Genomic DNA, 461,373 nt, shown 5'->3' with positions numbered 1-461,373 from the left:
CTGGCGGCAATGCCACCACTTGTGAACAGGTTTCTGTCATCCCATAGGATTGAATCACAGAAAGCTGTTTTTGCTGGCATTTTTCCAATACACTTTTGGCAATCGGACCGCCGCCTAGCAGGACATAACGCAACGAATCAAAGCCTTGTTGGGGCACCAAGGGCAGCAAATCTGTCAGCATTTTTGCCACCAAAGAAACGATCGTCCCTTTCCCTACTTCAAGGTCTTTTGCCATTTCTCCAGCATCAAAGCGTTCATACAAACGAACACTCATTCCAAGTCGCAAGGAACGCAAGAGAATTGATAATCCACTGATATGATACAGCGGAACTGCACAAAGCCAACAATCCTCGCTAGTGATGGCTAGGTTCTTTTGAGTCGCTTCGGCACTTGCTAGATGATTCCCAAAGGTTTGGGGCACACCCTTGGGATTGCCAGTCGTACCAGATGTATACATAATCGAAGCTACTTGTTCTGCTTGATAGATTGCTTGATTAGGAACAAACGAAGGATCAAAAGAACCAACAAAAGCCTTCGTCTGTTTGATCGCTTGTCCAAAGGTCAAGCTGCGAACACCCGAAACCGTAGCCTGATCCGCCGTGATCACCCAGTCGCAGTGGGCATCTTGCAATTGGAAGGAGATTTCAGCGGCTGTCAATCGCGTATTCAGCAGCTGGACTTCGATCCCCAGCTCCCATAACGCAAGGATCGTAAAGACCATTTCAGGGGAGTTATTGCTAAAAAGAGCTACCCGGTTTGGCTGATCAACGAATTGGGCTTGATAATAAGCAGCGTAAGCATAAACCTCTTTTTGCAAGGCAGCAAACGACCAGCTTTTTTCATGCCAATAAAAAGCTGGTCGTTCTGGATGAAGTTGTGCTTGCCTTTGCAGCCAACTCCCAGTCATTATGGGAATTTAGGGAATTGGTCGAAGTCTGGTTGACGTTTTTCTTTAAACGCGTCACGACCTTCTTTGGCTTCATCCATCGTGTAATACAATAAGGTCGCATCGCCAGCTAATTGCTGAATGCCAGCTAATCCGTCCGTATCGGCGTTCATTGATGCTTTGATCATGCGTAACGCCAACGGGCTCTTTTGCAGCATCGTTTCGGCCCATTCCATCGTTTCATCTTCTACTCGATCAAGAGGAACGACTGTATTGATCCAGTTCATCGCCAATGCTTCTTCGGCGGTATATTGTTTTGTCATGAACCAAACTTCCTTAGCTTTTTTATGACCGATCGTCCGTGCAAGATAGCCCGAACCATAGCCACCATCAAAACTACCGACATTTGGTCCTGTTTGACCAAATTTAGCGTTATCAGCGGCGATCGTTAAATCACAAACCAATTGTAAAACATTTCCGCCGCCGATCGACCAGCCTTTGACCATGGCGATCACCGGTTTTGGCAACGTGCGGATCAAGCGTTGCAGATCCAATACGTTTAAGCGAGGAACCTGATCTTCCCCAACATAGCCACCGTGACCACGGACTTTTTGGTCTCCGCCTGAACAAAAGGCTTTGTCGCCGGCGCCTGTCAAAATAATCACGCCGATGCCTGGTTCATCGCGACTGATTGAAAATGCATCAATCATTTCAAACACCGTTTTTGGTGTAAACGCATTGTGGACTTCTGGGCGGTTGATCGTGATCTTCGCCACTTTTCCATGTTGTTCAAATAAAATTTCATCATATTCTTTTAAGGTTTTCCATTCTCTCATTACTTGTTCCTCCTCAATTCACATAGCTCTATTATACACATATCTAGTCGCTTTTCGTTAGAAATTGCTTTGGTTAAGGGAATTTCTTAAGACTTCTCCCCCTGTTGCCGACTTTCTGAGATCTTCGGCTATTTCTACCAAAACTCGTGCTATAATCATGGTAACTTTCTTAGAAAAAGGAGCAAAAAATGAATTTACTGGAAGCCTTAGAAATCGAAGTAGAAGCAGCAACAGCCGATTTTGTTCGTTTACGGATGCCGATCAAAGCGCAGCACAAACAGCCTTTTGGTCTCGTTCACGGTGGCATTAACGGCGTTTTGATCGAGACTGCCTGCAGCATCGGTGCCAATCAAGCTTTGGCTCAAGAAGAAGCCTTCGCCGCCGGCGTTGACCTACAAGTCAACCATCTAGCCGCCGCTCAAGAAGGAACCCTGATCGTAGAAGCTAGTCCTGATCGTATCGGCGCTCGTATCCAAACTTGGCAAGCCACTATTTGGTTAGCTAGCGGGTTAAAAACAGCCGTTGGTCGCTGTACCTTGACGACAGTGCGCAAATAATTCTTTTCGCTCCTGCATTGTGCTCACGGGAGCGTTTTTTGGTCTGTTTTGAAGAAAGAGGTCACCAGCAACGCCTTATTAAAGATATTCTTTCATTATAAAGCTATTGAGAATGTGAGCGTGGTTTTTTCGAAAGGTACGTTGTTTTTTTACAGAATAGGGGTCTTTCGTTATAATGTAGCTAAGAAAGCGAGGCTTATTATGAAAAATAACCGATTGATCCACTTTTTAGGCGGCAAAACAAGCTATTATGTCTTAGGACTGATTATCTTGTCGGCAGTTGCTGTCTTTTTGCTAAATCAGATTTCTTTTTTATTTACACCCTTTTCAGCCATTCTTACAGCTATTCTCCCACCCTTTTTATTTGGGCTGATCCTTTACTATCTGTTTAATCCGGTGGTCGATAAATTGGAAACGAAAAAAATTCCCCGCAGTGCTTCGATTGCTGGGATCTATCTGCTGATTCTTTTGTTGATCGTCTTTGCTGGTTTCCAGCTTTATCCGATTTTGGAGCAGCAAACCACCGATCTGATCAACAGCTTACCAAGTTTGGTCAGTGACTTTGAGAAAAACGCGACCGCCTTTTTAGAAAATACCCCGTTTCAAGATGAGATGGCACAAATTACAGACACATTGCAAAATATCACCAACAACATCATGAGTTTTATTGGGGACTATTGGGAAACTGGTGCTGCTGGGCTCAGCAGTTTGTTTTCAACGATATCGACCTTGTTCATCGCTTTGTTTACGGGACCGATCATTGCCTTTTTCTTATTGCGCAACCCCAACAAGTTTTATTTTTCGGTTCTCTCGTTAGTGCCACCACGTTTTCGCAAAGACTTTAATGAAATCGTCAAGATCTCTGACATACAAGTCGGTGCCTTTTTGAAAGGACAAATCATTTCTTCCTTGATTTTAGGGGCGATCTATTGGGTCGTTTTCCTATTGATTGGCTTAGAGTATGCCAGTATTCTGGCGATCGCCGCTGGTCTGCTTTGCATCATCCCCTATATTGGTCCTTTTATCGTCTTTTTCCCGGGACTTTTCATTGCCGCACAAGACTCCACCGGGATGTTGGTTAAATTTTTGATTGCTTGGTTTGCTGTACAGTTGCTTCATGGGGATTTAGTCGTGCCCCGTGTGATGGGTGACCGATTGAAAATTCATCCTATTACGATTCTGGTTGTTTTATTAGTGATGGGTGATTTGATGGGGATCGTTGGGGTGATTTTCGGGATTCCAATTTATTGTCTGCTAAAAGTTCTTGTCGTTTACGTGTTCCGCAAATTCAAGCAGCGCTATAACCGCTATTACGGTCAAGAAGGCAAATACTTCCACAGTGCCTTCACTAGCAAAGATTACCTAGGTGACGAAGACAAAGACACCAAGAAAAAAGCCTAAAAAAACTGTCGCGAATCGTTGGTTCGCGGCAGTTTTTTGGTCTATTTTATTTCATCTCATGTTCCAAAAAGAAATGATAGAGCGCCCCTAATAAGTTGGCATCGTTTTGAAATTTGCAGGCTTGGATTTCCGGCTTCGTCAAGGTCTGCTGCAAAATCGGTAAACTAGCCAGCAGTTGCTGATACTGACGGTCGATTTCTTCCACCACGATCGCTTGGGCACTGATGCCACCACCAATCACGAAGCGCTCTAAGTCGATCACGGCTTGAACATTGAGTATGACACACGCAATTTCTCGGCAATACGCTGTAAACAGCGCCCAGACCCGTGGCTCTTTTTGATTGATAGCGTCAAAAACTGCTTCGCCATCCGCAAGATCAGCTAAGCCTAGCAGTTGGGCGCTGCGACGAATCATGGCGACCGCTGAACCGCTAAAACCTGCCAATTGCTGCAGGGTCAATCCCTGATTATTTGGTTGCTCAGCGTTTTCTGGAGCATCGCTTCTCTTAGTGGCATTTAGTAGAAAACTTAATTCCCCTGCTTGAAAATGTGCACCTTGGATCAGTTTTCCTTCAACGATCACACCACCACCCAAACCAGTACCTAAGGTTATGGCAGCCCCATTTTGAATCCCTTTAAGGTTTCCTAGCCACCATTCAGCTAATGCGGCTGCCTTGCCATCGTTGGTCACAGCCAGCGGCACTTGGTACTTTGCCAGCAGCTGTTTTAAGGAGACTCCATCTAAAAAAGGCAATGCCCCGCCAAACGAGATCGTCCCTGTCTCTGGGTTGACTTTTCCTGGAGTACTAACAGCAATGCCCCGAATGCTCCCATGAACGTCTTCAACGATCGTTTCAATCCCTGTCAGAAATTCCGTAAGATTTTTCGGCGTATCCATCCGTCCTCGTGTCAGAATATTCCCCGAGCGATCAATGACAGCCGATTTGATTTTCGTGCCGCCGATGTCGATGCTTAAATAGTTTTTATTCACTGAATCCCACCTTCTGATTCTACTGCCCATCGCAGGACGGTTTTGGCTTTATCTGGTGAGACTTTTCGCGGATCAGACAAATAGATTTCTCGATGCTGGAACGTGTCCATCGTTGGACGGATCACTAACTGTTCTTGTTTTAACAGCTCCTTCATTTGCGCAAATGTTTCCGCTTCAGTATCAAAAGAGCCTGTATGCATTGCTTGCAGACACAGTCCTTCTTCATAACGTTCAAAGATGAGCTTCTCTAGATTTGGATTGTCTTTCTTCTCTTTGACTGCCAAGAGCTGTTCTTGAAACAGTGTTTCCGTGACTGGATCTGGTTGGCGAATCATGATTTTATAGATCAATTCTTCTTTGTTGATGGCACCCTCTGGCTTTGTCAGAGAGGTCCACACGCCTTCCAAAGGAAAGACCGTGTATTCAAAGGGTTCATTGCCAAAAGCCCCTTTTTTTAACCCCATCCTGAGTGAATAAGAAATCGTATATAAAGCGGCGATTTCTTCGCTGAATTCAGGACGATTCGGATCGCCGCTGCCGCTCAAACTGATAAATTGATACGTTGGCACCTCGATCACTGTTGGTTTTTTGGGAAGATAAAGCTCTTTTTCTAGTTTGCGCCATTCATACTTCATAAGGACCCTCCTCGATTTGCTTTTCTTTATTTTACCATGAAAAAGAAGGACCATTGCAAAAACAGTTATCCCTTCAACTGCAAAGGGACAACTGTTTTTTTCTTATAGGGATAATGTAGCTACTTGCTGTTTTCCCAACTGCTCGTCTTATGCGGCTTCTTGTTCTTCTTTCAGCAATTTTGTGTCATAAAACTTCGCAAATGGAAAATAGATCAAGAAAGAAACTACTGCACAAACAATGGCAACGACGCCTGCACGCCAGTCTCCACCGGTGCCAATAAAGCCACCAAGTCCAACGGGTGTTGGGAAAGGAATATTGGCGATCATGGGACGAATCAATTCCATCCTTGTGGCAAAATACGCGATCGTGGCGGATGCCATCGGTGCTAACAAGAAAGGAATTGCTAAATAAGGATTATAGATGATCGGCACGCCGAAAATGATCGGTTCATTGATATTGAAAATCGACGGGACGATGGCAGCTCTCCCTAATACTTTCATCTGTTTCGATTTAGCAATGTATATCATAAATAAGGTAAAACCAAGGGTTGCTCCCGAACCACCTAATGTCACGTACCCGTTGGTAAATTGGCCTGCTAATGGGAAACTCGCCCCTTCAACATTGGCAGCTAAATTAGCTAACATGATCGGGGTGATCAGTGGACTAATGATATTGAATCCATGAATCCCTACCAACCACAAGGCATGCGCGAGGAAATAAATCACCATGATTCCCAACCAGCTATCCGTAAGGTGGGTAACAAACCCGAACGGAATTGCTACTAGTTGAAAAATATCCGTCCCTAAAACAACTAAAACACCATTGATGGTCAGAACCACGACTGCCACCACAAAGGCTGGTATCAGTGCCGTAAAACTACGAGCCACACCTTCAGGCACTTCTTCAGGCATTTTGATGACCCAGTTGTTTTTTACACAGAGACGATACAGCTGAACGGCAACGACCGCCATCACGATCCCAGTGAAAATACCAACAGTTCCTAAACGTGCGACCCCATCGGCACCAATCAACCACCCATTGATCAGCCCTTCTTCCACATCATTCATCCGTGTCATTTTTCCGCCGTCAAAAACAAGCTGAGGAATCGACATCAATGTAGCAAAAACACCTAACAACGCCCCATTGATCGGCGTCAGGTCGAGATTCTCCTCGACTTGAATGATCTTGGAATACTCATAGCCCAGAACGATACAAAAATATAATGCCAATAACCCCATGGTCGTACTATTTGCTAACATATACAAATCACTGAAATTCAAAAAAGTCGCTTCAAAAAAGTCAGCTAAAAACGGAAACGTGATCGGTAAAATGTTGAATACTAAAAACATTGAGCCTACGATCGTAAAAGGAATCGACGCCATCCCTGCCGACATGATACTACGAACGATTTTGTATTGGGAAATCTTTCCCATCGGACCCATTACTGCTTTTTCTAAAAGTTGAAATAGTTTATTGTTCGATTCTGTCAAATCAATCACCCTTTCTTTCTATCTCTTCAAATTCGCGAATCCATTGCCAATGTCGGTCTTTATTGCGAAAAATTTTCTTCAATTTTCTGATACCACTCCAAGCAAAGACACCACTTATCCAGAGAACTATGCGAACATACTCGATACTTTGCGAGGTGAAATAGGGGAAAATAACTTCTGTCACGCCAAAAAAAGTCAATAAAAAAAGAATGGCCATTGTCCCCATTTGAAGGCGTAAATACCATGTAGTAAAAAAGAGTTGCTTGGAAACGATGGTTGCGTGGTGTCCATATAAGCGGATAAACTCACTGATCGCTCTCATTGACAACAGCAACAGGCTCAGTGGAACCACACGCAGCCATTGCCCTGCCAAAGAAGCAGCCAACAGCCAATATAGGTTAAAAAAGAAAAAGAATGCGACTAAATACCGCAATAGCAACAGCCGTTGAAAATAGAGATTTTTCTTCGTCAGTTTTTGCGCCGCATCTCTTTGAGCAACTTTTGCTTGCTTACTAGCCATCTGCACTCCTGCATTGGATCGCTTCTTCAAGGCTACTCATTTTTTGATAAATCCCTAGCATTTCTAGTGCTACTTCTCTGAGGGTCATGGTTGTCATCAAATGATCTTGTGCATGGATCAACAAGATATCGCAGGTAAATGAAGTCCCTGAAGCATATTCTTGCAGCATTTTTGACTGGATGCGGTGGGCTTTGACTAATGAATCATTGGCTATGTCCAACAACTCTTGCGCTTCTTGACAACTGCTGTTTCGCATCTGTTCAAAGGCTTGATGAATCATCGTGCGGGCATCACCGCTTGCTAAAATAAGTTCAAAGGATATTTCTTGAATTTTTTCACTATCCATAGCCTACCTCCATTTATTTCGCACTTTTTTCTAATGCAATGCTTTCTTTGACTAGCTGTGCTAATTTCTCGATCCCGATCGGTATCGGAATATATGCTTGCGGGGGAATATTCACGATTGGTTTGCCGTATTTATCGGCGCTTTTCTTTAAATTGGCAAAATGCATTTTCGTTTGCGGGCTAACTAAATATAAATCATACTCATCCTTAGCGATCGTAGCGATCCCCTCTGAAGCAGAGATGGCATCGATCCTCACTGACCAGCCTTCTGTGGTTAAAAAGCTTGTTCCTTTTTTAGCGATCAACGATGAAGACATGCCTGCTGCACAAATTATCAATACTTTTTTCATTTCACTTCCTCCTTCTATGAAACGCTTCCATTTTGGTGTATCTATTCCTTTCTTCTACCCTCCTTCATGCTATAAAAAATCCTTGAGAACGATTCACTACCTGCTGATTCTTACAGGTAGTAATCCTTCTTCACATAAATAGTATTACATATCGAGTACTTTGTAAATGCAATAAAACTCTATTAGTGATATAAAACATTAATTTCTTTCTGCTTCTATCGTGTCATAGTAGAATAATTTTGTGGAGGGGATTTCATGTTTAAAGATCGTTTAAGACAGTTGCGGAAAACGCGATCTGGTTTAACACAAGCAAAAATGGCAAAATATTTAGGAATCGCCAAAACAACCTATGCTTCGTATGAGCAAGGCAATCGGATGCCCGATATTGAGATCCAAAAAGAACTTGCTGATTACTTCAATGTCAGTCTCGATTATTTGCATGGACGTCCGAATGATTTGGAAGCCCTCTCTATGAAACAGATTCGTGTGGCTTCAAGAATCAATGAGGACTTTACTGAATATCAACTATCTGAAATCATTACCTTTATCGAATTTATAAAAAACCGCCCAGAGTAAACGGTACTATTCTGCCTTTTTTCTCTGGCTAACTTGTGGTGCTGCTTCATTACCTAAAGAAAAAACTGCTGTCAATGTCTCACAAGGAAACATTGACAGCAGCTGAAGAGCCTCGGCTCTTTTTTTATTGTCTTACAGCCTCATTAGCGGCAAAGCGTTTTGAAAAATGTTGTTCTAATTGCTTTTGCCCGGCTTCAATCAAAATACACAACAGCCAATAGATGATGGCAACTAGCACATACATGGACATGTAATCAAAGGTTCGTCCGCCAACGATCTTAGCTTTTTGAAAAATATCAGGAATCGTGATCATTGCTGCCAAGGAGGTTCCTTTCAGCAAATCCATTGCCACATTACTCAATGCCGGTACAGAAATACGAAAGGCTTGTGGCAAAATAATCAGACGCATCGTTTTCGTAAAGGATAACCCTAACGCATAGGCAGCATCAAATTGTCCACGATCCACACCAGCAATTGATCCTCGGTAGATTTCCCCGATAAATGCGCTGCTGGTCAATGTAAAACAGATGATCGCAGCACTAAGCGCCGACAATTGATAAGGCAAGCCAAAATACAGTAGGAACAACAAGACCAACGCTGGGACGCCTCTTAGAAATGAGAGGTAGCCCCGCACGAACCCTCTAATGAATGGATTTTCCAACATCCCTAAGAAGGTGAGCATGATCCCTAATACGTTGCCACCTAGAAACGAAACGACAGCAATGCCGACCGTATAGGACAAGCCCGACAGCAAATAGGGCAATGACTCCCACATCAACGGCAAATCAAGGGTTGGAATATACATTAGTCTGTTTCAACCGTTTGAATCGCTTGATCAGATTTTACTGAAATATCGGTTTGAAAATACGTTTCCGCAAGTTCTTTTAAACGGCCGTCTTCTTTCATTTCTGCTAAAACAGCATCCACTTTTTCCTGCAATGCTTTATGATCCTTCACAAATAAGAAGCCCGTTTCATTCGGATTAAAGTAGACATCTTCTAAAATTTTAACAGGGATATCTGGCAAAGCAGCAACCGCCATTTTTTGCAAATAGTAATCATTCAAGATCACATCCGTTCGACCATTCGCAACATCTGTCAAATACTGATCATTCGTTGCGTTGTCGTAAGTCACTAATTCTGCCCCATAGGATTCGGCTAAGCGCATGTAGCTGGTATTCGGTTCACCAGCAGCTTTTTTGCCATCCAAATCTTCTAAAGAAGCAATCCCAGAGTCATCACTTTTACGCACGATCATACTATCGAACGAGTATTTAATAGGCGTTGAGAGACTGAATTTTTCCGCCCGTTCATCTGTCAAACCAAAATCGTTGGCAGCAAAATCGGCTTCTCCACGTGTTAAAGAAGAAACTTGTCCATCGACATTGTACTCTTTAAATGTGATCTCTACGCCTAATCGTTTGGCGACTTCTTTTGCCACATCGACATCATAGCCCACTAATTCATTTTCATCGTTATAGTAAGACGATGGATACAAGGTTCCCGAAGTAGCAACAACCAATGTTTTGGCTTCTTCTACCTTACTTAGACTGGTGTCTTCTTCCGTTGGTTTGCTGCAGGCACTTAACAGGACCCCCGCAAATAAACCTAAAAAACCAACCATTGCAACGATTTTCCCTTTTCTAACTTGTTTCATAATATCCTCCTCTTAGTTTCCTTGTTTTGGCAACAGAAATCGTTGCTGTGTTTCAAATAAATAGCCGACTTGGAAAAGTAGGTCTTCTCTGCCTTTAGACGCCATAAATTGGACCCCTAGCGGCAACCCTTCCTCGCTAAGAGCAGTTGGCAAGCTGATGGCTGGCTGCCCCGTTAAATTGGCTAATTGAGTATAAGGTGTCAGAGCATAGCTCTTGGCAAACATTTCTTCGATCAACTCACCCGCAGCACTTTTTCCAAGCGATTCGATCTCATGCAGTCTTTGGCGAATGCTATCGCTTTGTAAGTCTTCCTCAATCAAAGGGGCTGGATAAGCCGTCGTCGGGGTCAAAAAGAGATCATAGGTTGAAAAGACTTCTTCCATTTTTTCTGCCAGCTGATCCCACCACTGCAAGGCAAGGACGTAATCGGCGGCAGGCAGTTTTTTGCCATATTGGTAAAGTGCCCAGGTCATCAATTCCATCTCTTCCCGTCTGACCGGTACTTGACGAGCAGCATCGATCTCAGCAAACATCGCAGCTGTTTCGCCGCCATTCATGGCGTAATAGGTGGTCATCATTTGCTGACCATCCACTGGATAGCCCACTTCAACGACTTCATGCCCCTGCTTTTCTAAAAATGCGGCTGCACTTCGGACTGCTTGGATGGCAGTTTCAGACACTTGGCCGCCGGTCGGCGATGCGGTAGTAAAAGCAACCTTCAACCGCGGTTTTTGACTCGCTTGCTGATGATGCCATTCTACTTGCGGTGCCTGATAAGGGGCTGCCGGCTGTGACGTCCGCAACGCATAAAACAGCTGTTCCGTATCACGCATGGAAAGCGTCAACGCAAAGTTGATAGAAGCGCCTTGCCAGCTGCGCCATTCACTAGGACCCACTGGCATCGTGCCACGGGTTGGCTTCAAACCGATCAATCCGCTAAAGGATGCTGGAATGCGGATCGATCCGCCGCCATCACTGGCACCCGCAATCGGAAACATCCCCGAAGCCACTGCCGCTGCCGCACCACCACTGGAACCACCAGCTGAACAGGCAGGATTCCACGGATTACGTGTAGGCCCATACAATGTTGGATCAGTGATATTTTTGAATCCAAATTCTGGTGCATTGGTTTGCCCTAACGGCACAAAGCCTGCCTCTTCTAAACGAGAGACAAAATGAGCCGTGCGGCTGGCTCGTGCTTTAGCAAATAGTTTGGCTCCTGACGTTGCTGGCCACCCTGCTTTGGTTTGGCCGAGTATTTTTAACGGCATGGGTTGTCCCCCAAAAACCGTTTTTTGAAGATGCTGCTCGTAATGCTGGATCGCTGCTTGCGGATCAAATGTTACAAGCGCATTCAAAAGCGGATTTTGTTGATTGACTTTTTCTTCGATCATCGCCACCCGCTCTGCAAAACTGATTTTTCCTTGCCGCAATTGTTCCGCCCAATAGGTCGCATCTTGCATGCTTGCCCCTCCTTTTCCTCAAAACCTCAAACAATTATCTAAACTGTAACACACGAAAAATTCTTCTTTATATAGACTACAATATACCAAACACTAGGAAATCTTTCAACAAAAATAGAACAGTTTTTAAACCTGTATTATATCGTTATCAAACGTTCCCATCTTTTTACTACCAGCTGTCGACCAACGCTTCTTCTTAGCTGTCCCCATCATTACCTAACAAAAACGGCACATCGCCAAACGATGTGCCGTTTTGATTTACTTGTATTTTTCTTCCAGCTTGCTCATCCAATGACCTAACCAAGCCCCCAAGACAAACAAGATAATTCCGATGACAGCCGTTACCCAAGTAAAGCCGCTATAGTTTGCCACCGGAGGAATCACGATCAATATCGTTGAAGCAATAACGATCCCTAAAATGAAGTGATAGACTTTTGAATGATAATGGCTCAATAGCCACTCCATCAATTTCGAAAACAGCAGCATCACTGCCAAGCCGCCAATGGCGATCGGTAGAAAGACCCCCATGATGTCAAAGCTCTTAAAGCCTTTCAACATCGGATCATAAAGGCCCAGAACGAGCAAAAGGTTTGAAGGACTCAAGCCGGGAACCAAAACACCTAACGCGATCAGACCGCCGGCGATCACAAAACCAATGAAATTGGCAGGGATCGTTCCTAAGATATCGCCCATAAAATAGAGGAACAAGAAGCCGATGACCATACTGCCGAAGAACCAAAGCAGGTCGCCGGTTGTCCGTTTGCTTTTCAAGGTCGATTCTTTAGCAAGTGCCGGTAACGTCCCGATAATTGCCCCCGCAAAGCCCCACAAAACGATGATTTGATAGTTTTGCAGCAGCCACTCTAATGGCTTTGATAAAAGCCCGATCCCTACGATTCCCCCGATCCCTACTGGCAGGAAAAAGAGGAGATTCTCTTTAAAATTCTTCGTCAGATGTGCCATAAAGCGCAGCATCCGCTCATAAATGCCTAAGATGGCTGCCAATACGCCACCTGAAACACCAGGCAAGATAAAGCCCAAGGCAATCACCACGCCTTTAAGAAAACGTGACAAAATACTTTCGTTTCTCTGTTTTTCCATTTACAATTGCTCTCCTTAGCGATGGTTTTCACCAATCGTTCTTTTTTCATCAATCCCTTTAACTATACTTGATTGCCAAAAAAATGGAAAGTAATTTCTAATTCCTCATACAAAGGCAGATTTCAAAGTTCTTTCAGCATCAAGAAATCCGTCTGCTCATCATCCCCCATAAAAAAGGAGTGACTGCCAACTCTTTCAAAGCCCATCGTATGATAAAAAGCCAACGCATTGTCGTTAAATTCCCAAACGCCTAACCAGATCGACTTTTTCTGCAGCTCTTTGGCGGTCTCTTGAGCAAACAGCAGCAGTGTTTTGCCATAGCCTCTGCGCTTATGTTCTTTTTTGATATAGATTCGTTCAATTTCCAACCCCTCTGGGGCAATCGCTTCCGTTTGCGCCTCACCCCAGTTAAGTTTGATATATCCTACGGTTTGAGCATTTTCTTGTAAAAAATAAAACGCCGACTGCGGATTTTCTAACTCTCGGGTCAGTTTCGGCAGATTGTAGGCTTCTTCTAGATAGATACGAGTATTTTCCTCCGTATTGAAAGGAGCAAATGTATCGTAATAGGTGGATACGCTGATTTCTCCCAATTCTTCTAAATCTGCCAAAGTACATCGTTTGATAGCCATCAAAACGCCTCCTCATTTTTTCAAGCTATTCTATCACATCTCCATCATCCCTTGCAAAAGCAAAAAGGACGGACAGCTTTCCCCACTGTCCGTCCTTTCATAGACTTACTCTTTTATAACCAAGAGCCAGAAAACTGATGGATCACCATCGTACTCGGATCTTCCTCGACCTCACCAGTGATATAGCTTTTTGGTGAAAACGTCATTTGCGGGAAGATTTCTACGCCCTTAACCGTTTGTCGTTGATTATTCAATTCTAATCCGTGGTTTTGCAACAGTTCCGTCACTCGGATCACATTGGTGACGACATCTTCCGTTTTTTCTGCCCGGACAAATTTTCGGTCATCGTAATCGTGGTACCATTCTTCCATAAAGGGATGATGCGGCACCGCTCCAATGATCCCAGTAGAAATCTTGGTTTCGATCTCAAAGCCCATAAATGCCTCCAGTGTCAAGAGCTCATCTAAAGGTTTGACCACCTCGATATCGGTATCCATATAAATACCGCCTTCTGTCACTAACGCATACAAACGAACCACATCTGACACAAAGGCCCATTCTTCTTGGTCATAGGCCTCTTTTAGATAAGGACCGAATTTTGAAAGGTCGATCGTTGATTCATCCCAACGTTTGATCTCATAATCCGGACAATATTTTTTCCAGGTATCCATGTATTTCTTTTCTTGTTCACCTAATGGATTGCCGCCAAACCAGCAATAATGAATAATTTTTGGAATCATCAATCTCTCTCCTTTAGTTTATTGGTCTCTTTTAAGTGTAGCTGATTTTGCAATTGTTTCAAAATCATATACACTTTTTTCGGTGAAAGCAGTTGTTCCAGCTCCTGGGCATGATCAGAAAAATCCATAAAAAAAAGCACCAGAATCAGCGATCCTAGCGCCTTTTTGAGGGATTGCCTATAAATAGCGATTGTCCCGTAAAACGGCTTTTTTGATGTCTGCCACCGTTTGCGTCCCCGCAAGCTGCATGACCATCTCCAATTCTTTTTTGAAGAAATCAAAGACTTGTTGAACACCAGTGGCACCACCTAGAGCCAACCCATAGATCACTGGGCGGCCGATCGCCACTAGATCTGCTCCGCAAGCAATCGCTTTAAAGACATGCTGTCCACGCCGTACCCCGCTATCAAAGACGATCGGCGCCCGACCTGCCACTGCTTCAGCCACGATCTGTAAGGAATCAAAGGAAGCTGGACCACCATCCAATTGGCGTCCCCCGTGATTTGAGACCCAAATCCCTTGTGCACCTGCCCCTAAAGCTCGTTCCACATCTTCTTCTGATTGCACCCCTTTGACATAAACTGGCAAGTCAGATTCTTTGGCGATAAAAGCGACATCCTGGGGACTTAATTTTTGTTTTGAGGAGCCGTAAACGGCATCCATCGTTTGTCCGATCCCTGATTGATAGGCCTGAACGATCGGCATTGCCAACGGAAAGGTGAAGCCATTGCGGCGATCCGTTTCTCGATTGCCCCCAACAGTTGCATCTGCGGTCAAAACGATCGCTTTGGCGCCATTGCGTTTTGCCATCGCCAAGATGTCTTTATTGATGCCATCGTCTTTACTCATATAAAATTGGAACCACTGCGGCGCTTCTTGGCCACCAGCTGCTCGGATTTCTTCCAACGTACAAGAGGCATACGAACTCGCCGTATAGATCGTGCCAAAACGTGACACACCTTTGGCTGACGCTTGTTCTGCCGCAACATTTGCTAAGCCGTGGGCGGCAACAGGCGCCATAATGATTGGCGCTGACAACGTATCACCGCCAAAGGAAAACGTTGTGTCCGGTAATTCAATGTCCTTTAAGACATGAGGAATGATCAATTTGTGATTGAAGGCGCGTTCATTTTCTTGATAGGTAAAAATATCCCCCGCACCACTGCTGATATAGCCATACCCACCTTTAGGAATCACTTCCTCTGCCGCGATCTCCAAATCGCGCATATTGATAAAATCGATTGCTCCTTCTGCGGTACTTGCTTGATAAATTTTTTCCATGCCTTTCCCTACTCTCCAATAAGATAACGTTTACATTTTCATCCTACCCCTGATTGCAGGATCACGCAACTCATTCGCTCACTCCTACTCAACACGCTGCTTTTACTTTCCCACTCAAGACAGCCCTCCATTTGAGTGGGCTGAATTATTTTTATGTTCGTACGAAATATTCTGCCAACAACAACGGCTGAATCGTTGGATATGTCCAGCTGGCAGGCGGCTCTGCCATTACATAGATTGCTTCGATCTCTGAGGTCAATTCATCCTGCAAGTCCGTGATCTGGGCTTCAAACACCAAGCCGTAATCGGCCTCCCCGTTTTTTTCTACACCATAGATAAATAACGGTTCTAGGGTAAAGTGCTTGGCGCCTGTTTCTTCTTTTAATTCACGGGCAGCACACTCTGTGATGCTTTCTCCTAGTTCTCGCTTGCCTCCAGGGATCTCCAAGGTGTCTCGTTCTTTGTGTTTGACATAGACGAGCTTTTCTTGGTACTTGCTGATGATCACGGCAAAAACTAGCTGCTCTTCTGCGATCTTTTCAAGCTCGAATATCGTTACGTTACTCATTTTTCTCATTCCTTTCAAAAAAGCAGACATGCTTCTAAAATAAACAGTCGTTAAATCAAAAAAAGTGCTGATCCCTTATGGAAAGGTCAGCACTTGCAGCTTATTACTCTTCTTCTTCCGCCATGAATGTGTTGAAGACTTCTTCAATCATATCCCATTCTGCTTCTGTTTCGATCTGTTCTAATTCACCTTCAGAACCGTCTTCGTTTTCAATATAAGCGTACGCTTGTAATTCAACGTCTTCTTCTTCTGGTACGCCTGCTGGATAAAGCAAGACGTAGTTGCGGCCGAATTCTTCCGTACCGTCAACCGTTAATAGAATTTCGTATAAGGTTTCATTTCCTTGATCATCGATTAAAGTAATGTGTTCATGTCCTTCATGATCGTGATCGTGGTTATGATCGTGTGTATGTTCTGACATTTATTTTCCTCTTTTCTGTAAATTAAAACAGCTGTTTCCCAGCACCATCTAAATAATTCTGCAAAATCATGACTGCTGCTAATTTATCAATCACTTTTTTTCGTTTGGCACGCGATGTATTCGCCTGTTCTACCAGCATTCGTTCTGCTTGAACGGTCGTCAGACGTTCGTCTTGGTAAACGACCGGCAAACCGAATTGCTGTTCGATCGCTGCGCCGTAAGCCATAGAAGCTTCCGCTCTAGGTCCGATCGTATTATTCATATTTTTAGGTAGTCCTACCACAAAACGTGAGACTTCATATTCTTTCACCAATTCAGCAAGTCGATCATAACCGAAATTGCCTTCATCTTCATTGATGCGAATGATCTCGATCCCTTGTGCTGTCCAGCCCATTGGGTCACTGACCGCCACGCCGACTGTCCGCGAACCAACATCCAATCCCATGATTCTCATTATAGGTTGATCCCGTGATTGCCTAAATAATAACGGATCAGAACTTCCATGATCTCATCCCGTTCGTGACGACGAATCAAATTCCGGGCATCCCGATAACGAGGAATGTAAGCCGGGTCGCCAGAAAGGAGATAACCGACGATTTGATTGATCGGATTGTATCCTTTTTCCTCTAATGCTCGGTAGACGATAGCTAATGTTTCGCTGACTTCTTTTTTACGGCTATCATCAAAATCAAAGCGAACTGTTTCATCTGTAAAACCCATTTCACGACACCTCTCTTTTGTATAGATTTTAGCATATGTTCCTTCTATATTGTACTAAACGTTTGATAAAACTACAAACATATGCTTAGATTTTCTTCATTATAACAAAGGTTTATGATGTTTCTATGAACTTTCTTAAAAAAAGCTAGAAAGCGCGATAGACATACTGGTTTTCTGGTGCTTTAATCGTCTTCTCTTGGTCTGCCACCACCATCGGCAAGTCCCGTTTAAAGGGTTGATAGTACTTCGATTGGATCGTCCCTTCCACGTGGAGCCACTGGTTATTTTCTGCCGTTGTTTGTTGCGGCAATTCCACCCGTAAACCGAAAACGCCTGAATCAGCCACACAATGGATGATGCCAAAACGAAACAAAAAGATTTCATTGGCATCATCTTGATCTGCATGGTACACAAATCCATCATAAGTGATTTTCTTGCCAATAAATTCGCTCGGGTACGTATAGATCAACTCCATGACTTCCAAGTAATTTTCTTCCGTTACCGCAATTGTCTCATCTTTGGCGTAACGTGCCAACGCTGCATCCATCTGAGTGTCATAATCTTCTTTGTTAAAATAAAGACTTGTATCGGGTTTCAGATATTGGGTCGTCATTTCTGGATCCCCCACAGATTCTTCACTTAGGGGGAAATTAAACCCTTTTGCTTCTACGATCGTCGTATCCAAGCTAACGGTGGGGAAAAAGAGACCCACGATGATCGGTAAGGCTAATAGAAAATACGCAATCACTCGTTGGTGTTTTTTCTCCAATCCATGCTGGTGTTCATCGTCATGATGATGCTCGGGCTCTTGTTTGACCCAAAAATACAGCTGGACCAAAGCCAATAATAAAGAAATGATCATGGATAAAATAGCGAGATAGCGATAATGAATGTTGATAAACTGATTGAGTTTGCCCGTCACTTGCAAGTACATCATCAATTCAAAATAGCCTGATAAGATCAAAAAACGAACCATTCTTTACACCACCCATGCATAAATTGAAACGACGATTGCGACTAATCCAACTAAAGAAGCGATAAAACGCCCCGAAAAGTACCGCTTCATCATCAACAGGTTTTTAATATCTACCATTGGACCAAAAACCAGGAAACCGACGACTGGTCCAGTACCGAACAAACTCAACAACGAAGAGCCAATAAAGGCATCTGCTTCGGAACATAGGGATAACGTTAATGCCAACAGCAGCATGACGAAGACCGCTAACAGCTTCGTGGAGCCTAATGTCAGCATCAAACCAGTTGGCAGATAGGTCTGCATCGCTGAGGCGATCAACGCACCAATGATCAAATAACGCCCAGTATCGAAAAACTCATCCAAACTATGCTGCAGCAAATGACGAATCTGCCGAAGGAGCGGATGACTGCTCTTTTCCGTTTGATGGTGGGCGTGATCATGCCCCTGATGGTGTGAATGACCTGACTGCTCATTCCCGCCACTTAATTGATTGACAAGCCGTGTTTTTAAGATCTCTTGTTTGTTAAAATACGCCAGCCAGATCCCCACGACCATTGCGACCAATAAGCTGCCCAGTACACGCAAAAAAGCGAACTTCGCGGAATTTCCAAAGGCAATGAATGTAGAAAAAATCACGATTGGATTGATGATCGGTGCAGTCAGCATAAAGGCAAACGCCGTATACACTGGCACCTCTTTTTTTACGAACTGATTAACGATCGGTACGATCCCACATTCGCAGGAAGGAAAAAAGAACCCCAGACCACAACCAACTGTGATCGATGCCAATTTGTTTTTTGGTAAGAGTCTCGTGACTCTTTCTGGCGTCAAGAAGACTTGTAAGGCACCTGAGATCAAGCAGCCCAATAGGACAAACGGCAAGGCTTCAATGACGATAGATAAAAAAATAACACTCATTTGCAGGACAGAATTCGGTAATGCCTGAAACATAACTTTAACCTTCTTTATCAATAAATTCGAAACGCTGGAATTACTATACGTTTTTTCCTTTTTTTATACAACGTTTTTTTTAAAGCAGCCTATTTTTTTAATCGTTGCTTTAGATTTCCCTTATCTTTGAATCCTTCTTACTCACCTAAGCGATCAGCTGCTAGCAGATATTTTGACTTTTCCTCAAGAACAGCGTACATTTTCCATGGAGGAATGACTTATGCAAAAAAATCAACCGATCCAAGAGCAGCTCGCCCAACAACCGTTGGCACTACTCTATCTCTCTCAACCGAATTGCAGTATTTGTGTTGCAGACAAACCACGCATCCAAAAACTGGCACAAACCCAGCAACTCCCCCTATTTACCATCAACACGCTGGCAGAGCCAGAAGCAGCCAGTTTATTTTCGGTCTTGACGGTTCCCGTTGTCCTCTTGTTCGCGAATGGGAAAGAAGTGCATCGTGAAGCCCGCATCATCGATTTCACACGTTTGACTCAACAAATCTTGCGGTATCAAGAAGCGCTCACAAGCGTTGAAGAGCAAGATTCCTACGAATCACTTTTTGACCAGTTAGACGAGTAAGATCAGTGGTGAAAAAGCAAAAAACAGCTGTCAGATCGTTGTATATACTACGATCTGGCAGCTGTTTTGTTGGTTCCTATTTATGTGATGCGATTATTCGCTTAGTGATGGTTCTTCTACTGGTTCTTCATGGGACAAGACGTTGCCTGAATGCAAGAAATAAATCAATGTTTGCAATTCATTGGTTAAGTCAACGTTTTGAATCAGCACGCCTTTTGGTGCAGTGATCCGTGCAGGTGTAAAGTTCAAGATTCCTTTAATGCCAGCTTTCACAAGCTCGTTCACTAAATCTTGTGAATGTTGTGCGGGAACCGTCAAAATAGCCACATCGATCTGCTGGATCTTCACTTGTTCCTTCATGTCATCCATTGGATAGACCGGCACACCATCTACGATTCGACCAACTAGATCTTCATTGACATCAAATGCAGCACTGATCCGAATGCTGTTGCTTTGGTGAAATTTGTATTTCAACAAGGCGCTCCCCAAGTTTCCGACACCGACTAAAGCTACATTCGTCATGTGGTCTTCGTTCAATGTCTTCGCAAAGAACTGCATCAAGCTTTCAACGTCATAGCCATAGCCGCGTTTTCCTAATTCACCAAAGTAGGAAAAGTCGCGGCGGATCGTCGCACTATCAACTTGAACAGCTTCACTTAGTTCGGTCGAAGAAACTTTTAATTTGCCAGCTTGGTGCAAAATACGCAAGTAACGATAATATAAAGGCAATCGCTTCGCTGTTGCCTTTGGAATTTGATGATCTTTCAAAGAATACTCCCCCATTGTGAAAAATTCACTTGTGATGAAGCTATCATAACAAATACATTGTTCAAAAATCAATTTGAATGCTCATAATTTGAAATATAAATTTTATAATGGTAAAATCAAACTTTTTCCCAATCGCCGTTTCCCCTAAAATATGATAGACTTGTAGTATTGCAACCTTGATACAGACAAGTTTCTTAAAGATAGGAATGACATACACATGATTTTATTACAAGCCAACCAAATCGCCCGTCTTTTCGGAGCCGAGGTTTTATTTGAAAATATCCAATTAGAAATTGCCAGCAATTCCCGAATCGCGCTTGTTGGGCGTAACGGTTCTGGTAAATCAACGCTACTGAAAATTATTGCTGGACTCGAAAGTCCTGATAAAGGAACGATCGCTAAAAACAAGACCGCTACGATGGGCTACTTAGCTCAAGATACCGGACTTGATAGTCAAGCCACCGTTTGGGAAGAAATGCTAGGAGCTTTTGCAACGGTTCGGCAGATGGAGCAGCGCATGCGTACCTTAGAGATCGCCATCTCCGAAGCAGATCCTGCTGCTGACTCTGGCAATCTCCTAAAAGAATACGACCAATTGCAGCATGAATTTGCAGAAAAAAACGGCTATGGCTATGAAAATGAGATTCGCTCCGTCTTGCACGGTTTTCAGTTTGATCCTTCTTTTTACACGCAAGCCATCAATACCCTTTCTGGTGGTCAAAAAACCCGCTTGGCATTAGCAAAAATGCTACTGCAAAAACCTGATATCTTGATCCTCGATGAACCGACCAACCATTTAGACATCGAAACGTTATCTTGGTTGGAAAACTATCTGCAAGGATATGCCGGTGCGTTGCTGATCGTTTCCCATGACCGTTACTTCCTAGACAAAGTCGTCAACGAAGTCTACGAACTGAGTCGCCAAAAAATGCGCCACTACAAAGGCAATTACAGCCGCTATTTGACCCTGAAAGCGGAGCAGTTGCAAAGTGAATGGAAAGCCTTTGAAAAACAGCAAGAAGAAATCAATAAACTGGAAGACTTTGTTGCCCGCAACCTTGTCCGTGCGTCTACCACCAAACGCGCGCAAAGCCGCCGTAAGCAATTAGAGAAAATGGACCGGCTGGATCGCCCGCAAGGAGATGAAAAATCCGCCCACTTCCTTTTTTCCATTGAAAAACCTTCAGGAAATGTTGTGATGCAAGTAGAAAATGCCGCTATCGGTTATTCTGAAGAAGAAGTCTTATCGGCGCCCATCGACTTAGATGTTCGGCGCAAAGATGCGATCGCTTTAGTGGGACCGAATGGGATCGGCAAATCAACCTTACTGAAATCGCTGATTCATAAAATCCCCTTTATTCAAGGAAAGGTCCATTTTGGCGCCAATGTCTCAATCGGGTACTATGACCAAACCCAATCCGATCTGCATTCAACCAAAACGATCCTTAATGAGCTTTGGGATGACCACAGCACCACACCTGAAGTCGAGATTCGCAATATATTAGGCAGCTTCTTATTTTCGGGAGAAGATGTTGAAAAGCCGATCACGCTGTTAAGCGGTGGCGAAAAAGCCCGTGTCGCTTTGGCAAAATTAGCCATGGACCATGACAATTTCTTGATTTTGGATGAGCCAACCAACCATTTAGACATCGACAGCAAAGAAGTCTTAGAAAATGCGCTGATCGATTATGAAGGCACTTTGTTCTTCGTATCTCATGACCGCTACTTTATCAATCGAATCGCCACCAAGGTCGTGGAACTGTCTGAAAACGGCAGCAAGCTCTATCTCGGCGATTACGATTATTATTTAGAAAAGAAACAAGAAGAAGCTGAGATCGCAGCGATGTTGGAAGCAAAAACAACCGAAACCACCCTCTCAGCGGGCAAGCAAACCTTTGTCCAAAGCAAGGAACAGCAAAAAGCCGTTAGAACCTTACAGCGGAAAGTCGCCCAAATCGAAGAAGAGCTTGCCGCAATAGAAGAAACGATCCAACAACTGGAACAAGACATGACCGCACCAGATGCATTGAATGATCATGTCAAATTGACCGCGTTGAATCAAGCATTAGAACAAGCCCGCACTGAACAAGAAGCCCTATTAGAAGCATGGGAAAACACTAGCTTAGAACTAGAGGCATTTGAAAGTTGATCGTGGAATCGGTCTGTAGGCCGATGACAAGCGCCCCCTCCTTTGTTTTACTTAAAAGAACAGGATGAATACGTACGATTCGTAAAACAAGGAGGGAAAAATGCAAAAACAGACAGATGTTTATCGAAAGCGTCGGCCAATGGTTGTTTTGGCAGGATTGGTGTTGATTTGGATAGGGTTCAATCGAATCTCTCATCACGTGTTGTACGGAGAGTTGTCCGAACACGTGCATACCGTCGTTGCCTATGATGAGAGTTATGACGACGAATATGTTTATTCTCAAGCTATCTTTAGTGATGACATCAATGCTTACTTATGGGAAATGGACATCACGACACCGATTTTCTTGCAGACGAACGAAGAATGGGCTGATAGATCCTATGGCAATGACGGCAGCCAAAGCTTAGCAGAAAACGGCTGTGCGATTGCTTCTCTTGCGATGGTTCAATCCTATCTTGAAGGCTATCCCATTTCGCCACTGGAAGTCCTCAATTGGGCGGGGGATCATTATTACGTTGACGGACAAGGAACGGACTGGCGGATTTTTTCTGATTTTGCCGATGCAAACGGCTACAACTACTATGATCTTGGCACAGATCTAGCCAGTGTTGAAGCTTACTTGCAACAAAATCATCCGGTCATCGTTTCTGTGACTCCAGGGGAATTTACAGATGGCGGCCATATCATGGTCTTAGGTGGAATGATGGACGATCAAGTGTTTGTCTTAGATCCCAATGATGATCCAGAAAAATCCCATTACGCTACCTACTACACACTAGATGAAATCGCTAATCAAAGCTTACGCTTTTGGACCTTCAGCTGATTGATCAAAAAAAGTCCCCTTTCGGGGCTTTTTTCTTTGTCGTCCCGAAAGCAGCAACTGGATCTTACTTTTTTAATAAAAAAACCATTCTTTCTCCCCTTAGGAATCCGCTTTCTATTATAATGGAAGAAAGAAAGGTGTGAAGTCTATGAAAATCGGTATCCCAAAAGAAATCAAGAACAATGAAAATCGTGTGGCATTGCCGCCCTCGGGAGTCTATGAGTTAGTCCAAGACGGACACGAAGTCTTCGTTGAACAAGGCGCTGGTGCAGGATCAACCTTTTCTGATCAAGCGTATCAGGAAGTCGGCGCTACGATTACTACCGTTGAAGAGGTTTGGGCCTCTGAATTGGTTATGAAAGTCAAAGAACCTTTACCAGAAGAATACCCCTTTTTGCATGAGGGACTGGTTTTATTCACCTATTTCCACGTAGCCGCCAATCAACAGCTTGCTCAAGCATTGATCGACAGCAAAGTGATCGCTGTTGCTTATGAAAACGTTCAGCTGGCGAACGGCACCCTACCTCTGCTGTCCCCCATGAGTGAGATCGCTGGAAGAATGTCTGTTCAAATCGGCGCGCAATTTCTCGAAAAAATATATGGCGGAAAAGGGATCCTACTTTCAGGTGTTCCCGGCGTCCGTCAAGGTCGGGTAACGATCATTGGTGGTGGCGTTGCCGGTGAGAATGCCGCGAGAGTCGCCGTAGGTCTAGGCGCACAAGTGACGATTTTAGACGTTTCGATCCCACGCTTACAAGAGCTGGATCGACAATTTTCTGGTCAAGTTCAAACCTTGTATTCCAATCGCTTGAATATCGAACGAACGATCCAATCCGCAGACTTGGTGGTAGGAGCTGTCTTATTGCCAGGACAAAAAGCTCCGTGCTTAGTGACCCGCGACATGGTGAAACAGATGCCTGAAAAATCCGTGATCGTCGATATTGCCATTGACCAAGGCGGAATTTTTGAGACCGAAGACAAAGTCACCACCCACGACGAGCCAACCTATATCCGGGAAGAAGTTATTCACTATGCAGTGGCGAATATGCCAGGTGCTGTGCCGCAAACGGCAACCATCGCATTGAGCATTGCCACCTTACCGTATGCCCAGCAGCTAGCGAACGATCCTTTAACAGCGTTGCGAGAAAATCAGGCACTTGCCAAAGGGGTCATCGCCTATGAGGGCGCATTTACTTCAAAAGAAGCCGCTCACGATCTGTCATTGCCTTTTACCGATCTATCGGAATTGATTTGAGCCACTCTCCCACAATAAAACCAGCAGCCGCACAAGTAATTCGCGGCTGCTGTTTTGCTTTCTATGAGAATTTCCTTTTTTGGGTAGCATGGGTTTTGGAAGTATGCTATATTCATACTTAAAAAAAATTCGACCTAGACAGGAGGAACACTGTGCTTACTCAACAACAAATCCAAGCATTTCCCAAGGTAGAACTTCACTGCCACCTCGACGGTTCCATTCGTCCAGAAACATTGATCGCCATCGCCAATCAGCAAGAACTACCGATCGAGCAAGACATAGAAGCTGTGAAAGCACAGATGCAAGCCCCCAAAGATTGTCATGACCTGAGGGATTATCTTCGCTGCTTTGATTTCGTTCGGCCGTATTTGCAAACACAAGAAGCGTTAGCAGCTGCCGCCTATGATGTGATGGAACAAGCCGCTCAAGATGGGGTCGCTTATATTGAGATCCGCTTTGCCCCCAGCTTATCGATGGACAAAGGACTCACTTGCAGCCAGACCATCCAAGCCGTGATCGAAGGCATCGCACGAGCAGAAGAACGCTACCCAATCAAAGGCAATGTTTTGGTCATTGGGATGCGTCAAGAAGACCTACCAGCTATTACGGCGATTTTTAATGAAGCGATCGCTCTTACCGATGAAAAAGTCGTCGGCATTGATCTGGCAGGTCCAGAAGAAGACGGGTACGTCCCTGATTTAGCTGCCAGCTATCAAGTGTTCCTCAATAACCAAAGTGTCCAGCTGACCTTACATGCAGGCGAATGCGGCTGTGTGCAAAACATTTATCAAGCTATCGAAAGCGGTGCGCAGCGGATTGGCCACGGCATCGCCTTAAAAGGAGATCCTACTGCTCAAGCGTTTGTTCGAGAACAAAATCGCTGTATCGAAGGCTGCCCTACCAGCAATGTTCATACGCGTGCAATTCCCACATACTCGGCATACCCATTAAGAGAATGGCTGGAGGCCAAGGTCCCTTTTTGTTTGAACACCGATAACCGAACGGTCTCAAACACGACATTGACCAATGAATACCTGCAAATGGCTCATCATTGCGACATATCCGAATCAGAGATGCGCTTCTTAAACGAAACTGCCGCTCAGCATTCCTTTGCGGAAGCTTCCGACAAAGCGGTACTCTTGAAAAAAATTCAAGAATGGCAATTCTAATAAACATGGACGCTAGTGATCCCCACTGGCGTCCATGTTTTATTTCCAAAACGTTCAACTTTCTTTCCTTCACGCAAAGAAGAGCCGATCGATCCGTGTTAACCCCAAAGCATCGATTTCTAAAAGAGCTCTTTCGTAAATTTCTGTATTCGTTAAAGTCGCACTCTCGTGGGCATCGATCCCAATAATACAAGAGCAGCCGACTTCCTTGGCGATCTTCCAAAATTCAGGATGCGGATAGCCACCGTTCGTATAGCCTGCCAAATTATACTCCAACGGCAGCTGATACTCTTTGGCTTTTTCACATAAGCGGTAGGCAACTTCTTCACAATGAGAATCGAAGGTTTTATAGCCCCGCATGAACACATCTGGGTGTGCCATATAAGCAAAGATCTCTGATTCGATCCCTTGTAGGGAGACTCGAAGATAATCTTTGATCGCTTTTACCGAATCCCCGGGTGTATGGTCGTAATAGTGATTGCTTTCGATTTCAGGAAAGTGATTGCCAAAAATCAAATAGTCGATCGACAGCCTGTCTTTCTCTGCAACTAGCCAAGGGATCATTGTTTCAAAATATTCACACTCTAATCCTAATTTCACATCGATTTGTCCTTGGTATTTTTCCTGTAAGCTTTTCACCGATGAAACGTAATCTTCCAATTGCGCAACATCCATCCGCATGGGGGAGACATACCCATCCTCAAAGGGCCAGGGACAATGATCAGCGAAGCCAATTTCCTTAAAGCCAGCTTGGATGGCTTTGATCACATAGTCTTCATCAGAATCCCGTGCATGTTTGCATCGAGTTGTGTGGGTATGATAGTTTGCTTTCCACATGGTTATTCACTCCTTCTTATTGCATTTAGGTTAATTTGTTTTTGTGATCGCATTTTAGGTACACTCTTCTTGAGGCGCTATCCTTCAAGCCGTTCGCTATTTTACAGAATCTTTTGTAAGCGGAACCATTTTTTCGAAAAATAGTACTAGCTATCAACACCTATCACTTAGCAACTTCCTCATTCTGGATTTATTCCAGTCCATTTCATTATAGAATTGCGGCTATCCCAAGACAATCAAAAGAAAGCTGCAATCGGTTGCTTCTTTTTCCATCACTTCCATTGAGTCGTTTCTCTTGGGACAAATGAATTTTTCAAGAGGACGTGTCTTGGTGCGGTTTTGTCTCCTTGTACCTCTTGAAAAAGTAGCTGGGTCGTCCAATCCACCATCTCCTCTAAAGGTCGTGCGATGGACGAAAGCAAAGGGCTAGTACAAAGACAAACATTGGTGTTTTCATAACCAATCACCTGAATCGCTTCACCAATCTTTTTATCCAGTGAATGAAGGGAACGTAAAGCGCAGGCTGCAAAAAAATCGCTTGCCGCAAAAATGCCATCGATAGAAGGCCATTGATGAAAAAGTTGATCAAAGGATGTTTGCGTGACATTTACAAAATCGAGTACGACCTCGTGAACATGGATCTCTGGGTATTGGTCCATCACTTGATAAAAACCAGCTGATTTTTCTTGAACGGAATGTAATGTCTTTGGTCCATTAATGAAGAGGATCTCGCGACAACAATTTTGGCTTAAGATCTGTGCTGCCAACTGTCCACCTGAGGTATTATCCGCAGAAACGGAGGATACTTCATCGCTAAGGACTCTACCCACACTCACTAGAGGTAATTTGAGAACCTTTTGCAACAACGGACCTTGCGTACAAAGGTTGGTACATAAAATTACCCCATCAATATTATTTGCGAGAAACAAGTTCAAAAAATAGGTTTCTCTTTCAGGATTCCCTTGTGTGGTACCAATCATCAAACTATAGCCTTTCTCAATCAGTTGCGACTCGAATCGGGTAATAAATTGATTATAAAAATCATTTTTCAAATCATAGATCAGCAAGCCTATCATCTTTGAGGAATTGTAATAAAAGGACCGTGCTAATTCATTTGGTACATAATCAAGTGCTTGAATTGCTTCTAGCACAATCTGCTTTGTTTCTTCATTGACATATTTTCTGTTATTGATCACTCGTGAGACGGTGGTCACGGATACATTGGCAAGTTTTGCCACGTCTTGCATGTTTGCCATTGGTTCCTCCTTTCGCTCTTTTACATGTCTCGTAAATATTAAATCCTTTTCCATTTGATCCATTATCCGAATGCAACGATTTAAAACGCTTTCTTTTTATTCTATAATAACAAATCTTACCTCATATTTTTTATTTTTATGAAAATAAAAAAGTTGTTTAGATGAAATCTCATCATAAACAACTTTTCTATGCTAGATAAAATTTGCATTCAATGCCAGCGTTTTTTAAGAAACCAAGAAAACTACTCCCGCGTTCTCTTACACAATCGTCTACACAAGCACCCAGCTAATTTTTTAAATCTAAGCCTTCAATCAACGCCACCGCACGATCGATCCCAGCATCTTTTGTTTCTTCTAGCACCACGTAACAGTATGGCTTATGTTTGATCAAAAGCTGTAAAATTTCTGGATACCGTATTTGTCCTTCGCCTAATGGGACAGGGATCACCTCTTCTCCCGAGAGTTGAAAATCCTTTAGGTGCAAGCAGACGATTTTCTCACCGAAAAGAGTAAACGCTTCTTCTACCAATGCGACTTGATCAGCAGCCGTTTTTGCGGTGATCAAATTCGTTGGATCGTAAATGATCCCTAAATAATCAGAAGGAACACGTTCAATCAGCTCGGCGATGCGCTGATTCGAATACAGCGGATGATTCAGTCCGGCTTCGATCCCTACCATGATTTGATATTTTTCTCCCACTCGAACGAGTCGCTGGATCACATGGATCAAGTCTTCAAAAACCTCATCTGAAAAATTCTCTTCACTATATCCCAGTGCGGCAATGACTGAGCCTGTTTCTGAAGCCACCATGCTGGCACCAAAATAACGGGCATGGAATAAATAGCGCTCAAATTTCTGTAAGATTTTTTCTCGTTCCTCTGGTTCGGGATGAATCAAGTTACTATAACAACTTAACAAAGCGATTTGAACGCCTTGTTCTTGGAATTCATTCTTGAAGAAGGTCCCCATACCTGGATTCATCTTTTCAGGAGCACTTAGATCTGGAAAAGACGCATTCAAGGCAAACTGAACGTTTTTTATTTTCTTTGCACCTACCGCTTGTGCTAACTGCTTTGGTGTATATTCTCCTGAAAGGTCATGCCCTCGGATGGCTAAATGAATCATCTGACTCCTCGCTTTCTACTATTTTTTCCCATTCAATAATCAAATTTTCATAAGGTTCTAGCCTATGGTTCCCCCGCGCCAGCGCTTCACCTAATAAGCGTTCGAAACCGGGTAGATGTAAGGTAAAATCAGCTGTCGTCAGCCCTAAGTTACTGATCCAGAGTTGGACATGGGTCGCTGACTCTCGGCGATACTTCATCACACCTTCCGAACATTTGATCAACTGGCGCTCTGATTCATAAGGGAAAAGTTCTTTGCGACAAAACGACTGCCATATCAAACTGTCTGGTAAATTGCTAGGTAGCGCACCTAAATAGATGATCTCTCCTTGAGCCAGTTGTTTCTTAGCTAGTAGCGTTTGGTCATTCCCACGTCCGATCGTTTCCCAATCTTCTGGGCAGTGAAAAACTGTGACCAAATGATCCAAAGGTTCTTTTAGGCCGTCATAGGTTAGCTGATAAGTCAGTCCTTTCACCGTAAACTGCTGGATTTGGTCAAACCCGAGCCATTCTCCTAAACGATCTAAGCCATTCGTCGCTGGCCACGCCAGCTCTTTTGTCCGATCCCCCGTCATCGGGCCTAAAATCAGCTTGCCTCCTGCTTCAGTAAAGGCGGCAAATTTTTTCAACAAGGTAGGACTGATCCAACGAACAAATGGGGCAAGAACAACATCATACTCTTCTAACGGACTATTTTCTTGAATGATTTCTACACGAATTCCTTGCCGAATCAGACTGCCGTAAAATTCGGTAAACAGGCTGCGATAATCATAAACACCCCCATGATCGATCGTGTAAAAACGTTTCGAGTAATCCGAGTAGATAATGGCTATTTTTGCCGATACATACTTCGTTTCCGCTAAAAGTGGTGCGATCTGTTGTCTTAGTTCGCCAATCCGAACTACCTCTTCATACCCACGATCTGGCTCTCCCCAAGCAGTTAACACGGCACTATGGGTTTGCTCCACACCATAGCGATGTCCACGAAAATGCCAAAAGCAGAAGGATTTCAAATTACCAGCATAGCCAATGAACGCTTCACTTGTGACAAACCCATGAGGACGAGGTGCCGCATAATTTTCAATATGACCTGCATTGGCAGTACAAGTTTCTAACAATAACATTTCCTTTTTGCGCGGTTTGACATTCCGCCAACGATCCAAGTTCATGGTATACGCTGGATAGTTGTCTGCCGGTGCATACGTATCAAAACCAGCAATATCTAAATCAGCAAATAGCTCATCATTTTGCAAGTTAAACCCAAAAGCGGAGTTATGGGTAATGGGCAACGCGGTCTCCATTCGGATAAAATGACAAAGATCATGCGCAAACTCATTCAACGTATCGGTGGTAAAACGGCGAAAGGCATTCATCAAGGAAGAATTATGCAAAAATGGGGTCGTTAGCGGCAAGACGACATCCTCAAATGCGTCATACCACTCACTCCACACCTTCGTTCCCCAACACTCATTGAGGTTAGTCACGGATTGATAGCTGTCTTTTAAATACGTATGCCAACGCGTTTGACACGTCGTACAGTAACATAGATCGACATGACATTTAAACTCATTGTCCAATTGCAACATAACAACATTTTCATGTTTTTCGGCAATCTCAGCGATTTTTCTCGTCAAACGATAGGCATAACGGCGAAAGTCCTCGTTGTTGATACAGACATGCTGTCTTGAGCCGTGATGCATCTTCGTTCCATCTTGGTTAGTGACCAATGCTTCTGGGTACTGTTTTGTAAACCAGCGGGGTGGGGTCGGAGTTGGAATACATAAGCAAACATCGATGCCATTTGCTTGGTACTGTTCTAGCGCACGTTCCAACAACGAAAAATCATATTCTCCAGGTTGAGGCTCCAAGTCGCGCCACATGAATTCCCCAATTCTAGCAAAATTCATGCCCAACGTTTTCATCGTGTGACTATCACTTTGCATGATTTCTTCCGACCAGACTTCTGGATACATGCAGGCGCCGTAATAAATATCAGGAAACAGTGGTTGCTCATGGAAAAACGCCTGTAGACGAATCGCTACATAGCGAGCGATCATATGCGCCCCGAGCTTTGAAAAGTGGGTATCATCTGCAAGACCTGCAGGATAATTGGGGTGCTCATTCGGTGCTAACCAAACAAAGAGTGCTTTGGAAGCTTCTAGTCCTAATGTGTCATAATAATGATAGGTATAGCGATTTAAATCAAACAAAACTACTTCTTCCGTTCGACTAAGTTCTCTTAAGACAGGTAAAAATGCTGACAACGTATGCGCCAATCGTCCCTCTTCTCCTACCCGCCGTTCAACAGGTGTACACAAAATCGGGATTCCTGCTTTTTCTTTGATTTGACGGATCATGTCTGTCAAATGAGCAATGTACGCCTCCATCGTGACATGATTTTTCTCTTTTTGGTCATTATGTCCAAATTGCAGTAGGACGACTGTATTCGGTTCGACTTCTTGCAGGAGTTGCTCAAACAACCCTTCTTCGATAAACGAACGAGTCGTACTGCCGTTTTTTGCAAAATTGCGTACGTTTACTTCTGGGGGTAGATAGCTTGGTAAGGCTTGTCCCCAGCCCATCATTGGCTGTTGATCAAGGGGATAATCCGCCATGGTTGAATCTCCGCCTAGAACGATTTTCATCTCTTTTCTTCCTCCATCTATTTACTATCAGATTTCCAACAGCGTTGACAAGTCTGCTGGTTTTCTTGCTGAACTTAAGCTGTATTAGAAATCGCTTTCTTTTCTATTATACAAAACATTGGCTGACGAAAACATGGAAAAATCAGAGCAAAAGCTGCGAAAATGCGAGCTTTTCCGCAGCAACCAACAGTGATCAGCTCTGACCTTTTCGATATTGTCCTGGGGTCATTCCCGTGCACTTTTTAAATAAACGATTGAAGTAACTGGGATTATACCCAAGGTTTTCTGCAATTTCATTGATTTGATGATCGGTTTCTAGCAACTGCCGTTTCGCTTCTACGATGCGAACGTTGGTTAAATAATCAATAAAGTTGACCTGCTTGGCACGCTTGAACTCCTTACTCAAAAAGATTGGGTCTACTTCGAAACGATCCGCAACATATTCTAACGAAATTTGTTCATTGCGAAAATCAGATTGGATGTACTCCGCTACTTTTTGGATCATTTCACTATAAGAATTAGCGACATTTTCTTGCCAGAGGATGGAGACGGGCTTTAAGAAATGATGGTACAAAAAGGCTTGAATCTGATTGATGTCCAAAAGTCGTTCGATTCGTTCTAAAACAACCGTTTTCGATACATAATCCGTTCGTGAGACACCATTTTCATTTAAAAGGTAATCGACTTGATCGTACAGTCGATTGACCACATAGATCACCGCAGCCTGTTGATTGTTTTCTGCCACGACCTGTTCCAAAAACCGCTGGACACTTCGTTGCAATTCTTCATGATAGCCACTTTTCAGCGCTGTTAAAATCAAATTTTCTTGCGAAAGAGAATACTTCGGCAGCGGGCGCATTTTCTCTCCTTGAAGCACTTGATTTTCGGGAATCAACCGTTGCAGATGGATTTGCTTTTTGAGACGTTGGGCAACTTCAGGCAACTTGCGAATCTCAGTTTCTTGTTGCGAACTAACGATGGTGACATAACGGCAGACGATCAAATTGATTTGCTTGGTGACCATCGTGAAGTAATCTGTCAGTTGCTGCTCTTGATTGACCACAAAAACCAAAATCCGCCCTTCATTTGACGAAACGATGGTTGATTCTGGGAAAAACATGGCTGTGACATCCGTTATAATGTTTTCTAGCGCAAACAAAATGTGGGTTTCATCTTGTGAATTTGCTTGATTGCTTAATAGATCATTGAGTTGGAAATAAAACAGGCGATACCCTTGGTCACTTAAGCGCCAGTTTTTTTGCTGCAGTAATTGTTGCGATTCTTCCTCTGACAAATAGCCATAATACCCTTCCATCAAATGTTGGATCACTTGCCGCTTCAGCGAATCTTGAAAGCGTTCCGCCTGATTTTGTAGCAATCCTTTTTCCCGACTTAATTGTTGCCAACGGTCCACCAAAAACTCCAGATCGTTTTCTTTTTTCCATTGGGTATTACCAAAGAGCTGATCCATCGTTTTTTCAAAAGGTTGGTATTGTTTTTTTGCCAAAAAGAGACTCATGACTGCCACACAAGCAATAAAAAGAATACTTACGACGATCAGCACTCTAGCCAAATGAGTGACTGGCTCGGTAATCAATGCTAAGGGAACGACGGTATAAAACGTCCATATTTGGTTGAGTCGCGTACTGTTTACGGCGATCATGCTATAATCATTGCCATTGATCGATTCGACCCAGGTTCCTTGATGCTCCTCACTCAGCGGTTGGATAACATTCGCTAAGTTCTGATCGCCAATAAAACGAAAACTCTCATGATTAAAGGAAATCGCTGCGAGTCCATTTTCAATTTGAGTATCATAAAAATACTTTAACAATGATTGCTCGTCGATCGTTGCAACTAAAAAAATTTTAGGCTGATCTTCGCCTTGGCTATCAATGTTTTGTACAAAAATCAATTCATCCTCTTCTTCAATGATCTTCCACTGATACTGCCTACCATTATCGATCCGATAGCGTTCAAATGCTGTTTTGGTTTGCTCGAGCGTTAATTCATACGTGCCGCCACTTTCAATCCCAAAGGGCGCCTCTCCGAGCGAATAAATACCGATTCGATTGACATAATTGGAGCTATTGGTTAAGTAAAACAATTCTTCCGACAGTTGGATCAAAGTCTGATAATTCGTCGTTTCCAATAAATCTTCTTGGTAGCGCCTTTGAAACGATTGCCCCCAAACGCTTAAAGTCACTTCCAGCTGCGAGAACTGTTGGTTGATGTTACTAACGATTCCTTCGACTTGGCGATTGTTTAGTTCTTGATACGATCGTTGTAATGGTCCGATCAAATAGGCATGCAAAAAAATTGCAACGGCTAATAGCGGCACGACGATCCATAGACTGGCTAGCTGCAGTTTTCGATGAAAACCGCCTGTTTTAAAGTACTTCATTCCCAAACACCCTTGTAATAGATTTTATGTAACAAATTGTCATGCGAAAAAACGCATGACAACCTATCCACAACTATTGAAGTGTATCATCCTTTGACGGATCCAATCAGCATTCCTTTGGCAAAATGTTTTTGCAAAAACGGATAGAAGATCAAAATTGGTAAAGTCGCCACAATGATGACTGCAAATTTGATTCCTTGTTCAGGCGGCACATAGTTGGGGTCCATACTTGCTAACGCATTGGCACCACTGGAGGCCATCGTGATCTGTCTTAACAATAACTGAATCGGCCATTTTGCTGAATCGTTGATATAGAGCAATCCACTCATGAAGTCGTTCCAGATACCAACGGCGTAAAAAAGGGTGAAGGTCGCGATCACTGGTTTTGATAAAGGCAAAATGATTTTCCATAAGATCCCTAGTTCCGTACAGCCGTCCATCTTGGCGGATTCTTCCAATTCGATCGGCATTTCTTGGAAAAAGTTTTTGATGATCATTAAGTTGAACGGATTGATCGCGATTGGCAAAATCAATGCCCAATAAGAATTGATCAGTCCTAAATTTTTCACCACGATAAACGTTGGGATCATTCCACCTGAAAAGAGCATTGCAAAAATCACGAGATTCAACAAAGTGTTCCGTCCTTTTAGGTGCTTGCGTGATAAAGGATAGGCAAAGGTGAAGGTACAGAAAAGCTGCACCAGCGTGCCAACGATGGTAACGCCGACCGTTACAAGCAAACTACGGATAAAGGTGTTGGTTGAAAAAATAAAGCGATAGGAGTCGAGACTGATCTCATTTGGCCATAAGAAAAACGAACGTGTGGTCAATTCTAACTCCGTAGCAAATGAACCTGCGATCACATAAATAAAAGGAATCACCATGAATAACCCAATCAATGCCAAAAATAGCGCATTAAAAATGTCAAATATTTTCCCTGCCTTCGTATTGTGTAAAGTATCCATCTTTTTCCTCCTTAGTATAAGCCGCTTTCGCCAAAGCGTTTCGCTAATTTATTGGTACAAAGTACGAGGATGATCCCAACGATCGATTTAAATAATCCGACGGCTGTTGAGTAACTGTAAGCGCCATTGGTGATCCCCATCATATACACATACGTATCAAAAACATCTGCTACTGTTCGGTTCAACTGATTGGTCATCAAGAAAATCTGATCAAACCCAGTAGACAAAATCGACCCGATCCGCATGATCAGCATAATGATGATCGTCGAACGAATCGCAGGCAAAGTGATATGCCACACACGACGGAAACGTCCTGCACCATCCATGATCGCGGCTTCGTATTGTTCCTGATCTACACCTGATAAGGCAGCTAAATAAATAATAGTCCCCCAACCGATCTCTTTCCAAATCGATTGCATTACGATCATGGGGCGGAACCATTGCGGGTCTGAGAGAAAGTCGATTTCAACGCCTGTCAACGAAGCGATAAATTGAGTGATCGCTCCATGATCGATGTTGAATAAGATATGCCAAAGACTAACGACGATCGTCCATGAAAGAAAATGTGGTACATAGACGAAGGTTTGAATGGTCCGCTGAAACAGCTTGTTGCGCAATTCATTCAGTAACAGTGCCAAAAAGATGGGTGCTGGAAACGAAAAGAAGATGTTTAAAAAGGCAATCATCAACGTGTTCCACAAGATCCGAAAGAAATCAGGATTATTGAAGAAATCCATAAAATTTTGTGTTCCAACCCATGGACTATCTGCGATTCCTAAAAAAGGCACATAATCTTTGAAAGCAATGATCAACCCATACATCGGTGCATAACGAAATACTGCAAAATAGATGATCCCGGGAATCGTCAAAATATAGAGCCATTTATTTTGTTTAAAATGGTTGAGAAAACTCCTCCATTGCTCTTTCGTTTTCGGCACTTTTTTTATTGTTGTTTCCATTCATTCTCCTCCTCTAACTCCGCTCCGATCAATGCTAAACAACAAATCGTATTTAGACCCCACTGTGCCAACACATTGGTCGATACCCACGGCATTTCTTTTATTTTTTTCCACGTTGTCGCTGCTTCAATGGTCGCTTCGATCGGCAATGGAACACCCGATTTGTCATTATCAAGCAATAACTGCCAAGCCCTTTGGCTGATTGCTTGATCGTTACGCACTCGCCCAGCAAAGGCCATCATCGTCGACGCAAACATTGGCCAGGCAAAATGAGGTTCCGTCAGTACCCCGTTTGATTCTTCTGCTTTTCTCTCAGGACTCAAGCTATAAAACCAGCCAAACTCCCCTAACATCTCTGTCCACTCGGGGTCTTCCAGCACTTGAGCAAGTTCTAACCAAACTTGCGGCGCCCCAAAGGAGATGACCATGTGATAGCCGCCAAAATTCCCAGTTCCCATATAAGATAAGGTTTTGTCTTGTGGATCAAATAACACTGTGGGACCAGACAATAGGCGCTGGGGCATGGCTTTGATGCAGGTGATGCCCGTGCGAATTTTTTCAAGGTAAACAGGATCATTCGTCCGTTCCCACTGGGTAAACCAGTTTGAGACTAGCGCAGCCCAATCTGGTCCGATGCGAATCGGTATCCGCTTCGTTTCTCGTTCATAAAACTCACGCATCGGTGGTAACGCATCAAAAGCATAGGTTTCATTGTCTTTGACTTGTTCCATAATCTCCCCAACGCGTTCATCCGCTGTCAAATAGTAGTAGTAGCGATGCAGACCCGCCATTGAAATTCGAACTTCTTTTGCTTGGCAGCCCCAATGAACGACATTATGCCGTGACCCTAATCCTTTGTATTCACCAGCATGATACTGATCGACTTCTGAAGTATGTCTCGTCATGCTTTCAGCCAGATAGTAGACGCTTGGATCACCAGTCCGTAAGAAATCTAGCCAAAGCCACATGTTGGGGACCAATTCAGTGTTTTGCCAAGCGTACCCACCAAGATCGTAGCGCCATTGGTGTCGAAACTGATCATAGGTATGCATGACATCACCATAGTTCCAATAGCCATACCAACTTCTTTGTTGGACTTCTGCTAAATAGAATTGACGCATCTCAGCCAATTGTTGCTCCAGCAACTGTTTCGTTTTCGTTGATTCATCTGGTAAACTGATCCTGCCAAAAACCTTCGTCTCTTGATAACGCTCTGGCAATGAAACGATCTGGGCAGGTTCTTGGTTTTCTTGAGCTAAGCCCAGCAACACTTCTTCTGACGGGGCTTCTTCATATAGATCCAACCAACAACGCGTCGTATTTGCTACGCCAACTGCCGTCGAACGAATCTCTTCCATTCCTTCGTATCCGCTAAGCATATGATCCCGTTTGGAATAGTGCTGAAAATCCATTGGCTTGGCATTCGGTGACCACTGCCACATCGTGATTTGGGTTTCTTTTTGGGTGATGCCTGTCACCTCGATCGCAGATGGTGCTTTTTCCCAAAATTTCTCCATGCTGCAAGCAACGCCGCCGGTTTCTCCCCCAGCATAAAAGGTACCTGAATAATGCTCGCCATCCCCAATGGGCAACCAACAGTACCCAGCTTCGGTCTGTTTTTCTAATTCAAATGACCGATGATTGATTTGATTGACCCGAAAATTGTCCCAAATAGCATTTTCCACCGCATGAGACAGCATCGGCTCGTCCGCTGGGGTCAATGAAACGAGCTGTCCACTGGCTTGTTCTTGATAGGGAATGTTTTGCTGATAGTGTCGCCGTGAAAGTAACAATTGTGCCGCTTCATGATACACAGCATCTGCAATAAATTTGACTTGTCGATTCCAATTTTCACCTGTCAACGCATAATCAAATGCTATCCCCATGCCTTCATAAGCAAGTGGTTTGATGATAATGACCGTATGAATGATTTCCAATTTGCTGATTTCGCGAAAGATACGGAACCGTAAAATAAACTCTTGCACCACTTCTTGATTGATCTCAATGACGCCCGATACTTTGATAACGGCTTTTTCTGAACCATTTTCTTCCAACATCAAGTCCGTTACTTTGGACTGCACCTTTTTGTTTTGGTATTGCAGGATTGCGTGAAGATCTTGCAATTTTTTCTGCCCATTGACCGCTACCCAGTCCAATACATTTTTCCCTTCCCCATGTTTCGGGAAGAAGCCTTTGATCGTACCGTTGTCAAAATAAATACCGTTGTAAGCTTCCCTAGCAATCGCCTGTTTCTTCTGGACACGCTGTTTTCTTTGAAAAAGTAACTGCGTCGTTTCTGCCACCAGACCACTGTGTCCTGTCCATTTCACACTGCCATCTGGCCAGTAAGCCAGTACTTTCGTTTGCAGCGGCTCCTCACCCAGCAAAAACATTTCCTCACTTAGAACCTCAGGTTGTAAAGCCCCTTTTTCCCATGGATACCCAAAACTCAGCCCACGTTTTCCCTTAGGTTTATTTTTGAGCCATTTCAATGCCATGTTCGATTTCCTCCTCTTCCCTCTCTGCAGGTTGAACTGCATCGTTTTGTTGCTTTAGCTTTTGTTCATTTTCATCAAATAATTTCAAGTAAATCCCCATTGTGCCAATGATCCACATCCCAATACTTAAAAATGGAAGGAGACCGGGGAGAAAAAAGCTGATCGTACTACAAATCCCAAACCAAAGAACGCCTAAAAAGGTGCCAATAGGTTGAAAAAAAAGAAAGCGTAGTGAAGCGCCTAGGTACTTCTTCGTTGGGAGCACATAATATTCGTACATGCTAAGCAATGTATTGATCACAGCGATCGCGACGCATTGGCTAACGATCAATAGGATCAAGCCAGTTTGAGTCAATGCCGCTAAAAATCCTTGCTGGATCACCGCCATGGGGCACAAATAAAAGAGAATGATCGGTAAGCCCAAGCGATTCGATCGCCAAAAGTTCCTGCGGTAATACCCAAAGAACGTTTGAAAAAAAGGCGGCGATTCCTGTTTAAGGGTTTTCTTTGCTACGTGGAATCCTGCTTGTACGCTAGGCGCCAGTCCAAAGATGATTCCACCTACTAGCGCACCTATAATAACGGTTACATTTATCAGCAAACAATAAAAGACAAAATCTGCTGCTTGATATGCTTTCTGCCAATTCATCACCGTTCCTCCTCTAAGGAATATACCTTCAAGTCTTTATAGCGGGCCTTCATTGGCGCCATTTGCCGAAATCCGATCGCTCCTTTAGTTAATACGGGACCAAACTGTTCCTCATCAAGGTACCTTAACACCAATAAGTCGTTGATCCAAAAGGAAATCGTTGCACCTACCTTATCGATTCTTAGGTGATAAAACCCTCGGGCATCTGCTACACTCGGAAGTGGGTCTGCGCCTTGGGCGACCAGATGAAACCCATGGCTTTTGCGCAAATTACACGTTTCAAACGCCCGTTCCTCCTCATACTTTCTTCGAAAATAAGAAAGGTGGTAAGCATTGATCCCTCCAGAATGATACTCGGGATATGCCCCGGTTCGTTTGGGTACTCCAGAATCGAAGATCGAGCCACCCTTGCGATTGGTTGCTGCAAAAAAGAGCATACATAAGCCTGGTTCAGCCAGTGGTTGAAACTGCCAGGTGATTCGTAGGTCCGCTGGAAATTGTTGAGGCAGCCATAAAACAAAATGTGGTTGTTTGTTTGATTCTTCAGAATACGTATTCGCCAGAATCATCCCGTCTTGGAAAGTAATTTTGGGCTCTCCTTCAGCAATAAAGTGTTGAATATCTGCTGCTTGATTCAGCGGATTTTCATAGATCAATTTCGCTAACATTTCTTCTTCTCCTTTTATGCGTATATGAGCTACTTTTCTCTTTTCATAGTAAACTTGACCTACATTTCTAACAATTGACTTTTTTTGAATTCCTTGATATCAAGCGTTAGATTAGGGTTTTCACTTGTTTTTTTCCATTTTTTCTTTTCTGATTTCTTACTACCTGTCTCGTCTCACCTGAATAGTACTCCAATTTATTAGATGAAAAAAATCATTGAAAAAGAAAAAGGTTGAGAGCAAGATCCACTCAACCTTCTTCGACTGTCGTTATTGTGCTTGATGAAGGGCATTCGTTTCTTCCATCAGCTGCGTGCCTCCTTGATTCTTCCATAGTTCGATCGCAGCTTCCCAACCCGCTTCATCGATTTGTCCTGCAATAAATTGAACCCGCGCGTCACTAATGATCTGATCAAGCTGTGCCCCTTTTGTTACATACGTATCTGTATTATAGGAGGCTGCTGGGTTAAAAACAGCGTGCTCTAAATCAGCTTCCATCAATGACAATCGTTTTTCATAGCTTTCAGTAGCCGCTTCTGTATCAGGCTTAGCAATATAGTACAGGGTATCTTCCGTTACATTCATCCCAATTTGTGAGTACCCTTTGACCGCATTGGCTAACGCTTCAGCTTCTGATCCTTCTAATGCGACGGACATTCCATCCACTACTTCAAAATTGATTCCTTCGATTCCGTTGTTCAGCAATACCTGTGCTTCTTTATCATTTAATTTATCAAGGAACGTCAACACCTCTTTTAGATGTTCCTCTGTCTGGACACTCGACTTAGGAATCGCCAAGAAACCAGAATAGCCATCTGTCGGTAACGCATTCATCGTACCGCTATTATCTTTTAAATTCCCTGTAAAGACGACGAGGTCTTCTTCTCCAGCTTGCAATAATTTATTACTGATTTGTGCTGCTCGTGAATACGTATCAATAATGATCCCACCACGTCCATTGATAAACGGCTCATCCCATTTATCTGCTGCCATGGTTGCAAAATCACGATTGACATAGCCTTGTTCCACCATATCTTTAACAAATTGCATTGATTCTAGGTATTCTGGTTGCATAAAGGATGGCTCTAAAGTGCCATCTTTTTCCACCCAAGCATTTCCTGCCCCAAACCAAGTAGCTAACACATCGTAAGGACTATTTGAATTGATCGAGCCAGGCCATTGGGGAATAATCAAACCAAACGTATCATTTTCACCATTCCCATCGGGATCGTTCTCAGTAAATGCTTTGGCAACCTCATAAAGATCATCGATCGTTTCTGGTACATCTAAGTTTAAGTTTTCTAACCAATCTTTTCGGATGATCACCGCCGTCCGCATCGCATCACGTTTCCGATAAATTCCGTACACTTTGCCATTCACAGAAGAATTACGCAAAACATCCTCGTTAGATTGAGAGAGATTAGGATAATCAGCTAAATAGTCGGTCAAATCCCAAAAAGCGCCATTTTCTGCTGACTTGATAAACCCTCCTGATTTTCCTTGAATGACCATCACTTCTGGAATATCATCTGAAGCTAACGTAATATTCATTTTATCCTCGTAGGATGTATTGGGTGCCCAGGTAATATCAATGTTTTTGCCAGTGTAAGCTTCTAATTGCTTCAAAATCTCGTTGTCACTTGCAGGTGGTTCAGTTTCAATGTACGGCGATAAAATCGAAATCGTATCATAATCTGTTGTGGAACCTGCTTCCTCCTTCCCGCATGCCGACAAAAAGGCGACTGATAGTAACCCCAAACCAAGAATCGTACTTAATTTTTCCACTACTTTTCCTCCTTAGATTTTGTTGTTGAGCCCGATTAAATAAACCGCTTTCAATACCAAAAGCATAACGAAAAGCAGGATTTCCAGCAATTGACATTTTTTGTTAATCGTTGATATATGACTAGATAGGGAGTTTTGCTCTACATTTGCAGGTATCGTAAATTATAAGAAAAAGAATAAATAGTTCTTCGTGTTCTTAGTTCGCTCAATCAATCTTATTATCGCAGTTTTTCTGATTCCTATCATTCTTAAATTCTAGTTATAGAAAGCATAGCCTAAGTACTGAAGTTCTTATTCGTTAGAGCTTTGGGAACATCTTATCATGAAAAAAAGACCAACTCATTGGTCTTCTTTGATAATTCATCAGTTTTTTAGTACTAAGCGGATCACCACTCATTCATATTTGAGAGAAAGAGTACTACCGCTCATACACATCATTTTGATCCAAGGTTGGCGCTAACGCAGTGACGATCGTTTCCACCATCTTTAAGTTCTCAACCCCTGCAATCTTGCCGAACTCGTCGGCATGGATGGAAAGATTTTTCAATGTTAGATTGCGGATCGGCTCTGCTGGGCTGGCCTCGATGAAAAAAGCACGCACGCTTTGTTGTCCTGTTTTGGTAGCTTGCACGTTTTCAATAGTAATGTCGCAGACCTTTGCTGGACCTACTGGAATAGCTGGTTGTACCATCAATTTGTGCCAATAGTCGGGAATCTCTTCCTCATAATCAGCTGGCAGTTCTGGATAACTATAATCTGGGTACCAATTTGTTTGTAAGAGAAAAGGAAAGCCAACATCCTTCATCGTTAAATCCGAAGCAGTGACCTTGCGTATAAATCCACCTCGATTGTTGGCGGATTTGATCCGAAACCCTGCGCCAGTTTGCTCAAAGACGACTTTTTGGATTTTGATCTCTTCGATCCCACCAGAAGTTTCACTACCAATAGCAATTCCTGAACCATACCCTAACTGACAGTCTTTGATCGTGATTTTCCGACAGCTTCTTTGCTGGGCTATGGCTTCTGCCCCACGTCCCGCCTTGATCGAGATATTGTCATCGTTGCAGGAAATGTGGGCATTTTGAATCGTGACTTCTTCACAGGAATCAATATCGATGCCATCAGTACTAGGCCCTTTTCCATTGTCTATCGTGATGCCGTCGATCAATATGTGGTGAGAATACGTGATTTGGGTATTCCAAAAACTCGACTGTACCGACGAAATATCTTTGATGGTTACTTGCTGACTTTCATAAACAAGGATATTTCGTGGGCGCTTGCAATCATAATCTGCTGCCCAGCGTAAGCCTTTCTTTGCATAATCCGCCATCATCCCGCTGGCTTCATCTGTTCCCCAAAACGTTTGCCACCATGTTTCTCCACGACCATCAAGTTTTCCTTTTCCAGAGATCATGACATTTTCTGCGTAAAAAACATTGATCATCGCTGCAGGCCACTTCATATTGATTCCTGCGACCCGATTATCTACTTCGGGATAATCGGCCAGTTCTTGACTACCATACAGAATCGTATCCTCTGAGACAATCAAGTGCACATTGCTTTTTAAAAACAATGCGCCGATTTGATAGGCGCCGGGTGGTGTAATCACTGTTCCCTGCACAGTTGATGCTTGGTCAATTTCTCGTTGCAATAATTGCGTGATGTCTTCCATTCTTGCTTGCCTCCTACGTTTTTGTTTTAAGCTGTTGATAGGTTTGTCGATACCCATGATTGTAAAAATTGCGCATCGCCAACCTTTTTTCATCTATCATTTCGTTGGATAGAACTGAGTGCTTCTTACTGGCGCTGTCCATCAAGTAAAGCGTTCCTCTTGGCACATCTCGTTATCTTTTCCCATGTGCTTTCTGGCGTCCTTTTCCCTACATTCTTTACTATAGTCCCCTTAGCGGGAAAAGAAAGTCCTTTTTGATTTCTGGGGATCGTCTTTTTTTGCATCGTCCTTTCTTGTTAGAAAAATGCGCCTTTTTGTCTACAAAAGCAAAAAGGCGCAACCTGTCAAGGGAGGAAATAAGGTGCTTAACTAACTGTTTCTCATTGGGAGAACCAACGCAGATCATTTTCAAAAGCTTGTTCTACGTGCGTTTCTTTTGTCCCACCATGGATAGTTCGACTGTTTCTTGGCAACTTGTTGCGTCACTTATGGCCGCTCGATCAATGATCGCTGCCTCTTTAAAACTGACCTCCTGACACTGTTCAAAAATCATTTTCTTTTGCCCTTTAGCTGATTCAAAGGCAACGGACTCAAAAGCAACGCGTTGGATCGGTGAAACCTGCTGTGCTTGTTCATCGACAAACCCTTTTAGCTCGACCAAAGGGTTCTGCCCTACGATACAGGTATTCTTGACCAAAATATCTGAAATGATCGGTAACTGTTGGGCTGCTTGGCCATCGGCATTGTAAGCAACAGGATGAGCCATGAAGCGATCCAACAGGCAATCGATGATCGTCACTTGACGAATATAGCCACCACGATCATTCTGCGCTTTCAATTCTAGCCCATAAAGCGTATTGGTCAGTTGACAATCTCGAAAAGTGATATTTTCGACACCACCAGATTGCTCACTACCAATCGCGATGCCATGTCCCCCTCGAATAGCCAAATCAAACAGCCGAATATTTTTCGCTGGTCTATTGATCTGATTTCCTTCTGGATTTTTGCCAGATTTGATTGCGATACAATCATCACCCGTATCAAAAACGGTGTCAAAAATCAGCAAGTTTTGCGAAGAATCTGGATCCCAACCATCGCCATTGTCGATGCCTTTGGACTGAATATTCACCCCATGGGTCACAACGGTGTCACAGTAAATCATATGGACAGTCCAGCATGGTGGATCAATCAACGTCAGCTCTGTCAAATGGATGTTTTTGGCCTGCATCATACAGATCAACCGTCCCCTTACTCGTCTTCCAGGTTTTCCATCAGAAACATATTCTGGATACTGTTCACGGTCTGCATAAGGTTTTCGCATCGCCAGTCCTAATGGATTCCCGCCACCAATGATCGTTCCTTTGCCACAAAGACGGACATTTTCACAAACGATACGCCCTCGATCGCCCCGATCGATATACCCAATGTTGATCAATGAACGGAAGCAAAACAATTCCCACCCTTCATAACGGCTTAATGGCAACCCCTCTTGATTCACGCTTCCTAAATACACGTGTGGGGCAACCCGATACGTTTCTATGTCGAGGCTTGCTTGCAATGTGCCATCTACCTGAAAAATCATATTGCTTTTTAGCTCCAACGCACCAGAAAGAATCACCGCCCCTGTTGGGATCCAGACAGTGCCATTGCTAGGGCAATCGTTGATCGCTTGCTGGAGAACGGCGGTACTATCTTCTTTGCCTGCGCTATCAGCATGGTAGGGTGCTTGCGTAACATCTAACACAACACTTTTTTTCTTTGTACGAAAAGTCGTCGTGACTGCGGTATTTGTAAGCAGGCACCCCTGATGATCGAGGCAGATGATCGTTACTTGATACGTTTGATCGGCAGATAAGTTTGTCAACGTCCAATGCGTCTTGTTTGTTGGTCTGGTTTGGATCAAATCGTTGTCTAAAAACAATTGATAACCAAAAATAGCTTGATCGTGCAGCGGCTTCTCCCAAATAAGGGTCGCTTGATGGGCGCCGATCGTGCTTGGTACGTCATGAAAATCAATTACTTGAAATGGTTCCATCGGTTGTTCCTTTCTTCAACGAATTCATTCAATAGAAAAAAGATATTCCAAAACAGCGAATATCTTTTTCCACACTTATTTAAGACCAGTCGTGCTGATGCCTTCAACAATGTATTTTTGGAAAATAAAGAAGATGATCAACACAGGCAGCAAGGAGACCACAGACATCGCGAACATCGCTCCCCAATTGGAGGTGCTGCTAGCATCTAGGAACTGCTTTAAGGCAATCGATACCGTGTAGTTTTGCGGACGCGTGAGGTACAGCATCGGCCCGATCAGTTCTTCCCATTTCCAATAGAAAGAGAAGATCGCAGCGTTTGCCAAGGAAGGCTTCATCAACGGTAGAATCACGCGGAAGAATATACCGACCCGTCCACAGCCGTCCATTTTTGCTGCTTCATCTAAATCTGTCGGGATCGCAGAGACGAATTGAACCATCATGAAAATAAAGAAAGCTTGTCCGAAGTATGAAGGAACGGTTACCGGACGAATCGAGTTAAGCCAGCCTAATTGATTGAACCAAAGATACTGAGGCACCATGATAATCTCTTGCGGCAGCATCATCGTGACCAAGATACAAGCAAACCAAAAGCCTTTTCCTTTGAAAGGAATTCGACCAAATCCATAAGAAATGACAGCCGAAGAACAGACCGCCCCTACCATTGAAATCAACGCGATTTGCAACGAGTTGAAAATATAGCGAATGAAGGGAATCCCTGCGATCCCTTCAAACCCCTTGGTAAAATTTTCTAACGTCCAGCTTCGGGGGATCAACTCCGTTGCCGTTCGAAAAATGTCACTACTAGGTTTAAAGGCACTAAACAGCAGCCAGAAAATCGGATAAAGCATCAGTAATGCAGCAACTAAGATCACGGCATCAAAGAAATAATTTTGTTTTTGTTCACGCATCAATCAAACCTCCTCGTTTTCTTTAAACACCCAAAATTTCGATGTTGCGAACAACAGAATCGTAATCACCCCAACGATGACCAGTAAAATCCACGCTAAGGCTGAAGCATAGCCCATTTTGAAATCGGTAAAGGCTCGTTGATACATGTACAAGGAATAGACTAACGTGCCGTTACGGGGTGAACCCGTCCCATTCGAAATGATAAACGCAGGTGTAAACGTCAAAAAGGCCATGATCGTTTGATAGATCAGATTGAAAAAGATGATTGGCGTCAGGACTGGGACCGTGATATTGAAAAACTGTCTGATTTTTCCTGCCCCATCAATTTCCGCCGCTTCGTAATAATCTTTCGGAATATTTTTCAAACCGGATAAGAAAATCAACATCGACGAGCCAAATTGCCACGCTGCTAATAAAATCAAGGTCATCAATGCTAAGCCAGGACTTTTAAAGAAGTAGATCGGGTCTAAGCCGATCGCCACTAGCACGCCATTGATCAACCCTGAATCGCCAAAAAGATTCCGCCACATGATCGATACCGCCACGCTCCCACCTAAAATCGAGGGGATATAAAATAATACCCGATAAGCACCGCTTAATTTCGATGGGCGGTTGATCAGCATCGCCACTGCTAATGCGACGATCAGCCGTAAAGGGACTGCCAACACAACATATTTCAGCGTAACAGTCAGTGACTGAACAAACTTGGGATCATTCGTAAAAATCGTCTTAAAGTTATTCCAGCCAACAAATTGCGCCTCTGTCAATAAATCATAGTCGTGAAAAGACATAAAAAGAGAAATCCCCATCGGGACGATAATAAAAGCAAAAAAGCCAATGATGAAGGGTGAGATAAATAAGTAGCCTGTAACCATATTCTGTTTTGATTCTGGTAATCGATTAAACCAGCTTTTGAGTTTCCCAGGTTCTTTTGCCGTGGGTGATTTTGATTGTAGTTCCATAATTTTCACTTCCTACCTCCTATAGTTGATTACGCTTACAAGTTGATTTTAACGAAGTGCTTCTTAAGAATGAATAGAAAAAAAAGCACAGAAATGTGAAAAACTAGAGGACCTATATTTTTTCCTCCATTGTTTCTCCTAAAAAAACGCCTTTACTGAAAAAGTCAGTAAAGGCGCCGCATCTATGCTTATTGATAGTTTTCTGCAAAAATTTCTTCGCAGCGTTGCGTAAAGGCATCATAAGTTTCTTCTGGTGTCATCGTGCCATAAGTGATCTCTGCGTACAGCTCTTTAAAGTACGTGTTGATTTCAGCAAACCCAATTGGTGGGATTGGGGATGGATCACCGACGATGTCTGCAATATCATCTAAGAAATCAGAGGACTCTTGCTCTTCTGGTGTCATGTCGGCATAAAGCAATTCTTTGATGGCATCATTGGAAGGAATTCCCCGCTCAGTACCGATGATCTTATTGGCTTCTTCACTATTCACTAAAAAGTCAACAAACTTCGCAGCTGCTTCTTTTGATTCAGAAGCATTCGCGATCGAATAAAAGAACCCTGGTCGATACGCCATCGCCCCGTTTTCTGAGTCGAATGGACGAGCCAAGTTGATTTCGACATCTTCTGCGGCGGAGGCCTTATAGGTCAAGTATTGATTGGACCAAGTCATCATATAAGCTGCTTTTCCTTGTGAAAACGGATATTGATCCATACTGTTGGCGTTGCTAGTCACTTCTGCGGTTGGCATTGCTTTGGCTTCCGTAAGGTCCGCGATAGCCCCCATAAATTCAACCCAGTTTTCTTTGGTAAAACCGATCACTGGTTTGCCGTCTGCATCGTATTGGTATAGATCTTCGCCTTTAGTACGTAAAAAGTATTGCAAAATCGTACTGTTGTCATTATTATCATTCCAACCATAATCACCGGTTGCTTCAGCGATCGCTGCCGTACTTTCTACAAGGTCATCGAAGGTATAATTGCTAAAGTCGATGCCAGTGCCCCCTTGTTCTACCAATGATGGATTGTAGAGCATCGCCATCGTATTGACAGAAGTTGGTATGCCAAAAACTTTTCCATCTAACTCACCAGTTGCTAAAATCGATTCTTTGATATCATCGGTTTGAATCTCATTGCCGATAAATTGCGACATATCTGCTAATTGATTTTTCGTTCCATATTGCGCAATGTACTGCACATCCATCTGGATCACATCAGGTAATTCTCCAGAAGCCGCTTTTGTCGCTAGTTTTTTCCAATGGTCATCCCAAGAACCATATTCATATTCAACTTTGATGTCAGGATTTTGCTTCTCAAATTCTTTGATCGATTCGATATACTTCTCGTGTCTGACTTCTGAGCCCCACCAGGTAAAGGAAATCGTCGTTTTCCCATCCGCATCAGCTTCTGAGCTTCCGCTACTATTGCCGTTGTTGCCACAAGCTGCTAAGGTCGCACCAAGAAACAACAAGCTCGCTGCTTTTAAAAAAGTTTTCTTCATTCTTCTACACTCCTTTTTGTTTGCGCTTACAAGGTGATTGTAATGGAAATCCTCGTTAATAAAAATGAAAAAACAAGAGCAAATATGTGAAAAACTAGACTGTCGTTTTTTCTGAAGGCTAAGCCTTCACGGGCAATAGCTAGAAAAAAATAGAAAAACAGATGAAAAATGTAAAAAAACAGACATGCTCTATTTTTTCCAATATACTATGCTATACTAGCGTTGAAAAGGCTTACTTTTCAAAAAACAAGGTAGGTGGAAACAATGAAAAAAATACAAACCGGACTGTTTCGTCTTTTTACGGTAACAGCTTATTTTGCTAAATTAAACCTTTTATGGCTTTTCTTTACCCTTTTAGGATTGGGGATTTTTGGCTTCGGTCCTGCCACCGCTGTTACGATCAAATGTTTACATGATTTTCGTAAAACTGGCCATGACTATTCAGCTGTTGACTTCTGGCAAGCCTACAAGCAAGCCTTTCGCACCTTTTCCCTTTTTGGCATCGGATTATTGAGTACAGTACTCCTGTTGTTGTTTAACTTACGGATTACTCATTTTTTCCCGACTGAAATGGCTTGGCTGCGCCCTGTCTATTTACTTTTAACGATTCTCCTCCTTTACACTGCATTCATCAGCTTTATGACTTATGCCAAAGCCGAACAACACGCTTGGAAACAGACCTTGTACGTCAGTATCTTTCTAGTCTTTCGCTACCCACTGCAAGGCCTTGCCTTGTTGTTTACCTGGTATTTATTATTTCTCTTATTGACTGCCAAAACCTCTTTGTTACTCGTCTTTGGACTGGTGATTTTCTTGTTTTTCGCTGAATTTTTTCATGGTCAGATGATTGAAAAAACCAAACAATTGCAAGCAAAGCGAGGCAGTGTCCATGAAGTCCCAGAAGCTGATCAATCACTTTAAAAAGCAGCCTTTTGAGCGACAGTTACATTTTGTCTTTTTTGCGACGGTGGCAATTATCGTCTCATTGGCTGTTCTCCTGACCTTAGTTTGGCGACAAGTCTACATGGCGCAGCTGAAAGAAGCCGCGTATAAAGATGTCTCGATCATTTCAGCAAATATCGCCAAACGTTTAACTGCCGTCGAAACCCTCTCTTTTCGCATTATCGATAGTGCACCGATCCAAAATGGCCTACAAAGGATCTTGGCACAAGATTCCTTGCAATCCTTAGAGGCGATCGACCAAAAGAATGCCTTAAGTGCAGAAATCAACGCCCTCGTACGCAATGAATCAACGATTCAAAACGTCTATCTCTTTACCCCAACGAACGAAAACATGATCAACTTTCTAGCCGAGACCGACCATATCTTTAATGGCCAAACCATCAAAGATATGATCGAGACTTTGCCCGATAAGCCTGCCAAAGGGAGTTGGTTTTTTGCAAAGGACCTTTCTCAAGGTGTCTACCTGCGAAAAATCTATTCAACAGCCGATCTTTCTTTAACCTATATTGGTACGGTGATATTTCTAGTCAATACGTCCTTCTTTCGTAATGAGATCGAAAGTCTTCCTATTGTCTCTGAACAAAACCAATTTTTCATGGCGTATCAGAACCAATTTTATAGTACCGCAAATGACGAGCAAACCCTCGCTGCGGATCAAAATACCTTGCAGCAGAAGATGGGAACCTTCCAGCGATCGATCGGCTCCATGACGTTTGATAATCGCCAGTACTACTATGCAATGGATCGGAAGACGATGCCGAATATGACCTTCATTTATTTACTGCCTGAAAACCAAGTCTTAGCGGATCTTTATAAACTACAAGGCCTTTCCATCGCTGTGAGTTTGCCTTTTTTATGTTTGATTATTGTTGTGATTCGGAAAATAAGCAATCAGCTGACCCGTCCTTTAGCTGACTTGGCTTCGCAAATGGCCGTTCTGCGGAAAACGAAAAAACTGGCCTCTTTAAAGACCCTCGCTGTCCCAGAAAATAGTCAAGAAGAGATCATGGTCCTTTACGAAAGCTACAATACGATGATCGATGAATTAAATGCCTTGATCAAGGACAATTATGAAATGCGTATTTTGTCCCAAGAAATCGAATTTAAGGGATTGCAAGCGCAATTAGATCCACATTTTCTCTACAATACGTTAGACTCGATCAACTGGATCGCCATTGAAAATCAGCAGTGGCAGATCTCAGAGATGGTCACCTCCCTTGCCTATTTGTTTCGTAAAAAAATCGATACCAAGTCTGACTTCACGACGCTGCAAGATGAGTTAGATATCGTGCATGCCTATATCAATATTCAAAACGTTCGCTTCGGGAAACGGATCGAGTATATCGAAGTAATTTTGGTGAATGACCTGTCCTTTAAGGTTCCTAAGTTACTGATTCAACCATTGATTGAAAATGTCTTTAAATACGCCGTCAATGATATGAAGGAGACGTGTCGCCTCGTCCTTACGATTGAACAACAAGCAACCTTTCTCCAAGTCAGTGTCTCTGACAATGGCCCTGGTTTTAAAGCCAACTTCTCGATTGAAAAAGAAGGCGGCATCGGATTGACCAATATTCAAAAACGATTGCAACTGCATTATGGTGATCAAGCGTCGTTAGCCATCGTCTCCTCGATTCCCTTCAAAAAGACGACGGTGCGCTTTGTGATCCCCTTAAAAGGAGTGAGTGAAACATGAAAAATATCCTCGTTGTTGACGATGAACCCTTGATAGCAAATGGTGTGGCTAACCTCGTTGCTTCTTTTGATTTCCCATTAGTGGTCAAAGGAATTTACACAGACAGTGAAGAAGCCTTGGCATTTTGTCAGCAAAACACCATCGACATCGTGATTACCGACATCAATATGCCTAAAGTCAATGGACTTGCCTTGATCAAAAAATTAAAAGCCATCAATCCTGCGATTCAAATCATTATTTTGACAGGCTTTGGTAGCTTCTCCTTTGCCAAAGAAGCGATGGCTTTAGGGGTCAAATTTTTCCTTGAAAAACCTGTTTTTCCGAGCAAGCTTTCAGAAGCGTTGGCTGAGACGATCGAACGCTCTGAACGTCGCCAAATGGAATCTACCCTCTATTTAAAACAACAAATTGAACAATACATCAATAGCTGCGGAGAAGAACCGCTGCCTGAATCGTTAGTTTTTCCATTTTGTATGTACTTATTTGATTCGAAATTCTATCACGCCATCGCTAAGCGGATCGAAAGCTATGAGAACCATCACGAGTTGGTGATCGGTCATCAAAACAAAGTTGGCTATATCCTGAACTTCAGTACGGAAAATACCTTTAATCTCTTTTTTAAAACGAAGGTACAGGCTGCGCATCTAGGAAAAGGGATCGCCATCAATTGCTGGGTCGAAACTCCCGAAAAATTTTTACTCAGTTATCATTTAGGCAAGCGGAACTTGGATAAGGAGTTTTATTTTGATACCTTTGAAGTCATCCAAGAAGCCCAAATCTCACAAGAAAATGTCTATGAAAATAGTCTCTATATGGAATACCGTGAAAAACTTTTGGCATTGATCGACAAAGGCGAACTGACTTTAGCCCAAGTTCTTACGGAAAACTTTTTTTCTACCTGTCGCATGGAGCTTTACCCTGTCCAACTATTGCGGCTGCAGGTCAACGATTTGTTATCGGCAATTTTTGAAAACCATCGCATCAAAAAAGACATTTACTTTGATGACTATTCCCCAAAGATCATGCTCTTGAATAATTGGCACGAACTCCAGTTTATGCTGCTTCACTGTATCGATTTGATGCGGGGCAGCTTAGATGATAGCGAGAACATGCAGCTGTCCCAAAAAGTCAACCTGATCATCGAAGAATATTATGACCATGAAGCATTGTCATTGAAATGGATCGCAGCCCATCTTTTGTACTTAAATCCTGAATACTTAGGAAAAACCTATTACAAAGAAACCGGGATTCGCTTCAATCAAAAATTAGCCGAATACCGCATCCAAAAAGCACAAGAACTGCTGAAGAAAAACTACAAAGTCTACGAAGTGGCAGCGATGACGGGCTTTAGCAATGCGCCTGAATATTTTGTTCAAACGTTCAAAAAGATTACTGGTATGACACCAAAGAAATTTTTGAAGCAGCAAGAAAAAGCCCTTCTCTCTTAACGTTTCTTCTATAACGAAAGCATTGTTTTGCTATTTCAACAAAAGAGGTAGTTCGCTCACGGATGTGAGTGAACTACCTCTTTGACTAACCAGTGATTGATGTCAAACAACTGATGCGACCGTGTTCGTTTTAAGGAATGAGCATTTTTGTCTAGCTTACAGCGTAAAGACTTCCTTTAACTCCTGTGTCACTGGCGAATCATCAGGATTTGTTTCCATGAGTTCTGCCATGTAATGCCACCATTTTTGGTTGATCTCGGTTGCCGCTAACTGCTGCCAGCGGGTTTCATCTTTAATCTCAAGGTAGCCAAACAACGCAAGGGTTTCTGGATCTAAGAAAATCTGGTAGCTTTTCGCCCCGTGTGCTATGAGCTGCTCTTTTAGTTCTGGCCATAGTTCGCGATGCCGTTTTTCATATTCTGCTTCATAACCAGGATGTAGCTTCATCCGAATCGCTTTTTTGATCATCTTTGTTTGCTCCTCTCTTTATTGCGTAAGGTGTTTAACTTAACAAAATGAAACCAATAGTTCAGTAAATGCTAAGACTGTCAGTGATTGCCCGTAAGGCATCGCCGTAATCGCAATGTTTTTGTAGTACTCCAAGTCTTCTCCCATTCCAGTACCGATGGAAACATTTTGGACTTCTCCATCTTCTGCGACTTGTTCGATCAAACCGGCTAACGCTTTATAGGCGACATCTTCCCAAGCTTTGTCAATGTAACGCTTATGAACGGCTTTTAAAATCCCATAGGCAAAACCAGCCGTCGCGGAAGCCTCCACATACGAGCTAGGATCGTCTAACAAGGTGTGCCACAGGCCACTTTCATCTTGCATTTCTTGCAAGGCAGTTAGTTGGTCTAAGAGGGTATTGATCAAGAAGCTACGTAACGCATCTCCTTCTTGCAAGTCGAGAATTTCAATGATCTCAGGAATCGCAATGGTGATCCAGCAGTTGCCTCTTGCCCAAAGCGCTTGTGCATAATTGTGGCGTTCTTCAAAGGTCCAGCCGTGGAACCAAAGCCCAGTTTTTTTATCCACTAAGTATTTGATATGGATCATAAATTGTTGTTTTGCTTCTTCGATATAAGCCGGACGATTCAGCAACATGCCAATTTTCGCCAAAGGCAAAGCAGTCATCATCAAGGTATCGTCCCAAAGCTGGTTGCGATTTTCTGGTCCATAGGTCGCATGCTGCAGACCATTTTCATCGGTTCGCGGCATATCATGCATGACCCATTCCGCCCATTGTTCAAGGTAAGGCAAGTAACGAGAATCTTTGGTGTCTTCATAAAGATACGCCATTGCTAAAAGCGGCGCCATCGTGTTGACATTTTTAGGGGGCGCGCCTTCTAACATCCGCTGCTCAAACCATTCTTCCACAACTTGGAGCGCTTTAGGATTTTTGGTGATTTGGTAGTTTTTATAAATGCCATATAGTCCCACCCCTTGCGGCCAGTTCCAAATCCCCCAGCTTTTATCATCAACGATCAAGCCGTCAAAGTCTAATAGAAATTCACCATTATCATCCTTGATCGTCGTTAAATTTTCGATCATGCGATCAATTTTTTCTTCCACGACACGTTTTTCCACAAATAACTGTTCTAAAATCACCATTGGGTTCATCCTCTCATTTCTCTTTGATAGATTGATCGTAACACGCTTACATTTACACAAAAATAGCAGTTATTGACACTTTACTATCTATTCTTGTATGATAAAATCAAACGAGCACGAAAGGAGCCAATCATGGAGAAGCAAAGTGCGGACACGATGATCAACGATCGCTTTGAGGCCTTTCATATCAAAGACATCGTAGAAGAAAACAATACCCTTTATCATTACCATAGTTTTTATGAGATTCACTGTACCTTAAAAGGATCAGCGGTCTTCTTTATCGATGGCGGAGAATTCCCTCTAGAACCTGGTACGATCATCTTGATTCCTCCGAATGTCTTGCATCGAATCGTCCATCAAACTTCTGATTTTTTCGAGCGAACCTACCTGTATATCAATCCTAGTTATCTCGCTGCCCTCTCCACTACCCAAACAGATCTCACTGCCTGTTTTCGTAGCAACGGCGGCATCAACAGTCGTATTTTATCGATCGATGCCGACCAACTAGACCAGCTATTGCGACCTTTGCGCAAAAAAACGGATAGCAATTATGGCACCGACTTACTTTATCAAAATCATTTGATTGCGTTTTTGATTTCCATCAATACGATTGCCTATCAGGAAAAAGAACCGCTGTTTTTATCCGACTCACTCTATAAAAATAAAGACATTTTGGCTGCCATTACCTATATCAATCAGCATTTGACCGCTGATCTCTCCTTAGAGACCGTCGCCAAAGCCCTTTTCATGAGCCCATACTCGCTTTCAAGGACCTTCAAAAAAGAAACTGGGGTCGCCTTTCATGCCTATGTCGTCAAGAAACGACTCTTAAAGAGCAAAGAAATTTTACGTAAAACCAGAAGCGCCACCGCCACCTTCGAAGCTTGCGGCTTCAACTCCTATACCCATTTTTTACGCTGCTTCAAACAAGAATTTCAGCTGACACCAAAAGAATTTTTACAAGAAGAAGCCCAAAATCAGTTTGTTCGTTTTGCGCATTTTGCAGGGAAAAAATAGCAAGCCGATGAAAAGATTTGCTTACAAAAAAGACTCTCTTACATTGACGATCGTAAGAGAGTTTTTCATTCAATCTTTTAAAAACAGCTACCCAAGTTCCTCAGAAGTTCCCCGCTCGAAATAAAGAAAATAGCGATTGCCGATCACTGACACAATCCCAATCATAACCAACAAGCCCCCTGACAGGATCATCTGCATCCCTGCTGTTTCATTGCCGCTGACTAGTATCAGCAAGCGTGATGCATAAGGTGCTAACGTGACTCCTAAATTGTAAGCAACGATCGAGACGATCGTGCCAAACTTAGCTTCCGCTTCACCACCAGTCGTCAGCAAGTGGGTGAAAAAAGGCATGATGTTGCGAAAGGCAAAGCCTAGTAGTAGAGAACAACCCAAGAGCAGCCCCACCGTCTGCAAGGGATACGTCAAATAGATGCTGCTTCCTGCAAGCAATGCCGCAACGGGCAGCAAACAGCGATGTAGGCGTCTATATATCAAGCCAAAGGCATTGCCGGAGATAAATGCCCCCGTCGCAATGGCGGCGATCATGTTACTGCCATCGGTCGCATCACCGATTCCTTTTTCCAACAACAACGGGGTGATCTGCAGATTGTAGTTGATAAACAAGACAACGATCAGAAACAAGAGCACACCCAAAACAAATGACTTTTGTTTCCGTTCTGTTGAAACCGTGACGTTCGCTCTCAGAGCCGCATCGGTGTTCGCTTTTGTTTCGTTGGGAATAAATACCTGAACAAAAAAGAGACTGATCAAGGCAAAGCCATAAACGAAGAAAGAGATCTCCCAACTGATCTTCACTAGCTGCCCTACCAGCAAAGTCATAAAGATACCACCTAAACCACCGACGGCACTCTCTAACCCAAGGGCCTTGGCTTTCTTTTGCGGCTCATTTTGGAACAACAAACTAATCATTTGAATCGCCAAACAATTGAATAAGCCGATCCCAAAGCCAAGAATCGCGCGCGAAAGAAACAAGACGGGAAAGCTCCCCTGATACCATGCCGGCAGCGTGCCAAAAACTGCCACAATGACCAAGCCGGTGACCATCGTGTATTTTTTGCCGATCCTTTTTTCGATCATGCTGGTAGTAAAAATCCCCAGCAAAAGAAACAATGACGGAATCGTGGTCAGTAACCCGACGTAGACCGCATCTACTTCTGGAAAGCTTGCCGCAATTGCGGGAACATTGGCAGAAATCGCTGGTGCAGAATAAACAACCATTGCCACCGACAGTAGTGCCAGCAACTTCATTGAAAAAAATTTCATAGTTCCCCCTTTTCTTTTTACAAAATACTTTTTTTGTTTCTCTGATGCTCAACCGAATAAGTCAACAAAGCAATCTTTTCCTACCTCTTTATTATTTGCTGGATCGCCAGCATTTGACCAATGCTTCCTACGCTGAGGCTTTATGCTTGAAAAGCATTGGTCTTCTGCATTTGCTGCAGACCGTCACCGATTGTCTGCGAAAAAACCTTGCAGTCTGTTTTTCTGCAAGGTTTTCTTCGATCATTCATTTTTTAACAATCCTATCAGCTACATAAGACACCCCAAGAGAACTTATTTCTGCAGCTGTTCTATGACATCTTTCGTAATTGCCTCAGCAGTGATACCAAGTTCGGATAAAACGTCCGCTGCTCGGTAATTATCATAAAATTTCTTTTCTAAGCCATAGTTTTTGACGGCAATCTCACGATCACCAAGATAGCTGGCAATCATTTGTCCATAGCCGCCCTCTCGTATGCCGTCTTCCAACGTGACAACGAGTTTATGCGCTCGTGCCACAGCATCCAGCAACTCTTTGTCGACCTCTGAAATAAACTTAGGATTGATCACCGTTGGCGTAATTCCATGTTGCATTTTCAATTGTTCTGCGATCTCTTCTGCTAGCGCATAAAAGTTTCCAACACCGACGATGGCTACCTGCGTACCAGCTTGAGTCACCTCATTTTTTTGATCGCTATAGTCAGTAGAGGCTGCTCTTACCGTTTCGTTGACAGGTCCAACCGGTACCCGGATCGCAACCGGAGCGTTGGTTTGTTCCAGCGACCAATCCAACATTGCCAGATATTCTTCTTTAGAGGTTGGCGCAAGATAAATAAGGTTGGGAATATGTGCCAAAAAGGGGATATCAAAAATTCCCAGATGGCTCTCGTCATTCATTCCATGAATCGATGCACCGTATACCAGAATCGTTCCAGGCAGATGATTTAAGGCCAAATCATGGGAAATTTGATCAAAACTACGTTGCATAAAGGTAGAAAAAACGGCCCAGACAGGTTTCGCTCCATTTTTTGCTAACCCAGCAACCATCGATACCGCATGTTCTTCTGCAATACCCACATCTACAAATTGTTTACCTGCTTTTTCTCGTTGTTCTGGAGAAAAAAGCAGCATCGGTGTACCAGCGTTTACTGCCACGACTTTAGGATCTGTCGCCATTTTTTCTAATAAATAATCCGTCGTTAAGCTGTTGTAGGTTACTTGATTGCCCCCAGCAGAAATATATTCGCCTGTTTCTAAATGAAAGGGACCGCCTGCATGAAACTTTTCACGATTTTCTTCCGCAAACTTGAAGCCTTTGCCTTTGATCGTATGAATGTGTAATAAAACAGGATGATCAATGTCTTTTACTTTTTCAAATAAAGCGATCAAGGCAGCGAGATCATTTCCTTCATCTAAATAGTGGTACTCAAAACCAATCGCTTTGAACAGATTGTCTGCTGCTTGCCCCTTGGTTTCCCGCAATGTCCGTAAATTTTGATACATCCCTCCATGGTTTTCCGCGATTGATTGGTCATTGTCGTTGAGGATCACGATGGTATTGGTGCCTAATTCCACGATATTGTTCAAGCCTTCAAACGCTAAGCCACCTGATAGAGAACCATCGCCAATCACGGCAACGACGTTATACGTTTCATTTTTTAGGTCACGGGCTTTCGCCACACCATTTGCCAACGAAACTGACGTGGAGGTATGACCGACCGTAAAGAGATCGTGCTCGCTTTCTTTCGGATTCGTGTAACCAGAAACCGCATCATACTGCGCAGCATCAAGAAAAGCATGAGCGCGTCCCGTCAGCATTTTATGGATATAGGTCTGATGAGACACATCAAAAATCAGCTTATCTGTGGGAGAATCAAAGACTTTATGCAACGCGATCGTCATCTCAACCATCCCCAGATTGGGGCCATTGTGCCCCCCATGGTGACTGATTTTTTCCAATAAAGCAGTTCGTGCTTCTACTACCAGTTCTTGAAGTTGCCCACTGGTCAATTCTTTTAACTCTTTGGGGCTTTTGATTTTTTCTAATAACATGTACATACCTCCTGTAGAAATGTTTGAATGGTTCGTGTGTTTACTCACAAGGAAAAAGACACGAAGTCGAAATAAGTAGATCGTTCTCTGGAATGAAAAAAGCGGCAATCGGAGCTAGGCGCTCTTTTTTAAATTCCTGTCAAACCAAGAAACAGCAAGTTATCCTAAAGGGAAATCATGATTTTTCTGAGTTTCAACAATCGCTGCTCATTTCTTCTATCTAAAAAGATACCACCTAGAGTTGACTTTAGGTCAAGTAGTTTTTGAAACATTTTGAACAAAACGAGGTTGATTTTTCCTAATTATTGAAACAATTGCAGGTTTATTCTCTATAAATTTTCTTTTCTAATACATATTCCTAGAGATTCATTTGATATGTCATAGTAAATTATAAAAAACTGCCATTAAACAGGATCCATTCCCTGCTTAATGGCAGTTTGCTCATTTCCGATACATCTTCAATTCCAAGAACAAATCATTATAGATGCCCAGATACTCAGCACCTAAGTTTTCATAGACTTCGAGGTGTTCCATTAATTCATCGGATGGATAGAATTGTTCGTCTTCGGTGATCTCGTCAGGCAGTAATGCCATGGCTGCTTGGTTAGGTGTGGAATAGCCGATGTATTCTGCGTTTTGTGCAGCGTTCTCGGGTTCCAGCATAAAGTTCAAGAAGGCATAAGCGCCGGCTTCGTTTTGTGAGGTCTTAGGAATGACCATATTATCGAACCACAGGTTGGAGCCTTCCGAAGGGATCACGTAATGAATGTGCTCGTTTTCGTACATCATGTCGGCTGCTTCCCCAGAAAATGTGACCGCAACCGATGCTTCTTCATTTGCCATGTACATCTTGATTTCATCAGCAACGATGGCTTTGATGTTTGGAGTCATGGTCCGAAGCTTATTGAATGCCTCTTGCAGCTGATCATCGTCTTTGCTGTTTAGAGAATAGCCTAAGCTGTCCAAACCTAATCCCATCACTTCACGCGCGCCATCAATCAGCATGATGCTGTTTGCTAATTCGGGTTTCCAAAGATCGTCCCATTGGGTGATCTCACCTTCATCAAAGAACTTATCGTTATAGACGATCCCTAGTGTTCCCCAGAAATAAGGGATGGAATATTGATTGCCTGGATCAAAACTCAGGTCCAAAAAGCGAGGGTCGATATTGTCTAGCCCTTTGATTTTACTGTGATCCAATGGTTTTAAAAGATTTTGTTCCATCATTTTCTCAATCATGTATTCACTCGGTATGGCGATGTCATAAGACGTACCGCCTTGTTGGATCTTCGTGAACATCGCTTCATTTGAGTCAAAGGTTTCATAATTGACTTTGTAGCCAGTCTCTTCTTCAAACTTACTGATCAAATCAGGGTCGATGTAGTCGCCCCAGTTGTAGATGTTGACGACTTCAGCACCTGCCATACCAGAGGAGCGTTCCAATTCACGGACACCAAAGAGCAAGATCAGGACGATCGCAACAATACCGATAATCAGAGATTGTAGTCGTTTCATCGCAGATTTGCCACCTCCACACGGCGGTTTTTACGCAATTTCTTCGCGCCGTTTTCTTTACTGATAAAGTAATAGCCTACCACCAGGATCATGGAGAATAAGAAGACAAGTGTACTCAATGCATTGATTTCTAAACTGATTCCTTGACGTGCTCTAGAATAGATCTCTACCGATAAGGTACTAAAGCCATTGCCTGTCACAAAGAATGTCACGGCAAAATCATCGAGTGAATAAGTAAAGGCCATGAAATAGCCGGCGATGATGCCCGGTGTCAAGAAAGGCAAAATGATATTTTTAATGACTTGAAAATTATTCGCGCCTAAATCACGGGCAGCATCGATCATTGAATCGTTCATCTCTTGCAGTTTCGGCAAGACCATCAACACCACGATCGGGATACTAAAGGCGATATGCGAAAGCAATACGCTGAAAAAGCCTAAGCTAAACCCACGGAACAAGTTGCCGATCATCGTAAAGAAAATCAAGAAGCTGGCACCAATGATGACATCTGGTGAAACCAACAAAATATTATTCAAACTCAACAATGCCGTTCTCGTTCGGCGTTTGCGGGTATAGTAGATGCCCATCGCACCAAATGTGCCGATGATCGTTGCCAGTAATGCTGATAAAAATGCCAGCATAAAGGTGTTCAACACGATGATCATCAAGCGGGTATCTTGAAAGACGGATTGGTAATGTTCAAAAGTGAAACCCGTAAAAGCATTCATGGTGCCTCCTTCATTGAAGGAATAGAAAATCAAATAAAAGATCGGCACGTACAAAAGAATAAAGACGACGATCAGATAAAGATTCGACCAGCGAAATTTTTTCATTTACGTTGCCCTCCTTTTTTCTTTTCTCCCGTAAACAGCATCACGAGGAACATAGCGATGATCAAAATGACGCCGATGGTCGAACCCATGCCCCAGTTTTGGGTAACGAGAAAGTGCTGCTCGATCGCCGTACCAAGCGTGATCACGCGATTGCCCCCAATCAAACGGGTCAACATGAAGAGGGAGAGCGACGGAATGAAGACGGCTTGGACGCCGCTTTTCACACCGTTTAACGACAGAGGGAAAATCACTCGTCGGAACGTATCATAGCTGTTTGCCCCTAAATCGCGGCTGGCACTGATCAAAGAGGGATTCATTTCTTCTAAGGCATTAAAAATCGGCATGATCATAAAGGGTAGTTCGATATAGACGGCAACCGTCAAAAAGCTAAAGTCGGTAAACAAAATCTGCTTTGGTCCAACACCCATGATTTCTAGGAAGTTGTTGACACTGCCATGAATGCCGAAAATCCCAATAAACGCATAGGCTTTTAACAATAAGTTGACCCACGTTGGTAAGATGATCAACAGCAGCCACAAATCTTTGTGACGCAGCTTAGTTAAGAAATACGCTGTCGGGTAGCTGATCACTAAGGTAATCACGGTGATCAAAAAGGCATACCAAACCGAGTTTAAGGTCATGATCAAATATTTGCCAGAACCTAAGTAGCTTTGATAATTGACCAGCGAAAAGTTGCCGTTCATATCAAAAAAGGATTGGTAGATGATCAATAAGACTGGTGCAATAACAAATAGCAATAACCAAAAGACATAGGGTATCGCATAAAAACGACGCATTTTCGTCATTAGCTTTCCCTCCTAATCTTCGTAGCTCTCTAAACGAGCATCAAAATCTTCTTCGGACTCATTGAAACGCATGACGTGGATATCTTCTGGTTCAAAGGAAAGCCCGATCTTGCTTCCTTCAGTGGCTTTTCTTGTAGAGTGAACCATCCACTCGTTGCCTTGTTCGTCGTAACAAATGATCTCGTAATGCACGCCTCGGAACAATTGCGTGTCTACTTCAACGACCAGCTTGCCTTTTTCAACGGTCGTCAAATTCAAATCTTCTGGACGGATCACGATCTCAACAGCTTCATTCGGCCGCATCCCGCCATCGACACATTCAAATTGCTTGCCGACAAACTCCACTAAGTTGTCTTCGATCATCGTGCCTGTGACAATGTTGCTTTCACCGACAAAATCCGCCACAAAATGGTTGATTGGTTCATCGTAGATATCCACTGGTGTGCCGCTTTGAACAATCTTCCCTTTGTTCATAACGAAAATCTCATCACTCATCGCCAACGCTTCTTCTTGGTCATGGGTGACAAAAATAAAGGTGATGCCTAGTCGCTGCTGCAATTCCCGCAGCTCGTATTGCATGTCGGTTCGCAATTTCAAATCCAATGCGGACAATGGTTCATCCAGGAGCAATACTTTGGGTTCATTGACGATCGCTCGTGCGATTGCGACCCGTTGGCGTTGTCCTCCAGACATTTCGCTGATTTCACGATTCTCATAACCAGGAAGCTGTACTAACCGCAACGCTTCTAAGACTTTTTTATTCACTTCATCTTTTGGTAATTTTTTGATTCGCAGACCAAATGCCACATTTTCAAAAACGTTCATATGTGGGAATAAGGCGTAATCTTGAAAGACAGTATTCACTTGCCGTTGATTGGCAGGAACGTCATTGATTCTTTGTCCATCAAAATAAACGTCGCCTTCTGTTGCGTCCGAAAAACCCGCAATGATGCGTAAGATGGTTGTTTTTCCACAACCTGAAGGACCTAACAATGTATAAAAGCGACCTTCTTCAATATCAAAACTCACTTTTTTCAAAACTGTTTCATCATCATCAAATCGCTTCACCACATTGTTGAATGAAATTATTGTTTTTCCCACACTCTTTCCTCCTGTACTATAAATAAGAATCTGTCACGACTACAAGCACACGGCTTTTTTTGCCCGCAATATTTTTTAATTGATGCGGCTCAGTCGCCTGATAATAAATCGATTGGCCTTTACGAGCCTTGTACTGCGTTTCTCCTAGTGTCAAGGCCACACTGCCCTCTAAGACATAGATAAATGTTTCTGCTAACGATGGTTCAAAGGTCTTGTATTCGCCCGCTTTATCAAAGGTCAGCAAGACTGGCTCCATTTCTTTTTCATTGGAATCGGGAATCAGCCACTTCAATTCATAGCCATTTTCTTCATCATAATAAAGCGTGCTGTCTTCTTCGCGATAAACCACTTGATGCTGCGCATTTTCTTCTCGGAAAAATTCCTCTGGTGTCACGCCTAAAACTTCTAAGATCGTAAAAAAAGTTTCCATAGAAGGCGAACTCAAATCACGTTCCAACTGTGAGATATAGCCTTTCGTCAAATCGGTCCGCTCGCCTAATTCTTCTTGGGTCAAATTCTTTTGAACGCGCAAATTGCGCAGCTTCTCGCCAATCTCCATGTTCATTCCCCCTTTTATTGACACAACTGCAAGTAAAAAAAGTTTGCTATAAGTAAACTTCATGTTTAATTTCACTTTTTCTAGTATACAAATAATTGCAAAAAACACAAGCCTTTTTTCTTCATTTTTTTGAATTATTTTCTCTCTGATCAAAAAAAGGAGTGACGCTAAACGCTTGTATTATAAAGGAAAGGAGTGGCGGTCCCGTCATTTTCGCTTTTCAAAGGTTTAAAAGAACAACTTCTATTTTAACGAAGAAAAGGTAGATTTAATAATAATCTGTTTTTGCTGATTTTTTGATAAGAAGACTTACCTTTTCTTGCTTCGCTGGTTAAAAAAATAAAACTTATGGTATTATGAGTACAAACCATCAAAGGAGTGTCTGAAATGACGAATTTCTCTACCTTTCGTGTCATGAATGAACCAAATTTTACTGCTTCACTCACAACTGCAACCCTTGACGAGCTGCCAGCAGGCGATGTGCTTGTCCGTGTTGATTACTCAGATGTCAATTACAAAGATGCCTTGGCAGCAAAAGAAAATGGCGGCGTGATCCGCACGTATCCGATGACGCCGGGAATCGATTTAGCAGGGGAAGTCGTGGACAGTCAGTCTGCTGATTTTGCCCCAGGCGACCAAGTCTTAGTGACAGGTTATGGCTTAGGGGTTTCTCACCCCGGCGGTTACAGTCAATTTCAACGGGTCCCAGCCGAGTGGCTCGTGAAACGTTCTGCTGGTTTTTCAGCAAAAGACAGTATGACCTATGGCACTGCTGGGTTCACAGCAGCTTTAGCGGTGCAAGAATTAGAACAGCTGCACTTAGCAAAAGACGCTGCTATTTTGGTGACAGGCGCTAGCGGTGGCGTCGGCAGTGTCAGCATTGCTTTATTGAAAAAACTGGGCTATACAAATATAGTGGCGCTATCTCGGAAAAACGATGCGCAATGGTTGTTAGACCTAGGCGCAGCAAAAATCATCAGTCCTGATGACGTGGTACCAGAAAAGGTCAAACCATTAGCAAAACAAACGTTTGCAGCGGTCATCGATACAGTTGGCGGTCCATTGCTTGCGGCAGTGCTTCCGCAAATCGCGTATGGGGGCGGTGCCTTCTTATGCGGCAATGCTGGTGGAATCAAAATCGAAACGACTGTCTTACCATTTATTTTGCGTGGGATTCGCGTAATTGGGATCGATTCGGTCAATGTTTCCCATGAGATCCGCTCGACATTATGGGAGAAATTAGCGGGTGAGTGGAATGTGATCGATCAGCTTTACACGAAAGCCATCACTTTGGAAGACTTGCCAGAAACATTGGCAGCTTTATTAGCTGGTACGCACCAAGGACGGACGATCGTTGAGGTGTCACAAGCGCAATGAGAATTTTGATTACGGCTGGCGGTACTTCTGAAAAAATCGATGATGTCCGTGCAATCACGAATCATTCCACGGGCTCACTTGGTCAAGCCATTGCCAAGGAATGGCTGCAATACCCTGAGGTGGCCATCGATTACGTTACGACGAAAACTGCCAAACAACCGCCGACCGATCCACGCGTTACCTGTCATTTCATTGAAGGGACCACGGACTTGTTGACGCAGTTGACCGATTTATTGACGACCCATTCGTATGCTGCTGTGATCCACAGTATGGCAGTCAGTGATTTCACCCCTGCTGCTCATTTTTCAGAAGCAGCGTTTTATGAAGCAATCAACGATGCCCTACCAGCTTATGACAACCAGGTCACTCCGGCATTGATGGCACACGTGCTCTCACAATCTGAATCAACGGCAGGCAAAGTTTCTTCCAATACTGATCATTTGTTTTTAGTGTTGAAGAAAACCCCAAAAGTGATCCAAACCATCAAAGCATTACAGCCGACAACCTTATTAGTCGGATTCAAATTATTAGTAGACGTAGCGGAAGTCGAGTTGTTTGCGGTCGCACGAAAAAGTCTGCTAGCTAGCCAAGCGGATTATGTGTTGGCCAACGACTTGACGCAAATTTCTGGAAACCAGCATGTCGGACACCTTTTGACACAAGAAGGACAAATCGGGACTGGCCGCACAAAAGCTGAGATCGCAACCTTGATCGTTGACACATTACGCAATGACCTGCGTGCTTAGCTAGATGTTTTTTAGAAAAGGAGAAAGAAACATGAAACAAAAACACGTTCTGCTTGGCGTCAGCGGCAGTATCTCTGCATACAAAGCAGCCGACCTAACCAATGAATTAACCAAAAAGGGCTATGCAGTGGATGTCTTAATGACTCAAAACAGCACACAATTTATTACGCCTTTGACGTTACAGTCATTATCCAAACGCCCGATCCATGTCGATGTTATGCAAGAACGTCAACCAGATCGGATCAATCATATTGAACTAGCCAAACAAGCCGATCTTTTCTTGCTCGCCCCAGCCAGTGCCAACAGTATTGGCAAGCTGGCGCATGGGATAGCCGATGATTTGATCTCAACAGTTGCCTTAGCGTTGCCGTTATCCGTTCCCCGCTTGATTGCGCCAGCCATGAATACCGTCATGTACGAAAACCCGATTGTTCAAAGAAATTTGGGGATTTTGAAAGAAGTCGGCTTCCAAGAGATTGAACCCCGTGAAGCGTTACTGGCTTGCGGTGATTTCGGCAGAGGCGCATTAGCAGCAACAGAAACGATTCTTGAAAAAGCATTGACTGCTTTGGAAGTACGGAGTGTCTAACAATGAAAAAAATATCAACTTTTGAACTTGTCTTAACAGCTTTCTTTTTAGGAATCTTGATTCTTTTAGCATCGGTTCCCTTTCTTGGGTTTATTCCCTTAGGACCAATCAATGCGACAACGATGCACATTCCTGTGATCATCGCTTCCATTGTATTAGGCCCTCGGATCGGCGGCTTTTTAGGTGGCGCCTTTGGGATCATCAGTATGGTGCGTTCGACCTGGATCATCACCCCGCTTTCTTTTGTCTTCTCCCCTTTCGTACCGATTTATGGGAGTGATCAAGGAAGCTGGAAAGCGATCCTCGTAGCGTTAATTCCTCGTATTTTGATTGGTGTCGTTCCTTACTTTGTTTATAAAGGCTGTCAAAAAATCTGGAAAAACAAACAGCAAAGTCTTTCGCTACTGATTGCTGGTGTTGCTGGAGGCTTGACGAATACGATCCTAGTAATGAACTTGATCTACTTCTTGTTCCAGCAAGAATATGCGGAGGTTGTGGGGAAAGCTGGCACTGCTGTCTATGCAGCGATTTTGGGTGTAATCTTCGCCCAAGGTGTACCTGAAGCCATTGTAGCGGGAATCGCCACGATGGCAGTTGGAACCGTCCTTTTACGCTTAGTCATGAACCGCAAAAAAAATCGTATCTAAAAAAATAGCGACCGCCCAAAGTTAGCTTTTTGGCTAACTTAGGCGGTCGCTTCCCTTTTGAGTGACTCATAGACTTTGTGTCACTTGGAGTGCTTCGACAAGCTCTTGATACTGCTCTTGGGTCAAGTACTCTTCATAAAATGTCAAATAATCATCGATATCTGCTGGGGTCAAATAAGGCAGCTCTTGCTTGATTTGCAGCAGCAGTTCTTCAAACTCCTCATCCGTCAGCATATAAGAAGACCAATCATCGGCTTCATCATAGCTATCCCAGTACTCATCATCATTTTCATACCCATCGTCATAGCTGTCATCCCAACCATAATCATAGGGAGAAAACAATTCTTCTGGGTCAATCAATTCTTCTGCTGTAGGGATTGCAACAGCAGTATCACTTTTCTTCCCTGTAAAAGTCACCGTGGCTCCGATAGTGGTTTGCAGCTCATCCGCTTGCACGAAGTGAAAAGCCATTTTCTGCTGATTTGTTTTCGTATTGATGGTCATGGTTAAGTCAAACTGCTCGACTTCTTCCAACATCGTTTCTAATTCGGCGACTTGCTTTTGATCGGCGCCGTGTTCTTGGGCATAATCTGCATAATCTGCCAATTCTTCTTTGGTAAACGTGTGGCTGATCGTATCTCCATCTCTTTTGAAAGCATCCGGTTCAAAGGTTTTCAGATAGTCTGCAAATGTCTCATTATGAAAAAGACTGTTCATGGTAAAGAGGTTTTCAGGCTCTTTTTCTGCTTCGGTTGTCCCCTCGCCGTCCTCTGCAAAAGTTCCTTCGCCAAAGTAAGAATCTAAGGTTTCTTGATCGATGCGCAGGTATTTGCCTTCATATTCCGCAGCTTCTGGTTTTGTCCCATAACTGTCACTATCAAATGCGCTGATATACCCTTGCAGTGTTTCATAGATTTCAGCTGACACATACGCTTCTTGTTTTTCTGGATCGACGATCAGCTTGATCGGCAGCTCCTGCCCCCCAAAAGCGACTGCCAGATTGAGTAAAATCGCTTTGGTTTCTTTGTCCTGGACGAAGTCCCCTTTAAATGACGAGCCGACTAACTGTGACATCAACATAGAGGCATACCTATCGGCTTCTTGACCGTATTCGCTGCTGCTGCCCATCTCAAAGGTATCGATCGTCGCTTGGAATTCACCAGCATTCGCTGCTTGCTGATTCGTCAACTGTTCGGCAAACTGTTCTTGCGGTAATTTCGTACAACCGCCGAAAAGAAAGGCGAACCCAACAAACAAAATGACGCGTCCCCACTTTTTCATCCTGCTCACTCCTTTTCGTTTATTGTACCGAAGACTGAGAAAGCTTACAAACCTAAGCTCTTTTTTATCAGCTCTCATAAAAAAAAGACTGCCCCTCAGGACAATCTTTTCGCTATTCTATTCTTCGCCGATGATTCGGACTTCTGTTTCTAAGGTGACATCAAAGGTTTCTTTGATGACTTGTTGGATATGAGCGATCAGTTCGACGTAATCCGTTGCAGTGGCTTGATCGACATTCACGATAAAGCCCGCATGTTTTTCCGAAATTTGGGCTCCGCCCCATTTCAATCCTTGTAAGCCTGCATCTTGGATCAGCTTGCCGGTAAAATGACCGACTGGACGTTTAAAGACACTCCCACAAGAGGGGTATTCTAGCGGTTGCTTCAATTGCCGCAATTCTGTCAGTTCATCCATCCGCTTTTTGATTTGCTCTTGATCGCCTTTTGCTAAATCAAAGCGACTGCTCAAAATGATCATCTTTTGCTCTTGCAATTTGCTATGACGATAAGCAAATTCCATTTCTTCCTTGGTATAAGTCACGATTTGACCATTAGCCAGCAAAACGTCGCAGGACGCAAAGACATCTTGGATTTCGCCATCATAGGCGCCAGCATTCATAAAGACGGCACCGCCGACACTGCCAGGAATCCCGCAGGCAAATTCAAAACCAGTCAACGATTCATGCAAAGCGACATAGGTGGTATCGATCAACTTTGCTCCAGCATCGACGATCAAAGAAGTGCCGTCTACCACGATTTGGTTCATTTCTGATAGCATGATCACCACGCCGCGAATACCACCATCACGGACGATCAAGTTGCTGGCATTTCCTAAGACGATCCAAGGAATCGCTTGTTCTCGGCAATAATCAAGCAGCTGTTTGGCTTCATCTGCTGTTTTGGGAAAAGCCAAAATGTCTGCCGGTCCACCAGTTTTTGTATACGTATAGTTCAATAAGGGTTCATCTTTTAATAAGGCAATTTCAGGGAATTGCGCAATCATCAAGTCTTTATTCACGAGAAGGTTTCCTTTCACAATAAACATCTCACTTATTTTAGCATGTTCAAGGAAAAGTTGCTACCTCTGGTGAATCAAAGAAAAGCTTAATGGTCGAATGACCCATAAGCGCCTCTTTTCGAATGACCTGATTAATAAAGAGTAAGCTTCAAAAAAAGTGTTTTGTTATTTCAGATAATCGTTCTTTCATCTCCGTAGTGACTTTATCGACTACTTCTAAGTTGCTGCGATGCAAGAAGTCCACACTGCAAATATGCTGACAAAGAATCGTCCCTTGAACTTTACTTTATTGTGTTTCGGTAACTGTTTGAAACGCATTCGATCGAGCAAATTTTTCTTCTACATATTTTTTTGAGCTACTGATTGGCATCACTAAGATGGTATTGAAACTCTTGTTATAATAATCATTACTAACCACTACACACGGTCTTTTTTTGCCATTTCATTTCCTTTGGTGTGATTTAAGTCAATAAAAGAATATCTCCTTGCCTTACCATTCAATGTTCTCCTCACTTAAATCTTTTTCAAAAAACATCTCACCTGTGTCAAATTTTCCCATTTCTTCTATGATCGCTAATTCTTGTTTCCAAAAAGCTTCAAAAGAAGGTGCTGCTTTTTCGCCTCTTACCTTGATCTCACCTTCTGGGGTAAATTCAAAAATTACCTAGTGATTCTCTTTTAAGCCTAGTATTTGCCGCACACTTTTTGGAATAGTTATTTGATTTTTCGAAGTCATTTTCGCTGAAACTTGCGCTTTGATCGTCATGAAACTGCCCCCTTTTCAAAATGACTGTATCATAAAATGGAAGTAAGCGTAAGGAGCCATCGTTCCTTTTCCGTACTACAAACGAATTTTCTCTAGCATCCAAATTTAATCCTCATTCTTCCTCCTTGTTTTCCTCATTCCGCTCACTTGCTTTGCGCTTCTGGCTTTTTTAGGTAAAATGGGAGGCGTAGTGGAAAATAAGGAGGAGTCTCAATGAAATTTATTTCTTGGAATGTGAATGGTTTACGGGCCATCGTTAAAAAAAATTTTTCTGAAGTGTTTGAAGCCCTCGATGCTGATTTCTTTTGTTTACAAGAAACAAAGCTGCAAGAAGGTCAGATCGAATTGGATTTACCAGGCTATCATCAATACTGGAATTATGCGGAGAAGAAAGGCTATTCTGGCACAGCAATTTTCGCAAAAGAACCTGCACTATCGGTCCGTTATGGATTAGGAATCGAAGAACATGATACGGAAGGTCGCGTCATCACGCTGGAGTATCCTGAATTTTTCTTGATTACTTGCTACACACCGAATTCCCAAAATGAATTGCGCCGCTTGGATTATCGCATGACTTGGGAAGATGCCTTTTTGGCTTACTTGACTGAATTGAAACAACAAAAGCCAGTGATTCTCTGCGGTGATTTGAATGTTGCCCATAAAAATATCGACATCAAAAATTGGAAAACCAATCAAAAAAGTGCTGGGTTTACACCTGAAGAACGGGAAAAGTTTTCGACTCTTTTGGCTGCTGGCTTTACCGATACGTTCCGCTATTTCTATCCAGATGCAGAAGGTATTTATTCTTGGTGGAGCTACCGTTTCAACGCTCGCAAAAACAATGCTGGCTGGCGCATCGATTACTTTGTCGTTTCGGATGACTTAAATGAGCGCTTGCTAGACGCCAAGATCCATACAGATATCATTGGTAGTGACCATTGTCCGGTGGAACTGGATCTCAACTAACCGTAAGAAAACTTCAGTTTTTCTTAACGTTTGTTCGCTTTTCATTCTTTGATTTTGTGCTAGAATGGCAATGAGGTGAGTCTGATGAATTTTATCGCAATGGACTTTGAAACAGCAAATTATCAAAAGCATAGTGCCTGTTCCCTTGCACTAGTCATGGTACAAGATAGCAAAATCGTGGGCGAATATTACACATTGATCCAACCGGAAACGGAATTTTTTTGGAAAAACATTCAAATTCATGGCATCCGTCCAGAAGATGTACAAGAAGCGCCTAAGTTTCCTGACGTATGGAAACAAATCCAACAATATTATCAACTGAACAGTTTGATCGTTGCGCATAACGCTGGTTTTGATACTGGAGTTTTGGCGGGATGTCTTGATTATTATGGGTTGTCACAACCAAATTATCTTTCCTTATGCACGGTGCGAACGAGCCGCAAGCTGTATCCAGAATTTACGAACCACAAATTAAACACGGTTTGTGAGCAATTACAGATTCCTTTACTAAACCACCATGATGCACTAGAAGATAGTCGGGCATGTGCCCAAATCTTATTGCGTCAAGAAGAAGAATTTGGCATCGATCCATTAAAAAAATTGGTTTTAGTCAAATAAATAAGAACGTGCGTCCTAAAGTCAGCATTGCGCTAGCCTTTAGGACGCACGTTCTCTTTTAAGGAAGGATTCATTTTAAGTCAGATCGATCCAATAATGACAGATTATAGCGCCATCTTCAGGATCAATGACTTTTTCTGTCAATTTACCACCGTTGTTTTCAATGACTTTGGCGGAGGCGCGATTGGCTTCTTCACAGGTTACTAACACTTTGTTCAAGCCAAATTGTTTGGCCTTTACCAATGACTGTGCCAACATTGCCGAGCCGATGCCTTGCTTTCGATGGTCTGGGTGCACTGAATACCCGATGTGTCCGCCAATTTGGCGCAAATACGCATTAAGTGTCAGACGCAGATTCAAGAGACCGACCACTTTTTGATCTTGGATAGCCAGATAGGTACGGGCGGGAACGAATCCTTCTGGTACCGTTTCTGCTGTTTTAAAATCAGCCAATCCCTCTAGCCAGTCTTTGGCTGTCGGACTTTCTACAAGTCCTGCCCCACCATGGATGACTTCTTGATTCTTCTCGAAGGCTTGCCGATACGCTTCGATTTGATCGCAGTCTGCGATCGTCGGTTCCCGAAACTCCATTTCCTTCACTCCTTTTTTATGATTCAAAAAGACGTGCCATCATCAAGACGTCAACTTTTTGCCCCTCGCGGGTTTGCACCGCTTCTTTCATACAGCCTTCTGTTAAAAAACCAAATTTTTGATACAGATGGATCGCCCGTAAATTTCTCGCTTGAACGGTCAACTCGATGCGGGTCAATTCGCCAACTTCTACTACCCAGTCCAGTAATTCTTCAATCAGGAGCGAACCTAAGCCTAAGCCCCAATAGTCTTTTAAAATCGAGATACCGATCTCCCCGACATGGGCTAATTGCCACTCTTCATGGCCTTTGACTGATGCCATGGCGATCAATTGTTCTTGATCAAATGCCAACAACAGCAAATAGTCGTCCCGTTCATAGATAGCGTCCAGCTGTTCTGCCAATAAGGCTTCTGGCAACGCCAAGCCGCTTTCGTCCATCAAAAGAAAATCCGTTTCTTCTCCTAGCTGTTGACTGACTGCTAACACAGCTTTGGCATCAGCACCCGTGGCTTCTTTGATCTGTAATTGGATCTCACTCATGGGCTGCCTGCCATTTTGTTGTGATCCGTTGCAAAAAGGCGGTTGCTTTGGTGCCATATGCATGACATTTCACAAGACGTTTTTGTTCATCTGTATCATCTTTTTCCAAAATCAGTTCTAAATAATCCTCTGGCAGGGAGGCTTCTAAGAGATTGCCCCACTCGATCACACACAAGCCATCCCCTTCGAAATAATCATCCAGTCCTAAATCATCTGCACCATATTCCACCCGATAGACATCCATATGATACAGCGGTAGCCGCCCATTGGTATATTCACGAATGATCGTATAGGTCGGACTTTTGATCAGTTGCTCGATCCCTAGCCCCAAGGCGATGCCTTTCGTCAATGTTGTTTTGCCAGCACCTAAATCGCCCGTCAACACCAGGTTATCCCCTGGCTCGGCTGCCTCTCCAATGATTTTTGCAAATGCTGCGGTTGCTTCTAAGTCGTTAATGGTAAACATAGTCCCCATCCTTTGATCAATCTAATTTACTAGTTGCTAGTATAGCTTGTTTTTCAAGGAATTGTAAAGAAGGAGCTTAGGAAAAATTCCCCGACGATCACTGGATCGTTGCTTTTGCGCACACTTCCTCCTTTGCTGCCCTCAACTTTCCAAAAACAAAACAAAAAACTGACCCTCAAGGGATCAGTTTTTCATAGGTGCAGCGATTGGCTGCTTATTTTTCCATTAGTGTTTGTGCCGCAGTAATGATTGATAATTTGTAGACATCTTCTTCATTTGAACCACGAGACAAATCAGAGATTGGTTTGTTCAATCCTTGTAAGATTGGTCCAATCGCTTCAAAGTTACCGAAACGTTGGGCGATCTTGTAACCAATGTTTCCTGATTGTAAATCTGGGAAAACAAAGACGGTTGCTTTACCTGCTACTTCAGATTCAGGAGCTTTCAATTGCGCAACTGCTGAGATATACGCAGCATCGAATTGCAATTCTCCATCGATTTGGTATTCTGGTGCCAATTCTTTGGCGATTTTTGTTGCTTCGACGACTTTATCTACTTCTGGTGCTTTCGCAGACCCTTTCGTTGAGAAGCTTAACATAGCAACTTTTGGATCGATTTCAAATAATTCAGCGGTTTTCGCTGAGTCAACAGCGATTTCTGCCAATTCTTGTGCAGTTGGGTTTACATTGATGGCACAGTCTGAGAACAAGTATTTTTCTTGGTCACGACCACGAACCATTAAGAAAGCACCACTTGTACGGCTCACACCTGGTTTTGTTTTGATGATTTGTAAAGCGGGTCTTACTGTATCACCCGTAGAATGGATCGCTCCTGAAACCATTCCTTCAGTAATGCCCATGTAAGTCAACATTGTTCCGAAATAGTTGACATCTTTTAAGATTTCTTCTGCTTGTTCTTTGGTTGCTTTGCCGTTGCGGCGTTCCACAAAAGCTTCAACCATTTCATCCCAACGATCATAATTTTCAGGATCTAAAATTTCAAAGTTTGATACGTTGATTCCGCGAGCTTCCGCTGCTTTTTCGATTTCAACCGGGTTACCGATCAAAACAGGTTCAATCAATTCTTCTGAACGTAAACGGCTAGCAGCACCTAGGATACGAGGATCTGTTGCTTCAGGAAAAACGATTTTGATATGACGACGCACGATTTTAAATTTTAAACTTTCGAATAATTCCACGGGTAAAGACCTCCAGTTTTTTTATACCCTTCCATTGTACAATAATTGCGAAAAAAAGAACAGATAAAAATCCTGTATTAGTCGATTATTTTAAATATCGTTACCTTTTTCACAAGTTTACTCATTCTAAATAACACAGTTTTACAACTGTGTTATTTTTTCTGGCAACGCCCAGGAAATCGGTTCTTCCCCTAACGCCAGCAATGCTTGATTGATCTTAGAAAAAGGCTTCGAACCAAAGAATCCTCGATGCGCTGATAACGGACTTGGATGAGGCGCTGTTATAATAATATGTTTGCTGGTATCTAGCAAAGCGGCTTTCTTTTGGGCGGGTTTGCCCCAAAGCACAAAAATGACCGGTTCTTCTCGTTGATTCAATTTTTCGATGATCGTATCAGTCAGCTGCTCCCAGCCATGCCCGTGATGTGAATAGGCTTGCCCTTCACGTACTGTCAACACGGTATTCAACAATAAGACCCCTTGTTGCGCCCAAGGCACGAGATAACCGTGGGACACAGGTGGAATCCCTAAGTCATCGGCTAATTCCTTGTAAATATTGCGTAAGGAAGGCGGTATTTTGACCCCCGGCTGCACGGAAAACGACAGTCCGTGGGCTTGGTGAGGGCCATGATAAGGATCTTGACCTAAGATGACAACTTTTACGTCATGGTATGGCGTCAGTTTAAGTGCTTCATAAATATGATCCATCGCTGGATGGATCTTTTGCTGGGCATATTCTTGTTTCAAGAAAGCCCGTAGTTGTTGGTAATAGGGTTGCTCAAATGATTCTTGCAATTGTTCTTGCCAATCATTGTCCAATAGTCGTTTCATGGCGAATCTCCTTTGTTTTCTTCTAGGATAACAAATCCCGCCCATTAGAAACAAGAATTACTCTTCGAAAGAAAAAAAATGCGCGATTTATGGTACACTATTTGTAGAAACGATTAAGAAAGGACGCTGACAATGATCAAATTAATTGCTTCTGATATGGATGGTACGCTTTTAAATGCTAGTATGCAGATTTCAGAAGAAAATATCCAAGCAATCAAATATGCCCAATCCAAAGGAATCGAATTTATGGTCGCAACTGGCCGTAACCGCAAAGAGGCTTTGCCGCCGCTGCAAGAAGCCGGGATCGACTGTGCAATGATCACCTTGAATGGTGCCCAAGTCTACGACGAAGCGGGTAATTCATTATTTACTGTGCCGATCAGCCATGAACAAACTCGTTCGTTGATCGACCTACTAAAAGAAAACGACATCTATTTTGAGATCTCCACGAGCAACGGGATCTATTCGGAAAGCCAAACACGTCGGATCGAAAATTTTGCGATCCACACGGCAGAAGCAATGCCCCATTTAACCCATAAGATGGCGATTGCTATGACAGCAGCCCGTTTGGAATTTTTACCGATCAATTATGTCGATGATTTCAGTGAGTTGTTTTCGATCGAAGAATTAGAATTTTTGAAAGTGATCTGCTTCCATCAAGATGGTGCGCGGGTATTGGGTCCTATCACGAAAATCATCGATGGGTACGGCGATCTAGTGGTGACTTCTTCTGGACAAAACAATATTGAGATCAACCACCGAAACGCGCAAAAAGGAATCGCAGTGGCGCATGTCGCTAAGGATCGGATGATCTCACTGGAGGAAGTGATGACGATCGGTGACAACTTAAATGATGTAAGTATGCTGCAACTGGCAGGCGTTAGTTTTGCAATGGGAAATGGCGAGTTAGAGGTAAAAGAAGCCGCGAAGTATTTGACGGACACCAATATTGAGTCTGGTGTCGGCAAAGCGATCGTTCGGGCAATTGATGAAAATCTTTAAATCACGCAGCTTTTTGGGGATACATGAGGAGGCGTAAGTATGTCAGAATTTTTCATCCAAGACAGACAACTTAGCAGAGTCACACGCACCATTGTCAAAGATGAAACAGGCAAATCACTGTTTTTAATGGTGGGCCGTTGGGGAACTAAGGGCGATGCTCTTTCCCTTTACCGCTTGAATGGGCAAATGGTTGCTAGTATCAAACAAATCAGTTTTACTTTTGGTACGCGCTTTGAGATCTACAAAGACTTTGAGAAAGTCGGTACACTGCAGAAAATCTTTAACTGGCCGGGTGATTTCTACTATATCCAGCAGCTTCACTGGGCGGTCCACGGCGATATCTACAATCATCGCTATGGGATCCATCATTTCAATAAAAAGATCATGGAAATGGATAAGGCGACCTTATTGACGGGGGATTATTATGTACTGGATGTCGTTGATGATCGGGATGCACCGGTCTGCATCTGTATCGCTGCCGTCATGGATTACTGGCTGTACAATCGGCACCGCAAGAAAGACCATCCTCTTGAGCTTCGACTAACAAATGGAACCAGCTGAAAAATCAGCTGGTTCTTTTTTGCATATGGTCGTATAGGTGGCCACTGATCTCTCTTTGGGCCACGACTTCAAAGCCATGCTTTTCATAGAGCCGCTTCGCATGGGGATTTGCTCGGTCAACACTCAAGCCGATCACCTCATAGCCATCTCTAGAAGCAATTTTCGGCAACGCTTCTAATAAGGCTGAGCCGACACCTTTGCCGCGAAATTTCTCAGCCACACAGATGGTATCTAAGTACCATTCATTTGGTAAGGTTTCTTCATCGATAAACAGCTTCATGTCTTTACTCAAACCGTACTGTTCCAGCACTTTATCTAGAGGCTGATCGATCGTCGCCTCTTCTTTGTCTGGGTATCCAAAGGCAACCCCAGCAACCTCCCCGTCGATCTCATTGACCAACGCACGGCGAAAGCCGTAACGATAGTCGGGTTCTAGCATGGCATCTGCCAAGATCTCTAAGGTCTTTGCTTCACCGATCTCTTTGACAAACGGCAATTCCATATCCTTTAAAATGACTAAAACGAGTTCAGCCATGACAAAGCGATCTTCTTTTTTTGCAAATCTTATCACGTTTTCTCCTCCTTACTTCTATACATAGAATAACAATTCTCTCAAGAAAAACCAAGTTGAATCGACAAAGGATCCACACAAAGTTTTCCTTATTTATTCATGCAATTCCAACGGCAAGCCGTCTGGATCTTGGAAAAAGGTCATTTTCTTATTCGTAAAGGTATCGAAACGAATCGGTTCACACGCAATTCCTTTGGCGGCTAACTTTGCCACGACTGCTTCAATATTTTCCACCGCAAATGCCAAATGCCGCAAGCCAGCTGCTTCGGGAAAGCTTGGTCTTGCTGGTGGTTTTTCCACCACAAACAGTTCTATTTCTGATTCCCCAAAGCGCAGGTCGATTTTTACATCTTTCTTTTCTGGGCGCGCATGTTCACGAATCACTTCAAAGCCTAATTTCTCTACATAAAATTCTTTGGTCTGCTGGTAATCACTGGCGATGATCGCCACATGATGCATTTTTGAAAACATTATTGCCACTCCTTTGTATTGGACTCCTCTCTCAGTTTAAAGCCTTTGGCTGCATTTTACTAGAAAAGACTGCCGAAGTTCTCCTCTTTTCATAAATGGTTTCTGTTATACTAGAAAGCGGAAGGTGATGAAAAAAATGAAACTACTTTATATTTCAATCTCTGGAAATACCCGTGCATTCGTCAACCGCTTGTTGGCCTATGCGGATCAGCAAGACACTCCGAGTACTTGGGAAGCCAAAGAAATTCATGACAACAGTGTGTTTGAACAAGAAGACGAACCTTATGTGGTTTTTGTCCCTACCTATTTAGAAGGTGGAAATGGCGTCGATAACGGCGATCAGGAGATTCTCACAGAAACCATGCGGGAATACATTGACTATGAAAACAACGCAGCTCTTTGCTTAGGCGTGATCGGCAGTGGCAACAAAAACTTCAATTATCAATATTGCTTGACCGCAATGCAATATGCGGAGCAATTTTCGATCCCGTTCTTAGCGGATTTCGAGCTGCGAGGCACGACCCAAGATATTGAACGGATCTATGCTTGTTTGAAAGAAATCGATCCTGCCCACAGCAACACTTAGCTTTAGCCAGCATTCATTAGCCATTAGGAGGACTTTTGCATATGGAACCACAAACGATGGTCATTTTGATCATACTCGCCAGCATTCTCATCTTGACCGCACTAGATATCTGGAATCGATACAAAGTACGCCGTTACGTTCGGCTTGCTTGGGGAAAGCTTCCCCGTCAGCCCCGCTTTGATAAAGAAGCGAGTTTGAAAAAGGCTTGGCTGACTGAGAAGAAGTTTCACGATTTTGATAGCGAGGTCGATGACATCACTTGGTATGACTTGGATGGCTTTTCGTTGTTTGAGTACATTAATCTGACGTTTTCCAGTGTTGGTTCAGAAGCATTGTACCAGCAATTACGCAATTTTCGCTTCAAAACGGACAAACAGCTGACCAAATTGATCGACTTTTTTGCTGCTGACAGTGCCGCACGCGAACAATCCCAATATACGTTTGCTCGTTTAGGAAAACAAGATGATAATTTTTCGAAAGCCTACTTGGCCAATGAAGCGGCGCAATCGATCGGTTCTCTGCCTTTCTTTGTCTTTTTAGGTGTGCTGCCGTTAGTCGGCATCTTGCTGCTCCTGCTGGGGTTTGTTCAAGGCATCCTGTTGACGTTGGTTAGTGTCGTTTTCAATACGATCTATTACTCCATCAAAAAAGCCAAGCTGGAAACAGAACTGAACAGCATGCGCTATTTGGTTCAAACGATTGCCTGTGGCAGTCAGATCGCTAAAATCAACACGCCCCTCCAAGATGAGATCAAACAATCCTTGGCACCATTAAAAAAGATCACTCGTTTCGCCTTTTCGTTTCGTGCCAAAAACGGCAGCGAAGGAGACATGTTGTTTGAATACATCAATATCATTTTTATGCTACCGTTTATTTCCTATCAAACGGTCACCACTACCCTAGCAAAGCACCAACAAGCAGCCATCGATCTGTGGAATTTGCTGGGGAAATTGGAAGTCGCAGCCGCCATTTTAAATTTTCGCACGTATATGCCCATCACTTGCCTACCGACCTTCCAAACAAGCGGAGGTGTACAAGCAACGGGTACGTATCACCCGCTTCTAAGTGAAGCAGTCATGAATGATGTTTCTTGGAACCACAATACCCTCGTGACTGGCTCCAATGCCTCGGGCAAATCGACGTATGTCAAAAGCATCGCCATCAACTGCATCTTGGCACAAACGATCCAGACAGCAGTTGCCGAAACCTTTACGATGGTTCCCGGTCACGTCATTACCTCGATGGCTGTCGAAGATGATTTATTTGAAGGCGACAGCTATTTCGTCGCGGAAATCAAATCCATCAAACGCCTGCTAGACACCGTTGCCACGAACCAGCGCTGCTATTGTTTTGTTGATGAGATTTTAAAAGGAACCAATACGGTGGAACGGATCGCTGCTTCTGCCAGCATCATCCATTGGCTGCGAGCCTACCCATCATTGGCATTTGTCGCCACTCATGATATTGAGCTGACTGAAATTTTGAAAAATGATTGCCGCAACATTCATTTTTCTGAACAAGTCACGGAAGATGACGGCATCTCCTTTGATTACAAGGTCAAATCCGGTCCTGCCTTGAGCCGCAATGCAATCGCCCTCTTAAAAGTCATGGGCTACCCTGAAACGATCGTTCAAGACGCCTATGCCGCCGCCAATGATTTTGATCAAAACCGTAAATGGCAGGATTTATAACTTCATACAAACAAAAGCGCCTTATCCTGTGACTAACACTGGGATAAGGCGCTATTTTACGTTTCATTTAGTCAAACAAACCAGTCGCTAAACTGTATTGCTCTCCTTGTAACACATCGTATTGGATCAAATTGTAGGCATCATAGATTTCTTGGGCTTCTTGATCCAACGCAAGGGTCGTCTGCCATTGTCCGCCTTGATAATATTGCCCCATCTCAAAAGCCGGCAGCTCATCTTGCAAGGCTAATAACAACTGGTAAAACCCGCTGGTTGGTTGATCACTGGCTTCTAATAGGTTCGGCGCAAAGTAAAAGGGACTTGTTACAGGTACATCTTCTGGCGCAAAATTCCCTTGCGAATCAACCATCAAAAACTCGGTTTCATGCAGGGCAGCCGTTTCATTTTGCTCCTTGATCTCATCGGCATAAATGCCTGGTAAATGATCCCCCCAAAAGACGACCAGCGTTCGCCGATCCAGCTGTTCTAATTCAGCCACAAAGTTTTTCAACGCTGTACTGCTATAAGAGATATCCTGTAGGTAGTTTTCCAAAGAAGCCATATTGCCCGGACCGCTCGCTTGGTAATTCAACGTATCGTATTTGCCAGCATAGGGCATATGGGTCTGCATCGTCACTAAATGGACAAATTGCGGTTGCTGATCGTTTTCCAACAATGCCAGCACTTCTTTGTAGGCCGCCTCATCAGAAATATAAGGATTATTTTCGATTTTGTCGGTATAGGTCATCGTCTCTTGATCGATAAACCGTTCAAACCCCATCACGCCATAGACATCCTTGCGTTTGTACATCGATGTATCGTAAGGATGGATCGCCGTTGCCGTATACCCGGACTGTTCCAAGAAAGAAACCAAGGATGGCAGTTGCGTCAATTTCGGCACCAGCATCGTGTAAGGCGTTGTCATCTGTGGATTCAATAGGCCCATGGCAAAACCAGTCAACGCTTCAAACTCGATGTTTGCCGTACCGCCCCCATAATTTTGCGAAAGCATTTTTCCACTGATGGTTTGATCGGCGACGTGGTAATAGTCTTTCAACGGATCGCCGGTGATCGACAAGCCATTTAAATGGCTCGGGTCGGAAAAGCTCTCGCTCATTACATAGACGATATTTGGTGCTTCACTTTCACGGTCTTGATTTTTCTCCGCAGCCTGTGCATTGTAGGTGTCCGCAATCGCTTGGATCGCTTCTTTTGAATACCCCTCAGGCTTTGTCATGGCATCTACCCGCAGGTTGTACAAAAACCCACCGATGAATCCCGTATTGTAGTAGTTCATTTTTTGTGAATACGGAATCCAGAGCGCCGTCTGATTGTAGGCTTTGCGTAAAAGGTTGTTGCTGTCATTGAAGTGAGAAACATAGACTAAGCCCAGCGAGCATACGACCAGCACCGCTCCTCGCATCACTTGCAAACGCAGGTTTAATTTGCGGCTGCGATAGATACTCCAGCCGATCGCCCCGATCGCCGCCAGAGCGAAGAGGATGGCTACGAAAAAGGCGCTATTGCCGATCATGGTTCGTAGAAGGTCGAATTGAGTGACCATCTTTAAATCATCAGGATAGATTGGTTCTTGGCGATAGACCATCTTTGTGTGGTTGGCGTACCCTAAGATTCCGATTACGACACTATAAAAGACGCCTCCGATCAGTACCGAACCTGCCAAGCTGGCAAACACCCCATACACCAGCAGTAGCACCCCACAAGCCAAGAAAAACTTTGCTGTATGCCACGAAAAGGCAAATTTCAGAGCTAATTCAACGGAAAGATTGTTTTGACACCATTGCAAATATAAATTACTGAAAATGATCAACAGGACGATGGCGATGCCTTTTAATGCGATCTTCAGATAAGGATGGCTATTTATTTTCACGAAGGAACATTCCTCCTTTTCTACACGTTCTAGGTACCCTCGTATTTTATGCTTTCGAGGCAAGAAAGTAAAGCCGAGGTAAGAAGCTTTTGTTATTTTTAAAGAAAGCAAGCCTCATAAAAAAAGAGTCTAAGGTTTCTTGCCCCCTAGACTCTTCTTTCTATCCGAATGGAACTCAATCATTGGTTTCGTTTATTTCCAAAAATCATCAAAAATCGTGACTGGCAAGTGGCGTTTATGTTGCGTTTTGTTCCACCAGTTTTCAATGGTTTGTTGGGCTTCAGCCGAAATTTCCTTGCCTTCTAAATAGTCATCGATGTCGTTGTAGGTCACTCCTAAAGCTGCTTCATCTGCCACTAAAGGTTTGCCATCTTCCAAGTCCGCAGTTGGGACTTTTGTATACAACGCTTCTGGCGCGCCTAAGTATTGCAAGAGTTGACGGCCTTGGCGTTTATTCAAACGAAACAGTGGTAAAATATCGGCTCCGCCATCCCCATACTTCGTAAAGAAGCCGGTGATGTTTTCCGCAGCATGATCTGTTCCCAGAACAGCCCCTGCTTTTTCACCCGCAATAGCATATTGCGTGATCATCCGTTGACGGGCTTTGATATTGCCTTTGTTAAAGTCGGAAACCGCTAACCCTGCTTCTTCCACCGCTTGTACTTGCGCATCGACGGCGGCTTTGATGTTTACTCGCAGCTCAATGTCTGGTTGGATAAACGCTAGCGCTTTTTTGGCATCTTCTTCGTCTGCTTGTTCCCCATAAGGTAAGCGTACCCCTATGAACTGATAGTTGGGATTCCCAGTTTCGCTGCGCATTTCCTCCATCGTCAATTGCGCAAGCCGTCCAGCTAACGTCGAATCTTGTCCACCACTGATCCCCAAGACAAACGTATGCAAGAACGGATTCTTTTGCAGATACGCCTTTAAAAAATCAATACTCTTACGAACTTCTTCTTTCGGGTCGATGGTCGGTAAGACTCCTAATTCTTTGATAATTTCTTGTTGCATGGTCATAGAAACGCCTCCTCTTATTTTTTGAAGCAGCTGACTGATCCTAGGACCAGCGCAGTTGCGGATTACAAAATCGCGCCATTGGTTTGTTTGCGTACTTTTTCAATCGTGCGCATTTTATGATCCCAGCATTCTTGCGAAAGATCGACTGGGTATTTCTGTGGATTCAAGTCACGTTTGTACTCGTCCCAAAGGGAATCCAAGCAATTCGTCGCATAGGCTTTGATGTGTTCTAAGTCAGGCACTTGATACACTTGCTGGCCATCTACAAAGATGTCTTGCAATAATGGTCGCGCATCAAAGTTCGTCACTGTTTTGTTGATAAAGGTATGAACAGGATGGAACATGAACAGTTCGTCTTCTGCTTGTGGATTTTCTTCCCATAGCGTGACATAATCGCCTTCTGACTTGCCGTCAGATTTACGGGTGATCCGCCAAACTTGTTTTTTCCCAGGGGTCGAAACCTTTTCAGCATTGCTGGATAATTTGATGGTGTCGATCATTTCTCCCTGCTCATTTTCGATGGCCACCAGTTTATAAACCGCGCCTAATGCCGGTTGATCGTAAGCGGTGATCAGTTTGGTGCCGACACCCCACACATCGATTTTCGCCTTTTGCATTTTCAAGCTTAGAATCGTATTTTCGTCTAGATCATTGGAAGCATAGACTTTGGCTTCCGTGAATCCCGCTTCATCCAGCTGTTCACGGACTTTTTTCGAGATATACGCCATATCGCCGCTGTCGATTCGCACACCTAAGAAATTGATCTTATCCCCCATCTCTTTGGCCACACGAATCGCATTTGGCACACCTAAGCGCAATGTATCATAGGTATCGACTAAGAATACGCAATCTTTGTGGGTTTGGGCATACGCCATAAATGCATCATAGTCATTGCCGTAGGATTGCACGAGGGAATGGGCGTGGGTTCCGCTGGCTGGGATGCCAAAAATCTTCCCTGCCCGCACATTACTCGTCGCATCTGCTCCGCCAATATAAGCCGCTCGGGTCCCCCAAATGGCTGCATCCAATTCTTGTGCCCGCCGTGAACCAAATTCCAACAAGGGATCCGTGCCGATCACGGATTTGATGCGGGCAGCTTTCGTGGCGATCAGTGTTTGGAAATTGACCATATTCAGTAACGCCGTTTCGATCAACTGTGCTTGTGCCAACGGCCCTTCTACTTGAATGATCGGTTCATTGTTGAAGACTAAATCGCCTTCTAACGCAGAACGAACGGTACAAGCAAACTTGAACTCCTTTAGATACTCTAAAAAGGCTTCTGGGTAGCCGCCAATTTCTCGCAAGTAGGCAATATCCGTTTCTGAAAAGGATAAATCGTTCAAATAGTCGATCAATCGTTCCAGACCGGCAAAGATCGCATAGCCGTTTTCAAAAGGCATGTCACGGAAATAGCATTCAAACACCGCATTACGATCGGCTCTGCCTAACTCCCAATAGGTTTGCATCATGTTGATTTGGTAGAGATCGGTGTGCAGCGTCAAGCTGTCATCTTTAAATAATTTCTGCATGTTCTTACTCCCTCTAGCTTACTTCTTCTCATTATAGCAAAAAAAACACAAAAGACAGAAAATCTTGTTTTTTTCAAAAAAAAGTTGGGTTTTTGCTCGTACAAGGCAATCCATCTGAGAACAAATTGCTCAAAAGCATGGGTCAGCCTCCTACTTATTGGCGCATCATTCCTGCGCGCGTATAAGGTCGCCCTTTTGTTCAACGTTTGATTGCTCTTGCAACGTGCATGTCCCAACTTCTTTCAACTACTATTCTTTCACAGGCAATTGAACAAGAATGACATCTTTCCTCGGTTTAGAAAAGGTGATGCCTCTTGCTTCCATTTCTTTACGAATATTAACATTGACGGTCACGTCTTTGCGATCGACCTTCAGCAAACGATGAATCGCTGTGTCAACTTCTTCCCGACTGATTTTCTTTTTATTGTTGATCAATACTAAAGAAATCGTATCAAAACTATCCACATAGAGAATCTGCGTCCGATCAAGCGAGTACAATTTATAGTATTTGATCGCTATTTTGTCGAATAGATACTTGGAGATGTTCGGGTAAAAAGTTTCCATATTTAGATTTTGGTTTACTGGGGTTTCAATCAACTTCATGCACAACATCCTCTCTCGAAACTAATTCTGTTAAAATAAAGCGGCCAACACCGCCGTCTTCCGCGCGCTCAATGGTTCGATCACAAACTGCTTTGATCGCTGGGCTGGCATTTGCTACAGCCAAAGAAACATCCACCGCTTCAAACATCGCAAGGTCATTTTCACCATCACCGATCCCGTAGCTTTTGGCAGCGGGAAAAGCTTCTAAAAAGGAACGGATCGCGGCACCTTTGGTCGCCAATGGATCAACGATCTCCAGTGTTTGGACAAAGGATTGAAAAATCGCAGCCGTTTCTGATTGGATCATCGCCCGCAGTCGTTCTCTTTTTTCGTCTGACGCTTCCATCAGTTCGATTTTGATGACCTTTATCTCTGGATGTTCCTTCATAAACTGCAGCACGTCGTCTTTATGAAGACATTCGTTGTAAAAGAACTCATATTTGTAGTCAGCGATGATTTGTCCTCGCTCCCCTAACTCCGCGAGTAACTGCTTGCGGCTTTCTTGAAATTGCGCTTCATACAAATGCGCTTGTGGGGAAATGATGCCATGGTCAGTATGTAAGAAATAAAAAACCTCTTCTGTTTCTAAGATACCAATCACTTGCGCCAATGTCTTATAGGGCAAGGTATGCGTCAAAACAGGCGCTTCTCCTTTTAACATCAGACCAGCGCCGTTTCCAAAAATCACATCGCAGGAAAGGCCTTCTTCCGCCATCATATCTTGAACAAGCTCAAATCCTCGCCCTGTGACAAACACAAAGTGATCCCCTTGGGCTTGCAAACAACGGATGGCTTCTTTATTGATCTCATGAATCGGGTGCCCCATTTCTTGGAACGTCCCATCAATATCAGAAAAAACTATTTGCATCTTATCTTCCTTTCTTTGTTATAATTATAGCACATTTTAAAAAACGCAAAAAAATTTTCTTGACTTTGTCGTTACGTCAACCTTTAGGATACAGGTGTAAGGAGGGAAAAGCCGATGGAATATACGATCAGTGCCTTAGCTAAACTGTCAGGAGTCAGCAGCCGTACCCTGCGGTATTATGATCAGATCAAGTTGTTACAACCGCAACGCACCAACTCAGCTGGTTACCGTATCTACGGGAGACAGGAAGTCGATCGCCTACAGCAGATTTTATATTTTAAGTCTTTTGGGCTGTCATTAGAAACAATCCGCGGAATCTTGGATGAGCCACAGGAATCGATCCAAACGGTCTTGTTGCAGCATTACCAACAGCTTTTACAAGAGCGAGCAGCCCTGGACAGTCTTTTGACCACCTTAGCGCAAACAATTGATTATTATGAAGGAGAAAAGACGATGACCGATCAAGAGAAATTCCGTTATTTTAAGGAAAAAAAAATTCGTGAAAACGAAGCGAACTACGGTGCCGAATTACGAGAAGCCTACGGTGAGGAAATCATCGAACAAAGCAACCAAAAGTGGCAGCAGATGACCCAAGTCGATTATCAAGCACTGACCGACAACGAAAACCGCTTGTTGCAGCTGATAAAAGAGCTATTGAATGAAAAGGAAGGGAAACGAATCCCTTCTGACAAAGCCGAAAAGGCTTTTGCTGCGCATCAAGCATGGCTTAAACAAGCAGCGCCCTTTTACTCAGCAGAATATCACCGATCTTTAGGGGAAATGTACGTTCAAGACGAGCGTTTTACCTCCTATTACGATCAAAAAGCAGGCGTCGGCAGCGCGCAGCTGTTGAAACAGATCATTGACCATTACACCAAATCCCATTAAAAAAACGATGCGCAAGCACTGCCCGCTCAGGGGCCTGTTTGCGCATCGTTTCGTCTGTAGCTATCGTTTGATGAACTCATAGGGCATGCGATAGTTGCCGCTTTTTTCCATTACCGCCAATTGGACGGCAGTCTCCCCGCAAGCTTGCAAGTGATGATCGATCGTTGAAAGCTGCAGCAGCTCGCTGATGTATAAATTGTCCCGTCCAATCACGAGCCATTCTCCCGGCGCCTGCGACTGGATCCCAGCAGCAACATGATCCCCATTGGTGAAAATCGCTTCGACTCCTTTATCTGCAAAATAAGCAGCCGCTTCTTTGCCATCTTCTTCCGTCAAGCAATCCCAAAAAATCAAGTCTTCGGAAAAGGTCGAAAAATAGTCATGAGCCAAACGGACCGTGATTTTTGAATTGCTGCTGAGCTTGCGGCTACGTCCCAATGTCACGCCGATTTTCTGGATGCCTTGTTCCTTAAAATACGTGAAGACCTCCTTGATCGATTCCTCTCGATCGATATAGGTGCAGCCGTCAGTCAAATACGAGATATTTTCACAAAAGACGATGCGTCCGTAAGAACGATAAGGCAATAAGGTTTCGATCGGATTCGCCCGCGAGGTAATGATCAAAGCATCAAAGCTTTTCGCCGCAAATTCTTGCAAATACGCTTCCTCTACTTGCGGATCATAGTTTGTGGCTAAAAGCGTCACCTTATAGCCCCGAGCAAACGCTGCTGTCGTGATGCCGCTCAATAATCGATCAAAATAGGGATGATTGACAAACGGCAGGATCACGCCGATATTTTTGGTTTTGCCGACACTTAATGCCCGCGCCGTGTAATTCGGAATATAGTTGACCTCTTCCATGACAGCCAGGATCTTACGACGCTTTTCTTCACTGACATAAGGATTGTTATTAATGACCCGTGAAACCGTTGAGACCGAATAGCCGGTCAAGCGTGCAATATCCCGAATGTTTGCCATGACTCACTGCTCCTTAAACGAATAATTGTTCTTTCATATAGTCTATCACACTTAACCCACATGTATAAAATTCATAGTAATCGTTGTGATGGATAAATCCGATGCGCTGAGACCCGAAGTGTTCATCACACGTCAAGTGACTGATCTCATCCACAGGAATTTCTACTAACCGTTCTTGAAAGAACCCTTTTGGCTTCGTCAATACCAGTTGTTGTCCATCAAATGCCAACGTCACATAACAACATTCCGCACCATTTTTCTTCATGTATGTATTCATGTTTCCATCCCGCCTTCCTTTTTATAAATCAAGCATACTGTATGAAACGCGTCTCAGAGCAAGTCATTTGTTTCACTTTTTGACAAAAACCGATCGCCCTTCATGTGAATCACTTCGCATATTTTGCTTTTGTTGGTACAATAAAAAGAGAACAGTGCGAAAAAAAAGCGCTATTTTTTAAGGAGGACCGCAAAGTGACATTAGAAGAAGCTTTTTTATTAGACACCTTGCGTTGCCGCTTCAAATTTTTAAGAGAAGAACGCGGATTGAGCCCAAAAGAAGTATGCCAGCATCTCGATGTGTCTTACCCCGATTACACCTTATACGAAGCAGGCGATCGCTTACCCGATGTATTGACGCTGCTACACGCAGCTTCCCTCTATAATGTTTCTGTCGATTACTTATTAGGACAGACAGAACGACCAGAACGGTATTTATGCTAACAATCGACTTTATCGAAAAAACGATCAAATGATCGTTTTTTCTTTTGCCTCTTTCTCACTTTTCATCGATTAGCAACAATTGTTATCTAATCAAATGAAAAAAATCAAATCATGCGGTTCTTCTTGAAAAAAAATGATAGAATAAACCATCATACATAGAAGGAGTTCAAACAAACATGACCTATGCACTAGAACTAACCGATTTACGCAAAGTCTATGCTACCGGCGTTGAAGCGTTGCGGGGCATAAATTTGACGGTGGAAGAAGGCGACTTTTATGCCTTGTTAGGCCCAAACGGCGCTGGAAAGTCCACCACCATCGGCATTATCACCTCTCTTGTCAATAAATCTTCGGGAAGCGTCAAAGTCTTCGGCTACGATTTAGACAAAGAATTGGTCCAAGTCAAACAACAGATTGGTCTGGTTCCCCAAGAATTCAATTTCAATCCCTTTGAAACGGTCCAGCAGATCGTCGTCAATCAAGCTGGGTATTATGGTGTCCCCCGCAACGAAGCCATCAAGCGCAGCGAAAAATACTTGAAGCAGTCGAATTTGTGGGAAAAACGCAATGTTCGTGCGCGGATGCTGTCGGGCGGGATGAAACGCCGTTTGATGATTGCTCGTGCCCTGATGCATGAACCACGGCTATTGATTTTGGATGAACCGACGGCAGGTGTCGATATCGAATTACGGCGGGAAATGTGGAGCTTTTTGCGAGAGCTGAACCAAAAGGGCACAACGATCATTTTGACGACCCATTATTTAGAAGAGGCGGAAATGCTTTGCCGCAACATCGGGATCATCCAATCTGGTGAACTGATCGAAAACACCAGCATGAAGTCCTTATTGGCAAAACTGCAATTTGAAACCTTTCTTTTTGATATCGCACCGATCAAACAAGCACCAACGATCACTGGGTATCCGATCCAAATGGAAGATGAACAGACCATCGCTGTTGAAGTCGCTCGAGATCAAGGCGTCAACGATCTTTTTGCCCAATTCAGTCAGCAAGGGATCAATGTCCTCTCCATGCGCAACAAATCCAATCGCTTGGAAGAACTATTTTTGAAAATCACCGAAGAATCACACGAAGCGGAGGAAAACCATGTTTAGTCTTTATTTTACAGCCTTAAAAAGTTTAGCGGTCAAAGAGACCAACCGCTATTTACGGATTTGGGTGCAGACCCTCGTCCCACCCGTCATCACTACTTCCTTATACTTTATTATCTTTGGGAAAATGATCGGCAGCCGCATCGGCGAAATGGGCGGCTTTTCTTATATGGAATTTATCGTTCCTGGGCTGATCATGATGTCGACGATCACCAGTTCTTACTCTAATGTGTCTTCTTCCTTCTTTTCACAGAAGTTTCAAAAAAACATTGAGGAACTCTTAGTGGCGCCGGTCCCTACCCACGTCATCATTTGGGGCTTTGTCTTTGGCGGACTTGGACGTAGTATCTTGGTGGGCACATTGGTGACCATCATTTCCCTTTTCTTCGTCCCATTACATGTTTATTCTTGGGTCATCGTTGTCTTAACCCTTGTCATGACTGCCATCTTATTTTCATTAGCAGGGTTGCTAAATGGGATCTTCGCCCAATCCTTTGACGATGTTTCCATCGTGCCAACCTTTGTTTTACAACCATTGACCTATCTTGGAGGCGTCTTTTACTCCATCAGCATGCTGCCGCCGATTTGGCAAACGATCTCCAAAGTCAACCCGATCGTGTATATGATCTCTGGTTTCCGTTACGGCTTTTTGGGCACCATCGATGTCCCGATTTTCCTCTCCATCGGTATTTTGGTCTTGTTCATTGTCGTCTTATACAGCGTATGCTGGTACTTGATCCAAAAAGGCCGCGGGCTGCGTAGTTAATAGCAAAGAAAAAAAGATGAACTTCGTTAACGAAGCTCATCTTTTTTTCTTTTATTAGGCATTCAAAACGACTTTTTCCAGTAATGCACCGGCTTGGTGTCTGCCTTCTAAATCAGTACTTCCAGAAAATTGTTGCACGCGATCCATGTTGGTGATCAAAACGATCACCATGGTTTCTTTGCCTTGCTGCTTGATAAACGGCAGATCCATTTGTGCCAGTTTGGTTTGCGGAGTGACTTGCTCCCCAGCTTTGACAAAGACTTCAAAGCCTTGACCGCCAAGGGAAACTGTATCGATCCCCATATGCACAAGAACTTCAACGCCGTTTTGGGTTTTGATCCCGACGGCATGTTTTGAAGGGAACACAGTGGTGACTTCGCCACTGACTGGTGCAAAGATTTGGCCATCTTGTGACTCGATGGCATAGCCTTCTCCCATCATTTTCGTTGAAAAAACTTCATCTGGTACATCTTCTAATGGGACGTATTCACCATGGGTCACGGCATGCAGATCCACTTCGTTGGTGTAACGATCGCCTTCTGCTGCTTGATTTGGTACCAAGAACCAGCTCATGGCAAAAGATAAGCCGATCGCCAAGATGATCCCTAGAACGGCGTAGATAAAGTATTCCCCGATATAGGCTGGCAAACTAAAGATACTTGAAAGAATGTACCCATAAATACGAACACCGAAGAAACTGATGAAGGCAGAAGCCACAGAACTACCAACTGTTGCTGCGATAAAGGCTTTTTTATACTTCGACAAAATCCCGAATAACGCAGGTTCTGTGATCCCTAACAAGCCTGAAACCGCCGACGATAGAATGATCGATTTTTCTTCTTTGGTTTTGACTTTGAAATAAATAGCTGCTGTTGCGCCGGTGATTGCCATATTTGCCATAAACATCATTGGCATCAGCATATCATATCCTTGATTGGCAAAGTTTTGCAAAGCGATCGGGGTCATGGCATGATGCAGTCCCGTGAAGATTGCGATTGGTCGAATCGCCCCTACCACGATTCCTGCTAAGACAGGCGAGATAGTGAATAATCCAGCCACGCCAGCAGCCAATAAGTTTCCTAGATGGATACTGATTGGGCCAATGACCGTTAATGTCAAGATACCAGCGACAAACAACGAAATCGTCGGTGTAAACACGGTACGCAGCACTTGGGGTAAGAGTTTATCGACCCAACGGTAAATATAACTGAGCGCCAGCACGGCAAAGATAATGGGAATCACTGTCCCTGCATAGTTAAAGACGGGTACTGGCAAGACGCCGAACAAACGAAAGGCGGAAATGCTCCCTTCGGCTACCGCATTGGTCATCGTTGGAAATTGCAGCGTTGCCGCGATTGCGATCGCTAAATATTGATTGGTTTTAAAAATCCGAGCGGCAGAAGCAGCAACAAAAAATGGCAAGAATGTGAATACGCCGCTCGCAATCATGTCGATCACTAAATAGGTATCTGTTTGATTAGAGATGACATTCAATGCTACCAATCCAGCCATCAATCCTTTGATCATTCCTGCGCCAGCGATAGCTGGAACGATCGGACCAAAAACGCCAGAAACGGTATCCATAAATAAGGAAACGGCTCCTTTTTTCTCTGATGTTTCCCCTTGGTTCGCTTCATCAAGTCCTAATTCTTTGGCTAAAGGTGCATAATAATCAGCAACATCCGTTCCTATCACTACTTGCAGCTGATTACTTTGATATTTTGTTCCTACGACTTTGGGTGTTTTTTCTAACGCCGCATAGTCGACTTTTTTCTCATCCTTTAAATCAAAACGCAAGCGAGTCATACAGTGCCATGCATTGTTGATATTGTCTGATCCGCCAACATCTTTAATGATCTGTTTTACGATGTCTTCTTTGGTCATCTTTTTTTCCCCCTGTTGTTTGCTAACGGTCCTGATCCTTTTGACGGGCGCCCTTTCAGGTGTTTCCGTTTTCACACACATAGTAGCATGCTCACACAGACTTGTAAAACCAGTCCTTTTTTGATAAAACCAGAATAAAAACGCTATATATCAACGTTTTATTATAAAATAGGCAAAAATTGGACTGGTTTTATGGTGTATATCCAGTTTTTATTAGACCAAATTGACAGCGGTTGCCAAGCATGTTTCAATGGCTATAGCAACTAGAGACAAAAATTGGAGTGAATGAAATGACACCAACGATCATCACCGACGTCAAAGCCTTTGCGATCAAACCTGATCGTCATAACCTTGTTGTCGTTAAAGTAGAAACGAACAAAGGCGTATCTGGGTTAGGTTGCGCAACCTTCCAGTTTCGCCCACTAGCCGTAAAAACCGTCGTTGACGAGTATTTACGCCCCCTCTTACTTGGCCGCGATGCCAATCAAATCGAAGATCTTTGGCAAGTGATGAATGTCAATTCTTACTGGCGGAATGGTCCGATCACCAACAATGCCATCTCAGGAGTCGACATGGCTTTATGGGACATCAAGGGACAATTAGCCGATATGCCATTGTATCAACTGTTAGGTGGAAAAGCGCGTACGGCGATTCCCGCCTATACCCATGCCGTGGCAGATAATCTCGAAGACCTTTATCAAGAAATCGATCGCTTCTTGGCTGAGGGGTATCGCTATATCCGTTGCCAATTAGGCTTTTATGGTGGAAATCCTAGCCAACTGCAAACACCCGATCAGCCCATCGCTGGTTCCTATTTTGATCAAACAGACTACATGGACACAACACTGAAAATGTTTGCTGCGATCCAAGAACGATACGGCAATCAATTTCAAATGCTGCATGACGTGCATGAACGGCTGCATCCAAACCAAGCGATTCAATTTGCAAAAGCCGCTGAGCCTTTCAATCTCTTTTTCCTAGAAGATATTTTGCCGCCGGATCAAAACAAGTGGTTGCAGCAACTCCGCAGCCAGTCGGCGACCCCGATCGCGACCGGCGAATTGTTCAATAATCCGATGGAATGGCAAGAGCTAGTCAAAAATCAACAGATTGACTTTATGCGTGCCCATGTCTCACAAATCGGTGGGATCACGCCAGCATTGAAATTGGCTCACTTCTGCGATGCGATGGGCATTCGGATCGCTTGGCATACGCCGTCTGATATCAGCCCTGTCGGCTTAGCCGTCAACACCCATCTAAATATCCATCTCCACAATGCCGCGATCCAAGAAACGATTGCGATCCCAGCAAATACCCAGTCGGTCTTTGGTGGTAGTCCACAACCTGAAAACGGCTATTTTTATCCCATCGAGAAAAGTGGGATCGGAATCACGTTCGATGAAGCAGCAGCTGCGGAATTTCCCGTGGTTTACCGTCCTCACGAATGGACCCAGAGCCGTACACCAGACGGCACTTTGATCACTCCTTAAACACAACAAAAGACATCCCCTGTCCAATCGACAGGGGATGTCTTTCTTCTCTCTGGGTAAAGACGACGCAACTGGCACATTTGCTTTCCTAAAAATCAATCGATGCGTGAGCGATGGATCTCACGGTCAAAGGGACGGATGTAGGTCACGGCATAATCAATGGCAACGATATTGCTGAACTCATACACGCGGCCGTCTTCTAAAATCGCCCGATTGCTGATCTGCATTGCCGGTGTTCCCCGCTTGCACAATAAAATACCCGATTGCGCGGTCGATGTGGTGATGGGGGTATAGCTTGTGATGTAGTGGGAAATGCGGTATCCGCAGCTTTCGACATAGCGTTGGATCGAGTGCTCCACGATTTCTTGTGTCAATTCAGGAAATAGGCTGACGGGCAATTTAGAGGTTTCCAGCTGTTCGATTTTATAATTGACGATCCGCACTCGTTCAAAGGTCCAGACTTCCTCGTCTGAGCCTATTTGGAAAATCTGCTGTTCATCCAACGTTGCTGCCGCCTTATTCAAGGAAATCATTTTGGAATGGATGCGGTCATAAGGGGTGCGGGTCAAGGAATTAAAGATCATTGGGTTTTTGACCCATTTTTCATGGATAAAAATCCCTGAACCTTGTACTACTTTGACGATCCCGATCTCTTCAAGGTTTTTGATTGCTTGCTGGATCGTAAACCGAGAAACGCCATAGGTTTGCGCAAGGGTTCTTTGGTTGGGTAATTTGCCGGCAGAAAATTCTTCCTGATAGATTTTACTCAACAGATCTTGCACGATAAATTCACGTTTTTTCATAATGGCTCCTTCATTTGAGCGGGAGCGATCTCGCTCATGGACCAACTGCAAGCCTTCATATCGATACGACCACTGGCTTTGAAGACCACCCCTTCATCGACGAGGGCTGCTTTTCGCCCATTGGCGGAGGGACCAATTAAGACGCCATCTGCCCGCACGACTCGATGGGCAGGGACATCCTGAGGGCTCAAGCGCATCGCTCGACCGACTGCTCGCGCGCCGTTGATTTGTCCCAATTTCCACGCAATCTGACTATAGGAGACGACTTTACCAAAAGGGATCTGCCGCGCCAGCGCATAGACTTCTTCATAGAATGGATTCATACTGTTCGCTCCTTCTTTGATTCTTTCTATCATAGTACTGGATTCCCTGCCAATAGTAAATGAACAGACGCAACTTTAGCAATAGCCATACAAACACTCGATTCCTTCTCTAGCAAGCCAAGAACGAATCGAGTAGTCATTAGTTTGGAAAATCAAAGTAGGTTTTCGCATTGTGATAAGAGATATCTGCGACGATCTGCCCTAAATATATTTCATCTGCTGGCAGTTGTCCGTCTTCTACCCATTCACTGATCACCTGACACAAAATCCGCCGGAAATACTCGTGGCGTGGATAAGACAAAAAGCTGCGAGAATCCGTCAGCATGCCGACGAAGTTTCCAAGAATCCCGCCTTCTGCTAGGGTCGTCAACTGATATCGCATACCAGAATACGTATCATTGAACCACCAAGCAGAGCCTAATTGCAGCTTGCCTTTGCTCTCTTCTTGGAACGCCCCCATCAGCGCAGTCAACACTGGATAATCTTTGGGGTTCAGTGAATACAAAATCGTTTTCGGCAATAAGCTTTCCACCTGAAGCTGCGCCAATGTCCGACTTAAGCCGCTCGCTAGACGATCGTCCCCCATCGCATCACCGCCGCTATCAGGTCCTAGTTGTTGGAAAAGTTTTTGATTGTTGTTGCGAGTCGCCATCAGATGCAATTGCGCGGTCCAGCCTTGCTTTGCGTATTGGCGCATCAAGTCAATCAGTAAGCCGGTTTGAAATTGTCTGATTTCTTCATTAGTCAGTGTCCCAGTGGTCAAACGCTTCTGAAAAATCGCTTCAAGTGCAGCGGTATCGTAGGCTTCCTCTCCAAGACGTGATAGACTGTGATCTGCTAAACGACAGCCCCGTTGCTGGAAGTAAAAAATACGTACGGCCAATGCTTCAACCAGCGTTTGATAGCTAGTGATTTCTTTGTTCGCAGCTGCAGCCAATTGCTTAAGGTATGCTGGAAATTCTGAATTCTGCAGATTGATTGCTTTGTCAGGACGAAAGGTAGGATACACAGCAAAGGATTCTTTTGCCAGCTTTTGATGATACGTCAACGAATCAATGGGATCATCCGTCGTACAGATCACCTCAACGGCCATCTTTTTGATCAGCCCTCGTGGTGAAAATTCCTTCGTCTGCAACTGTTGATTGGCTTTTTCCCAAATGCTTGCTGCACTGGCTAGTGTCAACCGCTCATCAATACCAAAGATTCGCTTCAATTCCAAATTGGTCCAGACATATAATGGATTGCCAATGCAAGCCTCCAAGGTCTGCGCCCAAGCACAGAATTTTTCGTAGTCGTCAGCATCGCCAGTGATCAAAGATTCTGCAACACCATTGGCTCGCATCAAGCGCCATTTGTAATGGTCCCCCGCCAGCCACGCTTGGGTCAGATTGGTGAAGTTTTGGTCTTCGAAAATCTCTTTCGGATCTAAATGACAATGGTAATCAATGATCGGCTGCTTTTTTGCATACCCATGGTATAACTCTTTGGCAAAGCTGTTTTTCAAAATAAAATCGTCAGTTAAAAACATTTCTTCGCTCCTTTTCTTAACGCCCCACGCTCTTGTCGATGGCTTCCCACAACCCTAATAAGTAGGAAGCGCCGATCGCCCGATCATATAAGCCATAGCCTGGACGTCCCGTTTCTCCCCAGATCATTCGCCCATGATCTGGTCGAATATAGCCGTCAAAGCCATTTTTGTACATCGCTTCTAGGATCTGATACATGTCTAACGAGCCTTCAGAGGAGAGATGCGGTGCTTCATAAAAGTCTTTGTCATTGCCCAAGTATTGAATGTTACGAACATGGGCAAAAGGAATCCGATCCCGGCGACAAAACTCAGCCAAAATCTCATAGACATTATTGGCTGGGTCTTCGGCGATACTGCCAGTACAAAGTGTGATGCCATTTGACGGACTGTCGACCACGTTACAGACCCAATCCAGATCATCACGGTTTTTAACGATACGCGGCAGACCAAAAATCGAATAGGGAGGATCATCTGGATGAACAGCCATCTTGATGCCGACCTCTTCGCAGGTGGGAATGATGGCTTTTAGGAAATAAGCAAAGTTTTCTCTTAATTTGTCATCATCGACATCCTTATACGCAGCAAACAATTCTTTGACATGTGCCAAACGTTCTGGTTCCCAGCCTGGCAAGGTATAGCCAGAGCTTGACTCCTCAACTTCTTTGACGATCTCTTCTGGGTCTTTGTCGATCCCTGCTTTTTCAAATGCCATCGTTGAAGAACCATCGGCTAAGCGATAATCGAGATCCGTTTTGATCCAATCAAAAATCGGCATAAAATTATAGCAGATCACTTCGATCCCGTATGCTGCCAAATTACGAATCGTTTCTTTGTAGTTTTCGATATACAGGTCTCTCGAAGGCAAGCCAATCTTGATGTCATCATGAATATTGACACTTTCGATCACCTTCAGAGAAAGTCCAGCTGCTTCGACTTCTTCCACGAGCGCCTTGATCCGTTCTTTGGGCCAAACTGCCCCAGCAGGCAAATCAAAAAGTGTGCCGACGATGCCTTTCATCCCAGGAATTTGACGGATATCTGCTAACTTGATTTTATCGTATTCTTTTCCATACCAACGAAATGTCATTTCCATTTTTTATTCGTTCCCTTCTACTGTTTCATGTAATGTTTTACGAACTGCGCCGGTTCCTGTTAGCATCTTAGTGAACAAGTGACCCACGTTTTCAGCGATTCCTGCACGATAGAGATCCAAACCAAAAATCTGCGGATTTGCTAAGATTGGTCGAATGATCTCTTGAACATCGGCGGCTGACCCCAACTGACACTCATGTAAAATCTCTTGCAATTCTGCTAAGAGGGGATCAGGACTTGGGACAAATGTATGGCCTTCATCATCGATCGCTAAGAGATAACGCAACCAGCCAGCAATCGCTAAAGGAATAAAAGTCAGCTCAGAAGCCGAGCCTTCTTTCTCCACATACTTTTTGATGGTTTCGCCAAAACGGATGGCGATTTTCTGTGAGGTATCTGCGGCGATGCGCTGGGGGGTGTCAGGAATCAGCGGATTCGGTAAACGAAGACCGACCACCTCATCGATAAATTTCTTTGGCTGAATGATCTCAGGATCTTCCACTACCGGCAAGCCTTCACGATAGCCGATTCCTTTGATCAAAGCGACAATATCTGGATCGGTCATTTCCGCAGCAATGGATGTATAGCCGAGTAAATAGCCGAACAAACTCATTGCCGTATGCAGTGGATTCAAACAAGTTGTGACTTTCATACTATCGGTTTTGTCTACGATCTCTCGACTCGTCAAGATCACCCCCGCTTTGTCTAAATTCGGGCGACCGTTCGGAAAATCATCTTCAATCACTAAATAATGAGTCGCCTCTGTATTAGCAAACGGAGCGATCATCGTTCCTTTATCGGTCCGAATGACTGGCAGCTGCTGAATGCCAGCTGCTGCTAATTCTTCTGCAACTGCTGTTGAAGGATTTGGCGTGATCCGATCGATCATTGACCACGGAAACGTCACTTGCGCGTTGTTTTCTAAGTATCGGACGAACGCTTCTGAAATATGCCCCAGCTTTTGCCACTCTTTTGCGATGGTGACAATCGCCGCTTGGAAACGGAGCCCATTTTGCGAAAAATTGTCGGTAGAGACCATAGCGATCGGAAGAGCCCCTGATTGAAAACGATCCCATAAAAAGCTAGTCAAAATGCTCATTGTATGGTTGACCTGATGAGGACCCGCAGCGAGATCCGCTTGGACGACAGGCAAAAAATTCCCCTGACTGTCTTTTAAGCCATAGCCTTTTTCTGTGATTGTTACGGTGACCAATTGTAGTGACGGCTCACGAAATACTTTGCGTATTTGCTCATAACTCGCAATGCGGGAAGGATGGCAATAATAACTAGCCGCGGTTGACTGGAGCAATTTTTTCTCCAACCGTCCCCCTTCATGCATGACCACTTCTAAAATATCATTCTCGTAAGGGGCATATACTTGATCAATCACCTGTTCATCAAAGGTTTCACAAACTACGATTCCTTTTGTCAGCGCTTGTTGATCGATCAACGTTTGGGCTACTTCTGCGTGAAATGCCCGATACAAATTTCCCCCTCCAAAGTGTAACCATTGAAACTGAGTATCTGATTGATCCGTCACTTCTTTGGGAACGATCGGCATCGTAACTCCTGCCTGCTTCAAGGCAGCAAAATCAAACATCCTACTTCCTCCTTTTTCTCAAAACTGATATATTAGTATTCTAGTTCATTCTATACTGAATTGCAAGCCTTTACAAAAGGTTATTCAACTTATATACTAGTTTTATTACTCAAAACTATCCCTAGGCACCTTCCTTCAGAGTTTTTCTTTAGAAGGTAATTGAATGCCTGATACAGAAAGAAGCGTTTATGTTGAACCCTACAAATTTTCAATCACAAGCTTATGAATCAATCAAAGAGTTGATCTTAACCGCCAAACTGATTCCCGGTCAAAAAATATCTGAAAAGGAATTGGAGCAACGGCTAACCATTGGCAGGACGCCGATCCGTGAAGCAATTATTCGTCTGCGCCGTGAAGCACTGATCCATGTCGTTCCCCAAAGCGGCACCTATATTTCTAAAATCAGTATCAAACAAATTGAAGAAGCTCGTTTTGTCAGAGAGACGCTTGAAAAAGAAGTATTCGTAGCGGCCTGCCAAGCCATTACAGAAGAGCAGCTGAAAGAACTAGAAAAACTCGTTATTTTGCAGCGGACATATGCCCAATTGAAGGATGAAATCGAGTTTTTCCAACTCGACGAGGCCTTCCATCAGTTGATCTATAAGATTGCAGACAAAGAAAATGTCTGGAATTGGCTACAAACGATCAATCTGCCTTTAAATCGCTTCCGCTTCTTACGTTTAGAGGTGGAGGAATTGTCTTGGGAAATTATTTTGCGGGATCACGAAGAAATCTTAGCCACTTTAAAAGAAAAAGACCAAGCCAAAATTGCTCCCTTGGTCGGACAACACATTGATGTCATTGATAACGATTTGATTTTTGTGGAAAAGGCCTTTCCCGATTACTTTACGGAGTAAAGCTATTTGAAAATCATGGACCTTAAAAACCACCCTCGTCGAGTAGATTGCCTACTTGACGAGGGTGGTTTCATACGCTGAACAAGCGAGAATACGCTCATTCGATTGGGTGATAACTAAAGCCTTGGCCCAGTACTTCTGAGACATTATTGACGATCACAAACGCTTTTGGATCAATGGTCTCAATGATTTGTCTGATCTGCATAAATTCTTGGTCGCTGGCCACGATCAACAGTACTTGTTTGTCTGCTTGCTGGTAGCCGCCTTGGGCAGCCAATAGTGTGGCACCACGAGCTGTTTTATCAAAGACTGCTTCTCGAATCTCGTTCACGTGGTTCTCACTTAAGATCATGATGGATTTCTTCCGGTTAAAGCCCGTTTCAATGTAGGTCATCACACCAGAGGTGATCACGATCGATAATATCGCAAACAAGAACTCTTCAAACCCGAAAACGAACAAGTTCATAGAAACAACGATCGCATCGGTCGCCAGCAAGCCAATCGCTGGATTCAAATTAAAGTATTTCTTGAAAATCAGCGGTGGAATCGTTGTGCCGCCGCTGGAAGACTGATTTTTGTACAAAATCGCTACTCCTAAAGCAAAAATCGCACTGCCAAAAATCACGGAAAGCAGCCGGTCTTCAGCCACCATATATTCTGGGACTAAAGCAATTGCTACTGGAAAAGCAAAACTACCATAGAGGACTTTCAAAAAAGGCCCCTTCCCTAAAAAGGCATAGGCAAGAATAAGCATGAGAATATTCAAGACCATGATCACAGCCGCTCGATCCCAACCGAGTGCTGACTCTAATAAAATACCGATTCCGCTGACACCGCCAGCTGCCACATGATGCGGGCCCAAAAATAAATTGATGCTTGCCGCTAACAAGAAAAGTGCTGCGGTGATTTTTCCATAGGTTTTCAGAATTGTCATTTGTTTCCTCTTTTCCCTGTTATTTTCACGGTTTATTCAAGCTGCTTTGCAGCCATTCTTACTCCTCACTATACGCCCATTTGATGTCACCGACAAAATTTATGTTTAGCCAGAGGGAATAATCGGAAATCTGTTGGCTGATTGCCTGATTCAATCGTTCTCGCAAGGGATCTTGCTGACCTACTGTATCGAGAGGAGTTGCAGGTAAAATCACTACATCTAATTCCACAATGACTTGATTACCGACTTTGGCGGTACGTAACACAAAGTCCACCACTTCTTCTGCGCGCAATTCTTTTTCAACGATCGTCATGATGGTCTCCCGCAGTTCTTCTTTTGGAGTAGAAGAAGTCAATTCTAAAATCGCTGCTTTCAACTCTTTTATCGAAAGCTGGATAAAGAACAAGGTGATCCCGATGGAGATGATTGGGTCGACATACATCGCAAACTTCCCATAGGGACTGGCTTGGATCAGCCAGGACACAAGAAATGAACCGACGACACCCAAACTAAAGAAAAAGCCGAAACGCCATTGTTCTAGTTCCACCCAATAAAAGGGATGGGTCAGTGGTTTCTTTTTTAAGTACAAGTAAAAAGAGAAACAGTAGATCGTACCAACCAGCGAGAAATACAAACCGATTGGATCAATCATGCCATCACTGACGTGTAATAAACTAAAAGCAGACTCAATGATCCCATAAATCGAGATCAGCAGGATGATACTATATTGAATAAATACCACTAATGGCATCAATGCCTCTTTACCGAATGGGAAACGTTCAAAATCTTGGGCTTGGATATATTTTGCCACGTACAAAGCAATCAGTGACATCACTGCACCAATCAATGTATAGACCCCATCTAACAAGAGGACGTTATAACTGACCAGCAACCCAAAAAGCAAGGCACCGCCACCATAGATACTCCCAGCGACAATCGATGCCAACAAAAGCTTGCGTATTTTTTTCTTTTCACTCATGATATTCCTCATCTTTCACAAAAAAACTATTCTTTTGATTGCGTTCTTCTATCTATAAGCCTATCTTCCCATATAAATAACATGAAAAACAGTCAATTTTTTCATACAAAGCGGAAAAAAATAGTGTTGCTGTCAATCATTCACTCTATTCTCTAATGACGTATATACGGTTTTCCTCTTCCTCTCTTTTTACATTCTGGTGTAAATCCCCTTGACTACACAGATTGATTCCCTTATCATCAAGGGTAACCATATTCAATCAGAATTTTCAGAATATTCCGTTATATTTTTCATGACGGCGATTCATTGGAAGACAGGGAGGATGAAGAGAGTGAAAGAAACAAAACAAGTCCCATGGACAGGAGAACCAAATCAACGTGCGATCAACTATTTGAATGAAGAAGGCAAAGTGATCGTTTGCCCAACCAAAGTCGGCTATATTATTGCCGTCTCTGATAAAAAAGGGCTGGAACGCAAGTTTTCAGCGAAGAATCGCAAGCGTAACAAACCAGGCGTCGTTCTTTGCAGCTCATTGGAACAGCTACATGAATTAGCCGAACTAAATGCGGAAACCGCCGCCGTTTACGAAACTTGCTGGAACAATGACGTGTTATTCGGTGCGATTTTGCCTTGGAAAGAATCAGGAAAAGCCTATATCCCAAACGATGGTTCAGAAGAATTGATGACGGACGTTCGGGGAACCAGCTGTTTTGTGATCAAATTCGGTGTCCCTGGTGAGCAGATTTCAAAAGAACTTTGGGATCAGCAAAAGAAATTACTTTTCGCCAGCTCAGCGAACCCTTCAGGCAAAGGAAACCGCGGACTTGTTGAAGGGATCGGCGAACAAATCGCGCAAGAAGCCGATCTAATCATTGAAGGCAACGACTATGTTGCATCGATCCAACCAGACAAAACGCTGGAAACCCGCTATGAGCAAGGAGTCATGGTTTCTTTCGTTGATAAAGACGGCAACTTGATCCCTGAGCAAGGAGACCAGCGCTCCATCACTCCCGCACCTGTCTTGATCCGTAAAGGACTCGATGTTGAAAAAATCCAAATGTACCTTTCTGATCACTTCAACTCATGGGACTATCGCCACGGGGAGTACTATTGATCTTTCATCATCAACAAAGAACCGAAGAACCAGCTAGCTGCCCTCCTTTTCAAGGAAAACGCTCAGCTCGTTCTTCGGTTTTTTAATTGAAAAAAATACTTTTCTTCTGTCGTGCTTCATAAGAAAAGTGATCATGCGCTCAGCATCATCACTTTCCTGTTTTCATAATTCGAAAATAGAGCGGTGTAACAAGCGACAAAGAGCCTTATCGTTTGCTCAATCCTCTTTGATTTAAATACTCTTTCATAAACAGTCGAGGCAAGCGGGAAAAACTGCCTATTGCTGTTGTGGACCAGGAGCGTTCAGCATTGGTTTTTGTCCGTTTCGCATAATAGCACTTTGTTTCATCATCATAGGCATGAATGATGTCTTCTTTATTGCGAGAATATGTATTTTCATGATAAATTCCTTCAAATGGTATCCGTGGTTTTTTTTCATTTGTTTCAATAGGATGACCTACAGCGATTCCAAATACAGGATAGACATAATCAGGTAAATCTAGTAGCTCAGTAATTTCGATGATTGCATCTCGCACCCCGCCGATATAGCAAATACCTAACCCCATTGATTCCGCAGCTATCGCCAAATTTTGGGCTGCCAGAGAAGCATCAACAGCACCCACTATTGAGGCATCAATTCCTGACAACGTTTCTGTCAAATCGATTCCTTTTGCCTCTGCCATCTTTTTTATGCGATACAAATCAGCACAAAAAATAAAAAAGTGCCCTCCCTCTGCAATAAAAGGTTGATTTCCAGCGACTGCAGCAATCTCTTTCATCAGACGTGTGTCTTCAACACCGATGATTGAATAAGATTGTTGATAACTTGCGGTCGAAGCTGCTTGAGCCGCTGCAACGAGTGTCTTGATTTCTTCCTGTGTAAGTTTTTGCTCACTAAACTTGCGAACTGATACATGATTAAGAATCGTGCTTACTGTTTCGTTCATAATACCCTTCTTTCTCGAATAGATACATTTTCTCTCGACCTATTCTTTATTTTCACATCGTACTTGTGTGTCTTTGTCATTAGCAAAGCTTGTGAAATTACTGGATTGTTGCTTAGAAATTGGACCACTACAATAAATTCTTTATCGTAATTTCAGCAATTTGTTGTGCCATCGCCTTGTTTCTCATCGAAGCATTCAAGGTTCGCAGTCCATAGTAGGCATTAAGGTAACAAAGAGACAGTTCTTTGGCTGTCTTTGTCGTTTTGATCTCTCCACTAAGCAGACTTTTTTCTATATGCTTTTCAACTTCTGCCTCAAGTTCCTTTGCATGTTGTTCGGACCATAACACCACGGCTGGATCAATACTGCCTCTTTCCATCGCTGCATTGATCAAATAACAGCCATTGCTGTCTTCTTGAAAATCTACTTCAATTGCCCAATTTAATAATGCTGTTAATTTTTCTAAAAGCCCTTTTTCCTGATCCAATAATTGCTTTTGCTCTTGAATCCAGCGCTCATGATATACACGCAATGTTTCTACGTATAAATCGTGCTTACTACCAAATGTGTTATAAAAGCTACCTTTCCCCAGCCCTGTTTCGCGACATAGATTCTCGGTTGAGCAGGCTTCATAGCCATGGGACCAAAATTCATGCATAGCAATCTTCACTGCTTCTTCCTTATTGTGTTTTTTAGGACGTCCTCGCATCTTTCCAGCTCCTTTTCTTTACCGATCAGTACATAAACAGAATATCATTTATGTACCAACCAGTCAAATATTATTTTGAGTTTTCATCTGCTTGTCCCTTCTCTTTTACACAAATGCTATTGTTAAGCTTCATTTATTAGTTTATTTCTCGTGTTTCTTTCAAAAGCTGAATAATCTCTGCCTGCTGTTTGATGATCGTATCTTGTTGCTTGATTTTAATCCAGTTTTGATCAATTTGGATAGCTGCTCCGAGATTTTTGTAACTAAGGTTGGGGATCTCCATGAAATGTATTCGGTGTGCAGATAAGTCATTAAAGATCTGGACAGACAGACCATCACTCAATTCATGGATCTCTTTTTCTTCAAGATATTGGTTGATCAGATTTTCTACAGTCAAACGCTTTTTTCGTTTCTTGCCTTGTGTACCATTCGAATTTTCGGATTTCTTGTTCGTACCAAACATTTTTGTTCTCCTTTCGTTAGGTCATCCTTCCTTCATTTTGTGATTCCGTGTCTCTTCTTCAGTGACCAAAATAAAATCGAGCGAAACCTACATGTAAATATTTTGTCACAAAATAGCATTATTATCTACATATTATTGTTTTTAACGATAAAAAAGGAATGAATTGCGATCAGGTTTCATCTGTCTTAGAATTCCAACTCTATTTCTGCTATAATACCCTCGTAAACACAAAGGAGGTACTCGATGAAAAAGCATTCCTCAATTGCTTTCTAGGGGACGACGCCAATGACAGTGACTTTGGACTACACTTACTGCTGGGTTGTGGGCTGCCGCAACACAGTGCTTAGCACAAAACGAAAAAAACTAAGCGTGGTACGGATTGCGAAATCGCATGAAGCTGGAAGCAGAAGTAATCGTTACGGACGGTGAATGTGTCCCTAGCCAAAGAAGCCTGATGAAGAACGAACGGAACCCTTTTCTCTCAAAAGAAATCATTCTTTTGGAGGAAAGCAAAATGAGAAAAGATGAAAATACGACCTTTGTTTGTAAAAACTGCAGTACGCCTGTGGCACCCTTGACCAATGGTTCTTACCGCAACCATTGTCCCCAGTGTCTCTACTCGTTACACGTGGATATTCGCCCGGGTGATCGTCAAAATACTTGCCATGGCTTGATGCGACCGATTGACTATCGCCAACATTCCAAAAAAGGCTATCAGGTGCTGCATGAATGCACCCGCTGCAAAAACCAGCAGTGGAATATCGTGGCACAGGATACGCAACAGCCAGACCATTTTATTGAGTGGTTGACTCAAACCGCTGCGTATCACTAAAAAACCAAAGAAGACCATGCTTAAGGCTGGTCTTTTTTGGTTATCAGATCAACGGATCTCTTATACCACTAACTGCTCATAGACATTGTCGTCATAAGAAGCGCTTGCTTTAACCTAAAAAAAAACAGCCCGCTGTTTCGTCGATTGGTTGACGAAATTGCGGGCTGTCCTGCTAGTGTCTTCTTGATGATTTTACGTTGGTTTGCGCTTATTCAAAAACGAATTGATTGTGATACAGTTCTGCATAAAAGCCGTCAGCCGCCACCAATTGATGGTGATTGCCTTCTTCAATGACTTTGCCATCCTTCAAGACTACGATGCGGTCGGCATTCAAAATCGTCTTCAAGCGATGGGCGATCACAAAACTGGTTCGACCTTTGATCGCTTCATCCATTGCTCGTTGAATTTTCGCTTCGGTCACGGTATCAACGTTACTGGTGGCTTCATCCAAAATCAACAATTCTGGATTGGTCAAAATCGTTCGGGCAATACTCATCAATTGTTTTTGACCAGTACTGAAAAGATTATTCTCTTCGGTGATCTCCGTGTCATAGCCTTTTTCCAACGTCATAACAAACTCATGGATATTGGCTTGTTTCGCTGCTGCAATGACTTCGGCTTCAGTCGCTTCTGGTTTCCCAAAAGCAATGTTTTCGCGAATCGTCCCTGAGAACAACACGGATTCTTGCAAAACGATTCCCACTTGAGAACGCAGCAGATCCAAGTCTAGCTCCCGGATGTCGATGCCGTCAAAGGTCACAGAACCACCATTCACATCATAGAAGCGATTCAATAGGTTCATGATGGTCGTTTTTCCTGAACCCGTCGGTCCGACTAATGCGACCATTTCGCCTTTGTTGACTGTGATCGAGACATCTTTTAGGACCAATTGTTGACTGTCATACCCAAAGTCCACATGATTCAAAGCAACCGCCTCTTTGATGCCCTTCACTTTGATCCCGTCTTTTGGTTTGACCTCATCAGGTTCATCAAACATTTCATTGATTCTGCGCGCACCGGTGATCGCCAATTGAATCATGCTGTAACCAGAAGAGATCTGCATCAATGGTTGATAATACTGCTGCGAATACTGGACAAAGGTCACAACTAATCCTAAAGCAACGGAACGTTCTAAGTCACCGTTTAATGCTAACCAGCCACCAAAGAAAATCACGATTGCCGTGTTCAACAAAGACATTCCTTGCATCAAGGGGAAAAGCAGCCCAGAGTAGACTTGCCCTTTGTAGGTAGCTTCGCGGACTTGTTGGTTGTGGACCAGAAAACCATCGATGGTTTCTTCTTGCAGTCCATTGGTGATGATGATTCGTTGACCACTGATTTTTTCATCGATATAGCCGTTTAATTTTCCGACTTCATCTTGTTGCAGATCGACATATTTGCGGGCTTTTTGGATCACGATCACCGCGATCAACACCGCAATCGGGGTAGAAGCAATCGTTGCCCATGCCAATTCAACGTTTTGACGGAACATCATGATCAAGATTCCCACCATTAAGACTACATTGGTCAGCACTTGCAACAATGCTTGGTTCAAACTGTTTTGGATGTTGTCCAAGTCACTGGTAAAACGGCTCAAAATATCACCGTCTTGATGAGAATCAAAGAATTTGATCGTCAATTTTTCCAGTTTATTAAATAAACCGATCCGCATTCTGTTGGTTGATTTCCCCACCACTTGCGTGAACAAGATACTATAAACAAAATTGGCTGCACTGGCTAAGACATAAAAAATCAACAATTTCCAAATGATCGATAGAAAAGCTGATTTATCATCGACCCCTTGCATCAAACCACCAACATAATTCGCCAACTCTTGGAACGCTTCTCCGACAAAGACTGGCGCTTGCACTTGCAGATACGTTGCCAGAATCACCGTCACAAAAATGAATAGAAACGACCACTTGTATTGTTTTAAGTAATGGTAGAAAAATTTACTCGCTTTGAACAAATCTGTCATGGTTACTCCTCTCCTTTCTGTGTTGCGAAGATTTCTTGATAAATAGCATTGTTATTGGCTAAAAATTCATGGCTTCCTTCACCAACCAGACGTCCATTATCTAAAACGAAGATGCGGTCGGCTTTCACAACAGAGGCAATCTTTTGCGCGATGATGATCGTTGTCGTGTCTTTTAATTGTTTTTCAAACGCTTCGCGAACCAATTTTTCCGAACGAGCATCTAATGCACTCGTACTATCATCCAAAATCAAAATTTTCGGTTCACCGATCACCCCTCGAGAAATCGATAAGCGTTGCTTTTGTCCTCCAGAAAAATTGCTGCTGCGCTCGGAGACCGGCGCTTCAAACCCAGCGGTCAATTTTTGAATAAATTCACTGGCTTGGGCGATTTCCGTTGCGCGAGACATCTCAGATTCTGAGGCGTCTTTTTTCCCTTGCCGCAAGTTTTGGGCAATCGTTCCTGAAAAGAGGATCGCTTTTTGCAAGACAAAAGCGACCGTTTTACGCAAGCTTTGTTCATTGACTTCTTTCAAGTCAACGCCGCCAACTCGCACGACACCTTCCGTTGGGTCAAACAAACGGGGAATCAGCTGCGCCAGTGTTGATTTGCCGGCACCAGTCGCCCCTACGATCCCAATCATTTCGCCAGGTTTGATGGTAAAACTGATAGCCGTTAGGGCATTTTTTTCATCCCCAGGGTAACGGAAACTGACGTTTTCAAAAGCGACACTTCCAGACAACTCTTGTTCTGGGACATCTTGGTATTGCAGATCTGGTTCGGTATCTAGAATCTCTTTGATCCGTTTTAGCGAAACTGCAGCCCGCGATGTCATCATCATCATCATGCCGCCGATAATGATCGCCATCATAATTTGCATCAAATAATTCATGAATGAGGCAATTCCCCCAATCAAGGTTGGATCATCTTTCGCTAGATCACTGACAAAGAAGATCGCGCCGACGACGGCTAAGTTGGCTGCCAGCATAAAGGAGGGGATCATTACAGAGAACAGGGTTCCTACGATAATATTATGCTTCGTTAACGTTTCACTGACTTTGGAAAAGCCTTGTAGCTGGTTTTCTTCTTGAACAAAAGATTTCACCACACGAATCCCCATCAAATTTTCTTTGGCAATCCCATTGATTTTGTCGATCAAGTTCTGGATGATCATAAAGTGTTTGCCCATCCGTGTAAAGGAGAGTGCCGTAATCACTAGGACAGCGATAATTAGTAAGACGATGATCCACCAAAGTTGCGGCATGGTTGTCATCGCCAAAATGAAGGCACCGATAAATAAGAACGGGATGCGAAACAACGATTGCAGCGAGATCATCACTAAGTTTTGAATTTGCGTGATGTCATTGGTCAAGCGAACCACTAGGTTTCCTGCCGAGAAGGTTTCGATATTACCAAATGAGAATGTCTGGATTTTCCGAAACATCTCTTCCCGAATATCGGCACTAACGCCTTGCGCCACTTTCGCAGAAAAAATCGTGTTGATAATCCCTGCAACAAGGCCTAGCAATGCTAGCCCAATCAGCTGCACACCAATTTTTTTCATTTCATCATTGTTTTCGGTAATAATTGATTCTAGCACTTGCTGCAAGAGCTTCGGCTGCCATAATGCAGCAACGACCATTAAAATGACCGATAATAAGGCAATGCCGGTTGCCGCTTTGTACTTTTTGACATGGCGTAAGACCAGATCCATATACGTACCACTCCTTTGTGTTTAGCAGAAAAGACTGCCAAAAAATTTCGGTTGCACAACAATTTACCATGGATCACGACGGGAAACAAGCGAACAAATAAAACAAAAAGAGCTTTCATGAAAGCTCTTTGAAAATATTGCATAAATGTTGTCGAAAATAACGAATAGTAAAGGGATTATGATGATCCTCGATACTGGTTTGATTATTTTTTGTCGCTAAATCTTTGACTTACGATTCGCTGTTTTCCAGCTCACTTTTTTGTTTTTTTGTCAGTTTTTGTTTGACTAAATCGTAGGAAACCAAAATCATTTGTTCGATGTTTTCTTCCATCAAGGCATCAGATGCCAACTTGATGGTATTCCAATGGGTCTTATTGGCATAATACCCTGGAATGATGACGTCAGGAAATTGCTCTCGCAGCGTTTCGTTGACCTCGGGCAGATTTTTCAAAGTCAAAAACGCTGTTTCTTCTGCTTGTGGACTCATGATCCCAAACTGCTTTCCTACTAAATCAAAGTAGATTGCATCCCAATCTTCGCGATAATAGACTTTGGCTCCCGGCAAGCCTTCCCCAAATGCTTGAAATCGCTGCATTTTTTGTGCAATTTTTTCTTCAATCGATGTACTCATTGTGTTTCCCCCACTTTCTGCTATCAAATTCGCCATTTTCTGTCTCAATTTTGACAGATTGAATCGCTTGCTGCTCTATTTCCTACTATTATACATGGTTGTCGTGGAAAAAGGGATTTTTTATCAGTGGCATGTCGACTGATAATGATGTTACATGCAGCTGAAAGCAGCGTTACATTCATTCACCTTTCTCAGTAGACACAAAAAAGCCCTCATCAGCGAGTAAGTTGTACTCGCCAATAAGGGCAATTGATTACTAGATGTCACGGACAAGATTCATTTGAGAATCTTAGTACCAACCATTTGCTTCCCAGAATGCTTTGGCAGCAGACCAAGAACCATAACGTGATGCAACATATTCATCGGCAACCTTTTCTTGGTTAGCAGCTGAATAGTCACCATTTAAGTAAGAGTTGGTTAATTGGTAACGGCCATAGTATTGTCCGTTTGTCGCTGTGTAAGAACCACCAGATTCTTTGTTGGCGATCCATTCTTTTGCTGAAGCTTCTGAGCCGCTAGCTGAAGAGCTGTAGCTTGAGCTGCTTTGTGTGCTTGCAGCAGATTGTGTGTTGCTTGATTGTGAAGCTGCTGGTTCACTTGGTTGTTGTACACTTGCTGCAGCAGTCGTGCTTGCAGATTCTGTATAAGTTGCAGTGCCATCTGTAGGGATGATCAATGCTTCCCCAACAAAAATCAAGTTTTTATCAGCAATCTCGTTTGCTTCAACGATCGCATTGATCGTATCATCAGAGCTATAACCATAAAAGTTAGTAGCGATTGTTGATAAAGTATCACCAGATTGAACAGTGTATTGTTCGTCTGCAAAGGCGTCTTTCCCACCTAAGAAAAGGCCGAAACCGGCAAGGACAGCTGTACTAAGTAAAACAGTTTTTAAAGACTTCATATAATTAAATCTCCTTCTTTGAAACTCATTTTGCGTCATTTGAGATGACTCAAGCGCATAAACAAGTCTAACATCGAAGAATATTTCATAGGTAAAGAATTCATTACAGATGATTACGAAAACGACAGTTGCCTTACGTTTCGTAAGAATTTGAGAATCCTATCATATCAAGCTTTACTCTGTTGTAATTTTTAACATTACAGTTATTTTGTTTTCAGGTAAACCAGTTAACCTTAGAAAACCTTTCCTATATTACAAAAAACCCTCTTTTTACACAGGATTGTAACAAAAGAAGGAACAAGACAAGGTCTCGTTCCTCATTTACTTTCTATTTTTTCTGGTTCTACAATATTTAGTGTTGGTGGAAAATCTACGGATTTTCTACTGACACTTTTTTTGTAAAAAAAGATAGAAAAAGAGATAGCCTAACTGGTAGAATTTAGTCGTCTAAAACAAAACCAAACCAAGAAAGGATATCTCCATGGATCATTGTACTAGAAAATTGTTAGGTTTAACAGATGAAAATTTATTCTTCGAAGAAGAATGGTTAGAGACAGTAGAAGAAGAGGGGTTTCGCATCAATCTTATCCATGCCAAACTTAGCTATATACCAAGCCATTGCCGTAAATGTGGCATCAAAAATGAAGGACAAATCATCAAGAATGGCTCACACAAAACAAAAGTTCAACTTTTGCCTTATCGAGACACCAAAACAGAATTACGCTTGGTACGTACGCGCTTTTACTGTAAAGAATGTCAGTCGACATTCAATGCTCAGACAAACTTGGTGGATGAAAACTGCTATCTTTCAAAAGAATTAAAGGTTCAAATCGCCTTGGAGCTGGCCAAGAATACAACAAGAAAAGAAATTGCCGATCGCTATTTTGTCTCTGACGTAACCGTTCTGCGTGTCCTACACACCTGTTTAAAAACGTATCATCCTCGTTTTGATACGTTACCTTCGGTCCTTTGTTTTGATGAGTTCAAATCAATGAAGTCCTGCAGCGGAAAAATGAGTTTTGTCTTTATGAATGGGCAGACCCAACAATTGATCGGCGTATTGGAGAATCGTCGCCTTGCATTCTTAAAACCATATTTCCTTAAATTCACCCGAAAAGCACGAGCGAACGTGAAATACGTCGTGATGGATATGAATGCCCCTTATTTTGAACTTGTAAAGGCGGTCTTCCCAAACGCAAAAATCGTGACCGATCGCTTTCACATTGTCCAACAAATCACTCGTGCGTTAAACCAGTTGCGAATTAAAACAATGAACAGCTTTCAAAAAACGGAACCGACAAAGTATCGACGATTGAAGCGATTCTGGAAATTGCTCCTTAAGCATGCCTATGATCTGGATAGTTCCAATTATCAATATGATCGATCCTTTCGTAGACCAATGACGCAAAAAGCGATCGTCGATGAACTTTTGAGTTATGACGAACAATTAACAAGGGCTTACGAGACTTGTCAGCTCCTCCTCTATCACTTTAAACACAAGGACAGCCAAAGCTTTTTCGATACGATCAACAGCTTAGATCAACGCCTCCCAAAATGGTTTTGTAAGAAGCTGACGTTTTTAAATAAATACAAATTAGGGATTCAATATGCTTTAAAAACCAGGTATAGTAATGGGGCATTAGAAGGAACAAACAACAAGATAAAAGTGATAAAACGAGTAGCCTACGGCTATCGAAATTTCCACAACTTTCGAGCAAGAATTTATCTCATTCAAGGCTTAATCTTCCAAGTAAAACAAAAACCAGTTAAGCAATCTGCCTAACTGGTTATGACTAAATTTTCAGTTGTATCTTTCTCTACCAACACTAAATGTCGAAGAGCCTTTTTTCTTCACTGGGATCAATTTATTCATGATGATCGCCGCAATAGCGCTTAAAGCAATCGGTGAATCTAATAAATATTGTAAGAATTGAGGCGCAGATTCTTTGATTTCTGCTGGCATAAACAACAAGCCGATGGCAATAATCAACGGTACCCCGATAATATACAACTCCCGCTCGGAAAACTCTTCATTCTTAATGACCCGAAAGCCGCTCAACAAAATAATGACGCAGACGACCGCGAACACGCCGCCGATGACAGCAGAAGGTACTGCGTGAATCAAGGCTGAAAGTTTTCCCATAAAGGACAATAGGATAAACCAAATGGATGCCATCACAAAGACTTTTTTACTAGCAACCCCTGTGATCGAAATGATCCCTGCATTGGTAGAATAACCAGTTACAGGTGTCGTTCCAACTAAGGCGGCAACCAAGCAGCCTAATCCTTCGCCGATCACGCCTTTATTGATCTGTTCATCCGTAACAGGTTCTTCTGTCACGGAACTGACCGCATACCAAGTACCTTGTTTCTGCTAGGAGCACCATATAGATCACTAGCATCGTTAAGATCGCTGAAACATCAAAGTGCAGGCCATAGTTTAGAAATACCAGTTTTGGCAGACTAAAGAAAGAAGCATCCGCCACCGACTGAAAATCAACGCCCCCCATAAAGGAAGCAATCACGGTACCGATAACCAAAGCAATAATGACCGAACTGATTCGGAAGTATTTCCCCATTCCTGGAAAATAATCGCCTAACATGGAAAACAAGATCAAAATCGCAGCAGTAATCGCAGCTAACAACATGTTTTGATTGGCACTTAGTGTTTCAGTGGCAGGATAGATATTGCTGGTAAATGCTGTTGGCAGCAGCGTCAAACCAACGATCATGATGATCGTCCCACTGACGATCGTAGGAATAAAATGACGAACGATATACTTATAGATGCCAGTAAAACCTAGTAAAATGACTGCTGCAGCACCAACAATGCTGGCACCTAACACCGTGTCCATACCGTTGGCACCAAAATAAATACCGATGATCGCTCCAACGGGTACAAAGGATGGTCCTTGACATACGGGTAATTTCAAGAAAAAGAGGACTTGGATCAAAGAAGCGATCCCTGCTCCTAAAAAGGTCGATTGGATCAAACCTGATGCATCTGAAGAGGACATCGCCACCGCCGTTGCGATAATAAATGGCGGCACATACACGTCCATTGCCAACACATGTTGCAACCCTAAAAGTACTGCTTGACCAAAGGGAATGTCTTCATTCATTCCGATCGTTAAATGTTTGTTTTTCGTTGATTCCACTGTCTCATTCTCCTCGTTTTTCGTGTACTTTTTTTCCTTGGACCCAGACTTGGCGAATATTTTGCATCGTTGCTAAGTACAGGATTTTTTGTAATCTTGCTTCGGGTGAGGTGAACACACCGAAGTCAGGCAAAGGATTTTCTTTTTGTCGCGTATCGATCACTTGTACATCAAACGCATAGCCTTCTTTGATGACACCTACAGGTAATTTCAGTGCCTCACCGCCGCCTTTTGTCGCTAATGAGAACGCATCGATCACGGATATACGAGAATCTGCTACTCCTCGTGTATTTTGGGGAAGCGTGACATCTACGCCATCTTCTAACATTCTCGAAGACATCACAGCTTGTTTGATGTTGTCATACAAACTCGGTGAAAAACCGCCGGAGATATCTGTTCCTAAACCAATCGTGACTCCTTGTTCTTTCAAGCGCTTGATTGGGATCACGCCATTGGCAAAGTAGGCATTTGAGATGGGACAGTGCGCAACTGCGGCGCCGGTTTCGACAAAACGGGCGCCGTCAGCTGGGCTGATGAAATTGCCATGAGCCATCACTGCTTTGTAACGCAACAAGCCGAAATCTTGCAGCACTTCGGTATCCGTTTTGCCAAATCGTTCTTGAACAAAGTCATGTTCCCATTGCCCTTCACTGCAGTGAGTCTGAACATGGACATCATATTTTTGAGCCAATGCGCCTAAGCCTGCCAAGCCTTCATCGGTACAGCTCGGGACAAATCGCGGAGTGACCACAGGATAAACGCCTTGAGGTGCGGTCTTTGCGATTGCTTGTACTTCTTGAATAAAACGTTCTGTATCCGCTAATGCCTCTTCTGTTGACGCATCCCGATAAAAAACAGGATTGACTTGGGGATCGTCCATAACGACTTTTCCGACTAATCCCCGTTGACCAAGAGCGGCACAAGTCTTCGCCAATTGAAGGCTCGCTTCTAGATGGATCGTTGCAAAATAAAGAACCGTTGTCGTTCCTCTTGCCAATAGCTGTGCCACCAAATCTTGATAGACAGCTTTGGCAAATGCCGGATCGGCATATTTTGCTTCCAGCGGAAACGTGCATTCATCTAACCAAACATTTAACGGTTCATCTAACGCGATTCCTGCTTGCGGCCATTGCGGTGCATGGACATGCAGATCGACAAACCCAGGTAAAAAACACTGGCCTGCAGATAATGCCTGCAGATTCTCTGATGCTTTCGCCAGCTCTGACTCATACCCTTGATCTGTTTTAGCAGTCACTTTTACGATGATCCCTGCGTCATCGACTTGAATCAAAGCTTCTTCTATATATTCTAGTTTTCCATCAGTTGGCGTATGGAAAACATCTCCTTTAAAATAGTGAATGGTTGCCATTTGTTTGATTTCCCCCGTTCTCTAAGATATTGTCAGGAAAAAGCCGTTCATTTAATGTTCCTTTTTCACTAACACGATGTTCTTATTTTAACGCTATTCGAAAATAGTGCAATAAAATTCACTATCATAAAGGAAGATAAAACGCTGAACGTTCGGTTTTTATGCGATTTCAAAAAAAACTGTGACAATTACTCTTTTAAAAATCGGAAGAAATAAATGAGCTGGTTGAAACTTTTTAAATCAATGAATCCTCTCTTTTTAACGCCCAAAAGAAGATAGTTTAGGTGTTTTGTCAAAGACAAAGAATCACTAGACACTCCTTTTACAATCAAATCTTATGAAACAAGCATTAATTCATTGTTATCCTACTATTTAATCGGAATGCCAGACAGTAAAAACTTTGACGAAACACCCTTAATCGACTTATTAACTGCCCTGCTAGCGATTACCGCAAGGCAAATAATTAGGGAGAATATCATTGATATTCTAAACTCAAGAAGTCCGTCAAATGATATCAAGGAAATTGAAGTCTATGTCAAATAAAAGTGAGTGTCCCCACCTTGTATTACCACGTAATCACATGGTATACTTTTACTAAAAGGAGGAATGCTTTATGACTTCTACAAAAACTAGAAAACAAGGGAATTCTCTTGTCATTACGATTCCTGCAAAGCTGGGAATCAAAGAAGGTGAAGAATTTCTAATCATCAAAAAACAAAACGGAACGGTTGCACTGATTCCCAAAGTTGAAGATTTTTTTGATACTGCCCAAGAAGGTGAGTTCTCTCTTCCTGAATTAGCAATCGATTACACGCCGCAGGGAGGCGAACTGAATGAATTATAAACCACGGCAGCGAGATATCGTTATTCTTGATTTCGAACCCTCAAAAGGCTATGAAGTCAGGAAACGACGTCCTGCCTTAGTGTTAAGCAAAGATACGTATAACTCTGCAACGAATCTAATCATTGTTTGTCCAATCACAACAAGTGACAAAGAGCGTCCTTTTCTTGTTCCCATTCAAAGCGATAAACTCAAATCAAACGATTCGAGACCCAGCAAGGTAAACACACTACAAGTATTTTCACTTGATTACACCCAAGCAGCCAACCGTAACGTCAAGTATATCGATACCTTGGACGAGGAAATTTTTTTTGATATTGCTCAAAGATTTCTCAAAAACTTTTCCTTTCCCTTTTAACCATTCTAGTACCTAGAATGGTTATTTTTTTGTCCTTTCAGGAGACAAATTGCTGGCGCAATATTGATCAGGAGAGGATCAAATACCTTGATCCTGATTTTAGCAAACCTTTATTCTCAGGTTTAGATAAAAAAAATACCTGGTCCAGTTGACCAAGTAACGTTTTTTTGATTTATCATCTTATCTATTTCCTATTAGTTAATGCATCTTTTCTCTAATCGTTTTACTGCTTTCTTTTGCCGTTTGCACTCTCTCGTCAAACTTTTTTGGCTGTGACTTTTTTTGTGTATTCTGTAGCATAAGAAATAAACTGATGCAGAGAAAACGCCACATCTGGCATGTGATCATCCCAGTCATCCGCCATATAATATTCGATTAGATTTGCGTCAAATCTAGCGCGTCTGAAATCTATCGGGATAGTCAAGTATTCATTCGTTTCATTGGTTATAGCACCCAAAAATAGATTCGCTGAAATCAATACAGTTCTTTTATTACCATTATCAAACGCTTGAAGCTTAGCTAGACGAGCAAAAAGTTCCCATGCCCCTGCAATATCTTTAGAAGAGACAGCGTTAATCTCTCTTTCAACCATAGCTGCTGTAACTGTTCTAGGAGGAATGTAATCACCAACGTAAACCTGAACATTCTCACGAAGTTTCCCTGGCTCTTCAGGCTGCCCTTCCATTTTAGAATGCATTTGCGCGTTGATTCCTTTGAACACTTCAACGGATAGCTCTGTTTGTTGCTCCGCATAGTGAATTGCTCGCAATAAATCTTCAAAAAGGACTCTATCCTTTTCGTTGCTGAATTCCCATTCATTCTTATCTCTATTTAAGTTTTTTTGCGTCTGTAAAACAGAAGTGTTATACCCATCGTATCGAGCGACACTATAGATAATCTCTGCCATTTTTTTTGTGTTCATAGTTTTGCCTCCTACTTTATCAGAGTATATTAATCACCAGAGCATCAAAATAGATACATTTCCCTCCCTTCAACTTGTAAGTCTGTTGGCTTTTTTCTCTTCTTATCTAATTCAAGTTTTTCTTTTATTCTTTCCTCAGACTCATTCATAATCCTATCCTTTTATTGATAATACCAACAAATTTCATCTTTTTCAGAAACTGCTGGTACATATCTTGACTAAGATCTAGTATATCTAACAAGTACCCATTCTCTTTGCCCCAATGGCTTAATCCTTTGTAATAAAAATTCCTATGAATATCATTAATTACAAAAGGTATGATGTTGTGTTTCAAACACTCTTTAAACATGATCAATCTACCGGTACGCCCATTCCCATCAGCAAAGGGGTGAATTCTTTCATAATTGACATGGAAGTCTGCTACTTCGGACAAAGTGATCATCTTTTTACTTTCGTACCTCTCAATTAATTGTTTCATTTTGATAATTGCTTCTTTTGGATCAGCGGTCGCCACTTCATCATGGGCAAAACCAATCGCATTTTGTACTATTTTATATTCTCCTACTGGTGTAAGTGGATTGAATTCATCTGAAGTTCCCTTCTTCAATATACGATGTAGCTCTTTAATGAAATCATCAGTCAATGGTTCCTCAACCTTATCTAGGATATAATCAAACCCTTTGAAGTGATTTTCAGTTTCTTTTATATCATCAATTTTAGTTGCCTCACCATTTTCAGCTGGAGGAACAATATTATTTTCAAATATCAGTACTGTCTGCTTCTTTGATATCCGAGAGCCTTCGATCCGATTGGAGTTGTACGACATTTCAACTTGCGTCATATGATAGATTCCTCCATGCATATTTGCTTTCTTCTCAAGCTTCAATCTTTCAACTAAATCCAGGTTATCTATATCCATTTGATTCGTCTCCTCTCAATCGATTATATTATAGTGGTAGCTTACTTCATTTGCTTTTCCAGTCCGATGATTGTGATTATAATTCGCAAAAATCAAGAAAAGCTTTTTCCAACTATGACCTTAAAGGAGTCTATCCGTTCTTATTCTCATAAATTTCTACATCGCTTCTCTTTATTTTACTGTCTGTCCTTATGACTATCTCTGTAGTAAATCAAAGGTTGATAGTAGCTAATCGATATCTTGACATTGTTTGCTCCGTTTTGATAAGATTTATTATAGAGAGGATGCACGGGCAGGACAAGCCTTGATTGTCTCATTAGGTTAGGCATCTTCTTTTTTATAAAAAACTATAAGCAAAGCACTAATTTTTAGTGCTTTGTTTTCGTTAAAATAAGAGTATCTGTCCAAATACTCTCCAAACAAAATAGGAAAAAACTAAAAAAGTTATCACATAAAAGTATCGTTTTCCTAAAGGTTGCAGGTCTCATCTATCGTTGGTTTAAATACTATTGCCAAAAAAGACAACTATCTTAAATAGACAATTGTCTGGTTTGTATTACTCATTCAATTTTGCCATAACTAAAGCATACCTAAACTAGACTAACAGTCAGGTTTTTCCGAGGGCGGAAGCAAGTTTGGATAATCTTTCGAAACTTGTATTATCCCCTCTCTCAATACGTGCAATGGTCGACTGAGGAACAGTAGCGAGCGCTGCAAGTTCTCTTTGTGTGAGTCCTGCACTTTCTCGCGCTTTCATCAATGCTACAGCACTAGTAAGTTTCACTTTTTCAGCTTCATATTCAGCTTTGAATTCAGTGTCTTTCATTTTTCTTAAAAAAAATCATTGAATTTAACTGTTGGCATCTTTGATCTCCGCCTCTTTTTTCTAGTTGATACAAAACTATTTACCATTCTCTTTGTCGATTACACCGAATCAACTCCAAATCATTTCTCCATCATTTTTCTTTACGATTCCTAAGAAATACCACCAGTCCACCTACTAGCAAACAGAGTACTCCTGCAATCGAGCCCCATTTTGCTGGCTCTAAAAAGCTTTGGATCCTTGAGGTCTGATTCGTTGCCGTCGTTCCTGATAGCTGAAACAAGAAAGCCAGCGGCTGATGTTCAAAACGAAGAATAACAAATAGGAGTGTCATCAAAAGAAATTGATGTACCAGACTCCCTTTGCTTTGTGTGGCATACTTGGCCAAGCTCTGCTGTTCAATTGCTTCCGGTTTTGCCGCCAAATACTGTTTCGTGAGCCATTGATTCAATCCCGCATTAAAGAAACTAATGACAAATAAACTTATTGGGATCAAAAGATCGCTGCTAAATAGAAGAACACCAACCATCAATCCAAGCAAATACGCCGGTACTAACTGTTTTTCTAGCAAGCGTGCGAGTTTTCCTCCGAGAAACATTGCGCCAAAAAGGCCCAGTGCATAAGGCAAGTAAACGTGAGTACTAAGCGCTTGTGCCCCAAATCGACCGGTAACATAGACCGAGCCGAAAAGAAAAAGAAAGTTACCGATCACTCCCCGAATAAAGGTGAGGATGTTCAAGTGAAGCGGCTGTTTCCACGAGCGGCTGCGTTTCGTTAAAGTGATCAGCAGCAAAGCAAAGAGAAACAAGAAGCCAGTAATCGCCCACTCAAACAGGGCATTCGACTTGATCAGCCTGGCTGCTCGCAAGCCAAACAGTAAGAGAAAGAAAAAGAAATACAACAAAAACTGCTTGTTGAATAACTGGTTGCGCTGCATCAACGGTCTTTTTGGGAGGTTGTTGAAGGTTTGACTACTCTTAGCTGCCAGCACAAAGAGTGCAAAATAACTGCCAAATAGGCCAACGCCTTGAAGGTCATCAGGCAACCGTAAGGCAAACAGTAAAACAAAAAGAAAGAACAGCGCCTCCTTCCAATCATTTTTCAGCGGCTGTTCAGTGAGCTTGGCTTTTTGTCGTACCATCAGATCAGCTGGCGGCAGCCAAGAAGCACTGATCCCCAACAAACCAGCAGTTGGCAAGAGTGCCACGCTCCACCAAGTGCTCAAGATACCTACCAATGCGCCGGCGCCGCCGATCAAGACACTTGCTGCTAACAATGATGGTGCAAAAAGCGCCGTAAGCGTCTGTAAGAAAAAGACCCCTGTCATGCGAAAGGTATAAAAGAGCGCAAAGGCTAATGCTGCACTTAGCGACTGCTCTTTGCTCAAAGATAAGAAATAAAGATACGGGATGATCGTGATCGTATTGCTGATGATCAAAAGTGCGGTATGGGATTTTAAAACTTTCATCGTCCGACTCCTTGCCTTGATTTAAAGTTCCATCTTTCTTCTATCCTACACTTTCAAGCAATCCTGTCAACTTGCGTGCCAAATTTAAGCAAAAAGAAACCAAGTGTATTGTCAAAAGACTGACACTTCGTTTCTTTTTCTTATTGCGATTTTCGGCTAGGAGCCAGTAGACTGAATCGTTTGCTTAATTGCCTGAATTTCTTCATACAACCCTTGAAACTCTTTTGCAAGCTCACTCATGATGTCTGCGCTCATCAAAAGATCTTCCGCATGACTTAATAGTAAGGACATCCAAACTTTGTCCCCTTGAGCTTCTTGTTGAACTAACTTCCGATGTGCCAAATGGGCTTCATGATAGTGTTCTTTTCCTTTTTCGATTGCTTGCAGTGCAGCCAGATTCTGGGCTTCTCTTCCTTTTTGAATACTTTCAAAAAAGCAACTTCTTGCCATACCCGCTTGCGAGATAATCTGAAAACAAATTTGTTCTTTTTCTTCCATTCTACTCTCCTATTAGTTCAAGTGCTTGTTCCAATGCTTTTTTTCCATCCATCATGCCATAGGTGCGCATGTCGATACTGGCTGCTGGACAAGCAACTAAGCCTTGGACTTCATTTAATCGGTAAGAAACTTGCGGTCCTAACAGTACGCAATCAGCATCTTTTGCTGCAGTCGTGACAGATTCAATGGAGAACGCATCGATCGCCACCGCTTCTCCTTTTTCTTGCGCTGCTTTCTTCATATTATTTACTAAGACGCCAGTAGACATGCCGCCAGCGCAAACCAACACTATTTTTTTCATCATTGTTCCTCCATTTTCTCGTTATTTGTTACTCAACGACTGCCGCTTGGGTTTGCAGATTCTTTTCTTCAGCTAGTGCTGCTTTGTCTTGCAGACGCATAAAAGGGATGTAGATGATGACACATAAGACAAATTGAATCAATTGTGCAATGATCCCTTGCCAGCCATTCACTAAGAAGCCACCGAAAATAATCGGAAAGCCAGTCGGGATATTGACTCCATTGTGATAAGGCAAAAAGCCGACAATTGTTAAGAGATATGCTGACAACACGGAAACAGCCGGTGTTAACATCAAGGGAAGCAGCATTCTGATATTCATCACCTGAGGAATCCCAAATTTGATTGGCTCAGAAATACCAAACATGGAAGGGATCAATCCAATTTTACCAACAGCTTTTAGTTGCTCTGATTTGCAGCCAAAAATAGCCAGTAAAGCGACTGCAAATGAACGAGCCCCGCGATTGTTCAAAATAAACCCAATCGTAAACAGATGTGGTAATGCTTGGCCGGCACTGTACGCCGCCAGATTATCAAGCCCTGGTTGGTAAAAGACCAACATCAAGATCGGATAAACAGCCAACACTCCGTGAATGCCAAAGAACCAAAGAAATTCGATAAACGCCACAATGATCATACAAGCAAAAATATTCGCTCCTAATAAGGTCAATGGAGCTTGTACCCAAGTATAGATCATATCTGTCAGTGTGCCGTAAGGAGTTGCCGCCATACCCACGTAAATGATGCCCATAATGGCTGAAACAATAATTGCTGGCACGATCGCTGCAAAGGATTTGTTGACGATCGGCGGTACCGAATCCGGCATTTTGATCATCAAATTCTTCTGTACACATAAAATGTAAATTCTGGCACCCAACAATCCGCCAAACATGGCGACAAACATCCCACCGGAGCCAAGGGTCGACAACTCCATCGTACGGGTTTCTTCTAAAGTCGAAATCGGACTCAAGATCAAAAATGATACCAAACTCATGATACCGGCATTTAGTTGATCCGCATTTAAATGCTCGGCTAATTTATAGCCAACTAGAAAGGCGACATAAACGGAAACGACATCGATCGTCATCGCGTTGACTTGGGTTAATAATGCTTTCACACCAATTTGTTCCATTATCTGTTGCGTTGCCCCAATGTCGATCGCATTGATCAAGGAAGCAATGGAACTGATCATCATGACGGGCATTAAGCCCATCATTGCATTGGCAATGGCTTTCATATAAATATTGTTTTGTACTTGAACGGCTGCAGCTAGTATTTTATCTTTCAGTGTATTCATAAGGTCCTCCTTCACTTAATCCCGCAAGTATTTATCTTTAAGCAGCTGGATTTTCTGCTGTGAAAAACCCAGTTCTTCTTTTACATACGTTTCAATCCCCCCATGAGCCTCAATCAAATCCAAAGCGGTTTGTAAAAAACACCGATCAGCTTCTTTGAAGTATCGCATTGCTGCCACAAAATCGGGGTTGTTCGTTTCTTCTTGTATCTGCTTGAGACTCTTGGTATTTTTCTCCCTTTTGTACTCGTTGGTCAGCAGGTAATCTTCCATGACCTCTTCATAACTGACACCCAACAGTAACTGAATCAGGGCAACCCCATACCCGGTGCGGTCTTTGCCACCACGACAGTGCTGAACCACTGCACCTTCAGCTTCCAAATGAATGGCCAATACTTCTTTAAAAACGGTCTTGCATTGACTGTTTTCAACAAATTCATAATTTTGCCGAATCATCAATTCTTTTGCAACTTCGGCGGTGATTTTTTCTGCAGAAAGCGCCATTGGCTCCCCTTCTTCTGAAGAAGCTAAAGCAGCAATATCAGCAATTGGCGTCAAATAAAGTATCTGAGCATTCCCAATGGGTTTGTCTTCATTGTCTGCTCTTTCTTGGGCATTGCGGTAGTCAATAATTTTCTCAATTCCCAGAGCTGCTAATTTTTTCTGATCAGCTTCTGTCAATTTGCTCAATTCGTCTGAGCGGTATAGTTTTCCAGTCACTACGTATTTGCCCTCTTTGGTCCGATAGCCGCCAAAATCGCGAAAATTATACGCACCTTCTAAGGTTACTTTTTCATTTGTCATACACTACTCCTTTAAATAATTAATGAACGTCATAAAGTCCGTTGTCGCAGCTAGTTTGTTTACTTTATCCAACGAAGAACATTGTTTGATCAAATGATCATTCAGCGGTTTCACTTTTAAGTGATCTTGTTCAGCAATCACTAATAAGAAAACGAGACGAACCGTCTGTTTATACCAGAACACTGGCTTTTTCAAGTTTGCAACGGCAATCACCGTTTCTGCACCAATCAGCGCATTGGGATGAGGGAAAGCGACTGACGGTAAGAAATCGGTTCCAAAAAAGGCTTCTCGTTCAAAAACCAACGTTTCAAAATTCTCAGGCATTGAATACTGTTCTTTGATTTGTTGGCATAAAAAATGCAACACCGCTTCTTTTGTTTCAAATTCTTGTTCACAGATGAATAACGATTCCTTAAAGTAGTTCAAAAGCACTTCTTCTGTGAAGACAGCGGCCAATGCGGCTTCGATCTTTTTGATCATATCCGGTTGCATAAAATAATCAACACTCATAACAGGAATCGTTCCTTCGTAAGGAAGTGGAATCGAAGAAAAGATAAAATCGAACTCCTGCTCTTCGATCATTTGCAAAAATTCATATTGATTGCATACCGTGACTTTCTTGATATAATTGCGAAAATAAAACTCAAATTTCTCTTTAAGGAAGGTATTGGCCGCTCGGCCTAGGTCATTGACCACTAAAATATACTTGCGCTGTGTTTGCGAATTTTTCTTATTTAAAGCCACATCAAAGTGCATCGCCAAATAGCTGAGTTCATGATCACTGATGGTCTTTTCAAATTGCTTTGCAATGACTTGACCGGCAATGATGGCTAAATCATAAGCGACATTACAGTGTACCTTCACCTCATTCAACAAAGGATTTTTCAGCTCGATCCCCAATTCGATCCGATCGATCAGCGGAGCAAAGTGCAACATCAACATCGTTTGCAGATCCAAGTCTTTGCTGAAATCGATTTGGCGGCTTTCCTTGATCGCTTTTAAAATTTTGCTGACCAATTCTGCTGCTTCATCTGAAACAGTCATCTTTTCATTTCTAGGGACTACTCGTTTGCCAACGATTTGCCCTAAAACATAATTTCGCTCGTATTCGGTAAAATGTACAGCACACTCTTTTTCAATTCTGGCGATGATTCGCTCTCCTAGTAATGTCTGCTCATCATTGGTCCTGCCGCTGATCGGTAGGTTTCGATCTAAGTAGCGGCCGCTTTGCATGCGTAAGACAGCGATCGCTAAATGATTCACCAGATTGTTCAAAATAGCCTCCGACATGGGGTAGGCTTTTTGCGAAAACTCCGTCGAAACGATCGCTTTTATCTGCTGGTGAAGAAGCGACGGTGTATCTTCGCTGATTGTGCCCTCTTCTAACTGCTTGATATGGGTTCTTTGCAAATAATTACTAGCCATAAACCGTCTCAAGTCAAATTCGCTACCGCTAAGTTTCATTCCGTAATACGGCTTCGTTTGAATGGAGAGCTGGTAATGGCTTAGTATCCGTCGCAGCTTTTTCAATTCTTGAGATAGCTTACTCTGAGAAATGAATAAGCGTTCGCAAAGCATTTCGGATTTAATATACGTTTCTTCTTGAATAAAGAATTCAATAATTCTAGAAACAAAGTCGTCATTGTGGGACGCTTGTTCTTTCCTTCGCTGAAAAGCTTCTTCGTTCGTTATTTGTAAATACAACCCACTCCCTTTTTTCGCTTGAATCATACAACCGTATCGTTCTTGATGCTGGTTGATTTCTTCTGCATAACGGCGAACGGTTTTTCTGCTAACACCCAACTCGGCAGCAGCCGCTTTACTCGTCATAAAACCGTCATGCTCCGAAAGTGTTCTTAACAACAATAGGCTTAATTTTTCCATCTCTCTCTCCCTCGCTTACTAGTTTAGAGTCAAACCCAAGCAACCTCCATAGGTATATCTTCCCTTTCATTAAGGGAAATTTCTACAAGAAGTTGCTTGCCTTGTGCTTTGCTTCTTATCAAAAAAACGAATGGTCGTGACTTTCACTTTGTTGTTGCCACATATGACCGACCAATTTGTTTGAGTTTTCTTCTCCACAAAAAAAGACATGATCTTCACTCAATGAAGGTCATGTCTTTTTTATTTAGCGAACCTCGCTGATTTTCTCTACCGACTGTCGCACTTTTAATTGATGGGGACTAATTTTTCGATGGCTCGTTTCTGCTTGATTGGTGATGATGTCTGCTAGTAATTCAGCTGCTTCATAACCGATTCGTTCCATATCTTGGGCAACGGTTGTTAATTCAGGCGTTACGTAGCTAGCCAAAATAATATCATCGAACCCGATGACCGAAATATCTTCAGGAACCCGCAAGCCCATGTCTTTGATTCCTCGTATCGCTCCGATTGCCATAATATCACTAGCACAGAACAGTGCAGTGATTTCTTGATTGTTTTCTAACAGATTTTTACAAATCAAATAGGCAATTTCTTCTTCATAGTTGGCGTACTGGATATACGACTCATTCACTAACAAGCCATGCGCTGCCAAAGAAGCGCGGTAGCCTTTTTCTCTAAGTTCACTGACATTGGCATCACGACTCCCGTTGATCATGCCAATTTGTCGATGATTATTGGCAATCAAAAAATCCACAGCTTCTTGCGCCGCTTTTTCATTGTCAATCGAAACCAAGCCGATCTTAGGATTGTCGATTTCCATATCAATCAGAACTGTCGGCAAAGAGGTTTGCTGTACTTCTTGGTAGTATGGATCTGTCGTTTTTAAGCCTTGAATCACTACTCCAGTGATATTGTGCTCATTGCAGAACTGACTAAACGTTTTCTGCTTTTGTTTCTCGGTGCTTGTTCCATAAAAGACAAATTCAAAATCTGATTGATCCGTATAGCGATAGACCCCATTCAACACTTCCAAAGGCATCGTTGATTTTCGATTAAAATTCAACTCATTTAAAATCAAGGCGATCGTTTGCTGTTTCTTCGAAGACAGTGTCCTTGCTGCCATGTTTGGGGAATAGTCTAATTCTTTCGCTATTTTTAAAATTTCTTGCTTGGTTTGCTGGTTGATATCACTATACCCATTAAAAACTTTAGATACAGTCGCTATTGATACGCCGGCTGCCTTTGCCACATCGCGAATCGTTGTTCGCATTTGCTATCTCTCCTTTATCCAGATACCACCATCAGTCTTACTAGCGATCAATCGTGTTTCCTCCGCTAACTGACAGTCAATACATTGATCCTTTAAACTGATTTTAACAGGTTCTCCTTGATAAAAGAGCGTAAATTTTAGTTCTTTTATTTTCTGTGGCAAGTGATTCGCTAATCGCAGCCCTTGATCGTAATACAAACCAGCAAATCCGTAAATCAAGCTCAGCCAGTTTCCGCCCATATTGGCTGCGTGAATGCCATCGACAACATTTTTTTGTAAATCCGTTAAATCCATCAAAGCCGTATCCATGAAATAACGATACGCCTTCTCAGAATCCCCAATTCGACTCGCCATCACGCTGAAAATAGAACGAGATAAGGAAGAATCATGCGTCGTTACTTGCTCGTAATAATCATAATCTTTTTTTAATTGCTCAAGACTGAAATCTCCTGTATAAAGCATTTGTGCCAAAACCGTATCGGCTTGTTTACAGACCTGATGTTTGTAGATCACCATCGGATGATAATGTAACAGGAGAGGATACTTTTCAGCCGGTGTAGTTTCAAACGGCCAGACTGCTTGTTCTAAGAATCCATCATCTTGTTTGGTAATGCCTCGCTGTTCATCGTAGCCAAAATACATTAAATCGGCTGCCTGCTGCCAAGCACTAATTGATTCTTGGTATTTTCCAAATCGCTGTGCTAACTCAATTGCGTAGTAAAGATTGTTTTGAACCATCTTATTCGTATAAAAATTATTGTTAACAAGAGCGCTGTATTCGTCAGGTCCGGTCACTCCATTGATACAAAAAGCAAGCTTGCCGTCTTTTTCTACCAGATCGCCATAACTCAACCAGAATTTTGCCGTTTCAAAAACAACATCACTACCCACGGTTTCAATGAATCTCTCATCACCTGTCACCCGTTCATACAATTGGAATGCATACACGATATCCGCATTGATATGAACTTGAGCGGTTCCCGCTGGATAGTAAGCACTTGTTTCATGTCCGTCGATTGTCCGCCAAGCAAATAATGCTCCCTCTTGCCCTAGCTCCTGCGCCCGTTGTTTGGCTTGTGGTAAGATGTTCCCCCGATAAGAAAGTAATGCTTTGGCAATTTCAGGATTCGTAAAAATAAAAAACGGTAAAAGGTACATTTCCGTATCCCAGAAGTAATGACCTTCATAGCCTTCCCCCGTCAATCCTTTGGCCGCGAAATTTGTTCTACCATCTCTTCCTGCTCCTTGATTCAAATGAAATAAATTGAATCGAATCCCTTTTTGAAGAATTGGGTCTCCTTCGATTTGAATATCACTGGCTGCCCAAAAATGCTGGTAGCTTAGTTGCTGCTCTTGCAAGAGAACTTCAAAATCGGCTAACTCTTGTTTAAAAGGTGTTTCGGGATTTTGATTATCTTCAAGTAATTTCATTTGGAAAACCGTCGTAAGCGTATCTTCTGCTTGTAATTGCTTTTCGCCATTGATCACTCGAATTGCTATGCTTCGTTGACTAGTTTCAGCGGTCCAAATAGCATAATCCTGAAAATCAGTTTTTCGTAAGCGATGCGCTTTACTGGCAACCCGAGGATCATCTGTTTGAACAATTGCTGCTTTTTGTTCTAACGGATGTGTCATGGAAATTGGCTCTGAGAAATTGGTGTTCTTGATTTGATACTGACATACGTAAAGTTCACTTCGTGTCACAGAGGCAAAAGACTGCATCACCAATTCAAAAGTTTTCCCCAGTGGCGTTACTACTTTATAGGATTCATCTAACACGCCTTTTTTTAAATCTAAAGTCATTTGTATAGGCTTTATTTGCCATTCTGAAGCACTAGAGTCCTCGTCACCAATCTGTAAGCGCACGCCTCTTAGATTTGGCAGTTTGATGATCGTCTGATGCTCTTTGGCATAGCCATACGCCCATTCACCGTATTGAATCGGCTCACTATCAAAAAAACCGTTAACAAAGGAGCCCGGATTTCCCACATAGCGCTCATTAACTTTTAAAGGATGCCCTGCCCGCACGCCAATTTGACCATTACCAACTGCAAACAATGTTTCTAGGTACTCAGGTGTTTGATGAGAAAGTTCCTCTGCACTTACTTTAAACGAATCATTTTTCGCCATCCATTCGCACTCCTTGTAAGAAATATTTATTGAACAGCAAATAAATGATCACAATGGGAATGATCGTGATCACACTTGCCGCCATCGTCTGATCCCATCGTACACCACCATTTCGACTTTGGAAAGTCTGCAACCCTAGAGTCAAAGTATATTTACTTGGCGTAGTCAAATAGAGCATTGGTTTCATGAATTCATTCCAAAAGCCCATAAAAATAAAGACAGCTTGTGTCGCGATCGATGGTTTTGCTAATGGCATCACGATACGAAAGAATGTTTGAAACCTTCCCAAACCATCGATCGCAGCAGCTTCTTCCACATCTTTAGGAAACGACAAAAAGAATTGGCGCATCATAAAAATATTCCCGATATTGATGGCAGCCGGTAAAATCAAGGCCGAAAAGCTATCTAACATCCCTAGATTCATCAAGATCAGGTAGTTGGGAATCAACAAGACTTGAGCTGGCACCATCATCAATGCCAAAAAACCATAGTAAATTCGTTCACGTCCTGGAAAATTTAACCTTGCTAACGCATAACCAGCCATCGTATTTAATAAAATATTGATGGTCGTTCCAATAACCGATATGATCACGGAGTTTAAAAACCAGCGCATAAACAAGGAGGAGCGCCCTAAGACATAACGAAAATTGTCTAGAGTAAACTCATTCGGAATCAAGCTCATATCTCCAGAAACAATTTCTCTATAAGGTTTGAAGGATGCAGCGATTGCCCAAATAAAAGGATAAAACGTCAACACTGCATAAAGAATCAAGATTATATAGAGAAGGATTTTCAATAGTTTTGTTTTCTCTTTTCCTTTCATTGACGTTACCCTCTTTCTTTGTTCAATTTTTCTGCTAGAAGTGATGTAGTAAAAATAATGATTGCCAATACAATCGCTAATGCAGCCGCATAGCCCATCGTGTTCATTTGTCCAAAGGCGTATTGGTAAATCATTAGTGACAAGGTCAGAGTCGAATTGTTGGGTCCTCCTGATCCGTTCGAGAAGATATACGCCTGATCAAACATCTGAAAGGTACCAATGATGCCCGTCAGCAATACATAAGTAGTGATTGGTCTTAGATAAGGAATCGTAATATATCGTAATTTATCCACGGTTGTCGCGCCATCGATCTCCGCTGCTTCGTACAACGAATGAGGCAGATCAACTAAGGAAGCCAAATAGATCGTCATATAATAGGGCACGGTCGACCAAATATTCATCACCATAATCACTTTCAACGCATAGGCCGGTTCTTGTAAAAAATTGATTGGTTCTGAGTAAAATCCTAAATTCATAAATAAGTCATTGACTGGACCGTAAATATTAAAAATAAACATAAAGATGATCGTCAACGCTGAACTAGAAGTTAGAGTCGGTAAAAAATAAATCATCCGAAACAATTTTTTCCCTTTGATTCCTCTGCTACTTAAAATATACGCAATGATCAAAGCAAAAATCGTTTGTAATGGAACGACGACCAACGCGAAAGTGGCCGTATTTCTAAGTGCGATTCGTGCTTTTTGATCGGTAAAGATACGTACATAATTCTCTATCCCTTTAAAAGAAAACGTATTGGTAAACAAATTGACATCGTTGAATGATAGATAAAAAGCAAAGAGAACAGCTAAGACGAAAAAGATTCCTACGACAATAATTGCTGGAGCCAGAAAGAGCCACGCCTGTCGGATTTCTTGCCATTGGCTTTTTGTATAGTTGTGTTTTTTTCGTTCCATCGTGTTGTCACCTTTCTCCAAAGAAAAGAGGGAGGGTCTCCCCCCTCTTTATAATGTCTGACTAGTTTGCTGTAATATCCGCATTCGCTTGATCATCGGCAGCTTCCATCGCTTCTTCAAAGGTCATGTTTCCATTCAAAGCATTAGGTAAAAAGTTTTGATACGCTTTGTTGATGGTATCTAGAGTGGTTCCATTTTGCCAAATCGTTGCATAATCCCATGCCTCTAAGTGAACATTCAAGTCACTATTTTCAGTGATTTTCGCTGCATCTGCAACATCTTGGCGACTAGGCAAGGTTCCTGTCCCTTCTACCCAAGCTTGCATACCACTTTGTCCAGTAGCGTGTTGAATCCACTTATCTGCCAAGGCACTTTTTTCAGTCCCAACATATTTTCCCCAACCGACAGAAAACATCATTGACCCTTCCGTTCCTTTATACGTTGGCATTTCTTTTACAACAAAAGGAATATCAGGAAATTCTGTCTTCAGGGTCTCATACACCCAGTTTCCTTCATCCATGATCGCAATTTTTCCAGAACCAAAAGCTTCGCCGTTCCAACCTGTTCCGATGTCTTGCGGGGTAACCGCTGCTTTCGTATCGACCAATTCTTTTAAAATTGAAAGATTATCAACTACTGCTGGGTCAGCCAAATTAGCCGTCCCGTCTTCATTGATTGGTTGAGCATTTTCACGCGTTGCAAGATGGTAGTTACGAGCCATATCTTGGTTATAACTCATGGCAAAAACATTCCCTTCACCATAAGCTTCATTGATTTTTTCTTGAAACGATGGTAGCCATTCGACATACGCTTCAAGAGTGTCTGGTACTTCATCGATCGATACACCAACTTCATCAAAAATCGCTGTATTGAAATAGAGTGCTAAAGTTGACATATCTTTAGGAACAGCCTGCAGTTGTCCATCCGAGGTCGTAAAAGCATCGATCAAGCTATCATAAAACTGTTCACTTTCAAAATCAGCCGGATCCAATTCTGCAAGTGTGCCATTCTCCGAGAACCATGGGAACATATAGGCATCCACATAAAAAACATCAGGTGCAGTTCGACCTGCCATATCAGCTTGAATTTGGGTGTTATAATCGGTATATACTTTCTTTTCAACTGAAGCACCTGTTGCTTCTTCAAAAGATTGGATCATTTCATCCAACGATTTTTCTTCCGCCTCATTTCCACCCCAAACACCGATCGTTAACGAATCCCCCGTGAAATCCGTTTGATCTGTCGAACTACTGGTGTCTTCGTTCCCGCCACAAGCTACCAGCAATGCTGCTACAGACAATAGAAGCCCTGTTCCTACTACTTTTTTCCATCCAGTCATTTTGTTTCCTCCTAAAAATTGATTTTGATTTGTTCTTTAAGCTGATAAACTTTATCAAAAGCGATAAACTCGATCGCTTGCTCCCCATGGTTAGTGACCGTAAAACCTTCCTGTGTGACTTCTATCCGTAATGGCTGTTGGTGCCACATAATACCAAAATCAAGTGCTTCCCAAGCCTTTGGTAAATGTGGTTCAATTCGTAACTGGCCGTCTAAACAACGCACGCCCCCATAACCGAAGACTGTCATTTGCCAAATCCCACCGAGTGATGCTGCATGGATCCCTTCATTGGAAGACAGCATATTCTCCCCCATATCGATGTTGATCGCTTGTTGAAACAGGTCATAAGAAAGTGCTATTTCCCCTAAATCAGCAGCGAGGATGGCATGTGTCGATAATGACAAGGAGGAATCATGGAGCGTTTTTGGCTCATAGTAATCCCAATTCAACCGTTTCTCTTCTTTTGGAAAAAGGTTCTCAAATAAGAACAAGAGCAAGAGGACATCGGCTTGTTTTGATACTTGCATTTCATTGACTTGTTCTAAGTTATACTCGTGGAACAATGTGCCTACTTGCGAATCATTTTTATACTTGGTGAGATCGATTTCTTTTTTCGACAAATAGGTATCGTCTTGTGGAATGATTCCTGCTTCATTCGGCTGTGGTAAATAAATTGCAGCTACTTTCGCTTGCCATTCTTGATACGCCTCATTTAACGGCAGTTTTTCCGACAGTTTCCCAAAAAGTTCCGACTGGTTCTTTTTCAGCTCATCATATAATGAGATTGCCAATTGAATGTTCCAGTGCGCAGTATGATTCGTGAATGCATTATTATCGACATGCTCCTTATATTCATCTGGTCCAACGACGTCTAGAATTTCATAGCGTTTGTTTTCTTCGGACCACTCTAAACGACTCGCCCAAAAAATCGCCGTATCAAAAATCACTTCATAACCTTTTTCCCCCGCGAATTGTTGATCATTCGTTACATCGATAAATTGCTTGATGCCATAAGTAACATCACTGGTAATATGCTGTTCAATAAACCCTGACCAAATTTTTGTTGGTAAGCCTGTGATAATATCCGCAGCGCCCCAAACTGGCGTAGTTTCACCATCTTCAGGCCAAGCAGCTTCCCACGGAAATTGGGCGCCTTGATAGCCGTTTTCAGCAGCTTTTTTGTGGGCACCAGCCAAACCTAAATAGCGGTAAGTCACTAGTTTTTTGGCGATTTCTGGGTGTGTGAAGGTAAAATAAGGCAACATAAAAATCTCAGTATCCCAAAATGTATGTCCTTTGTACCCTTCTCCCGACAGGCCTTTGGCACCTATGTTCATGCGTTCGTCATGGGCTGGTGTCATCACATGCAGGTGGTATTTCGCAAAATGAATCGCTAGTTGATCTAGTGGGTTCTCTGTCTTAATGTTGATTGGAAAAACGGACCAAACTTCTTTGTCCCATGCCGCGGCTGAAGCTTTTGCTAATTCCTGATAGCCGTTTTTACGAATCTCTTTTAGCTCTTCAAGAGCAATCCTCTTCAACTCTTGTGGTGATTTCCCTAAATATTCTTTATCGATACTGGTATAAACAGAAGAAAACTTCTCAATCTTTAACATCTCATTTGCGGCTAACGTTTGCCAATAACGATTGTAGATTTTTCGTCTACCCATCTCGATCCGTTTCTTGGTTTCATCATAGCAATCTACTGTTTTTTCTAAATTATGTGCTGTCGAAAGAACAAAGGCGATGTTAGATTGAGTGGTCTTTGGCATCATTTGTAAAAATCGATTATCGACGAGTGATTTGTCTCCTTCAGTAAAATGCTGCGAACCACTATTTGTCATCTGTCCATCAATACCAGAAATAATTTCCAACTTGACTTCTTTTCCTAAATTCTTGATCATCACTTGTTGCGCAAACACATGCTTTTGTGCAAAGGAAACACATCGCTTAAAGGTCAGTTCGACATTGATCTGACCATGCTTCCATTGAAAGGACCGCGTTAGTTCCCCTGTTTTCAGATTTAAGCAACGTGAATAGTTTGAATAAGTGCCTTTTGATAAATCTAATCGTTTGCCATCAAAAAGGAGTTCCATCCCTATCATATCAGGTACATTGGGCAGCTCAGTCACTTCATTTTCGTCGAATTTATTAAAGGTTCCTGCGACAAAAAGATTACGGGTTTCACCAACATATTTCTCTTCTGTGGCAGAGCGCATCCCCAGATAGCCATTGCCCAAGCACATAATCGCTTCTGCCTTGCCTAACCATTTTGTATCAAAGGCCTTTTCCGTAATTTTCCATGGGTCTTCTTTTAAATACTGCATTGCTGTTTCCATTTTTTCCTCCTAGATCTTAAGAAAACGTTTTAGTTTCTTTCAAAAATTTTTTTATTTATAAAAATAATTATTGGACCGAAATAAAAGCACAATCAAGCCCATTAAATAACTACCAATTACTAGAACAATTGCTGCGTTAAGAAAAACAAATCCTACGATTAAGTGAAGTGGCGCATAATAAGCATAGTCTCTAATTATTTTTGCGGCTTGGTATTCGTTTCGCCACTTCCAAGCAATAAGACTCGCACTAGCCCAGGCAAGAACAACTAACAAAAACAGAGCTTGTGTATTGATTTCTATTAAAGGATTTCCAGCTAACAATTCATCGAAGGAGGTTTCGCTCATAGTGATCATTCTCCTCTTTCTTATTAAATCCCACCGTACTCTGTCCTAATATATCGTGTAAAGTTTTTTTCGTACCCAAATAGACTAAGAAAGAACCAATGAAAAACAACCAACCGATCATTGGCAAAAAGTAGAGCAATTTTGCTACTTCCCTCATCCCCACCGTTAGTAGATCACGCTGATTCGTAAAAACAACAAGTTTCGCAAAATGCTTTCCAATCGTTTTTCCTTCAAAACTACTCAAGCAAACCATGTTGTAGACCACAAAGAGCAATTGAGGCAAAACAATAGTTATTCCAGCAGGCACCATTAGAAGATAGCTAAGCATTGTACTAGGAAGAAAAATAATTATTCCATCAATTAAAAATGCTAGCAATCTTAAAATCAGCATAAGTACCCTCCTTTCGAAAACCTTTTCGTTACATCCACATATTACCAGACAATTTTTCTCTATTCAAGCGTTTTCACAAAAAAATTCTGAGAATATTCCTATTACCAGAGAGAAAAATAGCTATATTGCTAAAACGTTTTAGTTTATCTGTTTTTTTGCAAGCGATTTGATTGGGAACCAGCCGCGGTTATGATACCATGAAGCAAACACGAAAGAAGGCGATTTCTTGGATTTATGGCTTACAAATGTTCAACTTGAGACGAGTTATTTAAAAGAAGGCGACTGGTCTTATGGAACCAAAACAGAAAATACAGCAATCGGGATCAATGATGGAAAAATAGCGGAGATCGTGCCGATGACTGAATGGCAGGCATCAAGCGAAGCGACGATCATTGATGGGGAAAATCAGTTATTGTTGCCAGGATTGATCGAAAAACATTGTCATTTGGACAAAAGTAAATTAGGTACTCCTTGGCGTCCAGTAACGCCAGCAGCTAGCTTGGTGGAACGATTTGAAACTGAGATTCCCCAATTAGATGCCTTACCGTTATCGATCAAAGAACGCGGACAAGCGCTGATTGATTTAGAACTACCTCACGGTGCGGTGATGTTCCGCTCACATATCGATATTGAACCAATGACTCAGCTGCGTTATTTTGATGCGATCACTGAATTCGTTGCCGAACAGCCTTTTGGTTCAGAGCTGGTCTTATTTCCCCAACATGGCTTGCTGCGCTCAGATGCTGCTTCCTTGATTGAAGAAGCCTTAGCAACGGGCAAAGCTTCTTATATTGGCGGTGTTGATCCTTATACACTCGATCAAGATTATAAAACTTCCTTACGGACAACTTTTGAACTTGCTCAAAAAGGGCATGTCGGTATTGACCTCCATCTTCATGATCGGCAAGAAGCTGGCAGAGCGACCGTCAAAGAAATGATTCGTTTGACGAAGGAATTCAATATGCAAGGAAAAGTAGCGATCAGTCACGCCTTTGGTCTAAATGACTTTGAGGGAGAAGAACGCAAAGAAGTCTTTCAAGCCTTAGCAGACTTAGAGATCCATATCATTTCAAGTATTCCCATCAGCCCAGGAACGATCCCGCCACTGAAGGAATTGCAAAGCTATGGCGTGGCTGTTCATATCGGTTGCGACAATGTCTATGATTCTTGGTCTTCTCTTGGCGACGGTTCTTTACAAGAAAAGCTGGCGCGCTATTTAGAGATTTTTGCTGTCAAAAGTCAGGAAGACTTGACGCAAGCCCTAGGTCTGGTTACTGATGGCAAAGTGCCATTAGATAAAAACGGTGCGCAGCAATGGCCTAAGGTTGGTGATTCGGCTGATTTCTTGCTGACACCAGCTGCTTGTACGGCAGAATTTGTCGCCCGCAAAGGCTTCGTCAGCAAAAGTTTTTATCAAGGAACGGTTGTCTTTTCAGCTGAATAAACTATCTGATAACAACGAAAAGAAAAGCCATTGTCTGAACTCAGCAGACAATGGCTTGTTTCTTTCGATCATTAAACGTTTCTCAAAAATTCCATTTTACCCAATCAGCAAATAATTCTGGCCAACGGACAACCGACGCTTCGATCCCATGTTGATCGCTGTTGGCGGTTTCTGGCGTTCCTAAACTTAACCCGTGACCGCCCCGAGGGAAAATGTGTAGCTCATAAGGTATATTAAATTTGCGCAGCTGTTCGGCAAAAAGGAGGCTGTTTTCCGCCAAGACTAATCCATCTTCTAATGTTTGCCAAAGAAACGTTGGTGGTGTCTGTTCATTGACTAAAGTCTCTAAAGACAAGGCGGCTTTTTCTGTTTCGTAACGATCTGCTAATAATGAACGGAAGGAATCTTGGTGCCCAAGTTCTCCACTAGATAATACTGGGTAGCTCAACAGTAACCCGTTAGGCCGCCATTCTTCATTGGCTCCTTGTAAAGCCTCTGCTAGAAAAGGTTGCTGCCAAGACACACCCAAGTTAGCAGCTAAATGGCCACCAGCTGAAAAACCAGCAACGATGATTTTTTCAGGATCGACGTGCCAGGTGTCATGATTGGTGCGGACAAGACGAACGGCAGCAGCCAATTCCTTTAAGGCTAACGGATAGACAGCCGGTTTGATACTATAATGCAACACAAAGGCTTGGAACCCAAAGCTCATCATTTTGATGGCGATAGGTTCCGCTTCACGATCCGACAACATTTCATAGCCGCCGCCAGGACAGATGATGACCGCTGGTCGGACACGATCTGGTTCCATTTCAGGAGAATTTTCGATGACATAGGTAGTTAAACTTGCTTGGCTTTCTGGTAAAAGTGCAGATCTTTTTTCATGTATCACGGGTTGCGCCTCATTTCATTGTAATTTTATAGACAATTGGTTGGTCGGTTTCAATTGGTTCAAAAGTTAGTTGCAAGCCTTCATCGGTCACTTGCCAATCAACAGGCTGTTCTTCGTATCCTAGAATCGTGACGGTTTTGATGATGCCGTGAAATTCTGGCAAATTTTGGTCTTTGGATTGTGCCAGTGCTTGGATCCTTGCGTGTCCATTCTCAGGACTTGCCATGCCAATCGCATACAACGAATCCCCCTGAACCGTAAAGCGGAAATCCTGGCTCGTGTATGTCGTCGCCTGTGCTTCTTGAAATTGGCCCGAAACTACAGTCGTGGGCCCTTCCCCTGCTTTGCGCCATGGTTTCGCTTCATAAATGGCTTCACCATTTACATCCAGCCACGCACCGATTTCTTTTAAGATCGCTTGATCTTTTTCTGGGATCGAACCATCCCCTTTCGGCCCGATATTCAAAAGGAGATTGCCGTTTTTACTGACGACTTCGATCAAATCCTGTAAAATCTCACGTGTTGTTTTATAATCCAATGTCGTGGTATAGCACCATGAATTACGAGCGATTGCTGTGTCTGTTTGCCAGTAAAAAGGTTGTGGTTCGGCAAATTTCCCCCGTTCAATCTCCACGATACCGCTACCAAACATCATGGCATCGTGCTTGTAGCAAATACCAACTTGTTTGCCCCATTCAGCCCCACGATTGTAATAGTAAGCAGCGAAAAGTTGCAAATGCTCCTTGAAGGCTTCATGTTGGATCCACCAATCAAAATACAGCAGCTCTGGTTGATAGTTGTCGACGAGTTCACAGGTTCTAAGCAGCCAATCATCTAAAAATTCTTTTGACGGGTATGGCTCGCTAAAGAGACTTTCATGGTCTGGCTCTGGCATCGCTGGCCAGTAAAAGTCGCCTTTTGCCAACGGCTCCTTGATATCACTGTCAAAATCCTTACCGTGTCCCATAAAAAACCAATGTTCGGCACGATGAGATGAGGTACAAAAATGCAGGCCTTGCTCCTCTGCTGCTTCTTTTAGTTCCCCAAGAATATCTTTTTTCGGCCCCATAACTGACGCATTCCATTCAGACAGTTCGCTTTTATACATCTGAAACCCGTCGTGATGTTCTGCAACGGGAAAAAGATAATTGGCACCGGCTTGTTTGATCAAGCGAATCCATTCATTTGCATCAAATTTATCTGCGGTAAACATCGGAATAAAGTCTTTGTAGCCAAAGTTTTTTTGTGGACCATAGGTTTCAATATGGTGATCGTATTCTGGATGGCCTTTGATGTACATATTTCTTGAATACCATTCATTGTGAAAGGCTGGAACACTGTACAGTCCCCAATGAATGAAGACCCCAAATTTTGCTTTGCGGAACCATTCCGGTAGAACAAAAGCGCCCAATGACTGCCAATTTGGAAAAAAGGGGCCTTGATGTGCGACTTGCTGGATCGTTTCTACTGTGATCATTGTTTTTCCTCCAAAATACCGACTGTTTCCAGCCATGTTTTTGCAATCAACACATGTCCTGCAGTCGAGGGGTGCACGCGATCACTGCTTAAGACATAGGATGATTGATAAAGCAAAAAATCATCAAACTTTTCCTGCGTATCCCCTAAAAGGATACCATACTCTTGCGCTACTTTGGCAAGCACTTGTTGGTAATTGGCAAGCATTTTTCTTAATGGATCTTCTTTGTTGGCTTCAACCATAAACGGGCTCAAAAGAATCATCCCCTTGACATTTGGCAAGGTCTGCTCGATCAAATCACGCAGCTCTGATTCAAATCTCTCGATCCCCACTAGTTCCGTTTGAGCAAAGGTTCCATCAAAATGCCGCCACACATCATTCACACCGATCATGATCGTTACCCAATCTGGTTGAAATGCCAACACATCATCCTTCCAGCGCTTCTTCAAATCGACAACCGTATCCCCACTGACACCCCGGTTGACGATCATTAATTCCATTTGCGGGAGTAATGCTGTGGTATAGGCGTTGATCAGATGAACATAGCCGTCCCCCCATGAAGACCAACCTGCGGGTATCGCTTGATAATTTCGATTGCTATCTGTGATCGAATCCCCCATAAAAAGCAAACGATCTTTTTTATCCACTATCATTGTTTTCCTCCTTAAAGAAAGAAGATTGATCCGCTGGTGCTGGATCAATCTTCTTAAGTGATTGCTTATCCAAAGGCTGTATACTCACTTTTGCCAAGGAACCGTTGGCAAATCACTCGAGCGATTCTTTGTTTGTTTTTGATTAGTCCCCAAATTCTTTCGCTACTTCTATCCGTTTTTCGTTTTGATCTTTTGCATTGTTCATGTCAAATTCCAAAACGGTTTGATAGCCAAGACCATCTGCTGTTTCTTGCATTTCTTTTAGCAATTGATCAAATTCTGCTTCATCTTTGGCAAAAACCATTCGCCAAGAGTACTCGATGATCGTCGCTTTGGCTTGGTTACGCAACGTAGAGATCTCTGAACTATCTTCTGGCGCTACATAGCTGGCACCAGGGGCAACTAACAATTGGTCGTTCTCCTCTAAATAGCCAATGGTGGATTCTGCACCACCCATATTTTTTGACCAATCTTCTTTTACAGGATCGGTTGTTTCATTTTGGTAGCTTTCCCACATCGTATAAGCATAAGGGAAGCCTGTATCAGGATTGATATCGATCGGTAATACCGTATTGACGTTGAGTGCAGATACGCCATCTTTGTAACTTCCGCCACCGTATTCTTCTGGCACATCCCCATCACCATCTAGCAATGCTTGTTTTCCGAACTCAGTTAAGACAGGCTCGCCGTCTTTCATTTCCCAAGTCAACCCTTCTGGACCACTACTGCCGCTTGTTTGAGAAGAATTTGCTAACACACCTTCTGATGAGTAGAGCCAGTCAATGAAGGCTGCGATTCGCTCTGGGTCTTCGGCATTAGAACCGATCCCGATAAATTGTTTGCCACCGTATACTTCCGCACCATAAGAGAAGATTTTTTGATCTTGGATCGGTGCCAACATAAAGCCTTTTCCTTCAGTCAAGTTCGTGGTCGTATTAAATGCCGCTTGACCTAACCAAGGCCACCATGAGAATAGCACTTGTCCTTCTTGGAATTTTGCAAAAAGTGTATCGTAATTTTGCGTCGTTGATTCTGGGTCAACTAAGCCCATTTGATTGGCTTCGAAGTAAAACTTAAGTGCACGAATATATTCAGAGTCACTATCGAGAATGCTTTGATAATCAGATCCATCGGCTTTTGCCAAGACAAATCCTGATTCATCGTACCCATAGTAGGTGACAAGCTGTTTGCCTGCATTCATCATGTTGCCGTCCCAATCGCTGAATAGAGAAAACCCATACACTTTTTTGCCAGAATCTGTTGTTGGATTGTCTTCTTGCATTTTTTGAATCACAGGAAGCAGGTCTTCCAATGTCCCTATTTCTGGGTATCCTTGCTCCCCATAAAGATCCCAACGCACGTAAGCACCAAATGTAGGGTCTAATCCTTCTGAAGGATCGGTGGCTTTTAAGGTAGAAACAGAAGTTGGAAAGCCATACAGCCCATCGGCATCTTTGTTTAGATTTTGAACAGCCGCATCGAAGCGCTGAACGTTTTCCATAGTTTCATAATACTCGCTCGCATCGGTCAACAAACCTGCTTCAACCAATTCGTTGTATTGTTGGCCATTATCAACAATGATCAAATCACCCAAATCGCCTGCTGCCGTTCGCGTTTGATAAAGGGTATCACCGTTTCCAGCAACGTTTGGTGCGATGATGTTCAATTCCATATTGAATTTATCCCGCACGATTTTGGCAAACCAACCTTCTTGCATCCCCATATAGTTGGCTAGCCCATTATAGACATCGATCGTGATCGTTTCATCGTAGCCACTTTCGCTGGAAGCAGCGTCTGTGTCAGATTCAGCCGCTCCTCCACAGCCGGCTAAACTACCTAGCAATGTCATGCCTAACAAACCTGTTGCTACATATTTGGACATTTTTTTCATTTTCTTCCCTCTTTCTTTTTATTAGCCTTTCACCGCACCCAACATAATTCCTTTAACAAAATACTTCTGGAATAGCGGATAAATGAACATGATTGGTAAAACAACAATGACTGAAACGGTCATGCGGATCGACGTCGGCGTCTGCGTTGTTGCTGCTGAAGCGATGCTGGAAAGTGATCCCGAGGTATTTTTGACCATTTGTGCCAACGAATTGGCTTGATTGATATACGTGTAAAGAAGGTATTGCAAGGAGTAGAGACTTTGATCCGTAATGTAAATCAATGTATCCTGGAAGGAATTCCATTGACCCACTGCCGAGAAAATCGCTACTGTTGCTAAAATCGGCGTACAGTTGGGTAAAATTACCCGAAAGAATACTTGAATGATGCCAGCTCCATCCATTTCAGCTGCTTCTTGCAATGATTTGGGGATCGACTCAATATAGGTTTTCACCAAGATGATATTAAAGGGCTGAACGACAGCCGGCAAAATATAGACCCAAAAGTTATTCGTTAAACCTAATGTCTTCATCGTGATGAATAATGGAATCAACCCTGCATTGAAATACATTGTAATCACGACAAAGCGATACCAAAATTTTCGTTTCCACATTTTTTCTTGGGTAAACATGAAGCCTAAGAAGGCTGAAGCTAAGACAGTCGCGGCGGTACCAATCACCGTTCTAGCCACCGAAACCGTTGCGGCTAGAGGCAATCCTTTTAGCTGTAACACTTGACTATAGTTTTCAAAATGGATCTCTTGTGGAAAAAAGCGAATTTGGCCTAACGCACTCAACTCATTATTACTGATTGAATTAATGATCAAGTAATAAAAGGGATACGCGCAAATCAACGTAATCAAAAAGAAAAAGGTATAGTTGAGGATACTAAACGTCAGGTTTTCACGTTTGCGCACTTTTTTCGCCTTTTTCTTTTCACTAATCGATAGTTCCATTGATATCCTCCTCTTCTAAATAATGGATGTCCCCCGAATTTTTTTCGAAGCAATATTGACGATGGCTAACAAGGCAACAGAAATGACACTTTTTAGCATACTGATCGCGGTCGCTAGCGATAGACTATTTCCGCCCATCCCTAAATTGTAGACATACAAATCGAGGACTTGGATCGTATTTCGATTGAATGCATTTTGGAAGACAAAGTACTGATCCATTCCGTTGTTCAGCAAGTTGGCGATAGACAGCATCAGCATCACAAGGAACGTCGGCATCAAGGCAGGTAGTGTGATATGACGCATCAGGTGGAAACGATTCGCCCCATCGATTCGTGCCGATTCATACAGTTCGGGGTCAATTCCTGAAATGCCTGCAAGATACATGATGGCACCCCAGCCCAAGCCTTTCCAAATATTCCAAAGACACATCATCAGCCACGTATGATTGCCGCTATCCAAAAATTTGACTGGATCGGTAACGAAGCCCCATTCTTGCAGCAACGTGTTTACCAGCCCTGTTGAAGAAAACAAGCTAAAGGCAATCGTATACACCAAAACCCAACTGATAAAATTCGGCAGCGTGGTCAGCGTTTGGACCAAATTTTTAAACCATTTGCACTTGATTTCGTTCAGTAAAATGGCGAAGCCTACTGGTAGGATCGAAGTGGCGATCCCTAAAAAACTCATGGCAAAGGTGTTTTTCATTACTTGTACGATCTGATCCACTTGTGTTGGACTAGAGACAAGAAGTCGAAACCATTTGAAGCCTACGAACTCGCTGCGCGCTAAACCTAATGCTGGTTTGTAATCATAAAGTGAATAAATCCATCCGTGCAAAGGAAAATAAGAGAACAAAAACACGAGAATCAGAAAGGGAACGATACATAAAAACAAAATCTTCCCTTCTCGTGTCACCCGCTTATTTTTTCTTGGGACACTGCTTAGTTTACTTTCCATTTTCCTCCCCCTTTTTTTTGTAACCGCTTTTACATTTTTAATACTAGCACCTGAATGCTTATTTGCCACCTGTGAAAAATAGAGGTCAATCCGTACATTTTAGACTTCATTTTTCTTTTATTTATAAAGAACGTTGATCTATCAATGTTTTCGCTAGAAACCGCTCGAATAGTAAGGCTTTCAAAATTTGTTTTTTGCGAGTACTATAGGAATATATCAATTTTGGAGGGATAAAAATGAAGTACAATCCTGATGGTCAACTGTACAAAATAACTACCGTTTTTTCACAATTCACATTGTTAAATTTACTATATATCATTAGCTGTTTGCCAATTATTACAATTGGTGCTGCGACAGCTGCCCTTTATGAAGTGACGATTCGTTATGCGGATGAGGAGCGTGGTGAATTGATTGTAGGCTATGTGCGAGCGCTACGAGCAAACTTTATGAAAGCCACCGGTAGTTTTCTCCTTCTTGGGCTCCCCATGGTAGCACTACTGTATAGTAGCTTGTTTTGGTTTTCCTCAAAAACCATTCTTGCCAGTATTTTTGCTTTCGCTCTAATTGTTACAGCTATTTATCTGTTTATTGTGTTAGTCTATTGCCTTGCGTTAATTGGACGTTATGAAAACAGCTTTAGGCAAACACTAAAAAATGCGTTTCTGTTACCGATCGCGGACCCTATCCGTTCGTTAGCCCTCGCACTTATTCCTATCGCTGCGTTTTGTTTTGTTGTTTTATTTCCGTTGTTTAAATTTCTCTTGTTGATTTTTGGCTTTTCTTTTGTTATTTATTGTAGTTCGTTCCTGTTGCTTTCTATCTTTCGTAATCAACAAGCATGAAAAGAATCAGTCATCTCTCACTTTTTCGTCGTCTGAGTCAGTTTTCCATTCGGCGACAATTGTTCATTCTTTATCTACCTGTTGTTTTTTTATCCACAGTGACTATAGGTCTCTTATTGGTCTACGATTCAACTAAACAGCTGACAGGCAATTACCAACACTTGGCAGAGTTGAATGCTCAGCGTGTCAAATCTGTTCTTTTTGATACAACAAACACGCTGACAAACACGGCGAGTTCCTTATCAAACGATACCCATCTACGTCAACTTTTAACTGCCAATTACCTTGACGACCAAGAAGCGATCGTGGACATCAATAGCTATGATCAGCTAGATGAGATCAGAAATCTTCAAACCTCGATTGCGAAATTAACCATCTATACAACGAATCAAACCATTCCGAACTATAAATATTTTCAACAGGCAGATGACACGATTCAAGCGACCGCCTGGTACCAACGAGCGCTCAAGCAACCCGATGCTTTTTTGATGACGATGCCAGAGGATTACAAAGCAAATCGTTTGAGTCTTTATAAAACGTTGCCTTTGCCTTTATCAAAAGAAACAGCCGTTTTGGAGATCCAAGTCGATTACAATTATCTCAGTAACCGACTTCGTAATTCATCCTATGAATTGGAATTACAGTTAAATGATGATGTCATCTTTTATAGCGACAAAATCAATCAAGTTGGGGAACCGGGACAGCTGACAGCTCTTTCTGAGCCGCAAACGAGTGCTGCCTTTTTAAAAAATGATGGTACCAAGGTGATGCTCACCAAAAGCACCTTACCCATGAGTAACAAAGAAGACATCATCACGATTTATAGTGCGGATACCAATGCCTACAGCAATCTAAGCGCCAATCTGATCCGGTGGAGCACGATCGTTTTGGTGATTTTGATCACTACTTTCATCATCGTCTTTCTCTTTGCTCGATTCTTTACCAAACGAATCTCTCAACTGCAGCAGGCGGTCTACTTTGCCTCGATCGAGGATTATGATTTCTTTCAAAATATCAGCGGTGAAGACGAGATTTCACAGATCTCTCTTGATTTCCACAAGATCATTCAACGAATCAAGAAAAAAGAAGAAGAGATCTACCGTTCACGTTTGGCACAGCAAGAGCTGTTGACTCAGCAGCAGCAAATGGAATTTAATATCTTAGCGGGGCAAATCAACCCCCACTTCTTGTTCAATACATTAGAAACGATTCGTATGATGGCGCTGACTTCTGGCAATTCTGACGTCGTTTATGCCATTAAGTTACTGGCAAAATCGATGCGCTATACGCTAGAAGCCCACGGAACCAAGCGAACGAGATTAGAAGAGTCCTTAGACGCGGTTCACGTGTATGTCAAGATCCAGCGGATGCGCTTTGGCGATCGAGTCAACTTTTCCTATTCAGTCTCCAATGAGATCGACCAAAAAGAAGTCCAAATATTGCCCCTCCTGATTCAACCATTGGTGGAAAACGCCATCTCCCATGGCTTGGAAGGCATCACCTATCCAGGGTTTGTCCGTTTGACGATTACCAAAGACGGCCATGATCTGGTGATCGTGGTACAAGACAACGGCAGCGGGATACCGCCAGAAAAACTTGAACGCTTGCAGCAAAAAATCAAGACGCCCTCCACCCATGCCAAAAAGAACATTGGGCTAGCCAACGTCAATCATCGGGTCAAAATGTTTTATGGACCTGAATACGGCTTGTCGATCGAGAGTGTGCTGGGCAGCGGCACACAAGTCACCTTGCGGATCCACGATCTAAGCCAAGATTCATTTTCTCCACGCTAAAACAGTAAAGCCCCCCTTCAATTCCTGTTTCAGAAATCGAAGGGGGGCTTTTGATTGATTAGAAATCCCGCACACGAAGGGTTTGTTGGGATGAAGAGGCGCTAGCATAGCAGCCTACCATGATCCCAGTAAAGACACCGCCAACTTCAGTAGTCAGATATTTTGTTTCTCCCCTACCTAAAGGTTGTGCTTGTCCTTGCTCATCAACAACAGAAAAACGATAAGTTTCTTTATCTGCGCTCAGCTGCAAGGTGACTGTATCTGCTGCATAAGGCAGTTTCTTTTCCACTTTCCATAGGGAACCGATTTGTCGGCGGAAAACTAGCTGCTGACTGGACGCCGTTTTTTCCAGGTAGCCCTCATAGTGATGGGTGGCATTTAAGAAAACCGTCAATCCCGCTTGTCCATCCGTTAGTTGCCGACAATCAAAGGTTGCTTGAAATTGTTGCTCAAAGGCGGTTTGCCGTTGGAACACAGCCGCGAGTTTGCCTTGATCAGACAGACCCATCTGATTAGGATGCAGCAAGAAGCCATGCGCCTCTTCTTCAATCAACGTCGGGTCCCATTCGAATAAAGTCACGTAATCAGGCTTGCTGCTCTTCTTTTGTGTTTCCTTTGGTGCCGCCGCTGCGTCTACCTGAATGGTTTCTGGTAAATGACCTTCTTCGCCAAACACCGGCCATGGGTTTGACCAGTCTACTGGCAGTAGGCATGTTTCCCGCCCTAACAAATGCCTCAAAGGATAGCTGATGGGGCGTACTGCTAGACAGACTGCCCACCAGTTGCCTTTAGTATCTTGCACGAGATCCGCATGCCCTGCGGCTTGCAGTGGCAGATTCGTACTGCGATTGGTCATCACTGGATTGTTGGGGCATGCTTCATAGGGTCCCGTCAAGGAACGGCTGCGGGCCATGGTCAGCATATGCCCATAGGACGTTCCGCCTTCGGAGATCAACAGGTAGTAATAACCGTCTTTTTTATACAAGTGGGGGCCTTCTGGATCAGCCGCTCCGCTGCCCGTCCAAATATTTTGCCGCGGGCCTAGTTCTCCAGAAGCCAAATCGATTGTCCGCAGATAGATCTCCTTATGGGTGCCTAAGTAATAGGTCTGCCCATCGTCATCTACGAAAATTGTTGGGTCGATCCCAGGGGTGTCCAGCCAAATCGGGTCAGACCATTCACCAGCGATGTCATCCGTCCAAATCAGAAAATTGCCTTCTCCTCCTTCGTTTGCGCCAACGTTAGTACAAACGAGGTAAAAGCGGTCCTTGATGAAACGCAAGGTTGGGGCATACAGACCAAAAGCATTGGGGTTTTTCGTCGGTAGCTGCAACTGCTCAGGTCGCGAAAGTCCATGGCCAATCAGCTGCCAGTCTGCCAAGTTTTTACTGTGATAGATTGGTAATCCAGGAAAATATTCAAAGGTACTCGTCACCAGATAAAAGTCTTCACCGACACGGCAAATACTGGGATCTGGATGAAATCCAGGTAAAATTGGATTCGTGATGGTTCGCATAGGCATCTAGAACTCCTTTATCGTGGTTTGGTCAGCCGTCAGCTCATGGCTCGTTTTTCCAGCAGTCGTGTGTATCTGCAAGGATGCTTGCTGGATGCCAGTCAGCTTGACGATCAGTTCTTGAGCGACTCTTTCGACAGCCACCTCGCCAATCCACTCACCGTGGTGATCATAGATAGCGGCAGCGGTCTTGTCTTGCGGATCAAAAAGATGGATCGTTGGATGTTGGGCATAGTCATAGACTGCTTTGGTTTGTTCATGGCCTTCGATAATGACTTGATTTGGTCGGACTAACAGTGGCAAGTGGAAATAGTCATAGGTTTCTTGGTACCAGCGTCCGCCCTCGTATGCTTTGCCAGATAAATAGTCGATCCAATGCCCCTTCGTTTTCGGTACGTAAAAGGAGACTGTTCCTTGATCATTAAAAATGGGCGCCACTAAAAGGTGTTCCCCCAGCATGTATTGGCGATCCAAATGATGGGTCATCTCGTCTTCAGGAAACTCTAAGACCATTGCCCGCATCATCGGAATCCCCGTTTGAGCGGTTAGCACCGATTGGGCTTGCAAGTAAGGCATCAAGGACAGTTTTAACTTGGTAAAGGCTTTGGCTACCGCCACGGCTTCGTCGTCATAGACCCATGGCACTTTGTATTCCCAGCTGCCATGGTAACGGCTATGGGAAGACAGCAGACCAAATTGTGTCCAGCGCTTGTAGAGGTCTGGAGTTGAGCCAGCTTCAAACCCTGAGATATCGTGGCTCCAATACCCAAAGCCGCCTAATCCAAAGGATAGACCTGCTCGCAGCGACTCTGCCATCGATGGATAATCCGAGGTACTGTCGCCGCCCCAGTGTACAGGCAAACGTTGCGAACCAACCGAAGCTGCCCGCGCAAAAACGATGGCTTCTTCTGCTCCCTTGACTTCTTTCAGCAAGTCAAAGACGACCTTATTGTATAGATAGGCGTAATAATTGTGCATTTTTTCTGGATCAGAGCCATCATAGTACACCGCATCGGTGGGAATCCGTTCACCAAAATCCGTTTTGAAGCAATCCACACCCATGTCTAATAAGGCACGCAGCTTGCTGTTGTACCAAGCGATCGCTTCAGGGTTGGTGAAGTCGACGATCGCCAAACCAGCTTGCCATTTGTCCCATTGCCAGACATCTCCATTGGCGCGTTTCAAAAAGTAGCCATTGGCCATCCCTTCATCAAACAAGGGTGATTTTTGCCCAATGTAAGGATTGATCCAGACACAGATTTTCAATCCTTTGGCTTTCAAGCGCTGCAGCATTTTTTCAGGTTCTGGGAAAGTTCGTTCGTCCCATGTGAAGTTGCACCACTCGTATTCTTTCATCCATAAGCAGTCAAAATGAAAGACCTCAAGAGGGATATCACGTTCTGCCATACCGTCTACAAAAGACGTCACGGTTTGTTCATCATAATCCGTCAAGAACGAGGTACTTAGCCATAACCCAAAGGACCATGCAGGCGGCAGCGACGGTTTTCCCGTCAAATCAGTGTAGCGCTGGATCACTTGTTTCAGCTCATCGCCGGCAATCACAAAGTATTGTAGCGATTGTCCTGGATTGCTGAATTGAACACGCGAAACTTTTTCACTCCCCACTTCGAATTGCACCCGATCTGGTGAATTGACAAAGACGCCATACCCTTTATTACTTACATAAAACGGAATATTTTTATAAGCTTGCTCTGTACCAGTCCCCCCATCGGCATTCCAAATATCAACACTTTGGCCATTCTTCACGAAATTAGTAAAGCGTTCCCCTAAACCATAGATCGTTTCTCCCACATCCAGAGTCAACTGCTCGCTGATATGGGTATTTGCTTGCGGATCGATCACTAAGGCTTTGCTGCGAGGCTTGCTTTGGGTAATCAGCTGTTCTTTGTAATAAAACGAAGCTGTCACATTTTCCTCTTTGGTGATTACGACTTGCAAGTCTCCCGAGCGAAAAACATAGGATTGCTCGTCTTCTGAAATATCAGGAGTGATCGCTTCTGTCATCAATTCAAAATCGGGGGCTTTGGCTTGGACCCCTTTATAGTTATAGAGGGTGATCCCAATGATATTGCTTCTAGGGGTAGTGACTTCCATCGTTAACAATCCGCCATCCAGCGTTGCCCCTTTATGCCCAACATAGCTATAAGGCAGATATAAGACCAATTTGTTTTCTTCTTTACGGGCATCGTAGACATGCACCGCAAATTTCACATCAAATCCTTCACGAAATAACCAACCGCCATCTGAAAATTTCATTTTTTTCCTCCTTGTTGGATCAATGTCAACGCCCCTAACAGACCAGAATCATTATAGTAACGACAAGTCTCGATCGGCACTTGGAAATCTGGCCAATGGGGGTTCTCATTGATTGCTTGTTTGATTATAGCTAATAGATCAGGGTGTTGGCTGATGCCGCCGCCGATCAGTATTTTTTCGGGATTCATCGTGACAGCTAGGTTGTAAATCGCAAGTGCGACATAACGTGCCCACTGTTTCAGGATCTCCTGCGTTTCAGGATCACTCGACCACTGCTGCATGATGGTTTCGCCTAAAATCTCCTCTGATTCAGGAATCGCTTTTGCCCGCCGATAGGCAGCAATCAGTCCTCTCGTTGAAGCTAGATCATGGAGGGTCGCAAAAGAAGATGCTTGAAAATCAGTGATCATCATTCCGAATTCTCCTGCCCGAAACCCATGTCCGTGAATCAACTGCCGCTGATGAACGAGCGCGCCACCAATACCGGTGCCTAATGTGATCATGACAAAATCTTGTACGTCAGCAGCATTGCCGGTAGAAAGTTCTGCTAAAGCAGCACATTTCGCATCATTTTCGATCCAGATCGGATAGGACTTGTTTAAACGCTGCTGCAGCTCTTGTACGACAGCACAGCCGTGTAAAGGAGCCAACGCCCCCGCCATGATCGCTCGGCCATTGACTGAATCAATGAAACCAGGAAAACTCAGCCCGATCCCTTCGATGATATGCACTTGCTCGACTTCTTTTATTTTGGCAGCTAAGGCAGCAAAAAATTCATCCCGCGTATTACTCGGGGTTTTGATTTTGCCTCGGTCCAGCCATTGATTCTTCTCGGTAAAAACCCCAAATTTGATATAGGTCCCCCCTACATCAAAGCACAGGCGTACATCTGTCATTTCTCCTCCTCCGTTCGAAAAGCGCTTACAGTTTCATTTAAATTATATAAAAGAAAAAAAAGAAAGCCTACTTCTTAGAATAGACTTTCTTACTATAAAAATTAGCTTTTTTCTGTCTCCGATAGGCAATAGGATACTTCTTTTTTATTTCAGCATTGCTCCATTTGAAGCAATGACTTCCTTATACCAATCAAAAGAATCTTTCTTGATTCGATCAAACGAACCATTCCCTTCATTGTCACGGTCTACATAGATAAACCCATATCTTTTTCGCATTTCACCTGTGGTAAATGAGATGAGATCAATACAGCCCCATGCTGTATACCCAATCACATCAATGCCGTCTTCCTCGATGGCAAGCATCATTTGTTTGATGTGTTCAGCTAGATAGTCAATCCGTTCGGGATCATGAATGCCGCTTTCTGTCATTTGGTCATTAAAACCAAAGCCATTTTCCACAATAAAAATCGGCAGTTCATAACGGTCCTGCAAGAGATTCAGCATATAGCGCAATCCCATGTGGTCAATCGTCCAGCCCCATTCCGTCATCGTTGCATAAGGATTCGTTGTTAGCACACTGCTGCCCAACAAAGGATCATGTAGATAGTTTGCATCTGAGCGGGTAGATACTGTATTGCTTAAATAATAAGTAATACCGATATAATCAACGGTGCCGTTTGCCAAATCATCAAGATCGGCTTCTGTCACATCGATCGTGTACCCTTTTTTCTGCCATTCATTGAGAATTCTTTTTGGGTAGTGTCCACGGACATGTACATCTGTGAAATAGAGTTGATTATTATCTTCTTGTTGTGCTAACAATTGATCACGAGGATCAGAAGTCAGCGGGTAATTAGGCGTGGCAGCTAAACAGCAGCCAATTTGAAACTCAGGATTGATTTTTTTCGCAGCTGTGACGACACGAGCTGAAGCAACAAACTGATAGTGAGCAGTTTGGTACATGCCTGCTAGTTTCTCCTCATCCTCGTCAAAGATCACACCAGAATTGGTAAAACTGTAAATTGGATTATCGATGATCCGCTGATTGTTGATCTCGTTAAATGTTAGCCAATACCGCACTTTTTCTTTGTAGCGTTCCATTACAGTTTGCGCAAAACGTTCAAAAAATCCGATCATCTTTCTGTTGCGCCAAGCCCCATAGGTTTCAACTAAATGATAGGGCATCTCGAAATGAGACAACGTCACAACAGGTTCTATTCCATATTTTTGCATCTCGTCAAAGACCTGATCGTAAAAATACAGCCCTTCTTCGTTCGGTAGTTGTTCATCTCCTAAAGGAAAAATTCGTGTCCATGCGATACTGATTCGCAAAGCTTTGAAACCCATTTCCGCAAAAAGTTTGATATCTTCCGGGTAACGATGGTAAAAATCAATGCCTTCATGATTCGGGTAATATTCCTCAGGCAAGATTGTGTTGGTAATTTTCCGAGGCCGATCTTTCGTGCCTGCTGTCATCACATCGGCAATACTGATCCCTTTCCCACCTTCTTGCCAAGCACCTTCCACTTGATGAGCGGAGATCGCACCGCCCCATAAAAAATTTTCTTTCATTTCAAACTCCTATCCTTCGTTGTTTACGGTAAACAGAATCCCTTCTGTTTTAATTGTTCCGGCTGTTGTTTCGTACTCGATTACTGTATCTGGTCCACAATTTGTAACGATCACGGGTGTCGATAATTGATAGCCTTTGTCCAGAATCGCCTGCCGGTCAAAGGTCAACAAACGATCTCCTCGGGCAATTGTCGCACCATTTTCGACGTTAACATCAAAAAACTCACCATTTAGATTCACGGTATTCAACCCGACATGGATCAATAATTCAACCCCTTGATCAGATTTGATACCAATCGCATGTTTAGAAGGGAAAACAGCAACAACAGTGCCCGCAAAAGGTGCCCGAATGATTCCTTCATCGGGGATGACTGCAATTCCTTGTCCAGCGATTCCGCTGGCGAACACATCGTCTTCCACTTCTGTTAAAGGCATCACTTGTCCTTTTACCGGTGAGTAAATCGGAGTTGCTGCATTGGTTAAGATACTTTCTACCTCTGATTCAGGCTCTGCTTCAAATTCTGTCAGTTCGCTTTCCTTCACGCCGAAGAAATAAGCCAGTAAAGCACCTGACAACAATGAAACGGTGATTCCGATCAGATAGCCCACCAAAGGACTGTAAACAGGCAAGGAAAAAATATTATGGAAAACATACGCATTCATCGTCACACCAAAAGCGCCTAACACCGCTCCGCCTAAACCACCGGAAATAGCTACGATCGGCAAAAGTCTTTTGTAACGAAGAATAATCCCATAGACGATGGGCTCTGTCACGCCGGCAAAGAAGCCAGTCAATGCAACTGGGCCTGCCAAAGCCCGCATTTTCGAATGTTTTTTCGCTCGTAAGAAGAAGCCAACTGCAATCCCGATTTGAGCAAAAACAGCGGCCAATGCCATTCCTTCAATAGGGTCTCCACCTAATCTTGTCAGATTATCTAACGTTACAGGTGTAAAGCCCCAGTGCAAACCAAACATAACCATGAAGGTCATCCCGCCGCCTAAAACGATGCCTGAAAGGATCCGGCTTTTTTCAAATAACCACATTACACTTCCTGATAAAAGATCCCCGAAAAAGGTGCCGAATGGACCAAAAAGGATAACGGTCAATGGAATCATGATCATCAAACTAAGCATTGGTACGGCAAACAATTGAATGTCTTTATAAATAATCTTTTTCAAAAATTTATCTACAAATTGATAAATAAAAATAGCCGCAAAAATCGGAAATAGGGTTGTGGCATAGTCCACGGCTTGAACTGGTATCCCTAAGAAATTTGTATTTTCCACGCCAATCAACCCAGTAAACTGAGGTTCCAATAATGCTGCACCAATCACACCGCCAACGTACATGTTGGCACCTAATCTTTTCGACAACGTGATCCCTAAGAAAATCGGTAAAAAATAAAATATTGCATTACTCGCGGCACTCAAAATGACATAAGTAGAAGATTCTGCTGATAACCAATTCAATTGGGTCAAAACCGTCAGCAGTGCTTTTAGCATCCCCGAACCTGCTAGAGCAGGAATTAAAGGAGAAAAAGCACCTGAGATAATTTCAAATACGGCGTTCAAATTAAAACCTGTTTTTTTCGAAGAACCTGTTTCTTGATCTGATAACCCAGCCATAGCTGAGATCGTCGCATAATATTCTGATACATTGCTGCCGATTACGACTTGATATTGTCCTCCGCTTTGTACAACAGACATCACATAGGGCAGTTTTTGAAGTTCCCCTTTATTGGCCTTGGTGTCATCCTTTAAGCCAAAACGCAATCTCGTTGCACAATGAACCAAGCTGTCGATATTTTTTTCACCACCGATCAAGCGAATGATCGCGGCACTTTCGTTTTCAAATTTCATAGTTATTCTCCTTTTGCGTATAATAAAAAGCGTGATCTAGAAGACACCTCAAACAAAAGACTCGTTTGAGTGCTCACTCTAGGTCACGCCTGCTTTACCAGTAACGATCCGTTAAGATGCCAATCGATTTAAATGTAAGGTTAAATACAACACTTCATCTTCAGTGATTTCCCATTGATACCTATTTTCCAGAAATTGCTTGATTTTCATAGCACACTCATAATCCAACGGATATTTCAGTTGAATCACATCTAATAAACTAGACGCTGGTTGAGCTGGTAGCTCATTGCTCATCTGTCGTTTAACAAAGTAGCGAATGTGAGTGATGAATCGGGAAAAATAAATAGAGTCTTGTCTGAATTCTTTGCCATAATGATAATTGATGATCGTCAAAATATCTTTCATGACTTTGGAAATCAGCATTGTTTCTTCCATTCCGTTGTTATCGCCTAAAAAATTCACGAAATGCAGCGTAATAAAAGCAGCCTCATCTTGCGGAATATTCAGATGTGTTCGCTTTTGCATCAGCTCAACCGCTTGAAGACCAATTTCATATTCTTTCGGGTACACCTGCTTTAATTCCCATTCTAAGGGTGTTTGAATTTTCATCCCTTCTCTTGCCCTCGTCAGAGCAAAACCGATATGGTCTGCAAGTGCCACTAGCAGTGCAGGATTGCTTTCGCATTGAAACGCTTCCTCAAACAATTTTAAAATATCGCTGGCCAGTTGCAGATCACGATATTCAATCCGTTTAAGCAGCTGTTCCAAATCTGCAATGCTTTTTTGGTCGTTAATGATGAATCGCTTTTCTATTTTCTTTTGATCGACAGTGTCGCCTGGCTTCAAACCAAAGCCGATGCCACTCCCCATCACAACTTCTTCTTGGTGATTGTCGTTCAGGACTAATGAAGCATTATTATTAAATACTTTGACGATTTCCATGGTCAACACCTCCTAAAATAAAACAAAAAAATAACGTCACCAACTAGTTATGATCTTTTTCCAAAACAAACGAATGGAGAAAATCTCATACCTGTGGTCACGCCTGCATTATCAGTAACGATCCGATGCACTTACTATACTTCAAAATGAAAACGACGTCAATAGCTTTTTTAAAGCATTTTCTTGTATGAGCTTCTGACGAGATTATTCAAAAAAATGGCGACAAAAAAAGACGTGTTGTCTCTTGCTGCCGCCATGCGAACCTGTAATGCCGCTTTTTCTTTTCACAAATTTCTCTTTTCATTGCCTATGCGATGGACTGTTTTCCTGAAAAATAGCTGCTCATGTATCAGCGAATTTTCTTATGTTTTCCGAAACTCATTCGGTGAAACCTGATGGTATTGTTTGAACTTTTTGTAGAAATAATCAACATTGCTGTAGCCCACCAATTCAGCAACTTCGTAGACCATTAGATTGGAATGACGCAAGATTTCCACCGCTTTTTCCATTCGAACTTCATCCAAGAACGCCAAATAATTTTTCCCAGTTTCTTTGCGAAACTTCTTGCCTAGATAGGCACTATTGTAATTGAAACGTTCCCCGATTTTTTTCAAGGTCAAATCTTCTTGATAATGCTTTTTCGTGTATTGGATCAATTCTGCAATGATATCGATTTGGTTCAAACTGCTGGCGACTGTTGCTTGCAAGTCTGTTAGTTTTGCGGTGATTACCTCTTGCAGCATTGGAAACGTCTGGGCGAGAAAAATCTGCTGATGCACTTCGTCTGTCGACCATTTGATTACTAAGGCTACTTTTTCACTGATTTGATGCTGCAGCCATTCGATGTCGCCATTGATTTGCCATTTGATCTCTTCTTCCAATGCCAATGAATGATAAAAGGTTTGATAATAGCGGGATAACGGCTGTTCTAACGGATCGTTTGCCAAAATCGCCTTGACTAATTCTTCACGCAAATCACTTCGTTCTTCTGCTTCTTGCGTCGTATCCAAAACATGGTGAGAAATGACTTGATTGGGAAATAAGAAAATCAATTTACTTAATGTCTGGATATCGATCATCAATGGCTTCAAGTTATCTTGCGCCGCAAACCAGCGGGAGATCAAGATTTCTTGGTGAGCCATTTTTTTGCGGCACCACGCATCGATCGCCTCGTCGGGAAAGCGCTCCTCGTTTAACAGAACCAAATACCGATGATGTCGATGGATCAAGGTGACGACTTGCGCCACTTGCTCCTGCAATTTCTCAACCAGCTTTTGGGCATCTGCCTCCTCGGAAAGACGCAATAGCTTGATGGCTTGTGCGTCTTTGATTCCCGTTTGATCCCCGCCAAACAATTTCTCCATCAACTGACTCTTCTGATTTTTCTGCTGATCGGTCTTGGCTTTTTGATCGATTTTCGTCAAAATACCGATCAGCTCTTCTTCGTCAACTGGTTTCAGCAAATAGGTCACAGCGCCCAGTTGCAACGCTTGCTTGGCATAGTCAAAATCTGAGTAGCCGGATAAAATAATGGCAAAAAACAAAAGCCCTTCCTCCGATGCTGCTTGCACCATCTCAAGACCATTTTTTCCCGGCATACGGATATCAGCGATCACAACATCTGGCTTCAATTCGCGGATCATCGCCAAGCCAGCTTCGCCGTTTTCCGCCGACCCGACGATTTGATACCCCAGACGTTCCCAATCGATGATCAGAGGTAGCCCATTTCGGATCGATGCTTCATCGTCAACGATCAACACTTTACGCATTTTCCAACCTCCATTTTCAGCTACTCCTTCGTTACATCATGTTTCACTTGTCAAACTTGCCCCGTTGGTGCGAATCACCTCTTGATACCAATAAAAACTATCTTTCGGGATGCGCGCCAACTGACGTTCGCTTTGATTGTCGCGATCGACATAAACAAACCCATAGCGTTTTTTGTATCCATTCAACCAACTTAGTAGATCTGTAAAGGACCAAGCACAATAGCCGATCAGCTCAACCCCATCCGTAATGGCCTTTTGCAATTCCACCAGATGTTCCTGCAAATAGGTAATGCGGTATGGATCATGGATCTGCTTGTCTTCTGTCAATTGATCGATAGCGCCTAACCCATTTTCAGTAATAAAAATCGGCAAGTCATAATTGGCTTGGATGCGGCGCAAGGCTACACGGAAACCAACGGGATCGATCTCCCAGCCCCAATCTGTTTTTTTCAAGTGAGGATTTTCTGCTGTCGCAAACATGGTTTCTTCGGGTGAGAACTCACCAGCTGCCGCTTGCATCAAATACGGATCGACTTTAGAAAATTCTTTCTTTTCAGCTGACTGCTTTTGCAAATTGTTTTGCTGGGCCGTCCCCCCGTGATAGTAATTGATTCCTAAGAAATCAGGTTTTGCCTGTTTTAATAGTGCTTGATCTTCTGGAGTGACTTCAGGAGCCAAGCCAACTTTGGCTAATTGCTTGTAGACAAATTTCGGGTATTCGCCTTTGCAATAGACATCTAAAAACCATGCGTTGTTGAAGGCTTCGCCATTTTCTGCTGCTAGCACATCTTCTGGGTCACAGCTAAACGGATACATCGGGCCATAGCCAAAACTTGGACCGATCTTGCCCTGAGGAACCAGCTCATGGAACAAATTGATCGCCTTAGCATTGGCAAGGTTGATGATATGATTGGCTGCATACATCCGTTTTAAGTCCTTCAAGCCCGGCGGATGTGCCGCCCAACGGTACCCAAGAGAAGTGAAGACATTTTGTTCATTCATGGTGACCCAATAGGTGACTTTCTTTCCTAGGCGTTCAAAAAGGATTCGGCAATACCGTTCAAATGCTTCTGCTGTTTCTCGGCCTTCCCATCCTTGGTATTTGTCTTGCAAAGCCTGAGGAAGGTCCCAATGATACAGCGTCAAAATCGGCTCTACTCCTTGCCGAAGCAATTCGTCCACCAGCTTTTCGTAAAACGCCACACCCGCTTCATTGACCGCGCCTTCGCCATCAGGCAAGATTCGCGACCACGCCACGCTGAAGCGATAGGCTTTCAAGCCCATTTGCTTCATCAAGGCAACATCTTCTTTGTATCGATGGTAGTGATCGATCGCCACTTTGCCGTTGGTTTCCTCAAAGGTATTGCCGGGAATTTGGGCATAGGTATCCCAAATCGACGGACCTTTGCCGTCTTCTGCCCACGCACCTTCAATTTGATAGGCCGCCGAAGCTGCCCCCCATAAGAAGTTTTCTGGGAAAGGATCTAAGTTTGTGTGAAACATCAAGTTGCCTCCTTCATTTCCTAAACCGAAATAAATCGGTTACATTTTATCGTATCATAATTTGGTTGATTCGTAACAATTGCCAAAAGATATTTTTTAGGTGAAAAAACTGCCGCTCCTCAGAACGACAGTCGTTTCTTATTAAAACAGGTAATCATTCAAACGAGATTTCACATATTCAATGTGGCTGGATTCTAATTCGATTTGATCATGCGCCAATGCGTAATCTGTCAGTGTTTCTAAGCTTTCCTCATCAGCAACGATCTTCGCTCCGATGCCTTCTTGGAAAGAGGCGTACCGTTTTTCCTTCAACTCGTCTAAGAAGCGGTCTTCTTTTAGTTTCGCTGCTGCTTTCAACGCTCGGGCATACGTATCCATACCAGCGATGTGGGCTAACAACAGATCTTCCATTTCAAATGACGAACGACGGACTTTAGAATCGAAATTGATTCCTCCCGGTGCGATGCCGCCGTTTTCTAAGACTTCGTATAAAGCAAGTGTCGAGTCAAAGACGTTGGTTGGGAATTCATCCGTATCCCACCCTAACAGCATATCTCCTTGGTTGGCATCCAGTGAGCCTAATGCGTTATAGCTACGGGCAACGGCGATTTCATGTTCAAAGGTATGGCCAGCTAATGTTGCATGATTGGCTTCTAGGTTTAATTTGAAATCTCCTTCTAAGCCGTAGTGCTGAATGAAGGCCATCGTTGTCGCTGCATCAAAATCATATTGATGTTTTGATGGTTCTTTTGGTTTCGGCTCTAATAAGAACTGAGGTTTATGACCGATTTTTTCGCCATAAGCGATCGCCATTTTGAATAGACGGGCAATGTTGTCTTGTTCAAATTTCATGTCTGTATTCAACAAGGTTTCATAGCCTTCACGGCCACCCCAGAAGACATAGTTTTCGCCGCCTAATTTTTTCGAGATGTCTAAGCCTTTTTTGACTTGGGCTGCCGCATACGCATAAACTTCCGCATTATTGGTGGAAGCAGCGCCGTTATTGAAACGAGGATGTGAGAACATATTTGCTGTATTCCATAATAGTTTGATTCCCGTTTGTTCCATTTTTTCTTTGATCAAATCGGTGATTTCGTCTAAGTTTTGGAAAAATTCTTCTAACGTTTCTCCTGCAGGTGCCACGTCAACATCATGGAAACAGAAGAACTCTGCCCCTAATTTTTCGCAAATCTCAAAGAAAGCTTCTACTCGATTTTTCGCCGTTTCCATTTCGGTGTCACCGATCCACGTCCGTTTGTTGACAGGTGCGCCGAAAGGATCAGAGCCGTCTTGCGTCATCGTATGCCAATAGGCGATTGCAAAACGTAGATGATCTTTCATTTTCTTGCCTAAAACAACTTCTTCGGCATCGTAGTGGCGAAATGCAAACATATTGTCTGTTTTAGGACCTTCGTAGCGGATTTTTTCGATCTCTGGGAAATAAGTCATTGTTGTTGCCTCCATTTTATGTTTTTTAGTGTAATAAACTAACTTACTTGTTTCCAATCATTTAGAACCAAAAACGATTCCTCGCTTTGATCAAGTAGATTGCCTGCTGCCATTACGCTACTCGATTTGCGCCAATGCATGGCAGATAGGGGCGGTTTGTTGGTAGACTGTGCGGTAGATCGCATAAATTTCTTGGTATTTGGCGACATTTTCAGGAATCGGTGCAATGGCCTTGCCGTATTTGACAAAGGCGTTAACACAGGCACCTGCATCTGGATAAATGCCGCTGCCGATTGCTGCCAGCATTGCTGCGCCCATACCTGGACCTTGCTCAGTAGACAAAGTCAGCATTTCTGCATTAAAAATATCGGCTTGCATTTGCAGCCATTCGGCATTTTTCGCACCGCCCCCCACAGAAACGATCTGGGTGAATTTCCGCTGTGCCCGTTCTTCCATGATCATTTGGGAATCTTTCAAAGAGAAGGTGATCCCTTCTAAGACCGCACGACTGAAATGCTTTTCGCGATGCCGTGTGTCGATGCCGATAAAACTACCCCTGATTTGGCTGTCGGTATGCGGTGTGCGTTCGCCCACGATATAAGGCGTAAACAGCAGGCCTTCTGCCCCTGGGTTTACCTCACTGATCGCTGAAAGCAATTCCTGAAACGATTGGTTGGGGGCAAACGTATCACGATACCAGCTTAAGGAATTTCCAGCGGCTAACGTGACCCCCATTGAATACAACTTGTCTTTGATCGCATGACGGAAAAGGTGTAGATCTCCTTGATAATCAACCTCTTGCGCTTCTTCAAAGGATAAGAACACACCGCTCGTGCCAATCGACACCATGCCGACACCTTCGGCGATGATCCCTGAACCTAATGCAGCACAGGCATTGTCTGCGCCACCTGCATAGATCGTCACCTCTTGTTCAAACCCAAAGGCTTCTTGCAGCTCTTTTCGCATTTGCCCTACAGGCGCTGCTGATTCAAAAAGCGGCGGCAGTAAATCCGATGCGATGGCGAATTTTTTTAGAATGGCTTCAGACCAGCACTTCTTTTCGATATCCAGCAGTAACGTACCCGCTGCATCGGAATAATCCATCGAATAGTTCCCAGTCAGCCAAAAAGCCAAGTAATCTTTTGGCAGCATCATGTGACGAACTTGTTGCCAATGTTCAGGCTCGTGTTCTTGGACCCATAAAATTTTTGGTAAGGTGAACCCTTCCAAAGCAATATTCTTGGTGATTGCTTTTATTTTCTTTCCGAAGGATGCCATGATCGCTTGGCATTGTTTGGTGGTTCGAACGTCATTCCATAATATTGCCGGACGAATGACTCGGTTTTCTTCATCCAATAAAACTAGACTATGCATTTGTCCAGAAAAGCTGATGCCGATCAATTCCTTCTGCAGCGTTGGAAGCTGCTGGATCAAGGTTTTGATTACCTTATCTGCCGCCTCTTGCCAATGCACCGGCTCTTGCTCACTGAACCCCGGTCTAGGGGATGACAATGGATAGTCAGCACTTGCTGTTCCTTGGAGTTCCCCGGTTTGATCAAAAACTAAGCCTTTTAACGCACTTGTTCCTAGATCCAACCCTAAAAAATAAGCCATCTCTTCTCTCCTTCCTCTGTTTGAAACAGTTAACCATTGACTCTCAAATGGTTAATTAGCATTCAAAACTAACTAATTGGATAGTAAACGATTCTCGCATTCCTGTCAAGCGCTTCCAACGAATCTTTCATAGTTTTTCCTTCTCAAACTACTGCTCCTACATTCTGCGTCTTTTCTTTATTCTTCAGCTTGCACATTATTAATTTGCACGGTAAACTAACACTAATCACATTTACGAAGAGGAGTACACATGATTATCAATAAAATGGGCATACGCGAACAAAATGAAGCGGCTGTATTGAAGACGATCATTGACAATGAAAATGTGTCACGAGCGGAAGTGTCAAATTTGACCCATCTCAATAAAGCGTCTGTTTCTCAAATAACCAAAAAACTGATCGACACGGACTTCGTACGCGAAGTCGGCATTGGTGATTCCACTTCGATCGGTGGTCGCAAACCGATTCAATTGCAATTCAATCACCGTAGCAGCTTAGCTGTTACCTTTGACATCGGGTATAACTATGTTCGAGGGATGCTCTCTTATATCAATGGCGAGATGATCGCCTCTGCCGACCATTCCCATGAATTGATCACCAAAGAAAATGTACTGGCGACGATCGATTCCATGATGAAAGAGTTTTGGCCGCAAATGCCGCAAACCACTCATGGATTAGTAGGAATCTGTTTGGCGATCCACGGCATCGTTCATAATCAGACGGTCACCTTTGCCCCCTACTACAACTTGGAACACTTTGATTTGATCGCCCCTTTGAGCCAAAAATACAATACGGCGGTCTATATAGAAAACGAAGCCAATCTGACGGCTTTAGGCGAGTACTGTTTTTCTTCTGATTCCACGAATTTACTGAGCGTCAGCGTCCATAGCGGGATCGGTGTCGGAATCATCGTTGATGGGCAGCTACAAACCGGTACTCACGGCATGGCGGGGGAAGTTGGCCATTCTACGCTCTTTCCTCACGGCAACTTGTGTCCTTGCGGCAATCGAGGCTGCTTAGAGCAATATGCCTCGAACAAAGTCTTGTTTGACACCTACAGTCACTATACAAAAACAGCGTTCGTTAATTCGGATACCTTTGCACAAGCCTATCATGCCGGAGAAAAATCAGCAGTCGAATTGGCGCAACAAAATGTTGAGTTTCTTAGTATTGGGCTAAACAATGTCATCACTTTTTCTGATCCCGAAGAAGTCTATATCAACAGCTCGGTCTATCGCAAAATTCCTGATTTATTACTGGCGCTGCAGCAAAAATTGACCAGCCAGTTCACCAAAAACACGAAGATCAAAAACAGCCGATTAGGCGATCAAGCCCCGCTGTTTGGCGGTAACGTTTTAGTCGCGAAACATTTCTTGAATATCAACGATTTGCGCTTTGCGGCACTTGATCTCTCCCGTGCGATCCGTTAAATGAACGCTGGACTGAAAACTCAGTCCAGCGTTTTCTTTTGGTAAAAGGGTATCGCTATCCTTTGATTCCGCCAGCCGTCACACCGCCCACGATGTATTTCGATAGAAACAGGTAAATCAGTAGCAAAGGAATAATACTTAATGAAATCCCTAGATACATACTGCCAAATTCAGTACGGTAAACATCAGTTTTCAGCAATTGGACCAGCATCGGCAACGTATACTTTTCCGTATCGTTGATCAAGATCAAGGGCATCAAGAAATTATTCCACGAGGTCACGAACGAGAAAATCGCCATGGTGGCTAAGCCCGGTTTCATCAAGGGCAACATGATGCGATGGAAAATTTTGATTTCGCCGGCTCCGTCCAAACGAGCAGAATCTGCCAAATCAGGATGATAGATCGTTTCTAAGTATTGCTTTAAGAAAAAAACGGTAGCAGGTGATGCGATCGCTGGTAAAATCAATGGCAGAAAATTATTTAAGAGCCCTAAGCGATTCATAAATTGATAAAAACCGATCATGCTAATTTGCTGAGGAATCATGATCAGCCCAAGAATGACAGCAAACAGGACTTTCTTGCCACGAAACTCATAGGCGATCACGCCATAAGCTGTCAATGCCGAAAAATATACATTGAGAACGGTAGCGCCAGCCGCAATCAAGAAACTATTTTTAAATCCATTGAAAACATTGAAGCCTCTGCCCATTAAGACGGACCAGTTGTATTGGAGATTACCGCCAGGCCACAAGGACAGCCCTTGCTGGATCTGTTCTGCTGAACGGGTCGCATTGACTAAGACGACCCAAAACGGCAGAATACTTAAGATGGTCAGCAACACCAAAAAGACATAGATCAACAATCGTTTTGCTCGATAGCTATTTTCCATTTATTTTCGCCCCACTTTGCTGTTTTCTTTGAAAAATTGAAACAATAACGTGCTTAATACGATCGAAAGTACCAATAATAGCACCGACGCGGTTGCGGCAACGTTGAAATTCCGACTCCCGGTAAAGGCTTGGTTGTAGATAAACATCGTGATCGTTAAGACACTATTGTTGGGATTGCCGTTTGTCAGCAAAAAAGGAATGTCGAACATTTGCAAGCCGCCAATCAAAGACGTCACCAATGTATAAAGCAAGATTGGTTTTAACAAAGGCAGCGTGATCTTGCGGAAAATTTGACCATCATTGGCTCCATCGACCATTGCTGATTCAAAAAGAGCATCATCAATGCTCAAAATGCCCGAAACCAAAACGATCGTTGTCTGACCATACCACATCCAAAATTGGATAAAGGAAACGATCAGCCGAGTGCCCGTTTCACTACGGAAAAAGTCATAGGGCTGGTCCAAAACACCGAAATGCTGCAAGACTAGGTTGATCGGACCTAACGGAAAACTGAACAAAACGAAAAATAAGATTGCTACTGAAGCGGCAGTAATGATGTTGGGTAAGTAAAAAACGACTTTGAAGAAGCCTTTCCCCCGCAAGCGCAACTTGATATTGGTAAACCATGCCGCCAGCAACAGAGCCAAGCCAATTTGAGGGACAAAGTTTACGCCCCACAAAATAAATGTATTGCTGATCGATTTTAAAAATAACGGGTTGCGAAAAATCGCAAAATAGTTATCCAGTCCGACAAGATTGGCAGCTGGATTCCACCCTTTTAGATCCGTAAAGCTTAGGTAAATCGTATAGAGAATTGGATAAAGCTGAAAAACCAAGAATGCTAGAAAAAATGGTGCGATAAATAATAGCCCATAGCGATGATACTGTTCAAATCTTCTCTTATTCTGCATCGTAATCCCCCTGATATTTATTTCTTCTACTGCCAACTTCTGCCTGTAAAGACAAGCCATTTGAGCAGCGCATAGTACCTAGAAAAGGTTGAAACCGACCCCGTCTTCGGTGTCGGTTTCAACAACACCTAATCTACTTGAACATCTGGATAAGCATTGACGACCGCATCTTTAAAGTTTTGGATCGCCGTTTCCTGATCCACTTCACCTTTTGAATATGGTGTCAAACAACTATCCGTAAAGAGGGTTTCAATCGTCTGGTCATACTCGGTCAGAATTTTCGCGTTGATGTCTTGAACCATATCGGCAAATTCTGCATAGTGGTTTTGACCGCCTAAAAATTCCTCTTCATATTCGCCTTTAATTTCTTCAACGACTCGCTCATTTGATACAAAATCACCGGTATCTTCGGCCCATTGTTTTAAAAATGCTTGATCTGTGGTCAAGTAAGCCACCAATTGCGCAGCTTCTTCTTGCATCTCAGAATTTGCCGTAGCACCGATCCATGTGCCGCCCCAGAACCACGACGAAGGTCCTTGGATCATGCGCCAGTCGCCTTCTGTTGAGCTGGAGTTATCGGCAGCTGTCGCATTTGGTTTTAACCAATAGTGCAGTCCCCATGTCGGCAAACTATAACCGAATACATTGTCGCCATTCATTCCAGCAAACCAAGCTTCTGATTGTCCTTCTGTATCTTGTGTCAGGCCTTCTTCTACAAATTTTCGTGATACATCCAACAAGTCATACAAACTGTCGTCGATCACTAATTTGCCGTCTTCAACCCAGCCATGTTCGCGTTGTCCATAAAAAGGCTTTGCCAAATCTTGGACACTAGAGATCATATAGGTGGTTCCACCACTTTTTTCTTTGACTGCTTTGGCTTGCTCATAGAACTTGTCATAGTCTGACAATGCCGCTTGCGCAGCCGCTGGATCATCGATTCCTAGCAGCTCTTCTGCCATCGATGCCCGGTAATAAAACCCGCCAGGAGCAGCTTGCCAAGCCAAGGCATGAAGAACCCCGTCTTTTGAAGTCCCTACGTCTTTGACATATTGATACGTATCTGCCGCGGCTTCATCAAGCCCCAGTGAACCAAGGTCTGCCATCATGCCTGATTCCACATATTTTTTGACAAAGGCAGATTCTAAAGCAATCACATCTGGTGCATCTTTGGAACCGAGAATCGGATCGAGCTTGGTCTCGAATTGGTCAGAAGGAATCTCCACGATCCGAATGTCATAGGCCAAGTCGTCATGCGCCGGCAAATAGTAATCATTGATCATCGTTGATAATTCTGAAGTAAAGGTCCAAACCACGAGTTCATCCTTGCCACTACTTCCCGTTGCGCTATTATCTGAGCTGCTGTTTCCAGAACCATTCCCGCAGCCACTAAGCATAAAAGCTGCTAAGCCCGCCAATGACGCTGTTTGTAAGACCCGTTTCCAATTTTTCATCTTTCTTCCTCCTCGATTTTTTGATAGTCAAATGAATCAAAATCAGCCGCCAAACGATTGCCGGTCGTATCGATCGCAAACATCCCTACAAAAGCCCCTGTAAAGAACCCACCGTAATGTTCTGCTACATAGTCGTCAGACAATTGCAAGCTGTCAAATAGCTGATCGATGACCTGCCACTCTTTTTGATCAAATGAGTACGCGTATTGATAGTGGGCATAATGAACGATCGTTTTGAAGTAGACTGTTTGTACATCGGCTGGTATCACAACTTCTGGTGCTTTTTGACTCTTCAGTTGGCCCTTTTCGCTTGTCAATACAGTGATGATTCTGCCTTTCGTCTCATCATGAGTGATGTAGATCGCCGACCAGTTTTGTGTATTGTAGTAATTCGTCATGCCTGCTAACTGTAGAAACGAGGTCGGTGAAAATTCGACGGCAGTCGTTGCTTCGAAACGAAAATCGCTCCATCTTCTTGCCACCAGTGCTTGATGGAACAAGGAATTGAACGACTCTCGCCCATACAAGCGCAAGTATCCTGGTCGTGCGGTCAAACTACCGATTTCCTCAGAAAAAGGAATCCGCAAGGTTTGAAACACTGGTGCCAACGACGCCTCTTCAAAATCATCAAAGCCTGATTCTGTTTCCCACGGATGTTCGGGCAGCTGTGGCTGTGGGACTTCCTCTTTTGGAAAGTTTCCGCCTGTGATATACGGCCAATCATTTTCCCAATAAACAGACTGGATCGCTGTTTCTCGTCCGAGCGGGCAATAGCCGCGATTTTCTAAGAGGGGCGTTTCTGGATACTTCAGCGCTCGCCCTGTTAAGTGAACAAAATACCATTCATCGGTCTGCGTTTTCACAAATGAACCATGGCCAGCTTTTTGTAGCAGGATCTCTGGCTGTCCCCAGGAACTGATCAGAGGGTTTTGAGGATGAACTTCATAAGGCCCTTCGATGTGTGTCCCACGAGCGATGGTACTTGCATGTTCAAACTTGGTGCCGCCTTCTGCCGTCAATAAATAATAATAGCCGTTCACTTTATACATAACCGGTGCTTCCGTCAATTTGCGCTCTGTTCCTTTGAAGATGATTTTGGGCTGCCCCACCAATTTCTTGGCTTGCCAATCAAACTCTTGGAGAGCGATCCCGTAAAAGGAATGGTTTGTCGGGCGATAATCCCAAACCATGTTCAGAAAATATTTTTTGCCGTCGTCGTCATGAAATAACGAGGGATCGAAACCAGAAGAATTCATATAGATTGGTTCTGACCAATCCCCATCAATGGTTTCACAGGTGATCAAATAATTGTTCACATCTTTCCAACTATTAGATTGTGTTTTGACATCTGAATAAATCAACCAAAAACGACCATCACTGTAACTTAAGTTTGGCGCCCAAACACCCCCAGAATCTGGGTTTCCCAGCATATTCAACTGACTGACACGATTGACTGGTGTACTGATCAAGCGCCAGTTCTTCAAATCCTTCGAATGGAAGATGCGCACACCTGGAAACCATTCAAAGGTCGACGTAGCAATGTAATAATCTTCTCCTGCACGACAAATACTCGGGTCTGGATGAAAGCCTGTTAGTATTGGATTGGTAATCAAAAAAATTTCCTCCTCTTTCCCTTTTTGGCATTTTGTGGTTCAACTGAGTGTCAGTATGAATGAGCTTCATTCAGTTAGTAAGTTTTCTTTACTAATATACCTAACAAAAAAAAGAAACTTGCTGCTACAGCTCATTTTAAAAATATTCACTAATCATTGTTCTATTTACTTTCTTCAGCTGAACTGTCATAATTATAGAATGAAATCGCTATCATTCACAGGACGATTTCCACACATCGATAGACAAAAAATGGAGGATAGATCGCGTGACCATTTTAGAAGAATACCATTTCGGCGAATACCTAGGCGTTTCCAGTTACCATCCTTACTCGCTTAATTACATGGAACATTTTCATCGCTCCTTTGAATTGCTTTTTTGTAGTGATGGCGAAGCGGTTGTCAAAATCGAAGAAAGTCCCTATGTCCTTACGACAGGCCAAGTGTTATTAGTCATGCCTTATCAGACTCATGCCATTGAAACCCCTAAGGAATCACAATTGCATATTCTTGTGTTTTCACCTGAGTATATTCCAGATTTTTACGCCAAAACGAAAGATTTCGCTTTGTCAGATCCGGTGATCACCATTGATTCATCTGTTGCCAAGCAGCTCTACTATCCTTTATTTGAAACGGATTCCCTCTATTTACGAAAATCGGCACTGTATCAAGTCCTTTACCTTTTTGAATACCAAACGACTTTATTACCAGCCAAAAATCAAGAGGATATCCTGATCCAGCTACTTGTTTACATCGAATCCCACTTCAAAGAAGAACTGACGCTCGAAAAACTAAGCAGCAGTATCGGTTATAGCAGCGTCTACGTTTCCAGAATGATCACCGATAAATTGAAAAGCACCTTTCCTCGGCTTTTGAATCAAGCAAGAATACGCCATGCCTCTTTTTTGCTGACCCATAGTCTCTTGCCGATTACGGAAGTAGCAGAACAAGCAGGCTTTCAAAATGTGCGAACCTTCAATCGAAATTTCAAAGCATTGACCTCACTGACGCCAAAAGAATACCGTTTAAAACACAATGCTCATTTTTCGTTGCTGAAGGAATAGCGTAAAAAAAGCAGCTTCACTTAGCTGTAAAGTGAGCTGCTACAATCTTACTCGTTTTTCTAGCCAGCCTTTTGCCTCATTCCTAGAAACTAGTGAAAAACGCTCTAACTCCCCCTTCTTCATAGAGAAATGAGCAGGAAAAAACCAATTGCCAAAATGAACCTTTGTTGTTTTACTGATTCCACAAAACTATGCCTGTTTTAAAACACCGTACTTTCTTGCTTCATACCCTTTTGCTTTGTTGATACTTCTTGGAATATCGATCAATCCCAAGAAAAATGATTCACGACGAGCCAGTCTTTGACTTTCGTCAGATCAGAAAAAGTTTTCACCTGTGCAGCTACTTCTTGCTCAAGTTTTGGCTGTTTAAGCAAAGGATACTTCCCATTTTTCTTGACTGGCAAAGCACTCAAATCATCCGCAATCAGAAAAGCTGGGATCTCGGCTTGTTTTGCGGCTTTTATGCCAGCTAGAGAATCTTCTAATACCAAGGCTTCTTCAGGCTTTACGCCTAATTGTTGGCAAGCTGTTAGAAAGATTTCTGGATCAGGTTTGCCCTTTCGCACTTGATCCCCAGAAACCACCGTATCAAACCAATCTGGCATCTGTTCCATTTCAAAGTACGCCTTGATTTTTTCTTTTGATGAAGAGGATGCCACGGCTATCAAGCAATCTTGTTTTTTTAATGCTTCCAACAGTTCAAGAAGGCCGAGCTTTTTGAATACCCGTTTTTCTTCAGCTAAAATCACTTCTTTCTGACGATTCATCGCTTCTCGCCACCGATCCGTTGGTACTTGATTGCCATAAAGATCCTGCATCCCTTTACGAATATCTGCTTCCGTTCTGCCAGTCAGGTAATAATAAACTTCTTGGCAAACTTCAAAATCATATTCCTCCGCGGCTCTTAAATAAGCGCGGTAAGCTAGACGACCTGTTTCAAACATCAAACCGTCCATATCAAAAATCACCAGTTTTATCTTTTTCATCCTATAGCCTCCTTTACTTTTCTGCGAATAAAAAAGCAATGGTACCAAAATCTTTTGGCACCCATTGCTTCACCTTGTTTATTTACAGCTGACTGCTCAACTTAGCAATGATTTTACATGCGCCAAATGGCTGTCAGCCTTTTCCCGACCTTCTTTTACTAGTGATTCTGAAAGAATGAAGGAACCGCCAACTGCTAGCACTTGCGGATCAGATAAATAGTCTTGCATATTTTCGAGGTTAATTCCGCCAGTTGGGACAAATCGAATATCATAAAACGGACCGCTGAGGGCTTTGATCGCCGGCAAGCCCCCGTAGATATCCGCGGGGAAAAATTTCACAACTGATAAGCCATAAGCCGCTGCTCGTTGAATGTCATTTGGGGTAGCTGTTCCTGGAAACACTGGAATGTTTTCGGCAAGACAAAATTCCACCACATCAGGTACAAGAGCAGGGGAAACAATAAAGCGAGCCCCTTTCTCAACTGCTGCTTTCGCTTGTTCTAAGGTGCGCACCGTGCCTGCGCCTACGATCAATTTACCTGATTGAGAGAGTTTTTCAATCGCTGCTAAAGTAAGGTCACTGCGGAAGGTCACTTCAATAAAGGGTAGTTCATGTTCGATCAACAGTGATTCTACTACTGGCAAATAGGTAAGATTTTTTGCAGTGTAAAGAGGCAATACTCTTGTTTTTGCCAATTGTTCATCGAGTGTCATACACTCTTTCCTCCCTTCGTTTCCTTCGATTGCATTTGCTCTTTCAAGACGGCTTCATGCAGCCCTTGAAGATAACTGATCCCAATCGCGCGATCATACAGACCATAGCCTGGCATCGCCACTTCCCCCCAGATCGTCCGCCCGTGATCTGGACGGATGACGCCATCAAAACCGACCTCAACCAAGGCTTTCATGATGGCATACATATCTAATGATCCTTCGGTGGACAGATGGGCGGACTCTTTAAATTTACGTTCTCCCATAAACAACACATTGCGGAAATGAACAAAGTTGATGCGTCCTTTTAAAGCATGAACGATCTCCACCATGTCGTTTTCTGGATCGGCACCTAACGAACCGGTGCACAACGTTACCCCATTATAAGGCGAATCCACGATGTCCATGATTTTTTTCAAGTCCTCTAAATTTTTGGTGATTCGTGGCAAGGCAAAAATTTCCCAAGGTGGATCGTCGGGATGGATCGCCATTTTCACATCTACTTCTTCACACACAGGAATGATCCGCTTTAAGAAATAGCTTAAGTTATCAAAGAGGATTTCTTGAGTGACCCCTTCATAAGTTGCCATCAAACGCTGGAACTTTTTCAGTCGTTCTTCTTCCCAACCTGGCAATTGAAAGCCTTTTGATTGGCTATGGATCAGCGTATACATCTCACTAGGTTCCATATCATCCACAACGGCTTGATCATAGAGCAAGGAGAAGCTGCCATCCTCGTTTTGATAAAATAGATTTGTTTTGGCCCAGCCGAAGATTGGTTTGAAGCTATAGCAGATCATATGTACATCACAAGCTGCTAAATTCCGAATCGTTTGAATATATTGATCGATGTAGTGATCCCGTTCCTCTGTTCCAGCTTTGATCGCATCGTGGATCGCGACACTCTCAATCCCTAATAGCGAAAGATGCTCTTTTTCAATTGATGCTTTTAGTGCGTTGATTTCGGAAATCTCCCAGACATCTCCGGGCATTTTATTCAGAAGTGTTCCTACAATGCCGTGCATTCCTGGAATTTGTCGAATATTCGTTAACGGGATCGTATCCCCTTCCCCGTACCATCGAAACCCCCATTGCATTTGCTGTCATCCTTTCGTTTTTAAAAATCATCGTCCTCATCAGTTTCTTCGCTACTATCACCTGCTGAAGAATTGTGCCAAAGCGCTACACTATTTTCTCCTTGCTCAATCACTGCTGCCACCGCCTGTTCAATCGGTGTTGCCAAAAATTGGTGATTGATCGCTTCTAATACCATAGGCAGATTCACTCCGCCGATCACATACGTCTTTTCCTGAAGAGGTTCTTCTAATTGATTGATCGTTACAACCGACTGATTGTAGGGACTCGCACTCAATAGATCAGCAAACACCACTACACCGTCCCCTTGATCTGTTTCGTGGATTGCTTCACGGATTTTGTTTCCCAGAAGTTGAATATCCTCTCCGTGGTTCAAATTAACGACCGCAATATTTTCGACACTGCCCATGATCACCTCTGCAGCATCTTTAAAACCAGTACTCAGCTGTCCGTGAGTTGCCAATACGATTCCTAACAAATGTTGTTCCTCCTTTTTTCGCTTCCTAACCAAATAACGCAAGGACTTTTTGCATATTCCTACTATTCAGCTCTTTTTGCTTTAATTGTTTTCTAGGCAACACATACGTCTGATCCTGCTGCTTTTCTGCACAAAACAGATAGTTGATGCTGCCCATCGCTTCACTACTGTGTTCGATCGCCAACTGCTGCAGTTGCCCTTCATTGAATTGCTTGCCGATAGCTCGAATTGGAGCATCGGCGCCGATAGAATCTAAATAATAAATCTTCGCATTCGGCCCTACTGAATCACGTAACACTTCCAACCCGCGTTCTCCAAAACTTCCTTCATCAAGAAACGCAAAAGCAGTCGCTGTTTGACTGTTTTGACTGATCAGTGACAGCAGCGCTAAGATAGAGGAGGTATTGCGGGTCAGATTTTGCTCAAATCCTGCCCCGCGGCTTACGTGATTTAATAGCAGAAAATAAATACCGACTCCTAAAGCAAAAAGCGCTGTTTGCCATGACAACAAGGGAAATCTCCCTGATGCAAAGTGGATATAAAGCCAGGTACCCAACAACCCAAAAAGAATCATCACTGCTGAAGCAGTCAGAATAAATTGATTTGTTTTACGCCCTTGCTCCTGCCGATCAAAAAAATGGTAATCGCCAAAATGCTGTGGCGGTGTATCATAATATGTGCAGATGATCCGTTTTGCTTTGGTCAGATCGCCAACATACAAATTGCGTGAGGCGTTTTTTTTCGTGTGATCATACTCAATCACCTGAAGATCTTTGCGAAACGGAATGATATCTGCGATGAGTGCCTTCAAAAATCTTTGTTTGCTTTTATCCGTGGAACGCGATCGGTAGACATACCGATAACGAAAAAGCCAATCACGAAATGCTTCTGTTTGATTCATGGCGGACTCTCCTATTCACAAATTACTGACAAGGAAGGAGGAACTCTATTTTTTATAAGATCCTCCGCCTTCCTCTTCAACAGATGACGAACGCGCTCATTGATTACAAATTGAACTGCTTCAACACATCTTTAAGGGTTGATTTCGGTGCAGAAGGTGTTGCTTGAAAATAGATTGATTCCACACCGTACGCTTCGTTCATTTCTTTGAGTTTTTGCGCATCAGCTTGATTTAAATAAACAGATTTCGTTACCAAGAGATCTTTCTCGGGATCTTTTTGGGCGATACCGCCTATGTTCAATTCTTTCATTGGCACGCCGTGTTTTACTAAGTCGTACATCACACTGACGGTTTTAGCGATCAAAATACAGTTGTAATCTTTGAAGTTGTATTCATCCCAGTAAAATTTGGCTTTTTCTGGTGTAACGACGATCGTTTTTTGCCCTGTGCGGCTACCGGCATTTTTGTATAATTCCCGCATGAACTTATCCTTAGCTACTACCTCATCCACTACAAAAATCGAGTTAACTCCGCTTTTTTGTGACAAGGTCATCATGACCTGCCCATGGATCAATCGTTCATCTACTCGTGCTAAATTTACTACACCCATTTTTTCCACTTCCTTTTCTTATAAAATACCGACACCGGCTAAAATAATCAGAATCAAGGTCAGCCATAGTAATGCTTGCGTGACTTTTAATCCTTTCTTTGTATAGAACCAGTAGACGCCCATTACAACTGCTAACGGCAAGATCCCTGGTACAATCTGATCAAGGATATCTTGGATAATAAATTCTCGTCCAGAAATATCAAACTGCAGCGAAGAACTGACTTTGACATAGTTTCCAGCCAGAACCCCCATCATAAACAAACCGAGAACCGACAGTGTTTCAATTGCGGTTTGGACGCCTGTACTCTGCATCAAACCAGTTGCATTGCGTCCCATTGAGAACGCTTGGCGGGCAAAAAACATTTCTAGAGAAACTTGATACAGTGCAAAGCAAATGAACGGAAACAACGCACCTAGCGGACTTCCTTGCTGTGCCCAAGGGACGGCAATCGCAATAAAGATATATTGAACGGTTCCTGAGTCGATGGCATCCCCGATTCCTGCTAAAGCACCCATCAAACCAGCTTTCGTGTTGTACATTAGATCATCCTGCATCAAAATCTCTTTTTTCTCATGCTCTTCCTCGGCCCGCTGTTGTTCCATTGATGACATCAGCCCAGTGATGACTCCGCCCCCCCAACTCAGCTGGGTATTGAAAAACAGCAGTTGGCGTTTGTAGGCAGCTTTCAGTGCCTCATCGTCTTTGTAAAGTTTGCGCAAAATCGGCATCATGGCGTATAAAAGCGAGGGTGATAAATACCGTTCAAATGAATGCGGGATCTCATTGGCGAAATGCCATCTTAGGTATGCTTTTGTGACATCTTTCTTCGTGATTTCTTCTGGTGCGCCTTGCGCTTTTTGAATTGTTTCGGTCATTACTGCTCCTCCTTATCGATTAGAACCCGTCATCATAGTCATCGTCATCATCAAAGGATGGTGATGCTGTATTCGTTTCTGGGGCTGGGACCAATTTTCCTTTTTGTGACTGAACAAAAATCAACGCGATCAAAATGCCAAAAATCGCATAGGTGACCATGGTAATTTCCAGCGAACTGAAAACTACACTCATGAAATAGGCCAAGAAGAAAAAGACCATATAATCTTTTCGACCGATCACATAGACGGTAGTTGCAATCCCGATCGCTGCCAATCCTCCGCCGACTACTTCTAAAATATGAATAACGACTGTCCCCTCAAGAGCATTGATGACATCAGCAATCAGCGGAGCGCCTAAATAAAGTGCAATAAATACCAGCGGAACAAATAAAATAAATGAAGCCAGCGTTGGGTATAAAATAATTGAACGCGTCATTGCCTTGGCATTAAGATCTTCTACTGCTTTATCCGTATACTTTCCTAAGAAGGTATTGATAAAGAAACGGAACTGATACAAATAACTCCCTAGCAACCCAACAGGAACGGCAACAGCAATCGCTGCTTCTGGTTGCAGATTTCCTAGCAAAGCTACCGGTACGGCAATCGCCGCAGCAATCGAAGGTTCCGCCGGCATGGATCCGCCAGGAGAAAATACCCCCATGTAAATCATTTGTAAAGCGGCAGTGACGATCATGGCTTGAGCCACATTTCCCATCACCAGTCCGACAACTAATCCCGTCATCAATGGTGAAAAACGTAAAGTCAGTGTGGCGCCTCCGCCGAGCCAACGAGACATGACTGCTGCAACCCATAGCGCAATCAGTAAACTTTGTGTAACACTTAATGTATCCATTTTTCCTCCTCCTAAACTTCTTTCAAATAGTTTTCTAAATCAAGAACAGCTTCTTTCAAGCGTTCTTTGGTGATTAAGACTGGAATCAAGTGCACTTTTTCTTTCGAATCTATGAACTGCACCAACTGATCGATGACTTGTGCATCTTCAGGAAAAATACCCATTTGATGTAAACTCATTGGTAAGTGCAATTCTTGATAAAAGGGGATCAACTGATCGATGACCGTCCATTTTTCTTCAAGGGCTAATTGATAAAACATCCCATAGGCAACCTTTTCCCCGTGAAGAAAACGATGACTCTCAGGCAGATATTTACTGATGGCATCATGCATCGCATGCGCCGCTGCATTGCGGGCATATTTATCGCCTAGCCCGCCTACCATTCCAGCAACTGCAATAACGATCTCCGACAAGTGACAAAAGGCGTCTGTCACTTCCTGCCGCTTCATATCTTCAATCGCTTGTTTCGATTGTGTCAAAATAGCTGTTTCGCATAATTTTGCTGTATAGCCTGCCATTTGCAAGAAGGGCTCATTTTTCAAATGTGGTTGGGCTAAGATTGCTTCCGATTCAATCCACTTTGCCAACGTATCTGCTAAACCGGCGATGAAGTAGGAGACTGGTGCATCGATCACTAACGTCGGATCGGTAATCAAAAAAGCAGCCTGTCTTAAATAGTGTTCCGACTTTCCTTCAGATTCTCCCGACTCTTTATACATGACAGACAAGGGTGTCCATGGTGCACAATTACTGGCCAATGTTGGGATCAGTCCAAAGGGTCGATTGACTACATGTGCTGCATATCCCACTAAGTCGGCTAACTTCCCGCCGCCAACCCCCAGAATAAAATCGATCGCCAGTTCTTCAACAAGATCAGCAATCAGCCCAGCGCCATAATAGCTGCATTCTCCCGTGTAGCGATGATAAAAAATTTCCAAATGCGCATCTTCTAAAAAGAGTAATTTTGGTTTTGCTTTTTCCCATGAAACCGTTCCATGTACGAGCAGCAGTCGTTTTACTTTGTACTCTTTTAATACTTCCGGCACATAGTCGATCGCGCCTTCATGGTAACGATAAACTTGCGGTCCAACCTTTACTTTTAAATCCGTTAGCACGAGTTTCACTCTCCTTTATACAGCCAAAAACCGACTTTCCGCTTGAACAGCACGGTCTGGCAGCAGCCCCTTAACGATTCGTTCAATATCCGTTACACATTTGTTTCCCATCTCTTCTAAGCATTCCATAGTATAAGCCGATGTATGCGGTGTCATAACTACATTTTCAAAAGCTAAATACGGATGATCTTTATGACCAGGCTCTTCCTCTAAGACATCGGTGGCAAGACCAGCGATTTTCCCACTTTTTAATCCGCTTACAATTGCCTCTTCATTCAAAAGCGCGCCACGGGCACTATTGGAGAGATATACTTGATCTTTCATTTTTGAAATTTCTTCAAAGGAAATCATATGATAATTTTCCTCCGTCAAGTTAGCACATAGACAAATAATATCTGATTTTGCTAGCAGCTCGTCTAGCTCGACTTTTTTTCCGCCATAGCTTTGAATATGCAAAGCGGACTTATATGGATCGTATGCCAAAACCTCGCAGCGGAAACCATTTCTCAATATTTCTACTACACAACTTCCAGTATTGCCGACACCGATCACCCCTACCGTCTTGTTAAATAATGCGCGTCCGACAAAGTTCGCTCGTTTTTCCCATTGATCTTCGCGGACCTTTGTATTCGATTCAACTGTACAGCGCAGAAGCGCCAATAGATTGGTCACATTATTTTCTGCTACTGCATCTCGCTCGACCAAAGCTGGAATGATCGAAACAATCGTTTGGTGGTCCTTCGCTGCTTCTAAATCAATATTGTTATAGCCGATCCCATGGCGTGTGATCAGTAGCAATTCATCTTTGTACTCAAAAAACTCTTTGGTAAAAAATGGGGTAACACTTGCTATAATGATGTTGTATCCCCTAAGCTTTTCTGCCAATTCTTTCCCATTGATTTCGCTATCGAACGTGAAATGATTGACAGTTCCGATTGCTTTCAACCGCTCGATATGTTGCGGAAAGATTTTTCCAAAGCTGCTGGAATTCACTATAGCGATCTTAAACTGTTCCATGTTCTTCCTCCTTACTCTTTTGCAACAATCTCGTGACCACCAAAACCATTCCTTAGCGCAGAGACGACTTTTGCTGAGAAACTGTCTTCTTCTTGGGACAAATTTCTCATAAACAAACTCATAGCGATCGTCGGTACAGCAACATTCATCTCCAAAGCCGTTTCCACTGTCCACCTAGCTTCACCAGAAGCTGCAACAACCCCGCGATATTCCTCCAACTTAGGGCTCTCATTAAATTGGGCCGCTGCGATTTCCATCAGCCAGCTGCGAATAACCGATCCATGATTCCATACCTCTGCGACGGAAGCCAAATCAAAGTCATAGGCACTTTGTTCAATCAATTGAAAGCCTTCACCGATGGCTTGCATCATTCCGTATTCGATACCGTTATGGACCATCTTTAGAAAATGACCGCTTCCTGATTCCCCTGCATAAAGGTAGCCTCCTAAAACAGCCACATCTGCAAACAAAGATTCCACCTCTGAAAAAGCGATTTCATTCCCGCCAATCATCAAACATGCATCTTTTCTAGCTCCGGAAACCCCACCAGAAGTCCCACAATCAAAGTAATGCACCTCTTTTTCTTTAAACCAGGCTGCTCGGCGAATCGAATCTTTGTAATTAGAATTTCCGCCTTCAATCACGATGTCTTTCGCTGATACAAGGGGCCATAGTTCTTCAAGAATCCCCTCAGTCACAGTTCCCGCAGGAAGCATCAACCATAAAACCCGTCGGCCGCTAAAAGAATTCGTCAAATCAGCTAAAGTTTGATAGAGTGTAATTCCAGCTTCTTGCGCTGTTTTCTGCGCATGTATCGAAAGATCCAGCCCTTTTACTTGATAACCTTGATCTTTTAAATTGAGGGCCAAGTTCAATCCCATTTTTCCAAGTCCGATAATTCCTATCTCCATGACAGCGCCTCCATTTCATACTTTCATTATACAAAAAAATATTTTTTTGTAAACATAAAAAATAAAAATAATTTTTATTTGCTTTTTTTCTTTAAAAGAGGTAACGTAACAATACAAAGATAATAATGTTCATATAAAGGAGGTAACCGTCTTTGACTGTTTCGATTCGCCTGCAAATAAAAACGCTTTATAAAGACTTAAGTCTCAAAGAACAAGCGATTGCCGACTACATTTTGGAAAATCCTAGTAAAGTCAGCCACAGTTCAATCAGTGATTTATCCAATGAATTAGGCATCGCTGATTCGACCTTTTTTCAATTCACAAAAAAACTCGGTTACAACGGATTTAAAGACTTCAAAATGGCAATGCTGATGCAGGAAAATGATTTTTCTGCCATTTCGATCCATGAAAATATCCAGAAGTCTGATAATGAATTGACTATGGCTCAAAAAGTATTTGATTCCAATATGACCACATTGACTGATACCAAAAATCTTTTGAAAGAAGAAGATTTAAAGCTTGCTGCTGCAATGATCAATCAATCTAAACGACTTTTTTTCTTCGGCGTTGGTGGTTCAGAGATCGTGGCAACCGATGCCTATCACAAATTTTTGCGCTCGCCGATCACTGTTTTTCACAGCAGTGATTATCACATCCAACTGATGGAGGCTTCATTGTTGACGCCAGATGATTGCGGCATTTTTATCTCTCATACTGGAAAATCAAGAGAAACCATTGAACTAGCTCAAGTTGCCAAAAACAATGGGGCCAAAATTATCGTCATTACTAGCCATGCTGCTTCCCCTTTAGCCAAACTCGGCGACGTGGTTTTCATCTCTATTTCCGAAGAAACTGAGTTTCGCTCAGAGGCATTGGCATCCAGAATCGCACAACTGAGCATCATGGATTCCCTCTATGTCATCTTAATGTTTATTAATCGAGACAAAGCACAACAATCGATTGCCAAAATTCGGCGCTCCATTTCAAAAATCAAAGAACCCTGAGAAGGGAAGAAAAAACTTAGATTTTTCTGCGTTTCGCTAATTCTTTTGTGAATCACAGTTGATATGCAAAAAAACTTGTGCTTTTTTCTGTACTCTTCTTTGGTTTCTTATCAACTTTTTCAGTTCTGAATCTCAAATGCGCTGAGCCTGCCAAAAATCTTGTCCCTTACTCTCGCAAAAAAACCACATCACAAAGCTATCCGCTCTGTAATGTGGTTTTTTAAGACTATCTTTTTTTAGGTAAATCAATAACGACTAGACACAATCTCTGCTCCAAAGGGCATCAACGCTAAGCGCGCCATTTTCAATGATTGCGCCGCAAATGGAATGCCGATGATTGTGATGGCTAGAATGACTGCGCTAGCTAAATGGCCTAAAGCCAGTGGTATACCAGAAAAAATCAACCATAAAATATTTAGAATCACGGACACGCCACCGCCACGGTAAACGATGTCTTTCCCAAATGGTGCGAGTGACAATGTCGCAAACTTAAAACATTGCAGACCAATGGGAATGCCGATGATGGTGATACACCATAAACACCCAGCCAAAAACCATGAGATCGCACCGATCAAGCCGCCAAAGACAAACCAAATCACGTTGCCTAAAAAATTCATCTGATTGCCCTCCTTCTTTTTTTAATAAAGACTGCTCCTGTTTTAGCAAAGAAAGCAGAGGACATCGTTAGCACTCAGACGTGCGCTATCGTCTGGTGCTCCTTCCCCTGCGCGCTTCTCTTTTTTCTTAATACAAGCAAAATGTGTTATTTTGTAAAATGCTTATTGCCCAGAATCAACCGTTGATTCGCTGCTATTGTTGGACTCACTTGAGTCATTACCGAAGACACCGGTGATCGAAGACCAGATGCCGCTAAAGAAGCTCTTGATATTTTCCCAAAGGCCCTTAGAGGTTTCTTCGATTTGCTTGCGGGCTTCTGACAGATCCAATTCTTTGATGAAGTCATCGAAGATATTGTTGTCTCGCATGTCGCTCATCAAAGAGGTCAATTCAGAAATTTGATTTTCCGTAACGATTCCTTCAAGGCCGTTGTCTTTCAAGGCTTTTTCTACTGTCTCTTGAATATCGGCTTGGGTTAATTCCGTACCATCTGCGGTTTGAGCAGCCAAATCGGTTTTCGCTTGTTCTTGCGCTGCATTCAAAGCTTCATCGGAATAGCCTTCTTTGTCTTTATTCTCTTCGGTGATCGTAGACAGCACATCCATTTCATCTTGGGCTACAGCTACTCGATTCTGATTGATGACACCGCCTGATTCTTCAACGATTTTGTATACCCCAGCTAAAGCTCCGGAACCGTCGATCGGTACGGCAGAAGCGACAGTTAGCTTCGCATCAGTGATCCCTGCCGTCAGCGCTGCATTTTGGTACTGGGCTGCAGTGATGCGGGTAATGTTATCTGGTGTCGCGATATCGACAGTGATTCCTGCCCCGCTTTCTAGCGTCTGCATTCTGACCGAGCTATAGACCGCCCAATCTGCAGTAAAGCCGCCATCGGGAATGTATTTCATCAAGTCATTACCGTTTGTCGTATAAATCGGTGTTTCGCCTTGAATGCCTAAGCGTTCCAGTGTGTAGTCTTCTTGTGCTTTCGTCAAGGCATTTCCGATCGCCACGGCATTGACTTGCAAACGATCTGAACTGCTGTCAGAAGTACTTGTTTGACTATCGGTAGTGGCTGTCGTTGCGGTAGAATTGCTCATTGCAGTGGAACTGCTGGTCGTTGAATTGGTTTCGTCAGCAAAAACTTGTGGTGCTGCTAATAAAACTTGGCTAGATACCAAGAGAGTCGCTAAAATCATCGCTGGTTTTCGAGTCTGTTTTTTCATCACTATATCCTCCAAGTGTTGATCTCTTTTTCAGGGATTTTTTCCCTCTTACTGCTGTTATTGTACTATAGGTTTTCTTGCAAAGCCTACGTCTAGGGTCTGAAATGAAGAAAAACTTAGAACTCTACTGCTATTTAAAAAAGGCGCAATTTGGTATTATCCTTGGTACAGCAATACTTTAGACGCTTTTCTTTTCATCAACTGTTTTTTTAGCAAAACCAACAGTATAGGATTTCAAACGGCTGCCCACTTTCCTCAAACCAAGAAAGGCTCCCGTTAAAGCTATCGTATAAAAGAACAACGGAAACCCTGCGAGTGAAAAAAAGACCTTCCCGGTTTCTAGAAACAGCGGGTGACTCAGAAAGATCAATCGACTAGCCTCAGCTGCTTGTTTTGCTTGCCAAGTCCGCTTTGGGGGTTGCTGCTTGATCAGCCAAGCAAGGAAAAAAAGAGTCGTCGGCACAAAAAACAGCATGAAATTCTTATCGTCCCCCTGATTGAGATACACCAGTCGACCTTCAATGCCTAATAAGCAGAGAGAGACCGCGAGTTTTCTACCAAGATGCTTCGTAAAAAAAGGGTGTTTTTGGTGTTCTCTTAAACAAACCCCACACAGTAAAAATAAAAACCCATAAAAGAGTCCGTTTCTCGTTGTAAAAAATAGTGTCCGATAGGTTTGATAGCATACCAATAAAGGTCCCCTTAAATAACTGCTGTACGTTTCAAGACAGCCAATCACATACAAACTGATCGCCAGTAAAAACTGCCGCCGATAGCCAAGAAAGCGAGTTTTTCGTACTAACCACATGCCAAAGAGCAACGCTGGAAAATACCAAAGATGGTACCAGACCCCTACTGTAAAAAAGCCAGTAGCCAAACCGATGACCCGTAATGAATCAGCAAGATTTTGCTGCCCTAAGTAAAACCAGCCTAAGGGAAGATACACGATCGACCAACGCAAATAAAGCTTGAGTTGTCGTTTGCACCATTGCTGCCATGAACAGGTACTCTTTTGAAAAAAATAGCCATTCAGCAGGAGAAAAAAAGGAACCGCCAAACGACATAAGAGACTCTTTAACAAAAAATGAAGCCCGTTGTTTTCTGCCAGTCGACCACAGTGAACGAGAATCACCAGTAAGGAAGCGATGAATTGGATGTAGCCAATTGGAACCATAGGTTGTTTTGTCTTCATTCGATTGTTTCTCCTTTCTCCGTCAAATTTGATCAACCATCCTTCACTTTACTGGCCCTTTCTTTTTATGACCAGCACGGAAAGCTTCCAGGATAGAAAGACAGTGCAACAAGTAGAAACATTGATAAATAAAGGATGTTACCCTTTGTTGCATCGCTAATTTCAAAGATCCTCGTTCGCATAGAAAAGAGTTTGCTATAATATAAGAAGAATGATGGAGGCAAAACAGACACATGGATATTGGGAAAATTATTAAAGAAGAACGCACCAAACGAAATCTCACACAAGAACAATTGGCGCAGGAATTTTTTGTCACTCGGCAACTGATTTCAAAATGGGAAAACGGCAAGAGCTATCCTGATCTAGACCAAGTAGTCAAGTTGAGCAACTATTTTGAATTGACCTTGGACTATTTATTAAAAGAAGACCAGCAGATGGTCCAAGAACTCAATCTGACCACCCACCGCAAACGAATTGGCCTCGTATTGATCGCCCTTTTGACTGTTCTCAGTATTAGCTTAAGTACGATTTTGCTGGCAGGATTTTGGATCGATCCAGTCTTTTTCACAAAAGAAGACCTAACGATCACTTCTATTAAAAAGTACCACTTGCCTGCCACTGAGATAACGAATCAGGAAACCGGACAAGTGATTCAGCTGCCTGAAGATACGGAATACTTGATCACTTATACGATCGATCGGCCACTGGTAAAAACGGGCCGTCTGTCGGGCTATAAAGAATACAGCAGCGAAAATGCCAGCCAATTAATGGTTTCGGGTTATCGCGGTTTTCATTTTGGCGCGCAAACAAGCAAAATCGTCATTCGCAGCAATCGCGAAGACAATTTAGCTGCACCAGAATTAAATGCAGGCAAGGATCTTTATCTTCGTAATATGAATAAAGCGCGCGTCTATCAAAAATCAGCAGCTGGTGTCGCATTTTCTATCGAAGATGAAGGCGACCTCCTCTTTACTGCAGAAGAACTGGCGCAATTGCCCTTTGAACAAGGACAGCTGCCAGAGTAAACAAAAACCACCAAATCGTTTTGATTTGGTGGTTTTTGCTGACTTTCTTATCCTAGCAAGATCATTGCGATCGCCGCCAAGGCGTTGTTAAGAAAATGCATGGCGATGGCTGTTTCTAGACGCTTAGTTTTTACATAAATCAACGCCATGATCAGTCCCATAGCACCATAAATCAAAAACTCGACCAGATTGGTGACGGAATGGATGATACTAAAAACCGCTACACTTGAAATGATCCCGACTATTGGGTATTTCTCGAATAAAAGGCCAATAAACCCACCACGAAAAACGATCTCTTCCATAATTGGCGCAGCAACAGCGATCAATAAAAAGATCAAAAGCGGATTTTCGCCTGTAAACAGTTCCCCTAACAATGCATCATTGGCGGTCGCCTCTTGATCGGATATATGCTGCAGATAGAGCGTTCCGCCAACTGCAACGACTCGACCTAAAACAAACCCTCCGACGATCCATAGCCAATTTTTCTTCGTTGACCAGCCAAAGTCAAAGGTGGCAAGTCCTAACTTTTTAGCCAAAAACATCAGTAGACCAATGTTTGCCAAAAGCAAGGCAATCAACCCATAGCTGATCATCGCAGGAATCGTCGGTTCTCCTGCTTCCAAATAATAGATTTTTACCACGCTAAATGCGGTCATCCCTACTTGACTAAGTAAGAATAAGCCAATCAAAATAAAGACATTCTTTACTGCTTTCATGCTCTCCTCCATTGTTTGCTCATTGCATTTTTCAGGATTGGGTTACGACAAATCATGACACAGCCCATCATTTGGTTCCCCATGTTTCCAGAAAATGCTTAGCCACTATCGGCTGCTTATAATGATACTTAGTTTCCTCATTATTTACAACTAATAAAAAATAAAAATAGTTATTTTGCTCATTTTATCGAATAAACCACGCTTTTTCATTCCCATTCTTTTCAAAAAAAATATAAGTAATGTTTGAAAAAAGCGCTCTCTTATGCTACACTGTTCCTACTTTTGTTTGGCTGACGAACCGCTGCCCCAACCATGTTCGTTTGGACCAACTCGTTGCGAGTATTCGATTTCGAATGCTCTTTTTGTCGCGTTTGTCAAAAGAAAGTGAGTGAATCCAAATGATCCAAGTAGAACACCTCAGCAAGACCTTCCAAGTATCCAAGCGAAAAAGCGGCTTTCGCCAAGCAGCCAAAGCCTTTCTTTCTCGTGAAACCACCACCGTCCATGCGTTGCAAGACATCAGCTTTACCATCAATGAAGGCGAAATGGTTGGCTACATCGGCCCTAATGGTGCTGGAAAAAGTACCACCATAAAAATCATGTGCGGGATTTTGACCCCTGATCAAGGCATTTGTCACATCAATGGTCGTACGCCTTGGCAAGAACGTATTCAACATGTCAAAGACATCGGCGTCGTCTTCGGGCAGCGCAGTCAACTCTGGTGGGATGTCCCCGTCAATGACAGCTTTGATTTGATCCGTGATATCTACAAAGTCGACGCTGCTAGTTATCAGCGCAACCTAGAAGAATTAGTCACCTTACTCGATTTAGGTGAGATCTTAAAAACCCCTGCTCGGTCCTTGAGTCTCGGTCAGCGTATGCGCTGTGAGATCGCCGCCTCCTTACTCCATGACCCCAAAATCTTATTTCTTGATGAACCCACCATCGGTTTAGATGCTGTATCAAAGATTGCCGTGCGTCAGTTTATTAAAAAAAGAAACCAAGAAAAAGGCACCACAGTCATCCTGACGACCCACGATATGCAAGATATCGAGGCGCTGACACAGCGAATTCTGTTAATCGGCAAAGGGCAAATTTTGCTGGATGGTCGCCTCGATGAACTAAAGCATCGTTTTTCTGATGTCAAAACGCTGGAGATCGACTATCAAGGGAATGAACCTCATCTGCCAGAAAACGTCCAGCTGCTTCAAAAAGACGTTGGTCGCCTTGTTCTGAAACTTGATCCCAAAGAAGTGTCAGTCGCTCAGCTGCTCAGTCTGCTCAGCAATCAAGTCGAGATCACCGATTTGGCCGTTGCCAGTATCACCGCCGAAGAAATGGTCGCCAAGCTGTATCAGGAGTATCAGATATGAGGAAGTATCAGGCATTTTTCCGCATCCGCTTTATCAACACCTTGCAATACCGCTCGGCGGCGATTGCCGGGATGGCTACGCAACTAGCTTGGGGCTTGATGGAAATTCTGGCATTCCACGCCTTTTACCAAGCAGATCCTAGTGCCTTTCCCATGACCTTTCAACAAACCGTCTCCTATGTTTGGCTCCAGCAAGCCTTCTTGTCTTTATTTATGTTGTGGTTCTTTGAGGCAGAAATTTTCAACACCATCACCACAGGGTCGATTGCCTATGAACTTGTGCGGCCGATGGATCTATACAATCGCTGGTTTTGCCAATCGGCTGCCAATCGCTTAGCAAAAGCCGTCTTGCGTTGCGGACCGATTTTTGTCATTGCCTTTTTACTGCCAGCACCTTATCGTTTAATTCTGCCAGCAAACATCGTTGCCTTGTTCTTGTTTCTTTTGTCCATGGCGCTGAGTTTAGGTGTAGTGATCGCTATGTCGCAGCTGGTCTACATCTCGACTTTTTATACATTATCCTCCATCGGGGTGCGGGTCGTCATCAGCTCCATCGGTGAATTTTTAGCTGGTGGGGTCATTCCTCTGCCTTTCTTTCCGCAGCCTTTTCGCCAATTCGTGGAACTACTGCCTTTTGCTTCCATGCAAAACGTCCCGCTGCGAATTTACAACGGGGATCTGACTGGCTTTGCGCTTGTTTCAGCATTGCTCTTACAAGCGTTTTGGCTCGTACTTTTGATCGCGATCGGAAAAATTTGGCTGCAGCAGGCACTCAAACGTGTCGTTGTGCAAGGAGGTTAAGGAATATGGTTTATTGGCATTATTTTTGTATTCATCTCAAAAGTCAGATGCAGTATAAGGTTTCCTTTGTGTTAACTGCTTTGGGACAATTTCTAGGTTCCTTTACCGCTTTTTTAGGCATTTGGTTTATGTTTGCCCGGTTTCATCAAGTGGATGGCTTTACCTTTGAGGAAGTCCTGCTTTCCTTTGCGACGGTTTTGTTTGCCTTTTCGATTGCGGAATGCTTCTTTCGCGGGTTCGATCTTTTTCCACAAATGATCAGTAATGGCGAGTTCGATCGGGCACTCGTGCGTCCTCGATCCTTGATCTTTCAAGTCTTAGCTTCCAAAATGGAGTTCTCTCGTCTCGGTCGTTTTATTCAAGCCTTGCTGTTGTTTGCGTATGCGATTCCCAATAGTGGAATTGCTTGGCATTTTGGAAATGTCCTGACTCTTTTTCTAATGATCGTCTGCGGCGCCCTCTTTTTCGCCCTATTGTTCTTAGTGTATGCCGCCATTTCCTTCTTTACGATCCAAGGACTTGAATTTATGAATATTTTTACCGATGGTGCCCGAGAATTTGGTCGCTACCCATTTAGTATCTACGGAAAACACGTCTTGCGTTTGTTGACCTACGTCGTGCCGATGGCTTGGTTTCAGTATTATCCATTCTTGTATGTCATTGGTCGCATAACTAATCCTTGGTGGATCTTATCGCCGTTGGTTTGTCTGCTCTTTGCCTTTCCCGCCTTCTTCTTTTGGCGAGTAGGTTTGAAGAACTATATTTCTACGGGTTCGTAAATAAAAAGGAGCGCCTCTCTTTGAAACTAAGAGAATGCGCTCCTTTTTTATTCGGTTATTTCAAGTGAAAAACAGCTTCTCCTTGCTGAATATCGCCGTCAGTTCGCAGGCACTTCCCGCCTTGTTCCTCCATGAAGACAACGATCACCATGGTCTCTTTGCCCATTTCCTCAACTGCTGCTACATCCATTTCTGCCAGCAGCTCACCTGTCGTGACTGACTGGTTTTCTTGGACCGCGATCGTGAAGGGCTCCCCTGCTAACGCCACTGTTTCAATTCCCATGTGGATCAAAAGGGAACGGCCATCCACCAACTCAACGGTTAAGGCATGCTGTGTTGGAAAAATCGTTCGAACCGTCCCGGCTGCTGGTGCATAGATTTTTCCGTGATGATGAGAAACGGCAAATCCATTTCCCATCATTTTAGACGAAAATACCTCATCTGGTACTTCTTCGATCGGTAGCAGTCGGCCTGTTGCCGGTGCACAAATTTCTATTTTTCTTTTAAAAAGCATCCGTAATTCCTCCTTAGATTGCCGACAGTGTTCTCTGACAGCTAGAATAGATAAGAAAAGCTACGAAGGGCAATAAACCAAAGATAAAGATGGCAGTATCGAGGGACAGCACCTGCGAAAGAAAGCCGCCAGCTAATGGCGAAAGAAACGATGCCGCACCAATGTACACACTGATCGATATCAGTTGTCCAGAAGAAAAAACAGCTGGCGGTGTAATAGCACTGATAATCATTCGACTGCCGATGGTAAATGCCGGTACAGTGAAAAACTGCAGAAAACTGGCTGCCAAAAGTAAGAATGGGCTACTAGCAAGCCAATAGACAAAAAATTGTAAGGTTAAAAATATGCCTGCAATCAAAATCAAGCGCTCATTTTTCCATTTAGCAATCATGCGATTCAGCAAAAGGTACGCTGGAATTTCACAAAAGGATTGGATCGACCATTTCAGACCAACAAATTCACTGCCTCTTTCCATTGTAATCAGCTTGTCGATAACGACCGTATTGTTCGCAACGATTGTCAAGTACAAGAGAAAGAACAGTCCCGTATAAACCAAAAAGCGTCGGTCTTTGCATAACAGAAGAATGTCTGCCAGCGAGACACCGCTGTTTGTTGCTGTTCCTTGCTTTTGCGGTAAGGCGTTTTTCTCTGGGATCGTTCGTGAAAATGTATAATTGATAAGCAAAAAGAGGAGCAGCGGCAAACTAAACCAGCGATAATTATTGGAAAATAAAAAGAATGGCACGCAGACACTCATCATACTCCACCCTAAAGAGCCGTTTGCTTTGATTGAAGCAATTCTTTTTGAAGTACTGGACTCCGATAATACCCAGTTATCGAGCACCGTTGCTGTTGTATTGGCTAATCCACCCGCAATAGCCAATACCAGAAAATGGATCAGCCAGTGGTCTTTTCCTAACCAATAAAAACTAATGGAGAAGAAAACCAGAAAGATCATCAGAAGCAGCGAAATACGTTTTAATCGTTTGCTCTTGTCCGAATAATAGCCGATCACTAACTGAAAAAGAATTGTCGTGATGCTGTAGGAGGCTAAAAACCAGCCTCTTTCAAGCGCATCATAGCCTTGCTCAGTTAAAAAAGGAACGATTTGTGTCATCAAAATCGCCATCGTTGCATATTGAACAAAATAGATTACTTGAAATTTGTGTTTGATTTCCATTCTTTGTTTATGATCGGCTGAAGGAAATTCCTTCAGCCGATCCCTTTCCTTTTTACCTGCTGGACCTATTTAAGTTCTGGCCAATATGGTTCGTTCGCCACAATCATTTCATCTAATATTTCTTTGGCGACTTTCGCACTTGGTACAGTTTTGTTCATAGTAAAGGACTGCCACAATTTTTGGTAAGACTCTTGTTCCCAAGCATCAACTGCCAATTTTTCAGATGCGATCTGCTGCTCCATCAATCCCTTTTGGAATGTTGGAATATCACCGATCGACAAGACTTCGTAGCCATCTTTTCCAACTAGACAAGGCAGTTCCACCATTGCATCATGGGCAAAGTTGGCAATTGCGCCGTTGTTTTCAACAATAAGAATCATGCGTTCTTTCGTATTAAAGGTTAGTGCGCAAGCAAGGTCTGTAATAAAGGAAGCATGTTCGTTTGAGGCAAATGTTGTATCAACTGCTGTGTTGTTTGCAACGATTCGTCGGCATTCATCAAACACATACTTCTCTCGTCCGTCAATGATCTCATTGGCACGGGTATACTCTTTGTCCGCATGAGCCACCGTTTCATCAGCCATCAAATAATATTTCAGATAGGTATTCGATAAAAATTCTGGTTCAATTTCGTGCAGATCTTTAGCCGCCCACATCGTTTCCAGCCAACTGCTTTCTTTATGCTGGCCTTTTTGTGTTTGTTCGGTGTAGCCGTACTTTTGAACATGCGCACTGATTTGTGGCATCAAGTCATTGCCGTCATGGTCTTTGATGCTGGTCCACCAGCCAAAATGATTCAAGCCGAAATAGCTCGTCTCAAATTCTTTCCGATCCTTCAACCCAATCACTCGCGCCATGATATCTTCCAAACAAACTGGCATATCACAAATATTGATGATTCTTGAATTTGGTCGGAATCTTCTGGTCGCTTCGGCAACGACTGCTGCTGGGTTGGAATAGTTCAAAAGCCAGGCATCTGGCGAGTATTTTTCCATGTAGTCGACTAGTTCTAAGATCGGTCCAATCGAGCGCAGGCCATAAGCTAAACCACCAGGTCCGCAGGTCTCTTGTCCGACAACATTATGCCTGAAAGGAATTTTCTCATCTTGTTCCCGCATAGCATATTTGCCGACACGAAGCTGTGCCATTACGATATCGACATCCGTAAAAGCTTCCTTTGGATCGGTTGAATATTCGAACTGTACTTCTGGCGCTCGCTCGGCAATAATGATCGCACAAGCTTTTGCTACGGTTTCTTGTCGCTTTTCATCGTTGTCATAAAATTTGATTTTTCTAACTGGAAAGCGCTCTTGACTTTCTAATAACATCATAACTAGCGATGGTGTATAGGTACTTCCGCCACCTGCAATTAAAATTGAACTTTTTTTCTTACTCATGGTACTTGTTCCTCCTTGTGATTCTGTTTTATTCGGCCATTAGTTCTTCGAATGATTCTCTAACCGTTGGTACCGTTAATCCTACAATGATTTGAATGCCGCCATTTCCAGGGTTGACCAATCCTGAGGCACCTGCTTCTTGAAACTGCGTACTATCTGCAACTTTGTCGGCATCCTTAACAGTCAAACGCAGCCGTGTCGCACAATTCGTTACATCAATGACATTGTCTTTCCCACCTACCAAGTGCATATAGGCCTGTGCTTGCCGCACATGTTTTGGTAATTTTTCATCTTGCTTTTTGTTGTCATAATCTGCTTTTGTATACAACTGCATTGCTGCAGTATCATCCTCACGTCCAGGCGTTTTTAAGTTGAACTTCTTGATCATAAAGGAGAACACAAAATACCAGATAGCGGTAAAAATCAGCCCGATAATGATTTGGGTAATATAAGTTGAACTGTGAAATTTCCACAAGGGCAGCCAATTTAGACCTAACCAGTTGATCAATCCGCCGCCAAAGTCCCCGACAACCCCGAAAGCATAGGAGATTGTGGCGATCGAAGCATCCAGTAAAGCATGAACAAACCATAATGCTGGTGCAACAAACAAGAAAGTAAACTCGATTGGTTCAGTGATTCCGGTCAAAATAGCCGTCAATGCTGCCGGTGCAATCAATGCGATCACTTTTTTCTTTTTATCAGGCCGAGCCGCTTGGATCATCGCTAAACTCAGACCTGCCGTTCCAAAGACTTTCGACATTCCTGATAGTGAGAAACCGCCAAACGGATAGAGCTCTTTCAGCGAAAACGCAGTAGTTTGGAACTCGCCAATGTGGGAGGCCCAATAAACGGCCATTCCCCCTTCGACAACCGCACTGTCATAGGCAAACGGTGCATAAACAAAGTGATGCAAGCCTGTTGGAATCAGTATTTTTTGCAAGAACTGATAAATAAAGACACCGAAGTTTCCTGATTCAATGAAAAAGCCTTGCATGCTTCTCATTCCCTCTTGGATAACTGGCCAGACAAAACACATGAGTACTGCCAAAGGAACCATGGCAAAAAAGGAAATCATGGTTACAAAGACTGATCCGCTGAAATTCGACAGCATTTCTGGCAATTCTTTTTCATAGAAGCGATTGTGGAGATAGACAACGATTCCCGAAATCAGCAAGCCGCCCATCATGCCGGTATCTAAGGTGATGATTCCTGCAATCGAGGTCAACCCAGAACCAGCAGTTGCCCCTTGAGCTAAATCTACCGCAAATGATTCTGGCCACAAAGTTAAAATTGCATTTATAAAATAATTAAAAGCGATATAAGTAACGAGTGCCTCCATCGTAGCGCGAGCGGCGTATTTTTTAGCTAGACTGATCGGCAGCCCTACTACAAATAAAAGCGGTAATTGGAAGAAGGGCGTCCAGCCTCCTGCTGCGATCACATTCCAAAATTTGAACCAGAGGGTATCTGGTGCTGCGATATCCCCCATAATCGTCTGATTCGAAAATAGCAGAGAAAAGCCGATAACGATCCCGAAAAAGGAAAACAGCATGACCGGTGCCAGCATCGCTCCGCCGAACCTTTGAATTTTTTTCATAATAGTTTTTCGTCCTTCACGTTTTTTAGTTAAGCGCTTTACTGATTCTCATTTTACTATTAAAATGATGCTATGAAACCCTTTTCCGTTGTTTAAAAGTTTCTCACATTTGAAAGGTTTTTTTCACATAAAATGTGAATTGTCACACAGAATCAATGGAGAGATAAAATGAGGAGATAGCCTATGCTGCAAGACCGTATCACTACCTACCAGTCAAGATTAACCGAGAATGACTTTTTGATCTGGTCCTACATCACCACTCACAAAAAGCACTGCTTGGCAATGTCCATCAATGATTTAGCCAAGGAGTGCATCGTTTCTAGGACGACGATTATGCGCTTTTGTCAAAAAATCGGCTTTGATGGCTTTTCAGAATTCAAATACCATTTAAAGAACGAGGTACAACAAGAAAATGCCCTACTCTCTGAGATTGAAGGCGAAATTCTAGACAATCATATTCAAACGATTGAAAATTTAAAAAAGAAAGATTTTACAGCATTGTGCAAGATGATGGCTCATGCCAAACGAATCTTTGTCTATGGTTCAGGGGACATTCAAAACCTTGTTTCCAATTATATGAAACTCTTATTTTTGCCTAATGGACTACTTGTCTACGATTTTGGTGCGATCTCAGTCAATGAACAATTTTATCGCATCATAGAGCCAGATGATTTAGTGATTTTGATTACTTTAAACGGTGAGTCACCCACCGTTGTCAAACTAGCAAAGCAACTGAAACAGCGCAATATCAACACGATCGGGATCACGAAGCTGAGAAACTCAACGGTTTCTAAACTCTGTTCTGAAACGATTTTCTTTTTAAATCCAGAGATCCAGTCAACCGAAAATGCGATCGCTCCCTTTGAAACGACCGCCACACTTTTCTTTGTGATCGAGTACTTATTGTTAAAATATGATGCTTGGCAAAAACAAGCCGCAAGCGTCTCAGAGCCATAAAAGTTCTCTTGGTTTTCCTTAATTCATTTAACTTACAGTATTTTGAAAGACGCTTGAATAAGCCATTTTCAGCCAATTTCTGCTAGGAAAAGCAGCCAATCTCTGGTAAGATAAATAAAAACGTAAAAGAGGACCAGTTATGGAATATTTAGCGATTTTACTTGTTTTCTTTCTATTGAATGTAGTGATACTTGTACTTGGATTGAAGAAGAAGCGAATCATGCTGCTTTTTCTGTCACTCTCTGGTTTATTGTTGGTTTGCTTGATTGCCATTTCTTACGTTTTCTTCTATTCAAATACACTTTAAGTCGTCAAAAACACGGGAAGCTGGCTACGAACCTACCGAAACAAACGAGGCTGTTTTAGTCATTACACCCGACGTATAGGACACATTTGTTAAAATTAATTTGAGAAAAAAAATGACTGTGACATAAGTCGCGAAAAAAGCGTAATGAATAACGGATATCCGTTCATTCATTACGCTTTTCTCTTGTTTTTTTTCATGATGAATAATTAAACGAGCTATACTCACCGCACGTTTCACAGATATAGTAATAGTTGCGTTTCTTCTTATTGTAAAGTTTCAACTTCTTCCCATTTTTACAACTCTTGCATTCTTCTAATTCAGTCAAGGTTTTATAATAAAATAACTCACTGATCATTTCTGGATAAAAATGCGCAAGCAGCTCAATCAGTTTTTTTCTGTCAATTAACAGTAGATTCTCACCGGCTATTTCTAAAGCTTGATCTGTAAAAAAATGTGTAGTGATGAAAAGCCCATTGGGAAACCCTTTGTCTGGAAAAATCCCTTTAAATGCGGCAACGAGTGGCTTACTGATCCGCTCCGTTGTTTTTTGCGGATTCCAGGCTTTACATTGGACCGCTATTGCCTTTTTATTATTAGAAAAAGCATACACATCAATACCACCATCTTTGTAACCATCGATGTTTTGGACGGTATATCCCATCTTTTGTAAAATACATTCATCAATATAATTCAAATCCTCCGATTTACAGGTTTCTAATTGAGCCACAATCTTTTTCAATTTTTTCGGGTATGTACGTTCATTAAAGTTGCTTAGTTCTGGTAAATTAATAACTTCTTTCTTTTTCTTAAATGAAAACATGTCTCTTCCTTTCTTGATTGTTTTGGATGTGATTAGTTAAAGCTTAGCTAGTAAGTGGTCTTTAATTATGTAGAGTAAAACTGGTTTTTAAAGAGAGGAAATAACTACTTTTCTCAAAAAAACGTTTGAATTCGGTAAAATAAGTCAAAATAAGAAACTTATAAAGGGATATTATTAATTTAATGATAATTTTATTTAAGTTAAAAGTCAATTGAAGCTTGAATATTCAATAACAATCGAAGGTTAAATCAAATCACTCTTGATCACTGCTTCATTTTAAAAAATTTCTAGATAGGATTCGTTATAGTGCTAATTTCCACATTCTTGTCTTACTGATCTATTGAGTCCTCTTACTTTACTTGTAACAGATTCTGAATGGTTTCTTTCGCTTTAGCAGTTGCGTGTCTATTACCTATAAAAACAAAAAAGGTTTCCCTCGTAAAAGGGAAACCTCAGAAATGTTGTCGAAACAACATTTGCAGTTATTTGTCTTATTCTGCAGCGTTGTTGTCTTTGAGACCGTATTTTTTGTTGAAACGGTCCACACGTCCGTCTGCTTGTGTGAATTTTTGACGTCCAGTGTAGAATGGATGTGAATCAGAAGTTACTTCGACACGGATCAATGGATACGTGTTGCCGTCTTCCCACTCAACAGTTTCTTGAGAATTCTTTGTAGAACCTGATAAGAATTTGAAACCAGTAGTTGAGTCCATGAATACAACTGGATGATAATCTGGATGGATATCTTGTTTCATTTCTTCTTCTCTCCTTTGCCCTGGCTCATTTGCTTCACCAGAGTTGATTTGTCGATTTTACAACATGACTATCTTACCATGTTTGGTTTTTAGATGCAATTATCTTTTTATATTTCTTTTTTGCCGTTTGTCTCCGAAATGGACATCATGAAAAGCCGCTAAAAACTCTTCATTGTTCTTCGTTTTACGCAAGAATTGAATGAATTGTTCTGTGAACTCCAAGGAATCCCCCAACATGTTGTTGCGTAAGCGCCAGGTTTCTTCCAATTGCTCGCTGCTCATCAGCAATTCCTCTTTACGGGTACCAGATTTCTTGATGTCGATCGCAGGGAAAATCCGACGTTCTGCTAAGCTGCGAGAAAGCTGCAGCTCCATATTGCCGGTTCCTTTAAACTCTTCATAGATGACATCATCCATGCGGCTGCCGGTATCCACCAGTGCTGTGGCAAGAATCGTCAAACTGCCGCCTTCTTCAATATTGCGGGCAGCACCAAAGAATTTCTTTGGTTTGTACAAAGCAGCTGGATCGATCCCGCCGCTTAGTGTACGTCCACTTGGCGGTACCACTAAGTTGTAGGCTCTTGCCAAACGAGTGATACTATCCATCAAAATCACGACATCACGCTTATCTTCTACCAAACGCATCGCCCGTTCTAGTACCAATTCAGAAACACGGGTATGATTGCTAGGCTGCAGATCAAAGGTTGAAGAAACAACATCGCCTTTGACACTGCGTTCCAAATCAGTCACTTCTTCTGGGCGCTCATCGATCAAAAGAACGATCAATTCCACCTCAGGATAATTGTCAGTGATCCCATTGGCAATTTCTTTCAAGATACTGGTTTTCCCAGCTTTAGGCGGAGCAACGATCAGTCCCCGTTGTCCAAAACCCACTGGCGACAGCATGTCGATCATCCGCGTAGAAAGGCGTCCTGACGTTGTTTCCAATTTTAAATGACGATTCGGATAAAGCGGCGTCAGCGCTGGAAAATGCGGACGCTCTTTGGCATCTTCTGGATCTTTGCCATTAACAGACTCAACGTGCATCAATCCATAATAGCGCTCAGATTCCTTGGGCGGGCGCGCCTTACCGGCGACTTTATCACCATTACGCAAACTAAACCGACGAATCTGTGACGAAGAAATATAGATATCTTCTGCACTCGGTCCGTAGTTGATTGGGCGTAAAAAACCGTAGCCTTCTTGGCCTACGATATCCAAGATTCCTTCCATATAAAAGAAGCCTTGTTTTTCCGCCTGCGCCCGTATCACAGCCAATGACAATTCTTTTTTATTCATCTGGCTGTAATAAGGAATTCGAAACTCTTTGGCAAAGGTGTAGATCTCTTTTAAGGTTTTGTTTTCCAACTCTGCCATCGTAAGATAATCGCTCATAATTACTCCTCTATCATTTGAATATCAGCTCCAAGAGCCGTTAGTTTTTCGATGATATGATCATAGCCGCGCAAAATATACTCGACATTAAAGACGCTGGTCGTGCCAGTCGCCATCAATCCGGCAATGACAAGACAAGCTCCTGCTCGCAAATCAGAAGCGACAACTTCTGCTCCGTGCAATTGGCTCGGTCCGCTAACAAAAATCATGTTGCCTTCTGTCGTTGCTTGTGCGCCCATCCGTGCTAATTCAGGAATATGGTTGACCCGTTTGGCGTAAATCGTGTCCATGATCTCCGACGTTCCTTTTGCTTTTAGCAATAATGGTGTGATCGGCTGTTGCAGGTCTGTGGCAAATCCTGGATAAGGATAAGTTTTCACAGTCGCTGGTTTCAAGTCTTTTGAGGGATGCACATAGATTTCATCTTCGCTGATATCCATTCGCACGCCGATTTCTTCCAATTTCGCAATGTAACTTTCTAGATGCTCATAAATCACATTTTTGACAGTAATGCCTTCCCCCGCTGCTGCGGCTAAAGAAAGGTAGGTTCCTGCTTCGATCCGGTCTGGAATGATGGAATGACGACAACCGTGCAATTCTTCCACGCCTTCGATACGAATTTCATTGGTACCTGCACCTCTGATTTTCGCTCCCATATTATTTAAAAGGGTCGCAACATCAATGATCTCAGGTTCTCGTGCGGCATTTTCAATGATCGTTTTGCCTTTGGCTTTTACTGCTGCCAGCATCACATTGATGGTTGCTCCGATGGAGACCATATCTAGGAAGATACGTTCGCCAGTCAAGCCTTCTTCTTCGGTACGCAAATACATGGCACCATGTTCGTTGGTGACTTTTGCGCCAAGTGCTTCGAAGCCTTTAATATGCAAATCGATTGGTCGCGGACCTAAGAAGCAGCCGCCAGGCAACCCAACGACGCCTTCACCAAACTTCGCCAACAATGCCCCCATGAAATAGTAAGAAGCTCGTAGACTATTGATTTTTCCGTTAGGCATCGGGATCGAAACGATGTTTGTCGGATCGATTTCTAGCGTATTGTTTTCAAAATGGGTCTTTACACCCATGATTTCGATAATCTCAATTAATGAGTGCACATCTTGGATGTCAGGCACTCCTTCTAAAATGACCGGTGAATCAGCTAAGATCGCTGCCGGGATCAATGCGACAGCACTGTTTTTTGCGCCGCTAATGGTGACTTCACCTTTTAAGGGACGATTGCCGTTGATGACAATTTTTTTCATGGAATTCCACCTATACTCTTTTTTAATTTATGTGTATCATTCCAATTTTAGCACAGATCACTCAAAGAAAAAAGATGCAGGATATTTTTGATCCCCGCATCAAGAATATTTTCTTGGAAAACAAAAAAACTCTTAGAATCAGTGATTCTAAGAGTTTTGATCTTTGATTAAGATTAAGCTTTACCAGCTGAACCGAACCAGTCGATGTGTTCTTCTGCATCTTTAACGATTGCAGCAACACCTGGTGCTAATAATTTACGAGGGTCGAATCCTTTACCTTCTTTATCTTTGCCAGCTTCGATGTATTCACGAGTTGCTTTAGCAAATGATAATTGGAATTCAGTATTTACGTTTACTTTAGAAACACCCATTGAGATTGCTTTTTCGATTTGGTCTTGAGGAATACCAGAACCACCGTGTAATACTAATGGTACATCAGAACCTACTGCATCAGCGATTGCTTGTAAGTGGTCAAAAGCAAGGCCTTTCCAGTTTTCAGGGTATTGACCGTGAATGTTACCAATTCCGCAAGCTAGGTAATCAATACCAGTTGCAACCATTTGTTTACATTCTTCGATGTCAGCTAATTCGCCAGAACCGATGATTCCATCTTCTTCTCCGCCGATTGAACCAACTTCACACTCAACAGAAACGCCTTTTGCGTGTGCTTTTTCGACAACTTCTTTAGCCAATTTCAAGTTTTCTTCAAATGGTAAGTGAGAGCCATCAAACATAACAGAAGTGTAACCAACTTCGATACATTCCATTGCTGCATCGTAATCACCATGGTCTAAGTGGATTGCAACTGGAACAGTGATGTTCATTGAATCAACCAAGTTTGTAACGATGTCTTTAGCAACTTTGTATCCGCCCATATATTTGGCAGCACCCATTGAAGTTTGGATTAGAACTGGCGCTTTTTTCGCTTCAGCAGCTTTTAAAATCGCTTGTGTCCATTCTAAGTTGTTTGTGTTGAATCCGCCGACTGCATATCCGCCTTGACGAGCAGCTTTTAAGAATTCAGCTCCTGATACTACTGGCATAAAAAATTCCTCCTAAGTTTTGAAAAACTTTATTTGTTAAGCAATGCTTAACCGACAATGCTATTTTAGCAAAGATTTGCGGTATTTGCTACTAAAAAGAGGAATTTCTCTTTTCAAAAAAAGATTGCACAAATATAAAAATCCAGCATTTTCATCATCTTTTCTGAAAGTCTACGATTCTGTAAGGTTTTGCTCTCCTATATGCGGTCGTTAGATAACAAATCAGCGTGTGAAAATTCGAGAAAAATTTCACATATTTTTTCGTCATTTTATCATAATTTTCCAGCAAATCCTTTCTTCTTCTCTTTTGAGCATAAGAATAGCCTTGTGAAAGCGGCTATATTATTATGTAAAAAAGGAGGGATAAAATGAAAAAAGCGCTTATTGGATTTTTGGCAGTCATCGGAGTTCTTTTCTTGGCAAGCTGTAGCTCGGGGGCCAAGGAAGAAACCAAAACATTCACAATGGATCAAAATGGGGTTTCGATGGAACTGGTCTTCACTTATGAAGGCGATAAAGTAAAAACTCAGACTGCGAACAATGTCATGCCTTATTCAGCGATCGGGGTAACGACTAAAGAAGAAGCACAAACCGTGCTTGATCCGATTGCAGAACAGTATCAGCAAGTCAAAGGGTTGGACTATTCCCTCGACTATACAGATAGTGAGGCGACTGAATCCTTGACCATCAATTATGATGAGTTGGATTATGATTCAGCGAAACAATTGCCTGGGGTTAGTTTCGAAGGAAACACCGAAAATGGGATCAGCATGGAACGTACAGAGGAAATGCTCTTAGACCAAGGGTATAAGCTAAAAGAATAATCCTCTCTAGACACTAGCAAATCAACATGGGTTTCCCGCTGGCGGATTTCATTCGAACTGTTAGCGAAAAAAATAATGCATCAGCCAGAAACTTCCGGTCGTTTTGACGGAAGTTTTTTGTGTGCAGAAACAGATACCTTCTACCAACGCTCTCGCAAGTTTCAACCTTTTACGGATTATTGGGATGGCGCAACTCAAAAAAACTCCCCATCTTGAGATGAGGAGTTTCGCACATTCATTCCTTGTTTTGCCGCTAGCGATTATTATGCTTGGCGGTTGTCTAATGAAGCTCCAACAAATGCTTTGATCAAGCGTTGTGGGCGAGTTGGACGAGAAATCAATTCTGGGTGGAATTGGCAACCCACGAAGAATTTGTTTTCTGGGATCTCAACGATTTCAACCAAACGATTGTCTGGTGACACACCTGAGAAAACCATCCCGTTTGCTTCAAAGATTTCACGGTATTTGTTGTTGAATTCATAACGATGACGGTGACGTTCTTGAACAACTTCTTCTCCGTCATAAGCTGCAGCTGTTTTGGTGCCTTTCTTCACTTTACATGGGTATAAGCCTAAGCGCAATGTTCCACCTAAGTTTTCGATGTTTTCTTGGTCAGCCATCAAATCAATGATGTTGTTGGCTGTTTCAGGATCTGTTTCTGCGGAATTGGCATTTTCCAAGCCAACGACATTGCGGGCATATTCCACACAAGCCATTTGCATTCCTAGACAAATCCCTAAGAATGGCACATCGTTTTCCCGAGCATATCGGATCGCTTCGATTTTTCCTTCAATCCCGCGATCACCGAATCCACCAGGAACAAGAATACCGTCTACTTCACCTAAGTAAGAATCCACGTTTTCTCGTGTGATTTCTTGGGCTTTGATCCAATCGATCTCGATGTCTGCATCAAAGGCAAAGCCAGAATGTTTCAAGGCTTCGACAACTGATAGATAAGCATCTGGCAATTCCACGTATTTTCCAACTAATGCGATGCGTACTTTTTTCTTCAAATTCAGTACCTTTTCTTCCAATGCTTGCCATTCAGTCATGTCAGCAGCTGGTGCAGTCAGTTTCAAATGATCACACACGATTTGATCCATGCCTTGCGCTTGCAGTGCCAATGGAATCGAATAAAGGGTCTCAACGTCACGAGATTCGATCACGGCTTCTGGTGCCACGTCACAGAATTGTGCCAATTTGTTTTTCGTTGATTGTCCTACGGGTTGTTCTGTCCGAACGACCAAGATATTTGGTTGAATCCCTAAGCCGCGCAGTTCCTTCACACTGTGTTGGGTCGGTTTGGTTTTCATTTCGCCTGCTGCTTTCAAATAAGGAATCAGCGTCGTATGGATGTACATCACATTGTCTGAACCTACGTCCGCTTTCATTTGACGCAAAGCTTCTAGAAATGGCAATGATTCAATATCCCCTACTGTACCGCCGACTTCTGTAATGATCACATCTGAATCAGTCATTTTGGCTGCCCGCATGATTTTTTCTTTGATCTCGTTGGTGATATGCGGGATCACTTGAACAGTCGCGCCTAAGTATTCTCCTTTACGCTCTTTCCGCAAAACTTCTGAATAGATTTTTCCAGTTGTTACATTTGAGTATTTGTTCAAATTGATATCGATAAAGCGTTCATAGTGACCTAAGTCTAAGTCGGTCTCTGCTCCATCATCGGTTACGAATACTTCACCATGTTGGTATGGGCTCATCGTTCCTGGATCGACGTTGATGTACGGATCGAATTTTTGAATCGTTACTTTCAAGCCGCGATTTTTCAACAGACGTCCTAATGATGCTGCTACGATCCCTTTACCAATAGAAGAAACCACACCGCCGGTTACAAAAATATATTTTGTCATAAACTGAAAAACTCCTTTAATCTATTTTACAGGAAAAGCATTTAGAAAATAATAAAAGCTCCCTATCCATAAATGAATAGGGAGCGAAAATTCTAAATCACTTTCTGACTCTTGTAAAGAGTGCCCAAACAGAATGATACATTCTCACCTAGAAAATGTCAAGAAAACTTTATCTGATTTTTTCAGAAAAAACGGAGGTTTCCAAACGAAGCGCTTTACGCTTCGTTGCAGCTGGTTTCTTCTTTTTCACGACTAAGTTCTATGGTTATTCTTTCTTAAACAACCTTCATGTTTTCTGCACAACTTTTTGCAATTTTTTCATTGCTTCTTACGAAATCGTTGAACTCTCTTTGGCATAATACAAAGTGTAGATGAAGTCTGGCGCTTTACTCGTTTTGGTAAAAATGATCGGAACGTATTTCTGGTTATTTTTGGCAAAGACGAGGTGCAGGTTCGATTCCTGCCTTCTACGCTAGTATAATTTTTCTTTTGCAGGATAGAGGCAGCTATCCTGCTATTTTTTTGTTATAAATCGTCACTGTCTTCTGAAAAGCATGTAATTCCCTTCAAAAGCTGATTGTTTTTTTCCGATTCCTTTGAGAAAATAAGCACAACTCAATCGATTAATTTAACATTTTCTCGATTTTTTCCGATTTTTTTAGTTGAAAGATGTTCACTTTTTTTACTTTCAGTTGTTGTATTGTTAAGGAGGGGGAAAAATGCGTTTGGATGCTTACGAACATTATTTACTGCAGTTAACGAATGACTTGGTTCATTACCTGCAGTCCCTCGGCGCTTCACAACAGGATGCCGAAGATATTGCTCAAGAAGCAGTTGTTAAAATCCTTGAAATCGATTCGGTCTTATCCGCAGAAGCGATTCGTCCGTGGCTGTTTCGTGTGGGTATCAATGGTTACTTTACGTTGTATAAACAAACAAAGCGACGGCGAGAAATCGTCAGGCAGTATTTGCCAGTGACTGCTTCTAGTATCAACTGGCAAGAAACTGATGATGATCTTTATGAGGCACTTCAAGAATTACCCGTTTCTACCTCCACCCTTTTGATCATGAAGTACGCAGAAAATTTGAGCTTAAAAGAAATAAGCTTCTTACTAAATCGCTCGGAAGATAGTATCAAAACAGCATTATATCGAGGAAGAAAACAACTGAAAAAACGAATGGAGGAAAAGAATCATGGCTATTAAAGAGCAAGATTTTAAAAAAATCGTGAAAAAAGCTCGGCTAAAAAACACACGTAGGACAATTGTTATTGCTGTACTGTCTTTGTTCGTATTGATTGGTCTACCAGGGGGGCTTTATTTAAACTATTACAATTACGGTCCTTTTCGAGGAGAAAAAATAGCGGGTGTTCCAGATAATCATCTAGTTCAAGTCGAAAATCAAATGGATCTTTCCAGACTGTTATTTGATTTTGGCTCGCAGCTAAAATTTAATACCCAAGCTCAAGCGATGACGGTTTACTTTGATCACTATCACAAAGGTGAGAAAACAACCCACAAGTTGATTGCTTCCTTAATGACAGATACCAAAAGCAATTATAACGGTTATTTAACGATCGGCATTTCTAAAGGGGAAAAAAAGCTGCTCGTAAACTTATCTTCCAATGGCGGAGCATCAGAAACAACGACAGATCTTACGGCATTTCAGTATATTTCTCTTGGAGAAGACAAAGATCTTCCCGGGGGAGCAATCTACCACATTGAAGAAGATCCCCTAGAAATCAAAAAAAATGTTGAGATTCCTTTGATGTACATTGCACAAGGTGGCGACCTAAAATTATATGATGTGATGGAAAATAACTTGTCCGAAGAAAATTTAAAAAGCATTGAAAACGTCTATTACATTTACTTAATAGTAGAATAACGAAAAAAGACCAGTTCAGGATGCCTGAGCTGGTCTTTTTTCTGTCATACTGTCGATTAATTCCGACGGTTGTTATTACCGAATAAAATAATCAAACGTAAGAGCTGCAATAAGGTTGCTACGGCAGCTGCGACATACGTCAACGCTGCGGCAAAGAGCACTCTTCTTGCTTGTGGTACTTCATCTTCTGTTAACAAGCCACCATCTGCCAAAATACGGATCGCCCGTTTTGAGGCATCGAACTCGACTGGCAAGGTCACTAATTGGAAAATAAACGCCAATGAGAAAGCCAACAAGCCTAAGTTGATCAGAAACGATCCTCGTAATAGGACCCCAATCAAAATCAATGGGATCGAGATGCTGGTTCCGATATTAGCGATCGGTACGATCGCATGACGCAAACGCAAAGGAAAGTAACCTTTGGCATCTTGGACTGCGTGTCCACACTCATGAGCCGCAACACCGATTGCTGCTACCGAAGTTGATTGTGCAGTGGATTGCGATAAACTCAGCATTTTGTTGCCAGAATTGTAATTATCCGTCAAATCACCAGCGATCGCTTGCACACCCACATTATTGATTCCTTGGCTTTGCAAGATGTACTGCGCCGCTTTTGTGCCGGTAATATTATTTTTACTTCTGACTTTGTCATATTTGTTAAAGGTACTTTTGACGTACGCTGACGCTGCTAGCGAAATCACCATACCGATAATTACAAGAATGAAAGTCGGGTCATAAAAAAAGCCGAACCCGTATCCGCCCATACCATACACGATAAAATTCCCCCTTTTAATCTTTGACCTTATTTTACCATTAAAGTGGTGAAAAAATTATGAAGATGACTGGAAGATTTTGTTTTTAACCTTTTTTTACAAATTCTGATTTTAGTTTCATTGCGCCGAAGCCATCGATCTTGCAATCAATGTTGTGGTCGCCTTCGACTAATTTGATGTTTTTCACTTTCGTTCCTTGTTTGATGGCGCCAGATGCGCCTTTGACTTTCAAGTCTTTGATGACCGTTACTGTATCGCCATCGACTAAAATATTGCCGTTGGCATCTTTATATACGGGTGCTTCTTCCGCCGCTTGTTGCTCTTGCCATTCGTTTCCGCATTCAGGACAAACAAACAGCCCGCGGTCTTCATAAGCGTATTCAGATTGGCAATTTGGACAGTTAGGAATTTGAGTCATAGTGTTGCTCCTTTAAAATATAATTTTCGCTGTAAAAAAACAACTCACCATCAGCATACCGAAAAACCATTAGAGGTGCAACCAAAAATCAGTGACCTGTAAGTAAAAAAAATCGCTTCTGTAGAGTAATAACAGAAGCGATAACTCAAGTGTATTCGAAAAGGAACTACAAAGCGTTGGGTATTATTTTGAGAAATGATTCGCACAAGCATCGCCGACCCACTGGATGATTTGTACCAGAAGAATCAGCAGGAGAATCACCACAATCAAAATCGCCGTTTCATAGCGATAATAACCATACTGAATTGCTAAATCGCCAATGCCGCCTGCGCCAATTGTTCCCACCATCGCTGAGTAGCCTAAAAGACTGATCAAAGTTAGCACAAATCCGCGAATCAAAGCTGGCAGACTTTCTGGTAAAATCACTTCGCGAACGATCTGTCTCGTCGATGCTCCAGAAGCGACGCTGGCTTCAAGGACGCCATAGTCGATTTCGGCAAATGCGGATTCAGCGATTCGGGCGTAAAAAGGAATCGCGGCAATCGATAAAGCAATCGCACCACCCGCTGGGGTATAAGGATCACCGATCAGCATCGCTGATAACGGAATCAGCGTAATCAATAAGATCAAAAATGGCAGCGAACGGATTGCATTGACGACAAAATCGGCCAGATGATGCAAGAAAATATTTTTATGAAAAAGGTTACTGCCGACTAAAAACAGGACTAATCCAATCAATAAGCCGAAAACTACTCCTATAATTGCTGAGGTCCCCACCATAAAGAATGTTTCCCATAGTGCTTGAGGTAGGTTTGTTTTTAAAATCTCAATCGTTTCAGCCATTTTCTTCACCTATCTTTCTTAGAGAAAAGACGTTCGCAGCTAAGTGTTCTCGGGCTTTTGCTGCTTCTTCGGCGGGTCCCGTCAAATAGATATACAAAATACCGATCACATCTTTTTTGATATACTCAATTTTCCCATGGATGATATTGATCGACACATCGTAGGCTTTGGCTACAGTCGAAATCAGCGGTTCTAACGTATACTCCCCTTGGTAGCGCAATTCCAGCAAGTCGCCTTGCGTGAAAGATGCTAGAATCTCTTCAGGAAGCGTCAGATCCAAGTAGCGGCCTACCAGTTTTTTCGTAATAGGCTGTTTAGGCTGACTGAACAAGCCATAGGTCGTTTGTTCTTCAACGATGTGCCCCTTTTCCATCACTGCCACCCGATCAAAAAACTTACGGGCAACATCCAATTCATGAGTGATAAAGACGATGGTGATGCCTGTCTGTTCCTTGATTCGGATCAACAATTTCAAAATTTCTTCGGTCGTTTCAACATCTAACGCACTGGTAGCTTCGTCACACAACAAAATCTCAGGTTCGTTGGCAATCGCTCGTGCAATGCCGATCCGTTGCTTTTCTCCCCCAGACAAATTATTCGGATACTCGTGAATTTTGTGAGGCAGATCCACCATTTCCAACAGTTCCTTGATCCTCGCTTCTTGCTGATCTTTCGGATAATCACCAGCGCGCAAAGCAAAGGCTAAATTTTCCTTGATGGTTCGATTATGGATCAGATTGAAATGCTGAAAGATCATCCCGATTTTTTGTCGTACTTCACGCAAGTGTTTGCCTTTGGCTTGCGTGATGTCTTGACCATCAATCAGAATTTGACCGCTAGAGGGCACCTGCAGTAGATTCAACGTACGAACCAAGGTACTTTTCCCAGCCCCGCTCAATCCGACGATCCCGTATACTTCTCCAGCTTTAACGGAAAAATCAACGGAATCCACTGCTTTTTTGATTTGTTTTTTATGAGTGAATGCCACTGATACTTGTTTTACTTCTATTTTTGCCATAAGATATGCCCTTCTTACTCAGCCCAAAATTTCGGTTGATCAAAGTTGCTGAACGGTGATTCGGCAATCGCTTCTTTAAATGCATCACTTTCTAATACTTCCGTAACTGCCTTAGCAAAATCACTGTCTTCTTCTTCGGTGGACACCACAAAGACATTTTTATATTCTTCTTTCAACGACTCCAACGCCAAAGCATCTGCAGGATCAAGAGAAGCCGCCCAAGCGAAGTTTCCTGGTACTAAAGCTAAATCGACTGTATCTAACGAACGAGCCAATTGGGCTGCGTCTAATTCTTTAAATGTCAGATTCTTCGGATTTTCTTCGATATCATTCACCGTTGCCTTCGTTTCGTCGATATTGTCTGCGATGGTGATCAACTCATTGGCAGCTAACAGTTGCAAGGTCCGAGCTAAATTTGAGGCATCATTGGCAATCGAAACAGTCGCCCCGTCTGCTAACTCATCCAAGCTGGACAGTTGCTTCGAATAGATGCCCATTCCCAATGTTGGCACTTTTTGTAATGCCGTAAGAGATAACTGGTTATCTGCCGAAAATTTTTCTAGATAGGCCGTATGCTGAAACAAATTGGCATCGATTTGGCCATTCGCCAAGGCATTGTTCGGCTGAATATAATCATTAAACACTTTGGTCGTTAGTTGATACCCTTTTTCTTCCAGTAATGGAGAGATCACCTCTGTCACCATATCCCCATATGGTCCAGGTGCCACTCCAACGACTTTTTCTTCCACTGCATCTACACTGTTTTCACCAGACTGTGTATCCTCCGTGCTGCTAGTATTGCCACAAGCTGCCAATGTAATTAAGACAGCAGCAGCAACTAACCCAACGATTCCCTTTTTCAACTGTTTCATTTTTTAGTTCCCCCTTTTTATAATAAAAAAACGTCCTTTCTCCATCATAGAGAAAGGACGAAACAACCATGTTCGTGGTACCACCTTTAATTCATTGGCACAAGCTGCCAACCTTATCAGTTTATCAACTGCTTTGCTGTAACGGGCAATCCCGCTGCACGCTTGCTTTTGCTCACGTCCAAACGCTCCAAGGCCATCTTCAGTCAAACGGCTGTGCTCTTTCTCACCAATCCGAGCTCTCTGATCCAATCGAAACTGACTTACTCTTCTTATCATCGCGTGTTTTTTAATTTGTGTTTAACTATACGATAGCCTCAAATGAATGTCAATTCTTTTTTTCACGAAAATATCATCTTTTTGCAATAACTTTCACAGTGTTTACAGAGTCAAATTCTCATCTAGAATCAAGCCTTCAGAGACCATAACCGCATCACCGATCAATTCTAATGCGCCCTGATCAACATCAACTTCTACCGTTAACTCGCCACCTAACACGTGCAGCAAGACATTCGCTGCCGCTTGCTGATGACGTTTGGTCACGACATACGCAGTGGCACCAGAACCTGTGCCGCACGCATAGGTAAAACCTTCCACCCCTCGTTCATACGTGCGAACGATCAGATCACCCTTGTCATCTTCTTCATAGAAATTGACATTCGCCCCTTTGGGGAAAACCTCCCAATAGCGTATCTCTTTGGCAAGTTCAGCCAGCTGTTCCAACTCAGTTTCTGCCAGGCCAGGATAGTGAATCACCGCATGAGGGATTCCTGGATCACCCAATTCCACATAGTCCACGAAAGAAACCATTGGATTCGGGTACGCTTGATCAAATGTAGTCACGGTGGGTGGATTCAAGGTTACTTTGTAGTGTTTTGCCGACAAGCGCCATGCGGGGACATCGCCAGCAACTGTTTCGATGGTCATCTGCTCGCCAGCAATTCCCTTCTCAAAGGCATAACGGGCAATACAGCGAACGCCGTTGCCGCACATTTCTGCTTCGGTCCCATCAGCATTGTAAAACCGCATCCGAAAATCAGCGGTTCCTGTGGGAAAATCCACTGCCATGACTGCATCCGCGCCAACAGAAAATTTCCGATGGCAAACCTGAGCAGCAAATTGCGACAGTTGTTCATGGGAGAATTTCAATGTGCGGTTATCGATTACGATAAAATCATTTCCTGCACCTTGCATTTTTGTATAAGGAATCGTCATGTTGTCACCTGCTTTTCAAATTTTACTTGCTGGAAGCTCCCTCTTTTAGAAACGAAGGAACCACTTCATTTTGCAGCATTTGCTCGTAGGACTGGCGTTTAACGGCTAATTCCGCTTGGCCGTTTTCCACAAAGACGACTGCGGGAATCTGTAAATTATTGTAGCTGCTGGCCATCGAATAGCCATAAGCTCCTGTTGCGAACGTAGCAAACAGATCCCCAGTTTCAACGGGCGGTAATGCAAGATCTTTTACTAAGATGTCCGTGCTCTCACAAGCTTTGCCAGAAATGGTGACCTTTTGTGTCGCAGCTTCGGAAGCGCGGTTGGCTAAGATCCCAGTGTAAGTTGCCTGATAAAGACCAGGACGAATATTGTCTGTCATGCCACCGTCAATGCTGGCGTATGTTCTGATTCCCGGCAATGTCTTGATACTGCCGATGGTGTGCAAACTGATACCTGCTTCTGCGACGATACTGCGCCCAGGTTCAATAACGATGGTCGGACGTTCGCTCTGGTGCTGCGCATAAAAGGCATCTATTTTTTCCATCACAGGATCTAAAAAGTAGCTGTAGGGTTGGCGAATATCTGCGTCTGTGTATCGAACGCCAAAGCCGCCGCCAACATTTAGTTCTTTGATCCAATAATCAAAGCGTTCATGAATGGTTTGGACAAGGGCCAAAGCCGCATCAACTGCCGCTAGATGTGAGCGATTGTCCGACAATTGACTGCCGACATGAAAATGCAGGCCATAGAAATCCAATTCAGGTGCTTGAATCACTTCTTCCACTAACGGAAATAAGATTTCTTCATCTAAAGGAATCCCGAATTTCGAATCTTTTTGTCCGGTCGAGATAAATTGATGGGTGCTGACCGAAACCTCGGGTGTGATGCGCAACAAAATTTTAGCAACGACTTGCTTTTCTTGACATAACGCGCGGATCAAGCCGACTTCTTGAATGCCATCAACGATGATCCGTCCTACGCCATAATCAAGGGCAGCTGCTAATTCTTCAATCGATTTATTATTGCCGTTAAACTCGATGTGTTCTGCTGGAAAATCAGCTTGGATCGCTGTATACAGCTCTCCACCGCTAACCACGTCTAATGAGAGTCCTTCTGACTTGATCACTTGCAGCATCGCTGTGGTACAGAAAGCTTTAGCGGCATAGGCTGCTCGTGTCTTGCTGTAGCGCGTCAAAAACTGCGCCTGAATCTTTTGGCATTCTTCGCGAATCTCCGAAACGGAATACACGTAAAGGGGGGTTCCGAAGGTTTTTGCCAGCTCAACGGTATCACAACCGTCAATGTATAAGTGATTGTTCTTGATTTCTTTTGCCATCGCTTTACTCCTTGTCTGTTGGCTCGTTCAACGCCTCGATCAAACGAACGTAGCATTCGATGCCTTGCAATAGATTTTTTTCGTCAAAATTCATTTTGCTGCTGTGTAAAGGGTGGACATAGCCTTTTTCTTCATTTCGGGTACCCACAAAGAAAAAGACGCCTGGGATCTCCTTTTGGTACATCGAAAAATCCTCTGCCAACATATATGGCGGTGTTTCTCGGTAGCTCTCCCCGACCACTTTTTCCAACACTTCCACCATCTCAGGATCATTGTCCACGACACGATAAAGGTGCTCGAATTCGACATCCGCCGTGCAATCATATCCTTTGGCGATTTCTTGTGCGACGGTGGTGATTCTGCGCGTCATCGTTTCATAGACTTCATCTTCAAACGCCCGCATCGTTCCTTTTAAAACGACCTTGCCGGGAATGATATTTTCCGCATCTCCCCCATGGATCTTCCCAAAAGTGATGACCCCAGCAGAAAGCGGGCTGATATTGCGTGAAATGATCGAATGCAATCCTTGAATAATCGCAGCCGCGGCTAAAATGGCATCATGTCCTTGATGAGGCTGGGCACCATGGGCACTCGTGCCGTTGATCGTTAGATTGATCTCGCCGTTACGGGCCATCATCGGACCTTTCCGGCTCGCAATGACTCCTTCGGGAAAGTCTGGGAAGACATGCAGCCCCACGATTTTTTCCACGCCAAAATCTCGTAAGATGCCTTCATCGATCATCAATTGAGCGCCACCGGGGCTTTCCTCGGCTGGTTGGAAAATCAAAACGATCGTTCCACGAATCACTTCAGGATGTGTTGCTAAATATTTAGCAAACCCTAGCATCGTTGCCATATGGCCGTCATGACCGCAGGCATGCATTTTCCCTTCATGTTTGGAAACAAAGGAAACACCTGTCTCTTCTTTGATCGGCAGTGCATCGATATCCGTTCGAAAGGCCAGCGTCTTTCCTGGACGATCGCTGCGAAAGACAGCAATCAAGCCGGTTTCAATCACTGGATAGATTTCTTTGATTCCAAAGGATTGCAACTGACGCAGCAAGTATTCCTTTGTTTTGAACTCAGTTAACCCTAATTCAGGGATTGTATGTAATTCACGACGAAAACGAACCACGTCTTCGGTTAATTCTTTGACTGCTTGCGATACTTGCATGTTAAAACACCTTTCTATTCATTCCTTTTAAAAATATCCATAAAAACCAACGAATATTCAGTTTTTCATTGATATTGTTTAATATTATAGTATATAATTCGAATAATCTATAGTATAAATTGTCGAAATGTTTCGATTTTTATTGAAAAATTTACCCCTCGTTTTGGTACACTTATACGTAGAGTTACGAAAAATAAATTGGTTGAAAGGATGTGTCGTAGTTTGACAATATTCAAAGGTTCTGGCGTTGCGTTGATCACCCCTATGCTTCAAGATGGTTCGGTGGATTTCGATAAGCTGAAGGAGTTAGCGGAGTGGCATGTGCAGCAAGGAACGAATGCAATCATTGCATGCGGTACGACCGGTGAAGCATCCACGTTAGACGATGAAGAACATATCGCGGTGATCGAAGCGGTGGTAAAACAAGTTGCTGGTCGAATCCCCGTCATCGGCGGAACAGGCTCCAACAACACCCAACATGGGATCCATCTTTCAAAAGAAGCACAGCGCGTTGGTGCTGACGCATTATTGGTTGTAACACCCTACTACAACAAAGCGACCAAGAAAAGTTTAGTCGCTCACTATGAAGCAATCTGTCAAAGCGTTGAACTGCCAGTGATCTTATACTCCGTCAGCTCAAGAACCGGCTTAAATTTAACACCTGAAGCTGTGGCAGAACTGAAAAAAATCCCTAATATCAAAGGCATCAAAGAAGCCAGCGGCGACATTTCGCAAATCGCAGAAATCGCTCGTCTTGCGGATGATGACTTTGCTATCTACTCAGGAAATGACGATCAAGTAACCCCAATTCTAGCTTTAGGTGGCTCTGGCGTGATTTCAACGATCGGCAATATCGCTCCGAAACAAACGGCACAACTCGTTGCTGATTTCTTAAATGGTGATGTAAAAGCCGCCATCAAAGAGCAATTGCGACAAAAACCGTTGATCGATGCGATTTTCAGTGAAGTAAATCCTGTGCCGATCAAAGCAGCGGTCTCCTTGCTAGGCAAATGCGAATTGCATTATCGTTTGCCTTTGGGTGTCCCAGAAGATGCGACCCTCGTTCATTTAGAAGAAGAAATGACCAATTACGGATTGCTGTAAGGAGGAGTTTTTGGTGAAACAGATTTTATTAAGCGGTGCAAACGGTCGTATGGGCAAAGTGTTGCAAAGCCTGATCGCAAAGCACCCTCAGTTAGAAGTGGCCGCCGGATTGGATCGTACCGAGCAATTAGATGGTCCCTTTCCAATCTATGATCGTCCAGAAAAAATCACGCAGCCGATCGATTTGGTGATTGATTTTTCTCATTATAGCAATGTCCCTGCCTTATTGAACTATTGTGTCGAACAGCAGCTGCCTATCGTGGTTGCTACAACTGGTTTGACGGAAGACACGCAGATGATGCTGCCGTTGGCTGCTAAAGTGATCCCAGTTTTCTATTCTGCCAATATGTCGTTGGGGATCAATGTACTGATCAAAGCACTACAAAGTATCACCCCCGCATTAGAAGCTGACTTTGACATTGAGATCATCGAAAAGCATCATAATCAAAAACTCGATGCACCAAGTGGTACAGCTTTGCTGTTGGCAGATAGTATCAATGACAGCTGCGAAACGAAAAAAGAGTATCTCTACGGGCGTGAAGGCAGTGATCTAGTAAATGACCGCAAGCAGATGGGCATCCATGCCGTTCGCGGCGGAACGATTCCTGGAGAACACATTGTCATCTACGCTGGGCAGGATGAAATCATTGAATTAAAACACACAGCGCTCTCCCGCGAAATCTTCGCCAATGGTGCGCTAAAAGCAGCGGAATTTTTAGCCAACCAACCAGCTGGTTTTTATTCCATGAAAAATCTAATCGACAAGTAAAGGTGGTCTCTCATGACAGAATTACAATTTTCCGATCCTTATCAATTAGCAAAATACATCAAAGAAGCAAATAAACAAACACCTGTAAAAGTCTATATCAATGGAGATCTTAGTAACGTCCAAGCAGATGGTATCCAATTGTTTGGTAACGGCACCTTCTATTTCGTGGTTGGTGACAGTCAAAAAGTGGCTGAGTTTTTAACCGCGCACCAAGACAAAATCACCGATCACTATCTGGAAAATGATCGCCGCAACTCAGCGATCCCTTTATTGGACTTGACGAAAGTCGATGCCCGTATCGAACCAGGTGCCTTTATCCGTGACCAAGCCATCATTGAAAAAAATGCCGTTATCATGATGGGGGCCGTGATCAACATTGGTGCCGTCGTTGGTGAAGAAACCATGATCGACATGGGTGCGATTTTAGGCGCCCGAGCAACCGTTGGGAAAAAAGCCCATATTGGCGCTGGTGCTGTCTTGGCTGGCGTTCTTGAGCCACCTTCAGCAAGCCCAGTCATCATTGAAGACAATGTTTTGATCGGTGCAAATGCCGTCGTCCTTGAAGGCGTCCGTGTCGGCGAAGGTGCAGTCGTCGCTGCCGGTTCTGTGGTAACGGAAGATGTCCCTGCTGGCGCAGTCGTTGCTGGCTCACCAGCCAAAGTCATCAAAATGAAAGACGAGAAAACGAAAAGCAAAACCGAATTTTTAGACGATCTACGGGGCTAAACCGCGCTTTTCTCAAAAATAAACAAAAAAACGCAGTGCGGGTTCAGTGATGAGCCTGCGCTGCGTTTTGTCTAAAAAAGGGCGTGCCGAAAGCTTTTGGCACGCCCTTTTTCTATTGGTAAATGTTCTTGTAAGTGTTTATTCTGCTTGAAATTCTTTGATCGCTGCTTGGATCTCTTGATAGATCACGGCAACTTCTTCAAGGTCTTTTGCGTTTGCTCCACTGGCAAGGGGATGTCCGCCGCCATGATGGCGTTTGGCGATCTCATTGATCACTGGACCTTTCGAACGCATCCGCACCCGATAATAGCCTTCTGGTTGTTCGACAAAGATCGCCCAAGCCATCACTTCGTCGATTTTCCCTGGTAAGGAAACGACTGCTGAGGTTTCCGAATCCACTACGCCAAAACGCTGCTGCAATTCTTGTGATAGGATCACTTTGCCAGCACCAATCTCATCGATCTCGATGTTTTCGTAGACATACCCTGAAAGGCGAGCAACACTGCGAGAGACTTGATCCAATTGCCGATTGATCTTCGGTGCATCAAAACCGTAATCCAATAGTTCAGCCGCTAAGCGCAGCGTTGTCGCTGTCGTTGCCGGATATAAAAACCGTCCAGTATCACCAACGATGCCCGCATACAGCAGACGAGCCGCTTCTTGCGTCATCGTCAGCTCGTTTTGAAACATTTGCCAAAATGAAACGATCATCTCACTACAGCTGCTGGCTTTCGTATTGACCCAGACCAGCTCTCCGTAAGGCTCATCATTAGGGTGATGATCGATTTTGATCAATTTCGCCCCTTGATCATAGCGTTGGTCACTGACCCGTGGTGCATTGGCCGTATCTGTAACGATCACCAACGCTCCTTTATACAAATCATCAGGGATCGTCTGCATCAGCGCCAAGTAATCCAATCCTTCAACAGGTCCGCCGACTTGATAGATTTCTTTTTTGGGAAAACTAGCTCGTAAAATTTCTGCCAAGCCCACTTGTGATCCTAATGCATCTGGATCAGGGCGTTGGTGCCGATGGATAATGATTCGGTCGAATGCTTTGATTGTTGCAAGTATTTCTTCTTGTACCTTCATGAATGGTCTCAACTTTCTCTCTAAAATTTTTCCATAAGTGCCGTTTTCGATGATTTATGGGCGTTCCATTACTTGGCATACCACGATCGCTTTTGCCACTAAGGAATTTTCGATCGATACTTCGATATCGATTTTCGCCGAACGTCGCCCCAGTTCTAGAATCTTCGGTTGAATGATGATCTCGCTTTCTAATTGGATCAAACGGAAGTAATGCAGATTGACTTGCTCGATCCAACTATTGCGCCGTTGATTCAACTGCATGGTACGTTTTGCCGTATTCGCGATCACTTCACTCAAGACACCAAAAGAGATCGTTCCGACTTCATTGACCATTTGAGGCGTCACCGCAAAGCTGAAATGTGGCTGCGGCAATTTGTTCCCTTCAAAATCTTGTTCGATGACTTGCATCTGTCCCGAGATTTGGTCTGAAATCGTATCTGAAATTTGTGTTTGTCGTTGGACCATCTGCATCGCTTTCATGATGTCTTGGCGTGTAACGATCCCAATCAAAGAAAGGTCATCTGCTACGACGGGCATCACTTCTAAGCCATCCCAAATCATCTGATGGCTGGCAGAGGCCACACTCATCTCTTTTTTTACGACCCGTGGTTCCCGGGTCATGATTCGTTCGATGATCTGCGTGTCAGGCTTTTCTAGGACATCTTTGGCTGTGATGATCCCAACGACCCGCATATTCTTGTTGACGACTGGATAGCGGGAGTGGTTGGTAGACTCCGAAAGCAGTTTGTAATCCTTGACCGTATCAAAGGTGTGTAGATACTTGGTTTTTTCCAATGGCATATAAATGTCACTCACCAGCATGATGTCCTTTTTGATCAGCTGGTCGCTCAAGGCACGGTTGATCATCGTTGCCACGGTAAAGGTGTCATAGGTCGTTTGTAAAATCGGCAGCTCCAATTCGTCTGCTAAGCGACAGATTTCCTCTGAGGTTTCAAAGCCCCCCGTGATCAAGACGGCTGCGCCATCTTCCAGTGCCAACTTGTGGACTTCGTTACGGTTTCCGACGATCACTAAGGAACCAGGCGTGATGTAGCGTTCCATTGCCGATTCCTTCATGGCGCCGATAACAAATTTGTTCAAGTCTTTGTCTAAACCGGCTGCGCCGCCCAAAACATCGCCTTCAATGATTTGGACGACTTCGCCGAAAGTTAGTTTTTCAATGTGTTTCTTTAGTTTCCGTTCAATCCGAATAGTTCCCACACGTTGGATCGTTGAAACCAAGCCGATATTTTCCGCATCTTTGATCGCCCGATAGGCTGTTCCTTCACTGACATTCAAGTCTTTTGCGATTCCCCGCACCGAGATGCGATCGCCTACAGGCAGATTCTCGATATGCGCTAAAATCAAGTCGTGTTTTGTCGCCATAATTATCCCCTATTCCTACTACGAATCTTCCTGTTGCTTAAACTTCTAATGTCTCACCGACTGCAAGGATCTGGCCCACACCTGCCGGCAATAAATTCACGAAGGTTTGCGGATCTTGCTTGATCATTGGAAACGTATTGTAATGGATCGGTACTACTTTGCTCGCGTTTAAAAGCGCCGCTGCTGTTGCAGCATCTTGAACGCCCATCGTAAAATTATCCCCGATCGGTAAAAACGCCACATCGATGTCGAAACGTTCACCGATCATCGCCATATCGCTAAAGAGGGCAGTATCGCCAGCGTGGTAGATGGTTTTGCCTTCTGCTTCTAAAATGATCCCCACTGGGTTGCCCATATAGATCATCGTTCCGTCTTCTTCAAGACCAGAGCTGTGTTTCGCTTCCACCATTGAGATTTTGCCAAACGGGAACTCAAAAGAGCCTCCCATATTCATGCCATGCGTCTCAGCAACGCCTTTGCGGGCTGCATAGCGGCAAATTTCAACGACACTGATCACTGGTGCTTCATTTCTTTTGGCGATCGGCACCATGTCCCCAATATGATCGCTATGACCATGCGTGATCAAAAGCCAATCGGTTTCCACTGTGTCTGCATCCAAATCAGTCAGAGCATTTCCAGTAATAAAAGGGTCAAACAACAATTTTTGGCCATCCGCTAATTGGATAGCAAGCACCGAGTGTCCGTGATACGTAAGTTTCATACAACATTCCCCTTTCCATCTAAGTAATACAGTCTAATATTTTTCATTATAACAGATAACGCAAGAAATCCAAAAGCACAAATTCTGGCAGCTTTATTACATCCGTCCTTTTTCTGGTTCTTGTCAAGAAAAATAAAAAAACTGTTCTACCCTTTCTGAATAAGGAATAGAACAGTTCGACCTGATGACTTCAAGCGATCATAGCGTTTTCTTACGTCCGCCTTGTTTATAGATGCGCCAGACTGTTAAGAATAACGCTGTGATACAAAGAAGGAACGCCCCAAAGAAGGTGATTTTCATGCCATAGGCAAAAATATCTGCCCGACCTGCGATATAGGTCGTCACATGCTTCCCATAGGCTTGACTCATTGCGGCATAAAGAATCGTCGTTGCTAAGGATATCCCTAAGACCATGCCCAAGTTACGGGCAAAGGAATTTAGACTACCTGCCACCCCAAGATTTTCTTTGGTGACGCTGCTCATCACCATCGTATTGTTGGGGGATTGGAACAACGAATTGCCTAACCCCATGATAGCAGTAGCGACGACATAGTACCAAATCGGCGTATGCTGATTCATAAACATATACATCAGCTGAGTGATGGACAGCAACGCTAAGCCAGCTAAGACCAAGATCTCCGGTCCTACACGGTCCGTCAAATAGCCGCTAAGTGGTGAACCAATGACCATCATTAAGGGAAAGACCATCATCAGCATTCCTGCCACGCTCGGCGTTAAGCCTCGGGCACTTTGCAAGTAAAAGGGAATCACAACATTGACAAAAAAGTTTGCAGAAAAGATCAGCAGCGCCGTGATCAGGCTCATGGTGAAAATTTTATTACGAAAGATCCCAAAGGTAATCAGCGGTTTGCTCACACGCGCTTCTACTCGCAAAAAGACGATGAATGCCACTAAGGCGATCCCCACCAGTAGCAGTGGTAGCCACGTTAAAAAGCCACGCTCTTGTCCAAGAAAAATGCCGCCGAAGAAGCTGATAATTGCAATTGAAAACAGCACAAACCCGGTTTTATCGATGGAATCATGACTCATGGTGATATCTTTTGGCAACACCTTTTCTCCAGCAATCATTGTCAGAATACCGACTGGAACATTGATCCAAAAAATAAACGGCCAAGAAAAATGCGCCAAAATCACTCCGCCTAATCCAGGACCGGCGATGGAGCCTAACGAAACAAAGGCACCAATCATCCCTAAGGCGCGTCCTCGTTCACTCATAGGAAAAACTTCAGTAATGATACCGGTATTTGTCGCCATCGTCATGCTGGCTCCGATCGCTTGCACGACTCGAGCAAATAGCAGAAATGCTAAGGAATGATTAAACCCGCATAACAGCGAACCGATAATAAAGATCAGCATCCCCAAGCGGAATACTTTGATTTTGCCCCAACTATCGCCTACCTTACCGAATAACAAAAGGCAGGCACAAACGATCATCAAGTAGACGGATACGACCCACTCCGCTTGATTCATAGGGACACCCATATCTGCCGAGATCGTCGGCAAAGCGATATTTACGATACTCCCATCCAGTGTTGACATAAAGGTAAACATCGAAACAGCAATGAGAATCCACCACTTTCTCTGTTGTACTACGGGATTTTCTTGATAACTATTCACAAATCGACCATCCTCTCTTTGCTTGTTTTGTTCCTCTAGTCTTAGGGGGACAACTTTGTATTATTGATCGAAATCCATTCGCCGTCAATCCTTATCTGCTCATCACGACCAAAATAAGGGTCATTTTGTAAAAAAACCGCCACCTGTTTTCTTACATAAAAAAAGACAAAAGCTTCGGTGAAAAGAAATCGGCCGTCAAACGGCTATTCTTTCACCTGCTTTTGTCAGTAGGTCAAAACGAATTATTTACGGTTGCGATTTCTTTGGCTTGATTCCATGATGACCGGCAAGATGACTGGACGGCGTTTGGTTTGTTCAAACAAGAAACGACTCAAACGATCACGGATATCTTGTTTCAATTTGCTCCATTCAAACTCTTCATCATGAAGGTGTTTTTCTACGATTTCTTCCACGATCTCGCCACTTTCACGAATCAGATCGCGGCTGGCTTTCACATAGACGAATCCGCGAGAAGTGATTTGTGGTGCAGAAATAATTTTCTTTTCGCGACGATTGATCGTCACTACCGCAACGAAGATTCCGTCTTCAGATAAGACTTTGCGGTCTCGCAGGACGATATTCCCAATGTCACCGACACCGATCCCATCGATCATGACGTTTTCAGCTGGGACCGCACCTGCGGCGATCATTTCGCCTTTTTTGTACTCTAACACATCTCCACGTGCAGTAATGAAGATATTTTTCATCGGAATCCCGACTTCTTGCGCCAAGTCCACATGGGCGGCTAATTGGCGGTACTCGCCTTGAATAGGGATAAAATACTTCGGTTTCATCATATTCAACATCAGCTGCAGATCATTCGGGTTGGCATGACCAGAAACACGGAAATTATCCGAGATCTGTTTTACGGTACCGCCAGCGCGATAGATGATATCTTCCGTTTTCGCAACCACAGTTTCCATTGCCGTTGTCGGCGTTGTTGTGATGTAAACAAGATCTCCTTCTTTGATACGCAGCGTCCGGTGAGAGCCGTTGGCCATTTTTTGCAACGCTTTGATTGGTTCACCCATACGACCTGTTTCTAAAATCAGCAACTGTTCGTCTGAGTATTTTTTCATTTCTTTTTGGGTGATCAGCAAGTCTTCGGCAGGTAATTTTAATTTCCCTAACTTCATGGCCGTTTTGATGATCCGACCAAAATCTTGCCCGGTCAAAACGACTTTGCGATCAGAACGAAACGCCGCATCTAATACTTGTTGCACCCGTTGCAAATTGCTGGCAACACTAGCGACGATGATTCGACCTTCCCAATAACGGATATTGTCGTAAACTTCATCTTGGATCGTCAATTCAGAAGCGATCGGCGTTGGATTTTCGGCATTTGAAGACGTGCTTAGTAAGGCTAAGACTCCTTCTTTTCCAATTTCCGCTAAGCGGCCAAAATCGGTTTGATACATAGGGATCGCTGTTTGGTCAAACTTGAAATCTCCTGTATAAACGATATTGCCAGCTTCTGTTTTGACGCTGATCCCAACAGAATCAGGGATAGAATGGGTCGTACGGAAAAAGCTGATGGTCGCATGACCAAAGTCGATCTCCGAATGTTCATCGATCACATGAAAATCTTTGAAGCGCTTGGTAGCTTCATTTTTATTCACGGTCAATTTTGCTAGTTCGATCGTTAACTCGGTCCCAAAGACCGGTACTTGGATATTCTCCAAGAAATAAGGCAATGCACCAATCGCATCTGCATGCCCATGGGTCAAGAAGACACCCGCCACACGGTCGGCATTTTCTTCTAAATATGTGAAGTCTGGAATCACTGTATCGATCCCTAATAATTCATTTTCTGGATAACGGACACCGCAATCCAGCACAAATATATCCTCGCCAACTTCAGCAATGTACATGTTCTTTCCGTTTTCGCGTACACCGCCAAGAGGAATGATTTTTATCGTTTCCACTTTTATTCACCTCTTAATTTTTTTCTACTGTATTATTTCCCAAGCATAAGCCGTCCCTATTATTATACAACAAAAAAAAGAAAAGCGTGGCATTCACCACACTTTTCTGAAAAACTTATGGTTTACACATGAACGAATCCTTGCTGATGCAGGCTTTCGGCGATTTGAACGGAGTTCCATGCCGCACCTTTCAGCAAATTATCAGAAACGACCCATAAATGCAAGCCGTTTTCGACATCCAAATCTTTGCGAATCCGACCAACAAAGGTTTCTGTTTTGTCCACACTGGTCAAAGCTTGCGGGTACACTTGTTGACTCGGATCATCTTGCAAGACAGCTCCTGGCGCTTCGCTGATCCACTGTCTGACTTCCTCAACACTAGCATGGTCTTTGGTCTCGATATAAATCGACTCTGAATGACCGCTAAACACAGGGATCCGCACACATGTAGCTGCTACTTTGATCTGCGTATCTTCCATGATCTTCTTCGTTTCATTGATCATTTTCCACTCTTCGTAAGTATAATCCTCTTCGGCGAAAACATCGATTTGCGGCAAGGCGTTAAACGCGATCGGGTAGTGCTTTTTGTCGCTGCCTGCTGGTAAAATCTCAGGGATTAGTTCATCAGCGGCTTTGCCAGCTAATAATTCTTGAGATTCACGAGTCAATTCAGCCAAGGCTTGTGCGCCAGCACCTGAAACTGCTTGATACGTCGAAACCAAGATCCTCGATAAACCGACTTTTTGACGAATCGGTTCTAATGCCACCATCATTTGAATCGTTGAACAATTCGGATTGGCAATGATTCCTTTATGTTGCGCTAATGCATGAGGATTCACCTCAGGAACGACTAGAGGAACATTCGGGTCCATCCGAAAATGACTGGTATTGTCGATCACGACTGCACCGTGTTTGACTGCTTCTGGAGCAAATTGTTTTGAAATGCCGCCACCGGCACTGAACAATGCAATATCGACGCCTGCAAAGGAATCTGTGGTCAGCTCTTGAATAACGAGCGGTTCATTTTTGAACACAAGGGTCTTCCCAGCAGAACGTTTGGATGCCAACAACGTTATTTTTTTGATCGGCAACGTGGTCTTCTCCAACATCTCAATCATTTTTGTTCCTACTGCGCCGGTAGCCCCGACAACTGCTACGTGATACCCTGTACTCATCAAATCACTCCTCGAATAAAAATACATTTTTACTAGTTTATCATATCTTGTAAAAAAGAAAAGACCTTTCGTGGAAAGAAGCGCAAAAAGAAGGCAATACTGTCTAAATTTTCAATCTTTTCCCCCTTTACAGAAAAAATCTACCTATATTTAAGGGTTATCATTTGTCACATTCAGGTGTTATAGGATATAATACCGACAGAAGGAATTTTGGGGAAGATTCTTTCCAACGTGCATGGGGAAATTAAAAATACCCAAAACATTGAATGAGGCAAGAATTGCATATGCAATTCTTGCCTCATTTTTATGCTTCATTCGATTCTTCGTTGTTTACTTTCACGATAGCAAAGCCTTTGTTATCAATAATCATCGTTTCATCTTCCAGTTGGACAAACTGTTCCATCAGGATCGAATCAGGACGAGAAAGAGTGATTTGGTCATCGCCCGTATTGAAAATACCGATGATCCGCTGTGCCCCTAACTCTCGTTCGAAAATGATCAGTCCATCCTCTTCCGAAACCCAGTTCCAACTCAAGGAACCTTCTGATAAGACTTTCTGATTGTCTTTGCGAATGCTGATCAATGAGCGAGTGAAATGCAGGAGATCACGATCTTGCTTTTCTTCTTCCCAAATCATACATTTACGGCAATCCGGGTCCATATCGCCGGTCAAACCGATCTCATCACCGTAATACAGGCAAGGAACACCTTGTTGCAGATACGTAAAGGCCATCACTTGGCGCATCAAGTCTTTGTCTCCTCGAGCCAAAGTTAACAAGCGCGGGGTATCATGGGAATCCAAGATATTGAACTGTACTTGATTGGTTTGCTCCCGATACAACATCAGCTGGTTATTTAATTCCGAGACCATTTTCGTCATAGAGATCTCGTCTTTGACAAAATATTCAATGATTGCATCCGTAAAGGCGTAATTCATTACTGCATGAAACTCGTCGCCTTGTAACCACCGTTGAGAAGAGTGCCAAATTTCCCCAAGGATATAAAAATCATCTTTGGCATCATCACACACTTGGCGGAATTTTTTCCAGAAGTGGTGACTGACTTCATTGGCAACGTCCAAGCGCCAAGCATCGATATCAAACTCTTCGATCCAATAACGAGCGATCTTCAACAAATAATCTTGCACGTCGGGATTTTCTGTATTGAGTTTTGGCATATGCGGCGTAAAGGCAAAAACATCATAGGTGATGTCATAAGCATCTTCAAAGTTTTCCCCTTCTTTGTAGTTGACAGGAAACTCATTGATGTGGAACCAATCAGCAAAGGGCGAATCTTTGCCGTTTTTGATGACATCTAGCCATTGATGCGAAGTATCCCCCATATGATTGAACACAGCATCTAGCATGACTTTGATGCCGCGTTTGTGGCATTCCTCCACTAAGCGTTTAAAGGTGTCGTTATCCCCAAACGCTGGATCGATGGCTAAATAATCGATGGTATCATACTTGTGATTCGAATAGGCCTCAAAAATCGGACAGAAGTAGATTCCATTGATTCCTAGATCGACGAGGTAATCCAAATGATCGATGACCCCTTGCAGATCCCCGCCGAAAAAGTCTTGGCGATCGGGATTTTTTGAACCCCATGGCAATACACCTTCTGGATCATTTGATGGGTCCCCATTTGCAAAGCGTTCAGGGAAGATTTGATACCAAACGGTTTCTTTTGCCCACTCGGGAATTTTGAAACGATCGGCTTCTTGGAAGTAAGGCATCCGAAAATAATTGTTGTTCATTTCTAAATATTGCTGCTCAAAAGGATAGACCCCGTGGTCTCCATAAAAGACATGCAACCCATCGTAACTTTCGATGGAAAAGCCGTAAGACAAACGGCGGAATTCTGCTCCGACCGATACTTGCCAATAATCATGCAAGTCCGTGGAAAGAATTTTTTTCATTTCAATTCTTTGCTGGTACCAAGCTTCTTTATATAGTGTGTAAGGATCACCGCAAAGCAACTGGACATGGCGGACGTCTTGACGGGCGGTACGCAAACGGATATGCATTTTATCCTTCTCGTACAAATACGCAAATTCACTTTCGGGACGATGATAAATGGCAGTAGTATTCATAGCAGACTCCTTTGACTTGTTTGATATACTCATTGTCGCACAAATCAGAAGTCAAAACAAGAGAAAAACGCAATCGGTTGCTTTATCTAAAAAATCGATAATATAAGTTAATATGAAATTAATTCAGTAATTAAAAAGCAAACGATTGCTTCGCCCTTTTTTAATCAAACGGCGTATTTTTCTCACATTGATTGCCAGTCCGTAAAATGTCATATTTCCGCAAGATCCCCACTGCCTCCGTCAACGACTGACTCAACTGCTGGATATCTTCTGCAGCCATTTGAGCGGTTTTGGCATTCAAGCGGTCTTCCACTTGTTTTTTCTTTTGGACAAACAACTGCTTCCCAGCTTCTTCCAAATAAACATTGACGTTGCGGCGATTGACGCCGTTGGTTTTGCGGACCACAAAGCCAGCCTTTTCTAACCCCGAGATCGAACGACTGATTTGGACTTTTGACGTACCGATTTGCTGGGCCAACTCGGACATCGTGATTCCTTCATTACTAGAGATCACCACGAGTTCCAAGATTTCCATTTTGGTCAATTTTAAATCTTCCAGACCGATTTCTTCAAACAATATGTTTCCCATCAGCGAAAAGATTTCCGCAAATACCGCCATATTGAATGTTCCTAACGCTTTTTCCATACTCTCCCTCTTTTCTGTCTTTAGTTTAGTATAAATTATTTGTTTAAACAATGATAATCGTTGATTTTTGTTAACCATTATGATAGCGTGGTTACATAATGAAAATAATCGTGAAAACGGCAAGAAAAGAGTGACAGCATGTTAGAATTAAAAGATATCAAGAAGTATTATACGGTTGGCGCCAGTACTACAAAAGCCCTCGATGGTGTCTCCGTCGCCTTTCGTAAACAAGAGTTTGTTGCCATTTTAGGGCCAAGCGGCTCTGGGAAAACAACCATGTTGAACGTGATCGGCGGCTTAGATAATTACGATTCTGGTGATATGATCATCAACGGCAAATCAACGAAATCCTTTAAAGATCGTGACTGGGATGCGTATCGGAACAATTCGATCGGCTTTGTCTTCCAAAGCTACAATTTGATCAGTCATTTAGGCATCATCGACAACGTCGAGCTTGGGATGACCTTGAGCGGTGTGTCAAAAGAAGAAAAACGCGCAAAAGCAACCGATGCTTTGACGCGTGTGGGCTTAGCTGAGCATATGCACAAAAAACCAAATCAGCTTTCTGGTGGTCAAATGCAGCGGGTAGCGATCGCTCGTGCCTTAGCAAATGATCCTGATATCCTTCTTTGTGATGAACCAACAGGTGCCTTGGATTCAGAGACCAGTGTCCAAATCATGGAACTGATCCAAGAACTATCAAAAGAAAAATTGGTCATCATGGTTACTCATAATCCTGAATTGGCGCACAAATACGCTGGACGGATCATTGAGTTCAAAGACGGACGAATCATTAAAGATTCGAACCCTCATGTCGAAGGACAAAAGAAAGACCAATTCGAATTAAAGCACACAAAAATGAGTTTCATGACTGCCTTACGTTTGTCGTTTAACAATATCCGCACCAAAAAAGGGCGCACCTTCTTGACAGCCTTTGCTTCTAGTATCGGGATCATCGGAATCGCCATTGTTTTGTCACTGTCAACGGGATTCCAAAAACAAATCGACAATACCCAGTCAGAAACATTAGCTCGTTTTCCGATCACGATCTCGCAAGTAGCAACTGAACAAGATCCATCAGCCATGGGGACACGGGAGAAATCGGAAGATTTCCCTTCAGATAAAGAGGTCACTGCCAAATTAAGTGATGCGGATCGTGCAACCCATATCAACAAAATCGATCAAGAGTTTCTCGATTACATCAACGACATTGATCCTGAATTAAGCAACAATATCGGCTACACTCGTTCCACTTCCTTGAACCTTTTCCGTAAGATCGATGATACTGTGGAACAAGTCAGCTTCTCCAATGCATCACCTGACAATGAACAGACCAATGCCATGATGTCTGCCATGAGTGCCTCCACCGGGATTGGGGTTTCGACTTTCCCCGAGCAGTTATCAGAGGATAACGGCAATTTCTTAAAAGACAACTACGACCTTTTAGAAGGCAGCTACCCAAGTGCTAGCACAGATGTCGTTTTGATCGTCGATGAAAACAACGTAACGAATGTCAATGCATTGATCAATCTCGGTTTTGACATTGAAGATGGCGACAAGGTGTCCTTCGACGATATCGTGGGAACAAAAATCACATTGGCGTCTAATGATGCCTTTTACACCGAATTACCAACTGGAAACTTCATTCCAAATCAAGATTTAAATGAAGTTTTCGATAACAGCAGCAACAAAGAATTAACGATCAGCGGAATCTTACGTATCAAGCAAAACTCTACGATGAACTTGCTGTCAACTGGCATTGCCTACAGTGATGCCCTCGCGCAAGAAGTCATCAAAGAAAACCAAGACTCAGCGATCGTCCAAGCCCAAATAGACAGCGACACCAACGTGATGACGAATGAACCCGTTGACGAAAGTGCTAAAGATTCATTGATCGCTTATCTTGGCGGCAGTGATTTACCAAACAGCATTATGATCTATCCGAATGATTTCAGTGCCAAAGAAAAAATCCTTGATTACTTGGATGACTTCAACAAAGGCAAAGACAAAGAAGACCAAATCGTTTATTCCGATTTAGCGGGTACGATGACTCAATTGACTGGTGGCTTGATGGATGCCATCACCTACGTCTTGATCGCTTTTGCAGGGATCTCCTTGGTAACTAGCATGATCATGATCGGTATCATCACTTATACCTCTGTACTAGAACGCACGAAAGAAATTGGGGTCTTAAAAGCATTAGGTGCTCGTAAAAAAGACATCACCCGCGTCTTTGATGCCGAAACCTGTATTTTAGGGATCGCTTCAGGAGCTTTAGGTGTCCTGATTGCTTGGTTAGCCACATTCCCGATCAACGCGATCTTATATAGTATGACTGATCTCGAAAATGTTGCTCAATTAAATCCGGTCCACGGCCTGATCTTGATTGCTGTCAGCACCGTCCTAACGATGATCGGCGGCCACATACCAGCTCGAATGGCAGCGAAAAAAGATGCAGCGATCGCTTTACGCGCCGACTAATTTTATAAGAAAACCCAGCAGACAGCAGCCATTCCTTTGGCTGCTGTTTTTTTGTCCTTCCTTCTGACTTCCAAAAGGTTTCTCTTGAAAAATTCATAAATGAGGAATACAATAGATTTGTTTTTAGGTATACCTAAAAAGATAGGACGTGAAACGATGAATGATGAAAAAAAATTGATCCAAGCGGCCAACGGTCCTAGCTTGGAAGAAATAAATAATACAGTTGCCATTCCAAAAAACGGCAGCTTTTGGCGCAATCTCTTAGCGTTTTCTGGTCCTGGGGCATTGGTAGCCGTGGGCTATATGGACCCAGGAAACTGGATCACCTCGATCGGAGGCGGTGCTGAATATGGCTATCTCTTACTTTCTGTGATCTTGATTTCCAGTTTGATCGCTATGCTGCTGCAATACATGGCAGCCAAGCTAGGGATCGTGACCCAGATGGACCTTGCGCAAGCAACTCGTAAACACACCAGCAAAGGCTTAGGCTTTGTCTTGTGGATCGTCACCGAATTGGCTATCATGGCAACGGATATCGCGGAAGTGATCGGAGGAGCGATCGCTCTCAATCTACTATTCGGCTTACCTTTATTAGTTGGGGTCATCTTAACGATTTTCGATGTACTGCTTCTGCTCTTTTTAATGAAATTGGGTTTCCGAAAAATCGAAGCGATCGTCATGACACTGATTTTGGTCATTATGCTGGTCTTTTGTTACGAAGTCATTATTGCTCAACCAAATTTGCCTGCTGTCTTGCAAGGCTTTATTCCCCAAAAGCAAGTCTTGAACCATGGGCAGCTGACAATGGCGTTGGGGATCGTTGGTGCGACTGTGATGCCGCATAATCTCTATCTGCATTCTTCGATCTCCCAGTCACGAAAAATCGATCGTAGCGATACCCAAGAAGTGGCAACGGCCGTGCGGTTCGCTACTTGGGATTCCAACATTCAATTATCCGCTGCGTTTTTGGTCAATTGCCTGCTTTTGATCTTAGGAAGCGCCTTGTTCTTTGGTCATAGTGAAGAAGTCGGCACCTTCTCCGCGCTGTTTGATGCTTTGCAAGATTCCTCCATTGCTGGTGCTGTCGCCAGTCCAGTCTTGAGCGTTCTGTTTGCCGTGGCGCTCTTGGCATCTGGTCAAAATTCAACGATCACTGGGACACTGACGGGGCAAGTCGTGATGGAAGGATTTATCCATATGAAGATCCCTACTTGGGCGCGACGTCTGATCACCCGTGGCTTATCGGTGATCCCCGTCTTGCTTTGTACGATTTACTTTGGCGGCAACGAACAAGCCTTGGACGATCTGCTGATTTATTCGCAAGTCTTTTTAAGCATCGCCTTACCCGTTTCGATGATTCCGTTGGTTCTTTTTACCAGCTCAAAAAAAATCATGGGGGAACGCTTCAAGAATCCGCTATGGGTCTCTACCTTAGGCTGGATCTGTGCCATTGCACTGACGGTCTTGAATGTCCGCTTGATCATCGAAACACTCGGCAACTTCTAATAGAAAAAAAGCTTACGAGCTAGCCTCGTAAGCTTTTTTTGGTTAATTCGTTTCTAAATCATGTAAAAACAGACCGCTCAACAGTTTTGGTTCAAACCAAGTTGATTTTGGCGGCATAATTTCTCCCGCATCGGCTACTGCCAAAAGATCGGCCATTTGCGTTGGATACATGGAAAAGGCCAATGTCCATTCTCCGCTATCTACCAAACGTTCCAATTCTTCTGGACCACGAATTCCGCCGACAAAATCAATGCGTTTGTCTGTCCGCACATCTTGGATCGCGAAAATATCAGCCAGCACGTATTGTTGTAAAAGCGACACATCCAGCTGTCCTACCGCATCTTGCGGCACAGCTTCCGGTTTGATGGTCAACTCCCACCACGCATGGCTTAGGTACAGATGAATCGAACCACGTTGCGCTGGTTTCTTCCTTGTAGTTTCTCGAATCGTAAAATGTTGGGCTGCCTGCTCAAAAAAGGTTTCTGGCACTGGTACCCGCAAAACCCGATTGTATTCCCAAATCGCCAATTCATTTTCTGGGAATAAAATCGCTAAAAAGCGGTCGCTTTCTTGACTGCTTTGGCCATCGGCTCGCTTTTGCAAGCCGACTTTGACTGCTGACTCTGTGCGGTGATGCCCATCCGCAATATAAAGGGCATCTACAGCTTGAAACTGCTGGGCAAAAGAGGCGACTAGCGCTGGATCATCGATCAGCCAAACACGATGTTGCACCTCATGATAGCTGACAAAATCATAGATTGGCGCATGCTCTGCTTGCCACGCATCGATCGCTTCTTTGACTGCTGCTGGTTGGCGATAGCTCAAGAAAATCGGACTTGTATTGGCATCACATGCCAGAATATGATTGATCCGATCGATTTCTTTTTCTGGACGGGTAAACTCGTGTTTCTTGATTTTCCCAGCGACGTAATCATCGATCGAGGTACAGGCGACAAGCCCCGTTTGGCTTCTACCAGCCATCGTCAATTCATACAAATAATATGCGGGCGCCGTTTCTTGAATCAACCAGCCTTCTTCTTGAAAAGATGCAAGATTTTCCGCCGCTTTTTGATACACCTTTGGATCATAAGGATCGATTCCTGGCAAGTCGATCTCCGAACGGTCGATGTGGAAATAGCTGTAAGGATTGCCTTGTGCAAACGCTGCGGCTTCTTGTGAATTGACCACGTCATACGGTAGCTCGGCCACTTTTTCTGCCAATGAGGCTTCTGGACGAATGGCTTTAAACGGAAATACTTGAACCATTAATACCCAACCTCCTGATTCTTGATGACCCGTACACGAACGATATTTTCGTTCTCCCGCAGTTTATCGGCTAATTGATTCAATATGGCTTCATCTTCAGAAGCGACATCGGCTAGGGTGTAAGCAAAGTCTTCCCGTCCACGATTCAGCATATTGTCGATATTGATTCCAGATTCCGCAATGATCGATGAAATCTGACCTAACATATTCGGTACATTGCGATTGATGATCGTCAGACGATAAGGCGAATGAAAAGCCATCTCAACAGTTGGAAAATTCACTGAGCGCTTGATGGTTCCAAATTCCAAGAATTTTTTCAATGTTCGGGCTGCCATTTTGGCACAGTTGACTTCGGCTTCTTCTGTTGATGCACCTAAATGCGGCAAGACGAGGACTTTTTCATTGTGCAGCAATTGTTCATCCGCAAAATCAGTCGTATAGCCCGCTAGACGGTCAGCTTTTAACGCACGTAAAACGGCATCTGTATCGACGATTTCTTTACGAGAAAAGTTGAATAGCTTCGTTGTTGGTTTCATTTTCGCAAGTTCGGCTTCCCCGACGAGATGATGCGTGTTTTCCATTAGCGGCACATGAACCGTAATAAAATCACAGGTTGAAAAGACTTCCGCAATATCATTGGCACGCTTGACCCGACGAGAGATCGTCCAAGCAGTATCCACTGACACGTAAGGATCATAACCGACTACTTCCATCCCTAGACGATAAGCATCGTTGGCGACCATCGCTCCAATAGAACCAAGGCCGATGATTCCTAACTTTTTGCCTTCTAACTCTGTTCCAGCAAATTGACTTTTTTGCGCTTCTGCTTGTTCTTCCACATTATCACCGCTCAAGGTTTGGACCCATTGGGCACCTCGTAAAATCGGACGGACACTTAAGAGCAGACTAGCGATCACTAATTCTTTGACCGCATTGGCATTGGCGCCTGGCGTATTAAAGACGACGATCCCTTTTTCAGTACATGCTTTGACGGGAATGTTGTTGGTCCCAGCCCCTGCACGGGCAATACCTAAGACACTTTCAGGAAAAGCGTAATCGTGCAATTTCTGGCTGCGCAGCAAAATCCCTTGCGGTTGGTCGCTTTCGTTGATGGCATACTTTTCTTTTTCTAAACGCTGTAATCCTTCTGGTGCGATCGCATTGAATGTTTTGATTTGGAACATTTATTTGACCTCCGCTTCAAATGATTTCATAAAGTCGACTAACGCTTGAACGCCAGCTAATGGAAAGGCATTGTACAAGCTTGCTCGCATTCCTCCAACGGAACGATGCCCTTTCAAGTTCTCAAAGCCAGCTTTGACAGCTTCTTCATTGAAGCGCTGATCTAATGCTTTATCCCCTGTCACAAAAGGAATATTCGTTAGTGAACGGCTATCAACAGCCACAGGACTACTGTAAAGAGCAGAGGCTTCGATCGTTTCGTATAAAAGCGCCGCTTTTTGGCGGTCTTGTTCTAAAATGGCAGGAATGCCGCCTAATTCTTCCAACCATTCAAACACCAATTTAGCAATATAGATAGCATACGTTGGTGGTGTATTGTACAATGAGTCATTTTTAGCCTGTAGACGATAATCCAGCATTGGAGCGAAGACAGCATCATCATTGAGTAAATCTTCTCGGATAATCACTACCGTCAACCCTGCAGGACCAATATTCTTTTGGGCCCCAGCATAAATCACACCGAAGTCTTCTACGCGATAGTCATTGGCTAAAATATTTGAGGACATATCCGCTACGATCGGCAAGTTGCCAGCCTGCGGAATCGTTTGAAAGGCCGTCCCTTCAATGGTGTTGTTCGTGGTGATATGCAAATAAGCCGCTTCTTGATCGATCACATCTTCTGAAATTTCTGGAATATAGGTAAAGTTTTGATCCTCACTAGAGGCAACGACTTCCACCGTCACGTTTCCAAGCGCTTTTGCTGCTTCAATAGCTTTCTTCGACCAAGAACCGGTATTTACGTATAAGGCTTTTTTGTTTTGTGCAAGATTTAAAGGGATCATACTGAATTGGAGACTCGCGCCGCCTTGTAAAAACAGTACCTGATAGTTTTCAGGAATTCCCATCAATTTTCGTAAAAGTGCTTCTGCATCTTTAATGATCGCTTCAAACAAGGAGGACCGATGACTCAGCTCCATAACGGACATCCCACTTCCGCGGTAATTCAAAAGTTCGGATTGTGCTTTCTCCAATACGGGACGGGGCAATACGGCAGGACCAGCTGAAAAGTTATAAACTGTCATACAAAAAATCTCTCCTTTATGTTAGATGTGAAAATCATTATAACAGATAGCCGAAAATGAAAAAAGCCTTAAAAGAGAAAATAATTTTGAATTTTCAGAAAAGACTACCAATTTCTTAACGTTCGTCATTTCGGCATTTTTTCAAACAGCCAGCGAGAAATTTCATTGTAAACGATCTCGCGGTTGCGCTCATTCAAAATCTCATGACGGCCCTGCTCAAGCAAATACATCGTCACGTCAGCATTTTGCTTCAGCTGCTGAGCCAATTGGCGGACGCTTTTGCCATAGTGCCCCACAGGATCATCTGCACCTGAAATCAAGAGCAGCGGCAATTCTGGATCAATCCTGCGAAGTTGATCCGGATCACTGGCAGCTTGCGTCAATGTAAAGAGATCCTTGTAAGCCGCTAAGGAAAAATGAAATTGCGTGTAAGGGTCCTTCAAGTAGCGATCCACTTGTTGCGGATCACTGGTCAACCAATCCTTGGCGGTCCGATTGGGACGAAAACGCCGGTTGTGCTGGCCAAAAACCAGCTGTTCCATTACGTGATAAGGCCATTGCTGAGCGGCAAACGGGCGCAACAAGTTCGTGACAAGTTTGCCTCCTTGCATCAGCACGGCTTTTTCCATCGTGGTGCCCATGATGATCGCTCCTGACAATGGATGTGGCTGACTAAACAAATAATTCCGCAACACCAGCGACCCCATACTGTGCCCTAAGATAAAGCATGGTCGGTCTGGGTAGCAAGCAGCTGCGTACTGATGGACCACTCCCACATCTGCCACTAAATAGTTGGCGCCCTCTTTTTCACCAAAATGCCCATAGGCCTGTGTTTCCTTCACGGATTGCCCATGCCCTAAGTGATCATGACCGACCACCGTATAGCCTTGCGTAGTCAAACATTCCGCAAACTCGTGGTAACGTTCAATGTGTTCGATCATTCCGTGAACGATTTGCACGACTGCTGTCGGCTGTTCTTCTGGCAGCCACGTTTTGACAAAAAGCTGATCCTTCCCATTTGATGAAGTCAGCTTTTCTTGATTCATCCTCATAGTTCGCACCTCTTTTGCTTTTTCTTTTCCCATCGCCAAATAAAACGGTCGTTTTCTTTATTATACATGGAATTTTAGGCTATGGCGGTAGGAGTTGGGAATTTTCAAGGACAAAAAAATCCTGCCACATTGTCTAAAGACAAAGTAGCAGGAGTCAAACGATCATCACCCATGGCTTGGATTTAAAAAACTTCCTCATTATTCTTTATTGGAATTTGACGATTTCTAAACGATCAATACTTAGCGTATCAACCCCAATCTCAGACGAAAGGGTGATTTCCTGCGATCCTTTCGGTAACTTCATGCGGACTTGTAGCGGTTGATAATATTCGGAAGGATAGACATCCACCACGTGACTTGCTTGTTTCGTTTCAATCTTGACCTGAATTGGGTCATTTAAGGAGAGATAATCAGTGGTTTTGACATAGGCAATCACCAGAAATTCATCTGATTCTTCAATCTGCGGGGTAAAGATAATTTTGTCAGTCGTTGATTCAAAGCCTTGGACGACTTTCTTAGAGAGTGCTGCCTCATCTTCGACAAGCGCTAAATCGCCTTCCAGCAAAGCACGGCTAGCAGTTAATCGCAGTCGATTCGGCTCAGCTTTTGGCAACGCTTGAACATGCCACTCATCCAAAGGAGCTTCCAGTAGGACTTTATCCTCTTGATCCCAACCAATCTTTTGCAAGCGGATCGAACGGTCCCAGCCCGAATGATCCCACCGAGCAGCGTGATAAATCAACCAGTCTTCAGAACCATCTTTTGATTTGGCAAATCCATTATGACCAGGTCCATAGACAGTGTTTGTCTGTTGGAAAATCGGCTCTGGTTCCTTTTGCCAATTCGCTCTTTCTAGCGGATCATCAGCTACATCTAGGGTCATAAGACCAAGAGCGTAATCATTGTCCCAGCTTCCACTGGCGGAGTATACCAAATTGACTGTTTCGTCTTTGATAATCACTTGAGGGGCTTCATTGATCAATGGTGTTTGCCGCATTTCCCATTCATATTCTGGTTCTGAGATAAGCCGTTTCTCCCCAATCACTTCCGTAGGGGAGGCCATTTCCGCTAAATAAAGATTTTGCGCAACATTTTCATACCCTTCCCAGCCCGACCAAAGGAAATAGCGTTTGTCATTGATCTCTAAGACTGTTCCATCAATCGCAAATTTATCATCCATCCCTTTGATCTCTTCCAATTGCCACTCACCCATGTAAGGATCTTTTTGATGATTGACTAATGCGTACATACGATGCGTTTCTGAAGGACGATTAGCCGCGAAATACATCACCCAGCGATCATCTAAGTAATGAAGCTCGGGTGCCCAGATACTTTCAAATTCTGCTGGCATTTCCCAGATGACCTTTTTTTCACCAGCAGCAACGTGAGAGAGGTTTTCAGCACGCCAAAGCGTTAAATTATTCCCAGTCGTTTTGGTATAATAAAAGAACGCTTCCGTTTGCAAGATCCAAGGATCTGCCCCATCATTATCGATAATTGAAGTAAAATCGGACACTTCTTCCCCTGGATCAGTTCCAGTGCTACAACCGGTTATCATAAGCGCAGCAATCAAGATACTTACTCCACTGAGCCAAGCTGCTGATTTCCCCATCGGACATCGCCCCTTTCCTTACCAATCATTTTATTCTATCTGTGGTGGATGAAACTGCTCATTGATCTCTTTAATCGCTGCCAAATCAACTTTTGGTTGGCGGTCATAGGTCAGCAATCCATTGATTTCTTGTTCAACATCTGTCAACTGAGTGTAGCAATAGCCCCAGAGTCCGACAGAATCATAAACAGCTGTCATGATTCGCTGATAATCCTTCAAGAAATCTTGTTGATTTTCCACTGAGGTATAGCCCCAACCGGGTTGCCCCGAAACATCGAAGCCAATACCGCCAAACTCGGTCAATAAAATAGGCTGATCCTGATAAGAAAATCCTCCAGCGAAAATCGGCCATGGGGTCGATACTCGATTCACCAATTTTTCTCTCGTGCTGAGACTGTCTTTGAAGTATAGATATTTTTGCCGTTCAGATTCTTGCCCATGCGCATAATTATGAATCGCACAAATATCTGTCTCCGTCATCGCCCAACCATCATTTGAAATAACCAACCGTTGCTGGTCTAGCGAATGGATAAAGTGATACATTGCTTGAGAAAAAATGCTGTTGCTGACGATCAAATGATATTTTTGGCACACCCCAGCTCTCATTGATTGGTACCCAAGTAACGATCGAAGGGTGACTATAGTCCCGAGTGATGATCTCTGCCCACTCTTGCATCAAACGCATCACAGAACGATCGGTATAGATTGCCGGCGCCGCACACTCTCCCCAAACAAGAAATCCTAATTTATCTGCCCAGTATAAAAAGCGTGGGTCTTCTGTTTTTTGGTGTTTTCGGCAACCATTAAATCCCATTTCTTTGGCCAATAAGATGTCTTGTTTAAAGTCCTCATCTGTTGGTGCAGTTAACAAGCCGCTCGGCCAATAGCCTTGATCGAGAACCAACTTCTGGTAGTAAGGCTTGTTATTTAAGTAAATCATACCGTTTTCTGTATGTATTTTACGCATACCAAAATAACTTTTTAGCTGATCGATGGCATTCCCTGCTTCTCTAAGCGTCAATTCAACATCAAATAATTGCGGCTTTTCAGGTGTCCAAGACCAGCCTTCGTGGTGAAAATTCGTCCGAAAAATTTCTTGCTGGAAAATATCAACTGCAAAACTCAACTTAGAAGTGATAAAGTCTGCCTTTCCGCTGGTAACTAAAGCATCTTTAAAATAGATTTGATATTCTAAGACTACTTGCGGCTGTAACTGGTTCAGTTCTACATCGATCTTCACGGCACCAGCATCAAAATCACTCGTAAATTTCACCTGTTGCAGATGGGTTTCAGCAACTACTTCAAGCCAGACTGGCTGCCAGATCCCTGTTGAGTTTGTGTACCAGATTCCTGCTGATTCTTCTTCCCAAAATTGTTTCCCCCGTGGAATGCTTTCATCAAAATGCGGGTCAAATGCTCGCACACTTAGTATTTGCTCTTGTCCAGATACTAGAGCATCCGTGATGTCTATAGCAAACGAGGTATGCCCTCCGCAATGATTTTTCACATGATTTCCATTGACAAACACATCTGCTTCATAGTCCACCGCCCCAAAATGCAAAAGCACACGACTTTTTTCAGGGACTTGCACATCGAAGGTCCGATAATACCATACAACATCGTGCACTTCTCGATGATCAATGCCGCTCAATGCACTTTGATAGACAAAGGGAACATTGATCTTGTACGGATAGTTTGCTTCGTTTGTGTACCACTTTTCTTTTAAACCAAGATTTTGGTCATCAAAGGCAAATTGCCATTCACCATTTAAGCTTAACCAATTCTCTCTCTCAAATTGCGGTCTCGGGTATTCTTCTCTACTCATATTTCCTCCAAAAACAAATTATTTTATGCCACTTTGCAACGACATTGACGCCATAAAGCTTTTTTGCGCCACCAAATACAATAAAAAGGTAGGGATCAAGGCTAAGATTGCTCCAGCAGTTCCAATTCCCGGATAGGTCATGTATTGCCCTTGTAGCAATTGCAGCCCCGGTGTAATTGGCAATTTATCAATATCGTTTATCACGATCGATGGCCACAAGAAGTCATTCCATGAGCCAGTAAAACTAAATAACGCAACCACCGTCAATACAGGTTTGATCAACGGTAAAATGATATGATAAAAGATTTGAAACTCGTTGGCCCCATCGATCACAGCCGATTCATCCAATTCTTTAGGAATCCCTAAAATGAACTGCCGAACGAGAAAAATGTTATAAACACCTGCTGCTCCAGGAACGATGACTGCCAGAAATGTATTGGTCCAACCTAACGTATCAACGATTTTAAAATTCGGGATCAAATTGACCACCCCGGGAAACATCATCGTTCCTAACAATAAGGCAAAAATCAAATCTCTCCCCTTAAAGGTGAGTCGTGTATAGCCATAAGCCGCAAACGAGACGATCACCATAACTAACAGCGTATGTGAAGTTGAAATAATCATTGAATTCACAAACCAGCGGAACACAGGAGAAGAATCATTGCCTTGTAACAAGCCCAAAAAGTTAGCCAGCGTCCAATCTTGCGGAATCAAACTGAACCCAACCTTTTGAATCTCTGCCTCCGATTTAAACGAGGTAAAAATTGCCCATATCAAAGGAAAGATCCAAATCACACAGACGATCGCTAGCAAAATAAAGGCAATTCTTTTCCCTAGTTTGTTTTCTCGCATCTTCATCCCTCCTATCTTTCCATTTTTTTGATGACCATAAATTGCACAATCGAAACTGCCATGATTACAAAACCTAGTAGAATGGCCATCGCTGAAGAAATTCCTGCAACCGAGGTACTACTACCAAAGGCATTTTCTTGGATGTACATCATCAACACGCGAGTAGAATTGTTGGGTCCGCCTCCCGTCAGCATTAGTGGCTGACCATAAATATTAAACTGAGCGATGGTCGTCATGACCGTGGTAAAAACAAGCTGGTTGCGAATACTCGGCAAAGAAATACGAAAAAATTTCGTGATACTATTCGCACCATCTAATTCTGCTGCTTCTAACTGCTCTTTGGAGACGCCATTTAATGCAGCAACATAAATAATTAGATTCCCACCTAATGTCCACCAAATCGTCACGATCAAAATAGCGATCCATGCCCATGGTTGCGTGCCTACAAAATTGATGTCGATACCGAATACTTCTTTGATCGGTCCAAAAGATTTGCTCAAAAGGAACCCCCAAATAATCATGACGGCAGAGATTGCAAATAATGTTGGCAGGTAGAGAATCGATTGAAAAAAACGCATCATTTTTGGTTTAGCAGATAATGCAACCGCTAGCAACAAGGGAATTACAATACATAACGGAACGGAGATTGCCGCAAAAAACAGCGTATTTTTCATTCCATTAAAAAATTGCGTATGATACAACGAGTCTTGATCAAACAAAATCGTTTTAAAATTATCAAACCCGACAAAAATCGGTGTACTGAACAGATCCCATTCAGTAAAAGAAACATAGATCCCAATCACTGCAGGAACTAAAAAGAATAAAAGAAAAAGGAGCATATGCGGACCAATAAAAACGATTGGCCAGCCATTTAACCTTTTTTTCATCAATACCCATCCTTCCTTGTATTTCTAGTGCAGCTCTCAACAAGAAACGACTGTGACAGCCCTTTAAGCCTCCCTATCAGAATTCCTACCCTATCAAAAAATGGACTGAATTCTTTTTATGGTCGCTCTTCCTTCTGCCACAGCCTCCACATGAGAAGATTATTTCATCTTTTCTTCTACAACTTTTTGGATCTCACCAAAAGTCGTTTGAATATCTGCTTTTCCTGTGATCATGTCCCATGAACGATTATCATATTCACCAAAGATATACGATAAGCCATCAACTGCGTTAACAGAAATTGCCGCTTGTCCTTTTTCTGTCTTCAATAAGAAGGATTGTGGCATCTCAACATATTCTTCATTGTCTAGCATTGCTAAGGAAGTAGGATTTGCACCTGATTTGACCCACTCTAATTGGTTTGCTTGTAACCAAGTCAGAAAGTCGACCATGCCACTTTTCTTTTCATCGGAACGTTCCTCGTTCGTTTTGAACATCGCAAACTGATCGACGCCTGAACCCTGAATGATATGTTCCGCATTCCATTGAGGAGTAAATGTTTGACCCCAAGTGAAGTCACTGATTTCTTCCATATTACTTAGCATCCATGTTCCTTCTGGAAGAAAAATCAGCTGCTGGTTTGCAAAAAGTTTATTTGCATCTTCACCATCTGGGACCATGTAGCCGGCATCGTATAGATCCTTAAACTCTTGAACGGCATTGTAAGAAAACTCATTATCGATATTGATGTTTCCTTGTGCATCTTGCCATTCCCCACCCATTTGTTGGTAGAGATTCGAATAATTCTGCATGCCCCATGTATAGCCAAAACTATAGATACCATCTGCTTTTGCTTTTTCCCCAGCTTGTCTGATTTCTTCATACGTCACTACGCCATCATCCAACGCTCCTGGAACATATTTATCCACCAAATCTTGGTTGTAATACATCACCCACGAACCCATGGTTGCCGGAATCCCATATTGACTATCATCCACTACACCAGTGTCCCAAGCAGCTTCTACGTAGTTTTCCCGTGCCAATTCTGTCCCATCGATCATGTCATCCCAAGTTTCAAGCATGTCTTGGTGTTTATACGTAGGCAAAGCTTCTGAGGCGATCAAAGCCAAATCAGGGACACCTTTCCCCGATTTCCCCGCAGTCGTCAACTTTGAAGTAAAGGTGTCACCTTGCATGCTTACTAACTTCACTTTAAAGTCTGGGTCTGTTTCATTGTATTGATCAATCGTTTTTTTGATTTTTTCACCGTCCGGTCCTGTTGTCGAAGACCAAAGCAAAATTTCTGAATTATTACTTGAGCTACCACTTCCGCCACAAGCAGCTAACAACACTGTACATAATAAGCTTGTCCCTACTAAAACAATTGATTTACTTACTTTCATTTTTTACACTCCTTTTAATTTAACTAAAAAGTAAAATGATATCCAGTTATCAATAAACATAATCGTTAGACTATCGTCGAATAATGTTTACACCGTAAAGTTACTATAAATATAAAGCGCTGTCAACATTATTTTAACAAGGGGTAGCTAAAAAAAATATCATTTTACTATTTGGTAAATTCACAAGGTTATGTTATAATAAAACCATCTTTTCATTAAACATTTTAGTATAACGAGGTGATCGCTATGGAATTGGATCTAACAAACGCATCTTTACCGATCTACGAAGCACTGGCAAATGAAACTCGCTTAGCGATTTTAAGAGAATTAGGCGATAAGAAGAAAAGCATCAGTGAAATTGGACAAAAATTAGCAATCAGCAATGCTTTGATGACCAAACATATCCGTAAACTCGAAGAAGCTCAGTTGATCAAAACAGAAAAAGGATCGGGGCAAGACTGGAAGAAAAAATATTTATCTCTAAAAACTGATTTCATCAATATCAATTTCCCAGCAAAAGTGTTTCCAGAAATGAATCTAACCTCCCAATCCGTGAAAATTGGCCACTTCACCGATTTTAAAGCTGAGCCTTCTTGTGGAATGGCGACCAAAGACCGCTTGATTGGCGCCTTAGATGATCCAAAATCTTTTCTGGATCAAGAACGTGTTGATGCAAGTATCATCTGGCTAAATAACGGTTTTTTAGAATACAAAATCCCAAATCCTTTGAAAAATGGTGAAAAAATCGAATTACTAGAAATTAGTATGAAGATCGCTTCAGAGTTCCCAATTTCGAATAACTATTGGCCCAGTGATCTTTCCTTTTACTTAAACAATCACTGCATCGGTAGCTACACCGTACCAGGAAACTTTTCGGATGTCAGAGGTTCTCTGACTCCGCAATGGTGGATCGATGAGTTCAGTCAATATGGATTACTTAAGCATTTACGCATCAATCGCTATGATACTTCCCTCGATGGAGAAAAATTAACAGATCACAACCTGAATGAAATCGACTTAGACCACAGTGATTTTTTCACCTTTAAAATTGCTGCACCTGCAACTGCCGAAAATGCTGGTGGTTTGACCATCTTCGGCGATCGATGGGGAAATTATCCTCAAGATTTATTGTTCAATTTTTACGTATCGGAATAACTGTTATCGTTTCATTACACAAAAAAAGCACGTAGCGAAAAGAGATCTGAAGCGACCCCCAAAAGTTAGACCAAAAAATCTAACTTTTGGGGGTCGTTATTTGTATGGCAAAATATGCTTTTGAATTAAAACTAAAAATCGTTAAAGAATATCTTAGTGGCGTGGGTGGATATCGGCACCTTGCCAACAAATACGGTATTTCAAGCAAGTCTCAAGTAAGTGATTGGGTGAATGCCTATCGTGAATACGGAGAGGAAGGTCTATTGAGAAAGCATCAAAATCAGAAATATTCTGTTCAATTTAAGTTAAATGCGATAGAGTTATATCAAACAAGTGAGATGTCCTATCGAGAAGTTGCCAGCACTTTAGAAATGAACAACCCTGCGCTTATTGCCAATTGGATGCGTAATTTCAGAGAAGCAGGTATTGAGGGGCTCTCAAAAGAGAAAGGGCGACCACTTACTTTGGCTAGAAAAAAAGAAAACAAAAAAGAAAATACAACAACTGAAGAACGCGATCGTATCAAGGCATTAGAAAAGCAAGTCCGATCCCTTCAAATTGAGAATGCCTTTTTAAAAGAGTTGAGGAAGCTGCGAAAACAGGAAGCCCAGCAAAGACGCAAGAATCAATCGCACGAATCATCGCCAGCCTCCGAGGATCATTCAAACTAGTTGAGCTTCTTGAAACATTGAAATTTCCTAAAGCAACCTATATGTATTGGCAGAAACGGTTTGACAGACCAAACCCAGACCAAAAAATTGAAGAAAAAATCCTTGAAATTCGCAAGGAGCATAAAGACTATGGCTGTCTGCGACTAAAAAAAGAATTAGAGAATCAAGGGGTTCATGTCAATAAAAAGAAGATTCAACGTCTGATAAAAAAACTAGGTATCGAAGTAAAGTCTTACACTCGAAAATCTCGACGGTACAATTCTTATCGTGGGAAGGTTGGCACTGTCACCAAAAAATTACAACTGACACCACAGAGTTTAAGTATTATGAAGTAGACACCACAGGTGTCGTTCGTCAGAAAAAGCTGTATTTAGATCCTTTCATGGATTTCTACAATAGTGAAATTCTATCTTATCGGATTTCTGAAAAACCAAACGCACTAGCCATAATGGAAGGATTAGAAGAAGCAATCCAGATGACAAATGATTGCCCATTTCGTAGAACCTTCCATTCAGATCAAGGATGGGCCTATCAAATGAATGCTTATAAGAATAAATTGAAGCAGCATAAAATCTTCCAGAGTATGTCTCGTAAAGGGAATTGTTTAGATAACTCACCTATGGAAAACTTCTTTGGTTTATTAAAGCAAGAGATTTTTCATGGAGAAGTCTATCGGAGTTTAGATGAATTGAAAACAAAAATTGACCAATATATCTATTATTACAACCATAAACGCATCAAAAAGAAATTAAATTGGCGAAGTCCGGTTCAGTTTCGAGAAGCTGTAAAAACAGCTGTCTAACAGTTAATTTTATCGTACAAAAAAGGAGTGGATTTCTCCACTCCATAAAAGTCTAACTTTTTGGGGTCACTACAATCACTCCCTCAGCTAGTGCTTTTTTCTATTCTCTTACGCTGTGGCAAAAATGCGTTCGATCAACTGCATCACTGCTCGGACTTCTTCGTTTTTAACGATAGGTTCGGCACCGTTGCGTACAACGTTGTAAAAATTCTTGTAGAAAGGTTCAAAATCCGCTTCGGCTTTCGGGAAAGGAATTTCTTTGGCTGCCAATTCCGATGGGGGTGCCATCGTTTTCGTCAAGCCGACGCCTGCTTGGACTGGTTTTGGTGCTGCCACATCTTCGCGACCTGTTGCTTGCACCATTTCCCCATTTAAATCCCAATCGGTGATGGTGGCTGTTCCTTCTGTTCCTTTGATGTACCAGCGAGGCAATTGCGTGTAATTGGAGGTTCCAACTTCCACGATTGCTTTGACCCCATTTTCAAAGGTAATCAAAGCGAAGAACCCATCATCGACTTCTTCCCCCAACACAAAGCTAAGATCCGCTTTAACATCTTTCACTGGACTGTCGATCAGCCATAGCATTTGATCCAGCAAGTGAACGCCCCAGTCTAAAAGCATTCCCCCACCTTGTTTTTTCACATGGCGCCAGTCTCCTGGGATGCCGTTTGCCCCTTGGACCCGTGACTCTAATTGGAACAAATCACCGATCTGTCCATTACGGTACAGTTCGCGTACAAGTAGAAAATCAGGATCCCAACGGCGGTTTTGGTGAACCATAAAGGTATTGCCAGTTTCTTGGGCAACCGCCACGATCTCATCTAGTTCCGCAGTATTCAGCGCAACAGGCTTCTCGCAAACAACATGTTTGCCTGCTTTCAACGCAGCGATCGATAACTCTTTGTGCAAGTCATTAGGTGTGGCGATCAATACTGCTTCGATCGTCTCATCGGCTAAGACTTCATTATAGCTTTTAAAGATCTTATGGCCTTTTTCTTGGGAGATCGCTTGACGTTCTTCATTGATATCGTAAGTTCCTACGATGTGGATTCGTTCATTTTCATTTGGTAAGATATTGTGGACATGGTACGCACCCATGCCGCCATATCCGATTACTGCAAAATTGATTGCACTCATGTCTGACACTCCTCGGTTTTCTTCTTATGCCCACCACATGGATGAAGCTTCTTCACGGATCATAATCGTCTTCAAGTTACTGATGGCACGAGTCAGTCCTTCATCAATGGACATGATTGGATCTTCATGTTCAATACTCAAGACATAATCATACCCATAAATTCTAAGCGCAGAAATAATATCTGACCAGACTTGTAAGCTGTGGCCGCAACCGACTGAACGGAAGGTCCAAGCTCGGGTTTTGACATTGCTATATGGTTGCATGTCCGTCAAGCCATGCATGTTGATATTGTCTTGGTCCAAATACGTATCTTTGGCATGGAAGTGATGGATCGCATCAGCTTCCCCTAAGATTTTGACCGCTGCCACTGGGTCGATCCCTTGCCACCATAAATGACTTGGATCCAAGTTACAGCCGATGGCTTTACCCGCAGCATCCCGCAGTTTCAACATCGTATAAGGGGTATGTGCCAAAAAGCCGCCATGAAGTTCGATCCCAATTTTAACACCAGCCGCTTCCGCTTCCGTGTTGATGCCTTTCCAATAAGGAATCAGTTTTTGTTCCCATTGATAATTATAATTGTCATCGTATTCCGTTGGCCATGGCAATACTGGCCAGTTGACTTGCGTATCTGTTGCATTTCCGCCTGAAACGCCTGAAAATCCATTCACAACAGGTACATTCATTAAGCTGGCTAATTTGATGGTTTTGCGCAAAAGTTCATCGGCTTCTTGCGCTTCTGCTTTTAGTGGAGAGATTGGGTTGTTGTGGCAGCTCAAAGCTGAGATTTCCAATCCTTTATCAGCTAATTTCGCTAAGTATTCTTTTCGCTCTGCTTCACTTGCTAGTAAACGGTCAATGTCTAAGTGGGCATTACCTGGAGAACCACCGGTACCGATCTCGACGGTTTGCAGCCCTTTTTTCGCTACTTCATCGATCATTTCTTCAAAGCTAAGTTGATTGAATAACGGGGTAAAAACACCTAATTTCATTTTCTTTCCTCCTCAATTGCTTGAAAATGCCCATATGTTGGGTAACGATTTTCTGTTGGTGCACACCAGCGAGCCGCATTTTGGATCACTTTTTGCACTTTGGGATTGTAATAGCTTGGGAATGTCTCATGACCAGGCTGGAAATAGAAGATCTTGCCATTCCCACGGCGGAATGTACAGCCGCTGCGGAAAACTTCACCACCAGGGAACCAGCTGACAAAGATCAATTCATCCGGCGCTGGAATATCAAAGTGCTCGCCATACATTTCCTCTTGCTCTAGTTCGATCCATTCGCCGACTCCTTCAACGATTGGGTGGCTTGGATTGACATTCCAGATCCGCGCATGCTGATCGTCTACTCGCCATTTTAAATCGCACGACGTTCCCATCAAGGTTTTAAAGATTTTCGAAAAATGACCAGAATGCAAGACGATCAGTCCCATTCCTTCCCATACACGCTGCTGCACACGAGCAACGATAGCATCATCGACTTCTTCATGCGCCATATGGCCCCACCAAACCAACACATCCGTGTCAGCCAATACTTGCTCCGTCAACCCGTGTTCTGGTTCATCAAGGGTCGCCGTTCGCACTTGGAAATCATCCTCTTCTAAGAACTTGGCAATTTGACCATGGATTCCTTCTGGATACATTTTTTGGACGGTCTCATTCGTTTTTTCATGACGAAACTCGTTCCATACCGTAACATGGATCATTGGTAGACCTCCTCTACGATGTCTTTTAATTGCAGATAATCAATCCCGCTGGCTTCTAAAGGAGCGAATTTTTGAAACGCTTCCTGCTCGACGATCAGCCATGGTAGTTCTATTGCTTTAGCTGCTTCTACATACGACTTGATTGGTAAAATCCCATTGCCGATCTCGGTGCTTTCCTGCGGCTGCTCTTGCATATCTTTGATATGAACCAAGCCGACCTTCGTTTCGCGTTCCTTTAGCCAAGGTAAAACAGCCACGTTTGCAAAAGCTAACCAGTAAAGGTCGGCTTCCAAACGCAGTTGCGGATTGTCTTTGATCAGTTCATCGATCATAGATTCTCCAGCAACTTCAGTAAATTCATGGGCATGGTTGTGGTAGTAGCAAGTCAGCTCTTCTGCTTGCAACTTTTGGGTGATCTGGGTCAGCTCCGCAGCAAAGGCTTGCCATTTTTCCAAAGAATCAAAACTGGCATACGGAATGACGATCCGTTGATTGCCAATCGTTTTTTCAAAAGCGACGGTTTCTTCAAAATGATCTTGCAATGCTTCAAACGGGATATGGGAAGCCGCGACCGCCAAATCCAACTGCTCCAGCATTTCTTTGATCTGAGCAGCACTGTGTCCATGATAACCGGCAAATTCAACACCGTCATAGCCGTTTTGTTTAACTGTTTTCAACGCTTCAAAAAGATCTGTCTTGCAGTCCTCTTGAATACTCCAAAGCTGTAAAGCGATTTTCGGTTTTGTCATTTATGCTCGCTCCTTTTCTTCCAGCAGTTCTTATAGGTAGACTGGCTCACCGGTTTGCGATGATTTGTAGATCGCTTCTAAAATCTCCGTCACGACCATTGCTTCTTCAGGTTTGACCACTGGTTCGGTATCGTTGATGATCGCATGGATCCACGATTGTGCTTCTAAAATTTCTGGCGTCTCGCCGTTTCCTTCATAAAAATCAACGCCGCCTGTTTCAAGTTCGATATTTTTTTCATACAGCAAACTGTGGTCTTCTCCGTTGATGGTCAAACCGTTGTTCATATCCGCACCCGCTTTGCTACCCATCAGTGTCGTTTTGGCTTCTTTCACATCCAAGCTGTTGAGCGCCCAGCTGGCTTCTAAGAAAATCGTTGCGCCATCTTCCATGACCACAAAACCAAAGGCCGAATCTTCTACTGAGAATTTCTCTGGATCCCAAGGGCCCCAAGCATTTGCGGCATTTTTGGTTTGTGACAACTCATGATACGCTTTTCCGACAACAAATTTTGGTTTGTAATTGTTCATCATCCATAAGGTCAGATCCAATGCGTGGGTACCGATATCGATCAACGGACCGCCGCCTTGCGCTTCTTCATCAAGGAAAACACCCCAAGTTGGCACAGCCCGACGACGGATCGCATGAGCTTTCCCAAAATAAATGTTTCCTAATTGTCCTTCGGCGCACACTTCATGAAGATAACGAGAATCTTTTCTAAAACGGTTTTGGTAGCCGATCGTGAGTTTTTTCCCTGTTCGGTTAGCTGCTTCGATCATTGCTTTGGCTTCTGCCGCTGTTTTTGCCATTGGTTTTTCACACATGACATGACAATCCGCTTCTAGTGCGGCAATCGTCAACTCAGCATGTGAGGCGTTTGGTGTACACACATGGATCACATCTAGATCAGCTTGTGCCAACATTTCTTGATAATCGCTGAATACTTGGGCATCTTCGGTCCCAAATGCTGATTTCGCTTCGACTGCACGTTCAACCAGCAGATCACAAAAGGCAACCATTTCTACTTCTTCTACTTGAGACAAGGCAGGCATGTGCTTGCCGTTTGCGATCCCACCGCACCCAATGATTCCAACTTTAACTGTCATATCTTTCCTCCTGAAAACGCTTATTATTTTCTACCTCCTCATTATAGCGAAACATCGAAAGCAGTTCTTCCCAGTTTCCATTGAAAAAATTCCCGAAAATTATCTTATGAAACTTTAACAAAAAGAACCACTCCACAATTTATGCAAAGCGCTTAAAAAAACACTATCGAGAAAAAAATAGTGCCAAATTGACAAAAAAACAGTCGACAAGTAAAGGCTCATCGGCTGTTTCTATCAATTTTGATTCAGTTGTTTCTGGTACTGCAACGGTGATTGACCAACGGCTTCCTTAAAGACATGGTGAAATGTTTTGACACTGGCAAAACCTGCTTTTTCAGCGACTTCTGCCATGGGGATCTTTTCATTGGCCAAGATAAATTTGGCTTGATTGATGCGATATTCCGTCAAAAACTGCATGAAGGTCTTGCCAGTATTGGTTTTAAAGAAACGCGTGAAATAATGGGGACTAAACCCTACATGTCTTGCGGTGTCCTCCATCGTCAAGACTTCTTGGTAATGAGATTCGATGTACTCAAAGACATCATTCAGACGCTGCAAGGTTTCTTTGTATTGTGCGGCCGTTCGTTTTAGCGGATTGACGGCTTGTTTGCGCTTAGGCAAACTTTGATAGCACTCCCCAATCAACTGGTAAAGCAGCCCGAGAGTCAAATAACGCTTCCCAACAACATTTTCCTCTTCCAACTGATACAACTCGATCAAGAGACCTGTTATTTTTTCCGTAAAACTCGTTGGCCAATTTTTGCTGTGGGGCTCCCCTTCTTCAAAGAGTGTCATCAAGGATACTTCATTTTCTCGCAGCAACGGCTCTTCAAAAAGCTTCATATCAAATTGATAGACATAGCGTTCACTCTCAGGCGATGCTAGAAAATAGTGGGGTTGCCCGCTGGAAAAAAGATACAGATCCCCTTCCTCCAACTCAATGATCGTATCGTCAACACCAATATTGACCGTGCCGCGCTTAGCGTAAATGATCTCGATTTCTTTATGGACATGGGGGTAAACGATGGTCAAACCATCATTTAGAAACGTTCGAAAACGAAATTCACTTTCAAATTCAGGAATTTCAAGGTACATACTCATGGCTGACCGACTCCTTCGCTCTATTCTTATTTATTATAAGCGAAAAATTGTCCAAGAGAAAACCTTTTCTCAGCCAATCATAGTTTCTTCTGCTTTTTTGTGGTATCGTATTCAAGAAAAGGAGTCTTGTTTATGAATTATTATGATCAACATCTGCATACATTTTTGTCTTTTGATTCAGATGAACAGTTTGAGAATTATCTTGCTTACCAGCCTGCCTACTTCGTTGCGACAGATCATTTCGATTTGAAGAACCCCTATTCGGGATTCCGTGATGATATTCCTGACTATGAATTACTAGTAAATACCCACCAGAAGCTGCAAGAGACCACAGCGACGAAACTCTTAAAAGGCATCGAGATTGGTGTCGTGCCTGGTCAAGAACAAGAAATCTTGCGCTATCTTGAAAGCCATCCTTATGACTTGAAATTGATCAGTATCCATCAAAACGGTACCTTTGATTATATGGACGATGCCGTGTTGAACAAGGACAAATTTGCAGTCGCCAAACAATACTTTGATCAAATGGCCCACGTGTTGGACTCGTTTTCTGACGGGCACATCGTGACCCACTTTGATTATGGCTTGCGTCGTTTCCAATTTACAGCTGAGGAATTGGCCGCCCATTTTGAAACAGAGTTAACGACGATCTTCAAAAAAATCGTTGCCCGCGACTTAGCTATGGAAATCAACGCGAAGAGTTTTGGCCCCTATCAAAATGCCCACCTTTATCAATATGCTATCCCGCTGTATCAAAGTGTCGGCGGTAAATTGTTCACCCTCGGCTCTGATGCCCATAAAGCCAGTGACTATCGGTTAGATTTTGCAGCGATGAGCGATCTATTGCGTTCCTTTGGTGTCAATCAATTAGCAGTCTTTCAAGGTAGCGAACGGTTTATGGCGGATCTGCCGACAGAATAAGCTTATTCTTTGACTATCATGCAAAAAAATTAAAAATGACCAGCCTATAAAGGAGGATTCCAGCATCATTAGCAATCATCCTTTCCTAGGCTGGTCATTTTAGTCGTGAAGTATTATTTAATGGTTTTCAATTCTTGCACATTCAGGTCACGAAAATCAATGATCGTTTGATCCGCTGGCAGACCTTGCGCAGGAAATGCTGGATTCGCAAAGCCAATACAGTACATGCCCGCAGCTTTGGCAGCTTTACAGCCATTGATCGTATCTTCAATGACGATACATTGCTGAGGGTTCGTGCCCAACAAAGACGCTGCTTTCAAGAATACGTCGGGAAAGGGTTTCGAGCGTGCTACTTCTTCACTACTGACGATCTCAGTAAAATAGTTTCGCAACTGCAATTGATCCAGGTTCTCCTCAATCTCTTTTTTGGGAGAAGAGGAAGCAACACCAAGCTGAAAGTTCGCTTCTGCTAACTGCCGAATCAATGTTTGCACATGAGGAATCGGTTTGACGCCATCACGTGTGATCAACGCTTTTCTTCTGCGATTCATTTCTTCAATGTACGCTGAAACAGATTTTTGTAACTGTAATTCTTCCTTCATTTTTTCCCACATAAATTCTGCAGTGGTCCCCATGAACTGATAGTGATACGACTCATCTACAAGGTGCCCTTCACTATGAAGCATCGCTGTTTTTGATTCTAAAAACGTATACTCAGAATCTACGATAACCCCATCCATATCAAAAATTACCGTTGTCGTCATTGGCATAACCCCTGAATCGATGGCGACTTAAACGTCTCGACCCAGTCATTGTGAAAGTCCGTTACTGCTTTTTGAATGGAAGGCATGGCTAATCCTTGTCGATAGATGTCTGGATCAGCAGTGAGCGCATGTGCCCCTGCACGAATCGCGCGATTCATTTGCGCAGTGTTCTTAAAGCTTGCGGCAAGGATCTTACTTTGTGCTTGAGTGGTACGAATCGCTTGTGCCAATGATTCAATGACTGTTGGTGCATCAACATTAATATTTTCCATACGGTTATAGTATGGCGCCAAATAATCGACTCCAGCACCAATCGCTAAGAACCCCTGCAATTCGGTATAAATGGCTGTAGCTGTTAAGTTGAATTCACGCTCTTTTAAGCGTTTGATGGCTTCTAACCCATTTTCATTGACAGGGATTTTGATATAGACTTCTTTTCCCAGCTTATTGATAATCGTTTCTGCATCTAGGATCATCTCATCGACGGTTTCCCCAACCACTTGAACATGTAAGGATGCTTCTCCGATTCGTTCTTTCACTGCTTGCAAATGAGTAAAAAAGTCGATGTTCCCCGCAGCTTTCAAAATCGTGGGGTTCGAGGTTACTCCTGCCAGCGGGAGTACCTTTTGATAGTGGGTGATTTCCTCAAGATTTACTGTATCCAAAAAGAATTCCATTGCTTACACTCCTTCAATCTTACGTTTTACTAGACAGTTTCCTTACTTAATGCTGATTTTCGTTCCTTTTTCAATCACAGGGATCGTTTTTGCTTCTACATAAAGTGTGCCTGGTAATTCAGAGGTCGAACTGCCGTCAAATTTAATCGTGATGTGTCCTAATTCTTGTAAATTTCTTGATACCACATCGCCTACCGAGGTAATTTGATAGCTTTGATCATCGATCCATAATTTTTGTTCAGATGTAATCGTGCCATTCATTGGCTGTACTTCAATATTGTAACAATAGTCAGCTAACGCTGCCGGTGCATCTTTGCCAAAAAGAATGATCATATTTTCTTCGCGAAATAATTCCGCCTCCACACCGATTGAAAGAACTGTCGTAGTAAAAACTGCCATTTCTGCTTCCTCCTATACTGATTTAACTATAAAGTCCAAAACTTGCAAGCCATGCTACGAAGACTCGTGGTACACCATTTAAGAAACGAGAATAAAGAACAGAAGGTACCCCAACCTCAACCGTTTCCGCTTCTGCCTCTTCTAATCCTAACCCAACTGGAATAAAATCACAGGCATTTTGAGTATTGATCGCAAATAATGCAGGTAGAGCAAGTTGAGGTGGAATCGTTCCTTTGCCGATCTCGACCCCAATCAGTGTCCCGATCACTTGACTGATCACTGCCCCTGGTCCAAGTAACGGGGAGAGAAATGGCAAGGAACAAATAAAGCCGATGATCATCAATCCCCAAATATTGCCAGCTAATGGCGCCATCACATTCGCAAAGAAATTTCCAACGCCTGACCCTTGAATGATTCCAATCAACAGGGAAACAAATGCCATGAAGGGAATGACGGTATTGATCATCGTCTGAACCCCGTCTCGTGCAGATTGGTTAAAGGTCGCAACGACTTTCCCGGCGCCCATCCCGATCTTGGCAATAAAATTTTGCTGCTCGGCTTTTTGCTCTGTGATTTTTTTCGAAGTATCGTAGGTGAATTCCCGCTTAGGAGCTGTTGCTTCATTGGCGACGGTGGTTGCTTCTTGCTCTTCACTTAATGAAATTTGGTCGACCCCAACCGCCGAAACATAGATCTGTTCATTGATATATTGTGCTAATGGCCCACTTTTCCCCGTTGCGACGACATTGATCGTCGGAATCCCTTTTTTGGGATAAATACCGCAACGTAGCGTGCCACCACAGTCAATGATCGCCAATGCAATTTCATCATCGGGAATCGATGTTTTAAAGCCATTGACTGCTTCCATTCCCGTTAATTCAACAATTTTATCAACGATTGCTGGTCGCTCACCACCACCAGTAATGTAAATAAATTTATGTCTTTCTTCTGTCGGCGTGATCACTAAGGGACCGCCATAACCGCCGCTGCCTTTGACTACTCGTATACTTTTGTACGTCATCTTGATTCCTCCTTATTCTGCCGCTAGTTTGACTGTTTTACTCAAAGTGATGCCTTGCTGCTTACACACGTAAGCAGTCGTAAAGTCGGTGACCCAACCGCCAATAAAGTTCATGATCATACCGACCAATAGGTAACGAATCGCCAGCTCCATCGAGTTTAAGCCTAATGTTGTGATTCCTTGGGCAATACCTAACCATACAAAGAGTTCTCCAGGATTGATATGAGGAAATACCCCATTACTGGTGTGACAAAATTGCGCTTGTGAGGCATAATAGCTAGGCTTATAGTATTCAGGTAAAAAGCGAGCCATAGTAAACGACATTGGGTTTCCTAACATAAAGGCAGATAGGAAAGGTAAAAGCAAATAGCGAGTGAAAGGATTTTTTGAAGATAAACGTGCCACTTTGGTCACGCGTTCTTCTCCTAAGAAAGCAATCAACGTATTCATGGCGACCATCAGCATTAGCACCACTGGAACGATACCTGTCATCCATGAGATAAATGTCTCTGCTCCGGTTTGAAAAAGGCTCATAAAACCTTCAGCAAATTTTGTAATATACTCCATTATTTTGCACTCCTTTTTTCTTTCATATATATTTTTTCTTTCCATGTTTGTATTTGTATTTTCAACAGTGTTACAGACGACACTCCCTGACTTTCGGTATAGTTCCCGGCTTCTGTGCGCAAATAAATTTCTCTGGCATTTTCCATCGCTTGAATCGTCAACTTGTTTTCTTTTTGCACTTTGGGATGGTACTTATCGATATAATGAATATCTTCTCCTAGATAGACCGGCAGCTCTTTAAACTTCGCCAACACGGTTACCCCTTGCATCTTTCTGGCATCAAGAATGATTCCTGCTGGATCGACCGCAAGTAAAACGATCGTTCCTGCTTTTATTTTCCCAGCTCTGCGTCCAATCGCTACCTTGCCTTTTTTGCGCAGTTGCTGATAGTTTTGATTAAAGTGTTTGATCTGTTTCAACCCAAAAAGAATTTGTAACAAATAGGCGCCTAAGGCAAAAATACCAAATAGATAAACAAAACTCATATAATCAACTCCTTCTGATAAAGCCATTCTTTCAATGCCAATAGATTTTCTTGGGCACTGATTTCTTCTCTGAAATCCGCATTGCCAGCAATCGCAAATAATTCATCATAAATACGCAACAAGTCTTGTTCGTTTTTCCCTGTCAATTCACTTGGAATACCTAACAAAAAAATCAGTTTGATATTACCCTCAGGAGTAACCAATTTCCTTTTGAACACACCTATCGACAGAACGATTTTATCTGTTTGATCATTGATCGCATGGGGAAAGCCAATCTCAGAATCAAAAATCGTGGCATGTTTTTCCTCTCTTTGTCTGATTCGTTCCAAAAAGCACTCATCTACTATATGCTCCTTTGTTAATTCGGCGATCATTGACTCGACATTCTTTTGATAGGTCAAGTCAGGATCTAAGTGGTTAAAGTGTAAGAGGATCGACTGCTTCCCTACTGACTGCAAGCGTTCGGCTTTTTCCCACTCATTGCGCAACCAATGATCGTCAAATAAGTTGGTCAATTTAATGATTGGACTTTTCACTTGCTCTAAATGTTTTAATGGAATCGTCGTAAAAATGGCGAAGTAATCGGTCAGATTTTCCTGATGATAGGCTTCCTCTGATAAATGGGTGATGCGAATATCATTGCCTAAGACTCGTTCCAATTGACGACGTATGATCATCGCCGTACCTCTGCCACTGTGACAAACTACAGCAATTTGCTTTTTGGCTGGTTCGTTTTGTTGGCTTTTCAAAGCAAGTTCAAAATAAAGTGCTAGATAACTGATTTCGACTGTGGGTATGGTTCGACCAACCACTTCTTCAATCTCTTGTAGACCGACTTTGGCTAATTCATAGGCAAAGGGATATTGTCGCTCGATTTCGCCGTAAAACAAATCGCTTAATTTTGCTTGGACCACGATTCGGTTGATCATATACTTTAAGTGTTCTTTCATTTCTAAAAACAAAACTTTCTCATTGATATCCAAAACGAGCGTGCGATGGATTCGCTTTAGCATCGCTTTAAAGTACTGTTCGACTGCTGTCGGGACAACCGTACGCTCAATTAAGGAATTTGCAGATAAATTTAACGGGAACCAGAGAAAGTCCTGTTCTGTTTGACTTAAAGTCACTCGGTATTTGGTCTCTAGATGATAGATCAACTGCTCGATTTGTTCTTCTTCTTTGATGAAATTTGTATAACAATTCGGTATCGTCTCTAAATAATTCCCTTCAATGATCCTTTTCATGGAAATAGAAATCACTTTATACAGTAAACGACCATAATACTGCGGAATCCCTGAGAGAGAAATGATTTTTTGGATCATTGCTCGTGTATCGTTTTCTAAATAATTTTCATAAAAATAATCTTGTACATAATAGATGTAAAGCAAACGCAGATTAAATTCACTTCCTTTAATCTGAATCCCTCTATTTGGCGTTCCAACTACTTCTGTATCAAAAGGCTTGAGTAGCTTTTTTAGCATCCGAAAATCATTATAGACAGTACTCCTACTGATCCCTAGCGCTTCAGACAGATCGTCAATTAAAATAAATGACTTTTCCTCGATCAATTGTTTTAGGATAAATGCTACCCGCTTACTTGCTGAGTTAAAATCGGTTTCTTTTTTTAACTTTCCAGCCAAAATGAGTTCAAATTCTTCAGCATCTTCTACCTCAATCGAATAGCTCTTTTTCCTTTGCACGATTTTCGCAATACCAATTAGTTCTTCATTAAGCAGATCAATACTACTCTTTACTGTTTTTGAACTACTGCTCAACTTTTTCTGTAAATCAATGATTGAAATATCCTTATGGGTTATTAACAAGTCTAAGATTTGATACCATCGATTTACGAATGCCATTTTATCCCCCTATTTCTATCCCCTAGTTTTTCCTCCCGCTACATTTGTTGTCACTCCTGTAATATAACTGGATCGGTCAGACAGGTAATAGCAGACCAAGTCAGCTACTTCTGTCAATTTGCCACTCCGACCTAGAGGAATTGTACTCGTTTTTGTGTATCCTTCTCGCAGTTTTTCAACTGTCGTCCCTCTTGTGTAAGCCAGTGCCTCCTCATAGGCAGACGTTCTCAAGCCCGTTTCTTCCATGATGCCCGGTGCAATACCCACCACTCGAACATTTGATTTTCCTAATTCTTTTGCCCAGGATCTTGTATAGCTATTGAGTGCCGCTTTGGTAGCAGCATATGCACTTTGCCCTTCAGATCCTTCAAGCCCTGATTCTGATGACATATTGATGATGACTCCAGATTTTTTATTGACCAATTCTCGGGCTACTGTTTGCGTCATTAGGAAAACGCCCTTTTGATTGATTGCACTCATCTTGTCAAAAATAGGATCTGATAATTCATATTTCCCATGAGGGTCTTTCTTATCTACTAAAAGACGTGGAATATTGATCCCTGCATTGTTCACTAAACCATCGACAGTTCCAAACCGCTCAATGACTTTTTCTACACCTGACTCCACCTCTTCCCTTACTGAAATATCCGTTTCAACAAACAACAAATTGTCATGTTGTTGCGTAGCTTCTGTAAGGTCAAAATTTGCCACATTCACCCCTTGCTCTAATAAACTTTCAACGATCCTCTTTCCGATTCCTGAAGAACCCCCTGTTACGATCACGGTTTTTCCAGCTATATTTAACCAGTCTTTCATACGTTCCCTCCTACAATTTGATTACGCTTTCAGTATAAGCGTTGACCAATAATAATTAAGACAGGATTTTTTCAAAGATCTGGAAAAAAAGTGTACGAATTTCACTGAATAATCTTCAGACCGTTTGCCTTAAAAAACAATGCAATTTTATTTTGCAACCGAAAGAATCATGTTGAAGCGACTTCTATTCTATCCTATCTTCTCCTTAGATGGAGTCATCCGCTCTTTTTTTAAAGGACGGTTTGTGAATGCGACTTAATTAATTGCTCTCGATTTTTCCACAACAAAGCCACTTCTAATAACATGCAGTAAAAGAAAGAAAAACTCCCACCTTTTCTTCCACAAAAAAAGCTTAGGAAAGATTCCCTAAGCTTTTTGAAACGATTAAATTAGAGTGTATTAAAAAGGCAGAGATTGGTTGGTACGCTCCTTAAGAATGACCCAACTCGTTGACTTTTCCAAATAAAGACTTCGGCGAAAGTCAATCTCAGATATCCGTTTAACCGTCTGGAAGCCAGCACATGTTGACACCTTATTTCCCTAAGTTCAGATATTCCCATTGAAAGAAATCATTCAGTTGTTGCCTGACAAGAAGAAGCTGTTTCCATTAGCACCTCATTCAATGTTTCGATGTTTTTTCTACCGTCTGTTTGCATCCATTGTCTTGCAGCAGCTTCTCCTTTAGTGGCAAATACCTTAACACCATCTGCCCAAGTTGCTCGCCCGCATAATACACCATTGAAGGTTGAACCAGCTGCTTTGGCAAAGCGGAGGGTTTCTTGAAAAAGCTCTGCACTGACGCCTCCGCTAAGAAAAATAAATGGACAAGTAGCCATCTGGCTTTGTTCTTTAAAGAATGTTGCAGCCTCTTTTTGTGTATAGACAACCTCATTCCCTAACCCTTCAACAAACTTCATATTGACAGGAACTTCTACTTTCAAAACAGCTACGTTATAGCGCGACTCTGCAAAAACCTTCATCATTTGATTGACTTTATGTGGTTTGACCGTTGCGTATTCTTTCGATGTGTTATCCGAAATGGTCGCATCATAGGAGACTAGCTCTAAGAAAAAGGGCAGCCCTTCCGCCAGACATTCAGAACCGATTCGTTCTATATAAGCTTTCTTTTGATCGTTGATCGCATCGCTTTCGTCTACATCATAGTAGAGTAAAAACTTACAGGCATCTGCTCCTTCCTCTTTGAGCTTTTTGACTGACCAATAATTTAACGAGTCTGGGAGTCTCCCTGGCGTCGTTGCGTCATACCCCGTTTTTTCATAAGCCATCAATAGACCAGTATGCTGAGCACGTTGTTTTGCTGCCGGAAGTCCGTATTCTGGATCCAATAAAATAGCCGATGCATAGGGTGTTAGTTCTTCAGAGACGATGGTTTTAAATTGCTCGATCGCTGCATCCGACACATCTTTTTTATATTGACTTAGCATCCGCTTTAATGCGCCTCTTTGATCGATCGCCAATGCACTGATGATTCCTTTTGAATTACAAAGTTTTGTTACTGATATCGTTTGCTTCATTGTCGTAGTCATTTTTTCAATTCCCTTCTAGATACTGATTCATTACTTGTAGTAAAGCTGTTTTAGAAGTAGCTGCTTGGATCGCTTTTTTAAACTCTTCTTTCATCAGCATCCTTGCCACTTGAGACAAAATCGTAAGGTGGGTGGTCCCAGCTTCATTCTCTGGTATAAACATAGCGATGATCGTATGGATTTTTTGTCCGTCTAAACTGTCCCAATCGATTGCTTCTCTAAGTTTGATTACACTAATAAATGGTCGTCTAATAACACTGCTCTTCGCATGAGGAATGGCAAAGCCATCCATCATGCCTGTAGAGCCTTGTTCTTCTCGAAGGATAAATGCTGCTTCCACTTCTGAAACATTCGTAGCATCGCCTTGCCTCTTACTTTCTTTTGCTAGAAAAGATAGAGCTTCTGCTTTATTCTTTAGGAGGGAATCGACAAAAATATATTCTTCCGTAATCATGCTTTCACGTCCATTCTCTGTTTGGCAACTTTTCTTTTTTGAACCAATCCTAGCAACAACCCACCTGCGATCGATCCTGCCAAAATCGCACTTACCCATAAAAGACCATGAGTAACAACGGGTAATACTAGAAAGCCACCATGGGGTGCAGGAACTTGCACTTTGAAGAGATAGGTCAGTACAGCAGCAATCGAAGAACCTAACATCATGATCGGTAACACCCTCAGCGGGTCTTTCGCCGCAAAAGGAATCGCTCCTTCTGTAATATGTGTTGAGCCTAAGATAAAATTGACTAATCCAGCATTTTTTTCATTTGCATCAAAATACTTCCCAAAGAATAAAACGGCAAAACCTGTGATCAACGGTGGGGCAATGCACGCTGCGGATACTCCTGCCATGAAACTAGTATTTCCTTGTGCCAATAAAGCAGTACCTGTTACATAAGCTGCTTTATTGATTGGTCCTCCCATATCGAATGCGCACATACAGCCAACAATAATGCCTAATACAAAGGGACTAGAATTTTCGAAACCAGCTAAGAAGGACATCATTGCTTCGTTGATCGTTGCCATCGGTCCTGACACAAAGTCCATAATCAGTCCTGTAATCAAGACTCCTAAAACAGGATAAAGAAAAATTGCTTTCAAACCATCTAATGATTTAGGTAAAAGAACCAATGCCTTCATCAGCCCTAGCACGACATAACCGGCTAAGAAACCTGAAACGATCCCACCTAAGAAGCCAGTTCCGCCATCTGCCGCGATCAAGCCCCCAACAAACCCAACCACTAGTCCTGGTCGTTTCGCGATACTCTCCGCAATAAATGCTGATAGGATCGGGACCATCATACTCATAGCAAAACCACCGATTCCATTGAGTCGTGCAGCAAATTCGTTGTACTGAGCGTTAGTTGGATCCGCCGAATAAATCCCCCAAAGAAATGAAATAGCAATCAAGACTCCCCCACTGACCACAAACGGTAACATATGAGAGACACCATTCATTAAGTTTTTGTAGATCGTATGTCCAATCCCACTGACGGCTACTTCTTCTTTATCAGTCGGAACAGATTGCTTCGACTGTTTGATTCTCCCTGCACCATCTAAGGCATCAGCGATCAATTGATCCGCATTTCGAATTCCTGAGGCTACTGGGACATCAATGATTTTTTTGCCTGCAAAACGTTCGGCTTGAACATCTTTATCAGCCGCGATAATGACTGCGTCGGCAGCTTCGATCTCTTTAGCAGTCAATGCATTTTCGATCCCAATCTGTCCATGAGTCTCTACTTTGATCGAAATGCCTCGCTTCTTAGCGGCTTGCTCTAATGCTTCTTGTGCCATATACGTATGCGCGATCCCCGTCGGACATCCCGTCGCAGCTACTATCTGAAATTTTGTCATTTATGGACTTCCTTTCTATGAACATGTATTTGCGCTTCCAATTCAGGGATATCTAAAAAGTCAGTCAATCCCTTTTTAAAAGCAGTTGAACTTCCCGCTGCAATACTTCTTTTCAATGTATGAGAAACCTTCTCCTTGCGAACCATCCCAGCAATAAAGGTCCCTAATAAGCTGTCTCCCGCACAGGCTGTATTTACCACTTTGCCTTTTGGAGCATTAGCGATCAGACAAGTTGCTTCATTTAAAAAAATCCCCCCCTCACTTCCTAAAGACAGCAACACATTTTGCGCTCCTTCTGCAATTAACATTTGACCGTATTTCTGATAATCTTCGGGCGCGATCGTGGCGACATCAAATAGTGTCGCTAACTCTTCTTCATTTGGTTTGATTAAGTAAGGACGATACTGCAAACATTCCCGAACTTCCTTATAACTACTATCAATAATCAGCTTGACTTCTCGTTCCTGACAGATTTTACTGATCTCAATCAAAACCGTCGGCTGAACACCTTTTGGCAAACTCCCAGAAACACAGAGAAAATCACCTGCAACAAGAGTCTTGATTTTTGCTAACAATCGTTCCACATTTTCTGGACTGATCGCTGGTCCTTGATTGACCAATTTATATTCTTTGTTTTCTTCGTTGACTTGTGTAAAGACATTGATCCTTGTCATTCCATTAACCGCTACAAAATCGTTCTTGATGTGCTTTTCGCTTAAAAAATCTTCAATATATTTTCCTGTAAAGCCACCACTAAATCCTAAAGCAGTGCTGGGAATACCTAGCATTTTCAAAATAAGAGAAACGTTCACCCCTTTGCCATTGGCTTGGATCTCATCATCTAGTGTACGATTGACAACTTGAGGCAAAAGCTGTTCTGTTTCAATAAATAAGTCAATCGCTAAATTCATCGTGCATGTGTAAATCGTTCCCATAATTGTTCCTCCTTGCTGTACCTTAAGTATGCACTGTTTCTGAATGTACATGTTTTCTAAAACGATCCATTCTGTTGAAAACATTTTCAATCTTGTTTGATTCCATTTGATTTTCAGATACAATCACACTAAAATAGCGATAAGAGGTGGCAAGATGGACAACAAATTAAGTGAAGCAGAACTATTTTTATGGAATTACATTACGCAAAACCTTTCAGAAATTCCGAGCCTTTCGATTATCAAACTAAGTGAACTGGCAAATGTTTCAACGACAACGATCGTCCGAACCATGAAGAAAAAGGGCTATGAGGGCTACACCTCTTTTAAACATCATTTAAAAGAGCAATCGAATATGACCTTGAATTTTTCAAACGTGGAGATGGTGGATGAAGAGATCCGTCGCTCCATTATTAAAAATGAACAAGAAGTCATTCGTACCTTAAATATGCTGGATACGGGCACTATTGAAGATGCGATCCAAAAAATATACAACGCGAAACGAATCGTTATTTTTGCACGGGGCTTTTCAGAATTGATTGGGGAAGAAATGAAGACAAAATTTCAACTGGTGGATAAATATTGTGAGTTGTACACTGATCCCAATATTATCACTACGATCAGTAAGCGTTTACGCAAAGAAGATACCGTGATTTTTGTTTCATTAAATGGGGAAACCGAAGAATTAGTCATCGCGGCTCAAAATTGTTACGACAAAGAAATCGGATCGCTTTTGATCACCGCCTCAAAAGAAAGCCGCTTGCTGGAATTAGTCGAGCTTTCTTTGATTGGCTTCAAATCAGAAATTTCCTTTTTCCCTGATTATGAAGTCCGCTCACGACTGCCCTTATCGGTCATTGCTCGAATATTGTTGGATTCTTATGCGATTCGCATCAAGAAAAAATAAGCAGACTCACTCGAAATCAATAAAAAAAGTCTTTTCGCCCTCATAGTGTTTCTGCTATGAGCGAGCGAAAAGACTTTTTGCTGAATTATTTGGATGCAGTCTCTTAAAATCGCTACTGACTGCTAGCGATTTTAAGAGTTATTACCTTCGCAGAAGTGTTTACTCTGCTGCTAAAATATCTTCCTTGGCATGGATCATTTGAGTCAAAAAGTCACAATAAGGCGTTGGCACTTGGTACTTGCGGCCTTTTCGTGAGATTGCGCCATTGATATAATCGATCTCGGTTTTGCGATGATTATTGATCAAATCTTGATACATGGATGGATAGTGCATTCCGATGCCTTCTGGATCATAGGTTTCCTCAATATGGTGGACTACTTCGGATACATCCAGTTCAACAGATTCATGGGTAGCAACTGCCGCAAATTCTTCCACGATCGTTTGGACCATCGCACGCGCTGTTGAGGTTTGTCCGAATTGGGCAATATTCACATTTAAAATCGAACACAAACCATTTAGTGTGCCGTTGACACAGGCTTTGCGATAGATGGAGTAGCGAATGTTCTCAGAATAAGACGCATTTAACCCAGCATCAGCCAAGACTGCCGCTAATTGACGGGCATCTTCTTCTTTGCCCGGTTCGATATTTTGCAGTTCTACAGAACCATCCCCAAACAAGCGAACATTACCAGGACCAATCAAATCCGCCGTCCAAATGGTATTTCCTAAAAAGATTTTATCCGTGCTGACATATTTTTCAATCGTGTCCTCATGACCGATCCCGTTTAATAAGCATAAGACTTTCGTTTGCTCTCCGATCATCGGTTTGATCGTTTGCATCATTTGATCCAGTTGCATCGCTTTAGTAAAGACCAGGATCAAGTCTGCTTGTACAGTCGTTGGGATCTCATTTTGCGAATAGATCGAAAAAGGGACTGCGATCTCTTCACCGTTTAAGTTCGCTCGTAATCCGTGTTCACGGATCGCTTCGATATGCGCCGGCCAGCCGTCGATCAACGTGACGTCATTTCCGCCTCTTTTTAGCATAATAGCAAAACGGCTGCCCATAGCACCTGCACCAGCAATAACAATTTTCATCTGAATTCCTCTTTCCTCTTCCACAATTAGGTATAGTTTACTCTAAAATCGTGAAATATGCGAGAGCCTTGCGTTTTTTCTCGATAGGAAAGAAAAAAGAACAATTGGAATAGTTAGATTTTTCAGATAATTAAAAAACAATCGTTTCCAATTCTGTCCATTCAAAAAAGCCGCACGGAAGGTGGGAAAACTGCCTGAGCTAAGCCAGTTTTCGGACTCACGTGCGACTCTTTTAATCCTTCATTTCCTGTGAAACAGTTGTCGGTCTAGGCAGTGACTGTTTCATTTTTTGTTGCAAAGTTTTTTAACCGTTCAGCTTTTTCTGTTTCTGTGATCCCATGTTGCTCCACGTAACGGTTGTGTTCGTGGATGGCACAATCATAGCTGCAGGCACCTAAATGGGCAGCCTGATTTTCCTCAGAAGTTAAGAATTGGCGATTGCATTCTGGGTTGGCACAGTTTACATAGCGCTCGCAAGGTGTCCCATCAAACCAGTCGCGACCGATAACTTTTTTATCCACATGATTGATTTCCACACTGATGCGTTCATCAAAGACGTACATTTTCCCATCCCAAAGCTCGCCTTGAACTTCTGGGTCATTCCCATAAGCAAAGATACCGCCATGGAGTTGGGCCACATCTTCAAAGCCTTCTCGCAGCAGCCAGCCTGAGAATTTTTCACAACGGATACCACCAGTACAATAAGTAACGACTTTTTTATCCATGAATTTTTCTTTATTATCGATGATCCATTGCGGCAACTCACGGAAGCTGCGGATATCGGGACGAACGGCTCCTCGGAAATGGCCTAAATCATATTCATAATCGTTACGGGCATCGATCACCACGGTATCTTCATCTAACAACGCTTCTTTGAACGCTTTAGGATCTAAATATTTTCCAGTCATTTCTAATGGATCGATGTCGTCTTCAAGGTTCAATGAAACCAATTCTTTGCGCGGACGAACGAATAGCTTTTTAAACGCATGTTCTTCTACTTCGTCAATCTTATAAAAAATCCCTTTAAAACGGGGATCAGCTTCCATTTTTTCCATATAGCGATCCGTTGCTTCAACCGTTCCAGAAAGTGTGCCATTGATCCCTTCATTGGCTACTAAAATACGGCCCTTGATGCCAATTTCTTTTCCAAATGCTAAATGCTCCTTGGCGAAGCTTTCCGGATCTTCAATTGTTGTGTATTTATAAAATAATAAAACGCGGTATGTCAAACCAATTCCTCCTTTTTTTGCACCCTACAGTATAGGTTATCACGTGACAAAAAACGAGTTTTATGCTTGTACCTTTTCACACAATCTTTTTCCTTGCGCAAACAGTGTCATGGATTGGTTTGATTGAGCTCTGCCACGAAAAAAGCTGTGACTTGATCCATCGTTTCTCCACGAACCAGATGGCGTTCTTCTCGCGAGATAAACTGCAAATTTGCTTCTGGATTTTCTGCCACAAAGGCTTCCACATCACCATAGGGAATTTTCTCGTCTTGGGTACCATGCCAAAACAAAAGAGGACGCTGCCCTAATTTCTCTGGTTGAGAAGACAGATCGTAAGCATCCATCCAGCTTAAAAGCTGACCATAATCCTCGGGTACAAAGAACCCAGCAGCGCCAGCGTGCATTTGGATGCGGTCACGGTATTTCAACATGGAAGGAGAACCCATGATACAAGCTGCCGCTGTAATTTCTGGATGCTGGCACAATAAACCGCACGTGGTCATCCCTCCCATGGAGACTCCGCCAACTGCGATCTGACCGTTGACCAAACCAAGGTTTTCAAAAAAATCGACTAAGTAAGAAAACTCAAATAGATTGGTTTGGATACTTTGCCAAAAAGTTAAAGAAGGAATCTCCGATAGCTGGGTCTTGCGCTCCCCATGATTGGCTGCATCTGGCAAGACCACCCGAAAACCTTCTCTAGCCAACTTTCTGCCTTGTGTCAACACTAATTCTTTACTCGTCTGCCAGCCATGATAGTAAATAATCAATGGCAGCGGCTCATAAATCATTTCTTCAGGTACGACTTCTAAGACCGGAATATTCCCGATTTTTCTTTTTCGAACAGCTAATTTCATTCTTTTCCACCTCAGCTTAAGTATACAAAAAGTCGCCAAAAGCGCCACTGATACGCTGTAAAAAAGATCATACCCGAAGAGTATGATCCGTTTTTTCGTTTATGAATGTAAGACTGCTTCTCGAGCCAATGCCAAACAACCGAGGGTTCCAGCGTTGTCTTCTAATGCTGGGGTCACGATATATTTGCTTAACTCAGGTGTTTCAACATACCCATTGACCAATTTTGCAAATGCGTCGTGGACGTTTTGCAGCATATGGCGTTGTTTCATCACACCACCGCCAAAAATGATCACATCTGGAGAAAACATCAAGGTTGTATTGTAGGCGCATTGAGCAATATAGGAGGCTTCGATTTCCCAATAAGGATCATCTTCTGCAACCTCTTGCCCTTTTTTCCCTAAGCGTTTTTCGATGGCGGGTCCAGCAGCCATCCCTTCTAAACAGTTGCCATGAAATGGACAGCTGCCAGCAAAGTCATCTTTTGGATGAGGGACGACCAGCATATGCCCCATTTCTGGATGACTAAAGCCTTCGATAAAGCGCCCTTCTTGTAAGGCACCGCCGCCAACACCTGTACCGATCGTGTAATAAACGACACTACTCAATCCTTTGCCACTGCCGAAGACATACTCACCATAGGCAGCCGCATTGACATCTGTTGTCCAAGAAATCGGGATCGGAAATTCTTTTTTCATGGTACCGATGAAATCAAAATTTTGCCATGCCAATTTCGGGGTCGAGGTAATGTACCCATAAGTGGCAGAATCGCGATGGATATCGATAGGCCCAAATGAGCCAATCCCAATCCCTGCTAAATCTGCTTGGTATTGTTTGAAGAAACCAATGACTAAAGGCATTGTTTCCTCAGGTGTCGTTGTCGGAAAGCTCACTCTTTCCTTGATTGTCATTTCTTCATCGCCAATGGCGCACACAAATTTTGTGCCGCCTGCTTCAATCGAACCGTATAACATGCACATCGCTCCTTTTTTTCTAACTACTTGCTGAACTTGACGCTGCGGCATCATCTGCTTTGACGCGATCGATGGCTACCACTAATGCAATGATCAGGTCATCTAGATCTTCTTCATAGATCACAACTTCATAGGTATCGCCCCAAGAGATCCATTTTTTGTGGATCTCTGCGATCCGTTTGCCGTTGCGGTTGACCACAAAATCCATATCCCACCAATTGCCGTCCACATCGATGCCTTCTGCACTGATGGAATAGCGGGCTTTAAAAAATGTGAAATGTTTTTCTAAAACGATCGCTTCTTGGCCGTGGACTTCCACAAAAAATTTCGGTAATAAACTGAACACTTTTTTGGTGATCTCCGCGATCGGTCGCTGCTGCTCATTGAAGATCGTAAAACTTTTCGGGATCTTAAAAAAACTGCCTTCGACATAATAGCGAGGGTTTTGTAAATCATCGGTGACGGTAAATTTTTCGCCAATGCTGAAAACCTTCTGTTTGATGTAAAGTTTCTTCAAATGCTACACTCCTTTTTCTTTGACATCGCCCGTATTGATCACCGGCTGCGTGCCTTTATCGGTAATGATCGACACCAATAAATTATTGATCAGTTGGACTTTGCGGTCATCTGTGAAATTGATGTCCTGTCCGTCTTCGATTTGTTCTAACGCCATTTGTGTCATGGAGACGGCCCCTTCAACAATGATTTGCCGTGCTGATAAAATTGCTTTAGCTTGTTGGCGCTGCAACATCGCACTAGCGATCTCAGTCGCATACGCGAGGTGATTTAAGCGGGTCTCTATGACTTCGACCCCAGCAACAGCCAATCGTTCTTGCAATTCTTTTGCCAGTTCTTCAGAAACTTCATTGGTATTGCCTCGCAACGTCAGATCATCGTCATTGAACGTGTCATAAGGGTATTGCGTCGCAATATGACGAATCGCTGTTTCACTTTGGATCTCAATGAAGTCTTGGTAATAATCGACATCAAACAATGCTTTCGCCGTATCTACAACTTTAAATACCACCACTGCCGAGATCTCGATCGGGTTTCCGTCTGAATCATTGACCTTCAACAGCGAACTGTTAAAGTTGCGGACTTTCAATGAAACATTGATTTTTTGGGTTAATGGGGTTGTCACAAACAAGCCGTTGTCTTTAATGGTTCCTAGATATTGCCCAAAAAAGAGGATCGCTTTGGCTTGGTTGGGTTGTACGATCGTTAACGAACTAAGGAAAAGAAACGAAACGATCCATAAAAGAATACTGAGAACGATTTCGAGAACGCTCTCATTTACGAACCCATGATAAAACAAATAACCGCCGCCAACTAATAACCCGATTAGCACAACCAGTGCTAAATACCCATTCACATGAAATGTCTGTTTTTCTGTCATTTTTATTCCTTCCCTTCTTGCTCTTATCTTACCTTGGTTAAAGCCGCGGTGCAAATGTTCTTGCGCATATCAGCGACGATTCCCAATCAAGCTATTTTGTTTTCTGCAACTTTCCCGTTACAATTAAGGTAGGACAAAATTTTTCACAAAAAGGAGTAATTCTTATGGCACAAAAAATTGACTTAGAAACGAGTAAATGGTCGTTGGAATCGATCATTAAAACGGTCGGCACCGATCTTTCCTCTGTTGTGGAGGTACAAAACAAAGACGGCATTGACGTTGTAGTGATCTCGAAAGACGAGTGGCAACATCTTTTGGAATTACTCGATGCGCGTCATGCAGAAGGCTATCGGTTAGAACAAGAGCTTCCTGAAGAAATTTTAATTGACGTTGCCGATACCGACAATCAGTATACAGAAGACGGCGAGTTAGAAATGGAACTGCCTGAGCGTGTGCATCCAGCACCTGATTTTGAACTGGATTCAGAAGAAATCGTTGAAAGTGATGACGTACTAGATTAAATAAAAAAGCAAAACGGCCCCGGGCTCGTTTTGCTTTTTTTATAGCTCTTTTTCTTGCCTTTTGGTAATGACTGCTTGCAATCGTTCGATGGCAGGCTGCAATTCTTGTAGCGCCTCTTCTTCGGGTTCTAACTCTGCACACCGTTGCAGTCGCTCTAACCACATTTCTGGTTCTTTGACGCCCAACTGGCCAATGGCCCAATAAGCCGTTCCTCGAATCACTGGGCGCACGTCTTCTGTCGCACAGCGCCAAATCGCTGGCAAGGCACTGCGATCCCCTACATTGGCTAAGGCGATGATGGCATTACGCTGCAACGGTTTTTTCCCCCGCCAAGAGCCAGATAGATGGCCAAATTGTGCCTTGAAGGCTTTGTTTGATAAAGACAGCATCGGTTGCAGTTTTGGATAAACGGTATCGACTTCAGGCTCCATCTCTTGATGAAAATGGAAGTCTTTCCCCCGATTATAAGGGCAGACCAGCTGACAAATATCGCAGCCGTAAATCACGTTATGCATCTTTTTGCGGTACTCTTCTGGCATCATGCCCTTCGTCTGGGTTTGATAGGACAAACAGCGCTGGGCATTCATTCGACCATCGCCCAATAACGCTTTGGTGGGGCAAGCCGTCACACAACGCATGCAATCCCCACAACCAAACGGGACTTCTTCATCTGGTTCAAGAGAGATATTAGTGACGATCTCCCCTAGATAAACAAACGAACCAAATTCTTCCGTAATCAGCAAGCCATTACGACCGATAAAGCCAAGACCCGCCCGCTGCGCTGCCGCCACATCCACCAATTCCCCTGTATCGACTTGCGGTGCGAAACGCCATTCGACTTGTTCTTCCATCGTTTGCGCTTGTTCTTTGATAAAGGCGATCAAGCGATCCAATCGTTCTCGCAAAATATCATGGTAATCGATGCCCCACGAGGCACGGGCAAACATGCCGCGTTTTTCATCCCGCGGGACTTTCTCTTTGATTTTTGTCGGATAAGCTAAAGCGATCGCAATGATCGTTTGCGGATTTTCAAATGTCCGTTCAGGATAGATACGCTCTTCGATCACGGGATGCTCAAAACCAGAGGTATGGCCTTTGGCTTTTTGTTCCCGCAAGGAAGGCTCCAATGCCAAAAACGGCTCCGCTGAAGCAAACCCGATCTTGTCAATGCCAAGCCGCTTGCTTTCTGCAATAATTTTTTCTTTTAAAGACATGCTCGCTACCCTCTTTTGTCCGCTAAGCATCTGCTTCTCGGCTTTTTCTCTTCCCCTATTATACGTAAGCACCTGAAAAAAGTCGATGGTGCGGTTTGTTCCCCCAGTTTTTTTCTTTCTTTAAAAGAACACGTGTTGATTGTTTAAGATTTTAATTAATTTTATCGTTATTTTCCTCGCAACGATTGCATTGCCTTTTTCGAATGCTAGACTAGATAAAGGAATTAGAAAGAAATGAACAAATGAAATGGAGATGCTTATGACTCAATTACCCACCGGCTTGACTGCAGCAGAAGTCGCCAAGAAAACCCAAGAGGGGTTGCACAATGATTATGAAACAAAAACCAGTAAATCAACTGCTGCGATCATCAAAGACAATTTACTGACATTATTCAATTTTCTCAATCTATTGATTGGCGTTTTTTTATTTGCCGTAGGCGCCTATTCCAACATGTTCTACTTAGCGATTATTTTTGTGAATATCACCATTGGGATCAGCCAAGAATTGCACGCGCGTAATTTAGTAAAAAAACTCTCACTTGTTTCACCGCAAACGGTACGAGTGATTCGAGATGCCCAAATCCATGAGATTTCAGCCAAAGAATTGGTCTTAGAGGACGTAGTTATTCTTGGTGCTGGGGACCAAATCCCCGCTGATATGACGGTGCTTTCTGGACTAGTCGAAGTCAATGAAGCGATGCTGACTGGTGAAGCCGATCTGGTTGTCAAAGAAGCAGGTGCTTCCTTACTCTCAGGGAGTTTCATCGTCAGCGGTGAAATGACAGGAACAGTCCTTCATGTCGGTGCAGAAAACTACGCAGCGAAACTAAGCAATGAGGCAAAGGTCCACAAACCGATCCGCTCTGAGCTGCTTGCTTCGATCCGTAGTGTATCCAAATTCACCAGCTATGTAATCGTTCCTTTAGGGGTGATTTTGTTCTTCCAAGCCTTTATGATGCGAGATGCTGGGATCAAGGAATCCGTCGTCGTTTCTGCCGCTGCCTTATTAGGAATGTTACCAAAAGGACTTGTCCTGCTGATCAGTATCGCCTTGACGACAGGTGTCATTAAATTGGCAAAAAAACGGATTTTGGTCCAAGACATGTATGCCGTTGAAACCTTAGCGCATGTCGATACCCTTTGTCTGGATAAGACGGGGACGTTGACGGAAGGCCATATGGTTCTCGAATCGATCGTTCCTCTCCAAGCCGACAGCGACCCTAACATGCTCTTAGGGAATTATTTGGCAGCCAGTACGGATAACAATTTGACGATGCAAGCATTGCGTCAAGGCTGTCCTGAGCTAACGGATCATCAGCCGATCGACGTCGCTGCCTTTTCTTCACAGCGCAAATGGGGTGCTGTGGCTTTTGAACATCTAGGAAATGTCTATCTTGGTGCACCTGAAAAAGTCGCCGGCTCTGCTGCCTTGCCGCAAGTCATAGAAGCGCAAGAAGCTGGTCTACGGGTGTTGATTTTAGCCGTAGAAACTGATCCAAAAACGCCGACATCCTTTGACCCAACCAACGCACAAGCGGTGGCTGTCTTGATTTTATCCGATATCATCCGCCAAAACGCAGAAGAAACCTTGGCTTACTTAGCGGATCAAGGCATCGATCTAAAAGTGATCTCTGGCGATAATCCAATAGCTGTCGCAGCGATCGCCCATCGTGCAGGCCTAGCGAATGCCGATCAAGCCATCGATCTTTCTACCTTAACGACCGAAGCAGAAGTCCGAGAAGCTGCGACACGCTATACGGTCTTTGGTCGTGTGACTCCTGAACAAAAGAAACTACTCGTTCAAGAATTAAAAGCCAATCAACGGACCGTTGCCATGACGGGTGATGGCGTCAACGATGTGTTGGCACTACGGGAAGCCGACGTCAGCATTGCAATGGCTGCTGGCGACAGTGCGGCTCGTCAAATCGCTAACTTTGTCTTATTGGATTCTGACTTTACTACGTTGCCAGATGTTTTATTTGAAGGACGCCGCGTCGTCAATAACGTGACCAAAGCGTCGGGAATATTCTTTATCAAGACGATTTACAGCTTCTTGCTCTCTTTGGTTTGTATCCTGACATCCAGCGCCTTTCCGTTCTTGCCGATCCAAATCACATTGATCGACTTAGCAATTGAAGGCTATCCTTCTTTCTTCCTTTCCTTTGAAGAAAACAAAGCACCGATCAAGGGGCGCTACTTGCCGACGGTCTTGCTCAATGCGTTGCCAAACGCCCTGTTGGTGTTAGTCAATTACTTTGCGATCCGCTTTTTACAAACCGACTACGGTTGGTCGCAATTTGATACGACGACCTTGTTGTACTATTTGTTGATCGGGATCAGCTGTATCGCTGTGATTCGCGCTTGCTTGCCATTAAATCCATTGCGATTGTTCTTAGCGATTACCACTACCGTGGGGATCTATGTTGCAGCAATGCTCTTCCACGGGTTGCTGGAAGTCGGTTTCTTGACCGCCGTAACATTGCCTTACTTCCTTGGCATGATGGCATTGAACATCTGCCTGTACGTGGGGCTTTCTTTCCTAACGAAGCGCTTTTCAGCCAAAGTGCTTGTTAAACAGTCTTAAATGATTTTGCAGCATCGCTCTTTCTTGCTTTGTCCAGAAAGACGATGCTGTTTTTTTGTCCTCTCCATAGGTGCAACCATACAAGAAGAAAGAAATTTGGTATACTGAACCTGTAGGCGGTTTCAACAAGGACGGTGTTTCTTTGGAAAAGGCAATCCCCTTGTCAAACAGCCAAATTTAATCAGAAAGTGTTGGTGAAATTGGATGAAAAAAAGTATTTTACTCGTTTCTCACAGTCAGCAACTCACCGAAGGATTAAAACAGATGATCGAAGAAATGGCTGATGGCGAGTCAGTCACGATCTATTCTTTAGGCGGGACAGCAGAAGGAGAGCTGGGTTCTGACGCCACGAAAATCGTGGATGCCGTCAACGAATCCGAAGATGCTGAACTGGTCTTAGTCTTTGCCGATCTAGGCAGTGCCGTTTTGAATGCCGAACTTGCATACGACATGCTGGAACCTCAGCAACAAGAACGCTATCACCTGATCGACGCGCCGCTGGTGGAAGGTGCCTTTGCTGCAGCGATCACCGCTGGTTTCAGTGATGATTTGGCGCAAATCGTTGCAGAAGCAAAAAAAGCAGCCGAGAAAGGATGGCATGAAGCATGAAAAAAATCATTAATGATCCCTCAATGATCGTAGAAGAAATGTTGGCCGGTATCGTAGGCAGTTATCCTGAACTGGTCCATCAAGTCGCCGACTCACGGGTGATCGCTAAGAATAATCAAAAAGAACAAGTCGGTCTTGTTTCTGGCGGTGGGAGCGGACATGAGCCGGCCCATGCTGGCTTTGTCGGTGATGGGATGCTTAGCGCCGCCGTTTTAGGCGATGTCTTCACCTCCCCGACCCCCGACCAGATTTTGACGGCTATCCAAGATTCTGATCAAGGACAAGGCGTCTTGCTGATCGTCAAAAACTATACTGGCGATATCTTGAACTTTGAGATGGCCAAAGATATGGCAGAAATGGAAGAGATCACGACGGAGATCGTGGTCGTGGATGATGATATCGCTGTTGAAAATAGCACCTATACTGCTGGCAAACGAGGAGTTGCCGGTACGGTCTTAGTCCACAAGATTTTAGGCGCAGCTGCTCGTAATGGTGCCAGCTTAAGCGAATTAAAAACATTGGGCGATGCCTTGGTTGCATCAATCAAAACCATTGGGGTCGCATTAAAAGCGGCAACAGTTCCTGAAGTTGGGAAACCAGGTTTTGACTTAGCCGATGATGAGATCGAGTATGGCGTGGGTATCCACGGCGAACCTGGTTACCGTCGAGAAAAACTGAAACCCTCACGTGAACTAGCACAAGAGTTGGTGGAAAAAATCTTGGCGGATTATGAAAAGACCCCAGAAAAAGTCGGTGTCTTGATCAACGGTATGGGTGGTACGCCGCAAATGGAGTTATTCGTTTTTGCCAATGATGTCGCGAAATTACTCGCAGAAAAAGACATCCCTGTCTCCTTCCATAAAGTCGGCAATTTCATGACTTCCATTGATATGCAGGGACTTTCACTGACCTTGATCGACTTCAGCGAAACGGATCACACCGATGCGTTAAATGAAGCCGTCACAACAATAGCCTGGTAAAGGAGCGAATAGAGATGCAATTGACAACAGAAACGGTGCAAGCATGGTTAGATACCTTCACGAAAGAAATCGAAGCAAACAAGGCCTATTTAAGCGATTTAGATACACCGATCGGCGACGGTGACCATGGCAACAATATGGCACGCGGCGTAGCCGCTTATCAAGAAGCTTATGCCAAACAACAGCCAACGACGATCAGTGATACCTTTAAAGTCTTCTCGATGGCAATGATCTCAAAAGTCGGCGGAGCTTCGGGTCCCCTTTCTGGTTCGGCGTTTATGAATATGACCAAAGCAACGAAGGAACTAGAAACAATCGACTCCTTTGAACAATTAGGTACGATCGTTGAAGAAGGCTTGACCGGCATCAAAATGCGGGGAAAAGCTGAGTTTGAAGACAAAACGATGGTCGATGTGTGGCAACCTGTCGCAGAAGCCTTGAAAAAAGGTGAATTGACCAAAGACACGATCGAAGCAGCGAAAGAGCATACCAAAGAACTAGTGGCTAAAAAAGGCCGTGCCTCTTATGTTGGTGAACGTGCCATCGGTCATATCGATCCCGGATCGGCTTCTAGTGCGATTTTATTTGAGTCTTTGTTAACGGTGATAGAAAAGGATTAAAAAAACGATGCTCTTACAAAATACCGTTTAAGACAAAAGACAAACCTTATGATTGCATAAGGTTTGTCTTTTTCTTGTTTATTCCTCTTGTAAAATCGTTTGGGCAACTAGCTTCACGTATTGATCCATGCCATCTGGATTTGGATGGACCCGATCTTCATAGAACCAGGACTCTTGGTCATTACTCAAATCATACCAATCGATCAAGGTCATATTGTCGTATTTTTCCGCCATGCGCTCCAACATCCGATTGACTTCATTTTGCCAACGCTGTGTCGGTACCCGTACATTGATCCAGTAGACTTTACGATCACCGATCTCGTTCATAAAGCTGTCAAATTGGGCTTCTGTAAAGGAACCATTCGTCCCTAGCCCCACAAGGACGGTATCCCGCAAAAGATTTTTTTCTTTCAAGTCTTTGATCAATTCAGGGCTCGCATACAGCTGGCGCCCAACATCCCCATCAACTACCGCTTGGGTAAAGACTTCTTTCAAGTCAGCCGTTGCATCCAGCATCACAGAATCACCAAAAGCCGTGATTTCAAGAGATTCCGCTTTTTTCACTTGGGCTGCTGTTAAATCATACTTTTCCATGATATTTTTTTCATCTTCACTCGTGTTCGCCTCATCATCCGCTTCATTTCCTTCAGCATTCGCATTCTTTTGCGATTGCTCTGCCGCTTTTTTATTGGCCGCAATGTTGTCTTTCAACTGCTGCTGCTGGGCATCGACATAATTCGTCGGTGCAGTCACGACGCCAAACAAAGCAACGAGGGTAATGAGTAAGCTGGGCACTAACCACGGTTTTTTCCAACTAAAAATTGGTTTACTGAACCAGCCGCGGACCGTTCTGAATGTATCTTTGTACTGGAATTTACGCATTGGGTTTTCGATAAACCGATAGGACAATTCACTGATAAACAAGATCAAGAATAGTTCCACTAACGTGTGCATCAGCACGTTCTCACCGATATTTCCCACTTTTGCTTCGTAAAAAATCATCACTGGAAATTGATACAAATAGATCCCATAACTGCGCTTGCCGATATAACTGAAAATCGGATTACTCAATACACGATTCAAACTGGCTCCGGGATGAGCGGTGACTGCCACAAGAATCGTACATAGGATACTGATCAAGAACATGCCGCCATAATAGACAAAGGTCAAATGATCATCTAAGAAAAAGAACGCTGCGATCAGACCAGCCAAGGAAGCAAAACCAGAGATATTCAAGACCCGTTTGGCTTTTTGCGGTATCTCTTTCTTCAAATGGGTACTTGGCCAAATGAATGCTAAGGCACTCCCCATCCAGATCGAAAAGAGCCGCGTATCCGTTCCATAATAGACCCGTGTCGGATCAGCGCCTGGTGTGTAAAGGACTGCTAACAGAATTGCCGACAAAATCGTGACTGCGGCAGTAAATTTAAAGGCGCGATGCCTCTGCTTGCCGATTTTCATCAACAAAATAAACACTAAAGGCCAAATCAGATAGTTCTGTCCCTCTACAGCCAGCGACCACAGATGGGTAAAGGGGGATTCATTACCGAACCGATCAAAATAGGATAACCCATGATTGATCTGCCACCAGTTGTTGTAATACAGCAACGAGCTAACAAAAACCCCGCGCAAATTATTCAACAGGTTTCGCTGGAACAACGTGATATATGCTGCTGAGATAAGCAGCATCACCACCATTCCTGGATAGAGCCGTTTCATCCGCCGAACATAAAAATCTTTGACTTTGATTTTGCCGTTTTGATCCCACTCTTGCCTCAGCAAGTCAGTGATTAAATAACCTGATACGACAAAGAATACTGGAACTCCTAAATACCCGCCTCGCATATGAGTAGGTAGTAAATGATATAAAATAACGCCGATGACTGCCAAGGTTCGAATGCCGTCAAACCCGGTAATATAGCGGCTTGTGCTTAAACGTTTATTCATTTTTCAACCACTTTTCTCTAATTGATCCAATTGTTTCATAAAAAAACAATTTCAGCATGAACGCTATTGATTCCATACTCTCATAATTTACCAGAAATCCCCCATATAAAGCTAGCAACATCTGCTATATTTCAAAAAAATTAATTTTTGGCGAAAAAAAAGTACTTCTATAAAGAAATACTTTTTTCAACTCCTTTTTCACAGTTCTTCTTCATAAAAGCGACCCAAAATCTGGACATTTTCTGCAATACTGACAAAGGCTTTTGGATCGGCTTCTTTCATGGCACTGCGCAGCATCGGCAGTTCAAAGCGTGTCACTACCGTCAGCAAAACCGTTTGTTTGTCATGCTTGTACGCCCCTTCGGCTTCATTGATGATGGTAATCCCTCGCCGCATATGTTTTTGGATCGTCTGAATGACTTCTTCTGGGTTGCGAGTGATGATCGTCACCTGCATTTTCTTTTGTTTCGTAAAGACCGCATCCGTCACTTTTCCACTGACAAAAATCGCGATCGCACTATACAACGCATATTGCCAGCCAAACAAGATCCCAGCGGCGAACAAAATAACAATGTTAAAGAAAATCGATATCGAGCCGATCGTCTTCCCTGTCCGTTTGCGGATGGCAATGCTGACAAAATCCAGCCCTCCAGAAGAAAGACCATTCTTCAAGGCATAGCCGATCCCCACTCCATTGATGGCACCACCGAAAATCGCACAGATCATCGGGTCCGTCGTAACGGTTTCTTCGGGCAAAATTTGCACGAATAAGGAGGTGAGTAAAACAGTGATTCCAGTAAAAATCGTAAACTTGTGGCCGATCTTAAACCAACCTAGAAAAAATAATGGCACATTCAACAATAATAGCGCAAGGGATAAGGGGATATAAAATCCGAGCCCTTCTCTTGAGATTGTGGTGATGATCTGAGCGACACCCGTAATGCCGCTGGAATAAATATTACCTGGTTGATAGAAGAAATTGACCGCAATCGATGCCAGCAGCGCATAGACGAGCGAAAACGAAAGTTTGTTGGCATATTCCGGGTGAGGGAGCCATTTAAACAGAGGAGTCATTGCATTTCATAGCCTCACTTTTTTGATTTGCCTTTATTATACTTCAGCTCATAAAAAAAGAAACGAGCAATGAAAGAAATGGGTGAATTCTCATTAACTTTTTTCATTCATTCACCAATTTCTATTTCATCACTCATTTCATCATGGGTTTAACGCTTATTCGTTTTCTTCAACCGTTGTTACATCAATGCTCAAGTCAAACAGTTGCATTGGTGAAACGGTACTTGGTGCTTGTGACATTGGATCAGCCGCTTTCCCATTTTTAGGGAAGGCAATGACTTCGCGAATGTTTTCTTCACCAGCCAAGAGCATTACTAACCGGTCTAACCCAAGGGCGATGCCGCCATGTGGTGGGAAACCATAATCCAAAGCATCCAATAAGAAGCCAAATTGATTTTGCATCTCGCGACGTGAGAAGCCTAGCGCTTCAAACATTTGCTCTTGCACTTCCCGTGTATGGATACGCAATGATCCGCCACCTAGCTCGTAACCGTTTAGCACGATATCGTAGGCTTGCGCATAGACTTTTGAAGGGTCTGTCGTTAACAACGGCAGATCGCTTTCTTTTGGCAATGTGAACGGATGGTGAGCAGAAACATAGCGACCTGCTTCTTCATCGTATTCAAATTGCGGCCAGTCAGTAACCCATAGGAAGTTGAATTTGCTCTCGTCGATCAAGCCTAATTCTTTTCCTAATTTATTACGGATCGCACCTAACGTTGCTGAAACGATCTCAAAGGAATCGGCACCAAACATCAGAATATCGCCAACTTCCGCATTGGCTGCTGCAATAATCGCGTCGGTTGCTTCCGTCAAGAATTTAGCGATCGGTCCTTTCAATCCATCTTCTTCAACTTTGACCCATGCCAATCCTTTGGCACCAAATTGGCCAGCGTAATGACCTAGATTGTCCATGTCTTTTCTGGAGTATTTGTCTGCAGCCCCTTTGGCGTTTAAGACTTTCACAACGCCGCCTTTTTCAAGAGCCATTTGGAAGACTTTAAAATCAACGTCTTTCACAACTTCTGATAAGTCGATAAGCTCCATGTCAAACCGTGTATCTGGTTTGTCACTGCCGTAGCGTCCCATTGCCTCATCATAGGTCATCCGTGGGAATGGCAAGGTAACTTCGATGCCTTTGACTTCTCGCATCACTTTTGCCAATAGCTCTTCCGTATAGGTTTGAATTTCTTCTGCCGTCAAGAAAGAGGTTTCGATATCGACTTGGGTAAATTCAGGTTGACGGTCGCCCCGCAAATCTTCGTCACGGAAGCAACGTACGATTTGATAGTAGCGATCGAAGCCAGCACCCATCAATAACTGTTTAAAAATTTGTGGTGATTGTGGCAACGCATAGAAATGACCTGGATAGATCCGTGAAGGAACCAAATAATCCCGCGCGCCCTCTGGTGTTGATTTTCCTAGATAAGGTGTTTCGATATCTAAGAAGTCGTTCGTGTCTAAGAAATTGCGGATCGCTTGCGTCGTTTTCGCCCGCATCACGATGTTGTTCGTCATTTTTGGACGACGCAAGTCTAAATAACGGTATTTCATGCGAATCTCGTCGCCAACGGTTTGATCATCTTCAATCAAAAAGGCTGGTGTTTTTGCAGTGTTTAAAATCGTGATTTCGCTGATCATCACTTCATAGGCACCTGTCACCATTTTCGGATTGATGGCTTCTGGTGCACGATTGATGACTTGACCCGTTACTTCTAATACATATTCGCTGCGGCATTTGTCCGCGATTTCCCAGGCTTCTTTCGAAACCTCAGGATTGAAGACGATTTGCACGATCCCTTCCCGGTCGCGTAAGTCAATAAAAATCACGCCACCTAAGTCACGGCGCTTTTGCACCCAGCCTTTTAGTGTCACTGTCTGGTTTAAATGGGTCTCATTTACTAACCCGCAATATACTGTACGTTTTGTCATTCTTTTTCTCCTCACTCAAACATTTTGGTTGTCATTTCATCGTAGATCTCATCGAAGCGGGCATAAAGATCCGCTAACGGAAATTGTTTTTCTTCACGGCTTGCCATGGATTTGATATTGATCACTTGTTCTGCTAATTCTGTTTCGCCTAGAGTCAGAACCAACCGTGCTCCTTGTTTATCAGCAGATTTAAACTGGGCTTTGGCTTTACGATCCATGAAATCACGATCGGCAGAAAAACCGAAATTACGAATCGCTTGCACGACTTTCAACGCTTCTAAATTGGTTTCTTGTCCCAAACCAACCACATACGCATCTAACTCATTCAAAGCAGGAATCACAACTTCTTCGGCTTCCATAGTGATCAATAAACGTTCGATCCCTAAAGCAAAACCAAAACCAGGTGTTTCTGGTCCGCCTAGCTCTTCCACTAAATGATTGTAACGACCGCCGGCACAGATGGTGGCTTGCGCCCCCATTTTTGGTGCCTCACTCATGATCTCAAAAATCGTGTGGGTATAATAATCCAAACCGCGCACCATATTTGAATCGATCTCATAAGGGATCTCCAACGCATCCAGCATACTCGTTACGGTTTCAAAATGTGCCTTGGCATCTGGTGTTAAGTAGTCTAGGATCGATGGCGCATCCGCCACGAATTTTTGGTCACGCTTGTCTTTGCTGTCAAGGACCCGCAAAGGATTTTCATGCAAGCGGCGTTTTGAATCCTCACTAAGCTCCGCTTCATGGGGCGCTAGATAATCGATCAACGCTTGGCGATAGTTTTGGCGTGTTTCTTTGTCGCCTAATGAATTGATGACCAAGCGCAATTGACTCAGTCCTAATTGACGATAAAAATCCATTGCCATCGCCATTGTCTCAACATCGGTCGCTGGATTTGCTGAACCGAAAACTTCGACACCGATTTGGTGGAATTGACGCAAACGGCCTTTTTGCGGACGTTCATAACGGAACATTGGTCCCATGTAAAACACTTTATAAGGCTTCGTATGTTCTGGTCCGAATAGTTTGTTTTCGACATAAGAACGAGCGATCGGTGCGGTGCCTTCTGGACGCAACGTCACATGACGCTCTCCTTTATCGTAGAAATCATACATTTCTTTTGAAACGATATCCGTTGTGTCCCCGACACTGCGGGCGATCACTTCAAAGTGCTCAAAAATCGGTGTCCGAATTTCGTTGAATTGGTAATCGCGAAACACTAAGCGTGCTGTTTCTTCCACAAATTGCCATTTTTCGGATTCTCCTGGCAAAATATCGTTGGTTCCTTTTGGACGTTGGTAACTCATCGTATGCATCCTCCTATTTGTTTCATGGTTGCCCATGTTCTTTGCTTTCATTGCTTGTTTGCTTATTCACCTATTGCTTGTTGCTCATTGATGTGGGTGGGTTGTTCTCGTGTTTGACTTTTGGGTTATTGCGCTCTTTGCCGTTGGTTGCTGGTCATCATTTCGTTGGCTTCGACTGCAATTGAACGAAGCAAAAAAATGCCAAGTACAGCTTTCATGTCTCACTTCTTACGCCAGTCATAGTGATTCCTAGTTCGGTTACTACGCTCCCTGCACTCGCCTAGTACTGTTCATCATCTGCTCTGTTCCGCTTTGCGGACCAGTCATTGTGATTCCTAGTACGGTTACTACGCTCCCTACGGTCGCCTAGTACTGTTCATCATCTATTCTGTCTTGCTCCGCAAGCCAATCATTGTGATTCCTAGTTCGGTTACTACGCTCCCTGCACTCGCCTAGTACTGTTCATCATCTATTCTGTCTTGCTCCGCAAGCCAATCATTGTGATTCCTAGTTCGGTTACTACGCTCCCTGCACTCGCCTAGTACTGTTCATCATCTATTCTGTCTTGCTCCGCAAGCCAATCATAGTGATTCACAGCAAAAAACTCGCCCTTGTTTTTTATACAAGGGCGAGTTTTGATTACACGCGGTACCACCTAAATTCGAGAAATGTTCTTCTCCTTCGCTCGATTAACGCTCGGTCACGGAACAGCTTTTCTTCTGTTCATCTCCAGATTGTCTTTCCTTTACACGTCCTAAACTGCTTTCAGCCGGGGCAGTTTTCTCTTTTAAGGAGTAGAATAAAGTACTCGATCCTTCACTGATTTTTGATATTATCTATAAACTACAAGAAAGCTATGAAAAAGTCAAGGTGTTTCACTGTCTTTTTCATTCCGCTGCTCTCTAGTAGCATTTTCTCTAGTGGTCAACACAAAGAAGCTCTCCTTCTGTTTGCTTTTCTTCCTTTTTGCGTTATGCTGAATAACGAAGGTTTTGTTTCTATGAAAGGAGCTGTTTTTATGTCTTTATATTCAGGCTATATCCGTCAACCACACTACTATGAGACCGATCAAATGGCGATCATCCATCATGCCAATTATATCCGCTGGTTTGAAGAGGCCCGCGTGGAGTTACTCGCGTTCTTGGATTTACCGTATCATACCATCGAAGAAGCGGGCTTGATCGTTCCCGTGCTGGAAGTCAGTGCGCAATACAAAACGATGATTCGTTACGAAGATGAGGTGCGAATCGATGTTTTGGTCGACAAATATACTGGCACGCGTTTGGATTTTCGCTATGAGATTTACAAAACTAGTGATGGTCAGTTGGCAACGACGGGGACTTCAAAGCATTGTTTTTTAGCAAAAGAGACCAATCGCATCGTGCAGCTGAAGCGTAGTTTTCCTGAAATCCATCAACGATTTGCTGATTATGCTGCCCTGTCAGGGGAATAATCAATTCTGATCACTCATTTAAGTCAAAATCCTTGCTTTTTGAAACGGCTTTCGTATAATCAATAGTAATTTCAGGGAAGGATGATGGCGATGTACGTGATTAAAGTTTTGCATGGTTACATTGGCAAAGATGGTCGTCGCACTCGTGAAAAAATTCCAGACAAGTTATGGGTCTTTGAAGATCGGAAGCAGTCCGAAGCATTTGCAGATAAAATTGGTGGTCGCGTCAAACCGTTAACTGAAGTCAAACAGCATGCGTAAAAAAATAAGCCGTTATTGTCTTTTGCGCATAGACGATAGCGGCTTATTTTTTTTACTGCGAAACAGGATTAGTCATCCAATTCGGTTTCTAGTACTTCACCTGTTTGGGCATTGATTTTCACATCTGTTTGTTTGTTGCCATCTTCTACTTTGACTTCCCAATAGGTTACATTCATTTCTTTGTCTAATGACCAATCTGTTGCTTGACCACCGCCAGCTTCTTTCACGGAGATATCAGAAATTTCTTCCAATGAAAGCAAGTTGGTTAGGTCCAATTGATCGGCATCTTTTTTGACACCGTTTTGTTCATCGGCATCCAATTTTTCCGTTCTTTCTTCAGAAGTTTCTTTGGTTTCTGCATCGATCTTTAATTCAAACTCATTCGTGTCATCCACGCCTTCTACTTGGTAGAAGTAATTGCCAAAAGAAGTATCCAAATCAATCGAAGTGATCGCTGCATCTGGGTATTTGTCTTGGAATATTTGGATCGCTTCTTCTACGGTCACTGTAGGTAAGCCGCCGTTGGCGATCGCTGCACTGCTTGAAGAGCTGTCTGTTGCTTGTGACGACGTTGTTTCACTTGATGAGGCAACTGCTGTGCTTGAGCTGCTGTTTTGCGCAGGTTCTGAATTTCCAGTGTTGTTCTGTGTACATCCTGCCAATAATCCTAATGCGGCAATTCCGAATAAAATAGTTGTTTTTTTCATGTTTCATTCCTCCAATTGTTTGTGTATTCCTTTTTTCTATATATTTAGAATAACAAGTTCCTCATGAAAAAGAATCAAAAATGCTTGAAGAAAATCTAAAAAAATCTTCATCTTTCTCTTTCCTTTGGAAAGGCAAGTTTAAAGATACTGCCTTGCGGTTGATTGTCTGTCACGGTAATTTTGGCATGATACTTGTCTGCCAGCTGTTTTACCAGTGAAAGCCCGATGCCTGAACCAGCAATCTGGCTGGAACGAGAATCTTCTACTCGATAGAACCGTTCGAAAATCAAGGCTTTCTTATCATCGGGAATCCCAATGCCAAAATCGGCGACGGTCAAAGACATCTGTCTCTGCTCTTGCGTCAAGGTCACATGAATCGGCTGATCGGCAGGTGAATACTTCGCGGCATTTTCTAACAGGTTTTGGATGATTTGCTGGAAGTCACGTTTATGCCCATGTTTCATACATTGGTTCTCCACAAAATATTCAATCGATTGCGGAACGATCGTCGCTTGTTTTTCACACTCTTCTCGGACGATCTGGGAAACATCAACAAGGGTCATTTCATCTTGGGATTGATTTTTTTCTAGGTCCAGCAATTGATTGCTCAATGTTTCCAAACGCTTCGACTCTTTGTCGATAAACGCCATTGAGGAAGGAATGACTTCGGGATGTTTGGTTCCACGCCGCTGGATCAATTGGACATGTCCGCGAATCGCAGCTAAAGGTGTTCGCAGCTCATGGGAAGCATCGGCAACGAACCGTTTTTCCCGCTCGATCGTCTCTCGCTGTTCTTTCAATAATTTATTAAAGGCCAATGCCACCGAACGAATCTCGATGGGCTCTTCAGAAACCGTCAGTTCTCCTGTTCGACTTTGTTCAATGGCAGCAATTTCTTGCGCCATACCAGTAAGCTTCTGACTCCATTTCCCGACACTCCAATAAATCAGCAGACTGCCCACGACAACAGCGATCAGATTCAAGAAACTGCTGATCATAAAGAGGCCATAGGCTAATTCCACACTATCCTCCCCATTGATAGCGATCGTCACCTGATCCCCATCGACTTCTTGGGTTTTCGTGTAATAGATGCCCTCCTCTGTAAAAACGATGTCTTCGAGAAAAGGAATCACTCGCCCTTGATTGATATCGGCAAAAATCTCTTCCGCATCTTCTGATGAAACGACACTGCCATCGGCTAAGATCACTTGCAGGGCGTCTTCTTCATCTGCCGAGACATAGGCATTGACGAGAAAGTCCCAGGCATCCCCTGATGCCTCACCTTTTTCGATGGCTTCAAGGATGTTGCTGGCACGATTTTCGATATGTTCGAACAAATAACCTACGGATAATAAAATAAACAGCAGATTGAAGAGAATCAGCAGACCAAAGAGAATCAAGGAAAAGCGGCTCGTCAATTGAAATTGGGCTGTTTTTCTACGTTGGTTGACTGACTTATTCTTCATGATCGGTCCTCAAGACATAGCCTAATCCGCGAACGGTTGCGATCATTTTGCCTTTGCCGCAAACATCCAGCTTGTTCCGCAGTGTGCGGATATAGACATCTACAACATTCGTTTGGCCGTCGTATTCATAGCCCCAAATCTCATTCAATAGGTCATCTCTTGTTTTGACGACCTCGGGTTCTTTCATCAATTCATATAAAATCCCAAACTCTTTGGGCGTCAACTCAATGGTTTCACCGGCAACCTGAACCAAGTGCTTGGCGATGTCCATCATCAGCTCCCCCGCCACTAATTGGTTTTGCTGGTTCTTTTGTTGTTTGGCTTCTCGTTGCAACCGTCGCTCGATCACCCGAATTCTGGCAAACAGTTCTTCGATTTCAAAAGGTTTCGTTAAATAATCATCTAATCCGACATCAAGCCCCGTCACCACATCGGCGGTTTGATTTCTGGCGGTCATCATCAAAATCGGGATGTCGCTTTCTTTACGTATCCGCCGCGCCACTGTGATGCCGTCATAGATTGGCAGCATCCAATCCAATAAAATCAGATCAAAGGCATTTGCTTGCTGATTGAACAAGGTCAATGCCTCTTGCCCATCTTTGGCCCAGACCGTGTCATATCCCTCAAAAGTCAATTCGGTCTGAATAAAACTGGCTAAACTTTCTTCGTCTTCTACTAGCAAGATCTTCAAGGCCATATGCGCTCCTCCTCCTGTTTTGCTTCTATCATAACGGATTTTTTCGAAACTTCCTAACTGATTGAAAGAAAAAAATCATGAAGATTTTTTCATGTTCAACAAAAAAAGACGGCATGAACCAAGGTCCACTCCGTCTTTCATTTATTCCATATTTTTTGCTAGCTGATACGTGCCAACGAGTTCCCCTTGTTGGAGTTGAAGCACGTAAGGACATGTTTCAGCTAAAAACTCACGATCATGACTGATCACCGCTAACAGATCAACTTCCTTAGCGACTGTTCGCAACAGTTTTGCGACTTCTTCCATTTGCTGCAAATCTAACCCACTCGTTGGTTCATCGAAAAACAACAAGCGTTTACCAGAAAGCAGGGCACTGCCGATGGCAACTCGTTGTTTTTCCCCACCCGACAAGCTTTGCGGATGTCGGGCAAGGAGTGGTGTTAAGTGCAACAATGAGACAATTTCTTCAAAACGAGCTGGGTTTTGGGCTTTGATCAGCAGCTCTTTTTCCACCGTTTCAAAAAACAGCTGCAAGTTGACATCCTGCATCACAAGAAAGCTTTCCTGCAGCAGCTGCTTTTGGGTCCGCTTTTGTCCATTGATGGCAAATACTGCTTCTGGGCATTTTTTCAATCCTGACAGGACTTGCACCAACGTACTTTTGCCAGCACCATTTGGTCCAACGATCCCCACAGCTTGCTTCGTCGGCAATTGTAGTTCAGGCAAGTTGAGTGCCCAATTTCTGCTGTTTGCTGAGCGTTTCGATTGCTTGATCTGCAGATGCGTTGCCCTTAATCCAGACTTTTCTGGCAAAGATTCTCGGCAGTGCTGAGTTTCCAATGCCGCCTCGCCTACTTTTCGCAATCCCAACTCGTGAATTGCCTCCTCGGGCAGTGACAAAAGCTGAGCTGCTGGATAAGACGCCCGCAATCGTCCTGCTTCTAATAGACAGAAGCGATCTGCCAGTGGCGCCAAATACGCCAAGCGGTGTTCGGCGATCACAATGGTTTTCCCTTGTTGTTTTAAAGAAGCCAATCCTTGAGTCAACTTTTGGATCGCTTCTTGATCCAAATTGCTGGAAGGTTCATCCAATAAGAACACATCATGGGGCAACATCGTGGCTGCAGCGAGAGCAATCAGCTGCTTCTCCCCACCAGATAGGTCAAAGACACTAGCATCAAGCAATGGGGTCAGGGAAAACTGCTGGGCTACTTCGGTGATTCGCTGCCGAATGTTTTCTGGTGCGACGCCCGCATTTTCCATCGAAAAAGCCAACTCCGAATAGACATCCGTGGTGAAAAATTGAGTCTTGGGGTTTTGAAAGACGACGCCAATCGTCTGGGCATAATGGGAGAAATCGGCAACTGGCAAATCTGTTTCTCCGACACGGATCTTTCCTTGCACTTCGGCGGGATACAGCTCAGGGATCAAGCCATTCAAAACATTGAGCAGGGTCGATTTGCCGCTGCCGCTAGCGCCGCACAAAACGATGACTTCCCCAGCTGCGACTGTCAAAGAAAGCTCAGATAATACGGTTCGATTTTCTCGTTTCACTGACACTTGTTCTAATGTGATCATCCAAGCCACATCCTTTTCACGATAAAGCCGCCTAATGCTAAAAAGACCAAGCCATCCCACCAGCGCAGCTTCAGTTCGTGGACGGTGGTATGGGGAGTTTCTGATGCTAACCCGCGAACCAGCGCCGTAGCCGACAGTTCGGTTGCGGTCTTTTCAGCCGACATCAGTAATGGGATCAAAAAATACTCCGCACTTTGCAGCGGATGAAGCAAGATCGATCCTGCCGACAGCGAGATGCCGCGAAAGCGCATCGCTTGGCGAATACTTTTGAAATCTTGTACCAGTGTGGGGAAAAAACGAAATAAGACTGCCAAAGGAACTAACAATACGTTGGGCACGTGCATTTTTTGCAGCGCAGCCATCCACTCACTGTTCTTCGTCCCGCTAATGGCAAAAGCCGCCGCCATGATCGTTGGCAATAAGCGGCGATAACCGACAGAAAAGAAATCCAGCAACACGATTAGTACGTGGTTGCCTTGGCGAAACAAAAAACTATCTGCCAGTGTCAGCAAGACAAACACGCCATAGAGCAGCAAGCCTTTTTTCCAAAAGCCGCTGACTATAAATAGCAGCAGTAAGAAAGTGACAAAGGCAAACTCATCGATCCAGCTGATGGTCACCATCATAGTAAAACTAGCAAAGAGAATCACCGCTAATTTGCTGCGGGGATCAAACCTTGTTTTCGACACATTCCTCACCCTTTATGCGATTGGATCGTTGGTTGAAAATGTTTTTCCATCAAGCGACTGCCGATACCTAAACCAGCCACCGCACCAATCAAAACCGCCAGTGCACAAAGCCCTAACATCAAATTGGAGGTATGAGCAAACACGCCGGCAATGTAGGTTTCATCTTTTCCGCGAGCCACTAATGAATCGATGTAGGCATTTTTCATAAACCATAGGGGTAAGATCGGACCCATCAAGCCAAAACTAAAGACGATATAACTCGCCAGTACGCGAACGTTCTCTTTGAGCTTTGTTTTGTATTGGATCAAATCAGCTGCTAAGGCACAAATCATATTGGGCAAAAAGGCCAATGGAAAATGTCCTGAAATCAAAAAAAAGAGCCCTACCACGGTACCCATAATGGTGATTGCGCCAAATTTCGGTACTTTATTCAATAAAATCAGATAGATAATGCCAGAAAACAAAGCGGTGACTGCTGGAATAAATAAATTATGAAAACCTGGGATCACAAAACGCAAAATCAATAGACAGACGCTCATTAAAAGAAAATAGATCGCTGTATAGATCCCCACTGCAATTAAATCTTGAACCTTTAGTTTTTTCACTGCGTATACGCTCCTTCTTGCAAGCAATCAATGAAAAAACCGTTGCTGCTTGCTTGTACAAACTTATTTTTACAAAGCCTCAGTATAGCACAAAGCAGACGTTTTTATGGGGTGATATGCTTATCAACAGTCGATTTTCTTCTAGAACAGAACCAACAAACAGACGTCACTTCTGAATGGCTCCATTTCAACACACAGGGACCTTTAAAAATCCACTAATGGAAAAATGATGCTTTCACACGCTTAGTTGTTTTCTCCTCTTCCCATCTTTGCGAAATTAATGAATAATAGATAAAGACAAACATTAAAAATCAGCACAGACTCTTCATCATTTTCTTTATTAAGAAACCAGCAGGTGCTTCTATAAAAAAACAATAAGAAAGCTGACTGTCGCTTAATCGTTGAAGAAAATCAACGCTGTACTGCTGTGTAAACAGCATAAACCCAACTGTAAAAACATTTTGACACTTGATTTCAAGGCATTGTCAAAGACATTTGATCGTTAGAATGCAGACATTGGCCTAAACTAATGGTAGAAGGAGCGGATAAAATGAACTTAAGCAAACAAATAAAAAAACATCGGGAACGATTAAGTCTCTCTCAGGAAGGGCTGGCAGAAAAACTCTATGTCTCCCGACAAACGATCTCCAATTGGGAGAATGAAAAAAGCTATCCTGATGTTCACAATTTATTATTGCTCAGTGTTCTATTTGATGTTTCTTTAGATGAATTAGTCAAAGGGGATGTTGAACAAATGAAAGAAACGATTGAGAAAACAGAAATGGATCGTTACACAAAAATGATGCTGCTTTTTATACTATTGACCGCACTCTCTGTTGGGCCTGCTCTTTATTTACCCGGATACTGGTGGATTGTCCCGCCTCTATGTTTTTGGCTCGTCTCCATGTATGCCGCATTAAAGATCGAAAAAATCAAGAAAACCCAAAATATCAAAACGTATAAAGAGATCGTTGCCTTCATGGAAAATCAAGACCTCGATGCCATTAGAAAAAAGCGCGACGTCAAAAAAGATTTCCTTTCAACAGCAGTCATCGTCGTGGTCTTTATCTTGATCGTCGGCATCATCGCATGGCTTAGTACACTGCCGCATTTACTGATGCGCTGACAAAAAATACAGGGTGCAGCTGTTTTTATGATGAAGCCGCTACAACCTGTGTTTTTTTCAATTCAATGATCTCATCCGCATAAATCAAATTTTTCGGGCGATGGGTGATCATAATGACTAGTTTATTTTTCAATTGGTCTTTGATCGCTGCAAAAAGCTTTTCTTCTGTTGTTTCGTCTAAAGCAGATGTGGCTTCATCAAGGACAATGACTTCTGCGTTTGTGAAAAACAATCGGGCAAAAGCGATCCGCTGTTTTTCCCCACCAGAAAGGTTGGCTCCTTTTTCTCCAATTTCAGCAGACAGTCCTCCCTTGAGTGCCTGATAGAATGCGCCTAATTGACATTTTTCTAATACCGCTATGATTTCCTCGTCTGCGATTTCCTTATCAAAAATGATATTTTCTTTCAGCGTTCCTTGGAATATTGGCGCATCTTGCGATAGATAAAAGACATGCTGATAGTAATCATTTAAGTTGTAAGCAGCCAAATTTTTGTGATTGATCAGAACTACACCGGTCGTCGGCTGATACAAGCCTAAAATCGTTTTGATCAGCGTTGATTTTCCTGCGCCGCTTTCTCCTACTAACCCATAAATTGCTCCCCGCTTCAGCTCCAGTGTGCTATCGGTTAAGATTTTCTTTTCTTGAAGTATGACGGATAGATCCTTAACTGTGATATAGTTGATGGTCTCAGACAATGCATCTCCTTGTGTTAATGCTTTGTCCTCTGGCAGATAGAAAAATTCATTTAACCGTGCAAAGGCAACTTTATCTAAGTTGTATTGAACAAAAATCACGTTAAATATTGCAACAGGCGTGTAGATTCGATCCACATAAATAATCAATGCTGCTAAACCGCCCAGGCTGACCGTAATCTGATTTGTAAATGCCAATACCACAATTGCGACTTTGATCAATGCGACTAAGACTGCAAAAAAACCAAAGAAAAACTCATGGAGCATCGTCATTTTCGTCAAACGTTCTGTTGTGTCAGCAGACATATTTTTATATTGTGCGATCTCTCTTTCAAACCGTTTATTTATACGAAACGTGACCATTTCCGTTAATCCGCGAATAAAGGTGCTGTTCATGGCTTCTTCTGAAACTAGCGCACGTTCTTTGAGAGAGCGTAAAACTTTCAAAAGCAGATTGGTCACAATAAACACCACTAGATAGCCCACAAGGATCGCTGGAATCAATCTTTTATCGATCATAGCAATAAAAGCTAAGTTAAACAGTGTTTCGGGAAGCAATTCTTTAAATAAGCGTCCATAAAAATTCAAATGGATATTTCTGCCAGCCGCTGCTCCCGCTTCAGTTTTCTGTAAGAGTGCTCCAGAGCCGATCTGCAAGTACTCGGAATAGGCAATCTTGCTGATTTTTACTAAAGCTTGTTCTTTGAGATAGAAATACATGCTGTTGTGCAATGTTGTTTTTGGTTTCTGCTCAAGATAGGACAAAATCGGTACCAGTACTAGCGTTAACCCATAGATAAAAACGACTGGCCAATCAAGTGTCTTGCCAAATGAATCGAGTAGTTTTTGAAAATAAAAGACATTCGCGGCACTCAAAAATGAGACTGCAATTCCAATCCCAATATATACCATCAATCCTTTTTTAAAATGCCGCCATAAATCAATTGCCATCGTACGCTCCTTTTGCTGCAGTGTTCGTGAAAAAATCGTAAGACAAATAAAATAAACGCTTTCAAAAGTATAATCTATTTTTCGCTTAATGGAAAGAAACATATGAAAGATAGTGAGAAACCATTCTTCGGTCATCGAGAAAAAACAAAAAACCCCGCTCAAAGAGCGGGGCTAACGTTGTTGCCAACGATTGATTATTTGTTTAAAGCGTCTTTTGCTTGGTCAGCTAATGCAGTAAATGCTGCTGCATCGTTTACAGCCAAGTCAGCTAACATTTTGCGGTTGATGTCGATTTCAGCTAATTTCAAGCCGTGCATCAATTTTGAGTAGCTTAAGCCATTCATACGAGCCGCTGCGTTGATACGAGCGATCCACAATTTGCGGAAGTCGCGTTTCTTTTGACGACGATCGCGGTATGCGTAGTTGTATGAATTCATTACTTGTTCTTTTGCTGTTTTAAATAGAGTGTGTTTAGAACCGTAGTAACCTTTTGCTAATTTAAGCACTTTTTTACGACGTTTACGAGTTACTGTTCCACCTTTAACACGTGCCATGTATAATTCCTCCTAATATGAAAATCGATAATTGTTTGTATACGTGAAGCTTGGGTTACGCACTTATTTCATGCGTGCTAGTTGTTGACGGATACGTTTGTAATCGCCAGCTGAAACCATTGAAGCTTTACGCAATTGACGACGTTGTTTTTTTGTTTTGCCGTGGAAACGGTGACTGGTAAAGGCACGGAAGCGTTTCAATCCGCCGCCGCCAGTGCGTTTTACGCGTTTTGCTAATCCGCGGTGTGTTTTTTGTTTTGGCATAACTAATTTCCTCCTCAAAATCTTTCGTTATCTGACTTTAAACTGAAACTCAGTGAGTCATTATTTATCGTTTTTTGGTGCTAATACTAAGAACATACTGCGGCCATCCATTTTTGGCTTTTGCTCAACAGTTGCCAAATCAGCAGTTTCTTCCGCCAAACGATCTAACACTTTCTGACCAATTTCTTTATGGGTAATGGCACGGCCTTTGAAACGGATCGAAGCTTTCACTTTGTCCCCTTTTTCAAGGAATTTACGTGCATTACGCAATTTTGTGTTGAAATCATTGACGTCGATCGTTGGACTTAAACGAACCTCTTTAATGTTGATTACTTTTTGTTTCTTACGAGCTTCACGGTCTTTTTTCTGTTGCTCAAAGCGGAATTTCCCGTAATCCATAATTCTTGCTACTGGCGGCTTAGCATTTGGTGCCACCAATACCACATCAAGGTTTGCTCGTTCTGCAATTTGCAATGCTTCAGCTTTACTCTTTACACCAAGTTGTTCGCCGTTTTGATCAATCAAACGCAATTCACGTGCACGAATGCCGTCGTTTACCATCATATCCTTTGCTATGGTCATTCACCTCCGAGTTTTTTGAGAGAAAGAAAAGCTTGTCGATTCGAAATCAGACAATAAAAAAACGAGTTCTTCACGAACCCGCACGTACTCCACACAAATAAATGGTAGGAATCCTATTCTGCCCAGCGATATCTTCACTCAGGCGAGAAGCGGGTGCTTCTGCTTTTATTTCTCAACTTTTATAGTATACTGCTTTTTTCTCTTATTGTCAACAGTTTTCATGATTGTTTCAAAAAAAAGCCGGAGCATACGCTCCGACTTTCGTGTTTCTTATTCTGCTTTCAATGCAGCCATCGTGATGTAGTTGTATGGTTGGTTGAAGTGAGGCAAGAAGAAAATATCTAATAGCTTCATCTTGTCGATCGTTACGCCTTCTTCGATCGCTAGTGAGAACATGTGGATGCCCATTGCGATTTCAGATGTACGTGACGCCATTTGTGCACCAACGATGCGGCGTGTTTCTTCTTCATAGACGATGCGGATCTTAACTGTCGCATTTTCTTTCATGAAGCCTGGTTTTTGGGTATCTTCGTAATCAGAGTATTTCACTTTCATGCCATTACGTTCGGCAGCTTCGACTGACAAGCCAGTTGAAACCATGTTGTAGCCGAAGATCGAAATCCCGTTTGATCCTTGAACACCCGTTGATTCTAGAGACGTTCCGCCGATATTATGGGCAGCGACGATCCCTGAACGTACGGCATTCGTTGCTAATGCGATATACGTTGTTTGTTGCAAAGCATTTGAGTACACCGTTGCACAGTCACCGACTGCGTAAACATCTGCATCGCTTGTCCGTTGATGGCGGTCCACTAAGTACGCGCCGTTAGCAAACAATTCCAAATGATCTTTGCCTAGCTCGTTGTTTGGTAAGAAACCGATCGCGTTGATCACTAGATCAACTGGGTATTCGCCGTTGTCTGTTACAACTGCTTCTACTTTCTCTGTTCCTTTGTATTCACGTGCTAATTCACCGAAATGCAATTCAATGCCATTGTCAGCTAAGTTTTTGTCCATATCTTCTGTAAACCATTTGTCATAGTAGTTTGGCAATGCCCGTGTCGCTGCATCAAAAAGCAACACATTTTTGCCACGGCGTTTTGCTGCTTCAGCAATTTCAACACCGATGTAACCAGCACCGATAACGGCAACGTTTTTCACGTCTTCTGATGCTAACTCTTTATCAACCGTTTGTCCGTCTTGGAATTTTTTCAAGAAATGGATGTTTTTCAAGTCACGTCCAGGTACTTTTGGTGAAATCGGTACCGAACCAGTTGCGATGACAACTTTATCATAAGATTCAACGATCGTTTCACCGTCATTGGTTACAGCGTGCACTTCTTTTTTCTCAAAATCGATATGGTCAACCACTGTTTCCATATGGATTTTTGCACCTTTTGCTTCAAAATCTTCACGTTTTGTATAGAACAAGCCTTCGTATGAATCGATTTGACGTCCAACCCATAAAGCAGTCCCACAACCTAGGTAGCTTAAGTTTGTATTACGGTCGATCATTACGACCTCTTGGTCTTTGTAGTTATCTAATAGTGTATTGGCAGCAGCAATCCCCGCGTGGTTTGCACCGATAATAACTGTTTTTGTCATGGAAAATTTCCTCCTTTTGTTTACATTGTCATTATAGCTTGCTTGTGAATTTGAAAACTATCAACTTTTTCGCGATTTTAAAAATTTATGACAGTTTTTCGTTGATATACGTCACTTTCAGCGGGTTAAGTTTCTATATCAAAATTATTTTCGTCTTGCAAGCAAAAAGATTGTGAAAAATTATGTATTTAAACCTAAGGATTTTCCTTGTTATAAAAGCATTCTGCAAACCGATTGAATAAATTTCACAATATTCTACTGCTTTTTCGTACCTATTGCGGCAGCGATGCGCCGTGTTATACTGAAGAGAAAAACAGATAGGATGGGATCTTGATGAAGAAAAAAATCGTATTGCCACTACTGCCCTTATTGTCGGCATTAGAGCCACAGGATTTTTATTTAGAAGAAGAACTACTTTTCGAAGGTGCTTTCTTCGAAGGCGGTGACTATAGCTATGATGCTTGTAAAAATCTCATCTTGAAGCAATGTCATTTCAAGAAAGTGACGATGCAAAAAACACGCTTGAGTCAATGGGAATGCCAAAACGTTCTTTTTGAGAATTGCGATTTTTCTAATCTGGAATGTTTTGGCGCCAGCTTTCATCGGGTTCACTTTAAACAATGCAAATTGACTGGCACCAATTTTGCGGAAAGCTATTTCCGTGACTGCACCTTTGAAGATTGCGTGGCGAACTTTGCTTCTTTTAGCAACACCAATTTACGGACGATGCTGTTTCGTCAGTGCCAACTAAACGACAGTGAGTTTTATGAAATGGATTGGAAACACTTGACGCTACAAGAAAACCAGTTGAACAATAGCAACTGGTTTCACACAAAATTAGCAACTTTAGATTTTCGGACCAATCAATTTCAAAAGATCGCGTTGTCCTTTGAACAATTGCGGGGGCTAACGGTCGATCAAGAACAGGCCTTGGTCATCGCCGCCGGTCTAGGTTTGGTGATCGATTAACGAATTCTGCGCCATAAAGCAATCAACATCCAGATGGATAACACTAAACTGATCAATAAGGCAATCCCCCAACCGAAAATACTATTGGTAAAAGGCAGTGGAACATTCATGCCAAAGAAACTGGTGACGATGGAAGGCACAGTCAATAAAAGAGACCAAACGGTCAAAAACTTCATGGTATCATTCAAGTTATTGTTTAACAGATTATTGTAGGTTCCAGAAAGTTGCTCTAAAATTTGAAAAGCCAGCAACGTCATTTCCACTGCCTGTTTGGCTTCGATCAGGGCATCATCCAGCTGTTCCCGCTCGTCATCATCCATCAAACGATAAATGGATAACGCTTTGATCTGCTCCAAGAGGACCGCATTTTGTTTCGTGGCAGACACTAAAAAGACTAAACCGACTTCCAAATCGGACATTTGCAGCAGGTTTTTATTGGTGGTTTTTTCCCGTAGTCGCTGATTCAAGCGAATCCGTTCACTATTGACTTCTTCGACTAGCGGAAAAAACGTGCCTGAAATCAAGAATAAGCTTTGAAACAAAAAGTGCAGCGGTGTTTGCTGCGGCTTTTGCAGGATCAAACGCTCCATCATCGGAATCACATAACGGGTATCATGGGAGGCAAAAGTAAAGATTTGCTTCTTTTTTAAAATAAACGTCATTGGGCTGGTCTCAAAATGATTGTCTCGCTTTTCTTGCTGAGGTACGTTGAAAACCAGCAGCAATGCTTCTTCTTCGGCATCGTATTCGACTCGTGCTCGTTCGTTTTTATCTAAAGAATACGTAAGCATCTCATCGGACAGATGATATTGTTTTTGTAGTGCCATCACGCTTTTTGCGTCTTGCTGGTCGACTTGAATCCATTCATAGTTTCCATCATAAAAGACATGTTTGTTTTCCACAGTCCATCCTCCACTCTTGCTTTCTTCTATTATAAAAGAAAACAGCCAGAAGCCCAATCAAAGGACTTTTCTGGCTGTATCGGCTATTGCTATTTACGGGCGTCTTTCAAAGCTTCTTCCACCATCGTTAAAACGGCCTGTGCCGCTTGCGGGTCTTCGACAAAATTGAATTGATCGCCATCGATCTGGATCTTTGGACTCTCATTGTATTCTTCGTACCATTGATCGTAGCGTTTGTTCAACTCTTTGTAGTAGTCGTATAACGAAGGATCAAAGGTCAACTGCTCATATTCCCGCCCACGTTTTTCAATACGCTCGAGCATCGTTTCAAAAGAAACGCGAATATGCACCAAAAGATCTGGATGCTTTTTGTGGGCTGCATACGGCAGCTCTTCCAACATATTGGCTAACAATTCATCATAGACTTTGACTTCGGTATCGGTTGCTCGCCCAAGGTCCGCATTTAAATGGAACAACAGTGAATCCTCATAAATGGAACGGTCCAAGACGTTATTGTCGTCTTTCATAGCTTGCTTGATACTTTCAAATCGTTTATTTAAGAAATAGATTTGCAGTAAAAACGCATATTTATTTGGATCTGCATAAAATAATGGTAACACTTCATTGTCATCGATCGATTCATAAAAGGCTTGGCTGCCAAAATGATTGGCGATCAATGCGGTCAAACTTGATTTACCGGCACCAATCGTTCCTGCTAATACGATCACGCTCATATCCCCCAACTCACTCATCACTAAATATTGTATGTTGCACTTGCGATATCAACTATACAATACTATATCTTGTGCCGTCAACCGAAACTTTTGAAGCACAGATCAAGAAGTTTTTCAATAAAAGTTTAAAGATTTTTGCTTTTTTTTGAAATCTCATACGGAATGCTTAACGAAAGAGCCTTCTTCTAGTAAAATAGGAAAGGATCTTTAATTAAATTGTGTTTTTGTCAGGAGATAGTTACAATTGACTGACAAACGATAAATGAATCATGTGGGGTAAGCTCCCTAGAGAAATGAGGAAAATAATGTCAATTGGTACTGGCATAGCTACAGGAAAAATCATCTTAATGGGTGAACATTCAGTTGTTTACGGTGAACCAGCAATTGCTTTCCCTTTTGCGGGAGCAAAAGTACAAGTCGAGATCACAGCAAATGAAACAAACACCTTGATTTCAAGTTACTATCACGGTCTGCTTGAAGAAGTCCCCAGCCACTTAAAAAATGTCAAAGACTTGCTGCATCGTCTGCAACAAGATTTCCACACGGGTCCTTTTGCAACCTCCATCGTCAGCACCATCCCTTCTGAACGGGGAATGGGTTCTAGCGCGGCGGTCGCTGTTGCACTGACTCGCGCTTTTTTTGATTGGATCAAAAAAGATTTTACAAAAGAAGAATTGATGACCTATGTCAACTTTTCTGAAAAAATCGCTCACGGCAATCCTAGCGGGATCGATGCTGCAGCAGCTAGCGGGACGGATGCCATTTACTTTATCAAAGGACATCCCATCACTTCGTTTCCCCTCACGATCGACGGTTATTTGCTCGTCGCTGATACTGGTATCAAAGGGCAAACGAGAGAAGCTGTCAAAAGTGTCGCCCATCTTTTTGAAACCAGCAAGCAGCTGGCCAGTCAAGCGATCCAGCGTTTAGGGATTGAAACCAAAAGAGCCAAAGAGGCCATCATAGCCAATCAATTAGAAGTATTAGGTGAAAGCATGAACAACGCCCATCAGGCCCTGCAGCAGCTAGGGGTCAGCAATCAGCAACTGGATCAGTTGGTTTCCTCAGCATTGGCACACGGGGCTTATGGGGCGAAGCTGACCGGCGGGGGCCGAGGCGGCTGTATGATCGCACTAACCAAAACGAAGGAACAGGCTGAGAATATCAGCCGTATTTTATTGTCCGATGGCGCTCGTGCGGCATGGATACAAGGATTAGGAGTTTATGAACATGTATAAGGGAAAGGCTCGTGCCTACACGAATATCGCATTGATCAAGTATTGGGGAAAACAAGACGAAACCTTCATTTTACCGATGAACAATAGTTTGTCCCTGACCCTCGATGCTTTTTACACAGAAACAACGGTGGCTTTTTCACCCGATTATACGCAGGATCGCTTTACATTGGATGGCGTGGTGCAAACAGACGCTGCCACAAAAAAAGTTGCGGACTTTTTGGATCTGGTACGAAAAAAAGCGGACTGCCCGTGGTATGCCACGGTGGAAAGTCAAAACTTCGTCCCAACCGCTGCTGGACTTGCCTCTTCTGCCAGCGGATTAGCGGCCTTGGCGGGTGCCTGTAGTGAAGCACTGGACTTAAACTTGTCGGAGCAAGAATTATCACGTTTGGCCCGTCGCGGTTCTGGTTCGGCGTGTCGGAGTATCTACGGCGGCTTTGCTGAATGGCATCAAGGCACCGATGAGACTTCTTTTGCCACCCAAGTGCCGTCAAATGGCTGGGAAGAAGAATTGAGTATGATCTTTATTTTGATCAATGCACAAGCCAAAGAAATCTCCAGTCGTGAGGGCATGCGCCGAACCGTTGAAACCTCGAGCTTTTATCCAGGCTGGCTTTCTGCCACTGCCACCGATCTCGTGAAAATGAAACAAGCGATTGCCGAGAAAGACTTTACTGCTTTAGGTGAAACGACCGAGGCCAACGCCTTGAAAATGCATGGAACGACCTTAGCCGCCGAACCACCTTTTACTTATTGGTCTTCTGAATCTTTACGAGCTATGGAATGTATCCGAATGCTGCGAAAAAAAGGATTGGCTTGCTATTTCACGATGGATGCTGGTCCCAATGTCAAAGTTTTATGCCAAAAACAAGAAGAACAAACGATTTTACGTGAATTAAGTGCTCACTTTGCCTCAGAACAATTAGTAACTGCTCATGCGGGCAAAGGATTAGCCTTTTTACCGGTGGAAGAATCTTCCCCCATCAACTAAGAAGCCATTAAGAAGCCATCGATTAGGAGTGTCGAAATGATTGAACTATCCGTTCCTGGAAAACTATTTATTGCTGGTGAATACGCCGTTGTCGAACCTGGTCATCCTGCAATCATCGTTGCTGTTGACCAATTTATCACGGTCACTGTTGAAGAGGCCCGTAAAAACGGCAGCATCCAGTCTGCCCAATACAGCGACCTGCCGATTCGCTGGACGCGTCGCAAAGGCGAATTAGTCTTAGACCACCGAGATAACCCGTTCCACTATATTTTGGCAGCCATTCGTCTGACGGAAAAATATGCCCAAGAAAAAGGCATCCCCCTTTCCTTTTACGATTTAAAAGTGACCAGTGAACTGGATAACTCGAATGGTCGCAAATATGGCCTCGGTTCCAGCGGTGCCGTGACTGTTGCCACGGTCAAAGCATTGAATCTGTACTATCAAATGGACATGGATCGGTTGACCCAATTCAAAATTGCGGCTCTTGCCCATCTCGCTGTTCAAGGCAATGGGTCGTGCGGTGATATTGCGGCCTCTTGCTATGGCGGCTGGATCGCTTTTTCAACCTTCGATCACGACTGGGTCTTAGCCAAACAAAAAGACCATACCTTAACAGAATTGATCGCTTTCGATTGGCCAGGATTATCGATCCGTCCCTTGACGGTTCCGAAATCTCTTCGACTGCTGATTGGCTGGACAGGCTCTCCTGCCTCCACCTCTGATTTAGTGGATCAAGTCTATCAATCCAAAGAAGAAAAAGAAAACGCCTATGCCGCCTTTTTAGCAGCCAGCAAAGACTGCGTCAATCGATTGATCGACGGCTTCTTAAATGAAGACAGTCGCACGATCAAAAAAATGATCACGGAAAATCGAAAGCTCCTGCGGGAGTTGTCCGCACTGACTGGTGTGCCGATTGAAACTCCAGCACTTAAAAAGCTTTGTGATCTAGCAGAAAATTATTGTGGGGCAGCCAAATCTTCCGGTGCCGGCGGCGGCGATTGCGGTATCGTGATCGTTGACCAAAAAACCGGTATTTTACCATTGATGAGTGCGTGGGAAAAAGCCGAGATCACCCCCTTGCCGCTGCATGTTTACCATTACCGGGAGGACCTATCATGAATCGAAAAGATGAACATGTTTCCTTAGCAAAAGCGTTCCATAAAGAACACAGCAACGATTTTGATGCAGTTCGCTTGGTTCACCAGTCGTTTCCACAAATTGACGTGGCTGATGTGTCAATTGCGACGACTGTCTTTGACCGCTCATTTTCCAGCCCTTTTTTCATCAATGCCATGACCGGCGGCAGTGAAAAAACCTTAAAAATCAATCAAGAGTTAGCAGAGATCGCACAAGCCTGTGAGTTGATGATGGCAACCGGCTCCGTTTCGGCTGCCTTAAAAGACCCAGGTGTCGCCGATTCTTTCCGTATCGTCCGCAAAGCCAATCCTGACGGCTTCTTATTAGCCAATATTGGTGCGGGCAGTCCCGTTGAAAATGCACAACGGGCAGTGGAGCTCTTTGGTGCCGATGCCTTGCAGATCCATCTGAATGCACCGCAAGAATTAGTGATGCCAGAAGGCGATCGTCAATTTAGCCAATGGCTGTCCTTATTGGAAAAAACGATGGCTTCTGTTGCCGTTCCGGTTGTCGTAAAAGAGGTCGGCTTTGGGATGTCCCGAGAAACGATCCAGCAGTTACTGGCGATCGGCGTACAAACGATTGATGTTGCTGGCAGCGGCGGCACAAGTTTTACGCAAATCGAAAATGCTCGCCGAAAAAAACGTGAATTGGCGTATTTAGACACCTTTGGTCAATCCACCGTGATTTCCTTGCTGGAAGCAAATGAGCTCCAACAGCCCTTTACCCGCATCGCTTCAGGCGGGGTTCGGGATGCTTACGATATCTTCAAAGCACTTTGCCTTGGTGCCGATAGCGTAGGACTATCCGCCACGATCCTCGTGCTGCTTTTGTCAAAAGGCAAAGAAGAAACTATCGCCACCTTACAATCATGGAAGGAACAGCTGCAGCTGCTCTACACAATGGCAGGACAGACAAGCACCAAAGACCTTACCAAGGTCCAGCTGATTTTTTCTGGTGCTGTCAAAGAGTGGTGTGAAGCACGTCAGATTCCCTTAGCAAAGTATAGTTTGCGTTAAGCAATCCAATCGCTGACTACCACATCAAATAAGTAAAAGCAGTACAATTCGTTTTTTATTGTACTGCTTTTTTTGTGTTCTTTTTTCTATAATAGTAAATTTCCATTTATCATTTGGATAGTAATGTTATTTAATTGCTACTTGATAATCACTTTCATTATCAGGTACGTTGTTTTTTTACCATCTTGTTTTCGAATGTGCTATGCTCAAGTTGAGGGAGGAACAATCGATTATTTCTTGAGAAAAGGATCGGTTTTTCATTCCTAGACTACATTCAAAAGGAGGCGTTTCTTATGAGTAAATCAGAATCGTCGGCTGTTTTTTCAACGATCGCTTGTTTGCTATTGATGGCAACTGGCTTTCTTATGGCATCTTTTTCCATTCCTTACAGCTTTGTCCCTTATCTGTTAGCGATTCTTGCTGGTGGTTGGAAACAAACCTGGGAAGGCACGCAAGAATTGGTGCACGACAAACGGTTGAACGTCGATCTATTGATGGCATTAGCCGCCATTGGTGCCTGTATCATTGGTCATTGGTTTGAAGGGGCGATGTTGACCTTTATCTTTTGTTTGAGCGGTGCCCTTGAGGAATATACGACCAACAAAAGTACGCGAGAAATTAGTTCATTAATGGCACTGCAACCAACGACTGCCTTAAAAATGATTGAAAGTGGCGAGCTCGTCGAAGTACCAGTGGAAGCCCTTCAGTTAAAAGATACGATTATGGTGGCAAAAGGCAGTGCGATCCCGATCGACGGTATCGTGATCCAAGGAAACAGCAGCGTTGATGAGGCGGCCATCAGTGGCGAATCCATTCCTGTCGAGAAACGTTTAGGCAGTGAAGTCTTTGGCGGAACCATCAACCTCGGGCAGCCATTGTACATTGAAGTTACTCAAACGAGTGAAAACACCCGCTTTGCAAAAATCATTCAATTGGTGGAAGAAGCACAGCAAATGCCAAGTCAAACGGCGACCCTGATTGAAAAAATCGAACGGATCTATGTGCCGATCGTCTTAATCGCCGTCCCGCTAATGATCGTTTTGTGTACGTTTTTCACGAATTGGGGGTTCCAAGAAAGCTTTTATCGCGGCATGGTCTTACTGGTGGTGGCATCTCCTTGTGCCTTAGTCGCCTCTGCTACTCCTGCGACCTTAGCAGCCATTTCTCACGCTGCTCGTTTGGGCGTTTTATGCAAAGGCGGACAAGCCTTAGATGCCTTTGCCAATGTCAAAGCGATCGCTTTTGACAAAACCGGAACGCTGACTCGTGGCAAACCTGCTGTCACTGATGTCCATCTGTTGCTGGATGAACCCTTTATTCCCCAACTGATCGTCGGGATGGAAAAACAATCAAATCACCCATTGGCTGAAGCGATCTTGGCGTATTTTCACGATGAAAAGCCATTGGAATTAGCCGTGGAAGAACAAGCGGGGGTCGGTCTAGCCGCCACTTACCAAGCTGCCCATTGGACGATTGGAAAAGAAGTCGATCTAACCTCTGTTGCTGCCAGTGAGCAAACCCGCATCCACGAATTGAAAGCAGCTGGAAAAACCTTGATTTATATCAATCGTGACCGTGTGTTAGCAGGGTATTTAGCGCTATTGGATCAGCCCCGTCCTGAAGCTCGCGAGAGTCTTGCCTACTTCAATGAGCAGGGGATTCACACGACGATGCTGACGGGTGATCATTTAGGTACTGCTAAAGTGATCGCAGCAGAAATCGGCTTGTCTGACTACGAAAGTGATTGCCTGCCTGATGAGAAAACCACTCGGATCAAAGAAATGAAAGAAACCTACAAAATCAATGCGATGGTCGGTGATGGGATCAATGATGCCCCTGCCTTAGCGACCGCAAGTGTGGGGATCGCGATGGGCGAAGGAACCGACGTCGCAATGGATGTGGCGGACATCGTCTTGATGAAAAATGATTTGCTGCGCTTGGTCGACAGTCACCGTTTGGCTAAAAAATTACAGCGGATCATCAAACAAAACATCGTCTTTTCTATCAGTGTCATCTTGTTGCTGATTGCTTCAAACTTCCTTGAATTTCTCACGCTACCTCTAGGGGTCGTGGGTCATGAAGGAAGCACGATCTTAGTTATCTTAAACGGGTTGCGTATGCTTTTGCCATTACACAAAGAAACACCCCATCAAGCCAAACCAACTCGCAAAGATTGTGATGATTGCGTCTTGTATCAACAGTCTTTGCATACGTGACCACTACTTGCATTAGAAAAAACGCCCGTTGTTGGCACTTCACTAGAAGTCCATCAACGGGCGTTTTGCTGTTTTTTCCTATTTATGCGTGATTGGCAAGTTGTTCCGTGTAGAGTTTGCCATCGTACATCTTAAAGAATGGATAATAGCAGAGAATGGAAACCCCTAAGTTGATCAAAGCGATCAGGATGGCTCGGAAATCACCACCGGTTCCTAAAAACGCCCCAATTCCGACTGGTGAGATCCAGGGAATGCCAGTAATGACTTTATCGACAAAGCCAAATGAGCTAGCAAAGTAAGCAATCGTGACGTTGATCAAAGGGGTTATGATAAAGGGGATGATCAAATACGGATTGTAGACGATCGGTGCCCCGAAGATCACTGGTTCATTGATATTAAAAAGTCCTGGTAAGATCGCTGCTTTTCCTAAGACTTTGAGCTGTTGTGATTTTGCCACAAACAGCATCAATAAAACCAATCCAAGCGTACTTCCTGCGCCGCCCATAAAAATATACATGTTCACGAAATCCCCAGCAAAAATATTATTGGCACCATCGATATTTTCCGTTAGAGCCACCAACAGGATGGGATTGATGAAACTATTTTTAATAACAGCCGTCCCATGAACCCCCACTGCCCATAAGAGATGGATAAGGAGCATAATCACGATGATTCCTAACCAAGAACCCGTCAACTCTTTCACGAATTCAAATGGTTTGGACAGCAATCCGTGAAGATCCGTGTGGAAAACCGCCAGTACCCCGTTGATCGCCACCATCAAAAAGGCGATCAAAATCGCTGGGATCAATGACGCAAATGCTTTGCTGACTCCATCGGGAACTCCTTCAGGCATCTGGATGGTAATCTTTCTTCTTACACAAAAACGATAGACCGACGTAGCAAGCACTGCGGTGATGATCCCAATAAAGATGCCTACCCCGCTAAAGCGTGTGATCCAACCGCCTATGGCGATCCCATTGTAAACAATGGCGGTTTCGCTTTCTGACTGCAGCAATTGAGCTGCCCCATCGGTAATGTCGACTTGAATGATCGTCATTAAAAAGGCAAACAAACTTAGTAACGCCCCTACAAAACTGCTCATAGTCAAATGATCTTCTTTATGATAAATCTCAGTTAAATAATACCCTGTTGCTAAACAATAAAAAACAGCAATCGAGCCGACAGACATCGTGGTCACGACACTATAAAGCGGTGAAAATCGTAAAATCGTTTGTTCGAAAAAGCCAGCCAGTGGTGGAATGATCTGCGGTAAATTATTGATGATCAAAAAGATCGATCCGACGATCGTAAAAGGGACCGTAATGATCCCTGCTTGCATGATTGCGCGAATAAAGCGTAAATTCGCCAACTTATTCAAAGGCGGCATCAAACGCGTTTCTAAAAAGGTAAAAACACTTGTCATCGTTACTCCTCCAACGAAGGGATCGCCCCTTCTTCAATCAGCTTTTGATACCAATAAAAGCTGTCTTTTCTCACTCGTTTTTGTTCTTTTTCCTGTGCATCATTGCGATCCACGTAAATGAAGCCATACCGTTTTCGAATCCCCTCATGTACACTGATCAAATCAATGGCAGACCACGGACTGTATCCGATCAGATCCACCCCAGCATTGATCGCGGCTAAGCATTGGCTGATATGCTGCGACAAATAATCGATACGGTACGGATCATGAACCGTGCCATCTGCTTCTAGATGATCTTCTGCCCCTAAGCCGTTTTCGGTAATGATGATCGGCAAGTGGTAACGATCATAAAGAGTCTGCAACGTCGTTTTCAGCCCCAAGGGATCGATGGTCCAATTGAAGGCATTTTTCTTCAAGAACGTATTGGTGAACCCTTTGTAAAAACCACGCTCCATAATGTCTTCACTTTGCTGATCGCTGATACCGTTTTTCATATCCCCGGCTTCCGTCGGCTGCTCCACTGTCACTGTGGTGTAGAAGTTCATCGCGACAAAGTCAGGCAGAGCCCGTTTCATCAACGCCTCATCCTCAGGCCCAAAGTCAATCGTGAGCCCGTTTTGGTTCAAATAATCTTGAAAGACCGTGTTGTAACGACCGAAGCAGGCAAAATCAAGGTAAGCCCAGTTCCGGACACTGTTGAAGTACAACGCTGCTTGGTTGTCTTCTGGTCGACTAGTCGCCGCATAGACCAACGAAATATTCGGCACCGGTCCGATTTTGCCATTTGGAACGATTTCATGACACGCTTCGAAGGCATATTTTTCAGCGATCATCAGGTGATGAAATTGCTGGTATTTTTCTGATAATGGAATCTTTTTCCCTAATATTTTTTGATCCACCAGCAGCATGATATTTGGTTCATTGATCGTCAGCCAGTGCGTCACTCGATCCCCATAGGCGGTAAACAGCGTTTTGGCATATGCGGCAAATGCCTCAACGGTGCTGCGTTTTGTCCAGCCGCCTTCGTCTTCCAATGCTTGCGGCAAGTCAAAATGGTTCAACGTCACAAAGGGCTGAATCCCGTGTTTCAGCAATTCATCAATGACATCGCTGTAATGATCCAATCCTTTTTGATTGACGGTACCGCGCCCTTCTGGAAAAATTCGCGACCAAGCGATCGAAAAGCGGAAAATTTTGATCCCCATTTCTGCTAACAAGGCGATATCCTCTTTGTACTGGTGGTAATGGTCGACAGCCACTGTAAAATCTGCGATCTCATGGTTGTCTCTTGGACGAGTATCTTGGACACTCAGCCCCTTACCGTCGGTTTGATACGCCCCTTCGGTTTGGTGCGCGGAAATCGATGCTCCCCATAAAAAATCGGTTGGAAATGTCTGTTTCATATCGTACTCCTTATCCTAAATAAGATGCGCTTGACATCTTAGAATTATTGCTTGCATGGCAAAGACAATATTCTGAATTATCTCTTATTTTTCGCGGTAACGCAAAAAATAACTCCTGTCAAGTAAGACCCTCTTGAAGAGCTGCTACTTAGACACAAAAAAAGCAAAGTCCAGTTTCCTAGACTTTGCTTATGATTTAGAAGTAGCAGCTTATTTTTTCTCTGCTTTGTCTTCGTTCAATAGTGCTTTTCTTGAAAGGTTCACACGACCTTGTTTGTCGATTTCTGTAACCTTCACTAAGATTTCGTCGCCTTCTTTGACAACGTCTTCCACTTTGTTGACCCGTTCGTTCGCAAGTTGTGAAATATGAACTAAGCCGTCTTTGCCTTTGATCAAGTTGACAAACGCACCGAATTTTTCAATACGGACAACTTTCCCAAGGTACACTTCGCCAACTTTTACTTCTTTCGTCAATTCTTCAATGATCTTGATGGCTTTTTGGATCATTTCTGCATCAGCAGAAGCAATCGAAACTTTTCCGTCTTGATCGATATCGATTTTCACGCCAGTTTCATCAATGATGCCATTGATGGTGTCGCCGCCTTTACCGATTACATCTTTGATCTTCGCAGGATCGATTTGGATCATTTCGATCTTCGGTGCGTATTGGCTTAACTCTTCACGAGGAGCAGCCAATGTTGATGTCAATTCATTTAAGATTTCCATCCGCGCTTTTTTCGCTTGATCTAATGCTTCTGTCAAGATTTGTTCAGTGATTCCTTGGATCTTGATATCCATTTGTAACGCAGTGATCCCATCTTTGGTTCCAGCAACTTTAAAGTCCATATCGCCAAGGTGATCTTCTAAGCCTTGGATATCCGTTAAGATCGTGTAGTTTTCACCATCAGATACAAGTCCCATTGCGATACCTGCAACTGGTGCTTTGATTGGCACCCCTGCATCCATCAACGCTAAGGTTCCTGCACAAATACTTGCTTGAGAAGAAGAACCATTTGATTCTAATACTTCTGCAACTAGACGGATTGTGTAAGGGAAGTCTGTTTCATCAGGAATCACTTGTGCTAAAGCACGTTCGCCTAATGCACCATGACCGATTTCACGACGTCCTGGTGAGCCAGCACGACCAGTCGAACCAACAGAAAATTGAGGGAAGTTGTAATGGTGGATGAATCGTTTTGATTCTTCAACCCCTAATCCATCAATGATTTGGTGTTCACCTAAAGGTGCTAACGTACAAGCAGACAAGGCTTGGGTTTGTCCCCGAGTAAATAGACCAGAACCATGAACACGTGGCAATAAGCCAACTTCTGATGCCAATGGACGGATTTCGTCTAATTGACGGCCATCCGGACGAATCTTGTCGATGGTGATCAATTCGCGAACCACATCTTTTTCAAGATCTTCTGCGATTTGTTTCACTTCTTTCAAGAATTGTGCTTCCTCTTCATGTCCAGCAAATTTTTCTGCATACACTTCTTTCACTGTGTCTTTGACTTTATCGATCTCGTCTTCACGAGCCAATTTTTCTTCCGTCATAACAGCAGTTTTCATTGTTTGGTAGTAGCCGTCGAAAATTTCTTTTTTCAAGTCAGCATCTACTTGTAACAATTTGACTTCCATTTTTGGTTTGCCCACAGCTGCGACAACTTCTTCTTGGAAGGCAACCAATTCTTTGATAGCATCAAAACCGAATAATAACGCACCTAACATGTCTTCTTCAGAAACTTCTTTCGCTCCTGATTCAACCATGTTGATGGCTTTTTTCGTTCCAGCTACTGTCAATTCGATATCGGTTTGTTCTGCTTGTTCTACTGTTGGATTCAAGACGTATTCGCCATTGACCCGACCGACATCGACACCAGCGATCGGTCCGTCAAACGGGATATCTGAAATAGATAACGCTAAAGAAGAACCTAACATTGCTGCCATTGCAGGCGTACAATCTTGTTCAACGCTCATTACGATGTTTGTAACTTGTACTTCATTACGGAAGCCTTCCGCAAACATTGGACGGATCGGACGGTCGATCAAGCGGGCAGTCAATGTTGCTTCCGTACTTGGACGTCCTTCACGTTTGATAAAGCCACCAGGTACTTTCCCTACGGCATACATTTTTTCTTCGTAATTGATCGTTAATGGGAAAAAGTCGGTATCTTTTGCTTCCTTAGATGCAACCGCTGCACTTAGGACAACCGTGTCGCCATAACGAACCAATACAGCTCCGTTTGCTTGCTTGGCTAATTGGCCAACTTCTACTTCTAATGGGCGGCCGCCCCAAGTTGTTTTGAATACTTGTTTTTCTGTCATGTTCTGCTCCTTTTCATCGGATCCCAGCAAGTCACTACTAAACAAATGAAAAAATCGGAATGTCGTTCCGCTGCTTTCATTTGGTTAGTAGGATGCTGCTTACAAGGACCCAAAATTCTTTTTGGCTGCGCTTTTTGATTCACCAGTCAAAAGGCCGCTATTTTGGTGTTTCACTTTTTAGATGGCTCGAGCTTACCTGTCAGACTGCATCAGCTGTTTTAGCCGACAATGCAGTCGCAGTGATTCCACTGCTTGGTCACTACGCTCGCTGCTCTCGCCTAGTACTATTCATCATCTGCTCTGTGCGGCTTGCGCCGCCCAGTCGCAGTGATTCCACTGCTTGGTCACTACGCTCGTTGCTCTCGCCTAGTACTATTCATCATCTGCTCTGTGCGGCTTGCGCCGCCCAGTCGCAGTGATTCATAGCAAAAAAGTGAGATTCGGGTTGAACCTCACTTTTCTTTGTTTGATTAACGACGTAATCCTAAAGCTTGGATTAATTCGCGGTAACGTTGTACGTCTTTTTGACGTAGGTAAGCTAATAAGTTACGACGATGTCCAACTTTTTTCATCAACCCACGGTATGAATGGTGGTCTTTTTTGTGCATACGTGCATGTTCGTTCAAATGGTTGATTTCTTCTGTTAAAACAGCGATTTGAACTTCTGGAGAACCAGTATCTCCTTCATGACGTGCAAATTTGTTGATGATTTCGTTTTTGCGTTCTTTTGAAATTGCCATGTTTTTCACCTCTTTTTCTTTTTCCCCTGCGACTGAGTAAAACGTTGGTGATTCGTTAAACCAAGTAACAGGTACTGTGCTTTTCACACGTAATTACTTTACTTGATTCTAAGTAAAAAAGCAAGTTTATCTACCTATTCTTTTCGTTTCTTTTGAAAGCTCCTCCAAAACTTATGTTATACTTAGGATACTACTCTATCTAAAGGAAGTGTAAGGATGAGCGTTCTTTCCCGAATCGAGAGCATGAAAAATGAATTATCGCTTTCTGAGAAGAAACTCTTCGCATTCATGGAGGCCAATCCTGAAAAAGTGCCGTCGATGACTGCGAGTCAATTAGCAGAAGCCACTGGGATCAGTGCACCAACCGTTGTACGTTTTGCGAAAAAAACCGGCTTTGCTAGTTTGACAGATTTAAAAATACAATTATCTGCCGAATCCGGCTTGCGCCACAATGCCAATGAGCATTTAGGCTATGCCGATGTTGAATTAAACGAGCCCTTTCATGCCATCACCTCAAAATTGAGCCACAATGCCCAGGTGACCATGAATGAGACGGCCCAATTATTAGAAGAACAGCTGATGTTGGCTGCCGCTGAACTGATCGCGACTCGTGAACGCATTTTTGTCTGCGGAATCGGTGCTTCCTCATTGATCGCACAAGATATCCAGCAAAAATGGACTCGTTTAGGCAAGATCGTCGTGTTTGAAAATGACTACAATCTCTTGTTGCCGCAACTTGTCAAAAACGAGAAAAAAAGTCTGGTCTGGGTCATTTCCAACAGTGGACACACGCCTGAGATGGTTCACTTAGCCGAAATCGCTAAAAATCTTGGCGTTCCGATCCTGTCACTCACCCGCTTTGGCAGCAACCCGTTGACGAAGTTGGCGGATGTTCCCCTGCAAGTGTCCCGTTCCAAAGAAGCCAACCAGCGGAGTGCCGCTACCAATTCAATCATCGCCCACCTATTGGCGGTCGATGTCCTTTTCTATGTCTTTTTAAGTAAAAATGAAAAGCTGGCACGAAATATCTATGCGTCACGCCAAGCCATCGCTGATTTTCGTGAGAAGTATTTGTAAAATGTTCATACCCAAAAGAAATCCGCAGGAATATGTTCCTGCGGTATTTTTGCTTCTAATCGGACACTTTGATCAATCAATGGCATTTCTAGCAGCTACTTCTGCCAACCAAAAACTGGACGCTTTAGGATAACGCTCGAAGTTATTCTTCAAATCTACTCGATAAAAACCATAGCGGTTTTTATAAGCGTTCAACCAGCTCCAGCAATCCATAAAGGTCCACATATGGTAGCCGAAACAAGGTGACCCATCTTCGATCGCGCGATGCAGCTGACACAAATGGTCTTCAACAAAGGTAATCCGATACGTATCATTGACTTGCCCCGTGGCATCCATGAACCGTTCTTCCTCTGACACCCCCATGCCATTTTCGGAAATAAACCATGGCATGTTTTGATAGTCATTCTTCAGACGCATCGCAATATCGTAGATCCCTTCTGGATAGATTTCCCAGCCACGATGAGGATTGATTTTTTTCTCTGGCCAATCGTACCCACGAAACAACTGACGCGGCTCAAAGAGATTGGATGCTCCATTCTGCGGAAGGGGCGCTTGGATCCGCAACGGTTGATAATAATTGCAACCGATAAAATCTACGGTATTTTCACGAAAAATTTCCGCATCTGCTGCCTCATATTCAGGGGTCAATTGATGCTCCTTGAACAAGCTCGTTAGTTTTTCAGGAAATTGTCCATAAACGACACAGTCCAAAAAACTGCGAATATACAAGAGGTCCGCCCATTCAGCGGCTTCTCGATCAGCCGCTTCTTGGCTTTTTGGATAAACAGGTGACAAATTCAAGATGATACAGATTTCTCCATCAGGAAGTGCGAGTTTACGAAACTCAGCAACCGCCTTCGCATGAGCTAGCAAAGTATGATAACCCACTTGGATCGCCCGCTTGAAATCACGCACTTGCGGCCAATGAGCATCTCCGTAATACCCACATTCAATATGCACCAATGGTTCATTAAAGGTCGCCCATTTTTTCACTAAATCGCCGAATTGTTCAAAAGCAGTTTTTGCATAAAATGCAAAATGGTCAACGGATTCCCTGGCTTCCCAGCCTCCTTTCTCCATCAGCCACCAAGGCATGTCAAAATGAAACAAATTAATGATCGGTTCGATGCCTTGATCCAGCATTTCCTGAAAATATGCCCGATAAAACTTTACTGCCGTCTGATTCAATGTTTTTCCGTCTGGTAATAAGCGGGTCCATGCAATCGATGTCCGATAGGAATTTAAGTTCATGGCCTTCATGTTTGCCACGTCTTCACGGTATTGATAGTAGGTATTTGAAGTGTCGCTTGGTCCGACACCATCGTAAAAGCGTGACGGCTCTAACTCAAACCATTTGTCCCATGTAGAGGGACTTTTGCCGTCAACAGCCGCAGCCCCCTCGGTTTGCGGTGCTGACGCGGCCGCTCCCCATAAAAAGTTTTTTGGAAAGTGAATCATTCTTTTGCTCCTTTCTGAGTTACCTGCCACGTACGGTCAGGGTTGGATCGTTGAAATAAAAATCGATACTGCTGACCTGCTGTTTCGACTTCCAGACAAAACGATGCAGTATCTTTCAAAGAAATTGCCAGCTGCTGCAATGATGCTTCATCGATCACGAGTTGAAAAGCTACTTGCCCTTGATTAGGCACCCATACTTTTTGAAAGCCACACAGGACTTTTTTCCTCGGCACATATGCTTTCGTGTACTCTTTTAGATAACATTGAATGACTTCTTTGCCAGAAACTGCAGAATGATTTTCGAGTGTGCCGCTAACGATAATGCCTTCACCTGCATATTCAGCCGAAACCGCGCTGCAAGTAAAAGAGGCATAACTAAGACCATAACCAAAAGAATATACTGGTGTGCCGTTTTGATCGAGGTAGTCTTTTTGAAACGCTGTGTTGCGATAATTATAACAGACTGGCAGCTGTCCAACCGTATCAGGAATAGAAACTGCTAATTTCCCACTAGGAACCGTTTCGCCAAAAAGAATCCGAGCAATCGCTTCCCCTCCATATTGGCCGGGATAGCCAGCGTAAAGCAGTCCATCGAATACTTCTTTCAAAGGGGCTAAGCAATGCGGTCGACCAGAAATCACGATCCCAATCAGCGGCTTTTTCCTCTTCTTCAACGCAAACAGTAAATCCAACTGGCATTGCGGCAAATCGAGGGTAGCTAAGTCGATGTTTTCTCCGCTGGTCATTTCCTGAGATCCCCTTAAGGCGGCGCCGTTCTTGTCAAAATCCGTTGTGAAATCACGGGCACTGGAGCCACCAATCGTCACTAAGATGACATCAGCGTCTTCTGCGATCTGACAAGCCCGCCGTCGTTGCGCCGTTGTTCCATTGGCGATTTCGCAGCCTTTTTCGTAGGCGAAATCCACTTGATGCGTATTTAATTTGGTCAACCCTTCCCAAAGAGTCATACACATTGCTTCCTCCTTAAATGGGGTATAATCCCCCAGCTGATGATACAGCTGTTTAACGTGAGGACCAATGACAGCAATTTTTTGTCGCGTTTTCTTCAAAGGCAAAATGCCATTGTTTTCTAGTAAGACGACGGATTCTTCTGCTAATTTTAAGGAAGCTTGTCGGGCCTTTTCTTGGTCTGGCAATGAAACGTGGGGCGTTGCTTCTTTAAACAAGCCAAGTTTTTCTTTCAAAAGAAGCACACGCCGGACCGCCTCGTCGATAACCGTTTCCGCAATCAATCCGTCAAGGACAGCTTCTTCCAATACAGGGAAAACTTCGTCCCATAAACTAACATCTACACCGCTGGTCAAGGATTTGGCGGCTGCTTGCGAGCGACTTCCCAGCCAGTCAGCAATCCGATCCAACCCACACCCATCAGCCATAACGATTCCCGCAAAGCCACTTTCTTCTCTTAAAACCTCTTGCAGCAAATACGTATTGGCATGGCAAGGAACGCCATCTAGATCATTGTATGCAGCCATACACCCCAAAGCCCCAGCAGCAATCCCCGCTTTCATTGGTGGCAGATGAATTTCACGGAATTCCCGATCACCGATCGCCACTGGTCCTGCATTGTGCCCCCCCATTCCTGCACCTTGGGCAGCAAAATGCTTCAACACCGCTAAAACGTTCTGTTTTTCTATCGTTGTTTTTGATCCTTGCAATCCTCTGACGGCCGCTTTGGTAAAGCTGCTGGTTAAAAATGGATCTTCACTGAAACATTCTTCAGTTCGTCCCCAACGCGGATCTCTAGCAATGTCCAATGCGGAAACTAAGCCGACATGGGCCCCTTTTGCTCGAATCTCTTGAGCAGTGATAGTTTGGGCCGCTTGATACAGGTCGGGATTCCAACTAGAACCGACACTAAAATTGACCGGAAATGTCGTGGCTTCCAAACCTTGGTGCCCGTGGGGACACTCTTCACTGAGAAAGGCTGGAATCCCCAACCGAGTGTGCTCCTGCAAATAAGTTTGAATCATAAGGGATAGCTCATAGGACTCCGCGGTCGTCAGGCCAGTTTGCTGATTTCTCCCTGACCAAGGATCAGCCCGAAACACGCCGTAGATCCAGCCAAGACTGCCAAAACGAGCTACTTCTTTTTTAAAGGTTTCAGTCAACATAATTTTTCCGTTAGTTTTTTCATAGACTTCCCAACCATACAGACGCTGATTCAGCTGGCCGATTTTTTCTTTCAACGTCATTTGCCGTAAAAGTGTCTCAATCATATGCTTCTCCATTTCTATTTAGTCTTCTAAATAAAGCATGATGGTCTGGATTTCAAATGGCTGGAAATGGATTGTGATGCTTTGGGCATCCAGCGGCTCGATCGGCAGTTCAGCGACGGTTTCTTCCAAAAGATTCGTTAAAACCGCTTTTTTGATTCTTTTTTGGCAACGCAATTGACAGGCGGTTGTTTGATTGTGATATTCATACAACCGCACGATCAGTGCCTCTTCATCTTCGGCTTTTTTCACCGTATCCAGCAAGACATTCTTTTGATCGACTGCTAGAAAAGCTTCTGCTGATAGTTGCGGCACACCTGGAACGGTTAGAACGGGAACATTCAATGCCAAAGCTTCTTCCATCGTTTGCGCGTCTTGCCAAGTCCCTTCGTGGGCGTACAAGGAGTAGGTAAACTCATGAAAGCCTTGATCCGCTTCTGGATACGGATCGATCGGCGATTTGATCAAAGAAAGCCCGATCTTTTGATAATCCGTATTGAACCCATATTTCGAATCTGTCAAAATACTAACCCCATAATTTCCTTCTGAGAGATCAACCCATTTTTGACCACAGCTCTCAAAACGCGCTTGGTCCCATGTCGTATTTTGATGCACAGGTCGTTTTACCTGCCCAAACTGAATATCAAATGTCGCTTCCAATGTGTTGACATCAATCGGCAGCAATGCCTTCAGCAGCAATTGATGTTGCTGCCAATCAACCGCTGTTTCAAAATCGATTCTTCCGGTGCCATGATAAAAATGTAGCCATTGGGTAATAAAAGAATCTTCAAACTGACGTTTGATTTTCAAGGTATCACGAATCTCACCTTGCTCAACGACCTCAGCTGAGAGAACTTGCTTCACAGGATAAGGCTTCTTCTGGTAATAAATATCAATATCCCACGCATCATAATCCATCGGCAGATCTTCATAAGCCACTAACTGATTCAACCGCTCGCCTTTTGGTACGATCTCTCGTTGATGCCGTTTGTCAATTAAAGAGATGATGTCAAAGTGTTCGTCAAAAATCACTTTAAAATCCGCCGTTTCAAACGATTCCTCCAGCCGCATTGCCACTTGCTTTGATTGAGGCACAGCTGAGACAGGGGTCAATGTTTTGCAGCTCAAGCCAGCCATGGCAGGAATTTTGACTAATAGCCGGTCATCATGGGTCCGCTGAGTCGAGTAAGCTTCTTTGACCCCTGTCTGATCGTCTAAATAGACCAGACCCGTCCGCTCTTGCCCTAGCGGATTAAAGACATGGCAAGTAGTAGCTTTGGGTGCTTGTGTTTCTGGAAGCAAAGCGTGGATCAGTTCGCAGCCTTTATCAAAGAGCTGCCGATACTCTTGATCCGTCTGATCATAGACTTCTTTGATCGAGCTTCCCGGCAGAATATCGTGGAATTGATTGAACAGCAGCTGTTTCCAAAGTTGTTCTAATTCAGCTTGTGGATAGCGATTCATCCCACAGATACTATAAAGTTTTTCGATCGTCTGTAAGAAGAATTCTCCTTGACGATTGGCCTTTTTGTTTTTTCCGATGGAAGTCAGGGTCCCACGATGGTATTCAAAGTACAATTCGCCGTACCAGACCGGTCCTGGTTTTTCAGCAAAAGAATTTGCCAGTCGATCAAAAAAGCCCCCCACATGATTGCCAGTGATCGTCGGCATATCTGGCAATGTCTTTTGCAGCCGTTTTTGAACTTCCAACATCTCTTTCGTCGGGCCTCCGCCACCGTCACCATACCCATAGGCAATCAAAATTTCGTCGTGCTGATCTTTTTGCTGATAACGTTCAAAACTCCCCTTGATCGTATAAGGATCTAGCAATCCATTATACGTCGTATAATAATCTCTTGGACTGTATCCTTCACTGATGGTTGTAATAAAATGCGTCAAAACGCGGCTTCCATCAATTCCTTGCCAATAGAAGGAATCATAAGGAATTTGATTAAACTGGTTCCATGACAGCTTCGTCGTCATAAAGTATGGCGTATTTGTTTTGCGTAAAATTTGCGGCAAGGCGGCTGAATAACCGAAGACATCCGGTAGCCATAAGATGCGGCTATCGACTTGAAATTCCTCTTTCATAAACCGTTTGCCATAAAGGATCTGACGAACCAGTGATTCTCCTGAAGTCAAATTGCAATCGGCTTCCACCCACATCGCCCCGTCAACTTCCCATCTTCCTTCTCGAACTTTTTCTTTGATTGCAGCGTAAAGTTCAGGATAATGGGTTTTCATGGAGAGATACAGTTGTGGTTGGCTTTGAAAAAACGTGTAATCTGGATACTCCTCCATCAATTTCAAGACCGTCTGGAAACTGCGCTCGCCTTTTTCAATTGCTTGCTGCGCCGTCCAAAGCCACGCCAGATCGATGTGGGTATGGCCGACAGCCGTCACCTTTTGTTTTGGTGTATGCGCTGGTAAGTAACACGATGAAAGCAGCTGCTTTGCTTTTGTGAGACTTTCATAGAATGCCGTTGAGTAGGGGGTACGAAAATCCAAGACATTGGCGACTTGACCAAGGACTTGTTGATAAAATGCTTCGTCACCGCCAAACGCACGAATGGCACGCCAACTATCAAACAGCGTATAAAAATCATACCAGACATCATTAACTGCAGGATCCAACGCCAATAAATTGACCTGCAGCGGGAATGGTTTGTCAGATCGGCCGGAGAACAAATCGATCTTCAGTTTGACTTCTTTTTGTAGAAATTGTTTTGTCAATGTAATTTCTCGATGATTGACATCGATGGCTTGGACATAGGTATCGTCCAAATAGATTTTTATTTGGGGATTGGTGGTGTTGTCCCACTCTGAAAGGCTTGAGTACACTTGCAGGACACAAAGATTTTCCACCCAGTCAGCGGGAACTTGAAGGCTACCTTGCAATTGGTAATAGGAATTTTTTTCTCCAAAATAGGTCCCTTGCTCATACGGTACCCAAGTCTCTCGTTTTAAAAAAAGTGGGGCTACCGGTTGCTGATGGCGTACGCGGTATTGTTTTAATTTGTATAAAATTTTTCGAATGCGTTCAAACTCATAAGGCTGCATAACTCTCATTTTTCTTTGGACTCCTCTAGCAGATTTTTGAAAAAAACGGGTTGAGATTGATCATCTCGGCCCGTTTTCCACTTATCACTTTATTTAGTTTGCTTTCCAACGGTCATAAGCCGCTTGGTAGACTTCGACGTATTCGTCAATGCCCATTGCTTCGATCGTTTTCACATAGTCGTCCCAATTATCTAACGGTTCGACACCTGTGATAAACTTGGCTTCCATTTGTTCTACATAAGTTGTCAAATCAGTGGCAGTTGCTGCTACCTTATCGTTTTCTTCAATCGTTAAATACAGTAGCGGAAATGGTACTTCAGCGATGTCTTCCATCTTCTCAGCTGTTTCTTTGGCAACCCAATCGTTGAAACGAGTATCCGGTTCTTCATTCGCCGTTTTACGGATATGGTATTCGCCGGTTGTATCGATAACAAGGTTTGGCGTTGTCAATCCGTATGCTGGTGTGATCTTGCCACGTTCGTCTTCGGTATTGTTAGTATCGATACCGTCTGCATAGACACGAACTTTTTCACCGTCCGCATTTTCTTGGTACTCCCATAAAAACCCTTCTGGTCCTTGTTCGATATATTTTGAGCCTTCTTCTGAATAGAAGTAATCCACCCAGCGCATAGAAGCTTCTGGAGAAGGATTGACATTGGTCAAAGCAAAGGTCCCTCGTGAAATTCTTGGACTACCGGGAATCTTAGCTTCTGGAGCCCATTCAGAAGTCACTGGTTGGAACATTGGATCGTTCATAGCCTCTTCCTCACTGCGACCAGTAGTAAAGAAGCTGAAATAGTCGGCAAAAAGCCCAAGTTGATTGTTTTCACCCTTCGCTTTTTTCTGTTCATCTGACTGTCCATAAACTTCTTTATCCAGCAAGCCTTCATCGTACAATGTATTCATATATTCCAAGAATGCTTTGTAGTTTTCTGAAGTCGGTGTGTAGGAGACCACATCATCATCCACTTGGATGCCGCGGGTCCGTAAGCCAAAGGCAGCCATCAACCAAACTCTTGTCGAGTTCATATCAACATCCGTCAATGGGATCTCGTCTGCTTGACCATTGCCGTTAGGGTCTTCGTTTTTAAAACGTGTCAGAAGCTCTTGCAATTCGTCTGTGGTTTTTGGCAGTTCAGATACACCTAAATTATCGAGCCACGTGCCGTTGTACCACATCGGACCTTGCCACCAAATCGATGTCGCATTCCGTGAGATCATCGGCAGAGAGTAGATGTGCCCATCCGGCGTTGTGATCGACTTCAAGATTGAGGGATCTTCTTGCGTCAGTGCATACAGGTTTGGCATGATTTCCGGCGTGATATACTCCTCTAAGGGAAGCAAGATCCCTTGTGAACCGTAATCGATCTCCATCGAAGCAGTCAATGCTTGCGAACCAGCACCGTAAACGATATCCGGTAAATCTCCAGAAGCAAAGGCTAAGTTCAGTTTCGTACTAAAGTCAGCGGATGGCGGTGTCGTATAGGTCAGTTTGATGCCAGTTTTTTCCTGATAATCCTGTAATGTCGGCATGTCTTCCCATTCCGCCAACCCTACACCAGGTGCCATGATATTCAGTGTCAGTTCTTCCCCTTCTTTGATGATCGGAAACTGACTGTCATGATTGATGGCCACTTCTTTCTTTTCCCCAGTACCTTCATCTGAAGAATTACCGCACGCACCTAAGACGAGCATACTGCACAAAGCAACACCTGCTATTCCTAAAAGTTTCTTTTTTACTCTCATTTTCTTCCTCCTTTAAGTTTTTTATCCTTTAATTGAACCAACCATCATGCCCTTGACAAAATACTTTTGTAAGAACGGATAGACGATAATTACCGGTAATGAAGAAACGATCATGACACCGTACTTGATGACTTGAGCAAGTTGTTGTTTGCTATATAGCATATTCGCCATTTCTGAAGTCACATTATTGACGGTATTTGATGACATATCTTGAAGAATCAATATTTCTCTTAAAATCATTTGTAACGGATACATTGATCGATCAGAAAGATAGATCAATGCGCTAAAAAAGCTGTTCCAATGTCCGACGCCATAGAACAAAGCCATTACCGCAATGATCGGCGTTGATAGTGGTAAAACGATCTGCATGAATAGCCGAAAATCAGAACAACCATCCACAATTGCTGCTTCTTCCATCTCCCGTGGAATCGTGGATTGAAAAAATGTTCGCGTGACAACAACATTGTAAACCGAGACGGCTCCTGGAATCACTAGTGCCCAGACAGTATTCAGCATGCCTAAGCTGCGAATCAACAAGTAGCTGGGAATCAAGCCACCGGACAAGAACATGGTGACCAGTATAAAATTAGTGAAGGCGCGTCGCCCATAAAAATCCTCTCGTGATAAGGCGTAGGCGCAAGGTAAGGTCACTAAGAGATTGATCGATGTCCCTAAAACCGTATAATAAATCGTGTTCAAATAGCCACGCCAGATACTGCTATTGCCTAGTAGTGTTCGATAGCCTTCAAAGGTGATCCCTTTTGGCAAAAGCCACATTTCACCAGAGTTTACCAGATGCGGATTTGAGATTGAAGCACTGATGATATAAATCAGTGGATACAAAACGATCAGCAAAGAAATTGCTAAAAACACATAAACAAAGATCAAAAAGATTTTATCAGCACGGGTATCTTTTATTAAAGACGTTGTTTTCACTTTTGGTCCTCCCTTCTACAATAAACTAGAGTTGCTTAAACGTTTGGCGATATGATTGACTACGATCAACAAGACTGAATTGATCAATGAGTTAAATAAGCCGACTGCCGCAGCAAAACTGTACTGCGCATCTAACAGCCCTTGCTGGTAAACAAAGGTCGCAATCACATTCGAGGATTGCATATTCAAAGGATTCTGCATCAAGATGATTTTTTCAAACCCAACTGACATCAAGCTGCCGAAGCTCATGATCAATAAGATCACCATCGTGGGCATGATCGTTGGAATATTGATATACCAAACGCGTTGCAGACGAGAAGCGCCATCGATCGTTGCCGCTTCGTGCAGTTGCGTATCAACTCCAGATAGGGCTGCCAGATAAATCACAGACCCCCATCCCGTTCCTTGCCAAACGCCCGACAGTACATAAATCGTTTTAAACCAGCGGGGATTGGTCATAAAGCTGATCCGCTCGAAACCCAAAAATTCTAATAGGTGATTGATGATCCCTGTTGAGGGAGATAAAAAAGCAATGACCATACCAACCATGACCACCACAGCAATAAAGTTTGGAGCATACGTGACTGTTTGGGTAATTTTTTTAAACGGGCCGTCTTTGATCTCATTCAAAGCCAATGCCAGGATGATCGGCAGCGGAAAACCGACAACCAATGAATAGATACTGATTCCTAAAGTATTTTTGATGAGTTCCCAAAAATAATAGGAATCGAAGAAACGTTGAAAATGTTTAAACCCAACCCAAGGACTGCCCATAATCCCTAATGAAGGCATATAATCCTTGAATGCAATAATGATTCCATACATCGGTCCATACGAGAAAATCAAAATAATCAAAAACGCTGGCAACACAAACAAGTACAATTGCCGATTTTTCTTGATCTTCATTTTTATATCTTGTTTCTTTGTTTTAGGTACTGAAACGGTTTGTCTGATTGGCGCTGTTTCCATTCTTCCTCCTCCTTGCTTGGTGTTAGCCTTATCATGAATTGTATTCGCTTTCAAATCAATGTGTATTTTTTTCCCTATGTGTCGAAACGCGAATCCCAACTGCCCCAACGTTCGGGTGACTGATATCCGACCATAAGAGATACGGTTCATCCGCATTTTTATAGACTGGTAACGGTTTTTTAGTGGCTAGATCAATTAGCTCGTCTTCTTCAGTTGCTCCGATCTCTGTTAAAGGAATCTGTTCGCAAGCGACTGCAGCGATACTGCGAAATGCAAAATGAGCCTTGCCGTCTTTTTGATAGGTCAAATACCATTCATTTTTCCAAGCTGTTGGTCTTGCCCGCGTTTCATAGATGCCTTCACCATATAGCGCCAACCAATGGCCGATTTCTTCTAAGCGTTGGGTCTCTTCGAATGTAAATTCGCCATCAGGTGTTGGTCCGACGCCTAAAATCAAATTCCCCCCTTTACTGACTACATCAATCAAGGTTTCCAGCAGTTCTTGGCTGCTCTTAAAAGTATCATTCGGCACATAGCCCCAATCATTTCCAATCGGGATATTGCTTTCCCAAACTTTTTTAGGAATTTCTGCTAATGCAGGAATTTTGCGTTCTGGTGTCACATAATTTTCATGACGGCCCCCCATCATCCGATCAACGATGATCAATTCCGGCTGTTTCTCACGCGCAATCTCAGCTAAACGATCCATTTGTAGGTCTTCTTTGCCTTGTCCGCACCAACCGGCATCTAACCAAAGAAAATCGACTTTTCCGTAATTGGAGGTAATCTCCGCAATCTGGCGATGCACAAACGACACATAGCGTGCCCAAATTTCTGGATGAAGATGGGTATCGTAACTGGCATGACGGCCTTTGACGGTATCATCATCCAACCAGTAAAAAGGAGAATACCAGTCAGCTTTAGAATAATAGGCTCCTGTGGCGATCCCTGCTTCTCGAAATGCCGTAAACACTTCTTGCAATATGTCGCGTTTAAAGGGACTTAATTTCCCGCCGATTTTAAACTCTGATTCCATTGTATTGAACATCGAAAACCCATCATGATGCTTTGTTGTGAATAAACAGTACTTAAACCCTGCATCCTTACAGATTTTTGCCCATTTGCGGGTATCCAGCTTCTTCGGTTCAAACTGATTGATCAACTGCCAATAATCCAAACGCAGTGCTTCGATGGTTTCTCGATAAGGGTGGTTTTCTCTAGCCCATTCATCTTTTTCAGATAATTGCCAAGACTCAACGATCCCCGCTTCGGCATACAGCCCATAATGGAAGATTACTCCGAATTTCAAGTCTTGAAACCATTCCAGACGTTGCTTGAGCATTTCTGTTTCTGGGACTAGTTCTTCTTGAATGTTCCCTTTGGCTTCTTCAATATCACCGCGAATATTTGTCATTCATTTGCACTCCTTTCTTTGTTCTAAATGTAAGCGAAAAAAATGTCCTATAACAATATGTAAGTTTTTTCGCTATGTTAAAACGAACAACTTCGTCTATAAAAGGTGCAAGGAATAAAGCTTGATTTCGATGAACGTTTTTGGAGAAATGTAGCGTTTCAAATACATTTGCTGTGTTTTTCTTGTTTTCGATGTGTGATTTTTCCATTTACTCCCACTGGCTATATATCAATGATACGATTAGAACAACAAATAAAGCGGATACAACAAAACTTGTATCCGTAAGAAAGTGAGGGGCTTATGAAACAAACGAATGGTATTTATCATGTTTCCTATCAAGTCGGCGATTGGTTACTTCATTGCCTGAAGTTGCAGTTACTCTGGTTTTATTGGGTATTTCGATACGGGATATTTTTAGGTATTTTTCCTGCCACCGCTACGATTATCCAAGCTTTTTTCGATAGCTTCCAAAAAAAGGAACGACCAGCGTCTTTGAAGACTTGGTTCAAAACTATCGTGAAAAAAAATTTCCGTCGTGCCAATCAATTAGGCGCCATGCAAGCGGGTTTGTTGTTGTTCTTATGGTTGGAATTACGTATCTCTAGTACTTTTATCCAAAATAGCTTGATTCACTTTTTTTTGCTGCTGCTATTTATCAGTGCCCTTTTGATCAGCTTGTACCTTCTGCCGGTCTATTTGCGTTATGATTTGACGCTTCTTCACTATTTTAAACAAGCAATATTACTAATGGTTATCAGTGTTCCCCAAACAATTGCGATGATTTTGGGAATCTTAGTGACTACTATCATTTTGACTTTTTTGCCAATCTTATTAGTCATCGGCTTTGTTCCCTTTTTCCTATTCCCCAGTAGCTGGTTCTCTTTTCAAGCGATTCAGCGCTCGGAATCACTGATGAAAGAAGGACGCTCGTGATGAAGGACATTTTTATCCAAAGTAATGAAAACCTCGATGATTTTTTTAGTCACGCACTGCAAGAACTAGAATTGAGGGAAACGCCGAATGGTCATCCCTTGCGCTTGATTCATCGACCCGGTTCCCTGAAAATTTGCCACGGCCCACTAGAAACGATCATTTACTATCAAGAAAAAGCGCATTTGTTTCGGGCATTAACTTTATGGGTGCATGAAGATCGCCCAGTCTATGTCTTAGAAGAACAGCCGCATTTTGAAGCAATTGGACCAATGATCGATCTGTCCCGCAATGCGGTGATGACCGTCAAAAAGCTGGAACGGTTCATTTTATTAACAAGTAAGATGGGCCTCAATCGCCTCATGCTCTATATGGAAGATACTTATGAAATTCCTGAGTACCCTTATTTCGGACATTTGCGCGGTCGTTATACCCAAGTAGAATTAAAGGCTCTAGATACCTATGCCCAAGCCGTAGGAGTAACTTTGATTCCAGCGATTCAAACATTGGCACATTTGACGAATCCTTTAAAGTGGCAGTTCGCTGGAAATATTCGGGACACAGAAGATATTCTACTGGTGGGAGAAGAAGAAACGTATACTTTTTTGGAAGCAGCGATCCGTTCGATCCGTTCGTGTTTTGCAACTGATCAACTGCACATCGGTATGGATGAAGCACACCAATTGGGGAAAGGAAAGTATTTAGAAATACACGGGTTACAAGACCGGTTCACGATTATGGCCGCACACCTAAAGCAGGTAGCTGCGCTTTGTCGAAACATAGGTTTTGAGCCGATGATGTGGAGCGATATGTTTTTTAGAATCGGTGCGCCTACGGGTGATTACTACGATTCAGACGTGTGTTTTCCGACAGAATTATTTGCTGACCTTCCTGCGGTCAAAATGGTTTACTGGGATTATTATCATCATGATCATGCCTCTTATCAGCGAATGTTTGCGAAACACCGGGAATTAAAACAGCCGATCGTCTTTGCTGGAGGTATCTGGACGTGGAACGGTTTGGCGCCGAACTACGGCAAAAGTTTCGCCACTATGCGTCACGCCTTGCAAGCCGCCAAAGAAAACGATGTCCAAGAAGTCTATGCCACACTTTGGGGCGACGATGGAGCTGAAACACCAGTGATTGCTGCGCTACTAGGTTTGCAATATTTCAGTGAAGCGCAGTTTGGAAACGACCTTTCGTTAGAGAATTTAACTAAAAAATTTCAGCTTTTTCACCAGTCAATAGCCAACGACTTTTTACTGCTTGATCGCTTTGATCAAACTGCAGGTGTGCAAAAAAACAATCCTCACGGAGAAAACCCCAGCAAGCTGTTGCTCTACCAAGACTTGCTGTATGGCTTGTATCAAGAAAATTTAACTGATCTTTCTTTAGCATCCCACTATCAAACATTGGCTCAAGAGTTGGCTGCTGTGAAAGCAACACGGGACACACAAACGATGTTTGCCTTTTATCAGCAGCTGGCTGATGTTTTGGCACAAAAAGCCTGTATTACCAACCAGATCACCAGTGCCTATAAAAGCAAGGATCGCACCGGACTGCACCAAGCAGTAGATGCGCTCAGTGTCTATAAATCCGCCTTGCAATCCCTTTATGAAGCCCATCGTCAAGTCTGGTTTGACTGGAATCGACCTTTCGGTTTTGAAATTATCGATCTGCGATACGGCGCCTTGCTGATGCGCTGCGACACGACACTTTGGCGGCTTACTGCCTTCTTGGACGGGGAGCTCGATACGTTGGAAGAATTGACTCAACCGTCCTTACCAATGGTGACCCCTTTCAGCGGCAGTACTTCTGTGGGTCGCAATTTATTTCATGGAATCTATAGTGCGGGGAAAATTTCTGATGTTTAAAAGAAGGAGTGAGAACTTATGAAAACATCCTTGCTGCGCCGAACCGTCATCGTGAGTCTGCTGGCTATTGTTAGCCTATTCTTTCTCTATTTTCTAACAACCGGTTCTTCTGCTCCAGTTCATGCCCAACCTTCAGAAAAACTGGAGATGACAGGCAATATTACAAATCAAGCAGCGGCGGAGGCGTGTTTGGCAGTGCTGAAAGAAAATTTACAAGCAGCCTCTGACCAAGACGCGACAGCCTATGCCGCAACGCTAGTGGCAGCGGCACGAGCAGAGACGACCCAAGAATTAGCTGATTTTTTTGCAGAAGAACAGCTGCAGCACACGCTGCTTTCTTTTGAAGTTGTTAAACAAGAGACAGGATCCATGCTGGTCGCGGCTCAACAGAAAACGATCAGCCCAAAAGACTCTTCTTACCGTGACCACATCACAGAGGCTTACCATACCTTTGTCAAGGAAGCAGATGGCTGGAAAATTCAAGAAACAGTCATGACGAATACAGAATTTCTTTAAGTGATTGAAAAAGGAGTTATTTTTAATGAGAACGTATAAAAATTGGCCTGCCGACTACCCTGATCCAAACTGGTTCCTCCATGATCGGTTTGGCTTATTCATCCATTTCGGCCTATTCAGTATTGGCGCTCGACACGAATGGTTTATGACGACAGAAAAAATTGAACCCACCACCTATCGCGAGAACTATTTTTCTCAGTTTGATCCTGATCTTTTCAATGCAGAGGAATGGGCTCAAACCGCAAAGAAGGCCGGTTTTCAATACATGGTCTTCACGACGAAACATCATGAAGGCTTTGCCCTTTGGGATACCGCTCTCAGCGAATACAAAGTGACCAATACCCCCTTCAAGCGTGACCTCTTAGCAGAACTGCTGCCGGCATTTCGTAAGGTCGGCATTAAGATTGGGCTGTATCATTCGCTGATCGATTGGTATCATCCAGATTTCACGCTCGACGGCCTGCATCCGCAACGAGAGACTATTCAAGCCCGTCAGACGAATAACCAGCGTGACATGCGCCGCTATCAAGATTTTTTAGCTGGTCAAGTCACTGAACTACTGACTAACTATGGAACCATCGATTATATGTGGTTTGATTTTCCATATAGTCATCGAGATTGGGGATGGTCTAAAGGCAAAGGTGCCGCCGATTGGGATAGTAAGCGGATCGAAGAAATTTGTCGAAACCTGCAGCCGAACATGCTGCTGAATGACCGTCTGGATTTGGGCCGAGGGATTACCACCCCTGAGCAATTCCAACCAGACAAACCATTAGAAGCGGATGGATTGCCTTTGATATGGGAAGCGTGCCAAACGATGTACGAAACGTGGGGCTATGATCGTGATGCTCAGCACTGGAAATCCAGTGAAATGATGACCAAAATGCTGATTGACACAGTGGCAAAAGATGGGAACTTTCTTTTAAATATCGGCCCAAATGCTCGTGGAGAAATCAGCTTACCAACTCGCAGCCATTTAGAAGCCATCGGTTCATGGATGCATTATCATCAACAAGCGATTATCGGCTGTGGTGCCAGCTCTTTTCAACCGCCTATTGACAGTCGTTACACCCAAAACGGGAATAAACTTTACTTGCACCTCTTTTCTTATCCATACAAATCCTTGCATCTTCCAGGGCTTGCAGGACGCGTAAAGCATATCCGTTTCTTACATGATGGCTCCGAATTGTTTTACCGAGGATTTGATCCCGAGGAAGTGCTAACTTCAACGGAAGCCATCATCAACAAAGAGGACCTTGTTCTCAGCTTACCCGTCTGCCCACCAGATGTGTTGGTACCAGTGGTCGAGATCACTTTAAGAGAAATGTAAGCACCCGTTGCACTGTCCTAAATGAAGAATTTATTTATATAAAGACGTTGCCCTTACTTTCTTTACAAAAAAATGACTAGAAGCGGATCGCTTTTAGTCATTTTTTATGGCTATTTGTTCAAGAACTCCTACAAATTTGCCTATACGAAAGTAGCCAACCAGCTTGTTGAACAGGTGATGAGAACATCCAAACGAGTTGCGTGCTTAATCCATTCTTAACGGTACTTACCACAGGAGGTTCAAAGTTCCTTAGACAAATAAAGAACAAGATCGTCATTGTTGCAGCAAGGCGCATTCATCGCACAATTCTGATTATTGAACCAAACACCAGATCCATCTGGAATATAGCCTTGTTTTACATACAGTCTCTGGGCCGATCCATAACCATTATGCAGGCCTACCCCCAATGTCACCACGGCAGCTATTTCTCGTGCCTTTTCTTCGGCTGCTTTTAAAAGCTGACTGCCTACCCCTTGATTTTGATAGGATTCAAAAACATTAAAATCCACAATTTCTGGATACAAGCCTTTAAATGGTCCGTGCTTTGCTAGAGGGATCATGATCAAATACCCGGCAGTTTTGTTGTTTATTTTGGCAAGCAAAACGTATCTCTCCCCCGCTTCTTGCTCGTTTAAATAATCAATCAAGAGCTGCTTACGAGAAGGCCACCCTTGCTTTAAAAACATTTGATCCATTTCAAGGATATCTTTTCTCTTCAACGGTTGAATATCTATGATCACTTATTTGCTCCCTTTCTCCCCCTCACTCGGGGCTATGTTCATTCTATACAGTGTGTCGCTGGCATTGATTTGCCTTATCGTTAAACTTATTCATCATAAAAAATAATAGGGATTATCAGGGATTGCTGCTTCACCCAATTCCTCTAGCAATCAGCTGAATGTCGCTTCCCACCCATCATAGAGCTTTTGAACTGTCTCTTTTGGCCGATTGGGTTCATTATAAACTTTTTGGCTAATGGCCGCTTGGAGCCAAAAAATCGCTTGGATCACTTCACGACTGGTCTGGGCCTCAGGTACATCCGCCCAGACGGATAAAGCGATCGCCTGTGTTTGGGCAAGCTGTTCCTGTGCAACTTGTTGTCCATTGGCAAACGTCGTCAACTGGAATTCATTGCTGATTTTTTCGTAGGTTGGATAAGTATAGCCTGCCGCTTCTCCTAAGACATAATAGAAAAAATTATCATTGTGATTGATCATGGTATAGCCTTTTTCAAAAAAGACATCTGCCGGCGCCATATTCTGGTTCCACCGGGTCCAATAGGAGATTTGGCAATTCTCCGTCAACGTTGTCTGCTCTTGGCGATTCAAGCGGTAAAAACCATCATTCCAGACCCGCACAACAAAGCCGAGACTTTCAACAAAGGCCGTTAGCTCATTGACATAATCAATAAAAACTTCGATTCCGCTAGCTTTTTCCCCATAGCGCTCGCGGGCTGCTTCGATCATTTGCGGAAAGTTTTCTAAATGATCAAAATCAATAAACTCATCGGCACCAATATGAAAATAGGTGCTGTCTTCAAACAGTTGCGCATATTCCCGATAAACTTCCTGAATAAAAGCTACCGCTTCTGAATCCAAAATGTTCAGTGCTCGTTCATCACGCGTGCCATCAGCTGTCGGTAATTGCCACTCGGGCTTTTGAGCCAATACTTGCCGCAAATGACCAGGAGAATCAAAATCAGGGATAATGGCAATTGAATGGTTTTGAGCATACGCAATCAATTCACGAATTTCCTGCTTGGTCAAATATTCTTCCGAAACGATTTCTGGAAATTGCTGGGATTCAATCCGAAAGCCTTCGTTTTCCGAAAAATGAAGCTGCAGATGCGTAAATTGGAAGCAAGCCATACTGCGGACGATTGCTTTCAAATCAGTTAGAGAATAAAATTTGCGCCCGATATCGATCATCAGACAGCGTTCTTTAAGCGCTGCTAGATAGCTTTTCTGTGCTAATTGACCTGTCGCTTGATCTCGGCCATATTTGGTTAACGCGTAAAAGACGTGTTCTGGCGAGGACACACTGATTGTTTGGGTTTCAAATCGAAAATCAGCATCCAGCTGCGGATCGACCACTATTTGCGGGAGCGGTTCCTTCGCCGACTGCCAACCTATCTCCTCAAAAAAGACGGCAGCTCGTTGCTGAGCTTCTTTCAAATCAACTGGTTTATTCATCTCATTCTTCCTCTTACTTTCAATAATTTACGTTCAATAATTTCTCATTTTTTGGTTCATTTCACGGTATTGCCCTGGGGTCACACCCACTAATTTTCGGAACTTTCTCGTATAGTTGGAAACATCATAATACCCATTGTTACGAATAATTTCTTTGATTGGCAAATCTGTTTCAATCAGTTCTTCTTTGATTTTTTTCAGCCGTAATTCTTGAATATATTTGGAGAAGGTTTTGCCACTTTCTTTTTTTACAAAACGGCTGACATAAGAGACAGATACACCTACTTCCTCTGCCACCGATTCTAGCGATAGCTGAGAGGAATGATAATTTTCTTGAATAAAACTGAAGATTTTCTCATTCATTTCCGACTCGTCATCCAGCGGCTGTTTCTGCACCTTTGTACAAATCTGCTGGGCAATCGTTAACAAGGCCGTCTGCAATTGGTTCAAGCTGTTGAAATCGGCACTTTCAGAAGCAGTATGCAGTACCTCTGCCCCCACCAATTCACCGCCGACTTGCGCGATCGTATTCAACAAGTAGTAGCCGTACATTTTTTGGACACGAGGAGAAGTCTGTTTGCTCTCGCCTTCTTCAATCAAACGTTGGATCGTTTCACTGGCAATTTCAATATTTCCTTGATTCAAGGCTTGGATCAATTTTAATTTTTGATTGTCTGGATAATTGATCGGTAAATGTTTGGTCTCTTGGGAAAGCTCCGCATAGTAGCTGATTTGCTTCCCTTGACTTCCTTGATTTTCCAGTGCCGCCAATCCTTCGATATACGATTCATTAATAGCCGTTAGTTGATCCACCGTCATCCCGACACCCATTGCGGGTGTTAGGGAGATCGCTTGGGTAATTTTTTCCGCGATAGCATCTACAATTTCTTTTTGCTCTTTGCCATCAACAAAGCCAACGGTCAATGCCAGCATTTCTGTGGACAAAATTTCAGTGGCATATGCCGTATAATCAGCTTCTTTGATTTCTTCGATATAATCAATTAAAAATTTCTTATCCCCTTGCTTGGCTTTGGTATCAACAGTTTTCGTATCAATGGCGATCACAAAATAATTCGACTTAGGAAAACAAACATGGACAGCTTCCAAAAGCAGAGCCAATTCTTGTTCTGAACGGAAACGTCCACTCATTAATTTGCGCAATACTTGTTCTCTCGCATGGGGTGTTTGTAAACGAACTTCCTGATGCAGTTCTTGGTGCTCTACCAAAAATGCCGCTAGCGTATTATGGACATCATCCATCGAATGAAGAGTCATTTTTGGATCACGATGAAACTCCTGAACCAGATTTTCTATTTTGCGAATCGGCCGATAACTGCGTAAACCAAGCATCACGACTGCGGTGATACCCGTAAACAATATGGCGATAAATACTAGGACGAACTGTTCTTGCACACGGTTGACTGAAGCCAATGCTTGATTCGGATTGGCGACAGCTACGACCGAAATATTCAATTCTTTGTTGGCAATCGCTTGAACAAAATACGTCGATTGTTCAAACCGCATTCGTCCTGTTTGAATGCCTTTTTTCATTCGCTCAGGATGATTTAAAAAGCGTGCTAACTCATCATTGGTGGTACTGGCTAATAACTGATACTCATCATTGATGATATAGGTATTGCTGAGCCCATCACTATTGCTTAAATCAAGGATTCTCTTCAAATTGTTTTCTTTGATTTCGTAGATTGCTGCGCCGTAAACGGTCATTTCTTCACTTTGAATTGGAACGATATAAAAGAAACGCGAATATCGCTGTTCTCCACCAGCACCTTCCAATGTCAGTAACGTCGGCGCTGGAGAGTCCAATTGTGCGACCAATTGAACTTGGTCCATATCGTTTTTTGGCAGTACCTTATTCAAGAATGTGTCGACTGACAGTGAGCCAACGGTTGAATAAAGGGTCGCCGGAGCTTCTTTATAATATAAATAGACTTCTTCGACTAGATCGTTAGTGATTTTATATGTCTGCATCGCTTCTTTTGCTTCTTTAGTCAAGTAAGGATGCTGTAGGTATTTCAATGAAACAACATGATCATTGGTCATTTTTTGGGTCAGATAATTCAATTGAATAAATGTATTTTCTAATGAATATTTCAATTGGATCAATTGATTTCTGGCCGTCAGCAGTACTTGTTCATTGATACTTTTGACAGAGGTATCATACCAAATCCATGACACGGCTAAAAAAGGCACTAAAAACACGATTAAATAAGAGCTGATGGCACGAATGATTCCCCTAAATAGTTTTTGACGATTCTGTTCCGTGTACTTTCTCACTTGCATCACCTATTCTCTGTTATTTAAAAAGCTCAAAAACGCTTTCATTTATCGGTACTTATTTAGGAGAAAAGAATGTATGATACTCTAATAAAATACGCTTTATTTTAATAAAAAACAATGCTTTTTTACAAGTTAGCTATCAGGCTTGTATTTTCTTAACCAGTTATAACAAGCGCCTAATAAATTTGATTCATTGCCAAAACGACAGGCACAAATGTTTGGCACGATAACAGTACTTGGAATCTGTTCAGCAATCACAGCCAATCGTGCGTTTACTTGAGGGATCAAGAAACGGCTAGCACTGATTCCACCACCAATCAAGATAATTTCCGGATCAATCATGTACTGTAGGCTATAGCAAGCTGCCGCCAGCTTATCGACAAAATCAGCGACCATTGGCAGACATCGCGGATCTTGTTCTTGAACCAGTGTATCAATGCGCTGCCCATTGATTGTGGGATCTCCGATACGCTCTGCTGTTTCTTCCACAAGAGTTCTGGTTGACCCTGCGATGCTCCAAAGTTCCCAATCCTTCGTTTCGGTCGGAAAAAGCATATAGCCAAACTCTCCTGCTAGTAAGTGTTTGCCGCGAACCAATTGATGGTTAATCATTAAGCCACCGCCAACGGATGTACCTAGGACAATTGTCGCAAAGGACGCACAATTTTGAGCGTGACCTAACCACTTTTCTGCCAATAACGCACAGTTGCCATCATTTTCGGCAGCCACTGGACATTGGTATGTGCTTCGCAAATGCCTAACCAGTCTTTTGCCAAATCCTTCATACAAAGGTGATGTCATCCCGATTTCTTGGCTTCGTGGATCAACCAGTCCCGTTGAGCTAATAGCAATACCATCAAATGTTGCAGCATAGAATGCATCGATGTGTCGACATATGCGTTGCGTGACTGTGGCATATTCCTTGTTCATAGGAAATTGAGTCAATTGTCTGCGTTCCCCTTGACTATTCACTAACCCACATTTAATAGCAGTACCGCCAATATCAATTGCTAAAATCCACATTTTCTTGACCTCACAAGGCTTTCTTTTATCTTGCATTTAGTATACGCAACCAATGTTTTCGGCGACCATATGTATTTCTTGCAACAGTGTGTCAAATCCGCCCAAGCCATAAAAAACCCCGCAACGAAAGATATCTTGCATTTAGAAAGAATATACGTTGTACAGAAAGTGATAGCTTATCTGCTTATTTTTAAAACACTAAAAAGATCAGGTTTAACGCTCAGCTTCACAAAACTGTTCATCCTGCAAAGCAAAAAAGAAATCCATTAGATACGGTGCCTGAGAATTTTGTCAGCAAAGGAAACAGCTACCCATTTTTTGAGATAAGCTATCTAGTTTATAAAACAAAAAACCGTCACGCATAAGACATCCTCTCATGCGTGATCGGCATTCTACTTAGTCATTGCTTTTTAGAAATAGATCGAGCGATTTTTTAGAACTTAGTTGCTGACTCTGGGTGTCACAACAGAAAATCTATTAGCAATAAACTAACTTTGTTCTGTTCTTACACTCTGGTCACTCATTGCTCATTTGAGTCATAAAACCTCAATAAACGCTTGTGCTCGTTCAATACAGTCCCTGCTCCAAATAATCCACCAACGGACCCAAGTACTTTTTATCTGTCCAATCACAATCTTGTCCGTTGGCTTCCATGAGTGCCTTCGTCTGTGGGTCATAGGTGTGCGGCGCTTTCTTAGCCGCAGCTTTTCTTAACATTTTCACTAAGTTTCGATCAAAGAAATTCATTTTGCTTTCCTGCCATTGTCCTCTGCCGTAAAAAAGGGGGATGTCCTTTATTGGACCCGTGAGATTCTGTTCTCTGAGTTTTTTCACAACATCTTCTTCAGGAGCAGAGGCTCCCACACAAAAGATAAGTATCTCTTTGTCTTTTAGCTGGTTGGTATTCTTTTTTAAAAAGGACAGTCCAGCAATACCCGATGCATAGATTCCCCCACAGAAGATAATTGTGTCATAATCCATTACTTCAGCTATTTTCGCTTTTGGGGTTTCTAGGCTGGAAAAACCTGTTGCATCTTGAAGCCAGTGGACATACTTTTTGACAGCGCCGTATTTCGATTGATAAACAATAATGCCGTTTTTCATGGGGGAACTCCTCTCTGCAGTTAGGACTGCACCTTATGGTTTTGTGCCAGCTATTGCTTGTTCTAAAAATGTTTCGTACGCTTTTTCCTGTTGTGCATAGATTTCATCTAGTGGAATACCGGGTGTCGTTACTGAGAAAATCGTACCGATTCCGATCGTGTAAATGAGCATATGCATGTGTAGCTGTTTGGCGGTTTCTATACTGATAGTCAAATCGGCGGCAATCCTTTGGGCTACTTGAGGATTCGTCTCCAACTGATACAGATCTTCTAATGACGAAACATTCGCTCTTTTTTGTAAGACAAAAATACTCAAAATATGGGGTTCTTCTTTCGCCAATTGCAAATACGCGTGTCCGGTACTGCGAAACAGATCCTGGGGGTCGCTATGGGCTTCTAGATACGCTTGTAAAAATTGCCGTGCTTTCTGCTCTACTTCTGTTCGCAGGCCCTCCATATTGGTGCAGTAACTATAGATGGGCTGGACTGAACAGCCTAACTTCTCGGCAATGTTCTTGACGATCACGTGCTCCATACCGCCTTTTCGAGCAATCTCAAAGGCGGCATCAACCACCATTTCCTTTGTTATTCGTTGTTTCGGCATTCATTGTCCTCCTTAAGCACAAGTTTCGTTATATAAACTCTTTATATAAATCGATTATATTCTTTTGTTCCTTCGAAGTCAATTGGATCCAAGCCACTATCCCTCGCTCTTTCTATTGAATAAAGAGCTGTCTATTTCTCAAAAATCATCGTTCATAGGTTGTAAATCTTCCGTTACTTTCCAATGATTGCTGGCTCTTTTATCCGCATAAAAAAGGTACAGCCCACAGAAAAAGGCTGTACCGTAGATAATACGTATGGGCTCTTTTACACTCGAAGCTGCTACACTTCTGGGGTGTCCTCTGGTGGCGCTTCGGGGATCGGTTCTTCCTCTTCATACAAGGAGGAAACCCGCGTATACCATTCAAACACATGGGTAATGACCACTTTAGCTGCCGCATACACAGGAATCCCTAAAATGACCCCAACAAGGCCAAACAGTTTTCCTGAAGTCAAGAGGACTAACAGGATCGTGACAGGATGAATCGACAACTCGTTTCCTAGAACTAATGGCGAAATCAAGCGGCCTTCAATGGTCTGCTCAATGACAAAGACGATCAGCACTTGGATCAGTAACACGGGTCCACCGACGATTCCTAAAAAGACCGCAGGGATCATGGCCAAAAAAGATCCTAAATAAGGGATCAAATTTAGAAATCCCGCTGCAATCCCCAGTGTGATGGCATAATCTAAGCCAATGATACTAAACCCGATCATAAACATCACTGCGACCGCAAACGCCACCGTCAGTTGTCCCCGAATATAGGAGGATACTTGATCGTTCATCTCTTTTAAGACGACCAGTGATGGCTGGCGCATTTTGGTTGGCAAAAATTTAACAAAATAAGGGGCTAGTTTACGGCCATCTTTCAGTAGATAGAACAAAATAAATGGCATGGTAATGACCGCTAAAACGATCGTTGCAACGGCGCCGAAGAAACTGCCTAGATTTTGAATCGTGCTGCGGGAAAGGTTTTGGACGATATCCGTCAAAGAAGAAATCAACTTCTCATTGGAGGCTTCGATCTGCTCTTGGACTTGTGAGAAGATTGGATCAGAGAGGATCTCATTCACCTTATTCTCGATGATCGTCAAGTAGCCTGGCAAATTATCCGCAAAGCTCATGGATTGCTCTTGGATCTTAGGGATGATCACCACCACACCCCAGACGATCAGACCAACCACTAAAATAAAGAGACCGAAAATACTGTAGATTCGTTTGATTCCCTTGCGTTCTAAGTAGTCGACGGTGGGGTTCATCAAGTAATACAAGATCCCCGCCAAAATGATTGGCAATCCGACGATGGCTAAAAATTGCCAGACGGGTTCAAACAAATACGACACTTTCGTAAAGAGCAGCAAAATCAAGAGAATCAATAAAATGACCAGCAAGCTGGTCACTGCTTGATTGTTTAAAAACCATTTCCAAAACCAGGAATGCGGCTTTTTCTGCGTTTCTTTCATGACATTCTTTGCCTCCTAGTCGTACGTCACCTGCATGCCGACTTCTAGTTTCGGCAGAACAGTTGGCGTTAAATAAATCGCACTTGAAAGCTGATCTTCAGCCGGCACTTCGTCAAAGACAAAGGTCACATGCTGGATCGTTTGCAGGATTTGGTTTACGACCGTCCCTACATATTGGACTTGATAGGTCTGATCACCAAAAGTGATCTGGTCCCCTTTTGTGACGACTAACGCTTGCGAATCTGGAATCGTTTGAATGACTGAATATTCTCGCAGTGTGTCGGTCGCTTCTTCACCAAAAAAGATGATCATTCTTTCTTGCGAATCGATCGCTTGTGGACCGATTTCTTTGATCGTCCCTTTTTTCATATGACAAACTCCCCTTTCTATCTTCTTGTTTATTATAACATAAAGAGTTTTTCTACCCGCCCAAAACCGCATTCTATGGTAGAATTAAATAGGAATGAAACTATTAGGAGGTTTTTTTATGTTGCAAACGATTTATTTAGGTACGTACACTCGTCGCGAAAGTAAAGGGATCTATTCGATCGCTTTAGATACGGAAAAAGGAACACTGACCGATTTGACCTTATGCGCGGAAGAAAAAAGTCCGACTTATCTTGCCCGCAGTAAAAAAGAAGCAGTTTACAGCGTCACAGAAGTAGATGGCAACGGCGGCGCAGCTGCTTATACCCCAGACTTTACCTTGCTGAATACCGCAACGGAAGAAGGCGCACCACTTTGCTATGTAGCAGTTGATGAAACCCGTCAGCTTTTATATGGTGCCAACTACCATAAAGGTGAAGTGAATGTTTATAAAATTCTAGAGGATGGCAGCATCGAAGCAACGGACAGCATCTACCATGATGAACCCGTCGGCTCTCATGAAAACCAAGACAAACCTCATGTCCACTATACTGACTTAACACCAGACCAACGTTTAGCAGTTTGTGACCTTGGAACAGACCGGGTATATACTTATGATATTTCAGAAGATGGCAAACTGACAGAAGTTTCCGTTTACGTGGCAGAAGACGGAACTGGTCCACGTCATTTGGTCTTCCATCCAAATAACCAATACGCTTACTTAGTGGGCGAATTAGACAGCTCATTGACTGTTTTACGCTACAATGAAGCAGATGGCAGTTTTGAGAAAATCCAAAAGGTGCCAACGATCCCTGCGGACTTTACGGATTTCAACAGTGGCGCTGCGGTACGTATCTCGAACGATGGCCGTTTTGTTTACAGCTCAAATCGCGGCCATAATTCAATCGCTGTTTTTGAAGTAACCGATGAAGGCGCTGGCCTGACTTTTGTTCAATCAATCTCGACTGAAGGCGACTTCCCTCGCGATTTCGATTTGGACCCGACAAACGATTATCTCGTTTGTGCCAACCAAAATTCTGATAACCTAACGTTATACAAACGCGATGAAGCCACTGGCAAATTGACTGTCTTAGAAAAAGACATCTACGCACCAGAATGTGTCTGCGTCTTATTCAAAAAATAAAGTTTTGGAGGATTCCCCCATGTTTGATAAAACACCAAAGGAACTTGTGCTCAAAGATTTTTCTAATATCTACAATAAATGTCAATCAACCTTTGAACTAGTGACGAGCCGCAAATACAATGAATCATTGGTCCTATTAACGACTGCAGAAACGTATGCGATCGCTGAAAAAGCCTATATTCGCTGCGATACTGCCAAAGAGCTGCAAACAGCGGAAGTCATTGCTTTCTTTGATGCTTTTGAGATCTATTATTTTGAATTAAAACAAGTCCTTTTTCATGATGACGATGATTTTGTTTCTTTAAAAAATCGTTTAGAAAAAATGAAAGACACTTACGAAGCATTGACAGCCTCATTTCATTTGTTATGATGAAATCAAATCAAATGTGAAAAAGGTGACGTTATGAACCAAGAACAAGTGTTGGATCGTTTACGAGAAGAATTGACCATGCCGTTTTTCGAAGCAAAACTAGAAGACAAAGAGTATTCCGAAGAAGACTATCAACAAGTCAAAGCGGATTTGGTAAAATACTTTGATGACTATGTACGCAATGTAGAAAATTAAGAAGCAGCCTGCGATGATTCCTTCATCGCAGGCTGTTTTACTGTTATAACGTCACTAGAAAGTTTTGATTCGTCGTAGCTTCGATTTTAGGATGCTGTTTTAAATAGTCAGCAATCAGTTCCGTCATATCGACTTGAATCTCACGAACGATTTTTTCGGCAGAAAACATGGCGTAGTTGCCGCCACCTACTGCACGGTATTGGTTAATGACGATCTCTAATTCTTGATCCATCGCAATGGCTTTTTCTTCAAAGTCCAAGCGGGTGATTCGCTGACCGACGGGTTGACTAAGATCGATCGTATACTCGATGCCTTCATACATATCGTAGTTATAATATTGCGGTTTTGGCTCAATAAAAGCAGGATTGAAGACGATCTGACCGTCAACAACGGCTAAATAATCCGCCGTTTGTTCTAAAGCGGCTTTTAATTCGGCACCTGTTATTTTGACTACAGCTAACGTATTTGGGTAAATATAATTAGTGATCACATCTCGCATCGTGATGGTTGCGCCAAAGCCTTTGCCCTCATTGTTGAAAAGAGCAGTACCAGAAATTTTGGCACCGCTGGCAGCCATCTGAACACGATTGATAAATTCAATATAAGGGTGCTCTTTCAAGCGTGCCCCCATCGGATCGGTGATTCGCATATCCCCACTGACTTTGCCTAACGGCTGATCTAGCCAGGTTTGTAATTCTTCTTCGATGGGTGCTAACAAAGCCAACGTCTCTTGATCTGGGACAGCATCTGCAACAGGGATCAACGCAGCCGTACTGTTTGTGACATGAACCCCTGTCTGATTTTTTTCAACCGTCAATTCGATGGCGCCGATAAAGCTTCCACGATAACCGGGCTGTACAACGGAGACACCATTGATTTTTGTGGCGATCTCACGGTGCTGGTGTCCTGTGAAGAACGCATCGATTCCTGAGACTTCCTGCAATAATTGATAGCCCTCATTTTCGCCGGTCAATAATTCGGTCGGTTCTCCAGTGACTAAATCACGCTCGAAGCCGCCATGGTAGCTGACGACAACGATATCGGCTTTTTCTCTTAAGTAAGGCACATAGTTTTTCGCTGTCTCAACGATGCTGACAAACTGCATCCCTCGAATCGTCGCAGGCTGTTCCCAATGAGGAATATATGGCGTCACCATTCCTAAAATCGCGATCTTTACCCCTTCTTTTTCAATGATGGTGTAGGCTTGGCCAAAGAATGGTTCTCCCGCTTCATTTAAAATATTCGCTGCAAGCACCGGCGTTTCGTAGCTGGCGATCGCTTCTTGCAAATAAGGCAGACCGTAGTTGAACTCATGATTGCCTAAAACATGGACATCAACGTCTAGGTGGTTGACGACAGCGGTCAATGCGGCAACGGAGTGCTGGCTTTTGGCGATGTAATAGCTTAAGGGCGAGCCTTGGATAAAGTCGCCATTTTCGATCGTTACGACCGGCCCGGAGGCTGCTTGGCGCAGTTCTTTCATTTTGGTGGCAACTTTTGCCACGCCGAATCCTTGTTCCGTGTCATCGGCAAAATTGGTTGGATAGACATAGCCATGCATATCGCTCGTTTCTAAAAACGTGATTTTCATTCAAAAGACTCCTTTTCCCCTCAATAGACCAAAAGGGCATGCGCATAAGTCGAAAACCCTCGAAAGCCAGCATTTTCTGCTTCCTTGTGTCTTCAAACCTTATGGCACAAACCCTTTTGTCTTTCATTCTCAGGTGTTTCCCTGATTATACCCTATTTTGACGAAGAAATTCAGAATTATTGGTTCCAAGCATCTTCTAATTGTGGTTTCGCGTTTTCAATCAATTGATCGACATCTTGATCTGTATTAGACAAAATGTTTTCCATGATTGAACGCATTTCATTGTAAGCAGGATCAGCATTTTCAATCACTGGGATCGAGAACAATTCTTTGGTTGCATCTTCTAATTTGGCAGCGACTTTTGTTTCAGGATTGTTTTTGTATTCATCGCTTTCCAAAACAGATTCAACAACTGGCATGTAGCCGGTATCGATCGCCCATGTTTTTTGCGCTTCTGGCGAAGTTAAGTATTTCATGTATTCAAAAGCAGCGGTGCGTTGCTCTGGTGTTGCGCTGTTGAACATATACAAGTCAGTTCCTTGTTGCAAGTTGATTGGTTCTGGACGAGCTGCTACGTCATATTCAAATTTGCCTTCGGTATCTTTTTTAACAAAGCCTTCCCCTGCGATTGAGCCGACATACATTGCGATTTGCTCGTTGGCAAATGGACCAGACAAGTATTTGTCAGAACCAGCGATTCGGAAGTAGCCGTCTTTAACACCATCTAGGTAGTAGTTGATGACTTCTTTTGATTCATCGCTGTCTAATTGCAAGTCTTTGTCAAAATCAACGCCTTGATTTTTCATTGCGATGGCATAGTAGTTGTTTAATGAGTCAAAACCAGCACCTACGACTTCACCGTTTGATTTTTCATAGATTTCTTGAGAAGCTTCTTTTAATTCTTCAAGGTTTGTTGGTACGTCAATACCATACTCGTCTAACATGTCTGCATTGTAAAACAGCATTTCTGTAGATTTGTTGAAAGGAATCCCGTATTGCACGCCGTCGATTTGTGCACCATCTAAAAGGGCACTTCGGATCTCTTCTTGGTCACCCCAACCGATAGTATCATCGTTGATGTATTCGCCAAGGTCAACTAGCATGTCATCTTGGGCAGCATTCCATAACCAACCAGGATATGCTTGGGTGATAGTTGGCAGATCTTTTGGTGAAGGCAAGGTTGAATTCACCTTTGCTTGCAAATCAGGATAGCTTGATTGGTTTTGCAATTCGATCTTGATGTTTGGATTTTCGTCCATGAATTGCTCGGTCAATTTCGTCAATGATTCTTCTTGCGCACCATTCATTGCATGCCAAAAGGTGACAGTCGTATCTTCGCTTAGCTCTGTAACGATTTCATCACTTTCCGTAGAACCAGATGAATCGTTGTTGTTTCCACAAGCCCCTAATACCAATGTCGCGGCTGCAGCTGCTGCAAATGCAAGTTTCTTTGTTTTCATTTTTTCCTCTCCTCTATCACTCTAAAATAATTTTTTCACCGCGTTGCGGCAATATTCTTTCACCATACGGATTCACCAGATTTTCTGGTTTCAGCGTATGGATTGGAACCAATCGTTGGGGCTCGATCCATGCAATGATCTGATCTAAATCAGCTGGTTTCGCATGTCCCGAGTTTGGCAAACGGACAAATTCGATGTCCAGTGCTGCCAATTGATCCAAAAAGACTTGATAAGCTGGATCAAAATCGCCTAACGGCTGCGCATCACTGTGAATATACAAACCACCCGTCTGCAAGTTTTCAAAATGCGCGACTGCTTGCCAAAGGTACTGGCTCGTGTCGGCACATAATGCCTGATAAGAAATGGCGAAGGCTGGATCGAGCGTCGCTGGTACTTGATCATCGATCGTATAGAACGGTACATCTTTATTGAAAATTTCTTTCAACAAAGCAGCTTGCGTCGCCTCTAAAACAACCGTCCGCGGCGCGGCTTCAACAAGCGCCATAAAGCGCTCGACATTGGCTGGATAGCCATTGAAAGTAATTTGTCGTTGGGGATTTTCTTTGACCAAACGCACGAAGGTCTCGATCAATTCTGTTTCACTTTCCACTGTGATCGCTTTGGGGTCCGGTTCTCTTTCTGGAAAGCTGATGCTGACCCCTTCCATCATCAATAAATCCGTGTGTTTGGCTAACTGACAGAATTCTTTGGTACGCTCTGGATGATAGCCATGCAAACGCAAATCACCGGTATAAGCGATAAAATGATCTGGCGTGCGAATCAACAAAGCTGCCGCACCGTACGCATCATGATCGACTGGAATGATCTCGACTTCGATTTCCCCGACCCGAATCACATCATGGGGTTCTAAGCCGATCAATTCACGGACAAAGCTTTTTTCTTCATGAGGAACGGGCAGCAAGAAGTCCCCTTTTTGATTCAACACTTCGAGGATCGCTTTGGTTTCCTTCAAGGTGTACATAGGAATATTTGGGTCTAAAAAGTTGATCATCTTGGAATGATCCAGATGGGCGTGGGAAAGAAAAACTGCTGTTTCTTGGTATTCTTTCGTTTCGCTTCCTTGGTACGTGTAATCTAAGCGTGGATCGTAGACATTTTTCAGTTCTGGTATCCAGCGATGCGCAACTAACGTTTGTAATTCTTCATCTGGTAAGGGTGTTTCTGGATGATACTCCGAACCGAAGTCAAAAAAGATATGGGCATCTTTGTACGCAACTTCGATGACGGTCCCTCCAATCGTTAAGATCCCGCTATGAAAGGTAATCGTCGTTTTATCCTTTGATGCCATCTTTAGCCACTCCTTTGATAATTTCTTTTCTAAAGATCAAGTAAATGATCAGAATTGGAATGACGGTCAAGGTCGCTGCCGCCATCTGTAAATGAACATCGCTGCCGCTTTCTGTGGTAAAGGCAGCCAACCCATTATTTAAGAGGCGGTATTTTTTCTCATTGGTTACTAGCAACGGCCATAAGAAGGAATTCCAGCTAGAGATGAACGTCAGAATCCCGACTGTCACCAAGGCTGGTTTAGACATGGGGATCAAAATTCGGCGGATATAAGCTAGGTCGCTGGCACCGTCAATTTTGGCTGCCTTATAAAAGGTATTAGAAATACTTTGTAAATAACCGTTTAAATAATAGATGTAAAAAATACTGGTCAGAAAGGGAATGATCAACGCACTATACGTATTCAATAAGCCCATTCGCGCAATCGTATTGTAATTGGTGAAAATGATCGATTCATAAGGAACCATCAATAACGAGATCATCAATCCGATAACTAACCGTTTGTATTTGAATTCAAGACTAGTCAATGCAAAGGCAGCTAGAATCGCAGTGATCAGCGTCGCGATAGTCGTCACCGCGGAAACGAAGACCGTATTAAAGAAGTAGCGTAAAAACGGTGCTCGGGTAAAAACTTCCCCGTAGTTGCTCCACTGGAAAGACTCTGGCATGATCGTCGGTGGAATACTGGTTGCTTCACTGTAGGTCATTAGACCAGCTAAAATCATATAGACAAAGGGAAACAGCGTGATCACTGCTAAAATTGCTAAAAACAGCATCGAAACAATCGTGACAATTTTTTTCATTCGTTTATTCGCCCACTTTCTTCAAAAGTTTATTTTGGATAAAGGTGACGAGCAAAATAATGATGAACAAGATCACGGTTGCCGCCATTGCAATCCCCGGACGTCCGGCGATATGGAATTTGTCATAAATATAAAAGACTGCCGTGGTTGCACTGCGGGCGATCCCTGGCTGTCCGCCAAACAAGGCATATACTTGAGTATAGACTTTAAAGGCACTGATCAGATTGACCGTTAACAAGAAGGCAAAAGTCGGGATCAACTGCGGAAAGGTGATTTTCCGAAAAATCTCGCCATCGGTGGCGCCAAACATTTTTGCGATTTTGTAGTGTTCTTTGTCGATGTTGCGCATTCCTGCCAACAAGATAATAATGTTGAAGGCGAGGCTCGTCCAAACGCCAAAGATGATCAAGGTCGTCATACTCATATTGACATTATCCAGCCAGTTGACTGGTGGAATGCCGACAAGACTCAACAAATAGTTGATGATCCCGTAAGAGCCATTGAAAAAGTAGCGAAACACGATCCCGATGGCAATCGTACTCGTGACATAAGGCATAAAAAAGATCGTTTCAAAAAAACTTTTGTATTTGACTTTTTCAAAAATGATCCACGCAATCGCTAAAGAAAGGATCAACGCGATCGGTACGACCGCAAAAGCAAAGAGCGCCGTATTTTGCAGTGCTCGAAAGAAGACTGGGTCCGTTAAAACCCTTTGATAGTTCTCAAGCCCAGCATACTGTTGGTTAATCAAGGTTCCTTTTTGGAAACTCATGATGAAGGAACGAAACAGCGGATATACACTGAATAAGAAAATAATGACCAATGAAGGCAGTAAAAACAGCCATGCTTTCGGTTGGTTCTCAGGGTTATAATTTTTTTTGAACATTAGTAGACCCGCTCTCCTTTTTCATCAAAGATAAAGGCTTTTTTGTAATGAAAATCAAATGACACTTGCGCGCCTTCTTCAATGATTTCTTCAATACTAACGATCGATTTCATATGTTTGTCAGCCAGATCAAAGTTCAAGATTCGTTCTCGTCCGATCAGCTCCACACTCTTGACTTCCGTTTGGAACAAACCTGCTTGCAAGGTGGTCAGCACATCTTCTGGACGAATGCCTAACGTGTATTGGCCGTCTGTTAATGGTTTCTTGAAGCGAAGGTCAGTAAAACGGTCAACTGGTACAGTGAAGGCAGGATGGATCATTTGGCCATCTTTGACTTCTACTGGCAAGATGTTGATGATTGGATTACCGATGAATTTCGCTACAAAAAGATTGTTTGGTTCTAAGTAAAGGTTTTGCGGATCATCATTTTGTTGAATGATCCCCTCGTTCATCAAGATGATCTTATCACTGATAGAAAGAGCTTCTTCTTGGTCATGGGTCACGAAGATCGTGGTGATGCCTACTTCTTTGACTAACCGACGGATCTCTTCACGGATCTTCAAGCGCAAACGGGCATCTAAGTTACTTAATGGTTCATCCAGTAGTAAGACTTCTGGACTTTGCACCAAAGCACGAGTAATGGCGACCCGTTGCTGCTGTCCGCCAGAAAGGGTTCCTGGTTTTTTCTGACTTAACTCTTCAATATTGGTCAGTTTCATGAACTTTTCAGCAATTTTCTGTGCTTCGTTTTTCTTGATCTTTTTCTCTCCGACTGTCAGTGGAAACATGACATTTTCTAAAACAGTCATATGGGGATAAAGGGCATAATTCTGAAAAACAAACCCGATATTGCGGTCTTTTGGCTCGGTCTTAACAACGGAAGAACCATTAAAGCGGATATCACCATCGGTGGGACTCAACAACCCCGCGATCAAATTCAATATCGTCGATTTCCCACAACCACTTGGTCCCAACAAACAAACCAAATCGCCTTTTTCTATTGTAAAATCTACTGCTTTCAAGGCTTCAAACTTATTATCGAAAACCTTCTTCAACCCGACTACTTCTATCAAAACTGCCCCTCCATTTTCTCTTTTTCCTCCGAATAGTTGACTGGCATTTCAAGTCACAAAAAAAACGAACTCTTGATGTTTCGGTCAAACGCTCAAAGAAATTCGATTTTAATCATAACAAACGAATGTTTTTATTCGATACCATTATTGTAAATGTTTTGTAAAAATCATTGGGAATTATGAAAGAATTTTTAATTAATTTACCTTTTAATGAGAAAACAATGAGCCAAACAACGCAGTTTCTAGCCAGTAAACACGAACATTTTACTGTTTTTAGAAAATTTTCATGAAAAACGGGTAAAAATTTTCAATCCTTTAGTATCCATTGATGTTAACACTATTTTTACGCGACTTTTTGTCCAAAAGCACCTTTAGTAATTGTTTACTAAGACCATCAGTATTTCTTCTTTTAAAATAACAAAAAAAGGATGATTATTTAAAAAACAATCGTCCTTTTTTCATTCTATCCTTCGCCTCAGTCACCCGTCAGCGTCAGCAATTTCGTTGAAACTTGCTCAAGAAAATAACGGTCGTGTTCAATGATCAGCATAGAAGGCTCCACCAAATGGATCACTTCCTCTAATTGCTTTTGATTGAAGACGTCCAAATAATTTAGCGGTTCATCCCAGATAAACAATTCTGCTGGTGTCGCTAATGATTTGGCTAGTTCCACGCGTTTACGCTGCCCCATGCTCATTTGCTGGATCGGCGTTTGAAAGACAGCTCTTTCCAAGCCAAGCTTTTTTAAATTATTTAGCAGATCTTGATAATTCAAGCCATGCTCTTGGGCAAATTCTGTCAGCATCCCACAGTTGTCCTCGTAGTTTTGTCGGACATAACTGATGGTGATCCCATGGGCTGTTTTGATCGTCCCTGTCTGCTGTCCATCGAAAGTACCTAAAATACTCGCAATCAAACTGGACTTGCCAGATCCGTTGGCCCCTTGAATCCCCAAGCGCTCTTTTTGACGGATCGCAAACGTCAGCGGTTTAAACAAAGGCTGCTCATAGCCAAGCTGAAAATGCTCTGCTTCCAGCAACACATCATGATGGCTAACAAGCGGAGTCATTTTCAGAGGATCAATCCACTCAATGTCTTTTAACAACGCAGACTTGTCTTGAATTTGATCTTCCATCCTTTTAACGATCGCTTTCGAGCGCTTCATGGTCCGTGCCGCTCGGGCACCGATCGCCCCCGTATCATAGATTGCCCCGCTGCCTTTTTTGGTCGGCGACCCTAATTTGTCCCGTTCGCGTCCTCGGGACCACTCCGCTTTCTCGGCTGCCGTCTGCTTCAAACGACCGATTTCTTTTTTCAACTTGCTGTTTTGTTCTTGCTCATACGCATCTTTTTGCTGCTTTTGCAGCTCATAGACTGAATAATTCCCTTTGTACAGCACCAAGCGGCTTTTTTCGATCGCCAATACATGATCGACGACGTCATCGACAAACTGTCGATCATGGCTCACAACGATAAACCCGTTTTTTTGCTGCAAATAGCGGGCAACATGTTCGCGAGCGGTCACATCCAAATGGTTGGTTGGTTCATCGATCAAAGGAAAATTCTCTTCATCAACGAACAACCGAGCCAACAGGACTTTCGTTTGCTCGCCGCCAGATAAAGTGGCAAAGGGCCGCCAAAGAACTTCTGGATCAAGTTGTAGCAGGTTCAATTCCCGTTCCAAACGCCACTGCTCAAATTCACCGGATTCTTGTAAAACAAAAAGCGTCAGTTGCTGATCGTCAGCGACGGTTAAGGGAAAATAAACGAATTGCTGCTCATGGGTGATCGAGCCGCTATAAGGCAATTCATTGAGCAGCAAACGCAGCAAGGTCGTTTTGCCGCGACCATTTCTGCCAATCAACCCTAATTTCCATTGTGTATCAAGGTTCAAGTTGGCATCCTCAAAAAGCAACCGTTCTTGGCTGTCAAAGCCAAAAGTTAAATGATTAATACTGATATTCGACATAAATATACCTCGTCTCTATTCACGGAATAGAGTAGACCTAATGCTATTTTCAGAATCAGTTTTTAGAGGTACACAAAAAGATCCCCCATCGAAAAAGTCAACCAATCCTGAAAATCTGCAGACTATCCCCTTGGAGGAACAGTTTCATGCAGCTTTCAACAAATTGGTTAATTTTTCAATGGAGGATCCCTCATTTCGTTTAATAGTGCCCTAAGTATAGCATTGATCGGCAAAAAAGCGCAAGTTCAGTACCCCCTGCTGCTTTTCCTTTATATTTTATTCACAAACTAAACCCGTTATCGCTGGAAACGTTTCATTAAAAAACACTTGAAACACAAAAAAACCATCAGGTTGGTTAGTCCTGATGGCAAAAGGAGTAAAATGAAAAATAAAAAGGTTGTTGGTTGTGAATTCATTATACCTCCGATAAAAAAACTTTACATGTGAAAAACATAACAGTTAAATTAAATAACTCTTGTTTAACTTGAATGTTTATCATTTTTTTAACAATAAGGCCGTCATCCGTTGAATGGCAAAAGAAATTTCGTCGGTTGCTTCATCTTGCTTGGCTTCTGCCGCATCAAAGGCTTCTTGGTCGATTTTGTTATCGAGACTCAAAATCATCTCATCACAGCCAGCAACATATTTCATATACGCCCGTTCGAATTTTTTATGGATCCCCATCACATTCGCTGGGGGACGCAATTTGCTGATTTTTTCCAGCATCAAGCGGTATTTGTCCGTGCCTTCTTTAAAAATTCTGGTAATCTCAGCTAGCCGCTCAGGTGTTACCTCGGCTTCTTTCTTCTCGTCGATCGCTTTGCGGATCTCTTCATAATTGGGATTCATTTTCTCCCCGATCGCTTCTGTTTCTTTGACAAGATCGTTGATTGTTTGTACATAAAAACCTAAGTTTGGTCGCACAGTGGGTCCCCTACTTTCTTTGTTATTATCTCCTATTTTACCGTTTCTTACTGCAAATGAAAAGGTCAAGTAACAGCCGCAGGGTTTATCGAAAATAAGCCAGCAAAAAAGGCCTGCTGCCCAGTGAGAAGGACAGCAGACCATTGATTGTTTTTCCGTTTATTTTTGGCTTATTTGCGTCCCATTGCTCGTTGGATCGCTTTGACGATCTCAACGACTGGAATGATCGCAAAGGAGGCGCCTAAAACGATGCCCCATTGATACAAGTCAAGGTGTGCAACACGGAAGATATCATTTAATCCTGGCACGATGAAGATCACCAGCATCAACGCAAAGGACAACAGGATCGCCCAGTTGAAGGCTTTGTTTCTAAATGCCCCTACTTTAAAGAGCGACTGATGGATCGATTTGACGTTGAAGGCATGGAACAACTGCATCAATCCTAACGTGGCAAAGGCCATCGTTAAGGCATCGGCATGGATCGCATCGTACGTATTGTGAACGGGCCATTGGATCGCTGACCAATAAACGAACAGCACGGTTGCCGCTTCTAAGATCCCTTGGTAGATGATACTGCTCATCACACCACCAGAGAAGAAGTTGGAACTGCGTCCCCGCGGTGCATGTTTCATTAGATCTTTTTCAGCAGGCTCCATTCCTAAAGCAATTGCTGGGAAGGTATCCGTTACTAGGTTGATCCAAAGCAAGTGGATCGGCAATAGCGAGTCCCAACCCCACAAGGTTGCTAAGAACAAGGTCAAAACTTCCCCTAGGTTAGCGGCTAGCAAGTATTGAATCGCTTTTTGAATATTGGAGAAGACTTTTCGTCCTTCTTCCACTGCTACGACGATCGTAGCGAAGTTGTCATCTGCTAGGACCATATCGGAAGCACCTTTAGAAACTTCGGTACCTGTGATCCCCATGCCGACACCAATATCGGCTTGCTTCAGTGACGGTGCATCGTTGACCCCGTCACCAGTCATGGCAACGACTTTGCCTTCTTGTTGCCAAGCTTTGACGATCCGAACTTTATGTTCCGGTGATACCCGTGCATAGACTGAGTAGTTCGCTACCTTTTGGGCAAACTCTTCTTCGCTCATTTTATTGAGTTCAGCGCCAGTCAAGACGGCATCATCATCGCCCGGTTTGATGATCCCTAAACGTCCCGCAATGGCTTCAGCTGTATCGCGGTGGTCTCCGGTGATCATGATTGGACGAATCCCAGCTTCTTTGGCTAAACGTACCGCATCGGCTGCTTCTGCCCGTTCTGGGTCGATCATTCCGACTAAGCCAGCAAAGACCAAATCATTTTCGACGATTTCTGATTCTAAGTTTTCTGGTACTTGGTCTACATATTTGTAGGCCATCCCCAATACCCGCAGTGCTTGTTTTGCCATATCGGTATTGTTGAATAAGATTTTTTCTTTTTCTTCATTGGTCATCGGCAGCTCTTGGCCGTCCAGTAGTACTTTTGAGGTTCTGCCTAGCAAGACATCTGGTGCGCCTTTGACAGCAACTAAATAGCGACCGTCTTCTTGTTGGTGGATCGTACTCATAAGTTTTCGGTCAGAATCAAATGGCAGATCTGCTACCCGTGGTTCTTGATTGACAAGATCCCGCACATGGAAGCCTTGATCCATCCCGAATTGCACCAATGCGGTCTCGGTCGGATCACCGATCAAGTTGCCTTCTTCACCAAATTTTGTATCATTGGCAAAGTTCATGACTTTTAATGCCATGTTGTCTAACGGAATATCTTCTGAAGCAGCATGTTGCTTGTCATTGACATACAATTTTTCCACGGTCATTTGATTCAACGTCAACGTACCAGTTTTATCAGAAGCGATAATATCGGTTGCCCCAAGGGTTTCAACCGCTGGCAATTTACGGATCACTGCATTTCGTTTCGCCATTACTTGCGTACCTAAGGCTAAGATGATCGTTACGATCGCTGGCAGCCCTTCTGGGATCGCCGCTACTGCTAATGAGATCGAAGTCAATAGCATGTCGACCCATGACGTATTGTTAAAGATCGTTCCAACAAAGAACATGATCACTGCAATGATAATGATGGCGATCGTCAGGAATTTTCCTAGTTCATTTAAGTTACGTTTCAATGGTGTTTCGGTTTCTTGGGCGCTAGCTAGCATGCCAGCGATTTTCCCAACTTCGGTTCCCATTCCTGTATTGACCACGACCCCTTTTCCGCGGCCATAGGTCACATTACTGTTTGAATAGGCCATATTGACGCGATCGCCGATCCCGACATCCGTCCCTTCGATGACAGTCAATTCTTTTTCGACTGGTACGGATTCACCGGTCAAAGCGGCTTCTTCAATTTTTAACGAACTTGCTTCTAAGAGGCGTAAATCTGCCGGTACGACATCGCCAGCTTCTAATAGGACAATATCCCCCGGCACCAATTCATCGCTCTTGATGGTGACGGTATGACCATTACGCAGGACATTGGCATTTGGTGTGGACATTTCTCTTAGTGCTTCGATCGCCTGCTCTGCCTTCGCCTCTTGAACGACACCCATGATCGCGTTGATAATGACAACTGCTAAAATAATAATTGAGTCCACGACTTCATGGGAAACGACTGCTGAGATAATCGCCGCCGCTAGCAAAACGATGATCATCAAATCTTTGAATTGTTCAAAGAATTTTTGTACCATCGATTTCTTTTTGCCTTCTTCTAATTCGTTGGGACCGTACTCAGATAAGCGTTTTTGTGCTTCATCGTTCGTTAATCCATTGGCATCTGTTTGCATTTCTTCCAGAACATGCTGCGCTTCTTGCGCATAAAACGCCTGCGATAGCTGTTCCTTTTTGTTTTCTTCTGACATGTTTCTCCTCCTTTTATATTTACTCTTCCTTTATTGTACATGATATGAAAAAAAATAGACTTATGTATGCACTGTCTAAGCATACATAAGTCTCACTGTTTAAGACAGCACCAGAAATTTCTTTCAGGATGGTGATACTGCCGCAGATAAAATCCGCCAATTACTCCCTCATGTTCATGTCAATAACCTACATTATACAAAAACTTTTCAGGTCTGGCAATTTTATTTTTGCTGAAACTAGCAGAAGGATTTCTCCTAAAAATCAGGCGATGATCGAGCCGTTTGGCATGCCTTTTGGTGCTTCCACGATTTGCAGACGACCGTCATTGTCTTCTGCTGAAAGGATCATTCCTTGGCTGACTTGTCCCCGCATTTTCCGCGGTTTCAAGTTAGCAACGATCACGACTTTTTTACCGATCAAATCTTGCGGTTCTGGATAAAATTCAGCGATCCCCGATAAAATTTGACGATCTTGATCATCTCCCGCAGCTAAGCGGAATTGCAACAGCTTGTCGGCGCCTTTGACTTTTTGACAGTCAACGACTTCTGCCACTTTTAATTCGACCTTGTCGAAGTCTTCGTATTTGATCTCGGCTTTTTCGGATTGCAATGTGGTTTCTTCTGGATTCCATTTGACTGTTTCTTCTGGACTTTGCGTCCCTTCAGCCATTTTCTTTTGGATGTAGGCTACTTCTGTTTCAAGTTCCAAACGAGGGAAAATCGGTGTGCCTTTGGCAACGACTTTCGTGCCGCTTGGAAATTCACCAAAGCGTAAATCTTTCAGATCCATGGCAACAGAAGCCAATCCTAATTGTTGGAAAATATTGGCTGGTGTTTCTGTCATCACCGGTTGCAATAAGATCGCAACGATGCGTAAGCTTTCCGCTAAATGAACCATCACACTGTTTAATTCCGCACGCTTTTCTTCTTCTTTGGCTAACACCCATGGTTGAGTTTCGTCAATGTATTTGTTGGCACGGGAGATCAACGTCCATACTTCTGACAATGCCGTACTGAATTCCATTTTATCCATGGCTTCATGGTAACGACCAACCACATTGGCCGCAGTCGTCGACAGCTCGCTATCAAAAGGCGTCACCTTTGAGGCATAATCTGGCACTAAGCCATCACAATATTTATTGATCATAGCGATCGTCCGATTCAACAGGTTGCCTAAGTCATTGGCTAGATCGTAGTTCAAACGAGAAACGAAATCTTCAGGTGTAAACACACCATCGCTGCCAAAAGGAACCGCCCGTAAGAGGTAATAACGCAACGCATCTAAGCTGTAGCGCTCCACTAACATTTCTGGATAAACGACATTGCCTTTAGATTTCGACATCTTGCCGTCTTTCATCATCAACCAGCCATGACCAAAGATTTTTTTCGGCAATGGTAAGTCTAATGCCATCAGCATGATTGGCCAATAGATCGTATGGAAACGCACGATTTCTTTCCCAACCATATGCACGTCAGCTGGCCAGTATTTTTGGAATAAGGAATCGTCGTCTGAGCCATAGCCCAATGCCGTAATATAGTTGGATAACGCATCGATCCACACATACACCACGTGTTCAGGGCTAGCAGTGACTGGGATGCCCCATTTAAAGGTCGTTCTGGAAACAGCCAGGTCTTCTAACCCTGGTTTGATGAAATTATTCAGCATTTCATTTTTACGTGATTCTGGTTGAATGAACTCTGGGTGCTCATCATAGTATTCAACCAAACGATCGGCATATTTGCTCATGCGGAAGAAATAAGAAGATTCCTTCACCAATTCTACCTCATGACCGCTTGGCGCTTTACCGCCGATGACTTTGCCCTCTTCATCTCGGTAAACTTCTGCTAATTGCGTTTCAGTAAAGTATTCTTCATCAGAAACGGAATACCACCCTTCATATTCACCAAGATAGATATCTCCTTGATCAAGCAATTGCTGGAAGATTTTTTGAACGGCTTTTTTATGGTAATCATCCGTTGTGCGGATAAATTTATCGTAACTGATGTCTAGTGTGTTCCATAGTTTCTTGACGTCAGCTGCCATTTTATCGACGTATTCTTGCGGATCTACGCCAAGTTCTTCTGCTTTTTTCTCAATTTTTTGACCGTGCTCATCGACACCCGTCAAATAAAAGACATCAAAGCCCATCAATCGTTTGTATCGTGCTACCGCATCACAAGCGATCGTCGTGTAAGAATTCCCGATATGCAGTTTGCCGCTTGGATAATAAATTGGCGTCGTAATATAGAATGTTTCTTTTTCAGCCATGGACGCAAGTCCTCCTTTTCACTAGTAAAGTGTATACTTAGGTAGTATACAGTTCGTAACCCAAAAATGCTATAATTTTAATCAAAAAAGCGGATAACCTAAGACCTTTTTCCATGGTCTACAAGGAACAAAGGAATCGCTTTGGTCCTTAATACGCAGCAAATAAACCAGCAGATTTGAGCATTTCTTTTCTACTAGTTATCATAGCGCAGATAGCCGTTCACTTCAATGTTCTAGGGGAAGAATCTGATCCTGACAACGAATCTCTTAGGAAATAAAGGTGTTTTATCTCTCTTTGATTAACAGGTGCTTCTTTTGCTATAATGAGGAAGACTTCACTTATAGAAAGGAACGCTATGACTCGAAAAAACAAACAGCATTTTTTGCTTTTAACTGTGCTTTCTGTGGGACACTTGCTTTTTTCAACCACAAGTTACCCCTTTTTGTTTGCGTACTTCAATAGCCATGATTATGCTGCGCTCTTTGCAACAGCGATGGCAGTCCTCCGTGTGCTTTTTTTGCTCTGGATCGCTCTTTGGGGCTATTCAGCACTCAAAGAACACCCGCCGTCTTCTTGGCTTTATCTCGCATTATTTTTCCTTAATTTGATCGTTCCTTATTTTTTCCGTTAAGGAAAACCGTCGCGTTCAGCTACTTACTTTATCTAAGGCAGGAGAAACCAATGAAAGAATTTACCTCAAAATCAGCTGAAAAACACTACTATGAAAAAGAAGCGTCAGAAGCAGAGTTTCTTACATGGTATCAGGCGCAAGATCAGCCGAAATACGAGAAACCTTCCGTAACCGTCGATATGGTTTTGATGTGTTACAACAAAGAAGAAGAACAATTAAAAATTGCGCTGATCCAAAGAAAAGGCCACCCTTTCCGTAATTCTTGGGCATTGCCGGGAGGCTTCGTCAATCCCAATGAATCGACGGGGCAAAGTGTGATCCGTGAGACGCAAGAAGAGATCGGGGTCACCATCTCCAAGCAAAACATCGAACAGCTGCATACCTTCAGCACCCCAGATCGCGATCCTCGCGGTTGGGTGATCACCGTCAGCTATTTGGCTTTTATCGGTGAAGAACCCTTAAGTGCCGGTGACGATGCGAACCAAGTACGCTGGTTCTCTTTAGAAAGAAAAGCCAATCAAATTTATTTGACCAGCGGCGAGATCGAGATCATTCTTGACCTAGTGACTGGCGCCTCTGTTGGAAAAGATACGTTGGCTTTTGACCACAGCGCGATCATCCTCAAAGCTTTCAAACGGGTTGCCAACAAGATGGAGCACGAGCCACAAGTGCTGCTCGTGTTAGGCAAAGACTTTACGATCACGGAAGCCCGTAAAGTATTCGCCAAGTTTTTAGGGATCGATTTTAAAATGATCGATCATTCCAACTTTAAAAAATCCATGCTCCAATATTTTACGGAAGTTGGCGAAAAGCCCGTCGGCATCGGGCGTCCCTCAAAGATCTATCGCTTAAATGACGCATTTTTAGGTGACAAAATGTAAAAAAAATACAACCCCCTGTCAGACCGTAGTTTGGCAGGGGGTTGCTGGTTAATCATAATTAGTGAACGTGGTTCCTAGAAACAAAAATCAGAAAGATTTTTTCTATACCCTAGGCGATCCCTGGCGTTCCTTCCAGTTCAAGCGGCTCAGCTGCTCATTTCGCCTGAGAGCCGTTCTAGCTTCTGTTGGTCCTGCGTATCCAACGTGACAAAACGCAGTTCTTTGCCGTACCACTGCGCTTTGTACTGGATTTTGCGAACGAATTGATGCCAATCACTGATGCTGTAATGACCAGCTTTTAAAACCGTATCTTCTGCGATTTGTTCCAAATAGATCGTATCGTACTGTTTTACGAGATGGTAGCTGACTTGATCGATGAATTCCCGCTTTTGACAGCAGTGAAAACGATAAAGGCGAGCGACCTTTCCTTTTAGCTTCTGATAATTTCGCGCCTGGGTCAAAAGGATTTTCTTCCGTTTGACCGCCGTCGCTTTCACCTGAAGTTTGCGTTCTGCTCGCGTCAGCTTTTGCTTCGTTTGGATGGCATGTTCACAGGTGATGGGTATCGGCTGGTTGGCTTTGACCAACTGCTGCGGATCATAAACAACAGCGACAGAGGCTTGCTGCTTCGGCAATGGCGGGATCTCTTCCAAACAAAGGATCGAGATGTAAAACTCTTCGTTGTTTTTTGCTGAGATCGTTGCCGATTTGATCTTTCCTTTGATCGCCCGATGCTTTTTTACTGGGACCAATGTTTTAAGCTTTGGCAGCTTGATTTGATCGTCTTCAAAATAAATGGTGTGCTGCTGATTATTAGTGGTATACGATTGCCAGATACTTTTTTTGGTTTTCATTTTTGGAAAGCCAGCCCGCTTTTGAAAGTAATTTCGAAACGCTCGGTCCAGATTCCGTTGTGCATTCGCCAATGCCAAACTATCGGTCTCCTTCAAAAAAGGATACTCCTTTTTTAGTTTGGCTGGCGTCAACCCTTGCTTTGCTTCATTGTTGGCCAGCTCCTCCATCTTTGCCTCCAGCAGTTGATTGTACGTAAAACGTACACAGCCGAAGGTTTCGATGAAAAACTGTCTTTGCTGTCCATTAGGATAGATCCGAAATTTGTATGCTTTTAAAACACCCAGTTTCATCTCCTCCTAACACTCCCTATACCTTTGACGCTAGTTCCCCTTTTTTTGTGCTAACTTTTCTTGATAGATCTTGGCTTCTTTTTTCGTGGCATAAACGAAATGTCCTGGTGCGATCTCTTCCATTGCTCGTTCTTGGTTATCGTTTGGTTCGCTGACGTATTTGATCCGTTTGCGTTGACGCTCATGGTCAGGATCTGGCAGCGGAATTGCTGATAAAAGACTTTCAGTATACGGATGGACCCCGTAATGATAGATTTCATCGCTGGTGCCTACTTCTAGCAGTTTGCCGTTGTGCATCACGCCGATCCGATCGCTGATGTGTTTGACCATCGATAAATCATGGGCGATAAACAAGTACGTCAATTTATGTTCTTCTTGCAGATCTTGCAGCAAGTTGACGACTTGGGCTTGGATCGAAACATCCAATGCCGAGATCGGTTCATCACAGATGATGAATTTTGGATCGACAGCTAACGCGCGGGCGATCCCGATCCGCTGACGTTGTCCACCTGAAAATTCATGGGGATAACGGGTCCCGTGACTTGGGTTTAGTCCGACGGTTCGCAAAAGTTCATCCACCCGATCATTGCGTTCTTTTTCATTTTTGGCTAATCCGTTGATATCGATCCCTTCGGCAATAATGTCCCGAACTTTCATCCGTGGATTCAAGGAAGCATAAGGATCTTGGAAGACCATTTGAACTTCCCGGCGAAAATCAGCCAGCGGTTTCTTGCCTTTGATTTTCATAACATCTTGTCCATCAAAAAGAACTTCGCCTCCGGTAGGGTTATTCAAGCGAATCACCGTCCGTCCAGTCGTCGATTTTCCGCTTCCAGATTCACCGACTAGACCAAAGGTTTCTCCTTCATAGATTTGGAAGGAGATATCATCGACGGCTTTGACTTCGTCTTTGCGGCCAACGTTAAAATATTGTTTGAGATTCTTTACTTCAAGTAAAACTTTTTCCAACCGTTTCTCCTCCTTTAGACAGATGCCTGAGTATTTTTTTCTTGGAATTTTTTCCAGCGAATCAAGATCTCATCCGGCGGAGTCACTTTCGGTGCTTGTGGCGCTAACAGCCAAGTGGCCGCTTTGTGCGTCGGTGAGACGTCAAAGAATGGCGGTTGCTGTTCAGCATCGATCTGCAAGGCAAACTCGTTCCGCGGATAAAAAGCATCACCTGTTGGCGGATCTAACAAATCTGGAGGTGAACCAGGAATCGCGTACAAGCGATCGCCTGTTCCTTCTAACGTCGGCATCGAACCTAACAAGCCCCAGGTGTATGGATGTTGTGGGTTATAGAAGATCTCTTCTGCGGTCCCCACTTCGACGATTTTCCCACCGTACATCACGGCCACCCGATCCGCCACATTGGCAACGACCCCTAAGTCATGGGTAATGAAGACGATGGACGAATTGATTTTCTTCTGGATATCTTTTAATAACTCTAAGATTTGTGCTTGGATCGTTACATCCAATGCAGTCGTTGGTTCATCTGCAATCAAGATCTGCGGGTAACAGATCAACGCGATCGCAATGACGATCCGCTGCCGCTGACCACCAGAAAATTGATGCGGATAATTTTTCAAGCGTTTCTCAGCATTCGGGATGCCGACAAGGTTCAATAGTTCCAACGCTTGTCGCAAGCCTTCTTTTTTACTGATTTTGTTGTGCTTCATCAATGACTCTGCCACTTGCTTGCCAATCGGCATCGTTGGGTCTAGTGAAGTCATTGGATCTTGGAAAATCATGGCGATTTCCTTGCCACGGATTTTTTGCAGTTCTTTTTCGGATTTTTTTAAAATGTCCGTCCCATTGAAGAGGATCTGGCCATTATCGACATTGGCATTGCTGGCTAACAACCCCATGATACTGCGGGTTGTCACGGACTTGCCGCTCCCGGATTCGCCCACGATCGCCAAGGTTTCTCCTTTGTATAGATCGAAACTGACATCGCGGATCGCTTGGACTTTCCCAGCAAAGGTGTCAAAAGAAATTTCTAAGTTTTTCACTTCTAAGACTTTTTTCATAGCAATCACTCTTTCATTTTCGGATCAAAGGCATCACGCAAACCGTCTGCCAGCAAATTGAACCCAATCATAATCACAGACAAGGTCACAGCCGGTACCCACATTTGGTAAGGCAGGAACAAGAAGGTTTTGTAGCCATCGCTTAGTAGCATCCCTAAAGATGCTGAAGGTGGTTTTAATCCTAGCCCAATAAAGCTTAGGAAGGCCTCGAAGAAAATCGCCGAGGGAATACTGAACATCATTTGTACGATGATCACGCTGGAAATATTTGGTAATACGTGTTTCATCGCAATCTTAAGACGGCTTTCCCCCAGCGTTGTTGCGGCTAAAACGAATTCCTGATCTTTTAGTTTCATTGTTTGGGCCCGTACGATCCGCGCCATTGGAATCCAGTTAGTGATCGCCATTGCTGCCACGATCGAGAAGATCCCAGGTTCGAAAACTACCAGCATTAAGATCATTACCACTAAGTTGGGAATACCTGATAAGATTTCTAGGAAACGTTGCATCACATTATCGATTCGTCCACCTAAAAGACCAGAGATCAAGCCATAGGTTACACCAAAGATGATATCTAGCATCGCTGCGATAAACGCAATCAATAAGGAGATACGTGTCCCTACAAATAGACGACTCAATAAGTCACGACCTAATCCATCCGTTCCTAAAAGGAAATATGTCCCGTCAGGTACATTGGCAGCTGCATACTTATCTACTAGCTCGCCTCCCACCATCGCATAGCCGTTTAAGCCATTGATGTTGATACCGGGAATTTTCGGCGGCAGATTTGTAAAGGTCACATTTTGCGCGGTCGGATCATGTGGCGAGACAAAAATGGTAATGATTGAGATCGTAATAATGATCAGCAACAAAACGATTGAGAAAACAGCGGCTTTGTTCTTTTTCAAACGACGCCATGAATCTTGGAAAAAGGTTAATGAGGGGGTTGCGATCGCTTCACGCTCTTCATTGGTATTTTTTTGTAACGGTTGAAATTTGGCTGCATCGATGGCAGCAACATCATTTGCTGTGTAAGGTTTCTCTGCCATTAGCCACGACTCCCTTCTGAAACTCGGATCCGCGGATCAACGATTCCATATAAAATATCAACAACAAGAATCACAAAGACCAACATTGCGGAATAAAGGATCGTTACCGCCATGATCGTCGGATAGTCATTGGTCATGATTGATTTTACGAACTGTTCACCGATACCCGGGATCGCAAAAATATTTTCTACGACAAGGGAACCAGTCATCAAACCGACAGCTAGCGGTCCTAACAACGTCAATAACGGAATCAAACTATTCCGCAAACCATGCTTGAAGGCGATTTCCCAGCGGCTCAACCCTTTTGCTCGTGCCAACTCGACATAATCACTATGCAGCACTTCCACCATCTCGGTTCGAATAAACCTAGCGGAATCCGCTAACGGCGACATCGCCAAGGCGACGGTCGGTAGGATCGTGCTGGCAAAGGTCTCCCACTTGGCAATCGGCAAGATCCCTAGTTTGATGGCAAAAATATATTGCAGCAAAACGGCAAAGACAAAGTTAGGGATCGAACGCCCTAAGATCGCCACTAAGGTAGACGTTGTGTCGACCCAAGTATTTTGTTTCATTGCAGAGATCGTTCCTAAAATGATCCCAAAGAACGTACCAAAGATGATCGCTTGTAGTCCTAGTTGCAGTGAAGGTCCGATTCTTCCTGATAATAAATTCGCTACTGGCTGGTTTTTAAATTGGAAAGAGATCCCAAAGTCACCTTTTAGTAGATTGGTCAAATAAAGCCAATATTGGGTAATGATCGGTTTGTCCAATCCTGCTTGCTCATTTAGCAAGGCAATTTGTTCTGGACTTAATTTTTCAGCATTCGTATATGGTGTTCCTGGCAAAAATTGCATCAAGAAAAAGGTGATCGTGGCAATCAGCCATAATGTTAAGACCATGTAGAACACTCGTTTCAATAAATATTTCAAAAAGCTGTTCACGCAGTTTCCCCCTTAAGTATTTTGACTTCTATTCAATAATTATGTAAATTAACATAGTACGAATCATTAAAAAGGAGTCAGATCATGAAAATAAAAAAAAGTAGTGGGCTCATACCCCTCCTATGCCTCGCAATTTCTGGCGGATGGTTAGCCATAAAAAATGAATTTTCCATAGCAGCTCTTTCAGATGCCCTTTTCTTGTGGGCGCTGTTCTTTTTGATCATTGGCGGTTTTTTATGGGTATTTGCTTCTGGTTTCTTTGACCATTTTCAATACTCCATGAAGAAAGCTTTTTCCAAAAATAAAACAGATTATCTGAAATTATCCCAAGTCGGCAAACAGAGCTACGCCTTTTGGTTATGGCCTGGTGTCTTCTTGTTATTCCTTTCATTGCTCTTTTTAATGATTGCTACTAGTTAATTTCATTCTTATAGTTTTACTCATTGAAATGAGAAGCAAAAGGCTGAGACAAGAAATTGTCCCAGCCTTTTCTACGGCATTTCAAGTCAACTACTCGTGATTATTCGATTGATGTCCACTTGTAGTCGTATTGTGCGCCCGCTGCGTGAGCAACAACACCTTTGACTTTTGTTGCACGTAAGTGTGCTTCCGCTTTTTGATAAACTGGAATGACACCTTGTTCATTCATAATGATTTTTTCTGCATTGACTAGATCTTCCCAACGTTTGTCAGGGTCATTGGCATTGGTTGTACCCGCTGCTTCAACGGCTGCATCGTATTCTTCGTTGCTCCATTGTCCACGGTTGTATGAGTTGCCTGTCGTAAACAAGTCAGTAAAGCTACTTGCATCGGCATAGTCAGCACCCCAACCGCCCATTACTGTATCAAAATCACCAGCGTTTGAACGATCCAAACGAACAGAGAATGGTACTGGACTTAACGTGACTTTCACACCGTCCAATGTTTTTTCGATCGTATCTTGCAAGTACTCAATGATTTTCTTCGTTGAGTCTGTATCAGAAGCTAAGATATCAAATTCTAATGAATCGATCCCTAATTCTTCTTTGGCTTTTTCCCAATGTTCTTTGGCTTGCTCTTCATTGTATTCAATGACGCTGCCAGCTGCTTCCGTGAAGTCCGTATGATCGCCAGGGCTGAAGGTCATACCTTCTGGTACCAACCCAGTTGAAGCAATCGAACCATCCCCTAAGATCGATGTCACTAAGGCATCACGATCAATCGCATAAGAGATCGCTTTACGTAAGTTTTCGTTACGGAAAGGTGAATCTTCATCACGTTGGTTCAATTCTAGGTAAGAAGTCGTTGCTTCTGGTTGAGAAACGAAGGCTTCATCGTTAGCCATTTGTTGCGCTAATTCACCTGTTAGGATGACATCATCTGCTTGTCCATCTTGGAAAAGGTTCAAGGCAGTTGAGGATTCTTTTACGACGCTTACGTTGATCGTTTGTAATTTAACAGTATCTTTGTCCCAATATTGGTCGTTCTTTTCATAAGCCCATTCCGTATCCGTTCCTGGTCCATCAAACCCAGTCAAGACAAACGGTCCATTATAGACAGCATTGTCGCTGGTTGACGCATATTGATCGCCATTTTCTTCTACCACTTTTTGATTTTGTGGGAAGAAGGATGGGAATGCTAATAAGTAATCAAAGTAAGGTGTTGCTTTTGCCAGGGTGATTTCTAATTCATAATCCCCCACTGCTTTGATGCCTAGCTCTGATGGATCCGTATCGCCTGCTGTGATGGCATCTGCGTTCTTAACTGGTGAAAATAGATACGCGTATTCTGATGCTGTTTCAGGTTTGACTGTCCGTTGCCAGCCATAGACATAATCCGCTGCTGTAACAGGGTCACCATTTGACCATTTCGCATCTTCACGTAATTTGATCTTGTAAGTCAGTCCATCCTCGCTGACTTCAGCTGCTTCAGCTGCTCCAGCAGGTTGTGGTGTGCTGTCAGCATCCAAACGATACAGTCCTTCATATACATTGTTCAATGCACTGAAGCTGATCGTATCGGTTGCTAATGAAAGATCCGCACTTGGCATTTCTTGTGAAACCACTACGTTAAACACTTGTTCTGCACTGCTGTCGCCGCTTGCTGCTGTGTCATTGCTTGAACTACTTGTTCCGCCCGTTGTACAACCGGCTAACGCCACGCCACACACAGCCACTAAACCATAGGCCCATTTATTTTTCATCCTGTCCTACCCCTTAATTGAATTAATTTTCAGAATAATCATGCGATTTCTGAAGTTAGATAAGATTTTAATTAATAATTATTAAAAAAGCAATCCTTTTTTCGATAAAAAACACCTCTGGCAGAAAGTTTTCTTGGTATTTACTTACCTTACTCTCATCAAACATTCGTTAAATGCTATTTTTCCTTTCTTTATTTATAAGAAACAAAGCAAAAAAAATAATAAAAAAACATGGTTAAATGTAAATTACATTCGTTTTCTGTCTTTCTTTTTCATTTGACCCGTCAAAATGAGAAATGTCTGATAGAAGGGTAAACATACAGAAATCGCCAATGATTTTTATCAAAACAGGCCAAAAAAAGACCTGATCGCATGCTTGCTGATCAGGTCTTCTCGCCTTAAAGACGATTGTTGCACCCCCGAAAGGATGTCCTTCAATGATTAATGGATCGCGCCGCCAATTGCTTTTAGATCTTCTTTGTCGGCATAATCAACGATGGCTTCCACCGCTGCAGTCAATCCTTTGGCAATGTCTTCGATGCTCATTGCAGGCTGTCCTGCTTTATCGACGACTTGCTGAGGAATAAACGGCACGTGGATAAAACCGCCCTTCATTTCAGGGTATTTTGTATCGATCATGTATTGTACTTGATACATGATGTGGTTGCAGACGAAGGTTCCAGCAGTATTAGAAACGGCTGCAGGTATTCCTGCTTTTTTCATGTTTTCTACCATTGCTTTGATCGGCAGTTGTGTGAAGTAAGCAGGCTTCCCTTCTGTTTGGATCGCTTCATCGACGGGTTGATTGCCTTCGTTATCAGGAATCCGGGCATCATCCACATTGATCGCCACTCGTTCTGGTGAGATGGCAAACCGTCCACCCGCTTGGCCAATGTTTAAAACGACATCTGGGTGGATCTCTTCAATTTTCTCTGCGACGATCGCTGCTGATTTCCCAAATACAGTGGGGATCTCTGCTTTCACGATCTGTGCACCATGAATTGTATCTGGCAGTAATTTCACTGCTTCTAAGGCAGGATTGATTGCTTCTCCGCCAAATGGATCAAATCCAGTAATTAATAGTTTCATTTCCATCATCCTTCCCTCTTTGTTTTACCACTAAAATGCCCAAAAGTACATTAAAGCGATGTGGATCACTAACAATAATAAAGCAATTGGGGCCTGTGCTTTAATGACACCATTGGGGTCTTTCATCTCTAACAAGGCCACTGGCAGTGCATTGAAATTGGCTGCCATCGGAGTCAGCAATGTGCCACAAAAACCAGCGGTCATTGCCAATGCACCAGCAACGACTGGGTCGCCGCCTTGCGCCATCACAAAAGGCACACCGATGCCTGCAGTAATAACGGTAAATGCCGCAAAACCATTTCCCATAATCATAGTAAAGATCATCATTCCTAAACAGTAAGCCACGACACCGATAAAACGATTGCCTTCTGGCACGACACCAGAGATTCCTTGAGAAATCACATCACCGACACCAGCAGCGTTAAAAATGACACCTAATGCTGCTAATAACTGCGGCAAGATACCGGCAGTTCCGACTTGACGAAGCATCCGATCGGAATCGTCTAGCACTGTTTTTGGTTTAGCGGAAGTCAACACGACTGCCAACAAGAGTGCTAAGATCGATGCGATCCCGATTCCAACTTGGCCTCCTAATGGCGTATAAGAAATCACTACAGCGATCAATGCTAAACTGATACATGGCACGAAGATCGTACTACCGATCCGTTTAGCCGATGCTTCTGCTTTTTCATCATCAACGTCGACGATTTTACCGATCTGTACTTGTTTGAAGAAGGTCAAACAGCCCATCAAAACGATCAAAATCCCGTCCACAAGATACGGCAAGAAATTCCCGAAAGCAAAGACGACCCCTAGCAGTAACCAAAAGGCAGAAGTGCCTAATCGGGTGGGATGATCCGCTTCACGAAAAACCCGTACAGCCGTCATGATCGACAGCAATCCGATCAAGATATAAAAGAATTCCAGTAATCCGTTAACGATTCCTTCCATCTATTTGTCCTCCTTCTTGCCATATTTTTTTGCTAATTTACGATCAAAGAGCAAGTTCGACAACGTAGCAATGACTAAGACGATCAATGCGATCGGCAATGAGGCTTGCGCGATCGAACTAGCTGCCACATCGTAGCCAAGAGATTGCAATGTTCCTACGATCAATAGCACACCAGAAGCAGCCACAAAGGTATTTTGCGCAAAGAAATTCCCGAAGTTTTCGTTAGCGGCAGCCCGAGCTTTGATTTTTTCCTGATCTTTTTCATCCAGTTCCCCAAATTTGTTTTCCCCAGCAGCTTGCGCCATCGGGTTAACGATCGGGCGGATAAATTGTGTATGTCCTTGGATCCGAATAGAGAAAAAGCCAGCAAGTTCTCGAATAAACAAGTACAAGCTCAAGAACTTCCCTGGTGTTAAGCCTTTGATCTTTTCAATCAATATGACTGCTTGCTGCTTCAAGCCAAAACGTTCTGACAAGCCGACCATCGGTAGTGTCAGTAAGAACAGTGTAACGAGTCGATTATTGACAAACGCTTCTCCTAACATTGTTAAAAAATCAACAACAGAAATCCCCGACACAAGCGCGGTGACAAAACCAGCAACGATTACGACAGCAATAGTATCTAGCTTCAGCAAAAAGCCGACTAAAATAACTAGAATACCAATTAATTTAATCCATTCCATCAAATCATCCTTTCACGATAAGTTATTTTTAATGGATACCAGCTTTTAGTATAATCTATTTTTTTCTTGTAAAACAATGTTTTTTGAATTTTCTTTCGAGGAATACGCTTTCTTTAATACGTTTTTTAATTACTTAGATAGTAAATAACAAAAAGAAGAACTGCGCTTGTGCAGTCCTTCTTTTGCTTTTTACGTTTAAGAAGCGGAGGCTTCTTTTTTCATTTGTTTGCTTCGCAGCTGTCCGCAAGCTGCGTCGATATCTGTCCCATGTTCTTTACGAATCACGCAATTGATGCCGTTTTTCTTTAAAATGTCATAAAAGGCTAACACATCCGCTTTTTTACTTCGAGCGTATTGGTCATGTTCATTCACTGGGTTATATGGGATCAAGTTGACGTAGGACAATTTCTTTTTATCCTTCAATAAAGCTGCCAACTGACGGGCATGTTCTGGCCGGTCATTGACATGATCCAGCATGATGTACTCAAACGTGATCCGACGATTGGTTTTTTCTAAATAATAGTCGACCGCTGCCATCAGCTTCTCAATCGGGAAACTCCGATTGATCCGCATCATGGAGGTTCTGACTTCGTTATTTGGGGCATGCAGCGAAATCGCTAGGTTCACTTGCAAGCCGTTCTCCGCAAACTCTCTAATTTTATGCGCTAAGCCGCTGGTTGACACAGTAATATGCCGCGCGCCGATCGCTAAGCCTTTCGGGTCATTGATGATCTGTAAGAAATGCATCACATTGTCATAGTTATCAAAGGGTTCGCCAATCCCCATAACCACCACGTGAGAGACTCGTTCCCCTTCATTGCGTTCATCAAAATAGTGTTGTACTAACATGATTTGAGCCACGATCTCGCCTGCCGTTAAGTCTCGTTGCTTCTTTAATAACCCACTGGCACAAAACGTACAGCCGATGTTGCAGCCGACTTGGGTCGTCACACAAACGGACATGCCATATTCTTGACGCATCAAGACCGTTTCAATCATGTGATTGTCTGGCAATTGGAATAAATACTTGACGGTTCCGTCACTGGCTTCTTGTACCACCATCTGTTTCAGGGGATTGATCACAAAGGCTGCCGACAGTTTCTCAATCAAAGGTTTCGGTAGATTGGTCATTTCTTCAAAGCTGGTTACTCGTTTTTCATAGAGCCACTCCCACACTTGGTTGGCACGGAATTTCTTTTCATTTTGTTCAGTTATCCACAAAGATAAATCTGATTTGGTAAGTCCATAAATCGATGGGTTCACTTTTTTCCCTCTTTTCAAACTAGTCGCTACATACTATAACTGAATTCTTTGTGAAAAGCAACCGTACATTACCTGATCTTCAAAGCATTCTAGCCGCACGCTTTTGTGGTATTCCTCTTTTTTGAAGATGCTCTTTCTTCCATTCATTGAATCTGAATCCATAGGAAACCTCTCACAAAGACCTGCATGAAAAAAACAAGCAGTGGCAGAACCTGCTCCGATGTACGAAACGGAGCGGCTCTTTCCTGCTTGTTTTCATGAGGGGGCTGTTTCCTGGTGCGCGTTACTTTCATTACATGATCACATTTCAAAAGAAAGTACTTTGCCTTCTTTGGCAGTCAACATGCCCCGTTGCGGCGGCTGCAGTTGCAAATAAAGTTGTAACGACATTTCTAGTATCAGCTCTTTGTCTCCCTGCTGAAAAACGCCGTAATAATGTGTCTGTTCCCGCTTTTCTTCATATGTATGACTCACAAGATAATATCCTTGTTCCATGGTTTCGTTGCGCTTTTTTGTTTCTGAAAGAAAACGGCGAATATGTTTATACGTAAAGAAACTCAATAAAATGACAACTGCTATTAATACTACATACCCCATTGACAGATTTACACCTCGATCGTTGATGTGGCAAAAGTCGGCTCAACACCAATACTGATCATCAAGGCAGCATCGACTTCACACATCACTTTATCATCTAAGTGACAAACCTTTTCTTTCAAACGGCTTTTGTCGATCGTGCGAATCTGTTCCATCAAAATGACGGAGTCTTTGCCAATCCCTGTGCAAGAAGCGGAAATCCCAATGTGGGTTGGTAATTTCGGCTTCGCCATTTTTGCCGTGATCGCCGCAATGATCACGGTGGGACTGAAGTGATTGCCCAAGTCATTTTGAATGATCAAGACCGGTCGTATTCCGCCCTGCTCCGATCCAACGACTGGTGAAAGATCGGCAAAATAAATATCTCCCCTTTTTACCATAGGACCACCCTAACTTTTATATTCTCGCGGAACCCTTGCTGAGAGGGTGCACGCTACTTCATAGTGAATCGTTTCTAACTGGTCTGCAACATCCTGCATCGTAATTCGTTTCCCATGATTCTCACCAATCAACGTGACTGGTGTACCGACAGCAAATGCCCGCGGCAAACGAATCATCAATTGATCCATACACACTCGACCGACGATCTCACAACGCTCGCCTTCTACTAAGATCGAGAAGCCTTGCATTTTTCGTAACCAGCCGTCAGCATAACCGATAGGCACGGTGCCGATCCATTCCTGACGTGGAGTGATATATGTTTCACCATAGCCAATCCCCGCTCCTTTTTCAAGTAATTTCACTTGTATCAGTTCAGAAACGAGCGAAAGCGCAGGTTTTAAGGAAAATGGTTCGCTCAGCGCATGACCTGATGGGTTCAACCCATACATTGCGATCCCAAAACGGACCATATTTCCTACTGCTTCTTTGTGCCATAAAGAGGTTGCGCTATTGCCTGTATGTATATATGTCGGCAAATAAGGCAAAACAGTTAAGACTTCTTTAAAACGTTGGTGCTGGGTTTCCCAATAGCTCGTGTCTGCTTGATCCGCTGTGGAGAAATGGGTAAAGATCCCTTCCCACTCAAAAGAGGGGTGATCTTCTAACCAAAGAACGGCTTGGCGCACTTCTTCGGCAGTCAAAAAGCCGATTCTCCCCATACCAGTATCCACCTTGATATGCACTTTAAGCGGCTTATTTAGAGGGTTCTCCTCTAAATAAGCGCCTGCTTCTATCAACCAGTCCACCGAAGCGACTGGAAATGACAAATCATAGGTCGTCAGCAAGGAAATATCACACACGTTCACGACACCTAAGATCAAAATCGGGTCAGTGATCCCTGCTTCTCTCAATTCGATCGCTTCATCGATCGTCGCAACGCAAAAACCATCTGCGCCGCCTTCTTTGGCTGCAAGAGCGGTTTGAACCGCTCCGTGTCCGTAACCATTCGCTTTGACCACCGCAAAAAGAAATGTCTCGCTTGGTAAGTGAGCAATCTCATGTTTGATGTTTTCGGTAATCGCAGTTGTATCAATTATCGCTTTCGTTGGTCTATGGTAAGCAACCACCATTTCCAGTTCCTTCTTTCTACTAGTGCTTGATCAGATGAACAAATTAAGTTGGTTTTATGTAGTCGGCTGTTCGTCCATGAAGTATCAAAGTCTTCTTGACTGACAGACTACTTCAACTTGGTTTATTCACTATCTAATACTTCTAAAATAATTTGTGCAAAAGCAGTATCATTTGTATGGGTGATACTGACAAACGTTTTTTCTAAAGGATGCGGTGCTTTAGTAACGATCGGTGCACCGAATTCATTGGTCAAGACTTCAATATCATGAAAAGAAACTTTGCCGATCCCTGTCCCCCAAGCTTTCGAGAACGCTTCTTTGCAGGCATAGCGCCCACCAAGGAACTCTACCTGACGTTTCAGAGGCAAACGTGCAAATAATTTTGCTTCCTTCTCTGTTAAAATACGCGTTATAAACTGAGGTTTTTTTTCAATTAATTCTTTCATTCGAGGCAGCTCGACTGCATCGATCCCGATTCCTTTGATCATTCTTTTCTCTACCTTCACCTAAGATAGGGTTTTCCAAATTGGAAATACCCCTTGTTCAGCTAGTTACCATTCTACCAAAAAAATGGCGAATTACCATTCAAATCTGACGAGTTTATACGGAGATTAAGATTTTCAATCGCTCATATTTGTTTTTTATATAAAAAAAGACCTTGCAAGTTTCCTTACAAGGTCCACAAACTTAATTAGTCTTGGTTATTTCTGATTACGAAACCGCGTTTTTTGTCGTTGCTACGGCGATTGTTTTTACGGGCACCATCTTTTGAATAGTTACCACGGGCTTTATTGCCGTTGCCGCCGCCACGGTTCCCACCGTTTTCTTTACGGTTACGATTGCCGCCATTGCTGTTATTGCTGCGACGTCCGTTTTTATTGAATGATTTTTTTCCTTGAGGTAATGGGCGTTCTGGTGTGATTTTGACTGGTTCTAAATCAGCTGGATCTTTCGCCATTGTTTTTAGAAGCAGTGCTGCTAAATCTTGTGCAGAATAACGTTCCAAAAGATCGTCGGCTGCTTGCAAGTATTTATCCAAACCATTTTCATCCAATTTTGTTTCAACGGCTTCGATTGCGGCACCTAATTGACCTTTAAATGCTTCTTTTTCGGTTGGTGGGCGCATTGGTGTCATCCGTTTTTTCGTTAAGTTTTCAATGACATGCAAGTAGCTCATTTCGTTTGGTGTAACGAAAGTCACTGACATTCCGCCTTTTCCGGCACGACCTGTACGTCCGATCCGATGAACATAGCTTTCAGGATCTTGAGGGATATCGTAGTTGTAAACGTGTGTAACACCAGAAATATCTAATCCGCGAGCTGCTACGTCTGTGGCAACTAAGATATCTAATTGACCACTCTTAAATGAACGCAAAACGCTCATCCGTTTTTGTTGAGAAAGGTCCCCGTGAATGCCTTCAGCTTTGTAGCCACGGGCTTCTAAACCACGTGCCAATTCATCAACGCGACGTTTCGTACGACCGAAAACGATCGTCAATTCAGGTGATTGCACATCCAACAAACGAGTCATGACATCGAATTTTTCGTAATCTTTTGAGCGAACATAGTATTGATCAATCAAATCAGCGGTCATTTCTTTGGCTTTGATTTGAACATGTTCAGGCTCTTTCATGAATTTCACGCCGATATTTTTGATTGCTGGCGGCATTGTTGCTGAAAATAGCAACGTTTGACGAACATCTGGCACTTGGCTGATGATTTTTTCAATATCTTCCAAGAAGCCCATGTTCAACATTTCGTCTGCTTCATCTAATACAAGCGTTTCAACCGTACCTAATTTTAAGGTGTGGCGGTTGATATGGTCTAACATACGTCCTGGCGTACCAACTACGATATGGGGACGATCTTTTAATTGACGGATTTGACGGCCGATATCGGCTCCACCGTAAACTGCTTGAACGCGAATTTTTTTGTCTTTACCAAGACGATACAATTCTTCTTGGGTTTGGATCGCTAATTCACGGGTTGGGGCAATCACTAATCCTTGTAGTTGATGGTTCGCTGGGTCGATTTTTTCTAACATTGGCAAACCAAATGCGGCGGTTTTACCAGTACCGGTCTGTGCTTGACCGATCACGTCTTTGCCTGCTAAGGCTAATGGAATCGTTGCTTCTTGGATGGGTGTTGCTTCTTCAAAGCCGGCACGCTCAACAGAAGTCAATAATTCGTTGGATAATTCTAGATCTTTAAATTTCAAATGGATCCTCCTAGGCTGGTCATCTTTTCGATGCCTGTTTTTCTATCATCGAAGCGTAGGTTAGTTCTTCAGAAACACAAGAGTAGTCCCATTTACTCTTATCTTTCTCTCGGTACCGAAAAACCGCTTCACGAAGGCATTATAAAAGGCTAAAACAAGTGTTGTTTGTCTCAGCCATCATTTTATCTCAAAACGTCAATGTTTTTTACAGTAATCATTCTGTGCTTCATCTTTCGGCGTTAGATAAGTATAACACGTTTTGAAAGTTTCAGCAAGATTTCAACTCCGCTTTACATTCCTTTTAGTGCATCAACGACTTCGCTCAAGCCCATGCCATTGCTCCCTTTGATTACCAAGCTGTCGGAAGGTTCTAAAGTTTCCTTTAAGGAGGCGATCAGTTGTGGTTTTTCATCTGTCGCAAAATAGCGCACCTTGTCAGCCAGTGGTGACTGAGCTAGTCGTTTTTGCAATGCTTGCATTTCTTTGCCATAAAGGAAAACTAGCTGGAACGAGTCATCTAAATGTGCGGCCATCTGCTCGTGCATTTGTGCAGAATCTGGTCCTAATTCAAGCATATCTGCCAATACGGCGATCCGTCTTCCTTCTAACGGCAATTTGCGGAAACTATCCAATACGAGACCCATGGCCGTCGGATTGGCATTGTAAATATCGCTCAAAATCGCTGCTCCATTACCGGCAGTCACCCATTGGGTCCGATTTTTCGTTAATTGAAAATGCGCCAATCCCTCCTTGATGGCTTCATTTGATACACCAAAATGACGTCCTAACCCAATCGCGATCAAGGCATTTTTGACATTATAACCGCCTAATACCGGTAAGGTAAAAGTCGTACCTGCTACCGTAAAAATCGTTTGATCTTGCGATTCCTCTACGATGTCTCCTTGCAGATCTCCCTCTGTTAAGCCAAAAGTTTCAATGGTCTGCGTCAAGTTAGGAACAAAGGGGTCTAACAATGGTTCATCCGCCGGAATCATAAAGAAGCCGTCTTTTTTCAATCCTGCGGTGATCTCCATTTTGGCTTTGGCGATCCCTTCTCTGGACCCTAAGTTTTCAATGTGGGCTTCGCCAATCAAAGTGATCGCCGCTGCATCAGGTTCTGCTAAGCGCGAAAGGACTTCGATCTCTCCTGCATGGTCCATTCCCATTTCTAAAATCAACACTTGCGTATCTTCTGGTGCATGCAAGATAGTCAAAGGCACGCCTAGTTCATTGTTATGGTTACCTTGAGTTTTGTAGGTCTGGTATTTTTGTGCCATAACCGCGTCTACCATATCTTTTGTGGTTGTTTTCCCATTACTTCCGGTAATAGCGATGATTTTTGGCGCAAGTTTTTCTTTGTAGGCTCGTGCTAACTGTTGGAACGCTTTGACAGTATCCGTGACGGGGATCACAAGGATGCCTTGCGGTGGTTGGATGGTGGGATGACTCCACAATGTCGCGATCGCACCATTGTCTTTGGCTTGTTGGGCAAATTCATGTCCGTCACGGGTCCCCGCTAAGGGAACAAAAAGACTGTTTTCTTTGATCAGACGGCTGTCGAATTCCACAGAGGCAAGTGGTGTTTCATTTTTAATTTGCTGACCAAATACGGCAGCGGCTTCTTTTACAGTAAAATTCATCAGGTTCGCTCCTTTTTCCTAAAAAAAGAAAGCACAAGATCGCTTCAAGTATTTTCCTTGAGTAGAGCTGGCTTTCTTCCTGCTATTTATTCTGCTTCGTTTTCTGCTTCTTTTTCTGTTGCTTCTACATTGGTCAAGAACGAACGTCTTTGATTGAAACGATTCATCCCTAATTGGATCAATTCTTCGATCAAATCCCCATAAGGCAAACCGGTCTTCTCCCATAGCAGTGGGTACATGCTGAATTCAGTGAACCCTGGCATCGTGTTCAGCTCATTTAAAAAGAGCTCATTTTTATTGGTCAAAAAGAAATCACAACGGCTCAATCCGCTGCCGCCTAACATCGTATAGGCTTTTTTCGCAAACTCTTGGGCTTTGGCTTGTGTTTCTTCTGGAATTTGTGCAGGAATCTGCATCTCGATTCGGTTGTCAATGTATTTGGAATTGTAATCATAAAAGGCAACATCTTTTACAATTTCTCCCGGCATTGTGGTCCGAACGTCTTCGTTTCCAAGAACGGCTACTTCGATCTCACGGGCTTCGATTCCTTGTTCAACGATCGCTCGGGTATCGTAGCGATACGCTTCTTGTAGCGCATTTTGCAGTTCTTCACGGTTCTCGGCTTTCGAGATACCGACACTTGAGCCCATGTTGGCAGGTTTGACAAACATTGGATAAAGCAGACTACCTTCACATTGATCGAAAATCTTTTTCGGATTTTCTTTCCACGCATTTTTCAAGACTGGTACATAGGGAACTTGCGGAATCCCCGCAGCTTGCAAGATATACTTGGTCATGATTTTGTCCATCCCACAGGCACTAGTCAAGACACCGGCTCCGACATAAGGCATTCCGATGGTTTCTAAAAACCCTTGGATCGTGCCGTCTTCGCCATTTGGTCCGTGAAGTAAAGGAAAGACGATCGCGTCTTCTTCGTAGATTGCCCCAGGTGAAATTTCTTCCCCTTTGGTTTCTTCATTGGTCAATGCCAAAGTATCTGGAGACGTTGGCGCCTCAGTCAATAATGGGCCTTTTAACCAGCGTCCTTCTTTGGTGATCATTACTAATTGAACTTGGTAGTAATTATAATATACAGCATTAACAACTGAAAAAGCGGATAACAGTGATACCTCATGTTCTGCACTGCGTCCCCCGTATAATAAAATGATTTTCAAAAGAATTTCCTCCTGTATTCATTGATTCTACCAAACTAAGTCTTCCACATTTTAGCACAAAATCGACCAACCGGCATTAAATCTTGCAGAAATTTCTTTAAGCTTACACAGTCGTTAGTTGAATGTTTTTCATTTTGTCAGTACTATGAATATATCACGGCACGTTTAAAGAGGTGGGACCTATGACAGAACAAACCGCTCCTTCTAGAAAAGGACGATTAAAACAAATCGTTCAAGTCTTTTTGAAATACAAAGTCGTTCAAAATATCAGCAAACAGCAGCACCCCGAAATGGTGCGTCAAGCGTTTGAAGAATTAGGACCAACATTTATCAAAATCGGGCAGATGCTTTCGGTCCGCAATGATCTGCTTTCCAGCACCTTTGTCGATGAATTCAAGCAGCTGCAGGACAATGTCAAAAGCGATCCATTTCCCAAGGTCAAAGCACTGCTGGAAACAGAACTGCAGCAACCGCTAACGGAAGTGTTTTCCGATTTTGATGAAATTCCAGTCGCCTCAGCTTCCATCGGACAAGCCCATCGAGCAAACTTGCTCAGCGGCAAAGAAGTAATCGTCAAAGTGCAGCATCCAGGGATCATTACGGCAATTCAAGTGGATCTCGATCTTTTTGAAAAAGCACTGCCATTGGTTCGCGCAATTCCAGAAGCCAATGTGGTGGATTTAAAAAGCGTGCTAAGCGAAGTCCGACGATCACTTGCCGATGAAACGAATTTTTTGCAAGAGATGAAAAATGCACAGGAATTCTACCGCAACAATCACCAAGACCCGCAGTTGGCATTGCCAAAAGTTTATCCCGAATGGTGTACCCAAAAAGTATTAGTCATGGATTACATGGCAGGTGAAAGCTTGAATTGCTTACTGACCCGCAAAAATCAAGACATCGTTTATGACAATCAGTCCGTTAAAGCAGTGAAAAAACAAGTGGGGACGCTATTAGTCGAAAACTTTATGAAACAAGTCTTTGAAGATGGCTTCTTTCACGCTGATCCACATCCTGGCAATCTTTTCTTGCATGTCTTCACGGATCAAGCCAACCGCCCACAACCATTTCAGGTCAAGCAGCGCGTCGGTGTCCTCGGCGGGGTCGATTATTCGTTGAAATGGCAAGAAGAAGCTGTCATGCCGCCTTACCAAGTGATTTTCTTGGACTTTGGGATGATGGGTCATTTGGATCAGTCTTTACGCAGCCGTTTAGCCGATGCGTTGATTGCTCTTTATACCCAAGACACCCAAGAGGTCGGTAAAGCCGTCTTGCGGTTGTGCAACAGCAGCGGCAGTTCCTTTGACGAAGTCGCCTTCTACCAAGACCTGCAAAAATTTGTTGAAAACTACTATAATATGCCGCTAAAGGATATCGACTTGCAAAAAGTGATGGCGGAAGTCATCACGATCTGCCATGATAACCAACTGCAGATGCATCGAGACATCACCTTGCTGATCAAGGCTTTTGGTACCTTGGAAGGTGTGATCAAAGCCTTAGATCCCGAATTATCAATGATGGAAGTCACTCAGCCTTTTGCACAAAAATATTTCCTGCAGCAGCTGAGTATTGAAGACGAGGTGAAAAAAAGCGCCTTGGCAACCGCAAAAAGCTTGCGGGCACTTAGCCATCTTCCTGATCGGACCTTGGCTGTCTTAGACACGTTTGCGACTGGTAAACACCGATTGAATCTAGAGATTCGCGAACAAAAACAGCTATTGGACCGCTTTGATCAGATGGTCAATCGACTGGTGATCGGTATTATTCTAGCTGCGGTCATCCTTGGCTCTTCCTTATTGGTGGTCGCCAGCCCGCAACAAGGAGCCTTCGTCCATCAGATGGGGATCTTCGGATATACCTTAGCATTTTTCGCGATCGTGGCTTTAGTCAGCAAATACTTCTATGATCGTTTTCGCAAGAAATAAATAAGCACCTTCAATTCCCGTGGTTCATGCAGAAGCTGGGTCTTGAGGGTGCTTATTTTGCAAGGATCTGTCGCAATTCGTTTTCAAAGATTCGTTTGAAGGCTTCCCGATCCTCTTTCGTAAAGGGCTTCGGTCCTTTTGTACGCTTGCCTGCTTTACGCATCTGCGCACCTAAGTAGCGTTGTCCAAGTAAAAAATCGATCGTTTCTGGCAAATACTCTGTGCCGTTATGGTGAAAAACCCGCGCTTTTTTCGGCAAGACCAAAGAGGCTAAGCCATAATCTTGGGTAACGAGAAAATCACCGGGCTCTATTTCCTTCACGATTTCATAATCCGCACGATCCGAGCCTTTGTCGACATAGACAAAGTGAACATGGGCAGGATAATCTTTGGTCGTGTAATGATCGACACTGGTGACGATCACCACCGGCAGCTGATATTGCTGAGCCAGCTCGATCACTTCGTTTTTCACTGGCGATCCATCGCCGTCAATAAAAAGTCGCATCTCCACACTCCCCTCACAAGTTTCTTCGTTTACAATTACTTCTATTGTAAGAGGAGCAAGGCGAAGATGCAAGCAGACTTTACAGCCGTTTCCTGGAGGATGTATTTAAAGCCTCAAGAAGAGCAACTGCCTCCGCCCTAATAACTAGCAGCTACCCTAAGCAAAGCTTATCCTTCAACTTTAGAAAAGGCTCGCTCTTTTAGCTCATAAACGACATCGCAAGCCTTGGCTACTTCTTGCTCATGGGTCACTAAGATAATACATTTTTTTTGCTCATGAGCAATTTCTTGAAACAGTTTGACGATCTCTTTGGACGTCGTTTCATCCAAGTTTCCAGTCGGTTCATCCGCTACGATCAGCTCATGCTCACAGCACAATGCGCGAACGATCGCCACCCGCTGCTGCTGCCCACCCGATAATTGGGTCACTTTTTTCAGTGCCAGCTCTTCCGTGATGCCAACTTTGGCTAAGTTTGCTAAAGCGTAGGCCTTTTTATCGGCTTGCTGCGACTTCGCGATCGCCATCGCTGTCACCACATTGTCCAATGCCGACAGATAAGGCAATAGATTATAGGCTTGGAACACGATGGACACATCTTTGCGGCGGTACTCCCGCAGCCCGATTTTTGCTAACGTTTCTTCGTTGTAGAAAATCTTTCCTTCTTTCGGGGTATCTAGGCCTGTGATCAGCGACAGGAAGGTCGTTTTCCCCGATCCGCTGGAACCTAAGATCGCATACATCTTGCCAGGCTCGAAGGTCAAGTCAACGCCACGAAACAGGGCTTCTGCTTCGCTTTGATACCAATAGCCTAATTGTTCTGTTCGTAATGTCATGTCGTTCCTCCTAAGAAACCAAGATTTTTTTCGGGTTCAGCCGCAAAATGCCCGCCGACGAGAGTAAGATCGAGCCAAAGCTGATCCCTAGACCGAGTAATGCCAATAGACCAATTTGTTGAGGGGAAACGGTAATTTCTAAGGACTCCACTTCTGCTGATTGGGTGAAGGATGGGAAAGAACCGCCACGGTTACCGCCCATTTGCGGCATCTCTCCGCCTCCAGGTCCAGCGTTTTCAGCAGCTGCCTGATCCGTCGTCGTTTCGGTTTGCTGTGCCAATAATTGCTCTCCGACGGCATTACCGACAAGATTGCCGCTAGCGGCCGCGATCCCTAAAGCAAATACCATGCAGACAAAAATCTCTGTGAAAAACTGTAGGATCACTTTGGCTCGTGACTCGCCTAAAGAGAGCAATACGCCAATCTCATAGCGACGTTCCCGAATCGACATCATCACGATCAACGTCAAAATAATGATACCGGCAGCAGCAACTAACACAATAATATTTTTGGCAAAGCTCGCGACATTATTCAACGGTGTCAGCATCGATTGATACATCTGATCATTGGTTTGGATGCTATAGGTTTCCGTATCGATCAATCCTTCTGCTTCTTCCACGAATGCCGTCATTTCAGACGGATCACTCAAGGTATAGGTTGCTGAATCAATGGTGTCCTCATTGCCGCTCAACGTATTGGCAAGGGTATAAGAGGCAATGATCGTGTTGGCTGGGTTGAGAAAGTTAAACATTTGGCTCATGCTGTTGCCAACTTCACTCGTTTCATAGATTCCTTTGACCGTCACTTCTACTTCATTGTCCTCTGCATCAGTAATTGAAAACGTATCTCCGACCGCCAAATCATTCGCTTCAGCTAGTGAGGATTCAATCAAGACTTGGTTTGTGCCTTCGTCCTCAGAAGTAATTCCTTCTCCATCCGTGATCGTCGCTGTTCCTTCCGAAAAAGTCGTATACGCCGCACTGGTTGATACGCCAGTGATTTGGAAATCACCTGTACTCATACTCCCACCAGGCATACCGCCTGGCATACCGCCCATTTGCCCCGACTCGCTGCTATCGGTTGCTTCTGACTCTGTCGAGGAGTCACTGCTAGAGATCGGTTCGATCCCGCTGACGGCATCAGCCGAGGTACTGACTTCAAAACTATATGAAGCAACCCCGTCTAAATCAGCGATTGCTTGGGCATCTGTGATCGCTACAGGTGTCGATTGAAAACTCCCTGGATCTGGACGTGTACTCTGGTCATCGCTGTCAGATGAAGAACTTCTTTGCTGAAAAGCCTGCTCACGGTTGGCTTGCAACGTCACGGTTGCGCCGACACTTTTCTGAGCATTTTCAGTCGCTACTAGCGCTGCACTGCGAATCGTCAAACCCGCCAATACAAAAATCAAGATTGCAGAAAATACGGCGATCAGCAGCAGACTCCGGCCTTTTTTCGCCCATAAACTTTGGAGCCCTCGTTTCAAAAAATTCATCTTTGTTCCTCCTGAATGGCAAATTATTGTATTTCGACTATAAGAACCTTAGCTTAAATTGAACTTAAATCTTCCCCTGATTTTTCAAAACGTTGGAACAGACCGCAGCTGCCTTCTGCGATCTGCACGTTCTATTGATGACCCCCAGGGAATGATCGAGGAACCTTCAACTAACGGCCAAAGCCGCCCATTTGATTGGTTGTCGCTGTCGCTCCTGATTGGGTCAAGTTGGCGATCGTTTCCGTGACGGGCAACGTTCCTAATTCCGTCCCATCACTAAGGGTCCCACCAGCATAATAACCAGAAACAGCTTGCGCATCATTCGTTCCCCCACTGACCAATGTATAGCTGCTATCCGTCAAATCTGGGCTAGAAAGAACCACATGTTGGTAGCTTTTGCTTGGTGCATAGGACAAGATTGTCTGTCCTTGACTATCCTTTAAGGTCACAAGGGTCTCTGCTGCTTGGGTTTGATCGAAACTGATCCCGATCGACTGTTGACTTCCCCCACTGACATTCATGGCCATATCGGTCGTACCAGCAGCTAACAAGACACCGCCAGTGATTTCAAACGTCCCGTTATAATCCAAAGCGCCATTGCCACCGGTCGTTGGACCATTTACGATGACGACCCCATCACTCATGGTAACATTGCCGTTACTGTCTAATCCATCCCCTTCGGCATCGACCACCAACGTCCCACCAGTGATTGTGATTTGTTTGCTGTCATCTGCGGTATCGCCACCGCCAGGACCGCCACCAAAGCTGTCTTGCCCAAATTGGCCAGTGGTTTCCTCTGTATCACTGCCGCCACCGGCATTGATCCCGTCATCGCTAGCCACGACGTGTGTCGTACCACCAGCAATCGTGATCACACTTGCTTCTAGTCCTTCATAGGATTCTTCGATAGCAATCGTCCCATCGGAGATCGTCAATTCATTGTCCGCATGTATGCCGTCGTCACCACTGTTGGCAGTGATCGTACCACCTGTGATGTTGATGGTATCGTTGGCATGCAGGCTATCATCTGCACTATCGATCGCAAAGGTACCGCTGCTGATGGTCATCACACCGCCAGCTTTCAATCCTTTGTAGCTTTCATCCGTCACTAGCGACTGACTTTGTGCCCCGTCAGCCGTTTTGATCGTGAGATCGGCTGATTGGATGCTTAAATTTGTTTCTGCTTGGATGCCATCACGCCCACTTTGGATCGTAAAGGTACCGCCATCGATCGCAACGTAGCCTTTTTCCGCATCTTCCGAATTATTCGCTTGGATGCCATCTCCTTCAGTGGTGTTCAGTGTGTAGTTCCCTGCCAAGATCGACACGGAATCTTTTCCTTTGATGGCATTGTTTTTCGCTGTGATCTCAATCGTGCCACCAGCTAAAACCAAATCATCTTTGCTGCGCAGCCCGTTGCTGTAATTTCCTGTGATCACCAACGTTCCATCACCGTTGATGGACAAATCTTCTTTACTATAAAAAGCGGCATCTGGTTCCGTCTCACCTTCCGCCAAGGTGTAGCTGCTGCCATCTATCAGAGTATTTGTCGTATCACTGGCTAAGGTCGTGATGACTTTTTCTGCTTGTTCGATGACGACTGCCGCCCCGTCTTCATTGGTGATCGTGACACCCGCAAAGATCAGATGGACTTTTTCTTCTTTATTGACGTTGACAACCAGTTGACCATTACTTAAGGAACCGCTGACGACATAGGTACCAGCTTGCGTGATCGTCACCGTTTGGTCTTCCACTGCAACGCCATCAACAGCCGTCGTATCGCCGTCATTCAATTCAAGTTGCGTGGCGGTCGCCTCATCGTAGGAGGCATCCACGTCTTCTTCTTCGTAACTGCCATAATAGTCCGTAGCATCATCAAGAGTCGTTGCAACGTTGGTCACTGCGGCAGAACCTGAAACAGCCGCTGCAGAACTGGAGCTGCTGCTCGTGCTACTACTATCGGTTTGCCCACAAGCGCCTAGGAGCAGCGATGAGAGTAAGAGCGGATAAATGAGTTTTTTCATAAGAGGTTCCTCCTTCTACAGCTCATCGCGGTTAGCGGTGAGCTTGCCTAAAACAACGGGTAAATTGCCATTACGAACCCGAACTTCATCAATGATTTGTTTTTCTTGCGCTTGGTCTTTTAACAGCAACTGATAACGCAACTCATATAAGCTCCCCATCGTGGTCGTTCGAACCGATGTCAGTTTGGCAGAATGCGTATATTTTTCAAAGAGATCATCGAATAGTTGCGGATAATCCAAATCTTCTGGAATCGTGACTTTCAGTTCTCGTTCACTCGTGGCTTGTCGATCGCCAAAGGGCACCGTGTATAAAAGGGTCAAGAAAAGCGCCACGATGATGGAAAAAATCACGACATAGCCGACATAGCCCATCCCAGTTGCCAGACCGATCCCCATCGACCAAAAGACGCTGGTGATCTCTCTAGACCCTCCTGGAACCGAGCGGAAACGAATCAAACTGAAGGCGCCTAAGATCGCCACCCCTGTGCCAAGATTGCCGTTGACTAGCATGATCACGGATTGAACGAGGATCGGTAAGACCGCCAAGGTAATGACGAAGTTTTTTGTGTAGACATTGCGGATCATATGGATCGCCGCTACCAATATTCCTAAAAGCAATGAGGCGGCGATACAGATCAATAAGCTACGCCATTCCAAGGTGCTCGTATCGCCAGAAAACAGACTAGATAACATGTAACCATTCCTCCTTCTTGAACAAATGCCGTTGATACGTTTGGGCATATTTTGAAAAGCTACCTTTGCGCACGCTGTATTTGTTCAACAGCTCCACAAACCATAACGGATAAGCGCCGAGGGCTTTCACTTCCATCAACACCCCGATTTCAGGTGCTACCAGCGCCCCCTCACTGCCAGAACCGAACATAAGATCATAGGTGCGAAAGCGAATGTTTTGGTCGAATGTCACGCGAAATTCACTATCATCATCAATAAACAGCGACAAGCGATCATAGGCAATCAACACTTTCGGCAGCAAGTCTGGGTTTTGCTTAAATAGCCAGTGAATCTCTGCAGCGATTTGCGGTGCTTCTGCCATTGACGGCAAGACCCCTGTTTGCAACCAGCGACAATAGTCAGCATAGGGCATCGGGACTCGGCGTTTGTAGACCACGCCATTGACTTTCTTTTTGATCTCTAAAAAAATTAACTGCTGCTCTGTCGGTATGCCATAGCTGCGGACCCGAAATTTTTCTTTGTATTTCGGTTTGTCCATCGAATGACGAATAAAGCGGTAATCGTGGGTATCGTAATACAAGGACATAATCGTGTGCTGCCCATATTCATCGATCGCCATTCTTTGCTGAAGCTCAGCAAGAAATGCAGGAAATTGCTCCTTGGCTATTAAATATTTTGTCTCTTTTCTTTGAAAGACTTTTTTCAATTTCATAAAAATGTTCCTCCCTTGAAATCCATGCACTGAATTTACGGCAGCTATCTTAAATGCAGCTTAAGGCAAAACAGTTTTTTAAGCATTTTTTATGCTATTCGTGCTATTCTTATCCTTAAAGAGGTGGGAACATGATTAAACTATTAGTGATCGAAGATGACAAAACATTATCTGATAATATGAAAGAAATCGTCAGCGAGATCGGTGACGTCACACAAGCCTATGATGGCAGTGAAGGCTTATACGAGGCAGAAACGGGGATCTATGATTTGATTATTCTCGACTTGATGATGCCAGAGATGAACGGCTATGAGGTGCTTTCAGCATTACGAAAAAAAGGACTCCAAACACCCGTCCTGATTTTAACAGCCAAAGACGGCTTAGAAGACAAAGTAACCGGCTTTCAAAAAGGGGCTGATGATTATTTGACTAAGCCTTTTTATCGGGAAGAATTATTGATGCGGATCAAAGCGTTGCTAAAACGCTCCTTAGGTTTGTTCAATGAAAATACACTGGAATATAATGGGTTGCTCTGTAACCTTGGCACCAACGAGGTCAGCTATCAAGGAGAGCTTTTACCGATTCAAGGGAAAGAATTTGAGCTACTGCTCTATTTTCTACAAAATAGAAACATTATTTTGACCAAGGAACAGATTTTTGATCGCATCTGGGGGTTCGATTCAGAAACGACCCTGACTGTCGTAGAAGTCTACATGAGCAATCTGCGAAAACACTTGCGCCAGACAGGAATCGACAAAGAGATCCGTACGTTGCGAAATGTCGGCTATATTATGCAAGGAGCCTAGTCTATGAATAAAGAACGCTCTAAGAGACAACGGCTGCACTCCTTTCTCCTAAATGTCAGTGCCTTTGCTTTGGTCTTCTTACTTTTAGGAACGATCGTGCTCCAATTATTCAACCAATCGGCTTATCGTCAAACCGATATTTCTTTGGAACAAGCAGTCAAAGATACCCGCTTGATCCAAGCTGAGATCAGCGCTTCGCAATCCAATCTAGAGGTATTGCCACCAGATAGTGCAATGCCGAAGATCCCTGGTACCAATCGCTTCAACACCCAGTTGATCCTCTGGTCTGAGGACGGCGAGATTTTAAACAAACAGACTTTAGGCGGCCGTTTTTCACAATTGGCAAGTCTATCTTTAGATACGAGCCATTTAGACAGTATCACGTCTTTTTCAGTAGTGGATCAGTCCTTGTCAGAGGAAGAAGAGACACTTTTGTTTCGCTCAATCACCACCAAAGCACCAACCAATGACGCCGGGGTCGGCTATATCCAAGTCTTAGCGAACACCAATCAAATCAAAAATGCCATGAACAATTTCCAAACCATCTTGATTTTATCGATGATTTTTTTCTGGATTCTCTCGATCGGGATCAGCTACTTGCTTTCCAGCTTGAACATGCGCCCAATTTTAGCCTCGTGGAAGAAACAACAAGAATTTGTCGAAAATGCTTCTCACGAGTTGCGCACACCATTGACGATCATTCAAAATAGTCTGGAGCGCCTGTTTACCAAGCCCAATCATACGATCATTGAAGAATCTGAAAGCATTGCACAAGCGTTAGCGGAAACCCGACGGCTAACTGGATTAACGGCTGATCTACTAACGATTGCCCGCAGTGATTCCAATCAACTGCTGTTAACGAAAGAAACCGTCGAATTAGTTCCGTTTATCGATGACTTAGTCAAACTTTTCAAAGAAATTGCCGAACTGGATCAAAAACATTTTATTGTCGAAAATTTTGCCAAAACGACCGCTTGCTTTGATCAAAAGAAAATTCATCAAGTCCTCGTGATTCTCCTAGATAATGCCTTAAAATATACCAGCAGTGGTGATAAAATTACGCTCTTATCGGAGATTTCTAACAAGCAATGGCTGATCGAGGTCAAAAACACGGGACCAACTATTTCCGATGAAGAGAAAGCTCGCATCTTTGACCGCTTCTACCGCGAGGATCGTTCTCGCTCCAAGGAGACCGGCGGCTATGGTTTAGGCTTAGCGATCGCCAAGCAAATCGTCGAAGAGCACAAAGGACAAATTCTGGTCAAAGATCTGCAGCCACGAGGGGTTATTTTTCAGATTCGCTTACCTAAAGAAGGATAAAGGAGAAAAAAATGCAGGTCATCACCCTTAAAGAACACCCTGAATACTTAGCAGAAGCGATCCGTTACTTCCAAAAACAGTGGGCTGGCCCCGATTCCCTCATGGTTTATGAAGACAGCCTGACCCATAGTTTTTCAACAAGCATTTTGCCGCAATGGCTACTGCTGGTCAACGAAGAAATCGCAGCAGACGGACCTTATCAAATCATCGGCTGCGGCGACTTGATCCCCAACGACTTCATCAGTCGGATGGATTTGACGCCTTGGCTTTGCGCCTTGTATGTGGACCCTTTGTGGCGTGGCCAAGGCGGTGCCCGCCTTTTGATCGAAACAGCTAAACAGCGCGCTGCTGGAGCTGGTTTTGATTCTCTGTATCTATGTACGGATCTTTCTACTTTTTATGAGCAGTTTGCTTTCGAACCGATCGGCACTGGCTACCACCCTTGGGGAGAGTCTTCCACCATCTATCGCTGTTCTCTCACGTAAATAAACAAAAAAAAGCTGTGAACAAAATTGTTCACAGCTTTTTTCACTCACAGTACTATTGCTAGTAGAATACCCTATCTCCACAAAAGGAATATTCCGACACCCTACAAATCCGGTAGGTTGCTTACGCGGTGTGCCTCTGCTATCAATCTGGTCAGCTAATGCTAGACCTTCTCGACTCGTCGCATGAGGATTACTTTACCATAAAATTAGTCGGAATACTACTGTTTTTTTTTATAAAATCAAAAACTGCGGATAAACATCTTTCAAGAAAGAGCACTTATCAGCAGTTTTACATGAACCAGTTGTTTCTTCTCAAAAGAAACGTTCAAATCGATGGATTCAAGAAACCTTAGGATAAGAAGGTTGCCACTTTGGTCGTAATCAAATCAATGGCTACGTGGTTTTCGCCGCCTTCTGGTACGATGACATCAGCATACCGTTTTGTCGGTTCGATAAATTGATGATACATCGGTTTTACGACCGTCAAGTATTGTTCGATCACAGAATCCAACGTCCGGCCACGTTCTTCCATATCACGTTTGATTCGGCGAATAATCCGAATATCATCGTCTGTATCAACATAAAGTTTAATATCCATTAAATTACGTAATCGCTCATCTTCTAAAATCAAGATCCCTTCCAAGATAATGACTTCTTTGGGTTCTTGAATGATCGTTGCTTCGCTGCGAGTATGAGCGACATAATCATAGACAGGTTTTTCGATCGTTTGATATGCAAGCAGCTGCTGCAAGTGATCGATCAACAAATCAGTATCAAATGCAAAAGGATGGTCATAGTTGGTGTTCAACCGTTCTTCAAAGCTCAGATCACTTTGGTCTTTATAGTAGGAGTCTTGTTCAAGCATCATAATAGAATGGTTGGGGAAATGATTAAAGATCGCCCGACTCACGCTTGTTTTTCCACTACCTGATCCACCTGTCACACCAATAATAATGGGCTTGCCATTCGTCATTCAATTAACCTCTTTCATCTTAAAAAATTCACACTGGTTCTATTATAGCGAAAATTCGGCAAATTACTACTGTTTCTGTAGAATCAGTGCTGCAATAAAGGAAGTAATTGCTGCAAACGTTCGATCTCAAAGGTAGGCTGAATCTCACCACTGTTTTTTTTCTTTGGATTAAACCAAATCGTGTCGATCCCTGCCAATTGTCCGCCTAAGATATCTGAAGTCAGTGAATCGCCAATAATGACTGTTTCTTGTTTTTTAACGTTTGGTATGCGGGCAAACACGTAGTCAAAATATTCTTTCATTGGTTTTTGATAACCCGTGTCTTCTGAAACAAAAATATCACGGAAATAGGGCTTCAATTTGGCATCTTCCAAGCGACGGTACTGGGTTTCAGAAACCCCGTTCGTAACCACGTATAGGTCAAAATGCTGCGCCAACTCCGCTAAGATCTCATCACTGTTGTCTAACAGTTTATGTCCTTCATTTAGAAATTCTCGGTACGCCAATTCAACTGCTGGACTATCGACCTGAATGCCTTGCGTTTCAAAAAACAAGCCGAAACGCTCATTGATGACTTGGTCTCTCGTGATTTTCCCTTGCTCAAACTGCTGCCACAAATCATGATTGATCGTTTGATAGCTTTGTTTGCGCTCTGGAGTCATTTCCAAGCCATGAGCTTCAAACAGTGCTTTTAAGGCTTGATCTTCGGTATCTTGAAAGTCGAGGATCGTGTCATCGACATCAAATAATAATGTTTTATACTTCATTTTCTCCCTCTTTCTCAGCGGAAATGCGCCGCCAGTCCTTTTAATTCTTCTTGCGTCAGCGAGCGATAACTGCCCACTGCTAAATCATCTGGTAGAACCAGCGAACCCATCGCTGTTCGTTTCAGCTGAATGACTTTTTTCCCTCGGGCTAAAAACATCTTTTTCACTTGATGGAACTTGCCTTCAGCAATTTCTAACGAAACAAAGGAATGATCTGCTCGGGCATCGATGATCGTTAGGGCAGCTGGTTTGCAAGTGACACCACCATGAAAGGTGATCCCTGCAGCAAATGCCGCCACATCCTCAGGAGTCACCAAGTCATTGACCACCACTTCATATCGCTTGGTCACCTTTTTGGTGGGATGCAGCAAGTCATAGCCTAACTGACCATTCGTCGTAACTAATACCAACCCTTCCGTGTCCCGATCCAATCGACCGACGGCATAAAGATCAGGATGTTGATCTTCGGGTGCAATCAAAGCGATCACTGTCTGGTGCTGTTGATCCAGATTGGCTGTAACGACACCCTTGGGTTTGTTGACGATATAATAGCGTTCCTGTGTTTCCAACTGCCGCCCCGCAACCATGATTTGATGCAAGCTGCTATCGACGTTGCGCTCGGGCCTTCGCTCAATCCTATGATCCACAAAGACTTTTCCTTGCTGAAACAACCGTTTCATCTCTTTCCGGGATGTATTCAATTGTTGCTCGATCACTTTATCTAAACGCATAAATTTTTCTCCATAGTGGCTATTATAGCTTAGGATCTAGCGAAAGGAAACTGCCAGGATTTCAAATGATTTGACTTTCTTTGTCTTTTTGCGTAAGGTTAAAGAGTAAAGTAAATATAGTTTCTCATACACAGCGTTATGACCTGGTGGAGAAAAGTTGAACCAAAACTTTCTGGGGCAGTTGTGTACACAACTGCCCTTTTGCGTGTTTTCACTCACGTACCACTTAATGTGCAGAGTTAACAAAATTTGCTTAAAAAATCTCGTTACTAACGAGAAAATTTTAGGAGGAATTGAGTTATGTCAGTATCATTAGAAGTTACGAAAAGAGAAGTTCGCCCACGTTCTTTACGGAACAAGTTGCGTCACGAAGGAAAAGTACCTGCAATTGTCAACGGGTACAAAGTAGAAAGCACACCGATTGCTGTCAATGCAGCAGAATTAGAAAAAATCTTGCGTGAAAATGGATTGAATACCGTAATCACGATCAGTTTAGAAGGCAAAAAAGTCAATACACTGATCAAAGAGTATCAATCAGATACCTTCACACGCAATTTAACCCACGTTGAATTCCTATCTGTCGATATGAATGAAGAAACAGAAGTAGAAGCAGAAGTAACCTTAATTGGCGAATCTGCTGGTGTCAAAGCTGGTGGTGTTCTAGCACAAAACTTGTATACAGTCGTTGTATCAGCAACACCAGACAAATTGCCTGAACGTGTTGAGATCGATGTGACGTCATTAGAGATCGGCGATTCATTAACAGTGGCTGATCTGCCTAAGAACGACGAGTACACGATCGTGACCGATCCAGAAGAACAAATCGTTGCGGTTACTGAACCACAAGAAATCACTGAAGATGAAGAAGCTGGCGAAGCTGCTGAACCAGCAGTTATCGGTGAAGACGAAGAATAATCATAGAACATCGTTCTTAAGATCGCGTCTTCAATCAACAGACACTTCTGAGAAATGCAAGACTCTTGAAGGGCTTTTCCTTTAAGAGTCTTTTTTCATTCTTACGAAGAGCTGGTGAGCTGCAACTGACTATTTTCCACTGAAAGACGCCATGGGAAAGCTTGGTCCAGCCAACCCAACAAATTTTTAAGAAAATAGTTAAAATGCGTCGCTGACCAAAAAGAAAAGCAGAAGTAGTTGCATTTTTGACGGTTCTTCATTATGATAAATAGACAAATTTGATGTTATTGGCAAGCCTACTTGAAGGAGGGGTTTTTATGTTTGAAACATTTGATGATCACCGCAGCCGCTACGCTTCTGGCGGGATTGTTCAAACACTGCCTGGCGAACTGATCGATAGTATTTGGTTAATCATCGATCTCGATTTAAAAGGGTTTATTCCGTTGACAAATCTGCTCACCTTTGAAGTCCAAAACAATCACGGTCGTGTCACACTGCTTTTTTCTCAAGCACAAAGTCAAATCGAACTCGGTGTTGATCTACCGTACCGGTATTCCGACCTGTATCCCCAAAAAGTCTATGTGTATGACGATGGGCAGCGGCAAACGATTTTATTGCCTAGCGAGACTCGTTAACAGCGCTTCGTATTTCTCTTTTTATAACGTTACTTACATAAAAAACCACCCTTTTTATTTTAAAGGGTGGTTTTTTTTGATTTCTTCCTCTCATTTAATTCTATAATATACAGGGTTCGAGGAAGCAACCAATGAATCCCCCGTTTTTTATTACGTTTTATTGACTATTTTTTGTGTGTTAAAATAACGTGTGAAGTTCCCTTATAATAAGGACAGTTGCAAAATTCAGCTGAAAGAGGTGCCTGGTTTTGAAAAATATCCTTGAAAAAGATATTATGCAAATGCTGCGTCTGTCCACGATGCTCTTGAGCGAAAATCCCCTTCCTTTGAATAAAGCTGCTGCCGATCAAAATCTTTCCGTCAAAACGATCCGTCGGCTACTGTCCAGTTGTTTAAACGAGGACCCTTCCTTCCATTATGATGTGCAGCAAGGACACATTCGTGCCTTTCATGATTTGCAGCAGCCCCTAGCCAGCAAAAACTTCCCCCATACAGAAATGCTTGCTGCATTGTTTAATAAAAGTACAAACTATCAGTTGCTCTTGTTACTGTTAAAAATGCCTACCATTTCCTTTGCAGACCTCCACAAGCGGTATTACCTGAGCCCCTCCAGTTTGCATCGGCGCTTTTTGTCCTTTTCCTTTTTTTTGGCACCTTATCATCTAAGGATCGACCGTCGCAGTTTTCCTTTGATTACTGGCAATGAACGGCAACTGCGCTATGTGATTTTTCGACTCACCCTCTTAGCAAGCCCGACGCTTTCTTCTAATCAAGCGTTTCAAGAACTGAAGCAGATTCATCAGTTGCGGGCAAACGCTTTTTATCCCAACACCCCCGCCACGTTTACTCAGCAAGTTTATCCAACATGTTTTGTGCCGCGTTTTTATTTAGTTGGTGAACGCAGCTATTTATTTTTGTGGCAACAGCTGCTAGCACTGGAGCCTTTTTATGTGCCAACAGAAGAAGCCTTCCTTTTGCGACGAATCATCACGCCGATTTTGTCGGAGCATCCGCTCCAGCAGCCATTAGAAGTGCTTTTGTCGAAAATTTTCCAAGCCCATCTTTTGGGCGCCTTACTGGAAGGCAATTTATTTGTCTATCCGCCACTAAATCCTTGCCTATCTGAACGTTCCCAACGCTTGGTCCAGGCTTTTTTGACTCAGCTTCCCCATTACGAAAAACTCTTAAAAAAGCATCCCGAGTTGCCCTTACTCTATGAATGCATTTGGCAAGAGCTCTCTTTTTTCCAACCGATCATTGCCTTTCCGAAAAAAAAAGAGCGTCCGCTTAAGTAGCGACACGCTCTTTTGAGGTTCATTTAGTTGGCAGTGAATTATTTTGCGTCAGCATCAACGATTTTCACTGAACCTTGCCATTGTTCTTCCACAAAGTCTTTGATTTCGTCTGAATGCAGCACTTCGATCAATTTCTTGATTTTGTCGCTATCTTCGTCGCCACTGCGGACAGCGATCACGTTGACATAAGGCGAATTATCCGCTTCTAATAAAACAGAATCATCCGCTGGGTTCAAATCGATCCCGAATGCGAAGTTCGCATTGATGGCAATTAGGTCTGCTTCGTCGTTTTGATAAGCAGTCGCCAAAAGAGATGGATCGACGTCATGTTTAAATTCTAAGTTTTTCGGATTTTCAGCAATATCATCAAAGGTTGCCGTTTCTGTATCAACGCCGTCTTTTAAAGTGATCAAGTCAGCATCTTGTAAAATCGTTAGGATACGACCCCAGTCAGATTCAGAAGTGGAAGTAAGAACCGTTGCACCATCTTCTAGTTCTGAAATATCAGAGATTCGTTTTGAGTAAAGACCCATTGGCTCGATATGGATCGCACCAGCATTGACAAAATCATAGCCATTGTCTGCGATTTGTTTGTTCAAGTAAGGAATGTGTTGGAAGTAATTGGCATCGATATCGCCATTTTCCAATGCTTTGTTTGGCAACACATAATCATCGAAGGTTTTGATTTCAAGATCAATGCCTTCTTCTGCTAGTAAAGGTTTGGCTTGTTCTAAAATTTCCGCATGAGGCGTAACTGATGCACCGATCACTAATTTTGTTGATTCTCCCTCAGCAGCAGATGAGTCAGAGCTTCCTGAATTTGAACCTGTGCCACAAGCAGCTAAAGCGGCAGTTAACAATAAGGTTGTTGCAATACCAAAAATCTTTTTCATATCCATTTCCTCCCATATTTTCCACTTTTTGTTCTTCGTTTCATTTACCGTTTATCGGTGGCTTTCGCAAGGAAATCGCCGATTCCTTGGATAATGAAAACGATAATTAAAATAATCACTGTTGCAACAAGCGTAACAGTGTAATTCCCACGTTGAAATCCTTCTTGCCAAGCCAAAGCGCCTAGCCCACCGGCACCGATCGCGCCTGCCATGGCAGTATAACCAATCATTGAGATCGTTGTGACCGTCAGTCCTGAAATCAATGCTGGAACACTTTCGGGAATCACGATCTTGTAGATGATCTCCCAGTAACTAGCACCCATCGCTTCCGCTGCTTCAATCACACCAGGATTGACTTCACGAAAAGCAATTTCCACCATCCGAGCATAAAACGGTGCCGCCGATAAAACTAATGCTGGGATCGCTGCTTTTGCCCCTAGGAATGAACCGACTAATAATGTTGTAAACGGAATGATCAAGACCATCAAAATCATGAATGGCGTTGAACGAAAGGCGTTACTGATGATGGAAACCACGTTATAGAAAATGTTGGCTCCCGCTGTTTGTTTACGCCCTAGTGAATAAAGCGCCAATCCCAGAAGCAAACCGATCACGACCACTAAAACCATGGAGAAGAAAGTCATAAACAAGGTGTCTAGGGTTGCTTGCTGCATATTGGTCCAGTCGACCTTTTCAAAATTAAAATAGGTTTCTACAAATGACTTATCCACGTTCAATCACCTCCACGCCTACTTGCTGCTCTTTGAAAAAGGCGATCGCTTTTTCGATCTCACTTGCTTCACCTGTCAATAAAACCGTCAAGCCGCCAAAGGATCCCTCATTGGTTTGTTGGATCTTTCCGTAAACGACATTGACATCGATCTGGAAGCGACGGATTGCTTGTGAAATCACTGGTTCATTGGCGTTGTCTTGTGTAAAAGTCAAGGTCACTAAATGCCCTTGCGGATTTTCTCGTAGGAAGGCTTGCCGTAATTCTTCAGCATCTTCTTCTGGCTCCAAATCTTGCTGAACAAAACGTTTGGTCACTTCCTGCTGTGGGTTACGGAAAACCGATTGCACTGACCCTTCTTCCACGATCTGCCCATGCTCCATCACCGCGACCTTATTACAGATTTTGCGAATGACGTTCATTTCATGGGTAATCAGGACGATTGTCAAATGCAATTTTTTATTGATGGAAAGCAAGAGATCCAACACTTCTTCTGTTGTTTGTGGATCTAACGCACTCGTTGCTTCATCACACAGCAAAATTTCTGGTTCATTCGCTAATGCACGAGCAATCCCGACTCTTTGCTTTTGTCCGCCAGACAATTGTGCCGGATAGGCATTCTCCCGTCCTTCCAACCCAACTAATTTAATCAGCTCTTGCGCTCGTTGACGGCGTTTTGCTTTTTCAACGCCAGCCAACTCCAATGGCAATTCAATGTTTTCCGCCACCGTTCGAGACCATAAAAGATTAAAGTGCTGAAAAATCATGCCGATTTTTTTGCGGAAGTTTCTCAATTCTTTGTTTTTCAATGCCAAAATGTTTTGACCGTTAATGACTACATCTCCTGCTGTCGGCAATTCTAAGCCGTTCAACAAACGTACTAATGTACTTTTCCCAGCACCAGAGTAACCGACGATTCCGTAGATATCGCCTTTTTCCACTTGCAGTGAAACATCATTGACGGCGTGGACAGCCGTTTGCTTTTTGCCGAATGACTTTTTTACATGCGACAATTCGATTAATGCCATGTTATTCCCATCTTTCCTCTTTGGTTGGTTAAACACAAAAAAAGCTTTCATCCTCTGTACATTATACTGTTACAAAGGACGAAAGCACAACTTCCGCGTTACCACCTTGATTTACTGTCGATTCGCATCAACAGCCTCGCTCAGTACTTGAATTGCTTCGCATACTGCTGCACTGTAACGGGTGCCTCCCGTGATAGGCTTGTTTCCACTCACCTATCATGCTCAAAGACCATCTTCCATCCTCTCTCCGTTGCCCATTTGCACCAAACAGGGCTCTCTGTGTACGTTAAGAACATGTACTCTTCTTTTCAAAGCATTCATTTATTGAGCAAATTATAGCAACGTCTTATCCGACTGTCAATTCTTTTTGAAAAAATAGTCGTTTTTACAGGTTTGACTTACAAGGCTTCAAATTGACTTGGGTCAACCTCTTTGAAGCTGACCAGCCAAGCGTTCATCTCGTCTTCATCATTTAAGGTATCAATCGATTGATCGATTTTTTCATTTACGGAAGAAATCACGCCCGTCAATGGACTTGGAAATTCACTGACTGCTTTTTCCGCTTCAAGCTCAACAAGGGTCTCTCCTTGTTTTAAAGCAGTTCCTGCTTTTTGAATCGAAGCAAACGTGACCGCACCAAGTTCTTCTTGCGCTTCTTTTGTTAAACCGACACAATATTCTTTCCCGTTAAACAAAACCCACAAATTATCTTTTTTTCTTAAGCATTTCTTTTCCATGATTCTAGTAAGACTCCTTCATATTCATTTTCTTTAAATCCATTAATCAAAAAGCGGTCGCCGCTAACCAGCAGTGGGCGCTTGATCAACATACCATCGGTTGCCAGCACATCGGCTGCGTCTTGGGCAGTCATGGTCGGCACTTTTTCTTTTAATTGCAATTCACGGTATTTCATGCCGCTTGTGTTAAAGAAACGGGTTAACGGTGCTTCGCTTGATTGGATCCAAGCCAGCAATTGTTCCGGTTGAGGCGGTGTAGCTACCATATCGATCGCTTCAAAGGGAATCTCGTGCTCTTCTAACCAACGCTTCGCATTTCGGCATGTACTGCATTTTGGGTACCAATAAAATGTAATCATGTGAACTCCTTAAAGTGTTTTTGGTGCGGTCTCAGCTTGATAGCGCATCGATAAAATCAAACCGATCCCAATCATATTGCTTAATAGGGCAGATCCTCCTTGGCTGATAAACGGCAGTGGAATCCCCGTCAACGGTAAGAGACCGATGTTTGCGCCAATGTTTTCAAACACATGGAAGAGAATCATCATAATGATCCCAGTTGCCAAGTAGGCATAAAATTCATTGTTAGTATCGAAACATACGCGGATCATTCGATAGATCAAAATAAAATACAATAAAATGACAAACGCGCTGCCAATAAACCCAAAATTCTCACCGATCACCGAAAAAATCATATCGGATTCTCGGACTGGTACATACACATCGCTGACATTGAATCCTTTCCCGAACATCCCGCCAGAGGCGATCGCCATCAGAGCATACGCCAATTGGAAGGATTGCCCTTGGGTATCATGAAAAGGATCCAGCCACGAATCGATACGGGCGAATTGGTATTCTTTAAAGATTCCTGTATTGTACAGAAACTCGCGACCAACATCGGTAGTCACTAAGAAAATCGTTCCACCGCCGAGAATCACAAATGCCGCAATCACTGGAACGATGATTCGCCATGAGATTCCTGACATCAAGAAGACCCCACCGAAAATCGCCAGAAAGACCAACATCGTACCAAAGTCGTTTTGTAAGGTGATCAGGATCAGGACTGGGATCGTGACGGCTAACATTTTTGCAATCAGTAACCCATCTGTTTTCAGATCCCGTTCCCGATGCTTGACATTGTGCTGCGTGACGACTAACGCCAACATCATGATATAGGCGATCTTCATCAATTCTGAAGGCTGCAAGGTAAAGGGACCAAAACTAAACCAGTTTTTCGACCCTGTCGAGGCAGCCATCGTCCGGTTGTAAAATTTCAGCAGCGCCAGCATAACGGCTAGCCCAGCTCCATAAATATAGGGCGTCAATTTCCAGAGCCATTTTGATTTGATCTGCATGATAATGATCACGGCAACAACGCCTAACACATACCATAAAGCTTGAAACCCTAACATTCGCAGCATATTCGGATTATTTGGATCGTGTGTCAGCGCCACATACAGGGACGCCAAACCAATCAGACATAATAAAAATACGGGTAGAATCACACCGTAGTCAATTCGATTATCGTTCGTTTTTATTCGTGAATTTTCCATGTCCACACTCTCTTCTGTAGAATCTTTATCCATTATAGTGATAATTGAGGAGAAAAGAAAGGATTGTCCATGAGCATTCACAAAAAATTTAGAAACTTTAATGATTTTCGGGAAAAGAGGGTTAAAAACAATCCAAAATTGTTTAGAATTACAACGAAATAATCGCTGAATTCGTCCATTCTTCTTATTAATCAAATACCTTATTCTATGTATTCTTCTTTATTTTTGATAAATCTTTGCTCTATGTAACAGAATAAAGCAACTTTAACTCCATGATAGATCCCCGCCTAGTTTCCGTTTCAAATAAATAGCAACAAATGACTACTTTTTACAAAATATAAATTGATATACGACAATCGTATTTACCACATTAATGTGGTAATGAAATGTTATTTACGCCACCATATAATTTCACTAGAATACAATTAAGGAAGCGCTTCCGGAGGTGAACCAATGATTTTAAGTAATCGAGAACAGCTACTGTTGCAATTGCTATTAGAACAAAAGGAGTTTCGCCCTGCCTCTTTTTTTCAAAAGCAGTTAAATGTATCCCAAAAAACAGTTTATAACAATTTAACGACTTTAGAAAAGAAACTAAAAGATTCGGGACTAGCTATCAAAAAAGTACCAAGAAAAGGAATCTTTTTATCTGGTTCTGAATCAGCGAAACAGAATGGATATCGATTGTTAGCAAAAAAAGAGACTAAACTCGAACTATTTTCACCTAATTATCGTAAAATCTTTATTTTCGCTAACTATCTGTTTTCAGCAAAGCCAATGCACTATCAGGAATTCTCTGAATATTTTTATATTAGCAACCAGTCAATAAAGAAAGATGTTGATGAAATCGTTGCTTTCTGTCGATTCCATCACGTATCTACAAAAATGACTACAAGCGGACTCAAACTAACCTCAGTTGAATCTGCTACTCAAAACGTATTCAAATCTTTTTTAGAGAAGTATACCGACGCCAAAGCCAGTGAAAATCTTTTGGTCAACAATCTCTTTGACTCTAAGGTACTCGATTTAACGAAGAAATTTGTCTCAGATATGACTCAAACAATCGGCCATCCAGTCAATAATTATTCTATTGAATCCTTGAAGCTTTCATTGCGAATTTTTCTTTCAAGACTTCTTATAGATAAACACATTGAAAAACAAGAGCATCTAGTATTTGACGAACTTAGACGAATGAAATTCTATATGATCGCGGTTGATTTTTCTGAAATGATCCAACAGCAACTACCTGTTCAATTTAGCGATACAGATATTCAATATGTATGTTCCCTGTTATTAGCACACGGTATCGAACCTTTTGGTCAAATAGATGAGCCTCACGAATCTACTATCACAAATTGTACGAAACAAATTATTCAAAAAATGTCACATATGTTAAACGCAGATCTAACACAAGATAAATTATTACTGCAAACATTATTGGCTCATATCGTTCCCATGATCCATCGATCAAAGACAGGCATTTTATTGAAAAACCCACTGATAAAAAGTATCAAAAAACAATACTCAACAATGTATACATTGACCAAATATGCAATTGGAGATTTAGAGGAGCGATTTCAAATCTTATTAACAGAAGACGAAGTTTCTTTTCTGACGATCCATTTTCAGTTAGCCTTTGAAAAGATAAAAATTACTAACCATATACTAATTGTTTGCCAATCAGGTTTTGCTACATCGGAGTTGATTTTTAACCGTATCAAACAGACGATCGCTGCTGATACCGTATTGGAGATCATTCCTTTAAGTAAACTGGCCAGTACATCTCTTGAGACTGTTGATCTGATCATATCAACTATTCCATTGGACATTACAGCACCGCCAGTTATTTATATTTCGCCGCTTCCTACTACCGAAGAAATAGGAAGAATCTCAGCAAAGATATCTAATCTTAATGAGAATGAGAAAAATTTTTACTCAAAAAAATACCAGAAAACGACTTTATTACAAAAATATTTAGATCCTACTTTCCTTTTTGTCAAAAAAAAGTTTCGAACAAAAAAAGATGTACTGGATTTTTTAGCAGATGATTATCTGAAAAAAAAGCTTGTTACAACAAAATTTAAGCATTCTCTATTTGAACGAGAGGAACTAGGAAGCACTGGATTAAAGACGGGAGTAGCCATTCCACATGCTGATCCACATACAGTGAAAGAAACAAAACTTGCTTTTCTCACCCTCGATGCGCCAATTACTTGGGGAGACACAAAAATCCAACTAATTGTTTTGCTTGCGATTGCTGAAGAAAACATGATCGAGGCAAAAGAGTTGATCGCTTCGATTTACGGATTGTTTAACTCAGCCGAAGAAATTCAATGGATCGTTAATAGTCAAACGCAAGAAGAACTGTATCAAAGATTGTTAAGAGGAGGAAATTGATCATGTTTTTTGATCACCAAATCGTGTTACTTGAAAAAGATTCTAAAACAAAAGAGGAAGCTTTTCGACTATTAGCAGACGAACTCATCAAAACTCATTGTGTAAATGATCAGTTCTATCAAAATATCGTACAGCGAGAAGAAACCTTTCCTACAGGTTTAAAAATTAACGGCATTGGGGTAGCGATCCCACACACGGACAGTAAATTTGTTTTACGATCCCAAGTCGCTTTTATGTCACTTGCCTCTCCCCTTTCATTTATTGAAATGGGTTCACAAGAAAAGAAAATCGATGTATCCCTGTTGTTCATGCTTGCACTGAAGGAACCACATGAGCAATTGGGTATGCTGCAAAATCTTATCTCTATGTTTCAAACACCCGGGGTTTTGGAAGCCCTATCCTCAGTAACGACTAAAGAAGCGTATCTTTCGATTATTGAAAAAAATGGACTGCAATAAAAAGGAGGAACAATTATGTTAAATGCATTACAGTGGTTCGTTGATCTAGGTTCAATCGTTGTTTTGCCGATTTTAATTTTTATTTTTGGAATAATTTTGGGGACAAAACCTAGCAAAGCCTTTACTTCAGCTTTAACTGTTGGTGTTGGGTTTGTTGGATTGAATTTGGTGATTGACCTTCTAAGCAGCAGTTTGGGTCCCGCAGCACAGCATATGGTTGAACGTTTAGGATTAAATTTGACAACGATTGATGTCGGATGGCCTGCCGCAGCGGCAATTTCTTACGGGACGATTTTAGGAAGTCTTGCGATTCCGATTGGTGTGGTCCTAAATGTTCTACTCATCATTTTAGGGCTGACCAAAGTATTGAATGTAGATATTTGGAATATTTGGCACGCAGCCTTCATCTCTTCTCTGATTTATGCCCTCACTGGAGATTTTGCAATGGGAATCGCGGCGACCGTCATCTATTTGATGATGATTCTTTTAATGGGAGATATTTTAGGTCCGATCATTAATAAGTTCTACGGGTTTCCTAATATAACTTTTCCTCATGGTACCGCCGCACCAGGATTCATCTTTGCACTACCGATGAATTGGCTCTTTGATCGTATTCCAGGACTAAAAGATTGGAAAGCAGATCCAGAAACCATTCAGAAAAAATTTGGTGTCTTTGGCGACTCTACTGTTATGGGCTTTTTGATTGGTCTCATCATGGGAATACTTGCCGGATATGACACAGCAGGTGTCGGCCAATTAGCCGTCCAAACAGGCGCTGTGATGGTTTTGATGCCCAAAATGGTGGCTTTACTGATGGAAGGTCTAACGCCTATTTCTGAATCTGCAAATGAATTCGTCAAAAAACGGTTTCCTGGAAGAGAGCTTTACATCGGTATGGATGCAGCATTATCGGTTGGTCATCCAGCTGTCCTATCTTCCTCATTGCTTTTAGTTCCGATCACTATTTTGTTAGCCGTAGTTCTACCAGGCAATACGACCTTGCCTTTTGGTGATTTAGCAACTATTCCCTTTCTGATTTGCTTGATGGCTGCTGTTTTTGGAGGAAACATTATTCGAACAGTAATTGCTGGAACGATTTATATGGTAAGCATCCTATATATTACTTCGTGGGCAGCACCGCTTGTCACTACTGCTGCTCGATCCGCAAACTTTGATCTACAAGGAAACTCTATGATCACTGCTATGGCTGAAGGTGGTTTATGGACCACATTCCTTTATGTCGGCTTAACCAAAATATTAAGCTGGGGCGGTTTAGCCATAATTGGCGTCTCTGTTTTGTTTGGATTGATTTATGTAAATAAAATTCGTCCCAAAAAACAAACATCGAAATAATAGGAGGAAATGATAATGAAAAAATTACTGATTATGTGTGGCACAGGTGTTGCAACTTCAACGATTGTAACAAATAAGGTAAAAGAATGGCTGAAAGAAAAAGGATTAACTGATCAAGTGAAACTGTATCAATCCAAAGTGGCAGATGAGATGAATAAAATTGATAACTATGACATCGTGGTGAGTACAACAGTTGTTCCAGACTCAATCAAAGATCGTGTAATCATGGGGCTACCGCTCTTAACAGGGATTGGTACAGAAGAGATGTACGCGGAAATCGAAAAGAAAATCAAAGAGTAAGGAGAATGCCCTATGTTGGTCACAACAAAAGAACTATTCGCACATGCAGAAAAACACAACTATGCATTACCCGCAGCAAATTTTTTCGACTTAACTAGTGCAAGAACATACGCGGAGACTGCTGAAAGTTTGAACAAACCTTTGATACTGGCCTTCGCTCAATCCCATATGAACATGTTGACTTTAGAAGAGGCTGCCATGATTGGAAAATTTTTAGCAAAAAAAAGCACTACACCTATCGCTTTGCACTTAGATCACGGTACCGATGAAGAGGTCATCAAAAGAGCCATTCATTTAGGTTTTACTTCCGTAATGATCGACGCTTCTGAGGAGTCATTCGAAGAAAATGTCCGTCGGTCAAAGGAGATCGCCGACTACGCTCATAAAAATGGTGTCGTTGTTGAAGCGGAAATTGGGCACGTTGGGTCGGAAAACAGTCTGGAATCAGCCGTAAATAGTCAATCTATTTACACAGAACCATCTGAGGCTGTTGCATTTGCCAAATTAACCGGTGTTGATTCGTTGGCAGTTTCTATTGGCACCTCTCACGGACATTATCAAGGGATACCCAAAATAAATTTTGACGTTTTAAATGAAATTCACCATGCCGTCAATGTTCCTCTTGTTCTGCATGGCGGATCCTCTTCTGGCGATGAAAACCTTGAAAAATGTGCCTTAGAAGGTATCCGTAAAATAAATATTTTTACGGACTTCGTCACTGCTGCTATGAATGAAATTCACAAAAATCAACCAAATGACTATTTCGATCTACTTCACTCAGCAAGCAATGGAATGTCCAAGACACTCGAGCACTATTTTACAGTCTTTCATACCAAACCTTATCGTGAAGGAGAAATCTAATGAAAAAAAGAACTTTAAGAACACCATTCTTTGTCGTCAATCCCAAAGCCTATCTTTATGGAAAACAAGCATTGGCATTGGCAAAAGCTGCTGATGAGTTGTCGTCTTTATATGACATCGACATTCTTTTTACTGTGCAGCAAGCAGACGTTTCTCTAATTAAACAAGCAACAACACATTTATTCATCACTGTTCAACATTTAGATGGAATCGAAATCGGTCGAGGAATGGGTTATGTTTTACCCGAAGCAGTGGCAGAAGCCGGTGCTGAAGCTACCTTTTTAAACCATGCTGAACACCCCATGACATTGCAAGAACTGACTAAAGCGATGCAACGCTCAAATGAATTGGGAATTTTAACAATTGTTTGTGCGAATTCATTGACTGAAGCAAGAGCCGCAGCTTCCCTAAAACCCGATGTGATGGTTTGCGAGCCAACAGAACTAATTGGAACAGGACAAACCAGTAATCTTCAATACATGACGGAAACAAATCGTGTTGTTCGTGAAATTGATCCAGAAATCCTAATTCTGCAGGCAGCTGGTATATCTAGTGCTGTCGATGTTGAAAAAGCTTTGTCGTCAGGGGCTGATGGCACTGGTGGGACAAGCGGCATTGTGCAGGCAGAAGATCCAGTTCAAACCCTTACAGAAATGATCAAACAAGCGGTGAAGTATAAAAAGGAGGATTAACACTATGAAATTTTTAAAAGAGCAACTGACGTTAACTTCTAACGGGAATCGAGTGTCTTACCACAACATCACAGAAGAAGTGAAAACGATGGTTGAAAAAAGTGGAATTTCAAATGGAATCTGTCTCGTACAGTCTCCTCATACGACCTGTTCGGTTATCTTTGAAGAATACATGCATGATACAGACTTTAACGGAGATGAATTTCTTCAAGTTGATTTAAACCGAATTCTCGATAAGATTATTCCTCGTGAGTTATCAGAAAATACCGATTACCGTTATCCTGGACCAAAGCATTTAGAATTTTTGATGAGTCTGGACGATCCAAACTACCCAACAGATCCAGCAACGATTTTAAACGGCGATGCACATATTCGCTCGAGTTTTTTCGGTGCAAGCGAAAGCTTTATTTTAAGTAACGGCAAGCTAGAGATCGGTTCCGTAGGCTATATCTATTTTGTTGATTTCGATCAAAATCGTGTGCGAAATAGGACATGCCATGTAATGCTAATGGGCGAATAAAAACAGTTACCGGGTAAACCAGGAAAAATTGAGATTACTTATCGCATGCAAAAGAAAAACCATGAATCCTCTAAAAGAAGATTCATGGTTTTTCATTTCTTATGCCAGCTGCAGGATTCGAACCTGTGACCTACGCGTTACGAGTGCGTTGCTCTACCAACTGAGCTAAGCTGGCGTTGTATGGCACAAAGAAAATTATATGCAAAAACGGTTGTTTTGTAAAGAGGTCTGCTGAAAAAAATCTACTTACTGAAATTTTCCGAAAATTGTGATATAATAGAAGTATCAAGGAGGTTTTTACATGGCAACATTTGGTAAATTCGAAACAACAATTGTCCCGTCACAAGAAGGTTCAACGTTTGAGGTCGCTACTCCTGTCATGTTCACGTTCCATGGGAAGAAACAAACTGGTACCATCACAAAGCAGTTGAAAAACTCTGCGGTGGTCGAGCTGAACGAAACCCCAGAAAACCAGAAATTAGTTTCGCAAAGTAATGGTGTATTGATCATCAATTACAAACAATTAACCAAACTATAACCCGTTTATGTAAGGAGAAAATCAGTTGATTTTCTCCTTTTTTCATTGTCTGATTTTATGAAAAGCTAAAAAAAGCCATGGAAGAAGATCGAACCGTTTTGGCTGTCGATCTTCTTCCATGGCATCATTGACGAGGCAAAACTTCAGTTGCCTTTGTCTTATTTGTATTGATTTATTTTGTACCGAATAGACGGTCACCAGCATCGCCCAAACCAGGAACGATATAGCCGTGTTCATTTAAGCGTTCATCAAGATTTGCAGTATAGATGTCAACATCTGGATGGGCATCTTGCAATGCTTTCACGCCTTCTGGTGCAGCAACTAAGCAGACGAATTTCATGTTTGAAGCGCCGCGTTTTTTCAGTGCGTCGATCGCCATGATCGCTGAACCGCCCGTAGCTAACATTGGGTCAACGATAAATAATTGACGTTCATCGATATCTTCAGGTAATTTTACGAAGTATTCGTGTGGTTCTAGCGTTTCTTCATCACGGTACATCCCGATATGGCCAACTTTTGCGGCTGGGATCAATTCAAGGATACCATCAACCATGCCTAGACCTGCACGCAGGATCGGAATGATCGCTACCTTTTTACCAGATAGTGTTTTTTGTGTTGATTCTTCAATTGGTGTTTCAATCACTAGATCTTCAAGCGGCATGTCGCGAGACACTTCATACGCCATCAACATTGCGATTTCATTAACAACTTCACGGAAAACCTTTGTTCCACAGTTCTTGTCGCGGATCATTGTTAATTTGTGTTGGATCAGCGGGTGATCGATTACTTGAAATTTACCCATTTAAAAAAATCTCCTTTGGTTTTTCTCTTATTTTAAAGCAAATCGGCTCTTGTTACAACCATCTGCCACAGGCAATACTGCTTTTCCTCAAAAAAAGGATTGCGTTAGAAGGAAGGAGACAAGACGGCATGAAAAGCGCCTCTGCGTTCATTCTAGCCCCTTTCTCACTTTCGGTGATCAAAGAGCTGTAGCGCAGGAAAAACGCGTGAGACGTCTTGTCTGACCTTAACTTCTGTCACAGTCCCCTTTTATTTATTTTTATAAAGTGGATAGTTGTCCGTCAATTCTTTGACTTGCGCCGTGACTTCTGCCAAAACGGCTTCATCATTTGGTTTTTCTAAAACTTTGACGATCAATTTCGCCACTTCGACACAATCTTCTTCTTTAAAGCCACGACTAGTGATCGCTGGTGTCCCCACGCGAATCCCACTCGTTTTGAAAGGACTTAGTGATTCGAAAGGAATCGAGTTTTTATTGACGGTGATATTGACTTGATCCAGCAAAGCTTCTGCTTCTTTGCCGTTCAAATCAAAGCCGCGCACATCGATCAATAATAGGTGATTGTCTGTTGCACCAGAGACCAAGCGGGCTTGTGGTGCTTGGTTGAAGACTTTCGCCATTGCTTGTGCATTGCGGATGACTTGCTCAGAGTACTCTTTGAACGACTCATCTTGTGCTTCTTTAAAAGCAACAGCTTTCGCTGCGATCACGTGCTCTAATGGGCCGCCTTGGATACCAGGGAAAACGGCACTATTGATTTTTTTCGCTAAGTCTTCATCATTTGTTAAAATCAAGCCGCCTCGAGGGCCGCGTAATGTTTTATGGGTCGTAGAAGTCGTGATGTCCGCATAAGGAACTGGGTTTGGATGAAGACCAGCCGCTACTAAACCAGCGATATGCGCCATATCCACCATCAATTTTGCGCCAACTTCATCAGCGATTTCACGGAACTTCGCAAAATCGATCGTACGTGAGTAAGCACTGGCACCAGCAACGATCAGTTTCGGTTGATGCTTACGCGCCAAAATACGAACGACATTGTAGTCGATGACTTCTGTTGCAGGATCAACACCATAACTAACAAAATTATAGGTCTTGCCGCTGAAATTCACTGGTGAGCCATGAGTCAAATGACCGCCTGCGGAAAGATCCATCCCTAATACTGTATCGCCTGTTTCGATCAACGCTAAATAAGCTGCTGTGTTGGCTTGAGAACCAGAATGCGGTTGAACATTGGCATATGCCGCACCGAAAATACTTTTCGCCCGTTCAATTGCTAAGTTTTCTACCACATCAACAAATTCACAACCGCCATAGTAACGACGACCTGGATAACCCTCAGCGTATTTATTTGTCAAAATACTACCTTGCGCAGCCATTACACCTTCTGAAACGATATTTTCAGACGCAATCAATTCCAAATTGTTTTGTTGACGATTCGTTTCTTTTTCGATCGCTTGCCACAATTCGGGATCAAACGTTTGATAATCCATGCTTACAACACCCCTTTACCTTAATGGTAGCATTGTATCACATTTCTTCATAAGCTACCTATAATGAATTCTGGTTTTTTGCTAATTTTCTTGAAAGAAACTTTGATTTGCAGCTTTTTTCAACCGATTCATATAAGCAGCCCCTAAGCCGCTTTCTGGAAACGTGGGTGCAAATAAGACATCTAACTCAGCAATCGATTCATCTAACGCCCGTAAACCAGCAAACAGCCCTTTTGTCGCGGCTTCCACACTGTCATCAAAAAATAAATAGATGGCTGCAGCTTCAAAGCGGACTTGCTCGGCGATCGTTGGTCCAGCTAAAACCCCTACCTTAAACTGCTGTTCTTTTGCCCAAGCCATGGCTGCCGGCCAATCTTGGTCATTGACCATCAGGACATTGGTATTCGGTGCATAGTGCTTGTATTTCATGCCCGGCGCTTTGGGTGCTTCACTTTCTGTTACTAAGTGCTGATCGACGAGGACTTTTGTTTGTAAAACTGCTTCAAGCTGTTCTTTAGAGATCGCACCAGGACGTAAGATGATCGGCGGCGCCGTTGGGTCACTCAAATCTAAGACCGTTGATTCGACACCGATCTGCGTCACCCCATCATCCAAGATGCCAGCGATTTTGCCTGCCAGATCATGCTGAACATGCGCAGCTGATGTTGGGCTTGGTTTACCAGAAGTATTCGCGCTAGGGCCAACCAATGGCTGTTGGGCTTGTTTGATCAACGCTAACGTCTTGGTGTTGTTTGGCATCCGAAAAGCCGCTGTGGATAAGCCGCCAGTAACAATGCTAGGTAAACTGTCTTTTTTGATCGAAAAGATCAAGGTTAAGGGCCCAGGCCAGAAAGTTTCCATCAATTTATCAGCAAAAGGATGCTTGTTATCCACAAACGGTTCCAACTGCTCTGGTTCGGCAATATGAACGATCAAAGGGTTGTCACTAGGTCGCCCTTTGACTTGATATACTTGCGCAACAGCCGTGGGCAAAAGCGCGCTAGCCCCTAGTCCATAGACGGTTTCCGTCGGGAACGCCACCAATCCCCCCTCAGCTAAAATAGCTGCTGCTTCGTTCAACTGTGTTTGATCAAAAATTTTTGTTTCCACAATTTATCCACATCCTTTTTTGAGAAGTTTCCACACTTATCAACATTTTCTCGTTTCTTTTCCACATTTTGTGGATAAGTCGTTTGTCAAGTGTGGATAACCCTGTTTATAACTCGGTTTATTTAGAAGTCGTTCATTTCATAAGGTTTTTGCAATTTTTCTGTAGCAAAAAAAATTTATTTATCCACATCTTGTGGATGACTGACGAACACCATCCGGTCTTGACCCGCAAGATCTTTTACTACGGTGACTTCTTTGTTGGGAAAAGCGGCTGCAAAAAGCTGTTGAACAGCTAACCCTTGCTGAAAGCCGATTTCTAGCGCCATTTGCCCGTTAGGCACCAAACAATTCGGTGCTTGCTGTGCCAATTGCTTATAGATCGCCAATCCTTGTTCTTGAGCAAAAAGCGCCATTTTAGGCTCTTTTTCTCTTACGCTGATATCCATCAGCGGCCACTCTTCAGCGCTGATATACGGCGGGTTGGAAACGATCAGATCCCATTGCTGATCTGCCACGGGCTCTAAGGTATCTCCTTGGAAAAAGCGGATCTCTGCGTCTAAGGTTGCCGCATTTTCTTTAGCAACGGCTAATGCCTCTGCTGAAAGATCCACGGCACTTACGGCCCACTGCGGACGTGCTAATTTCAAGGCAATGGCGATCGCTCCAGTACCTGTGCCGATGTCTACGACTCGCAGCGGCTGATCTGCTGGTAATTTTGTCAGACAGTTTTCCACCAGCTCTTCGGTTTCTGGACGCGGGATCAAGGTTGCAGGAGTTACTTTTAAGCGATGCCCATAAAATTCTTCATACCCTAATAAATATTGCGGTGGTTCATGCTGCAACAGCTGTTCAAGATCTGCTGCGATCTGTGCCTCATCTTCCCTTAAGATGGGTTGGTCCATCTGCAGCAGCCAATCGAGTTGCTGCCAGTTTTTTCGCTGTAAAAACAGGTATTGGATCGCATACCCGTCCAGCCCTTTCGTTTCTAAAAAAGAAGAAGCCCGTGAAAGGACTTCTCGATAGGTTTTAGCCATTTTGCATCTCATCTAATTTTGATGTTTGATCGTAAACGATCAGTGCATCAACAATTTCATCGAGTTTTCCAGCTAAAATTTGATCCAATTTTTGAATAGTCAACCCGATACGGTGATCTGTTACGCGGTTTTGCGGGAAGTTATAGGTGCGAATCCGTTCAGAACGATCGCCGGTACCCACTGCTGATTTACGGTTTGCATCGTATTCACTTTGTGCTTCTTGCTGCATTTGGTCATAGACCCGTGCCCGCAAGACTTTCATCGCTTTCTCACGGTTTTTCAGCTGTGAACGCTCATCTTGCATCGCAACAGCGATCCCTGTTGGCAAGTGCGTCAGACGAACAGCAGAAGCTGTTTTGTTGACGTGCTGACCACCAGCACCAGAGGCATGGTAAATATCGGTCCGAATATCTTTGTCTGCGATATCGATTTCGACTTCTTCAGCTTCAGGCATAACCACGACCGTTGCCGTAGACGTATGGATTCGGCCTTGTGATTCGGTAGACGGTACCCGCTGCACTCGGTGGGCGCCGCTCTCATATTTCAATTTTGAAAAGACGTTGTCGCCAGTGATCATCATGATGACTTCTTTGTAGCCGCCGATCCCAGTGACGTTGGCATCCATGACTTCGACTTTCCAGCCTTGGTTTTCCGCATATTTTTGATACATATTGAAAAGATCGCCAGCAAATAAGGCTGCTTCATCGCCGCCTGCTGCACCACGGATCTCCATGATGATGTTTTTGTCATCATTCGGATCTTTGGGCAATAACAAGATTTTGATGCGTTCTTCTAAAACGTCTTTTTCTTTTTTCAAGTCAGAGAGTTCTTCTTTGGCCATCTCTGCCATTTCTGCATCTAGGTTTTCCCCAAGCATTTCTTCGGTATCCTTGATTCCCTCAACGACTTCTTTGTAACGACGGTAGACTTCCACCGTTTCCCGTGTATTGGCTTCTTCTTTTGAAAGCTGCATGAAGCGTTTGGTGTCAGAGATCACGGCTGGATCACTTAGTAATTCGCCTAATTCTTCGTAACGGTCTTCGATTGCTTGTAACTGATCGTACATTGATTATTCTCCTTCTTTTTTCATTCCCGGGTGAAAGTAATGTTTGCGGCAAACAGGATAATACGCTTCGTTACCGCCGATTTGTACTTGGTCGCCCTCGTAAACGGGTTTTCCGTCGATATAGTGCAAGTTCATGGTTGCTTTTTTATGACAGAACCAGCAGATGGTTTTCATCTCTTCGATTTTATCTGCATAAAGCAGCAAGTATTTTGAGCCTTCAAATAATTCATTGCGGAAATCATTTTTCAAACCAAAGGCCATCACAGGGATACCTAGCTCGTCCACGATTTTGGTGAAAGCCAACACGTGATGCTTCTTTAGGAACTGTGCTTCGTCGATCAAAATACAATAAGGTTTGTAGCCGAGGTCTTTGATCAAATGGAACAGATCCGTTTCATCAAAAATCGGGATCGCGTCTCGTTCTAAGCCGATGCGACTTGAAACATTTCCCACACCGCTTCTGGTGTCCAATCCACTTGTCATGATCACGACTGGTTTGTCTTGTTCTTCATAGTTGTGAGCAACTTTCAGTATCTCGATCGTTTTCCCACTATTCATTGCGCCATATTTAAAAAAAAGCTGTGCCATCTCGCCCATCCTTCCTCATACTCCTTTGGTATTATACTTGAAAAAGGAGAATTTTTACAGACTTAAATTCGACACCTGCCGCCTTTTACGCAAGAGTTTTACGAAAAATTAACGGATTTTTCGCCGCCGCCATCTCTTACTCGTTTCTGGCTTTTTGAGCAACTTCTGCCAATACTTGACAAGCCAGCGAATATTCTGGATTTTCATTCCCATTGATATCCGTTGCAATGATCACAAAACCAAGCTGCTGATACAGCGTGATTGCTGCGTGGCTCCAGGTTTGCGTATGAAGATACATCGGTTCGTTGGCTGCCTCCAAGACAGAAACGACTTGCGTGACCAAGCCGCGAGCGATCCCTTGACGTTGAGCTTGCGGCATTACTGCTACCCAATGGACTAGTGGAACCGGTGTGCCGTCTTGCTTGGCTTTTTTCCAAGCGGTAGCCGTACCGACCGGTGTACCTGATTGATCAAGGGCAAAAAACATTCGCTGTCCTAGCTGTGCTTGCTCGGGCATAAATTCTTTTTCAAAATACGCCAATGCCTCGGCCTCATTGTCAAACTCTCCGACGGATGTTTCAATCCGTGCCCAGTGCCTTTCGTCTCCTATTTGGTAGCTGCGTAGCGAATAGTTATCGGATTGAATGGGCTGGATCGGTGTGCTTTTGTGCGCTCGTTTCATCCAGATTTCTGCATATGGAATTGATTTATCTAACATTGGTTGTGCCTCTCTTTCTCATTTTGTTTTCTCGTAAAGAACTCATTTTCTGTTTTTTTCCTTCTTACAAGCATATCTCTTGTTTTTCTCTACTAGAAGCATACCATAGAAGCAAAGGAGGAATACCTATGAAAGATACGGCAATTTTTGCTGGCGGTTGTTTTTGGTGCATGGTGAAACCTTTTGACTCGCAGCCAGGCATCCTCAAAGTGGTTTCTGGCTTTACTGGCGGCCATGTGCCTAACCCAACCTACCAACAAGTAACGACAGGAACCACCGGTCACACCGAAGCAGTTGAGATCACCTTTGATCCTGAGGTCATCTCTTATGAAGAATTGGTTGCCATCTATTGGCAGCAGACAGACCCCACGGATGCGTTTGGTCAGTTTGCCGACCGTGGTGATTCCTATCGTCCAGTGATTTTTTACAATAGTGAAGAACAAAAAGCGGTTGCGGAAAAATCAAAGGCGCAGTTGCAAGCTAGCGGCCGCTTTGACCGTCCGATCGTAACGAAGATCGAACCAGCAGAACCTTTTTATCCTGCAGAAGACTACCATCAAGATTTTTACAAAAAAAATGCAGCCCATTACAATGCTTATAGCGAAGGCTCCGGTCGAGCTGGCTTTATTCGCCAAAACTGGGCCTAACATTTTTGGAGTATGCCTCCCGATTCATCATTAACAGCCGATTTGCTCTCAAGGCAGATCGGCTGTTTTCTGTTTCTTTTGCCAAAAGGAAATTGACAGTCAGGGCATTTTCGCGATACACTGATTAGAAAATTCTGACGATTATAAAGGAGTGTTTGTTTGATGTTAGCCAATGAAGTCCGTCCAGGTCCTAATCGGTATATTACTGGCGATGGGGTCTTAGCTGATTTGCCAGAGTATTTAAGTGAGTTCCAAGAAGTTGCCGTGATCACTGGGGAGCAGTCATTCGATGTGTTTTCAGCCTATTACCCCCATTCATTTGACTACCCGATCTACCGCTACGATGGATCATCGAGTTTTGAAAATGCGCAAGCCTTAGCTGAAGCGATCCAGCAAGCGGATGCCGTAGTGGCAATCGGCGGCGGCAAAGTCGCTGATACAGCAAAAATCACCGCCCAAACCCTTGGCGCAGAATTGATCGTGATCCCTACATTGGTTTCTAACTGTGCACCCTTTACCCCTGTGATCGTCGCCTATTACCCTGATCATACGATTTGTAAAATCGACTATGCCAAAAAAGGTGCCTACATGACGATCGTCGACACCCGTTTTTTACTAGCTACACCCGTTGATTACTTTATCGCTGGGATCGCTGATACGTTAGCCAAATATTATGAAATGGAAGCCATCGTCCGCAACATGGCAGAAGACGACAAGACTGCCTTAGTACGGCTAGGTTTCCAAAGCGCTCTTTTGATCAAAAACTTGTTGATTGCCGATGCGATCCAAGCCGTCAAAGACCTAGAAGTCGGGCAGCTGACCCCCGCCTTCGCCCGTATCACCGATGCGATCATTGCTTTGGCAGGCGAAGTTGGTGGTTTTGCAGTCGAATTTGGCCGCACGTCTGGTGCGCATGCGCTGCATGACGGCTTGTCTTATTTGAGTGAGACCCATAGCGTCTTGCACGGCAACAAAGTCGCCTACTGCATTTGGGTCCAGCTTGCCTATACCAATGATTTTGATGTGATTGAAGAATTACGGCCATTTTACGAAGCTTTGCACTTGCCAATGAAGCTGAAGGATCTCCACGTGACACGCCTTGATCGGGATTACTTCGCCTCGGTTCTGACCTATGCTGTCAAAGAAGAAGAAACCTTTATTTTGATCGATCCTGCGATCACACCCGAAAAAGTCTATCAGGCGATCGAAGCAGTGGAGGCGCTGTAAACCTTACACATTGCTAAACAACTATATAAAAAAACTGTTTCTCTAATGCACTTCGGAAACAGTTTTTTTATTTGATCAAACAGACACGCAGTAGCGATCCTGGCTGCGCATGTTCTTAACGGGCAACAGCAACTGAAGCATTGCCTATCACTGCACGACTTCACCCAGCAGCCCGTTTTCTAAGCAGTAATGATAAATGCCTTCCTCGGCTACGTGACCGATCACTTCATCGGCGATTGCTTTTAACTCATCCGAGGCATTATTCATTGCGAGACCCCAGCCGACTGCCTCTAGCATCTCAATGTCATTGTTGCCATCGCCAAAGGCAATGGCTTCAGATTTATCCAAGCCATAGTAAGCCAGCATTTTGGCAATGCCGCTTCCTTTCCCACTGCTGGCTGGAATAATATCGACTGCGCGATCCCACCAGGCGGTGATTTTCGCCTCCGTGGTATTTGCCATCACTTTGGCGTAGTCTTCTTTCCCTGAGCCTAGCATCACTTGAAAAATGTCTTGCTGTTGGATCACCTCATCAAAATCTTCTGCCACGATCACTTCTTGGTGGGCAAAGGAAAAATACTCAACTAAATCAGCATCTTTGCCATTGGCAACCGTTCGGTCCTTCGTAGCGATCGCTACTGGACGCTTGAGTGCCGTCGCATTTTCAATGATTTGCTGAACATCTTTTTTAGGAATGGGGTTTTGGTGGATCCCCTCGGCTTGATTAAAACAATACGATCCGTTAAAGGTCAAAAACGCATCGAAGGTCACGCCTTCAAATTGCGGCAACGCGATGGGACTTCTGCCAGTTGCAATGCACAACAGGATCCCTTGCTTCTTCAAGGCTTTTAATGTGGCTAACATTCTTTCAGAGATTTGCTTTTTGCTCATATCGATTAGTGTGCCATCAACATCGAAAAAAATAATTTTTACGTCTTTCATGATACTCCCCATTTCCGTCTCGATTTTCAAAAAATTTGATGCGCTTTTTTGTCCGCTTTCTCGCTATTGTTCCGTGCGGATCGTCGCTGCTATCTTTTTCTTCTTTTATCTTCTCATAAATTGCCAGCGTTTTCTTCTGAAATCGTGAAATCCTTACTGATTTGCTTCGAGTTTTTAAGTTTCTTAAGCAATCAAGCTGCCGCAAGAACCACAGCCTGATCGTGTCCTCTAACCCAACGATACTTTCCAAAAGCTTTTCCTTACACAATTTCTGCTCCCATGAATTCTATCCTGCTTTCTTTCAAATCTACTTGGTTCTTTGGTATACTGGGGATAGTTTATTTAGTGAGGGGTTTTTTGTAATGAACTTTACCCGCTTTGCCCGCTTGACGCAGCGCAGGAGCAAGACGTTTATTTCCCAGAACGTGTCTTCAATCCAAGTGATTGTTTTTTATTATATCGTGATGACGGTGGTCTCTTTGGGGCTTTTTTCACTCCCCTTCTTTCGAGAACCCGGCTCTCATGTCGCGTTTATCGATCTGTTCTTTATGGCGGTCAGCACGGTCAGTGTCACTGGGCTGACTACTTTTCCGATCAATGACGTGTTTAACGACCACGGGGTCATCTTATTGGAAGTCCTCTTTCAAGTCGGCGGTTTAGGGATCATGATGATCTCGACCTTTTTTGCGATCGTCTCACGGCGCAAAATCAGTTTAAAGCAGCGCCAGTTGATCATGACGGATATGAATCAGCCAAAGCTTAGTGGGATCGTTCGGATGATTCGAACGACGTTTACAATCATCTTGCTTTGTCAGGTGGTAGCAGGCACGATCTTTGCTGTTTATTTTCATCTTTACGGCTATTATGACAATTGGCGAGATGCGATCTTTTATGGATTTTATCAAGCGATCTCTGCTGTGACCAACTCAGGGTTTGATGTGACGGGCAATTCCATCTTGCCGTTTTCTCATGATTATTTCTTCCTGACGTGTATCATGATTTTGATTTTTATCGGGGGGATCGGATTTCCAGTAATTATGGACTTTCGGGAATGGGTCCTTTTTAAAATGAAAAAACAACGCCGCCGCTTGCCGTTTCGCTTTTCATTATTCACAAAAATTGCTGTTTTGGCTTTCGTGATCCTCTTTGTCGGCGGTACATTAGCGATCTTTTTCCTTGAGAAAGATTATTTGTTCAAAGATTACAGCTTTAGCGGTATGTGGATGAACAGCATGTTTTATTCCATGACAACGCGGAATGCTGGCCTGCAGATCCATGACTTAGGCAACTTTCAAACCACGACGTTGATCGTTTTCTCCTTGCTGATGTTTATTGGTTGTAGTCCCAGCTCTGTTGGCGGGGGGATTCGGACGACGACCATTGCCATCATTGGGCTGTACCTCTATGCCTTCTTGAAAAGTGAGGACAATATCAATATCTTCGGTCGCCGCATCGATCAAGATGACGTCCGCAAATCAGTGGTAGTCTTCATGCTTTCGATGGGTATGTGCTTCTTTTGTGTCTTATTCTTGACCGCCATCGAGGATATCCCTTTGATCGCCATCATTGTTGAAGTTTCCTCGGCATTTGGAACCACAGGGCTTTCTTTAGGAATCACGGGCGATTTATCAACCATCGGCAAACTCGTGATTGCTCTTTTGATGTTTATCGGCCGTGTCGGTATGCTGTACACCTTGATGTTATTCGTACCAAAAGAAACACGTGACTTAGGCTACGAGTACCCAACGGAAAAAATCATTATCGGTTAAAGCAGCAGCAAACCTGGCAGAAGGTTTGCTGTTTTGCTTTTCAAGCCTTTGATCATCGCAAGTAAAAGAGCCATTTATCAGAATGGTCTTTGCAGAAATTTAAAGAATCGCAAAAGCAATTTAACCTTTTTCTTGGTATATGGTATGATAAATTGAATTTGCACAATGAAAGCATTCGCTCTAATGGAGGGTTACATTATGGGAATACGAAGTCATCTGGCTGTTTCAGTCGGTAAGACCTCTCAATGGGTATTAAAGAACTTTTTCAAAGGCGGCTCAAGCCTGCCTGGTAAATTAGCATTAAAAGTTGATCCACATATATTAGATCATTTGGCGAAAGATTACCAAGTCGTCGTGATCACAGGCACCAACGGCAAAACATTGACGACTGCCTTGACTGTCAATATTTTGCGCCAAGAATTTGATGAAGTATTGACGAACCCCACCGGCGCCAATATGGTCCAAGGGATCGTTTCAACCTTTCTATCGGCACGCCCTAAAAAAGGCAAAAAATTCGCGGTTTTAGAAATCGATGAAGCCAGTCTCAGCAAAGTAACGAAGTACATCAAACCGGAATTGTTCGTTTTCACCAATATTTTCCGCGATCAAATGGACCGTTATGGCGAGATCTATACGACCTATAAAATGATCGTTGAAGGTGCCGCAAACTCACCAGAAGCTACGATCCTCTGCAATGGGGATTCGCCACTGTTCAATTCGGTAGCAACTGTCAATCCGCGGAAATACTATGGATTTGATCATTTACCAGATGAAGAGCAGATGGCCCATTACAATACGGATGGCGTGTTGTGTCCTGAGTGTCATCACATTTTACACTATAAAATGATCACCTATGCCAATCTTGGAAAATACTACTGCCCAAATTGCGGCTTCCATCGACCAGAATTGGATTATAAACTGACGGAAATGACCGCAATGGACAACACCTCTGCTGACTTTGTGATCGATAGCAACGACTATCGCATCGAAGTTGGTGGGATGTACAATGTCTACAATGCGCTGGCGGCAACTGCGGTTGCGGAATATTATGGCGTAGCACCTGCAAAAATCAAATCTGGTTTGGCCTATGACGAAAAAGTCTTTGGTCGCCAAGAAGTGATCCGCATTGGGGACAAAGAATGTACGTTAGTCTTAGTTAAAAACCCTGTTGGTTTGAACCAAGTCATCGATATGATCGGCCTGTCGCCCTATCCTTTCTCGCTAGTCAGCTTGTTGAATGCCAACTACGCAGATGGGATCGACGTCAGCTGGATTTGGGATGGCGACCATGAAGCGTTTGCCGATATGGGGATTCCTCAAGTGATCGCTGGTGGTGATCGTCACAAAGATATGGCGTTGCGGCTAAAAGTTGCGGGGATCCCTGAAGAGAAAATCATTGAAACCCCTGAACTTGATGACGTCATCAAGCAAATTGCAGACTTACCAACAGAAAAAGTCTATATTTTAGCGACTTACACTGCAGTCCTGCAGCTACGCAAAAAGCTTGCGGAAAAAGGCTATATCAAAGGAGGAATGAGTCGTGACTAAGTATCAACTGAATGTTGCCCACTTGTATGGAAATCTTTTGAATACTTACGGCGACAACGGCAATCTCTTGATGCTGCGCTACGTGGCCGAAAAACTAGGCGTGACCTTCAACGCAGAAGTCGTCAGCATTCACGAGCCCTTCGATCCTGAAAAATATGATCTCGTCTTCTTCGGTGGCGGACAAGATTTTGAACAAGTGATCGTTTCACAAGATATCCAATCAAAAAAAGAAGCCCTGACCAGCTATATCGAAAATGATGGCGTCATGCTGGCGATCTGCGGCGGCTATCAATTGCTGGGTCATTACTACATCGGTGCCAACGGTGAGAAAATCAATGGGATCGGCGCCTTGGATCATTACACCTTAAGCCAAGAAAACAACCGATTCATCGGTGACATCGTGATCCACAATGAAGAATTCGATGAGACCTATTATGGCTTTGAAAACCATAATGGCCGTACTTTTTTAGGTAAAGGGGAAAAACCATTGGGGAAAGTCATCCAAGGACAAGGAAATAATGGCGAAGACCAAACCGAAGGCGTGGTTTACCGCAATGTGTTCGGCTCTTACTTCCACGGACCGCTCCTTGCAAGAAATGAGCATTTGGCAGAGCGCTTGATCCGCACCGCCCTTGCCAATCGTTATGGCAACGTCGAAATTTAAATACACGTACGTAGCAAACAAACCTGTGTTTCGCAGGTTTGTTTTTTTATGGGAAATTTCCCCGCAGTTGCCACTTTTTCTCTTTGTTTGCTTCTACGTTCCTATGCTGCCTCGCTTTATTGTAACCGCTATCTTTCTTTTCTATACTGAGGTTGTAGTAAAAATTGAAAGGAGATGTTAAGAAATTATGATGGAAAAAGTTCAGCGGTTTGGCGGTGCGATGTTTACCCCGGTCCTCTTGTTTTCCTTTTCAGGGATCATGGTCGCGCTGTGTATTATCTTTAAAAATCCGATGCTTGTGGGGAGCATCGCCACTGAAGGCTCTACTTGGTACAACATTTGGACGATCATTGAAAACGGAGCGTGGACGGTCTTCAACCAAATGGAATTATTATTTGTCATTGGATTACCGATCGGTCTCGCAAAAAAAGCCAATGCGCGAGCGGCAATGGAAGCCTTTGTCGTCTATATTACTTGTAATTATTTTATTTCTGGCATGATCGAGTACTTTGGTAACTTCTTCGGTGTCAACTTTGCAGCTGATCCCGGCGGTGAGAGTGGTTTGAAAATGATCGCTGGCATCAAAACATTAGATACTGGTATTATCGGAGCAATTTTTATTTCGGCGATCGTCGTCTATCTTCACAACAAGTTTTTCGATACGAAGCTGCCTGATTTTCTCGGAATCTTTCAAGGCTCTTCCTTTGTCGTGATCCTCGGTTTCTTTTTAATGCTGCCAGTTGCTTTCTTGATCGCATTGATTTGGCCGAAAGTCCAAGCTGGCATTGGGTCCATGCAAGGGTTTCTAGCAAGTGCTGGGGTCTTTGGGGTCTGGCTCTATACTTTCTTAGAGCGAATATTGATTCCCACAGGTCTCCATCATTTCGTGTATACCCCCTTTGTTTTTGGTCCCGCTGTCGTCGAAGAAGGAATCTCCAAATACTGGATGGCACATTTACAAGAATTTGCCCAATCCACCAGACCATTGAAAGAGCTTTTCCCTGAAGGGGGCTTTGCTTTACATGGCAATTCTAAGATCTTTGCTGCACCGGGGATCGCTGCTGCTTTTTATTTCACAGCCAAGCCTGAAAACAAAAAGAAGGTCTTAGCGATTTTGATCCCTGCCACTTTAACTGCCGTTTTAGCTGGTATCACTGAGCCATTGGAATTCACCTTCCTCTTTATCTCACCACCCCTCTTTGCGGTGCACGCTGTTTTAGCAGCGACCATGGCGGCAACGATGTTTGCCTTCGGGGTCGTTGGAGATATGGGGGGCGGCTTGATTGATCTGTTGGCGAAGGTCTGGATTCCGCTATTTCAAAATCATCGCAGTATGATCTTCACGCAGCTGGTGATCGGGTTAGCCTTTACTGCCCTTTATTTCCTTGTTTTCCGCTTCTTGATCCTCAAGTTTAAGTTAGCCACACCAGGACGGGAAGAAAACAATAGCGAAGTCAAACTGTACACCAAAAAAGATTACAAAGAAAAACAAGCCAACACTGGAACGCCAGTGATTGCTGGTGCCAATCGCTACACCGAACAAGCCGCAGTCTACTTAGAAGGGTTTGGCGGTCGCGACAACATTGATAAAGTCACTAATTGTGCCACTCGCCTAAGAATCACCGTCAAAGATCAAGACCAAGTGCTGCCAGATGACATCTTTAAAGGCGCTGGTGCCCATGGTGTCGTTCGCAACGGCAACGCCTTCCAAGTGATCGTTGGCCTGGATGTGCCACAAGTGAGAGAACAATTCGAAAAATTATTAGCTGTATCAGACTAAGGAGGAAACAAAAATGAAAAAATTTTCAATCGTGATCGCCGGAGGCGGCAGTACCTTTACCCCAGGAATCGTCTTGATGCTTTTGGAACACTTGGATCGTTTCCCGATTCGCCAAATCAAGTTTTACGACAATTTGGAAGAACGACAAGAAAAAGTTGCACAAGCTTGCGAGATTTTATTAAAAGAACGCGCACCAGAAATCAGCTTTTTAGCAACCACTGATCCCGAAACCGCATTTCAGGATGTCGATTTTGTGATGGCGCATATCCGAGTTGGCTTGTATGCGATGCGCGAAAAGGATGAAAAAATCCCTTTGAAATATGGTGTGGTCGGCCAAGAAACTTGTGGTCCTGGCGGGATCGCTTATGGGATGCGTTCTATCGGCGGTGTATTGGAGTTAGTCGATTACATGGAAAAATATTCCCCTGATGCATGGATGTTGAATTATTCCAATCCTGCAGCGATCGTCGCAGAAGCGACTCGTAAATTGCGCCCTGATGCTAAGATCATTAATATTTGTGATATGCCAGTGGGAATCGAAGAACGGATGGCGCAAGCGATCGGTTTAGCTTCTCGCAAAGAGTTGGTGGTTCGCTATTATGGCTTGAATCACTTTGGCTGGTGGACAGATATACGAGACAAAGCTGGCAATGATTTGCTGCCGCAGATCCAGGCGCATGTGGCAAAATACGGCTATTCATTGCCAGAAGAAATCGAAGCGAGCCAACATGCTGATGCCAGCTGGATGCACACCTTTGCCAAAGCAAAAGAAGTGTACGAAGTTGATCCATCCACTTTGCCAAATACCTACTTGAAATATTACTTTTTCCCTCAAGATGAAGTGGCGCACACCAACCCATCTTTTACACGGGCAAATGAAGTCATGGCTGGCCGCGAAAAACACGTCTTTGGTGAATGCCAACGCATCGTAGAAAACCAGACAGCGACTGACACCACGCTTGAAGTGGATGAACACGCCAGCTACATCGTGGACCTTGCACGAGCGATTGCTTATAACACGCAAGAACGGATGCTGTTGATCGTGCCTAACGAAGGAGCGATCGTCAACTTTGATGAACAGGCAATGGTGGAAGTGCCTTGTATCGTCGGCAGTAACGGGGCAGAACCAATCACACAAGGCAAGATCCCTCGCTTCCAAAAAGGATTGATGGAGCAACAAGTCGCCGTAGAAAAATTAGTCGTGGAGGCTTGGGCAGAGGGTTCTTACCAGAAATTATGGCAAGCACTGATTCTTTCAAAAGTGGTTCCAAATGCCCGTGTAGCCAAAGAATTACTCGATGAATTGATTGAAGCAAATCAAGCCTTTTGGCCAGAATTACACTAGCCAGCGTTCTTCGCCTCCCCTCCTGGCTTTTCAGCTATACTTAATCAATAAGGAGGGGTTTTTGTGAAATTACAGTATTTGATTCAACAGCACCAATCAGAGTTAAGTGAACTTGATCGTGGCATTCTAAACTACATTCTTTCCAACGGCGACACCGTTCTATCTATGGGGATCGTCGAGCTATCCGAGCAGGTTCACGTCTCCAAGTCTTCTATTTTACGGTTGACGAAAAAACTTGGTTTTTCTGGCTATTCCGAGTTCAAATATTTTCTACGGCATCAGCAAGAACAGACAACAACGATTTCGCAGCAAAAAACGATTTTTGAAAAGCAACAAGAGGATATTTTCGCCACCCTCAACTATGTAAAAACGGTAGACTTAGCTGCCCTCAACTGCTTGTTTGACCGCAGCAAAACCATCTACTGCTACCCAACTGGTTTTTCCCAAAAGAAAGCACTGGAGGAGTTTTCCAAAATGATGCTTTCTATGGAAAAACGAGTGATCGTATTGCCGAACAAAACGGAATTTGATATGGTCATGCCGATGATCACTGCCGAAGATTGTGTGATCATCGCCTCACTGAGCGGCGAAACAGAAAACGTCAAAGAGAATCTGACGACTTTTGCGATTCGTCAGATTCCCGTTTTGACATTGAGTGCGCCAGGAGATAATTATTTTGCTCGCCATTCAACGTATCACCTGACCTATTATTGCGATTTTTTTCAAATCGGTCGCAAGAAAATCCCTAGCCAGTCTTTGATTGGACTAAGCTGCTTGATTGATTATTTGATCCGTTCCTACGGACTATTCACTTTACAGGAGGGCAACCATGACTAAACGAAAATGGGCGTTTCCATTGATTTTACTGAGTTATTGGCTTTTGATCGCCGGTGCTTACTATCTTTATCTTTCCTTGACTGCCTTCAACCATGGGATGACCTTTGCCCAGTACCTCAACTCGCAACCGTTAGCCGCTTTAGGGGTCTTGTTAAGTAGTCTCCTTTTGCTGCAAGGGGCTTGCCTGTACTTTATTCAACGGTTTTCCATGAGTAAAAAAGGCCTTTTGGGTCAGTATTTATTCCTGATCTTCTTCCAGCAGTTGCTGACAGCGAATGTCATCGGCGCAGGACTCGTCTTTTTTACAAGAAGAAGTCTTTCGAGTCAGGAGGAAAACGCAACTTGGGTCGAAAAGAGTTTTACCTATGGGGCATTAGCATTCATTCTTTTATTGAGTTTATTCTTTTTCCTCCTTGTTCGATCAGCGATTTAACTTCCCCAAAAAGAAAAGCAGTGCCGATTGGCACTGCTTTTTTGCTGTCGCTTCTGCTAGTTTGGCTCTGTTTTTGAAGCAAAAACCACTTTGATTCCAAAGTGATCGCTGACGATCGGAGTACGCGTTCCGTCAAAAACCACTTCATATTCCGTTGCTTGCAGGTCATTGGATGCAAAAACATAATCGATCCGCAATGCTTCTCGATTGTCTTGCCAACCATCAATGGCTTTAACGACAGAGGCTTCACCGATCGTTTCGGTAGCCGTTAAAAAGCTGTCTTGCAGCTGTAAGGAGCTGTCAAGGACGAGTTGATGACCAGAACTGGCCGCATCGTTGTTGAAATCTCCTAGGATCAATAAGGTATCTGCCCGTTCTGCTAAAAATGCTTCTGTCTGTTGCCACTCGTAGGCAAATTTACCGTCTTGCCACCAAGAAAAATGACAGCTAACGACTTGTACGATCTGTCCATCGGCTTCAGTCACGCCGCTCAGGTTTTTGCGTGTGGTATGATCCCAGACATCCGTGGCTTGTGAAGCAAGATATTCTTTGGCAATGATGGGCTGTTTGGACAATAAGGCATTGCCTTCGTGGTAAATGTCATAGCCTACGTGACTGTAGGTCCATGACCAGTAGTAATCACAGTCTAACAGTTGTAGTTCTTCCACTAGACGCAAAGCAAAATTGTCCTCCTTGATTTCCACCAGCGTATCTGTGGGGCAATAAAGCCCATCAGGAACGATGGTTTGAGCAGCGATCGTTTGGTTGACTTCTTGCAAGGCGATGATGTCATAGTCGCCTGTTGCAATCTCTTGTGCGATCATCTTGCATTTTTCGAGCTGATTTTCTTCTAACCAGCTATGGGTGTTCAATGTTAATACCTTCATGAATAAGGCTCCTTCTCTCGGTTTGCTTGTACGATTCCTTAAAAAAATAAAAGAGAGCGGGTCAACAAAAGAGTTGACCCGCTTGTCATTTTATTATAGTTTTACGATTCCAACAACTGCGGCTGCTTGTTGCTTACCGATTTGGGTCAATTCAAAGGAATCGATTTGATCGCTGTTGGTCAACACTACAACGATGGTGGTGTCTTTGCCAGCAGCACTTACTGCAGCGAGATCCATCTCCGCTAACTTGTCACCCACCGCCACTTGTTGTCCTTCAGTGACAGCTACCGTAAAGGGGGCACCGTTTAAGTCAACGGTATCTAAGCCCATGTGAACCAATACTTCGATGCCTTCATCAGAAAGCAAGCCAATCGCATGTTTCGTTGGGAAGATGTTGGTGACTTTCCCGCTGATTGGTGCGACAACTATCGTCTGCTCTGGGCGCACGCCATAACCGTCACCCATCATTTTTTCCGCAAACACTTGGTCTTTGACAGAGGTGATCGGCATCACTTCTCCAGTGGCAACGGCAGCTAGTTCAGCTGTCACGCCTTGGATTTGGTGGGTAGTGGTTTCTACTGGTGCTTGACTAGCCGTCGGTTCGGGAATCGTGACACCAGAATCTAAGATATCTTGAATGTCTGATTTTAAAACATCTGCTTTCGGTCCATAGACTGCTTGCACGCCGTTGTCTTTTACGATCAAGCCTAAAGCCCCTGCGGCTTTCCATGCTTTTTCATCGCCGACCGCTTCTCGATTTTTCACAGAGACCCGTAAACGGGTCATACATGCATCAACGTCGGCGATATTTTCACGTCCGCCTAATAAATGAATGATTTTCACGACTTGCGAATCTGGGTTCAAATTTCCATCCGCCGAAGCTGTTGCTGGCGCATCGCTGGCTCCTTCTGTTTCGTAGTTGCCGTTTCTACCTGGTGTTGCAAAGTTGAATTTTTTGATCAAGAAGTTGGCCAAGAAATACATCCCAACACCAAAGACGATGGTCACTAACACAAAGTTGATCAAATCTTGTCCTAAGCCGGCATTGATCGCCATTGGGGTACGGGTCAACAACTCGATATTCCCAAAAGAGTGGACCCGTAAGTTGACGATATCCGCCATCGCAAACGCCGCCCCTTGTACGACTGCATAAACGATGTAAAGCGGTACGGCAGCAAACATAAACATGAACTCCAACGGTTCCGTTACCCCTGTCAAGAAGACAGCGATAGCAGCTGATAAATACATAGAGGTATATTTGTGCCGTTTGTCCGCATCGACATTGCGATACATGGCATAAGACAAGCCCATCAAGATCCCAGATGAACCAATCATTTGTCCAACTTTAAAGCGGGCAGGAACAAAGTTTTCCAATAAAAATTGATATTGTGACGTATCGCCAGCATTGCGCATGTTCACTAGATCCGTTGCCCAAGCAAGCCATAATGGGTCTTGTCCAAAGACTTGGGTGCCGGCTTGTGCGCCAGAAAGAATCGTGTAAGTTCCACCTAATTCGGTGTAATTGATCGGGATCGTCAACATGTGATGCAGCCCGAATGGTAAGAGCAGCCGCTCCAAGGTTCCAAACAAGAACGGTGCTAAAACGGGCGCACTTTCTTGTGATTGCGCGATCCATAAACCGAAGTTGTTGATGCCTGCCTGAATGTAAGGCCAAACGATCGATAACACTAATGCGACGACTACTGAACGGGCGATCACTACGAAAGGTACGAAGCGTTTGCCGTTAAAGAAGGAAAGCGCATCCGGTAATTTGCGGAAATTATAGTATTTGTTGTAAGCTGTTGCTCCCACAAAACCGGCGATGATCCCAACAAAGACACCCATGTTCAAAGCAGGTGCTTCTAATACACTAGTAAAGAAGCCGTCGATCATGATCTTCGTCCCAAATAACGTATGGGTAAAGGCGCCTTCTTCGGTTAACATCGCGCTCGTCACGCCAAAGATCGAACCAGTGATTCGGTTGATCAAAATAAAGGCGATCCCAGCAGCAAATGCCCCACCAGCTCGCTCTTTTGCCCAACTACCACCAATAGCTAATGCAAATAATAAATGCAAGTTACCAATAATTGCCCAACCAATGTTTTCAATGACGCCTCCTGTAGTGATCAAAAATGCCCAGTCGGCATTGATCATTGGGATCGTTTTCCCAATACTGATCATCAAACCAGCAGCTGGCATAACAGCGACAACCACCATTAGCGCTTTTCCGAATTTTTGCCAAAATTCGAAGCTCAATAATTTTTTCATCTTCCTTCTTCCTTCCCTGAATCGATTTACGCAATCGGTTTCTTAATGATTTCATTCTAACGGAGAAAAAAGATTTTGTAAACCCAGAAATATCAAAAGGGATTCTATTCGCTTTTCACCTTTATATAACTGAATCTCTCTTTCTCGATGTTTCCTAATAGGAAATTCTTTAAACGCAACAACTTTCACTTGACGATGCAATCGTTTGCGCTTATGATAGAGATATCAAAAAGATTCTGGAGGGACTTTCATGAAAAAAATCCAACGATTGTTCGAGATCGATCCATGGAAAATCGCGACATCTACCTTAGATAAAGAAAATCGTCGACTGCAAGAGTCGCTAACAAGTATCGGGAATGGCTACATGGGAATGCGCGGCAACTTTGAAGAACAATACAGCGGCGATCATCACTTAGGTACTTATATCGCTGGTGTCTGGTACCCAGACAAAACCCGTGTCGGCTGGTGGAAAAACGGCTACCCTGACTATTTTGGCAAAGTGATCAACGCGGTCAACTTTATTGCAATGGACCTATTTGTCAATGACCAATTAGTCGACTTAGCAAAAATCAGCCCAAGTGACTTCCGTTTAGAACTAGACATGGAAACCGGGATTTTACGCCGCAACTTTACTGTCACTTTGGCAGGCGCCACCGTAAAATTCTCTTTTGAACGCTTCTTGAGCATCGTAAAACGTGAACTTGCCCTCATTAAGATGGACGCTGAGATCATTGAAGGCGACGCTGAGATCAAAGTCGTTTCTAAACTAGATAACAATGTCCATAACGAAGACAGCAACTACGACGAACGTTTCTGGGAAGAATTGGCTCATGGCCAAACCGAAACCTTCCATTACTTGACCACTCGGACTGTAGAAAATAATTTTGACATTGAACGCTTTACTGTCACTTCTGCTATGCGTCATAGCCAAACACCGATCGATTCCGTGAAAAGCGAGCTTTGCGTTGCTGATACCTTTGCCTTTTCTGGAACAGCCGGTGACACCTTCTCATTGATCAAAGAAGTCTTGATCGTTACGAGTCGTGATGTTCCCGCTCATGATCATCCAGCAAAAGTCACCGAATTAGGCACTTTATACAAAGCAGATTATGATGCGTTGCGTGCAGAACAAGTTGCTGCTTGGAAAGCCCGCTGGGATTTAGCTGATGTGATCATTGAAGGCGATGCTGCGGCGCAACAAGGAATTCGTTTCAACCTGTTCCAATTGTTTTCAACCTATTATGGCGAAGACGAGCGCCTGAACATTGGACCGAAAGGCTTTACTGGTGAAAAATATGGCGGTGCGACTTACTGGGATACCGAAGCCTATGCAGTTCCATTGTATTTGGCATTAGCAAAACCAGAAGTGACCCGTAACTTGTTGAAATACCGTCATAACCAATTGCCGCAGGCCCATATCAATGCGCAAAAACAAGGCTTAGCAGGTGCCCTTTACCCAATGGTGACCTTCACTGGGATCGAATGCCACAATGAGTGGGAGATCACTTTCGAAGAAATCCACCGAAATGGTGCCATCGCTTATGCCATCTACAACTATACGAATTATACTGGCGATACAAGTTACCTGAAAAAAGAAGGATTAGAAGTGTTAAGTGCGATCTCACGTTTCTGGGCAGATCGTGTCCACTATTCGAAACGCCAGCAAAAATACATGATCCATGGCGTTACAGGACCAAACGAATACGAAAACAATATCAATAACAACTGGTACACCAATAAAATGGCTACTTGGGTCTTAGCTTATACCTTAGCCAGCTATGAAGCCTTCAAAGACGAAGCGACTGTCACGATCTCTGACGAAGAACAAGCCAAATGGCAAGACATCATCGACAATATGTACTTCCCAGAAGACCAAGAGCTTGGTGTGTTCGTCCAGCATGATACCTTCTTAGACAAAGACTTGATGCCCGTTTCCGATCTTGATCCAAAACATTTGCCGTTGAACCAAAATTGGTCGTGGGATCATATCTTGCGCTCTTGCTTTATCAAGCAAGCCGATGTTTTGCAAGGTATCTACTTCTTAGGCGATCAATTCAGCAAAGAAGAAAAACAACGGAACTTTGATTTCTATGAGCCGATGACAGTGCATGAATCTTCCCTTTCTCCAAGTATCCATGCGATTTTAGCAGCGGAATTAGGCATGGAAGAAAAAGCGTTGGAAATGTATGAGCGGACTGCTCGTCTTGATTTGGACAATTACAACAATGATACCGATGATGGCTTGCACATCACTTCTATGACCGGCAGCTGGTTAGCGATCGTTCAAGGTTTTGCTCAAATGAAAACCGATCACGACCACTTAGGGTTTGCGCCATTCTTACCTAAAACTTGGAGCCGCTATGCCTTCCACATCAACTATCGTGGACGTCTGCTCTTTGTTTCCGTCAATGACTCGACGGTGACATTGAAGAAAATCAGCGGTGAGGCATTGCCAATCAAGTTGTATGGCAAAGACTATGTTTTAGAAGACGAAATCAGTACAGCGATCAACTAAACAAGCCTTCTGAAAGAAGAAATGTCTGCATTTCTTCTTTCTTTTGATTGGCTCTACCCTTGTGCCGACACTTTGTGATACTATAAGCTAAAAAAGGAGGGAAATCAGTGAGCATTACGGTCAAAGATGTCGCCAAAAAGGCTGGCGTCGCTACATCCACGGTTTCTCGTGTCGTAAACGATCATCCCAGCATTTCTGAAGATACCAAGAAGAAAGTGCGCAAAGTAATGGCAGAAATGGGCTATGTCCCCAATCTTGCGGCTCGAAATCTCGGCAAACAGATATCCAGTGCCATCGGCGTGATCTTGCCGCCTCTTGATTCGAAAGAACGACTAGGAAACCCCTTTTATTTAGAAACGATCGAAGCCATCAATGAAGAGGCCCGCCATCATCAAATGACGGTTGCCGTTGCCTCCGCCCGTGACTTTGCTACATTACTAAAAAACGTGGAACGGATGCACCTGCAAAAACAAGTAGATGGCTTTATCTTGGTCTATTCCGATGAAAAAGACCCCATCATCGACTATCTGGTCGAAAAAGAAGTCCCTTTTACTTTGATTGGTCAACCATACAGCAATGAAGACAAAATCGTTTTTGTCGATAATGACAACCAGTTGTTAGGCAAGCAAGCAACCGAGCATCTGATCGCCCAAGGGCATACGAAGATATTATTTGCTACCAATACGACCCATGAAAACCTGTATTTCGAGCGTTTCTTCGGCTACCAAAAAGCCATGATGCTGGCAAATCTCCCCTTTTATCCAGCATTGACCTTTGAAAAAGCGGAAGATTACGTCACGTTTGAAGAAACGATCAAAGAATCCCAAGCAACGGCCATCGTCGTGATCGATGATCTGTTCGCTGTGCGGATCATTCAATTAGCAACGATGTATGGCTACAAAGTCCCCGACGATTTATCCATCATCAGTTTCAACAATTCGATCTTTGCTACTTTGACCCATCCGTATTTGACTAGTATCGATATCAACGTGCTGTCCTTAGGAAAAATCGCTACCGAACGGCTGATGGCGCAATTGAATCATGAAGATTCAAACGGCGTACAGCTGGTCGTACCACATAAGCTGATCAAACGAGAAACGGTCTTAAACCGCAACCAGTTGAACTGATCCGCTGGGTCTGATCCACTTCCCCTTACATGCAAAAGCACCCGCTGTCCCTAAGGATAGCGGGTGCTTTTCATATTTTTATTTATACTCTTTGCTTTCCAGGCGGAACAATGGACTCATTGGTGTATTTTCGTGGATACGGCGAACGGCTTCCCCCATCAATTCAGCACAAGAAATGTAGTGCAGTTTTTGCGGATGGCGTTCTTCGCTAGTCCAGCAAGAATCGGTGACACAAATACTTTCAATCGCTGATTGATCCAAAATTTCTTTAGCAGGCGGTGAAAGCAAGGCGTGAGAGACACAAGCATACACTTCGCTGGCACCAGCTTCCTTCAACAAGTCTGCCGCTTTTGCCAATGTATGGCCGGTATTTAAAATGTCATCAACCAAAATACATTTTTTCCCAACGACATCACCGATCACATAGCCGCCATCGGCTTCATCTTGATCGACGATCGCGATCGCTGTATCTAAGTATTCTGCCAAACTACGGGTCCGTTGGACACCGCTGTTTTTTGGTGAAACCACGACATAGTCGTCACCCGTCATTTTTTGTTCGCGATAGTAATGGGCAAACAATGGGATCGTAAAGAGATTATCCACTGGGATGTCGAAAAATCCTTGAACTTGGACGGCATGCAGATCAAGCGTCAAGATTCGAGAAGCCCCTGCTTCCACCAGCATATTGGCAATCAATTTTGCAGTGATCGGCTCATGCGGGTTGGCGGTTCGGTCTTGCCGTGCATATGCGTAATAAGGCAAAACGACATTGATGGTCTTCGCACTAGCCCGTTTCATCGCATCGATCATGATCAATAGCTCTAAATAGTGATCATTGACGGGTTCATTCGTCGATTGAATGATATAAATATGGTCGCCCCGCACACTTTCTTCGATATTGATGGCAATCTCTCCATCACTAAACTGTGTCACTTTTGACTTCCCTAGTTCTGTACCGAAAACTTTCGCAATGTTTTCTGCTAATGGTAAATTTCCATTTAAACTAAAAATTTTCAACGAACTATCTTTATAACTTTCGCCCATGATTGCCTCCAATGAATGTGGTTGTTTTCTTCTATTCTAGCACAAAGTGACTGTTTTTTTAACCGTCTCGTTCAAGGAAGTGTGACGGTACCGTTTACCCAACTGGCGGGAATCACTTTTTTGTAGTTGCCCCAGTTGTCATGAACTTTAAAATAGCGTTCTCCGCTGGCGGTTTCAGCGTAGGCGTAAGCCACGACCCAATGATTGCCATACGTGCTGCCTAAAGGCTTCAAAATACCGATGATCACCGGTTTGCCTTCATCGATTCGTTTGCACGCTCGATGCCAGCCGCCAACAACAGTCGCACGTCCGCGGTAAGGCAATTGGAATTGATCGAAAAACCGAGTCAATCCATGACTGACTTGCCAAGCGATCGTCGGCAACCCATGAGGCTGAATCAGCACCCGCAGCATTTCCGTCACTACTGTCAGATCTCGCTGTTTTTTTCTACGAAACGCTTTCGGGATGATCGTTTCATCGATGTAATCTTGATAGTAGGCCAAAAAGACGGCTGCCGCATAGGTGCCGCATAAATACCCTGAAGGAGTGACCCACTGCTTATACGGACGAAACCGCTCTTCGGCGATCCCTTTCCACTCTACTTGTTCCATCTCGTTCACCTGCCTTTTTTCTTATTATACCTTAGATTCTCCTCCTACTTGGATCAAAACCCTTTTTCGTCTAGAAAACTTTTCTTTGCGTCCTTACAGATTTTGTTTCATAATAGTAGAAAGCGAGAGGAGCGAAAGACATGACAACCTTGTTAAAAGATGATTTTTATGACTATGTAAATGGCGAGTGGCTGGAGACCGCTGTTATTCCAGCAGATAAACCCGCTACGGGTGGATTCCAAGATCTCGTTGACGGAATCGATTCCTTAATGATCGCAGAATTTGAAAATATGGCACACGATCCCCATGCTACGCCAAAAGGCCGCATGAAGGATGCTGTGGCTTTTTACCGCTTAGCCAGCGATTTTGCCCAACGAGAGGCAGCTGACGCTACTGAAGCAAATGCACTATTAGCAAAAATCGAAGCGTTGCGTTCTTATGAGGAATTGAATCAGCAACTGGCAAGTTTCGTTTTAGATGGCATTGCCTTGCCTTTCCAACTGGATGTCGATGCAGACATGAAAAATGCGCAAATGAATACTTTGTCGGTCTATCCACCTGCTACTATTTTGCCGGATAAAACCTATTACACAGAAAATCCCCAAGCAGGCGAAATGCTGCAAGTCTACTTTGAGATGGCCGTCAACGTTTTAGTTGCTTACGGAAAAGACCAAGCAGAAGCGGAATCGTTGGTAGAGCAAGCGATCGCATTTGATAAATTGATCGCTCCTCATGTCCGCAGTGCGGAAGAAAGTGCGGATTATAGCAAAAACTACAATCCTCGCTCCTTGGAGGAATTTGCAAAGCAAGCCAGCAAGATCGATTTTACACAACTCTTGACGGCCCTTTTACCAGGGACACCAGAAGAGCTGATCGTAACGGAACCCGCTTACTTTGAAGCCTTTGACATTATTGTTTCTGATAGCCATTTTGAACTCTTGAAAGGCTGGATGATCGTCAACCAAAGCTTGCGCTATACTAGCTATCTGAGTGAAGAATTGCGTCAGTTAGGCGGAACCTACAGCCGCTACTTATCAGGGATCGATGAAGCGGCTCCCCAACAAAAAGCGGCTTATTACTTAACGATGGGTCATTTTAGTCAAGTGATCGGTGATTATTATGGACGCAAGTACTTTGGGGAAACGGCGAAAAAAGACGTCAAACACATGGTGGAAACAATGATTGCTGTCTACCAAGAGCGTTTGCGCAACAACACGTGGTTAAGTGAAGAAACCCGCCAAAAAGCGATCATCAAATTGAATCGTTTAGGCATCCATGTCGGGTACCCTGATCAAGTTCCTGCCATTTATGACCAATTGCATACCGATGAAGAGAAAAGTCTGCTGGCAAATGCCCTGCATTTCAATCGTTTGTTCCGAGAAGATGCCTTCAAAAAATGGCAGCAGCCCGTGGATCGCGAGGAATGGGAAATGTCCGCCGCTACCGTGAATGCCTACTATCACCCATTTAAAAACGTGATCGTTTTCCCAGCGGCAATCTTACAAGCACCTTTTTATAGTTTGGAACAATCCACCAGCGCAAATTATGGGGGGATCGGCGCGGTCATTGCTCATGAGATCTCCCACGCCTTTGACAACAACGGGGCAAAATTTGATGAATATGGTAATTTAAACAATTGGTGGACAGAAGAAGATTTGGCCCACTTTGAACGCTTAGCTCAAGCGATGATCGACGAGTTTGATGGCCTGCCCTTTGCCGGCGGTACCGTAAATGGAACGTTGACTGTTTCTGAAAACATCGCCGATGCAGGCGGACTAAGCTGTGCGCTAGAAGCAGCGCAAAAAGAAAGCGATGTTTCTTTAGCAGACTTCTTCACCAATTGGGCGAAGATCTGGCGTACAAAAGCCAAAGAACAATACCAACAGCTCTTACTGTCGATCGATGTCCACGGACCAGCGAAACTACGTGCCAATATCCAAGTCCAAAACATCGATGAATTCTATACCACCTTTGATATCAAACCTGGTGACCCTATGTATCGTGCACCAGAAGATCGTGTGCAGATCTGGTAAACAAAAGAGCAAGCAGAAAAATCTGCTTGCGCTTTTTCTTCGCCAATTGTTTATTTCTGTAAAGCTTTTTTCATCATACTGATCACAGAATCGAATTGGGAATGCTCATTGACGACTTGATCGGCTTTTTGCCGATTGGGGCGGTCTTTTAGAAAGTCGAAGATTTGGTTTTCATTCTGGATGCCTAATTTAGCCATAAACTCATCCAAGTTCTGAAAATCCGTATACTTTTGTAAGAAGTCATTGTTCAACAACGCCTTTACATCAAGATCCCCTTTTTGATACGCTTGATAAAGGCTAGTCAGTTCACTGAAACTGAAATTTGCTTTTAATTGATCCATCCATCCCATTTATGCTTCCTCCTTCGCAGAAATGATTTTCGCGCCTAGGGTATTTTCAAAATGGCGTAGTGCCCATTCATGTCCGACCGCGTCAAAGCTGGCAACGGTATCTGCATCGATCACCAGTTGGTAGCCTAAATTATAGGCATCCACTGCTGTATGCAAGACACAGATGTCGGTACAAACGCCGGTCAGGTACAATTCCGTAATCCCTCTTTCCCGCAGTCGGATGTCCAAGTCGGTACCGCTAAAGGCGGAGTAATGACGCTTGTCGATCCAATAGACATTTGGCGCTTCCTGATAGTTTTCATAAAGCGGGGCTAAACGGCCGTAGAGATGTCGCCCCGTACTGCCCGCAAGATTGTGGGGTGGGAACAAGCGGTTTTCAGGATGATAGTTGTCTGTTTCCTCATGACGATCAATGGCAAAAACGACATACTCACCGGCTTCGATAAAGGCTTGCGTCCGAGCCACTAAGGCAGCTTCAATCGCTTGCCCAGCAGCACCCGTGGTCAATCGTCCCTCATCTGCAACAAAATCAAACGTATAATCAATGGATAGTAATGCTCTCATGCTTCCTTCCTCCTCTTACGAATCGGCTCTCTTGTTTTTTAAGTTACTTTAATGTTTCAACGAATGCCAAGACCATTTCAGCGGAACGCTTGCCAGCTTCTAAGATAAACTCATCAAAAGAGACGGTTGCTGCGTGGTCAGCGGTGTCGCTGATCGCGCGCACGATCAAGAAAGGAATATTGAATTGCTGCGCGGTCTGTGCGATCGCAGCGCCTTCCATCTCACAAGCCAAGGCATCTGGAAAATGTCCTAAAATCTCCTGTACTTTTTGCGGGTCATGAATGAAGCTGTCACCGGTAACGATCAGTCCCTTTTTCACGGTATGATGAGTCGCTTCTGCGGCTTTCGTCATCTCACTGATCAAATAGCGGCTGGCTTCATAATACAAAGGCATCCCGCCAGGCAGCTGGCCATATTCATAACCAAAGCCCGTCACATCGACATCAAAATAGGCCACTTTATCTGAAATCACTAAATCCCCTACTTGTAAGCCGGCACCGATCCCACCAGCTGATCCAGTATTGATCACCATGTTGACCCCGTATTGTTGGATCAATAAACTAGTGGTGATCGATGCCAGAACTTTGCCGATACCTGAACGAACGACGATCACTTCATGATTGCCGATACTTCCTGAAATAAATAGTGCGCCGCCGCGTTCCCAAGAAAGCGGTGAAATCAACTGTTCCCGCAACGCCTTGATTTCTTCCTCCATTGCACCAATAATACCAATTTTCATGTGTTTGCCTCCTGCTTCTCGTTTATTTTTCACCCTTTAAAATGAAAAACAACAGAAATTCCCACGTATCTACTGACGTGTTTTTCTCCTTTCATGATAAACTAGTTTTGACGAAACGAACAGTTTTTTGTCATTATAAAAGGAGGCACTTATGTCTGAAATTTTCAACGCCATGGCAGCAAAATACGATACCCCTGAACGGATCGCGTTAGCACAATTAGTCACCCAAACCCTTGAACCTTATTTTAAAGACAACCAGCACCAAACCCTGATCGATATCGGCGGCGGTACCGGCCTGGTAAGTCTGCCCTTAGCAGCTTATGTCCAGCACTTAGCCATCTGGGATACTGCCCCTGGCATGATCGAGGTTTCTGAAAAAAAAATCAACCAACTGCTGCTGGCCAATGCTTCTGCAACTGTCCACGATCTGCTGCAAGAATCCTTACAAGCAAAAGCAGACGCTGTGCTGCTATCCCTCGTCTTGCTGCATATTCCTGACACAGCCGCTATGATGGAAAAACTATACACCTTGCTACAGCCAGGAGGAACCTTTTATCTAGTGGATTTTCTCAAAAATCCCGCCGTGTCTCACCCGCTCGTTCATAATGGGTTTGACCCTGCCGCATTGACTCAACTGGCAGAGACGACTGGGTTTACTGCCACTTCCTTTACCGTTTTTCATGAAGCGGATCATTTGTTCATGAATCAGCCAGCTGCCATGTTTTTAGCTATTTTGAAAAAGCCGACCGAATAACAAAAAAGCCGCACTTGCAGAAGATGCAGGGGCGGCTTTTTCTTAGTACTAGAAGAATCACAACAAAAAGATCGCTAAACCAACGACGACTAACAATAAAGTGACGATCACAATGGCTTTCATTAAAAAACGGTTCAGATCCCGAGATTTCTGGTTCTCACCGGCACGGGTCTTCGTGATTTCTTTGTTTTTCTTGCGCACTTTTCGGTAGTGGTTATCAATTTGTTTTTCTTTTTGTTTCCATTCTTTCTTGCTTTGCTTTTCTACGATTTGCTGATTGCGTTCAGCTGCTGCTTGTTCTTCTTCGCGTCTGCGTCGAAGCTCACTGCGGGTGATCAATGGTTCTTTAGGCAAGTCCGTTCCTCCGTTTCAATTCCAGCAACTCCCAAAATTGGATCGCAAACACGGTCTTCGCATCACAGATCGTTCCATCAGCGATAGCGGCTTGTGCTTGCTCTAAGGTCAATTCATAGACTTCCAGCACTTCATCTTCGTCTTGCGGTAAGGGATTTGTCACTTTTTCCAGCTCTTTGGCATAATAGACGTGCAAGAGCTCATTAGCAAAGCCTGGTGAAAGGTACATAGAAGAAACGTGCTCCAGCGTTTTTGCACGATAGCCAGTCTCTTCTTCTAATTCCCGGGCGCCAGTCAAATCTGGACGCGCACCTTCTCCTGGATCGATTTTTCCTGCTGGTATCTCTAAAATCACTCGCTCTAACGGTTTTCTGAATTGACGAACGAACAGCATTTTGTTCTCACTTGTCAAGGCGATCACGGCAACACCACCAGGGTGAAAGACTAGTTCGCGTTTACTGGTCCCGCCATTTGGCAAGGAGACATCATCAACGACCACATCAATGATCTTGCCATGGAAAATTTCATTCCGTTGGATCGTTTTTTCTTCAAAATCTTTAAATTCTAACATCTATCGACACCTAACTTTCCTCATACGTCTTATCTATCAAACACTTTAGCATAATTTAGAAAAAATATCTTCTTAAGAAATAGCAAGAAAGCTTATGAATTTACTAAAAATCGGAAAATCCACCCCAAGTCTGATATTTTTCTTTTAGTGAACATGCTAAAATAAAGATGTCGAATAACCCAATCTACTTGTCCAAGAGATTTTTAGGAGGAGGAAAAATGAAAAAAAACATCTGGCTGATCGTTGGTGCGATCGTCCTCATCAGTATTATTTTTAACGTAGTAGGCGATTCATTTGCGAGCCTATTATTAATCGTCGGTGCGATTTTAGTCTACGTCGGTATTAGAGGGCGTAAAGTTCCAGCAGCCGATCCACAAGTTTTGCCTTCTTTAACGAGAGAACGAGAAGCCCATTACTTGAAAAGCGGAATGACTGCTCGTGAGATCGAATTGTTCCGTGAAACGATGAATCAGACGAAACACCAAATCGATAAATACCAAAAAAATATCACTAGTAATAACAAGTTAAAAGCCATTGACTTGCGTCACGATGCCTTGCGTGCCTCAAAAGCTCTTTTCAAAGAACTCGTGAAAGAACCGACCAAACTGCCTTTGGCAAGTCATTTCCTTTATACCCACTTGCCCAACATGGTCGATTTGACCGATAAGTTCATTGAAATCAATAGCCATGAGATCAAAAGTCGTGAGACCTATGATAAAATCGAGGAAAGCACCCAAATCATCGAGCAAATGGCTTCCTTGATCGCCAAAGACTACTCCCAATTTGTAGCAGACGATCTTGATGACATGGATGTTGAGTTATCCATTGCCAAACAAAGCATAAAACGAGATAATGAATAGGGATAGATTCTGATTGGCAACAAGAAAAGAATCTAAAAAAAAATCTAGCCCAGGCTAGATTTTTTTCGAAAGCAGACAATTATTAGGAGGAGTTATTATGAGTGAAACACCAAATCAAGCAAAACCCGTAACGGATACGCTTGACGATTTATTGAACAACCCATTTTCAACCCCTGTCGACACTTTGACCACCACTCAACAAGCGGAAATCAGTCAGCTGAAAGAACAGCAAACGGCACCGCGTTTGATTGATAAATTACCGCCAGAGCGTCAAGCACAGGCCCAAGAATTAGCCAGCAAAATCGATGCGACCGACCAGCAAGCGGTCATCACCTATGGTGCAGCTGCCCAAACCAAACTTGGAGAGTTTTCCCAATCCATGTTGAACCATGTCCAAGCAGCTGATATCGGCCCTGTGGGCGACTCATTAACGGAGTTGATGTATCGCTTGCAAGAAGCCAATCCAGACGAACTGCGTGCAGGGGAAGGCAACTTATTCAAGCGAATGTTTGGTAAAGTAAAACAATCCATTTTTGAAATCACCGCTAAATACCAAAAAATCGGTGCCCAAATCGACAAGATCGCCGTCAAATTGGATAAAGAAAAAGACGGTTTGCTAAAAGACAACATGATGTTGGAACAGTTGTATCAAAAGAACAAAGATTACTTTGATGCATTGAACATCTACATTGCCGCTGGCGAGTTGAAGATGCAAGAATTGCAAACCAAAATCATTCCTGAAGCCATGAAAAAAGCAGAAGAAACGAATGATCAAATGGACGTACAGATCGCCAACGATTACACGCAATTTCTTGATCGTTTAGACAAACGGACTCATGACTTGCGCTTGGCACGTCAAATCACGATCCAACAGGCACCGCAAATTCGCCTGATCCAAAACACGAACCAAGCGTTAGCAGAAAAAATCCAAGCTTCTGTCAATACAGCGATCCCACTATGGAAAAACCAAGTGGTCATTGCCTTGACTTTATTGCGTCAAAAAGATGCAGTTACGGCACAACGCCAAGTTTCTGAGACCACCAATGATCTATTGAAGAAAAACTCAGAAATGTTGAAAGTTTCTGCTATTGAAACAGCGAAAGAAAACGAGCGCGGCATCGTCGATATCGAAACATTGCAAAAAACACAAAACGACCTTGTGGAAACGATCCAAGAAACATTACGGATCCAAAAAGAAGGAAAAGAAAAACGTCGTGCTGCCGAAGTGGAATTGGGTCATCTAGAAGAAGACTTGAAAGACCGCTTATTGGATTTAACCAGCAACAAGTAAACGAAACGCCACGTATTAAAGAAAGCCCCTCTTTGGTGACCTAAATGGTCAGCCAAAGAGGGGCTTTCTATGTTGAAAGTAGGAAATGCATTGAGCGTCTACCTATTTTTTCACCAACTCTAATGGTGAATCGATTTGTTCAGCGACTGTTTTTCCTTGGAAATGGTCAAACGCTGCCTGCAATGCAAGGCGGCCCATTTCTTCTGGTTTTTGAGCGATCGTTGCCGTCATTCTACCTTCTTCGATGGCTTTGAGTCCGTCTTCAGTACCGTCAAACCCGACAATCACTACGCCTTCTCGGTTTCCCATCGCTTCGGCTGCCCCTAAAGCCATTTCATCGTTTTGAGCAAAGACGCCTTGAATGTCATTGTTGGCTTGGAGGATATTTTCCATAACCGTTAATCCTTCTGCTCGATTGAAGTTTGCGGATTGCTTTTCAACAACATCCAGTTTGTCTTTGGCATAATCATCAAAGCCTTTTCCTCGCTCTCTGGTTGCAGAAGCGCCAGGGACGCCTTCAAGTTCTACCACTTTTGCGTTTTCCCCTAATTGTTCGAGAATAAATTCTGCTGCCATTTTCCCACCTTCTTCGTTATTGGAGGCAACCGTCGTCAAAAGCGTTCCCCCATCGCTACTACGGTCGATGGCGATAACTGGGATATTGGCATTATTAGCGGCTTCAACAGCTGGGACGATAGCAGCAGAATCAACGGGATTGATCAAAAGCACATCCACGCCTTGTTGGATCAAATCATCAATATCATTGCTTTGCTTGGCAGTATCATCTTGGGCATCAACAAAGCGTACATCGGTGTCATTTTCCTCAGCCAATTGATTGATCCCCTCTTGCATGGAAACAAAAAACGGGTTATTGAGGGTGGAGATCGATACACCAACTGTCAATTCTGAAGCTGCTTTTTCCTCACTTTGTGTCTCACTACTGCCACCGTTGTCCAATGTTGCCGCTCCACATCCAGAAAGTACCAATACGCCTGCTGCCAATAAAAACATTTTTTTCATAATAGATCCTCCTATTTTTTATTTCCTTTTCCGATCCAGTAACACTGCAATTACGATCACGATCCCTTTAACGATTTGTTGATAAAAACTTGAGACACCCAATAGATTTAGACCATTGTTCAACGTACCAATGATCAATACCCCGATCAACGTGCCAAAAATTCTGCCTCTTCCACCAGATAAGCTCGTACCACCTAAAACGGCTGCTGCAATCGCATCCATCTCATAGGCTTGCCCTGCTGTTGGTTGCGCAGAATTCAACCTAGAAGTGATGATCATGCCACTGATTGAAGCCATCAATCCAGAGATCGAATAAATGATCAGTTTTATCTTATCGATTTTCACACCAGCAATAAAAGCGGCCTTTTCATTGCCACCGATGGCATAGGTTTTTCGTCCGAAGGCGGTGCGATGAAGCAACAAGAACAAAAGAAAGAACACGAGAAACATCAATACGACTGGAAAAGGAATCCCGAAAAGATACCCACGACCAATAAAGCTGAATAGAAAGCTGTCACCTAGTCCAGTGATTGGATTTCCATTGGTGTACACTAAGGTAGCGCCCCGATAGATCGTCATCGTTGCTAAGGTTGCGATAAACGGCGCCATTTTTCCTTTTGAGATCAGTAGTCCATTCAACGCACCAAGGATCGCTCCGCTTAGTAACCCAATCAAAATAGCGACTAAAGGTGACACCCCATTGGCCATCATTCCTGCTGTCAAGGCACTGGAAAGTGCCAAGGTGGACCCTACAGACAAATCAATGCCCCCAGTCAAAATGACAAAGGTCATTCCAAATGCAATAAAGCCATTCGCTGCGACTTGCCGCAAAAGATTCAACAAATTACTGGGTGATAAAAAGCTTGGATTTAAGGCAGTGACAGCAGCCACTAGAGCAATCAAAGCGAGTAAAGGTCCCAATTTACTAATTGATTCCGAGAGTTGTTTTGTTTTCATACCACTTTTTTCCATATTAGTTTCCTCCTGTCGCATACGTCATGATCTTCTCTTGTGTGGCTTCTTGCCGAGAGAGTTCCCCTGATATTTTTCCTTCGTGTAAAACAATGATGCGATCGCTGACACCTAGCACTTCTGGTAGATCACTAGAAACCATCAAAATCGCAATACCACGTTCCGCTAACTCATTCATCAGCTGATAAATCTCTCGTTTGGCACCTACGTCTACTCCGCGTGTCGGTTCATCTAAAATCAATACTTTTGGTCCGACACCGATCCACTTCGCCAAAACCACTTTTTGCTGATTTCCACCAGAAAGCTCGCTGGCTAAATTCTGGGCACTCATCGTTTTGATGCGTAAGCGCTCGATCATTAACGCAACGAAACTGGCTTCAGTCTTGCTATCGACCATGCCTGTTTTGACAAAATTATCAATGCTGGGCAAACTGATATTATCGGTCAGGGAAAAGTCTAAGACCAAGCCTTCCGTTTTCCGATTTTCTGTTAGAAAGCCAAAGCCATTGGCGATTGCCTTTGAAGGCGAAGAGTTTTTCACTTCTTGCCCTTCGACGATTAAGGTACCGCTTTCAATTTCATCTAAACCAAATATTCCTCGCATGACTTCTGTGCGTCCAGCACCCATTAAACCTGAGAACCCAAGGATCTCACCTGCTCTGACTTGAAAATTGATGCCTTGGTAAACTTTAGAAGCTGCTGTTAAATTTTTTACTTCAAAAACGACTTCACCGATCTGCGCTTGTTTTTCTGGATAATAATCAGCTAACTCTCTACCGACCATTTTCTTCACGACCTCATCCATCGTTGTATCCTGCGTCTTTTTCGTATCGATCGATAGACCATCCCGCATCACAGTGATCTTGTCACTTATTTTGAAAATCTCCTCCATTCGGTGAGAGATATAAACGATCGCTACGCCGTTTTCTTTCAAGCGACGAATGATTTGAAACAAATTATTAATTTCCTTATCCGACAAGGCAGCAGTCGGTTCATCCATGATCAACACCTTGGCATCAGTCATCAGCGCTTTCGTGATCTCGATCATTTGCTGTTGCCCGACTGATAGTTCATCCACTTCTTTTTGAAGGGGGATCTGAATCCCTAACTGTTCAAAGACTGCCTGCGCTTTGCTTGCCATTTTCTTCGTATCTAGTAGCCCAAAGGTGGTTTTCAATTCCCGATTCAAGAATAAGTTATCCAATACAGTCATCTGTTCCCAGTTATTCATTTCTTGATGGATAAAGCTCACACCGGCTTGTTCGGCTTCCTTCGGATCGGCGTAGTTCGTTTCTTTGCCATCGATCAAAATCGTCCCTGCATCTTTGGCATGTAACCCAGTTAAAATGTTCATCAACGTTGACTTGCCTGCCCCATTTTCTCCCATTAGGGCATGGATTTCTCCAGGGTACAATGTTAGTGAGACATCTCTTAACACTTGATTCTTCCCAAAGGATTTCTCAATATTGCTCATCTCGACTTGCACATGATTTCCTCCTGTCTCTTTAGAAGATAACGGCTGCTTGTAAAATAATGTTTGAATAGGGTGTCGCTTCCCCTGTTCGAATAATGGCTTTGCTTTCCTTTGTTTCTCCTTTGAATGCCTCATGTGGAACAAAACGAATCGGAACATTCGGGAACGTTTTTTGAATCAATTGCCACTGCTCCGCATTCTCCGTTTTTATTTCCTCTGCTAAAACGATCGCCTCGATTGCCATCTCTTGTTGCATTACTAATAACACCTCTTCAAAACTCGGACTACCTAGTTTTAATGCCAGATCGATTTTTTTCACCCCTGTGGGTACTGGCAACCCCAAGTCCCCGATCGTAAGCTGATCGGTGTGGCCTAAATCCGCCAATAATTTGTCGATCTCACTATTTAATGCCCCATGCTTCTTCATACAATGGACTCTCCTTCATTTCCTTTAATGTAGGCATTCCGCCTTGAGCACCATATCCTTTGACGGAGATTGCTGCTGCTAAGTTGGCAAAGGCAATGGCGTTTTCTAAGGGAACACCTGCTAAAATCCCTACTGCTAATGCACCATTGAAGGTATCACCAGCTCCCGTAGTATCGACCGCAGCAACTGGAAAGGCAGGAACTAAGACCTCCGACTTCCCATTATGGAAAATCGCTCCTTTGGCACCTAGGGTAACGATCAATCGATTAGGGTAGGCTGCTAAAACGTCAGCAAGCTTTTGATTGGGGAAAAGCAACTTAAACTCATGTTCATTAGGGGTCAGATACCCCACCTTAGATAACATACGCGGATTGAGCTTTCTCGCAGGTGCTGGATTATATAAAACAGGGATTTTTGCTTCCCAACACCAGTCGATGATGGCTTCATTGGCTTCTTGGGGAATCTCGTTTTGCAAAATCACTAAATCAGCCTCTGTGATGTTTGCTTTTATTTCGGAAAAGCGAGCTAAATCAAGCGCATTATTGGCACCGGGTATGACAATGATGCTATTGTCATTTTCATGCAAAATGATATGCGCGGCACCAGATGGAAAATGTGTAACGGGTTCCACATTCTCCGTAGAAACGCCGTTCACGTTTAAGTTTTCGACGATTTCATTTCCGAAACGATCGGTTCCTACATGGCCTAGCATTGCTACTTCTGCGCCTAAACGGCTAGCGGCGATGGCTTGGTTTGCTCCTTTGCCGCCAAAATTCGTGTCAAATTTTTCCCCAAAAACCGTTTCTCCTTGATTGGGTTTCACCTTCGTAGTGACTACAAAATCTGTTGCCATACTACCAATGACGATGATCTTATTCAATTGGCGTTCCTCCATTTCTTACTGTCTCTCTTTCTTCTAAATGAACAGGAAGGATGATTTTTTTCTGTTCAATAAATTGATCGTTGATCAATGCAAAGAGCATTTCTGCTCCTTTGTAACCTACTTGATAAGCAGGCTGATGGATCGTCGTCAAGCGTGGCACCACCAATTTACTGATGGGAATATCGTCATAGCCGATCACTTGAAGTTGTTCTGGGATCTTTACGCCATGATGATAAGCCTCTTGCATGATGGCAATCGCATGGGTATCGCTTGGGGCAATCACACTATCGACAGTGGGATGTTCTAAAAAAACTTGTTTCGCTGTCAAGGTCGCATCCTCTAAGAGAAAGGATGTGGATTTCACTAGTGCATAAGGAACTTGTGCTTTTTTCAATGTGTATTCAACACTCAATAAACGATCCCGAGCACGGGTGACAGATTCAGGCCCAGCAATCACGACTACCTTTTTGGGGTCACCTTTTAAGATCGCTTCAGCAGCAAGTTCGCCACCTTGAAGGTCATCCGAATAAACCCCATATTCGACATCTTGATCGATCCGATCCAAGACGACCGTCGGAATATTGCTTTGGGTACGATTTTTATTTTCGACAGCGGAAAGAATCCCCGCCACATTGTTTTGCTCAAACGCACGTAAATATTCATTGGCTTTCTCATTGTCTTCTTGAATGTTGCCAAGGATGACTTGATAGCCTTTTTTTTGTAGAAAGTCTTCGACGCCTTTGGCTACTAGCGGAAAAAACGGGTTGGATATATCAGGAAGTAGCAAACCAATCAATTTTGACTTTTTCTGATACAGTGAACGTGCGACTTCATTGGGGGAATAATTCAATTCATTGATCGCCTGATGGATTTTCTCACGGGCTTTTTCGCTCACATAGCCAGTCCCATTCATGGCTCTTGAAACTGTCGCCACGGAAAGTCCAGCTAAATTGGCGACATCTTTAATTGTTGTCATGTTGCTCCCCTCCTGTGTAACCGATTACACACATATCATAGCCGAACTTTGTGAAAATTGCAAGGAGAAATAAAAAAACTTTTTTCCCTTGGTGTCCCCTTCTCCTAAAAATGCGTTTTTGCTGCATAAATAGCCGCATTTCGAGAAAGCGAGACTTTCTCGAAATGCGGCAAAAGATTTGATGAGCGCAGCGACATATCTTTTATTTCCTAACGGTAAAGCTCATTTTTCAATGAAATAAAACTTCAAAGTGATTGACGCCGTCTTGATCCACCGTCAAACTGATTTGCGCCTGCAGCATTTCTGTGATGGCTTTGGCGATGGCTAAACCTAACCCATAGCCACCGTCTTGATGGTTGCGAGAAGGATCCCCGCGGTAGAAGCGATCAAAGACATAGGGAATTTTTTCTTCTGGGATCGGACAACCACTGTTGGACACTTGCAGCACCGTTTTTCGTTGGCGTTCAACGAGTGCCACTGTGACGGTTTCTCCAGTAGGTGTATATTTCAAGGCATTGTCTACCAAAATCATGGTCAATTGCCGTAAGGCTTGCTCATTGCTTTCAAGGCGCACCTGTTTAGCGATCTGTTCCTGATAGTGGATCCCTTTTTCCAGTGCAATGGCCTCCATGCTTTGATAAACACTTTGCACGACTTGACTGGCATCAATCACCGAACGCACGACTTCTTGCTCGGCACTTTCGAATTTGGTCAGCATCAATAAGCTATTTACTAGCTCATCCATCCGTTCGGAACCTAACTGGATGTTTTCCAGCCATTTCATTTGGCTTTCCAAGGTTTCTTCTGGACTGCCAGCTAATACCTCAGCATTGACTTGAATGATCGCCAATGGTGTTTTCAACTCATGGGAAGCGTTAGAGACAAACTCTTTTTGTTTGCGCCAAGCCAGTTCCACTGGTCGTAAGGCTCGATTGGCGACATAAAAGCTAGCGATATAAATACTGACTAAGGCTAAGACCCCGATGATCAAAAGCGTGGTTCTTAAGTTGCTTAGACTGGTTTTGTAGTCGGTGACGTCAAAGAACAGCACTTGATAAAATGGCTCGTAATTATTGATACTAGTGGAATATTCCCCCGTCGAATCATGATTGATCGAATAATGACTAAAGGAAGTCACCAAAAAGAGCGCATACCGCCAATTTCGGCCATTCACCTTCACTTCGTTAGGGATCTCCCCTTGTTTCGCCGCTGCATCGACCAATGCTTCATAAAGCTCGTTTTGATCGACGCTCTCATCAATACTTTGAATCACGACATCCATTTGATCCACGTCGACTAGAGCGATTTCTCTGAACTCACTGGTACTATTCGTGATGGTCAACATCATTGGATACTCAGGTTCTGTCAGTGATTGCCGTACTTCCTCCTCATCCATAGGTATCGCAGCTAAGGTGTTGGCTTCTTGCGAGATCAATGATTGGATCTCGTTTTCAATTTGGGTGGCATTCAAAATATAGATAAAGGTAAAGGCACCTAAGACAATGATTGAAATCAACGCCATATTGAACCACAGCATTTTATTCCGTAATTTTTTTAACATGGCGGCTCCTTGCTCTGCAAAATATACCCCGCATTGCGGATCGTGCGAATGCCGATATCCGCTTCAAGCAGCGTCAGTTTTTTCCGCAGCAAAGACACATAGATCTCAACGCGGTTTTCTTCCACATCGGGATCAAAGCCCCAAATCTTATTGATGATGGTTTCTTTTGATAAAATCACTTTAGGTCTGGATAAAAATAGCTCCATCAGTTTCATTTCTTTGGGTGACAGCACCACTTGATTGGTCGTCGTAGCCAACTGCAGCTCATTACGCGCCAAGACCACATTGCCAAATGCTAACTGGTCTTCTTGATAATCCAAGTCTTTTCTTCTGCCTAGCGAACGAATCCGTGCCAGCAGCTCTTTCATTTGAAAGGGTTTCGTCAAGTAATCATCTGCCCCTGCATCCAAGCCGAGCACTTTGTCATCAACTTCGCTTTTGGCCGTCAACATAATGATCGGCGTGCGAATATTTTGCTTGCGTAACGTCTTTAGTAATGTGATCCCATCGATTTTTGGCAGCATGATATCCAAAACGAGAAGGTCATACACCCCACTTGCTGCGTAGTCCAACCCAGTCTCGCCATCATACGCCAAATCAACGGAATAATGCTGTTTTTTCAATAAGCTGGCAACCGCTTCTGCGATCGATGGCTCATCTTCTACGAATAAGATCCGCATCGGTCAGTCCCCCTTTTACACTCATCATTTCTTTTTTCAATCACTTTTCGGTCAGCACAATCATTCCTGTAGGATCATTCCAATTGTTCTCCAATAAACCGTTCTGTTGAAACGATCCGCACGTGTTCACTGGATTGATGAATCCACATGTGTAGCAACAATGCTACCATACCGCTTAACAAAAAGACAAACAGCTTTTTCCTAAGGTCTTGAAAATTCTCTTGATGACGCATGGGTTTCCTCCTTTTTGCAGGTCATCGATAAATCCGCTCGGCTATTCTGGATCAGTAGCCGCTGGGGCTGTCTGATTGCCTAAGCTGATATCGAAAGTGATCGTATCTTCTAACGGTAAAAACTGATTGAACTTGCTCATCCCCACGATTGTCCCGTAGGGTTCTGCTGAATTGACATAACGGACTTGATAGCTGATGTTCGCCCCTTTTGAACGGAATTCATCAAAGAAGAGTTTTTGCAGATCCCCTTCAAGGAGCTCGCTTCGACGGTAATCTTTGATATACGGTTGACCTGCTGAATAGACGACTTCAATGCCTTGGTCATCTTTGCTGGTTAAAACGGTCCCGGCGGTCTCACTTTGCGAGATCAATTGTCCGTAAGGCAGACTCTGAGTAAACTGCATCCGCATCCGCACAGTGACCCCCTCAACAGCGGCCTGGGCATCATCTGGTAAAATCGTTGAAAAGTCTGGTACGGTGACCCCTTTCCCTAGAGAAATCGTTACTTGAAACGCATCCCGTTTCGCGATTTTTTCTTTTGGTGCCACGCTTTGTTCAATGACTTTGCCTTCTTCCACAGTATCCGAAGCCTGTTCTTTGATTTCAAGCTCCAGCTCATGGGCTTTCCCCCATGTTTCTACCTCTGCACGGGTTTTATCACGAAAGTCTGGTACTTCAATATCTTTTTCAAAGGTTTCTTCGCCTTTGGAATAAAAGACTCGTCCGACATCTCGACGATGATAGTTTTCTTGCGAGACTTCTTTATTAGTAAATTCTACTCGAATCGGTGCTTTTTCCTCGATCTCATCGTGGTATTCATCGACGATCGTCAAATTGCTGGCTTGATTTTTTTCGATCCACTCTGCTGCCTCGTCCCTCGTCATTTCCATAAAGTCTGGCAATGCCAATTTCTCTTCTGGATCTGGGCCTTGGCTCACCGTTAGATGCAGGGTGCTTCTTTTTCTGACTCGACTTCTGGCGGCTTCTTCTTGGGCGATCACTTGATTGGCTGGGGCTTCATCATAGGCAGGCGTCACATCGATCGCAAGATCATGTTCCGCCGCCCATTCCCTGACTTCTGAGATCTCTTTGTCCACAAAGTTATCCAGTCGGACGTACGCCAATTGGAAAAATAAAAAGCCGCTGAGTATAAGTAACCCGAGTAACGCACCCATCCCCAGCAGTCGTTTTTTCCGCCGTTTCTTTTTGAAGGAGGGATCGTATTCGATCCCCTCTTCTAAAGAAGCTGAACCTTTTTCTTTGCGGGAAGCCCGGGAAGAAGGTGCTTTAGCTGTAGCTGATTCCTTGTCTGGCTCTTTCGGTTCTTCTTCAAACTTCGATAAAAAATCACTCATAGGCCGTCAACTCACCTTTTTTCAAATAAAATGTCTGATCCGACTGCTTGGCAATTTCAGTCGAATGGGTCACTACGATGATGCACTTGTTGTGTAAAGTAGCTAAATCTTTAAAAATATCCACGATTTCTTGCTCCATGCCTTCATCCAAATTTCCCGTCGGCTCATCAGCTAAAATGATATCAACATTGGTCGCCAAGGCACGAGCGATGGCGACCCGCTGTTGTTCCCCCCCGGAGAGCTGATTGACGAAACGATCGGCTTTCGTGGAGGTGATTCCGATATAATCCAGCAAGCGATACGCAATTTGATCGTGTTGATCGGGGAGCTTGTTGTCTGAGATCGCCATCGAAACAAGGACATTTTCTAATGCCGTCAAATAAGGGATCAAGTTGTAACTTTGAAAAATCAAACTGATCTTGTTGCGGCGATACTCTTCATAGCCGATCGTTTTGATATTTTTTCCTTCAAAAAATACTTCCCCATCGGTTGGTTGATCCAATGCACTGATCAAGGAAAGAAAGGTGGTCTTTCCAGAGCCTGATTTCCCTAAAATCGTGTAAAATTTACCTTTTTCAAAGGAGATATTGGTTTTATCTAAAATCTTCCGACGATTCTCACCATCTTGGTAGTAATACGTCATCTCTTTGGTTTCTAAAATTGCCATGTTCTTCGCTCCTTACAGCATGATTTTTTTCGGATTCAAACGTAAAATATACAACAGCGGCACCACTGCCGAAAGCAAGATCGTCAAGATCCCGGTCGCTAAAAAGGCAATGATATAAGACAGGGTGTATTGAACGCGAAACGCTTCGTTGATCGTTGCTTGATCGATTTTCGGTACACCCACAAAGAATTGCTCCACCCCTGCTTGATTTGCCTCTAGCATACTACTGGATAACAAAGATTCAGAAACCATCTTGCCCAGCATATTCCCTGTGACCAAGGAGATCAACATTGCACTGACACCAATCAACAGGAGTTCGAGCACGATCTGTGCAAACACGTATTTCCGTCGTTCTCCTAACGAAAGGTAGATACCTAACTCATATTTACGATCGCGGGTAAACAGCACAATGATCAAGGAGATAATAATCAAGGAAGCAATCACCGCAATCACTACGACATATGATGAAATCTGTGATAAGCGATTCATGCTGGTCCCCACACGGTCATACTCATCCGTAGAGGCATTGACCTTATAGCCATTTGGCAAGAGCGGTGTCACCTCTTGTTTGAATTGCTCTGCATCTTCTGGTTGGTTCAAAATGAATTGTGGAGTGAAGAACTCCTCATCAGAACCGAAATCTGTCGCTGGAAACGCCGCTTGCTGTCCCGCACATTCCTCTTCAACAATCGTTTTCACGGCATCATTCGGCATATAGATACGATTGAAGGGCCGATCATCAAATGCAAACGAGCTGGCCATGCCATCTTGTCCTTGATTATTTGCTTTTTCTAAGCTGGTATTTTTAAATATCCCGACGATTTCGATGGAGTAATCATTGCCTTTTTGCTTTTCAGGGTCCATCCCTGACGAATAATCGACAAACTGACCATCTAAGACCATAGTGTCTCCCACGGTCAAGCCGTTTTCCTGAGCCATCTCTTCCGATATCAAGCCCACACGTTTTCCGGTACGCTGTTCCTCTTCAGTAAAAAAGCGTCCCTGTGTTAAATCCACCGTATCTTCTTCAAAATCCAACGGCTTTAAGAGATTGGTTCCTGTTAAATAAACCCAAGGAGATATTCCTCCGACAATCATGACATTGTCGTCGTCCTCTTCAGGACTGAAACGATAAGGTTTGAAGTTTTCAACAGCAATCGCTGTTTCTCGTAAATAGTCATACTGTTTGACTTCGGACCGTTCACCGATCTGCTTGATCAGGTCCTCTGACAGCGGCTGAATCTCCTCCATACTCGCACCACCATCACTATTTGCCAACTTTTCATAATCGATCTCAATCGTGGCCAGTGAGCCTAATTGATTTTTGATCTGCTTTTCGACATTTTGAGTCGATTGATTGACCGCAATTGCGCCAGCGATCACATTTCCTAATATCAGAATAACAGCAAACAATATCGCAGATTTCCCTCGCTTTCTCGTCACACTCAGCCATGCTCGTTTCATATAATTCACTTGCCAACATCCTCTCTTTTTTTCTCTAACAAAAGCATACTGGATGAACCTTTAGTGAATCTGTCATTTGCGAATTTTTTCAAAAAAAGCAGAATCCTAGGGAACGTTTGATAAAAAAGACTGTTGTTTCAATGATCGACTCCAGCAATCATCAGAATGTGAATGACAAAAGAACATACCTCCCAAAAGATTTCTTTGGGAGGCTTTGCTATAGTTAACAAAAAAAGACAAAGACCACATCTGGGTCTTTGCCTTTTCACAATCCTATTCGTCAATTTTCTCATTTAATTCGCTGTTACGATAGCCATATACAAAATAGATCGCGATTCCGATCACTAAGGAGATCCCAAAAACGATCCAGGTCGCCGTTTGCAGACGGGTCATCAAGAAGAGACAGCTGGCAACGGACAACAAAGGCAATAACGGTACCAGGGGTACTTTAAATTCACCTTTAGCAGGTGGCCCCATCATCTTCCGCAGCTTGATGATCCCTAAGGACATTAAGATCATATACGACAATGCCGCAATGTTGGTCAATTCTGCCAAGATATTCAACGGGAAAGCTGCCGCAAAGAAGAAAGCAAAAACACCAGCGATGTAGGTCGCTTTCTTTGGTGTTTTATGCTTAGGATCGATGGCTTGCATGGCTTTTGGCAATAACCCATCTTTACTGATGGCATATAACAGACGCGCCAAAGAGTACATCATAGCGATCGTCACTGTTAATAAGGTCAAGATCGCCCCTACGGAAATGATTGATCCGACCACTCCATGACCGACATAACGCATCGCAAAAGCCACCGGATCATTGACTCCTAATTCAGCAAACGGCACGATTCCCGTCATGATCAGTGTGACAATGATATAAAGGACTGTTGCGATCGCAATGGACCCAATGATCCCCCGAGGGACATTTTTCTTTGCATCTTCAACTTCTTCCGCCGCCATTGCGACGGCATCAAAGCCAAGAAAAGCAAAGAAGACTAACGCTGCACCATTAAAGACGCCTGAAAAACCAAAGGGCATAAAGGGCTGCCAGTTGTCTGGTTCCACGAAAAAGGCACCAAAGACGATAAACAAGAGGATCACGCCGAATTTCACCCATACCATGGCATTATTCAAACGTAACGCTTTTTTCGCTTCTTGGCTGACCCATAAGGTTACAAAAATAATGACTAAACCAGCAATCAGATCAATGTAGGTCCCCTTGCTTGGATCATAACCGCCCGTCAAAGCGGTTGGTAAATGGATATCCGCACTGGCCAAGAAGCCTTGCACATAGCCTGACCAGCCAGATGCCACCGAAGAAACGGCCAATAAGAACTCGCAAATCAAAAACCAGCCTGCCAGCCACGCGGTAAATTCACCAAAAACGACATACAGATACGAATAGGCGCCCCCTAAAACAGGGATCCGAGAAGCAAATTCCGCAAAAGAAAGCCCTGATAACACAACAACGATACCAGCTACAACAAAGGAAAGAATCAATGCCGGTCCGGCATACTCAGCAGAAGCAGTCCCTGTAACAACAAAGATACCTGTGCCGATAATGGCGCCGATCCCCAACATAATCAAATCTTTTAACTTCAACTCTTTTTTTAAATTCGTCACACTTTCCCGTTGTATGACTTTTTTTCGAAATAAATCCATAACTCCTCCTCAAAAATATACGTTTATGTTGCTTTCATATACCCCAGCAAAACACCACCGATAATCACCAGCAGACAACCAATCACCACATAACGCAGTTCTTTCTTGGTTTTCTTTTCGCCGAGAATAAAAATCCCGCCTAGCGTTGAAATGATGATCCCCATCTGCGACAATGAGAAGCCCACCGCGAGTCCGACTTGCTGAACCGTGATCAGCATGCAGACATTTCCGATGCCCCATAACAACCCTGACAAAGTATTTTTCCCTACAAAACGGTCGACCTTCGTCTTCCTTAAAGCAAATAGGCTGGCACCGATCAGCATCCCGACACTTTGTGGCAAAATGATCGCCAAGGGATCCAATCCTGCCCAAGTAATCAAAATCGTATAGGCGCCGTAACCGATCGTTGATGAAATCAATGCCCGAAATCCTTTAGGAAAATCAAGCATCTTGCTGCCAGCTTCTACCGGACTTTCGCCATCTTGACGAGCGGTCAGATACGCCCCGATCACCAACAAGATCAATGCGCTAACACCTAGTGCATAATCGCGGGTCTGTGTCCATTCTGCAAAAAACAATGCACCTGCGACTGTATTTAAAATCAGCTGCATGCCGGTTGAAAGCGGCAGTCCAACAGACACACCTAAATATTTCATGCCATGGAATTGACCGTTTTGACCGACGGACCAAAAAAGACCAGACAAAAGACCGATCAAAATCACCTTTCCATCAATCACTGGCATCGTCACAAAAAATACGACCAGCGAAAAGAAAAAGGCACCAATCGTCATTCCTAGCGTTTGCTGGTTCGCATCCCCGCCAAGTTTGGCACTTACTAAACCAATGCTGCCCCACGCAAACATTGGTACTAATGCAACGAGTATCTCCATTTCATTCATCCTTACCATTCAATTTTAAACACAGGCTTTAGTGTATCAGTGAAAACGTTCTAGGGACAAGTGATTTTTGTCAAAAAACACAAAAAGATACTCGAAAAAAAGCAGATTAGCGTTTTTCCTCATAATAACTCAACAACGGAAAGAACAGCGTCATGGTGGTTCCTTTTCCAACTGTCGACGAAGCCGTTAGCTCGATGCCTAATTCCATCGCTAAACTTTTCGCTAAAAAGAGCCCCAATCCCGTCGAGTGGGTGTCCGTTTGGCGCCCATTTTCGCCCGTAAAGCCTTTATCAAAGATGCGCCGCATATCTTCTTTAGGAATGCCGATCCCACTATCTTGCAAGTGGAGATAGGTCCCTTGGGCATCTTTTTCGATCCGAATCGTCAGCTGCCCATTTTGTGGTGTGTACTTCACGGCATTGCTGACCAGCTGTCGAAAGATAAAGCCGAGCCATTTTTCATCGGTCAACACTTGCTGATCCTCGCCTTCAAAGGCATAGTGCAGGTTCTTTTGGATAAAATAATTGGCCTGACTGCGTAAAACTGGCTGGATGACGGCTTTCAATGAAATTTCTTGGACCAGATAATCTTTTGAAAAGCTGTCTAAGCGGGCGACGTATAAGACTTGCTCGACGTATTCGTTCATGCGGTTCAATTCATTTTCTAGTAAGATGAATTTTTCATCGGGAATATCAAATTCGATCGAATGCAAAAGCAATCGTGATGCAGCTAAAGGGACTTTGATCTCATGGACCCACGAATCGATGTATTCCTTTTGTTCTTCTTGATTGCTGACGACTTGCTGCATCAATTCTTGGTGCTCTCGGATCAACTGATTGATGTAGGATTCGATCCGTTCTTCTTCCGCCGAGCGTGCTCCTTGCAAGTAGTTTTGCAGCAAGCTGTCTCCAGGCTTGGGAGTGATTTTTTGCCAAAAACGCCGCTTGGATAAGTAGCTGACTGCTAAAAAGAACACCATCAAGACACTTTGCATTAAAAAGAGATAGCCGACTGTGCCCCAATCCATCGGGGAATGAGGAGTCAGCCAAAAAACTAAGACCGTCAACACGAAAAAGACTAGCCAACCGATAAACAGCAGCCAACGATCTTTCAAAAAACTGCGCAAAACTCGCCACTTTGTCATGGTACGATATACCCTTGACCAACCTTGGTCTCAATGTAGCCGTTCATCCCCGCTTGTTCGATTTTTCGTCGCAAACGATTGATATTGACCGTCAAGGTATTGTCGTCTACAAATCGCTCGTCATCCCATAAGGCCCGCAAGAGTTTTTCCCGACTTAAAATCTTGCCGTGATTTTTCATCAAAATATACAGCAGGCGGTATTCATTTTTGCTAAGATCGATGCTTTCGCCATTGATGTACATGCTGCTATTGTCGATATTGAGGGTCAAACCGTTATGCACTAACGTTTCACTGCTACTTTCTACATAGTTGTAGGAACGGCGCAGCAGCGCATTGATTTTTGCAATCAGAACGTCAATCTCAAAAGGTTTTGTCACAAAATCGTCCGCTCCCATATTCATGGCCATGATCATATCCATATTGGTATTGCGGCTAGAAATAAAAATGATTGGTACTTTGGAAGCTTCGCGGATTTTTTGACACCAATAGTAGCCATCAAAAACCGGCAAGTTGATATCCAGTAAAATCAGTTGGGGCTCTTGTTCTTCAAAGTCAGTCAACACTTGATGGAAATCCGTCGTGCCAAAGGTCTCAAACTGCCATTTTTCTAGTTCTTCGATAATCAGTTGGCGAATCACCGCTTCATCTTCTACTACCATTATTTTTGCCATATCCGTGAATTCCCTCACTTTGTGTAATTTTCTCCTCTTTACTTTATCAAATATCAAAAACGAATGCGAACATTAATCGCCGTTTTTAGCAAACCCTAAAAAACCTCGCCACTGACGGTAGAAGCCAGTGGCGAGGCAAAGCAAAAATGTCTATTGGGTTATTCGATGATCTCTACCGTCTCGATCAGTAATTTACCGATAAACAATAAGATTCCATCGAAAAAAAGCACACTCATGTTGACACCTAATAACATCGATAACCGTTCAACGACATCGATTTTTGGTCGTTTGTTCAAGTAACGAAACAAGAAAAAATTCACACCATACGTCACTGCCATGATCAGCAGCATCAAGATCACCATTTTAGTTCCCTGCTTTTCTTCAAATTTTTGGTTGCTGTGCTAAAAACTGTGTCAGTTTGCTTTGATCGATGGCTTCATACTGCGATAGGAAGCGACCGATCGCTTGAACGACTGCCGGTAGATGACCCGCTTCATCATTTTCGATCTGCAGCACCAGCAGTGGTTCGTGCAGGCTCATTCGCAGCAAGAACCAGCCTTGGCCATAGGGCGCTGTCAAGTTGATGCGAATGCCTTCCTCATTTTCTGGATCGATCTGCCAGCCTGGCAGCAAATGATCGGCTAAATCCGCGATCACTTGGCGACCATAGTCTTGATAGTCGGCTTGTTGGATCGCAAAGCGCAATTCTTGGGTCTCGGCGGGTTGTTGCAACGCCGCGATCAGCTCATCCAGTGTCGTGCCTTGCTGTTGCAATTGAGGCAGCATCATCAAGAGCTTGGCGATCACGTACGCCCCGTCATCTAAAAAGAAATTTTCTTTAAACGCGGCATGCCCGCTGGTTTCGATGGCTAACTGTGTGTCCAGTCCTGCTTCATTCAATTCGATCGCTTTGTTGATCACATTGCGGTAGCCAGAAATATAGCGTACTTGCTGCCCTCCCAGTGCTTCGATAAAGGTTTTTAAATGATTAGAGGTTGGCGAATTGGTGACGATACGCGTGCCAGGGTGTTCCGCTAAGATGATCTTGCTTAATACAGCGATCATATTGTTGCGGTTCAAGGGCTCACCGCTTTTGGTCACGACCGCCGAGCGGTCGACATCGGTATCGAAAATAATGCCTAAATCAGCTTGTTCCCGCAAGACGGCTTCGCGAATACTTGCCATTGCCTCTTTATTGTCTGGATTCGGGATATGATTGGGAAAATGCCCATCCGGTTCTAAAAATTGCGAGCCATTCGTATCTGCTCCCAGCGGCAGCAACACTTTTTCAGCAAAAAAGCCGCCGGCACCATTGCCTGCATCAACAATGATCTTTAATCCAGCCAAAGGTTTTTCCTCATTGGTTCCCATCCCTTGGCGAATTTTTTGCAGTAGATCTTGGGCATAAGGCGTCAGCAAGTCTTTTTGCTGATAGCTTCCTTTTTCCGCTACCTCATGAACGGTAGTGTGGGTCAAAATATAGTGGATATACGTTTTTTCGGCACCGCCTTGGCGGCTGAAAATTTTTATTCCATTAAAGTAATAAGGCAAATGACTCGCTGTCAGCATCACACCAGCATCACAGTCGAAATCCGCAAACTGTGTACTCATAAACATGGCAGGTGTCGTTGCCAAGCCGCAATCGATCACTGCCACGCCTTCTTGCTGCAGTTGTGCCATCAACACTTCTTGAAGTGCTTCGCCACTCAAGCGACTGTCACGACCGACTGCCACACGAAAAGGCCCGCTGCCCTTTGTTGCCAACCAGTTGCGCAAGCCCGAAGCAACTTGCCGAACCGCTTGCTCTGTCAGTGTCACCTGCTCTTTCTCTGTTGCGATCGCAATTCCTCGAATATCAGAACCATTTTGCAAATCAACGATGTTCATTTCCTCCACCCCTTCTTGTAACCGGAATCAATTTAATTATACCAGAGAAAAAAGGAAATGAAATTGCTTTTTAGTATTTTTTACTATAAATAGTTTGCTTCCCTTACTCTTTAAACGGAATCCCTTCCAGTTGCAGTAGTCGGCGTTTGGTCGCTAACCCGCCCCGATACCCCGTCAAGCGGCCGTTTTTTCCTAACACACGATGACAAGGAACCACGATCATCATCGGATTACGCCCCACTGCATTTGCGACAGCGCGGACAGCAGTCGGCCGTTGAATGCGCAGCGCCAAGTCACTATACGTAGTGGTTTGTCCATAAGGAATTTGGGTCAGTGCTTGCCAAACAGTTTGTTGAAACGGTGTCCCGACAAAATCAAACGCAAAAGTAAATGTCACTGGTTCCCCTGCAAAATACGCTTGCAGCTGCGCTTCAATTACTGGATCAAGGTCAGCTGTATCACTGATTTCAGCCAATGGAAAGAACTTGAGTAATTCATGATGATCCTGCTGCCGACCAAAATAAACTAACCCTTTTTCCGATTGGACCACTTCATACCACTCATCATCTAAAACGATCTTTGCCAATGCTAGTTTCATGTTTTCACCTCATGGAATCCATTTTCGCAGCACAACTGCTTATGTGCTGCCGCCGTTGTGCGGCTGTCTCAGTGACAGTATACCATTTTTTCGAGCTGCGCAAAAAAACCGACTGGCTTACTGCCAATCGGTCGTTGCAAACAAGGGAAAAATAGGTAGATCGCCAGTCGTTGCAGCTTCAAGCCGTAGCCATGGCAGGATCAATCCAATTCGATTTTTCCAGTATAGAGCTGATAATAGGTGCCTTTTTCCGCCAATAGCGTTTCATGAGTCCCCCGCTCAATGATACGGCCATGATCCATCACCATGATGGCATCTGAGTTTTGGATCGTAGACAATCGATGGGCAATCACAAACACGGTCCGTCCAGACATCAAACGGTCCATCCCTGATTGGACGATCCGCTCTGTACGGGTATCGATGCTTGAGGTGGCTTCGTCTAAGATCATCACTGGCGGATCAGCGATCGCTGCCCGCGCAATTGCCAACAGCTGACGTTGCCCTTGGGAAAGCCCTTCGCCATCGCCCGTGATCACGGTGTCGTATTTTTCTGGCAAGTGGTTGATAAACATGTCGGCATTGGCTAATTTCGCCGCTGCCAGCACTTCTTCATCACTAGCATCCAGTTTTCCGAAGCGAATATTCTCGCGAATCGTTCCAGTAAACAAATGGGTGTCTTGCAACACGATCCCTAAGGAGCGGCGCAGGGATTCAAGATGGATTTTTTCAATATTGATGCCATCATAACGAATCTTCCCATCTTGGATGTTGTAGAACCGATTGATCAAATTGGTGATCGTTGTCTTACCAGCACCTGTGGCACCGACAAAAGCAACTTTTTGCCCAGGCTCTGCATACAGATTGATATCATGTAAGACCAGTTGATTGTCGACATAGCCGAAATCAACATCTTCAAATCGCACGTCTCCCGTCACTTCCGTATAGGTAATGGTCCCATCCTCGTGGGGATGTTTCCACGCCCACGTGCCTGTTCGTTCTCTGGTTTCAACTAGCTGACCTTGCGACCATTTGGCATTGACCAGTGTGACGTAGCCATGATCGATTTCTGGCGTTTCATCTAATAGATTGAAGATCCGCTCAGCACCGGCTAATGCCATGATCACAAAGTTGATTTGTTGTGATACTTGGCTGATAGGGCCATTCAATGAACGGCTCAGTTGCAAGAAAGAAGCGATCATCCCGACCGTTAGGCCAGAAACACCATTGATGGCAAACAGGCCCCCAATGATGGCGATCAAGACATATTGGACATTCAGTAAGTTCATCATGATCGGCATCAAGGTATTGGCATTGACATTGGCTTTAGTGGCACTTTCTTGTAGTTGGTCATTTAAGGCATCAAATTCTTCCATGACGATTTTTTCATGATTGAAGATCTTGACGACTTTTTGCCCGTGCATCATTTCTTCGATATACCCGTTGACAGCGCCTAAATCTCGTTGCTGTGCGCCAAAGAAGCGGCCGCTGCGGCGAGAAATGATGCGGATCACATTCAGCATCAAAATAATCGACAGCATCACGAACAAAGTCAATGGGACGCTGATGGAGAACATAGCGATAAAGACAGAACAAAAGGTTACCGCCGCCATCATCAAGTTTGGAATACTTTGGGAGATCATTTGGCGCAACGTATCCGTATCGTTGGTAAAGTGACTCATGATGTCGCCATCTGAGCGGGCATCAAAGTAACCGACGGGTAGAGACTGCATATGCGTAAACATTTGGTCACGGATTTTTTTCTGCGTCCCCTCACTGATCTTGACCATCATAAAGTTATAGATCAGTGCGGCCAAAATCCCAATCAGGTAGATGATCGCCATTTGAACGATCGCCCGAAACAAGCCGCCAAAATCAGGATTGGCTTGCCCTAAAAGCGGTGTGATATGATCGTCGATCACGACTTGTAAAAACAACGAACCGCGAACGTTGGCAAAGGCACTTAATAAGATCATAACAACGACGAATAGGAGTTGTCCTTTGTAGTCGCCAAACATCGTCCGCAATAAGCGTTTCAATGTGCGCTTGGGATTTGCTGCTTGTCTATTCTTCACCTTCACCAAATCCTTTCTGCTGCGAATAGTACACTTCTTGATAGATGGCATTGTTTGCCAACAATTCTTCGTGGGTACCGATGCCATTGATTTTGCCATCATCCATTACGATGATCCGGTCGGCGTCTTCGATCGAATTGATCCGTTGGGAAATAATGATCGTCGTCGTTCCCGGAATTTCTCGTTTCAAGCCTTCGCGGATACTGCGATCGGTTTTGGTGTCGACGGCACTAGTAGAATCATCGAGAATCAAGATTTTCGGTTTCTTTAATAAGGCGCGAGCAATCGTCAACCGTTGTTTTTGTCCACCAGAAACATTGTTTCCTCCTTGTGAGATCTGCGTTTCATATTTATCAGGAAATTCTTGAATGAAGGGATCGGCTTGTGCGATCGTTGCCACGCGCTGGATCTCTTCATCCGACGCCTCTTCATTGCCCCAACGTAAATTGTCGTTGATGGTGCCGCTGAAAAGGACATTGTTTTGCAAGACCATACTTACTTGGTCCCGCAATGCTTCTAAATCATAGTCGCGAACATCATGACCGCCGACGATGACACGCCCTTCAATCACATCATATAAGCGCGGGATCAGCTGGACGAGGGTGGATTTTCCGCTCCCGGTTCCGCCAATGACTCCAATGACTTCCCCGGATTCGATACGCAGATTTGCATCCGTCAGCGCCAGCTTGTTTTTGTCATTGGCGTAACTAAAGCCGACATTTTCAAAAATGATGGAGCCGTCTTTGATTTCTTTGACTGGCTCGGCGGGATTTTTCAAGTCACTTTCTTCATCTAATACTTCCACGACCCGTTCTGCCGACGTTCGTGCGATCAAAATCTGCACGAAAGCCATCGACATCATCATCAAGCTCATCAAAATCTGCATCGTGTAGTTGAACATGCTGACTAATTCACCCGTCGTCAGGCTACTTTGTTCCACGATCAACTGGGCACCAAACCATGACAAGAGCAACATACATGTATAGACTGCAAATTGCATCAATGGCATGTTAAAAGAGACGATTCGTTGCGCAAGCGTGAAATTCCGATAAACATCGGTGGACACTTCGCCAAACAGTTCTTCTTGTTGTTCTTCTCGGACATACGATTTCACGACGCGAACCCCTTGTAGATTCTCTTGCACCACATTATTCAAGCGGTCATAAATGCGGAATACTTTTAGAAACAGCGGGTGGGCAAAACGAATCACTAAAGCAAGGCCAATCGCTAAAATCGGTAAAACAACTAAGTAGATCGTCATAAGTTCTGGGCTGATGGTGCTAACCATTGCAAGTGAGAAAATCAGAACTAACGGACTGCGGACCAGAATACGAATAATCATTTGATACGCATTTTGGACGTTGGTCACGTCAGTGGTCAAGCGGGTGATCAAACTGGAGGAAGAAAAGCGGTCAATGTTTGAAAAGGAAAAATCTTGGATTCGGCGAAACAGATTGTGCCGCAGGTTGCGGGCAAAACCAGCCGAAGCGATCGCTGCCGTTCGTCCGCCAAGCGTTCCTAAAAGTAATGCGATCAAGGAACATAAAAAAAGCAAGCCGCCATCTCTTAGAATCACACCGGCGTCTCCTTTTTCGATCCCTTGGTCGATCATCATGGCCATGATCAGGGGCATAATGACATCTAAGGCAACCTCTCCTGCTACATACACAGGGGTCAGCAAGCTGTCCTTCTTATAGCTGCCAACATTCGCGAGTAATTTTTTTATCATTTGTTTCGTCCCTTCTATAGATGGCACTGCGGAGCCATTTTTTCTCGTTACCATCAAGTTTACTTTATCGATCCAGCGATTTCAAGCGGCTCGCTCGTGTTTTTTTTACAATTAGTAAGTAAAAACACCCTTCCAAGGAAGGGTGCTTACCTTTTGATGCTGTGTGAAAAAGTGTCGGTTGCGAGATTATTCGGCAGCAGATGAACTAGCGGTACTGACCGGTTCATCCGCCTCCCCGCCATCCTCTGCCGGCGGTGTTTGGGTACTGCCTTGCAGATTGCCGCGGCTGATACCGATGGTGATCCACGTTTCTAGGGGAATGAACTCGCCGTAGCGGCTCATTTCAACGACGGTTCCTTTTGGTTCCGCCGAATCGACATAGTAGATTTCGTAATAGACATTGGCGCCTTTTGATTTGTATTCATCAAAGAATAGTTTTGGCAAGTCGCCTTCCGTTGCTTGGAAACGGATGTCTTTCAAATACGGTCTACCTAATGAGTAGACGACTTTGACAGTTGGCAAAGTATCGCTTTCGCTGTACTCTTTGCCCGCTTCCTCCGACTGACTCAAGAAACTACCATACGCCACTTGATCGGAATAGACCGTGCTGACTTGCAGCGGGATTTTCGATTCTAGTCCTTGGGCTTCTTCGATCGTGTATTGTGAAAAATCTGGAACGGTCAATGCTTGGCCTTTTGAGACCTTCACCACAAATTCATCTTTTTTCGCGAGTTTGCTGCCTTTGACTGGTTCTTGTGAAACCACCAGATCCAGGGCGACACTGTCAGAAAAGACGGTTTCTTCTTTGTATTTCAAGTCATTCTTTTTCGCCCATTCAGAAGCTTCACTCTTGGCTTTGCCCGTAAAATCAGGTACTTCAATATTCTTTTCAAAGACCTCTTTCCCTTTTGAATAATAGACACTCAAACGGTCTTTGCGTTTGTATTCCGCCAAATCAAGCTCTTTGTTGGCCGCCTCTTGTTTAATAAAGGCTTCTGCTGCTACGTTGTCGTCAAATTGTTCGATCAAAGAGAGGTTCTCGGCTTTATTGCTGGCGATCCATTCTTTTGCTTCGGTCACTTGCATCGCTGAAAAATCTGGCAGCTCTAAGCGTTCTTCAGGATCAGGCCCGAGACTCGCCGTCAGTGTCAATGTGGCACCCTTCTTGATCTTTTTGTCAGGGTCAACACTTTGGTCAATCACTTGGTTGACGTCTTTGTCAAAATCATATTCTTGCTCTACTTTGATAGCGACGCCTTCTTCCATGCCCCACGTCCGCGCTTCTGACAGATCTTGGGCAGTGAAATCTGGCACCTTCACATGGGTCATTTGATAGTAGACGATCCCAATCACGGCAACCGCCAAGGCGGTCAGTAGGGCAATTAGCAAGATTTTTTTCTGCTTACGCTTTTTGTAGGTCGGATCAAATTCCGTTTCTTCTTTCCCAAACCGGCTGACTGGTTCCTTTGATGCTACCTTCTCCGTCGCAGAACTCGCCGCTTTTGCTTCAGTCGTCTGTGTTTGTTGACGGGCTGCCGAACGACTCAGTGGCTCACTAGCGGTCGACTCTTCTGATTGGTGAACCGTCGTCGGCTCTGCTGGTTTGCCCGCTTGCTCCGCGCCACTTGCGTTTTGATCTCCGACAGGTTCGCTGGTTTTTTTCTCGCGATCGGGCGTGGGTTTCTTTTTGCCATCATAGTTGTCCGGGCTAAAATTTGATAAAAAATCACTCATGTTTGCTCAACACACCTTTACGTAAATACAAGACTTCATCCGCTTGTTGAGCGATCTCGTTGGCGTGGGTCACGACGATCACACATTTGTTGTGGACGTGTGCCAGCTCTTTAAAGATATCGATGATTTCTTGTTCCATTTCTTCATCCAAATTCCCGGTTGGTTCGTCCGCTAAAATGATATCGACATTGGTGGCTAACGCCCGGGCGATCGCTACCCGTTGTTGTTCCCCACCAGATAATTGATTGACGAGACGATCGGCTTTTTCTTTAGTGATGCCTATATAATCCAGCAAATTGTACGCCACTTCTCGTTGATTGTCTGGCAGCTGATTTTTCGTAATCGCCATCGGCACTAAGACATTTTCGACTGCACTCAAATAGGGAATCAGATTATAGCTTTGGAAAATGATACTGATGTCGTCGCGGCGGTAATTCTCATGCCCAATTTTTTCGATATCGGTGCCTTCATATAATACTTGCCCACTTTTCGGACTATCCAGTGCACTGATCAAGGACAAAAACGTCGTTTTTCCCGAACCAGATTGACCTAAGATGGCATAAAATCGGCCTTTTTCAAAAGAAACAGAAGTCTCTTTCAGTATATAGCGACGCTGATCGCCGTCTTGGTAATAGTAATCGACTGCTTTGGTTTCTAATAAAGTCATCGTTGGTTCCTCCTACATCATGATTTTCTTTGGATTCAAGCGTAAAATATACAATAGCGGTAAAATCGCTGAGAGTAAGACAGTTCCTAAACCTAACAGCAGATACGTGATGATGTAGCCGGCTGAGAAGGACACTTGATAAGCATTCTTGATATCCATGTAATCAATATTAGCTGCCATCAAACCGCCAGAATAAACACCGCCCATCTCATTTTGATTGCTCATCCAATCGTTTTGCATCAAAGTATTTGAAACGGCCCCACCTAATAAGTTCCCGGTCACTAAGGACAATAGCAGTGCGGCTAAACTAACCAGCAAGACTTCAATCACGATCTGACCAATGACTTTCCCACGGCTTTCCCCCAAGGAGAGATAGATGCCTAATTCTTGTTTCCGATCTCGTAAGAAAAGTAGGACCACTAAGGAAATGATAAAGATGGTTGCGATCGATGCAATGATTACGATGTAATTTGCGATCACCCCTAAACGAGTAAAACCACCGGCGATCTGCTCGTATTGATCCGTATTGGCAATGACGCGGTAGTATTGCGGCAATAACGCACCGGCTTCTTGTTTAAAGGCTTCGACGTCATCCGTTGAATTTAGGACAAAGATCGGTTGATAATAGGCGTCTGACTCTTCTTCGATCACTTCTTGACCCCAAAGCTTTTCAGACTGCAATTTGTTAAAATCTTGCACTAAATTATTGCTAGCATAAAAGGTGTTGATTTGATCCATCACTTGCCATATCTGATCACTATTTTGAGAATTGCTTTGATCTGATGAACTGCCTTGATTGCTTTGATCCTTTTTAACGACAGAAAAGATCCCTGCAATGGTCACAGGATAATCAAAGGTTGCGACACGATTGCCACTTTCAGCCGTTTCGTCCGTCGCATCCTCACTATCGTCACTCACTCCCTCGCTTGAACCACCTTCCATCATGACTTCTGCCCGTGTATCCCATACCAATTGATCACCGACACTCAGGTTGTTCAATTCTGCGATCTCTTTACTGATCAATACCGCATTCGTCAACTCACTGACATCTTTTTCTGTTAATCCCTCGCCTTCCTCCAAGCGAATCAAGCCTTCTTGCATGTCTAATGGCTCAACCAAATTTCCGCCCTTCAAAGAGAAATAGTTGCCACCCATGCCAACCGAGCCATCCTCCGGCGTATAGGCTTTCAATTTTGTTGTTTCTAACCAAGCTTGATTTTGGTAATCAAAATATTTCACATAGCTTAACTGACCGATTTGCTCATAAACATCCAGCGCTGGTGGTTTCGGATAAAAATCTTCTTGAGACCGCTCTTCGTCCGAAGCATCTGCATGCTCTTTTTCAAAACCTTCCCAATCCATTTCCACCGTAGCTACGTTCCCCATTTTGCGTTTCGTCTCTCGCTCCACGTTGGCAGTGGATTGTTGAATTGCTACAGCACCAGCGATCACATTGCCTAGAATAAATAGAACTAAAAATAAAATAAATGATTTCCCTTTTCTTCTGGTGATACTTTTTAATGCACGCTGCCAAAAGTTCATTGTTTTTTCCTCCAGTGACATTATTTTTTAACAATTATTCCATACTTCTCCCTCAAGAACAATCGCAATAAAGGATCGTTTTTCGAATTTTAAATATTAAAAAACGAGTACAAACGATATTTCCATTTAAAAACCCTTATAAAAGAACAAGAAAAAGATGTTAAATAACAAATAAAAGAATGGTATTTTTGCTAACAGTTTTGTAAGATTTCCCGATTTCAACTTAAATTTTACTTGAATTCCATCAAAAATGCTTGGCGCTTTCGAGAGTATAAAAAAACGAAGGAATTCTCTCACTCTTTCCCAGCGAGAAAATCCTTCGTTTTGTATCACTTATTTTTCTTTCGTATCGATCACGATCGTCACCGGGCCATCATTGACCAAGGCGACTTGCATATCTGCACCAAATTTTCCAGTAGCAACAGTGATGCCTTCGGCTTGTAAACCTTCATTAAAGGCTTCGTAAAGCGGGATCGCAATACTTGGCGGTGCCGCTTGAATGAAGCTAGGGCGATTGCCTTTCTTGGTCTCCCCATAGAGGGTGAACTGTGAAATACTCAAGACGGCGCCATTTATACTTTCCAGTGACCGATTCATTTTACCTTCTTCGTCTTCAAAAACCCGCAGATTTTTGATTTTTCTTACGAGATAAGCCACATCGTCGCCTGTATCCTCATGGGTGATCCCCAATAAAACCATAAACCCTTGTTGGATCGCACCGACGATATTCTCCTCAATCGACACACTTGCTTGACTGACTCGCTGGATCACTGCCCGCATTCTTTCTCATCCCTTCGTACGTCTGACGCTGTAAACATCTGGAATCTGCTTGATTTTATCAACGATCGATTTCAAATGAGTCAAATTCTGAATCGCCACCGTGATGCGGATCGTTGCCATTTTGTCTTTGTTGGTTTTGGCTTCGACACTCACTAAGCGCTTCGTGACAGTGTTGACTGTCTGTAAGACATCATTGAGCAACCCAGAACGATCATAGCCGTAGATCTCAAGATCGGCATCGTATTCTTTGTTGATGTCGGTGGCATCTTCCCACTCAACATCGATCAAACGGTTCGCGGCGTCTTTGTTTTGAACATTGGGACAATCGCTGCGGTGGATCGAGATTCCTCGGCCTTTGGTAATGTAGCCGACGATCGAATCCCCAGGGACCGGATTGCAGCAGCGGGAGATGCGGATCAACAAGTTATCGACCCCTTCAATGACAATGCCGCCTTCGTGACGAACCTTCATTTTTTCTGGTTCTTTTTTCGCTGGTTGATTGATCATCTCTTGGACTTGCTGCTTTTGCTTCTCGATTTGTTTCTCGCGCCGTTCTTCTTCGGTCAAACGGTTGGCTAAAGTCGTGGGACTAACTTCCCCATAGCCGACAGAGGCAAATAGATCATCTTCTGTTTGGTAGTTGAACCGTTCGCAAGCTTCCGCCATTTTGCTTTTCGTCAAAAATTCTTTCGGCACAAAGCCCATATCTTGTAAGGTACGAACTACTGCCTCATGCCCTTTGATGATGTTTTCATCACGATCTTGGGCTTTAAAAAATCGTTTGATTTTGTTCTTCGCTTTGCTGGTAGCCACTAGTTTGACCCAGTCGCGGCTTGGGCCAAAGGAATTTGGTGAGGTCAAGATCTCGATAATGTCCCCATTTTTTAGCTTGTAGTCCAATTGGACCATCTTGCCGTTGACCTTGGCGCCGGTGGTTTTGTTACCGATGTCGGTATGGATGCTATAGGCAAAATCCAGGGGACTGGAGCCTTGAGGCAACTCCGTCACATCACCTTTTGGCGTAAATACATAGACTTTGTCGCTGAAAATATCGCCTTTGACACCTTCCATAAATTCAGAAGCATCATAGCTTTCATCTTGTAGTTCCAAGATTTCGCGGAACCAGCCAACTTGTTGGGTCATCTTGTCGGCTCTGACTTTTTCGGTCTTGCCTTCTTTATAGGCCCAGTGCGCAGCAACCCCAAATTCAGCGATCTCATGCATTTCATGGGTCCGAATTTGGATCTCGACAGGATTGCCTTTGGGACCAATGACCGTCGTATGCAGCGATTGGTACATGTTGGCTTTTGGCATCGCGATATAATCCTTGAACCGCCCAGGCATTGGTTTCCATTTTGTATGGATCGTTCCCAAAACCGCATAACAATCTTTGATGGAGTCAACGATCACTCGGATCGCCAACAAATCATAGATTTCATTGAACTGTTTCTTTTGGTCTTTCATCTTGCGATAGATTGAGTAAATATGCTTTGGTCGGCCATAGATCTCAGCATAGATATCTAGTTCCTCGGTGGCGATTCGAATCTCTTCTACGGTTTCAGAAACGTAGGATTCCCGTTCTTCTC

General features: G+C 43.3%; 424 protein-coding genes, 1 tRNA gene, 3 pseudogenes and 4 other annotated features (2 of these 432 running past the window's edge). Of the genes and pseudogenes, 111 read left to right on the top strand and 317 right to left on the bottom strand.

Annotation, left to right across the window (positions count from 1 at the left end):
* Together menE and menB are read right to left on the bottom strand one after the other, a co-directional pair.
* Positions 1–907, bottom strand: partial view of an o-succinylbenzoate--CoA ligase gene (menE, locus tag P0G38_RS03925; protein WP_275854082.1) — the 5' portion only. 593 nt of this gene lie to the left of the window's left edge; only the first 907 of its 1,500 coding nucleotides appear in the window; the start codon lies at positions 905–907; the stop codon falls past the left edge of the window.
* Complete coding sequence (gene menB / locus P0G38_RS03920; protein ID WP_005228595.1) at positions 907–1,722, bottom strand: 1,4-dihydroxy-2-naphthoyl-CoA synthase; 816 nt, start codon at positions 1,720–1,722, stop codon at positions 907–909. The genes menE and menB overlap by 1 nt, the downstream gene beginning before the upstream one ends.
* A 188-nt stretch (positions 1,723–1,910) precedes the next feature.
* On the opposite strand from menB, the gene P0G38_RS03915 reads away from it, so the two are divergent.
* Together P0G38_RS03915 and P0G38_RS03910 are read left to right on the top strand one after the other, a co-directional pair.
* The gene (locus tag P0G38_RS03915; RefSeq protein ID WP_005228593.1) at positions 1,911–2,279 is read left to right on the top strand and encodes a PaaI family thioesterase; all 369 of its coding nucleotides are present in this window, start codon (positions 1,911–1,913) and stop codon (positions 2,277–2,279) included.
* A gap of 201 nt (positions 2,280–2,480) precedes the next feature.
* Positions 2,481–3,680, top strand: a complete 1,200-nt coding sequence (locus tag P0G38_RS03910) for an AI-2E family transporter (RefSeq protein ID WP_275854081.1) — start codon at positions 2,481–2,483, stop codon at positions 3,678–3,680.
* Positions 3,681–3,726: 46 nt separating this feature from the next.
* Here P0G38_RS03910 and P0G38_RS03905 read toward each other — a convergent pair whose 3' ends face one another.
* From P0G38_RS03905 to P0G38_RS03880, 6 genes are all read right to left on the bottom strand, one after another.
* Positions 3,727–4,671, bottom strand: coding sequence for an ROK family protein (locus tag P0G38_RS03905; RefSeq protein WP_016608813.1), 945 nt, complete (start codon positions 4,669–4,671; stop codon positions 3,727–3,729).
* Positions 4,668–5,306: a GyrI-like domain-containing protein gene (locus tag P0G38_RS03900; RefSeq protein ID WP_005234279.1), complete on the bottom strand. Its 639-nt coding sequence runs from the start codon at positions 5,304–5,306 to the stop codon at positions 4,668–4,670. Before P0G38_RS03900 ends, P0G38_RS03905 begins: the two co-directional genes overlap by 4 nt.
* Positions 5,307–5,453: 147 nt before the next feature.
* Positions 5,454–6,806, bottom strand: a complete 1,353-nt coding sequence (gene celB / locus P0G38_RS03895; protein ID WP_275854080.1) for a PTS cellobiose transporter subunit IIC — start codon at positions 6,804–6,806, stop codon at positions 5,454–5,456.
* Positions 6,799–7,317, bottom strand: a complete 519-nt coding sequence (locus P0G38_RS03890; protein ID WP_275854079.1) for a hypothetical protein — start codon at positions 7,315–7,317, stop codon at positions 6,799–6,801. The genes celB (P0G38_RS03895) and P0G38_RS03890 overlap by 8 nt, the downstream gene beginning before the upstream one ends.
* Positions 7,310–7,663 carry a PTS lactose/cellobiose transporter subunit IIA gene (locus P0G38_RS03885; RefSeq protein ID WP_275854078.1) on the bottom strand — a complete coding sequence of 118 codons (354 nt, stop codon included), beginning with the start codon at positions 7,661–7,663 and terminating at the stop codon, positions 7,310–7,312. The genes P0G38_RS03890 and P0G38_RS03885 overlap by 8 nt, the downstream gene beginning before the upstream one ends.
* A 13-nt stretch (positions 7,664–7,676) precedes the next feature.
* A complete protein-coding gene (locus P0G38_RS03880; RefSeq protein ID WP_010749837.1) occupies positions 7,677–8,012 on the bottom strand; it encodes a PTS cellobiose transporter subunit IIB in 336 nt (111 codons plus the stop codon).
* A gap of 255 nt (positions 8,013–8,267) precedes the next feature.
* On the opposite strand from P0G38_RS03880, the gene P0G38_RS03875 reads away from it, so the two are divergent.
* On the top strand, positions 8,268–8,588 hold the full coding sequence (locus P0G38_RS03875) for a helix-turn-helix domain-containing protein (RefSeq protein WP_005228576.1): 321 nt from the start codon (positions 8,268–8,270) through the stop codon (positions 8,586–8,588).
* A gap of 124 nt (positions 8,589–8,712) precedes the next feature.
* On the opposite strand, the gene P0G38_RS03870 is transcribed toward P0G38_RS03875, so the two are convergent.
* The 13 genes from P0G38_RS03870 to P0G38_RS03810 all read right to left on the bottom strand — a co-directional run bounded on the left by P0G38_RS03870 (position 8,713) and on the right by P0G38_RS03810 (position 19,098).
* Entirely contained in the window at positions 8,713–9,393 is a 681-nt protein-coding gene (locus P0G38_RS03870) for an amino acid ABC transporter permease (protein WP_275854077.1), read from the bottom strand.
* Positions 9,393–10,244 carry a transporter substrate-binding domain-containing protein gene (locus P0G38_RS03865; RefSeq protein ID WP_077451842.1) on the bottom strand — a complete coding sequence of 284 codons (852 nt, stop codon included), beginning with the start codon at positions 10,242–10,244 and terminating at the stop codon, positions 9,393–9,395. The genes P0G38_RS03870 and P0G38_RS03865 overlap by 1 nt, the downstream gene beginning before the upstream one ends.
* 12 nt (positions 10,245–10,256) lie before the next feature.
* The gene (locus P0G38_RS03860) at positions 10,257–11,708 is read right to left on the bottom strand and encodes an amidase (RefSeq protein ID WP_275854076.1); all 1,452 of its coding nucleotides are present in this window, start codon (positions 11,706–11,708) and stop codon (positions 10,257–10,259) included.
* A gap of 258 nt (positions 11,709–11,966) precedes the next feature.
* On the bottom strand, positions 11,967–12,809 hold the full coding sequence (locus P0G38_RS03855; protein WP_275854075.1) for a DUF368 domain-containing protein: 843 nt from the start codon (positions 12,807–12,809) through the stop codon (positions 11,967–11,969).
* 122 nt (positions 12,810–12,931) lie between these two features.
* On the bottom strand, positions 12,932–13,441 hold the full coding sequence (locus P0G38_RS03850) for a GNAT family N-acetyltransferase (protein WP_151195188.1): 510 nt from the start codon (positions 13,439–13,441) through the stop codon (positions 12,932–12,934).
* A 113-nt stretch (positions 13,442–13,554) separates the two neighbouring features.
* Positions 13,555–14,181, bottom strand: a complete 627-nt coding sequence (locus tag P0G38_RS03845; protein ID WP_010749841.1) for a glycosyltransferase family 32 protein — start codon at positions 14,179–14,181, stop codon at positions 13,555–13,557.
* A 177-nt stretch (positions 14,182–14,358) separates the two neighbouring features.
* The gene (locus tag P0G38_RS03840; protein WP_275854074.1) at positions 14,359–15,462 is read right to left on the bottom strand and encodes an alpha-hydroxy-acid oxidizing protein; all 1,104 of its coding nucleotides are present in this window, start codon (positions 15,460–15,462) and stop codon (positions 14,359–14,361) included.
* Positions 15,463–15,613: 151 nt separating this feature from the next.
* Positions 15,614–16,030: an NUDIX hydrolase gene (locus P0G38_RS03835; protein ID WP_275854073.1), complete on the bottom strand. Its 417-nt coding sequence runs from the start codon at positions 16,028–16,030 to the stop codon at positions 15,614–15,616.
* Between the two features lie 103 nt (positions 16,031–16,133).
* Entirely contained in the window at positions 16,134–16,451 is a 318-nt protein-coding gene (locus P0G38_RS03830; protein WP_005228559.1) for a DUF1292 domain-containing protein, read from the bottom strand.
* A gap of 22 nt (positions 16,452–16,473) precedes the next feature.
* Positions 16,474–16,905 carry a Holliday junction resolvase RuvX gene (gene ruvX / locus P0G38_RS03825; RefSeq protein WP_005234242.1) on the bottom strand — a complete coding sequence of 144 codons (432 nt, stop codon included), beginning with the start codon at positions 16,903–16,905 and terminating at the stop codon, positions 16,474–16,476.
* Entirely contained in the window at positions 16,905–17,171 is a 267-nt protein-coding gene (locus P0G38_RS03820; RefSeq protein WP_005228556.1) for an IreB family regulatory phosphoprotein, read from the bottom strand. Before P0G38_RS03820 ends, ruvX begins: the two co-directional genes overlap by 1 nt.
* 145 nt (positions 17,172–17,316) lie before the next feature.
* The gene (locus P0G38_RS03815; protein ID WP_275854072.1) at positions 17,317–18,147 is read right to left on the bottom strand and encodes a TIGR03943 family putative permease subunit; all 831 of its coding nucleotides are present in this window, start codon (positions 18,145–18,147) and stop codon (positions 17,317–17,319) included.
* A gap of 3 nt (positions 18,148–18,150) precedes the next feature.
* Positions 18,151–19,098: a permease gene (locus P0G38_RS03810; protein WP_275854071.1), complete on the bottom strand. Its 948-nt coding sequence runs from the start codon at positions 19,096–19,098 to the stop codon at positions 18,151–18,153.
* A gap of 220 nt (positions 19,099–19,318) precedes the next feature.
* Here P0G38_RS03810 and P0G38_RS03805 point away from each other — a divergent pair, with 220 nt between their 5' ends.
* Positions 19,319–19,681 (top strand): thioredoxin family protein, encoded by a 363-nt coding sequence (locus P0G38_RS03805; RefSeq protein ID WP_015510225.1) that lies wholly within the window; start codon positions 19,319–19,321, stop codon positions 19,679–19,681.
* Positions 19,682–19,774: 93 nt separating this feature from the next.
* Here P0G38_RS03805 and P0G38_RS03800 read toward each other — a convergent pair whose 3' ends face one another.
* Positions 19,775–20,449, bottom strand: a complete 675-nt coding sequence (locus P0G38_RS03800; RefSeq protein ID WP_005228549.1) for a redox-sensing transcriptional repressor Rex — start codon at positions 20,447–20,449, stop codon at positions 19,775–19,777.
* A 217-nt stretch (positions 20,450–20,666) separates the two neighbouring features.
* Here P0G38_RS03800 and P0G38_RS03795 point away from each other — a divergent pair, with 217 nt between their 5' ends.
* From P0G38_RS03795 to add, 4 genes are all read left to right on the top strand, one after another.
* Complete coding sequence (locus P0G38_RS03795) at positions 20,667–22,598, top strand: ABC-F family ATP-binding cassette domain-containing protein (protein ID WP_275854070.1); 1,932 nt, start codon at positions 20,667–20,669, stop codon at positions 22,596–22,598.
* A gap of 100 nt (positions 22,599–22,698) precedes the next feature.
* The gene (locus P0G38_RS03790; protein WP_275854069.1) at positions 22,699–23,421 is read left to right on the top strand and encodes a C39 family peptidase; all 723 of its coding nucleotides are present in this window, start codon (positions 22,699–22,701) and stop codon (positions 23,419–23,421) included.
* Positions 23,422–23,569: 148 nt separating this feature from the next.
* Complete coding sequence (gene ald / locus P0G38_RS03785; protein ID WP_060791374.1) at positions 23,570–24,676, top strand: alanine dehydrogenase; 1,107 nt, start codon at positions 23,570–23,572, stop codon at positions 24,674–24,676.
* Between the two features lie 152 nt (positions 24,677–24,828).
* On the top strand, positions 24,829–25,845 hold the full coding sequence (gene add / locus P0G38_RS03780; RefSeq protein WP_275854068.1) for an adenosine deaminase: 1,017 nt from the start codon (positions 24,829–24,831) through the stop codon (positions 25,843–25,845).
* 69 nt (positions 25,846–25,914) lie between these two features.
* Here add and P0G38_RS03775 read toward each other — a convergent pair whose 3' ends face one another.
* The 16 genes from P0G38_RS03775 to P0G38_RS03700 form a co-directional block, all read right to left on the bottom strand.
* Positions 25,915–26,682, bottom strand: coding sequence for a histidinol-phosphatase (locus tag P0G38_RS03775; protein ID WP_275854067.1), 768 nt, complete (start codon positions 26,680–26,682; stop codon positions 25,915–25,917).
* A gap of 272 nt (positions 26,683–26,954) precedes the next feature.
* Positions 26,955–27,938: a LacI family DNA-binding transcriptional regulator gene (locus P0G38_RS03770; RefSeq protein WP_275854066.1), complete on the bottom strand. Its 984-nt coding sequence runs from the start codon at positions 27,936–27,938 to the stop codon at positions 26,955–26,957.
* Between the two features lie 286 nt (positions 27,939–28,224).
* Entirely contained in the window at positions 28,225–29,064 is an 840-nt protein-coding gene (locus tag P0G38_RS03765; RefSeq protein WP_010749858.1) for a sugar phosphate isomerase/epimerase family protein, read from the bottom strand.
* A complete protein-coding gene (locus P0G38_RS03760) occupies positions 29,036–31,708 on the bottom strand; it encodes a beta-galactosidase (protein ID WP_275854065.1) in 2,673 nt (890 codons plus the stop codon). The genes P0G38_RS03765 and P0G38_RS03760 overlap by 29 nt, the downstream gene beginning before the upstream one ends.
* Before the next feature lie 193 nt (positions 31,709–31,901).
* Positions 31,902–34,112: a helix-turn-helix transcriptional regulator gene (locus tag P0G38_RS03755; protein WP_010749860.1), complete on the bottom strand. Its 2,211-nt coding sequence runs from the start codon at positions 34,110–34,112 to the stop codon at positions 31,902–31,904.
* 86 nt (positions 34,113–34,198) lie between these two features.
* Positions 34,199–35,077, bottom strand: a complete 879-nt coding sequence (locus tag P0G38_RS03750; RefSeq protein WP_005234200.1) for a carbohydrate ABC transporter permease — start codon at positions 35,075–35,077, stop codon at positions 34,199–34,201.
* Between the two features lie 11 nt (positions 35,078–35,088).
* Entirely contained in the window at positions 35,089–36,036 is a 948-nt protein-coding gene (locus tag P0G38_RS03745; protein ID WP_275854064.1) for an ABC transporter permease, read from the bottom strand.
* Positions 36,021–38,534: an exo-rhamnogalacturonan lyase family protein gene (locus P0G38_RS03740; RefSeq protein ID WP_275854063.1), complete on the bottom strand. Its 2,514-nt coding sequence runs from the start codon at positions 38,532–38,534 to the stop codon at positions 36,021–36,023. The genes P0G38_RS03745 and P0G38_RS03740 overlap by 16 nt, the downstream gene beginning before the upstream one ends.
* Positions 38,509–39,183: a YesL family protein gene (locus tag P0G38_RS03735; protein ID WP_275854062.1), complete on the bottom strand. Its 675-nt coding sequence runs from the start codon at positions 39,181–39,183 to the stop codon at positions 38,509–38,511. Before P0G38_RS03735 ends, P0G38_RS03740 begins: the two co-directional genes overlap by 26 nt.
* Positions 39,183–39,851, bottom strand: a complete 669-nt coding sequence (locus P0G38_RS03730; RefSeq protein ID WP_016608835.1) for a DUF1961 family protein — start codon at positions 39,849–39,851, stop codon at positions 39,183–39,185. The genes P0G38_RS03735 and P0G38_RS03730 overlap by 1 nt, the downstream gene beginning before the upstream one ends.
* A gap of 267 nt (positions 39,852–40,118) precedes the next feature.
* Positions 40,119–41,633, bottom strand: coding sequence for an extracellular solute-binding protein (locus P0G38_RS03725; protein ID WP_275854061.1), 1,515 nt, complete (start codon positions 41,631–41,633; stop codon positions 40,119–40,121).
* Positions 41,634–42,051: 418 nt separating this feature from the next.
* Positions 42,052–43,305, bottom strand: a complete 1,254-nt coding sequence (locus tag P0G38_RS03720; protein ID WP_275854060.1) for a glycoside hydrolase family 28 protein — start codon at positions 43,303–43,305, stop codon at positions 42,052–42,054.
* 421 nt (positions 43,306–43,726) lie between these two features.
* A complete protein-coding gene (locus P0G38_RS03715) occupies positions 43,727–45,340 on the bottom strand; it encodes a glycosyl hydrolase family 28 protein (protein WP_275854059.1) in 1,614 nt (537 codons plus the stop codon).
* Between the two features lie 75 nt (positions 45,341–45,415).
* Positions 45,416–46,249, bottom strand: coding sequence for a carbohydrate ABC transporter permease (locus tag P0G38_RS03710; RefSeq protein ID WP_005234188.1), 834 nt, complete (start codon positions 46,247–46,249; stop codon positions 45,416–45,418).
* 3 nt (positions 46,250–46,252) lie between these two features.
* Entirely contained in the window at positions 46,253–47,212 is a 960-nt protein-coding gene (locus P0G38_RS03705; RefSeq protein WP_275855212.1) for a carbohydrate ABC transporter permease, read from the bottom strand.
* Between the two features lie 188 nt (positions 47,213–47,400).
* Positions 47,401–48,711 carry an ABC transporter substrate-binding protein gene (locus tag P0G38_RS03700; protein ID WP_275854058.1) on the bottom strand — a complete coding sequence of 437 codons (1,311 nt, stop codon included), beginning with the start codon at positions 48,709–48,711 and terminating at the stop codon, positions 47,401–47,403.
* Between the two features lie 264 nt (positions 48,712–48,975).
* Between P0G38_RS03700 and P0G38_RS03695 the strand changes: the two genes are divergently transcribed.
* The 3 genes from P0G38_RS03695 to P0G38_RS03685 are packed head-to-tail and all read left to right on the top strand — an operon-like array spanning position 48,976 to position 52,818.
* Positions 48,976–49,632 (top strand): DUF624 domain-containing protein, encoded by a 657-nt coding sequence (locus P0G38_RS03695; protein ID WP_275854057.1) that lies wholly within the window; start codon positions 48,976–48,978, stop codon positions 49,630–49,632.
* Positions 49,601–51,370, top strand: a complete 1,770-nt coding sequence (locus P0G38_RS03690; RefSeq protein WP_275854056.1) for a sensor histidine kinase — start codon at positions 49,601–49,603, stop codon at positions 51,368–51,370. The genes P0G38_RS03695 and P0G38_RS03690 overlap by 32 nt, the downstream gene beginning before the upstream one ends.
* Complete coding sequence (locus P0G38_RS03685) at positions 51,367–52,818, top strand: response regulator (RefSeq protein ID WP_271813222.1); 1,452 nt, start codon at positions 51,367–51,369, stop codon at positions 52,816–52,818. Before P0G38_RS03690 ends, P0G38_RS03685 begins: the two co-directional genes overlap by 4 nt.
* A gap of 156 nt (positions 52,819–52,974) precedes the next feature.
* Here the strand turns inward: P0G38_RS03685 and rhaM are convergent, their stop codons facing one another.
* Positions 52,975–53,286, bottom strand: coding sequence for an L-rhamnose mutarotase (gene rhaM / locus P0G38_RS03680; RefSeq protein ID WP_275854055.1), 312 nt, complete (start codon positions 53,284–53,286; stop codon positions 52,975–52,977).
* Positions 53,287–53,325: 39 nt separating this feature from the next.
* Complete coding sequence (bglB, locus tag P0G38_RS03675) at positions 53,326–54,432, bottom strand: beta-galactosidase BglB (RefSeq protein ID WP_142965485.1); 1,107 nt, start codon at positions 54,430–54,432, stop codon at positions 53,326–53,328.
* Positions 54,433–54,564: 132 nt separating this feature from the next.
* On the opposite strand from bglB, the gene P0G38_RS03670 reads away from it, so the two are divergent.
* The gene (locus tag P0G38_RS03670; RefSeq protein ID WP_074933332.1) at positions 54,565–55,449 is read left to right on the top strand and encodes an AraC family transcriptional regulator; all 885 of its coding nucleotides are present in this window, start codon (positions 54,565–54,567) and stop codon (positions 55,447–55,449) included.
* Between the two features lie 87 nt (positions 55,450–55,536).
* Here the strand turns inward: P0G38_RS03670 and P0G38_RS03665 are convergent, their stop codons facing one another.
* From P0G38_RS03665 to P0G38_RS03635, 7 genes are all read right to left on the bottom strand, one after another.
* Positions 55,537–56,733: an MFS transporter gene (locus P0G38_RS03665; protein WP_275854054.1), complete on the bottom strand. Its 1,197-nt coding sequence runs from the start codon at positions 56,731–56,733 to the stop codon at positions 55,537–55,539.
* A gap of 291 nt (positions 56,734–57,024) precedes the next feature.
* Positions 57,025–58,782 (bottom strand): 1-deoxy-D-xylulose-5-phosphate synthase, encoded by a 1,758-nt coding sequence (locus P0G38_RS03660; RefSeq protein ID WP_275854053.1) that lies wholly within the window; start codon positions 58,780–58,782, stop codon positions 57,025–57,027.
* Positions 58,783–59,223: 441 nt separating this feature from the next.
* Complete coding sequence (locus P0G38_RS03655) at positions 59,224–60,297, bottom strand: ABC transporter substrate-binding protein (protein ID WP_074933293.1); 1,074 nt, start codon at positions 60,295–60,297, stop codon at positions 59,224–59,226.
* Positions 60,294–61,130, bottom strand: a complete 837-nt coding sequence (locus P0G38_RS03650; protein ID WP_005228535.1) for an ABC transporter permease — start codon at positions 61,128–61,130, stop codon at positions 60,294–60,296. The genes P0G38_RS03655 and P0G38_RS03650 overlap by 4 nt, the downstream gene beginning before the upstream one ends.
* Positions 61,127–61,936 carry an ABC transporter permease gene (locus P0G38_RS03645; RefSeq protein WP_010749878.1) on the bottom strand — a complete coding sequence of 270 codons (810 nt, stop codon included), beginning with the start codon at positions 61,934–61,936 and terminating at the stop codon, positions 61,127–61,129. The genes P0G38_RS03650 and P0G38_RS03645 overlap by 4 nt, the downstream gene beginning before the upstream one ends.
* 12 nt (positions 61,937–61,948) lie before the next feature.
* Positions 61,949–63,037, bottom strand: coding sequence for an ABC transporter ATP-binding protein (locus P0G38_RS03640; protein WP_005234156.1), 1,089 nt, complete (start codon positions 63,035–63,037; stop codon positions 61,949–61,951).
* A gap of 16 nt (positions 63,038–63,053) precedes the next feature.
* Positions 63,054–63,596, bottom strand: coding sequence for a helix-turn-helix domain-containing protein (locus tag P0G38_RS03635; RefSeq protein WP_015510239.1), 543 nt, complete (start codon positions 63,594–63,596; stop codon positions 63,054–63,056).
* A 387-nt stretch (positions 63,597–63,983) separates the two neighbouring features.
* Between P0G38_RS03635 and P0G38_RS03630 the strand changes: the two genes are divergently transcribed.
* From P0G38_RS03630 to P0G38_RS03615, 4 genes are read left to right on the top strand one after another with little or no spacing between them, the layout of a single operon-like run.
* Positions 63,984–64,973, top strand: coding sequence for an acrylyl-CoA reductase family protein (locus P0G38_RS03630; protein ID WP_275854052.1), 990 nt, complete (start codon positions 63,984–63,986; stop codon positions 64,971–64,973).
* Positions 64,970–65,719: a phosphopantothenate--cysteine ligase gene (coaB, locus tag P0G38_RS03625; RefSeq protein ID WP_266167209.1), complete on the top strand. Its 750-nt coding sequence runs from the start codon at positions 64,970–64,972 to the stop codon at positions 65,717–65,719. Before P0G38_RS03630 ends, coaB begins: the two co-directional genes overlap by 4 nt.
* A gap of 31 nt (positions 65,720–65,750) precedes the next feature.
* Entirely contained in the window at positions 65,751–66,308 is a 558-nt protein-coding gene (gene coaC, locus P0G38_RS03620; RefSeq protein WP_005228528.1) for a phosphopantothenoylcysteine decarboxylase, read from the top strand.
* A 2-nt stretch (positions 66,309–66,310) separates the two neighbouring features.
* Positions 66,311–66,955, top strand: coding sequence for an ECF transporter S component (locus tag P0G38_RS03615; protein WP_275854051.1), 645 nt, complete (start codon positions 66,311–66,313; stop codon positions 66,953–66,955).
* Positions 66,956–67,021: 66 nt separating this feature from the next.
* Here the strand turns inward: P0G38_RS03615 and P0G38_RS03610 are convergent, their stop codons facing one another.
* From P0G38_RS03610 to P0G38_RS03595, 4 genes are all read right to left on the bottom strand, one after another.
* Positions 67,022–68,236, bottom strand: coding sequence for a hypothetical protein (locus tag P0G38_RS03610; RefSeq protein ID WP_275854050.1), 1,215 nt, complete (start codon positions 68,234–68,236; stop codon positions 67,022–67,024).
* A 117-nt stretch (positions 68,237–68,353) separates the two neighbouring features.
* Entirely contained in the window at positions 68,354–69,238 is an 885-nt protein-coding gene (gene murB / locus P0G38_RS03605; protein WP_371875350.1) for a UDP-N-acetylmuramate dehydrogenase, read from the bottom strand.
* 301 nt (positions 69,239–69,539) lie between these two features.
* The gene (locus P0G38_RS03600; protein WP_225000597.1) at positions 69,540–69,671 is read right to left on the bottom strand and encodes a type II toxin-antitoxin system PemK/MazF family toxin; all 132 of its coding nucleotides are present in this window, start codon (positions 69,669–69,671) and stop codon (positions 69,540–69,542) included.
* 246 nt (positions 69,672–69,917) lie between these two features.
* Positions 69,918–70,019 carry an AbrB/MazE/SpoVT family DNA-binding domain-containing protein gene (locus tag P0G38_RS03595; protein ID WP_225000598.1) on the bottom strand — a complete coding sequence of 34 codons (102 nt, stop codon included), beginning with the start codon at positions 70,017–70,019 and terminating at the stop codon, positions 69,918–69,920.
* Between the two features lie 213 nt (positions 70,020–70,232).
* Here P0G38_RS03595 and P0G38_RS03590 point away from each other — a divergent pair, with 213 nt between their 5' ends.
* Both P0G38_RS03590 and P0G38_RS03585 read left to right on the top strand, forming a co-directional pair.
* Positions 70,233–70,985, top strand: a complete 753-nt coding sequence (locus P0G38_RS03590) for an exodeoxyribonuclease III (RefSeq protein WP_005234144.1) — start codon at positions 70,233–70,235, stop codon at positions 70,983–70,985.
* Positions 70,986–71,069: 84 nt separating this feature from the next.
* The gene (locus tag P0G38_RS03585) at positions 71,070–71,603 is read left to right on the top strand and encodes a 3'-5' exonuclease (protein WP_010749886.1); all 534 of its coding nucleotides are present in this window, start codon (positions 71,070–71,072) and stop codon (positions 71,601–71,603) included.
* Positions 71,604–71,678: 75 nt separating this feature from the next.
* On the opposite strand, the gene P0G38_RS03580 is transcribed toward P0G38_RS03585, so the two are convergent.
* From P0G38_RS03580 to P0G38_RS03560, 5 genes are all read right to left on the bottom strand, one after another.
* Positions 71,679–72,194 (bottom strand): GNAT family N-acetyltransferase, encoded by a 516-nt coding sequence (locus P0G38_RS03580; RefSeq protein WP_275854049.1) that lies wholly within the window; start codon positions 72,192–72,194, stop codon positions 71,679–71,681.
* Positions 72,195–72,210: 16 nt separating this feature from the next.
* The gene (locus P0G38_RS03575) at positions 72,211–72,735 is read right to left on the bottom strand and encodes a GNAT family N-acetyltransferase (RefSeq protein WP_010749888.1); all 525 of its coding nucleotides are present in this window, start codon (positions 72,733–72,735) and stop codon (positions 72,211–72,213) included.
* Positions 72,728–73,201, bottom strand: a complete 474-nt coding sequence (gene tsaE, locus P0G38_RS03570) for a tRNA (adenosine(37)-N6)-threonylcarbamoyltransferase complex ATPase subunit type 1 TsaE (protein ID WP_034858989.1) — start codon at positions 73,199–73,201, stop codon at positions 72,728–72,730. The genes P0G38_RS03575 and tsaE overlap by 8 nt, the downstream gene beginning before the upstream one ends.
* 214 nt (positions 73,202–73,415) lie before the next feature.
* The gene (gene pta / locus P0G38_RS03565; RefSeq protein ID WP_005228517.1) at positions 73,416–74,399 is read right to left on the bottom strand and encodes a phosphate acetyltransferase; all 984 of its coding nucleotides are present in this window, start codon (positions 74,397–74,399) and stop codon (positions 73,416–73,418) included.
* Between the two features lie 141 nt (positions 74,400–74,540).
* Entirely contained in the window at positions 74,541–75,230 is a 690-nt protein-coding gene (locus tag P0G38_RS03560; protein ID WP_060791407.1) for a uracil-DNA glycosylase, read from the bottom strand.
* 132 nt (positions 75,231–75,362) lie between these two features.
* Between P0G38_RS03560 and P0G38_RS03555 the strand changes: the two genes are divergently transcribed.
* Both P0G38_RS03555 and P0G38_RS03550 read left to right on the top strand, forming a co-directional pair.
* Positions 75,363–76,232: a Cof-type HAD-IIB family hydrolase gene (locus P0G38_RS03555; protein ID WP_010749892.1), complete on the top strand. Its 870-nt coding sequence runs from the start codon at positions 75,363–75,365 to the stop codon at positions 76,230–76,232.
* Between the two features lie 39 nt (positions 76,233–76,271).
* Positions 76,272–76,793, top strand: a complete 522-nt coding sequence (locus P0G38_RS03550; protein ID WP_005228514.1) for an LURP-one-related/scramblase family protein — start codon at positions 76,272–76,274, stop codon at positions 76,791–76,793.
* A gap of 4 nt (positions 76,794–76,797) precedes the next feature.
* On the opposite strand, the gene P0G38_RS03545 is transcribed toward P0G38_RS03550, so the two are convergent.
* Together P0G38_RS03545 and gloA2 are read right to left on the bottom strand one after the other, a co-directional pair.
* Positions 76,798–77,364 carry a GNAT family N-acetyltransferase gene (locus P0G38_RS03545; RefSeq protein ID WP_005228513.1) on the bottom strand — a complete coding sequence of 189 codons (567 nt, stop codon included), beginning with the start codon at positions 77,362–77,364 and terminating at the stop codon, positions 76,798–76,800.
* A gap of 93 nt (positions 77,365–77,457) precedes the next feature.
* Positions 77,458–77,835 (bottom strand): SMU1112c/YaeR family gloxylase I-like metalloprotein, encoded by a 378-nt coding sequence (gene gloA2, locus P0G38_RS03540; protein WP_275854048.1) that lies wholly within the window; start codon positions 77,833–77,835, stop codon positions 77,458–77,460.
* A 136-nt stretch (positions 77,836–77,971) separates the two neighbouring features.
* Between gloA2 and nrdI the strand changes: the two genes are divergently transcribed.
* Both nrdI and P0G38_RS03530 read left to right on the top strand, forming a co-directional pair.
* Positions 77,972–78,421, top strand: coding sequence for a class Ib ribonucleoside-diphosphate reductase assembly flavoprotein NrdI (nrdI, locus tag P0G38_RS03535; RefSeq protein WP_081116096.1), 450 nt, complete (start codon positions 77,972–77,974; stop codon positions 78,419–78,421).
* Between the two features lie 41 nt (positions 78,422–78,462).
* Positions 78,463–80,112, top strand: a complete 1,650-nt coding sequence (locus P0G38_RS03530; protein ID WP_275854047.1) for a MutS-related protein — start codon at positions 78,463–78,465, stop codon at positions 80,110–80,112.
* A 67-nt stretch (positions 80,113–80,179) separates the two neighbouring features.
* Here P0G38_RS03530 and P0G38_RS03525 read toward each other — a convergent pair whose 3' ends face one another.
* From P0G38_RS03525 to P0G38_RS03505, 5 genes are all read right to left on the bottom strand, one after another.
* On the bottom strand, positions 80,180–82,000 hold the full coding sequence (locus tag P0G38_RS03525) for an LTA synthase family protein (protein ID WP_275854046.1): 1,821 nt from the start codon (positions 81,998–82,000) through the stop codon (positions 80,180–80,182).
* Positions 82,001–82,192: 192 nt separating this feature from the next.
* Complete coding sequence (gene nadE, locus P0G38_RS03520) at positions 82,193–83,017, bottom strand: ammonia-dependent NAD(+) synthetase (protein WP_010749896.1); 825 nt, start codon at positions 83,015–83,017, stop codon at positions 82,193–82,195.
* Between the two features lie 62 nt (positions 83,018–83,079).
* Positions 83,080–84,546 carry a nicotinate phosphoribosyltransferase gene (locus P0G38_RS03515; protein ID WP_005228507.1) on the bottom strand — a complete coding sequence of 489 codons (1,467 nt, stop codon included), beginning with the start codon at positions 84,544–84,546 and terminating at the stop codon, positions 83,080–83,082.
* A gap of 249 nt (positions 84,547–84,795) precedes the next feature.
* Positions 84,796–85,149, bottom strand: coding sequence for a DUF1827 family protein (locus tag P0G38_RS03510; RefSeq protein ID WP_010749898.1), 354 nt, complete (start codon positions 85,147–85,149; stop codon positions 84,796–84,798).
* Positions 85,136–86,017 (bottom strand): HAD-IIB family hydrolase, encoded by an 882-nt coding sequence (locus P0G38_RS03505; RefSeq protein WP_142973331.1) that lies wholly within the window; start codon positions 86,015–86,017, stop codon positions 85,136–85,138. Before P0G38_RS03505 ends, P0G38_RS03510 begins: the two co-directional genes overlap by 14 nt.
* A 114-nt stretch (positions 86,018–86,131) precedes the next feature.
* Here P0G38_RS03505 and P0G38_RS03500 point away from each other — a divergent pair, with 114 nt between their 5' ends.
* Positions 86,132–86,905, top strand: coding sequence for a MerR family transcriptional regulator (locus P0G38_RS03500; RefSeq protein ID WP_275854045.1), 774 nt, complete (start codon positions 86,132–86,134; stop codon positions 86,903–86,905).
* A gap of 60 nt (positions 86,906–86,965) precedes the next feature.
* Here P0G38_RS03500 and P0G38_RS03495 read toward each other — a convergent pair whose 3' ends face one another.
* Both P0G38_RS03495 and P0G38_RS03490 read right to left on the bottom strand, forming a co-directional pair.
* The gene (locus P0G38_RS03495; protein WP_010749901.1) at positions 86,966–87,883 is read right to left on the bottom strand and encodes a LacI family DNA-binding transcriptional regulator; all 918 of its coding nucleotides are present in this window, start codon (positions 87,881–87,883) and stop codon (positions 86,966–86,968) included.
* A 13-nt stretch (positions 87,884–87,896) separates the two neighbouring features.
* On the bottom strand, positions 87,897–88,160 hold the full coding sequence (locus tag P0G38_RS03490; RefSeq protein WP_005228502.1) for a hypothetical protein: 264 nt from the start codon (positions 88,158–88,160) through the stop codon (positions 87,897–87,899).
* A 194-nt stretch (positions 88,161–88,354) separates the two neighbouring features.
* On the opposite strand from P0G38_RS03490, the gene P0G38_RS03485 reads away from it, so the two are divergent.
* From P0G38_RS03485 to P0G38_RS03475, 3 genes are all read left to right on the top strand, one after another.
* Positions 88,355–88,603, top strand: coding sequence for a helix-turn-helix domain-containing protein (locus tag P0G38_RS03485; RefSeq protein ID WP_005234115.1), 249 nt, complete (start codon positions 88,355–88,357; stop codon positions 88,601–88,603).
* Between the two features lie 176 nt (positions 88,604–88,779).
* Positions 88,780–89,715: an ABC transporter ATP-binding protein gene (locus P0G38_RS03480; RefSeq protein WP_005228500.1), complete on the top strand. Its 936-nt coding sequence runs from the start codon at positions 88,780–88,782 to the stop codon at positions 89,713–89,715.
* Positions 89,708–90,478 carry an ABC transporter permease gene (locus P0G38_RS03475; RefSeq protein ID WP_005228499.1) on the top strand — a complete coding sequence of 257 codons (771 nt, stop codon included), beginning with the start codon at positions 89,708–89,710 and terminating at the stop codon, positions 90,476–90,478. The genes P0G38_RS03480 and P0G38_RS03475 overlap by 8 nt, the downstream gene beginning before the upstream one ends.
* Before the next feature lie 54 nt (positions 90,479–90,532).
* Here P0G38_RS03475 and P0G38_RS03470 read toward each other — a convergent pair whose 3' ends face one another.
* The gene (locus tag P0G38_RS03470; RefSeq protein WP_010749902.1) at positions 90,533–92,362 is read right to left on the bottom strand and encodes a glucose PTS transporter subunit IIA; all 1,830 of its coding nucleotides are present in this window, start codon (positions 92,360–92,362) and stop codon (positions 90,533–90,535) included.
* Between the two features lie 290 nt (positions 92,363–92,652).
* Between P0G38_RS03470 and P0G38_RS03465 the strand changes: the two genes are divergently transcribed.
* A complete protein-coding gene (locus P0G38_RS03465; protein ID WP_005234111.1) occupies positions 92,653–93,852 on the top strand; it encodes an enolase C-terminal domain-like protein in 1,200 nt (399 codons plus the stop codon).
* 95 nt (positions 93,853–93,947) lie between these two features.
* On the opposite strand, the gene P0G38_RS03460 is transcribed toward P0G38_RS03465, so the two are convergent.
* The 5 genes from P0G38_RS03460 to P0G38_RS03440 all read right to left on the bottom strand — a co-directional run bounded on the left by P0G38_RS03460 (position 93,948) and on the right by P0G38_RS03440 (position 99,198).
* Positions 93,948–94,655, bottom strand: a complete 708-nt coding sequence (locus P0G38_RS03460; RefSeq protein ID WP_275854044.1) for a GntR family transcriptional regulator — start codon at positions 94,653–94,655, stop codon at positions 93,948–93,950.
* Entirely contained in the window at positions 94,652–94,978 is a 327-nt protein-coding gene (locus P0G38_RS03455; protein ID WP_151195149.1) for an MGMT family protein, read from the bottom strand. Before P0G38_RS03455 ends, P0G38_RS03460 begins: the two co-directional genes overlap by 4 nt.
* 139 nt (positions 94,979–95,117) lie before the next feature.
* Positions 95,118–96,506, bottom strand: coding sequence for a glucuronate isomerase (gene uxaC / locus P0G38_RS03450; protein WP_275854043.1), 1,389 nt, complete (start codon positions 96,504–96,506; stop codon positions 95,118–95,120).
* A 16-nt stretch (positions 96,507–96,522) separates the two neighbouring features.
* Positions 96,523–97,599 (bottom strand): mannonate dehydratase, encoded by a 1,077-nt coding sequence (uxuA, locus tag P0G38_RS03445; RefSeq protein ID WP_010749907.1) that lies wholly within the window; start codon positions 97,597–97,599, stop codon positions 96,523–96,525.
* Between the two features lie 3 nt (positions 97,600–97,602).
* Positions 97,603–99,198 (bottom strand): mannitol dehydrogenase family protein, encoded by a 1,596-nt coding sequence (locus tag P0G38_RS03440; RefSeq protein WP_275854042.1) that lies wholly within the window; start codon positions 99,196–99,198, stop codon positions 97,603–97,605.
* A 188-nt stretch (positions 99,199–99,386) separates the two neighbouring features.
* On the opposite strand from P0G38_RS03440, the gene P0G38_RS03435 reads away from it, so the two are divergent.
* Positions 99,387–100,055 carry a GntR family transcriptional regulator gene (locus tag P0G38_RS03435; protein ID WP_005234106.1) on the top strand — a complete coding sequence of 223 codons (669 nt, stop codon included), beginning with the start codon at positions 99,387–99,389 and terminating at the stop codon, positions 100,053–100,055.
* A gap of 97 nt (positions 100,056–100,152) precedes the next feature.
* Here the strand turns inward: P0G38_RS03435 and P0G38_RS03430 are convergent, their stop codons facing one another.
* Both P0G38_RS03430 and P0G38_RS03425 read right to left on the bottom strand, forming a co-directional pair.
* A complete protein-coding gene (locus tag P0G38_RS03430; RefSeq protein WP_005234105.1) occupies positions 100,153–100,989 on the bottom strand; it encodes a YitT family protein in 837 nt (278 codons plus the stop codon).
* A 58-nt stretch (positions 100,990–101,047) separates the two neighbouring features.
* Complete coding sequence (locus P0G38_RS03425; RefSeq protein WP_275854041.1) at positions 101,048–101,968, bottom strand: cation efflux transmembrane domain-containing protein; 921 nt, start codon at positions 101,966–101,968, stop codon at positions 101,048–101,050.
* A 322-nt stretch (positions 101,969–102,290) separates the two neighbouring features.
* On the opposite strand from P0G38_RS03425, the gene P0G38_RS03420 reads away from it, so the two are divergent.
* Positions 102,291–103,082, top strand: a complete 792-nt coding sequence (locus tag P0G38_RS03420) for an L-threonylcarbamoyladenylate synthase (protein WP_275854040.1) — start codon at positions 102,291–102,293, stop codon at positions 103,080–103,082.
* 205 nt (positions 103,083–103,287) lie between these two features.
* On the opposite strand, the gene nfsA is transcribed toward P0G38_RS03420, so the two are convergent.
* The 3 genes from nfsA to P0G38_RS03405 form a co-directional block, all read right to left on the bottom strand.
* Positions 103,288–104,028 carry an oxygen-insensitive NADPH nitroreductase gene (nfsA, locus tag P0G38_RS03415; protein WP_275854039.1) on the bottom strand — a complete coding sequence of 247 codons (741 nt, stop codon included), beginning with the start codon at positions 104,026–104,028 and terminating at the stop codon, positions 103,288–103,290.
* A gap of 127 nt (positions 104,029–104,155) precedes the next feature.
* Positions 104,156–104,737: a TetR/AcrR family transcriptional regulator gene (locus P0G38_RS03410; protein WP_015510260.1), complete on the bottom strand. Its 582-nt coding sequence runs from the start codon at positions 104,735–104,737 to the stop codon at positions 104,156–104,158.
* 136 nt (positions 104,738–104,873) lie between these two features.
* On the bottom strand, positions 104,874–105,200 hold the full coding sequence (locus tag P0G38_RS03405) for a hypothetical protein (protein ID WP_196043954.1): 327 nt from the start codon (positions 105,198–105,200) through the stop codon (positions 104,874–104,876).
* Between the two features lie 514 nt (positions 105,201–105,714).
* On the opposite strand from P0G38_RS03405, the gene P0G38_RS03400 reads away from it, so the two are divergent.
* Positions 105,715–106,032, top strand: a complete 318-nt coding sequence (locus tag P0G38_RS03400) for an RNHCP domain-containing protein (RefSeq protein WP_213356880.1) — start codon at positions 105,715–105,717, stop codon at positions 106,030–106,032.
* Between the two features lie 208 nt (positions 106,033–106,240).
* On the opposite strand, the gene P0G38_RS03395 is transcribed toward P0G38_RS03400, so the two are convergent.
* The 4 genes from P0G38_RS03395 to apf all read right to left on the bottom strand — a co-directional run bounded on the left by P0G38_RS03395 (position 106,241) and on the right by apf (position 111,257).
* A complete protein-coding gene (locus P0G38_RS03395; RefSeq protein WP_275854038.1) occupies positions 106,241–108,010 on the bottom strand; it encodes an ABC transporter ATP-binding protein in 1,770 nt (589 codons plus the stop codon).
* Between the two features lie 2 nt (positions 108,011–108,012).
* Positions 108,013–109,722, bottom strand: coding sequence for an ABC transporter ATP-binding protein (locus P0G38_RS03390; protein ID WP_060791424.1), 1,710 nt, complete (start codon positions 109,720–109,722; stop codon positions 108,013–108,015).
* A gap of 229 nt (positions 109,723–109,951) precedes the next feature.
* Positions 109,952–110,353, bottom strand: coding sequence for an MmcQ/YjbR family DNA-binding protein (locus P0G38_RS03385; RefSeq protein ID WP_008380641.1), 402 nt, complete (start codon positions 110,351–110,353; stop codon positions 109,952–109,954).
* A 289-nt stretch (positions 110,354–110,642) separates the two neighbouring features.
* Complete coding sequence (gene apf / locus P0G38_RS03380; RefSeq protein ID WP_005228480.1) at positions 110,643–111,257, bottom strand: aggregation-promoting factor; 615 nt, start codon at positions 111,255–111,257, stop codon at positions 110,643–110,645.
* A 481-nt stretch (positions 111,258–111,738) separates the two neighbouring features.
* Between apf and P0G38_RS03375 the strand changes: the two genes are divergently transcribed.
* Positions 111,739–113,040, top strand: coding sequence for an ISL3 family transposase (locus P0G38_RS03375; protein ID WP_275854037.1), 1,302 nt, complete (start codon positions 111,739–111,741; stop codon positions 113,038–113,040).
* A gap of 18 nt (positions 113,041–113,058) precedes the next feature.
* On the opposite strand, the pseudogene P0G38_RS03370 reads toward P0G38_RS03375, so the two are convergent.
* Both P0G38_RS03370 and guaD read right to left on the bottom strand, forming a co-directional pair.
* A pseudogene (locus P0G38_RS03370) lies at positions 113,059–114,379 on the bottom strand (uracil-xanthine permease family protein).
* 40 nt (positions 114,380–114,419) lie between these two features.
* A complete protein-coding gene (gene guaD / locus P0G38_RS03365; protein WP_275854036.1) occupies positions 114,420–115,784 on the bottom strand; it encodes a guanine deaminase in 1,365 nt (454 codons plus the stop codon).
* A gap of 613 nt (positions 115,785–116,397) precedes the next feature.
* Here guaD and mazE point away from each other — a divergent pair.
* Together mazE and P0G38_RS03355 are read left to right on the top strand one after the other, a co-directional pair.
* Positions 116,398–116,628 carry a type II toxin-antitoxin system PemI/MazE family antitoxin gene (gene mazE, locus P0G38_RS03360; protein ID WP_159160751.1) on the top strand — a complete coding sequence of 77 codons (231 nt, stop codon included), beginning with the start codon at positions 116,398–116,400 and terminating at the stop codon, positions 116,626–116,628.
* Complete coding sequence (locus tag P0G38_RS03355; protein ID WP_159160750.1) at positions 116,618–116,983, top strand: type II toxin-antitoxin system PemK/MazF family toxin; 366 nt, start codon at positions 116,618–116,620, stop codon at positions 116,981–116,983. The genes mazE and P0G38_RS03355 overlap by 11 nt, the downstream gene beginning before the upstream one ends.
* A 256-nt stretch (positions 116,984–117,239) precedes the next feature.
* Here the strand turns inward: P0G38_RS03355 and P0G38_RS03350 are convergent, their stop codons facing one another.
* From P0G38_RS03350 to P0G38_RS03270, 17 genes are all read right to left on the bottom strand, one after another.
* Complete coding sequence (locus tag P0G38_RS03350) at positions 117,240–117,905, bottom strand: Fic family protein (protein WP_252704509.1); 666 nt, start codon at positions 117,903–117,905, stop codon at positions 117,240–117,242.
* Positions 117,906–118,050: 145 nt separating this feature from the next.
* Positions 118,051–118,824: a Fic family protein gene (locus P0G38_RS03345; protein WP_275854035.1), complete on the bottom strand. Its 774-nt coding sequence runs from the start codon at positions 118,822–118,824 to the stop codon at positions 118,051–118,053.
* A gap of 607 nt (positions 118,825–119,431) precedes the next feature.
* Positions 119,432–119,650 (bottom strand): helix-turn-helix domain-containing protein, encoded by a 219-nt coding sequence (locus P0G38_RS03340; RefSeq protein WP_275854034.1) that lies wholly within the window; start codon positions 119,648–119,650, stop codon positions 119,432–119,434.
* Between the two features lie 130 nt (positions 119,651–119,780).
* Positions 119,781–121,115 (bottom strand): hypothetical protein, encoded by a 1,335-nt coding sequence (locus tag P0G38_RS03335; RefSeq protein ID WP_275854033.1) that lies wholly within the window; start codon positions 121,113–121,115, stop codon positions 119,781–119,783.
* Positions 121,116–121,271: 156 nt separating this feature from the next.
* Positions 121,272–121,613 (bottom strand): PTS sugar transporter subunit IIA, encoded by a 342-nt coding sequence (locus P0G38_RS03330; RefSeq protein ID WP_061053195.1) that lies wholly within the window; start codon positions 121,611–121,613, stop codon positions 121,272–121,274.
* Position 121,614: 1 nt separating this feature from the next.
* Complete coding sequence (locus P0G38_RS03325; protein WP_034872120.1) at positions 121,615–121,914, bottom strand: PTS sugar transporter subunit IIB; 300 nt, start codon at positions 121,912–121,914, stop codon at positions 121,615–121,617.
* A 28-nt stretch (positions 121,915–121,942) separates the two neighbouring features.
* Complete coding sequence (locus tag P0G38_RS03320; RefSeq protein WP_061053196.1) at positions 121,943–123,208, bottom strand: PTS sugar transporter subunit IIC; 1,266 nt, start codon at positions 123,206–123,208, stop codon at positions 121,943–121,945.
* Between the two features lie 15 nt (positions 123,209–123,223).
* The gene (locus tag P0G38_RS03315) at positions 123,224–124,009 is read right to left on the bottom strand and encodes a tyrosine-protein phosphatase (RefSeq protein WP_008380628.1); all 786 of its coding nucleotides are present in this window, start codon (positions 124,007–124,009) and stop codon (positions 123,224–123,226) included.
* Positions 124,010–124,012: 3 nt separating this feature from the next.
* Positions 124,013–125,893 (bottom strand): BglG family transcription antiterminator, encoded by a 1,881-nt coding sequence (locus P0G38_RS03310; protein WP_086297971.1) that lies wholly within the window; start codon positions 125,891–125,893, stop codon positions 124,013–124,015.
* A 244-nt stretch (positions 125,894–126,137) separates the two neighbouring features.
* A complete protein-coding gene (locus P0G38_RS03305) occupies positions 126,138–127,163 on the bottom strand; it encodes a LacI family DNA-binding transcriptional regulator (RefSeq protein ID WP_005234088.1) in 1,026 nt (341 codons plus the stop codon).
* 3 nt (positions 127,164–127,166) lie between these two features.
* Positions 127,167–129,293 (bottom strand): glycoside hydrolase family 65 protein, encoded by a 2,127-nt coding sequence (locus tag P0G38_RS03300; protein ID WP_275854032.1) that lies wholly within the window; start codon positions 129,291–129,293, stop codon positions 127,167–127,169.
* The gene (locus tag P0G38_RS03295; protein ID WP_005228472.1) at positions 129,280–130,116 is read right to left on the bottom strand and encodes a carbohydrate ABC transporter permease; all 837 of its coding nucleotides are present in this window, start codon (positions 130,114–130,116) and stop codon (positions 129,280–129,282) included. Before P0G38_RS03295 ends, P0G38_RS03300 begins: the two co-directional genes overlap by 14 nt.
* 5 nt (positions 130,117–130,121) lie before the next feature.
* Positions 130,122–131,030: a carbohydrate ABC transporter permease gene (locus tag P0G38_RS03290; protein ID WP_005228471.1), complete on the bottom strand. Its 909-nt coding sequence runs from the start codon at positions 131,028–131,030 to the stop codon at positions 130,122–130,124.
* 61 nt (positions 131,031–131,091) lie between these two features.
* Positions 131,092–132,369: a sugar ABC transporter substrate-binding protein gene (locus P0G38_RS03285; protein ID WP_275854031.1), complete on the bottom strand. Its 1,278-nt coding sequence runs from the start codon at positions 132,367–132,369 to the stop codon at positions 131,092–131,094.
* Positions 132,370–132,380: 11 nt separating this feature from the next.
* Complete coding sequence (locus P0G38_RS03280; protein WP_275854030.1) at positions 132,381–134,708, bottom strand: glycoside hydrolase family 65 protein; 2,328 nt, start codon at positions 134,706–134,708, stop codon at positions 132,381–132,383.
* A gap of 51 nt (positions 134,709–134,759) precedes the next feature.
* On the bottom strand, positions 134,760–135,053 hold the full coding sequence (locus P0G38_RS03275; RefSeq protein ID WP_275854029.1) for a hypothetical protein: 294 nt from the start codon (positions 135,051–135,053) through the stop codon (positions 134,760–134,762).
* On the bottom strand, positions 135,031–135,444 hold the full coding sequence (locus tag P0G38_RS03270; RefSeq protein WP_087627918.1) for an RDD family protein: 414 nt from the start codon (positions 135,442–135,444) through the stop codon (positions 135,031–135,033). The genes P0G38_RS03275 and P0G38_RS03270 overlap by 23 nt, the downstream gene beginning before the upstream one ends.
* A gap of 226 nt (positions 135,445–135,670) precedes the next feature.
* Between P0G38_RS03270 and P0G38_RS03265 the strand changes: the two genes are divergently transcribed.
* Positions 135,671–136,888: an amidohydrolase family protein gene (locus P0G38_RS03265; protein WP_275854028.1), complete on the top strand. Its 1,218-nt coding sequence runs from the start codon at positions 135,671–135,673 to the stop codon at positions 136,886–136,888.
* A gap of 82 nt (positions 136,889–136,970) precedes the next feature.
* Here P0G38_RS03265 and P0G38_RS03260 read toward each other — a convergent pair whose 3' ends face one another.
* From P0G38_RS03260 to P0G38_RS03235, 6 genes are all read right to left on the bottom strand, one after another.
* Complete coding sequence (locus P0G38_RS03260; RefSeq protein ID WP_275854027.1) at positions 136,971–137,780, bottom strand: alpha/beta hydrolase; 810 nt, start codon at positions 137,778–137,780, stop codon at positions 136,971–136,973.
* 10 nt (positions 137,781–137,790) lie between these two features.
* Positions 137,791–139,257: an alpha-L-fucosidase gene (locus tag P0G38_RS03255; RefSeq protein WP_005228463.1), complete on the bottom strand. Its 1,467-nt coding sequence runs from the start codon at positions 139,255–139,257 to the stop codon at positions 137,791–137,793.
* The gene (locus P0G38_RS03250; protein WP_005228462.1) at positions 139,254–139,910 is read right to left on the bottom strand and encodes an SGNH/GDSL hydrolase family protein; all 657 of its coding nucleotides are present in this window, start codon (positions 139,908–139,910) and stop codon (positions 139,254–139,256) included. Before P0G38_RS03250 ends, P0G38_RS03255 begins: the two co-directional genes overlap by 4 nt.
* 142 nt (positions 139,911–140,052) lie before the next feature.
* A complete protein-coding gene (locus P0G38_RS03245) occupies positions 140,053–141,801 on the bottom strand; it encodes a type 2 periplasmic-binding domain-containing protein (RefSeq protein WP_086295685.1) in 1,749 nt (582 codons plus the stop codon).
* Between the two features lie 21 nt (positions 141,802–141,822).
* Positions 141,823–142,755: a carbohydrate ABC transporter permease gene (locus tag P0G38_RS03240; RefSeq protein WP_005228460.1), complete on the bottom strand. Its 933-nt coding sequence runs from the start codon at positions 142,753–142,755 to the stop codon at positions 141,823–141,825.
* 15 nt (positions 142,756–142,770) lie between these two features.
* A complete protein-coding gene (locus P0G38_RS03235; RefSeq protein ID WP_005228459.1) occupies positions 142,771–143,712 on the bottom strand; it encodes an ABC transporter permease in 942 nt (313 codons plus the stop codon).
* Positions 143,713–143,948: 236 nt separating this feature from the next.
* Between P0G38_RS03235 and P0G38_RS03230 the strand changes: the two genes are divergently transcribed.
* Together P0G38_RS03230 and P0G38_RS03225 are read left to right on the top strand one after the other, a co-directional pair.
* Entirely contained in the window at positions 143,949–144,554 is a 606-nt protein-coding gene (locus P0G38_RS03230; protein ID WP_275854026.1) for a YesL family protein, read from the top strand.
* Entirely contained in the window at positions 144,551–146,347 is a 1,797-nt protein-coding gene (locus tag P0G38_RS03225) for a sensor histidine kinase (protein ID WP_275854025.1), read from the top strand. The genes P0G38_RS03230 and P0G38_RS03225 overlap by 4 nt, the downstream gene beginning before the upstream one ends.
* 58 nt (positions 146,348–146,405) lie before the next feature.
* Here the strand turns inward: P0G38_RS03225 and P0G38_RS03220 are convergent, their stop codons facing one another.
* The 10 genes from P0G38_RS03220 to xylB all read right to left on the bottom strand — a co-directional run bounded on the left by P0G38_RS03220 (position 146,406) and on the right by xylB (position 161,745).
* On the bottom strand, positions 146,406–147,869 hold the full coding sequence (locus P0G38_RS03220) for a glycoside hydrolase family 43 protein (RefSeq protein WP_275854024.1): 1,464 nt from the start codon (positions 147,867–147,869) through the stop codon (positions 146,406–146,408).
* Positions 147,870–150,140 (bottom strand): alpha-xylosidase, encoded by a 2,271-nt coding sequence (yicI, locus tag P0G38_RS03215; protein ID WP_275854023.1) that lies wholly within the window; start codon positions 150,138–150,140, stop codon positions 147,870–147,872.
* Entirely contained in the window at positions 150,137–151,036 is a 900-nt protein-coding gene (locus tag P0G38_RS03210) for an ROK family protein (protein WP_275854022.1), read from the bottom strand. Before P0G38_RS03210 ends, yicI begins: the two co-directional genes overlap by 4 nt.
* A gap of 144 nt (positions 151,037–151,180) precedes the next feature.
* Positions 151,181–152,608 (bottom strand): 6-phospho-beta-glucosidase, encoded by a 1,428-nt coding sequence (locus tag P0G38_RS03205; protein WP_275854021.1) that lies wholly within the window; start codon positions 152,606–152,608, stop codon positions 151,181–151,183.
* 9 nt (positions 152,609–152,617) lie between these two features.
* Entirely contained in the window at positions 152,618–154,468 is a 1,851-nt protein-coding gene (locus tag P0G38_RS03200; protein ID WP_275854020.1) for a beta-glucoside-specific PTS transporter subunit IIABC, read from the bottom strand.
* 111 nt (positions 154,469–154,579) lie between these two features.
* A complete protein-coding gene (gene licT, locus P0G38_RS03195) occupies positions 154,580–155,410 on the bottom strand; it encodes a BglG family transcription antiterminator LicT (RefSeq protein WP_010749938.1) in 831 nt (276 codons plus the stop codon).
* Positions 155,411–155,772: 362 nt separating this feature from the next.
* Positions 155,773–157,179: a response regulator gene (locus P0G38_RS03190; RefSeq protein WP_275854019.1), complete on the bottom strand. Its 1,407-nt coding sequence runs from the start codon at positions 157,177–157,179 to the stop codon at positions 155,773–155,775.
* Positions 157,180–157,215: 36 nt separating this feature from the next.
* Complete coding sequence (locus tag P0G38_RS03185) at positions 157,216–158,682, bottom strand: glycoside hydrolase family 1 protein (RefSeq protein WP_060791443.1); 1,467 nt, start codon at positions 158,680–158,682, stop codon at positions 157,216–157,218.
* A 141-nt stretch (positions 158,683–158,823) separates the two neighbouring features.
* Complete coding sequence (gene xylA / locus P0G38_RS03180) at positions 158,824–160,131, bottom strand: xylose isomerase (protein WP_005228447.1); 1,308 nt, start codon at positions 160,129–160,131, stop codon at positions 158,824–158,826.
* A gap of 117 nt (positions 160,132–160,248) precedes the next feature.
* Complete coding sequence (gene xylB / locus P0G38_RS03175; RefSeq protein ID WP_275854018.1) at positions 160,249–161,745, bottom strand: xylulokinase; 1,497 nt, start codon at positions 161,743–161,745, stop codon at positions 160,249–160,251.
* Positions 161,746–161,995: 250 nt separating this feature from the next.
* On the opposite strand from xylB, the gene P0G38_RS03170 reads away from it, so the two are divergent.
* Positions 161,996–163,174: an ROK family transcriptional regulator gene (locus P0G38_RS03170; RefSeq protein WP_275854017.1), complete on the top strand. Its 1,179-nt coding sequence runs from the start codon at positions 161,996–161,998 to the stop codon at positions 163,172–163,174.
* 55 nt (positions 163,175–163,229) lie between these two features.
* On the opposite strand, the gene P0G38_RS03165 is transcribed toward P0G38_RS03170, so the two are convergent.
* The 4 genes from P0G38_RS03165 to P0G38_RS03150 all read right to left on the bottom strand — a co-directional run bounded on the left by P0G38_RS03165 (position 163,230) and on the right by P0G38_RS03150 (position 168,042).
* Positions 163,230–164,063 (bottom strand): carbohydrate ABC transporter permease, encoded by an 834-nt coding sequence (locus P0G38_RS03165; RefSeq protein ID WP_005228444.1) that lies wholly within the window; start codon positions 164,061–164,063, stop codon positions 163,230–163,232.
* A complete protein-coding gene (locus P0G38_RS03160; RefSeq protein WP_034858631.1) occupies positions 164,064–164,975 on the bottom strand; it encodes a carbohydrate ABC transporter permease in 912 nt (303 codons plus the stop codon).
* Between the two features lie 128 nt (positions 164,976–165,103).
* Positions 165,104–166,429: an ABC transporter substrate-binding protein gene (locus P0G38_RS03155; protein ID WP_275854016.1), complete on the bottom strand. Its 1,326-nt coding sequence runs from the start codon at positions 166,427–166,429 to the stop codon at positions 165,104–165,106.
* Entirely contained in the window at positions 166,426–168,042 is a 1,617-nt protein-coding gene (locus P0G38_RS03150; RefSeq protein WP_159160725.1) for a glycoside hydrolase family 43 protein, read from the bottom strand. The genes P0G38_RS03155 and P0G38_RS03150 overlap by 4 nt, the downstream gene beginning before the upstream one ends.
* Before the next feature lie 266 nt (positions 168,043–168,308).
* Here P0G38_RS03150 and P0G38_RS03145 point away from each other — a divergent pair, with 266 nt between their 5' ends.
* The gene (locus tag P0G38_RS03145; RefSeq protein ID WP_275854015.1) at positions 168,309–169,103 is read left to right on the top strand and encodes a helix-turn-helix transcriptional regulator; all 795 of its coding nucleotides are present in this window, start codon (positions 168,309–168,311) and stop codon (positions 169,101–169,103) included.
* Positions 169,104–169,366: 263 nt separating this feature from the next.
* On the opposite strand, the gene P0G38_RS03140 is transcribed toward P0G38_RS03145, so the two are convergent.
* From P0G38_RS03140 to gnd, 11 genes are all read right to left on the bottom strand, one after another.
* Positions 169,367–170,089 (bottom strand): HAD family hydrolase, encoded by a 723-nt coding sequence (locus P0G38_RS03140; RefSeq protein WP_159160724.1) that lies wholly within the window; start codon positions 170,087–170,089, stop codon positions 169,367–169,369.
* Between the two features lie 96 nt (positions 170,090–170,185).
* The gene (locus P0G38_RS03135) at positions 170,186–170,803 is read right to left on the bottom strand and encodes a bifunctional 4-hydroxy-2-oxoglutarate aldolase/2-dehydro-3-deoxy-phosphogluconate aldolase (protein ID WP_275854014.1); all 618 of its coding nucleotides are present in this window, start codon (positions 170,801–170,803) and stop codon (positions 170,186–170,188) included.
* On the bottom strand, positions 170,800–171,897 hold the full coding sequence (uxuA, locus tag P0G38_RS03130; protein ID WP_275854013.1) for a mannonate dehydratase: 1,098 nt from the start codon (positions 171,895–171,897) through the stop codon (positions 170,800–170,802). Before uxuA (P0G38_RS03130) ends, P0G38_RS03135 begins: the two co-directional genes overlap by 4 nt.
* Positions 171,898–171,917: 20 nt before the next feature.
* A complete protein-coding gene (locus tag P0G38_RS03125) occupies positions 171,918–172,373 on the bottom strand; it encodes a PTS sugar transporter subunit IIA (protein WP_142964569.1) in 456 nt (151 codons plus the stop codon).
* Positions 172,374–172,398: 25 nt separating this feature from the next.
* Positions 172,399–173,274, bottom strand: coding sequence for a hypothetical protein (locus P0G38_RS03120; protein ID WP_275854012.1), 876 nt, complete (start codon positions 173,272–173,274; stop codon positions 172,399–172,401).
* 103 nt (positions 173,275–173,377) lie between these two features.
* The gene (locus tag P0G38_RS03115; RefSeq protein WP_005228434.1) at positions 173,378–173,884 is read right to left on the bottom strand and encodes a PTS sugar transporter subunit IIB; all 507 of its coding nucleotides are present in this window, start codon (positions 173,882–173,884) and stop codon (positions 173,378–173,380) included.
* Between the two features lie 18 nt (positions 173,885–173,902).
* Positions 173,903–174,760: a PTS system mannose/fructose/sorbose family transporter subunit IID gene (locus P0G38_RS03110; protein WP_275854011.1), complete on the bottom strand. Its 858-nt coding sequence runs from the start codon at positions 174,758–174,760 to the stop codon at positions 173,903–173,905.
* Positions 174,761–174,779: 19 nt separating this feature from the next.
* Positions 174,780–175,613 carry a PTS mannose/fructose/sorbose/N-acetylgalactosamine transporter subunit IIC gene (locus tag P0G38_RS03105; RefSeq protein WP_005228432.1) on the bottom strand — a complete coding sequence of 278 codons (834 nt, stop codon included), beginning with the start codon at positions 175,611–175,613 and terminating at the stop codon, positions 174,780–174,782.
* 11 nt (positions 175,614–175,624) lie between these two features.
* A complete protein-coding gene (locus tag P0G38_RS03100) occupies positions 175,625–176,728 on the bottom strand; it encodes an iron-containing alcohol dehydrogenase family protein (protein WP_005228431.1) in 1,104 nt (367 codons plus the stop codon).
* Between the two features lie 15 nt (positions 176,729–176,743).
* Positions 176,744–177,745 (bottom strand): D-isomer specific 2-hydroxyacid dehydrogenase family protein, encoded by a 1,002-nt coding sequence (locus P0G38_RS03095; protein WP_275854010.1) that lies wholly within the window; start codon positions 177,743–177,745, stop codon positions 176,744–176,746.
* 11 nt (positions 177,746–177,756) lie between these two features.
* Entirely contained in the window at positions 177,757–178,656 is a 900-nt protein-coding gene (gnd, locus tag P0G38_RS03090) for a phosphogluconate dehydrogenase (NAD(+)-dependent, decarboxylating) (RefSeq protein ID WP_005228429.1), read from the bottom strand.
* A gap of 152 nt (positions 178,657–178,808) precedes the next feature.
* Between gnd and P0G38_RS03085 the strand changes: the two genes are divergently transcribed.
* Positions 178,809–179,660 carry a MurR/RpiR family transcriptional regulator gene (locus P0G38_RS03085; RefSeq protein WP_005228428.1) on the top strand — a complete coding sequence of 284 codons (852 nt, stop codon included), beginning with the start codon at positions 178,809–178,811 and terminating at the stop codon, positions 179,658–179,660.
* Between the two features lie 245 nt (positions 179,661–179,905).
* On the opposite strand, the gene P0G38_RS03080 is transcribed toward P0G38_RS03085, so the two are convergent.
* From P0G38_RS03080 to P0G38_RS03070, 3 genes are all read right to left on the bottom strand, one after another.
* A complete protein-coding gene (locus tag P0G38_RS03080) occupies positions 179,906–180,277 on the bottom strand; it encodes a YccF domain-containing protein (RefSeq protein ID WP_010749951.1) in 372 nt (123 codons plus the stop codon).
* Between the two features lie 162 nt (positions 180,278–180,439).
* A complete protein-coding gene (locus P0G38_RS03075) occupies positions 180,440–181,504 on the bottom strand; it encodes a DUF1002 domain-containing protein (RefSeq protein ID WP_275854009.1) in 1,065 nt (354 codons plus the stop codon).
* Positions 181,505–181,682: 178 nt separating this feature from the next.
* Positions 181,683–182,696 carry an acyltransferase family protein gene (locus P0G38_RS03070; protein WP_275854008.1) on the bottom strand — a complete coding sequence of 338 codons (1,014 nt, stop codon included), beginning with the start codon at positions 182,694–182,696 and terminating at the stop codon, positions 181,683–181,685.
* A gap of 233 nt (positions 182,697–182,929) precedes the next feature.
* Here P0G38_RS03070 and P0G38_RS03065 point away from each other — a divergent pair, with 233 nt between their 5' ends.
* The gene (locus tag P0G38_RS03065; protein ID WP_201688390.1) at positions 182,930–183,721 is read left to right on the top strand and encodes a helix-turn-helix domain-containing protein; all 792 of its coding nucleotides are present in this window, start codon (positions 182,930–182,932) and stop codon (positions 183,719–183,721) included.
* A 47-nt stretch (positions 183,722–183,768) separates the two neighbouring features.
* On the opposite strand, the gene P0G38_RS03060 is transcribed toward P0G38_RS03065, so the two are convergent.
* Positions 183,769–184,437 carry a CPBP family intramembrane glutamic endopeptidase gene (locus P0G38_RS03060; RefSeq protein ID WP_060791459.1) on the bottom strand — a complete coding sequence of 223 codons (669 nt, stop codon included), beginning with the start codon at positions 184,435–184,437 and terminating at the stop codon, positions 183,769–183,771.
* A gap of 398 nt (positions 184,438–184,835) precedes the next feature.
* Between P0G38_RS03060 and P0G38_RS03055 the strand changes: the two genes are divergently transcribed.
* Genes P0G38_RS03055 through P0G38_RS03045 form a run of 3 tightly spaced genes read left to right on the top strand, consistent with a single transcriptional unit; the run spans position 184,836 to position 187,389 of the window.
* Positions 184,836–185,810 (top strand): ABC transporter ATP-binding protein, encoded by a 975-nt coding sequence (locus tag P0G38_RS03055; protein WP_005234036.1) that lies wholly within the window; start codon positions 184,836–184,838, stop codon positions 185,808–185,810.
* Entirely contained in the window at positions 185,807–186,610 is an 804-nt protein-coding gene (locus P0G38_RS03050; protein WP_275854007.1) for an ABC transporter permease, read from the top strand. The genes P0G38_RS03055 and P0G38_RS03050 overlap by 4 nt, the downstream gene beginning before the upstream one ends.
* Before the next feature lie 5 nt (positions 186,611–186,615).
* Positions 186,616–187,389, top strand: a complete 774-nt coding sequence (locus P0G38_RS03045; RefSeq protein WP_016612786.1) for an ABC transporter permease — start codon at positions 186,616–186,618, stop codon at positions 187,387–187,389.
* A gap of 55 nt (positions 187,390–187,444) precedes the next feature.
* Here the strand turns inward: P0G38_RS03045 and P0G38_RS03040 are convergent, their stop codons facing one another.
* From P0G38_RS03040 to P0G38_RS03025, 4 genes are all read right to left on the bottom strand, one after another.
* The gene (locus P0G38_RS03040; protein WP_016612787.1) at positions 187,445–187,903 is read right to left on the bottom strand and encodes a PTS sugar transporter subunit IIA; all 459 of its coding nucleotides are present in this window, start codon (positions 187,901–187,903) and stop codon (positions 187,445–187,447) included.
* Between the two features lie 13 nt (positions 187,904–187,916).
* Positions 187,917–189,083, bottom strand: a complete 1,167-nt coding sequence (locus tag P0G38_RS03035) for an MFS transporter (RefSeq protein ID WP_016612788.1) — start codon at positions 189,081–189,083, stop codon at positions 187,917–187,919.
* Between the two features lie 65 nt (positions 189,084–189,148).
* The gene (locus tag P0G38_RS03030; protein WP_010749959.1) at positions 189,149–190,480 is read right to left on the bottom strand and encodes a 6-phospho-alpha-glucosidase; all 1,332 of its coding nucleotides are present in this window, start codon (positions 190,478–190,480) and stop codon (positions 189,149–189,151) included.
* Positions 190,481–190,508: 28 nt separating this feature from the next.
* Entirely contained in the window at positions 190,509–192,080 is a 1,572-nt protein-coding gene (locus P0G38_RS03025; protein WP_275855210.1) for an alpha-glucoside-specific PTS transporter subunit IIBC, read from the bottom strand.
* Positions 192,081–192,260: 180 nt separating this feature from the next.
* On the opposite strand from P0G38_RS03025, the gene P0G38_RS03020 reads away from it, so the two are divergent.
* Positions 192,261–193,034, top strand: a complete 774-nt coding sequence (locus tag P0G38_RS03020) for a MurR/RpiR family transcriptional regulator (RefSeq protein ID WP_010749961.1) — start codon at positions 192,261–192,263, stop codon at positions 193,032–193,034.
* Between the two features lie 27 nt (positions 193,035–193,061).
* On the opposite strand, the gene P0G38_RS03015 is transcribed toward P0G38_RS03020, so the two are convergent.
* The 6 genes from P0G38_RS03015 to P0G38_RS02990 all read right to left on the bottom strand — a co-directional run bounded on the left by P0G38_RS03015 (position 193,062) and on the right by P0G38_RS02990 (position 198,616).
* The gene (locus tag P0G38_RS03015) at positions 193,062–193,307 is read right to left on the bottom strand and encodes a hypothetical protein (protein ID WP_016608418.1); all 246 of its coding nucleotides are present in this window, start codon (positions 193,305–193,307) and stop codon (positions 193,062–193,064) included.
* A 227-nt stretch (positions 193,308–193,534) separates the two neighbouring features.
* On the bottom strand, positions 193,535–194,161 hold the full coding sequence (locus tag P0G38_RS03010) for a restriction endonuclease (RefSeq protein WP_275854006.1): 627 nt from the start codon (positions 194,159–194,161) through the stop codon (positions 193,535–193,537).
* Between the two features lie 491 nt (positions 194,162–194,652).
* A complete protein-coding gene (locus tag P0G38_RS03005) occupies positions 194,653–194,916 on the bottom strand; it encodes a type B 50S ribosomal protein L31 (protein ID WP_008380527.1) in 264 nt (87 codons plus the stop codon).
* Between the two features lie 99 nt (positions 194,917–195,015).
* Positions 195,016–196,311 carry a transcription termination factor Rho gene (gene rho / locus P0G38_RS03000; protein WP_005228301.1) on the bottom strand — a complete coding sequence of 432 codons (1,296 nt, stop codon included), beginning with the start codon at positions 196,309–196,311 and terminating at the stop codon, positions 195,016–195,018.
* A 2-nt stretch (positions 196,312–196,313) separates the two neighbouring features.
* Positions 196,314–197,573: a UDP-N-acetylglucosamine 1-carboxyvinyltransferase gene (locus P0G38_RS02995; RefSeq protein WP_060791464.1), complete on the bottom strand. Its 1,260-nt coding sequence runs from the start codon at positions 197,571–197,573 to the stop codon at positions 196,314–196,316.
* Between the two features lie 173 nt (positions 197,574–197,746).
* Positions 197,747–198,616 carry a class II fructose-bisphosphate aldolase gene (locus P0G38_RS02990; RefSeq protein ID WP_005228297.1) on the bottom strand — a complete coding sequence of 290 codons (870 nt, stop codon included), beginning with the start codon at positions 198,614–198,616 and terminating at the stop codon, positions 197,747–197,749.
* A 368-nt stretch (positions 198,617–198,984) separates the two neighbouring features.
* On the opposite strand from P0G38_RS02990, the gene P0G38_RS02985 reads away from it, so the two are divergent.
* On the top strand, positions 198,985–199,440 hold the full coding sequence (locus P0G38_RS02985) for a YehR family lipoprotein (RefSeq protein WP_005233973.1): 456 nt from the start codon (positions 198,985–198,987) through the stop codon (positions 199,438–199,440).
* Positions 199,441–199,703: 263 nt separating this feature from the next.
* Here the strand turns inward: P0G38_RS02985 and P0G38_RS02980 are convergent, their stop codons facing one another.
* Positions 199,704–201,311, bottom strand: a complete 1,608-nt coding sequence (locus P0G38_RS02980; RefSeq protein WP_005228290.1) for a CTP synthase — start codon at positions 201,309–201,311, stop codon at positions 199,704–199,706.
* Between the two features lie 719 nt (positions 201,312–202,030).
* Between P0G38_RS02980 and P0G38_RS02975 the strand changes: the two genes are divergently transcribed.
* Both P0G38_RS02975 and P0G38_RS02970 read left to right on the top strand, forming a co-directional pair.
* The gene (locus P0G38_RS02975; RefSeq protein ID WP_074933168.1) at positions 202,031–202,516 is read left to right on the top strand and encodes an RNA polymerase sigma factor; all 486 of its coding nucleotides are present in this window, start codon (positions 202,031–202,033) and stop codon (positions 202,514–202,516) included.
* Positions 202,506–203,195 (top strand): hypothetical protein, encoded by a 690-nt coding sequence (locus tag P0G38_RS02970; protein WP_016608442.1) that lies wholly within the window; start codon positions 202,506–202,508, stop codon positions 203,193–203,195. Before P0G38_RS02975 ends, P0G38_RS02970 begins: the two co-directional genes overlap by 11 nt.
* Positions 203,196–203,251: 56 nt before the next feature.
* Here P0G38_RS02970 and P0G38_RS02965 read toward each other — a convergent pair whose 3' ends face one another.
* The 8 genes from P0G38_RS02965 to P0G38_RS02930 all read right to left on the bottom strand — a co-directional run bounded on the left by P0G38_RS02965 (position 203,252) and on the right by P0G38_RS02930 (position 210,844).
* Positions 203,252–203,959: a zinc metallopeptidase gene (locus P0G38_RS02965; protein ID WP_005228270.1), complete on the bottom strand. Its 708-nt coding sequence runs from the start codon at positions 203,957–203,959 to the stop codon at positions 203,252–203,254.
* A gap of 94 nt (positions 203,960–204,053) precedes the next feature.
* Positions 204,054–204,386: a zinc ribbon domain-containing protein YjdM gene (locus tag P0G38_RS02960; protein ID WP_005228268.1), complete on the bottom strand. Its 333-nt coding sequence runs from the start codon at positions 204,384–204,386 to the stop codon at positions 204,054–204,056.
* Positions 204,387–204,569: 183 nt separating this feature from the next.
* A complete protein-coding gene (locus P0G38_RS02955) occupies positions 204,570–205,229 on the bottom strand; it encodes a methionine ABC transporter permease (RefSeq protein ID WP_016609383.1) in 660 nt (219 codons plus the stop codon).
* Positions 205,222–206,247 (bottom strand): methionine ABC transporter ATP-binding protein, encoded by a 1,026-nt coding sequence (locus P0G38_RS02950; RefSeq protein WP_275854005.1) that lies wholly within the window; start codon positions 206,245–206,247, stop codon positions 205,222–205,224. Before P0G38_RS02950 ends, P0G38_RS02955 begins: the two co-directional genes overlap by 8 nt.
* A gap of 14 nt (positions 206,248–206,261) precedes the next feature.
* Positions 206,262–207,119 (bottom strand): MetQ/NlpA family ABC transporter substrate-binding protein, encoded by an 858-nt coding sequence (locus P0G38_RS02945; RefSeq protein WP_016609385.1) that lies wholly within the window; start codon positions 207,117–207,119, stop codon positions 206,262–206,264.
* A gap of 50 nt (positions 207,120–207,169) precedes the next feature.
* Positions 207,170–207,404, bottom strand: a binding site (T-box leader).
* Between the two features lie 93 nt (positions 207,405–207,497).
* Positions 207,498–208,331, bottom strand: a complete 834-nt coding sequence (dapF, locus tag P0G38_RS02940) for a diaminopimelate epimerase (protein ID WP_275854004.1) — start codon at positions 208,329–208,331, stop codon at positions 207,498–207,500.
* A gap of 22 nt (positions 208,332–208,353) precedes the next feature.
* Positions 208,354–209,670 (bottom strand): diaminopimelate decarboxylase, encoded by a 1,317-nt coding sequence (lysA, locus tag P0G38_RS02935; RefSeq protein ID WP_005228260.1) that lies wholly within the window; start codon positions 209,668–209,670, stop codon positions 208,354–208,356.
* Positions 209,671–209,674: 4 nt separating this feature from the next.
* Positions 209,675–210,844 carry a M20 metallopeptidase family protein gene (locus P0G38_RS02930; RefSeq protein ID WP_005228259.1) on the bottom strand — a complete coding sequence of 390 codons (1,170 nt, stop codon included), beginning with the start codon at positions 210,842–210,844 and terminating at the stop codon, positions 209,675–209,677.
* A 222-nt stretch (positions 210,845–211,066) separates the two neighbouring features.
* Here P0G38_RS02930 and dapA point away from each other — a divergent pair, with 222 nt between their 5' ends.
* From dapA to dapD, 3 genes are read left to right on the top strand one after another with little or no spacing between them, the layout of a single operon-like run.
* Positions 211,067–211,948, top strand: a complete 882-nt coding sequence (gene dapA / locus P0G38_RS02925; protein ID WP_008380503.1) for a 4-hydroxy-tetrahydrodipicolinate synthase — start codon at positions 211,067–211,069, stop codon at positions 211,946–211,948.
* Between the two features lie 13 nt (positions 211,949–211,961).
* A complete protein-coding gene (gene dapB, locus P0G38_RS02920) occupies positions 211,962–212,717 on the top strand; it encodes a 4-hydroxy-tetrahydrodipicolinate reductase (protein WP_275854003.1) in 756 nt (251 codons plus the stop codon).
* A gap of 12 nt (positions 212,718–212,729) precedes the next feature.
* On the top strand, positions 212,730–213,443 hold the full coding sequence (dapD, locus tag P0G38_RS02915) for a 2,3,4,5-tetrahydropyridine-2,6-dicarboxylate N-acetyltransferase (RefSeq protein ID WP_005228253.1): 714 nt from the start codon (positions 212,730–212,732) through the stop codon (positions 213,441–213,443).
* Positions 213,444–213,581: 138 nt separating this feature from the next.
* On the opposite strand, the gene P0G38_RS02910 is transcribed toward dapD, so the two are convergent.
* The 8 genes from P0G38_RS02910 to P0G38_RS02875 all read right to left on the bottom strand — a co-directional run bounded on the left by P0G38_RS02910 (position 213,582) and on the right by P0G38_RS02875 (position 224,118).
* Complete coding sequence (locus P0G38_RS02910; RefSeq protein WP_016609391.1) at positions 213,582–214,535, bottom strand: DHH family phosphoesterase; 954 nt, start codon at positions 214,533–214,535, stop codon at positions 213,582–213,584.
* 54 nt (positions 214,536–214,589) lie between these two features.
* Positions 214,590–215,921, bottom strand: coding sequence for a DRTGG domain-containing protein (locus P0G38_RS02905; protein WP_005228249.1), 1,332 nt, complete (start codon positions 215,919–215,921; stop codon positions 214,590–214,592).
* Positions 215,922–215,958: 37 nt separating this feature from the next.
* Complete coding sequence (locus P0G38_RS02900; protein ID WP_005228247.1) at positions 215,959–216,642, bottom strand: metal-dependent hydrolase; 684 nt, start codon at positions 216,640–216,642, stop codon at positions 215,959–215,961.
* Positions 216,643–216,840: 198 nt separating this feature from the next.
* Entirely contained in the window at positions 216,841–218,280 is a 1,440-nt protein-coding gene (locus tag P0G38_RS02895; protein ID WP_015510327.1) for an MFS transporter, read from the bottom strand.
* Positions 218,281–218,522: 242 nt separating this feature from the next.
* Positions 218,523–220,205: a ribonuclease J gene (locus P0G38_RS02890; protein ID WP_005228243.1), complete on the bottom strand. Its 1,683-nt coding sequence runs from the start codon at positions 220,203–220,205 to the stop codon at positions 218,523–218,525.
* A 122-nt stretch (positions 220,206–220,327) separates the two neighbouring features.
* Positions 220,328–221,380, bottom strand: a complete 1,053-nt coding sequence (locus tag P0G38_RS02885; RefSeq protein WP_275854002.1) for an aspartate-semialdehyde dehydrogenase — start codon at positions 221,378–221,380, stop codon at positions 220,328–220,330.
* 304 nt (positions 221,381–221,684) lie between these two features.
* A complete protein-coding gene (locus P0G38_RS02880; protein WP_005228237.1) occupies positions 221,685–223,472 on the bottom strand; it encodes a glycoside hydrolase family 13 protein in 1,788 nt (595 codons plus the stop codon).
* 160 nt (positions 223,473–223,632) lie between these two features.
* Positions 223,633–224,118 (bottom strand): MarR family winged helix-turn-helix transcriptional regulator, encoded by a 486-nt coding sequence (locus P0G38_RS02875; protein ID WP_010749984.1) that lies wholly within the window; start codon positions 224,116–224,118, stop codon positions 223,633–223,635.
* A gap of 138 nt (positions 224,119–224,256) precedes the next feature.
* On the opposite strand from P0G38_RS02875, the gene P0G38_RS02870 reads away from it, so the two are divergent.
* Together P0G38_RS02870 and P0G38_RS02865 are read left to right on the top strand one after the other, a co-directional pair.
* Complete coding sequence (locus tag P0G38_RS02870; protein WP_275854001.1) at positions 224,257–226,599, top strand: ABC transporter ATP-binding protein/permease; 2,343 nt, start codon at positions 224,257–224,259, stop codon at positions 226,597–226,599.
* A gap of 156 nt (positions 226,600–226,755) precedes the next feature.
* Entirely contained in the window at positions 226,756–228,105 is a 1,350-nt protein-coding gene (locus tag P0G38_RS02865) for an Nramp family divalent metal transporter (RefSeq protein WP_005231816.1), read from the top strand.
* A gap of 42 nt (positions 228,106–228,147) precedes the next feature.
* On the opposite strand, the gene P0G38_RS02860 is transcribed toward P0G38_RS02865, so the two are convergent.
* From P0G38_RS02860 to P0G38_RS02820, 9 genes and pseudogenes are all read right to left on the bottom strand, one after another.
* Positions 228,148–229,371 (bottom strand): DUF1015 domain-containing protein, encoded by a 1,224-nt coding sequence (locus P0G38_RS02860; protein ID WP_275854000.1) that lies wholly within the window; start codon positions 229,369–229,371, stop codon positions 228,148–228,150.
* Positions 229,371–230,555 (bottom strand): phosphoglycerate dehydrogenase, encoded by a 1,185-nt coding sequence (locus P0G38_RS02855; RefSeq protein ID WP_275853999.1) that lies wholly within the window; start codon positions 230,553–230,555, stop codon positions 229,371–229,373. The genes P0G38_RS02860 and P0G38_RS02855 overlap by 1 nt, the downstream gene beginning before the upstream one ends.
* Positions 230,556–231,635: a 3-phosphoserine/phosphohydroxythreonine transaminase gene (gene serC, locus P0G38_RS02850; RefSeq protein ID WP_275853998.1), complete on the bottom strand. Its 1,080-nt coding sequence runs from the start codon at positions 231,633–231,635 to the stop codon at positions 230,556–230,558. It lies immediately after the preceding gene.
* Positions 231,636–231,760: 125 nt separating this feature from the next.
* Positions 231,761–232,687 carry an alpha/beta fold hydrolase gene (locus P0G38_RS02845; protein ID WP_275853997.1) on the bottom strand — a complete coding sequence of 309 codons (927 nt, stop codon included), beginning with the start codon at positions 232,685–232,687 and terminating at the stop codon, positions 231,761–231,763.
* Between the two features lie 205 nt (positions 232,688–232,892).
* Entirely contained in the window at positions 232,893–234,299 is a 1,407-nt protein-coding gene (locus tag P0G38_RS02840) for a glycoside hydrolase family 43 protein (RefSeq protein ID WP_275853996.1), read from the bottom strand.
* A gap of 30 nt (positions 234,300–234,329) precedes the next feature.
* Positions 234,330–236,124, bottom strand: a pseudogene (locus tag P0G38_RS02835) (glycoside hydrolase family 2 protein).
* Positions 236,125–236,142: 18 nt separating this feature from the next.
* Complete coding sequence (locus tag P0G38_RS02830) at positions 236,143–236,976, bottom strand: carbohydrate ABC transporter permease (RefSeq protein ID WP_081117855.1); 834 nt, start codon at positions 236,974–236,976, stop codon at positions 236,143–236,145.
* 11 nt (positions 236,977–236,987) lie between these two features.
* Positions 236,988–237,863, bottom strand: a complete 876-nt coding sequence (locus tag P0G38_RS02825) for a carbohydrate ABC transporter permease (protein WP_016609464.1) — start codon at positions 237,861–237,863, stop codon at positions 236,988–236,990.
* A 159-nt stretch (positions 237,864–238,022) separates the two neighbouring features.
* Positions 238,023–239,264 (bottom strand): extracellular solute-binding protein, encoded by a 1,242-nt coding sequence (locus P0G38_RS02820; protein WP_086337881.1) that lies wholly within the window; start codon positions 239,262–239,264, stop codon positions 238,023–238,025.
* Between the two features lie 246 nt (positions 239,265–239,510).
* On the opposite strand from P0G38_RS02820, the gene P0G38_RS02815 reads away from it, so the two are divergent.
* Together P0G38_RS02815 and P0G38_RS02810 are read left to right on the top strand one after the other, a co-directional pair.
* Positions 239,511–240,419, top strand: coding sequence for an ArsR/SmtB family transcription factor (locus P0G38_RS02815; protein WP_275853995.1), 909 nt, complete (start codon positions 239,511–239,513; stop codon positions 240,417–240,419).
* Positions 240,420–240,523: 104 nt separating this feature from the next.
* A pseudogene (locus P0G38_RS02810) lies at positions 240,524–241,892 on the top strand (IS3 family transposase).
* A 108-nt stretch (positions 241,893–242,000) separates the two neighbouring features.
* Here the strand turns inward: P0G38_RS02810 and P0G38_RS02805 are convergent.
* From P0G38_RS02805 to P0G38_RS02780, 6 genes are all read right to left on the bottom strand, one after another.
* Complete coding sequence (locus tag P0G38_RS02805) at positions 242,001–243,029, bottom strand: Gfo/Idh/MocA family protein (RefSeq protein ID WP_275853994.1); 1,029 nt, start codon at positions 243,027–243,029, stop codon at positions 242,001–242,003.
* 24 nt (positions 243,030–243,053) lie between these two features.
* Positions 243,054–244,022 (bottom strand): sugar phosphate isomerase/epimerase family protein, encoded by a 969-nt coding sequence (locus P0G38_RS02800; RefSeq protein WP_005228209.1) that lies wholly within the window; start codon positions 244,020–244,022, stop codon positions 243,054–243,056.
* The gene (locus P0G38_RS02795) at positions 244,019–244,738 is read right to left on the bottom strand and encodes a ThuA domain-containing protein (protein WP_005228207.1); all 720 of its coding nucleotides are present in this window, start codon (positions 244,736–244,738) and stop codon (positions 244,019–244,021) included. The genes P0G38_RS02800 and P0G38_RS02795 overlap by 4 nt, the downstream gene beginning before the upstream one ends.
* Complete coding sequence (locus P0G38_RS02790; protein WP_275853993.1) at positions 244,735–245,487, bottom strand: sugar phosphate isomerase/epimerase family protein; 753 nt, start codon at positions 245,485–245,487, stop codon at positions 244,735–244,737. Before P0G38_RS02790 ends, P0G38_RS02795 begins: the two co-directional genes overlap by 4 nt.
* Positions 245,488–245,517: 30 nt before the next feature.
* On the bottom strand, positions 245,518–246,591 hold the full coding sequence (locus tag P0G38_RS02785; RefSeq protein WP_005228203.1) for a Gfo/Idh/MocA family protein: 1,074 nt from the start codon (positions 246,589–246,591) through the stop codon (positions 245,518–245,520).
* Between the two features lie 234 nt (positions 246,592–246,825).
* Positions 246,826–247,692, bottom strand: a complete 867-nt coding sequence (locus P0G38_RS02780) for an AraC family transcriptional regulator (protein WP_060791484.1) — start codon at positions 247,690–247,692, stop codon at positions 246,826–246,828.
* Positions 247,693–247,824: 132 nt separating this feature from the next.
* Here P0G38_RS02780 and P0G38_RS02775 point away from each other — a divergent pair, with 132 nt between their 5' ends.
* Positions 247,825–248,613, top strand: a complete 789-nt coding sequence (locus tag P0G38_RS02775; protein WP_015510339.1) for a PHP domain-containing protein — start codon at positions 247,825–247,827, stop codon at positions 248,611–248,613.
* A gap of 113 nt (positions 248,614–248,726) precedes the next feature.
* Here the strand turns inward: P0G38_RS02775 and P0G38_RS02770 are convergent, their stop codons facing one another.
* From P0G38_RS02770 to pfkB, 12 genes are all read right to left on the bottom strand, one after another.
* Entirely contained in the window at positions 248,727–249,377 is a 651-nt protein-coding gene (locus P0G38_RS02770; protein WP_275853992.1) for an HAD family hydrolase, read from the bottom strand.
* The gene (locus tag P0G38_RS02765) at positions 249,374–250,054 is read right to left on the bottom strand and encodes a fructose-6-phosphate aldolase (RefSeq protein WP_275853991.1); all 681 of its coding nucleotides are present in this window, start codon (positions 250,052–250,054) and stop codon (positions 249,374–249,376) included. Before P0G38_RS02765 ends, P0G38_RS02770 begins: the two co-directional genes overlap by 4 nt.
* A 42-nt stretch (positions 250,055–250,096) precedes the next feature.
* Positions 250,097–250,453 carry a PTS glucitol/sorbitol transporter subunit IIA gene (locus P0G38_RS02760; RefSeq protein ID WP_015510342.1) on the bottom strand — a complete coding sequence of 119 codons (357 nt, stop codon included), beginning with the start codon at positions 250,451–250,453 and terminating at the stop codon, positions 250,097–250,099.
* A 22-nt stretch (positions 250,454–250,475) separates the two neighbouring features.
* Complete coding sequence (gene srlE, locus P0G38_RS02755) at positions 250,476–251,474, bottom strand: PTS glucitol/sorbitol transporter subunit IIB (RefSeq protein ID WP_074934133.1); 999 nt, start codon at positions 251,472–251,474, stop codon at positions 250,476–250,478.
* Between the two features lie 12 nt (positions 251,475–251,486).
* Complete coding sequence (srlA, locus tag P0G38_RS02750; RefSeq protein ID WP_074934132.1) at positions 251,487–252,041, bottom strand: PTS glucitol/sorbitol transporter subunit IIC; 555 nt, start codon at positions 252,039–252,041, stop codon at positions 251,487–251,489.
* On the bottom strand, positions 252,041–252,526 hold the full coding sequence (locus P0G38_RS02745; protein WP_194193434.1) for a transcriptional regulator GutM: 486 nt from the start codon (positions 252,524–252,526) through the stop codon (positions 252,041–252,043). The genes srlA and P0G38_RS02745 overlap by 1 nt, the downstream gene beginning before the upstream one ends.
* Positions 252,523–254,385 (bottom strand): BglG family transcription antiterminator, encoded by a 1,863-nt coding sequence (locus P0G38_RS02740; RefSeq protein WP_015510346.1) that lies wholly within the window; start codon positions 254,383–254,385, stop codon positions 252,523–252,525. The genes P0G38_RS02745 and P0G38_RS02740 overlap by 4 nt, the downstream gene beginning before the upstream one ends.
* Positions 254,386–254,400: 15 nt before the next feature.
* The gene (locus tag P0G38_RS02735) at positions 254,401–255,201 is read right to left on the bottom strand and encodes an SDR family oxidoreductase (protein ID WP_086337875.1); all 801 of its coding nucleotides are present in this window, start codon (positions 255,199–255,201) and stop codon (positions 254,401–254,403) included.
* 569 nt (positions 255,202–255,770) lie between these two features.
* Positions 255,771–256,748 carry a tagatose-bisphosphate aldolase gene (gene lacD / locus P0G38_RS02730; RefSeq protein ID WP_275853990.1) on the bottom strand — a complete coding sequence of 326 codons (978 nt, stop codon included), beginning with the start codon at positions 256,746–256,748 and terminating at the stop codon, positions 255,771–255,773.
* Positions 256,749–256,752: 4 nt separating this feature from the next.
* A complete protein-coding gene (locus P0G38_RS02725) occupies positions 256,753–257,202 on the bottom strand; it encodes a PTS sugar transporter subunit IIA (protein ID WP_144771067.1) in 450 nt (149 codons plus the stop codon).
* Positions 257,199–258,605: a PTS fructose transporter subunit IIC gene (locus P0G38_RS02720; protein ID WP_275853989.1), complete on the bottom strand. Its 1,407-nt coding sequence runs from the start codon at positions 258,603–258,605 to the stop codon at positions 257,199–257,201. Before P0G38_RS02720 ends, P0G38_RS02725 begins: the two co-directional genes overlap by 4 nt.
* Positions 258,602–259,540: a 1-phosphofructokinase gene (gene pfkB / locus P0G38_RS02715; protein WP_275853988.1), complete on the bottom strand. Its 939-nt coding sequence runs from the start codon at positions 259,538–259,540 to the stop codon at positions 258,602–258,604. Before pfkB ends, P0G38_RS02720 begins: the two co-directional genes overlap by 4 nt.
* A gap of 154 nt (positions 259,541–259,694) precedes the next feature.
* On the opposite strand from pfkB, the gene P0G38_RS02710 reads away from it, so the two are divergent.
* On the top strand, positions 259,695–260,444 hold the full coding sequence (locus P0G38_RS02710; RefSeq protein WP_008380325.1) for a MurR/RpiR family transcriptional regulator: 750 nt from the start codon (positions 259,695–259,697) through the stop codon (positions 260,442–260,444).
* 159 nt (positions 260,445–260,603) lie between these two features.
* Here the strand turns inward: P0G38_RS02710 and P0G38_RS02705 are convergent, their stop codons facing one another.
* From P0G38_RS02705 to P0G38_RS02680, 6 genes are all read right to left on the bottom strand, one after another.
* Positions 260,604–261,542, bottom strand: coding sequence for a 2-dehydropantoate 2-reductase (locus tag P0G38_RS02705; protein WP_008379573.1), 939 nt, complete (start codon positions 261,540–261,542; stop codon positions 260,604–260,606).
* 266 nt (positions 261,543–261,808) lie between these two features.
* Positions 261,809–262,771, bottom strand: coding sequence for an oxygen-dependent tRNA uridine(34) hydroxylase TrhO (trhO, locus tag P0G38_RS02700; RefSeq protein ID WP_005228186.1), 963 nt, complete (start codon positions 262,769–262,771; stop codon positions 261,809–261,811).
* Between the two features lie 107 nt (positions 262,772–262,878).
* Positions 262,879–263,628, bottom strand: coding sequence for an alpha/beta fold hydrolase (locus tag P0G38_RS02695; RefSeq protein WP_010749998.1), 750 nt, complete (start codon positions 263,626–263,628; stop codon positions 262,879–262,881).
* A 99-nt stretch (positions 263,629–263,727) separates the two neighbouring features.
* On the bottom strand, positions 263,728–264,600 hold the full coding sequence (gene scrK, locus P0G38_RS02690; protein ID WP_010749999.1) for a fructokinase ScrK: 873 nt from the start codon (positions 264,598–264,600) through the stop codon (positions 263,728–263,730).
* Positions 264,601–264,619: 19 nt separating this feature from the next.
* Positions 264,620–265,117, bottom strand: coding sequence for an LURP-one-related/scramblase family protein (locus P0G38_RS02685; RefSeq protein ID WP_005233908.1), 498 nt, complete (start codon positions 265,115–265,117; stop codon positions 264,620–264,622).
* A gap of 3 nt (positions 265,118–265,120) precedes the next feature.
* Positions 265,121–265,996 (bottom strand): SPFH domain-containing protein, encoded by an 876-nt coding sequence (locus P0G38_RS02680; RefSeq protein ID WP_010750000.1) that lies wholly within the window; start codon positions 265,994–265,996, stop codon positions 265,121–265,123.
* A gap of 164 nt (positions 265,997–266,160) precedes the next feature.
* Between P0G38_RS02680 and P0G38_RS02675 the strand changes: the two genes are divergently transcribed.
* The gene (locus P0G38_RS02675; RefSeq protein ID WP_008379558.1) at positions 266,161–266,517 is read left to right on the top strand and encodes a hypothetical protein; all 357 of its coding nucleotides are present in this window, start codon (positions 266,161–266,163) and stop codon (positions 266,515–266,517) included.
* Between the two features lie 39 nt (positions 266,518–266,556).
* Here P0G38_RS02675 and queG read toward each other — a convergent pair whose 3' ends face one another.
* Positions 266,557–267,732 (bottom strand): tRNA epoxyqueuosine(34) reductase QueG, encoded by a 1,176-nt coding sequence (gene queG / locus P0G38_RS02670; RefSeq protein ID WP_142437840.1) that lies wholly within the window; start codon positions 267,730–267,732, stop codon positions 266,557–266,559.
* 259 nt (positions 267,733–267,991) lie between these two features.
* Here queG and P0G38_RS02665 point away from each other — a divergent pair, with 259 nt between their 5' ends.
* From P0G38_RS02665 to dhaL, 4 genes are all read left to right on the top strand, one after another.
* Positions 267,992–270,316 (top strand): HAD-IC family P-type ATPase, encoded by a 2,325-nt coding sequence (locus P0G38_RS02665; protein ID WP_042890651.1) that lies wholly within the window; start codon positions 267,992–267,994, stop codon positions 270,314–270,316.
* Between the two features lie 204 nt (positions 270,317–270,520).
* The gene (gene dhaM / locus P0G38_RS02660; RefSeq protein ID WP_275853987.1) at positions 270,521–270,925 is read left to right on the top strand and encodes a dihydroxyacetone kinase phosphoryl donor subunit DhaM; all 405 of its coding nucleotides are present in this window, start codon (positions 270,521–270,523) and stop codon (positions 270,923–270,925) included.
* Complete coding sequence (dhaK, locus tag P0G38_RS02655; protein WP_010750002.1) at positions 270,922–271,905, top strand: dihydroxyacetone kinase subunit DhaK; 984 nt, start codon at positions 270,922–270,924, stop codon at positions 271,903–271,905. Before dhaM ends, dhaK begins: the two co-directional genes overlap by 4 nt.
* A gap of 14 nt (positions 271,906–271,919) precedes the next feature.
* On the top strand, positions 271,920–272,525 hold the full coding sequence (gene dhaL, locus P0G38_RS02650; protein WP_275853986.1) for a dihydroxyacetone kinase subunit DhaL: 606 nt from the start codon (positions 271,920–271,922) through the stop codon (positions 272,523–272,525).
* A 78-nt stretch (positions 272,526–272,603) separates the two neighbouring features.
* Here dhaL and P0G38_RS02645 read toward each other — a convergent pair whose 3' ends face one another.
* The 4 genes from P0G38_RS02645 to hisS all read right to left on the bottom strand — a co-directional run bounded on the left by P0G38_RS02645 (position 272,604) and on the right by hisS (position 278,788).
* Positions 272,604–274,472: an acyltransferase family protein gene (locus P0G38_RS02645; RefSeq protein ID WP_008379546.1), complete on the bottom strand. Its 1,869-nt coding sequence runs from the start codon at positions 274,470–274,472 to the stop codon at positions 272,604–272,606.
* Positions 274,473–274,670: 198 nt separating this feature from the next.
* Positions 274,671–275,546, bottom strand: coding sequence for a YitT family protein (locus tag P0G38_RS02640; protein ID WP_275853985.1), 876 nt, complete (start codon positions 275,544–275,546; stop codon positions 274,671–274,673).
* 156 nt (positions 275,547–275,702) lie between these two features.
* Positions 275,703–277,478, bottom strand: a complete 1,776-nt coding sequence (gene aspS, locus P0G38_RS02635; protein WP_074536792.1) for an aspartate--tRNA ligase — start codon at positions 277,476–277,478, stop codon at positions 275,703–275,705.
* Positions 277,479–277,489: 11 nt separating this feature from the next.
* On the bottom strand, positions 277,490–278,788 hold the full coding sequence (hisS, locus tag P0G38_RS02630) for a histidine--tRNA ligase (protein WP_060791494.1): 1,299 nt from the start codon (positions 278,786–278,788) through the stop codon (positions 277,490–277,492).
* A 621-nt stretch (positions 278,789–279,409) separates the two neighbouring features.
* Positions 279,410–279,617: a binding site (T-box leader), on the bottom strand.
* Between the two features lie 189 nt (positions 279,618–279,806).
* Between hisS and P0G38_RS02625 the strand changes: the two genes are divergently transcribed.
* A complete protein-coding gene (locus P0G38_RS02625) occupies positions 279,807–280,241 on the top strand; it encodes an acyl-CoA thioesterase (protein WP_008379539.1) in 435 nt (144 codons plus the stop codon).
* 90 nt (positions 280,242–280,331) lie between these two features.
* Positions 280,332–280,502: a hypothetical protein gene (locus P0G38_RS02620; protein WP_275853984.1), complete on the top strand. Its 171-nt coding sequence runs from the start codon at positions 280,332–280,334 to the stop codon at positions 280,500–280,502.
* A 68-nt stretch (positions 280,503–280,570) separates the two neighbouring features.
* Here P0G38_RS02620 and P0G38_RS02615 read toward each other — a convergent pair whose 3' ends face one another.
* The 6 genes from P0G38_RS02615 to P0G38_RS02590 all read right to left on the bottom strand — a co-directional run bounded on the left by P0G38_RS02615 (position 280,571) and on the right by P0G38_RS02590 (position 286,244).
* Complete coding sequence (locus P0G38_RS02615; RefSeq protein ID WP_275853983.1) at positions 280,571–281,209, bottom strand: PepSY domain-containing protein; 639 nt, start codon at positions 281,207–281,209, stop codon at positions 280,571–280,573.
* Positions 281,210–281,316: 107 nt separating this feature from the next.
* Entirely contained in the window at positions 281,317–282,675 is a 1,359-nt protein-coding gene (locus tag P0G38_RS02610) for a sensor histidine kinase (protein WP_275853982.1), read from the bottom strand.
* Entirely contained in the window at positions 282,665–283,372 is a 708-nt protein-coding gene (locus tag P0G38_RS02605; protein WP_008379528.1) for a response regulator transcription factor, read from the bottom strand. Before P0G38_RS02605 ends, P0G38_RS02610 begins: the two co-directional genes overlap by 11 nt.
* Positions 283,373–283,513: 141 nt before the next feature.
* A complete protein-coding gene (locus tag P0G38_RS02600) occupies positions 283,514–284,950 on the bottom strand; it encodes an ABC transporter ATP-binding protein (RefSeq protein WP_128487601.1) in 1,437 nt (478 codons plus the stop codon).
* Positions 284,947–285,648, bottom strand: coding sequence for an energy-coupling factor transporter transmembrane component T (locus tag P0G38_RS02595; protein WP_016609842.1), 702 nt, complete (start codon positions 285,646–285,648; stop codon positions 284,947–284,949). Before P0G38_RS02595 ends, P0G38_RS02600 begins: the two co-directional genes overlap by 4 nt.
* A complete protein-coding gene (locus tag P0G38_RS02590) occupies positions 285,645–286,244 on the bottom strand; it encodes an MptD family putative ECF transporter S component (RefSeq protein ID WP_016609843.1) in 600 nt (199 codons plus the stop codon). The genes P0G38_RS02595 and P0G38_RS02590 overlap by 4 nt, the downstream gene beginning before the upstream one ends.
* 550 nt (positions 286,245–286,794) lie before the next feature.
* Here P0G38_RS02590 and P0G38_RS02585 point away from each other — a divergent pair.
* A complete protein-coding gene (locus P0G38_RS02585; protein ID WP_159160685.1) occupies positions 286,795–287,370 on the top strand; it encodes a helix-turn-helix transcriptional regulator in 576 nt (191 codons plus the stop codon).
* Positions 287,371–287,395: 25 nt separating this feature from the next.
* Here the strand turns inward: P0G38_RS02585 and P0G38_RS02580 are convergent, their stop codons facing one another.
* The 5 genes from P0G38_RS02580 to nox form a co-directional block, all read right to left on the bottom strand.
* Entirely contained in the window at positions 287,396–289,015 is a 1,620-nt protein-coding gene (locus tag P0G38_RS02580; protein ID WP_275853981.1) for an ABC transporter ATP-binding protein, read from the bottom strand.
* Positions 289,016–289,209: 194 nt separating this feature from the next.
* Positions 289,210–289,569 (bottom strand): 50S ribosomal protein L20, encoded by a 360-nt coding sequence (gene rplT, locus P0G38_RS02575; protein WP_010749133.1) that lies wholly within the window; start codon positions 289,567–289,569, stop codon positions 289,210–289,212.
* Positions 289,570–289,632: 63 nt separating this feature from the next.
* A complete protein-coding gene (gene rpmI, locus P0G38_RS02570) occupies positions 289,633–289,833 on the bottom strand; it encodes a 50S ribosomal protein L35 (protein WP_003128650.1) in 201 nt (66 codons plus the stop codon).
* A 60-nt stretch (positions 289,834–289,893) separates the two neighbouring features.
* Positions 289,894–290,415 carry a translation initiation factor IF-3 gene (infC, locus tag P0G38_RS02565; protein ID WP_005228103.1) on the bottom strand — a complete coding sequence of 174 codons (522 nt, stop codon included), beginning with the start codon at positions 290,413–290,415 and terminating at the stop codon, positions 289,894–289,896.
* A gap of 47 nt (positions 290,416–290,462) precedes the next feature.
* Positions 290,463–290,586 (bottom strand) — a sequence feature (ribosomal protein L20 leader region).
* Positions 290,587–290,685: 99 nt separating this feature from the next.
* Complete coding sequence (nox, locus tag P0G38_RS02560) at positions 290,686–292,020, bottom strand: H2O-forming NADH oxidase (RefSeq protein WP_005228102.1); 1,335 nt, start codon at positions 292,018–292,020, stop codon at positions 290,686–290,688.
* A gap of 333 nt (positions 292,021–292,353) precedes the next feature.
* Here nox and P0G38_RS02555 point away from each other — a divergent pair, with 333 nt between their 5' ends.
* The gene (locus P0G38_RS02555) at positions 292,354–292,989 is read left to right on the top strand and encodes a pentapeptide repeat-containing protein (RefSeq protein WP_142967428.1); all 636 of its coding nucleotides are present in this window, start codon (positions 292,354–292,356) and stop codon (positions 292,987–292,989) included.
* On the opposite strand, the gene P0G38_RS02550 is transcribed toward P0G38_RS02555, so the two are convergent.
* Both P0G38_RS02550 and P0G38_RS02545 read right to left on the bottom strand, forming a co-directional pair.
* Positions 292,986–293,891, bottom strand: coding sequence for a magnesium transporter CorA family protein (locus P0G38_RS02550; protein ID WP_060791518.1), 906 nt, complete (start codon positions 293,889–293,891; stop codon positions 292,986–292,988). The genes P0G38_RS02555 and P0G38_RS02550 overlap by 4 nt on opposite strands.
* 89 nt (positions 293,892–293,980) lie before the next feature.
* A complete protein-coding gene (locus P0G38_RS02545) occupies positions 293,981–294,625 on the bottom strand; it encodes a deoxynucleoside kinase (protein ID WP_008379503.1) in 645 nt (214 codons plus the stop codon).
* A gap of 305 nt (positions 294,626–294,930) precedes the next feature.
* Here P0G38_RS02545 and mvk point away from each other — a divergent pair, with 305 nt between their 5' ends.
* The 5 genes from mvk (at position 294,931) to P0G38_RS02520 (ending at position 301,226) form a co-directional block, all read left to right on the top strand.
* Positions 294,931–295,863, top strand: coding sequence for a mevalonate kinase (gene mvk, locus P0G38_RS02540; RefSeq protein ID WP_275853980.1), 933 nt, complete (start codon positions 294,931–294,933; stop codon positions 295,861–295,863).
* A complete protein-coding gene (mvaD, locus tag P0G38_RS02535; protein ID WP_275853979.1) occupies positions 295,856–296,854 on the top strand; it encodes a diphosphomevalonate decarboxylase in 999 nt (332 codons plus the stop codon). The genes mvk and mvaD overlap by 8 nt, the downstream gene beginning before the upstream one ends.
* A 36-nt stretch (positions 296,855–296,890) precedes the next feature.
* Positions 296,891–297,973: a phosphomevalonate kinase gene (locus P0G38_RS02530; RefSeq protein WP_005228086.1), complete on the top strand. Its 1,083-nt coding sequence runs from the start codon at positions 296,891–296,893 to the stop codon at positions 297,971–297,973.
* The gene (fni, locus tag P0G38_RS02525) at positions 297,970–299,010 is read left to right on the top strand and encodes a type 2 isopentenyl-diphosphate Delta-isomerase (RefSeq protein ID WP_275853978.1); all 1,041 of its coding nucleotides are present in this window, start codon (positions 297,970–297,972) and stop codon (positions 299,008–299,010) included. The genes P0G38_RS02530 and fni overlap by 4 nt, the downstream gene beginning before the upstream one ends.
* Before the next feature lie 293 nt (positions 299,011–299,303).
* Positions 299,304–301,226 (top strand): heavy metal translocating P-type ATPase, encoded by a 1,923-nt coding sequence (locus tag P0G38_RS02520; RefSeq protein ID WP_142967431.1) that lies wholly within the window; start codon positions 299,304–299,306, stop codon positions 301,224–301,226.
* 82 nt (positions 301,227–301,308) lie between these two features.
* Here the strand turns inward: P0G38_RS02520 and celB (P0G38_RS02515) are convergent, their stop codons facing one another.
* From celB (P0G38_RS02515) to rpsO, 4 genes are all read right to left on the bottom strand, one after another.
* Complete coding sequence (gene celB, locus P0G38_RS02515; protein WP_005228080.1) at positions 301,309–302,649, bottom strand: PTS cellobiose transporter subunit IIC; 1,341 nt, start codon at positions 302,647–302,649, stop codon at positions 301,309–301,311.
* A 2-nt stretch (positions 302,650–302,651) separates the two neighbouring features.
* The gene (locus P0G38_RS02510) at positions 302,652–304,052 is read right to left on the bottom strand and encodes a glycoside hydrolase family 1 protein (RefSeq protein WP_121260725.1); all 1,401 of its coding nucleotides are present in this window, start codon (positions 304,050–304,052) and stop codon (positions 302,652–302,654) included.
* Between the two features lie 210 nt (positions 304,053–304,262).
* A complete protein-coding gene (pnp, locus tag P0G38_RS02505) occupies positions 304,263–306,380 on the bottom strand; it encodes a polyribonucleotide nucleotidyltransferase (RefSeq protein WP_005231801.1) in 2,118 nt (705 codons plus the stop codon).
* Between the two features lie 470 nt (positions 306,381–306,850).
* On the bottom strand, positions 306,851–307,120 hold the full coding sequence (rpsO, locus tag P0G38_RS02500) for a 30S ribosomal protein S15 (RefSeq protein WP_005228072.1): 270 nt from the start codon (positions 307,118–307,120) through the stop codon (positions 306,851–306,853).
* A 216-nt stretch (positions 307,121–307,336) separates the two neighbouring features.
* On the opposite strand from rpsO, the gene P0G38_RS02495 reads away from it, so the two are divergent.
* Entirely contained in the window at positions 307,337–308,197 is an 861-nt protein-coding gene (locus P0G38_RS02495) for a MurR/RpiR family transcriptional regulator (RefSeq protein WP_005228070.1), read from the top strand.
* A 72-nt stretch (positions 308,198–308,269) separates the two neighbouring features.
* Here P0G38_RS02495 and P0G38_RS02490 read toward each other — a convergent pair whose 3' ends face one another.
* The 7 genes from P0G38_RS02490 to P0G38_RS02460 form a co-directional block, all read right to left on the bottom strand.
* Positions 308,270–309,655 (bottom strand): glycoside hydrolase family 1 protein, encoded by a 1,386-nt coding sequence (locus P0G38_RS02490; protein WP_275853977.1) that lies wholly within the window; start codon positions 309,653–309,655, stop codon positions 308,270–308,272.
* Positions 309,652–311,895, bottom strand: a complete 2,244-nt coding sequence (locus P0G38_RS02485; protein ID WP_275853976.1) for a glycoside hydrolase family 3 N-terminal domain-containing protein — start codon at positions 311,893–311,895, stop codon at positions 309,652–309,654. The genes P0G38_RS02490 and P0G38_RS02485 overlap by 4 nt, the downstream gene beginning before the upstream one ends.
* Positions 311,896–311,913: 18 nt before the next feature.
* Positions 311,914–314,961 carry an alpha-mannosidase gene (locus P0G38_RS02480; RefSeq protein WP_275853975.1) on the bottom strand — a complete coding sequence of 1,016 codons (3,048 nt, stop codon included), beginning with the start codon at positions 314,959–314,961 and terminating at the stop codon, positions 311,914–311,916.
* 84 nt (positions 314,962–315,045) lie between these two features.
* Complete coding sequence (locus P0G38_RS02475) at positions 315,046–316,698, bottom strand: extracellular solute-binding protein (RefSeq protein ID WP_015510400.1); 1,653 nt, start codon at positions 316,696–316,698, stop codon at positions 315,046–315,048.
* Positions 316,699–316,719: 21 nt separating this feature from the next.
* Positions 316,720–317,634 (bottom strand): carbohydrate ABC transporter permease, encoded by a 915-nt coding sequence (locus tag P0G38_RS02470; protein WP_275853974.1) that lies wholly within the window; start codon positions 317,632–317,634, stop codon positions 316,720–316,722.
* Positions 317,635–317,649: 15 nt separating this feature from the next.
* Entirely contained in the window at positions 317,650–318,603 is a 954-nt protein-coding gene (locus P0G38_RS02465; protein WP_005228058.1) for an ABC transporter permease, read from the bottom strand.
* 55 nt (positions 318,604–318,658) lie between these two features.
* Complete coding sequence (locus tag P0G38_RS02460; RefSeq protein ID WP_074536704.1) at positions 318,659–320,017, bottom strand: alpha-L-fucosidase; 1,359 nt, start codon at positions 320,015–320,017, stop codon at positions 318,659–318,661.
* A 300-nt stretch (positions 320,018–320,317) separates the two neighbouring features.
* On the opposite strand from P0G38_RS02460, the gene P0G38_RS02455 reads away from it, so the two are divergent.
* The 4 genes from P0G38_RS02455 to P0G38_RS02440 are packed head-to-tail and all read left to right on the top strand — an operon-like array spanning position 320,318 to position 324,667.
* On the top strand, positions 320,318–320,950 hold the full coding sequence (locus tag P0G38_RS02455; RefSeq protein WP_015510403.1) for a DUF624 domain-containing protein: 633 nt from the start codon (positions 320,318–320,320) through the stop codon (positions 320,948–320,950).
* Entirely contained in the window at positions 320,950–322,821 is a 1,872-nt protein-coding gene (locus tag P0G38_RS02450; RefSeq protein WP_194193460.1) for a beta-N-acetylhexosaminidase, read from the top strand. The genes P0G38_RS02455 and P0G38_RS02450 overlap by 1 nt, the downstream gene beginning before the upstream one ends.
* Before the next feature lie 18 nt (positions 322,822–322,839).
* A complete protein-coding gene (locus P0G38_RS02445) occupies positions 322,840–323,337 on the top strand; it encodes a hypothetical protein (RefSeq protein WP_015510405.1) in 498 nt (165 codons plus the stop codon).
* Positions 323,338–323,362: 25 nt separating this feature from the next.
* Positions 323,363–324,667 carry an alpha-L-fucosidase gene (locus P0G38_RS02440; RefSeq protein WP_074536702.1) on the top strand — a complete coding sequence of 435 codons (1,305 nt, stop codon included), beginning with the start codon at positions 323,363–323,365 and terminating at the stop codon, positions 324,665–324,667.
* A gap of 239 nt (positions 324,668–324,906) precedes the next feature.
* Here the strand turns inward: P0G38_RS02440 and P0G38_RS02435 are convergent, their stop codons facing one another.
* The 8 genes from P0G38_RS02435 to P0G38_RS02400 all read right to left on the bottom strand — a co-directional run bounded on the left by P0G38_RS02435 (position 324,907) and on the right by P0G38_RS02400 (position 333,719).
* Positions 324,907–325,407 carry a GNAT family N-acetyltransferase gene (locus tag P0G38_RS02435; RefSeq protein WP_275853973.1) on the bottom strand — a complete coding sequence of 167 codons (501 nt, stop codon included), beginning with the start codon at positions 325,405–325,407 and terminating at the stop codon, positions 324,907–324,909.
* Positions 325,408–325,557: 150 nt separating this feature from the next.
* Positions 325,558–326,859 carry a family 20 glycosylhydrolase gene (locus P0G38_RS02430; RefSeq protein ID WP_074536700.1) on the bottom strand — a complete coding sequence of 434 codons (1,302 nt, stop codon included), beginning with the start codon at positions 326,857–326,859 and terminating at the stop codon, positions 325,558–325,560.
* A 33-nt stretch (positions 326,860–326,892) separates the two neighbouring features.
* Complete coding sequence (locus P0G38_RS02425; RefSeq protein WP_074536699.1) at positions 326,893–329,160, bottom strand: helix-turn-helix domain-containing protein; 2,268 nt, start codon at positions 329,158–329,160, stop codon at positions 326,893–326,895.
* A 129-nt stretch (positions 329,161–329,289) separates the two neighbouring features.
* Entirely contained in the window at positions 329,290–330,216 is a 927-nt protein-coding gene (locus tag P0G38_RS02420; protein WP_060791536.1) for an ROK family protein, read from the bottom strand.
* Between the two features lie 531 nt (positions 330,217–330,747).
* A complete protein-coding gene (locus P0G38_RS02415) occupies positions 330,748–331,284 on the bottom strand; it encodes a flavodoxin domain-containing protein (protein ID WP_275853972.1) in 537 nt (178 codons plus the stop codon).
* A gap of 33 nt (positions 331,285–331,317) precedes the next feature.
* Positions 331,318–331,887, bottom strand: a complete 570-nt coding sequence (locus P0G38_RS02410) for a TetR/AcrR family transcriptional regulator (protein ID WP_010749120.1) — start codon at positions 331,885–331,887, stop codon at positions 331,318–331,320.
* Positions 331,888–332,168: 281 nt separating this feature from the next.
* Entirely contained in the window at positions 332,169–333,350 is a 1,182-nt protein-coding gene (locus P0G38_RS02405; protein WP_005228027.1) for an AI-2E family transporter, read from the bottom strand.
* A gap of 15 nt (positions 333,351–333,365) precedes the next feature.
* A complete protein-coding gene (locus tag P0G38_RS02400; RefSeq protein ID WP_005228025.1) occupies positions 333,366–333,719 on the bottom strand; it encodes a PTS glucitol/sorbitol transporter subunit IIA in 354 nt (117 codons plus the stop codon).
* A gap of 118 nt (positions 333,720–333,837) precedes the next feature.
* Between P0G38_RS02400 and P0G38_RS02395 the strand changes: the two genes are divergently transcribed.
* Genes P0G38_RS02395 through P0G38_RS02385 form a run of 3 tightly spaced genes read left to right on the top strand, consistent with a single transcriptional unit; the run spans position 333,838 to position 335,425 of the window.
* Positions 333,838–334,860: a lactonase family protein gene (locus P0G38_RS02395; protein WP_060791538.1), complete on the top strand. Its 1,023-nt coding sequence runs from the start codon at positions 333,838–333,840 to the stop codon at positions 334,858–334,860.
* A gap of 19 nt (positions 334,861–334,879) precedes the next feature.
* Complete coding sequence (locus P0G38_RS02390) at positions 334,880–335,230, top strand: hypothetical protein (protein ID WP_005233740.1); 351 nt, start codon at positions 334,880–334,882, stop codon at positions 335,228–335,230.
* Between the two features lie 33 nt (positions 335,231–335,263).
* Positions 335,264–335,425 (top strand): hypothetical protein, encoded by a 162-nt coding sequence (locus tag P0G38_RS02385; protein ID WP_086295756.1) that lies wholly within the window; start codon positions 335,264–335,266, stop codon positions 335,423–335,425.
* Between the two features lie 43 nt (positions 335,426–335,468).
* Here the strand turns inward: P0G38_RS02385 and P0G38_RS02380 are convergent, their stop codons facing one another.
* The 10 genes from P0G38_RS02380 to metG all read right to left on the bottom strand — a co-directional run bounded on the left by P0G38_RS02380 (position 335,469) and on the right by metG (position 350,557).
* Positions 335,469–337,016: a bifunctional metallophosphatase/5'-nucleotidase gene (locus tag P0G38_RS02380; protein WP_275853971.1), complete on the bottom strand. Its 1,548-nt coding sequence runs from the start codon at positions 337,014–337,016 to the stop codon at positions 335,469–335,471.
* Between the two features lie 176 nt (positions 337,017–337,192).
* A complete protein-coding gene (locus tag P0G38_RS02375; protein ID WP_016609876.1) occupies positions 337,193–338,476 on the bottom strand; it encodes an ABC transporter substrate-binding protein in 1,284 nt (427 codons plus the stop codon).
* A 16-nt stretch (positions 338,477–338,492) separates the two neighbouring features.
* Positions 338,493–339,785, bottom strand: a complete 1,293-nt coding sequence (locus tag P0G38_RS02370; protein ID WP_275853970.1) for an MBL fold metallo-hydrolase — start codon at positions 339,783–339,785, stop codon at positions 338,493–338,495.
* Positions 339,769–340,587 (bottom strand): carbohydrate ABC transporter permease, encoded by an 819-nt coding sequence (locus P0G38_RS02365; protein WP_005228015.1) that lies wholly within the window; start codon positions 340,585–340,587, stop codon positions 339,769–339,771. Before P0G38_RS02365 ends, P0G38_RS02370 begins: the two co-directional genes overlap by 17 nt.
* A 4-nt stretch (positions 340,588–340,591) precedes the next feature.
* On the bottom strand, positions 340,592–341,473 hold the full coding sequence (locus tag P0G38_RS02360; RefSeq protein WP_005228014.1) for a carbohydrate ABC transporter permease: 882 nt from the start codon (positions 341,471–341,473) through the stop codon (positions 340,592–340,594).
* Positions 341,473–342,546, bottom strand: a complete 1,074-nt coding sequence (locus tag P0G38_RS02355) for an ABC transporter ATP-binding protein (RefSeq protein ID WP_005228012.1) — start codon at positions 342,544–342,546, stop codon at positions 341,473–341,475. The genes P0G38_RS02360 and P0G38_RS02355 overlap by 1 nt, the downstream gene beginning before the upstream one ends.
* 475 nt (positions 342,547–343,021) lie before the next feature.
* On the bottom strand, positions 343,022–344,515 hold the full coding sequence (abc-f, locus tag P0G38_RS02350) for a ribosomal protection-like ABC-F family protein (RefSeq protein ID WP_275853969.1): 1,494 nt from the start codon (positions 344,513–344,515) through the stop codon (positions 343,022–343,024).
* A 495-nt stretch (positions 344,516–345,010) separates the two neighbouring features.
* Positions 345,011–345,439 carry a hypothetical protein gene (locus tag P0G38_RS02345; protein ID WP_005228008.1) on the bottom strand — a complete coding sequence of 143 codons (429 nt, stop codon included), beginning with the start codon at positions 345,437–345,439 and terminating at the stop codon, positions 345,011–345,013.
* A gap of 170 nt (positions 345,440–345,609) precedes the next feature.
* The gene (locus P0G38_RS02340) at positions 345,610–348,288 is read right to left on the bottom strand and encodes a cation-translocating P-type ATPase (RefSeq protein ID WP_005228006.1); all 2,679 of its coding nucleotides are present in this window, start codon (positions 348,286–348,288) and stop codon (positions 345,610–345,612) included.
* 262 nt (positions 348,289–348,550) lie between these two features.
* Positions 348,551–350,557 (bottom strand): methionine--tRNA ligase, encoded by a 2,007-nt coding sequence (metG, locus tag P0G38_RS02335; protein WP_275853968.1) that lies wholly within the window; start codon positions 350,555–350,557, stop codon positions 348,551–348,553.
* A gap of 356 nt (positions 350,558–350,913) precedes the next feature.
* On the opposite strand from metG, the gene P0G38_RS02330 reads away from it, so the two are divergent.
* Together P0G38_RS02330 and P0G38_RS02325 are read left to right on the top strand one after the other, a co-directional pair.
* On the top strand, positions 350,914–351,189 hold the full coding sequence (locus P0G38_RS02330; RefSeq protein WP_005228003.1) for a hypothetical protein: 276 nt from the start codon (positions 350,914–350,916) through the stop codon (positions 351,187–351,189).
* Between the two features lie 50 nt (positions 351,190–351,239).
* Entirely contained in the window at positions 351,240–352,070 is an 831-nt protein-coding gene (locus tag P0G38_RS02325; protein WP_005228002.1) for an NUDIX domain-containing protein, read from the top strand.
* Between the two features lie 146 nt (positions 352,071–352,216).
* On the opposite strand, the gene P0G38_RS02320 is transcribed toward P0G38_RS02325, so the two are convergent.
* From P0G38_RS02320 to opp3b, 5 genes are read right to left on the bottom strand one after another with little or no spacing between them, the layout of a single operon-like run.
* Entirely contained in the window at positions 352,217–353,215 is a 999-nt protein-coding gene (locus P0G38_RS02320) for an RNA-guided endonuclease TnpB family protein (protein WP_128489582.1), read from the bottom strand.
* A 30-nt stretch (positions 353,216–353,245) separates the two neighbouring features.
* The gene (locus tag P0G38_RS02315; protein ID WP_005227998.1) at positions 353,246–354,184 is read right to left on the bottom strand and encodes an ABC transporter ATP-binding protein; all 939 of its coding nucleotides are present in this window, start codon (positions 354,182–354,184) and stop codon (positions 353,246–353,248) included.
* Between the two features lie 14 nt (positions 354,185–354,198).
* Positions 354,199–355,251, bottom strand: a complete 1,053-nt coding sequence (locus tag P0G38_RS02310; protein WP_216593164.1) for an ABC transporter ATP-binding protein — start codon at positions 355,249–355,251, stop codon at positions 354,199–354,201.
* Positions 355,251–356,294: an ABC transporter permease gene (locus P0G38_RS02305; protein ID WP_005233683.1), complete on the bottom strand. Its 1,044-nt coding sequence runs from the start codon at positions 356,292–356,294 to the stop codon at positions 355,251–355,253. The genes P0G38_RS02310 and P0G38_RS02305 overlap by 1 nt, the downstream gene beginning before the upstream one ends.
* Positions 356,294–357,235 (bottom strand): oligopeptide ABC transporter permease, encoded by a 942-nt coding sequence (opp3b, locus tag P0G38_RS02300; protein ID WP_005233681.1) that lies wholly within the window; start codon positions 357,233–357,235, stop codon positions 356,294–356,296. The genes P0G38_RS02305 and opp3b overlap by 1 nt, the downstream gene beginning before the upstream one ends.
* An 84-nt stretch (positions 357,236–357,319) precedes the next feature.
* Here opp3b and P0G38_RS02295 point away from each other — a divergent pair, with 84 nt between their 5' ends.
* Positions 357,320–357,655 (top strand): DUF3899 domain-containing protein, encoded by a 336-nt coding sequence (locus tag P0G38_RS02295; RefSeq protein ID WP_005227990.1) that lies wholly within the window; start codon positions 357,320–357,322, stop codon positions 357,653–357,655.
* Between the two features lie 100 nt (positions 357,656–357,755).
* Here the strand turns inward: P0G38_RS02295 and P0G38_RS02290 are convergent, their stop codons facing one another.
* The 12 genes from P0G38_RS02290 to P0G38_RS02235 form a co-directional block, all read right to left on the bottom strand.
* A complete protein-coding gene (locus P0G38_RS02290) occupies positions 357,756–359,417 on the bottom strand; it encodes a peptide ABC transporter substrate-binding protein (protein WP_016609887.1) in 1,662 nt (553 codons plus the stop codon).
* 441 nt (positions 359,418–359,858) lie between these two features.
* Positions 359,859–360,506 carry a pyroglutamyl-peptidase I gene (gene pcp, locus P0G38_RS02285; protein ID WP_005227979.1) on the bottom strand — a complete coding sequence of 216 codons (648 nt, stop codon included), beginning with the start codon at positions 360,504–360,506 and terminating at the stop codon, positions 359,859–359,861.
* Positions 360,507–360,536: 30 nt separating this feature from the next.
* On the bottom strand, positions 360,537–361,457 hold the full coding sequence (locus P0G38_RS02280) for a DUF979 domain-containing protein (protein WP_005233677.1): 921 nt from the start codon (positions 361,455–361,457) through the stop codon (positions 360,537–360,539).
* Positions 361,458–362,141: a DUF969 domain-containing protein gene (locus tag P0G38_RS02275; RefSeq protein ID WP_010749105.1), complete on the bottom strand. Its 684-nt coding sequence runs from the start codon at positions 362,139–362,141 to the stop codon at positions 361,458–361,460.
* 195 nt (positions 362,142–362,336) lie between these two features.
* A complete protein-coding gene (gene rlmN / locus P0G38_RS02270; protein ID WP_275853967.1) occupies positions 362,337–363,404 on the bottom strand; it encodes a dual-specificity RNA methyltransferase RlmN in 1,068 nt (355 codons plus the stop codon).
* A gap of 300 nt (positions 363,405–363,704) precedes the next feature.
* On the bottom strand, positions 363,705–364,001 hold the full coding sequence (locus P0G38_RS02265; RefSeq protein ID WP_275853966.1) for a hypothetical protein: 297 nt from the start codon (positions 363,999–364,001) through the stop codon (positions 363,705–363,707).
* Between the two features lie 8 nt (positions 364,002–364,009).
* Positions 364,010–364,381, bottom strand: coding sequence for a type II toxin-antitoxin system PemK/MazF family toxin (locus tag P0G38_RS02260; protein WP_005227961.1), 372 nt, complete (start codon positions 364,379–364,381; stop codon positions 364,010–364,012).
* Between the two features lie 9 nt (positions 364,382–364,390).
* Positions 364,391–365,512, bottom strand: coding sequence for an alanine racemase (alr, locus tag P0G38_RS02255; protein WP_275853965.1), 1,122 nt, complete (start codon positions 365,510–365,512; stop codon positions 364,391–364,393).
* Between the two features lie 122 nt (positions 365,513–365,634).
* On the bottom strand, positions 365,635–366,000 hold the full coding sequence (gene acpS / locus P0G38_RS02250; RefSeq protein WP_015510424.1) for a holo-ACP synthase: 366 nt from the start codon (positions 365,998–366,000) through the stop codon (positions 365,635–365,637).
* A gap of 203 nt (positions 366,001–366,203) precedes the next feature.
* Positions 366,204–367,730 (bottom strand): degradosome RNA helicase CshA, encoded by a 1,527-nt coding sequence (gene cshA, locus P0G38_RS02245; protein WP_121260677.1) that lies wholly within the window; start codon positions 367,728–367,730, stop codon positions 366,204–366,206.
* Between the two features lie 290 nt (positions 367,731–368,020).
* A complete protein-coding gene (locus tag P0G38_RS02240; RefSeq protein WP_016609894.1) occupies positions 368,021–369,370 on the bottom strand; it encodes a UDP-N-acetylmuramoyl-tripeptide--D-alanyl-D-alanine ligase in 1,350 nt (449 codons plus the stop codon).
* Positions 369,371–369,456: 86 nt separating this feature from the next.
* A complete protein-coding gene (locus P0G38_RS02235; RefSeq protein WP_015510426.1) occupies positions 369,457–370,545 on the bottom strand; it encodes a D-alanine--D-alanine ligase in 1,089 nt (362 codons plus the stop codon).
* A gap of 182 nt (positions 370,546–370,727) precedes the next feature.
* Here P0G38_RS02235 and P0G38_RS02230 point away from each other — a divergent pair, with 182 nt between their 5' ends.
* Positions 370,728–372,470: an ABC1 kinase family protein gene (locus P0G38_RS02230; protein WP_275853964.1), complete on the top strand. Its 1,743-nt coding sequence runs from the start codon at positions 370,728–370,730 to the stop codon at positions 372,468–372,470.
* A gap of 52 nt (positions 372,471–372,522) precedes the next feature.
* Here P0G38_RS02230 and P0G38_RS02225 read toward each other — a convergent pair whose 3' ends face one another.
* The 6 genes from P0G38_RS02225 to P0G38_RS02200 form a co-directional block, all read right to left on the bottom strand.
* Positions 372,523–372,975, bottom strand: coding sequence for a YaiI/YqxD family protein (locus P0G38_RS02225; protein ID WP_142964512.1), 453 nt, complete (start codon positions 372,973–372,975; stop codon positions 372,523–372,525).
* A gap of 167 nt (positions 372,976–373,142) precedes the next feature.
* The gene (locus P0G38_RS02220) at positions 373,143–373,808 is read right to left on the bottom strand and encodes an ABC transporter ATP-binding protein (protein WP_016609898.1); all 666 of its coding nucleotides are present in this window, start codon (positions 373,806–373,808) and stop codon (positions 373,143–373,145) included.
* A gap of 10 nt (positions 373,809–373,818) precedes the next feature.
* Complete coding sequence (locus P0G38_RS02215; protein WP_005231794.1) at positions 373,819–375,303, bottom strand: ABC transporter permease; 1,485 nt, start codon at positions 375,301–375,303, stop codon at positions 373,819–373,821.
* 170 nt (positions 375,304–375,473) lie between these two features.
* Positions 375,474–377,327 carry a carbohydrate-binding domain-containing protein gene (locus P0G38_RS02210; RefSeq protein WP_275853960.1) on the bottom strand — a complete coding sequence of 618 codons (1,854 nt, stop codon included), beginning with the start codon at positions 377,325–377,327 and terminating at the stop codon, positions 375,474–375,476.
* Positions 377,328–377,342: 15 nt separating this feature from the next.
* The gene (locus tag P0G38_RS02205; RefSeq protein WP_005227945.1) at positions 377,343–378,020 is read right to left on the bottom strand and encodes a DUF4956 domain-containing protein; all 678 of its coding nucleotides are present in this window, start codon (positions 378,018–378,020) and stop codon (positions 377,343–377,345) included.
* Positions 378,010–378,732, bottom strand: coding sequence for a polyphosphate polymerase domain-containing protein (locus tag P0G38_RS02200; RefSeq protein ID WP_128488041.1), 723 nt, complete (start codon positions 378,730–378,732; stop codon positions 378,010–378,012). The genes P0G38_RS02205 and P0G38_RS02200 overlap by 11 nt, the downstream gene beginning before the upstream one ends.
* Positions 378,733–378,863: 131 nt before the next feature.
* Here P0G38_RS02200 and P0G38_RS02195 point away from each other — a divergent pair, with 131 nt between their 5' ends.
* From P0G38_RS02195 to P0G38_RS02185, 3 genes are read left to right on the top strand one after another with little or no spacing between them, the layout of a single operon-like run.
* Positions 378,864–379,538 carry a response regulator transcription factor gene (locus P0G38_RS02195; protein ID WP_275853957.1) on the top strand — a complete coding sequence of 225 codons (675 nt, stop codon included), beginning with the start codon at positions 378,864–378,866 and terminating at the stop codon, positions 379,536–379,538.
* A gap of 3 nt (positions 379,539–379,541) precedes the next feature.
* Positions 379,542–380,858: a sensor histidine kinase gene (locus P0G38_RS02190; RefSeq protein ID WP_275853955.1), complete on the top strand. Its 1,317-nt coding sequence runs from the start codon at positions 379,542–379,544 to the stop codon at positions 380,856–380,858.
* Between the two features lie 11 nt (positions 380,859–380,869).
* The gene (locus P0G38_RS02185; RefSeq protein ID WP_275853953.1) at positions 380,870–381,343 is read left to right on the top strand and encodes a GNAT family N-acetyltransferase; all 474 of its coding nucleotides are present in this window, start codon (positions 380,870–380,872) and stop codon (positions 381,341–381,343) included.
* Between the two features lie 352 nt (positions 381,344–381,695).
* On the opposite strand, the gene udk is transcribed toward P0G38_RS02185, so the two are convergent.
* From udk to P0G38_RS02170, 3 genes are all read right to left on the bottom strand, one after another.
* A complete protein-coding gene (udk, locus tag P0G38_RS02180; protein WP_005227927.1) occupies positions 381,696–382,319 on the bottom strand; it encodes a uridine kinase in 624 nt (207 codons plus the stop codon).
* Between the two features lie 83 nt (positions 382,320–382,402).
* Positions 382,403–383,086 carry a YjjG family noncanonical pyrimidine nucleotidase gene (locus P0G38_RS02175; protein WP_016612934.1) on the bottom strand — a complete coding sequence of 228 codons (684 nt, stop codon included), beginning with the start codon at positions 383,084–383,086 and terminating at the stop codon, positions 382,403–382,405.
* A gap of 14 nt (positions 383,087–383,100) precedes the next feature.
* A complete protein-coding gene (locus P0G38_RS02170; RefSeq protein WP_008379390.1) occupies positions 383,101–383,817 on the bottom strand; it encodes a 16S rRNA pseudouridine(516) synthase in 717 nt (238 codons plus the stop codon).
* Positions 383,818–384,117: 300 nt separating this feature from the next.
* Between P0G38_RS02170 and P0G38_RS02165 the strand changes: the two genes are divergently transcribed.
* The 3 genes from P0G38_RS02165 to P0G38_RS02155 all read left to right on the top strand — a co-directional run bounded on the left by P0G38_RS02165 (position 384,118) and on the right by P0G38_RS02155 (position 386,662).
* A complete protein-coding gene (locus P0G38_RS02165; RefSeq protein ID WP_015510436.1) occupies positions 384,118–384,732 on the top strand; it encodes a 50S ribosomal protein L25/general stress protein Ctc in 615 nt (204 codons plus the stop codon).
* Positions 384,733–385,049: 317 nt separating this feature from the next.
* Entirely contained in the window at positions 385,050–385,367 is a 318-nt protein-coding gene (locus P0G38_RS02160) for a DUF960 domain-containing protein (protein WP_005227922.1), read from the top strand.
* A gap of 248 nt (positions 385,368–385,615) precedes the next feature.
* Positions 385,616–386,662 carry a helix-turn-helix domain-containing protein gene (locus P0G38_RS02155; protein WP_016609904.1) on the top strand — a complete coding sequence of 349 codons (1,047 nt, stop codon included), beginning with the start codon at positions 385,616–385,618 and terminating at the stop codon, positions 386,660–386,662.
* A 38-nt stretch (positions 386,663–386,700) separates the two neighbouring features.
* On the opposite strand, the gene P0G38_RS02150 is transcribed toward P0G38_RS02155, so the two are convergent.
* The 6 genes from P0G38_RS02150 to P0G38_RS02125 all read right to left on the bottom strand — a co-directional run bounded on the left by P0G38_RS02150 (position 386,701) and on the right by P0G38_RS02125 (position 391,603).
* Positions 386,701–387,555 carry a MetQ/NlpA family ABC transporter substrate-binding protein gene (locus P0G38_RS02150; RefSeq protein WP_010749087.1) on the bottom strand — a complete coding sequence of 285 codons (855 nt, stop codon included), beginning with the start codon at positions 387,553–387,555 and terminating at the stop codon, positions 386,701–386,703.
* A gap of 44 nt (positions 387,556–387,599) precedes the next feature.
* Positions 387,600–388,286 carry a methionine ABC transporter permease gene (locus P0G38_RS02145; RefSeq protein WP_081116877.1) on the bottom strand — a complete coding sequence of 229 codons (687 nt, stop codon included), beginning with the start codon at positions 388,284–388,286 and terminating at the stop codon, positions 387,600–387,602.
* The gene (locus P0G38_RS02140) at positions 388,279–389,313 is read right to left on the bottom strand and encodes a methionine ABC transporter ATP-binding protein (protein ID WP_005227918.1); all 1,035 of its coding nucleotides are present in this window, start codon (positions 389,311–389,313) and stop codon (positions 388,279–388,281) included. The genes P0G38_RS02145 and P0G38_RS02140 overlap by 8 nt, the downstream gene beginning before the upstream one ends.
* Before the next feature lie 71 nt (positions 389,314–389,384).
* Positions 389,385–389,634, bottom strand: a binding site (T-box leader).
* Between the two features lie 77 nt (positions 389,635–389,711).
* Entirely contained in the window at positions 389,712–390,050 is a 339-nt protein-coding gene (locus P0G38_RS02135; RefSeq protein WP_010749086.1) for a glycine cleavage system H family protein, read from the bottom strand.
* Entirely contained in the window at positions 390,032–390,409 is a 378-nt protein-coding gene (locus P0G38_RS02130) for an arsenate reductase family protein (protein WP_010749085.1), read from the bottom strand. Before P0G38_RS02130 ends, P0G38_RS02135 begins: the two co-directional genes overlap by 19 nt.
* 9 nt (positions 390,410–390,418) lie before the next feature.
* Positions 390,419–391,603, bottom strand: a complete 1,185-nt coding sequence (locus P0G38_RS02125) for an FtsW/RodA/SpoVE family cell cycle protein (RefSeq protein ID WP_010749084.1) — start codon at positions 391,601–391,603, stop codon at positions 390,419–390,421.
* Between the two features lie 453 nt (positions 391,604–392,056).
* Here P0G38_RS02125 and P0G38_RS02120 point away from each other — a divergent pair, with 453 nt between their 5' ends.
* Genes P0G38_RS02120 through P0G38_RS02090 form a run of 7 tightly spaced genes read left to right on the top strand, consistent with a single transcriptional unit; the run spans position 392,057 to position 398,184 of the window.
* Complete coding sequence (locus P0G38_RS02120) at positions 392,057–394,000, top strand: BglG family transcription antiterminator (protein ID WP_275853938.1); 1,944 nt, start codon at positions 392,057–392,059, stop codon at positions 393,998–394,000.
* Positions 394,001–394,002: 2 nt separating this feature from the next.
* Positions 394,003–394,458 carry a PTS sugar transporter subunit IIA gene (locus P0G38_RS02115; protein ID WP_005233600.1) on the top strand — a complete coding sequence of 152 codons (456 nt, stop codon included), beginning with the start codon at positions 394,003–394,005 and terminating at the stop codon, positions 394,456–394,458.
* Positions 394,459–394,473: 15 nt separating this feature from the next.
* On the top strand, positions 394,474–395,811 hold the full coding sequence (locus P0G38_RS02110) for a PTS galactitol transporter subunit IIC (protein WP_010749081.1): 1,338 nt from the start codon (positions 394,474–394,476) through the stop codon (positions 395,809–395,811).
* 15 nt (positions 395,812–395,826) lie between these two features.
* On the top strand, positions 395,827–396,111 hold the full coding sequence (locus P0G38_RS02105; RefSeq protein WP_015510443.1) for a PTS sugar transporter subunit IIB: 285 nt from the start codon (positions 395,827–395,829) through the stop codon (positions 396,109–396,111).
* Between the two features lie 12 nt (positions 396,112–396,123).
* Positions 396,124–396,972 carry a class II fructose-bisphosphate aldolase gene (locus P0G38_RS02100; protein ID WP_275853935.1) on the top strand — a complete coding sequence of 283 codons (849 nt, stop codon included), beginning with the start codon at positions 396,124–396,126 and terminating at the stop codon, positions 396,970–396,972.
* Positions 396,972–397,664, top strand: a complete 693-nt coding sequence (locus tag P0G38_RS02095; RefSeq protein ID WP_128431727.1) for a triose-phosphate isomerase — start codon at positions 396,972–396,974, stop codon at positions 397,662–397,664. The genes P0G38_RS02100 and P0G38_RS02095 overlap by 1 nt, the downstream gene beginning before the upstream one ends.
* Before the next feature lie 4 nt (positions 397,665–397,668).
* Positions 397,669–398,184: a YjbQ family protein gene (locus P0G38_RS02090; protein WP_005227898.1), complete on the top strand. Its 516-nt coding sequence runs from the start codon at positions 397,669–397,671 to the stop codon at positions 398,182–398,184.
* A 102-nt stretch (positions 398,185–398,286) separates the two neighbouring features.
* On the opposite strand, the gene P0G38_RS02085 is transcribed toward P0G38_RS02090, so the two are convergent.
* A tRNA-Thr gene (locus P0G38_RS02085) sits at positions 398,287–398,359 on the bottom strand.
* A gap of 126 nt (positions 398,360–398,485) precedes the next feature.
* Here P0G38_RS02085 and P0G38_RS02080 point away from each other — a divergent pair.
* Positions 398,486–398,722, top strand: a complete 237-nt coding sequence (locus tag P0G38_RS02080; protein ID WP_005227896.1) for a hypothetical protein — start codon at positions 398,486–398,488, stop codon at positions 398,720–398,722.
* A gap of 172 nt (positions 398,723–398,894) precedes the next feature.
* Here the strand turns inward: P0G38_RS02080 and upp are convergent, their stop codons facing one another.
* The 7 genes from upp to P0G38_RS02045 all read right to left on the bottom strand — a co-directional run bounded on the left by upp (position 398,895) and on the right by P0G38_RS02045 (position 405,533).
* Complete coding sequence (gene upp, locus P0G38_RS02075) at positions 398,895–399,524, bottom strand: uracil phosphoribosyltransferase (protein ID WP_005227894.1); 630 nt, start codon at positions 399,522–399,524, stop codon at positions 398,895–398,897.
* A 248-nt stretch (positions 399,525–399,772) separates the two neighbouring features.
* Entirely contained in the window at positions 399,773–401,017 is a 1,245-nt protein-coding gene (glyA, locus tag P0G38_RS02070; protein WP_005227890.1) for a serine hydroxymethyltransferase, read from the bottom strand.
* An 81-nt stretch (positions 401,018–401,098) separates the two neighbouring features.
* Positions 401,099–402,127: an L-threonylcarbamoyladenylate synthase gene (locus tag P0G38_RS02065; RefSeq protein ID WP_005227888.1), complete on the bottom strand. Its 1,029-nt coding sequence runs from the start codon at positions 402,125–402,127 to the stop codon at positions 401,099–401,101.
* 176 nt (positions 402,128–402,303) lie between these two features.
* Positions 402,304–403,161 carry a peptide chain release factor N(5)-glutamine methyltransferase gene (prmC, locus tag P0G38_RS02060; protein ID WP_275853928.1) on the bottom strand — a complete coding sequence of 286 codons (858 nt, stop codon included), beginning with the start codon at positions 403,159–403,161 and terminating at the stop codon, positions 402,304–402,306.
* Positions 403,154–404,227, bottom strand: coding sequence for a peptide chain release factor 1 (gene prfA, locus P0G38_RS02055; protein ID WP_005227884.1), 1,074 nt, complete (start codon positions 404,225–404,227; stop codon positions 403,154–403,156). The genes prmC and prfA overlap by 8 nt, the downstream gene beginning before the upstream one ends.
* Positions 404,228–404,230: 3 nt before the next feature.
* Positions 404,231–404,815, bottom strand: coding sequence for a thymidine kinase (locus P0G38_RS02050; protein WP_005227882.1), 585 nt, complete (start codon positions 404,813–404,815; stop codon positions 404,231–404,233).
* Between the two features lie 136 nt (positions 404,816–404,951).
* Positions 404,952–405,533 carry a GNAT family N-acetyltransferase gene (locus tag P0G38_RS02045; protein WP_275853924.1) on the bottom strand — a complete coding sequence of 194 codons (582 nt, stop codon included), beginning with the start codon at positions 405,531–405,533 and terminating at the stop codon, positions 404,952–404,954.
* Between the two features lie 128 nt (positions 405,534–405,661).
* Between P0G38_RS02045 and msrA the strand changes: the two genes are divergently transcribed.
* Together msrA and P0G38_RS02035 are read left to right on the top strand one after the other, a co-directional pair.
* Positions 405,662–406,180, top strand: coding sequence for a peptide-methionine (S)-S-oxide reductase MsrA (msrA, locus tag P0G38_RS02040; protein WP_005227878.1), 519 nt, complete (start codon positions 405,662–405,664; stop codon positions 406,178–406,180).
* Between the two features lie 162 nt (positions 406,181–406,342).
* Positions 406,343–407,407 carry an iron-containing alcohol dehydrogenase family protein gene (locus tag P0G38_RS02035; RefSeq protein WP_060791564.1) on the top strand — a complete coding sequence of 355 codons (1,065 nt, stop codon included), beginning with the start codon at positions 406,343–406,345 and terminating at the stop codon, positions 407,405–407,407.
* A gap of 147 nt (positions 407,408–407,554) precedes the next feature.
* On the opposite strand, the gene P0G38_RS02030 is transcribed toward P0G38_RS02035, so the two are convergent.
* Positions 407,555–408,349: a Cof-type HAD-IIB family hydrolase gene (locus P0G38_RS02030; protein ID WP_005227867.1), complete on the bottom strand. Its 795-nt coding sequence runs from the start codon at positions 408,347–408,349 to the stop codon at positions 407,555–407,557.
* A gap of 362 nt (positions 408,350–408,711) precedes the next feature.
* Here P0G38_RS02030 and P0G38_RS02025 point away from each other — a divergent pair, with 362 nt between their 5' ends.
* From P0G38_RS02025 to P0G38_RS01995, 7 genes are all read left to right on the top strand, one after another.
* Entirely contained in the window at positions 408,712–410,118 is a 1,407-nt protein-coding gene (locus P0G38_RS02025; protein WP_005227864.1) for a TrkH family potassium uptake protein, read from the top strand.
* 198 nt (positions 410,119–410,316) lie between these two features.
* Positions 410,317–411,666, top strand: a complete 1,350-nt coding sequence (locus P0G38_RS02020) for a Mur ligase family protein (RefSeq protein WP_275853913.1) — start codon at positions 410,317–410,319, stop codon at positions 411,664–411,666.
* Positions 411,659–412,330 (top strand): type 1 glutamine amidotransferase, encoded by a 672-nt coding sequence (locus P0G38_RS02015; RefSeq protein ID WP_005227859.1) that lies wholly within the window; start codon positions 411,659–411,661, stop codon positions 412,328–412,330. The genes P0G38_RS02020 and P0G38_RS02015 overlap by 8 nt, the downstream gene beginning before the upstream one ends.
* Positions 412,331–412,517: 187 nt before the next feature.
* Complete coding sequence (locus P0G38_RS02010; protein WP_016609922.1) at positions 412,518–414,110, top strand: alpha-glucoside-specific PTS transporter subunit IIBC; 1,593 nt, start codon at positions 412,518–412,520, stop codon at positions 414,108–414,110.
* A gap of 13 nt (positions 414,111–414,123) precedes the next feature.
* Positions 414,124–415,455 carry a 6-phospho-alpha-glucosidase gene (locus P0G38_RS02005; RefSeq protein ID WP_008379332.1) on the top strand — a complete coding sequence of 444 codons (1,332 nt, stop codon included), beginning with the start codon at positions 414,124–414,126 and terminating at the stop codon, positions 415,453–415,455.
* Positions 415,456–415,518: 63 nt separating this feature from the next.
* A complete protein-coding gene (locus tag P0G38_RS02000) occupies positions 415,519–416,292 on the top strand; it encodes a MurR/RpiR family transcriptional regulator (protein WP_275853909.1) in 774 nt (257 codons plus the stop codon).
* Positions 416,285–416,725, top strand: a complete 441-nt coding sequence (locus P0G38_RS01995) for a hypothetical protein (protein ID WP_275853907.1) — start codon at positions 416,285–416,287, stop codon at positions 416,723–416,725. The genes P0G38_RS02000 and P0G38_RS01995 overlap by 8 nt, the downstream gene beginning before the upstream one ends.
* Positions 416,726–416,781: 56 nt before the next feature.
* Here the strand turns inward: P0G38_RS01995 and P0G38_RS01990 are convergent, their stop codons facing one another.
* Positions 416,782–417,612 (bottom strand): endonuclease/exonuclease/phosphatase family protein, encoded by an 831-nt coding sequence (locus P0G38_RS01990; protein WP_074934055.1) that lies wholly within the window; start codon positions 417,610–417,612, stop codon positions 416,782–416,784.
* Positions 417,613–417,705: 93 nt separating this feature from the next.
* Complete coding sequence (locus tag P0G38_RS01985; RefSeq protein ID WP_275853904.1) at positions 417,706–419,880, bottom strand: PTS transporter subunit IIBC; 2,175 nt, start codon at positions 419,878–419,880, stop codon at positions 417,706–417,708.
* Positions 419,881–420,130: 250 nt separating this feature from the next.
* On the opposite strand from P0G38_RS01985, the gene P0G38_RS01980 reads away from it, so the two are divergent.
* Together P0G38_RS01980 and P0G38_RS01975 are read left to right on the top strand one after the other, a co-directional pair.
* The gene (locus tag P0G38_RS01980; RefSeq protein ID WP_275853902.1) at positions 420,131–422,395 is read left to right on the top strand and encodes a glycoside hydrolase family 65 protein; all 2,265 of its coding nucleotides are present in this window, start codon (positions 420,131–420,133) and stop codon (positions 422,393–422,395) included.
* A gap of 107 nt (positions 422,396–422,502) precedes the next feature.
* A complete protein-coding gene (locus tag P0G38_RS01975; RefSeq protein ID WP_005227844.1) occupies positions 422,503–423,522 on the top strand; it encodes a LacI family DNA-binding transcriptional regulator in 1,020 nt (339 codons plus the stop codon).
* Positions 423,523–423,600: 78 nt separating this feature from the next.
* On the opposite strand, the gene P0G38_RS01970 is transcribed toward P0G38_RS01975, so the two are convergent.
* Together P0G38_RS01970 and P0G38_RS01965 are read right to left on the bottom strand one after the other, a co-directional pair.
* Entirely contained in the window at positions 423,601–424,566 is a 966-nt protein-coding gene (locus P0G38_RS01970; RefSeq protein WP_153883724.1) for a ribose-phosphate diphosphokinase, read from the bottom strand.
* Positions 424,567–424,637: 71 nt separating this feature from the next.
* Positions 424,638–425,177: a C39 family peptidase gene (locus P0G38_RS01965; protein WP_005233534.1), complete on the bottom strand. Its 540-nt coding sequence runs from the start codon at positions 425,175–425,177 to the stop codon at positions 424,638–424,640.
* A 140-nt stretch (positions 425,178–425,317) separates the two neighbouring features.
* On the opposite strand from P0G38_RS01965, the gene P0G38_RS01960 reads away from it, so the two are divergent.
* Positions 425,318–427,210: a M13 family metallopeptidase gene (locus tag P0G38_RS01960; RefSeq protein ID WP_275853897.1), complete on the top strand. Its 1,893-nt coding sequence runs from the start codon at positions 425,318–425,320 to the stop codon at positions 427,208–427,210.
* A 50-nt stretch (positions 427,211–427,260) separates the two neighbouring features.
* Here P0G38_RS01960 and P0G38_RS01955 read toward each other — a convergent pair whose 3' ends face one another.
* From P0G38_RS01955 to P0G38_RS01945, 3 genes are read right to left on the bottom strand one after another with little or no spacing between them, the layout of a single operon-like run.
* Complete coding sequence (locus tag P0G38_RS01955) at positions 427,261–427,560, bottom strand: hypothetical protein (protein ID WP_005227832.1); 300 nt, start codon at positions 427,558–427,560, stop codon at positions 427,261–427,263.
* Positions 427,561–428,124: a cysteine hydrolase family protein gene (locus P0G38_RS01950; protein WP_005227824.1), complete on the bottom strand. Its 564-nt coding sequence runs from the start codon at positions 428,122–428,124 to the stop codon at positions 427,561–427,563. It lies immediately after the preceding gene.
* Positions 428,125–428,167: 43 nt separating this feature from the next.
* Positions 428,168–428,863: a 5'-methylthioadenosine/adenosylhomocysteine nucleosidase gene (locus tag P0G38_RS01945; RefSeq protein WP_005227823.1), complete on the bottom strand. Its 696-nt coding sequence runs from the start codon at positions 428,861–428,863 to the stop codon at positions 428,168–428,170.
* A 151-nt stretch (positions 428,864–429,014) separates the two neighbouring features.
* Here P0G38_RS01945 and P0G38_RS01940 point away from each other — a divergent pair, with 151 nt between their 5' ends.
* Entirely contained in the window at positions 429,015–429,617 is a 603-nt protein-coding gene (locus P0G38_RS01940; RefSeq protein ID WP_275853893.1) for a class I SAM-dependent methyltransferase, read from the top strand.
* A 57-nt stretch (positions 429,618–429,674) separates the two neighbouring features.
* On the opposite strand, the gene macP is transcribed toward P0G38_RS01940, so the two are convergent.
* Together macP and P0G38_RS01930 are read right to left on the bottom strand one after the other, a co-directional pair.
* Positions 429,675–429,971 (bottom strand): cell wall synthase accessory phosphoprotein MacP, encoded by a 297-nt coding sequence (gene macP, locus P0G38_RS01935; RefSeq protein WP_005227820.1) that lies wholly within the window; start codon positions 429,969–429,971, stop codon positions 429,675–429,677.
* Complete coding sequence (locus tag P0G38_RS01930; protein ID WP_005227818.1) at positions 429,964–430,542, bottom strand: NUDIX hydrolase; 579 nt, start codon at positions 430,540–430,542, stop codon at positions 429,964–429,966. The genes macP and P0G38_RS01930 overlap by 8 nt, the downstream gene beginning before the upstream one ends.
* 218 nt (positions 430,543–430,760) lie before the next feature.
* Here P0G38_RS01930 and P0G38_RS01925 point away from each other — a divergent pair, with 218 nt between their 5' ends.
* Positions 430,761–431,402, top strand: coding sequence for a 5-bromo-4-chloroindolyl phosphate hydrolysis family protein (locus P0G38_RS01925; protein ID WP_010749055.1), 642 nt, complete (start codon positions 430,761–430,763; stop codon positions 431,400–431,402).
* 97 nt (positions 431,403–431,499) lie between these two features.
* Positions 431,500–432,693: a toxic anion resistance protein gene (locus tag P0G38_RS01920; protein WP_060792554.1), complete on the top strand. Its 1,194-nt coding sequence runs from the start codon at positions 431,500–431,502 to the stop codon at positions 432,691–432,693.
* A 102-nt stretch (positions 432,694–432,795) separates the two neighbouring features.
* Here the strand turns inward: P0G38_RS01920 and P0G38_RS01915 are convergent, their stop codons facing one another.
* The 26 genes from P0G38_RS01915 to P0G38_RS01790 form a co-directional block, all read right to left on the bottom strand.
* Positions 432,796–433,713, bottom strand: coding sequence for a D-ribose ABC transporter substrate-binding protein (locus P0G38_RS01915; RefSeq protein ID WP_074934049.1), 918 nt, complete (start codon positions 433,711–433,713; stop codon positions 432,796–432,798).
* 18 nt (positions 433,714–433,731) lie between these two features.
* On the bottom strand, positions 433,732–434,685 hold the full coding sequence (locus tag P0G38_RS01910; RefSeq protein WP_275853887.1) for an ABC transporter permease: 954 nt from the start codon (positions 434,683–434,685) through the stop codon (positions 433,732–433,734).
* 1 nt (position 434,686) lies between these two features.
* Complete coding sequence (locus P0G38_RS01905) at positions 434,687–436,171, bottom strand: sugar ABC transporter ATP-binding protein (protein WP_060792555.1); 1,485 nt, start codon at positions 436,169–436,171, stop codon at positions 434,687–434,689.
* A 19-nt stretch (positions 436,172–436,190) separates the two neighbouring features.
* Entirely contained in the window at positions 436,191–436,586 is a 396-nt protein-coding gene (gene rbsD, locus P0G38_RS01900; RefSeq protein WP_275853884.1) for a D-ribose pyranase, read from the bottom strand.
* The gene (rbsK, locus tag P0G38_RS01895) at positions 436,561–437,466 is read right to left on the bottom strand and encodes a ribokinase (RefSeq protein ID WP_181409218.1); all 906 of its coding nucleotides are present in this window, start codon (positions 437,464–437,466) and stop codon (positions 436,561–436,563) included. Before rbsK ends, rbsD begins: the two co-directional genes overlap by 26 nt.
* Positions 437,459–438,445 (bottom strand): LacI family DNA-binding transcriptional regulator, encoded by a 987-nt coding sequence (locus P0G38_RS01890; RefSeq protein ID WP_167827318.1) that lies wholly within the window; start codon positions 438,443–438,445, stop codon positions 437,459–437,461. The genes rbsK and P0G38_RS01890 overlap by 8 nt, the downstream gene beginning before the upstream one ends.
* A gap of 229 nt (positions 438,446–438,674) precedes the next feature.
* Positions 438,675–440,006 carry a sensor histidine kinase gene (locus P0G38_RS01885; RefSeq protein ID WP_275853880.1) on the bottom strand — a complete coding sequence of 444 codons (1,332 nt, stop codon included), beginning with the start codon at positions 440,004–440,006 and terminating at the stop codon, positions 438,675–438,677.
* Positions 440,000–440,686: a response regulator transcription factor gene (locus tag P0G38_RS01880; protein ID WP_074934044.1), complete on the bottom strand. Its 687-nt coding sequence runs from the start codon at positions 440,684–440,686 to the stop codon at positions 440,000–440,002. The genes P0G38_RS01885 and P0G38_RS01880 overlap by 7 nt, the downstream gene beginning before the upstream one ends.
* A 74-nt stretch (positions 440,687–440,760) precedes the next feature.
* A complete protein-coding gene (locus P0G38_RS01875; protein WP_005233508.1) occupies positions 440,761–440,919 on the bottom strand; it encodes a hypothetical protein in 159 nt (52 codons plus the stop codon).
* Between the two features lie 41 nt (positions 440,920–440,960).
* Positions 440,961–442,274 (bottom strand): PASTA domain-containing protein, encoded by a 1,314-nt coding sequence (locus P0G38_RS01870; protein WP_194193493.1) that lies wholly within the window; start codon positions 442,272–442,274, stop codon positions 440,961–440,963.
* Positions 442,267–442,941 (bottom strand): ABC transporter ATP-binding protein, encoded by a 675-nt coding sequence (locus P0G38_RS01865; protein ID WP_016609985.1) that lies wholly within the window; start codon positions 442,939–442,941, stop codon positions 442,267–442,269. Before P0G38_RS01865 ends, P0G38_RS01870 begins: the two co-directional genes overlap by 8 nt.
* A 12-nt stretch (positions 442,942–442,953) precedes the next feature.
* Positions 442,954–444,405 (bottom strand): ABC transporter permease, encoded by a 1,452-nt coding sequence (locus P0G38_RS01860; protein ID WP_275855206.1) that lies wholly within the window; start codon positions 444,403–444,405, stop codon positions 442,954–442,956.
* A 273-nt stretch (positions 444,406–444,678) separates the two neighbouring features.
* The gene (locus tag P0G38_RS01855) at positions 444,679–446,064 is read right to left on the bottom strand and encodes an APC family permease (protein WP_081116932.1); all 1,386 of its coding nucleotides are present in this window, start codon (positions 446,062–446,064) and stop codon (positions 444,679–444,681) included.
* Positions 446,065–446,087: 23 nt separating this feature from the next.
* Positions 446,088–446,954 carry a GRP family sugar transporter gene (locus P0G38_RS01850; RefSeq protein WP_015510464.1) on the bottom strand — a complete coding sequence of 289 codons (867 nt, stop codon included), beginning with the start codon at positions 446,952–446,954 and terminating at the stop codon, positions 446,088–446,090.
* Positions 446,955–447,069: 115 nt separating this feature from the next.
* Positions 447,070–448,107: a two-component system sensor histidine kinase SapS gene (sapS, locus tag P0G38_RS01845; RefSeq protein ID WP_275853873.1), complete on the bottom strand. Its 1,038-nt coding sequence runs from the start codon at positions 448,105–448,107 to the stop codon at positions 447,070–447,072.
* The gene (sapR, locus tag P0G38_RS01840; protein WP_005227794.1) at positions 448,104–448,778 is read right to left on the bottom strand and encodes a two-component system response regulator SapR; all 675 of its coding nucleotides are present in this window, start codon (positions 448,776–448,778) and stop codon (positions 448,104–448,106) included. Before sapR ends, sapS begins: the two co-directional genes overlap by 4 nt.
* 158 nt (positions 448,779–448,936) lie before the next feature.
* On the bottom strand, positions 448,937–449,140 hold the full coding sequence (locus tag P0G38_RS01835) for a hypothetical protein (protein WP_005227790.1): 204 nt from the start codon (positions 449,138–449,140) through the stop codon (positions 448,937–448,939).
* Positions 449,141–449,159: 19 nt separating this feature from the next.
* Positions 449,160–450,665: a phosphohexomutase domain-containing protein gene (locus P0G38_RS01830; protein ID WP_275853868.1), complete on the bottom strand. Its 1,506-nt coding sequence runs from the start codon at positions 450,663–450,665 to the stop codon at positions 449,160–449,162.
* Between the two features lie 103 nt (positions 450,666–450,768).
* Positions 450,769–451,263 carry a methylated-DNA--[protein]-cysteine S-methyltransferase gene (locus P0G38_RS01825; RefSeq protein ID WP_142424911.1) on the bottom strand — a complete coding sequence of 165 codons (495 nt, stop codon included), beginning with the start codon at positions 451,261–451,263 and terminating at the stop codon, positions 450,769–450,771.
* A gap of 200 nt (positions 451,264–451,463) precedes the next feature.
* Positions 451,464–453,386, bottom strand: a complete 1,923-nt coding sequence (locus P0G38_RS01820) for an ABC transporter ATP-binding protein (protein ID WP_420842467.1) — start codon at positions 453,384–453,386, stop codon at positions 451,464–451,466.
* Positions 453,325–455,064, bottom strand: a complete 1,740-nt coding sequence (locus tag P0G38_RS01815; RefSeq protein ID WP_275853864.1) for an ABC transporter ATP-binding protein — start codon at positions 455,062–455,064, stop codon at positions 453,325–453,327. Before P0G38_RS01815 ends, P0G38_RS01820 begins: the two co-directional genes overlap by 62 nt.
* A 186-nt stretch (positions 455,065–455,250) precedes the next feature.
* The gene (locus P0G38_RS01810) at positions 455,251–456,798 is read right to left on the bottom strand and encodes a PASTA domain-containing protein (protein WP_275853862.1); all 1,548 of its coding nucleotides are present in this window, start codon (positions 456,796–456,798) and stop codon (positions 455,251–455,253) included.
* Complete coding sequence (locus P0G38_RS01805; RefSeq protein WP_010749041.1) at positions 456,791–457,465, bottom strand: ABC transporter ATP-binding protein; 675 nt, start codon at positions 457,463–457,465, stop codon at positions 456,791–456,793. Before P0G38_RS01805 ends, P0G38_RS01810 begins: the two co-directional genes overlap by 8 nt.
* 12 nt (positions 457,466–457,477) lie before the next feature.
* Positions 457,478–459,028, bottom strand: a complete 1,551-nt coding sequence (locus P0G38_RS01800) for an FtsX-like permease family protein (RefSeq protein ID WP_142962449.1) — start codon at positions 459,026–459,028, stop codon at positions 457,478–457,480.
* Positions 459,029–459,340: 312 nt separating this feature from the next.
* Entirely contained in the window at positions 459,341–459,787 is a 447-nt protein-coding gene (gene dtd, locus P0G38_RS01795) for a D-aminoacyl-tRNA deacylase (RefSeq protein WP_010749039.1), read from the bottom strand.
* A gap of 6 nt (positions 459,788–459,793) precedes the next feature.
* Positions 459,794–461,373, bottom strand: partial view of a RelA/SpoT family protein gene (locus tag P0G38_RS01790; protein ID WP_010749038.1) — the 3' portion only. It continues 631 nt past the right edge of the window; the window shows 1,580 of its 2,211 coding nt (coding positions 632–2,211); its start codon lies off the right edge, out of view — the gene reads right to left on this strand; its stop codon occupies positions 459,794–459,796.

Origin of the sequence: Enterococcus casseliflavus (assembly GCF_029215545.1) — a bacterium.
In the GTDB taxonomy this organism is placed as follows: Bacteria; Bacillota; Bacilli; order Lactobacillales; family Enterococcaceae; genus Enterococcus_D; species Enterococcus_D casseliflavus.
This window is presented reverse-complemented; position numbering and strand designations above follow the sequence as displayed.

Bases quoted from the DNA above. Each gene is read 5' to 3' on its own strand.
- menB (WP_005228595.1), bottom strand. From the start codon at position 1,722: ATGAGAGAATGGAAAACCTTAAAAGAATATGATGAAATTTTATTTGAA.
- P0G38_RS03915 (WP_005228593.1), top strand. From the start codon at position 1,911: ATGAATTTACTGGAAGCCTTAGAAATCGAAGTAGAAGCAGCAACAGCC.
- P0G38_RS03910 (WP_275854081.1), top strand. From the start codon at position 2,481: ATGAAAAATAACCGATTGATCCACTTTTTAGGCGGCAAAACAAGCTAT.
- P0G38_RS03900 (WP_005234279.1), bottom strand. From the start codon at position 5,306: ATGAAGTATGAATGGCGCAAACTAGAAAAAGAGCTTTATCTTCCCAAA.
- P0G38_RS03890 (WP_275854079.1), bottom strand. From the start codon at position 7,317: ATGGCTAGTAAGCAAGCAAAAGTTGCTCAAAGAGATGCGGCGCAAAAA.
- P0G38_RS03885 (WP_275854078.1), bottom strand. From the start codon at position 7,663: ATGGATAGTGAAAAAATTCAAGAAATATCCTTTGAACTTATTTTAGCA.
- P0G38_RS03880 (WP_010749837.1), bottom strand. From the start codon at position 8,012: ATGAAAAAAGTATTGATAATTTGTGCAGCAGGCATGTCTTCATCGTTG.
- P0G38_RS03875 (WP_005228576.1), top strand. From the start codon at position 8,268: ATGTTTAAAGATCGTTTAAGACAGTTGCGGAAAACGCGATCTGGTTTA.
- P0G38_RS03870 (WP_275854077.1), bottom strand. From the start codon at position 9,393: ATGTATATTCCAACCCTTGATTTGCCGTTGATGTGGGAGTCATTGCCC.
- P0G38_RS03865 (WP_077451842.1), bottom strand. From the start codon at position 10,244: ATGAAACAAGTTAGAAAAGGGAAAATCGTTGCAATGGTTGGTTTTTTA.
- P0G38_RS03860 (WP_275854076.1), bottom strand. From the start codon at position 11,708: ATGCAAGATGCGACCTATTGGGCGGAACAATTGCGGCAAGGAAAAATC.
- P0G38_RS03855 (WP_275854075.1), bottom strand. From the start codon at position 12,809: ATGGAAAAACAGAGAAACGAAAGTATTTTGTCACGTTTTCTTAAAGGC.
- P0G38_RS03850 (WP_151195188.1), bottom strand. From the start codon at position 13,441: ATGGCTATCAAACGATGTACTTTGGCAGATTTAGAAGAATTGGGAGAA.
- P0G38_RS03845 (WP_010749841.1), bottom strand. From the start codon at position 14,181: ATGATTCCAAAAATTATTCATTATTGCTGGTTTGGCGGCAATCCATTA.
- P0G38_RS03840 (WP_275854074.1), bottom strand. From the start codon at position 15,462: ATGGAAAAAATTTATCAAGCAAGTACCGCAGAAGGAGCAATCGATTTT.
- P0G38_RS03835 (WP_275854073.1), bottom strand. From the start codon at position 16,030: ATGAGTAACGTAACGATATTCGAGCTTGAAAAGATCGCAGAAGAGCAG.
- P0G38_RS03830 (WP_005228559.1), bottom strand. From the start codon at position 16,451: ATGTCAGAACATACACACGATCATAACCACGATCACGATCATGAAGGA.
- ruvX (WP_005234242.1), bottom strand. From the start codon at position 16,905: ATGAGAATCATGGGATTGGATGTTGGTTCGCGGACAGTCGGCGTGGCG.
- P0G38_RS03820 (WP_005228556.1), bottom strand. From the start codon at position 17,171: ATGGGTTTTACAGATGAAACAGTTCGCTTTGATTTTGATGATAGCCGT.
- P0G38_RS03815 (WP_275854072.1), bottom strand. From the start codon at position 18,147: ATGGTTCGTTTTTTGATCTTATCAGGCTATTTTGAATTGATGATGTAC.
- P0G38_RS03810 (WP_275854071.1), bottom strand. From the start codon at position 19,098: ATGTTTCAGGCATTACCGAATTCTGTCCTGCAAATGAGTGTTATTTTT.
- P0G38_RS03805 (WP_015510225.1), top strand. From the start codon at position 19,319: ATGCAAAAAAATCAACCGATCCAAGAGCAGCTCGCCCAACAACCGTTG.
- P0G38_RS03795 (WP_275854070.1), top strand. From the start codon at position 20,667: ATGATTTTATTACAAGCCAACCAAATCGCCCGTCTTTTCGGAGCCGAG.
- P0G38_RS03790 (WP_275854069.1), top strand. From the start codon at position 22,699: ATGCAAAAACAGACAGATGTTTATCGAAAGCGTCGGCCAATGGTTGTT.
- ald (WP_060791374.1), top strand. From the start codon at position 23,570: ATGAAAATCGGTATCCCAAAAGAAATCAAGAACAATGAAAATCGTGTG.
- P0G38_RS03775 (WP_275854067.1), bottom strand. From the start codon at position 26,682: ATGTGGAAAGCAAACTATCATACCCACACAACTCGATGCAAACATGCA.
- P0G38_RS03770 (WP_275854066.1), bottom strand. From the start codon at position 27,938: ATGGCAAACATGCAAGACGTGGCAAAACTTGCCAATGTATCCGTGACC.
- P0G38_RS03765 (WP_010749858.1), bottom strand. From the start codon at position 29,064: ATGATTCATTTAGCCATCCGAGGGCATGACCTTTCAGGAGAATATACA.
- P0G38_RS03760 (WP_275854065.1), bottom strand. From the start codon at position 31,708: ATGAAAATCGTTCTAGGCGGAGATTCAACCATGGCGGATTATCCCCTT.
- P0G38_RS03755 (WP_010749860.1), bottom strand. From the start codon at position 34,112: ATGAAGTACTTTAAAACAGGCGGTTTTCATCGAAAACTGCAGCTAGCC.
- P0G38_RS03750 (WP_005234200.1), bottom strand. From the start codon at position 35,077: ATGGATACTTTACACAATACGAAGGCAGGGAAAATATTTGACATTTTT.
- P0G38_RS03745 (WP_275854064.1), bottom strand. From the start codon at position 36,036: ATGGAAACAACAATAAAAAAAGTGCCGAAAACGAAAGAGCAATGGAGG.
- P0G38_RS03740 (WP_275854063.1), bottom strand. From the start codon at position 38,534: ATGGCATTGAAATGGCTCAAAAATAAACCTAAGGGAAAACGTGGGCTG.
- P0G38_RS03735 (WP_275854062.1), bottom strand. From the start codon at position 39,183: ATGAATTGGCAGAAAGCATATCAAGCAGCAGATTTTGTCTTTTATTGT.
- P0G38_RS03730 (WP_016608835.1), bottom strand. From the start codon at position 39,851: ATGTTAGCGAAATTGATCTATGAAAATCCGCTGAATCAAGCAGCAGAT.
- P0G38_RS03720 (WP_275854060.1), bottom strand. From the start codon at position 43,305: ATGGAAGACATCACGCAATTATTGCAACGAGAAATTGACCAAGCATCA.
- P0G38_RS03715 (WP_275854059.1), bottom strand. From the start codon at position 45,340: ATGGAACCATTTCAAGTAATTGATTTTCATGACGTACCAAGCACGATC.
- P0G38_RS03710 (WP_005234188.1), bottom strand. From the start codon at position 46,249: ATGCGTGAACAAAAACAAAATTATTTCTTTGATGCCGTGATCTTAGTT.
- P0G38_RS03705 (WP_275855212.1), bottom strand. From the start codon at position 47,212: ATGGAACTACAATCAAAATCACCCACGGCAAAAGAACCTGGGAAACTC.
- P0G38_RS03700 (WP_275854058.1), bottom strand. From the start codon at position 48,711: ATGAAGAAAACTTTTTTAAAAGCAGCGAGCTTGTTGTTTCTTGGTGCG.
- P0G38_RS03695 (WP_275854057.1), top strand. From the start codon at position 48,976: ATGAAAAAAATACAAACCGGACTGTTTCGTCTTTTTACGGTAACAGCT.
- P0G38_RS03690 (WP_275854056.1), top strand. From the start codon at position 49,601: ATGAAGTCCCAGAAGCTGATCAATCACTTTAAAAAGCAGCCTTTTGAG.
- P0G38_RS03685 (WP_271813222.1), top strand. From the start codon at position 51,367: ATGAAAAATATCCTCGTTGTTGACGATGAACCCTTGATAGCAAATGGT.
- rhaM (WP_275854055.1), bottom strand. From the start codon at position 53,286: ATGATCAAAAAAGCGATTCGGATGAAGCTACATCCTGGTTATGAAGCA.
- bglB (WP_142965485.1), bottom strand. From the start codon at position 54,432: ATGGTGATTTTAGAACAGTTATTTGTGGAAAAACGTGTCGTGGAAGAA.
- P0G38_RS03670 (WP_074933332.1), top strand. From the start codon at position 54,565: ATGGAGAAGCAAAGTGCGGACACGATGATCAACGATCGCTTTGAGGCC.
- P0G38_RS03665 (WP_275854054.1), bottom strand. From the start codon at position 56,733: ATGAAATTTTTTTCAATGAAGTTGCTGGCACTACTGTCGGTGGCAATG.
- P0G38_RS03660 (WP_275854053.1), bottom strand. From the start codon at position 58,782: ATGTTATTAGAAAAAATCAAAAGCCCCAAAGAGTTAAAAGAATTGACC.
- P0G38_RS03655 (WP_074933293.1), bottom strand. From the start codon at position 60,297: ATGAAACGACTACAATCTCTGATTATCGGTATTGTTGCGATCGTCCTG.
- P0G38_RS03650 (WP_005228535.1), bottom strand. From the start codon at position 61,130: ATGAAAAAATTTCGCTGGTCGAATCTTTATCTGATCGTCGTCTTTATT.
- P0G38_RS03645 (WP_010749878.1), bottom strand. From the start codon at position 61,936: ATGACGAAAATGCGTCGTTTTTATGCGATACCCTATGTCTTTTGGTTA.
- P0G38_RS03635 (WP_015510239.1), bottom strand. From the start codon at position 63,596: ATGGAGATTGGCGAGAAGCTGCGCAATTTGCGCGTTCAAAAGAATTTG.
- P0G38_RS03630 (WP_275854052.1), top strand. From the start codon at position 63,984: ATGACGAATTTCTCTACCTTTCGTGTCATGAATGAACCAAATTTTACT.
- coaB (WP_266167209.1), top strand. From the start codon at position 64,970: ATGAGAATTTTGATTACGGCTGGCGGTACTTCTGAAAAAATCGATGAT.
- coaC (WP_005228528.1), top strand. From the start codon at position 65,751: ATGAAACAAAAACACGTTCTGCTTGGCGTCAGCGGCAGTATCTCTGCA.
- P0G38_RS03615 (WP_275854051.1), top strand. From the start codon at position 66,311: ATGAAAAAAATATCAACTTTTGAACTTGTCTTAACAGCTTTCTTTTTA.
- P0G38_RS03610 (WP_275854050.1), bottom strand. From the start codon at position 68,236: ATGAAAAAGTGGGGACGCGTCATTTTGTTTGTTGGGTTCGCCTTTCTT.
- murB (WP_371875350.1), bottom strand. From the start codon at position 69,238: ATGATTGCGCAATTCCCTGAAATTGCCTTATTAAAAGATGAACCCTTA.
- P0G38_RS03595 (WP_225000598.1), bottom strand. From the start codon at position 70,019: ATGACGATCAAAGCGCAAGTTTCAGCGAAAATGACTTCGAAAAATCAA.
- P0G38_RS03590 (WP_005234144.1), top strand. From the start codon at position 70,233: ATGAAATTTATTTCTTGGAATGTGAATGGTTTACGGGCCATCGTTAAA.
- P0G38_RS03585 (WP_010749886.1), top strand. From the start codon at position 71,070: ATGAATTTTATCGCAATGGACTTTGAAACAGCAAATTATCAAAAGCAT.
- P0G38_RS03580 (WP_275854049.1), bottom strand. From the start codon at position 72,194: ATGGAGTTTCGGGAACCGACGATCGCAGACTGCGATCAAATCGAAGCG.
- P0G38_RS03575 (WP_010749888.1), bottom strand. From the start codon at position 72,735: ATGAGTGAGATCCAATTACAGATCAAAGAAGCCACGGGTGCTGATGCC.
- tsaE (WP_034858989.1), bottom strand. From the start codon at position 73,201: ATGTTTACCATTAACGACTTAGAAGCAACCGCAGCATTTGCAAAAATC.
- P0G38_RS03560 (WP_060791407.1), bottom strand. From the start codon at position 75,230: ATGAAACGACTATTGGACAATGATTGGCAAGAACAATTGCAAGAATCA.
- P0G38_RS03555 (WP_010749892.1), top strand. From the start codon at position 75,363: ATGATCAAATTAATTGCTTCTGATATGGATGGTACGCTTTTAAATGCT.
- P0G38_RS03550 (WP_005228514.1), top strand. From the start codon at position 76,272: ATGTCAGAATTTTTCATCCAAGACAGACAACTTAGCAGAGTCACACGC.
- gloA2 (WP_275854048.1), bottom strand. From the start codon at position 77,835: ATGTTTTCAAAAATGCATCATGTGGCGATCATCGCCAGTGATTACCAG.
- nrdI (WP_081116096.1), top strand. From the start codon at position 77,972: ATGAAACTACTTTATATTTCAATCTCTGGAAATACCCGTGCATTCGTC.
- P0G38_RS03530 (WP_275854047.1), top strand. From the start codon at position 78,463: ATGGAACCACAAACGATGGTCATTTTGATCATACTCGCCAGCATTCTC.
- nadE (WP_010749896.1), bottom strand. From the start codon at position 83,017: ATGACCATGCAACAAGAAATTATCAAAGAATTAGGAGTCTTACCGACC.
- P0G38_RS03515 (WP_005228507.1), bottom strand. From the start codon at position 84,546: ATGCAGAAATTATTTAAAGATGACAGCTTGACGCTGCACACCGATCTC.
- P0G38_RS03510 (WP_010749898.1), bottom strand. From the start codon at position 85,149: ATGAAGTTGATTGAAACCCCAGTAAACCAAAATCTAAATATGGAAACT.
- P0G38_RS03505 (WP_142973331.1), bottom strand. From the start codon at position 86,017: ATGCAAATAGTTTTTTCTGATATTGATGGGACGTTCCAAGAAATGGGG.
- P0G38_RS03500 (WP_275854045.1), top strand. From the start codon at position 86,132: ATGGAATATACGATCAGTGCCTTAGCTAAACTGTCAGGAGTCAGCAGC.
- P0G38_RS03495 (WP_010749901.1), bottom strand. From the start codon at position 87,883: ATGGCAAACATTCGGGATATTGCACGCTTGACCGGCTATTCGGTCTCA.
- P0G38_RS03490 (WP_005228502.1), bottom strand. From the start codon at position 88,160: ATGAATACATACATGAAGAAAAATGGTGCGGAATGTTGTTATGTGACG.
- P0G38_RS03480 (WP_005228500.1), top strand. From the start codon at position 88,780: ATGACCTATGCACTAGAACTAACCGATTTACGCAAAGTCTATGCTACC.
- P0G38_RS03475 (WP_005228499.1), top strand. From the start codon at position 89,708: ATGTTTAGTCTTTATTTTACAGCCTTAAAAAGTTTAGCGGTCAAAGAG.
- P0G38_RS03470 (WP_010749902.1), bottom strand. From the start codon at position 92,362: ATGACCAAAGAAGACATCGTAAAACAGATCATTAAAGATGTTGGCGGA.
- P0G38_RS03465 (WP_005234111.1), top strand. From the start codon at position 92,653: ATGACACCAACGATCATCACCGACGTCAAAGCCTTTGCGATCAAACCT.
- P0G38_RS03460 (WP_275854044.1), bottom strand. From the start codon at position 94,655: ATGAAAAAACGTGAATTTATCGTGCAAGATCTGTTGAGTAAAATCTAT.
- P0G38_RS03455 (WP_151195149.1), bottom strand. From the start codon at position 94,978: ATGAATCCATTCTATGAAGAAGTCTATGCGCTGGCGCGGCAGATCCCT.
- uxaC (WP_275854043.1), bottom strand. From the start codon at position 96,506: ATGTTTTTAACTGACGATTTTATTTTGAAAAACAGCTTTGCCAAAGAG.
- uxuA (WP_010749907.1), bottom strand. From the start codon at position 97,599: ATGGAAATGACATTTCGTTGGTATGGAAAAGAATACGATAAAATCAAG.
- P0G38_RS03440 (WP_275854042.1), bottom strand. From the start codon at position 99,198: ATGTTTGATTTTGCTGCCTTGAAGCAGGCAGGAGTTACGATGCCGATC.
- P0G38_RS03435 (WP_005234106.1), top strand. From the start codon at position 99,387: ATGTTGAACCCTACAAATTTTCAATCACAAGCTTATGAATCAATCAAA.
- P0G38_RS03430 (WP_005234105.1), bottom strand. From the start codon at position 100,989: ATGACAATTCTGAAAACCTATGGAAAAATCACCGCAGCACTTTTCTTG.
- P0G38_RS03425 (WP_275854041.1), bottom strand. From the start codon at position 101,968: ATGAGTGAAAAGAAAAAAATACGCAAGCTTTTGTTGGCATCGATTGTC.
- P0G38_RS03420 (WP_275854040.1), top strand. From the start codon at position 102,291: ATGAAGAGAGTGAAAGAAACAAAACAAGTCCCATGGACAGGAGAACCA.
- nfsA (WP_275854039.1), bottom strand. From the start codon at position 104,028: ATGAACGAAACAGTAAGCACGATTCTTAATCATGTATCAGTTCGCAAG.
- P0G38_RS03410 (WP_015510260.1), bottom strand. From the start codon at position 104,737: ATGCGAGGACGTCCTAAAAAACACAATAAGGAAGAAGCAGTGAAGATT.
- P0G38_RS03405 (WP_196043954.1), bottom strand. From the start codon at position 105,200: ATGTTTGGTACGAACAAGAAATCCGAAAATTCGAATGGTACACAAGGC.
- P0G38_RS03400 (WP_213356880.1), top strand. From the start codon at position 105,715: ATGAGAAAAGATGAAAATACGACCTTTGTTTGTAAAAACTGCAGTACG.
- P0G38_RS03395 (WP_275854038.1), bottom strand. From the start codon at position 108,010: ATGACAGATTTGTTCAAAGCGAGTAAATTTTTCTACCATTACTTAAAA.
- P0G38_RS03390 (WP_060791424.1), bottom strand. From the start codon at position 109,722: ATGGATCTGGTCTTACGCCATGTCAAAAAGTACAAAGCGGCAACCGGC.
- P0G38_RS03385 (WP_008380641.1), bottom strand. From the start codon at position 110,353: ATGAGTACATCGATTGAAGAAAAAATTGCACAAAAAATGCAGCGATTT.
- apf (WP_005228480.1), bottom strand. From the start codon at position 111,257: ATGAAGTCTTTAAAAACTGTTTTACTTAGTACAGCTGTCCTTGCCGGT.
- P0G38_RS03375 (WP_275854037.1), top strand. From the start codon at position 111,739: ATGGATCATTGTACTAGAAAATTGTTAGGTTTAACAGATGAAAATTTA.
- guaD (WP_275854036.1), bottom strand. From the start codon at position 115,784: ATGGCAACCATTCACTATTTTAAAGGAGATGTTTTCCATACGCCAACT.
- mazE (WP_159160751.1), top strand. From the start codon at position 116,398: ATGACTTCTACAAAAACTAGAAAACAAGGGAATTCTCTTGTCATTACG.
- P0G38_RS03355 (WP_159160750.1), top strand. From the start codon at position 116,618: ATGAATTATAAACCACGGCAGCGAGATATCGTTATTCTTGATTTCGAA.
- P0G38_RS03350 (WP_252704509.1), bottom strand. From the start codon at position 117,905: ATGAACACAAAAAAAATGGCAGAGATTATCTATAGTGTCGCTCGATAC.
- P0G38_RS03345 (WP_275854035.1), bottom strand. From the start codon at position 118,824: ATGGATATAGATAACCTGGATTTAGTTGAAAGATTGAAGCTTGAGAAG.
- P0G38_RS03340 (WP_275854034.1), bottom strand. From the start codon at position 119,650: ATGAAAGACACTGAATTCAAAGCTGAATATGAAGCTGAAAAAGTGAAA.
- P0G38_RS03335 (WP_275854033.1), bottom strand. From the start codon at position 121,115: ATGAAAGTTTTAAAATCCCATACCGCACTTTTGATCATCAGCAATACG.
- P0G38_RS03330 (WP_061053195.1), bottom strand. From the start codon at position 121,613: ATGGAAGAAAAAGAACAAATTTGTTTTCAGATTATCTCGCAAGCGGGT.
- P0G38_RS03325 (WP_034872120.1), bottom strand. From the start codon at position 121,914: ATGAAAAAAATAGTGTTGGTTTGCGCTGGCGGCATGTCTACTGGCGTC.
- P0G38_RS03320 (WP_061053196.1), bottom strand. From the start codon at position 123,208: ATGAATACACTGAAAGATAAAATACTAGCTGCAGCCGTTCAAGTACAA.
- P0G38_RS03315 (WP_008380628.1), bottom strand. From the start codon at position 124,009: ATGACAAATGAAAAAGTAACCTTAGAAGGTGCGTATAATTTTCGCGAT.
- P0G38_RS03310 (WP_086297971.1), bottom strand. From the start codon at position 125,893: ATGGAAAAATTAAGCCTATTGTTGTTAAGAACACTTTCGGAGCATGAC.
- P0G38_RS03305 (WP_005234088.1), bottom strand. From the start codon at position 127,163: ATGCGAACAACGATTCGCGATGTGGCAAAGGCAGCCGGCGTATCAATA.
- P0G38_RS03300 (WP_275854032.1), bottom strand. From the start codon at position 129,293: ATGGCGAAAAATGATTCGTTTAAAGTAAGTGCAGAGGAACTTTCTCAT.
- P0G38_RS03295 (WP_005228472.1), bottom strand. From the start codon at position 130,116: ATGAAAGGAAAAGAGAAAACAAAACTATTGAAAATCCTTCTCTATATA.
- P0G38_RS03290 (WP_005228471.1), bottom strand. From the start codon at position 131,030: ATGGAACGAAAAAAACACAACTATACAAAAAGCCAATGGCAAGAAATC.
- P0G38_RS03285 (WP_275854031.1), bottom strand. From the start codon at position 132,369: ATGACTGGATGGAAAAAAGTAGTAGGAACAGGGCTTCTATTGTCTGTA.
- P0G38_RS03280 (WP_275854030.1), bottom strand. From the start codon at position 134,708: ATGGAAACAGCAATGCAGTATTTAAAAGAAGACCCATGGAAAATTACG.
- P0G38_RS03275 (WP_275854029.1), bottom strand. From the start codon at position 135,053: ATGAGCGAAACCTCCTTCGATGAATTGTTAGCTGGAAATCCTTTAATA.
- P0G38_RS03270 (WP_087627918.1), bottom strand. From the start codon at position 135,444: ATGCTGATTTTAAGATTGCTAGCATTTTTAATTGATGGAATAATTATT.
- P0G38_RS03255 (WP_005228463.1), bottom strand. From the start codon at position 139,257: ATGATCACAGTAGAAACGATCCAGCAAGTCGCACATCAAGGCCCCTTT.
- P0G38_RS03250 (WP_005228462.1), bottom strand. From the start codon at position 139,910: ATGATAGTGGATAAAAAAGATCGTTTGCTTTTTATGGGGGATTCGATC.
- P0G38_RS03245 (WP_086295685.1), bottom strand. From the start codon at position 141,801: ATGAAAAAAATGTCCAAATATGTAGCAACAGGTTTGTTAGGCATGACA.
- P0G38_RS03240 (WP_005228460.1), bottom strand. From the start codon at position 142,755: ATGGAACTATCGATTAGTGAAAAGAAAAAGGCGAAAAAAGTGCGCAAA.
- P0G38_RS03235 (WP_005228459.1), bottom strand. From the start codon at position 143,712: ATGGAAAGTAAACTAAGCAGTGTCCCAAGAAAAAATAAGCGGGTGACA.
- P0G38_RS03230 (WP_275854026.1), top strand. From the start codon at position 143,949: ATGAAGTACAATCCTGATGGTCAACTGTACAAAATAACTACCGTTTTT.
- P0G38_RS03225 (WP_275854025.1), top strand. From the start codon at position 144,551: ATGAAAAGAATCAGTCATCTCTCACTTTTTCGTCGTCTGAGTCAGTTT.
- P0G38_RS03220 (WP_275854024.1), bottom strand. From the start codon at position 147,869: ATGCCTATGCGAACCATCACGAATCCAATTTTACCTGGATTTCATCCA.
- yicI (WP_275854023.1), bottom strand. From the start codon at position 150,140: ATGAAATTTTCAGATGGCGGTTGGTTATTTCGTGAAGGATTTGATGTG.
- P0G38_RS03210 (WP_275854022.1), bottom strand. From the start codon at position 151,036: ATGACAGATGTACGCCTGTGCTTTGATGTAGGGGGGACCTATATCAAA.
- P0G38_RS03205 (WP_275854021.1), bottom strand. From the start codon at position 152,608: ATGAAAGAAAATTTTTTATGGGGCGGTGCGATCTCCGCTCATCAAGTG.
- P0G38_RS03200 (WP_275854020.1), bottom strand. From the start codon at position 154,468: ATGAAATTTGAAAACGAAAGTGCCGCGATCATTCGCTTGATCGGTGGT.
- licT (WP_010749938.1), bottom strand. From the start codon at position 155,410: ATGGAAATCGTCAAAGTATTTAATAATAATGCTTCATTAGTCCTGAAC.
- P0G38_RS03190 (WP_275854019.1), bottom strand. From the start codon at position 157,179: ATGCGTAAAGTGTTGATCGTTGACGATGAAGCATCGATCCGAAATGGG.
- P0G38_RS03185 (WP_060791443.1), bottom strand. From the start codon at position 158,682: ATGTTTCACACAAACTTAGATCCTTTCCCAGAAAACTTCTTATGGGGG.
- xylA (WP_005228447.1), bottom strand. From the start codon at position 160,131: ATGACTTATTTCCCAGAGATCGAAAAAATCCGCTACGAAGGTCCTAAA.
- xylB (WP_275854018.1), bottom strand. From the start codon at position 161,745: ATGGCTTATTTTTTAGGGTTGGATCTAGGAACAAGTGCGTTAAAAGGC.
- P0G38_RS03170 (WP_275854017.1), top strand. From the start codon at position 161,996: ATGATTATCAATAAAATGGGCATACGCGAACAAAATGAAGCGGCTGTA.
- P0G38_RS03165 (WP_005228444.1), bottom strand. From the start codon at position 164,063: ATGGAAAATAGCTATCGAGCAAAACGATTGTTGATCTATGTCTTTTTG.
- P0G38_RS03160 (WP_034858631.1), bottom strand. From the start codon at position 164,975: ATGCAGAATAAGAGAAGATTTGAACAGTATCATCGCTATGGGCTATTA.
- P0G38_RS03155 (WP_275854016.1), bottom strand. From the start codon at position 166,429: ATGAAAAATTGGAAACGGGTCTTACAAACAGCGTCATTGGCGGGCTTA.
- P0G38_RS03140 (WP_159160724.1), bottom strand. From the start codon at position 170,089: ATGAAAAAGATAAAACTGGTGATTTTTGATATGGACGGTTTGATGTTT.
- P0G38_RS03135 (WP_275854014.1), bottom strand. From the start codon at position 170,803: ATGACACTCGATGAACAATTGGCAAAAACAAGAGTATTGCCTCTTTAC.
- uxuA (WP_275854013.1), bottom strand. From the start codon at position 171,897: ATGCAATGGGGGTTTCGATGGTACGGGGAAGGGGATACGATCCCGTTA.
- P0G38_RS03120 (WP_275854012.1), bottom strand. From the start codon at position 173,274: ATGAATCAAACAGAAGCATTTCGTGATTGGCTTTTTCGTTATCGGTAT.
- P0G38_RS03115 (WP_005228434.1), bottom strand. From the start codon at position 173,884: ATGGGTGTAGTAAATTTAGCACGAGTAGATGAACGATTGATCCATGGG.
- P0G38_RS03110 (WP_275854011.1), bottom strand. From the start codon at position 174,760: ATGACCGAAACAATTCAAAAAGCGCAAGGCGCACCAGAAGAAATCACG.
- P0G38_RS03105 (WP_005228432.1), bottom strand. From the start codon at position 175,613: ATGGATACATTAAGTGTTACACAAAGTTTACTGATTGCGCTATGGGTT.
- P0G38_RS03095 (WP_275854010.1), bottom strand. From the start codon at position 177,745: ATGGAACAGTTTAAGATCGCTATAGTGAATTCCAGCAGCTTTGGAAAA.
- gnd (WP_005228429.1), bottom strand. From the start codon at position 178,656: ATGGAGATAGGAATTATCGGACTTGGAAAAATGGGATTGAACTTGGCC.
- P0G38_RS03080 (WP_010749951.1), bottom strand. From the start codon at position 180,277: ATGAATTTTTTAGGCAACGTGATTTGGTTTGTCTTTGGCGGCTTGATC.
- P0G38_RS03075 (WP_275854009.1), bottom strand. From the start codon at position 181,504: ATGAAAAAACAGACTCGAAAACCAGCGATGATTTTAGCGACTCTCTTG.
- P0G38_RS03070 (WP_275854008.1), bottom strand. From the start codon at position 182,696: ATGAAGACAAAACAACCTATGGTTCCAATTGGCTACATCCAATTCATC.
- P0G38_RS03065 (WP_201688390.1), top strand. From the start codon at position 182,930: ATGGATATTGGGAAAATTATTAAAGAAGAACGCACCAAACGAAATCTC.
- P0G38_RS03060 (WP_060791459.1), bottom strand. From the start codon at position 184,437: ATGAAAGCAGTAAAGAATGTCTTTATTTTGATTGGCTTATTCTTACTT.
- P0G38_RS03055 (WP_005234036.1), top strand. From the start codon at position 184,836: ATGATCCAAGTAGAACACCTCAGCAAGACCTTCCAAGTATCCAAGCGA.
- P0G38_RS03050 (WP_275854007.1), top strand. From the start codon at position 185,807: ATGAGGAAGTATCAGGCATTTTTCCGCATCCGCTTTATCAACACCTTG.
- P0G38_RS03045 (WP_016612786.1), top strand. From the start codon at position 186,616: ATGGTTTATTGGCATTATTTTTGTATTCATCTCAAAAGTCAGATGCAG.
- P0G38_RS03040 (WP_016612787.1), bottom strand. From the start codon at position 187,903: ATGCTTTTTAAAAGAAAAATAGAAATTTGTGCACCGGCAACAGGCCGA.
- P0G38_RS03035 (WP_016612788.1), bottom strand. From the start codon at position 189,083: ATGGAAATCAAACACAAATTTCAAGTAATCTATTTTGTTCAATATGCA.
- P0G38_RS03030 (WP_010749959.1), bottom strand. From the start codon at position 190,480: ATGAGTAAGAAAAAAAGTTCAATTTTAATTGCAGGTGGCGGAAGTACC.
- P0G38_RS03020 (WP_010749961.1), top strand. From the start codon at position 192,261: ATGCTGCAAGACCGTATCACTACCTACCAGTCAAGATTAACCGAGAAT.
- P0G38_RS03015 (WP_016608418.1), bottom strand. From the start codon at position 193,307: ATGGCAATCAAGCAAACCAACAATAAACCAGAGAGTGACAGAAAAAGC.
- P0G38_RS03010 (WP_275854006.1), bottom strand. From the start codon at position 194,161: ATGTTTTCATTTAAGAAAAAGAAAGAAGTTATTAATTTACCAGAACTA.
- P0G38_RS03005 (WP_008380527.1), bottom strand. From the start codon at position 194,916: ATGAAACAAGATATCCATCCAGATTATCATCCAGTTGTATTCATGGAC.
- rho (WP_005228301.1), bottom strand. From the start codon at position 196,311: ATGAGCGATTATCTTACGATGGCAGAGTTGGAAAACAAAACCTTAAAA.
- P0G38_RS02995 (WP_060791464.1), bottom strand. From the start codon at position 197,573: ATGAAAAAAATTGTCATCAACGGCAATCGTCCCTTAAAAGGTGAAGTC.
- P0G38_RS02990 (WP_005228297.1), bottom strand. From the start codon at position 198,616: ATGCCAGTAGTATCAGGAGCTGAATTCTTAAAAGCTGCTCGTCAAGGC.
- P0G38_RS02985 (WP_005233973.1), top strand. From the start codon at position 198,985: ATGAAAAAAGCGCTTATTGGATTTTTGGCAGTCATCGGAGTTCTTTTC.
- P0G38_RS02980 (WP_005228290.1), bottom strand. From the start codon at position 201,311: ATGACAAAATATATTTTTGTAACCGGCGGTGTGGTTTCTTCTATTGGT.
- P0G38_RS02975 (WP_074933168.1), top strand. From the start codon at position 202,031: ATGCGTTTGGATGCTTACGAACATTATTTACTGCAGTTAACGAATGAC.
- P0G38_RS02970 (WP_016608442.1), top strand. From the start codon at position 202,506: ATGGCTATTAAAGAGCAAGATTTTAAAAAAATCGTGAAAAAAGCTCGG.
- P0G38_RS02965 (WP_005228270.1), bottom strand. From the start codon at position 203,959: ATGGGCGGATACGGGTTCGGCTTTTTTTATGACCCGACTTTCATTCTT.
- P0G38_RS02960 (WP_005228268.1), bottom strand. From the start codon at position 204,386: ATGACTCAAATTCCTAACTGTCCAAATTGCCAATCTGAATACGCTTAT.
- P0G38_RS02955 (WP_016609383.1), bottom strand. From the start codon at position 205,229: ATGGCTGAAACGATTGAGATTTTAAAAACAAACCTACCTCAAGCACTA.
- P0G38_RS02950 (WP_275854005.1), bottom strand. From the start codon at position 206,247: ATGGCAAAAATAGAAGTAAAACAAGTATCAGTGGCATTCACTCATAAA.
- P0G38_RS02945 (WP_016609385.1), bottom strand. From the start codon at position 207,119: ATGAAACAGTTGAAAAAGGGAATCGTTGGGTTAGTTGCTGCTGCTGTC.
- dapF (WP_275854004.1), bottom strand. From the start codon at position 208,331: ATGACGATTCCTTATACAAAAATGCAAGGTGCAGGAAATGATTTTATC.
- lysA (WP_005228260.1), bottom strand. From the start codon at position 209,670: ATGGCAAAAGAAATCAAGAACAATCACTTATACATTGACGGTTGTGAT.
- P0G38_RS02930 (WP_005228259.1), bottom strand. From the start codon at position 210,844: ATGCAAGTATCGCAAGCAGTCAAAGAATTAACCGAAGACGTGGTTCGT.
- dapD (WP_005228253.1), top strand. From the start codon at position 212,730: ATGACAGAATTACAATTTTCCGATCCTTATCAATTAGCAAAATACATC.
- P0G38_RS02910 (WP_016609391.1), bottom strand. From the start codon at position 214,535: ATGAAGGTACAAGAAGAAATACTTGCAACAATCAAAGCATTCGACCGA.
- P0G38_RS02905 (WP_005228249.1), bottom strand. From the start codon at position 215,921: ATGGCGACAAAACACGACTTGATTTTAGCGCATATCGAGAATCTGCCT.
- P0G38_RS02900 (WP_005228247.1), bottom strand. From the start codon at position 216,642: ATGAAACTTACGTATCACGGACACTCGGTGCTTGCTATCCAATTAGCG.
- P0G38_RS02885 (WP_275854002.1), bottom strand. From the start codon at position 221,380: ATGAGTACAGGGTATCACGTAGCAGTTGTCGGGGCTACCGGCGCAGTA.
- P0G38_RS02880 (WP_005228237.1), bottom strand. From the start codon at position 223,472: ATGAATACTACTGCCATTTATCATCGTCCCGAAAGTGAATTTGCGTAT.
- P0G38_RS02875 (WP_010749984.1), bottom strand. From the start codon at position 224,118: ATGGAAAAAGCGTTAGGAACATTCAATATGGCGGTATTTGCGGAAATC.
- P0G38_RS02870 (WP_275854001.1), top strand. From the start codon at position 224,257: ATGTTAGAATTAAAAGATATCAAGAAGTATTATACGGTTGGCGCCAGT.
- P0G38_RS02865 (WP_005231816.1), top strand. From the start codon at position 226,756: ATGAATGATGAAAAAAAATTGATCCAAGCGGCCAACGGTCCTAGCTTG.
- P0G38_RS02860 (WP_275854000.1), bottom strand. From the start codon at position 229,371: ATGGTTCAAGTATTTCCGTTTAAAGCCATTCGTCCAGAAGCCTCATTG.
- P0G38_RS02855 (WP_275853999.1), bottom strand. From the start codon at position 230,555: ATGTTCCAAATCAAAACATTCAATGCGATCGCACCAGAAGGATTACAG.
- serC (WP_275853998.1), bottom strand. From the start codon at position 231,635: ATGACAGTTTATAACTTTTCAGCTGGTCCTGCCGTATTGCCCCGTCCC.
- P0G38_RS02845 (WP_275853997.1), bottom strand. From the start codon at position 232,687: ATGAGGATGAATCAAGAAAAGCTGACTTCATCAAATGGGAAGGATCAG.
- P0G38_RS02840 (WP_275853996.1), bottom strand. From the start codon at position 234,299: ATGGGGAAATCAGCAGCTTGGCTCAGTGGAGTAAGTATCTTGATTGCT.
- P0G38_RS02830 (WP_081117855.1), bottom strand. From the start codon at position 236,976: ATGCGAGAAAACAAACTAGGGAAAAGAATTGCCTTTATTTTGCTAGCG.
- P0G38_RS02825 (WP_016609464.1), bottom strand. From the start codon at position 237,863: ATGAAAAAAAGGTTAAATGGCTGGCCAATCGTTTTTATTGGTCCGCAT.
- P0G38_RS02820 (WP_086337881.1), bottom strand. From the start codon at position 239,264: ATGAAAGTAAGTAAATCAATTGTTTTAGTAGGGACAAGCTTATTATGT.
- P0G38_RS02815 (WP_275853995.1), top strand. From the start codon at position 239,511: ATGGAATTGGATCTAACAAACGCATCTTTACCGATCTACGAAGCACTG.
- P0G38_RS02805 (WP_275853994.1), bottom strand. From the start codon at position 243,029: ATGAGTGCAATCAATTTTGCAGTAATCGGATATGGCGGCATGGGTGCG.
- P0G38_RS02800 (WP_005228209.1), bottom strand. From the start codon at position 244,022: ATGAAATTAGGTGTTTTTACCCCGTTATTCAATCAACTTAGCTTTGAA.
- P0G38_RS02795 (WP_005228207.1), bottom strand. From the start codon at position 244,738: ATGATCCATGTTACGGTATGGAACGAGTTTCGTCATGAAAAAACGAAT.
- P0G38_RS02790 (WP_275853993.1), bottom strand. From the start codon at position 245,487: ATGACAAAACCGAAAATCGCTTTACAGCTTTGGAGTATTCAAGAGGAC.
- P0G38_RS02785 (WP_005228203.1), bottom strand. From the start codon at position 246,591: ATGACAGTTAAAGTTGGAATCATTGGGTGCGGTGGGATCGCAAACGGC.
- P0G38_RS02780 (WP_060791484.1), bottom strand. From the start codon at position 247,692: ATGAGTATGTACCTTGAAATTCCTGAATTTGAAAGTGAATTTCGTTTT.
- P0G38_RS02775 (WP_015510339.1), top strand. From the start codon at position 247,825: ATGAATTATTATGATCAACATCTGCATACATTTTTGTCTTTTGATTCA.
- P0G38_RS02770 (WP_275853992.1), bottom strand. From the start codon at position 249,377: ATGACGACAACGGTAATTTTTGATATGGATGGGGTTATCGTAGATTCT.
- P0G38_RS02765 (WP_275853991.1), bottom strand. From the start codon at position 250,054: ATGGAATTCTTTTTGGATACAGTAAATCTTGAGGAAATCACCCACTAT.
- P0G38_RS02760 (WP_015510342.1), bottom strand. From the start codon at position 250,453: ATGGCAGTTTTTACTACGACAGTTCTTTCAATCGGTGTGGAGGCGGAA.
- srlE (WP_074934133.1), bottom strand. From the start codon at position 251,474: ATGACGTACAAAAGTATACGAGTAGTCAAAGGCAGCGGCGGTTATGGC.
- srlA (WP_074934132.1), bottom strand. From the start codon at position 252,041: ATGGAGTATATTACAAAATTTGCTGAAGGTTTTATGAGCCTTTTTCAA.
- P0G38_RS02745 (WP_194193434.1), bottom strand. From the start codon at position 252,526: ATGAGTTTTGTTTATCTATTTGGTATTTTTGCCTTAGGCGCCTATTTG.
- P0G38_RS02740 (WP_015510346.1), bottom strand. From the start codon at position 254,385: ATGGCATTCGTAAATCGATGGTATCAAATCTTAGACTTGTTAATAACC.
- P0G38_RS02735 (WP_086337875.1), bottom strand. From the start codon at position 255,201: ATGAAAGACTGGTTAAATATAGCTGGAAAAACCGTGATCGTAACAGGG.
- lacD (WP_275853990.1), bottom strand. From the start codon at position 256,748: ATGACTACGACAATGAAGCAAACGATATCAGTAACAAAACTTTGTAAT.
- P0G38_RS02725 (WP_144771067.1), bottom strand. From the start codon at position 257,202: ATGATTACGGAAGAATATATTTTTGTCGATTCCCTCCTAAAGAATAAA.
- P0G38_RS02720 (WP_275853989.1), bottom strand. From the start codon at position 258,605: ATGACAAAATTTCAGATAGTAGCTGCGACGGGATGTCCGACGGGGATC.
- pfkB (WP_275853988.1), bottom strand. From the start codon at position 259,540: ATGGGAACGATTTACACATGCACGATGAATTTAGCGATTGACTTATTT.
- P0G38_RS02710 (WP_008380325.1), top strand. From the start codon at position 259,695: ATGGACAACAAATTAAGTGAAGCAGAACTATTTTTATGGAATTACATT.
- P0G38_RS02705 (WP_008379573.1), bottom strand. From the start codon at position 261,542: ATGAAAATTGTTATTGCTGGTGCAGGTGCTATGGGCAGCCGTTTTGCT.
- P0G38_RS02695 (WP_010749998.1), bottom strand. From the start codon at position 263,628: ATGAAATTAGCTGTTCGAAAAAGAAAAATCGGGAATATTCCGGTCTTA.
- scrK (WP_010749999.1), bottom strand. From the start codon at position 264,600: ATGTTATACGGTTCGATTGAAGCAGGCGGCACAAAATTTGTGTGCGCC.
- P0G38_RS02680 (WP_010750000.1), bottom strand. From the start codon at position 265,996: ATGACAGAAAAACAGACATTTCATGTGAATGGGTATTTAGCACTGGTT.
- P0G38_RS02675 (WP_008379558.1), top strand. From the start codon at position 266,161: ATGGCACAAAAAATTGACTTAGAAACGAGTAAATGGTCGTTGGAATCG.
- queG (WP_142437840.1), bottom strand. From the start codon at position 267,732: ATGTCTTTAAAAGAAAAAATTATTGCAGAAAGCAAGCGGCTTGGCATT.
- P0G38_RS02665 (WP_042890651.1), top strand. From the start codon at position 267,992: ATGACTCAATTACCCACCGGCTTGACTGCAGCAGAAGTCGCCAAGAAA.
- dhaM (WP_275853987.1), top strand. From the start codon at position 270,521: ATGAAAAAAAGTATTTTACTCGTTTCTCACAGTCAGCAACTCACCGAA.
- dhaK (WP_010750002.1), top strand. From the start codon at position 270,922: ATGAAAAAAATCATTAATGATCCCTCAATGATCGTAGAAGAAATGTTG.
- dhaL (WP_275853986.1), top strand. From the start codon at position 271,920: ATGCAATTGACAACAGAAACGGTGCAAGCATGGTTAGATACCTTCACG.
- P0G38_RS02645 (WP_008379546.1), bottom strand. From the start codon at position 274,472: ATGAATAAACGTTTAAGCACAAGCCGCTATATTACCGGGTTTGACGGC.
- P0G38_RS02640 (WP_275853985.1), bottom strand. From the start codon at position 275,546: ATGACTCCTCTGTTTAAATGGCTCCCTCACCCGGAATATGCCAACAAA.
- aspS (WP_074536792.1), bottom strand. From the start codon at position 277,478: ATGACAAAACGTACAGTATATTGCGGGTTAGTAAATGAGACCCATTTA.
- hisS (WP_060791494.1), bottom strand. From the start codon at position 278,788: ATGAGTTACCAACGTCCAAAAGGAACCAACGATATTTTGCCAGGAGAA.
- P0G38_RS02625 (WP_008379539.1), top strand. From the start codon at position 279,807: ATGTCTTTATATTCAGGCTATATCCGTCAACCACACTACTATGAGACC.
- P0G38_RS02620 (WP_275853984.1), top strand. From the start codon at position 280,332: ATGTACGTGATTAAAGTTTTGCATGGTTACATTGGCAAAGATGGTCGT.
- P0G38_RS02615 (WP_275853983.1), bottom strand. From the start codon at position 281,209: ATGAAAAAAACAACTATTTTATTCGGAATTGCCGCATTAGGATTATTG.
- P0G38_RS02610 (WP_275853982.1), bottom strand. From the start codon at position 282,675: ATGAAGAATAAGTCAGTCAACCAACGTAGAAAAACAGCCCAATTTCAA.
- P0G38_RS02605 (WP_008379528.1), bottom strand. From the start codon at position 283,372: ATGGCCTTGAAGATCTTGCTAGTAGAAGACGAAGAAAGTTTAGCCAGT.
- P0G38_RS02600 (WP_128487601.1), bottom strand. From the start codon at position 284,950: ATGATCACATTAGAACAAGTGTCAGTGAAACGAGAAAATCGAACCGTA.
- P0G38_RS02585 (WP_159160685.1), top strand. From the start codon at position 286,795: ATGAACTTAAGCAAACAAATAAAAAAACATCGGGAACGATTAAGTCTC.
- P0G38_RS02580 (WP_275853981.1), bottom strand. From the start codon at position 289,015: ATGGCAATTGATTTATGGCGGCATTTTAAAAAAGGATTGATGGTATAT.
- rplT (WP_010749133.1), bottom strand. From the start codon at position 289,569: ATGGCACGTGTTAAAGGTGGAACAGTAACTCGTAAACGTCGTAAAAAA.
- rpmI (WP_003128650.1), bottom strand. From the start codon at position 289,833: ATGCCAAAACAAAAAACACACCGCGGATTAGCAAAACGCGTAAAACGC.
- infC (WP_005228103.1), bottom strand. From the start codon at position 290,415: ATGACCATAGCAAAGGATATGATGGTAAACGACGGCATTCGTGCACGT.
- nox (WP_005228102.1), bottom strand. From the start codon at position 292,020: ATGACAAAAACAGTTATTATCGGTGCAAACCACGCGGGGATTGCTGCT.
- P0G38_RS02555 (WP_142967428.1), top strand. From the start codon at position 292,354: ATGAAGAAAAAAATCGTATTGCCACTACTGCCCTTATTGTCGGCATTA.
- P0G38_RS02545 (WP_008379503.1), bottom strand. From the start codon at position 294,625: ATGAGCGTGATCGTATTAGCAGGAACGATTGGTGCCGGTAAATCAAGT.
- mvk (WP_275853980.1), top strand. From the start codon at position 294,931: ATGTCAATTGGTACTGGCATAGCTACAGGAAAAATCATCTTAATGGGT.
- mvaD (WP_275853979.1), top strand. From the start codon at position 295,856: ATGTATAAGGGAAAGGCTCGTGCCTACACGAATATCGCATTGATCAAG.
- P0G38_RS02530 (WP_005228086.1), top strand. From the start codon at position 296,891: ATGATTGAACTATCCGTTCCTGGAAAACTATTTATTGCTGGTGAATAC.
- fni (WP_275853978.1), top strand. From the start codon at position 297,970: ATGAATCGAAAAGATGAACATGTTTCCTTAGCAAAAGCGTTCCATAAA.
- P0G38_RS02520 (WP_142967431.1), top strand. From the start codon at position 299,304: ATGAGTAAATCAGAATCGTCGGCTGTTTTTTCAACGATCGCTTGTTTG.
- celB (WP_005228080.1), bottom strand. From the start codon at position 302,649: ATGACAAGTGTTTTTACCTTTTTAGAAACGCGTTTGATGCCGCCTTTG.
- P0G38_RS02510 (WP_121260725.1), bottom strand. From the start codon at position 304,052: ATGAAACAGACATTTCCAACCGATTTTTTATGGGGAGCATCGATTTCC.
- pnp (WP_005231801.1), bottom strand. From the start codon at position 306,380: ATGACAGAAAAACAAGTATTCAAAACAACTTGGGGCGGCCGCCCATTA.
- rpsO (WP_005228072.1), bottom strand. From the start codon at position 307,120: ATGGCAATTTCAAAAGAACGCAAAAACGAAATCATCAACAAATTTGCA.
- P0G38_RS02495 (WP_005228070.1), top strand. From the start codon at position 307,337: ATGAGCGTTCTTTCCCGAATCGAGAGCATGAAAAATGAATTATCGCTT.
- P0G38_RS02490 (WP_275853977.1), bottom strand. From the start codon at position 309,655: ATGATTCACTTTCCAAAAAACTTTTTATGGGGAGCGGCCGCGTCAGCA.
- P0G38_RS02485 (WP_275853976.1), bottom strand. From the start codon at position 311,895: ATGATTGAGACACTTTTACGGCAAATGACGTTGAAAGAAAAAATCGGC.
- P0G38_RS02480 (WP_275853975.1), bottom strand. From the start codon at position 314,961: ATGAGAGTTATGCAGCCTTATGAGTTTGAACGCATTCGAAAAATTTTA.
- P0G38_RS02475 (WP_015510400.1), bottom strand. From the start codon at position 316,698: ATGAGAGTAAAAAAGAAACTTTTAGGAATAGCAGGTGTTGCTTTGTGC.
- P0G38_RS02465 (WP_005228058.1), bottom strand. From the start codon at position 318,603: ATGGAAACAGCGCCAATCAGACAAACCGTTTCAGTACCTAAAACAAAG.
- P0G38_RS02460 (WP_074536704.1), bottom strand. From the start codon at position 320,017: ATGACAAATATTCGCGGTGATATTGAAGAAGCCAAAGGGAACATTCAA.
- P0G38_RS02455 (WP_015510403.1), top strand. From the start codon at position 320,318: ATGAAACAAACGAATGGTATTTATCATGTTTCCTATCAAGTCGGCGAT.
- P0G38_RS02450 (WP_194193460.1), top strand. From the start codon at position 320,950: ATGAAGGACATTTTTATCCAAAGTAATGAAAACCTCGATGATTTTTTT.
- P0G38_RS02445 (WP_015510405.1), top strand. From the start codon at position 322,840: ATGAAAACATCCTTGCTGCGCCGAACCGTCATCGTGAGTCTGCTGGCT.
- P0G38_RS02440 (WP_074536702.1), top strand. From the start codon at position 323,363: ATGAGAACGTATAAAAATTGGCCTGCCGACTACCCTGATCCAAACTGG.
- P0G38_RS02430 (WP_074536700.1), bottom strand. From the start codon at position 326,859: ATGAATAAACCAGTTGATTTGAAAGAAGCTCAGCAACGAGCTGCCGTC.
- P0G38_RS02425 (WP_074536699.1), bottom strand. From the start codon at position 329,160: ATGCAAGTGAGAAAGTACACGGAACAGAATCGTCAAAAACTATTTAGG.
- P0G38_RS02420 (WP_060791536.1), bottom strand. From the start codon at position 330,216: ATGCAAGATAAAAGAAAGCCTTGTGAGGTCAAGAAAATGTGGATTTTA.
- P0G38_RS02415 (WP_275853972.1), bottom strand. From the start codon at position 331,284: ATGAAAAACGGCATTATTGTTTATCAATCGAAATACGGCGCTGTCAAA.
- P0G38_RS02410 (WP_010749120.1), bottom strand. From the start codon at position 331,887: ATGCCGAAACAACGAATAACAAAGGAAATGGTGGTTGATGCCGCCTTT.
- P0G38_RS02405 (WP_005228027.1), bottom strand. From the start codon at position 333,350: ATGAAAGAAACGCAGAAAAAGCCGCATTCCTGGTTTTGGAAATGGTTT.
- P0G38_RS02400 (WP_005228025.1), bottom strand. From the start codon at position 333,719: ATGAAAAAAGGGACGATCAAAGAAATCGGTCCACAAGCGATCGATTCG.
- P0G38_RS02395 (WP_060791538.1), top strand. From the start codon at position 333,838: ATGTTGCAAACGATTTATTTAGGTACGTACACTCGTCGCGAAAGTAAA.
- P0G38_RS02390 (WP_005233740.1), top strand. From the start codon at position 334,880: ATGTTTGATAAAACACCAAAGGAACTTGTGCTCAAAGATTTTTCTAAT.
- P0G38_RS02385 (WP_086295756.1), top strand. From the start codon at position 335,264: ATGAACCAAGAACAAGTGTTGGATCGTTTACGAGAAGAATTGACCATG.
- P0G38_RS02380 (WP_275853971.1), bottom strand. From the start codon at position 337,016: ATGAAAATCACGTTTTTAGAAACGAGCGATATGCATGGCTATGTCTAT.
- P0G38_RS02375 (WP_016609876.1), bottom strand. From the start codon at position 338,476: ATGAAAACAAAGAAACTTGCATTTGCAGCAGCTGCAGCCGCGACATTG.
- P0G38_RS02370 (WP_275853970.1), bottom strand. From the start codon at position 339,785: ATGGCATCAAAGGATAAAACGACGATTACCTTTCATAGCGGGATCTTA.
- P0G38_RS02365 (WP_005228015.1), bottom strand. From the start codon at position 340,587: ATGAAAAAAATTGTCACGATTGTTTCGATGCTGTTTTTAGCAATTTTA.
- P0G38_RS02360 (WP_005228014.1), bottom strand. From the start codon at position 341,473: ATGTTCAAAAAAAATTATAACCCTGAGAACCAACCGAAAGCATGGCTG.
- abc-f (WP_275853969.1), bottom strand. From the start codon at position 344,515: ATGTCGAATATCAGTATTAATCATTTAACTTTTGGCTTTGACAGCCAA.
- P0G38_RS02340 (WP_005228006.1), bottom strand. From the start codon at position 348,288: ATGTCAGAAGAAAACAAAAAGGAACAGCTATCGCAGGCGTTTTATGCG.
- metG (WP_275853968.1), bottom strand. From the start codon at position 350,557: ATGGCTGAAAAAGAAACATTCTATATTACGACGCCAATTTATTATCCA.
- P0G38_RS02330 (WP_005228003.1), top strand. From the start codon at position 350,914: ATGACTCGAAAAAACAAACAGCATTTTTTGCTTTTAACTGTGCTTTCT.
- P0G38_RS02325 (WP_005228002.1), top strand. From the start codon at position 351,240: ATGAAAGAATTTACCTCAAAATCAGCTGAAAAACACTACTATGAAAAA.
- P0G38_RS02320 (WP_128489582.1), bottom strand. From the start codon at position 353,215: ATGAAACTGGGTGTTTTAAAAGCATACAAATTTCGGATCTATCCTAAT.
- P0G38_RS02305 (WP_005233683.1), bottom strand. From the start codon at position 356,294: ATGGCAGAGAAACCTTACACAGCAAATGATGTTGCTGCCATCGATGCA.
- P0G38_RS02295 (WP_005227990.1), top strand. From the start codon at position 357,320: ATGAAAATAAAAAAAAGTAGTGGGCTCATACCCCTCCTATGCCTCGCA.
- P0G38_RS02290 (WP_016609887.1), bottom strand. From the start codon at position 359,417: ATGAAAAATAAATGGGCCTATGGTTTAGTGGCTGTGTGTGGCGTGGCG.
- pcp (WP_005227979.1), bottom strand. From the start codon at position 360,506: ATGAAACTATTAATTACTGGATTTGATCCATTTGGCGGAGAAGCAATC.
- P0G38_RS02280 (WP_005233677.1), bottom strand. From the start codon at position 361,457: ATGGAAGGAATCGTTAACGGATTACTGGAATTCTTTTATATCTTGATC.
- P0G38_RS02275 (WP_010749105.1), bottom strand. From the start codon at position 362,141: ATGGAATGGATTAAATTAATTGGTATTCTAGTTATTTTAGTCGGCTTT.
- P0G38_RS02265 (WP_275853966.1), bottom strand. From the start codon at position 364,001: ATGGGGTATGTAGTATTAATAGCAGTTGTCATTTTATTGAGTTTCTTT.
- P0G38_RS02260 (WP_005227961.1), bottom strand. From the start codon at position 364,381: ATGGTAAAAAGGGGAGATATTTATTTTGCCGATCTTTCACCAGTCGTT.
- alr (WP_275853965.1), bottom strand. From the start codon at position 365,512: ATGGTGGTTGCTTACCATAGACCAACGAAAGCGATAATTGATACAACT.
- acpS (WP_015510424.1), bottom strand. From the start codon at position 366,000: ATGATCAAAGGAATCGGGATCGATGCAGTCGAGCTGCCTCGAATGAAA.
- P0G38_RS02240 (WP_016609894.1), bottom strand. From the start codon at position 369,370: ATGAATTTTACTGTAAAAGAAGCCGCTGCCGTATTTGGTCAGCAAATT.
- P0G38_RS02230 (WP_275853964.1), top strand. From the start codon at position 370,728: ATGACAGAACAAACCGCTCCTTCTAGAAAAGGACGATTAAAACAAATC.
- P0G38_RS02225 (WP_142964512.1), bottom strand. From the start codon at position 372,975: ATGCGACTTTTTATTGACGGCGATGGATCGCCAGTGAAAAACGAAGTG.
- P0G38_RS02220 (WP_016609898.1), bottom strand. From the start codon at position 373,808: ATGACATTACGAACAGAACAATTAGGCTATTGGTATCAAAGCGAAGCA.
- P0G38_RS02215 (WP_005231794.1), bottom strand. From the start codon at position 375,303: ATGAATTTTTTGAAACGAGGGCTCCAAAGTTTATGGGCGAAAAAAGGC.
- P0G38_RS02210 (WP_275853960.1), bottom strand. From the start codon at position 377,327: ATGAAAAAACTCATTTATCCGCTCTTACTCTCATCGCTGCTCCTAGGC.
- P0G38_RS02205 (WP_005227945.1), bottom strand. From the start codon at position 378,020: ATGTTATCTAGTCTGTTTTCTGGCGATACGAGCACCTTGGAATGGCGT.
- P0G38_RS02200 (WP_128488041.1), bottom strand. From the start codon at position 378,732: ATGAAATTGAAAAAAGTCTTTCAAAGAAAAGAGACAAAATATTTAATA.
- P0G38_RS02195 (WP_275853957.1), top strand. From the start codon at position 378,864: ATGATTAAACTATTAGTGATCGAAGATGACAAAACATTATCTGATAAT.
- P0G38_RS02190 (WP_275853955.1), top strand. From the start codon at position 379,542: ATGAATAAAGAACGCTCTAAGAGACAACGGCTGCACTCCTTTCTCCTA.
- P0G38_RS02185 (WP_275853953.1), top strand. From the start codon at position 380,870: ATGCAGGTCATCACCCTTAAAGAACACCCTGAATACTTAGCAGAAGCG.
- udk (WP_005227927.1), bottom strand. From the start codon at position 382,319: ATGACGAATGGCAAGCCCATTATTATTGGTGTGACAGGTGGATCAGGT.
- P0G38_RS02175 (WP_016612934.1), bottom strand. From the start codon at position 383,086: ATGAAGTATAAAACATTATTATTTGATGTCGATGACACGATCCTCGAC.
- P0G38_RS02170 (WP_008379390.1), bottom strand. From the start codon at position 383,817: ATGCGTTTAGATAAAGTGATCGAGCAACAATTGAATACATCCCGGAAA.
- P0G38_RS02165 (WP_015510436.1), top strand. From the start codon at position 384,118: ATGTCAGTATCATTAGAAGTTACGAAAAGAGAAGTTCGCCCACGTTCT.
- P0G38_RS02160 (WP_005227922.1), top strand. From the start codon at position 385,050: ATGTTTGAAACATTTGATGATCACCGCAGCCGCTACGCTTCTGGCGGG.
- P0G38_RS02150 (WP_010749087.1), bottom strand. From the start codon at position 387,555: ATGAAAAAGATTTTTGGTATTGCAACAACCTTATTGTTAACTGCCGCT.
- P0G38_RS02140 (WP_005227918.1), bottom strand. From the start codon at position 389,313: ATGGCATTAATCGAATTGTCGCATGTAAAAAAGTCATTCGGCAAAAAG.
- P0G38_RS02135 (WP_010749086.1), bottom strand. From the start codon at position 390,050: ATGGAAAAGAAATGCTTAAGAAAAAAAGATAATTTGTGGGTTTTGTTT.
- P0G38_RS02130 (WP_010749085.1), bottom strand. From the start codon at position 390,409: ATGATTACATTTTATTGGTACCCAAAATGCAGTACATGCCGAAATGCG.
- P0G38_RS02125 (WP_010749084.1), bottom strand. From the start codon at position 391,603: ATGGAAAATTCACGAATAAAAACGAACGATAATCGAATTGACTACGGT.
- P0G38_RS02120 (WP_275853938.1), top strand. From the start codon at position 392,057: ATGATTTTAAGTAATCGAGAACAGCTACTGTTGCAATTGCTATTAGAA.
- P0G38_RS02115 (WP_005233600.1), top strand. From the start codon at position 394,003: ATGTTTTTTGATCACCAAATCGTGTTACTTGAAAAAGATTCTAAAACA.
- P0G38_RS02110 (WP_010749081.1), top strand. From the start codon at position 394,474: ATGTTAAATGCATTACAGTGGTTCGTTGATCTAGGTTCAATCGTTGTT.
- P0G38_RS02105 (WP_015510443.1), top strand. From the start codon at position 395,827: ATGAAAAAATTACTGATTATGTGTGGCACAGGTGTTGCAACTTCAACG.
- P0G38_RS02100 (WP_275853935.1), top strand. From the start codon at position 396,124: ATGTTGGTCACAACAAAAGAACTATTCGCACATGCAGAAAAACACAAC.
- P0G38_RS02095 (WP_128431727.1), top strand. From the start codon at position 396,972: ATGAAAAAAAGAACTTTAAGAACACCATTCTTTGTCGTCAATCCCAAA.
- P0G38_RS02090 (WP_005227898.1), top strand. From the start codon at position 397,669: ATGAAATTTTTAAAAGAGCAACTGACGTTAACTTCTAACGGGAATCGA.
- P0G38_RS02080 (WP_005227896.1), top strand. From the start codon at position 398,486: ATGGCAACATTTGGTAAATTCGAAACAACAATTGTCCCGTCACAAGAA.
- upp (WP_005227894.1), bottom strand. From the start codon at position 399,524: ATGGGTAAATTTCAAGTAATCGATCACCCGCTGATCCAACACAAATTA.
- glyA (WP_005227890.1), bottom strand. From the start codon at position 401,017: ATGGATTATCAAACGTTTGATCCCGAATTGTGGCAAGCGATCGAAAAA.
- prmC (WP_275853928.1), bottom strand. From the start codon at position 403,161: ATGGCTAAAACCTATCGAGAAGTCCTTTCACGGGCTTCTTCTTTTTTA.
- prfA (WP_005227884.1), bottom strand. From the start codon at position 404,227: ATGTACGATCAGTTACAAGCAATCGAAGACCGTTACGAAGAATTAGGC.
- P0G38_RS02050 (WP_005227882.1), bottom strand. From the start codon at position 404,815: ATGGCACAGCTTTTTTTTAAATATGGCGCAATGAATAGTGGGAAAACG.
- P0G38_RS02045 (WP_275853924.1), bottom strand. From the start codon at position 405,533: ATGTTAGATAAATCAATTCCATATGCAGAAATCTGGATGAAACGAGCG.
- msrA (WP_005227878.1), top strand. From the start codon at position 405,662: ATGAAAGATACGGCAATTTTTGCTGGCGGTTGTTTTTGGTGCATGGTG.
- P0G38_RS02035 (WP_060791564.1), top strand. From the start codon at position 406,343: ATGTTAGCCAATGAAGTCCGTCCAGGTCCTAATCGGTATATTACTGGC.
- P0G38_RS02030 (WP_005227867.1), bottom strand. From the start codon at position 408,349: ATGAAAGACGTAAAAATTATTTTTTTCGATGTTGATGGCACACTAATC.
- P0G38_RS02025 (WP_005227864.1), top strand. From the start codon at position 408,712: ATGAACTTTACCCGCTTTGCCCGCTTGACGCAGCGCAGGAGCAAGACG.
- P0G38_RS02020 (WP_275853913.1), top strand. From the start codon at position 410,317: ATGGGAATACGAAGTCATCTGGCTGTTTCAGTCGGTAAGACCTCTCAA.
- P0G38_RS02010 (WP_016609922.1), top strand. From the start codon at position 412,518: ATGATGGAAAAAGTTCAGCGGTTTGGCGGTGCGATGTTTACCCCGGTC.
- P0G38_RS02005 (WP_008379332.1), top strand. From the start codon at position 414,124: ATGAAAAAATTTTCAATCGTGATCGCCGGAGGCGGCAGTACCTTTACC.
- P0G38_RS01995 (WP_275853907.1), top strand. From the start codon at position 416,285: ATGACTAAACGAAAATGGGCGTTTCCATTGATTTTACTGAGTTATTGG.
- P0G38_RS01990 (WP_074934055.1), bottom strand. From the start codon at position 417,612: ATGAAGGTATTAACATTGAACACCCATAGCTGGTTAGAAGAAAATCAG.
- P0G38_RS01985 (WP_275853904.1), bottom strand. From the start codon at position 419,880: ATGAAAAAATTATTGAGCTTCGAATTTTGGCAAAAATTCGGAAAAGCG.
- P0G38_RS01980 (WP_275853902.1), top strand. From the start codon at position 420,131: ATGAAAAAAATCCAACGATTGTTCGAGATCGATCCATGGAAAATCGCG.
- P0G38_RS01970 (WP_153883724.1), bottom strand. From the start codon at position 424,566: ATGGGCGAAAGTTATAAAGATAGTTCGTTGAAAATTTTTAGTTTAAAT.
- P0G38_RS01965 (WP_005233534.1), bottom strand. From the start codon at position 425,177: ATGGAACAAGTAGAGTGGAAAGGGATCGCCGAAGAGCGGTTTCGTCCG.
- P0G38_RS01960 (WP_275853897.1), top strand. From the start codon at position 425,318: ATGACAACCTTGTTAAAAGATGATTTTTATGACTATGTAAATGGCGAG.
- P0G38_RS01955 (WP_005227832.1), bottom strand. From the start codon at position 427,560: ATGGGATGGATGGATCAATTAAAAGCAAATTTCAGTTTCAGTGAACTG.
- P0G38_RS01950 (WP_005227824.1), bottom strand. From the start codon at position 428,124: ATGAGAGCATTACTATCCATTGATTATACGTTTGATTTTGTTGCAGAT.
- P0G38_RS01945 (WP_005227823.1), bottom strand. From the start codon at position 428,863: ATGAAAATTGGTATTATTGGTGCAATGGAGGAAGAAATCAAGGCGTTG.
- P0G38_RS01940 (WP_275853893.1), top strand. From the start codon at position 429,015: ATGTCTGAAATTTTCAACGCCATGGCAGCAAAATACGATACCCCTGAA.
- P0G38_RS01930 (WP_005227818.1), bottom strand. From the start codon at position 430,542: ATGTTAGAATTTAAAGATTTTGAAGAAAAAACGATCCAACGGAATGAA.
- P0G38_RS01925 (WP_010749055.1), top strand. From the start codon at position 430,761: ATGAAAAAAAACATCTGGCTGATCGTTGGTGCGATCGTCCTCATCAGT.
- P0G38_RS01920 (WP_060792554.1), top strand. From the start codon at position 431,500: ATGAGTGAAACACCAAATCAAGCAAAACCCGTAACGGATACGCTTGAC.
- P0G38_RS01915 (WP_074934049.1), bottom strand. From the start codon at position 433,713: ATGAAAAAAATGTTTTTATTGGCAGCAGGCGTATTGGTACTTTCTGGA.
- P0G38_RS01910 (WP_275853887.1), bottom strand. From the start codon at position 434,685: ATGGAAAAAAGTGGTATGAAAACAAAACAACTCTCGGAATCAATTAGT.
- rbsD (WP_275853884.1), bottom strand. From the start codon at position 436,586: ATGAAGAAGCATGGGGCATTAAATAGTGAGATCGACAAATTATTGGCG.
- P0G38_RS01890 (WP_167827318.1), bottom strand. From the start codon at position 438,445: ATGACAACAATTAAAGATGTCGCCAATTTAGCTGGACTTTCCGTGGCG.
- P0G38_RS01885 (WP_275853880.1), bottom strand. From the start codon at position 440,006: ATGTTAAAAAAATTACGGAATAAAATGCTGTGGTTCAATATGGCGTTG.
- P0G38_RS01880 (WP_074934044.1), bottom strand. From the start codon at position 440,686: ATGCGGATCTTATTCGTAGAAGATGAGCCATCGATCGCAGAAGCGGTT.
- P0G38_RS01875 (WP_005233508.1), bottom strand. From the start codon at position 440,919: ATGCGTCATCAAGAGAATTTTCAAGACCTTAGGAAAAAGCTGTTTGTC.
- P0G38_RS01870 (WP_194193493.1), bottom strand. From the start codon at position 442,274: ATGAGTGATTTTTTATCGAAGTTTGAAGAAGAACCGAAAGAGCCAGAC.
- P0G38_RS01865 (WP_016609985.1), bottom strand. From the start codon at position 442,941: ATGGCAATTTTAGAAACCAAAGAGATGACGTATTACTACCAAGATGGT.
- P0G38_RS01860 (WP_275855206.1), bottom strand. From the start codon at position 444,405: ATGAAACGAGCATGGCTGAGTGTGACGAGAAAGCGAGGGAAATCTGCG.
- P0G38_RS01855 (WP_081116932.1), bottom strand. From the start codon at position 446,064: ATGGATTTATTTCGAAAAAAAGTCATACAACGGGAAAGTGTGACGAAT.
- P0G38_RS01850 (WP_015510464.1), bottom strand. From the start codon at position 446,954: ATGGAGATACTCGTTGCATTAGTACCAATGTTTGCGTGGGGCAGCATT.
- sapS (WP_275853873.1), bottom strand. From the start codon at position 448,107: ATGACAAAGTGGCGAGTTTTGCGCAGTTTTTTGAAAGATCGTTGGCTG.
- sapR (WP_005227794.1), bottom strand. From the start codon at position 448,778: ATGGCAAAAATAATGGTAGTAGAAGATGAAGCGGTGATTCGCCAACTG.
- P0G38_RS01835 (WP_005227790.1), bottom strand. From the start codon at position 449,140: ATGGTGATCTTGATGCTGCTGATCATGGCAGTGACGTATGGTGTGAAT.
- P0G38_RS01830 (WP_275853868.1), bottom strand. From the start codon at position 450,665: ATGAACATCGTTGATTTGCAAAATGGTTCTGATATTCGAGGAATTGCG.
- P0G38_RS01825 (WP_142424911.1), bottom strand. From the start codon at position 451,263: ATGAAACTAGCATTGGCAAAGATCGTTTTAGATGATGAGTGGTATGAA.
- P0G38_RS01820 (WP_420842467.1), bottom strand. From the start codon at position 453,386: ATGCCATCTATCAAGAAGTGTACTATTCGCAGCAGAAAGGATTTGGTG.
- P0G38_RS01815 (WP_275853864.1), bottom strand. From the start codon at position 455,064: ATGATAAAAAAATTACTCGCGAATGTTGGCAGCTATAAGAAGGACAGC.
- P0G38_RS01810 (WP_275853862.1), bottom strand. From the start codon at position 456,798: ATGAGTGATTTTTTATCAAATTTTAGCCCGGACAACTATGATGGCAAA.
- P0G38_RS01805 (WP_010749041.1), bottom strand. From the start codon at position 457,465: ATGACTTTATTAGAAACCAAAGCAGTCGATTACTATTACCAAGACGGC.
- P0G38_RS01800 (WP_142962449.1), bottom strand. From the start codon at position 459,028: ATGTCACTGGAGGAAAAAACAATGAACTTTTGGCAGCGTGCATTAAAA.
- dtd (WP_010749039.1), bottom strand. From the start codon at position 459,787: ATGCGGGCAGTGATCCAGCGAGTCAGTCAAGCAAGTGTGTCGATTGAG.